Annotated in this window: 422 protein-coding genes, 2 tRNA genes, 4 pseudogenes and 2 riboswitches (2 of these 430 running past the window's edge); of the genes and pseudogenes, 217 read left to right on the top strand and 211 right to left on the bottom strand. The window is 61.8% G+C overall.

The annotated features are described in order from the left end of the window. The 5 genes from GA829_RS29125 to GA829_RS29105 form a co-directional block, all read right to left on the bottom strand. Positions 1-6, bottom strand: partial view of an ATP-binding cassette domain-containing protein gene (locus GA829_RS29125; RefSeq protein WP_195176001.1) — the beginning only. The gene continues 732 nt to the left of window position 1, outside the view; only the first 6 of its 738 coding nucleotides appear in the window; the start codon lies at positions 4-6; the stop codon falls past the left edge of the window. Positions 7-87: 81 nt separating this feature from the next. Then, complete coding sequence (locus tag GA829_RS29120) at positions 88-1275, bottom strand: ABC transporter substrate-binding protein (protein ID WP_195176000.1); 1188 nt, start codon at positions 1273-1275, stop codon at positions 88-90. Between the two features lie 55 nt (positions 1276-1330). Continuing rightward, complete coding sequence (locus GA829_RS29115; protein ID WP_258052004.1) at positions 1331-2470, bottom strand: ABC transporter substrate-binding protein; 1140 nt, start codon at positions 2468-2470, stop codon at positions 1331-1333. Then, positions 2467-3621, bottom strand: a complete 1155-nt coding sequence (locus GA829_RS29110; protein ID WP_374940371.1) for a CaiB/BaiF CoA transferase family protein — start codon at positions 3619-3621, stop codon at positions 2467-2469. The genes GA829_RS29115 and GA829_RS29110 overlap by 4 nt, the downstream gene beginning before the upstream one ends. Positions 3622-3623: 2 nt before the next feature. After that, positions 3624-4175 carry a MaoC family dehydratase gene (locus GA829_RS29105; RefSeq protein ID WP_195175999.1) on the bottom strand — a complete coding sequence of 184 codons (552 nt, stop codon included), beginning with the start codon at positions 4173-4175 and terminating at the stop codon, positions 3624-3626. Between the two features lie 199 nt (positions 4176-4374). Here GA829_RS29105 and GA829_RS29100 point away from each other — a divergent pair, with 199 nt between their 5' ends. Then, positions 4375-5472: a lactonase family protein gene (locus tag GA829_RS29100; RefSeq protein ID WP_195175998.1), complete on the top strand. Its 1098-nt coding sequence runs from the start codon at positions 4375-4377 to the stop codon at positions 5470-5472. A gap of 57 nt (positions 5473-5529) precedes the next feature. On the opposite strand, the gene GA829_RS29095 is transcribed toward GA829_RS29100, so the two are convergent. The 3 genes from GA829_RS29095 to GA829_RS36910 all read right to left on the bottom strand — a co-directional run bounded on the left by GA829_RS29095 (position 5530) and on the right by GA829_RS36910 (position 7475). Continuing rightward, positions 5530-6522: a Tim44 domain-containing protein gene (locus GA829_RS29095; RefSeq protein WP_195175997.1), complete on the bottom strand. Its 993-nt coding sequence runs from the start codon at positions 6520-6522 to the stop codon at positions 5530-5532. 74 nt (positions 6523-6596) lie between these two features. Beyond that, complete coding sequence (locus GA829_RS29090) at positions 6597-6896, bottom strand: TFIIB-type zinc ribbon-containing protein (RefSeq protein ID WP_195175996.1); 300 nt, start codon at positions 6894-6896, stop codon at positions 6597-6599. A gap of 381 nt (positions 6897-7277) precedes the next feature. Beyond that, on the bottom strand, positions 7278-7475 hold the full coding sequence (locus GA829_RS36910) for a hypothetical protein (protein ID WP_258052381.1): 198 nt from the start codon (positions 7473-7475) through the stop codon (positions 7278-7280). Between GA829_RS36910 and GA829_RS29085 the strand changes: the two genes are divergently transcribed. The 8 genes from GA829_RS29085 (at position 7381) to GA829_RS29050 (ending at position 17144) form a co-directional block, all read left to right on the top strand. Next, the gene (locus tag GA829_RS29085; RefSeq protein WP_374940438.1) at positions 7381-8385 is read left to right on the top strand and encodes a substrate-binding domain-containing protein; all 1005 of its coding nucleotides are present in this window, start codon (positions 7381-7383) and stop codon (positions 8383-8385) included. The genes GA829_RS36910 and GA829_RS29085 overlap by 95 nt on opposite strands. Positions 8386-8483: 98 nt before the next feature. After that, positions 8484-10019: a sugar ABC transporter ATP-binding protein gene (locus tag GA829_RS29080; RefSeq protein WP_195175994.1), complete on the top strand. Its 1536-nt coding sequence runs from the start codon at positions 8484-8486 to the stop codon at positions 10017-10019. Between the two features lie 19 nt (positions 10020-10038). Then, complete coding sequence (locus tag GA829_RS29075) at positions 10039-11025, top strand: ABC transporter permease (protein WP_195175993.1); 987 nt, start codon at positions 10039-10041, stop codon at positions 11023-11025. Between the two features lie 36 nt (positions 11026-11061). Further along, on the top strand, positions 11062-12042 hold the full coding sequence (locus GA829_RS29070) for a sugar-binding transcriptional regulator (RefSeq protein WP_195175992.1): 981 nt from the start codon (positions 11062-11064) through the stop codon (positions 12040-12042). Then, entirely contained in the window at positions 12039-13034 is a 996-nt protein-coding gene (locus tag GA829_RS29065) for an aldo/keto reductase (RefSeq protein WP_195175991.1), read from the top strand. Before GA829_RS29070 ends, GA829_RS29065 begins: the two co-directional genes overlap by 4 nt. Before the next feature lie 19 nt (positions 13035-13053). After that, positions 13054-14766: a glycerol-3-phosphate dehydrogenase/oxidase gene (locus GA829_RS29060; RefSeq protein WP_195175990.1), complete on the top strand. Its 1713-nt coding sequence runs from the start codon at positions 13054-13056 to the stop codon at positions 14764-14766. Next, positions 14757-15599 carry a class I fructose-bisphosphate aldolase gene (locus GA829_RS29055; protein WP_463671730.1) on the top strand — a complete coding sequence of 281 codons (843 nt, stop codon included), beginning with the start codon at positions 14757-14759 and terminating at the stop codon, positions 15597-15599. Before GA829_RS29060 ends, GA829_RS29055 begins: the two co-directional genes overlap by 10 nt. A gap of 30 nt (positions 15600-15629) precedes the next feature. Beyond that, positions 15630-17144, top strand: coding sequence for an FGGY-family carbohydrate kinase (locus GA829_RS29050; RefSeq protein ID WP_195175989.1), 1515 nt, complete (start codon positions 15630-15632; stop codon positions 17142-17144). Between the two features lie 33 nt (positions 17145-17177). Here GA829_RS29050 and GA829_RS37635 read toward each other — a convergent pair whose 3' ends face one another. Beyond that, on the bottom strand, positions 17178-17309 hold the full coding sequence (locus GA829_RS37635) for a hypothetical protein (protein ID WP_374940370.1): 132 nt from the start codon (positions 17307-17309) through the stop codon (positions 17178-17180). Continuing rightward, positions 17306-17914 (bottom strand): NAD(P)H-dependent oxidoreductase, encoded by a 609-nt coding sequence (locus GA829_RS29040; protein ID WP_195175988.1) that lies wholly within the window; start codon positions 17912-17914, stop codon positions 17306-17308. Before GA829_RS29040 ends, GA829_RS37635 begins: the two co-directional genes overlap by 4 nt. Before the next feature lie 79 nt (positions 17915-17993). Here GA829_RS29040 and GA829_RS29035 point away from each other — a divergent pair, with 79 nt between their 5' ends. Continuing rightward, entirely contained in the window at positions 17994-18617 is a 624-nt protein-coding gene (locus tag GA829_RS29035) for a TetR/AcrR family transcriptional regulator (protein ID WP_195175987.1), read from the top strand. Between the two features lie 124 nt (positions 18618-18741). Here GA829_RS29035 and GA829_RS29030 read toward each other — a convergent pair whose 3' ends face one another. The 8 genes from GA829_RS29030 to GA829_RS28995 all read right to left on the bottom strand — a co-directional run bounded on the left by GA829_RS29030 (position 18742) and on the right by GA829_RS28995 (position 27773). Continuing rightward, a complete protein-coding gene (locus GA829_RS29030; protein ID WP_195175986.1) occupies positions 18742-19911 on the bottom strand; it encodes a substrate-binding protein in 1170 nt (389 codons plus the stop codon). A 42-nt stretch (positions 19912-19953) separates the two neighbouring features. Beyond that, the gene (locus tag GA829_RS29025; protein ID WP_195175985.1) at positions 19954-20655 is read right to left on the bottom strand and encodes an ABC transporter ATP-binding protein; all 702 of its coding nucleotides are present in this window, start codon (positions 20653-20655) and stop codon (positions 19954-19956) included. A gap of 2 nt (positions 20656-20657) precedes the next feature. Next, positions 20658-21362 (bottom strand): ATP-binding cassette domain-containing protein, encoded by a 705-nt coding sequence (locus GA829_RS29020; RefSeq protein WP_195175984.1) that lies wholly within the window; start codon positions 21360-21362, stop codon positions 20658-20660. Further along, entirely contained in the window at positions 21359-22345 is a 987-nt protein-coding gene (locus GA829_RS29015) for a branched-chain amino acid ABC transporter permease (RefSeq protein WP_195175983.1), read from the bottom strand. The genes GA829_RS29020 and GA829_RS29015 overlap by 4 nt, the downstream gene beginning before the upstream one ends. Continuing rightward, complete coding sequence (urtB, locus tag GA829_RS29010; protein WP_195175982.1) at positions 22342-23199, bottom strand: urea ABC transporter permease subunit UrtB; 858 nt, start codon at positions 23197-23199, stop codon at positions 22342-22344. Before urtB ends, GA829_RS29015 begins: the two co-directional genes overlap by 4 nt. 5 nt (positions 23200-23204) lie before the next feature. Then, complete coding sequence (locus GA829_RS29005) at positions 23205-24326, bottom strand: class II histone deacetylase (protein WP_195175981.1); 1122 nt, start codon at positions 24324-24326, stop codon at positions 23205-23207. Positions 24327-24407: 81 nt separating this feature from the next. Continuing rightward, entirely contained in the window at positions 24408-27128 is a 2721-nt protein-coding gene (locus GA829_RS29000) for a LuxR C-terminal-related transcriptional regulator (RefSeq protein ID WP_195175980.1), read from the bottom strand. Further along, positions 27129-27773: a GNAT family N-acetyltransferase gene (locus GA829_RS28995; protein ID WP_258052003.1), complete on the bottom strand. Its 645-nt coding sequence runs from the start codon at positions 27771-27773 to the stop codon at positions 27129-27131. It lies immediately after the preceding gene. Positions 27774-27948: 175 nt separating this feature from the next. On the opposite strand from GA829_RS28995, the gene GA829_RS28990 reads away from it, so the two are divergent. The 4 genes from GA829_RS28990 to GA829_RS28975 are packed head-to-tail and all read left to right on the top strand — an operon-like array spanning position 27949 to position 32313. Then, positions 27949-29247 (top strand): ArgE/DapE family deacylase, encoded by a 1299-nt coding sequence (locus GA829_RS28990; RefSeq protein ID WP_195179848.1) that lies wholly within the window; start codon positions 27949-27951, stop codon positions 29245-29247. Next, the gene (locus GA829_RS28985; RefSeq protein ID WP_195175979.1) at positions 29244-30302 is read left to right on the top strand and encodes a phosphotransferase; all 1059 of its coding nucleotides are present in this window, start codon (positions 29244-29246) and stop codon (positions 30300-30302) included. The genes GA829_RS28990 and GA829_RS28985 overlap by 4 nt, the downstream gene beginning before the upstream one ends. Positions 30303-30308: 6 nt before the next feature. Next, positions 30309-31625 carry an aspartate aminotransferase family protein gene (locus tag GA829_RS28980; RefSeq protein WP_195175978.1) on the top strand — a complete coding sequence of 439 codons (1317 nt, stop codon included), beginning with the start codon at positions 30309-30311 and terminating at the stop codon, positions 31623-31625. A gap of 31 nt (positions 31626-31656) precedes the next feature. Continuing rightward, positions 31657-32313: a GntR family transcriptional regulator gene (locus GA829_RS28975; protein ID WP_195175977.1), complete on the top strand. Its 657-nt coding sequence runs from the start codon at positions 31657-31659 to the stop codon at positions 32311-32313. A 7-nt stretch (positions 32314-32320) separates the two neighbouring features. On the opposite strand, the gene GA829_RS28970 is transcribed toward GA829_RS28975, so the two are convergent. Genes GA829_RS28970 through GA829_RS28950 form a run of 5 tightly spaced genes read right to left on the bottom strand, consistent with a single transcriptional unit; the run spans position 32321 to position 37038 of the window. After that, positions 32321-33625: an NAD(P)/FAD-dependent oxidoreductase gene (locus tag GA829_RS28970; RefSeq protein WP_195175976.1), complete on the bottom strand. Its 1305-nt coding sequence runs from the start codon at positions 33623-33625 to the stop codon at positions 32321-32323. After that, complete coding sequence (locus GA829_RS28965) at positions 33622-34593, bottom strand: branched-chain amino acid ABC transporter permease (RefSeq protein WP_195179847.1); 972 nt, start codon at positions 34591-34593, stop codon at positions 33622-33624. Before GA829_RS28965 ends, GA829_RS28970 begins: the two co-directional genes overlap by 4 nt. Continuing rightward, a complete protein-coding gene (locus tag GA829_RS28960) occupies positions 34590-35498 on the bottom strand; it encodes a branched-chain amino acid ABC transporter permease (protein ID WP_195175975.1) in 909 nt (302 codons plus the stop codon). The genes GA829_RS28965 and GA829_RS28960 overlap by 4 nt, the downstream gene beginning before the upstream one ends. After that, positions 35495-36241: a branched-chain amino acid ABC transporter ATP-binding protein gene (locus GA829_RS28955; RefSeq protein ID WP_195175974.1), complete on the bottom strand. Its 747-nt coding sequence runs from the start codon at positions 36239-36241 to the stop codon at positions 35495-35497. The genes GA829_RS28960 and GA829_RS28955 overlap by 4 nt, the downstream gene beginning before the upstream one ends. Next, on the bottom strand, positions 36238-37038 hold the full coding sequence (locus GA829_RS28950; RefSeq protein ID WP_195175973.1) for an ABC transporter ATP-binding protein: 801 nt from the start codon (positions 37036-37038) through the stop codon (positions 36238-36240). The genes GA829_RS28955 and GA829_RS28950 overlap by 4 nt, the downstream gene beginning before the upstream one ends. A gap of 128 nt (positions 37039-37166) precedes the next feature. On the opposite strand from GA829_RS28950, the gene GA829_RS28945 reads away from it, so the two are divergent. The 7 genes from GA829_RS28945 (at position 37167) to GA829_RS28915 (ending at position 43078) form a co-directional block, all read left to right on the top strand. After that, positions 37167-37901, top strand: a complete 735-nt coding sequence (locus GA829_RS28945; RefSeq protein ID WP_195175972.1) for a GntR family transcriptional regulator — start codon at positions 37167-37169, stop codon at positions 37899-37901. Continuing rightward, positions 37898-38386, top strand: a complete 489-nt coding sequence (locus GA829_RS28940; protein ID WP_195175971.1) for a DUF3830 family protein — start codon at positions 37898-37900, stop codon at positions 38384-38386. The genes GA829_RS28945 and GA829_RS28940 overlap by 4 nt, the downstream gene beginning before the upstream one ends. Further along, positions 38387-38734 carry a TIGR04076 family protein gene (locus GA829_RS28935; RefSeq protein WP_195175970.1) on the top strand — a complete coding sequence of 116 codons (348 nt, stop codon included), beginning with the start codon at positions 38387-38389 and terminating at the stop codon, positions 38732-38734. Positions 38735-38736: 2 nt separating this feature from the next. Continuing rightward, the gene (locus GA829_RS28930; RefSeq protein ID WP_195175969.1) at positions 38737-39792 is read left to right on the top strand and encodes an aldo/keto reductase; all 1056 of its coding nucleotides are present in this window, start codon (positions 38737-38739) and stop codon (positions 39790-39792) included. Beyond that, positions 39789-40220, top strand: a complete 432-nt coding sequence (locus tag GA829_RS28925; protein WP_195175968.1) for a DUF4440 domain-containing protein — start codon at positions 39789-39791, stop codon at positions 40218-40220. Before GA829_RS28930 ends, GA829_RS28925 begins: the two co-directional genes overlap by 4 nt. Positions 40221-40268: 48 nt before the next feature. After that, on the top strand, positions 40269-41528 hold the full coding sequence (locus GA829_RS28920; protein WP_195175967.1) for an ABC transporter substrate-binding protein: 1260 nt from the start codon (positions 40269-40271) through the stop codon (positions 41526-41528). A gap of 149 nt (positions 41529-41677) precedes the next feature. Continuing rightward, entirely contained in the window at positions 41678-43078 is a 1401-nt protein-coding gene (locus GA829_RS28915) for an FAD-binding oxidoreductase (protein WP_195179846.1), read from the top strand. Between the two features lie 44 nt (positions 43079-43122). Here the strand turns inward: GA829_RS28915 and speB are convergent, their stop codons facing one another. The 7 genes from speB to GA829_RS28880 all read right to left on the bottom strand — a co-directional run bounded on the left by speB (position 43123) and on the right by GA829_RS28880 (position 48998). Then, positions 43123-44088: an agmatinase gene (gene speB / locus GA829_RS28910; protein ID WP_195175966.1), complete on the bottom strand. Its 966-nt coding sequence runs from the start codon at positions 44086-44088 to the stop codon at positions 43123-43125. Positions 44089-44100: 12 nt separating this feature from the next. Beyond that, a complete protein-coding gene (locus GA829_RS28905) occupies positions 44101-44871 on the bottom strand; it encodes a creatininase (protein WP_195175965.1) in 771 nt (256 codons plus the stop codon). A 12-nt stretch (positions 44872-44883) separates the two neighbouring features. Then, a complete protein-coding gene (locus GA829_RS28900; protein ID WP_195175964.1) occupies positions 44884-45591 on the bottom strand; it encodes an SDR family NAD(P)-dependent oxidoreductase in 708 nt (235 codons plus the stop codon). Then, positions 45585-46340 (bottom strand): SDR family NAD(P)-dependent oxidoreductase, encoded by a 756-nt coding sequence (locus tag GA829_RS28895; RefSeq protein ID WP_195175963.1) that lies wholly within the window; start codon positions 46338-46340, stop codon positions 45585-45587. Before GA829_RS28895 ends, GA829_RS28900 begins: the two co-directional genes overlap by 7 nt. Continuing rightward, on the bottom strand, positions 46337-47107 hold the full coding sequence (locus GA829_RS28890) for an ABC transporter ATP-binding protein (protein WP_258052002.1): 771 nt from the start codon (positions 47105-47107) through the stop codon (positions 46337-46339). The genes GA829_RS28895 and GA829_RS28890 overlap by 4 nt, the downstream gene beginning before the upstream one ends. An 11-nt stretch (positions 47108-47118) precedes the next feature. Next, positions 47119-47901 (bottom strand): ABC transporter permease, encoded by a 783-nt coding sequence (locus GA829_RS28885; protein WP_195175961.1) that lies wholly within the window; start codon positions 47899-47901, stop codon positions 47119-47121. 104 nt (positions 47902-48005) lie between these two features. Next, positions 48006-48998 (bottom strand): ABC transporter substrate-binding protein, encoded by a 993-nt coding sequence (locus tag GA829_RS28880; protein ID WP_195175960.1) that lies wholly within the window; start codon positions 48996-48998, stop codon positions 48006-48008. A 116-nt stretch (positions 48999-49114) separates the two neighbouring features. On the opposite strand from GA829_RS28880, the gene GA829_RS28875 reads away from it, so the two are divergent. Then, positions 49115-50029, top strand: coding sequence for a LysR family transcriptional regulator (locus GA829_RS28875; RefSeq protein WP_195175959.1), 915 nt, complete (start codon positions 49115-49117; stop codon positions 50027-50029). A 5-nt stretch (positions 50030-50034) separates the two neighbouring features. Here the strand turns inward: GA829_RS28875 and GA829_RS28870 are convergent, their stop codons facing one another. From GA829_RS28870 to GA829_RS28835, 8 genes are all read right to left on the bottom strand, one after another. Continuing rightward, on the bottom strand, positions 50035-50835 hold the full coding sequence (locus tag GA829_RS28870; RefSeq protein WP_195175958.1) for an ABC transporter permease: 801 nt from the start codon (positions 50833-50835) through the stop codon (positions 50035-50037). Continuing rightward, a complete protein-coding gene (locus GA829_RS28865) occupies positions 50832-51704 on the bottom strand; it encodes an ABC transporter permease (protein WP_195175957.1) in 873 nt (290 codons plus the stop codon). Before GA829_RS28865 ends, GA829_RS28870 begins: the two co-directional genes overlap by 4 nt. Continuing rightward, on the bottom strand, positions 51701-52795 hold the full coding sequence (locus tag GA829_RS28860) for an ABC transporter ATP-binding protein (RefSeq protein ID WP_195175956.1): 1095 nt from the start codon (positions 52793-52795) through the stop codon (positions 51701-51703). The genes GA829_RS28865 and GA829_RS28860 overlap by 4 nt, the downstream gene beginning before the upstream one ends. A 78-nt stretch (positions 52796-52873) precedes the next feature. After that, on the bottom strand, positions 52874-53899 hold the full coding sequence (locus tag GA829_RS28855; RefSeq protein WP_195175955.1) for an ABC transporter substrate-binding protein: 1026 nt from the start codon (positions 53897-53899) through the stop codon (positions 52874-52876). Between the two features lie 50 nt (positions 53900-53949). Beyond that, positions 53950-54948 (bottom strand): AraD1 family protein, encoded by a 999-nt coding sequence (gene araD1 / locus GA829_RS28850; RefSeq protein ID WP_195175954.1) that lies wholly within the window; start codon positions 54946-54948, stop codon positions 53950-53952. 30 nt (positions 54949-54978) lie between these two features. Then, positions 54979-55758, bottom strand: a complete 780-nt coding sequence (locus tag GA829_RS28845) for an SDR family NAD(P)-dependent oxidoreductase (protein ID WP_195175953.1) — start codon at positions 55756-55758, stop codon at positions 54979-54981. A gap of 11 nt (positions 55759-55769) precedes the next feature. Beyond that, positions 55770-57497 carry an IlvD/Edd family dehydratase gene (locus tag GA829_RS28840; RefSeq protein WP_195175952.1) on the bottom strand — a complete coding sequence of 576 codons (1728 nt, stop codon included), beginning with the start codon at positions 57495-57497 and terminating at the stop codon, positions 55770-55772. Further along, positions 57494-58285, bottom strand: a complete 792-nt coding sequence (locus GA829_RS28835) for a FadR/GntR family transcriptional regulator (RefSeq protein WP_195175951.1) — start codon at positions 58283-58285, stop codon at positions 57494-57496. Before GA829_RS28835 ends, GA829_RS28840 begins: the two co-directional genes overlap by 4 nt. A gap of 60 nt (positions 58286-58345) precedes the next feature. Between GA829_RS28835 and GA829_RS28830 the strand changes: the two genes are divergently transcribed. Beyond that, positions 58346-59278 (top strand): aldose 1-epimerase, encoded by a 933-nt coding sequence (locus GA829_RS28830; RefSeq protein WP_195175950.1) that lies wholly within the window; start codon positions 58346-58348, stop codon positions 59276-59278. A gap of 3 nt (positions 59279-59281) precedes the next feature. Here the strand turns inward: GA829_RS28830 and GA829_RS28825 are convergent, their stop codons facing one another. From GA829_RS28825 to GA829_RS28805, 5 genes are read right to left on the bottom strand one after another with little or no spacing between them, the layout of a single operon-like run. Next, positions 59282-60943: an alkaline phosphatase family protein gene (locus GA829_RS28825; RefSeq protein WP_195175949.1), complete on the bottom strand. Its 1662-nt coding sequence runs from the start codon at positions 60941-60943 to the stop codon at positions 59282-59284. A gap of 3 nt (positions 60944-60946) precedes the next feature. Continuing rightward, positions 60947-61720: an ABC transporter permease gene (locus tag GA829_RS28820; protein ID WP_195175948.1), complete on the bottom strand. Its 774-nt coding sequence runs from the start codon at positions 61718-61720 to the stop codon at positions 60947-60949. Then, on the bottom strand, positions 61717-62511 hold the full coding sequence (locus GA829_RS28815) for an ABC transporter permease (protein ID WP_195175947.1): 795 nt from the start codon (positions 62509-62511) through the stop codon (positions 61717-61719). The genes GA829_RS28820 and GA829_RS28815 overlap by 4 nt, the downstream gene beginning before the upstream one ends. Further along, positions 62508-63308 carry an ABC transporter ATP-binding protein gene (locus GA829_RS28810; RefSeq protein WP_195175946.1) on the bottom strand — a complete coding sequence of 267 codons (801 nt, stop codon included), beginning with the start codon at positions 63306-63308 and terminating at the stop codon, positions 62508-62510. Before GA829_RS28810 ends, GA829_RS28815 begins: the two co-directional genes overlap by 4 nt. Positions 63309-63351: 43 nt before the next feature. Beyond that, positions 63352-64335 carry an ABC transporter substrate-binding protein gene (locus tag GA829_RS28805; protein ID WP_195175945.1) on the bottom strand — a complete coding sequence of 328 codons (984 nt, stop codon included), beginning with the start codon at positions 64333-64335 and terminating at the stop codon, positions 63352-63354. Positions 64336-64419: 84 nt separating this feature from the next. Here GA829_RS28805 and GA829_RS28800 point away from each other — a divergent pair, with 84 nt between their 5' ends. Continuing rightward, positions 64420-64917, top strand: coding sequence for a MarR family winged helix-turn-helix transcriptional regulator (locus GA829_RS28800; protein WP_195175944.1), 498 nt, complete (start codon positions 64420-64422; stop codon positions 64915-64917). Between the two features lie 18 nt (positions 64918-64935). Here GA829_RS28800 and GA829_RS28795 read toward each other — a convergent pair whose 3' ends face one another. The 8 genes from GA829_RS28795 to pcaQ form a co-directional block, all read right to left on the bottom strand. Continuing rightward, the gene (locus tag GA829_RS28795) at positions 64936-66381 is read right to left on the bottom strand and encodes an aldehyde dehydrogenase (protein WP_195175943.1); all 1446 of its coding nucleotides are present in this window, start codon (positions 66379-66381) and stop codon (positions 64936-64938) included. Positions 66382-66421: 40 nt separating this feature from the next. Then, entirely contained in the window at positions 66422-67207 is a 786-nt protein-coding gene (locus GA829_RS28790) for a coniferyl-alcohol dehydrogenase (protein WP_195179845.1), read from the bottom strand. Between the two features lie 2 nt (positions 67208-67209). After that, the gene (locus GA829_RS28785; RefSeq protein ID WP_195175942.1) at positions 67210-68277 is read right to left on the bottom strand and encodes a branched-chain amino acid ABC transporter permease; all 1068 of its coding nucleotides are present in this window, start codon (positions 68275-68277) and stop codon (positions 67210-67212) included. Then, positions 68274-69170, bottom strand: a complete 897-nt coding sequence (locus tag GA829_RS28780) for a branched-chain amino acid ABC transporter permease (protein WP_195175941.1) — start codon at positions 69168-69170, stop codon at positions 68274-68276. The genes GA829_RS28785 and GA829_RS28780 overlap by 4 nt, the downstream gene beginning before the upstream one ends. After that, the gene (locus GA829_RS28775; RefSeq protein WP_195175940.1) at positions 69167-69895 is read right to left on the bottom strand and encodes an ABC transporter ATP-binding protein; all 729 of its coding nucleotides are present in this window, start codon (positions 69893-69895) and stop codon (positions 69167-69169) included. Before GA829_RS28775 ends, GA829_RS28780 begins: the two co-directional genes overlap by 4 nt. Further along, positions 69892-70539, bottom strand: coding sequence for an ABC transporter ATP-binding protein (locus tag GA829_RS28770; RefSeq protein WP_258052370.1), 648 nt, complete (start codon positions 70537-70539; stop codon positions 69892-69894). The genes GA829_RS28775 and GA829_RS28770 overlap by 4 nt, the downstream gene beginning before the upstream one ends. A gap of 117 nt (positions 70540-70656) precedes the next feature. Continuing rightward, positions 70657-71970, bottom strand: a complete 1314-nt coding sequence (locus tag GA829_RS28765; RefSeq protein ID WP_195175938.1) for an ABC transporter substrate-binding protein — start codon at positions 71968-71970, stop codon at positions 70657-70659. A gap of 221 nt (positions 71971-72191) precedes the next feature. Next, on the bottom strand, positions 72192-73109 hold the full coding sequence (gene pcaQ, locus GA829_RS28760) for a pca operon transcription factor PcaQ (RefSeq protein WP_195175937.1): 918 nt from the start codon (positions 73107-73109) through the stop codon (positions 72192-72194). A 69-nt stretch (positions 73110-73178) separates the two neighbouring features. Here pcaQ and pcaD point away from each other — a divergent pair, with 69 nt between their 5' ends. Genes pcaD through pobA form a run of 6 tightly spaced genes read left to right on the top strand, consistent with a single transcriptional unit; the run spans position 73179 to position 78009 of the window. After that, on the top strand, positions 73179-74012 hold the full coding sequence (gene pcaD, locus GA829_RS28755; protein WP_195175936.1) for a 3-oxoadipate enol-lactonase: 834 nt from the start codon (positions 73179-73181) through the stop codon (positions 74010-74012). Then, positions 74005-74412, top strand: coding sequence for a 4-carboxymuconolactone decarboxylase (gene pcaC / locus GA829_RS28750; protein WP_195175935.1), 408 nt, complete (start codon positions 74005-74007; stop codon positions 74410-74412). The genes pcaD and pcaC overlap by 8 nt, the downstream gene beginning before the upstream one ends. Further along, positions 74402-75157, top strand: a complete 756-nt coding sequence (gene pcaH, locus GA829_RS28745) for a protocatechuate 3,4-dioxygenase subunit beta (RefSeq protein ID WP_195175934.1) — start codon at positions 74402-74404, stop codon at positions 75155-75157. The genes pcaC and pcaH overlap by 11 nt, the downstream gene beginning before the upstream one ends. Next, positions 75157-75771: a protocatechuate 3,4-dioxygenase subunit alpha gene (gene pcaG / locus GA829_RS28740; RefSeq protein ID WP_195175933.1), complete on the top strand. Its 615-nt coding sequence runs from the start codon at positions 75157-75159 to the stop codon at positions 75769-75771. The genes pcaH and pcaG overlap by 1 nt, the downstream gene beginning before the upstream one ends. Positions 75772-75784: 13 nt before the next feature. Continuing rightward, positions 75785-76837: a 3-carboxy-cis,cis-muconate cycloisomerase gene (locus GA829_RS28735; RefSeq protein ID WP_195175932.1), complete on the top strand. Its 1053-nt coding sequence runs from the start codon at positions 75785-75787 to the stop codon at positions 76835-76837. Beyond that, the gene (gene pobA, locus GA829_RS28730; protein ID WP_195175931.1) at positions 76837-78009 is read left to right on the top strand and encodes a 4-hydroxybenzoate 3-monooxygenase; all 1173 of its coding nucleotides are present in this window, start codon (positions 76837-76839) and stop codon (positions 78007-78009) included. The genes GA829_RS28735 and pobA overlap by 1 nt, the downstream gene beginning before the upstream one ends. A 113-nt stretch (positions 78010-78122) precedes the next feature. Here pobA and GA829_RS28725 read toward each other — a convergent pair whose 3' ends face one another. Then, positions 78123-79454, bottom strand: a complete 1332-nt coding sequence (locus tag GA829_RS28725; RefSeq protein ID WP_195175930.1) for a dicarboxylate/amino acid:cation symporter — start codon at positions 79452-79454, stop codon at positions 78123-78125. A gap of 310 nt (positions 79455-79764) precedes the next feature. Here GA829_RS28725 and GA829_RS28720 point away from each other — a divergent pair, with 310 nt between their 5' ends. Both GA829_RS28720 and GA829_RS28715 read left to right on the top strand, forming a co-directional pair. Next, positions 79765-81585, top strand: coding sequence for a sensor histidine kinase (locus tag GA829_RS28720; protein WP_195175929.1), 1821 nt, complete (start codon positions 79765-79767; stop codon positions 81583-81585). Beyond that, positions 81582-82949 carry a sigma-54-dependent transcriptional regulator gene (locus tag GA829_RS28715; RefSeq protein WP_195175928.1) on the top strand — a complete coding sequence of 456 codons (1368 nt, stop codon included), beginning with the start codon at positions 81582-81584 and terminating at the stop codon, positions 82947-82949. Before GA829_RS28720 ends, GA829_RS28715 begins: the two co-directional genes overlap by 4 nt. Positions 82950-83047: 98 nt before the next feature. Here GA829_RS28715 and GA829_RS28710 read toward each other — a convergent pair whose 3' ends face one another. Continuing rightward, entirely contained in the window at positions 83048-83587 is a 540-nt protein-coding gene (locus GA829_RS28710; protein WP_195175927.1) for an Lrp/AsnC family transcriptional regulator, read from the bottom strand. Positions 83588-83635: 48 nt separating this feature from the next. On the opposite strand from GA829_RS28710, the gene GA829_RS28705 reads away from it, so the two are divergent. Together GA829_RS28705 and GA829_RS28700 are read left to right on the top strand one after the other, a co-directional pair. Next, positions 83636-84820: an MFS transporter gene (locus GA829_RS28705; protein WP_195175926.1), complete on the top strand. Its 1185-nt coding sequence runs from the start codon at positions 83636-83638 to the stop codon at positions 84818-84820. Positions 84821-84894: 74 nt separating this feature from the next. Then, a complete protein-coding gene (locus GA829_RS28700; protein WP_195175925.1) occupies positions 84895-85314 on the top strand; it encodes a GNAT family N-acetyltransferase in 420 nt (139 codons plus the stop codon). Positions 85315-85323: 9 nt separating this feature from the next. On the opposite strand, the gene GA829_RS28695 is transcribed toward GA829_RS28700, so the two are convergent. The 3 genes from GA829_RS28695 to GA829_RS28685 all read right to left on the bottom strand — a co-directional run bounded on the left by GA829_RS28695 (position 85324) and on the right by GA829_RS28685 (position 89059). Beyond that, positions 85324-86439: an anhydro-N-acetylmuramic acid kinase gene (locus tag GA829_RS28695; protein WP_195179844.1), complete on the bottom strand. Its 1116-nt coding sequence runs from the start codon at positions 86437-86439 to the stop codon at positions 85324-85326. A gap of 221 nt (positions 86440-86660) precedes the next feature. Further along, positions 86661-88016 carry a glutamine synthetase family protein gene (locus GA829_RS28690; RefSeq protein ID WP_195175924.1) on the bottom strand — a complete coding sequence of 452 codons (1356 nt, stop codon included), beginning with the start codon at positions 88014-88016 and terminating at the stop codon, positions 86661-86663. Positions 88017-88360: 344 nt separating this feature from the next. Further along, entirely contained in the window at positions 88361-89059 is a 699-nt protein-coding gene (locus tag GA829_RS28685) for a GntR family transcriptional regulator (protein WP_195175923.1), read from the bottom strand. A gap of 452 nt (positions 89060-89511) precedes the next feature. On the opposite strand from GA829_RS28685, the gene ftsZ reads away from it, so the two are divergent. Beyond that, positions 89512-90549 carry a cell division protein FtsZ gene (ftsZ, locus tag GA829_RS28680; RefSeq protein WP_195175922.1) on the top strand — a complete coding sequence of 346 codons (1038 nt, stop codon included), beginning with the start codon at positions 89512-89514 and terminating at the stop codon, positions 90547-90549. 86 nt (positions 90550-90635) lie between these two features. On the opposite strand, the gene fba is transcribed toward ftsZ, so the two are convergent. Together fba and GA829_RS28670 are read right to left on the bottom strand one after the other, a co-directional pair. Then, entirely contained in the window at positions 90636-91700 is a 1065-nt protein-coding gene (gene fba, locus GA829_RS28675) for a class II fructose-bisphosphate aldolase (RefSeq protein WP_023729260.1), read from the bottom strand. A gap of 209 nt (positions 91701-91909) precedes the next feature. Beyond that, the gene (locus tag GA829_RS28670) at positions 91910-92644 is read right to left on the bottom strand and encodes a FadR/GntR family transcriptional regulator (protein ID WP_258052000.1); all 735 of its coding nucleotides are present in this window, start codon (positions 92642-92644) and stop codon (positions 91910-91912) included. A gap of 356 nt (positions 92645-93000) precedes the next feature. Here GA829_RS28670 and GA829_RS28665 point away from each other — a divergent pair, with 356 nt between their 5' ends. Then, entirely contained in the window at positions 93001-94824 is a 1824-nt protein-coding gene (locus GA829_RS28665; RefSeq protein ID WP_195175921.1) for an autotransporter outer membrane beta-barrel domain-containing protein, read from the top strand. Positions 94825-94867: 43 nt separating this feature from the next. Here GA829_RS28665 and GA829_RS28660 read toward each other — a convergent pair whose 3' ends face one another. From GA829_RS28660 to mtnK, 3 genes and pseudogenes are all read right to left on the bottom strand, one after another. Then, a complete protein-coding gene (locus GA829_RS28660) occupies positions 94868-95341 on the bottom strand; it encodes a 6,7-dimethyl-8-ribityllumazine synthase (protein WP_195175920.1) in 474 nt (157 codons plus the stop codon). A gap of 75 nt (positions 95342-95416) precedes the next feature. Next, positions 95417-95562, bottom strand: a riboswitch (FMN riboswitch). 202 nt (positions 95563-95764) lie between these two features. After that, the gene (gene mtnA, locus GA829_RS28655) at positions 95765-96859 is read right to left on the bottom strand and encodes an S-methyl-5-thioribose-1-phosphate isomerase (protein ID WP_195175919.1); all 1095 of its coding nucleotides are present in this window, start codon (positions 96857-96859) and stop codon (positions 95765-95767) included. Beyond that, positions 96856-98128: pseudogene (gene mtnK, locus GA829_RS28650) on the bottom strand (S-methyl-5-thioribose kinase). The gene mtnA and the pseudogene mtnK overlap by 4 nt, the downstream one beginning before the upstream one ends. 136 nt (positions 98129-98264) lie before the next feature. Here mtnK and GA829_RS28645 point away from each other — a divergent pair. From GA829_RS28645 to GA829_RS28635, 3 genes are all read left to right on the top strand, one after another. After that, positions 98265-99776: a sugar ABC transporter ATP-binding protein gene (locus GA829_RS28645; protein ID WP_195175918.1), complete on the top strand. Its 1512-nt coding sequence runs from the start codon at positions 98265-98267 to the stop codon at positions 99774-99776. Positions 99777-99848: 72 nt separating this feature from the next. Continuing rightward, the gene (locus tag GA829_RS28640; RefSeq protein ID WP_195175917.1) at positions 99849-100844 is read left to right on the top strand and encodes an ABC transporter permease; all 996 of its coding nucleotides are present in this window, start codon (positions 99849-99851) and stop codon (positions 100842-100844) included. 44 nt (positions 100845-100888) lie between these two features. Further along, positions 100889-101941, top strand: a complete 1053-nt coding sequence (locus GA829_RS28635; RefSeq protein ID WP_195175916.1) for a substrate-binding domain-containing protein — start codon at positions 100889-100891, stop codon at positions 101939-101941. A gap of 70 nt (positions 101942-102011) precedes the next feature. On the opposite strand, the gene GA829_RS28630 is transcribed toward GA829_RS28635, so the two are convergent. The 5 genes from GA829_RS28630 to GA829_RS28610 all read right to left on the bottom strand — a co-directional run bounded on the left by GA829_RS28630 (position 102012) and on the right by GA829_RS28610 (position 106269). Further along, positions 102012-102299 (bottom strand): type II toxin-antitoxin system RelE/ParE family toxin, encoded by a 288-nt coding sequence (locus GA829_RS28630; RefSeq protein WP_195175915.1) that lies wholly within the window; start codon positions 102297-102299, stop codon positions 102012-102014. Beyond that, positions 102292-102552, bottom strand: coding sequence for a type II toxin-antitoxin system ParD family antitoxin (locus GA829_RS28625; protein ID WP_374940437.1), 261 nt, complete (start codon positions 102550-102552; stop codon positions 102292-102294). The genes GA829_RS28630 and GA829_RS28625 overlap by 8 nt, the downstream gene beginning before the upstream one ends. Before the next feature lie 114 nt (positions 102553-102666). Beyond that, the gene (locus tag GA829_RS28620) at positions 102667-103155 is read right to left on the bottom strand and encodes a GNAT family N-acetyltransferase (protein WP_195175913.1); all 489 of its coding nucleotides are present in this window, start codon (positions 103153-103155) and stop codon (positions 102667-102669) included. Between the two features lie 2 nt (positions 103156-103157). After that, positions 103158-105212 carry a bifunctional aldolase/short-chain dehydrogenase gene (locus GA829_RS28615; protein WP_195175912.1) on the bottom strand — a complete coding sequence of 685 codons (2055 nt, stop codon included), beginning with the start codon at positions 105210-105212 and terminating at the stop codon, positions 103158-103160. Between the two features lie 91 nt (positions 105213-105303). Beyond that, complete coding sequence (locus GA829_RS28610; protein ID WP_195175911.1) at positions 105304-106269, bottom strand: sugar-binding transcriptional regulator; 966 nt, start codon at positions 106267-106269, stop codon at positions 105304-105306. Positions 106270-106428: 159 nt separating this feature from the next. On the opposite strand from GA829_RS28610, the gene GA829_RS28605 reads away from it, so the two are divergent. The 5 genes from GA829_RS28605 (at position 106429) to GA829_RS28585 (ending at position 115044) form a co-directional block, all read left to right on the top strand. After that, positions 106429-108069 carry an acyl-CoA synthetase gene (locus GA829_RS28605; RefSeq protein ID WP_195175910.1) on the top strand — a complete coding sequence of 547 codons (1641 nt, stop codon included), beginning with the start codon at positions 106429-106431 and terminating at the stop codon, positions 108067-108069. A gap of 177 nt (positions 108070-108246) precedes the next feature. Beyond that, entirely contained in the window at positions 108247-108855 is a 609-nt protein-coding gene (locus tag GA829_RS28600; protein WP_195175909.1) for a TetR/AcrR family transcriptional regulator, read from the top strand. Positions 108856-108911: 56 nt separating this feature from the next. After that, positions 108912-110060 carry an efflux RND transporter periplasmic adaptor subunit gene (locus GA829_RS28595; RefSeq protein ID WP_195175908.1) on the top strand — a complete coding sequence of 383 codons (1149 nt, stop codon included), beginning with the start codon at positions 108912-108914 and terminating at the stop codon, positions 110058-110060. 229 nt (positions 110061-110289) lie between these two features. Then, positions 110290-113436: an efflux RND transporter permease subunit gene (locus GA829_RS28590; RefSeq protein WP_195175907.1), complete on the top strand. Its 3147-nt coding sequence runs from the start codon at positions 110290-110292 to the stop codon at positions 113434-113436. Positions 113437-113550: 114 nt separating this feature from the next. Beyond that, positions 113551-115044, top strand: a complete 1494-nt coding sequence (locus GA829_RS28585) for an aldehyde dehydrogenase family protein (protein ID WP_195175906.1) — start codon at positions 113551-113553, stop codon at positions 115042-115044. A 102-nt stretch (positions 115045-115146) separates the two neighbouring features. Here the strand turns inward: GA829_RS28585 and GA829_RS28580 are convergent, their stop codons facing one another. From GA829_RS28580 to GA829_RS28505, 16 genes are all read right to left on the bottom strand, one after another. Continuing rightward, positions 115147-116856 (bottom strand): APC family permease, encoded by a 1710-nt coding sequence (locus GA829_RS28580; RefSeq protein WP_195175905.1) that lies wholly within the window; start codon positions 116854-116856, stop codon positions 115147-115149. Between the two features lie 253 nt (positions 116857-117109). Beyond that, positions 117110-119479: a DUF1989 domain-containing protein gene (locus tag GA829_RS28575; protein ID WP_195175904.1), complete on the bottom strand. Its 2370-nt coding sequence runs from the start codon at positions 119477-119479 to the stop codon at positions 117110-117112. A 266-nt stretch (positions 119480-119745) separates the two neighbouring features. Beyond that, positions 119746-120372: a sarcosine oxidase subunit gamma gene (locus GA829_RS28570; protein ID WP_195175903.1), complete on the bottom strand. Its 627-nt coding sequence runs from the start codon at positions 120370-120372 to the stop codon at positions 119746-119748. Then, positions 120365-123346: a sarcosine oxidase subunit alpha gene (locus GA829_RS28565; protein WP_195175902.1), complete on the bottom strand. Its 2982-nt coding sequence runs from the start codon at positions 123344-123346 to the stop codon at positions 120365-120367. Before GA829_RS28565 ends, GA829_RS28570 begins: the two co-directional genes overlap by 8 nt. A 235-nt stretch (positions 123347-123581) precedes the next feature. Further along, positions 123582-123857, bottom strand: a complete 276-nt coding sequence (locus GA829_RS28560) for a sarcosine oxidase subunit delta (RefSeq protein ID WP_195175901.1) — start codon at positions 123855-123857, stop codon at positions 123582-123584. A 16-nt stretch (positions 123858-123873) separates the two neighbouring features. Continuing rightward, positions 123874-125127, bottom strand: a complete 1254-nt coding sequence (locus tag GA829_RS28555; protein WP_195175900.1) for a sarcosine oxidase subunit beta family protein — start codon at positions 125125-125127, stop codon at positions 123874-123876. Positions 125128-125163: 36 nt separating this feature from the next. After that, positions 125164-126471, bottom strand: a complete 1308-nt coding sequence (gene glnT, locus GA829_RS28550; protein ID WP_195175899.1) for a type III glutamate--ammonia ligase — start codon at positions 126469-126471, stop codon at positions 125164-125166. 91 nt (positions 126472-126562) lie between these two features. Further along, on the bottom strand, positions 126563-127891 hold the full coding sequence (locus GA829_RS28545) for an FMN-binding glutamate synthase family protein (RefSeq protein ID WP_195175898.1): 1329 nt from the start codon (positions 127889-127891) through the stop codon (positions 126563-126565). 6 nt (positions 127892-127897) lie between these two features. Continuing rightward, on the bottom strand, positions 127898-128629 hold the full coding sequence (locus tag GA829_RS28540; RefSeq protein ID WP_195175897.1) for a GltB/FmdC/FwdC-like GXGXG domain-containing protein: 732 nt from the start codon (positions 128627-128629) through the stop codon (positions 127898-127900). Positions 128630-128633: 4 nt separating this feature from the next. Then, positions 128634-129530 (bottom strand): class II glutamine amidotransferase, encoded by an 897-nt coding sequence (locus GA829_RS28535; RefSeq protein ID WP_195175896.1) that lies wholly within the window; start codon positions 129528-129530, stop codon positions 128634-128636. Positions 129531-129612: 82 nt separating this feature from the next. Next, the gene (locus GA829_RS28530) at positions 129613-129936 is read right to left on the bottom strand and encodes a hypothetical protein (RefSeq protein ID WP_195175895.1); all 324 of its coding nucleotides are present in this window, start codon (positions 129934-129936) and stop codon (positions 129613-129615) included. Continuing rightward, complete coding sequence (locus tag GA829_RS28525) at positions 129933-130622, bottom strand: hypothetical protein (protein WP_195175894.1); 690 nt, start codon at positions 130620-130622, stop codon at positions 129933-129935. The genes GA829_RS28530 and GA829_RS28525 overlap by 4 nt, the downstream gene beginning before the upstream one ends. A 46-nt stretch (positions 130623-130668) precedes the next feature. Next, a complete protein-coding gene (locus GA829_RS28520) occupies positions 130669-132063 on the bottom strand; it encodes an APC family permease (protein WP_195175893.1) in 1395 nt (464 codons plus the stop codon). 14 nt (positions 132064-132077) lie between these two features. Beyond that, positions 132078-132233: a hypothetical protein gene (locus tag GA829_RS28515; RefSeq protein WP_195179904.1), complete on the bottom strand. Its 156-nt coding sequence runs from the start codon at positions 132231-132233 to the stop codon at positions 132078-132080. Between the two features lie 37 nt (positions 132234-132270). Further along, positions 132271-132648, bottom strand: coding sequence for a hypothetical protein (locus tag GA829_RS28510; protein ID WP_195175892.1), 378 nt, complete (start codon positions 132646-132648; stop codon positions 132271-132273). Between the two features lie 12 nt (positions 132649-132660). Beyond that, positions 132661-132948 (bottom strand): hypothetical protein, encoded by a 288-nt coding sequence (locus tag GA829_RS28505; RefSeq protein ID WP_195175891.1) that lies wholly within the window; start codon positions 132946-132948, stop codon positions 132661-132663. A gap of 286 nt (positions 132949-133234) precedes the next feature. Here GA829_RS28505 and GA829_RS28500 point away from each other — a divergent pair, with 286 nt between their 5' ends. Genes GA829_RS28500 through GA829_RS28485 form a run of 4 tightly spaced genes read left to right on the top strand, consistent with a single transcriptional unit; the run spans position 133235 to position 136994 of the window. Then, the gene (locus GA829_RS28500) at positions 133235-134368 is read left to right on the top strand and encodes an aminomethyltransferase family protein (RefSeq protein WP_195175890.1); all 1134 of its coding nucleotides are present in this window, start codon (positions 133235-133237) and stop codon (positions 134366-134368) included. A gap of 14 nt (positions 134369-134382) precedes the next feature. Continuing rightward, a complete protein-coding gene (locus tag GA829_RS28495; RefSeq protein ID WP_195175889.1) occupies positions 134383-134982 on the top strand; it encodes a dimethylamine monooxygenase subunit DmmA family protein in 600 nt (199 codons plus the stop codon). Next, entirely contained in the window at positions 134979-135944 is a 966-nt protein-coding gene (locus GA829_RS28490; protein ID WP_195175888.1) for a PDR/VanB family oxidoreductase, read from the top strand. The genes GA829_RS28495 and GA829_RS28490 overlap by 4 nt, the downstream gene beginning before the upstream one ends. Positions 135945-135953: 9 nt before the next feature. After that, a complete protein-coding gene (locus GA829_RS28485) occupies positions 135954-136994 on the top strand; it encodes a heme-dependent oxidative N-demethylase family protein (protein WP_195175887.1) in 1041 nt (346 codons plus the stop codon). Between the two features lie 163 nt (positions 136995-137157). Here GA829_RS28485 and GA829_RS28480 read toward each other — a convergent pair whose 3' ends face one another. Then, positions 137158-137880 carry a helix-turn-helix domain-containing protein gene (locus tag GA829_RS28480; protein ID WP_195175886.1) on the bottom strand — a complete coding sequence of 241 codons (723 nt, stop codon included), beginning with the start codon at positions 137878-137880 and terminating at the stop codon, positions 137158-137160. A 317-nt stretch (positions 137881-138197) separates the two neighbouring features. On the opposite strand from GA829_RS28480, the gene GA829_RS28475 reads away from it, so the two are divergent. Next, a complete protein-coding gene (locus GA829_RS28475; protein ID WP_195175885.1) occupies positions 138198-139556 on the top strand; it encodes an NAD(P)-binding domain-containing protein in 1359 nt (452 codons plus the stop codon). Positions 139557-139624: 68 nt separating this feature from the next. On the opposite strand, the gene GA829_RS28470 is transcribed toward GA829_RS28475, so the two are convergent. The 4 genes from GA829_RS28470 to GA829_RS28455 form a co-directional block, all read right to left on the bottom strand. Then, positions 139625-140425 carry a hypothetical protein gene (locus GA829_RS28470; RefSeq protein WP_195175884.1) on the bottom strand — a complete coding sequence of 267 codons (801 nt, stop codon included), beginning with the start codon at positions 140423-140425 and terminating at the stop codon, positions 139625-139627. A gap of 12 nt (positions 140426-140437) precedes the next feature. Further along, positions 140438-142420 (bottom strand): ABC transporter permease, encoded by a 1983-nt coding sequence (locus GA829_RS28465; RefSeq protein WP_195175883.1) that lies wholly within the window; start codon positions 142418-142420, stop codon positions 140438-140440. Further along, positions 142417-143502, bottom strand: coding sequence for a quaternary amine ABC transporter ATP-binding protein (locus GA829_RS28460; protein ID WP_195175882.1), 1086 nt, complete (start codon positions 143500-143502; stop codon positions 142417-142419). Before GA829_RS28460 ends, GA829_RS28465 begins: the two co-directional genes overlap by 4 nt. A 77-nt stretch (positions 143503-143579) precedes the next feature. Next, a complete protein-coding gene (locus tag GA829_RS28455) occupies positions 143580-144554 on the bottom strand; it encodes an ABC transporter substrate-binding protein (protein WP_195175881.1) in 975 nt (324 codons plus the stop codon). Between GA829_RS28455 and GA829_RS28450 the strand changes: the two genes are divergently transcribed. Then, positions 144553-144804, top strand: a complete 252-nt coding sequence (locus GA829_RS28450) for a hypothetical protein (protein WP_195175880.1) — start codon at positions 144553-144555, stop codon at positions 144802-144804. The genes GA829_RS28455 and GA829_RS28450 overlap by 2 nt on opposite strands. A 167-nt stretch (positions 144805-144971) precedes the next feature. On the opposite strand, the gene GA829_RS28445 is transcribed toward GA829_RS28450, so the two are convergent. From GA829_RS28445 to GA829_RS28435, 3 genes are all read right to left on the bottom strand, one after another. After that, a complete protein-coding gene (locus GA829_RS28445; RefSeq protein WP_195175879.1) occupies positions 144972-145736 on the bottom strand; it encodes an SDR family oxidoreductase in 765 nt (254 codons plus the stop codon). Positions 145737-145814: 78 nt separating this feature from the next. Further along, complete coding sequence (locus GA829_RS28440) at positions 145815-146612, bottom strand: DUF427 domain-containing protein (protein WP_374940436.1); 798 nt, start codon at positions 146610-146612, stop codon at positions 145815-145817. Between the two features lie 83 nt (positions 146613-146695). Continuing rightward, complete coding sequence (locus GA829_RS28435; protein ID WP_195175878.1) at positions 146696-148351, bottom strand: ABC transporter substrate-binding protein; 1656 nt, start codon at positions 148349-148351, stop codon at positions 146696-146698. A 113-nt stretch (positions 148352-148464) separates the two neighbouring features. On the opposite strand from GA829_RS28435, the gene GA829_RS28430 reads away from it, so the two are divergent. After that, positions 148465-149367: a LysR family transcriptional regulator gene (locus tag GA829_RS28430; RefSeq protein ID WP_195175877.1), complete on the top strand. Its 903-nt coding sequence runs from the start codon at positions 148465-148467 to the stop codon at positions 149365-149367. A 14-nt stretch (positions 149368-149381) separates the two neighbouring features. Here GA829_RS28430 and GA829_RS28425 read toward each other — a convergent pair whose 3' ends face one another. From GA829_RS28425 to GA829_RS28390, 8 genes are all read right to left on the bottom strand, one after another. Beyond that, entirely contained in the window at positions 149382-151445 is a 2064-nt protein-coding gene (locus tag GA829_RS28425) for a dipeptide ABC transporter ATP-binding protein (RefSeq protein ID WP_195175876.1), read from the bottom strand. Next, positions 151438-152322, bottom strand: coding sequence for an ABC transporter permease (locus tag GA829_RS28420; RefSeq protein WP_195175875.1), 885 nt, complete (start codon positions 152320-152322; stop codon positions 151438-151440). The genes GA829_RS28425 and GA829_RS28420 overlap by 8 nt, the downstream gene beginning before the upstream one ends. Beyond that, positions 152319-153209: an ABC transporter permease gene (locus tag GA829_RS28415; protein ID WP_258052369.1), complete on the bottom strand. Its 891-nt coding sequence runs from the start codon at positions 153207-153209 to the stop codon at positions 152319-152321. The genes GA829_RS28420 and GA829_RS28415 overlap by 4 nt, the downstream gene beginning before the upstream one ends. A gap of 194 nt (positions 153210-153403) precedes the next feature. After that, complete coding sequence (locus GA829_RS28410; protein WP_195175873.1) at positions 153404-155068, bottom strand: ABC transporter substrate-binding protein; 1665 nt, start codon at positions 155066-155068, stop codon at positions 153404-153406. A gap of 235 nt (positions 155069-155303) precedes the next feature. Further along, entirely contained in the window at positions 155304-156488 is a 1185-nt protein-coding gene (locus tag GA829_RS28405) for a mandelate racemase/muconate lactonizing enzyme family protein (RefSeq protein WP_195175872.1), read from the bottom strand. After that, a complete protein-coding gene (locus GA829_RS28400) occupies positions 156485-157591 on the bottom strand; it encodes a mandelate racemase/muconate lactonizing enzyme family protein (RefSeq protein ID WP_195175871.1) in 1107 nt (368 codons plus the stop codon). Before GA829_RS28400 ends, GA829_RS28405 begins: the two co-directional genes overlap by 4 nt. Positions 157592-157626: 35 nt before the next feature. Then, a complete protein-coding gene (locus GA829_RS28395; RefSeq protein ID WP_195175870.1) occupies positions 157627-158319 on the bottom strand; it encodes a GntR family transcriptional regulator in 693 nt (230 codons plus the stop codon). 93 nt (positions 158320-158412) lie between these two features. After that, positions 158413-159201 (bottom strand): HalD/BesD family halogenase, encoded by a 789-nt coding sequence (locus GA829_RS28390; protein WP_195175869.1) that lies wholly within the window; start codon positions 159199-159201, stop codon positions 158413-158415. Positions 159202-159303: 102 nt separating this feature from the next. On the opposite strand from GA829_RS28390, the gene GA829_RS28385 reads away from it, so the two are divergent. Next, positions 159304-160323, top strand: coding sequence for a LysR substrate-binding domain-containing protein (locus GA829_RS28385; RefSeq protein WP_258051998.1), 1020 nt, complete (start codon positions 159304-159306; stop codon positions 160321-160323). On the opposite strand, the gene GA829_RS28380 is transcribed toward GA829_RS28385, so the two are convergent. Genes GA829_RS28380 through GA829_RS28370 form a run of 3 tightly spaced genes read right to left on the bottom strand, consistent with a single transcriptional unit; the run spans position 160253 to position 164846 of the window. Further along, on the bottom strand, positions 160253-161407 hold the full coding sequence (locus GA829_RS28380) for an efflux RND transporter periplasmic adaptor subunit (protein WP_195175868.1): 1155 nt from the start codon (positions 161405-161407) through the stop codon (positions 160253-160255). The two genes, GA829_RS28385 and GA829_RS28380, sit on opposite strands and share 71 nt — an antisense overlap. Positions 161408-161424: 17 nt before the next feature. Continuing rightward, positions 161425-164601 (bottom strand): efflux RND transporter permease subunit, encoded by a 3177-nt coding sequence (locus GA829_RS28375; RefSeq protein WP_195175867.1) that lies wholly within the window; start codon positions 164599-164601, stop codon positions 161425-161427. After that, the gene (locus GA829_RS28370) at positions 164595-164846 is read right to left on the bottom strand and encodes a hypothetical protein (protein WP_195175866.1); all 252 of its coding nucleotides are present in this window, start codon (positions 164844-164846) and stop codon (positions 164595-164597) included. The genes GA829_RS28375 and GA829_RS28370 overlap by 7 nt, the downstream gene beginning before the upstream one ends. A 244-nt stretch (positions 164847-165090) precedes the next feature. Between GA829_RS28370 and GA829_RS28365 the strand changes: the two genes are divergently transcribed. Next, the gene (locus tag GA829_RS28365) at positions 165091-165684 is read left to right on the top strand and encodes a TetR/AcrR family transcriptional regulator (protein ID WP_195175865.1); all 594 of its coding nucleotides are present in this window, start codon (positions 165091-165093) and stop codon (positions 165682-165684) included. Positions 165685-166024: 340 nt separating this feature from the next. On the opposite strand, the gene GA829_RS28360 is transcribed toward GA829_RS28365, so the two are convergent. The 7 genes from GA829_RS28360 to GA829_RS28330 all read right to left on the bottom strand — a co-directional run bounded on the left by GA829_RS28360 (position 166025) and on the right by GA829_RS28330 (position 173989). Beyond that, a complete protein-coding gene (locus GA829_RS28360; RefSeq protein ID WP_195175864.1) occupies positions 166025-167047 on the bottom strand; it encodes a LacI family DNA-binding transcriptional regulator in 1023 nt (340 codons plus the stop codon). Positions 167048-167149: 102 nt separating this feature from the next. Next, positions 167150-167944, bottom strand: a complete 795-nt coding sequence (locus tag GA829_RS28355) for an ATP-binding cassette domain-containing protein (protein ID WP_195175863.1) — start codon at positions 167942-167944, stop codon at positions 167150-167152. Between the two features lie 3 nt (positions 167945-167947). After that, positions 167948-168934, bottom strand: a complete 987-nt coding sequence (locus GA829_RS28350) for an ABC transporter permease (RefSeq protein ID WP_195175862.1) — start codon at positions 168932-168934, stop codon at positions 167948-167950. A gap of 82 nt (positions 168935-169016) precedes the next feature. Further along, complete coding sequence (locus GA829_RS28345) at positions 169017-169949, bottom strand: substrate-binding domain-containing protein (RefSeq protein WP_195175861.1); 933 nt, start codon at positions 169947-169949, stop codon at positions 169017-169019. 194 nt (positions 169950-170143) lie between these two features. Further along, entirely contained in the window at positions 170144-171178 is a 1035-nt protein-coding gene (locus tag GA829_RS28340) for an ABC transporter permease (protein WP_195175860.1), read from the bottom strand. Continuing rightward, positions 171175-172722: a sugar ABC transporter ATP-binding protein gene (locus GA829_RS28335; RefSeq protein WP_195175859.1), complete on the bottom strand. Its 1548-nt coding sequence runs from the start codon at positions 172720-172722 to the stop codon at positions 171175-171177. The genes GA829_RS28340 and GA829_RS28335 overlap by 4 nt, the downstream gene beginning before the upstream one ends. Positions 172723-172831: 109 nt before the next feature. Further along, a complete protein-coding gene (locus GA829_RS28330) occupies positions 172832-173989 on the bottom strand; it encodes a fumarylacetoacetate hydrolase family protein (RefSeq protein WP_195175858.1) in 1158 nt (385 codons plus the stop codon). A gap of 212 nt (positions 173990-174201) precedes the next feature. Here GA829_RS28330 and GA829_RS28325 point away from each other — a divergent pair. The 9 genes and pseudogenes from GA829_RS28325 (at position 174202) to GA829_RS28285 (ending at position 183005) form a co-directional block, all read left to right on the top strand. Next, positions 174202-175499: pseudogene (locus tag GA829_RS28325) on the top strand (NAD(P)/FAD-dependent oxidoreductase). Positions 175500-175588: 89 nt separating this feature from the next. Next, positions 175589-176473, top strand: a complete 885-nt coding sequence (locus GA829_RS28320) for an ABC transporter permease (RefSeq protein WP_195175857.1) — start codon at positions 175589-175591, stop codon at positions 176471-176473. Beyond that, entirely contained in the window at positions 176470-177342 is an 873-nt protein-coding gene (locus GA829_RS28315) for an ABC transporter permease (RefSeq protein WP_195175856.1), read from the top strand. The genes GA829_RS28320 and GA829_RS28315 overlap by 4 nt, the downstream gene beginning before the upstream one ends. Further along, a complete protein-coding gene (locus tag GA829_RS28310; protein WP_195175855.1) occupies positions 177327-178397 on the top strand; it encodes an ABC transporter substrate-binding protein in 1071 nt (356 codons plus the stop codon). The genes GA829_RS28315 and GA829_RS28310 overlap by 16 nt, the downstream gene beginning before the upstream one ends. A 208-nt stretch (positions 178398-178605) precedes the next feature. After that, positions 178606-179214 carry a helix-turn-helix domain-containing protein gene (locus GA829_RS28305; protein WP_195175854.1) on the top strand — a complete coding sequence of 203 codons (609 nt, stop codon included), beginning with the start codon at positions 178606-178608 and terminating at the stop codon, positions 179212-179214. Beyond that, complete coding sequence (locus GA829_RS28300) at positions 179204-180289, top strand: ABC transporter ATP-binding protein (RefSeq protein ID WP_195175853.1); 1086 nt, start codon at positions 179204-179206, stop codon at positions 180287-180289. Before GA829_RS28305 ends, GA829_RS28300 begins: the two co-directional genes overlap by 11 nt. A 38-nt stretch (positions 180290-180327) precedes the next feature. After that, positions 180328-181755 carry an aldehyde dehydrogenase family protein gene (locus GA829_RS28295; protein WP_195175852.1) on the top strand — a complete coding sequence of 476 codons (1428 nt, stop codon included), beginning with the start codon at positions 180328-180330 and terminating at the stop codon, positions 181753-181755. 234 nt (positions 181756-181989) lie between these two features. After that, complete coding sequence (locus tag GA829_RS28290) at positions 181990-182526, top strand: 2'-5' RNA ligase family protein (protein WP_258051997.1); 537 nt, start codon at positions 181990-181992, stop codon at positions 182524-182526. Positions 182527-182651: 125 nt separating this feature from the next. Further along, positions 182652-183005: a nuclear transport factor 2 family protein gene (locus tag GA829_RS28285; protein WP_195175851.1), complete on the top strand. Its 354-nt coding sequence runs from the start codon at positions 182652-182654 to the stop codon at positions 183003-183005. A 51-nt stretch (positions 183006-183056) separates the two neighbouring features. Here GA829_RS28285 and GA829_RS28280 read toward each other — a convergent pair whose 3' ends face one another. Both GA829_RS28280 and GA829_RS28275 read right to left on the bottom strand, forming a co-directional pair. Further along, the gene (locus GA829_RS28280; protein ID WP_195175850.1) at positions 183057-183536 is read right to left on the bottom strand and encodes an SRPBCC family protein; all 480 of its coding nucleotides are present in this window, start codon (positions 183534-183536) and stop codon (positions 183057-183059) included. Next, complete coding sequence (locus GA829_RS28275) at positions 183533-183889, bottom strand: ArsR/SmtB family transcription factor (RefSeq protein ID WP_258051996.1); 357 nt, start codon at positions 183887-183889, stop codon at positions 183533-183535. The genes GA829_RS28280 and GA829_RS28275 overlap by 4 nt, the downstream gene beginning before the upstream one ends. A gap of 165 nt (positions 183890-184054) precedes the next feature. On the opposite strand from GA829_RS28275, the gene GA829_RS28270 reads away from it, so the two are divergent. Then, the gene (locus GA829_RS28270) at positions 184055-184402 is read left to right on the top strand and encodes an ArsC family reductase (RefSeq protein ID WP_195175849.1); all 348 of its coding nucleotides are present in this window, start codon (positions 184055-184057) and stop codon (positions 184400-184402) included. A 32-nt stretch (positions 184403-184434) separates the two neighbouring features. Here the strand turns inward: GA829_RS28270 and GA829_RS28265 are convergent, their stop codons facing one another. Genes GA829_RS28265 through GA829_RS28255 form a run of 3 tightly spaced genes read right to left on the bottom strand, consistent with a single transcriptional unit; the run spans position 184435 to position 187067 of the window. Next, the gene (locus GA829_RS28265; RefSeq protein WP_195175848.1) at positions 184435-184797 is read right to left on the bottom strand and encodes a DUF488 domain-containing protein; all 363 of its coding nucleotides are present in this window, start codon (positions 184795-184797) and stop codon (positions 184435-184437) included. Between the two features lie 24 nt (positions 184798-184821). Continuing rightward, complete coding sequence (locus GA829_RS28260; RefSeq protein ID WP_195175847.1) at positions 184822-186078, bottom strand: aminopeptidase; 1257 nt, start codon at positions 186076-186078, stop codon at positions 184822-184824. Next, positions 186075-187067, bottom strand: coding sequence for a LysR substrate-binding domain-containing protein (locus tag GA829_RS28255; protein WP_195175846.1), 993 nt, complete (start codon positions 187065-187067; stop codon positions 186075-186077). Before GA829_RS28255 ends, GA829_RS28260 begins: the two co-directional genes overlap by 4 nt. Positions 187068-187162: 95 nt before the next feature. Between GA829_RS28255 and GA829_RS28250 the strand changes: the two genes are divergently transcribed. The 3 genes from GA829_RS28250 (at position 187163) to sbmA (ending at position 190030) form a co-directional block, all read left to right on the top strand. Then, complete coding sequence (locus GA829_RS28250) at positions 187163-187387, top strand: hypothetical protein (protein WP_195175845.1); 225 nt, start codon at positions 187163-187165, stop codon at positions 187385-187387. A 104-nt stretch (positions 187388-187491) separates the two neighbouring features. Further along, positions 187492-188652 carry a YbfB/YjiJ family MFS transporter gene (locus GA829_RS28245; RefSeq protein WP_195175844.1) on the top strand — a complete coding sequence of 387 codons (1161 nt, stop codon included), beginning with the start codon at positions 187492-187494 and terminating at the stop codon, positions 188650-188652. Between the two features lie 118 nt (positions 188653-188770). Beyond that, on the top strand, positions 188771-190030 hold the full coding sequence (gene sbmA, locus GA829_RS28240) for a peptide antibiotic transporter SbmA (protein ID WP_195175843.1): 1260 nt from the start codon (positions 188771-188773) through the stop codon (positions 190028-190030). Between the two features lie 28 nt (positions 190031-190058). On the opposite strand, the gene GA829_RS28235 is transcribed toward sbmA, so the two are convergent. Beyond that, complete coding sequence (locus tag GA829_RS28235) at positions 190059-191063, bottom strand: polysaccharide deacetylase family protein (RefSeq protein WP_195175842.1); 1005 nt, start codon at positions 191061-191063, stop codon at positions 190059-190061. A gap of 190 nt (positions 191064-191253) precedes the next feature. Between GA829_RS28235 and GA829_RS28230 the strand changes: the two genes are divergently transcribed. Both GA829_RS28230 and der read left to right on the top strand, forming a co-directional pair. After that, a complete protein-coding gene (locus GA829_RS28230) occupies positions 191254-191919 on the top strand; it encodes a tetratricopeptide repeat protein (RefSeq protein ID WP_195175841.1) in 666 nt (221 codons plus the stop codon). A gap of 16 nt (positions 191920-191935) precedes the next feature. Continuing rightward, positions 191936-193375, top strand: coding sequence for a ribosome biogenesis GTPase Der (der, locus tag GA829_RS28225; RefSeq protein ID WP_195175840.1), 1440 nt, complete (start codon positions 191936-191938; stop codon positions 193373-193375). 19 nt (positions 193376-193394) lie between these two features. Here der and GA829_RS28220 read toward each other — a convergent pair whose 3' ends face one another. Next, positions 193395-194306 (bottom strand): LysR substrate-binding domain-containing protein, encoded by a 912-nt coding sequence (locus GA829_RS28220; protein ID WP_195175839.1) that lies wholly within the window; start codon positions 194304-194306, stop codon positions 193395-193397. A gap of 126 nt (positions 194307-194432) precedes the next feature. Here GA829_RS28220 and GA829_RS28215 point away from each other — a divergent pair, with 126 nt between their 5' ends. Next, a complete protein-coding gene (locus tag GA829_RS28215) occupies positions 194433-195749 on the top strand; it encodes an MFS transporter (RefSeq protein ID WP_195175838.1) in 1317 nt (438 codons plus the stop codon). 24 nt (positions 195750-195773) lie between these two features. On the opposite strand, the gene GA829_RS28210 is transcribed toward GA829_RS28215, so the two are convergent. Beyond that, complete coding sequence (locus GA829_RS28210) at positions 195774-196967, bottom strand: acyltransferase family protein (protein WP_195175837.1); 1194 nt, start codon at positions 196965-196967, stop codon at positions 195774-195776. Positions 196968-197251: 284 nt separating this feature from the next. Between GA829_RS28210 and GA829_RS28205 the strand changes: the two genes are divergently transcribed. The 6 genes from GA829_RS28205 (at position 197252) to GA829_RS28180 (ending at position 201378) form a co-directional block, all read left to right on the top strand. Then, on the top strand, positions 197252-198436 hold the full coding sequence (locus GA829_RS28205) for a cell wall hydrolase (RefSeq protein WP_195175836.1): 1185 nt from the start codon (positions 197252-197254) through the stop codon (positions 198434-198436). 255 nt (positions 198437-198691) lie between these two features. Then, positions 198692-199099, top strand: a complete 408-nt coding sequence (locus tag GA829_RS28200; protein WP_195175835.1) for an AtpZ/AtpI family protein — start codon at positions 198692-198694, stop codon at positions 199097-199099. An 86-nt stretch (positions 199100-199185) separates the two neighbouring features. After that, positions 199186-199944: a F0F1 ATP synthase subunit A gene (locus tag GA829_RS28195; RefSeq protein WP_195175834.1), complete on the top strand. Its 759-nt coding sequence runs from the start codon at positions 199186-199188 to the stop codon at positions 199942-199944. Between the two features lie 67 nt (positions 199945-200011). Then, a complete protein-coding gene (locus GA829_RS28190; RefSeq protein WP_027058243.1) occupies positions 200012-200236 on the top strand; it encodes a F0F1 ATP synthase subunit C in 225 nt (74 codons plus the stop codon). A gap of 58 nt (positions 200237-200294) precedes the next feature. Then, the gene (locus tag GA829_RS28185; RefSeq protein WP_195175833.1) at positions 200295-200876 is read left to right on the top strand and encodes a F0F1 ATP synthase subunit B; all 582 of its coding nucleotides are present in this window, start codon (positions 200295-200297) and stop codon (positions 200874-200876) included. 10 nt (positions 200877-200886) lie between these two features. After that, positions 200887-201378 (top strand): F0F1 ATP synthase subunit B, encoded by a 492-nt coding sequence (locus tag GA829_RS28180; protein WP_195175832.1) that lies wholly within the window; start codon positions 200887-200889, stop codon positions 201376-201378. Positions 201379-201664: 286 nt separating this feature from the next. Here the strand turns inward: GA829_RS28180 and GA829_RS28175 are convergent, their stop codons facing one another. Together GA829_RS28175 and GA829_RS28170 are read right to left on the bottom strand one after the other, a co-directional pair. Continuing rightward, a complete protein-coding gene (locus GA829_RS28175) occupies positions 201665-202360 on the bottom strand; it encodes a ribonuclease HII (protein WP_195175831.1) in 696 nt (231 codons plus the stop codon). A 208-nt stretch (positions 202361-202568) separates the two neighbouring features. After that, on the bottom strand, positions 202569-203723 hold the full coding sequence (locus GA829_RS28170) for a PA0069 family radical SAM protein (RefSeq protein WP_195179839.1): 1155 nt from the start codon (positions 203721-203723) through the stop codon (positions 202569-202571). Between the two features lie 150 nt (positions 203724-203873). Here GA829_RS28170 and GA829_RS28165 point away from each other — a divergent pair, with 150 nt between their 5' ends. Further along, positions 203874-204380 (top strand): glycosyltransferase, encoded by a 507-nt coding sequence (locus GA829_RS28165; RefSeq protein ID WP_195175830.1) that lies wholly within the window; start codon positions 203874-203876, stop codon positions 204378-204380. Positions 204381-204585: 205 nt separating this feature from the next. After that, positions 204586-205560 (top strand): hypothetical protein, encoded by a 975-nt coding sequence (locus tag GA829_RS28160; RefSeq protein ID WP_195175829.1) that lies wholly within the window; start codon positions 204586-204588, stop codon positions 205558-205560. A gap of 17 nt (positions 205561-205577) precedes the next feature. Here GA829_RS28160 and moaB read toward each other — a convergent pair whose 3' ends face one another. From moaB to GA829_RS28130, 6 genes are all read right to left on the bottom strand, one after another. Beyond that, positions 205578-206129 (bottom strand): molybdenum cofactor biosynthesis protein B, encoded by a 552-nt coding sequence (gene moaB / locus GA829_RS28155; RefSeq protein WP_195175828.1) that lies wholly within the window; start codon positions 206127-206129, stop codon positions 205578-205580. A gap of 1 nt (position 206130) precedes the next feature. Next, on the bottom strand, positions 206131-206997 hold the full coding sequence (locus GA829_RS28150) for a 4-(cytidine 5'-diphospho)-2-C-methyl-D-erythritol kinase (protein WP_195179838.1): 867 nt from the start codon (positions 206995-206997) through the stop codon (positions 206131-206133). A gap of 47 nt (positions 206998-207044) precedes the next feature. Continuing rightward, on the bottom strand, positions 207045-207230 hold the full coding sequence (locus tag GA829_RS28145; RefSeq protein ID WP_195175827.1) for a hypothetical protein: 186 nt from the start codon (positions 207228-207230) through the stop codon (positions 207045-207047). 84 nt (positions 207231-207314) lie between these two features. Beyond that, positions 207315-208178, bottom strand: coding sequence for a S49 family peptidase (locus GA829_RS28140; protein WP_195175826.1), 864 nt, complete (start codon positions 208176-208178; stop codon positions 207315-207317). 87 nt (positions 208179-208265) lie between these two features. After that, entirely contained in the window at positions 208266-209066 is an 801-nt protein-coding gene (locus tag GA829_RS28135) for a tRNA1(Val) (adenine(37)-N6)-methyltransferase (protein ID WP_195175825.1), read from the bottom strand. After that, on the bottom strand, positions 209066-209290 hold the full coding sequence (locus GA829_RS28130; RefSeq protein ID WP_195175824.1) for a putative signal transducing protein: 225 nt from the start codon (positions 209288-209290) through the stop codon (positions 209066-209068). Before GA829_RS28130 ends, GA829_RS28135 begins: the two co-directional genes overlap by 1 nt. Positions 209291-209478: 188 nt before the next feature. Here GA829_RS28130 and GA829_RS28125 point away from each other — a divergent pair, with 188 nt between their 5' ends. The 5 genes from GA829_RS28125 to GA829_RS28105 all read left to right on the top strand — a co-directional run bounded on the left by GA829_RS28125 (position 209479) and on the right by GA829_RS28105 (position 214475). Continuing rightward, the gene (locus GA829_RS28125) at positions 209479-210495 is read left to right on the top strand and encodes a polyprenyl synthetase family protein (protein WP_195175823.1); all 1017 of its coding nucleotides are present in this window, start codon (positions 209479-209481) and stop codon (positions 210493-210495) included. A 123-nt stretch (positions 210496-210618) separates the two neighbouring features. Continuing rightward, positions 210619-211281: a GntR family transcriptional regulator gene (locus GA829_RS28120; protein ID WP_195175822.1), complete on the top strand. Its 663-nt coding sequence runs from the start codon at positions 210619-210621 to the stop codon at positions 211279-211281. 183 nt (positions 211282-211464) lie between these two features. Next, positions 211465-212058, top strand: coding sequence for a biotin transporter BioY (locus GA829_RS28115; protein WP_195175821.1), 594 nt, complete (start codon positions 211465-211467; stop codon positions 212056-212058). Next, positions 212055-212510 (top strand): DUF1284 domain-containing protein, encoded by a 456-nt coding sequence (locus GA829_RS28110; RefSeq protein WP_195175820.1) that lies wholly within the window; start codon positions 212055-212057, stop codon positions 212508-212510. Before GA829_RS28115 ends, GA829_RS28110 begins: the two co-directional genes overlap by 4 nt. Before the next feature lie 189 nt (positions 212511-212699). Next, the gene (locus GA829_RS28105) at positions 212700-214475 is read left to right on the top strand and encodes a tetratricopeptide repeat protein (RefSeq protein WP_195175819.1); all 1776 of its coding nucleotides are present in this window, start codon (positions 212700-212702) and stop codon (positions 214473-214475) included. Between the two features lie 51 nt (positions 214476-214526). Here the strand turns inward: GA829_RS28105 and GA829_RS28100 are convergent, their stop codons facing one another. Further along, positions 214527-214988 (bottom strand): GNAT family N-acetyltransferase, encoded by a 462-nt coding sequence (locus tag GA829_RS28100; protein ID WP_195175818.1) that lies wholly within the window; start codon positions 214986-214988, stop codon positions 214527-214529. A 204-nt stretch (positions 214989-215192) separates the two neighbouring features. Between GA829_RS28100 and GA829_RS28095 the strand changes: the two genes are divergently transcribed. Continuing rightward, a complete protein-coding gene (locus GA829_RS28095) occupies positions 215193-216140 on the top strand; it encodes a glycine--tRNA ligase subunit alpha (protein ID WP_195175817.1) in 948 nt (315 codons plus the stop codon). Between the two features lie 2 nt (positions 216141-216142). Here GA829_RS28095 and GA829_RS28090 read toward each other — a convergent pair whose 3' ends face one another. Then, positions 216143-216319, bottom strand: coding sequence for a hypothetical protein (locus GA829_RS28090; protein ID WP_195175816.1), 177 nt, complete (start codon positions 216317-216319; stop codon positions 216143-216145). Between the two features lie 374 nt (positions 216320-216693). On the opposite strand from GA829_RS28090, the gene glyS reads away from it, so the two are divergent. Both glyS and GA829_RS28080 read left to right on the top strand, forming a co-directional pair. After that, positions 216694-219072 carry a glycine--tRNA ligase subunit beta gene (glyS, locus tag GA829_RS28085; protein WP_195175815.1) on the top strand — a complete coding sequence of 793 codons (2379 nt, stop codon included), beginning with the start codon at positions 216694-216696 and terminating at the stop codon, positions 219070-219072. A gap of 121 nt (positions 219073-219193) precedes the next feature. Further along, a complete protein-coding gene (locus GA829_RS28080; RefSeq protein ID WP_195175814.1) occupies positions 219194-219535 on the top strand; it encodes an ATPase in 342 nt (113 codons plus the stop codon). A 65-nt stretch (positions 219536-219600) separates the two neighbouring features. Here the strand turns inward: GA829_RS28080 and GA829_RS28075 are convergent, their stop codons facing one another. Both GA829_RS28075 and GA829_RS28070 read right to left on the bottom strand, forming a co-directional pair. Beyond that, positions 219601-219990 carry a hypothetical protein gene (locus tag GA829_RS28075; protein ID WP_195175813.1) on the bottom strand — a complete coding sequence of 130 codons (390 nt, stop codon included), beginning with the start codon at positions 219988-219990 and terminating at the stop codon, positions 219601-219603. Positions 219991-220150: 160 nt separating this feature from the next. After that, positions 220151-220675, bottom strand: a complete 525-nt coding sequence (locus GA829_RS28070) for a hypothetical protein (RefSeq protein ID WP_195179837.1) — start codon at positions 220673-220675, stop codon at positions 220151-220153. 167 nt (positions 220676-220842) lie between these two features. Between GA829_RS28070 and GA829_RS28065 the strand changes: the two genes are divergently transcribed. The 3 genes from GA829_RS28065 to GA829_RS28055 all read left to right on the top strand — a co-directional run bounded on the left by GA829_RS28065 (position 220843) and on the right by GA829_RS28055 (position 224007). Continuing rightward, positions 220843-221817 (top strand): L-threonylcarbamoyladenylate synthase, encoded by a 975-nt coding sequence (locus GA829_RS28065; protein WP_195175812.1) that lies wholly within the window; start codon positions 220843-220845, stop codon positions 221815-221817. 9 nt (positions 221818-221826) lie between these two features. Then, complete coding sequence (locus tag GA829_RS28060) at positions 221827-223257, top strand: FAD-binding oxidoreductase (RefSeq protein WP_195175811.1); 1431 nt, start codon at positions 221827-221829, stop codon at positions 223255-223257. A 183-nt stretch (positions 223258-223440) separates the two neighbouring features. Then, a complete protein-coding gene (locus GA829_RS28055) occupies positions 223441-224007 on the top strand; it encodes a DUF6101 family protein (RefSeq protein WP_195175810.1) in 567 nt (188 codons plus the stop codon). A 6-nt stretch (positions 224008-224013) separates the two neighbouring features. Here GA829_RS28055 and ubiA read toward each other — a convergent pair whose 3' ends face one another. Continuing rightward, the gene (gene ubiA, locus GA829_RS28050; RefSeq protein ID WP_195179836.1) at positions 224014-224997 is read right to left on the bottom strand and encodes a 4-hydroxybenzoate octaprenyltransferase; all 984 of its coding nucleotides are present in this window, start codon (positions 224995-224997) and stop codon (positions 224014-224016) included. 60 nt (positions 224998-225057) lie between these two features. Next, positions 225058-225966 (bottom strand): LysR family transcriptional regulator, encoded by a 909-nt coding sequence (locus GA829_RS28045; protein WP_195175809.1) that lies wholly within the window; start codon positions 225964-225966, stop codon positions 225058-225060. Positions 225967-226056: 90 nt separating this feature from the next. Between GA829_RS28045 and GA829_RS28040 the strand changes: the two genes are divergently transcribed. Continuing rightward, positions 226057-226866 (top strand): phytanoyl-CoA dioxygenase family protein, encoded by an 810-nt coding sequence (locus tag GA829_RS28040; RefSeq protein WP_195175808.1) that lies wholly within the window; start codon positions 226057-226059, stop codon positions 226864-226866. A gap of 32 nt (positions 226867-226898) precedes the next feature. On the opposite strand, the pseudogene GA829_RS28035 reads toward GA829_RS28040, so the two are convergent. Continuing rightward, positions 226899-227426 (bottom strand): annotated as a pseudogene (locus GA829_RS28035) (GNAT family N-acetyltransferase); the annotation flags it as partial. Between the two features lie 152 nt (positions 227427-227578). Between GA829_RS28035 and purD the strand changes: the two are divergent. After that, the gene (purD, locus tag GA829_RS28030) at positions 227579-228856 is read left to right on the top strand and encodes a phosphoribosylamine--glycine ligase (RefSeq protein ID WP_195175807.1); all 1278 of its coding nucleotides are present in this window, start codon (positions 227579-227581) and stop codon (positions 228854-228856) included. Between the two features lie 165 nt (positions 228857-229021). On the opposite strand, the gene GA829_RS28025 is transcribed toward purD, so the two are convergent. The 3 genes from GA829_RS28025 to GA829_RS28015 form a co-directional block, all read right to left on the bottom strand. Beyond that, positions 229022-229399 carry a hypothetical protein gene (locus tag GA829_RS28025; protein WP_195175806.1) on the bottom strand — a complete coding sequence of 126 codons (378 nt, stop codon included), beginning with the start codon at positions 229397-229399 and terminating at the stop codon, positions 229022-229024. A gap of 220 nt (positions 229400-229619) precedes the next feature. After that, entirely contained in the window at positions 229620-230783 is a 1164-nt protein-coding gene (locus GA829_RS28020) for a glycoside hydrolase family 25 protein (protein ID WP_258051995.1), read from the bottom strand. A gap of 97 nt (positions 230784-230880) precedes the next feature. After that, entirely contained in the window at positions 230881-231099 is a 219-nt protein-coding gene (locus GA829_RS28015) for a hypothetical protein (RefSeq protein ID WP_195175805.1), read from the bottom strand. Positions 231100-231281: 182 nt separating this feature from the next. Between GA829_RS28015 and GA829_RS28010 the strand changes: the two genes are divergently transcribed. Together GA829_RS28010 and GA829_RS28005 are read left to right on the top strand one after the other, a co-directional pair. Then, positions 231282-233051 (top strand): acyl-CoA dehydrogenase, encoded by a 1770-nt coding sequence (locus GA829_RS28010; protein ID WP_195175804.1) that lies wholly within the window; start codon positions 231282-231284, stop codon positions 233049-233051. Between the two features lie 28 nt (positions 233052-233079). Next, a complete protein-coding gene (locus GA829_RS28005; RefSeq protein WP_195175803.1) occupies positions 233080-233835 on the top strand; it encodes a crotonase/enoyl-CoA hydratase family protein in 756 nt (251 codons plus the stop codon). Positions 233836-233972: 137 nt separating this feature from the next. Here GA829_RS28005 and pdxH read toward each other — a convergent pair whose 3' ends face one another. Continuing rightward, entirely contained in the window at positions 233973-234590 is a 618-nt protein-coding gene (pdxH, locus tag GA829_RS28000) for a pyridoxamine 5'-phosphate oxidase (RefSeq protein WP_195175802.1), read from the bottom strand. A gap of 41 nt (positions 234591-234631) precedes the next feature. Between pdxH and GA829_RS27995 the strand changes: the two genes are divergently transcribed. From GA829_RS27995 to GA829_RS27980, 4 genes are all read left to right on the top strand, one after another. After that, positions 234632-235093: an RT0821/Lpp0805 family surface protein gene (locus GA829_RS27995; RefSeq protein ID WP_195175801.1), complete on the top strand. Its 462-nt coding sequence runs from the start codon at positions 234632-234634 to the stop codon at positions 235091-235093. 99 nt (positions 235094-235192) lie between these two features. Continuing rightward, entirely contained in the window at positions 235193-236125 is a 933-nt protein-coding gene (locus GA829_RS27990) for a DnaJ C-terminal domain-containing protein (protein ID WP_195175800.1), read from the top strand. 106 nt (positions 236126-236231) lie between these two features. Further along, on the top strand, positions 236232-237050 hold the full coding sequence (gene fabI / locus GA829_RS27985) for an enoyl-ACP reductase FabI (RefSeq protein WP_195175799.1): 819 nt from the start codon (positions 236232-236234) through the stop codon (positions 237048-237050). Positions 237051-237093: 43 nt separating this feature from the next. Next, positions 237094-237681 carry a histidine phosphatase family protein gene (locus tag GA829_RS27980; protein WP_195175798.1) on the top strand — a complete coding sequence of 196 codons (588 nt, stop codon included), beginning with the start codon at positions 237094-237096 and terminating at the stop codon, positions 237679-237681. Positions 237682-237862: 181 nt separating this feature from the next. Here the strand turns inward: GA829_RS27980 and GA829_RS27975 are convergent, their stop codons facing one another. Beyond that, on the bottom strand, positions 237863-238123 hold the full coding sequence (locus tag GA829_RS27975) for a DUF1344 domain-containing protein (RefSeq protein ID WP_195175797.1): 261 nt from the start codon (positions 238121-238123) through the stop codon (positions 237863-237865). A gap of 188 nt (positions 238124-238311) precedes the next feature. Between GA829_RS27975 and aroC the strand changes: the two genes are divergently transcribed. Both aroC and ribB read left to right on the top strand, forming a co-directional pair. Beyond that, positions 238312-239412 (top strand): chorismate synthase, encoded by a 1101-nt coding sequence (gene aroC, locus GA829_RS27970; RefSeq protein WP_195175796.1) that lies wholly within the window; start codon positions 238312-238314, stop codon positions 239410-239412. 110 nt (positions 239413-239522) lie between these two features. Beyond that, on the top strand, positions 239523-240623 hold the full coding sequence (gene ribB, locus GA829_RS27965; protein WP_195175795.1) for a 3,4-dihydroxy-2-butanone-4-phosphate synthase: 1101 nt from the start codon (positions 239523-239525) through the stop codon (positions 240621-240623). A 54-nt stretch (positions 240624-240677) separates the two neighbouring features. Here the strand turns inward: ribB and GA829_RS27960 are convergent, their stop codons facing one another. Then, positions 240678-241901: an MFS transporter gene (locus GA829_RS27960; protein ID WP_195175794.1), complete on the bottom strand. Its 1224-nt coding sequence runs from the start codon at positions 241899-241901 to the stop codon at positions 240678-240680. A gap of 119 nt (positions 241902-242020) precedes the next feature. Here GA829_RS27960 and GA829_RS27955 point away from each other — a divergent pair, with 119 nt between their 5' ends. Next, positions 242021-242623 carry a TetR/AcrR family transcriptional regulator gene (locus tag GA829_RS27955; RefSeq protein WP_195175793.1) on the top strand — a complete coding sequence of 201 codons (603 nt, stop codon included), beginning with the start codon at positions 242021-242023 and terminating at the stop codon, positions 242621-242623. Positions 242624-242656: 33 nt separating this feature from the next. On the opposite strand, the gene GA829_RS27950 is transcribed toward GA829_RS27955, so the two are convergent. From GA829_RS27950 to GA829_RS27940, 3 genes are read right to left on the bottom strand one after another with little or no spacing between them, the layout of a single operon-like run. Continuing rightward, entirely contained in the window at positions 242657-243073 is a 417-nt protein-coding gene (locus tag GA829_RS27950; RefSeq protein WP_195175792.1) for a GFA family protein, read from the bottom strand. A gap of 19 nt (positions 243074-243092) precedes the next feature. Next, positions 243093-243557, bottom strand: coding sequence for an SRPBCC family protein (locus GA829_RS27945; RefSeq protein WP_195175791.1), 465 nt, complete (start codon positions 243555-243557; stop codon positions 243093-243095). After that, complete coding sequence (locus GA829_RS27940) at positions 243554-243874, bottom strand: ArsR/SmtB family transcription factor (RefSeq protein WP_195175790.1); 321 nt, start codon at positions 243872-243874, stop codon at positions 243554-243556. Before GA829_RS27940 ends, GA829_RS27945 begins: the two co-directional genes overlap by 4 nt. 173 nt (positions 243875-244047) lie before the next feature. Here GA829_RS27940 and GA829_RS27935 point away from each other — a divergent pair, with 173 nt between their 5' ends. Beyond that, the gene (locus GA829_RS27935) at positions 244048-245031 is read left to right on the top strand and encodes a hypothetical protein (protein ID WP_195175789.1); all 984 of its coding nucleotides are present in this window, start codon (positions 244048-244050) and stop codon (positions 245029-245031) included. On the opposite strand, the gene bluB is transcribed toward GA829_RS27935, so the two are convergent. Next, on the bottom strand, positions 245032-245766 hold the full coding sequence (gene bluB / locus GA829_RS27930) for a 5,6-dimethylbenzimidazole synthase (protein WP_258051994.1): 735 nt from the start codon (positions 245764-245766) through the stop codon (positions 245032-245034). 60 nt (positions 245767-245826) lie between these two features. After that, positions 245827-246006: riboswitch (cobalamin riboswitch) on the bottom strand. Positions 246007-246146: 140 nt separating this feature from the next. Between bluB and GA829_RS27925 the strand changes: the two genes are divergently transcribed. The 8 genes from GA829_RS27925 (at position 246147) to GA829_RS27890 (ending at position 253150) form a co-directional block, all read left to right on the top strand. Then, a complete protein-coding gene (locus tag GA829_RS27925; RefSeq protein WP_195175788.1) occupies positions 246147-247073 on the top strand; it encodes a histone deacetylase family protein in 927 nt (308 codons plus the stop codon). A 3-nt stretch (positions 247074-247076) separates the two neighbouring features. Continuing rightward, a complete protein-coding gene (locus GA829_RS27920; protein WP_195175787.1) occupies positions 247077-247328 on the top strand; it encodes an exodeoxyribonuclease VII small subunit in 252 nt (83 codons plus the stop codon). Positions 247329-247430: 102 nt separating this feature from the next. Further along, positions 247431-247697 carry a DUF2277 domain-containing protein gene (locus GA829_RS27915; RefSeq protein ID WP_195175786.1) on the top strand — a complete coding sequence of 89 codons (267 nt, stop codon included), beginning with the start codon at positions 247431-247433 and terminating at the stop codon, positions 247695-247697. A 39-nt stretch (positions 247698-247736) separates the two neighbouring features. Next, positions 247737-248657: a pirin family protein gene (locus tag GA829_RS27910; RefSeq protein WP_195175785.1), complete on the top strand. Its 921-nt coding sequence runs from the start codon at positions 247737-247739 to the stop codon at positions 248655-248657. Between the two features lie 94 nt (positions 248658-248751). Next, positions 248752-250665 carry a 1-deoxy-D-xylulose-5-phosphate synthase gene (gene dxs / locus GA829_RS27905; RefSeq protein ID WP_195175784.1) on the top strand — a complete coding sequence of 638 codons (1914 nt, stop codon included), beginning with the start codon at positions 248752-248754 and terminating at the stop codon, positions 250663-250665. A 148-nt stretch (positions 250666-250813) separates the two neighbouring features. Then, positions 250814-251107 carry a hypothetical protein gene (locus GA829_RS27900; protein ID WP_195175783.1) on the top strand — a complete coding sequence of 98 codons (294 nt, stop codon included), beginning with the start codon at positions 250814-250816 and terminating at the stop codon, positions 251105-251107. A 40-nt stretch (positions 251108-251147) separates the two neighbouring features. Further along, positions 251148-251912 (top strand): TlyA family RNA methyltransferase, encoded by a 765-nt coding sequence (locus tag GA829_RS27895; protein ID WP_195175782.1) that lies wholly within the window; start codon positions 251148-251150, stop codon positions 251910-251912. After that, a complete protein-coding gene (locus tag GA829_RS27890) occupies positions 251909-253150 on the top strand; it encodes a class I SAM-dependent RNA methyltransferase (RefSeq protein WP_195175781.1) in 1242 nt (413 codons plus the stop codon). The genes GA829_RS27895 and GA829_RS27890 overlap by 4 nt, the downstream gene beginning before the upstream one ends. Before the next feature lie 20 nt (positions 253151-253170). Here GA829_RS27890 and GA829_RS27885 read toward each other — a convergent pair whose 3' ends face one another. The 5 genes from GA829_RS27885 to GA829_RS27865 form a co-directional block, all read right to left on the bottom strand. Next, positions 253171-253560, bottom strand: coding sequence for a type II toxin-antitoxin system VapC family toxin (locus GA829_RS27885; protein ID WP_195175780.1), 390 nt, complete (start codon positions 253558-253560; stop codon positions 253171-253173). After that, on the bottom strand, positions 253547-253822 hold the full coding sequence (locus GA829_RS27880) for an AbrB/MazE/SpoVT family DNA-binding domain-containing protein (RefSeq protein WP_195175779.1): 276 nt from the start codon (positions 253820-253822) through the stop codon (positions 253547-253549). Before GA829_RS27880 ends, GA829_RS27885 begins: the two co-directional genes overlap by 14 nt. A gap of 81 nt (positions 253823-253903) precedes the next feature. Beyond that, complete coding sequence (gene tldD, locus GA829_RS27875; RefSeq protein WP_195175778.1) at positions 253904-255316, bottom strand: metalloprotease TldD; 1413 nt, start codon at positions 255314-255316, stop codon at positions 253904-253906. 102 nt (positions 255317-255418) lie between these two features. After that, the gene (locus GA829_RS27870; RefSeq protein ID WP_195175777.1) at positions 255419-255886 is read right to left on the bottom strand and encodes a YbjN domain-containing protein; all 468 of its coding nucleotides are present in this window, start codon (positions 255884-255886) and stop codon (positions 255419-255421) included. Between the two features lie 72 nt (positions 255887-255958). Beyond that, the gene (locus GA829_RS27865) at positions 255959-256489 is read right to left on the bottom strand and encodes an invasion associated locus B family protein (RefSeq protein WP_195175776.1); all 531 of its coding nucleotides are present in this window, start codon (positions 256487-256489) and stop codon (positions 255959-255961) included. A gap of 374 nt (positions 256490-256863) precedes the next feature. Between GA829_RS27865 and coxB the strand changes: the two genes are divergently transcribed. The 13 genes from coxB to GA829_RS27800 all read left to right on the top strand — a co-directional run bounded on the left by coxB (position 256864) and on the right by GA829_RS27800 (position 267174). Next, positions 256864-257760, top strand: coding sequence for a cytochrome c oxidase subunit II (gene coxB, locus GA829_RS27860; protein WP_195175775.1), 897 nt, complete (start codon positions 256864-256866; stop codon positions 257758-257760). A gap of 38 nt (positions 257761-257798) precedes the next feature. Then, the gene (ctaD, locus tag GA829_RS27855; RefSeq protein WP_195175774.1) at positions 257799-259451 is read left to right on the top strand and encodes a cytochrome c oxidase subunit I; all 1653 of its coding nucleotides are present in this window, start codon (positions 257799-257801) and stop codon (positions 259449-259451) included. Positions 259452-259529: 78 nt separating this feature from the next. Further along, on the top strand, positions 259530-260474 hold the full coding sequence (locus GA829_RS27850; RefSeq protein WP_195175773.1) for a heme o synthase: 945 nt from the start codon (positions 259530-259532) through the stop codon (positions 260472-260474). Between the two features lie 2 nt (positions 260475-260476). Continuing rightward, positions 260477-260638 carry a hypothetical protein gene (locus GA829_RS27845; RefSeq protein ID WP_210337857.1) on the top strand — a complete coding sequence of 54 codons (162 nt, stop codon included), beginning with the start codon at positions 260477-260479 and terminating at the stop codon, positions 260636-260638. An 8-nt stretch (positions 260639-260646) separates the two neighbouring features. Beyond that, entirely contained in the window at positions 260647-261279 is a 633-nt protein-coding gene (locus GA829_RS27840; RefSeq protein ID WP_195175771.1) for a cytochrome c oxidase assembly protein, read from the top strand. 1 nt (position 261280) lies between these two features. Beyond that, positions 261281-262162, top strand: coding sequence for a cytochrome c oxidase subunit 3 (locus GA829_RS27835; RefSeq protein ID WP_195175770.1), 882 nt, complete (start codon positions 261281-261283; stop codon positions 262160-262162). 85 nt (positions 262163-262247) lie between these two features. Continuing rightward, positions 262248-262739 (top strand): L,D-transpeptidase family protein, encoded by a 492-nt coding sequence (locus GA829_RS27830; RefSeq protein WP_195175769.1) that lies wholly within the window; start codon positions 262248-262250, stop codon positions 262737-262739. A 3-nt stretch (positions 262740-262742) separates the two neighbouring features. Continuing rightward, positions 262743-263129 (top strand): DUF983 domain-containing protein, encoded by a 387-nt coding sequence (locus GA829_RS27825; protein ID WP_195175768.1) that lies wholly within the window; start codon positions 262743-262745, stop codon positions 263127-263129. Next, positions 263126-263878, top strand: coding sequence for an SURF1 family protein (locus GA829_RS27820; RefSeq protein WP_195175767.1), 753 nt, complete (start codon positions 263126-263128; stop codon positions 263876-263878). Before GA829_RS27825 ends, GA829_RS27820 begins: the two co-directional genes overlap by 4 nt. Positions 263879-264048: 170 nt before the next feature. Then, a complete protein-coding gene (gene ispH, locus GA829_RS27815; RefSeq protein WP_195175766.1) occupies positions 264049-265059 on the top strand; it encodes a 4-hydroxy-3-methylbut-2-enyl diphosphate reductase in 1011 nt (336 codons plus the stop codon). Positions 265060-265064: 5 nt separating this feature from the next. Further along, complete coding sequence (locus tag GA829_RS27810; RefSeq protein ID WP_195175765.1) at positions 265065-266027, top strand: homoserine kinase; 963 nt, start codon at positions 265065-265067, stop codon at positions 266025-266027. After that, positions 266024-266554 carry a ribonuclease HI gene (gene rnhA / locus GA829_RS27805; RefSeq protein ID WP_195175764.1) on the top strand — a complete coding sequence of 177 codons (531 nt, stop codon included), beginning with the start codon at positions 266024-266026 and terminating at the stop codon, positions 266552-266554. The genes GA829_RS27810 and rnhA overlap by 4 nt, the downstream gene beginning before the upstream one ends. 41 nt (positions 266555-266595) lie before the next feature. Then, entirely contained in the window at positions 266596-267174 is a 579-nt protein-coding gene (locus GA829_RS27800) for a histidine phosphatase family protein (RefSeq protein ID WP_195175763.1), read from the top strand. Here GA829_RS27800 and GA829_RS27795 read toward each other — a convergent pair. The 3 genes from GA829_RS27795 to GA829_RS27785 all read right to left on the bottom strand — a co-directional run bounded on the left by GA829_RS27795 (position 267171) and on the right by GA829_RS27785 (position 269059). Continuing rightward, positions 267171-267647, bottom strand: a complete 477-nt coding sequence (locus GA829_RS27795) for a DUF2938 domain-containing protein (RefSeq protein ID WP_195175762.1) — start codon at positions 267645-267647, stop codon at positions 267171-267173. The genes GA829_RS27800 and GA829_RS27795 overlap by 4 nt on opposite strands. A 5-nt stretch (positions 267648-267652) precedes the next feature. After that, positions 267653-268135: a peroxiredoxin gene (locus GA829_RS27790; RefSeq protein WP_195175761.1), complete on the bottom strand. Its 483-nt coding sequence runs from the start codon at positions 268133-268135 to the stop codon at positions 267653-267655. Positions 268136-268252: 117 nt separating this feature from the next. Next, the gene (locus tag GA829_RS27785) at positions 268253-269059 is read right to left on the bottom strand and encodes a protein-disulfide reductase DsbD domain-containing protein (protein WP_195175760.1); all 807 of its coding nucleotides are present in this window, start codon (positions 269057-269059) and stop codon (positions 268253-268255) included. Positions 269060-269207: 148 nt separating this feature from the next. Here GA829_RS27785 and GA829_RS27780 point away from each other — a divergent pair, with 148 nt between their 5' ends. Continuing rightward, the gene (locus GA829_RS27780) at positions 269208-269816 is read left to right on the top strand and encodes a YqgE/AlgH family protein (RefSeq protein ID WP_195175759.1); all 609 of its coding nucleotides are present in this window, start codon (positions 269208-269210) and stop codon (positions 269814-269816) included. Positions 269817-269853: 37 nt separating this feature from the next. Here the strand turns inward: GA829_RS27780 and GA829_RS27775 are convergent, their stop codons facing one another. Genes GA829_RS27775 through thrC form a run of 4 tightly spaced genes read right to left on the bottom strand, consistent with a single transcriptional unit; the run spans position 269854 to position 276062 of the window. Next, the gene (locus GA829_RS27775) at positions 269854-272688 is read right to left on the bottom strand and encodes an EAL domain-containing protein (RefSeq protein ID WP_258052367.1); all 2835 of its coding nucleotides are present in this window, start codon (positions 272686-272688) and stop codon (positions 269854-269856) included. Positions 272689-272745: 57 nt separating this feature from the next. After that, positions 272746-273342 (bottom strand): GNAT family N-acetyltransferase, encoded by a 597-nt coding sequence (locus GA829_RS27770; RefSeq protein ID WP_195175757.1) that lies wholly within the window; start codon positions 273340-273342, stop codon positions 272746-272748. A gap of 15 nt (positions 273343-273357) precedes the next feature. After that, positions 273358-274650, bottom strand: a complete 1293-nt coding sequence (locus tag GA829_RS27765; protein ID WP_195175756.1) for a M16 family metallopeptidase — start codon at positions 274648-274650, stop codon at positions 273358-273360. A 14-nt stretch (positions 274651-274664) separates the two neighbouring features. After that, the gene (gene thrC / locus GA829_RS27760; RefSeq protein WP_195175755.1) at positions 274665-276062 is read right to left on the bottom strand and encodes a threonine synthase; all 1398 of its coding nucleotides are present in this window, start codon (positions 276060-276062) and stop codon (positions 274665-274667) included. Positions 276063-276189: 127 nt separating this feature from the next. Here thrC and GA829_RS27755 point away from each other — a divergent pair, with 127 nt between their 5' ends. After that, positions 276190-276927 carry a hypothetical protein gene (locus GA829_RS27755; protein WP_195179832.1) on the top strand — a complete coding sequence of 246 codons (738 nt, stop codon included), beginning with the start codon at positions 276190-276192 and terminating at the stop codon, positions 276925-276927. A gap of 43 nt (positions 276928-276970) precedes the next feature. Here GA829_RS27755 and GA829_RS27750 read toward each other — a convergent pair whose 3' ends face one another. After that, positions 276971-277657 (bottom strand): HAD family hydrolase, encoded by a 687-nt coding sequence (locus GA829_RS27750; protein ID WP_195175754.1) that lies wholly within the window; start codon positions 277655-277657, stop codon positions 276971-276973. Positions 277658-277821: 164 nt separating this feature from the next. Between GA829_RS27750 and GA829_RS27745 the strand changes: the two genes are divergently transcribed. After that, entirely contained in the window at positions 277822-278955 is a 1134-nt protein-coding gene (locus GA829_RS27745) for a site-specific DNA-methyltransferase (protein ID WP_195175753.1), read from the top strand. 59 nt (positions 278956-279014) lie between these two features. Here GA829_RS27745 and GA829_RS27740 read toward each other — a convergent pair whose 3' ends face one another. Continuing rightward, positions 279015-279626, bottom strand: coding sequence for an HAD family hydrolase (locus GA829_RS27740; protein ID WP_195175752.1), 612 nt, complete (start codon positions 279624-279626; stop codon positions 279015-279017). Between the two features lie 11 nt (positions 279627-279637). Continuing rightward, positions 279638-280750 (bottom strand): A/G-specific adenine glycosylase, encoded by a 1113-nt coding sequence (gene mutY / locus GA829_RS27735; RefSeq protein WP_195175751.1) that lies wholly within the window; start codon positions 280748-280750, stop codon positions 279638-279640. Positions 280751-280789: 39 nt separating this feature from the next. Between mutY and GA829_RS27730 the strand changes: the two genes are divergently transcribed. From GA829_RS27730 to GA829_RS27715, 4 genes are all read left to right on the top strand, one after another. Beyond that, positions 280790-281299, top strand: coding sequence for a DUF721 domain-containing protein (locus tag GA829_RS27730; RefSeq protein WP_195175750.1), 510 nt, complete (start codon positions 280790-280792; stop codon positions 281297-281299). 218 nt (positions 281300-281517) lie between these two features. After that, positions 281518-282261 (top strand): DsbA family protein, encoded by a 744-nt coding sequence (locus tag GA829_RS27725; RefSeq protein ID WP_195175749.1) that lies wholly within the window; start codon positions 281518-281520, stop codon positions 282259-282261. 117 nt (positions 282262-282378) lie between these two features. Beyond that, positions 282379-285837 (top strand): chromosome segregation protein SMC, encoded by a 3459-nt coding sequence (smc, locus tag GA829_RS27720; protein WP_195175748.1) that lies wholly within the window; start codon positions 282379-282381, stop codon positions 285835-285837. A 122-nt stretch (positions 285838-285959) separates the two neighbouring features. Further along, positions 285960-286946, top strand: coding sequence for an NAD-dependent epimerase/dehydratase family protein (locus tag GA829_RS27715; protein WP_195175747.1), 987 nt, complete (start codon positions 285960-285962; stop codon positions 286944-286946). A 360-nt stretch (positions 286947-287306) separates the two neighbouring features. Here GA829_RS27715 and GA829_RS27710 read toward each other — a convergent pair whose 3' ends face one another. After that, a complete protein-coding gene (locus GA829_RS27710; protein ID WP_195175746.1) occupies positions 287307-288944 on the bottom strand; it encodes an ABC transporter substrate-binding protein in 1638 nt (545 codons plus the stop codon). A gap of 128 nt (positions 288945-289072) precedes the next feature. Between GA829_RS27710 and GA829_RS27705 the strand changes: the two genes are divergently transcribed. Further along, a complete protein-coding gene (locus GA829_RS27705) occupies positions 289073-289972 on the top strand; it encodes a LysR family transcriptional regulator (RefSeq protein WP_195175745.1) in 900 nt (299 codons plus the stop codon). Positions 289973-290061: 89 nt separating this feature from the next. Here the strand turns inward: GA829_RS27705 and GA829_RS27700 are convergent, their stop codons facing one another. The 4 genes from GA829_RS27700 to GA829_RS27685 form a co-directional block, all read right to left on the bottom strand. Continuing rightward, positions 290062-290934, bottom strand: coding sequence for a phytanoyl-CoA dioxygenase family protein (locus tag GA829_RS27700; protein WP_258051993.1), 873 nt, complete (start codon positions 290932-290934; stop codon positions 290062-290064). A gap of 247 nt (positions 290935-291181) precedes the next feature. Beyond that, positions 291182-293272 carry an O-antigen ligase family protein gene (locus tag GA829_RS27695; RefSeq protein ID WP_195175743.1) on the bottom strand — a complete coding sequence of 697 codons (2091 nt, stop codon included), beginning with the start codon at positions 293270-293272 and terminating at the stop codon, positions 291182-291184. Between the two features lie 111 nt (positions 293273-293383). Continuing rightward, positions 293384-293458: transfer RNA gene (locus GA829_RS27690), tRNA-Gln, on the bottom strand. 129 nt (positions 293459-293587) lie between these two features. Next, positions 293588-293932, bottom strand: a complete 345-nt coding sequence (locus GA829_RS27685; protein WP_195175742.1) for a VOC family protein — start codon at positions 293930-293932, stop codon at positions 293588-293590. 201 nt (positions 293933-294133) lie between these two features. Here GA829_RS27685 and ppdK point away from each other — a divergent pair, with 201 nt between their 5' ends. Both ppdK and GA829_RS27675 read left to right on the top strand, forming a co-directional pair. Then, a complete protein-coding gene (ppdK, locus tag GA829_RS27680; RefSeq protein WP_195175741.1) occupies positions 294134-296800 on the top strand; it encodes a pyruvate, phosphate dikinase in 2667 nt (888 codons plus the stop codon). Positions 296801-296875: 75 nt separating this feature from the next. Then, positions 296876-297616, top strand: coding sequence for a polysaccharide deacetylase family protein (locus tag GA829_RS27675; RefSeq protein WP_195175740.1), 741 nt, complete (start codon positions 296876-296878; stop codon positions 297614-297616). Between the two features lie 24 nt (positions 297617-297640). On the opposite strand, the gene GA829_RS27670 is transcribed toward GA829_RS27675, so the two are convergent. Together GA829_RS27670 and GA829_RS27665 are read right to left on the bottom strand one after the other, a co-directional pair. Next, positions 297641-298030, bottom strand: coding sequence for a DUF427 domain-containing protein (locus tag GA829_RS27670; protein ID WP_195175739.1), 390 nt, complete (start codon positions 298028-298030; stop codon positions 297641-297643). 127 nt (positions 298031-298157) lie between these two features. Further along, positions 298158-298544 carry a hypothetical protein gene (locus GA829_RS27665; protein WP_195175738.1) on the bottom strand — a complete coding sequence of 129 codons (387 nt, stop codon included), beginning with the start codon at positions 298542-298544 and terminating at the stop codon, positions 298158-298160. Positions 298545-298738: 194 nt separating this feature from the next. Between GA829_RS27665 and GA829_RS27660 the strand changes: the two genes are divergently transcribed. Both GA829_RS27660 and GA829_RS27655 read left to right on the top strand, forming a co-directional pair. After that, a complete protein-coding gene (locus GA829_RS27660) occupies positions 298739-300367 on the top strand; it encodes a fatty-acid--CoA ligase (RefSeq protein ID WP_195175737.1) in 1629 nt (542 codons plus the stop codon). Between the two features lie 120 nt (positions 300368-300487). After that, a complete protein-coding gene (locus GA829_RS27655) occupies positions 300488-301273 on the top strand; it encodes a DUF1499 domain-containing protein (RefSeq protein WP_195175736.1) in 786 nt (261 codons plus the stop codon). 3 nt (positions 301274-301276) lie between these two features. Here the strand turns inward: GA829_RS27655 and GA829_RS27650 are convergent, their stop codons facing one another. Next, on the bottom strand, positions 301277-302185 hold the full coding sequence (locus tag GA829_RS27650) for an MBL fold metallo-hydrolase (protein ID WP_195175735.1): 909 nt from the start codon (positions 302183-302185) through the stop codon (positions 301277-301279). Positions 302186-302304: 119 nt separating this feature from the next. Here GA829_RS27650 and GA829_RS27645 point away from each other — a divergent pair, with 119 nt between their 5' ends. The 12 genes from GA829_RS27645 (at position 302305) to GA829_RS27590 (ending at position 315079) form a co-directional block, all read left to right on the top strand. Continuing rightward, positions 302305-302895, top strand: a complete 591-nt coding sequence (locus GA829_RS27645; protein WP_195175734.1) for a biotin transporter BioY — start codon at positions 302305-302307, stop codon at positions 302893-302895. A 153-nt stretch (positions 302896-303048) separates the two neighbouring features. Further along, positions 303049-304143 (top strand): GDP-mannose 4,6-dehydratase, encoded by a 1095-nt coding sequence (gene gmd, locus GA829_RS27640; protein WP_195175733.1) that lies wholly within the window; start codon positions 303049-303051, stop codon positions 304141-304143. A 400-nt stretch (positions 304144-304543) separates the two neighbouring features. Then, positions 304544-305425: a glucose-1-phosphate thymidylyltransferase RfbA gene (rfbA, locus tag GA829_RS27635; RefSeq protein ID WP_195175732.1), complete on the top strand. Its 882-nt coding sequence runs from the start codon at positions 304544-304546 to the stop codon at positions 305423-305425. Further along, positions 305426-305980, top strand: coding sequence for a dTDP-4-dehydrorhamnose 3,5-epimerase (gene rfbC, locus GA829_RS27630; protein WP_195175731.1), 555 nt, complete (start codon positions 305426-305428; stop codon positions 305978-305980). A gap of 40 nt (positions 305981-306020) precedes the next feature. Continuing rightward, positions 306021-307091: a dTDP-glucose 4,6-dehydratase gene (gene rfbB / locus GA829_RS27625; protein WP_195175730.1), complete on the top strand. Its 1071-nt coding sequence runs from the start codon at positions 306021-306023 to the stop codon at positions 307089-307091. Next, complete coding sequence (gene rfbD / locus GA829_RS27620; protein ID WP_195175729.1) at positions 307088-307981, top strand: dTDP-4-dehydrorhamnose reductase; 894 nt, start codon at positions 307088-307090, stop codon at positions 307979-307981. Before rfbB ends, rfbD begins: the two co-directional genes overlap by 4 nt. Positions 307982-308020: 39 nt before the next feature. Next, a complete protein-coding gene (locus tag GA829_RS27615) occupies positions 308021-309148 on the top strand; it encodes a DegT/DnrJ/EryC1/StrS family aminotransferase (protein ID WP_195175728.1) in 1128 nt (375 codons plus the stop codon). Beyond that, positions 309145-309648, top strand: coding sequence for a GNAT family N-acetyltransferase (locus GA829_RS27610; protein WP_258051992.1), 504 nt, complete (start codon positions 309145-309147; stop codon positions 309646-309648). Before GA829_RS27615 ends, GA829_RS27610 begins: the two co-directional genes overlap by 4 nt. Next, positions 309645-310442 carry an ABC transporter permease gene (locus GA829_RS27605; RefSeq protein ID WP_195175727.1) on the top strand — a complete coding sequence of 266 codons (798 nt, stop codon included), beginning with the start codon at positions 309645-309647 and terminating at the stop codon, positions 310440-310442. The genes GA829_RS27610 and GA829_RS27605 overlap by 4 nt, the downstream gene beginning before the upstream one ends. Next, entirely contained in the window at positions 310439-311191 is a 753-nt protein-coding gene (locus GA829_RS27600) for an ABC transporter ATP-binding protein (protein ID WP_195175726.1), read from the top strand. The genes GA829_RS27605 and GA829_RS27600 overlap by 4 nt, the downstream gene beginning before the upstream one ends. 14 nt (positions 311192-311205) lie before the next feature. Continuing rightward, a complete protein-coding gene (locus GA829_RS27595) occupies positions 311206-313881 on the top strand; it encodes a glycosyltransferase (protein WP_195175725.1) in 2676 nt (891 codons plus the stop codon). A 10-nt stretch (positions 313882-313891) separates the two neighbouring features. Beyond that, positions 313892-315079, top strand: a complete 1188-nt coding sequence (locus GA829_RS27590; RefSeq protein ID WP_258051991.1) for a glycosyltransferase family protein — start codon at positions 313892-313894, stop codon at positions 315077-315079. An 11-nt stretch (positions 315080-315090) separates the two neighbouring features. Here GA829_RS27590 and GA829_RS27585 read toward each other — a convergent pair whose 3' ends face one another. Next, positions 315091-315363 (bottom strand): hypothetical protein, encoded by a 273-nt coding sequence (locus GA829_RS27585; protein ID WP_195175724.1) that lies wholly within the window; start codon positions 315361-315363, stop codon positions 315091-315093. A 614-nt stretch (positions 315364-315977) separates the two neighbouring features. Here GA829_RS27585 and GA829_RS27580 point away from each other — a divergent pair. From GA829_RS27580 to GA829_RS27570, 3 genes are read left to right on the top strand one after another with little or no spacing between them, the layout of a single operon-like run. Continuing rightward, the gene (locus GA829_RS27580; protein WP_195175723.1) at positions 315978-317966 is read left to right on the top strand and encodes a nucleoside-diphosphate sugar epimerase/dehydratase; all 1989 of its coding nucleotides are present in this window, start codon (positions 315978-315980) and stop codon (positions 317964-317966) included. Beyond that, positions 317875-318918 (top strand): glycosyltransferase family 2 protein, encoded by a 1044-nt coding sequence (locus tag GA829_RS27575; protein WP_258051990.1) that lies wholly within the window; start codon positions 317875-317877, stop codon positions 318916-318918. The genes GA829_RS27580 and GA829_RS27575 overlap by 92 nt, the downstream gene beginning before the upstream one ends. A gap of 49 nt (positions 318919-318967) precedes the next feature. Then, positions 318968-319474, top strand: a complete 507-nt coding sequence (locus tag GA829_RS27570) for a sugar transferase (protein ID WP_258051989.1) — start codon at positions 318968-318970, stop codon at positions 319472-319474. Here GA829_RS27570 and GA829_RS27565 read toward each other — a convergent pair. Together GA829_RS27565 and GA829_RS27560 are read right to left on the bottom strand one after the other, a co-directional pair. Then, positions 319462-320409 carry an NAD-dependent epimerase/dehydratase family protein gene (locus tag GA829_RS27565; RefSeq protein ID WP_195175721.1) on the bottom strand — a complete coding sequence of 316 codons (948 nt, stop codon included), beginning with the start codon at positions 320407-320409 and terminating at the stop codon, positions 319462-319464. The genes GA829_RS27570 and GA829_RS27565 overlap by 13 nt on opposite strands. A 16-nt stretch (positions 320410-320425) precedes the next feature. Further along, positions 320426-321706, bottom strand: a complete 1281-nt coding sequence (locus GA829_RS27560) for an O-antigen ligase family protein (protein WP_374940435.1) — start codon at positions 321704-321706, stop codon at positions 320426-320428. Positions 321707-322190: 484 nt separating this feature from the next. On the opposite strand from GA829_RS27560, the gene cysD reads away from it, so the two are divergent. From cysD to GA829_RS27540, 4 genes are all read left to right on the top strand, one after another. After that, complete coding sequence (cysD, locus tag GA829_RS27555; RefSeq protein WP_258051988.1) at positions 322191-323096, top strand: sulfate adenylyltransferase subunit CysD; 906 nt, start codon at positions 322191-322193, stop codon at positions 323094-323096. Positions 323097-323098: 2 nt separating this feature from the next. Then, the gene (gene cysN / locus GA829_RS27550) at positions 323099-325036 is read left to right on the top strand and encodes a sulfate adenylyltransferase subunit CysN (protein ID WP_195175719.1); all 1938 of its coding nucleotides are present in this window, start codon (positions 323099-323101) and stop codon (positions 325034-325036) included. A 10-nt stretch (positions 325037-325046) separates the two neighbouring features. Beyond that, entirely contained in the window at positions 325047-325835 is a 789-nt protein-coding gene (gene cysQ, locus GA829_RS27545) for a 3'(2'),5'-bisphosphate nucleotidase CysQ (RefSeq protein WP_195179827.1), read from the top strand. A 77-nt stretch (positions 325836-325912) separates the two neighbouring features. Continuing rightward, positions 325913-327136: an O-antigen ligase family protein gene (locus GA829_RS27540; RefSeq protein WP_195175718.1), complete on the top strand. Its 1224-nt coding sequence runs from the start codon at positions 325913-325915 to the stop codon at positions 327134-327136. 79 nt (positions 327137-327215) lie between these two features. Here GA829_RS27540 and GA829_RS27535 read toward each other — a convergent pair whose 3' ends face one another. The 4 genes from GA829_RS27535 to GA829_RS27520 all read right to left on the bottom strand — a co-directional run bounded on the left by GA829_RS27535 (position 327216) and on the right by GA829_RS27520 (position 331229). Beyond that, on the bottom strand, positions 327216-328358 hold the full coding sequence (locus GA829_RS27535; protein ID WP_195175717.1) for a DegT/DnrJ/EryC1/StrS family aminotransferase: 1143 nt from the start codon (positions 328356-328358) through the stop codon (positions 327216-327218). A 275-nt stretch (positions 328359-328633) separates the two neighbouring features. After that, positions 328634-329557 carry a carbohydrate kinase family protein gene (locus tag GA829_RS27530; RefSeq protein ID WP_195175716.1) on the bottom strand — a complete coding sequence of 308 codons (924 nt, stop codon included), beginning with the start codon at positions 329555-329557 and terminating at the stop codon, positions 328634-328636. After that, positions 329554-330000 carry an RbsD/FucU family protein gene (locus GA829_RS27525; RefSeq protein WP_195175715.1) on the bottom strand — a complete coding sequence of 149 codons (447 nt, stop codon included), beginning with the start codon at positions 329998-330000 and terminating at the stop codon, positions 329554-329556. Before GA829_RS27525 ends, GA829_RS27530 begins: the two co-directional genes overlap by 4 nt. A gap of 2 nt (positions 330001-330002) precedes the next feature. Next, the gene (locus GA829_RS27520; protein ID WP_195175714.1) at positions 330003-331229 is read right to left on the bottom strand and encodes an ROK family transcriptional regulator; all 1227 of its coding nucleotides are present in this window, start codon (positions 331227-331229) and stop codon (positions 330003-330005) included. A 266-nt stretch (positions 331230-331495) separates the two neighbouring features. On the opposite strand from GA829_RS27520, the gene GA829_RS27515 reads away from it, so the two are divergent. From GA829_RS27515 to bglA, 10 genes are all read left to right on the top strand, one after another. Further along, positions 331496-332473, top strand: a complete 978-nt coding sequence (locus GA829_RS27515; RefSeq protein ID WP_374940434.1) for a sugar ABC transporter substrate-binding protein — start codon at positions 331496-331498, stop codon at positions 332471-332473. Positions 332474-332630: 157 nt separating this feature from the next. Next, positions 332631-333692: an ABC transporter permease gene (locus GA829_RS27510; RefSeq protein WP_195175713.1), complete on the top strand. Its 1062-nt coding sequence runs from the start codon at positions 332631-332633 to the stop codon at positions 333690-333692. A 2-nt stretch (positions 333693-333694) separates the two neighbouring features. Then, positions 333695-334477, top strand: a complete 783-nt coding sequence (locus GA829_RS27505) for an ATP-binding cassette domain-containing protein (protein ID WP_195179825.1) — start codon at positions 333695-333697, stop codon at positions 334475-334477. Positions 334478-334609: 132 nt separating this feature from the next. Then, positions 334610-337078 (top strand): glycogen/starch/alpha-glucan phosphorylase, encoded by a 2469-nt coding sequence (locus GA829_RS27500; protein ID WP_195175712.1) that lies wholly within the window; start codon positions 334610-334612, stop codon positions 337076-337078. 116 nt (positions 337079-337194) lie between these two features. Beyond that, on the top strand, positions 337195-339408 hold the full coding sequence (gene glgB / locus GA829_RS27495) for a 1,4-alpha-glucan branching protein GlgB (protein ID WP_195175711.1): 2214 nt from the start codon (positions 337195-337197) through the stop codon (positions 339406-339408). 37 nt (positions 339409-339445) lie between these two features. Beyond that, positions 339446-340711, top strand: a complete 1266-nt coding sequence (gene glgC, locus GA829_RS27490) for a glucose-1-phosphate adenylyltransferase (RefSeq protein WP_195175710.1) — start codon at positions 339446-339448, stop codon at positions 340709-340711. Between the two features lie 75 nt (positions 340712-340786). Next, positions 340787-342232 (top strand): glycogen synthase GlgA, encoded by a 1446-nt coding sequence (gene glgA, locus GA829_RS27485; protein WP_195175709.1) that lies wholly within the window; start codon positions 340787-340789, stop codon positions 342230-342232. 3 nt (positions 342233-342235) lie between these two features. Continuing rightward, positions 342236-343864, top strand: coding sequence for an alpha-D-glucose phosphate-specific phosphoglucomutase (locus GA829_RS27480; RefSeq protein WP_195175708.1), 1629 nt, complete (start codon positions 342236-342238; stop codon positions 343862-343864). A 49-nt stretch (positions 343865-343913) separates the two neighbouring features. Beyond that, positions 343914-345974 carry a glycogen debranching protein GlgX gene (gene glgX, locus GA829_RS27475; RefSeq protein ID WP_195175707.1) on the top strand — a complete coding sequence of 687 codons (2061 nt, stop codon included), beginning with the start codon at positions 343914-343916 and terminating at the stop codon, positions 345972-345974. Next, positions 345961-347592, top strand: coding sequence for a beta-galactosidase BglA (gene bglA / locus GA829_RS27470; protein ID WP_195175706.1), 1632 nt, complete (start codon positions 345961-345963; stop codon positions 347590-347592). The genes glgX and bglA overlap by 14 nt, the downstream gene beginning before the upstream one ends. Before the next feature lie 18 nt (positions 347593-347610). On the opposite strand, the gene GA829_RS27465 is transcribed toward bglA, so the two are convergent. Together GA829_RS27465 and GA829_RS27460 are read right to left on the bottom strand one after the other, a co-directional pair. Beyond that, positions 347611-349380, bottom strand: a complete 1770-nt coding sequence (locus GA829_RS27465; RefSeq protein ID WP_258051987.1) for a pilus assembly protein TadG-related protein — start codon at positions 349378-349380, stop codon at positions 347611-347613. Further along, on the bottom strand, positions 349381-349836 hold the full coding sequence (locus tag GA829_RS27460; protein WP_195175705.1) for a TadE/TadG family type IV pilus assembly protein: 456 nt from the start codon (positions 349834-349836) through the stop codon (positions 349381-349383). A 386-nt stretch (positions 349837-350222) separates the two neighbouring features. Between GA829_RS27460 and GA829_RS27455 the strand changes: the two genes are divergently transcribed. The 9 genes and pseudogenes from GA829_RS27455 to GA829_RS36905 all read left to right on the top strand — a co-directional run bounded on the left by GA829_RS27455 (position 350223) and on the right by GA829_RS36905 (position 360357). Next, a complete protein-coding gene (locus GA829_RS27455; RefSeq protein WP_195175704.1) occupies positions 350223-351815 on the top strand; it encodes a peptide ABC transporter substrate-binding protein in 1593 nt (530 codons plus the stop codon). Between the two features lie 164 nt (positions 351816-351979). Then, positions 351980-352903 (top strand): ABC transporter permease subunit, encoded by a 924-nt coding sequence (locus GA829_RS27450; RefSeq protein ID WP_195175703.1) that lies wholly within the window; start codon positions 351980-351982, stop codon positions 352901-352903. Then, a complete protein-coding gene (locus GA829_RS27445) occupies positions 352896-354014 on the top strand; it encodes an ABC transporter permease (RefSeq protein ID WP_195175702.1) in 1119 nt (372 codons plus the stop codon). Before GA829_RS27450 ends, GA829_RS27445 begins: the two co-directional genes overlap by 8 nt. Before the next feature lies 1 nt (position 354015). Continuing rightward, the gene (locus GA829_RS27440) at positions 354016-355635 is read left to right on the top strand and encodes an ABC transporter ATP-binding protein (protein WP_195175701.1); all 1620 of its coding nucleotides are present in this window, start codon (positions 354016-354018) and stop codon (positions 355633-355635) included. A gap of 184 nt (positions 355636-355819) precedes the next feature. Further along, complete coding sequence (locus GA829_RS27435) at positions 355820-356596, top strand: glycosyltransferase family protein (protein WP_195175700.1); 777 nt, start codon at positions 355820-355822, stop codon at positions 356594-356596. 65 nt (positions 356597-356661) lie between these two features. Next, the gene (locus GA829_RS27430) at positions 356662-357549 is read left to right on the top strand and encodes a hypothetical protein (RefSeq protein WP_195175699.1); all 888 of its coding nucleotides are present in this window, start codon (positions 356662-356664) and stop codon (positions 357547-357549) included. Between the two features lie 378 nt (positions 357550-357927). Next, positions 357928-358914 (top strand): coiled-coil domain-containing protein, encoded by a 987-nt coding sequence (locus tag GA829_RS27425; RefSeq protein WP_195175698.1) that lies wholly within the window; start codon positions 357928-357930, stop codon positions 358912-358914. A 1043-nt stretch (positions 358915-359957) separates the two neighbouring features. Next, positions 359958-360113 (top strand): annotated as a pseudogene (locus tag GA829_RS37630) (acetamidase/formamidase family protein); the annotation flags it as partial. Between the two features lie 16 nt (positions 360114-360129). Next, positions 360130-360357, top strand: a complete 228-nt coding sequence (locus GA829_RS36905; protein WP_258051986.1) for a hypothetical protein — start codon at positions 360130-360132, stop codon at positions 360355-360357. 29 nt (positions 360358-360386) lie between these two features. Here the strand turns inward: GA829_RS36905 and GA829_RS27415 are convergent, their stop codons facing one another. Then, entirely contained in the window at positions 360387-360716 is a 330-nt protein-coding gene (locus tag GA829_RS27415) for a hypothetical protein (protein ID WP_195175697.1), read from the bottom strand. A 240-nt stretch (positions 360717-360956) separates the two neighbouring features. On the opposite strand from GA829_RS27415, the gene GA829_RS27410 reads away from it, so the two are divergent. From GA829_RS27410 to GA829_RS27400, 3 genes are all read left to right on the top strand, one after another. Continuing rightward, positions 360957-361033: transfer RNA gene (locus GA829_RS27410), tRNA-Pro, on the top strand. Positions 361034-361202: 169 nt separating this feature from the next. After that, positions 361203-362723: a phosphomannomutase/phosphoglucomutase gene (locus GA829_RS27405; RefSeq protein WP_195175696.1), complete on the top strand. Its 1521-nt coding sequence runs from the start codon at positions 361203-361205 to the stop codon at positions 362721-362723. 14 nt (positions 362724-362737) lie between these two features. After that, positions 362738-364978 (top strand): AGE family epimerase/isomerase, encoded by a 2241-nt coding sequence (locus tag GA829_RS27400; protein ID WP_195175695.1) that lies wholly within the window; start codon positions 362738-362740, stop codon positions 364976-364978. Here GA829_RS27400 and betB read toward each other — a convergent pair. The 5 genes from betB to betI all read right to left on the bottom strand — a co-directional run bounded on the left by betB (position 364972) and on the right by betI (position 371295). Next, complete coding sequence (betB, locus tag GA829_RS27395) at positions 364972-366435, bottom strand: betaine-aldehyde dehydrogenase (protein WP_195175694.1); 1464 nt, start codon at positions 366433-366435, stop codon at positions 364972-364974. The two genes, GA829_RS27400 and betB, sit on opposite strands and share 7 nt — an antisense overlap. A gap of 80 nt (positions 366436-366515) precedes the next feature. Next, positions 366516-368168, bottom strand: coding sequence for a choline dehydrogenase (gene betA / locus GA829_RS27390; protein ID WP_195175693.1), 1653 nt, complete (start codon positions 368166-368168; stop codon positions 366516-366518). Positions 368169-368171: 3 nt separating this feature from the next. Then, complete coding sequence (locus GA829_RS27385; RefSeq protein ID WP_195175692.1) at positions 368172-369179, bottom strand: threonine/serine dehydratase; 1008 nt, start codon at positions 369177-369179, stop codon at positions 368172-368174. Further along, entirely contained in the window at positions 369179-370708 is a 1530-nt protein-coding gene (betC, locus tag GA829_RS27380) for a choline-sulfatase (RefSeq protein WP_195175691.1), read from the bottom strand. Before betC ends, GA829_RS27385 begins: the two co-directional genes overlap by 1 nt. Beyond that, positions 370705-371295 carry a choline-binding transcriptional repressor BetI gene (betI, locus tag GA829_RS27375; protein ID WP_195175690.1) on the bottom strand — a complete coding sequence of 197 codons (591 nt, stop codon included), beginning with the start codon at positions 371293-371295 and terminating at the stop codon, positions 370705-370707. Before betI ends, betC begins: the two co-directional genes overlap by 4 nt. A 202-nt stretch (positions 371296-371497) precedes the next feature. Here betI and GA829_RS27370 point away from each other — a divergent pair, with 202 nt between their 5' ends. After that, complete coding sequence (locus GA829_RS27370) at positions 371498-372664, top strand: acetyl-CoA acetyltransferase (protein WP_195175689.1); 1167 nt, start codon at positions 371498-371500, stop codon at positions 372662-372664. A 26-nt stretch (positions 372665-372690) separates the two neighbouring features. Beyond that, positions 372691-373695 (top strand): asparaginase, encoded by a 1005-nt coding sequence (locus GA829_RS27365; RefSeq protein ID WP_195175688.1) that lies wholly within the window; start codon positions 372691-372693, stop codon positions 373693-373695. A gap of 10 nt (positions 373696-373705) precedes the next feature. On the opposite strand, the gene GA829_RS27360 is transcribed toward GA829_RS27365, so the two are convergent. Continuing rightward, positions 373706-375082: a TIGR03808 family TAT-translocated repetitive protein gene (locus GA829_RS27360; protein ID WP_195175687.1), complete on the bottom strand. Its 1377-nt coding sequence runs from the start codon at positions 375080-375082 to the stop codon at positions 373706-373708. 117 nt (positions 375083-375199) lie between these two features. Here GA829_RS27360 and greA point away from each other — a divergent pair, with 117 nt between their 5' ends. Then, positions 375200-375676 carry a transcription elongation factor GreA gene (greA, locus tag GA829_RS27355; protein ID WP_195175686.1) on the top strand — a complete coding sequence of 159 codons (477 nt, stop codon included), beginning with the start codon at positions 375200-375202 and terminating at the stop codon, positions 375674-375676. Positions 375677-375690: 14 nt separating this feature from the next. Here greA and GA829_RS27350 read toward each other — a convergent pair whose 3' ends face one another. From GA829_RS27350 to GA829_RS27335, 4 genes are all read right to left on the bottom strand, one after another. Beyond that, positions 375691-376080 (bottom strand): type II toxin-antitoxin system death-on-curing family toxin, encoded by a 390-nt coding sequence (locus tag GA829_RS27350; protein ID WP_195175685.1) that lies wholly within the window; start codon positions 376078-376080, stop codon positions 375691-375693. Continuing rightward, complete coding sequence (locus tag GA829_RS27345; protein WP_140732770.1) at positions 376077-376298, bottom strand: AbrB/MazE/SpoVT family DNA-binding domain-containing protein; 222 nt, start codon at positions 376296-376298, stop codon at positions 376077-376079. The genes GA829_RS27350 and GA829_RS27345 overlap by 4 nt, the downstream gene beginning before the upstream one ends. Positions 376299-376364: 66 nt before the next feature. Beyond that, entirely contained in the window at positions 376365-378485 is a 2121-nt protein-coding gene (gene scpA, locus GA829_RS27340; RefSeq protein WP_195175684.1) for a methylmalonyl-CoA mutase, read from the bottom strand. Then, positions 378482-379924 carry a methylmalonyl-CoA mutase subunit beta gene (locus tag GA829_RS27335; protein ID WP_195175683.1) on the bottom strand — a complete coding sequence of 481 codons (1443 nt, stop codon included), beginning with the start codon at positions 379922-379924 and terminating at the stop codon, positions 378482-378484. Before GA829_RS27335 ends, scpA begins: the two co-directional genes overlap by 4 nt. A gap of 254 nt (positions 379925-380178) precedes the next feature. Between GA829_RS27335 and GA829_RS27330 the strand changes: the two genes are divergently transcribed. Then, complete coding sequence (locus tag GA829_RS27330) at positions 380179-381726, top strand: helicase HerA-like C-terminal domain-containing protein (RefSeq protein ID WP_195175682.1); 1548 nt, start codon at positions 380179-380181, stop codon at positions 381724-381726. A 100-nt stretch (positions 381727-381826) separates the two neighbouring features. Here GA829_RS27330 and GA829_RS27325 read toward each other — a convergent pair whose 3' ends face one another. Together GA829_RS27325 and GA829_RS27320 are read right to left on the bottom strand one after the other, a co-directional pair. Then, a complete protein-coding gene (locus tag GA829_RS27325; protein WP_195175681.1) occupies positions 381827-382600 on the bottom strand; it encodes a L,D-transpeptidase in 774 nt (257 codons plus the stop codon). Positions 382601-382789: 189 nt separating this feature from the next. Continuing rightward, positions 382790-383452, bottom strand: a complete 663-nt coding sequence (locus tag GA829_RS27320; protein ID WP_195175680.1) for a haloacid dehalogenase type II — start codon at positions 383450-383452, stop codon at positions 382790-382792. Positions 383453-383602: 150 nt separating this feature from the next. Here GA829_RS27320 and GA829_RS27315 point away from each other — a divergent pair, with 150 nt between their 5' ends. From GA829_RS27315 to GA829_RS27300, 4 genes are all read left to right on the top strand, one after another. Next, positions 383603-384481, top strand: coding sequence for a branched-chain amino acid aminotransferase (locus GA829_RS27315; RefSeq protein WP_195175679.1), 879 nt, complete (start codon positions 383603-383605; stop codon positions 384479-384481). A gap of 200 nt (positions 384482-384681) precedes the next feature. Then, positions 384682-385278, top strand: coding sequence for a superoxide dismutase (locus tag GA829_RS27310; RefSeq protein ID WP_195175678.1), 597 nt, complete (start codon positions 384682-384684; stop codon positions 385276-385278). Positions 385279-385546: 268 nt separating this feature from the next. Beyond that, positions 385547-385984, top strand: a complete 438-nt coding sequence (locus tag GA829_RS27305; RefSeq protein ID WP_195175677.1) for a c-type cytochrome — start codon at positions 385547-385549, stop codon at positions 385982-385984. A 9-nt stretch (positions 385985-385993) separates the two neighbouring features. Then, positions 385994-386944, top strand: a complete 951-nt coding sequence (locus GA829_RS27300) for a cytochrome c (RefSeq protein WP_195175676.1) — start codon at positions 385994-385996, stop codon at positions 386942-386944. A gap of 109 nt (positions 386945-387053) precedes the next feature. Here the strand turns inward: GA829_RS27300 and GA829_RS27295 are convergent, their stop codons facing one another. After that, positions 387054-387437 (bottom strand): SET domain-containing protein, encoded by a 384-nt coding sequence (locus tag GA829_RS27295; RefSeq protein WP_195175675.1) that lies wholly within the window; start codon positions 387435-387437, stop codon positions 387054-387056. A 176-nt stretch (positions 387438-387613) separates the two neighbouring features. Next, positions 387614-389731: a S9 family peptidase gene (locus GA829_RS27290; RefSeq protein WP_195175674.1), complete on the bottom strand. Its 2118-nt coding sequence runs from the start codon at positions 389729-389731 to the stop codon at positions 387614-387616. Between the two features lie 117 nt (positions 389732-389848). On the opposite strand from GA829_RS27290, the gene GA829_RS27285 reads away from it, so the two are divergent. From GA829_RS27285 to GA829_RS27275, 3 genes are all read left to right on the top strand, one after another. Further along, complete coding sequence (locus GA829_RS27285; protein ID WP_195175673.1) at positions 389849-390217, top strand: SH3 domain-containing protein; 369 nt, start codon at positions 389849-389851, stop codon at positions 390215-390217. A 222-nt stretch (positions 390218-390439) separates the two neighbouring features. Beyond that, entirely contained in the window at positions 390440-390631 is a 192-nt protein-coding gene (locus GA829_RS27280; RefSeq protein WP_195175672.1) for a hypothetical protein, read from the top strand. A 5-nt stretch (positions 390632-390636) separates the two neighbouring features. Next, entirely contained in the window at positions 390637-391062 is a 426-nt protein-coding gene (locus tag GA829_RS27275; RefSeq protein WP_195175671.1) for a Ros/MucR family transcriptional regulator, read from the top strand. Between the two features lie 95 nt (positions 391063-391157). Here GA829_RS27275 and GA829_RS27270 read toward each other — a convergent pair whose 3' ends face one another. Further along, entirely contained in the window at positions 391158-391586 is a 429-nt protein-coding gene (locus tag GA829_RS27270) for a SufE family protein (RefSeq protein WP_195179823.1), read from the bottom strand. 110 nt (positions 391587-391696) lie between these two features. Further along, positions 391697-392050 (bottom strand): DUF5330 domain-containing protein, encoded by a 354-nt coding sequence (locus tag GA829_RS27265; protein ID WP_195175670.1) that lies wholly within the window; start codon positions 392048-392050, stop codon positions 391697-391699. 535 nt (positions 392051-392585) lie between these two features. Between GA829_RS27265 and GA829_RS27260 the strand changes: the two genes are divergently transcribed. The 3 genes from GA829_RS27260 (at position 392586) to GA829_RS27250 (ending at position 395501) form a co-directional block, all read left to right on the top strand. Next, positions 392586-394334, top strand: a complete 1749-nt coding sequence (locus GA829_RS27260; protein WP_195175669.1) for a sensor histidine kinase — start codon at positions 392586-392588, stop codon at positions 394332-394334. After that, positions 394309-395079: a peptidoglycan-binding domain-containing protein gene (locus GA829_RS27255; RefSeq protein ID WP_195175668.1), complete on the top strand. Its 771-nt coding sequence runs from the start codon at positions 394309-394311 to the stop codon at positions 395077-395079. Before GA829_RS27260 ends, GA829_RS27255 begins: the two co-directional genes overlap by 26 nt. A gap of 74 nt (positions 395080-395153) precedes the next feature. After that, complete coding sequence (locus tag GA829_RS27250) at positions 395154-395501, top strand: DUF1491 family protein (protein ID WP_195175667.1); 348 nt, start codon at positions 395154-395156, stop codon at positions 395499-395501. Here GA829_RS27250 and GA829_RS27245 read toward each other — a convergent pair. The 6 genes from GA829_RS27245 to GA829_RS27220 form a co-directional block, all read right to left on the bottom strand. Further along, positions 395488-396540 (bottom strand): DUF2336 domain-containing protein, encoded by a 1053-nt coding sequence (locus GA829_RS27245; RefSeq protein WP_195175666.1) that lies wholly within the window; start codon positions 396538-396540, stop codon positions 395488-395490. The genes GA829_RS27250 and GA829_RS27245 overlap by 14 nt on opposite strands. Positions 396541-396999: 459 nt before the next feature. Beyond that, positions 397000-397548 carry a DUF1254 domain-containing protein gene (locus GA829_RS27240; protein WP_195175665.1) on the bottom strand — a complete coding sequence of 183 codons (549 nt, stop codon included), beginning with the start codon at positions 397546-397548 and terminating at the stop codon, positions 397000-397002. Beyond that, the gene (locus tag GA829_RS27235) at positions 397541-398125 is read right to left on the bottom strand and encodes a DUF1214 domain-containing protein (RefSeq protein WP_195175664.1); all 585 of its coding nucleotides are present in this window, start codon (positions 398123-398125) and stop codon (positions 397541-397543) included. Before GA829_RS27235 ends, GA829_RS27240 begins: the two co-directional genes overlap by 8 nt. Positions 398126-398225: 100 nt before the next feature. Next, entirely contained in the window at positions 398226-400379 is a 2154-nt protein-coding gene (locus GA829_RS27230) for a transglycosylase domain-containing protein (RefSeq protein WP_195175663.1), read from the bottom strand. A gap of 251 nt (positions 400380-400630) precedes the next feature. Beyond that, positions 400631-401563, bottom strand: coding sequence for a dimethylarginine dimethylaminohydrolase family protein (locus GA829_RS27225; RefSeq protein ID WP_195175662.1), 933 nt, complete (start codon positions 401561-401563; stop codon positions 400631-400633). Between the two features lie 16 nt (positions 401564-401579). Further along, complete coding sequence (locus tag GA829_RS27220; RefSeq protein WP_195175661.1) at positions 401580-403172, bottom strand: zinc-binding metallopeptidase family protein; 1593 nt, start codon at positions 403170-403172, stop codon at positions 401580-401582. Positions 403173-403254: 82 nt separating this feature from the next. Here GA829_RS27220 and GA829_RS27215 point away from each other — a divergent pair, with 82 nt between their 5' ends. From GA829_RS27215 to GA829_RS27125, 19 genes are all read left to right on the top strand, one after another. Continuing rightward, on the top strand, positions 403255-404181 hold the full coding sequence (locus GA829_RS27215; RefSeq protein ID WP_195175660.1) for a LysR substrate-binding domain-containing protein: 927 nt from the start codon (positions 403255-403257) through the stop codon (positions 404179-404181). 90 nt (positions 404182-404271) lie between these two features. Further along, on the top strand, positions 404272-405366 hold the full coding sequence (locus tag GA829_RS27210) for an ABC transporter ATP-binding protein (protein ID WP_195175659.1): 1095 nt from the start codon (positions 404272-404274) through the stop codon (positions 405364-405366). A gap of 66 nt (positions 405367-405432) precedes the next feature. After that, on the top strand, positions 405433-406548 hold the full coding sequence (locus GA829_RS27205; protein WP_195175658.1) for an ABC transporter substrate-binding protein: 1116 nt from the start codon (positions 405433-405435) through the stop codon (positions 406546-406548). Between the two features lie 7 nt (positions 406549-406555). Beyond that, positions 406556-407389, top strand: a complete 834-nt coding sequence (locus tag GA829_RS27200; protein ID WP_195175657.1) for an ABC transporter permease — start codon at positions 406556-406558, stop codon at positions 407387-407389. Positions 407390-407393: 4 nt separating this feature from the next. Beyond that, positions 407394-408200 carry an ABC transporter permease gene (locus tag GA829_RS27195; protein WP_195175656.1) on the top strand — a complete coding sequence of 269 codons (807 nt, stop codon included), beginning with the start codon at positions 407394-407396 and terminating at the stop codon, positions 408198-408200. 80 nt (positions 408201-408280) lie between these two features. Next, positions 408281-408688 carry a DUF3168 domain-containing protein gene (locus GA829_RS27190; protein WP_195175655.1) on the top strand — a complete coding sequence of 136 codons (408 nt, stop codon included), beginning with the start codon at positions 408281-408283 and terminating at the stop codon, positions 408686-408688. Between the two features lie 168 nt (positions 408689-408856). After that, a complete protein-coding gene (locus GA829_RS27185) occupies positions 408857-409156 on the top strand; it encodes a hypothetical protein (RefSeq protein ID WP_195175654.1) in 300 nt (99 codons plus the stop codon). A gap of 77 nt (positions 409157-409233) precedes the next feature. Next, positions 409234-409899, top strand: a complete 666-nt coding sequence (locus GA829_RS27180; RefSeq protein ID WP_023812809.1) for a response regulator transcription factor — start codon at positions 409234-409236, stop codon at positions 409897-409899. Positions 409900-409945: 46 nt separating this feature from the next. Next, entirely contained in the window at positions 409946-411322 is a 1377-nt protein-coding gene (locus GA829_RS27175; RefSeq protein WP_195179822.1) for an ATP-binding protein, read from the top strand. A 118-nt stretch (positions 411323-411440) separates the two neighbouring features. Next, positions 411441-411884 (top strand): hypothetical protein, encoded by a 444-nt coding sequence (locus GA829_RS27170; protein ID WP_195175653.1) that lies wholly within the window; start codon positions 411441-411443, stop codon positions 411882-411884. Positions 411885-411975: 91 nt separating this feature from the next. Further along, positions 411976-413115, top strand: a complete 1140-nt coding sequence (gene ccmI / locus GA829_RS27165) for a c-type cytochrome biogenesis protein CcmI (RefSeq protein ID WP_195175652.1) — start codon at positions 411976-411978, stop codon at positions 413113-413115. 13 nt (positions 413116-413128) lie between these two features. Further along, positions 413129-413572: a cytochrome c maturation protein CcmE gene (gene ccmE, locus GA829_RS27160; RefSeq protein WP_195175651.1), complete on the top strand. Its 444-nt coding sequence runs from the start codon at positions 413129-413131 to the stop codon at positions 413570-413572. Between the two features lie 11 nt (positions 413573-413583). Continuing rightward, positions 413584-415560 carry a heme lyase CcmF/NrfE family subunit gene (locus GA829_RS27155; RefSeq protein WP_195175650.1) on the top strand — a complete coding sequence of 659 codons (1977 nt, stop codon included), beginning with the start codon at positions 413584-413586 and terminating at the stop codon, positions 415558-415560. Continuing rightward, a complete protein-coding gene (locus GA829_RS27150) occupies positions 415557-416024 on the top strand; it encodes a cytochrome c-type biogenesis protein (RefSeq protein ID WP_195175649.1) in 468 nt (155 codons plus the stop codon). The genes GA829_RS27155 and GA829_RS27150 overlap by 4 nt, the downstream gene beginning before the upstream one ends. 134 nt (positions 416025-416158) lie before the next feature. Further along, complete coding sequence (locus tag GA829_RS27145) at positions 416159-417709, top strand: Do family serine endopeptidase (protein ID WP_195175648.1); 1551 nt, start codon at positions 416159-416161, stop codon at positions 417707-417709. 308 nt (positions 417710-418017) lie between these two features. Next, complete coding sequence (locus GA829_RS27140) at positions 418018-418692, top strand: response regulator transcription factor (RefSeq protein WP_195175647.1); 675 nt, start codon at positions 418018-418020, stop codon at positions 418690-418692. Positions 418693-418726: 34 nt separating this feature from the next. Beyond that, positions 418727-420193, top strand: a complete 1467-nt coding sequence (locus tag GA829_RS27135) for a sensor histidine kinase (protein WP_195175646.1) — start codon at positions 418727-418729, stop codon at positions 420191-420193. Continuing rightward, entirely contained in the window at positions 420193-423147 is a 2955-nt protein-coding gene (locus tag GA829_RS27130) for a bifunctional [glutamine synthetase] adenylyltransferase/[glutamine synthetase]-adenylyl-L-tyrosine phosphorylase (protein ID WP_195175645.1), read from the top strand. The genes GA829_RS27135 and GA829_RS27130 overlap by 1 nt, the downstream gene beginning before the upstream one ends. A gap of 47 nt (positions 423148-423194) precedes the next feature. Then, the gene (locus GA829_RS27125; RefSeq protein WP_195175644.1) at positions 423195-423677 is read left to right on the top strand and encodes a hypothetical protein; all 483 of its coding nucleotides are present in this window, start codon (positions 423195-423197) and stop codon (positions 423675-423677) included. Positions 423678-423784: 107 nt separating this feature from the next. Here GA829_RS27125 and GA829_RS27120 read toward each other — a convergent pair whose 3' ends face one another. Both GA829_RS27120 and pepN read right to left on the bottom strand, forming a co-directional pair. Then, positions 423785-426106 carry a PAS domain-containing sensor histidine kinase gene (locus tag GA829_RS27120; RefSeq protein WP_195175643.1) on the bottom strand — a complete coding sequence of 774 codons (2322 nt, stop codon included), beginning with the start codon at positions 426104-426106 and terminating at the stop codon, positions 423785-423787. A gap of 192 nt (positions 426107-426298) precedes the next feature. Further along, on the bottom strand, positions 426299-428944 hold the full coding sequence (gene pepN / locus GA829_RS27115; RefSeq protein WP_195175642.1) for an aminopeptidase N: 2646 nt from the start codon (positions 428942-428944) through the stop codon (positions 426299-426301). Between the two features lie 152 nt (positions 428945-429096). Here pepN and GA829_RS27110 point away from each other — a divergent pair, with 152 nt between their 5' ends. Continuing rightward, positions 429097-431403, top strand: a complete 2307-nt coding sequence (locus tag GA829_RS27110; protein WP_195175641.1) for a xanthine dehydrogenase family protein molybdopterin-binding subunit — start codon at positions 429097-429099, stop codon at positions 431401-431403. Further along, positions 431400-432374, top strand: a complete 975-nt coding sequence (locus GA829_RS27105; protein WP_258051985.1) for a DMT family transporter — start codon at positions 431400-431402, stop codon at positions 432372-432374. Before GA829_RS27110 ends, GA829_RS27105 begins: the two co-directional genes overlap by 4 nt. 89 nt (positions 432375-432463) lie before the next feature. On the opposite strand, the gene GA829_RS27100 is transcribed toward GA829_RS27105, so the two are convergent. The 3 genes from GA829_RS27100 to GA829_RS27090 form a co-directional block, all read right to left on the bottom strand. Beyond that, positions 432464-433279 carry a helix-turn-helix domain-containing protein gene (locus tag GA829_RS27100; RefSeq protein ID WP_195175640.1) on the bottom strand — a complete coding sequence of 272 codons (816 nt, stop codon included), beginning with the start codon at positions 433277-433279 and terminating at the stop codon, positions 432464-432466. A gap of 69 nt (positions 433280-433348) precedes the next feature. Continuing rightward, on the bottom strand, positions 433349-434221 hold the full coding sequence (locus GA829_RS27095; RefSeq protein WP_195175639.1) for a uracil-DNA glycosylase: 873 nt from the start codon (positions 434219-434221) through the stop codon (positions 433349-433351). Positions 434222-434258: 37 nt separating this feature from the next. Then, positions 434259-434903 carry a hypothetical protein gene (locus GA829_RS27090; RefSeq protein WP_195175638.1) on the bottom strand — a complete coding sequence of 215 codons (645 nt, stop codon included), beginning with the start codon at positions 434901-434903 and terminating at the stop codon, positions 434259-434261. 219 nt (positions 434904-435122) lie between these two features. On the opposite strand from GA829_RS27090, the gene GA829_RS27085 reads away from it, so the two are divergent. Continuing rightward, entirely contained in the window at positions 435123-436802 is a 1680-nt protein-coding gene (locus GA829_RS27085) for an electron transfer flavoprotein-ubiquinone oxidoreductase (RefSeq protein ID WP_195175637.1), read from the top strand. Between the two features lie 65 nt (positions 436803-436867). Then, complete coding sequence (locus GA829_RS27080) at positions 436868-437467, top strand: DUF922 domain-containing protein (RefSeq protein ID WP_195175636.1); 600 nt, start codon at positions 436868-436870, stop codon at positions 437465-437467. A gap of 135 nt (positions 437468-437602) precedes the next feature. Here GA829_RS27080 and GA829_RS27075 read toward each other — a convergent pair whose 3' ends face one another. From GA829_RS27075 to GA829_RS27055, 5 genes are all read right to left on the bottom strand, one after another. Continuing rightward, positions 437603-438637 carry an endonuclease/exonuclease/phosphatase family protein gene (locus GA829_RS27075; protein ID WP_258051984.1) on the bottom strand — a complete coding sequence of 345 codons (1035 nt, stop codon included), beginning with the start codon at positions 438635-438637 and terminating at the stop codon, positions 437603-437605. Positions 438638-438698: 61 nt separating this feature from the next. Then, positions 438699-440159 (bottom strand): AMP nucleosidase, encoded by a 1461-nt coding sequence (locus GA829_RS27070; protein ID WP_258051983.1) that lies wholly within the window; start codon positions 440157-440159, stop codon positions 438699-438701. A gap of 206 nt (positions 440160-440365) precedes the next feature. Beyond that, positions 440366-440560, bottom strand: coding sequence for a hypothetical protein (locus GA829_RS27065; RefSeq protein WP_195175634.1), 195 nt, complete (start codon positions 440558-440560; stop codon positions 440366-440368). Positions 440561-440597: 37 nt separating this feature from the next. Further along, entirely contained in the window at positions 440598-440756 is a 159-nt protein-coding gene (locus tag GA829_RS27060; protein WP_195175633.1) for a hypothetical protein, read from the bottom strand. Between the two features lie 269 nt (positions 440757-441025). Then, entirely contained in the window at positions 441026-441370 is a 345-nt protein-coding gene (locus GA829_RS27055) for a DUF2147 domain-containing protein (RefSeq protein ID WP_195175632.1), read from the bottom strand. A 449-nt stretch (positions 441371-441819) separates the two neighbouring features. Here GA829_RS27055 and GA829_RS27050 point away from each other — a divergent pair, with 449 nt between their 5' ends. The 4 genes from GA829_RS27050 (at position 441820) to GA829_RS27035 (ending at position 447011) form a co-directional block, all read left to right on the top strand. Next, the gene (locus GA829_RS27050; RefSeq protein ID WP_195175631.1) at positions 441820-442086 is read left to right on the top strand and encodes a sel1 repeat family protein; all 267 of its coding nucleotides are present in this window, start codon (positions 441820-441822) and stop codon (positions 442084-442086) included. 388 nt (positions 442087-442474) lie between these two features. After that, on the top strand, positions 442475-443596 hold the full coding sequence (locus GA829_RS27045) for a branched-chain amino acid ABC transporter substrate-binding protein (RefSeq protein ID WP_195175630.1): 1122 nt from the start codon (positions 442475-442477) through the stop codon (positions 443594-443596). A gap of 589 nt (positions 443597-444185) precedes the next feature. After that, positions 444186-445538, top strand: coding sequence for a glycosyltransferase family 39 protein (locus GA829_RS27040; RefSeq protein ID WP_195175629.1), 1353 nt, complete (start codon positions 444186-444188; stop codon positions 445536-445538). Positions 445539-445847: 309 nt separating this feature from the next. Then, positions 445848-447011: a glycosyltransferase gene (locus GA829_RS27035; protein WP_195175628.1), complete on the top strand. Its 1164-nt coding sequence runs from the start codon at positions 445848-445850 to the stop codon at positions 447009-447011. 67 nt (positions 447012-447078) lie between these two features. Here GA829_RS27035 and GA829_RS27030 read toward each other — a convergent pair whose 3' ends face one another. The 3 genes from GA829_RS27030 to GA829_RS27020 form a co-directional block, all read right to left on the bottom strand. Continuing rightward, positions 447079-449055 carry an acetyl/propionyl/methylcrotonyl-CoA carboxylase subunit alpha gene (locus tag GA829_RS27030; protein ID WP_195175627.1) on the bottom strand — a complete coding sequence of 659 codons (1977 nt, stop codon included), beginning with the start codon at positions 449053-449055 and terminating at the stop codon, positions 447079-447081. A gap of 49 nt (positions 449056-449104) precedes the next feature. After that, the gene (locus tag GA829_RS27025) at positions 449105-449482 is read right to left on the bottom strand and encodes a hypothetical protein (RefSeq protein WP_195175626.1); all 378 of its coding nucleotides are present in this window, start codon (positions 449480-449482) and stop codon (positions 449105-449107) included. Positions 449483-449582: 100 nt separating this feature from the next. Next, positions 449583-451190, bottom strand: a complete 1608-nt coding sequence (locus GA829_RS27020; RefSeq protein ID WP_195175625.1) for a carboxyl transferase domain-containing protein — start codon at positions 451188-451190, stop codon at positions 449583-449585. Positions 451191-451493: 303 nt separating this feature from the next. On the opposite strand from GA829_RS27020, the gene GA829_RS27015 reads away from it, so the two are divergent. After that, positions 451494-451841, top strand: a complete 348-nt coding sequence (locus GA829_RS27015; protein ID WP_258051982.1) for a hypothetical protein — start codon at positions 451494-451496, stop codon at positions 451839-451841. Between the two features lie 17 nt (positions 451842-451858). Here GA829_RS27015 and GA829_RS27010 read toward each other — a convergent pair whose 3' ends face one another. Both GA829_RS27010 and GA829_RS27005 read right to left on the bottom strand, forming a co-directional pair. Continuing rightward, a complete protein-coding gene (locus GA829_RS27010; protein ID WP_195175623.1) occupies positions 451859-453022 on the bottom strand; it encodes an isovaleryl-CoA dehydrogenase in 1164 nt (387 codons plus the stop codon). Continuing rightward, complete coding sequence (locus tag GA829_RS27005; RefSeq protein ID WP_195175622.1) at positions 452991-453638, bottom strand: TetR/AcrR family transcriptional regulator; 648 nt, start codon at positions 453636-453638, stop codon at positions 452991-452993. Before GA829_RS27005 ends, GA829_RS27010 begins: the two co-directional genes overlap by 32 nt. A 153-nt stretch (positions 453639-453791) precedes the next feature. On the opposite strand from GA829_RS27005, the gene GA829_RS27000 reads away from it, so the two are divergent. Continuing rightward, a protein-coding gene (locus GA829_RS27000; RefSeq protein WP_195175621.1) for a bifunctional helix-turn-helix transcriptional regulator/GNAT family N-acetyltransferase crosses the window boundary here: on the top strand, positions 453792-454170 show its start. The gene runs 614 nt beyond the window's last position; the window shows 379 of its 993 coding nt (coding positions 1-379); it begins with the start codon at positions 453792-453794; its stop codon lies beyond the right edge, outside the window.

Below are 454170 nucleotides of genomic sequence, written 5' to 3'. Positions count from 1 at the left end.
AAGCATGTCGCGTTCCGGGCGGCAGCCGGCCCTGCAAATAGGGCCGGCCAACCAAGAGTGCAGTCAGGGCGTCACTTTGCGCAGGCGTCACTTTGCACAGGCGTCTGGCACCTTCGAATAGTCCCAGCCCTTGGTCGGCGCCGGGTTGGAGAAATAGGCGTTGAGCCATTCTTCCGGCATCGGGTCTGTTGGCGGGACGGGGAAGATCGAGACCGCGTCAGCCGTCATGCAGTCCTTGTACCAGGCGCCCAGATCGGCACTGTGCACCGGCGGGATCGGGATCAGCAGCGTGTTCAACTTTGGCTTCTGGCCATCGAGCATGCGCTCGCCGACGCGGAACAGCGTCTCGGCGGTCCAGTGCGGCAGCACCGCATGGCCCTCGAAGCGATACTTGTCGGGATTGGCCTTCCAGTAGCCGAGTGCATCGCCGGTGATCGAACCGGTGATCAACGGCGCTGGGCGGCCGGCTTCGGCGAAGGCCTCGGCGACGACACGGCTTTCGCTGCCCGTGGTCCACACCGCATCGATCGGTGCCGGGTTGGTGGCGATCGCCTGCAGTACTACGGTCTTGGTGACATTGGCTGTCCAGTTGCCGTTGACGTTGCGCGAGATCTTCAGCTTCGAGTTCTCCGCCAGCGCCTTGTCCGCGCCCTGCCGTTCCTGCACCACGATCGGGTGGCCGGCTATGCCTTCGACCAGAAGGATGCTGGCGCCGTCCGGCTGCGCCTTGCCGATCGCCGTCATCATGTCATAGCCCCAGCGCGCATAGTTGGAATCGACATTGATCGCGTTCGGGCTGGTCACCGAGCCGGCGGCGGTGATGAACGGAATGCCGGCCTTGGCGGCGGCATCGATGGCATCGTCAAGTGCCGTGGCCGAACCCGGCACCGAGGTGATGATCGAGCATTTCTTGTCGATGAAGGCCCGTATCTGGTTGATCTGCTGGCTGGCGTCGTTGTTGGAATCCGACACTTCGAAACTGGACACGGTGCCGTCGGTAATCAGCCCGTCGACGAGACGCTTCAGCTCCTTGGTGACGGTCACCCGCCATGGGTTGCCTTGGTAGGATTCCGAGTGGCACCATTTCCATGGCTTGGGCGGCGGCGTGAAATTGTCCCAGGCGGAGGGCAGCACCTTCTGCGGCGCGCCGTCATACTGCGCCTTCAGTTCGGTCGGAAGCCCGCCGATGACGCCTTGCACATCCTGGGCAAGAGCGGCCGTTGCAAGCGAGGCGAGAGCGGTTGCGGCCAGCAGGCCGCGGATCATTCTTGTCATTGTGTTCTCCTCCGTTCGGTTTCGTTCAGGCTCCTCCACCGGCAACGCCGGACACCTATGCTGGGCTACCCTCCCGGAACAGGTGATTGAGATCGGCGACGACCTGGCCGGCTCGATGGCCGGATGTCATGCCGGAATTGATGCGGTCGGATGCCGCCTGCTGGAACGCCATGTAGCCGTCATGGCGCGGCCGCACCCACGCGCCTTCAAGCGTCGCGCGCGTATCCCGATAGAAATTCCCGGTCGCGTCATTGACGGTCTGGTCGCCCCAAGCGGCGGCATGGCCGGGCTGACCACCCGAGGCCGCATACAACCCGCGCTGTATGTCGCCACTGGCAACCCAGTAGGCAAAGTCGATGGCGGCCTCTTTCGCCTTGGAAAACGCAGATACCGCGATCCCCGTGCCGCCAAGTGCCGAGCCCACCGGGCCGTCGGAACCGATGACCGGGATATCGGCGAAGGCCAGGCGATGCGCGCGAAAACCGGCAGCAGCGTAGGAGACATAGCCATAGATCAGCGGGGAACAGACGAAGCGGGAGCCGGCCTCCGTCATCCGCTCTGAAACCGCGATCGGGTCCATGTCGAGGCATGCCGGATCGACGAGGGCGGCGATTTCACGCATCCCCTCAAAGGCTTCTATGCCGGCCTCTACATCGATGAGGCTGCGGGACGGATCGGTCGCGCAAGGATGCCCGAGATTGCCTGCCAGCGTGTAGAAGGTCATCAGCGAATGCGGCGACCGCAACGGCAGCAGCACGCGCCCCTGCCGGGCGAGATCGAGCATCTCGCTCCAGGTCGAGGCTGGTGCATCGAGCGCATCCGGCCGCCAGGCCTGGACTTGGCTGGCCGCATCGATCGGGAAGGCCCATTGCCGGCCTTGCCACGTGTAACTCGGGTAGGACTGGCCGACACTGCCGGAGGCAAGTGCGGCTCGGTCTATCTCGCGGCCGGCGATATCCAGCGGCTCCAGGCAGCGCTCCGCCGTGATCTGGCCGACATGCGGATGGTCGATGACGATGAGGTCATAGGCGCGCGCCAGCTCCTCGACCGGGAAGGACTCGAAATCCTGCAGCGAGCGCTTGTCCCACTCGATGGCAACCCCTGTTCGCTCTCGCCATAGGGCCGAGCAGGCGACCATCGGATCGTAGCCACGCGGGTGGCTCCAGGTCATGCCCTTGAGCGTGGCTTGGCTCACAGGCCGAACTCCTCGCGTATCCTTGCACTGTGCTCGCCAATGCGCGGCGCTGCCCGATCCACCTTGGCCCTGACGCCATCGACCCTGAGCGGTGAACTGGTGGTGAGGATCGAAACATCGTCCTCGCGCGTCACTGTCTGCAGCATGTCAAGCGACTGGAAGCCTTCGCTCGCCAGCATCTCCGGCCAGGTCAGCACCTTGGCGCACCAGATGTCAGCCGGTTCGAGAATCGCGAGCCATTCGTCGATCGTGCCGGTAGCGATCCGCTGCGCGATGATCGCCTTGATGTCGTCGCGCGCGGTGAACCATGATGCCGGCTTGTCGCGATAGGGCGCCAACGCGTTGAGCGACAGCAGATCGGCCAGCTTGGGAATCGGCGTCATGGCGATGGCGAGATAGCCGTCCTTGGCCGGATAGACGCCATAGGGCGCCGACAGATAGGCATGCGCGCTGCGGAAGCTGGAGCGCTTCGGCAAGCGGCGACCGTCATTGAGGTGCGTGGTCAGCACCTCGAACTGGAAATCGACCAGCGCTTCCAGCAAGCTGGTTTCAATATGGCTGCCCTGGCCAGTGATGCCACGCCGCACCAGCGCCGCCAGGACGCCTTGCGCGCAAGCGGCGCCCGCCAGCATGTCACCGATGGCAAGCCCGAACGGAACCGGCCCCTGGTCCTCGTCGCCATTCAGCCACATGACGCCGGAGCGAGATTGCGCCAGCAGGTCCTGGCCGGGGCGTTTTACCCAGGGACCGTCTTCGCCATAACCGCTGATCGAGGCATAGACCAGTCGCGGATTGATCTTGCGGACAGACTCGTAATCCAAGCCAAGACGCTCGATGACGCCCGGCCGAAAATTCTGGATCAGCACGTCAGCCTTGATCAGCAGGCCGCGCAGCACCTTCAAATCCGCTTCGTTCTTCAGATCGATGGCGAGGCTTTCCTTGGCCCGGTTGATGGCATGGAAGATCGTTGAATCGCCGCCAATCTCGGTGTCGCTGAGATAGAGCCGGCGCGACAGGTCGCCGCCGTCAGGACGTTCGATCTTGATGACGCGGGCGCCGAGATCGAGCAGCCTGAGCGAGCAATAAGGCCCGGATAGAAACTGGCTCATGTCGACGACGACGAGACCGGCAAGTGGCAATTCGGCTGCCATATCTATTTCTCCGTCTTGCCGACGAAATCGTCAGGATTGCGGTACTTCACCGTCTGCAGGTGCTCGCAATAGAGAACCAACTCGCCTTCGCCCTTGAACACTTCGTAGCTGGCGCGGATCAGCCCCATCTCCTTGTAGCGAGGCTTCTTGTCGAGGTTGGAGCGGATCGCGTAGATCGTGTCGCCGATGAAGACAGGCTTGATGAAGCGCAGCTTGTCGTAGCCGTAGGAAAAGGCGTTGACGCAGTTGGTGGCGACCAGTCCCAGCCCGGCTGAGAAGACGAAGGCTCCGGCGATCAACCGCTTGCCGAAAATGCCTTCGCTCTCGGCAAACAGCTGGTCCTGCACGTAGGGGTGGATGTCGAGCACCAGCGTGTTGAACAGGTGGCTGTCGCCCTCCGCCATGGTTCGCCGCAGCGAGCGGATTTTCTGGCCAACCGGCCAGTCCTCGTAGAACCAGTTCTCGGCGTTCCACACCGGCAGGGCGGCGTGTTCTTCGGGCATGTTCTTGGGATAGGTCGAGGCGACGCCGACAGTCGAGGCGAAGTCATTCATGGCCGGCCTCGCCAGTTCCGCTTGATGCGCGGTGCGATGTTTGAACACGCCTGAAAGCGTCGAAAAGCACGGCGTCTCCTCCCGTCAATCTTCTTTTGTAAATAGTATTTTCACATATGGGGTTGCGTTGCAAGCGAGGACGCGCGAAATTTTGGCCATTCCCGCGCGCCGAAGCGCAGGCGGGGCAGGGGAGGAAATGATGCACAATGCCTGTCTGATCTTTGTCGGCAGCCTGAACCGCGAGGCACCGTATTTTCAAGGCGCGCGCGGCGTCGGTCTCGGCGTCTACAGCTTCGATGAGAAGACTTTGAAGATCCAGAAACTGGCCGAGACCAATGACGTCGACAACCCGACATTCCTGTCAGTGACGCCGGACGGCTCGCGTATCTATGCCAATTCGGAAGTGTTCACCTGGCGTGAGGGAACCGTCTCCGCCTACAGCTTCGATCGTGCCTCGGGCGCGCTGACTTATCTGAACAAGCAGCCCTCGCTGGGCAGCATCACCGCGCACAACACCATCACCCGCGACGGCACGAAGCTGCTGGTCGCCAATTACGGCATGGGCGAGGGCGGTCCCGACCGGGCCGTGGTGGTCTATGGTTTTGACAAGGACGGCGCCTTGTCGCCTCCGCTGGCCAGCGTCTCACACAAAGGCACCGGGCCGAACGCGGCGCGGCAGGAACGGTCACATGCCCACAGCGTCACCGAAACCATTGCCGGTGGAACGGCCATCATTGCCGATCTCGGCATCGACCGGCTGGTGTCCTACCGCATCGCCGAGGATGGCAGTCTGAGCAAATCAGCCGAATCCGCCTTGCCGCCAGGTGTCGGTCCGCGTCACCTCGCGCTGCATCCGAACGGACGCTTTGTCTTTGTCATGAACGAGCTGGATTCGACCATTGTGTCGATGGCGCTCGACGAGAGCACAGGAAGGCTGTCGATCCTCGACGCAAAGCCGGCGGTGCCGGCCGAGGCGCGCGACAACAATCATTGCGCCGATATCCAGGTCTCGCCGGACGGGCGTTTCGTCTACGGCTCCAATCGCGGCCACGACAGTGTTGTCATCATGGCTGTCGACCAGCAGACAGGGGTCTTGCGTCTGGTCGATTATGTCCGCTGCGGCGGCGCGACACCGCGCAACCTGGCGCTGACGCCGTCCGGCGGCCATCTGTTCTCGGCCAACCAGAATGCCGACCGCATCTCGATCTTCGCACGCGATGCCGAGAGCGGCATGCTGACCGACACGAGGCGGGCTATCGAGATCGGCACGCCGATGTGCGTGAAGATCGTCTCCTGACCGCCGGCAAGCCACCGGCACGCCGCCATTAAAGCAGCGGCCGGATAAGGCTTGGGGTCAAGCCTGCTGGATTGCCGAGAGCTTCCAGTTCGCGCCATTCTCACGCGTGAAGGTCCAAAGCTCGGTGGTCTCTGTCGGATGTTCACCGTCGCCATCGACGACCTTGCCGCTGGCCCGTTCGCGCATCACGTCGCGCGACTCGTAGCGCAATGCCGCCGTGGCATAGTCGCGGGCATCCTCGCGCCAGCTTTCGGCGATATCGGCCTGCAGCAGCGCGACATCGGACACCTCGTTCCTGAGACCCTTATGGGCGTTGTCGGCCAGCTCTTCCGAGAGATAGGAGACCATCTCCGGGGTCACCGACCGGCGCAGCGCGGCGTGGTCTTCGCGCCCAAATGCTTCCTGCACATCGGTCAACAGCTGCTGGAATGCGTCGAGGTCGGCCTGACCAAGCTTGATCTCAACAGAACCGGTGGCCGGAGAATTTCCGCCCGCACCGCCGCCAAAGCCGGGAATGGTGAAGGAATGCGTATTGCTCGCATCACGCTCCTCGCCTGCGCGGTTTTCAAACCGCGAGGCCTGGGCATTGCCGGCACCGGCAAGCGCTGGGGCGGGACCGCGCGCGGATTGCGACCGGAAGAAGCGGATGGCCAGCATGATCGCGCCACCAATGAGCAAGGCCTGGAGCAAAAATCCGAACATGCCGGCGAGGCCGCCGAAGCCTTGCCCCATCAGCATCCCGATCAGGCCGCCGATGAGCAGGCCGCGCATCATCGTTCCACCGAAGCCGCTCATGAAGCCGGGCCGCTGCGGGCCTGCCTGAGGCTGCCGGGCGGCATTGTTCACACCGGTGCTAGGCGTCATCGAACGCTCGACTGGTGCTGTCGGCGCCGGCGCGGTTCTGGTCGGCGGCGCCGACTGGAACGTGCGCGTGCCACGGCTGCCGAAACTGCCGCCGCGCCGCGCCTCGGCATGGTCGATGGCGACCATGGAGAAGGCGAGCAACAGTCCTGCGAAGAGCGTGGCAAATCGGCTTGTGCGGGAAATCATCGGAATGAACCTTTGTCGATGTGGTTTTGGAAGTTTCGGCAAGTGCCGACCCAAAAAGGCCGGCCGTGATGCGGTCAGTCGAACAACTCTTCGAAGAACGATTTCTTCCGCTTTGGATAGCGGTGGCCCTGCGAGCGGGAATAGTCGTCGTCGCGGTCCTGGCCATGTTGCGGCTGGGAGAAGGCTGCCGGCTGTGCCTGCTGTGGCGGCGCTGCATCCTTGCCGGAACGCTCGATGATCTTGTCGAGTTCGCCTCGGTCAAGCCAGACGCCACGGCACTGCGGGCAGTAGTCGATCTCGATACCCTGGCGTTCGCTCATCACGAGCGCGACGCGGCAGGAAGGGCAAACCAGACCAAGGAGAGAAGATGTCATACGGGGCTCCAAACCAGAAAAGGATGAGCCCGCTTGACCGAAAAGAATGGAAAGGGGCCCGTTATAGCGGTCCGACATCACAATCGCCAACAGCGACAGTCAGAGGGGCCCGGCCCGCACTGGACAGTTAGGAATGGAGAGCCGTGCCTTCAAGGGCGGTATGGCGACCAAAATGAAGTTGGTTTCGCACGGCCGTGCCTGTTCGTGAAAATCGCGCCATGGCCGCTGGTGAAAAGGGTGTTTTCGAGGCGACCCGCCAGGCTCTGAAATCATCCCGGCAAGCCTTGTGGAATGAAATATATTTCAGTATATGAATTTTATTGACAACCCATACCTAGATTGCGATGGTCCGGCCGTCGGGCTTCAGGAGGAAGTTCGGCGTCAATCAATCCACATGGCGGCGCGCCCTGGGCGCACGCGATAGTCATTGAGGATGGCTTCGGCCAAGGGAGGAAACTTGCGCAAATTTTTGAGCACGCTCGCAATCGCGGCGGCTGCGTCGACCTGTTTGGGTTCGGCCCAGGCGCTCGCCGAAAGCGCCAACCCGTTCAAGTGCGAACCGGGCGAGAAATACGTCATGAACGTCATGGTCTCGGGCGTCGAATACTGGTTCCCGGTCTATGAAATGTTCAAGCAGGCCGGCCAGCAGTTCGGCTGCGAAACCGAATATACAGGCACGCCGGAATACGACGTCAACAAGCAGATCGCCACGTTCGATCAGGCCCTGGCGCAGAAGCCGGCCGGCATCCTCGTCCATCCGATGAACTCCGATCCGTTCATCGAGCCGATCAACCGCGCCATCGAGCAAGGCACCGCCGTCGTCACCTTCGCCGCCGATTCCCCCAATTCCAAGCGCGTGTCCTACATCACCTCGGACAACAACGCCGAAGGCACCTATGCCGCCGATGCCGTTGCCAAGTCGATGGATGGCAAGGGCGAATACGCGGTGCTGGAAAATCCCGGCCAGGACAATCACGACAAGCGCGTCAACGCCTTCGTCGCCCGCATGGCGGCGAAATGGCCAGACATGAAGCTGGTCGGCCGTGCCGCGTCGAACCAGGACCCGACCAAGGCCTATCAGGCTGTGCTCAGCTTGGCACAAGCGCATCCCGATCTCGGCGCGGTGTTCATGCCCGAGGCCAATTCAGCCATCGGCGCGGCGCAGGCATCCAAGGAAGGCGGCGGCAAGATCCGTGTCATGCTCGCCGACGTCAACGCCAAGATCCTCGACATGATCAAGGCCGGCGAGATCTTCGGCTCGGTCAACCCCAACCAGGGCATGCAGGGCTATATGGGCTTCATGCTGCTTTGGCTGGCCAAGCATCCCGACCTGATCGACCCGATGAACGACGCCAAGCGTTCGGGCTTCAATGCGATGACCGTGCCCTTCGTCGACAATGGCTTCTCCATCGTCACCAAGGACAATGCCGACGACTTCTACTGGGACAAGTATCTGAAGCGTCGCGGCACCAAGGGCATCGAGGAATAATCTCGAACTCGCTGTCCCGGCCGTTGGCCGGGATCGACCAAGCCGGAAGGGGGATCATCCCCCCTTCCACCTTACAGCGCCCATCGCAGGAGCATGGCGTGACCACAACGCCCATTCTCGACATACGCGGACTGTCCAAGGCGTTCGGCCCGGTGAAGGCGCTGAGCGATGTGCGGTTCGAGCTGCGGCGTGGCGAAATCCATGCACTGTGCGGCGAAAACGGCGCAGGCAAGTCGACGCTGATGAACATGATCGCCGGCGTCCTGCAGCCCGATGCCGGTGAAATCCGCATTGATGGCGCGCCGGCCTCGATTGCCTCGCCGGCGGTGGCCCAGCGGCTCGGCATCGCGCTCGTCCATCAGGAGATCGCGCTGTGCCAAGACGCCACCGTTGCCGAGAATATCTTCATGGCGGCAATCAACAACCGGCGTGCGCCGCTGATGAATTATCGCACGCTCTATGCGGATGCGCAGAAAGTGATGGATCTGCTGGCACCCATTCCGGTGCGCACCCGGGTCGCGGACCTCTCCATCTCCAACCAGCAGCTGGTCGAGATCGCCAAAGCGCTGACGCTCGACTGCAAGGTGCTGATGCTAGACGAACCGACAGCAGCACTGACCGAAAGCGAGGCGCAGCGGCTGTTCTCGATCGTGCGCGGGCTCAGGCAGCGCGGCATTTCGGTGGTCTATATCAGCCATCGCATGGCCGAAATCTTTTCGTTGTGCGACCGCGTCACGGTTTTTCGCGACGGCCAGTACGTTGCCACCGATCTTATCGAGGCCACGTCGCCAGACGATGTGGTGCGCAAGATGGTCGGGCGTGAAATCACCCAGCTCTATCCCGACAAACTGTCGCCGCAGGATCCCGGGCGTCCCTTGCTGGCGGTACAAGGTCTCTCCGACGGCAAGCGTTTTGCCGATGTCAGCCTGCAGCTTCGCGCCGGTGAAATCCTCGGCGTCGGTGGGTTGATCGGCGCCGGCCGCAGCGAGATCGCGCAAACCATTTGCGGTCTCCGGCCAGCAACCACCGGAACCGTGGAACTCGACGGCGTGCGACTGCGCGTTCGCCGCTATGGCGACGCGGTCAGCGCCGGGCTGGTCTACCTCTCGGAAGACCGCAAGGGCTCCGGTGTGTTCCTCGACATGCCGATCGCCGCCAATATTTCTGCCCTCGATCTCGGTAAGCTGACCGGCGCGCTGGGCCTTCTTGACCGCAAGGCGGAAGACCGCCAGGCTACCGAGTTGTCCAGGCGGCTCGGCGTGCGCATGGCTGGCATCGGTGCCGCTGTCTCGACGCTGAGCGGCGGCAACCAGCAAAAGGTGGCGATCGCCAGGCAATTGTCGGTCAACCCCAAGGTCATCATCATGGATGAGCCGACCCGCGGCATCGATGTCGGCGCCAAGGTCGAGATCCACCGATTGCTGCGCCAGCTCGCCAGCAAGGGCGTTGGCGTCATTGTCATCTCCTCGGAACTGCCGGAACTGATTGGCCTCTGCGACCGCGTCATGGTGGTCCGCGAAGGCCGGATCGCCGGCGAGCTCGCCGCCGGCGAACTTGGCGAGGAAGCCATCATCATGCTCGCCTCCGGCGTCCAGAAAACCTCAAGCCCGGAAGAGGCCCAAAATGTCGCCTAGGGAAGCAGGAGAAACCCTGATGCAGGCCGAACTCAAGCCAGCCGGCGATGCGCGGCGGATCAATTTCGCTCGCCTCGCTTCAATGCGCGAAGCCGGATTGATCGTCATCATCCTGGCGCTCTGCATCGCCATGAGTTTTGCCTCGCCCTATTTCCTCACCTGGGGCAATTTCCGCGCCATGCTGATGAGCTTCTCCATCGAGGGCATTGTCGTCGTGGGCATGACCATCCTCTTGATCGTCGGCGGCATCGACCTTTCGGTCGGCTCGGTCGTCTGCTTCTCCATGGTGGTGTCGGGCGCGCTTTTCCTCGCCGGGCTCGACCCATGGACCGCCAGCCTGATCGGCATCGCCGTCAGCGCCCTCATTGGCGCGGTCATGGGCTTCTTCGTCACGGTGGTCGGGTTGAACCACTTCATCACCTCGCTCGCGGCAATGGTCATCGTGCGCGGCCTGTGCCTGGTCATCACCAAGGGCACGCCACTGTCGCTGTTTACGCTGCCGCCGTCCTTCAAGGCCATTGGCCAGGGGAGTTTTCGCGATATCCCCTATGTCATCCTGATCTTCGTCGTCGTGGTAGCGATCTTCGATTTCCTGCTGCGCCGCGCCACTGTCTTCCGCAAGGTCTTCTACACCGGCTCCAACGAGAAGGCGGCGCAGTTCTCGGGCATCCGTACAGCCCAGGTCAAATTCTGGGTGACCGTGCTGTGCTCGACGCTCGCCGGTCTGGCTGGCGTCATCTACATGGCCCGCTTCGGCGCGGCGACGCCGACCTTCGGCGCCGGCATGGAACTCAACATCATTGCCGCGGCGGTAATCGGCGGCGCGTCGCTCAACGGCGGGTCGGGCACCATCTTCGGCGCCATCCTCGGCATGGCATTGCTTTCGGTGGTGACCAGTTCGCTGATCCTGCTCGACATCTCGGTCTATTGGCAGGACATGATCAAGGGTTGCATTTTGCTGGCGGCGGTGTCGATCGACCACTTCCTGCATCGCAAGAAATCCTGAGCCCCGAAGAGTCCTAAAGGCGCGACGAGCAAGATCATGGCCCCTCCCAACACCCGCGACGACATTGCGACTGTCCGGCAGATGCACCGGGCGCTTGTCCTGCACTATGTCGAGGGCAAGACCCAGGCGGAGATCGCCGGCGAACTCGGCATCTCGCATGCCACCGTCAACCGGCTGATCAAGCGCGGCCACCAGCTTGGGCTGGTCGAGATCAAGATCAAGTCGCCGATCGATCACCTCGTCGACATCGAGGCGCGCCTTGTGGCGCTCGGCGGCATCGAACGCGCTGTCGTCGTGCCTTCGGTCTCGGACAACCCGCAGACCGCGCTGCAGCGCGTCGGCGAGGCGGCGGCGCATCTGCTGCTCGACACCATCAAGGATGGCGACACCATTTCGATCACTGGCGGCAAGGGCGTCAGTGCCCTTGTCGCGGGCCTCAATCCCACCCGCCGCTACGATGTCGAAGTCATCCCGGCAACGGGCCTGGTTCAGGGCAAGCACTATACCGACGTCAATCATGTCGCGTCGTTGATGGCCGACAAGCTTGGCGGCCGATCCTACCAGATCCATGCGCCGCTCTTTGCCGACACGCCGCAGCAGCGCGAAATGCTGATGGGGGTACGTTCGGTCGCCGACGTGTTCCGCAAGGCGCGCGAGGCCGATGTGGCGGTGGTCGGCATCGGTTCGATCCTGACCGACGATTCGAGCTATTACGACCTGCATCCGTCATCGAGCGCCGACCGCCGGGCGATCGAACAGTCCGGTGCATCGGGCGAGTTGCTCGCCCATCTCATCGATCGCGACGGCCGGCTCTGCGACTACTCGCTGAACCGCTCGCTGGTGTCGCTGACGCTCGACGAATTCGCCACCATTCCTCGCTCGATCGGCATCGCCAGCGGCGCCAGCAAGGTGGCACCGATCCTGAGCGCCATGCGCGGCAACCATCTCGACACCATCGTCACCGACGAGGCGACCAGCCTCCAGATTCTCGACCTTGCCGAACAGGAGGCAGCATGAGCTCCCAACAGATACAACGCCCCATCGGCAATTCCGGTGTCACCGCATCGGCCGTCGGTCTCGGCACCTGGGCGATCGGTGGCTGGATGTGGGGCGGCACTGACGAACAGGCCTCGATCAGCGCCATCGAAGCTTCGATCGATGCCGGCATCAGCCTGGTCGATACGGCCCCCGCCTATGGTCTCGGCCGCAGCGAGGAGATCGTCGGCAAGGCCATCAAGGGCAAGCGCGACAGGGTCGTCATCGCCACCAAATGTGGGCTTAACTGGCATTCCGGCAAGGGCAATCATTTCTTCGACCAGGACGGCAAGCCGGTGCACCGCTATCTTGGCGCCGACGGCATCGCCTATGAGCTGGAGCAGAGCCTGCGCCGTCTCGGCACCGATCACATCGATCTTTACATCACCCATTGGCAGGACCCGACCACGCCGATCGCCGAGACGATGGCGACGCTGGAGAAGCTGAAGGCGGCCGGCAAGATCCGCGCCATCGGCGCCTCGAATGTCAGCGCCGAGGACCTTGAGCACTATATCGCCGCCGGCCAGATCGACGCGATCCAGGAGCGCTATTCGATGATCGATCGCGAGATTGAGGGCAGCCTGCTGCCGATCACCCGCCGCAACGATATCGCCACGCTGAGCTACTCCTCACTGGCGCTCGGCCTGCTCACCGGCGCGATCGATCCGGCCCGCGAATTCAGCGGCGACGATCAGCGCAAGGACAATCCGCGCTTCTCCACCGGCAACCGGCAAAGGGTGGCGCGGCTGAAACAGGCTATTGCCCCGATCGCTTCTCAGCATCAGGCATCGATGGCGCAGATCGTCATTGCCTGGACGCTCGCCCAGCCGGGCATCACCTTTGCCCTGTGCGGTGCGCGCAACGCCGAACAGTCGCTCGACAACGCCAGGGCGGGTGAAATCGGGCTTGATGCGGCTGAACTTGCCGCCATCGATGCGGCGATATCAGCGCATCTGACGCCAATGGATGCCTGAGCGGAAGGCATAGTCCAAAATGAATCGCAACGACACACTCGCCGCTCTGCGCGAGCGGCCCGATATTGCCGTGCTTGTGATTGGCGGCGGCATCAACGGCATCAGCGTTTTTCGTGAGCTCGCCTTGCAGGGCGTTGACGTCGTGCTGGCAGACAAGGGCGACTATTGCAGCGGTGCGAGTGCCGCCCTGTCGCGCATGGTGCATGGCGGGTTGCGTTATCTCGAGAATGGCGAATTCAAGCTGGTGCGCGAGTCGCTGGCCGAGCGCGACCGGTTGCTGAAGAACGCGCCGCACTGCGTGGCGCCGCTGCCGACCACGGTGCCGATCTTCGACATCTTTTCCGGCATCGCCAATGGCGCGGTTCGATTTCTCGGCCTCTCTCGTCGGCCGAGCCGGCGCGGTGCGCTGGTCATCAAGGCCGGGCTCATCATGTACGATCTCTTCACCGCCGCGCGGCGGCTGATGCCGACGCACCGGTTCCGTGGCCGCAGGAAAACCCTGGAGGCCTGGCCGGCGATCAATCCGACAATCCGCAGCTCCGCCACCTACTATGACGCCTGGGTGAGTCAGCCCGAACGACTGGGACTGGAGATGCTTTTCGATGCCATGAACGCCAGCGCATCGGCACAGGCTCTGAACTACGTCTCGGTGGGGTCTACTGAAGCCGGTCTTGTCCTCACCGACACAATGACCGGCGAGGCGCTGCCGCTGCGCCCGCAATTGATCATCAACGCAACCGGCGGATGGATCGACCTGACCAACAAGGCGATTGGTGCGGCCGTGCCTAGGATGATGGGTGGCACCAAGGGCTCACACCTGATCGTCGACAACCCGGAGCTCCATGCCGCCCTTGGCGGCCATATGGTCTACTACGAGAACGAGGACGGCCGTATCTGCATCCTGTTTCCGTATCTCGGCAAGGTGCTGATCGGCTCGACCGATATCCGTGTCGACGATCCGGATCAGGTGCGCTGCGAGGACGATGAGCGAAACTATATCCTTCAGTCGCTGGCCTTCGTGTTTCCGTCGATCACCATTGCGCCAAGCGAGATCGTGTTTCGCTTCTCCGGCGTTCGCCCGCTACCGGCCAGCAGCGACAGCTTTACCGGCCGCATCCCGCGCGATCACTTCTGCGAATTTGTCGAACCCACCGGGCATCTGCCAGCCACGCTGTGCATGATCGGCGGTAAGTGGACGACCTTTCGCTCGTTCGGGGCGATGGCGGCCGACATGGTGCTGCAACGGCTTGGCCTGACCCGCAAGACGGGGACCGAGGACCTTGCCATCGGTGGCGGCCGCGATTTTCCGGCGGATCCGGACACATGGTGTGCAAGCCTGGCGGCGAAGCATGGTTTGAGCACTGAGCGTGCGCGGGTTCTGTTTGAGCGCTACGGCACCTCGGCGGAAGATCGCGCCGCGCATATCGCCGCCGCCGAAATGCTTCCGCGATCAGACTACTCAGCGGGCGAACTCCGCTTCATGATCGAACATGAGCATGTCGAGCGCCTCGCCGACTTGTTCCTGCGGCGCACCACCATCGCCATCACAGGCGGCCTGAACCTCGCCCTCATCGATACGGTGCTTGCCATGCTGGTGTCCCACAGGGGCTGGGACGTCGCCCAGACCGCAGCCGAGCGCTCGGCCTTCCTTGCCTTGCTGGAGCACCAGCACAGTGTCGGTTTCTCAGATACCTCCCAGACCAATGACAGAAGGAGCGCCCAATGCGCGTGAACAAGAAAGTCCGCATGAACCGGCTGTTCGGCGGTGGCCGTTGCCTGGACGTCGCCATCGACCACGGCGTCTGCAACGAGCCGAGCTTCCTGGCCGGGCTCGAGGATATGGCCGGCGTTGTCGAGCAACTGGTCAAGGCCGGTCCGGACGCCATCCAGATGAATTACGGCCAGGCCGACCTGCTGCAGGCCGTTCCCGGCAAGGACAAGCCGGCGCTGGTGATGCGCATCGACATGGGCAATCCCTACAACAAGATACGCCACCGGGCGATGTGGGCCGTGCTGCAGAACGAGGCTGAGCCATTGCTTGGCGCCATCGAGATGGATGCGGCCTGTGTCGTCGTCAACCTGTTCATGCTGCCTGACGAGCCCGACCTGTTCCGGCAATGCGTGCAGAACATCGCCCGTGTGCGCGCCGACTGCGACAAGTATGGTCTGCCGCTGATGATCGAACCGCTGGCCATGCTGCCGGTCGCCGAGCATGGCGGCTACATGGTCGATGGCGACGCCGAAAAGATCGTGACGCTGACGCGGCTCGCCCGTGAAATGGGCGCCGACATCATCAAGGCCGATCCGACCACTAATCCGAATGACTTCCATCGCGTCGTCGAGGCGGCGCGCTGCCCGGTGCTGGTGCGCGGCGGCGGCAAGGAGGATTTGCGCGCTGTGTTCGACAAGTCGGCGGCGCTGATGGCGCAGGGCGCGCTCGGAATGGTTTATGGCCGCAACATCTACCAGCACGCCAATCCGCGCGCAGTGGTGCGCGGGCTGATGGCGATCATCCACGACGATGCGGATGGCGCCACGGCCTTTGACCTGTACAAGCAGCAATAGGACCTGGGGAGGGGCATCGGGAGGAGCCAAATGGGTAAGTACATTCTTGGCCTTGATGCGGGCAACACCGTCATCAAGGCGATCATCTTCGACATGACCGGGCGAGAGCTTGCGCTTGCCGCCCGCGATGGCCGCTCCTCCATGCCGAAGCCTGGCCATGTCGAGCGCGATCTGGGCGAGCTCTGGCGCAACGCCGTCGACGTCATCGGCCAGTGCATCGCCCAGGCAGGCATAAACGCCGGCGACATCGTCGCCATCGGTTGCGCCGGGCATGGCAACGGTCTCTATGCGCTCGGCCGCGATGGCGCGCCGCTGATCGGCATCCAGTCGCTCGACACGCGCGGCGTTGGCATTGTCGATGAATGGGCGCGGCAGAATGTCGGCGACCGCACTTATGTGCATTGCCTGCAGCGGCCATGGGCGGCGCAGACGCCAACCCTTTTGGCTTGGCTCAAGCGTTCCGCGCCGGCGCTTTTCAACAGGATCGGCACGGTGTTCCTGTGCAAGGATTTCGTCGTCAACCGGCTGACCGGCGCGCGCTCCACCGACACGTCTGATATGTCCGGCTGCGGCCTTTTGCAGATGCCGGGCAGGCGTTATGAGCAGGATCTGCTGGATGCTTACGGGCTTGGCGACTGCATGGCGATCTTGCCGCCGGTTCTGGAGTCGGCTGACATCGCCGGCCATATATCCAGTGAGGTCGCTGCCTTGACCGGCCTGCGCGCCGGCACACCTGTGATCGCCGGCCTGTTCGACGTGGTGGCCAGCGCCATCGGCTCCGGCGTCACCCGCACCGGTGCTGCCTCAATCATCGCTGGCACATGGAGCATCAATCAGGTCATCACCGACGAGCCGATCCGCGATCCCTCGATCTTTATGCTCTCGACCTTTGATCGCGAGCGCTACCTGGCGATCGAATCCAGCGCCACGTCGGCCGCCAATCTCGAATGGATCGTTCGCGAGTTTCTCGAACACACAAGGGAAGCGGACAAATCGCCGTTTGAACTGGCAAGCGAACTCGTCGCCTCGGTGGACCCGGAAGGGGACATTCCGATCTATCACCCGTTCCTTTATGGCTCGCAGCAGAACGGCAGCGCGCGCGCCGGTTTCTACGGCATGGCGGGTTGGCATACGCGGGCGCACATGCTGCGCGCGCTGTTCGAGGGCGTGGTCTTCGAACACAGGCGCCACGTCGAAACCTTGCACAAAGCGGGCGCCAGGTTCGACACTGCGGTGCTATCCGGCGGTGGCTCGCGCAGCCAAATCTGGCCGCGGATTTTCGCCGACGTGCTGGGTGTTCCGATTACCGTGGCGCGCAGCCGCGAGACCGGCGCGCTCGGCGCGGCGATCGCGGCAGCGACCGGGGTCGGGCTGTTTGCCGACTTCAATGCCGGTGCCACCGCGATGACCGAGGCAACACGCCATTATGCGCCCAATCCGGCATTCGCTTCCGCTTACGCGGAGCGCTATCGCCTGTATGGTGAGATCCAGCAGGCAATGACACCAATCTGGCAACGCATCGCCGCGCGGCAGGCACTCTCATGAGCGAAGTACCGTCACCTCTCGTCGACGACTAGGTCATTGTCGGCGCGTGGTCGACCCCTCGATCATGCCGACCATCGTGTCGGGCAACACCAACTCGCCGGTCATCATGATCGCCGAAAAGGCGGCTGAGATGATCCTGAATTCGCTACGGCGCCGGGCCTTCACGCGGCCGCGTCGCGCCGGGTGGATGAAGTGAAGAGATCGCGGCCGATTGCGCGCGCTGCGTCCAGTTGCGAGGCCGGATCATGCGTTTGCGCTTTGAGCAGCTCCGACGTCACCACGGGCGCACCGCAATAGTCGAAGATGCCATGCTCGATCTGGGTCTTCATCGCGCCGAAATAACCGTGGCGCGCATAGGTACGCTCGCTGGCACCGCCGATGGCGACCAGATGAACTCTGAGATGACGAAGCCGTTTCACGAGCCGGGCATCCGAACCTTCGTCATAGGCCCAGCCATTGGTGAAGACGCGGTCGATCCACCCCTTGAGAAGCCCCGGCATTGACCACCAGTAAACGGGATAGACCAGCACAAGCGCATCGGCACGATCGATCCGCGCCTGTTCTGCCAAGACATCAGCGCTTGGCGAAGCCTCTCTGCGGTGCACGGCGAGGTCATTGGCGGTGAACCGTGGATCGAAGCCTTCGGCCGCGAGGTCGGCGATCTCAAACGAATTGCCCGAGGACAGCATCACTCCGCGGCAAATTTCAGCGGCGACGCCGTGGTTGAGGGACTGGGTATCGGGATGTGTGACAATGACGAGCGCGTGCATGGCTGAAACTCCTGATGGATGATTGCGGGTCGAGGTCGAAGCTTATATACTTTTCGTAAGTTACTTTTGGTATATAAGCATGTCAAGCGCCAAGCTCAGGGACCCGCCCGCCAATCCGCCGCCACGCCGCCGCTTGTTGCGGGGCGACCGGCATCGCCAGCTTCTCGACGTCGCATGGCGCGTGGTACGGGAGGAGGGCACGGAAGCCCTGACGCTCGGACGGCTTGCAGAGCAGGCCGCCATCACGAAACCGGTCGTCTACGACCATTTCCCGACGCGCGGCGCACTGCTCCTGGCGCTCTATCAGGAATTCGACGCGCGCCAGAATGCCCTGATGGACGCAGCGCTTCAGGCGAGCGATTCGACCTTGGCCAGCAAGGCCATGGTCATCGCATCGTCCTATGTCGAGTGCGTGCTTCAGCAGGGCCGGGAGATACCGGGTGTCATCGCCGCCTTGGCCGGCTCGCCGGATCTCGAAAAACTCAAGCGCGACTATGAGCTGGCATTCATGGAGAGGTGCCGGATCGTGCTTGCCCCATTTGCCAGTGGCGGCGAGATCGTTTCAGCTGGGCTGCGGGCAATGCTCGGCGCTGCCGAGGCACTGTCCTATGCCGCCGCGACGGGCGAGATCACGCCCATCCAGGCGCAGGAGGAACTTTTCGAAACGATTGTTGCAATGGTTGCTAGGACGGCACGGCGGTAGATTGCCCGGCGCGGGCGAGACGTTGCGAGCGCGGCCACAGGCGCATGTTCACGCCGCGCGCTTGATTTGTGTCGCGCGGCCCAAGCCACCTCGTCGTGGCAGCTCGGGCCGCGCAACCAGAGTCCTAGAGTTTGCAGTAGGGCGTTACCGGAGCGATTGTGCCGAAATCCTTGACGATCTCGTAGCCGATGCCGTCCGCTGCCGCCTTGCCGACATAGGAATGGCAGAGCGTGTGGTTGTTGCTGGCGTCGACGCGGATCTTGCCCTGCGGCGCGTCGAACTCGATCGTCGGCAACGCTGCCAGCACATCGTCGTCTTTCAGCGATCCGGCTTTCTCTGCAGCCAGCGCGTAGAGATGCAGGCCGTTATAGCCGGCCTCGCCGATGCCGTTGACCATCTTTTCCTGGCCGAACTTTTCGCGGAAGCTCGCGATGAACTTCTTGTTGACCGGGTTGTCGAGCGCCATCCAGTAGGGCTGCGGCGCATAGGTGCCCGCCGCGACGCCGGCCGGCAGCGCGTCCTTGTTGAACACCTCGTCGAGCGGCGCGATCAGCGGCTGCTTGATGTCGAAGCTGCGGTATTGCTTGAGCTGGGTGACGGCGTCGTTGCCGACCACCATCGACCAGACGACGTCGGGCTTCAGCGACTTGATCTTCTGGAAGGCCGGACCGAAATCGGTGGTGCCGAATGGATAATAGTCGGCCCCGATGATCTTGCCGCCGGCCTTCTCATAGGCCGCCGCGATCGCCTCGGTCATCTTCTGCGGCCAGGCATAGTCGGACGCCATGATGTAGACCGTCTTGCCGAGGTTCTCGGCCACCCACGGCATCATCGGGTCGACCTGCTGCATTGGAATCGGGCCGGTGGCGACGAAGTAGCGATTGCATTCGCCGCCTTCGAAATTGGTCGGATAGAAGAACAGTTTCTTGGCCTTCGACGTCACTGAAAGCGTAGCACTGCGCTCAGGCGAAATGATCGTGCCCATGATGGCGTCGACCTTGTCTTCGTTGATCAGCTTGCGTGCCTTGTCGATCGCGCCCTTGGTCGTGGTCTGGTTGTCTTCGATGATCAGCTCGACCTGGCGTCCGCCAATGCCGTTGGCGGCGTTGAGTTCGGCGGCGGCGAGCTTGTAGCAGTTGAGCAGCGTCTCGCCGAGGATCGCCTGCAGGCCGGTGATCGGGATCGACAGGCCGATCTTGACCGTGTCGGCGGCGCGCAGGATTCCCGGTGCGCCAACCATGGCGAAAGCGGCCGCTGCGCCGCCTGATTTCAAAACAGTTCTTCTGCTTATCATTTTTATGTTCCCTTCCAATCCCGGGCGCGCCCCATGCACGCCCTACAAAGCCAGCAAGTCCTTAAGCAGGTTCTCGTCGGCGAATGCCTCCGGCGTGCCCTCATGCACGATCCTGCCCTTCTCCATCACCAGGCAGCGGTCCGCCGCCTTGAGAACGAGATCGAGATTTTGTTCGACCAGAACGATCGCGATGCCGCGTTCGCGGGCGATGCGCGGCACCAGTTCGGCGATCGACTGCACGATGTTCGGCTGGATGCCTTCCGAGGGCTCGTCGAGCAACAGCACCGATGGGTGCCCGCAAAGCGCTCGACCGATCGCCAGCATCTGCTGCTGGCCGCCGGACAGTGTGCCGGCAACCTGCGCTTCTCGTTCGCGCAGGATCGGGAAATAGCCGAAAATATCAGCCGGAATGCTGCCGTCGCCGCGATCCCGAGCGGCGCGTGTGCCGACTTCCAGGTTCTGCCGCACGGTCAGCTGGTTGAAGATGCCGCGTCCTTGCGGCACATGCGCGATGCCGGCGCGCGCGCGGCGAAAAGCCGGAGCATGCGTAAGGTCCTGGTCGCCCAGAACCACGGCACCGCCGCTCGCCCGCAAGGCCCCGGCAATGACGCGCAGCAGTGTCGTCTTGCCGGCGCCGTTGCGGCCGAGCAGGCCGACGACTTCGCCCGCAGCGACGCTGAGGTCGATGCCGTTCAATACCGGGAGCAGGCCATAGCCGGCCGAGACAGCGATCGTCCGCAGCATGCTCAACGCCTCCCCAGATAGACATCGCGGACCATTTCGTCGGTCTCGATCTCGTGGAAAGGACCGCTGCGCAGCCGGCGCCCCTGGTGCAGCACCAGCGTCTCGCAATTCAGCGCCCGCACAAAACGGATATCGTGTTCGACCGCAACGATGGAGAACTCGCCCTTGAGCCGCAGCAGCATCTCGGCTGTCGCCAGCGTCTCCTGTGGCGTCATGCCGGCGGTGGGCTCATCGAGCAGCAGCAGGCGCGGCTCGATCGCTAGCGCCATGCCGATCTCCAGCCACTGCTTCTGGCCATGCGCCAGTTCACCGGCCAGCGTGGCTGCCCGATTGGTCAGCGCGACCAGCTCCATCAGCTCGCCGACTGGACGAACCGGCGACGGCACGCCCCATCTCGCGACCTTCAGATTGTCTTCCACCGACAGGCTGGGAAAGATCGACGGGATCTGGAATTTGCGGGCGATGCCGAGCCGGGCGATCCGGTGTAGCGGCAGGCCGGCTATGTCGTGGCCGAGGAAGCGCACGCTGCCGCTGGTTGGGCGCAGGGTGCCGGTCAGCACGTTGAGGAACGTGCTCTTGCCCGCGCCGTTCGGCCCGATGATGCAGCAGAGCTCCTTGTCGTGCACTGTGAGATTGAGCGCCTCCAATGCCTGCAGCCCGCCAAAGCGGATGCCGACATTCTCGGCCTTGAGCAGGACGTCGCTCATCGTGCGCGCCTCCGGCTCGTGAAAAGGCTTTTCAAACGCGCATAGATCGACAGGATGCCGTCCGGCAAAACGAAGACGATGACGACGAAGACGCAGCCGAGCAGCAGCGGCCACAGGCTCGGATTGAAGCTGCTGATCGTCTGCTGGGCACGCTGGATGAAGATGGCGCCAAGCACCGGTCCAAGCAGCGTGCCGCGTCCGCCGACGGCCACCCAGACGATGACCTCGGTCGACAGAAGCAGTCCCGAAAGATCCGGCGCCACCAGGCCTGCCATGCAGACATAGAGCGCACCGGCAAGTCCGGCGATCGCTGCCGAAAGGATGAAGGTGACGAGCAGCCGCAAAGGCGCGTTGTGGCCGAGCGCAGCGGCCCTGATTTCATTGTCCTGGATAGCGGTCAGCACCATGCCCCAGCGGCCACGGCTGATCGACCAGAGCGCCAGTACGACCACGGCGACGATGGCCGCGACGAAGATGTAGCTGGGCAAGTCCTGGCTGAGATCGACATGCACTCCACCAATATCGAACGCGATCGGCGGGATGCCGATCAGGCCCGAGTCGCCGCCGGTGACCGAACTCCAGGATACCGCTGCCTGCTGGCAGATGACGCCCATGGCCAGCGTGACGATGGTGAAATAGCTGCCGCGAATACCGCCGAAGAACAGGAAGTAGCCGATGATGGCGGCGACGAAAGCCGCACCGGTAACCGCGCCGGCGATGCCAAGCAGGCTGCCGAAAGGAATGGCGTCGTTGAGCGTGACCAGCGCCATGATGTAGCCGCCAATGCCGAAAAAGGCGGCGTGGCCGAAGCACAGGATGCCGGTGCGGCCCCAGAAGAAATCGAGGCTCGCCGCGAACAGGCCGAAGATCAACGCATCACGGATGACCGTCAGCTTGTAGCCGTCGGCAAAGAGGGGGTAGACGATGGCGAGTGCCACGCAGACAGCGAAGATCACCAGCCAGTTGCGGTCACGGGCGATCATCGCGATGCTCCGTTGAACAGGCCGTTGGGCCGCAGCCGTACCGCTACGATTGCCGCGAGCAGCACGATGGCTTGTGCTAGCGATGGCGATATCTGGTAGTTGAGTACACTGGTCAGCCCGCCGACGAAGACGCTGCCGGCAACGAGACCGCCGATCGAGCCGACACCGCCGACGATGACGACGAAGAAGGCGTTGGCGAGGTAATTCACCCCCATCTGCGGCAGCACGATCGCCAGCGGCGCGACCAGCCCGCCGGCGAGGCCGGCGATTGCCGCACCGAAGGTGAAGGCGATCGCGTAGGTGCGCCGCGTGTTGATGCCGACGCCTTCGGCCATCTCGCGGTTCTGGATGACGGTGCGGATATCTAGGCCGAAGGATGTCCGGCTGATCAGCAGGATGACGCCGAGCAAGGTCAGCATGGCGATGCCGATCAGGATCAGCCGGTAGGCCGGATAGACGGTGAAGATCAGGTCGAACGTGCCTTCGACCGGCGGCGTCACCGGCTTGGCGCCGAGACCGAAGGCGAGTTCCAGCCCTTGCTGCAGGATGAGGCTGACGCCCCAGGTGGCAAGCACGGTCGAGACCGGCCGCGAATAGAGATGACGGATGATGGCGAATTCCAGGATGCAGCCAACCACGGCTCCGGCGATGGGGGCGGCGGCCAGCCCAAGCCAGAAGGAACCGCCCATGCTCTGGACGAAATAGACTGCAAAGGCGCCGACGGTGACGAATTCGCCATGCGCCAAGTTGGTGACATTCATCAGGCCGAAGCTGATCGCCAGCCCTAGCCCGACCAGCATCAGGATGCTGATCAGTGTCAGCGCGTTGAGGAGTGTGGTGACGGCGAAATCCATCGCGTCTAGGCCGCGCTGGCGAGGCGTTGGCGCAGCCCGGCAAGCAGCCCCTCGGCGGCGTCGATCACCGCAGCCTGATGCGGCTGCAGATCCTGCCCGGCCCATTCGTCGATATGCTCCGACAGGGGATCGACCACCTCGGTGCGGTGATTGGCCAGGGTCTCGATGACGGCGTGGCCGCAGAACGGCACATAGCCTTCGGAATAGCCGCCTTCATGGCTCATCATCAGGCGTCCTTTCGAGGTCTCGGCGGCAAGCGCCACCATGCGCGCGGCAAGCCGCCGGAAACATTCGCTGTTGAGCATCATCCGGCCAAGCGGATCGAAGCCTGATGCGTCGAAGCCGGAGGCGACGATTACGAGATCCGGCTTGAAGGCGCGCAGCGCCGGCGCGATGACGCGGTCGAAGGCCGATTCATAGGCGCCGGTGCCGCTGCCGGCCGGCAGCGGGATGTTGACATTGTAGCCTTCACCCGGACCCTTGCCGTTGTCGGCGAGCGCGCCGCGCCCGGTCGGATAGAGGTTGTCCTGGTGCACGGAAATCGTCAGCACCGACGGGTCGGAATAGAACACGGTCTCGGTGCCGTTGCCATGATGCACGTCCCAGTCGACGATGGCGGCACGGCCAAGCAGGCCTTCATGCTGCAGCCTGCGCACGGAGACGCCGATATTGGAAAACAGACAATTGCCCAGTGCCTGGTCCGGCTCGGCATGGTGGCCCGGCGGCCGCGCCAGCGCATAGGCATTGTCGACCCGCCCGGTCAGCACCGCGCGCATGGCGGCATAGGTCGTGCCGGCGGACAAAAGCGCAATGTCGAAACTGTTAAGGCCGATTGGCGCCTGCGGTCCGGCAAAGCCTGAGCCACGTTCGCTGAGCATCCTGATATCTTCGACATGGCGGCGTGTGTGTACGCGCAGCAGGTCTTCGACGGAAACCGGTTCGGCAATGATCGGCACCAGATGGCGCGACAGCCCGCTGACCTGGATGAGGTTGTTCAGCCGGCGCTTCGAGCCGGGAGATTCCAGATGCCGGCCAGGTTCCACAAAACGGCCGGGAGGCATCATATCGGCGCTGGAGCCGGTGTCATGCCACATCAGCTGTTCGTGAAAAACGTAACCTGTCGCCATTCGCAGCGTCCTCCAAACGAGTAGACGCTAGCAGGCCGGCGCCCGCTGCGCCCGACCCGAAAGGATGGTTATGGCTGATGTCTATGCCCCTCCTTTCGGAGGGGGAGGCCAGCTTTCGACGGCCTGCGCGGCACGAACCGCCTGAACGCGGTTGGTCACCGCCAGTTTGCCAAAGATGTTCTTCAGGTGCCATTTCACCGTGGTTTCACTCACCGACAGGGCGAAGGCGATATCGCGGTTGGACATGCCTTCCGTCAGGCAGCGCAACAGTTCCATTTCGCGTTGAGTGAGTTGTTCCTTATCCACCGCCGTCACCGCCTGCTTGCGTGCGCTGACTGGCATCGTCTGCGCTGCATCGATGATGCGGGTGGCGTAGGCCGACAGCGCCGGGTCGGCCTTTGCCTGGGCCGCGCGCAGCCGCATCAATCCCTCGACAACAGGCCGTCCCTCATCGACGAACGAACGGATGAAGCCCGAGGGCTGCGCGAGCCGCAGCGCGTCGAGCAGGATGCGGTCGGCTTCGCGTGTATCATGGCCGGCATTGGCTGCCTTGGCACGCAGGATCAGCGCCAGGATGTGGCGGCGGATACGGCCGCCGCTCTTCGTCCGGTCCAGAAGCGCGTCGAAGACCCGGGCTGCGTCGGCATGGGATTTCTCGGCGGTCAGCACGCGGCCTTCGGCAAAGAACTCGAATTCGTTGGCGGTGGTAATGGCGATCGAGGCCTCCGCGTCGCCGCGATGCTCCGTCAACAGCGCGCGCGCCTCGGCATTGCGGCTCTGGTCGAGCAGGACCCGCACGCGGTCATGCATGATCATCGACGCCAGGCGGCGGTAAACCGTGCCGCGCACGCGCTGGTAGACCCGGTCGAGCATTTCCAGCGCCATCGCGGAGCGGCCGGTCAATTGCAGGACGCGGGCATAAGTCGGCACGCTGGCCAGGGGATAGACGATGACTGCCGCTCCTTCGATCAGCGGCCCGAGATTCTCGACCAGCGTCAGCGCCTCGCCGGATGAATTGGTCTCGTAGGCAAGCTCGGCGAGCAACGTGCCGGCCAGCGCCTCGGCATAGGAATTCGCTCCAATCCGGGCTCTCGCCTCGATGATCGCATTGCGCAGCAATCGTTCGGCGGCTGGCAAGCGGCCGGCCGAGCGTTCGACAATGGCCATGTAGCAGTTGGCGATGGTCAGGCCGAGCAAGCTGCCGCTCCGCTCATGCGCCTTGCGCGCCGCGTCTATGGCCGCACGCGCGCCTTCGAGATCGCCAAGCGCGTAGAGATTGTAGCCAATGACATTGGCGGTAGCGCCCTCCATGAACCAGGCATCCGGCGCGATGACGCGAAGCGCCACAAGCGCGGTGTCGCGCGCCGCCTCAAACTGCTCCAGCGTGCTGTGCACGGCGGAAGTGAGCACCGCGAGCTCAGCCTCGATCGTCGTGCCAATCAGCGTGCCAGGATCCTTGCCGTCCACCGGGCCGGTCTCGATCAGTTTGCGCGCATTGGCGAGCGTCTGCGTCGCAATCTCTGGCTGGCTGCTGTGCACGGCCAGCCAGAGCACCACGAGCTGCAGCCGGATGCGCTGGTCGATCAGCTTCTTGGGCAGCAGCGCCAGCAGCTGGCGCACGTAAAGAAGCTGGCACTGGGCGATGAGATCAAGCGCGTTGTTCTCGACAAACACCGCCGCGCGGGCCTGGTCGCCGGCGGCCAGCGCGTGGCCGATGGCCTCGGTCAGCATCCGGCGCTCGCCGAACCATTCCGAAGCCGCCAGATGTAGTGGCGCGATCATCTCCGGCTCGCGCCGTTCCATTTCGCGGCTGAGGAAGTCACGGAACAGATGATGGTAGCGGAACCAGCGCCGCTCCTCATCGAGCGGCACCAGGAACAGGTTGCGCGTTTCGATTTCAGTGATTGCCGCCTCGGCGTCCGCCGCGCGCATCACAGCCCGGCAGGCCTCGGCGCTGAAGCGTTCGAAGATGGAGCTGTAGAGCAGGAACTTCGCGATGTTGGGCGGCAATTCGAGGAACACTTCGCCCATCAGGAAGTCGGCGACGTTGCGGTTGGCGCCGGTAAAATTGCCGATGACGGTTTCCGGCGCATGCGCCGCGCTGAGCGACAGCGAGGCGAGTTGCAAGCCGGCGGCCCACCCCTCCGCGCGCGAACACAGGGTTTCCACGGCGCCGCTGTTCACGCTCAGGCCTAGCTTCTCGTTGAAGAAGGCTTCGGCTTCCGACGAAGCGAAGCGCAAATCGTCTGGGCCGATCTCGAAGACGTCGCCAAGCACCCTGAGCTTGCCGAGTTGCAGGTCCGGCAGGCTGCGCGAGCCGATAACGAAGGCGACATTGGCTGGCGCCTGCCGCGTCAGCCGTTCCATGAAGCGCTTCACCGCTGGTGTTTCGATGGCGTGGTAGTCGTCGAAGAACAGGCTGATGTCGGCGTCGCGTGCGGCGAAACCCGCCACTAGTGCGGCGAGCACGACATCGAGCTGCGGGATCGGGCTCGACTGGAAGGCGAGGTCAAGATCAGCCGGGTTCTGCACCAGATGGCGCAGCGCCCCGACCAGATGCGACAGGAAGGCGCCTTCGTCGTTGTCCGTCGCCTCGCAGGACAGCCATGCCGTCAGCCGGCCGAGGCGTGCCACCTCAGCCATCCATTGCGCCATCGTCGTCGATTTGCCGAAGCCGGCGGGCGCGGCGAACAGCACGATGCGGGTGTCGGCATGCCGGCCCAGCGTCGCAAGAATGCTTTCGCGCCGCACCCACCGGCGGTGGTGAAGCGATGTCTGGCCGGGTTGCGAAGGCGTTTTCATTTAGCGTCGTGGAGCCCATTCCATCTCGATCAGGGGAATCTGCGGTGCGGCGTCACGCGGCAGTGTTCCCTTCAACCGAGGGTCATCGACGATTTCAAAGCCGGTCGCGAAGGGCTCAAATCCGCAGGCTCTGTAGAAGGCGATGACGCTGTGATGGTCGAAGCTGCTGGTATGGAGCCAGATGCGTGTTGGCTCGAGCCTCCACGCCGTGTCGAGTGCCCCGGCCATCAGACGTTTGCCGAAACCTCGGCCGGTCAAGGACGGGAACAGGCCGAAATAGGTAATCTCGATCTCGTTGGCATCGAGGACCGAGAATTCGACCATGCCGAGATGGGTCCCGGCTTCGTCATGGCCGTAGTAGAGATGATTGTTCGCATCGGCGAAATGAGCAGCGATCTCGGCGTCGGACATTTCGGACACGCGGTCCCACAGCCACGGCGCGCCGATTTCAAGGAAGATCGCACGGTATGATGCGCAGTCGGGTTTTGTGATCCGGGTCATTGCCAAGGGCTTTGCCAGACCAGGTGCCGGCGCGCGCGCTTCCATCCAAGTCACCGCATTGGCGAGCTTGCCCGCCGGCAAACGCCGGTAGCCGACGCTGAGATCGGTGATTTCTGCGGGCATCGTATCTTCGTCGATCAACACGTAACCTCTTCAACCGGCATAGCAGTATCGGCTTGCTGCTGCTGATGCCAACACCACGACAGGCCTGACAAGGGTGGGCCTACCGCTGGTTGGGATTTTTGGGCCGACTGGCTCTAGCATTTCATGCCAATGGCATATGTGATATGATACACCATCCAAATGAAAGTGAAAAATGATGCCTGAGCGGGTTATGGACGAGGCCATTCTCAGCGCGGTCGATAAGGGCTTCGACCGGCAGCTGGTATTCCTGGCGGACCTCGTGCGCTTTCCCTCCCAGCGCGGCGAGGAACACTCGGCGCAATCCTTCATGGCCGCAGCCTATGAGGCCCATGGCTACCCCGTCGATATGTGGCGTGTCGATGTCGACGCTATCCGCGATCTGCCGGGATTTTCACCGGTCGCGGTGTCCTATGACGATGCCTTCAATGTCGTTGCCACCCATACGCCGCGAAACGCGACTGGCCGCTCGCTGATCCTCAATGGTCATATCGACGTCGTGCCGACCGGACCGCTCGACCGCTGGGTGCGCGATCCCTACGATCCGGTGATCGAGGATGGCTGGATGCATGGCCGTGGTGCCGGCGACATGAAGGCCGGCCTGTCGGCCTGCCTCTACGCGCTGGCCGCTCTGCGCAGCCTTGGCTACCAACCGGCCGCGAACGTGTTCCTGCAGTCGGTGGTCGAGGAGGAGTGCACGGGCAATGGTGCGCTGGCTTGCCTGCAGCGCGGCTACCGTGCCGATGCCGCCTTCATTCCCGAACCGCTGGAACCAAAGCTGATGCGGGCGCAAGTCGGGCCGATCTGGTTCCGCGTCGAGGTCGACGGTGATCCGCAACACGCCTCTGGCGCCTTCTCTGCTGGCGCCAACGCCATCGAAAAGGCATTCGTCATCATCCAGGCGCTCAAGCAGCTGGAAATCGTCTGGAACGCGCGCAAGGTCGACGACAGGCATTTCTGCAACCATCCCCATCCGATCCGCTTCAACCTCGGCAAGATCGAAGGCGGCGAGTGGACATCGAGCGTGCCGGCGCGCTGTGTCTTCGAAATGCGCGTCGCCACCTATCCCGGCCAGAAGCTGGAGGATGCCAGGGCCGAGATCGAAGCCTGCATTGCCGATGCGGCGCGCGCCGATCCATTCCTGGCCAACCGCCCGCCAAGCCTGACCTACAACGGCTTCATGGCCGAGGGCTATGTGCTGGAAGGCGCCGACGACATGGAAGCCGTGCTGCGGCGCAGTCATACCGCGGTGTGGGGCGAACCGTTGCAGGAGCATGTCACGTCCGCGACGACCGATGCGCGCTTCTTCGGCCTCTATGCCGACACGCCAGCGATCGTCTATGGCCCGATCTGCCGCATGCCGCACGGCTATGACGAGGCCGTCGATCTCGAGTCCGTGCGCAAGGTGACCCAGACCATTGCGCTGTTCATCGCCGACTGGTGCGGCCTTGAGCCTGTCGGGTCAGATCTGCCATGAGCGATGTTATGAACGACACGTTCGGTGAGGTGATGGCCGAGGATGCGCCTGATGTGTCGACGGCCGATGCGCTCGCCATCCTGCGCCAGCATTACGGCCTTGGCGGCAGTGCCCAATCATTGCCCGGGGAACGCGACCACAATTTCCATGTCCGCACCGAGAGCGACGGCGAGTTTGTCCTGAAGATCTCGCATCCGGCGGAAGAAGCCGGCTTCACCGACTTCCAGAACAAGGCGCTCGAACACATCGCCCTGGTCGATCCAACCTTGCCGGTTCCCGCTTTGCACAAAAGCCTGCGGGGAGAGGCGCAGTTCGCTGTGCCGGTCGACGGATCGGCGCCTCGCATCATCCGGCTGGTGACCTATCTCCCTGGCCAACTGCTTTCGCGCGCGCCGGCATCCGAGGCGCAGGATCGCAATCTCGGCATATTTCAAGCCCGCTTGACCCGGGCGCTGCGCGGCTTCTTCCATCCAGGTGCGGGCAGCGACCTGCTGTGGGACATCCGCAAGGTCGCCAAGACACGCCCGATGATGGTGCACATCGCCGACCCCCGGCGGCGGGCCATGGTCGAGCGCGCGATTGACGCGTTCGAGCAGCATGCCGCGCCTGTCATTCCCGGCCTGCGCGCCCAGATCGTCCACAACGACATGAACTCCTACAATGTGGTGATGGATGCCTCGCAGCCGGAGCTGGTCAGTGGCGTCCTCGATTTCGGCGACATGATCCATTCGCCGCTGATCTGCGACCTCGCCATCGGCGCCGTCTACCGCTGGCCGGCTGAGGGCCATCCGCTTGCGGCCGCCGCGCGCTTTGTCGCCGGCTATCAATCGGTACAGCCGCTTGAGGCGGAAGAAATAGGCATCCTCCTCGATCTGATCCGCGCTCGTCTCGCGCTGATCGTCAACATCGCCACCTGGCAGGCGGAGCGCTTCCCCGCCAAACGCGACTATGTGCTGCGCCTCGGTGCCGAAGTCTGGGCGTCGCTCGAAAGGCTGGACGGACTGTCGTCCGCTGAGGCCCGCCAATATTTTCTCGACCATTCAAATTCGGAGTAGCTGCCCGTGTCACAGTCCTCGCCGTATCCTGCAAACGCCTTCGCTGACCCCAGTGCCTCGGCATCCGAGCGTGCCTTGCTCGAGCGCCGCGCCAGGCTGCTTGGGCCGACCTATCGCGCCTTCTACCGCAACCCGATCCATCTGGTGCGTGGCAGCGGTGTCTGGCTCTACGACGCCAATGGCCGGAAATTTCTCGATGCCTACAACAACGTCGCCTCGGTCGGGCACTGCCACCCACGCGTCGTCGAGGCTCTGGCGGGACAGGCCGCGACGCTCAACACCCACACACGCTATCTGAGCGAGATCATCCTCGACTACGCGGAAAGGCTTCTCGGCACCTGTCCGGCCCATCTCGGCCACGCCATGTTCACCTGCACCGGAAGCGAGGCCAATGACCTGGCCATCCGCATCGCCCAGAATGCAACCGGCGGAACCGGGGTGATCATCACCGAATTCGCCTATCACGGCGCAACGATCGCCACCGCGCAACTGTCGCCGGCAGCCGTAGGGCTGAAGGCAGTGCCGGCACAGCATCGCACAGTCGCAGCGCCGGACACATATCGCGACCACGGCAGTGCCGCGCACGATTTTGCAAAAAATGTCGCCGCCGCCATCGACAGCATGCGTGCGGAAAATATCCGGCCGGCGGCGCTGCTTGTCGACTCGGCCTTCTCCAGCGACGGCATCTTCTTTCCCGCCGCATCGGTCATGCGCGAGGCGGCGGACCTCGTCAAAAAGGCTGGCGGCATCATCATTGCCGATGAGGTTCAGTCCGGCTTCGGCCGGCTTGGCCAGGGCATGTGGGGCTTCGCCAATTATGGCCTCAAGCCGGACATCATCACGATGGGCAAGCCGATCGGCGACGGACATCCGATGGGCGCTGTTATGGTGCGGCCGGAACTCGTGGCGTCTTTCGGTTCGAACACCGGCTATTTCAACACGTTCGGCGGCAATCCGGTGGCGGCGGCTGTGGGCCTCGCGGTTCTCGATGTGATCGAGGGCGAGGGGCTGATCGAAAACGCGCGCGTGGTCGGCGCCTACACCGGCGAATTGCTCGGTGCTGTCCAGGGCCGTCACTCCATGGTCGGCGATGTCAGGCAAAACGGCCTCTATTTCGGCGTCGAATTGACGGTGGACGGCGACGAGGCGTTGGCCGCCACCAAGACGTCAGCCGTCGTCGAGGCCATGCGCGAGGACGGCGTTCTGATCTCCTCCTGTGGTCCGCGCGGCAATGTTCTGAAGATCAGGCCGCCGCTGCCATTTGCCCGGGACAATGCCGAGCAACTGGCCGAGACGCTGGACCGCGCGCTTTCGAACTGGTGAACCGGACAACCGCTTGGGGCAGGCGAAGCACATGTTGAAGCTCGAACATCAAACTCTCAATGACCGCGCCTATGGCGCGCTTAAGCAGGAGCTGATTTCCGGCGGCTTCAGTCCGGGCCAGACACTGGTCATCCGCAAGCTCGCCGAAACGTTCGGCATATCGACGACGCCGATCCGCGAGGCGCTGCAGAGGCTGGTCGCCGAGCGGCTGCTCGAAATGCAGAACAACCGCTCGATCATCGTGCCGTTGCTGTCCGCGCCCGCCTTCGCGGAACTGACGCGCATCCGCGTCGCCGTCGAGGGGCTGGCAAGCGAGTTGGCGGCGTCGCGGATGACGGAGAGCGGTTTGGTTGACATTCAGGCGATGCTCGCCGGCATGCAGCATGCCATCGAGGCCGGCGATGCCAGGGCCTATCTCACCCTGAACGAGGCATTCCACTTCGCCATCTATCAGCATGCCGGCGCACCGATACTGCTCAACATGATCCGCGATCTCTGGGGCAGGGTGGGCCCTTATCTCAAGCTCCTGATGCAGGCCGATCACTACATACCGCGGTCGAATGATGCGCATCGCAGGATCGTCGCCGCCTTGGAGCAGCGCAACGGTCCATCCGCGCGAGCTTACGTCGAACAGGACATCGCGGTGGCGGCTGCGGTTCTGTCGGATAACCTTGGCGCGCCCAACTGACTGTCGTCTATCTGGCCTCGTCCAGCCGGTCGCGCAACATGCTCCAGCCGAGCAGCATGTTGGGAGCGTGCCGCATCAGGCCGTGAAACGGGATCGGCGCTGGCGGCGCGAAGGGCAGCGGCAGATCGCGGGGATCGGCTCCGCTTGCCCAGTCAGCCAACAACTTGCCCATCGCCGTGGTCATGGCGATGCCACGGCCGTTGCAGGCAAAGCCGGCGATCATGTTTGGTCCAAGATCGACAAGGCGTGGCAGGAAATCCGGCTCGACGGCCGCCATCCCCGACCAGGCATAGGCAAGCGGCGGCAGGTCGGGCAGATCGAGATGTTTCGCCAACCGCCGCCAGGTCGCCTGCGGCACCCGCGTGTCGGCGCCGGGGCCCAGAATATGCATGCCGCCGCTGATCAGCCTGTTGTCGGCATCGAAGCGGAAGGTGAAGAGGTTACGCCTTGTGTCGCCGACGCCTTGTCCGCCGGGCAAAAGGCGGCTGCGTATCTCGCGCGGCAACGGCGCGGTCGCAATCTGGAAGACCTTCAGCGGAAAGTAGGTTCGCCGCAGCGCCTCAAAGAGCGGCCCGCCATAGGCATTGGTGGCGATCAGCACCTTGCCGGCCTGCACCGAGCCTGCAGCTGTTTTCAGCGCCCAGCCATGGGCTGTGCGATCAATCGACGTGACAGGTGTGTGTTCGAAGATTCGGGCGCCCGCGCTCTCCGCTGCCTCGGCCAGGCCATTAGCGTACTCGACCGGATTGAGCACGCCGCCCGAGCCGTCCATCCAGCCGCCAACATAGCCGCGCGCGCCGGTCAGCGCTTCGATTTCCTGGCGATCCAGTGTCACGGCTGGCCGGTCGCGCTCCGCCCACTGCTCAGCCCGCGATTTGATCTTTTCGAAAGCGGCAGCGGAGTGGGCCGGCTGGATCCAGCCGCTCTGCAAGGCGTCGCAATTTATGCCATGCCGCCTGATCAGGTCGAAGACGAGATCGGCACTGCCGGCGGCGAAATCGATCAGCTTGTCGCCACGCTCAGGCCCCAGATGGGCAAAGATATCAACCGGGTCCATCTTGGCGAAATTCGGCACGACGAAGCCGGCATTTCGGCCGGTCGCGCCCCAGGCGATAAACTCAGCCTCGAGGACAACGACCGACAGTCCCTTTTCAACGGCGTGCAGTGCGGTCGAGAGGCCGGAAAAGCCGCCGCCGACAATGGCTAGGTCTACATCGATTGCGCCTTGCAGCACAGGCCGGTCGCGGCGAGTGCGGCTGACGGCGTGCCACAGCGACGGGCCATCACCCTGCTGTCGGGCAATGGCATTCATGATGCGGCTTTGCTCTTGGCTGCCCGCTTGCCAAACCAAGGCCGTCTTGGCCTGTCGCCGAACAGGCCGTTCGGCCGCAGCAGCAGGATGACACAGAGCATGACGCCGATGGCGACGATCTGCAGCGAGGCCGCGCGCGCCTGTTGCTCGGGCGGAAACAGGATGCTGGTCATGGTGCCTGACCCCGCCCAGATCGCCCAGACAAGAACGCTGCCAACAACAGCGCCGAGATTGCTGCCGGAGCCGCCGACGATCAGCATCACCCAGACCTGGAAGGTCAGGATCGGCAGATAATTGTCGGGCGCGATGAAGCCGGTGAAATGCGCCTGCAGGGCGCCGGCAAGCGCCATGATGGCGCCGCCGACGGCAAAGGCCTGGACACGGTAGAAGCGGGCGCTTTTGCCGAGTGAAATCGCTGCCCGCTCATCTTCGCGCAGCGCCTTCAAGACCCGTCCCCATGGGCTGCGCGACAGGTGTTCGAGGGCGAGATAGACGATCAGCGTCACCGCCGAGACCACCGCGAGATTGGACAGGTTGAACAGCAGCGGCGTCTCCGCAAGGCTGCCGAAGGGCCGAGGAATGAAGCCGATGCCGAAGGGGCCACCGGTCAGTTTCTGCGCGTTGAGCGCCACCAGTTGCACGACGACAGCGACACCGAACGTGGTGATCGCCAGATAGTCCGACCTGAGGCGCAGCGTTGCCATGCCGGTGAGCGCCGCCGCGAGGCCGCCGACGATCATCGCGCCAAGCCAGCCGACAAGGATCGGCAAGCCAAAGCCGCCCAGCCGGGCCGCGTCATCCGGCGTGGTCAGCAGCGCCGATGTGTAGGCGCCGATGGCGACGAAGCCGGCCAGCCCGACATTGAACAACCCGGTCAGCCCCCACTGCAGGTTGAGCCCCAGCGTCACAAGCGAGAAGATCAGCGCGGTGGTCAGGAAGAATGCGCCGTAGCCGAGCAGGTCCATCAGCGTTCCCTCACACCAAACAGGCCGATCGGCCGCACGAACAGCACCGCCATCAGGATGATAAAGGAGACGGCGGCGCGCCACTCGGCGCCGATCAATTGCACCGCGCCGGCCTCGGCCAGCCCGATGATCAGGCCGCCGAGCACGGCGCCGGGAATGCTGCCGATGCCGCCGAGAATGGCGGCTGCGAACATCGGCAACAACATGTCGAAACCCATGAACGGACGGATCTGCACCAGAATGCCGATCATCACGCCGGCCACGCAGGCCAGCGCGCCGCCGATGATCCAGGTGACGCGCACCACGCTGGCGACGTCGATGCCGACGATGCGGGCGAGGGCCGCGTTCTGGCTCAAGGCCTGCATGGAGCGCCCGGTCTGCGTGCGCGTCATCAGCAGATGGACGCCAAGCACAAGTATTGCGGTTAGGCAGAGCAGCGCGATCTGGTCGGGAGTGATGCGGATGCCGAAGCCAACCGGCATGGCGATCTGGATCGCCCGGCTGAAATAGGTTGGCCGCGAGCTGAAGCTGAATTCGAGCAGGCTTCTGAGCGCCATCGAAGCGCCGAAGCTTGCCATCACCACGATGATTGCCTGTCCTTGTGAGCGCAGCCGCGAAAACAGCACCTTGTCGAGCAGCAGTGCCAGCAGGGCGGTGAACACCATGCCGGCGATGAGCGCGACGATCAGCGGCCAGCCGAAGGAGAGCGGACCGATCGGTGCGACCTTGCCGACCATCGCACCGATGGCGCTGACGACGGCCAGCGTTGCATAAGTGCCCCAGGCCATGAAGTCGCCATGGGCGAAATTGGAGAAGCGCAGGATCGAATAGGTGAGCGTCACGCCGATCGCACCGAGGCCGATCATCGAGCCGGTCAGCAGTCCGTCGACGACAAATTGCAGGTTCATGCCGCGCTCCCTTTGCCATGCAGAGGGCGCTGACCCAGATAGAGCTCGGCGACGACCGGGTCGTTCCAGAGCTCGGAAGCAACGCCCTCGTGCCGGTCCTTGCCTTCGACCAGCACATAGGCGCGGTCGCCGATGGCAAGCGCGGCTTTGGCGTTCTGTTCGACCAGAAGGATGGTCACGCCGGACTTGCGGATGCCGGCCAGCATCTCGAACACCATCGACACGAATTTGGGCGACAGGCCGGCGGAAGGTTCGTCGAGCACCAGCACCTTGGGATGGACGATCAGCGCCCGCGCGACGGCCAGCATCTGGCGCTGGCCGCCTGAAAGGTTGCCTGCGGCGGTTCTGCGTTGACGCACAAGGTCGGGGAATGCGGCATACATTTCCTCGATACGGCCGGGGATGTCGCGCCGCTCGAGGATGCCGCAGGCAACCCTGAGATTGTCCTCGACCGACATCAGCGGGAAGATGTTCTCTGTTTGCGGGACGAAAGCGAGGCCGAGCCGGACCATGGTGTGAGCGGGAGCGGCGGTGATGTCCTTGCCATCCAGCAGCACCGTGCCGCCGGTGATCGGCACAAGGCCGGCTATGGCCTTGATGAAACTTGATTTGCCGGCGCCATTGGGCCCGAGCACGACGACGATCTCACCTTTCCTCACGACGATCGAGGCGCCGCGCACGATCGGCACGCCCGGCTCATAGCCGGCCTCGAGATCGCGAACATCCAGGACGGTCTCGCTCATGCGGCACCGCCAAGATAGGCCTCGATGACGCGTGGATCACGGGCGACCTCTTCCGCCGTGCCTTCGCTGAGCAGCTGCCCGCTCGCCATGACCAGGACGCGATGGCAGAGCCGCGTCACCATGTCGATATTGTGCTCGATCAGCAGGAAGGTGATGCCGCGCGCGTTGATGTCGCGGATGCGGTCGATGATGACCTCGAGCAGCGTTGCGTTGACGCCGGCGGCGGGCTCATCGAGCAGGATGATCGCCGGATCGGCCATCATGACGCGGGCAAGTTCGAGCAATTTGCGCTGGCCGCCGGAGAGCACGCGTGCCGGCTCATGCGCGAGGCGGGTGAGCGACACCAGTTCGAGCAATTCCAGCGCCTTCTTCTTGCCGATCCTCTCTTCGGCGGCGACCCGTCCGGGTGTCAGGAAGTTGGCGAGAAGCCTTTCGCCGGACTGACCTTGCGCGGCCAGCATGATGTTTTCGACCAGCGTCAGGTTCGGCAACGGCCGAGGAATCTGGAACGTGCGGCCAAGGCCACGTCCGATGCGGCGATGCGCGGCTTCACCGGAGACCAACGCGCCGTTGAGCAGGATTTCACCGCTGGTTGGCAGGATGCTGCCGGCGAGAAGATCGAACATCGTCGTCTTGCCGGCGCCGTTCGGCCCGATCAGGCCAAGGATTTCCCCGGACCGCACATCGAACGAAACATCGTTGACCGCGACAAGACCGCCGAACCGCCTGACGACGTTCCTCGCCGTCAGAACCGGCGCGCGGCTTCCCGCTCCCTGCCGTTCGGTTGCCTCGCTCATCACACCCTCTGGCCGAAGGCGATCATTGCCGCCTTCTGATTTTTGATTTGTGATCACACTTGCTTTGATCACGCTAATCAGCTTTAATTTTCTTCGCAAGCCAAAAACGGGCCAGAACCGGGAGCGCCATGCAAAAGGCCGCTATCGAAAAGAACAATGAGGCGATCGCTGCCCAGCTTGCGCCGGTTGGCCGCGAAACCGTGCAGGACCGCGTCTATTCGGAACTGCGCCGCGCCCTGATCGGCGGCCTGTTCGAGCCGAGCCAAGTGCTGACCATCCGTGGCCTCGCCGATGCGCTGGTCACATCGACCATGCCGGTGCGCGAGGCGCTCGGACGGCTGATTACCGAAAAGGCCCTGGAGGCGCTGCCCAACCGTTCGGTGCGCGTGCCGCCGATCACGCTCGATCGCCTTGATGACCTGTTACGCGCCCGGATCCTGATCGAGGGCGAGGCGATCGCGCTGGCCGCCGCGCGCATGGGACCACGCCAGATCGCCACCATCGAGACCATCCTTGGCGAATGGGACGAGATGCGGGCGCTGAAGCACAAGAAGGATGTCGATCGCGAAGTGACGCTCAACCAGAGTTTTCACTTCGAGATTTATCGTTCCTGCGGTTCGGCCGTGCTGATCCCGATGATCGAGAGCCTATGGCTGCAATCCGGGCCCTGTATCCGTGTCGCCATCTACGCCTTTTCGGAAGCCGGCGAGGTCGACACCGCCCAACATCACCGCAGCATCGTCACGGCGCTCGCCACGCAGGATGCGCAGTCGGCACGCGAGTCCCTGGTCGCCGACATCAGCCGGCCCTTCACCTTCCTGCGCAGCAAGCTGCAAACCTCCGCCTTGAAAGATCTTACATGACCAAGCCAGCGATCCTGATCACCGAGCCGCGCTCCAAACTTTCCGTCACGGCGCTGTTGCTGCCGGAGAAGGCGCCGGAAAACGCTGCCTTCCTCTCGGCATATCTCAGCATGCCACGCGTTGTTGCCGGCATTCATGCGATGTGGACCGGGCCGGAAATTTCATGCCCGGTTCCATCCGCCGACCTCGAAGGCCAAGCCTATGCCCGGCCCTTGCCGGCAGAGAACGCGACGCTCAACCCGCAGCCGGGCGACATCGTGCTGGCCTATGTGCCGCCACGCATGTGGGGCGGCAATCCCAACGCGATTTTCGACATCGGCCTCTACTACGGGCAGGGTGCGCGCCTTCTGTTCCCGATCGGCTGGCTGGCCGGCAGCGTGGTGGCGCAAGTGCTTGCCGAGGAGCGTGAACAGTTCGCCGCCGCATGCGGCATCATCCGCCGCAACGGCGCCTGCGACGTCACCTTTAGCCTGGTGGAGGTCTGAATGGCCGACGACGGTTTCGAACTCTTCGATCTTCGCGTCGAAGCGGTGATCCCCAAGGGCAAGCCGATTTATTGCGGCGCCAGGGAGGGCGACTATTTCGAGCTGAAGGGCGAGATGCTGTCGCTGCCGGCAGGGCAGGGCTTTTCGATCTATTCGCTTGCCGCCGTGTTGCCCTTGCTGGCGGCCAAGCAGCGCCCGACCGACAGGAACGACTGGATGACCTCGGATGCCGAGATCGCCTGTCCTGATCCCAATTGCGCCAGCCGGCTGCGGATCGTGAGGTTGGCCAAGCGCAGCTTCAGCCATGCCGAAACGACAGCTGTGCCACTGCCGAAGGAGAATGATTAGACATGGGCGGAAAATCCTTCGAACTCGGGCCCGGCTATACGATTTCACGCGTCATTCGCGGCGGCTGGCAGCTCGCCGGCGGCCACGGCGCCATCGATCGCCAGCAGGCCGTGACCGACCTGATTGCCACTTTCGACGCCGGCATCCGAACCTATGACTGCGCCGATATCTATACCGGGGTCGAAGAGCTGATTGGCGCGGCGCGACTACGGCTGGCCGCCGAACGCGGGCTCGACGTCGCTGCCAAAATGAAGGTCCACACCAAGATGGTGCCCGACCTCGAACGGCTTGCCGGCATCAGCCGCGACTACATCAGGGGCATCGTCGATCAGTCGCTGCGGCGGCTGAAGACCGAGCGGATTGACCTCGTGCAGTTCCATTGGTGGGATTACGCACAGCCGCGCTATGTCGATGCGATGGGCTGGCTCAACGAGCTTCGTGTCGAAGGCAAGTTGCGCAATCTCGGCACCACCAATTTCGACACGCCGCGGCTGGCCGAAATCCTCGCCGCCGGCATCCCGTTGGTCAGCCAGCAATTGCAATATTCCGTACTCGATCAGCGGCCGGCCAACAGCCTTGCCGAGCTTGCGAGGCGGAACGGCGTCAGCTTCCTTTGCTATGGCTCCGTGGCGGGCGGCTTCCTCAGCGACAAATGGCTTGATGTCGAAGAGCCTGCCATGCCCCTCGAGAACCGCTCACTGGTCAAATACAAGCTGATCATCGACGATTTCGGCGGCTGGGACCTGTTCCAGCTGTTGCTGAGGACATTGAAAGCGGTAGGCGATCGACACGGTGTCGACATCGCAACCATTGCCAGCGCCTGGGTGCTCGAACAGCCGCAAGTGGCGGCCGTCATCGTCGGCGCCCGCAATCAGGCGCATGCGCTGGCCAATGCCAGGATCATGGACATCACGCTCGACGCCGAGGACATGGCGCTGATCGCCGCCGTCATCGCGCAAAGCCATGGTCTTCAGGGTGATGTATACACACTGGAGCGCGACCGCCACGGCCGCCACGGCTCGATCATGCACTACAATTTGAACGCAGGCCGGACATGAGCGTCATCGACGAGACCCTGTTTTCCAAGGCCAGCGCCGAGGTGGTCGACCTGCATCGCCTGTTCGTCGACTGGTTTGTCGCGGCACGGGCCGACACAGTCGACTTCAGCCGCTTCGAGCGCGTCATGGGCGAAGGCTTCGGCATGGTGACGCCGGACGGCCAGGTTCTCGATCGCGGCGCGGTTGTTGACCATGTCCGCTCGAGCCGTGCTGCCTGCGACGACGGCTTTGCCATTGCCATCGAGGACATCCGGCCCGGCTGGCAAGACGGCGACACGATCGTCGTCTTCTATGTCGAGGCGCAACTGCGCGACGGCAAGGCGAACCGTCGCCAATCCAGTGCCGTTTTCACCACCAGTTCATCGGCGCCCAACGGCGTCCAATGGCGACATCTGCATGAAACCTGGCTGCAGGTGCCGGAACGCTGAGATCTTCCAGACGTAAAATCAGTTCGTGTAGCTCAAAGGGGAACAAAAATGAGAAAGACGATACTCCAACTCACCACCGCGCTCGCTCTCGTGACGATGGCCAGCGTCGCCCACGCGGCGGACTGCAAGATCACCGTCGGCCTTGTCATGGAACTGACAGGACCGGCCGGCGAATACGGCCAGGCCGGCGCAAAGTCGGTCGAAATGGCTTTCCGTGACATCAATGATGCCGGCGGCGTGCGCGGCTGCGATCTTGTCACCGACACCCGCGACAGCCAGAGCCAGGGCAACATCGCCGTCGACGCCGCCACCCAGCTGGTGCAGGTCAAGAAGGTGCCTGTCATCATCGGCGGCATCATCTCTTCGGTGTCGATCCCAATCCTGACCTCGGTGACCGCGCCGGCCAAGATCGTCCAGGTGTCGCCGGCTTCGTCCTCGCCGACGCTGACTGCGCTCGGCCGTGACGGCAAGACCAACGGCATCTTCTTCCGCACCATCACGTCGGATGCGCTGCAAGGTGTTGCCGCAGCCAAATACGCCGTCGACAAGGGCTTCAAGAAGCTGTCAATCATCCATGTCAACAACGACTTCGGCGTCAACATGGTGGCCGAATTCTCACGCGCCTACAAAGCGCTCGGCGGCACCATCGTGTCCGACACGCCCTACAATGAAAAGCAGTCGAGCTATGCTTCGGAAGTCACGGCGGCGATGGGCGGCGAGCCGGACGGGCTCTACCTCGTCAGCACGCCTGTCGACGGCGCGACGGTTGCCCGCACTTGGATCTCGCAAGGCGGCGTGCAGAAATTCCTGCTCAATGACGGCATGAACAGCCCCGATTTCATCGAGTCCGTTGGCGCCGATTATCTGAAGGAAGCCTATGGCACGTCGTCCGGCACCAGCCCGACGGCCTCCACCGATTACTTCATGAAGAACTACAAGACCTTCTCCGGCATCGAGCCGTCCAATCCGGCGGCGGATCGTTCCTATGATGCCGGCGCCATCGTGGGCTTGGCCATCGCCATTGCCGGCTCCGAAGACCCCGCCAAGATCAAGGATGCCATGTACAAGGCGGTCGACCCGGCCGGCACGCCGATCTTTGCCGGCAAGGAAGAATTCGCCAAGGCGCTCGGCCTGATCAAGGACGGCAAGCCGATCCGCTACGAAGGCGTCATCGGCCCGGTTGCCTTCGACAAGTATGGCGACATCACCGGTCCGTTCCGCCTCTGGAAGATCGTCGACGGCAAGGTTACCACCGACGGCGAAATGACCACCGACGACGTCAACGCCTTGCAGGCGAAGCTGCAGTAGTCCGCTGCCGTCCGGCGCCTCCCCAGGGATTGGCGCCGGACACATGCTTCCGCTGTTGACCGCCAGGCGATCGCGAATATGGTCGGCCGGCAACGGTACTGAGGATGGCAAGCATGGTGGGCGATGGTCAGGGCAAAGGCATGAACCCGATGTCGTCTGAAACGCAAAGGCTTCTCTCTGAACTCGGCAGCCAACTTGGCGCGGGCGCCATACTCGCCGGCTCTGACGTTGATCAGCGCTATCGCGACGATCCCGACGGCAAGCTCGGCGTGCTTCCTGAAGTGGTGCTGCGCCCGCGTGATACGGCTGGCGTCGCCACGGCGCTTGCCGCATGCAACCGTCTTGGCCAGCCTGTCGTCGTTCAGGGTGGGCGCACCGGGCTGACCGGCTCTGCCCGCGTGCAGCCCAGCGAAGTGGTGTTGTCGCTTGAGCGTATGACCAGCCTTGCCGCACCCGACCAGCAGGCGGCAAGTATCGTCGCGGAAGCAGGCGCAACCCTGCAGGCTGTGCAGGAAACGGCTGACGGTGCCGGGCTGATGTTCGGCGTCGACATCGGCGCGCGCGGCTCGGCCACGGTCGGCGGCAATATCGCCACCAATGCCGGTGGCATCCGCGTGCTGCGCTACGGCATGTACCGCGCGCAGGTGCTGGGGCTGGAAGCCGTGCTTGCCGATGGCAGCGTGCTAACCTCGCTCAAAGGCCTGCCCAAGGACAATTCCGGCTATGACCTCAGCCAGCTGTTCATTGGCACCGAAGGCACGCTTGGCGTGGTCACGCGCGCGGCACTGAGGCTGCACCCGAAGCCGGCTTCGGAAGTGAATGCTTTCTGCGCGCTTCCATCGCTTGATGCGGCCATCGCGCTGCTCGGCCTGCTGCGGCAAAAACTCGGCCCGCTGCTGTCGGCCTACGAAGTCAATTTCGCCCCGCTCTATGACGCGATGGTTGCCACCATGGCCATGCCGGCACCACTGCCGGCCGGGTCGCCCGTCTATGTGCTGGCCGAGATCCAGGGCAGCGAACCGGAGCGCGATGCCGAGCGTTTCGCCGAGGTGCTGATGCAGGCGGTCGAGGATGGCGTGATCGATGATGTCGTCGTCTCGCAGTCACCGCGTGAATTCCGCGCGCTGTGGGATGTGCGCGAGGACGCCAACCGTCTGCTGTTTTCGATGAAGGATCTGATCGGCGTCGATATCAGCATTCCGCTGGCGCGCATGGGAGCTTTCCTGCGGGAAACGGAAGCCGCCATCCGCGCCGTCGATCCCGGCGCCGACATCTATGTCTTCGGCCATCTCGGCGACGGCAATCTGCACTATCAGGTTCGCACCGGGGATCTGGCCGCGGCATATGACATCGTCTACCGCAGCGTGGCCGCGGCCGGTGGCGGCGTCTCGGCCGAACATGGCATCGGCCTCGACAAGAAGAAGTGGCTGCACCTGGTGCGCAGCGATGCTGAAATCGCCACGATGCGCCGGCTGAAGGCGGCGCTTGACCCCAACACCATCCTCAATCCCGGTCGCGTCTTTGATCTTGCGCCGTCTGCGCTACGGTGACGCTCCAGAGTACTATCGACAGCGCCTTGACCTGACCGGTACGATCAGACCTGTCCTCGGCGTTCCGAGACGGACTTCGCAATCACGCACAGCAGTTCGAACATCATTGTCGCGCCGGCGAGCGCCGTCATACCGCCGAGATCGAACGGCGGAGCGACTTCCACCACATCGGCGCCGACAATGTTCAGCCCTTCGAGGAGGCGCACCATCTCCTGCGCCTCTCTGGTGGTGAAGCCGCCCAGTTCGGGCGTGCCCGTGCCCGGCGCCATCGACGGGTCGATGCAGTCGATGTCGAAGGTCACATAGGTCGGCCCGCTTCCGGCGATGGCGCGCGCCTCTTCCATGACACTGGCTGCGCCGCGCCGAACGAACTCTTCCATGTAGATGATGCGAATACCCTGGGCGACCGCCCAGTCATGCTCGCCTGGCTCGTAGATGGAGCCGCGAATGCCGATCTGCACGACGCGCTTCGGGTCGAGCAGTCCCTCCTCGATGGCGCGGCGGAAGGGCGTGCCGTGCGTGTAAGGGTTGTCGCCGAAATAGCTGTCATTGGTGTCGGAATGCGCGTCGAAATGGATCATGCCGACGGGCTTGTCCTTGGCGACGGCGCGCAGCACCGGCAGCGTGGTCAGATGATCACCGCCGGCGGCAAGCGGAATGGCGCCTGCGCCGACGATCTGCGCGATACCGTCCTCGATGCGCTTCAATCCGTCCAGCAGGTTGATGGGATTGACGGAGACATCTCCGACATCGGCAACGTTGGCGATGCTGAACGGCTCCGTCCCCGAGACATGATGGGCGCGCCGCATCAGGCTCGACTGATTACGGATTTCGCGCGGGCCGTGGCGTGCGCCGGCGCGGTTGGTCGTGCCGCCGTCCCACGGTATGCCGACAAGGGCGATATCGAGCCCCTCGGCGCTCGGCACCGCCGGCAGCCGCATGAAGGTCGAAAGCCCGGCGAAGCGAGGAACAGCCGACGCGTCGACCGGCTGGAAGAAATTGCTGCTCATGATGTCGGCACCTCAGAAGAATTCATGTTTGACGATGTCGGCGATCCGCGTCTCGCAGTCGTCGAGCAGCCAGCGGCCCTTCTCGGCCGACGAGCCCTCGGTCAGCGACAGGACGCCGGAGGGCGGCACTTCCTCGGCGGGTCGGGGATAGCGATCATAGGGTTTGAATTGTGCGGGCCCGTCATGCAGCGCCTTGCCGAGATCGACGAGCTCCGGGCGCAGCGCCAGCATCATCGAGGTCTCAATGACGCTTGCGTGCTCGAGCTCGATGCCGGGGTAGCCATCAGGAAACACTTTCGCCAGCGTCTCGGCGCGCACCATTTCCCAATGGTCGATGCGCAGGATCGTAAGATCCGCCGCACGCTCGCGGCCGATGGCGTCAAGCGCCAGTTCGATGCCTTCGATCGACGGGCCGATGTTCTCGTAGTGGCCGTTGAGCACGACGATGCGCCGAACCTTCTGCCGGTAGAGGTCGCAGATCACATCCTTGACCAGCAGCGAGAACGTATGCGCGGTGACGTTGATCGTCCCGGGGAAGGCGGGACCGCCACCCGTCCTCGGCTGCGAGCGGTTGCCGTAGGCGATGGTCGGCGCGACGAGACCGCCGACCTGTTTCGCCACTGCTTCGGCAATAGCGGTCGGCAGGACGACATCGACATTCATCGCCATGTGGTGGCCATGCTGTTCGGTTGCACCAAGCGGCAGGAAGACGGGCGCGCCGGCTGCGATCCGCTTCTCGGCTTCGGGCCACGGCAGCTCGGCAAGGAAAACTCTGTCTGTCATGATCATCTCATTTCAAAGCATTGCCGCGCCGCCATTGGCGCCCAGGCATTGTCCGGTGAAAAAAGTGGAGCCCGGGCCGGCCAGGAAAACCACCGCGGACGCGATTTCATCCGGCCGCCCGATCCGCCCCAACGGATGGGTGGTTTCCTGCGCGCGCTGGCTCTCGGTGAGTGCTTCAAAGCCGAGAAGCGGCGTGTCGGTTGGCCCGGGCGCCACGGCGTTGACAAGGATGCGAGGGGCAAGCTCGCGTGCCCAGGAACGGGTCAGGCCGAGCAGGGCGGCCTTTGTCGCGCAATAGACCGAGGCGTTCGCCCGGCCGAGATAGGCAAGCTCCGAAGCGACGTTGATGATACGGCCGCCATTGGGGAGATAGGGCAGGACTTCCCGTGCCACCAGGATCACGCCGCGCACGTTGACCGCGAACATGCGGTCGACATGCCCGATAGATATCGCGTCCAGTGGCGCTTCCTGTAGGATGCCGGCATTGTTGACGAGAATGTCATAGCCGCCAATCCGCTCCGCGCCTTGCCTGACTGCTGCAATGATGTCGGCTTCGATGGCGAGGTCGCAGGCAAGGATCGGGATATCGCCTTCGGACGCCTTCAGGTCGAGCCCGAGAACGGTGGCGCCCGCTTCCCGCAAGGCGAGTGCGGTCGCGCGGCCGATGCCGCTGGCCGCGCCGGTGACCAGAGCGCGCTTTTCGTGAAGCGGGCTTACCAAGGCACTTCTCCCCTGTCGACGCCGAGCGACTGTCCAGTGATATTGGCGGCGAGGTCCGACGCCAGGAACAGATAGGTGCCGGCCATGTCGGCCGGCTCCATCAGCCCCGGCAGGGCCTGCGCGCCGACAATGCTTTCGAGCAGCGTCTCCTCGCTGACATCGCCCTGCTGCGCCATGCGGCCGAGCGAGCGCATCGACGCCTCCGTGCGGACCCAGCCGGGACAGACCGCATTGACGCGGATACCCTTCGATCCAAGCTCCTTGGCCCAGGTCTTGGTCAGGCCGATAATGGCATGCTTGGAGGCGACATAGGCGCCGAACCGCGCCTCGGCGACGCGGCCCCAGATCGACGCGGTGTTGATGATCGAGCCGCCGTCCTGCATGCGCGGCAAGGCACGGGCCGTGACCAGCGCCGTGCCGATGATGTTGATCTCGATGATGCGCCTGAAAGCGGCTTCGTTGTCGTCGTCACTGTCGGTGATCGGCGTCATCAATTCGAGGCCGGCATTGTTGATGAGCACGTCGATGCGGGCGACCGGTTCGAGTGCGGCCGCGACAGCCGCGCGATCGGCAATGTCGGCCTCGGCACTGGTGGCGCCCAGCTCATGTGCCCGTTCGTGAACGGCTGGGTCGTTCGCGATCAGATGCAGGCTGGCGCCGGCCTGGGCGAAGCCCCTGGCGATGCCGAGACCGATACCCCGGCTCGCGCCGGTGATGACGACCGTCTTTCCGGAGAGGGAGAGGTTCATACGACCACTCCGGTTTCGTTGCGGATCAGGTGCAGGACCTTGTTTCGCAATTCGAAGAATTTCTGGGTTTCCCGGATCTCCAACGGCCGATCCGGACCGAGCTCGGCCGCCACATCTATGTCGGCCACCACCGAGGCCGGCCTGCGCGAGAACAGGATGATCCGGTCGGCAAGGAACACCGCTTCCTCGACATCATGGGTGACGAAGATGACCGTCTTTTCCTCGCGGATCTGGATCTGCCGCAACTCGACCTGAAGGCGTTCGCGGGTCAACGCATCGAGCGCGCCGAAGGGTTCGTCCATCAGCAGCACATCCGACCCCGCTGCCAGGGTTCGCGCAATGGCGACGCGCTGGCGCATGCCGCCAGAGATACGGTTCGGATAGGAGCCGGCGAAGTCGGCGAGACCAAACAGATCGAGATAGTGGCCGATGCGTTCAGCCTTTTGGCCGGCGTCAAGGTCCTTCCTGTAGCGCATGCCGAAGGCGATATTCTTCTCGACGGTCAGCCAGGGAAAGGATGAATAGGACTGGAACACCATGCCGCGCCGGCGGTCAGGCTTCACCACCTTCTCGCCGCCAAGCAGGATCGAGCCCGAACTCGGCTCGTCAAGGCCGCCGACCATGCGCATCAGCGTGGTCTTGCCGCAGCCCGACGGCCCGAGGAATACGACCAGTGAATTGCGGTCGAGCCCAAGGCTGGTCTTGCGAACGACATTGACCGGGCCGAAGGACTTCGCCGTGTCAACGAACTGAACATATCCGCTCATTGTCATATCCCTCACAGATACCGGAACAGCCGGCGGTGAAGCAGGCGAAGGAATTGGTCGGTGATGAGGCCGATCAGGCCGATGACGACGACACCCGCCATGACCTCGGGCGTCTTGACGAAACGCCGCGCCGTCCAGATCACATAGCCGATGCCGGAATCGGCGGCGACGATCTCGGCGATGATCAGGTAGGTCCAGCACCAGCCGAGCGTGATCCTGAGATTGTCGAGCAGCGTCGGCCCCATCCAGCGCAGGGCGACATCGGTCATCACCTGCCGCGAATTGGCGCCCACGGTGCGGGCGACCTCGACGAACTCCTGCGGCACCCGCCGCATGTCGTCGGCGACGAGCAGCACGAGCTGGAAGAATGTACCCAGCCAGAGCAGGAAGATCTTGGTCTCCTCGCCGACGCCGAACCAGATGATGGACAGCGGCACAAGTGCTGGCACCGGCAAGTAGCGGATGAAGTCGATCATTGGCTCCAGCGCCGCGCCGACGATCCGGTAGCTGCTCATCATGATGCCGATCGGGATCGCCATGACAGCGGCAAGCAGGAAGGCGATCCAGACGCGGAGGGTCGAAACCCCGACATGCCAGAGCAGGTTCTGCTCGGTCAGCATCGTCCACAGGGCGACGACGACGCGGCTCGGCGATGGCAGGAACTGCGGCGCGATAAAGCCGGCACGTGCCGCCAGTTCCCAAAGCGCAACGACGAACACTGCAGCCGCGACACTGACGGCAAACTCCACCACCGGCGACGCACGGCCGCGAAAAACAAACAGGCTGCTGAACAAATCACTATCCCCGGGTGATCGAAAGCGCGCTCTCTTTGGGAGCGGCTGATGAAGAGACCACCGGCAGGCGCCAGGTGGCACCCGCCGGACCCTGGTCGGTAGTGCTATTTCACCGGCACCTTGTTGATCGCGGAATTGTCGATCTGGTCGGCCGCCACAAGTTTGGTGTCGGCGGCGCCGTTCTCCAGGTTGAGCTCCATCACGGTGTCGAATATGCCGTGCAGCGTGCCCTTTTCTCCGGCCTTGCCCATGTAGGCGAGCGATTCCGCGAGCGTCGTGTAGGACAGGCTGGAGTTGACGATATCGGACACTTCAGCCGGTGTCAGGCCGAAATGCTTGGAGGCCATGTCGGCGAATTTCGCGGGCTCCGCCTTGATGAAATCAACGGCGTCATAGATGCAGCCGAGGAACCTGGCGTATTTGTCCGGGCTCGCCTTGAAGTCGTCATTGCGGACGATGATCGCGTCGATGATGATGCCGCGGTGATCCTTGGACGAGACCAGCATGCGGGCACCCGGGCGAGTGGAGGCCTTGATTGCCTGGGACATGAACGGCTCGTAGGTCGCGACCGCGGCAATCGACGGGTCGACGAAAACCGCGCCCGTATCAGCCGTGGCGATGTCCTTGATCTGGAGATCCTTCAACGACAGGCCGGCTTGTTTGAGCTCCATCTGAAGCAGCAGGCGTGAAGGAATATTAGGCTCTGCCGCGACCACCTTGCCCTTGAGATCGGCGACCGACTTGATCGCGTCGTCCGTGATGACGCCGTCGCCGCCGACGGATTCATCGATGGTGCCGATGATGATGCCTGGCGTCGATGCGTCACGCGGACGGCCCTGATACTCGCCGACGGAGCGCATCTGCATCTCGATATCGCCGCGCGCCATCGCCGCCATGACATTGGTCAGATCGTCCTCGAACTTGATGCTGACATCGAGGTCCTTGGCGGCGAAGCAGCCGAGATCGCTGGCGATGTGGACAGGTGCAAACCCCAGCCAGGTTGGAGCCAGGATGCGGATTTGGTCGGCACTCAAGGCGAATTGCGAACTGGCGAGCAGAAATGCCGCGGACAGCGCTGTGGCGAATGTTGTTTTCATGATTGTTCCCCATTTTTGTTGCGCCAAGGGTCGCGATTTTCAACATTCATGTAAATGAGTTTATTTCGAATTTTACATCGAATAATGTCGATGCATCACCGATCGGGGAGGCAGGCATGCGGCGGCTCGACAACATCGATATCCGTCTGCTCCGCGTCTTCGTGGCACTGGCGGATTCAGGGGGGTTCGCCGATGCGCAGATCACCCTCAACTTGTCGCAGCCGACGCTCAGCACGCATCTGGCGGAGTTGGAGAAGCGCATCGGTGCGCAACTCTGTCATCGCGGGCGCAAGCAGTTCCGTCTCACCGAGGTCGGACAGGCGACCTATGATGCGGCACTCAAGCTGTTCCGCGATCTCGACGATTTCGGCCATCGCATCAGCGCGGCCAGCGGCAGCCTGTCGGGTCGGCTGCGCATCGGGACTTCGGATGGCGTGTTCACAAGCGATGAACTGGGCATCCAGCACGCTCTGAAGCGCTTCATGGGACCTGATTCCGACGTCTTTATCGATTTGACCCTGGGCACACCGTCCGAACTTGAACAGCAGGTCGCCGATGGCGAGCGCGACGTCGTCATCGGGCCGCTGTCGCAGAAGGCGCCGGGCGTTGTCTATCGGGACTATTGCGGCGAACCGCATTTCCTCTATTGCGGCCGGCGGCATCCGCTCTTCGCCCTGCACGATTCCCGCATCGACCAGGGCGCGATCGACGCGGCCCGATTTTCAGTGCGCAGCTATCGCTATTTCGACGATCTCTATTTGGTCGGGCACCCGAGAGCCAGCGCATCGGTCATCCACATGGAAGCGCAGTTGATGCTGATCCTGTCGGGCAATTTCATCGGCTTCCTGCCGATGCATTTCGCGTCGTCATGGGTCGAGAGCGGTGACTTGCGGGCGATCAAGCCGGGATCCTACACCTTCTCCTCTAGGCACCTGATTGCCTACCGCAAGGCCGACGAAACACGAAGCCTCGTCCAGGCCTTCGTTCGTGAGTTGATCGACCGCAACCGAGCCTTCACTGCCGCAAGCTGAGGCCGTCAATTCCGTTGCGTCGCCATCTGCTTGGGAATGAGGAAGCGGGCGGCAAGTACGCAAAGCAGCACGGTGAACATGAGGATCAATGCGACCAGCGCATTGATGTCGGGTGAAAAGCCAAGCCGCATCATCGCCCACAGCCTGACGGGCAGCGTACTCTGGGTGCCGGTCACCAGGATGGTGATCATGGTCTCGTCGAAGGACAGGGCGAAGGCGAGGATGGCGCCGCCGACCATCGCGCTCGACAGGTTTGGCAGGATGATGCGCCAGAATGTCTGCCAGCCCGTCGCGCCAAGATCGTAGGAGGCTTCAACCAGCGTGCGGCTCATCGACTGCAGGCGCATCAGCACCGTGCGGTAGACGATCGCCAAAACGAAGACGGTATGTCCGATGACGACCGTCAGCAGCGAGCGTTCGAGGCCGATTTCGCGGAAGAAGATCAAGAGCGCCAGGCCGCTGATGATCGGCGGCATCAGGAACGGCAGGAAGATGATGAACTGCAACGTCGAGCGTCCCGCCCTGCGCCCATGATAGTAGAGCGCCAGCAGCGTGCCGCTGACCACGGACAGGATGACGGTGCAGACACCGACGATCAGCGTGGTGCGCAAGGCCGCCAGGATATCGTGGTTCTCGGCGAGCGCCACATAGGTCGCGAATGTCGGCGAAGACCAGTCGACATCGCCATGCGAAACCGTGAAGAACGACGACACGATCGGCACGAACAGCGGGCTGTAGAGCAGCACGGCAACCAGTGTCGTGATCGCCGCCAGAAAGATCGTCGACGGCCGGGGCAGGGCGCTCATATCGAAGTCCCTCGGCTGCGCCCGAAACGCTCGCCGACAAGAATGGCCGCGATGACCACAATGGCCAGCGCCACCGACAGGGCCGCGCCGAACGGCCAGTTATAGGCCGTGCCGAACTGGCTGTAGAGAATACGGCCAAAGGTGAAACCGCTGATACCGCCGACCATTTGCGGCGTCAGGAAATCGCCGATCGCCAGCACGAAGACGAAGCTTGCCGCCGAGGCGACACCGGGCAAGCTGAGCGGCAAGGTGATGCGCAGGAATGTCTGCAGGCCACTGGCGCCGAGATCATCGGAGGCGCGCAGCAGGACCTGCGGAATCCGCTCCAGCGACAGGAAGATCGGCAGGATGGCGAAGGGGATCAGCAGCAAGGTAAGCGTCAGCAGAATGGCGTTCATGTTGAAGACGAAAAGCGTCGACGGCTCCTGCAGGATGCCAACCGCCACCAGCGCCTTGTTGAGAAAGCCGTTGAGGCCAAGGATGCTGCGGATGGCATAGATTTTGATGACATAGCTCATCAGGAGCGGCACCAGCAGCAGCATCAGCAAGGCATAGCGCCAGCGCCCTTTCAGCGTTGTCAGGAAATAGGCGGCGGGATAGGCAAGCAGGATGCAGATTGCCGCCACCGAGAGACACAAAACGATGGTGTTCCAGAACACCCTGGGAAAGACCGGATCGGTGAAGAAGCGGATATAGTTGCCCAGCGACAGATCATGGACGATCGTGCCCTGGTCGACGCTGAAGAAACTGTAGCCGAGGAAGATCGCCAGTGGCACGAGAACGAAGACCACGGGCAAGGCGAAAGCCAGAACCGTGACCAGTTGCGACAGCCGGTTCTCCGCTGGCCGTACCGAACCGGCGCTGCTCATGCCAGCACCAGATGGCCTTCGTGCGGCGCAAACGACAGGGATACCGCCACGCCGGACTTCAATGCGCTGCCGTCGACGCGGCTTGGGACGCGCAGCCTCAGGCGGTTGGCTTCGCCTGCTGTGATGGTGGCGACGGTCGAGGAGCCGGCGAATGCGAGATCGGTGATCGTGCCGGAAAAGCGGTTTTCTGTGTCTTGCGCCGTGGCAACATGCAAGGCTTCGGGACGGAAGGCGGCGAACGCGCTGGCGCCATCCGCTGCTGATTTCAAATGGGGTTGGTCGCCGATCGAGCAGACCATGCGGCCGAGCGCCGTCTCGATCGAGCGTAGCTCGCCCTGCACCGGCCCGAGCTTGCCCGCCACAAGATTGTTCTCGCCGAAGAAGCGCGCCACGAATTCGCAGTTGGGCTTGTAATAGAGCTCATGCGGTGTGCCGAGCTGGCGGATATGGCCGGCCTCCATGACGCAGATACGATCGGCCATTCCAATGGCTTCCTCCTGGTCGTGCGTCACGAACAGGAAGGTGGTCTTGATTTCGCGCTGGATGGATTTCAGGAATTCCTGCATCTGCCGGCGCAGTTCAAGGTCGAGCGCCGCCAGCGGCTCGTCGAGCAGGATAAGGCGCGGCTGGCAGATCAGCGCGCGGGCCAAGGCGACGCGTTGGCGCTGGCCACCGGAAAGCTGCGCTGGAAAGCGATCGGCGAAGCGCCCGAGCTGGACCAGCTCAAGTGCTTCTGCAACGCGGCGTGCAATCTCCTTGCGCGGCACATGGCGGACGGAAAGCCCGTAGCCGACATTGCCGGAAACGGTCAGGTGCGGGAACAGCGCGTAGTCCTGGAACACTGTGTTGAACGGCCGCCGGTTGATCGGCATGCGGCCGATGTCCTGGCCGTCAAGCCGGATCTCGCCGCCGGTCAGCGGCTCAAGGCCGCCGATAAGCCGCAACACCGTGGTCTTGCCGGAGCCTGAAGGGCCGAGAACGGTCAGGAATTCGCCATCCCTGATCGACAGGTCGATGCCGTGCAGCACCGGCACATTGCCGTAGGATTTGGAGACGGACCGCAGCGTCAGCAGGTCGGTGGTCTGGTTCATGGAATACTCTCGACATGCGCTTTTCGGCGGTCCGGAATGTCCGGACCGCCGGGTCCATCAAATCATAACGCGAAGAGATCAGGGCGTCGCCTTGACCTCGTTCCACATGTCCGAACGCTTCAGCGGATCCTCGACATTATTGAGCCAGACCAGCTTGTCGTTGCCGCCGGCGCTGCTGGTTTCGGTCACGGTGTTGCCGAAGCCGGTGCGCTCGGAAAGCGCGCCGCTGACCTTCTTGGTCAGCATGAAGTCGATCCATTTCTCGGCGGCGGCATTGTCGCGGACGCCCTTGGAGATGACCCAGTTGTCGAGCCAGGCCAGAGCACCCTCGCTTGGATTGACGTAGGCGACGTGAGCGCCGATCTTCTGCAGCGCCTTGACCTGCTGCTGGCCATAGTTGGCCCAGATCAGAGCGACATCATTGTTCTGGTAGATCTGCTGCGCTTCGTCGGCGGTGGTGTAGAAGCTCAGCACATTGCGCTTGAGCTCGACCAGCTTGGCCTTGACCGCCGCCATCTGCTCTTCGCTGAGATTGAACGGATCCTTGTAGCCGAGCGTCAGCGCCGTGAACGAGAAATTGTGCTCGCCATTGTCGTAGGCCAGCACTTTGCCCTTGTATGCCGGGTCCCAGAGAACCGACATCGATGTCGGCGCCGGCTTGACCTTGTCGGTGTCGTAGATCAGCCCGATGGAATCGAAGCAGAACGGAATGCCGTAGACCTTGCCGTCCTTGGTGACGCCGCTGACCGCCGTCAGATCGCGGAAGCGCGGCAGCACTTCCTTCTGGTTGGCGAGCTTGCTGACGTCGATCGGTGACACCAGGTCGGCCTTGATGTAGCGCTGCAGCTGGGCGGTGTTGACGGCGAAGACGTCGAAGTCTTGGCCTTCGCTGCCCTTGATCTTGGCCCAGATCTCGTCATCGCTGCCGATGAAGACGACATCGACGCCGATGCCGGTCGCGGCGGTGAAATCCTTGACCCAGTCCGGGTCGGCATAGCCGTCCCAGGCCAGAACCCTGAGGTTCGCCGCCAGTGCCGCCGATGTCATCAGGCCGATACCGAGCCCGATGGTCGCCATTTTCAGAAACAGTTTCTTCAGTCCCATTTTTAATCTCCCATTGTCGTTCTGGTGGACCGTGGTTTGGACCTTCGCCGTCACAGCTGGGTGACAGCGACCAGTCCCTCGTCCGGCACCTGTTCCATCCGGTTGCGCAGTGGCTTGCCGAATGTCTGTGCCTGGATTTCATACTCGTCGCCGGGCGCCGTCTGGACGCCGGAGGCGTAGCTCATCACCGCCGCGCCGAAGAAATAGGCATGCAGGTCGCCCGGCCTGCGGTGCATCGGATAGCGGAAATGGAAATGCTCGAGATTGCCGATCGAGTGCGACATGTGCGCTTCACCAGACAGGAAGTCCTGTTCCCAGATGACGGCGCCGTTGCGCAGGATGCGGGAGTGACCGCGCACTTCATCCGGCAGGTCACCGATCAGCAGTTCCGGTCCGATCGAGCAGGAGCGCAGCTTGGAATGGGCGAGATAGAGATAGTTCTCGGCCTCGGTCACGTGGTCGGAATACTCGTTCCCAAGTGCGTAGCCGATACGGTAGGGATGGCCATCGGGGCCGTTGAGATAGAGCCCGACAATCTCGGCTTCCTCGGCGCCGGCTTTCGCGAATGCCGGCATCGGCAGCGCCGCACCTGGCGGCACGACACAGGTGCCGACGCCCTTGAAGAACCATTCCGGCTGGATGCCGATCTGGCCGGCGGCGGGCTTGCCGCCTTCAAGGCCCATGCGGAAGATCTTGAGCGAATCGGATTCCTCGGCGTCCTTGCCGTGAGTGAGCACATGCATCTTGTCGCGTGCGGCAGCGCTGCCCGTATGGGTCAGGCCCGTGCCTGTAACGAGGAAGCGCGCCGGCTCCGGATGGTCGACCGGGACAAGCACGCGGTCCTCGCGCAGCAACTGGTCATAATCGATTGTCTCGGTGCTGGTCCGCTTTTCGACAAGAGCCGCGATGGTAACGCCCTCGGCAATCGCTGCTGCGGCCAGTTCCAGGACGGTGCTCGTCTTGTCGAGCGGGTGGAGGTGGTTGCCATCCTCGGAGACCCGACCAACCCGCCTGGTCCCATCGGACATTCTGAACTGAACAAGACGCATGAAACTACCTTCTTCCCTTGAGGCTTGGGATCACACCCAGCCCGCATCGACGATGAACTGTTGGCTTGTGCACATGCGGCTGTCGTCGGCGGCGAGAAACAACGCCATGCGCGCGATATCGGAGGGCTGCAGCCGGTCGGGCAGGCACTGCCGTTCCGCGATCTGACGCTCTCCGTCCGGGTTCAGCCACAAGCGCACCTGGCGCTCGGTCATCACCCAGCCCGGCACCATGCAGTTGACGCGGATGCGCTCCGGGCCGAGCTCGCGGGCCAGTGCCCGCGTCATGCCGTAAACCGCTGCCTTGGCCGTCACATAGGCAGGGCAGTCGGGATCACCCACCATCCAGGTGATCGAGCCGAAGTTGATGATCGAACCACCGCCCTGCGAGCCCATTTGCGGGCGAACCGCCTGGGCCGCGAAGAACTGGTGGCGCAGGTTGACCGCCATGCGGTCATCCCAATAGGCGACGGTCACGTCCTTGGTCTGGTGGCGGTCATCATTGCCGGCATTGTTGCACAGGACCTGGATCGGGCCGTTTTGCAGCATTGCCTGCACGGTTGCCGCCTGCAATTGCTCGATGTCGCGCAAATCGCAAGGAATGAAAAGCGGCGCTGGATTGCCTTCGGCGGCAATCGTCTCGACCAGCTGCCGGGAAGGTTCCTCGGCCAGGTCGACGAAGGCGACAAGGCTGCCTTGCGCGCAGAAATGTCGGACCAGGCTCTCGCCAATGCCGCTGCCGCCACCGGTTATGAAGACGCTGCGGCCCTTGAGGCTGGGGTAGATGGCGTAGTTGTCGAGTTCATACGTCATCGCGCGTCTCTCTAATGGGAATGCCGAGGGATGCCGGCATCGCGGCGACCAACGAGAAAGTCGAAATCGCAGCCTTTGTCCGCTTGCAGCACGCGCTCGACATAAAGGCTCTGGTAGCCGCCTTGAGGCGGTGTCGGCGGCTTCCAGTCACGCCGGCGGATCGCCAGCTCCTCATCCGAAACCAGAAGTTCGAGACGCCGGCCGGCGACATCGAGTTCGATCAGGTCGCCATCGCGCACCAGGGCGAGCACGCCGCCGGCAGCAGCCTCTGGCGCCACATGCAGAACAACGGTGCCGTAAGCGGTGCCGCTCATGCGTGCATCCGAAATGCGCACCATGTCGGACACGCCTTGCTTGAGCAGCTTCGCCGGCAGCGGCATGTTGCCGACCTCTGCCATCCCGGGATAGCCGCGCGGCCCGCAATTCTTGAGCACCATCACCGAGGATGCGTCGATATCCAGGTCCGGATCGTCGATGCGGGCGTAGTAGTGCTCGATGTTCTCGAAGACGACCGCCTTGCCGCGATGCTGCATCAGTTCGGGCGTTGCTGCTGAAGGTTTGATCACCGCGCCATTGGGCGCCAGATTGCCGCGCAGGATCGAGATGCCGCCTTCCTTGGTCAGCGGCTGGCTCAGCGGCCGGATGACCTCGCTGTTGTAGTTGGGCGCGCCGTCGACCAGTTCACCTATGGTCTTGTCGCTGACAGTCATGACGTCGCGATGAAGAAGCCCCACTTCATCAAGCGACGCCATGACCGCAGCTAGCCCCCCGGCGTAGTAGAAATCTTCCATCAGGAACCGGCCCGATGGCATCAGGTCGACGATGGTTGGAATGTCGCGGCCAAGCCGATCCCAGTCGTCCAGGCTGAGATCGACGCCGACCCGATTGGCGATGGCGATCAGATGCAGCACCGCATTGGTCGAGCCGCCGATCGCGCCGTTGACGCGGATGGCGTTTTCGAAGGCCTCCCTGGTGAGGATCTGTGCGATCGTCACGTCCCTGCGGACCAGGTCGACGATCTGGCGTCCGGCCATCTGGGCGAGAACGCCTCGGCGCGAGTCCACTGCCGGGATCGCTGCATTGTCCGGCATGCCGATGCCGAGCGCTTCCACCATGCTGGCCATGGTCGAGGCCGTGCCCATCGTCATGCAGCTGCCCGCCGACCGGCTCTGGCCCTGCTCGGCGGCGAGGAAATCGGCGACCGGCATGCGGCCAGCCTTCACTTCTTCGGCGAATTTCCAGACATGGGTGCCCGAACCGATATCCTTGCCACGGAACTTGCCATTCAGCATCGGCCCGCCGGAAACGGCGATGGTCGGCAGATTGCACGATGCCGCGCCCATCAGCAGCGCCGGCGTGGTCTTGTCGCAGCCGACCAGCAGGATGACGCCGTCGATCGGGTTGGCACGGATGGATTCCTCGACATCCATGCTCACCAGATTGCGGAACAGCATGGCGGTGGGGCGCATGTTGCTTTCGCCGAGCGACATGACAGGGAATTCGAGCGGCAGGCCGCCGGCCTCATAGACGCCGCGCTTGACGTGGTCGGCCAGTGCCCGCAGGTGCGCATTGCACGGCGTCAATTCGGACCAGGTGTTGCAGATGCCGATCACCGGGCGGCCGTCGAAAGCGTCGGCGGGGATGCCCTGGTTCTTCATCCAGCTGCGGTGCATGAAGGCATTCTTGCCTTCACCGCCGAACCAGGCTTCTGAACGCAGTTTGCGTTTTGTATCCGTCACGATGTCTGTTCCCGATCCTGGCGGCGCCGGTTGCGGTTTTCAACGCTGCGGCGCACGTCCTCCTCGGCATTGTCGATAAGCACGAGCAGCGCCTTTTGTGCGCCATCCGCATCGCCGGCCGCGATCTTTTCGGCCACTTCCCGATGCAGCGGCACAGAGTGGCGCTGCCCGTCCGGATTGTCGTTGGAGAGCCGAAAGCTCATCACCAAGGCGGTTTCGACCAGTGCCGCAAGCGAACCGATCAGCTCATTGCCGGTCATGCGCAGGATGGTCTGGTGGAACACTAGGTCGGGCTTGGCGAAGCGGTCACCATCATCGCTGAGCGCTTCCATTTCAGCCAGAGCGGCATTGATTTCGGCAATCTGAGCTGGCGTGGCACGCCGCGCCGCGAGTGCCGCCGACATGGGCTCGATGGCCCGGCGAAGTTCAAACAGCGCCCTGACATCCTCGGCATTGACGCCGCCGGCGTAGCGCCACGACAGGACGTCCGGGTCGAGGAAGTTCCAGTCGGAGCGGGGACGCACCCGGGTGCCGGTCTTGGGCCGCGACTCGACGAGCCCCTTGCCCGCCAGGACTTTTATCGCTTCGCGCAGCACCGTACGGCTCACTCCCAGCATCTCGCTGGAATCGTCGGCATTGGGCAGTGCCTCGCCGGGCAGGAAGTCGCCTTGCACGATACGCAACCCAATCTGTTCAACGACTGTCGCATGCAGCGCCGTGGAGCCGCTGAACACCGCAACCGGTGTCCTTGAGGTGCGCGCCGTGCTGAATGATTTTTTATTCTTCATACTATTCATATGATATGTCTTAATGGCATAGTGGATGAAGTCAAGGGGATGGCGGGGCGGATGATGGGGAATTCCACTGCTGGGGCAAAACACCTCGATGAAGACCTGATTTCGATCGGCGACGGCATTGCCACGGTCGAGATAGCGCCTGCTGCCGGCGGGGCGGTGGCGTCCTATCGCTGGCACGGCAACGGGCAAACCGTGGACTGGCTAAGACCAGCGGATAGCGGTGCGATCGCCAGCCGCGACGCCGGCGCCATGGGCTGCTTCCCGCTGGTTCCTTATTCCAATCGCATCAGGGGTGGGCGCTTCGAATTCGGAGACCGCGGCATCCGGCTGCCGACACGGCCCGACGATCCGCATCACGAACACGGCCACGGATGGCGCAAACCGTGGACAGTCGCGCGGCACGACGCCGGCACGGCGATCCTGCACTATCGCCATGCCGCCGATTCCTGGCCGTGGAGTTATGAGGCCGAACAAGCAATCTCGGTTGAGGACGGCAGGCTGAGCATTCGCCTGTCGCTGCGCAATCTCTCTGATACGCCGATGCCGGCGGGGTTTGGCCTTCATCCCTATTTCCCGTCGACACCGTGGACGCATATCCAGGCGAGCGTCACCGGCATGTGGGAAACCGATGCACAGGTCTTGCCGACCCGGCATGTCGTGCCACCGGCGGGCGCCAACCCGACCACCGGCTTTGATATTTCAGAGGCCGATTTCGATACGGCCTTCACCGGCTGGGCGCGCAACGCGCGGATTACCTGGCCGGAACACGGGCGGCAGCTTGATATGGAAGCTGAAGCGCCGCTCGATTTCCTCGTGCTCTACACGCCGCCCGGCGAGCCGTTCTTCTGCGCCGAGCCGGTCAGCAACATGACCGACGCGTTCAACCGCGTCGGCAACGGATACAACACCGGCTCCATCGTGCTCGCGCCAGGCGAGACCCGATCCGCCAGCGTCCGCTTCGTGCCCTCACTGATAACGGCGTAAGCGTCATTTCCCGGGTTGCTTTGACAGCCATTCGCGACGGGCCTCATGCTGTTCGGCAAGTTCTGCCTCGTCCCAATAGCCGATCAGCACGCCAGGGCCGATCAGCGGATCGAAATGCAGCATCTTGTCGTCGCTCTCCGTCAGCCATTCGTCCGGAACGGTGATGCGGTTGTTGGGTGCCGCAAGCCAGCGGAACAGCGCTTGCCGCAACCGCTCTATGTCGGCCGTTGCCGCTGCGTCCGTCCCGAGATCGCACAGCTCGTCCGGGTCATTGCGCAGGTCGAAGAAGATCGGCGCCAGCCCTTCGCCATGGATCAGTTTGAAGCTGCCGTCGGTGATCATGTAGAGCTTGCAGTCCGACACCGGCATGGCCAGCTTGAGCCGCGCGGCATCGCCGCCGTAGTCATATTCGCTCACCGCATGGCTGCGCCAGTTCTTGCGCTCTCCAGCCAGTAGGGGCGAGAGCGAGCGGCCTTCAAGAATGTGCGGCTTTGCCTTGCCGCCGAAGAAGTCGAGAAAGGTCGGCGCGAGATCGATCATTTCCACCAGCGCGTCGGATGTCGTTCCGCGCGTCACGTCGGCCTGCGGGCGCGGATCGTAGACGATCATCGGCACCTTGGCGGCGACGTCATGGAACATGTATTTTTCACCCAGCCAATGATCGCCGAGGTAATCGCCATGGTCCGAGGTGAACACGATCATCGTGCTGTTGAACAGGCCGCGCTCTTCCAGGAAGTCGAACAGGGTGCCGAGATGGTCGTCGATCTGCTTGATCAGCCCCATGTAGCAGGGGATGACGGTGTCGCGGACCGCGTCGCGGGAGAAGTTTCTGGAGTAGCGCTCCTGCTGGAAAGCTTCGAAGATCGGATTGGGTGAGAGGCGTTCGGCCTCGCTGCGCACCGGCGGCTGGACGTCCGCCTTGCCGTACATGTCGTGATAGGGCGCCGGCACGATGTAGGGCCAGTGCGGTTTGATATAGGAAAGATGCGCGCACCAGGCTTCGCCCTTGGCCTCGGCCTCTTCGATGAAGCGCATGGCGCGGCGCGTCATGTAGGGTGTTTCGGAATGCTCGTCGGGAATGCGTGCCGGCTTGTCCGAGTGAACGAGCAGCCAGCCGTTGAAATTCTCGCCGTTCTCGCCTTCGCCTGAATTGGCCCAGTGCTCCCATGGGTTGTCGGCGTCGAAGCCATGCTGGCGCAGGTAGGTATCGTAGGCCGGGTCAGGGTCGTAGCCGGACGAGGGGTGAAGCCCGTCATCGCGCTCGAAAGGCTCGAAACCGCATTCGGCGACACGCACACCGATGATCGACGTCTTGTCGATGCCGAGGCGTTCCATGCCTTTCTCATCGGCCGCCATATGGGTCTTGCCGATCAGTGCGGATCGCACACCGACCTCCCGCAGATGGTCGCCAAGCGTCGGTTCGCCGACCCGCAGCGGCACGCCGTTTTGCGTCGATCCGTGTGACCGGACATAGCGGCCTGTATAGGCGCTCATCCGCGAGGGCCCGCACACGGTTGACTGCACATAGGCGTTGGTGAAGCGCACGCCTCGGCTGGCCAGCCGGTCGATGTTCGGCGTCTTTAGGCTCTTGTGTCCGGCGCAACTCAGATAGTCGAAGCGCAGTTGGTCGCACATGATGAAAAGGACATTGCGGCGGTCTGTCATCGTCTACCCGTCATTGTGGCTCTCGGACGACCGGTAATGCCAGAACAGCCAGCGCTTCTCCAACTGGAAGACAAGGCTGTTGATGATCAGGCCGATGACCGAGATGAAGGCGATCGCGGCGAGACCGCCAGCGATCTGGAAATTTTCCTGCTGGCGCTGGATGACAACGCCGATGCCATTGGTGGCAAGCAGCATTTCAGAGGTGACGCTGACCAGCAGCGCCGATGCGATGGCAAGCCGCATACCGGTGGCAATCATCGGCAGCGAGGCCGGCAGATCGATATGCAGCATGGTCTCGAAGCGGCTCAAGCGCAGCGACCGCGCCACCTGGTTCGCCATCAGATGCAGGGTCTTCGAGGCCTCATAGGTGTTCATGATCAGCGGCACAGCGGCAGCGTAGGCGATGATGACGATCTTGGCGATGTCGCCGGTGCCGGCAAAGAGCATGACGATCGGTACCACCGCTGGCGGCGGCAACGTCGCCAGCATGTCCATCATCGGCTCGACCAGCCGCCCGACGGTCTTCAGGCGGCCGAGCAGGATGCCGAGCGGTATCATCAGCACCGCCGCGACCACGAAGCCGGCAAGGGCGCGCATCAGCGTGTAGCCGATCTGACCGACGATCATCGGGTACAGCTTCCAGATCGACAGGGCGACTTGCCATGGGCCGGGAAAAAGCGGTGTCGCGGCGCGCCAGGCCAGGGCCTGCCACGCAAGCAGGATTGCCAAGGGGACAATCAGTCCCGAGGCCGTCTCGTTGAGGCGGCTGCTCTTCATGCCGGCTGCTCGATCATGCGCATATGCCAGCCGGTGAATTGCCAGCGCAACAGCTTGATCAGCCCGTTCATGACCAGCCCGTTTGCCGCGCAGACGAACATCAGCGCGTAGACCTCCGGAATGCGGATCGCGAAGGCCTTGCGGATCAAGAGGAAACCGAGCCCGTCATGACCGGCCAGCATTTCCGCGACAACCACGGCGATGAGGCTGATGGTCGAGGCATAGCGGATGCCGGCGAAAATCTCCGGCAGCGCGGCAGGCAGTTTGATCCGCCACAGGATCTGCCATCGGCTCAGTGCCATCATCTGGCCGCTGCGGATCTGCTCCTGCGAGACGCTCGCCAGTGCCGCCACGCCATTGAAGTAGGGTGGCCAGACCGTCACCAGGATGATGATGAAGGCATAGAGCTTGGGGCCAAGACCCAGCATGAAAACGGCCATCGGCACCAGGGCCGCGGGCGGGATGGGCTGGATGAGCGCGGCGACAGGAGCAAAGCCTCGGCGGAATACGGGCAACAGGTCACTGAGGACAGCCAGCGCTATGCCGAGGATCGATGCGCCCGCCAACCCGGTCAAAGCCCGCGACAGGGTTTTCAACTCGGCGCCAGGCAATTCACTTGATGTCAGCATGCTCCAGAAGCCGCCAGCGATGGCCGGGATGCCTGGGAAATATTTCGGCGGCACCAAGCCGGAACTCGCGACAAGCTGCCAGACGGCGGCGATCACCAGAAAGGAAATGACCGCGCCCATGCGAAGCAAGGCATCATAGGATTTGACGCCGTCGATCGTCATGCGGCGGCGTCTGCCGGCGCGGCCGCACGAAAATTGCGGATGCTGGTCATCACGTCGTGACGGGCTTTCAAGAAGACGGGGTTTTCGCGGGTCGCGATCTGGTCGCGTTTCTTGCCGAGGTCGACCGTGATTTCGTGATCGACCGTTGTCGGGCGCCGCGTCAGCACCACGACGCGGTCAGCCATGTAGACGGCCTCGTCGACATCATGGGTGACAAGCAGGCAGGTCTGTTGAAAGCGGATGGCGATATCGAGCAGCAGGTCCTGCATGTCGGCCCGGGTCTGCGCGTCGACAGCGGCCAAAGGCTCGTCCAGCAACAAGAGCTCGCTTTGCGAGGCCAGCGCCCGCGCGATGGCGACACGCTGCTGCATGCCGCCGGAAAGCTGCCACGGATATTTGTCGCCAAAGCCGGTGAGGCCGACGGCCTCGAGAATCTCCTGTGCCTTGCCGCGCTTGTCGGCGGCGGACAGGCCGTTGATGCGCGCCGTGCCGAACGCGACATTGTCGCGGTTGTTCTTCCAAGGAAACAGCGAGCGCGAATAGTCCTGGAAGACCACCGCTACGCCCTTGGGCGGTGCGGTGACCAACTGGCCTTTCAGGCTGACGCTTCCCGACGTGACGGAATGCAGGCCGGCAATCGCGAACAGCAAGGTGGTCTTGCCGCAGCCGGATGGTCCGACCACCGAGACGAATTCGCCTCGGCGGACCTCGAAGGAAATGCCGCCGAGAACCTGAACCGCGTCAGCGCCGCGACCGTAGGACTTTGTCAGCCCGTCGACTTTCAACACAACGTCCATCGGTCCTCCCGCCGGCCGTACTTACCCGCATGCGACGATAGCCTCACGGCGCCATGTTGGCGACGAAGTCTTTGGCGGCGATGTCCTGCGTCTGCATGCCGGCCCGCTTCATGGCGTCGAGCAGTATCTGGACATCGGCTTCAGTGACGGTGAGTTCCGGTTTGACGATCGGCAGGTTGAAGTCCTTGGCCGCTTCCGGCGTCAGCTGGAGAAACTCCACCGCCGCCGCTTCGAGTTCCGCACGGTTGGCCAAAAGCGCGTTGCGGGTTTCGAAAATCACCTTGCCGAAGGCCTTGATGCTGCTGGCATTGGCGGCGATGTAGTCGTCGCCGGCGAAGATCACATCGTTGAGCGTCGGCTTGCTCTCGTCCGCCAGCACGCCCGACGCCACGATCTGGGCCCCGATGGCCGTGTTCTTCGACATCGAAGCAAAGAACGGATTGACGGTGCAGGTCGCATCGATGGCGCCTTGCTCCAATGCAGCTTCCTGTTGCGGGAAGGGCAAGATGACAACCTGAACATCGTCCATGCTCAAGCCGGCCTTGGCCATGTGGTCGCGCCATGCCAGTTCGCAAAGCGAGCCGTTGGCGTTGAAGGCAATCTTCTTGCCCTTGAGGCCCGCAAGGTCCTTGGCGCCGGAAGCCTTGGATGCCACGAGCCATAGAAATTTCTTGTCGGGATCGACCTCATGGCCGAGCGCCAGGACCATCTTGACCATGACGCCGTTGAGGCGGGCATTGATCGGCGGCACGGGCGCCGCGTAGCCGACATCCGCCGAGCCAGAAGCAATGGCCGCGACGACCGCAGGGCCGCCTTGCACTTCGGTGAGTTCGACATCAAGGCCCGCGGCCTGGAAAGCGCCGTTCTTCTGGGCGACGAAGATTGGCAGGTCGGAATCGGCGAGAAGATAGGCAAATCGCAGTTTGGTGTTTTCCGCCGCCGCGCCATCAGCCCAGGCCAGCAGCGCGAGGCTGGAGAGGAGGGCGGCAACGCCGAGGCCCAGACGACGTTTCAAAACCTTTAGCATCTCAGTCTCCTCCAACCTGTGGCTTGCCCGGATGCTCTTTTCGTGGCACCCCATTGTTTGACACTATCAAGGAATTGCCTGACAATGTCAACCAATATGACGTCACCCTACCGCGATGCTCTGAACCCGACACCACCGCCCTGGGAGAGCCCACACGACATTCGCGATCTGTTTTCGTATCGCCTCGCCTTGCTGACGCGGGTGAACGACCGGCAGGCACAGAATGTCCTGGTCAGCACCTATGGCATCACGCTTGGCGAATGGCGGACGCTGGCTGTGGTGAAATATCTCGGGCAGCCCTCGGTTCGCGCCGTGGCCCGCGCCACGCAGCAGGACGAGGGGCAGCTCAGCCGCTATGTCAGCGGGCTGATCGAGCGTGGCCTTCTGGTCAAGGCGGTCAGCAGCGAGGATCGCCGCGTCAACGATCTGGCGCTGACGGGGGAGGGCGAAAAGCTCTACGCCGAGGTGATGGAATTCGCCTGGAACCTCAATCGGGAGATGTTCGTCGACCTGTCGCGTGACGAGCAGCAACAATTGGTCGGGCTGCTCGACAAGCTGTTCAGGGCGTTGACAAAGGAGTGACGCTCCCGGTGCTGGCCGTCAGAACGGATAATGCTGGTTCGGGTCCTCGATCGTCACCCAGCGCAGGTCGGTGAACTCGGCGATCGATGCCTTGCCGCCGAAGCGGCCATAGCCCGAACCCTTGACGCCGCCGAACGGCATCTGTGCCTCGTCGCCAACCGTCGGGCCGTTGATGTGACAGATGCCGGCCTCGATGCGGGCGGCAACCGCCATGGCGCGCTTGATATCGCGGCTGAAGACAGCCGAGGACAAACCATACTCGGTGTCATTAGCGACCCGCACCGCCTCATCCTCGCCTTTCACCCGGATCACCGGCTTGACCGGCCCGAAGGACTCTTCCGCGTAGACGCGCATTGCCGGCGTGACGTGGTCTAGCAATGTCGCTTCCACCACGGTGCCGGTGCGCTTGCCGCCGGCCACCAGCTTGGCACCCTTGGCGACGGCATCGGCGATGAGTTCCTCCATCTTGTCAGCGGCCTGGCTGCTGATCAGCGAGCCCAGCACGACATCGCCGCGCGGGTCGCCCGCCGGCAGTTGCGAGGCGCGGGCAGCGAGCTTGGCAACGAATGCGTCGGCGACCGTCTCATCGACGATCAGCCGCTCGGTCGACATGCAGATCTGACCCTGATGCATGAAAGCGCCGAACGTCGCGGCGTTCACTGCCGCATCGATATCCGCATCGTCCAGCACCAAAAGCGGCGCCTTGCCGCCAAGCTCGAGCAAGGCCGGCTTCAGATGCCGGCCGGCGAGTTCGGCGATGATCCGGCCAACCTTGGTGGAGCCGGTGAAGTTGACGCGCTTGACCGCCGGATGCGCAACCAGCGCCTCGACAATATCGGCGGCGTCCCTAGGATCATTGGTGACGACATTGATGACGCCCTTGGGCAGGCCGGCCTCGACCAGCACCTGGCCAATCAGCCGGTGCGTGCCGGGGCACAGTTCGGAGGCCTTCAGCACCACCGTGTTGCCGCAAGCGATCGCCATGGCCACGGCGCGGGTGCCGAGAATGACCGGAGCATTCCACGGCGCGATGCCGAGGCACACGCCTGCCGGCTGGCGGATCGCCATGGCGATCGTGCCCGGCTTGTCCGACGGAATGATTTCGCCCGAGATCTGCGTCGTCATCGCGCCGGCCTCGCGCAGCATGTTGGCCGCCAGCATGACGTTGAAGCCGGCCCACGGGCCGGTCGCCCCGGTCTCCTCCATCATCAGCTTGGTGAATTCGCCGACCTTCGAAGCCATGACGTCCGCGGCTTTCAGCAGCAAGGCTCGGCGTTCGCCCGGACCTGTCTTGGACCAGGCCTGAAACGCCGCCGCCGCCGCTTCCACGGCGGCATTGGCATCGGCGACGCTGGCCGCGGCGGCGCGTGTTGCCAGCTTGCCGGTGAACGGATCCATGCGTTCGAAGGCAGCAGCGCCCGATGCGTCCCTTTTGTCGCCGTCGATCAAAAGCCCAATGTCCATGACTGTCTCCCTCGCTCCCCACGGAGCGCCTTCAAATACGTTAGAAGCCGAGCACTTCGGCGTTGATCGATGCCTCAAGGCCACCGTCGACCGGCACATTGGCGCCATTGACCCAGCGTGCGCCATCCGAGCACAGGAACAGCACAACCGGCGCGATGTCACCCGATGTGCCGGCGCGGCCGACACGGGCAATATCGCTGTCGACGCGGGCGTCGCCCAGCACGGTGCGGAACTGTTTGAGGATCGGTGTTTCGACCGGGCCTGGGCTCACCGCATTGACGCGGATGCCACGGCTCTTGAACAGCTCCTGGTGAGCGGCACGCAAGGTCCACAGCAACAGCAATTCCTTCGAGACCGGGTAGCCTTCCTCATTCTTCACCTCGTGGTCGGCGACCACCTTGGCGACATCGGGAAAGCCTTCGATACCGGCCATCGAGGCGGCACGGTTGAGATTGGCGCGCCAGCCATAGCCGGCGATCGAGGCGACATTGACGATGGCGCCGCCCTCGCGAAGTTTTGGCGCGACCGCCTCGGACAACGCGCGCAGGCCGAAGAAGTTGACGGCAAGCGTCGACACGGCACCCGTGTTGCCCGACAGCCCGGCGACGTTGCAAAGCGCGTCGATGCGTGGCGGCAAGCGCGCCACGAGATCGTCGACGCCGGCCTTGGACGAGATGTCGGCCTTGATGAAATTGCCTTGGTGTCCAACCGGTTCGCGGACATCGGCGCCGATCACGTCGGCACCGAGCTGGCCCGCCAGTTCCGCCGTGCGGGCGCCGATGCCGGAGGCGACACCGGTGATGAGGATCGTCTTGCCAAACAGCATGGTCATGCCTTCTCGCGGTGGGGTGTCGTTTGCTCTGGTTGTGCGTCTTCGCCTGATGGAGCCGACACGTTCGGAGCAAGCCGCACGCGATAGCCGACGGGCAGCAGGCGCAGGCCGAAACGCTCCTCGACCGTCCCCCACAGGCCACGCGGCAGGAACAGCGAGAACAGCACGGCGGTGGCGCCGAGCCCGATCAGGTACCAGACGCCGGTGCCGCCAAACCATGTCTCGATAAGAAAGAACAGCAGCGCGCCAAGAATGGCGCCCTCGAAAGTGCCGATGCCGCCGACCAGTACCATGAAGATCATGTAGGCGGTCCACTGCACGTTGAAATAGGTTTTCGGCTGGAAGGTGATGGAGGTTGCCAGCCACAGCGCGCCGGCAATGCCGATGCCGAAGGCAGCCAGCACAAACAGCAGCCGCTTGGTGCCGGTGACGCGCACGCCGACCGAGGCTGCCGCATCCTCATTGTCGCGGATGGCGCGGATCGCCGCACCCGTGCTGCCGCGCAGCAGGCCGAACAGGATGGCGAGCAGGGCGGTCATCGAGGCCAGTGCCAGCCAGTAGATCGTCGCCCGTCTTGCACCTGCATCATAGACGTTGAGGGAGATCAGCGAGGTGCCGGTTTCGCCTTGCACCAGGCGGTCGAGATTGACCAAGAGATGCGTCAGCGCCGCGATCACCCACATGCCGATGGCGAACTCGCCATTCCTGAGCCGCAGCATGAAAAAGGAAAGCGGCACCGACACGACGCCGACGACTATGCCGGAGGCGAACAGCGCCGCGAACGGATTGAGACCAGCATCGGCGAGGCGGATGGTGAAATAGGCGCCGAGCCCGAAGAACACCTGCTGGCCGACCGAGACCAGTCCGCCGAAGCCGGCGAGCGCATTCCACATCGCGGCCAGGATCACATAGATGAACAACGCCGTCATCCGGTCGACCGCGCCGGCCGAGAGGAATTGCGGCGCGATAGCGAGCAGCGCGATGATGACCGCGACGGCGAGAGCGGCAATGCGAGAGGTTGCGGTGCCGCGTTCGATGACTGGCGACGTCGAGACAATGCTCATGGCGCGCTCCTGGGAGCCAGGCGCAGCAGGCCACGCAGGCCAAGGCCGGATGTCGAGAGCCGCACGAAAAGCACCAGCAGGAACACCACATGGCCGCCGATGAGAAAGCCTTGCGGATGCACTTGCGCGCCGAGCGTCTGGGCGAGCGCCAGCACGATGCCGCCGAGCAGCGTTCCCCACAGCGACCCGGCGCCGCCGATGACGGCTGCTTCGAACGCGAACAGCAGTTGCGGCGCGCCGGCATAGGGATCGAAGGTCGCGCGCATGCCGAGAAACGCACCGGCGATACCGACGGTCACCATGGCAATGGCGGCGGCAATGGCATTGGCGCGGCGTGCATCGACGCCGACCAGCCCAGCGGTATCAGGGTCCTCCGAGGTGGCGCGGATCGAGCGGCCAAGCTGAGTGCGGGTCAGGAACAGCTGCAGTCCGCCCAGCAGGATGACGGCGGTGGCAAACATGATCACCGCCAGCTTGCCGACATAGATGCTGCCCGGCCATTCCCAGGAATCATAGGAAAGGCTGCCGATGAAGGGCGCTAGCGAGCGGGTGTTGGCGCCGAACTGCTGGAAGAGCAGATTGTCGATGACAATGGCCAGGCCGAATGTGGTCAGGATCGGCAGCAATGCGCCGCCGCGCGCGCTGCGCTCGAGCAGGAAGCGCTGCAATGCCCAGCCGATCGCCGCCATCAGCGGCAGCACGATGAGCAGGCCGAGGAACGGCGAGATGTGGAAGCGCGAGGCCAGCAGCCACAGCGCGAAGGCAGCGAACACGGCCAGGCTGCCATGCGCGAGATTGATGATGCGCATCACTGAAAACATGAACGACAGGCCGCAGGCAATCAGCGCGTAGTAGCCGCCGAGCAGCACGCCCTGGATGATCTGGTTGCTCATGCGGGAACGCTCGCCGCGCTTTTCTTGTGCAGGCCGAAATATGCCTTGGTCACGTCGTCGCGCGAAACATCTCGCGATGACCCCTCAAGCGCCACACTGCCTTCCAGCATGCAGATGACCTTGTTGGAGACCGACAGCGCACGGTTGAGGTCCTGCTCGACCAGGATGATGGTCGTGCCGGAAGCGATCAGTCCTTGCAGCGAGGCATAGACGCGGTCGACGATGAGAGGCGACAGGCCAAGCGAGACCTCGTCCAGCAACAGCACCTCAGGATTGCTCATCAGCGCCCGGCCGATCGCCGTCGCCTGCTGTTCGCCGCCGGAGAGATGCCCGGTCCTTGAGCGGCGGCGGGCCTTCAGGTTCGGGAACATCTCCAGCACCTTGTCGACGCTCCAGTCGCCGGGACGGCCGGCGGTCTTGCCGAGCAGAAGGTTCTCCTCGACCGTCATCTGCACGAACAGCTTTCGCCCTTCAGGCACCAGCGCGACACCCATGCCGACGCGTTTGTGAGACGGCACGCCGGTGATATCGGTGCCGCCCAGAAGAACACGGCCAGCTGACGGCTGGTGCGCGCCGGCGATTGCCCGCAGCAGTGTCGTCTTGCCGGCGCCATTGGCGCCGACCAGCGCCAGCGTTTCGCCGCGTTCGATGCTGAAGCTGACGCCGCGCACCGCCTGCAACAGGCCGTGCCGGACAACGAGGTTCTCGACCGCCAGGATGCTCATTTGGGGCCTCCGCCGAGATAGGCGCTGATCACTTGCGGATCGGCCATCACCGCCTGTGGCTCGCCATCGGCGATGATCTTGCCGGCATCCATGCAGATCAGGCGCTCGGCCACCTGCAGCAGAATATGGACGATGTGCTCGATCCAGACGATACCGATCTTGCGGCGGCGCAATTCCTTGATCGTGTCGACGAGTTCGCCGGCTTCGCCATCGGTCAGTCCACCGCCGATTTCGTCCAGCAGCAGCAGCGTCGGCCGTGCCGCCAGCGCCCGCGCCAGTTCCAGCCGCTTGCGGTCGAGCAGCCCCAGCGTTTCGGCGCGCCGGTTGGCGACGCCCAGCATGCCGCATAGTTTGAGCGAGGCAAGCGCTTCCTCATAGGCTTCGTCGCGGCCGAGGCCCGCGCCGTGCGATGCCGCGACGAAGACATTCTCGAAGGTGGTCATGCCGCTGAAGGGTTTCGGCACCTGATGCGTGCGCACCAGTCCGAGCCGGCAGCGTTGCGTCGCCGGCAAGGGTGTCACGTCACTGCCCTTGAAGCTGACCGTGCCGGTGCTTGGCGGAAACGCGCCGGCAAGCACGCTGAGCAGCGTCGTCTTGCCGGCCCCGTTCGGGCCGACGATGCCGACAGCCTCGTCCTGCGCCATGGCGAAATCGATATTGTCCAGCACCACAAGCGCGCCGAAGCGCTTGTGGATGCCGGCGGCAGTGAGGATCGCCTGTTGTTGCGGATGGGTCACGAAGCGATCCTCGTCAGCGGTCCATCAGCCGTTGTAAGGCAGAAGCTTGGCTTCGACAGGCACTTTCGGGTCGGTGGCGTTTTCGGTCACGACATAGTCGAGCGGGAACTTGCTGCCTTCCTTGGCGGCCACCCACTGCGTGCCGATGATCGGGCCCGGCGATACATTGGGCACCGGGCCGTTGGTGAAATCGACCTTGCCGATCATGGTCTCGGTCTTGAGCGTGCTCAGTGCCTTGGCCACCGCCGCCTTGTCCTTGGCGTCTGTGCTCGCCTTCAGCGCTTCGAAGCCGGCGTCGAGCAGCGACATCGACGCGCCAAGCTGCTGCGTCCACTGCTTGCCGCTCGCCGCTTCGTAGCCATCGGCCAGTTCGGTTCCCGAAACACCGGTCAACGGCGACTTGTAAGGGAAGGCCTTGTGCCAGTAGGCGGCGCTTGAAATCTTCGCGCCGAGTTCGCCCAACGCCTCGATGTCGGATGGGAACAGGCCGGTCTTGGCAACCTGGCAGATCTTGATCTGCTTGATCAGGCCCTGCTGCGCCGCCTGCCGCCAGAAGGCCGCGAAATCCGGCGGGATCGGGAAGGAGTTGAAGATCTCGACGCCTTCCTGCTTGAACAGCGCGATCTGCGAGGAATAGTCGGTGGTCCCGGTCTCATAGGCGCCGGGATCGACAATGGTGAAACCTTGCTTGGCCAGCAGCGGCGCGAGATGCGCGCGGATGGCGTTCCCGTCGGCGTCGTTGGGATACATGACGCCGACCTTCTTGTTGGTCTCGATCAGGTTCCATTGCGAGATATAGGCCTTGAAGAATTCCTCGACGCCGAAGCCGAAATGATAGGTCCACTTGAACGGCGAGGGTGCGCCGGGCTTGGCGCCACGGCCGAAATACCAGGCTTCCCAGGGCATGACGGTGGAGAGACAAGGCACGCCGGCCGCCTCGCAGGCGTCGGCGACAGGATTGATCACCTCCGGCGTGGATACGGCCAGCATCAGGTCGACGGCCTGGTTGTTGATCAGGTCCTTGGCCAGCTGGCCGGCACGCGACGGGTCGGACTGCGTGTCCTGATCGAGGATCTCGACGCTGTATTTCTTGCCGCCAAGCTCGATGCCGCTGGCCAATGCCTTGCGGGCGAGGTCGAGCACGTAGCCGTCCGTCTCGCCGAAGCCGCCGAGCGGCCCTGTGCGCGGGCTGATGAAGCCGACCTTGAGCGTGTTGTCGGCCGCGAAGGCCTTGCGGCCGCCGAGGGCAAGTGCGGCGCCACCGGCAAGCGACGTGGCCATGAACTGACGCCGCGAGACGCCGCGAATGATGGATTTGCTTTCGATGCCGTGGGTCATGTGTTCCTCCCTCTTTGGCAGCGCCACAAGGCAACCGCCGGTTCGTTCAATGCCTGTGCCGCTGCGGCGCCGTTGGCGACGAGTGGCACGATTTTCGATCCTCCATAAGCACAGTGCACTAGGCGTTTGGTTCGGTAAAATGATATTTTGCGGTGTTTCATTAACCCATGGGTTAGGAAATTCACGGTCGAGACAACTGCAAGCCAGGCGATCTCAAGTGCTCAGCCGCCTTGCCTTGCCGCTTCGCGGATCGTCTGCAAAAGGATGGAGAAGGCGGGTGAGGGCGCGGTGTCGGTGCGCATCGTCAGGCCGACCGGCCCCTTGGTTTCCTCGGTGTTCACCGGCAACGCGACGAAGGCGCCGCTGCTGAGCTCATTGGCCACAACGCCCGCCGAAATGATCCAGACCGCATTGCTCTGGCGCAGGAAGGCGCGGCCGAAGGAATCCGAGACCGTCTCGATCTCGGTTGCCGGCGCGGTCATGCCATTGGTGATGAACAGGCGGTCGACAAAGGGGCGGATGACCGATTCCCGCGTCGGCATCAGCATCGGAAATTCGTCGAGCCGCGCGAACACGTCCTGATCCCGGTCAAGCAGCGGATGTCCCGATCGCACCACGAACAGCACCTGTTCGGAATAGAGATGCTCGAAGAAGAAGCCGGTCATGTTTTCCGGCGCCGCCAGCCTGCCGACAACGAGGTCCAGCGCGCCGATGCGCAGCTGTTCGAGGAGCACGGCATTCTCGCCGGTGACGATCTTGATCGCGGCTCCCGTGTTCTCCTTCAGGAACAGGCTCATGGCCAGCGGCATGACCCGCGCCGAAACCGTCGGCAGCGCACCGATGCGCACCGGATGGCGGTTGACCGCCCCGTCTTGCCTGACGGAATCGACCCCTTGCCTGAGTGCCGTGATCGCCGTGCCGGCATGACGCAGGAAGATTTCGCCGATGCGTGTCACCCTGATCCCGCGCCCGTCGCGCTCGACCACCGCCACGCCCAACGCCTCTTCCAGTTCACGCAAGGTCTTGGTCACCGCTGGCGGGCTGACATGCAGAAAGTCAGCCGCGCGCACCACGCTTCCTTGCCGCGCGACTTCGAGGAAGGCCTGGAGGTGGCGGAACCTGATGCGGCTTTCGGACATGAATTCCATAACCCCTGAGTTAATGAAACAGCGCAAAATATCATTTTACCGAACCAAACGCCTTGTGCAATGTGGGGTTGGAGGATCGAAATCGTGCCATTCATCAACATTGGCGGCATCACGCTGCATCACCGCCATAGCGAGGCGGACGGCCATGCGCGCCCGATCGTGTTCATCAATTCGCTTGGCACCGACTTCCGCATCTGGGACCAGGTCTGGTCTGAACTGAGCGGGGAAATGCCGCTTCTTGCCTATGACAAGCGGGGGCACGGCCTCTCCGACATTGGCGGCATCCGCTCGATCGACGACCATGTCGACGACCTGTCGGGCCTCATCGATCATTTCGGGTTGAAGGATGTCGTGCTGTGCGGCCTGTCGGTCGGCGGCTTGATCGCACAAGGCTTTTATGAGCGGCGCCCCGAGGTCGTTGCCGGGCTTATCCTATGCGACACCGCGCACAAGATCGGCACCGCCGACGGCTGGAGTACACGTATCGCGACGGTCGAGAGCAAGGGCATCCAGGCGGTCGCCGACACCGTGATGAAGATGTGGTTCACGCCAGCCTTCCATGCCGCACGCATGACCGAACTTGATGGCTACTGGAACATGCTGACCAGGCAAACCGTCGCTGGCTACGCTGGAACCTGCGCCGCACTCCGCGACGCGGATTTCACCGATAGCGCGCGCCGCATCGCGGTACCCGCACTTTGTGTCGTTGGCGATCAGGACGGCTCGACACCTCCTGATCTTGTCCGTTCGCTCGCCGATCTCATTCCCGGCGCGCGCTTCGAGATCATTCGCGACGCCGGGCATATTCCGTGCGTCGAGCAGCCCGAGGCACTTGTCGCGCTGATCCGTAATTTTGTCGCATCGCTTCCCTCTGGAGCAGAAACTCATGGATGAAGTTCCCGGCAACGCAGCCAGATACCGGACAGGCCTCGCGGTCCGCAGATCCGTGCTCGGCGACCAGCATGTCGACCGGGCCGAGGTTGCCGCCACCGATTTCGACCAGCCCTTCCAGGAGCTGATTACCGAAGCTGCCTGGGGAACGGTGTGGGCGCGGCCCGGCTTGTCCAAGCGGGAGCGCTCGATCGTCACTCTGGCGCTGCTCGCCGCTCTCGGTCATGATGATGAGGTCGCCATGCATGTGCGCGCCACCGTCAACACCGGTGCCTCGCGCGACGATATCTGCGAAGCGTTCCTGCATGTCGCGATCTATGCCGGTGTGCCGGCCGCCAACCGTGCCTTCAAGATTGCCAAGGAAGTGTTTTCGGAAATGGACGGAAGCAAGAATGCCCGCTGATTCCGGCTCGAACCGGACGCCGGAGACCGGCGCCTTCTTCCAGCGCGACCGGAGATGGCATCCGCCTGTGCTGACGCCGAACTACAAGACATCGGTGCTGCGCTCGCCGCAGAAGGCGCCGCTGTCCTTCGACAACACGCTGTCGGAGATGACGGGCCCGGTCTTCGGCCACGCCATGCTGGGCGAACTCGACGCCGACCTGATCCACAATTTCGCAAAGGCCGGCGAAAGCGCCATCGGCGAGCGCATCATTGTCTATGGGCGGGTGCTCGACGAGCGCGGCGTTGGTGTTTCAGGCGCACTGCTCGAATTCTGGCAAGCCAACGCCGGTGGCCGCTACCGCCACAAGAAGGACGGCTATCTGGCGCCGCTCGACCCGAATTTCGGCGGCTGCGGCCGCACCATCACTGGCGATGACGGCGGCTATGCCTTTCGCACGATTAAGCCCGGCCCCTATCCCTGGCCAAACGGACCCAACGACTGGCGGCCCTCGCATATCCATTTCTCGGTCTTTGGCCATGGCTTTGCCCAGCGCCTGATCACGCAGATGTATTTCGAGGGCGACCCGCTGATCTGGCAGTGCCCGATCGTGCGCGGCATTCCCGACAAGGCAGCCATCGAGACGCTGATCGCCGCGCTCGATATGCAAGCGACGATCCCATTCGACGCGCGCGCCTACAAGTTCGACATCGTGCTGCGCGGGCGCCGTTCGTCGCTGTTCGAAAACCGGCTGGAGAGCAATTGATGGTGCAGTCGCTCGATCGGCTCAAGGAAAGCCCTTCACAGACCGCCGGACCCTACGTCCACATCGGCCTGACGCCCAATTTCGGCGGCATCGGCGGCGTCTATCCTGAGGATCTTGGGGCGGCCATGGTCAACGACAAGACCAAAGGCGAGCGCATCGGCTTGCGCATCCGGGTGCTCGACGGCACCGGCACGCCGCTCAAGGATGCGCTGATCGAGATCTGGCAGGCGGATGCGGACGGGCTTTACAATTCGCCCGCCGAATTGCGCGGCACCGCCGATCCGAACTTCTTCGGCTGGGGCCGCTGCCCGACCGACATGGAAACCGGCCTCTGTGCGTTTGAGACAATCAAGCCAGGCCGCGTGCCGTTTCGCGATGGCCGCCTGATGGCGCCGCACATCACGCTCTGGATCGTTGCCAGGGGCATCAATCTTGGCTTGCACACGCGGCTCTATTTTTCCGACGAGGAACAGGCCAATGCCGAGGATCCGATCCTGGCGCGCATCGAGCATCGTGTCCGCGTTCCGACATTGATCGCCGAGCGCAAGGGCGACGCTTTCGTCTTCGATGTCCACCTTCAGGGTGACAAGGAGACGGTCTTCTTCGACAGCTGACCGTGCCGGTGACATGACCGTATCGCCTTTCGATCATCCGCTGCTGTCCAGCCTTCTCGGCGACGAGGAGGCTGCCAGGCATTTTTCCGTTGAGGCGGAAATCGAAGCGATGCTGGCCTTCGAGCGCGCCTTGGCGGAAGCGGAGGCCGAAAGCGGCGTCATCGCCGGGGATGCCGCCGCGGCGATCGTCGCCGCGCTTGCCACCTTCCGGCCCGATACCGCCTTGCTGCGGGCCGGCGTCGCCAGGGATGGCGTCGTGTTGCCGGAACTGGTGCGGCAGATGCGAGCAGCGGTTGGCCAGGCCCATGGCGACAAACTGCATTTCGGCGCCACCAGCCAGGATGTCATCGACACCGGCCTGGTGCTGCGGCTGAAACAGGTCATCGACCATCTCGGTCTGCTGCTGACGGAAAACATCGTGCGCCTGGCGGGGCTCGAACAGGATTTCGGCGGCAGGGCGCTGACCGGCATGACGCGGATGCAGCCGGCCATCCCCATTCTGGTGTCGGATCGCATCAAGGCATGGCGGGCACCGCTGGAGCGCCACCGCGAAAGATTGGCGCAACAATCCGCACGCCTGCTGGTGGTGCAGTTCGGTGGCGCCGCTGGTACGCTGGATAAGCTTGGCGACAAGGGGCCGGCGGTGCGTAAGGCGCTGGCAATCGCGCTTGGCCTTGGTGATGCCCCGCAATGGCATAGCCAGCGCGATGGCCTCGCGGATTTCGCCGGCTGGTTGTCGCTGTTGACCGCCAGCCTCGGCAAGTTCGGCCAGGACATTGCGCTGATGGCGCAAGGTGGCGCCGACATCGAACTGTCGGGCGGCGGCGGTTCGTCCGCCATGCCGCACAAGCAGAACCCGGTGAAGGCGGAAGCGTTGGTGGCGCTCGCCCGCTTCAACGCCACGCAGCTTTCGGGCATGCATCAGGCGATCGTCCATGAACAGGAACGGTCCGGCGCGGCATGGACGCTGGAATGGCTGCTGCTGCCGCAGATGGTCGTCGCGACAGCAGGTTCGTTGCGGCTCGCCGCCGAACTGGCCGGACAGATCGAAAGTCTCGGACACTGATGCGGACCCAGGTCGTTATCGTCGGCTCGGGGCCGTCCGGCCTGTTGCTCGGCCAGCTTCTGGCCGGCATTGGCGTCGAGACGGTTATCCTCGAGCGTTCGAGCCGCGAGCACGTGCTTGGCCGCGTCCGCGCCGGCGTGCTCGAGCAAGGCACCGTCGATTTGCTGGAGGAGGCGGGCGCGGCGGCGAGGCTGCATGCCGAAGGCCTGCCGCACGCGGGCTTCTCGCTGGCTTTCAACGATCGTCTGCACCGCATCGATCTTGCGGCACTGACAGGCGGCAAGCACGTCACCGTCTATGGCCAGACCGAAGTGACCCACGATCTGATGGACAAGCGCGAGGCGGCCGGGCTCACCACCATTTACAATGCGTCCAACGTCTCGCTGCACGATTTCGACGGCGGTATGCCTTTCGTTACCTACGACAAGGACGGTGTTAGCCACCGCATCGACTGCGATTTCATCGCCGGCTGCGACGGCTATCATGGCGTCAGCCGCAAGTCGGTGCCGGAGGTCGCGCTGAAAACCTTCGAGCGGCAATACCCGTTTGGCTGGCTGGGGGTGCTGGCTGAAGTGCCGCCGGCCGACCACGAACTGGTCTATGCCAACCATGTCCGAGGATTTGCGCTGTGCTCGATGCGCTCCACGCACCGCAGCCGCTACTATGTGCAATGCCCGCTCGACGATCAGGTCGAAACCTGGTCCGACGACCGCTTCTGGGACGAATTGCGCCGTCGCCTGCCGGAGCAGACGGCTGCCGCTGTCGTGACCGGGCCATCCTTCGAAAAGTCGATCGCGCCGCTCCGCTCCTTCGTTGCCGAGCCGCTGCGCTTCGGCCGGCTTTTCCTGGTTGGCGATGCCGCTCACATCGTGCCGCCGACAGGCGCCAAGGGCCTCAATCTCGCTGCCAGTGACGTGCGTTATCTGTTTGCTGGTTTTCGCGATTTCTATCGCGACAAATCGATGGCCGGCATCGAGGCCTATTCGCAAAAGGCGCTGGCGCGGGTGTGGAAAGCCGTGCGCTTTTCCTGGTGGATGACGACGATGCTGCACCGCTTCCCCGACACCGGCGATTTCGGCCAGCGCATCCAGGAAGCCGAACTCGACTATCTCGTGCAGTCGCAGGCCGCATCGACCGCACTCGCCGAAAACTATGTCGGTCTGCCCTACTGAAGGACGGTAAGGCTGCTTCGCGCATCACTCGCGCCTGAGCCTCGTGGCGCTTGAGGAAAGGCCAGAGGCGGTTGTGCCCCTGGCCTGATCATTCGCGGGTGGATCGCGCCATCCTACTCGGCGGGCTGAAGGCCTTCCACCGGCAGGCTATCGTCGGCAAAGCCGCCAAGCGCCCTGGCCAGTTTGGCCTCGTCGAGTTCGCCTTCCCAGCGGGCAACCACCAGCGTCGCCACCGCGTTGCCGACGAAGTTGGTCAGCGCCCGGCATTCCGACATGAAGCGGTCGACACCAAGGATCAGCGCCATGCCGGCGACCGGAACCGCCGGCACGACAGACAGCGTCGCGGCAAGGGTGATGAACCCGGCTCCGGTGATGCCGGCGGCACCCTTGGAAGACAGCATCGCGACCAGCAGCAGCAGGATCTGGTCACCGATCGACAGATGGATGTTCGTCGCCTGCGCGATGAACAACGCTGCCAGCGTCATGTAGATGTTGGTGCCATCGAGATTGAAGGAATAGCCTGTCGGAATGACCAGCCCGACCACCGAGCGCTTGGCGCCGGCCTTTTCCATCTTCTCCATCAGCGACGGCAGCGCGGCCTCGGATGACGAGGTACCCAGCACCAGCAGCAGTTCTTCCTTGATGTAGCGGATCAGCGCTAGGATCGAGAAGCCGTTGTAGCGGCAGACCGCGCCAAGCACGACAAACACGAACAGCAGCGATGTCACGTAGAAGGTGCCGACCAGCATGGCGAGATTGATGACGGCGCCAATGCCGTATTTGCCGATGGTGAAGGCCATGGCGCCGAAGGCACCGATCGGGGCGGCCTTCATTAGAACGCTGACCAGTTTGAAGATCGGCGTCGTCAGCGCCTGCAGGAAGTTCAGCACCGGGGTGCCTTTGTCGCCGACCAGCGCCAGCGCGACGCCGAACAGGACCGAGAAGAACAGCACCTGCAGGATGTCGCCATCGGCGAAGGCGCCGACAATGGTCGTCGGGATGATGTTCATCAGGAAGCCGGTGACAGACTGGTCATGCGCCTTGGCGGCATAGGTGTTGACGGTCGAAGCGTCGAGCGTCGCCGGGTCGATGTTGAAGCCGGCGCCGGGTTGCACGACATTGGCAACGATGAGGCCGATGATGAGGGCGAGCGTCGAGAAGGTGAGGAAGTAGAGCATCGCCTTGCCGGCGACACGGCCGACCTTCTGCAGGTCACTCATGCCGGCAATGCCGGTCGCGACCGTCAGGAAGATGACCGGCGCGATGATCATCTTGACCAGCTTGATGAAGGCATCGCCGAGCGGCTTCATGCTTTCGCCGACGGACGGATAGAAATGGCCAAGTGCGATGCCGACAACGATCGCGAAAAGCACCTGCACGTAGAGTTGAGCATAGAACGGCTTGCGCTGCGCGGCAGGCACGCCTGATTGATCTGCGATCTGCATCTGATGTCTCCCTGCCGGATGGGACGGAATGCACCGCCCTGCAAGACTTCTCCCATCGCGGCGCTCCGGTCGCCCGCCGCTGCAGGGAGTTTTGCAAGCGCCATGCCAGATTGGGGAAAGGCTGGAATCCCCGGATTTCGGGCCTTGTCGGGTGTCTTTCGCGGGAGGTCTGTGCGGATTTCCGCACAAGCTTTGTTTGCCTGGGCGGAATTTCGCATTACAGTGGCCGCAAGACCGCCAAGAAGAATGGAGAGGGCAGACGCCGCAAGCACGCACCGAGGGTGGGCCCACTGGATTTGGCGGCCGTGATTTGCTGCGACAAGCGGCGGCACGGCTGCGCGATGGCCATTGGCTCGTCGTCGCGATCGCTCTCGCGGTTCTAGCCGGCGCCGTGTCCATTGCCGGGCGCATCGCAACAGGTCAGGCCGCCGACAATCTGCGTGACGGCGCGCTGGCGGCCTTGCCGCTGGCGGCGGGAACCTTGACCGGCGAAATCGAAAAGCAGCGTCTGGTGCCTCTGGTGCTGGCGCGCGACGATGCGGTGCGTGCTGCACTGCGCCGGGCCGGAAAATCGGACGAACCGGCGCTCAACGACAAGCTCAGGGCCATTGCGGCTGATGCATCGGCGTCCGCAATCTATGTCATCGACATTGCGGGCATCGCGATCGCCGCCAGCAATGCCGGCGAGCCCGGCAGCTTTGTCGGCATCGACTATAATTTCCGGCACTATTTCAACGAGGCGATGGCCAAGGGCGCTGCCAGTCAATACGGCCTCGGCACGATCAGTGGCCGGCCCGGCCTCTATCTCGCCAGCCGTGTCGATGACGGCAACACGCCCCTCGGCGTCGCCGTCTTGAAGGTCGAACTGGACGGCGTCGAAGCCAATTGGCGGTCAAGCGGGTTCCTTGTCTTCGTCACCGACGAGCGCGGCGTGGTGCTGGCAACCAGCCAGCCTGAATGGCGGTTTCACGCGTTGGCGCCACTGTCGTCTCAGGATGCCGCCACCGCCCACGAGCAGCTACAGCTGGCCGATGCCGCTTTCGAACCGCTGCCGTTGCGGCGTGGCACGGGTGACGGTCTGCCGACAATTGAAAGCTCAGGAAAGTCGCGCCAGTTCGTCGAAGTGGTGCAGGACCTGCCAGGCGCGGTGCCTGGCTGGCGCCTCTGGCTGCTGACGCCCGCCGATGCGGCGCTCTCCTCCGCCGCCAACACGGCGCGGCTGACCACGCTGCTGGCGCTGCTGCTCGCCGGCCTGATGGCCTTCGTCATCCTGCGGCGGCGGCGCACGCGCCGGCTGCGGCAGGAAGCCTTGGCGCGCATGAATGCCGAGCTGGAGAGCCGGGTCAGCACGCGAACGGCCGAGCTGACGCGCTCGAATACAGCGCTTGCCGGTGAAATCGCCGAGCGTGAAAACGCCGAGGCCAAGGTCCGCCGGCTGCGCGACGATCTCGCCCAGACGAACCGGCTTTCCATCCTTGGCCAGATCGCCGCCGGCGTGGCGCATGAGATCAATCAGCCGGTGGCCGCGATCCGCACCTATGCCGAGAATGCCGGCCGCTTTCTTGATGGCGGCAAGACCGAGCCGGCGTCTGGCAACCTGACCTCGATCGTGGCGATGACCGAACGGATCGGCGCTATCACCAACACGCTGCGCGGCTTCGCGCGGCGCGCCAGCATCGCTGCGTCGCCACTGCCTGTGCATGAGGCGGTTGATGGCGCGCTGTCGTTGCTGTCAGGACGCATCCGTGATTCCGGTGTGACAATCATCAGGCCGCAAGGAGGGACCTCGCCGATGGTCATGGCCAGCCGCATCCGGCTGGAGCAGATCCTCGTCAATCTGCTGCAGAACGCCCTCGACGCGCTGAAGGACGAGCCCGATCCCCGCATCGAGATCGAGCTTGCCGAACGCGACGACCGCGTCCTGATATCGGTGCGCGACAACGGCCCCGGCCTTGGCCCGGAAGCCGCCGGCAATCTGTTCATGCCTTTCCAGACAACCAAGGAGAAGGGGCTTGGCCTTGGCCTTGTGATCTCGCAGGAGATCGCCCAGGAACTGGGCGGATCACTTGTGCTCGATCCCGGCGTTGCCCGGGGCGCATCCTTCACCCTCGATCTCGGGCGGATAGCATGACAGAGGGACTGGTCGCACTGGTCGACGACGATGCCGACCTGCTTCGCGCCACGACGCAATTGCTCGAACTTGCCGGTTTCACGGCGATCGCCCTCAATGCGGCGGAAGCCGCGCTCGGTGTCGTCGACAGGGATTTCGAGGGCGTCGTCGTCAGCGACATCCGCATGCCTGGCATGAACGGACTGCAGCTGTTCGACCGCATCAAGGCCATGGATCCGGACATCCCGGTGATCCTGGTGACCGGGCATGGCGACATCGATCTGGCGGTGGCCGCGCTCAAGGATGGCGTCTACGATTTCATCCCCAAACCCTATTCGGGCGATCGGCTGGTCGAGGCGTTGAAGCGGGCGAGCGAGAAGCGGCGGCTGGTGATGGAAAACCGCCGGCTTCGCGAAGCAGCCGCGCAAGCCGCCGACGGGCTGCCGCTGATCGGTGAGGCACCGGCGATCCGGCGGTTGCGCGAGACCTTGCGCCAGATCGCCGACATGGATGTCGACGTGCTTGTCGAGGGTGAGACCGGCACTGGCAAGGAAGTGGTCGCCGACCTCCTGCACAAATGGGGCCGGCGCCGTGCGAAGGCTTTCGTGGCGCTGAACTGCGGCGCACTTCCGGAGACCGTCATCGAAAGCGAGCTGTTTGGTCACGAGGCGGGTGCCTTCACCGGCGCGCAGAAGCGGCGGGTTGGCCGTATCGAGCATTCCGGTGGCGGCACGCTGTTCCTCGACGAGATCGAGTCGATGCCGTTGGCGCTGCAGGTCAAGCTGCTGCGCGCGCTGGAAACGCGCAGTGTCACGCCGCTTGGCTCGAACGAGACGCGGCGCATCGACCTGCGGGTTGTCGCCGCGACCAAGATCGATCTTGGTCAGCAGGCGCAGCGCGGCGAGTTTCGCGAGGATCTCTATTTCCGCCTCAACGTGGTGACGCTGCGTATCCCGCCGCTGCGCGAGCGGCGCGGTGACATTCCAATGCTATTCGGTCATTTCCTCGGCAAGGCATCCGAGCGTTTCGGCCGGCCGGCTCCGGCGATGAGTACGGCGGTGAGCAACCATCTCCAGTCGCATGCCTGGCCTGGCAATGTGCGCGAACTCGCTCACTTCGCCGACCGCGTCGCGCTCGGGTTCGGGCCGGACGAACAGGCTCCTGTCAATCCCGCGCGAGAGTCGCACGTGGACGCAGAGGCTGCGTTGCCGGAGAAGGTTGGCCGCTATGAAGCACAGCTCATTCGCGACACGCTGCGCCATCATGCCGGCGACGTGCGGAGTGCCGTCGATGCGCTTGGCGTGCCTCGCAAGACATTCTACGACAAGCTCAAGCGCTACGGTATTTCCCCCGCCGACTTTCGCAATGGCGGCGATCCGGCCTGAAGCCCGAGCATGATCCCGAAAAGTGGAAACCGGTTTTCGGACAAAGATCATGCTCAAACGTTGAGATGGAGCCCGTCCCGATTTTATCGGGATGGGCTTTAGTATAGCGGCTTGGTCATGTGCCGGGGCGTTGGCCATTTCACCGTATTGTGGGGTTGTACCGGCCGCTCGAGATAGGTCGAGAGCACGACATAGCTTCGTGTCGAGGTGACGCCGGGTGTTTCGTACAGACGCGACAGCAGGCCTTCGAGCGCCCGCGTGTCCTCGGTTCGGACCTTCAACAGCATGCAGGTGTCGCCGGCCACCGAGTGGATCTCCTCGACTTCCGGATGCTCGGAAATCGCCATCAGTTCCGGCGTCTTGCCCCAACCCTTGGTGTCGACATGCACGAAGGCGAGCAGCGGCTTTCGCACCGCCTTGGGATCGACGAGCGCGACCGTGCCCCGGATGGCGCCGCTGCGCCGCAGCCGCTTGACGCGTTCGTGCGCCGCCGGCGGCGAAAGCCCGACGCGATCGCCGAGTTCGGCGTAGCTGACCGTGGCATCGTCGACGAGAACGCCTAATATCTTTCGGTCGATCGCGTCGAGCTCACGGTTGGCTACCCTGTTCTGCTGAATGCCATCTGTTTCTTCATCCATAGGAATATTTCCAATTGAAACGGAACCAAATACGGCGACTATGGCAACATGCCGAACATCGATCAAGCAGCAATGGCGACGTCCGCACCGCCCATTCCTTCACTCGCTTATCTCCTTACGGGATGCATCGCGGTGATCGGGTCGAACTCGCTGGTGCTTGGCCCAATCGCGCCGGCGGTGGCCAGCGCTTTCGCAACAAGCGTGCCGAGGGTGATGATCGCCTCGGCGGCCTTCGGCCTCGGCACCTCCGCCAGCGCCTTGTTCCTTGCCCGCTACATCGATCGCGTCGGCGCCCGCCGCATGCTGCAGGGCGCACTGCTTCTGCTGGCATTGGCGCTTGCCGCCAGCGCCCTTGCACCAACGGTGACGGCGCTGGTCGTGGCGCAGCTTGTCGCCGGCATTGCCGCCGGCGTCGCCATGCCGGCGATCTACGCCAGTGCTGCCGCGATTGCGCCGCCTGGCCGCGAAAGCGGCACGATCGGCGTCGTGCTGACTGGCTGGACGCTGAGCATGGTGGCTGGTGTCTCGCTGTCAGCTGTGTTGGCCGATCTGGTGCATTGGCGCGCGGTTTTCGCGGCGGTCGCCCTGCTCGCACTTCTGGCGTTGGGCGGATTGGCCATGACCTCCCTTAGCGACGCCAGGAAAAGCGGCCCGGCGCCGACACCGCTGGACGCGCTGCGCGTCCCCGGCATCGTGCCGCTGCTGATCGCCTGCGGCGCCTTCATGACCGCTTTCTATGGCGTCTACGCCTATCTTGGCGATCATCTTCATACCGGCTTGGGGCGGCCTGTCAGCGCCAACGGTCTGGCCGCACTTGCCTATGGCATCGGCTTTGGCACGGCGGCACTCCTCGATGGTGTCATCGATCGCCTCGGCGCGCGCCGCGTCATGCCATTCGCCTATCTGCTGGTTGCGGTCGTCTACCTGGCGATCGCCGCCACCAGCGACAGTTTCGGCCTGACCATGGCGCTTGTCGCTGCCTGGGGCCTCGCCAACCACTTTGGGTTGAACGTGTTGGTGACATGCCTGACGGCGCTCGATCCCGCGCGGCGCGGCACTGTCATGGGCCTTAACAGCGCTGTGACTTATCTGGCGGTGTTTGTCGGCACCACCGGCTTCGGACCGCTCTATTCCAGCTTTGGCTTTGCCGCCTCGGCTGTCGTGGCCGCACTGCTGATGCTGATCGCGGCTGCGGCTGCCGCATGGCCCTCAATACGACCTCAGCGGGTATAGGCGACGCTGCAAGGCTTGCGTCCTCTGGCTGTCCTTCGCTACACGATTTGCGGGACATTTGCCTGGACGACGCCATGAACACGACGCTTGAAACGACCGCCGAGCCATTGCCGGATGATCTGGCCTTTCTGGGCGAGCGGCTGGCGGCGTTCAATGATGGCGATGTCGGCGCCTCGGGCAGAAAGGCGCTTGCCGTGTTCGTCCGCGATGAACATGGCGCGGTCGTCGCCGGCATCTCCGGCTACACCGCATGGGGCTGGCTTTACGTGCAATGGCTCTGGGTCGATGAAAGGCTACGCGGCCAGCACACGGCCGGCAAGATGCTCGATGCCGCCGAGCAGGAAGCGGTCGTGCGCGGCTGCCATGGCGCGCTGATCGACACGTTCAATCCCAAGGCAGCCAAAGTCTATGAGCGTCAGGGCTACCGGCCCTTCGGGACGCTTGCGGATTTTCCTGTCGGCCGCAGCCGCATCTTCCTGCAGAAGAAACTATAGGGCGAATCTTCAGCCCGCCAGCCGCCCGCCGCGCATCGGTTGGGGTGCGCCGGTCGTGCTTGGAAAACTGATCGGCAAGCCTCGCAGCACCCGAACCGCGAGGAAGGCAAAACACTCGGCCTCCACCGCATCGCCGCTCCAGCCGAGGCTTTCGGCCTGTACCACTTCGACGCCGGCGCGGCTGGCCAGCATCGCCATCATGGTCGGGTTGTGGCGGCCGCCGCCGCTGACCACCAGCCTCTTCGGCCGGTGCGGCAGAAGGTCGAGCGCCTTGCTGACCGCGGCGGCGGTAAAGGCAGTCAGCAGGGCCGCACCATCCTCAGCGCTCAAACCATCGGCCATCGCCGCGCCGAAGTCGAAGCGGTCCAGAGATTTCGGATAGGCCTTGGTCAGGTAGGGGTGCTGCAGCAATTTGGCCAACCGGGCCTCGTCCACTGTTCCCGCGCGGCCAAGCGCGCCATCGCGATCCATTTCGCCAAGATCTTTTGACTTGATGAAATCGTTCAAGGGCGCGTTGGCAGGGCCTGTATCGAAGGCAACGAAATTGTCGGCGCCGTCCCACCAGGTGATGTTGGCGACGCCGCCGAGGTTGAGCACGGCCATGTCGCCGCTGGCGCCGGCATTGCGCATCAGCGCGGCGTGGTACGCCGCCGACAAGGGCGCGCCTTGCCCGCCGGCGCGCATGTCGGCTGAGCGGAAGTCATAGGCGACCTTGGTGCCCAGGATCGAATGCATCAGCTCGCCGTCGCCGAGTTGGCGGGTCTGGCCAAGCCGGCCCACTTGCGGCGCGCGATGCAGCACGGTCTGGCCGTGGAAGCCGACGACGCCGATATCGGCCATCGTCATTCCGTAGCCTTCGACCAGTTCCTTCACCGCGGCGGATTGGGCGCGGGTCAGGGCTTCTTCCGCCTCGCGGAAGATCACCGGTTCCGGCCCGGCAAAATTCCAGGCCCTGGCTGCCTTCAGCGTGTCTTCCAGCAGGGAGCGGATCGATTGCGGGTAAGGCATCAGCCGATAGGTGCCGAAATCCTCGATGCGCTCGCCATCGGTCTTGATCAAGGCGACGTCGATATTGCCGTCCAGCACAGTTCCGGTCATCAGGCCGACGGCCCAGATTGGTTCCATCATCTAGTCACTGCCTTTGTCCCAGCATGATCCTATCCGAAAACCGGTTACAACTTTTCGGGATCATGCTCCATCGCTGAGATCGCCGGCCACTGGCGAAAAAAGGCGCTCCCCGTGTCCGACCGGCGATAGACCTAGGGCATGATCCCGGCTCTTGGAAAAGATCATGCTCTAGCGCGGCGGGAGGGCCCCATCGCGGTTCTGCCGGGATGGAACAGGCTCTAGACGCTCTCGAGATAGGTCTCGAGCTCGAAGTCGCTGACATTGAGCGCGAATGTGTTCAGTTCCTGGCGTTTGCAGGCGACGAAGGAGCCGCGCAAGACAGCCGGGAAGATCTCCGCCACATGCTGGCCGCTCTCGAAGCTGGCGATCGCCGAGGCCCAGTCCGGCGGCAGCTTCGCCGGCGGCAGACCTTGTCCGTCACTGCCGGCCGGATCGCCAGGCGACATCTGTCGTTCGATGCCCATCAGTGCCGCGCCGAGGATGGCGGCAAGCACCAGATAGGGGTTGGCATCCGCGCCAGAAACCCGATGCTCGATTCGTCGAGCGCTGGTCGGGCCGCCCGGAATGCGGATCGCCACCATGCGGTTCTCGTAACCCCAGGCAACAGCGGTCGGCGCGTGGGATTTCGGCCGCAGCCGGCGGAAGGAATTGAAGTGCGGGGCAAACACCAGCGTGCTCTCGGCCATCGCCGCGAGCAGGCCGCCGACCGCATGACGCATTGTTTCCGAACCCTGATCGGTGCCGTCGTCGAAGACATTGCGCCCTTCAGCATCCGCGAGACTGAAATGCACATGAAAACCATTGCCGGCCCGATCACCATAGGGCTTGGCCATGAAGCAGGCCGCGAAGCCGTGCTTGCGCGCGATGCCCTTGACAGTGCGCTTGAACAGAACGGCATCATCAGCCGCGCGCAAGGCGTCGGCGACATGGTTCAGATTGATCTCGAACTGGCCGACACCATTCTCCGCGATCGCCGTGTCGACCGGAATGCCTTGCGTGCGGCAGGCCTCGTAGACGTCATATATGAAGGACTCGAAGTCGTCGATTTCGTCGATCGACAGTGCCGCGTCGGAATCGAGACGACGCCCGGTTACCGGCGAGACGGGTCCGATCGGCCGCTGCGATTGTGGGTCGACCAGATAGAATTCGAGTTCCGTTGCGGCGACAGGGGTCAATCCCAGCGCGTGGTATCGATCGAGGATACGGGCCAGTGCACGGCGCGGGTCGCCAAGATACGGCGCGCCGCTTTCGTCGGCAAGCCAAAGCGGGACAAGCGCCGTGGGATGTGCGGTCCAGCTGACGGGCAAGATGCCGCGTCCGGTCCATTGGCACAGCCCATCGGCGTCACCGGTATTGTATACCAGCGCGTTGCCCTCGATATCCTCGCCCCAGACGTCGAGGCCGATCAGCGAAAATGGCATGCGCAACTTGCCCTCAAGCGCCTTGCGGGCCTGCTCGACGGGAATGCGCTTGCCACGCATGATGCCGTTGAGATCGCACACAGCGGCCCTCAGGCTTTGGATGTCGTTGCGGCTCTCAAGCCAGTTCAAAACGTCCGTAATTGCATCGCTCAATTTATAACCCCTGTTTTCCGACGGGGGCCGCAGCCCCAGGCCGGTTACGATATCTCATTTAGCACAGATGATGAGTTTTGGAAAAACGGACTGGTCAAAACCAGGCGTATTTTCCTTCACATTTTCAATGCACTAGGAGGGATATCGGGAGGCATTTTCAGAACCAATTTCGCGATTTGCGATCGCAATATAGTGGGAAGAAGATGGAAAGCCAAGCGGCTTTCGATCTGCCATGGCGTGGGCCGAAGGCGCGGATAATGCATGCGACGCCTACAGGTTCGTCTTTTTGGGATGCCGGTCTTTCGCCTGCGAGGACGTATCGGCAAGCGCCGGCGGCTTGGTCTTCAGCCGCGCGTTTCAGGAAATTTGACGTGCTGCAGAAGATGCGCCGCGCCGACATTGATGTCCCGCACGATGGCGGCGCGAGCCCGGCGTCCGTCCCGCTTCTCGATCGCGGCAAGGGCTTCCTCATGGTAGTCGATGTCCAGGATGGAAGCGAGATTGTCCTCGAAACCCATGGTCAGGTTCCTCAAGAACGGGCCGACCTGCATCCAGACGGTCTCGATCAGAAAGATCATCTGCTCGTTGCCGCAATGGCTGTAGATCGAGAATTTGAAGTTGTAGTTCTTCCTCAGATAGTCGTCGATGACGCCGGTCTGCGCTGCAAGCGTCAGCTCGTTGCAATGGCGACGGATCGCGCGCAGGTTGTTGCCGTTGATGCGCGTCGCGGCAAGCTCTGTCGCGCTGCCTTCGAGAATAGTCCGCACGGCGGTCAATTGCTCGAAACGCTCGGCCGAGATGACCGGCACCTCCATGCTGCCGTTCGGCATCGGGCTCAGCGCGCGCAGGGCTTGCAGCCGCATGAAGGCGCTGCGCACCGGCATATCGCTGGTGCCAAGTTCCTTGGCGAGTTTTCGCGAGGTCAGCTTCTGTCCTGGGGCGAACTGACCGGACATCAGTGCTCGAACGAGTTCCAGATAGACCTTCTCATGCAAAGGAACTGTGTCGACAGCAGTCAACCCGAAGCGTGTTTTGTCGGCCATTGGCGGTGGGCTACTTCATTCGTTCTGAAATCTAAGCAGTTGGCTAGCTTTGCCGGTAGCAATCCCTGGCCGGCCGAGAACGACGGAAGGCCGAAGTCCGCGACTTTTCAAGCACATGATAGACGCTTCATTCGTGGCGTCGCAAGCGAACTCATTGTGCCGGCGCCGGTTGCGCGAAGCCAACGTTGCCGGGCGAGCGGCTCCAACAGTCCCCGCGAGCATCCCGCTTCGTAAGGCCTCGGAATTCGCGTCGCCGCCGCGTTCTTGAGGCATCTCGGTCGCGTCATCACAAATCTTGACCGTTCCCGCCCTTGCACCCGTGGCCGCTCTCTGGCTTTTGGAGACACCCGCCTGAACGGACTGATTCGCGTCATGCCGCTCGATTGCAATGTTCCCAGGGCAATCTGACTGGTGGGTCGTGAAGCGCGCGCAACCGGCGAAGGAGAAGCGGCATGGTCGAGTTCAAGAAGCCCGAAATCTCCGAGATGCGGCCGAAGATCACCGTCATCGGCGTCGGCGGTGGTGGCGGCAATGCGGTCAACAACATGATCGCGGAGCAGCTTCAAGGCACGGAATTCATCGCCGCCAACACCGACGCGCAGGCGCTGACCATGTCGAAGGCGACAAGGTTGATCCAGCTTGGCGCGCATGTCACGGAAGGGCTGGGCGCGGGATCGCTGCCCGAGATCGGCCGTGCGGCGGCCGAGGAATCGCTCGACGAGATCATGGATCATCTGGCCGGCACGCATATGTGCTTCGTCACCGCCGGAATGGGCGGCGGCACCGGAACCGGTGCTGCCCCAATCATCGCACAGGCGGCTCGCAAGGCCGGCATCCTGACGGTTGGCGTCGTCACCAAGCCTTTCACCTTCGAGGGCCGTCGTCGCATGCAGATGGCCGAAGAGGGCATCGAGCGCCTGCGCGAGAGCGCCGACACGGTGATCGTCATTCCGAACCAGAACCTGTTCCGGATCGCCGACGCCAAGACCACCTTCGCCGATGCCTTCGTCATCGCCGACCGGGTGCTCTATGCCGGCGTCAGCTGCATCACCGACCTCATCGTCAAGGAAGGCCTGATCAACCTCGATTTCGCCGACGTGAAATCGGTAATGCGCGACATGGGCCGCGCCATGATGGGCACCGGCGAAGCGTCGGGCGAGGGCCGGGCTATGAAAGCCGCGGAAGCCGCCATCGCCAACCCGCTGCTGGACGAAGTGTCCATGAAAGGCGCCAAGGGCGTCCTTGTCTCGATCTCAGGCGGCAGGGACATGACCCTGTTCGAGGTCGACGAGGCCGCGACCCGCATCCGCGAGGAAGTCTATGAAGATGCCGACATCATCGTCGGCGCCATCTTCGACAAGGGTATGGAAGGCCGGTTCAGGGTTTCTGTCGTGGCGACGGGGCTCGACCGCGGGTTTGGCGAAGGGGACGCTCGCGCCGAAGCCGCGCGGGACCATTCGGGTCACGCGCCTTCACGAATTCTCCAGTAAAAAGATCAGTTTCAGGTCAGGTGCCTGAGCAAAAAGGGCAGGAAACCGTCGCGGTTTCCTGCCCTTTTTAGTCTGCTTCGTTCAGGTCAGCCGAACTTCGGGTCGAGGCTTCCCGACTTGTAGCGCTTGGCCATTTCCGCGACCGGCAGCGGCTTGATCTTCTGTGCGTTGCCGGCGGTGCCGAACTGCTCGAAGCGCTCCTTGCACAGCTTGCGCATGGCGGCCATCGCCGGTGTCAGGTATTTGCGCGGATCGAATTCGCTCGGGTTCTCGGTCAGCACCTTGCGGATCGCACCGGTCAGCGCCATGCGGTTGTCGGTGTCGATGTTGATCTTGCGCACGCCGTGCTTGATGCCGCGCTGGATTTCCTCGACCGGCACGCCCCAGGTCGGCTTCATCTGGCCGCCGTACTTGTTGATGATCTCCTGCAGGTCTTCCGGCACCGAGGACGAGCCGTGCATGACCAGATGCATGTTCGGCAGGCGGCGATGGATTTCCTCGATGACGTTCATGGCCAGAACCGCGCCGTCCGGCTTGCGCGAGAACTTGTAGGCGCCGTGGCTGGTGCCCATGGCCACCGCCAGTGCGTCGACGTGGGTATCCTTGACGAATTCCACAGCCTGGACCGGATCGGTCAGGAGCTGGTCGTGGCTGATCGCGCCCTCGACGCCATGGCCGTCTTCCTGCTCGCCACCGCCCGATTCGAGCGATCCGAGAACGCCGATCTCGCCTTCCACCGACACGCCGCCCCAATGCGCCATGTCGACGACGCGCCGGGTGATGCCGGAATTGTAGGCGTAGTCGGCGGGTGTCTTGCCATCTTCTTTCAGCGATCCGTCCATCATGACAGAAGTGAAGCCGTACTGGATGGCGGTGACGCAAGTGGCTTCGTTGTTGCCATGGTCCAGATGCATGCAGACCGGAATGTCGGGATGGATTTCAACCAGCGCGTCGATCAGCTTGGCCAGCACGACGTCGTTGGCATAGGCGCGGGCGCCACGGCTCGCCTGCAGGATGACCGGTGATTTGGTCTCTTCGGCGGCCTCCATGATGGCGAGGCCCTGTTCCATGTTGTTCATGTTGAAAGCGGGAACGCCGTAGCCGTATTCGGCGGCGTGATCCAGCAATTGTCTCAGAGTTATGCGAGCCACCCAATAGTCTCCCGTATCTGGTTTCAACCGCAACGTCGCGGGCCAGCCGGTCGCCGGTCGGCCCTTCGAATGCTTCTGGCCGGATTTCAGCCGAACCGCAACCGCCAGACGTCCTATCGGCCGCAATTCTTGTTACAGGACGGCAATCGAGAATTCTCCTGAGGGAACTGATGCTGGCCGAGGGGTCGAGTCCGCGGGAAATGCCGGTTCTACTTCTGCCTGCCAAGCCTTGCCGCGAGAGAAAGCCGCACGTCCTCCTCCGCAGCGTCGAGCAGGGCGATCAGGGCCTTGCTGGTGGCGGCCGGATTGCGCTTTTCGATGCTCTCGACGATCCGCTGGTGCAGTTCGAGGGATTGACGTTGCCCCGCCGGGCTGTCGTCCGAAAGCCGGAAGCTGATCACCAGTGCGGTTTCGATCAAGGCCGCGAGCGAGCCGATCAACTCGTTCCCCGACATATGCAGGATTGCCTGATGGAAGGCGAGGTCGGGTATGGCGAAGCGTTCGCCGTCATCGCCGGCCTGTTCCATCTCGCGCAGAATGAGCCGCAATTCGGCGATCTGCTCCTGGGTGGCGCGCTCGGCCGCCAGCGCACCGGCCATCGGTTCGATCGCGCGGCGCAGCTCGAACAGGGAACGTGCTTCCTCGCCGGTTGTCCTCGAGCCGAAACGCCACTGCAGCACGTCTGGGTCGAGAAAATTCCAATGTTTGCGCGGGCGCACGCGCGTCCCGGTCCGGGGCCGCATCTCCACCATGCCCTTGCCCGCCAGGACCTTGACGACTTCGCGCAGGCCGGTGCGGCTCGCGCCATAGGAAGCGCTCCAATCATCGCCGTTCGGCAACTGGTCGCCAGGGACGAATTCGCCGCGCACGATGCTTTGACCGATTTCGTTGAGCAGCCTAGCGTGAAGCCCAGTGTGGGACGAGCCCGCCAGGCGCGACGTCATTTGTGATGACCTGGAACGGGCGATTTCAATCTTCATATTATTCCCATTATTCACATGATTGTCACGCGGCCGCTCTAGTGAGCACACCGTAAACAAGCGGCCGGATTGGCCGCCAGAATCCAGCCTAGATAGCCCGAAGAGCCAAAAAAATCTCGGACCAAGTCATCGCCGACGGCGCACCGCCGTCGTTGGCCGATGCCGTGCGCGCCGAACAATCGATCACAGTCCGCCAACAGGAACGCAACAGAATGTCTTCAATTATTGATCGCGCGAGCAAAGCCGCTCGAAAGGGAACGGCCTTGGCTGGCCTCCCGAAAATCATAACATCCTGCATCCTCATGTCTGGCGCCGTCGTCATGACGTCGATGCCGGCACTTGCCGTCGAACCATGGATCATGGTCGAGAAGACGGTCTTTACCGGCGATGCAACGACATCGAAGAAGCAGGGCGTGACGACGGACGGCACGAACTGGTATTTTTCCGGCACCAACATTATCGAGCGCACCGACGACAAGTACAATCGCAACCTGGTCTCGGCGCCCGGCATTCCGCATGTCCTGGAGATTCCGTCGCAATTCTCCGACGCGGGCCTCAACCATATCGGCGACATCGATTATGCCGACGGGCTTCTGTACATTTCGCTGGATTCAAGCGTCGCGGACCCCGTCACCGGACTCAGATACAACAATCCGGTTTTCGCGATCTACAATGCGAGCGACTTGAGCTTTACCGGCAAGGCCTATGCACTCAATCCGCCTCACGGCACCATCGACATTGCCAGCTGGGTTGCCGTCGATGCCAAGAATGGCCTTGGCTACGGCATGGCCTACAACAACGCCACGGAGCTGGCGGTCTACAATCTCTCGGACTGGAGCTTCAAGGAATACATCCCCCTGTCGCAGACCGTCGACGCGGCGCAGGGCGGCAAGCTGCTCGACGGCTGGATGTATTTCGCGGCGAATGACGAAACCAACGGCATATACCGGGCAAACCTGAAGACCGGCGAAGTCGAGAAGCTGGGCAATCTTCAGTCTCCGGACGGGCAGGAAACCGAAGGCCTTGCCTTCAAGATGACCAAGGACGGCTGGAAGCTGCACGTCCTCAACCGGGAACATCTGGACGGGCCGAACGACGGCAAGACCGTCGCTTTCTACCAATATCTGCGCCCCTTCGGAAACGCGCTTTCCGGCGAGATTCACGCGGATATCAATGGGGCGCTGATCGAGGACAGCCGTTTCGTGCGTGATGCCGCAAACCGCAGGATCCGGTCAGCCTTCGATGCGGTCGCCACGTCTTCCGACATGACCGCCTCCATCGACGCCACAGGCCTTCATCCCGCACCTGCTAACGCCGACGGCATCGTGATCTGGAGCGAAGCGCTTGCGATGACGGGTGATGTGAACGGCTCCGGTTTTGCCGCTGACTTCGGCCGCAAGACCGTCGGCTTTGTCGGTGGTGCCGACGCACCTGTCGGAAGCTGGCGGCTCGGCGTGCTTGGCGGCTATAGCCATTCGAGCGTCGATGTCGCTGACCGCGCCTCGTCCGGTTCCAGCGACAACTATGACCTCGGCATCTATGCCGGTACGCAATGGGGCGCACTAGGCTTTCGTACCGGCGCGTTCTACGGCTGGCATGACATTGACACCAGGCGCTATGTTGTCTTCCCGGCCTTCAGCGAATCGCTCTCCGCGAACTACAAGGCCGCGACGGCTCAGGCTTTCGGCGAGTTGGCCTACCGGCTGGACATCGGCCGCAATGCCTTCGAACCCTTTGCCAACCTTGCCTACGTCCACTTTAGCACCGATGGCTTTGCCGAAACCGGCGGCACCACGTCGGCATTGACCGGTCAGAAGATGACGACCGAAAATGCTTTCTCGACATTCGGCGTTCGTGCCTCGAGCCAACTCGATACGGGCACCACCAGAACCTCGGTGCACGGCATGCTGGGCTGGCAGCACGCCTACAATGACGTCACTCCGGTCTCCAACCTGGCTTTCAACAACACCGGTTCGTCGTTTACGATCTCGGGCGTCCCGATCGCCAGGGATGCGCTGGCTATCGAAGCCGGCTTCGATGTTTCCCTGTCATCCAATGCAACGCTCGGTGCCTCCTATTCCGGCCAGATCGCCAAGGATACCCAGGGACACGCCTTCAAGCTCAGCTTCGATTTGAAGCTGTAGGCCCAACGCTGCGCCGGGTGGTTCCCCACCCGGCGCATCCGGCTCAGGCCGCGATTTTTTGGCGCGCGGCGAGGATCTGGATGCAGGCGTTGGCCGCTTCCTTGCCCTTGACGGTGAAGTGCTCGAAGAAGAACCGGTGGTGCTCCGCGCTGTCGTGGTAGTTGAGCGGGGTTAGCACCGCCGACAACACCGGCACGCCGGTCGACAGCTGCACGTTCATCATGCCGTCGATGACGGCGCTAGCCACGAATTCGTGGCGATAGATACCGCCGTTGACCACGAACGCCGTGCCGAGGATTGCGGCATAGCGGCCGGTTTCGGCCAACATCTTGGCGTGCAGCGGGATTTCATAGGCGCCAGGCACGTCGAAAATATCGACAGCAAAGCGGTTGCCCCCAAGTGCGGCGAGTTCCGCCTCGAAGGCTTGCACGCACTGGTCGACGATATCGGCGTGCCAACGCGCGCGGATAACGGCGATACGGGTCGTTTCATAGTCTTTCTGGGAATGCTGATTCATGGGTCCATCCTTCCGTTTCGAACCAGAATCAGGACGCACGATACGAAATACGGCCCGCAAGAGCGGTCCGTCTTCGTTCGTTCTCTTTCATCCGGACTCTAACCGTCGGCTCCGGAATCACACCGGATCTGCTGACCTTTCCGACAACCGGAAAGCGCTCGCGGGCTTGGGCCGAAACCCTTACCGCCGGTGGGGACTTTCACCCCGCCCTGAGAACTTTAACGGTGGAGATATGGAGGGGCGAGGGTGGGGTTGTCAATTGGTTGGAGCGCTAATCTCCCCCCCTTGGGGGGGAGATGGCCGGCAGGCCAGAGGGGGTCGTTTCGCGTGAAGTGCTAACCTGTCCTGTCGCAATAAGGCCGAGTCCGGTCGCACCGACCCCCTCTGTCGCCTTCGGCGACATCTCCCCCTCGAGGGGGGAGATTACCCACGCTCGGGAAACATCGCCTTCAGGCCCTCACGCGAAGCCTTGGCGATGCCGCGCTCGGTGATCAGCCCGGTGACCAGCCGTGCCGGCGTCACGTCGAAGGCCGGATTGGCCGCTGGCGTTGCCTCGGGTGAAATGCGGACCTGGGCAATCTCGCCCGTTTTGGTTTTGCCCCAGACCAGCGATACCTCGTCGGCCGAACGCTGCTCGATCGGAATCTCGGCCAGCCCATCATGGACCGTCCAGTCGATGGTCGGCGAGGGCAGCGCGACATAGAACGGCACGTCATTGTCGGCGGCGGCCAGCGCCTTGAGATAGGTGCCAATCTTGTTGCAGACATCGCCGTCGGCGGTGGTGCGGTCGGTGCCGACGATGACCATGTCGACCGCGCCGCGCTGCATCAGATGGCCGCCGGCATTGTCGACGATCAGCGTGTGCGGCACGCCATGGCCAGCCATTTCCCAGGCGGTCAGTTGAGCGCCCTGGTTGCGTGGCCGCGTTTCGTCGACATAGACATGGACGGCAATGCCGGCCTCGACAGCGAGATAGATCGGCGCGGTCGCGGTGCCGTAGTCGACGGTCGCCAGCCAGCCGGCATTGCAATGGGTCAGGATGTTGACCGGCTCGCCAGGCTGCTTGCGCGCGGCGATCGCCTTGATGATCTCCAGCCCGTTGGCTCCGATCGAGCGGTTGAGGCCGACATCCTCGTCGGCGATTTCGGCGGCACGGCGATAGGCGGCCTCGGCACGCTGCTCGGGCGGCAATGGCCTTAGGAACTTCCGCATTTCGTCCAGCGCCCAACGCAGGTTGATCGCGGTTGGGCGCGTCTCGTGCAAAACGTCCCAGACGCTGTCGAGCGCTGCGTCCGAGGGATCGTCAACCATCCGCATGGCGACACCATAGGCAGCGGTGACGCCGATCAGCGGTGCGCCGCGCACCCACATGTCGCGGATCGCCGTGGCGATGCCGTCAACCGTGCCGATCCGTTCGATGCGGAAATCATGCGGCAGCCAGCGCTGGTCGATGATCTCGACCGAGCGTCCGTCGTCGCTCAGCCAGATGGTGCGATAGTGGCGGTCGCCGACGTTCAAAGGCTGTTCTCCTTTTCAATCAACATGGCCAGATTGTTGACCTCGTCGATACTGTGGATTTGCCGCCGGTTGACGGCGAGGTGGCGGCCGAATTTCAGTGCCTTCGCCTCGCAGGACGCGCGCAGATCTTCGTCGGCGATGGTCTCGAAATCGGCATTGTGGGCGAGGCCGAGGATGCGCCTGTGCACCTCGATGCCGGCAAAGCCCAGAAGATCCGTCCAGATCGAATGCAAGACATGGTCGAGCGCCTGCTCGGCGCCGAGCCTGTCGCCCTGATCCTCAAACAGGCTCTTCTGGTAAAGCATGCCGGTGCGCTCGGTCCGCCACAGATGCGAGAACTCCGCGCGAAAACACGCTCCAGGTCTCGACGGTCACCCCAAGCAGGTACGCGCGCATGGCATCGCGCTTGCCATCCTGCTCATGACCGCGCTGCGAGAAGAAGGACATCCAGAAATTGGCCAGCAGCATACCGACGTCGAAGGCCATCGGGCCATAGAAGGCGAATTCCGGGTCGATCATCCGCGTTTCGACGTCGGTGACCATGATCGAGCCAGAATGCAGGTCGCCATGCAGAAGTGTCTCGGCATTGGCGGCGAACAGATGCTTCAAGCGCTGCGCCTCGACCTTGAGGTCGCGGTCGGCGCGCAATTCGGCAACAACGCCATCGAGCTGCGGGCTGGTATGGCGGTTCATCTTGGCATCGAAATAGGGGTCGGAGAACACCAGGCTTTCGGTGATGTCGCAGAGTTCGACATTGTCGGCGAACAGCGCCAGGTCCGCCTTGCGGTCCTTGGCTGCCATGTGCAGGTCCGAACCGCGAAACAGCGTGCGCGCCATGAACAGGCCGATATCCCGGGCGATATCAGGCAACTGCCGCCCGTCGATCAGCGCGCGCCGCAAGATGACATGCGGCGACAGAAATTCCATGATGATCAGCGCTTGACCCTCGTCGAAGTGATAGATGGCCGGAACCGAGCCAGGTGCTCTCGCCTCCTGGCGGGTCAGCGCGTGATATTCGAAGAAAGAGCGCTTCAGGGGCAGCGGCCAGCTGTCGCCGACCAGGCGGACATAGGGCAGGGCCTGCTTGACGATAGCGGCACCCTTGGCGCCTTCGACGATAAACACCAGGTTCAGATTGCCGTCGCCGACTTCGCGCACCTTCCAGTGGGCCGTATCAGCGCCGATGCGCGCACTGAGCGCCTCGTTGTCGCCCAGGCGGGCGGCAAGCGTCTCCACCGACAATGCTTCGAACGAATTGGCCCGCGTCATTTCCATCCTCCCGCATGCATGCTCCGACCATAACGGAGCCATGGCGGCCGGGCCAAGCTAGGAAGCGATCTGGCAATTGTCAATCGTGTTGACAATTGCCGATGCAGCCCATAGCGTCGCGGTCAGGGAGGAACGCATGGTCGGGAATGCCGTGTTCCGCGTGGACGGGCTGAGGAAGTCCTTTGGCCAAAACGAGGTGCTTGGCGGCGTCTCGCTGGGGCTGCATGCCTGTGAAGTAACCGTGCTGATGGGCGCCAATGGCGCTGGCAAATCCACCCTGGTCAAGATCATCTCGGGCGTCTACGAGCGCGGCGGTGGCACGATGGCCCTCGCGGACCGCGAATTCGCCCCGAAAACACCGGCGGAGGCGATCCGTGCCGGCGTTGTCACCGTGCATCAGAACATCAATGACGGCGTTGTCGCCGATCTCGATGTCGCCACCAACCTGACGCTGGACCGGTTGTGCGGTGGCGGCGCGCCGCTGTTTTTCAATCCAGGCCGCGTGCGCCGCGAGGCCAAGGCCGTTGCTGACCGCATGGGGCTGGCCATAGACCTGAAGGCGCGGATCACCGACCTGTCGCTCGCCGACCGCCAGATGGTGGCGATCGCGCGGGCCATGGCGCATCAGCCGAAAGTGCTTATTCTCGACGAGCCGACCTCCTCGCTGTCCAGTGCCGAGGCCGATCGGCTTTTCGCCCTGCTCGACCGGCTGCGCGAACAGGGTGTGGCGATCCTCTACATCTCGCACCGGATGTCTGACATCAGGCGGCTCGCCGACCGCATCGTCTCGATGCGCGACGGGGTTATTTCAGGCGCTTTCGACACGAAGCCGCTCGACTATGAAGGCGCGGTCAACGCCATGCTCGGCCGCAAGATCCATCTCGACCAGATTGTCGTCAGGGACTCGGCCAACGCTGTCCTCAAGGTGGACGGGTTGCGTATCGCCCACGGCGCCAGGCCGATTTCGCTGACACTCGGCGATGGCGAAGTGGTTGCCATCACCGGCCTAGTCGGCGTCGGCAAGACGGCGCTGGCCGAAACGCTGTTCGGCGTGCGCAAGCCGCTGTCCGGCACCATGACCATGAATGGCGAGCCCTACGCGCCAAAATCGGCCGGCGATGCGATTGCCGCCGGCGTGTTTCTCGTCGCCAAGGACCGCGCCACCAGCGGCATCGTTGGCGGCTTCAACATCCAGGAAAATGTCAGCCTGCCGTTCCTCAAGCGGATGTCGAATTTGACGGTCCTCAAGCGCCGCGTCGAACGTGCCACGGCGCGCCGGCAGATCGAGGAGCTTGGCATCGTCTGCCGTTCCGAGAAGGACGAGATGTCGGCACTTTCAGGCGGCAACCAGCAGAAGGTGATGGTCGCCCGTTGGATGGCGCAGAACGCAAGACTGTTCATTCTGGACGAGCCGTTTCAGGGCGTTGATATCTCGGCCAGGCGCGACATCGCAGCCAAGCTTCGGGCGAGCGCCAATGGACGTGCGACGCTGCTGTTCGTCACCGAACTCGACGAGGCGCTCGAGACGGCCGATCGCATCCTGGTCATGTCCGAGCAGACCATCGTCGGCGAACACCGCAATGCCGACATCGATCTGGATCGCCTGCTGGCCGAAGTGGCGGGCGGCCCGCTGCACAGTGCGGCGTGAGTGATGAAATTGAAATGGAGAGAGTATGGGTTCGAGTTGGGTAAAGACGGCAGCGCCGCGCGGGAGCGCTGAATGACGGTGCGTGACCACGCCATCCGCTACGGTTTCATCGTCCTGTTGTTCGGGCTGATCGCCTATTTCGCGATCGCCGCCGATGGTTTCGTCTCGCCGCAAAGTGCCGTCTTCATCTTCCAGTCGGTCGCCATCACCGGCGTGCTGGCGCTTGGCGTCACCGCCACGCTGGTTGTCGGCGGCTTTGACCTGTCGATCGGCTCGGTCGCCACCAGTGCCATGATGGCTGCCGCCTATGTCATGGTGGTGCTGGAACAGAACGCCCTTGTCGCGGTCGTCGTCTGCCTGCTCATCGGCGCCATTGTCGGCCTGATCAATGGCTGGCTGATCGTCTATATGCGCGTGCCTGATCTCCTGGCGACGCTTGGCATGATGTTCCTGCTGGTCGGCCTGCAGCGCATTCCGACGGAGGGCAGGTCGATCGCCACCGGCATGACCATGCCGGATGGTTCGGTTGCAAACGGCAAGTTCAGCGATGCCTTCCTGGCGCTTGGCCGCCACCGTTTCGATTTCTTCATCCCGAACCTCATTCCGGTCTCGGTCGTGGTCCTGCTGGTGCTGGCGATCGTGATCTGGTTCTTCCTCGAATACACCCGCTTCGGCCGCATGATGTATGCCGTCGGCAGCAACGAACGGGCCGCCGAACTCGCCGGTGCGCCTGTCAAGGCATACAAAATCTGGGCCTATGTCATTTCAGGAGTTTTTGCCTCGATCGGCGGCATTTTGCTGGCGGCCCGGCTTGGACGCGGCGACATCGCCTCGGGTAATAATCTGCTGCTCGACGCGGTTGCCGCGGCGCTTATCGGTTACGCGGTTCTCGGGGCTGCCAAACCGAACGCCTTCGGCACGGCAGTCGGTGCGCTGTTCGTCGGGATCCTGCTGCAGGGTCTCACCATGATGAACGCGCCTTACTACACGCAGGATTTCGTCAAGGGCGTGGTTCTGGTGGTCGCCCTTGTCTTCACCTTCGCCCTTTCCGGCAGGGGCAGGAGATAGTTTTTCGACAAGTCATATTCGAGTTCAACAGTGGAGGAAAAAACATGAACATCACAAGACGGGTTTTGGGGAAGATCGCGCTCGGATTGGCCGGCGCGACAATGCTGATGCAGTTTCCGGCGCTCGCCGCCGACAAGCCGGCGCCGTTCGACAAGCCCGGCGTCAAGATCGCTCTGGTCCGCTATCTCTCGACCGGCGACTTCTTCCAGGCCTACCTCTCCGGCGTCGAGGCTCAGTCGAAGGCGCTCGGCATCGATCTGCGCGTGCTCGACAGCCGCCAGGATGCAGCCCTTCAGTCGGACATGGTTGATCAGGCCATTGCACTTGGCGTGCAGGGCATCATCATCCAGCACGGCCTGACGGAATCGATGAAGGACGCGGCCCAGCGCGCGGTCGACGCCGGCATCAAGGTCGTCGCCTTCGACGTCAATGTCGAGAACCCCAAGATCCCGCAGGTCGAACAGTCTGACAAGGATCTCGCCCGCCTCGCGCTTGAGCAGGCGGTCAAGGACAACGGCGAAAGCTGGAATGCCGGCTATGTCTATGTCGCCGGCATCGCGCCGCTCGATCGCCGCAACGAGACCTGGGTGGACGTGAAGAAGAAGTATGCCGGCATCAAGGAAGTCGCGATGTTCGGCACGCTCGACAATCCAATTGCCAACTCCGTTGCCAACCAGGCACGTTCGGTGCTGTCGGCACATCCCGACATCAAGGTCATGTTCGCGCCTTACGACGAGTTCGCCAAGGGCGTGAAGATCGCCGTCGACGAAGCCGGCTTGAACAAGGGCATCAAGATCTATTCGGCCGATATCTCGACGTCGGATATTGCCGCGATGCGTGAGCCTGACAGCGCCTGGGCAGCAACCGCGGCGACCAACCCTGCCGTCGTCGGCCAGGTCTCGGTACGTGCGCTGGCGCAGCTGCTGGCGGGCGAAGATCCCGGCCACAACGTCGTCGTGCCGCCGACGCTGATCACCCAGAAGGACCTCATCGACAAGGACATCAAGAATATGGAAGACCTGTCGGCCAAGCTGCCGCAGTTCGCCCACGCTGATGTCGCGATGCCGGCCTGGATGCCGAACCCCAACGCCAAGTAAGCGCTAGTCTGACAAAAAGCGAAAGGGCGGCCACGAGCCGCCCTTTTCATATCCATGTCCAGCCTTTCGGCTACAACCAGTGTTCCGGATCACGCATCCCGTGGACAATTGCTACGACTAGAATGCCATCCGGTATTGCTTCGTAGATGACGATATAACGACCTTCGATAAGTACGCGAGCCGTCGCGCTCAATTCCGGCCGGGCCGTGCCCATCCTGGGGTGCTGAGTCGCCAACTCAAGCTTATCAAAAATGCGCATTAGCAGCTTGTCCGCTGCCCTTTCATTGTCGATTGCTATTGTGTGCCAGATATCTCGCAAATCCTGCGAGGCACGCGGTGTGAGCCGGTATCTAGCCACGGGCGCGGCGTTCTGCCTTTAGACCGCGCAGGAACTCGGCAGGTTCGATTTCCACCGGCTTGCCACTGGCCATGCCGTCAGCATAGGCCCGCTTCAGGTGTTCGAGCTCCAGCGCGCGCAACTCTTCGCGTTGCTCCCAGAGCCGCAAGGCGTCGCGGACAATCTCGCTGTTGGAGGCATATCCACCACCTTCGACCGCGCTTCGCAGGCGAGCAGCCTGCTGCGGTGTCAGGGAGATGGTGAGGGTGCGCATTGGTTCGGCTTTCATGCCGGCAATATATCATGCCTCATAAGAACTAACAATATTTGTTAGGATTCACGTGTTGACGTGCTGCGAGAACGAGACTTTTTTGCGAGAGGGATAATATCAGGGTCTAACCGGCAAGCGCCTGACCTGAAAGCCGGTCTTGTTCTGCTCGAAGCCCGCGCCTCGATAGAACGCCAGTGTTGCCGGGTCTGTGGAGCTGGTCAAAAGCATCACCTTGTAGCTGCCCTGCTCCCAGGCAATCGAAACCGCCCGCTCAAGCAGTGCGCGGCCGAAGCCATTTTTGCGGCGGGACGCTGCGGTCACGACATTCTCGATCAGCGCGTAGGGCATGCCGCCCCGGGTGAGGTTGGGAATGACGACAAGCGTGCAGGACGCCACGAGTTCGCCGTCATGCCAGCCGCCCAGCACGACGCTGCCAGGATAGGCGGCGAAGCGCTCAAGAATGGCTTCAGCGTCTTCCGGCGACACGGAGGCGTCGCCGGGATTGAGGTGCTGGTAGAGAGCGACAAGTGCCGGCAGGTGGGTCGGCGTGACCACCCTGATGTCAAGACTGTCAGGCGCTTTCCTGTCGGAGCCTTCCGCAGGCATGACTAGCGCAGAGCCGCCGCGATGTTGCCGCCATCGACGGTCGTCACATCGGCGGTGGTGCGATCGGCCAGTGCGTGATGCAGGAAGGCCTGCGCCACGTCCTGCGCCGTCACTTCCTGACCAAGCAGGTTGCCGGACATGTAGTCCTTCTCCGAGAGGCCGCGCGCGCCTGAGCGGCTGGCGATCATGGCGTCGGTCAATAGGCCCGAGCGGATGCGGTCGGCGTTGACGGCGTTGGAGCGGATGCCATGCGCGCCGTAGTCGAGCGCATATTGCCTGGACAGGAATAGCGTCGCCGCCTTCGGCACGCCATAGGCGCCGAACTTCGGACCAGGATTGACCGCCTGCTTGGAGGTGTTGAACAGGAGCACGCCGCCGGTGCCCTGTTCGAGCATGACGCGCACGGCGTTCTGCGCCACCGACTGGTGCGCGAAGAAGTTGAGCTCGAAGCTCTTGCGCAGCAGCGCGTCGTCGATCTCGCCGATCCGGCCTTCCCAGGCAGCACCTGCGTTGGAAACCAGGATATCGACACCGCCGAACACAGCGACCGCCTTGTCGAAGGCGAAACGCACCTGGTCCGGATCGGTGATATCAGCGCCAATGCCGATCGAATTGTTGCCGGCCTTCTTCGCGGCCTCCACGGCCTTTTCGGCATCGAGATCGACAACGACAGCATGGGCGCCGTTGTCGGCGAATAGTTTTGCCGTCGCCGCGCCGATCGCACCGGCGCCGCCGGTGATCAGCACCACCTGGCCGGTCAGCGGCTTGGGCTTGTTGGAGGCGAGCTTGGCCTGTTCCAGCGACCAGTATTCGAGCGGGAACAGGTCGGCCTTGGACAGCGGATGGAAATGGCCGACCGCTTCGGCGCCACGCACCGCCTCGATCCACATTTCGCCGACGTCCGACGCGATCCTGGCATCTTTCAACGTTCGGCCATGGCCGAACATGCCGAGGCCCGGCACCAGCGTCAGGCGAGGCATCTGGTCGAGCATCGTGCGCTTGACGTCGTCGAGCGCGTCATTGGTCTCGAAATAGGCGCGGTAGTCCTGGGCGAATGTATCGACATGGCTCTGGATGACGGCTTTGTAGCCGCCGATCGTGTCGGCATCGGGTGCCGGCAATGCCATGGGGCCGGTCTTGATGCGGATCGACAGGTCGGGTGTCGACACGCCACGTCCGGCATAGTCGGCAATCCTGGAGGAATTGATGAAATCGACAATCGCATCGGAGGTGCGGAAATCGCTGATCATGCGGTCGAAGCGGCCTTCGCCGCGCGAAACCGCCACCGCGCCACGCAGCATCGGCGCAATGGCCGCCGGCGCCGCGAGCTTAGCCGGCAAGGCAGCCTTCGGCGCCTGTGGCTTGCCGTGCTTGGCGACGTAATCCTCGGCGACGTTCACATAGTGGATCATCCGGTCATAGGCCTGCCTGGCATCGTTGCCGAAGGTGAAGATGCCATGCTTGTCGAGGATCAGGCCCTCGACATCGGGATCGGTGTCGAAGATGTCAGCAGCCGCCTTGGCGAGGTCGAAGCCGGGCATGATGTAGGGCACGTAGCCCATCTTGGAGCCGAACACCGTCTTGATCAGAGCCTCGCTGTCCTTCTGATCGACGATGGCAAGAATGGCGGTCGAATGGGTGTGGTCGACGAATTTGTGCGGCAGGAATGCATGCAGCAGCGTTTCAACCGAAGGGTTCGGTGACGACGGGTCGATGAGGTTCACCCGCTGCAGGGCGACCATGTCTTCATCGGCGAGCTTGTGCAGCGCGCGCGCTTTCAGCAGCGGGGCGAGTTTGACCGCCGGCAGGCCTTGCGGCTCGATGACACCCATGTCCCAGCCGCTGCCCTTGACGCAGAGCACGTCCCATTGGTCGCCGACGAGATCGGTCGCGGTTGTCTTGCAAGACGTGTTGCCGCCGCCATGCAGCACCAGCCGTGGCTCGCCGCCCAGCAGCCGCGTTGTGTAGACGCGCAGCGCCAGGTCGCGGCCGACACCCTTTTTCGCATAGTCGGCAACGAGTTTCTCGGCTGCGTCGTCGTTCCACAGGTTCTTCATGTTCGCTTCGTCCGTTTGTTGTCTTTGATGGTGAAACAGGAATGCCGCGACGCTTTGATGACAATGCGCCGGCGGCGAAGGTTTGTGTTTTCTAGGAGACCTTTTCTGGCGATGCCGAGGCGTGATCCAGCAGCCGCTGCGCCATGCGCGCGCCAACCACCAGATGCGTGCAAAGTCCGCCTGCCACGGCTGCCAGCAGCGGCTCGAACTTGCTGTCCTCCTGCACCACCATCAGCCGCTTGGCGATGGCGCGCAGCGACGCCAGTTCAGCCGAGATAACCCGGCGGTTGTAGCTGCAGTCGAGCGCCTTGCCGTCAGCGTCGATGATCTGCCCGGCGATGACACCGGCAGCACCTGTCTTGCGCAATTCGGCCATTTCGTCCGGAGTGAGTGCGCCGCACTTGACCAGATGGCTGTCGGCATCGACCGCGCCGACCGAGTAGAGCGCCAGGTCGCATTCGCCGATCCCCGACAATTGTTCACGGATCACCGGCTCGTCGCGCAGGGCGCGGGCGAGATCTTCCGTCGACAGCACCAGCGGCGCGTAGAAGTTCAGGCCCTTGGCATTGAGCCGCCGGGCGATTTCCATCGTGCATTGGTCGGGCCGGTAGGAGTAGGGCGCTCCCAGGTTGCCGCAGAGCTGCACCACGGTGACATCCTGCAGGTCGGCATAGGACATGATGTCGGCGATCGTGTAGACGGTCCGCCCCCAGGCAACGCCGATGCGGTCGCCCTTCTTGACCAGCTCGAGAAAGACGCTGGCCGCCAGCACGGCGATTTCCGTCGAGGGGTCGGCGATATGATCATTTTCCGGCGCGATCCAGACCGCGTCGAGCTTCAAGGCATCCTCAAGCTTGCGCGCCAGGATGTCGTCGGTGAAGAGCTGGGTTGAGGTCGAGATGTTGACGATGCCGGTCTCACGCGCCTTGCGCAGATACATGGCGACGGAGGCACGGGAAATGTTAAGCTGGCTTGCAACCTGGTCCTGCCGCAGGCCATGGGCATAGTAGAGCCAGGCGGCCTTGTGAATCAGCTGTTCTGCCGGTCGAATTGCCATGCCATCTCCTCGGCTGACATTATTCACGGCCTTCGACAAAAGTCAAACTAACTGAAGGCAACCAATCTCGCGGTTCACGGGCGCGTTGGCCGTTCAAGGGGGATGACGCCGCCGCGAGCCTGTGGTTAGAACGTCTCGACAGGGATTGGGGAGAACGCGATGAGCAATGCCTATGAGCAGGATCTCGGCAAGAACGCCGCCAACCATCAGCCGCTGACGCCGCTCACATATCTCGAGCGCGCGGCAAAGACCTATCCTGACCATATCGCCATCATCCATGGCCGCCAGCGCATCAGCTACCGCGATTTCTGGCGGCGCTCGCTGAAACTGGCCTCGGCCCTGCACAAGCAAGGCATCGGCAAGGGCGATACCGTCACCGCCATGCTGTCCAACACGCCGCCGATGCTGGAGGCGCATTTCGGCGTGCCGATGACCAAGGCCGTGCTGCATTCGCTCAACACCCGCCTCGACGCGGCGGTCATTGCCTTCCAGCTCGACCATGCCGAAACCAAGGTGCTCATCGTCGATCGGGAATTCTCCAGCGTCGTCAGCCAGGCGCTGGCGCTGGCCAAGGTGAAGCCGCTCGTCATCGACTATGACGATCCGGACTATGCCGCCGACGCGCCCTATCCCAAGGGCGAGCGCATCGGCACGTCGGACTATGAAGCGTTTGTCGCTGAAGGCGACGAAGACTTCGCCTGGGCAATGCCCGACGACGAGTGGGACGCGATTTCGCTCAACTACACATCCGGCACGACAGGCAATCCGAAGGGCGTTGTCTACCACCATCGTGGCGCGGCGCTGATGGCTTACACCAACACCATCCACGCGGGGATGGCCAAGCACGCGGTCTATCTCTGGACGCTGCCGATGTTCCACTGCAATGGCTGGTGCTTTCCTTGGACGCTGGCTGTGCAGGCCGGCACCCATGTCTGCCTGCGCTGGGTGCGGCCGAAGCCGATCTATGACGCCATCGCTGATCTTGGCGTCACCCATCTCTGCGGCGCGCCGGTCGTGATGTCTGTGCTGATCAACGCCAAGGACGAAGACAAGCGGGAGTTCCCGCAGACCGTCACTTTCAACACTGCCGCGGCCCCGCCGCCGGAAGCCGTATTGTCGGGCATGGCCGATGCCGGCTTTGCCGTCACCCATCTCTACGGCCTGACCGAAACTTACGGCCCGGCGGTGGTCAACGAATGGCACAATGATTGGGACAGGCTGGAGAAGGGACCGAGATCGGCGAAGAAGGCCAGGCAAGGTGTCCGCTATGCCGCGCTCGAAGGCCTGACGGTGATGGACCCCGAGACCATGCAGGCGACGCCTGCCGACGGCGAAACCATTGGCGAGGTCATGTTCCGCGGCAACATCGTCATGAAGGGCTATCTCAAGAACCGGAAGGCCAGCGATGAGGCCTTCGCCGGCGGCTGGTTCCACTCGGGCGATCTCGGCGTCATGCACCCCGACGGCTACATCCAGCTCAAGGACCGCTCCAAGGACATCATCATGTCGGGCGGCGAGAACATCTCTTCGATCGAAGTCGAGGATGCGCTCTACAAACACTCCGCCGTTGCGTCTTGCGGTGTTGTCGCCAGACCTGACGACAAATGGGGAGAGGTGCCGGTCGCCTATGTCGAACTGAAGCCCGGCAAGGCGGCGACCGAAGCCGAGATCATCGAGCATTGCCGCGCGCTGCTTGCCCGCTTCAAGGTGCCAAAGGCCGTGATCTTCGCCGAGATTCCGAAAACCTCGACGGGAAAGATCCAGAAATTCCGGCTGCGGGAAATGGCCAAAGCCGCTTGAAGGCGCCCGTCCGTCTCCCCACCTGTCCATAGAGCCGGCGGATCGATCGGTCGCGTCCTGCAGTGTCACCATCTGTCACCAAGCGTACGCGTACATCGAATTCGCGTTGACATACCTCATCTTTCGATTTACGACTGACGAAAATAGAAATTCGTCATTCGTAAATCGAAAGAGATCATGTCTGAAGCCGCCAACATCGTGGCAGACCCCGCCAAGCAGGAGAATGTGACGCGCATTCTCGACTGCGCCGAGCGCCTGTTCCGGCACTACGGCTATGGCAAGACCAATGTTGCCGACATCGCCCGCGAACTCGGCATGTCTCCAGCCAACATCTATCGTTTCTTCGCCTCCAAGGTTGAAATCCACCAGGCTGTCTGTGGCCGGATGCTCGGCGCCAGCTACAAGATGGCCTACGAGATTTCCCGCCTGCCGATCAGCGCCGAGGAGCGGCTGCGGAAATATGTGCATGCGCAGTACAAGATGACGATGGAGGTTATGCTCGACGAGCAGAAGGTCCACGAAATGGTCATCGTCGCCCTCGAGCGCGACTGGAGCGTCATCGACAAGCATGTCGACAGCATCCATGACCTGTTCGCGGATGTGATCCGTGACGGCATCGCTGCGGGTGAGTTTGTTGACCAGGATCCGGTCACCGCGTCGCGCTGTTTCGGCGCTGCCACCGTGATCCTGTGCCATCCGCAGATGGTGGCGCAGTGCCTTGCCAAGACCAATCGGGCGATGCCCGACGACCTTATCGACTATGCGATCAAGGCCCTGAAGAAATAGCTGCCGCCCGCAGGGCGCCAGTATCGACAGTTCGTCTCCATTTCGGGAGTGCCAAGGTGTCTTTGTCCAGTTCAATCATTCGCAGGCTGCCGGTTGCCGGCCTGATCGTTGGCGTCGCCGTGCTCGCCGGCTGCTCGCAGGAGAAAGCCGAGGTCAAGGACATCATCCGTCCGGTCAAGGTCGTCGAGATCGCGCAGTCGCATGATACCCGCACGCTCTCCTATTCTGGCTCGGTGCGGGCCCGCACCGAGAGCAGCCTCGGCTTCCGCATCAGCGGCAAGATCACCGAAAGGCTTGTCGACATTGGCCAGCATGTGGCGCCGGGCGATGTACTCGCCCGTGTCGATCCCGCCGACTACGATCTCTCCGTCAAGAGCGCCCAGGCGAGCCTCGACGCCGCCGAACGCCAGGTCGAGACCGTTGAGCTTTCGCGTCGCCGCGCCGAACAGCTGTTCGCCAAGAATTTCGCGCCGAAGTCGCAGCTCGAACAGGCGACGCTGACCTACGATCAGGCTGTTGCCAGCCGCGACGCCGCCCGCTCGACCCTCGCTCAGGCCAGGAACCAGGTTCTCTATACCGATCTCAAGGCCGACCGGAACGGCATCGTCACCGCTGTCAGCGCTGATGTCGGTCAGGTCGTCGGCTCCGGCACGCCGGTTGTTACCGTTGCCGTCGACGGCGAAAAGGAAGTGCTGATCGCCGTCCCCGAAATGGAGATTGCTGAATTCAAGCCGGGCAAGGACGTCAAGGCTGGCTTCTGGTCGGATGCCGGATTGGCGCTCGACGGCAAGGTCCGCGAAGTCGCCGGTAGCGCCGATCCGCAGTCGCGCACCTTTGCGGTTCGCGTCAGCCTGCCAAACGACCCGCGCGTGCTTCTCGGCATGACCGCCAACATTGAAGCCTCGGCCGCCAATGAGCGGCAGCTGGTGTCGATCCCGCTGAGCGCGCTGGCGCAGAAAGACAGCCAGTCGATCGTCTGGACGGTAGACCGTGGCGCCGACACCGTACATGCCCGATCGGTCAAGGTCGCCGCGTTCGCCGCGGATGGCGTTCGTGTCGCCGAAGGGCTGAAGCCCGGCGACGTTGTCGTCGCAGCGGGCACGCAGTTCATGACAGAGAATCTGAAAGTGAAGCTCGCCGGCGACACGGTGCAGCAATCCGCCTCCGCGGCGGATGAGGGCAGCGACGCCAAACAGGTGCGCTGACAACAGACAACGGCTGCGCGTTCCCGCAGCCGCTGGTTTCCGGGCGGCAGGCGCCCGATCAGAGACGCTCGATTGATGTGACCCCCTACATCGATTTTCGCGTCCCACCGCGATGAGGGTTTCTCTGCTTGGAGAGCCTTGCCGCCCGGAAGCCACTACCGGACCTGAAGCATGATCCGCGCCTGGACTGGCTCCGGCGCGCCGACGATCAACAAATGGACCAGCATCGATGACCAATTCCACGGACGAGAAGCGGCCCTTCAATCTTTCGCGCTGGGCCATCGGCCACCCGAGCATCGCCCGGTTCCTGTTTGGCCTGATCATCATTTCAGGCGCACTCGGCCTGATGCGCATGGGCCAGAAGGAAGACCCCGATTTCACCTTCCGGGTCATGGTTGTCCAGGCGATCTGGCCGGGCTCCTCGATCAAGGAGATGGAAGATCAGGTCGTCAACAAGATCGAGCGCAAGCTGCAGGAAACGCCACATCTCGACTTTGTGCGCTCCTTCACCCGCGCTGGCAGCGCCATCATCACCGTCCAGATCAAGGGCGACACCAACGCCGCCGAGGTCGCGGACGCTTTCTACCAGGTGCGCAAGAAGGTCGGTGATATATCCGGCGATCTGCCCAAAGGCCTGCTTGGCCCCTATTTCAACGACGAGTTCGGCGACACGTTCATCACCTTGCACTCGATCAGCGGCGATGGCTTCAGCTATCCCGAGCTGAAGAAATTCGCCACCCAGGCGCGTGACATGCTGCTGACGACGCCCGGCGTCGAAAAGGCCGTGATCATCGGCGATCAACCGGAAAAGCTCTATATCGACGTCTCGTCCAAGGCGCTGGCCGAACGCGGCCTGACGCTTCCCGATCTGCAGAATGCGATCAAGGGCCAGAACAATGTCGATCCGGCGGGCTCCGTCGATACCGGCACCAACTCGGTGCGCATCTCGGTCGAAGGCGATGTCAGCAAGGTCGAGGATATCAGGAACCTGCGCCTGCGCGCCGGAGGCCAGGTCACCCGGCTCGGCGATATCGCCACGGTGACGTCGGGCCTGGAAGATCCCTTCCAGCGCAAATACCGCTTCAACGGTCATGACAGCGTGCAACTCGGCGTCGTCATGGCCAAGGGCTTCAAGGTGACCGATGTCGGCAAGGACGTCGAGGCAACCTACAAGCGCTTCGAGGAGGCGCTGCCCTATGGTGTTTCGGTCGACCAGATTTCCGACCAGCCGGGCGTTGTCACGGATGCGGTCTCCGAATTCATGCATGCGCTCGGCGAGGCCTTGCTGATCGTGCTTGTCGTTTCGTTCCTGTCGATCGGCTGGCGTTCGGGCCTGGTCATCGCCATCGCCATTCCGCTGGTCCTGGCCGCCACCTTCGCCATCATGTACGAGCTCGGCATCGACCTCCAGCGCATCTCGCTCGGCGCGCTGATTATCGCCCTCGGCCTGCTCGTCGACGATGCGATGATCGTCGTCGAAATGATGGAGCGCAAGCTGGAGGAGGGTCTGGTCAAGATCGAGGCGGCGAGCTTCGCCTATTCCTCGACCGCCTTCCCGATGCTGACCGGAACGCTCATCACCACGGCCGGCTTCATCCCGGTCGGCTTCGCCGCTTCGACCGCCGGTGAATATGTGCGCACCCTGTTCTATGTCGTCGGCATCGCGCTCATCGTGTCCTGGTTCGTGGCGGTCTATTTCACGCCATGGCTGGGCAACATGATCCTCAAGCAGCGCAACCATGCCGGCAGCCATCACGATGTTTTCGACACCGGTTTCTACCGTCGCCTCCGCGCCACGGTCAGCTGGGCCGTGCGCCATCGCATCATCGTCCTGGCGATGACGCTGGGCACCTTCGCCACCAGCCTGTGGGCGTTCCAGTTCATCCCGCAGAATTTCTTCCCGCAATCGTCGCGGCCGGAAATCCTGGTCGACCTCTGGTTGCCGGAAGGCACCAGCATCAAGGAAGTCGAGGCCCAGGCCAAGGCGCTTGAAGCCAAGATGATGGACGACAAGGACAAGCGCTTCATCGCCACCTACATCGGCGAAGGCGCGCCGCGCTTCTTCCTGCCGCTCGACCAGCAACTGCGCAATCCGAATTTCGCCCAGTTGCTTGTCATGGCCAATGACGAGCCGGCCCGCGAGCGATTAATCATCAAGCTCCGCGCGGTTCTGGCCGAGGATTTCCCGTCGATCCGCGGCAAGGTCGACCGCCTCTTCCTGGGGCCGCCGACCGGCTGGCCAGTGCAGATGCGCGTCATGGGTCCGGATCGCCAGGAGGTGCGCCGCATCGCCGACCAGGTGAAGGCGGAATTCCGCGAAGACCCGCTGCTTGGCGCGGTGCATGACGACTGGCTGGAGCCGGTGCCGGCGATGAAGCTGGTCATCGACCAGGATCGTGCCCGTGCGCTCGGTGTCACCTCGCAGCGCATCCGTCAGATGCTGCAAGCGACCATGTCCGGCGCGCCGCTCGACGACTTCCGCGATGGCGAGGAAACGGTTTCCATCGTTGCCCGCGAGCCGGATGCAAACCGCAAGCTGCTGTCCTCGGTCGACTCCGTCTATATCCCGACGGATTTCGGCGGCTTCGTGCCGTTGTCACAGATCGCCAAGGTCGTGCCGGTGCTGGAGCAAGGCATCGAATGGCGGCGCGACCGTCTGCCGACCATCAGCGTGCGGGCAACGCTGCCCGACGGCGTGCAGTCGAACGATGTCGTCACCAAGATGTACAAGGATATGCAGGGCCTGCGTGACGGCCTGGCGCCCGGCTACAAGATCGAGATCCAGGGCGGCGCCGAGGATTCGGCCGAAAGCCAGGCTTCGATCGCCGCCAAGGCGCCGATCATGCTGGCCATCATCGTCGTGCTTTTGATGATCCAGCTGCAGAATTTCGGCAAGGCGATGCTGGTTCTGGCGACCGGGCCGCTGGGCATCATCGGTGCGGCGGCGGCCCTTTTGATCAGCGGCGCCCCGTTCGGCTTTGTCGCCATCCTCGGCGTCATCGCGCTGCTCGGCATCATCATGCGCAACTCGATCATCCTGGTCGATCAGATCGATCAGGATATCGCGGCCGGCATGGATCGCTACGAAGCCATCATCGGCTCGGCTGTGCGCCGTTTCCGGCCGATCACGCTGACGGCGCTGACGGCGGTGCTCGCGCTGATCCCGATCTCGCGCGCCGTTTTCTGGGGCCCGCTCGCCTACGCCATGATGGGCGGCATTCTCGTCGCCACTGTGCTGACCATCCTGGTGTTGCCGGCGGGCTATGCCTTGTTCTTCGGCCGCGAGCCGAAGAAACGCGGCGCGGCGGAGCAAACGTCCGAGTTGGAGCAGCCCGACAGCAACAAGCGGCCTCAACTGGCTCTGGCAGCCGAGTGATCCTTGCTGGCGCATGGAACGCGCTGGTCAAAAAATGTTAGAACGCCGCGTGTCTCAGACGCGCGGCGTTTTTGCCGCCTCCAAACACGGCTCACCTGCCAAAGGAGGACAATCATGACCTTGGCTCAACCCGGTATCGCGCTTCGCCTGCCGATTGATGGGCGTCATCGCCGGATGTTCATCGACGGCGCCTGGGTTGATGCACGTTCTGGCCGGACCATGGAGACGCGCAATCCGGCGACCGGCGCGGTCCTCGCCACCGTGCCGTGCGGCGACAAGCAGGACATCGACTTGGCGGTCGCTGCAGCGCGGAAAGCCTTCGATGGCCCCTGGAGCCGCTTCAAGCCTTATGAGCGGCAAGTGCTGCTGTTGCAGATCGCCGATCTTTTCGAGAAGCACTGGGAAGAGATCAGCCGTTCGGACACCACCGACATGGGCATGCCGATCATGCGCACCCGCGCCAATCGCAACCGTGTCATCGGCATGCTGCGCTACTACGCCGGCATGGCGACCGCACTGCATGGCGAGACGATCGAGAACTCGCTGCCGGGCGAGGTCGTCTCCTTCACCCGCAAGGAGCCGGTCGGCGTCGTCGGCGCCATCATCCCCTGGAATGCCCCGACAGCGGCCTCGATCTGGAAGATCGGCCCGGCGCTGGCCACCGGCTGCACCATTGTGCTGAAGCCGTCGGAAGAGGCGCCACTGACGCCGCTTCTGATCGCCGACATCATGAACGAGGCGGGCGTGCCGGCAGGCGTCGTCAACATCGTTACCGGCACTGGCTCCGAGGCAGGGGCAGCGCTCGCCGAGCATCTTGATGTCGACAAGATCGTCTTCACCGGCTCCACGGCGACCGGCCAGTCGATCATCCGGGCCTCCGCCGGCAACCTCAAACGTGTGTCGCTGGAACTCGGCGGCAAGTCGCCGGTCATCGTCTGTGCCGACGCCGATCTCGACAAGGCGGTGCCGGTGGCGGCGATGTCTGTCTTCGCCAATTCCGGTCAGATCTGCATTGCCGGTTCGCGCCTGTTCGTCGAGCGCTCCATCCATGACGAATTCGTCGAGCGGCTCGCCGTCTATGCAAGCGGCCTCAGGATCGGCGACGGCATCGATCCGGCAACGGAGATCGGCCCGCTCATTTCGGAGAAGCAACTGCAGCGCGTTGCGTCCTACCTCGAAGCCGGCACGTCCGAAGGCGCGACGCTGGTCACCGGTGGCGCGCGCCTTACCGAGGGTGCGTTGGCCGCCGGCAATTTCGTCGCGCCGACCGTCTTTTCCGGCGTCTCGGATAATATGAAGATTGCCCGTGAGGAAATCTTCGGGCCGGTTATCTCGGCACTGCCGTTCGACACGCTGGACGAGGCGGTCGAGCGCGCCAACAACACGCCCTATGGTCTCGCCGCCGGGGTCTTCACCCGCGATGTGACCAAGGCGCACCAACTGTCGCGAAAGATCCGCGCCGGCTCGGTCTGGGTCAACACTTATCATGCCATCGATCCGGCGGTGCCTTTTGGCGGCTACAAGATGAGCGGCTATGGCCGCGAGGGCGGCGCCGAGCATCTCGACGAGTATCTCAACACCAAGGGCGTGTTCATCAAGATCGATTGATGGATCGCCCGGCAAAAGAAAATCCATCCCGACACGGTCGGGATGGATCAGAACTGCTTGGGAGGGAAGCTGGACAGGCGCTTCAACCCGTCCGGCTTTCAATCAGATAACGAACAGCCAGTTGGCGAGCAGCATTACAGCCACGCCGGCGACCAGCGTCAGATAGGGCAGCATGCCCGCTTTCCTGGTCTTCAGATCGGCCGAAGTCATGCCGAGGTCGGCCAGCATGTGCTCAGGGAACTTGCCGCCGTCCTGGATGTAGTGGCGGTAGCAGAACACCGGGATGATCAGCGCGGCGGTGATCAATCCGGCCCACAGCGCCATCGGGTTCCACACCTTGGCTCCGGCGCCCATGAAGATGGCATTGACATAGGCGAAGATGGCGCCAACGCCGAGCAGCCAGCTCGGCGCCTTCCAGGGCCGCGCGATGTGGCCATTGTCGATTCGATGGATCCAGCCGGCATTGAGGTTGAGGAAGTTGAAGATGATGTAGCCGCAGTTCGAGACGGCGAGGATGAAGAAGAAGCTCGTCGCATCGGCCGAGGCGATGGCCAGCACGATCAGGTTGAAGCAAAGGTCGGTCCACATGGCGCGGGTCGGGGCGCCATGCTCGTTGACGTGGCTGAGATAGCGCGGCAGCCAGCCGTCGACGGAGCCCTGGTAGAGCGTGCGCGACGACCCGGCCATCGCCGTCATGATGCACAGCACCAATGCCAGGATCATCAGCATGATCAAAAGGCTATGGATGAGCGCGCCGCCGCCGACCATGCCGGCCAGCGCGTCGGCGACACCGGAGCCGTCGACGATCGGCGTCGCCAGCATGCCGTTGAGGCCAAGCACGCCCTGAAAGGTGAAGGGCACCAGGATGAACAGCAGCATGCAGAGCAGGCCGGAATAGAAGATGGCCTTGAATGTGTCCGTGCCCGGGTTCTTGAACTCGGATGTGTAGCAGACGGCGGTTTCGAAGCCGTAGGTCGACCACGCCGCGATGAACATGCCGCCGAGCACCAGCGTCCAGCCGGCGATGTTCCAGGCACCGGGCTCAGGCGCGTAAGCCGCCGCCAGCGGGACCAGCGGCGAAAAATTCGCCCAATTGATCTGGCCGGTGACGATCGGCACGACACCGACGATCAGCATCGGAATGATGACCAGCAGGCCGATATATTTCTGCACATTGGCGGTGCCCAGAATGCCGCGATGCTGGATCGAGAAGATGATCAGCATCAGCACGGCGCCGATGAAGAAAGTGGCGTTGAGCGTGAAGGACACCGGGCCCAGCGTGTGGCTGAACAGCGTCCAGTTGCGGATTGCCGGCGTGGCAGCGGCCGTCACGGCGGTGATCGCGTCGGCGGCGCTGGTGCCGGCATGAGCCGCGATATAGGCGACGACATCGGGTGAGGCGTCGGTGAACAGTGGCACCGGCGCCAGCGCGTTGAGAATATAGGCAGCGGCGATAGAGCAGCCGAGCGACAGCACCGGCGACCAGGCGAACCAGTTGCACCAGACCGACAGCGGCGCGATGAATTTGGAATAGCGCAGCCACGCGGTGGCGCCGTAGATCGAGGCGCCGCCCGACTTGTTCGGGAACAGGCCGGCGATCTCGGCATAGGTGAAGGATTGCAGGAAGCCCATGATCATGGAGGCGATCCAGATCCCGAAGGCCAGGGTTCCGGTCGTGCCGGCAATGCCGCCGATCGAAAACAGGACGAGAGCCGGAACGCCGCTCGCCACCCAGAAGGCGCCGCGCCAGTCGATATTGCGATGCAGTTTGCTTTCCGCAGGCTGCTCGAGGGCCGTGGTTATCGTACTCATATGTGTTTGTTCCCCATTTTGATGTTCCCCGTTCGGCGATGCCTCGACTGCGCGCGGTTCATCACTGGACGTTCATTGAGCGACTTCGGGTGTTTCCACTCAGTCGTATTTTTTTCTTAACAGTGAAGATTGATCCGGCGCGCTTTCACGTCAAGCGTTTTGTGAAGGCGTGCACATCACGCTTGCGCGCGCACCGGTTCGCGTGCCCAGCGACGACATCGCTGGTCTGGACGGCAGGGGTCAAACGTGGCTGTCAGGAGCGTGGCTTGGTCTTTTGCGGATCGTAGTGGGCAAAGGCGACAACCCGCGCCGGCAGCCGTTTCTGCTGGCCGTCAAGCTTGCCGATCTCGACTTCGGTGCCGATGGCCGAATGCGTGACATCGAGCCTCGCCAGCGCGATGTTCTTGTTCAGCACCGGCGATCGCATGCTTGAGGTGACCACCCCGATCTGGGCGCGGCCGACATGGACGCAATCGCCATGGCCGACAGCGACATTGGCGTCGATGTCGAGGCCAACCAGCTTCTTCTGCGGATTGTCCTTGCGACGGATCAGCGCCTCGCGGCCGATGAAGTCGTCGGTCTTGCTCTTCAGCGGCACGGTGAAGCCGATGCCGGCTTCGAACGGGTCGGTCTGGTCGGAGAACTCGTAGCCGGCGAAGATCAGCCCGGCCTCGATGCGCACCATGTCGAGCGCCTGCAGCCCCATCGGCTTCAACCCATGCGGCTGCCCGGCTTCCCAGATCGCATCGAACACCTTCTCGGCGTCGCGCGGATGGCACCAGACTTCGTAGCCAAGTTCGCCGGTATAGCCGGTGCGCGAAACGACAACCGGAATGCCGTTGCCGCCGCCGATCCGGGCAACCGCGAAACGGAACCACTCGAGCTCCGAAATCGACGGCTGTGTCGGCGAGGTCCAGACCACGTCCTTCAGGATGTCGCGGCTCTTCGGCCCTTGCACCGCGACGTTGTGCATCTGGTCGGTGGAAGAGCGTACCAGGACATTGAGCCCCAGTTTCTGCGCCGTATGGCGCAGCCATTCGCCAGAGAAGTCATCGCCGCCGACCCAGCGGAAATTGTCCTTGCCGAGCCGCAGAAGCGTGCCATCGTCGATCATGCCGCCATGCTCGTAGCACATGGCGGAATAGACGACCTGGCCGACGCCGAGCTTCGTGACGTCGCGGGTCAGCGTATATTGCAGCAGCGCTTCCGAATCCGGGCCGGTGACTTCGAACTTGCGCAGCGGCGACAGGTCCATGATCACCGCGTCCTGCCTGCAGGCCCAATATTCGTCGATCGCACCTTCCTTGGCGAAGGCATTGGCGAGCCAATAACCCTTGTACTCGACGAAGTTGCGGGTGTGCTTGGCAAAGCTCGAATGAAAGGCTGTCTCGCGGGTCATTTTCGGTTCCGAATCGGGCGTCATGCGTCTGGCGATTGCTCGCGAGAATTTGTGCTGGCCGGAATAGGTGCGCACATGGATGTCGGTCAGGTTCCAGCCATTGGCTGGTGTCGTGTCGTCGGGGCAGGCTGAGGAAACGCAGACAATGTCGGTCAGCGCCCTGAGCAACACGTAGTCGCCCGGCCTCGACCATGGCTCGTCGGACACCATCACGCCATGCGCGTCGATCGCCGTGTTGAAGAAGAAGTTGATCGCCATCCAGCCGGCGCGGGCGTTCACACCCTTGCCAGCCAGCGCGCCGTTGAAATTCTCCGAGCAGTTGGTGTGCCCGGGGTAGCCGATGTCGTCGTAGTACTTGGCGGCGCAAGCGAGCGCGAAAGCGTCGTGCCGGCCGCAGGTATCCTGGATAACCTCGACCAGCGGCTCCATGTCCTGGTCATAATATTTCGAATGCAAGCCGGGCATCGGGTAGCTCGATCCCATCAGCGTGCGGGTCGTCGTCACATCGAGCGGGTGATCGAGGCCCTTGTCCAGCTTGCGTGCGGAAAAGCACTGGAAGTCGGTGCACTGGCGCCCGTCGACATCGATGATCTGCAGGTAGTCGCCCGCCTTGACGAAATAGGATTCCGCCGTCGCCGAACGGACGCGCAGGTCGAGGACCGGATCGGCGAGCGGATCACCAAGCTGTGACTTCGCTGCCGAGCGAATTCGGGCACGGCGGACGATGATGCTGAGCGGCGTCGCCGTGTCGTGGCCATCAACCAGCATCGGCCCGCCGGGTGCGGCAATGAGCAGCGCGCCATCGCGTTGGACGGCAAAAGCCTGCTCGGTGCCAGCGGGTGTCGCGCCGCCGAACACGCGCACGGCTTTTGGCTGATCGAGCTGTACCTGCCTGCGCTCAAGCCCTCGGCGCAGCGTGGCAAGGCTGTCATCACCCTCAATCAGAAGCGCCTTGATGCCGGCGGCGTTGCTGTTTGAGGTCTCGCCGAGAATGCCGGGATCGGTCGCGCCGCTGTGGTCCCATGCCAGGAGTTCGCAAGCCTGCCCGCCCTCGACGTTGCGCACGGTAAAGCTGTCGCCGGCCTCGACGTCGATGAGCACCGCGCCATTGCCTTGCACGGTATAGCGTTCCATGCCTGCCGGCAGCGCGATCTGGCCGGGCCGCAGGATGATGCTTGGCCGGGGCGGTCCGGCTGTCACAGCGGGGTAGGGCGACTGGCTCATTTCAGCCTTGCGGTTAGAGCAACAAGTTTGCCTGTGTGTAAAATTATTTTAGCAGCAAGAATAGCAGTGCGATCGGGTTTGGCAAGGTAAGGGTGGTGCTTCTTCCTTCTCCCCCTGTGGGAGAAGGTGGATCGGCGCGCAGCGCCGAGACGGTTGAGGGGTGTTGGACTGAGTGCCGGCATCGCCAAGCTGGAGCACCCCTCATCCGACCTCGCTTCGCGAGGCCACCTTCTCCCACAAGGGGAGAAGGGAAGGCGCGCGCAATGCTACGCAAAATCCTCCGAATGGCTGATATCGATTCCATATTCCGCACCCGCGTCAAGCATCATGTGCCACAGGCTCTCGCCGAAGGTCGCAAACACCAGAAGGTTGAACACGGCTTGCCCATCCACCCCATCATTGCCGCGCCAGAGCGTGACGCTGGTGTGATCCATCGATGTCGTGGCGGCAGCGCCGATCGCGAACGCCGCTGCGTGCAGGTCGATCGACGACAGTTTGGCCAGCATGGCCCGCGATTTCGTGCCTGAGATGCTGATCAGCACCCGCGCATGCGATTGGTCGGACAGCGAGGCCGAGAGCGAAAACATCTGGCCGAGCGCATCTATCCCATGTCTGCCGCCCTTCGACAGGACAAAGAACTGGTCCGGTCCCGACCAGATCAGCGTGGCATCCGCCACGTTGATTGCCTTTGGTGTCTCCGGTGCCGCCACACCGAAGCGTCCTTGCGCGGCCTTGACCATCTCGGCCGACTTGCCGCGTCGTGCCATCGCCTGAACCAGGTCGAAATTCCTAATTTCGGTTAGCGACACCCCGGCCTCGCCCGACGCGCCATGGAGGCCGGAAACCAGCACGCGTTCGAGCGGACTGCGGACGTCCCAGGAAAATTCAGCCACGCTGGCGCCCTCCTTCCGGATCATAGAAGACGGGATTGCAAAGCTCGACATCATAGTCTTCGCCACGCAGAGGGTCATGCGCATGGACGATCTCGCCAATGCGTTCTCGACCGCGCTCGACAAGCCCGAGCCCGATCCATTGGTCGAGCATCGGCGAGAAGCAGACCGAGGTGACATAGCCCTGGTCGTTACCAGGACCAGGTGTCTGCCCTTTTGGAATGATATGCGCGCCGGAGCGCAGGCGGCGCGCCTTGTCCACGGGTTTGATGCCGACCACGACCTGGCGATCCGGCGCGACCAGCGCCTCTCGTCCGGACATGACGCGGCCGATGAAATCCTTCTTGGTCGACATCATCTTGCCGAGGCCGAGATCGGCTGATGTCGTCGTGCCGCTGAGCTCCGGTCCGGCGATGTGGCCCTTTTCGACGCGCATGACGCCGAGCGCCTCGGTGCCGTAGGGCGTCACCCCAAAGGGCTTGCCTGCCTGCATCAGGTTGCGCGCCATCGCTTCGCCGAAGCGCGCCGGCACGGAAATCTCGAAGGCCATTTCGCCGGAGAACGAGATGCGGAACAGCCTTGCCTTGATCCCGCCGCGCAACGCCACCTCGCGCACGCCCATGAATGGGAAGCCTTCGTTCGACAGGTCCTCGCTCGGATCGACAATTTCCCTGAGCAGGTCGCGCGTCTTGGGCCCCGCGATCGAGAATTGCGCCCACTGGTCGGAGACCGAGGTCAGCTGCACATCGAGTTCGGCAAACAGCACCTGCCGGCAGAATTCGAGATGCTGCATCACCAGCCCGGCCTTCGCGGTGGTTGTGGTCAGGAAATAATGATCCTCGGCCAGTCGTGAGGTGGTGCCGTCATCGTAGACGAGGCCATCTTCGCGCAGCATCAGCCCGTAGCGTGCCTTGCCGACGGCGAGGTTGGAGAAAGTGTTGATATAGACGCGATCAAGGAAAGCGCCGGCATCAGGGCCGTGCACGTCGATCTTGCCCAGGGTCGAGACATCGCAGAAGCCGACGCCCGAGCGCACCGCCCTGACCTCGCGGGTCACGGATTCCAGCCAGTCCTTCTCGCCCGCACGCGGATACCATTGGGCACGCTTCCACAGGCCGGTATCAACGAAGATCGCACCTTGTTCCGCCGCCCAGTGGTGCGACGGCGTTAGCCTTGTCGCGTGAAAAGTCTCGTCGCGGTGATGGCCGGCGAAGGCACCGATGGCGACTGGCACATAAGGCGGACGGTAGATCGTCGTGCCGGTGTCCGGGATCGATCGGCCGCTCACCGCCGCCATGATGGCAAGGCCGGCGACATTCGAGGTCTTGCCCTGGTCGGTGGCCATGCCAAGCGTCGTATAGCGCTTGAGATGCTCGACTGATTCAAAGCCCTCGCGCTGCGCCAGTTCGATGTCGGAAGCAGTCACGTCATGCTGGTAGTCGACGAAGGCCTTGCCCTTGCCAGCGACATGCCAAAGCGGTGTCAGCGAGAAGGTCTCGTCATCGGCGATTGGCGCCGAGCCAGTCTTATCGCTGTGTCCGGCGTCACGCGCCGCCGCCGCGCCGGCGGCAAACCCTTGGGCAAGGCAAGCGCCGAGCCCGAACGATCCATTGGCGGCACCTGCGGCGACCATGCCGGGCGGTGCGCCATCCGGCACGAAGGCAGCGATGTCGTCCTGCCATTTCGGCCGGCCGCGATGAAAGGAGGTCAGGCCCACGGCGGGGTTCCAGCCGCCGGAAACGGCAAGCCCATCAGCCTCCACTTCGGCCCGCGCACCACCGGTCAGCGACACCGCGATCTTCTTGACGCCATCCTTGCCGCCGTCGATGCCGCTGACGGCACCATGCAGCACGGTAAAGCCGTTCTTAGAGGCCAGCGAGCGATGCGCCGACGACACGTCCGGCCGTGCATCGATGACCGCCGCGATCTGCAGCCCGGCACCAAGTGCTGCTTCGACCGTGCGCCAGCCATCCTCATTGTTGGTGAACAGGGCGATCCGCTTTGCCGGGGTCGCGGCATAGCGACCGACATAAGTGCGCATGGCCGATGCCATCATGACGCCCGGCGTGTCGTTGCCGGCGAAGACGATAGGCCGTTCGAGCGCGCCGGCGGCGACGATGCAGCGCTTGGCTACGATCCGCCACAGCCGCTGGCGCACCTGATGCTCACGTGGCACGGGCAGATGGTCATTGACCCGCTCCAACGCGCCATAGGTGCCGCCGTCATAGACACCGAACAGCGTCGTGCGGGTCATGATGCGCACGTCGGGCATCGCGGCAAGTTCGGCTAGCGTGCGCGAAATCCATTCGGCTGCCGGCAGTCCACCGATGATGCCGCTGTCAGACAGCAGGCGGCCGCCGAGCGCGAAATCCTCTTCGCACAAGATGACGCGCGCACCGGTACGGCCAGCGGCCAATGCCGCCGCCAGGCCAGTTGGGCCGGATCCGGCGATCAGCACATCGCAATGCGCCCAGGCCTTGTCATAGTGGTCGGGATCGGCGACGCCGGCGGCGCGGCCAAGGCCGGCGGCACGGCGGATCGCCGGTTCGTAGATGGCTTCCCAGAATTTCGCCGGCCACATGAAGGTCTTGTAGTAGAAGCCGGCAACGAAGATCGGCGCGAACAGCTGGTTCACCGACATCACGTCGTGGCGCAGCGACGGCCAGCGGTTCTGGCTCGCCGCCTCCAGTCCCTCGTAGAGTTCCGCGGTTGTCGCCTTGGTGTTGGGCTCGCGCCGCGCGCCGCTTCGCAGCTCGACTAGCGCGTTGGGCTCTTCCGAGCCTGCGGTCAGTATGCCGCGCGGCCGATGGTATTTGAACGAGCGGCCGACCAGCTTGACGCCGTTGGCAATCAGCGCCGAGGCCAGTGTATCGCCCTGGAAGCCGGCAAAACTCTTGCTGTCGAAGCGGAAATTGAGCGGCTTCGAGCGGTCTACGAGGCCGCCAGATGTGAGACGATGAGTTTGGCTGGACGTCACGGTTGCCGGCCTTCCGTCAATTCGATGTATTGCGGGAGGTTTGCGCTGCCCCTCATCGCCCTGCCGGGCACTTCTCCCCGTATAGTGACGGGGAGAAGGAGGCTGGTCGCAACGCCGGCTCCGTTCTTACAACGCTGGTGATTAGCGAAACCGTTGATGAGGGCGCCCCTCTCCCCGTCCCTATACGGGGAGAGGATGCCGGCAGGCAGGTGAGGGGCGGCGCTGACGTGGAAACTCATTTCGCCACCTGCTTCGCGCCTGCGCCCGCTGCCGGTTCGACCGAAGAAATCTCATGCGTCAGCGTGTTTCGGCTGATCTTCAGCCACGCCCGGCAGCCGCCGCCATGGTACCAGTTCTCGCTCGTCACGCCGGCGATATTGTCGCGCAGATAGACATAGTCGTAGACCTCGTCTTGCGAGGCGCCAGCCACTGGCCGCACCGACTTGGCGTCGCCGAGATAGCTGAACTCGCCGAGTTCGCGTTCGCCGCAGAAGGGACAGACAATACGCATTTGTTTTAAACCGCCTTCAATGCAGGTTCGGTTGGGCGCCCTGGCCCTTTTCGTCGATCATCGCGCCGCGCTGGAACCGGTCGAGGCGGAACTTCTCGGCCTCCTTATGCGGTTCGTCACGGGCAAGCAGGTGGGCAAAGACAAGGCCTGAACCCGGCGTCGCCTTGAAGCCGCCATAACACCAGCCGGCGTTGAGATAGAGCCCATCCACCGGCGTCTTGTCGATGATCGGCGAGCCGTCCATCGACATGTCCATGATGCCGCCCCACTGGCGCAGCAGGCGCACGCGGCCGATCATCGGCATCAGCGCCATGCCACCTTCGCAGACGTCTTCCATCACCGGCATGTTGCCGCGCTGGGCATAGGAATTGTAGCCGTCTATATCGCCGCCGAAGACCAGCCCACCCTTGTCGGACTGGCTGACATAGAAATGTCCGGCGCCGAAGGTGATGACATTGGGGATGACAGGCTTGATCGCCTCGGAGACGAAGGCCTGCAACACATGGCTTTCGATCGGCAGGCGAAGGCCCGCCATATCTGCGACGCGCGACGAAGAGCCGGCAACGGCCATCCCGACCTTGCCGGCGCCGATCCTGCCGCGCGACGTTTCGACGCCCGTCACCTTGCCATTGGCGTCGCGTGTGAAGCCGGTGACCTCGCAATTCTGGATGATGTCGACGCCGAGCGCGCTTGCCGCGTGGGCATAGCCCCAGACCACGGCATCATGACGCGCCGTACCGCCGCGCCGCTGCAGCAGGCCGCCTTGCACGGGAAAGCGCGCATTGCTGAAGTTCAGGAACGGCATCATCTTCTTGACTGCCGCGAGGTCGAGCAGTTCGGCATCGATGCCGTTGATGCGCATCGTGTTGCCGCGCCTGGCATAAGCGTCGCGCTGCGCGTCGGAGTGGTAGAGGTTGACGACGCCGCGCTGGCTGACCATCGTGTTGTAGTTGAGATCCTGCTCCATCCGCTCCCACAGCTTCATCGACAATTCGTAGAAGCCGGTGTTGCCGGGCAGGCCGTAGTTGGAGCGGATGATGGTGGTGTTGCGGCCGGCATTGCCGGAGCCGATCCAGCCCTTTTCCAGCACCGCGACATTCCTGATGCCGTACTCGCTGGCCAAGAACCAGGCGGTGGCCAGGCCATGGCCGCCACCGCCGATGATCACCACATCGTAGTGATCTTTCGGGGTGGCGTCGCGCCATGTGCGCTGCCAGTTCTTGTGGCCGGAGAGGGCGGCGCGAGCGAGCGAGAAGATCGAGTATTTCATCAGGTCATTCCAAGGCCGCTCGCCATAGACTGGACGTCAGATGTCCAGCGTGTGGTCGCGCTCCCACTGGGTGAAGTGAGAAGCATAGGAATTCCATTCCTGGTGCTTCAGCTTTAGATAAGCCGACGAGAATTCCTCACCCAGCGCCGCCTTGAGCGATTTATCCTTGTCGAATTCGCGCAGTGCATCGAGCAGGTTGAGCGGCAGCTTCGGCGCTCCCTTCACGGTATGACCCTGCTGATACATGTCGATGTCGTAGCGCTTGCCCGGATCGGCCTTTGAGCGGATGCCGTCGAGACCGGCGGCGATGATCACCGCCTGCAGGAGATAGGGGTTGACCGCGCCGTCCGGCAGGCGGAGTTCGAAGCGCCCGGGGCCTGGTACGCGCACCATGTGGGTGCGGTTATTGCCGGTCCAGGTCACGGTGTTCGGTGCCCAGGTTGCGCCCGAGATCGTGCGCGGCGCGTTGATGCGCTTGTAGGAATTGACCGTCGGATTGGTGATCGCGGCAAGCGCCGAGGCATGTTTCATGATGCCGCCGAGGAAGTGCTTGCCTTGCGCCGACAGGCCGAGTTCCATCGACTTGTCAGCGAAGACATTGGTCCTGCCGGCCTTGTCCCATACCGAGATATGGGCGTGGCAGCCATTGCCGGTCAGGCCCTGGAACGGCTTCGGCATGAAAGTCGCGCGCAGGCCATGCTTTTCCGCGATGGACTTGACCATGAACTTGAAGAATGAGTGCTTGTCGGCGGTTGCCAGCGCATCATCGAAGGCCCAGTTCATCTCGAACTGGCCGTTGGCGTCCTCGTGATCGTTCTGGTAGGCGCCCCAGCCGAGCGCCAGCATGTGGTCGCAGATTTCTGCGATGACATCGTAGCGGCGCATCACCGCCTGCTGGTCGTAGCAGGGCTTTGAGGCCGTGTCGTATTCATCGGAGATCGTCTTGCCGTCAGGCGAAATCAGGAAGAACTCGGCTTCGACGCCGGTCTTTACATGCATGCCTTCGCTGGCCGCCTCGGCGATCAGCCGGTTCAATGTGTTGCGCGGTGCTTGGTCGACGCCCTTGTCATCCATGATGCAATTGGCGGCAACCCAGGCAACCTCACGTTTCCATGGCAGCTGGATCACCGAGTCCGGATCCGGCACCGCCAGCATGTCCGGATGCGCCGGTGTCAGGTCGAGCCATGTGGCGAAACCGGCAAAGCCGGCCCCATCCTTCTGCATATCGGCGATGGCTTGCGCCGGAACCAGCTTGGCGCGCTGGCCACCGAACAGATCGGTGTAGGAAATCATGAAATATTTGACGCCGTTCTGTTTGGCGAATGCGGCGAGATCGTTCCCCATTATAGTTCCTCGCTTATGGTATTTTTGATGATGCTCTTCGTTTGAGAATGATCTTTTCCGAAAACCGGATGCCGCTTTTCGGGGTCATGCTCTAGAAGCCGTTCTTCCCCGGTATCCAGTTGGTGCCGGCCAGCGGGACGCCGGCCATGGCGGCTGCCTCGATTGTCAGCGCGACGAGGTCCTCGGGTTCGAGATTGTGCAGGCTGTTCTTGCCGCAGGCGCGGGCAATCGTCTGCGCCTCAAGCGTCATCACCTTGAGGTAATTCGCCAGCCGTCGCCCGGCGGCGATCGGGTCGACCCGCTTCATCAGTTCAGGATCCTGCGTGGTGATGCCCGCCGGGTCGCGCCCCTCATGCCAGTCGTCATAGGCGCCGGCGGTGGTGCCGAGCTCGTTATACTCCGCCTCCCAGCGGGGATCATTGTCACCGAGCGCGACAAGGGCCGCGGTGCCGATCGATACGGCATCGACGCCGAGCGCCAGGGCCTTGGCGACGTCGGCGCCATTGCGAATGCCGCCGGAGATGATCAGCTGCACCTTGCGGTGCATGCCAAGGTCCTGCAGCGCCTGCACCGCCGGCCTGATGCAGGCGAGCGTCGGCTGGCCGACATTCTCGATGAACACTTCCTGAGTTGCCGCCGTGCCGCCCTGCATGCCGTCGACCACCACCACATCGGCTCCGGCCTTCACCGCGAGTGCCGTGTCGTAATAGGGCCGCGCGCCGCCGACCTTGACGTAGATGGGCTTTTCCCAGTCGGTGATTTCGCGTAGTTCGAGGATCTTGATTTCAAGATCGTCCGGCCCGGTCCAGTCGGGATGGCGCGACGCCGAGCGCTGGTCGATGCCTTTCGGCAATGTGCGCATCTCGGCGACGCGATCGGAAATCTTCTGGCCAAGCAGCATGCCGCCGCCGCCGGGCTTGGCACCTTGGCCGATGACGATTTCGATGGCATCGGCCCGGCGCAGGTCGCGCAGGTTCATGCCGTAGCGCGAGGGCAGATACTGGTAGACGAGTTGCTTGGAATGGCCGCGTTCTTCCTCGGTCATGCCGCCATCGCCGGTCGTGGTCGATGTGCCGGATAGCGTCGCACCTCGGCCAAGCGCTTCCTTGGCCGGACCGGACAATGAGCCAAAACTCATGCCGGCGACGGTGATCGGGATTTTCAGCTCGATCGGCTTCTTGGCATGGCGCGAACCCAGCACAACTGATGTGTCGCAGCGTTCGCGATAGCCTTCGAGCGGATAGCGCGAGATCGAGGCGCCGAGAAACAGAAGGTCATCGAAATGCGGCAGCTTGCGCTTGGCGCCGGCGCCACGGATGTCGTAGATGCCGGTCGCCGCCGCACGGCGAATTTCAGACAGTGTGTAATCGTCGAAGGTCGCGGATTTGCGTGGCGTCGTCGGCGGGTTGCGATAGGTCATGCTGCCTCAATACGCGTCGGCGTTGTCGATATTGAAATTGTAGAGCGTGCGCGCCGAGCCATAGCGCTTGAACTCAGCCGGCTTGACTCCTGTGACACCGGCGCGGTCGAGCAGGCCTTTCAGGAGTTCCAGATGCTCGGGCCGCATCTCCTTGGCGATGCAGTCGGCCCCCAGGCTCTCGACCTTGCCGCGCACGAAAAGCCGCGCTTCATAGATGGAGTCGCCCAGCGCATCGCCGGCATCGCCCAGAACGACCAGATTGCCTGATTGCGCCATGAAGGCGGACATGTGGCCGATATTGCCATGCACGACGATATCGATGCCCTTCATCGAAATGCCGCAGCGCGACGAGGCATTGCCCTCGATGACGAGCAGCCCACCCTTGCCGGTGGCGCCGGCATACTGGCTGGCGTCGCCCTTGATGGTGATCGAACCCGACATCATGTTTTCGCCGACGCCGGGGCCGGCCGAGCCATGCACGGTGATCGTGCTGCCGCTGTTCATGCCGCCGCAATAATAGCCGACGCTGCCGCGCACATCGATGCTGACGGGCTGGTCGACACCGACGGCAACCGAATGATTGCCCTTGGGGTTGAGCACTTCCCAGGCTGTTTCATTCGAGCCGGGGGTCAGGTTGTGGAGCGCCTGGTTGAGTTCGCGCAGCGACGACTGGTCCAGGTCGAAAACCCTCGACGCGTGGTCGCTCGCCGCCGCCTTTGAAAGCTTGCTTGCAGGCATGGACTCAATGCTCCCAGAAATAGACAGTCGCCGGCTCCGGTTCCCAGACCCGTGCATTGTCTATGCCGGGCAGTTTGGTCAGCGCGCGGTATTCCGAGCCGAAGGCGACATACTGGTCGGTCTCGGCCATGACGGCAGGCTTGCAGGCGATCGGGTCACGCACGACGCCGAAGCCATTCTTTGTGCCAACGACGAAGGTGAAGAAGCCGTCGAGGTCGCTCAGCGTGCCTTCCAGCGCTTCGCCGAGGTTCTTGCCATGCGCCATCTGCGAGGAGAGATAGGCGGCCGCGACCTCGGTGTCGTTCTCGGTCTCGAATTTCATGCCTTCGCGGATCAGCTCACGGCGGACATTGTTGTGGTTGGACAGTGAGCCATTGTGCACCAGACACTGGTCGGCGCCGGTCGAGAACGGATGCGCGCCCATCGTCGTCACCGCCGATTCCGTCGCCATGCGGGTATGGCCGATGCCATGCGTGCCGGTCATCTTGCGGACGTTGAAACGATCGACGACCGCTTCCGGCAGGCCGACCTCCTTGTAGATTTCGACAACGTCGCCGGCGCCCATGATGCGGATGTCGGGGCGCAGCGTCTGGATCACGTCGCGCGCCTCATCGATCTTGCCGGGGCTGGTTCTCACCACGGCATGGGTCGATGCCACGGCGATCGTCACTGGTGTTCCCAGGGCTTTCGCCAGTTCAGCCTCAAGGCCGCGAAAGTCGCGCTCAGGCTTTGCCGACTGAATGGTGATCTTGGCCTCATTGGCGGAAGGCGCGCCATAGATGGCGATGCCGGCACTGTCCGGGCCGCGATCGCTGAGCGAGATCAGCATCTCCGAAAGCATCGAGCCAAGTTGGGGCTCGAGCGACTTGTCCTTCAAAAACAGTCCGACGATTCCGCACATGTCAGCCTCCCGACGTTTGTTTTCCGAGATGTACCGGATGGGCCTCTGGAATTCAATTGGTATGAAAAAAATTTTCCTGTAGTTACGTGTGGCGCTCAGTCTCGGATCCGGCACTATCGCTTTGCCGGCGCATGGTGTGAACCCAGGTCGCGGTGCGGATGCGCGCGATCTTGTAGGCATCCAGGATCGACAAGGCATAGATCAGGAAACCGCCGGCATGGCGGCCGACGAAGCTGGCGTCCGGCGGCGCTATCTTTGCCGTCACCCATGCCAGGATCACCATGAAGAAAAGGAACTGCAGCCCGCGCACCGGCACGCCGAGGATGACGTGGCCGCTGGCCGGGAGCACGATCGCGGCGGCCAGAACCGCATACGGGTTTGATGGAGCAGGCGAGGTGGCTGTCATGCAAGCTGCCGTTCATGCCGGTTGATGGAGTCACGAAGCGTTGATGCCGCGGTCAGCAACCTGTCGAGCAAGGCGGGATCAAGCCCGGCGCTGTCGAACGCGGCCTGGCGAAACACGCCGTAGCGTGCCCGGTCGGCTTCAGCCAGTAGCCAGACGATGCGCACGCCTTGCGGCGTGATCAAAAGTTCCTTGGCGCGCCCCTCGGAAAAGAGACCGAGGTGTCCGGCAATGATTTCCTGCGGAAAGCGCGCGCCCTTGCGGTCCGTCCGCACCACCGCCTCGGCGGGAAAGTTGCCAGGCTTCGGCAGCGTATGGCCGAGATGATCGAAATTGGAGAATGTCGTCGGTGATCCCGGCCGCATCATCATGTCGAAAATGCCCGGCACCGCGACCTGTTCGGTGATCGAGACGGATAGCCAGCGCGCCGGCAACTTTCGTGTCGCCAGGGTGTCGACAATCGTGCGCACCTGAACGCGCTGGCCATTCCAGGAGCCCGCCCAGGTCAGCACGCCCACCCTGCCATCAGAGACATTGGCAGCATCGGCAATGACGGTGCGGACGCTTGCTTCATTGGCCGCCAGTGCGGCGAGAGCCTTGTTGCGGCTGGCGCGCGTCATGGAGACAAGATGAAGGATGAGAGCCAGGGCGATCGCCCCGGCGAGCCATGCTGATGTCACGTCATCCACCTCATCACGGCCCGCCCACGCATCGGGCGGGTCTCTTCAACCCCATTCAATAGCCCTGCGGTTTTGGCCACGGCATGGTGAACTGGTCGCCCCGGCGTACGAACTTGTAGCGGTAGAAATGGAACCACAGCGAGATCAGGAAGTAGAAGGCGACCATGGCAATCAACTGCGAGCCGAAGCCGAGGAAGATCGCGAAGAACGTCACCACGCACAGGCAGAAAAGCACGATGGCCGGGATCGGGTGGAAGGGATGCGTGTAGCCACGGCGGATCGAGCCGAGCGGCCACTTCTTGCGGAACATGATGATGTTGATGCTCATGAAGGTGTATTGCAGCACGCCCGACAGGATCGAGAAAGTGATCGCCTGGTTGAGGTCGGCGATGAAGGCGAAGGCCAGCGCGATCGGCAGCAGGAACAGGATCGAGCGGTAGGGCGTGCGGTATCGCGGATGCACGGCCGAGAACCAGCTCGGCAGATAGCGGTCGCGGCCGAGCGAGAACCAGGCACGGGCGGCGTCGTTGATGCAGCCATTGGCCGATGCAAGGGCCGCCAGCAGTGTGGCGACGAACAACAGATTTTCGAGCAGCGCGCTGCCGGTCAGCTTTCCGGCGTCCCAGAGCGGATAATAGGTGATGCCGAGATATTCCCAGGGCATCAGCGAAGCGCAGACATACCAGGTCATGGCGGCGGCGATCAGAAGCGTGATCATGCCGGCCATGGTGCCGTAAGGCAGCGAACGGGCCGGCGAGCGCACTTCCTCGGCGGCCTGCGTGGTGCCTTCGATGCCGAGATAATACCAGATGCCGAACTGGAACGCGGCGATGACGCCGATCCAGCCATAGGGCAGGGCGTTGCCGGGAGTAACCAGTTCATTGAGCTTCAGCACCGCACCTTGCGTCCACGGGCTGACCGAGAAGAACAGGATGACGATCGAGATATAGGCGATCGCGGTGATGACGAAGTTGACATTGAGCGTCATCAGCACGCCACGATAGTTCAGCCACGCCAGCACAACGATGGTCGCGGCGATGAAGGCGTTGTGGTTGAGCCCTTCCACGCCCGCCTTGGCGACGATGGTGTCGCCCAGCAGGATGGCGTCCGACACTTCCAGCATCGTGTAGGCAAAGACGAGGAACAGCGCGACGTTGAAGGCCATCAGCGGACCGACAATGTGCTTGGCCTGCGCATATTGGCCGCCGGCGGCGGCGACCGTCGACGTGACTTCGGAATCGATCATCGCGACCGATGTGTAGAGCAGCCCGACGACCCAGCAGACGATCAGCGCCGCCAGGGCACCGCCCTTGTCGGCGGCAAAGTTCCAGCCGGTGAATTCGCCGACCAGCACGATGCCGACGCCGAGCGCCCAGACATGGGCCGGGCCGAGCACACGGAGCAGCGAGACCCTGTCGCCTTGCCCCGCTGGTTCAATCGCCATCGTCATCGGTCAATCCCCACTCAGATCCGGTGTTTTTCGGAAGCGGCTTCAAGCTCGCCTTCACGTGACGAGGTCAGGACATCCTCGGCATAGGTCGTGTCGACCTTGAACCAGTCGTAGAGCATCCACAGTGCGAGCACGATCGAGATGCCCCAGCACGCGTAAGAGAGTGCCATCCACATGATCTTGTCCCCAGACTTGTCGTCGAAATTTCTATTTGTCGTCGAATTTTTCGTTGATGACGTCGCGATATTCACGGTCGGAGGCACGAAACAGAAAGACGAAATAGCCGATCAGCACCGCTGCCATGATGATCAGCGTCGGCCAGTCTATGACGTAGTGAAACCGGTTCTGGATGATGTCGTGCGCTGTCTCCGGCGTGTAGCCGAGCTTCTCCCAGATCGCGGCCATGGTCGGGTTCTGGCCAAGCGCTTCCCAGGTCTTGGCATCGAGTGCGTCGATCGACTTCGCGGCGCCTGCAAGGCCCAGCTTCAGCGGCAGCCACAAGGCGACGAAGATGGCGACCACGACGACGACAATATCGAAGACCTGACCGGCCTTGCTTTGCTCCGGTGGCGTGTAGCGGGACATGTTCTCTACCCCTCAGGACTTGCGGTTGCGGAACGCGTCGGCGTTCTTGATGTCGAGCCCGTAGATGAAATCCTTGTCTTCCTTGTAGTGGTTGACCATCGCCAGGATCGCCGCGGTATTGAAGATCAGCACGGCGGCGGCCGCGGCGGCGACAACCACCTTGATCCCCATGTTGGGGATGTATGGCCATGTCATCACGAGGACGAAGAGGATCGTCGCCCAGAGGCAAACGATCAGAAGTACCGATCCGCGCACGTCGGAACGGTACAGCGCTTCAATGCGCTGCTGCATGTCGGACATCGGTTTTCCCCTTTTTCCAACGCCCGGCCCCGAATTGGCCGCGCGCTGCCCTCTTTCAAGAGAGTGAAATTTTTTTCATAAATTCAGGCCGAATTCTGGAATTGTCAAGCCAATTTTACGCTGCGTTAACTGTTTGTTCCATGCACCGGATTTTGCCTGACAATGAAATTAATTGCTTATGGGTATTGCAGGCCTTGGCCGTTTGCGTTCAATATTCAGCCAAGGCTCCCGCCGTTGAGCAGGGAGCAGGGAACAGCAGAGATTTTTCGAAACGGAGGACGAACGGATGACGGCATCCTGGAGATTTTCGACCCTGGCGGACCGCCATCGCGCGCTTGGCTCGAAGCTCGAAGACTGGAGCGGCATGGGAACCGCCTGGACCTACGACAAGGACGCCGACGAGGAGTATCTGGCCATCCGCACCAAGGCGGGGCTGATGGACGTGTCCGGCTTGAAGAAGGTCCACATATCAGGGCCGCATGCCTCCCATCTGATTGATTTGGCGACGACGCGTGACGTCGAGAAGATCTATCCCGGCAAGTCGGCCTATGCCTGCATGCTGAATGAGGCCGGAAAATTCACCGACGATTGCATCCTCTATCGCACCGGCCCAAATGCCTGGATGGTCGTGCATGGGTCCGGCACGGGCCATGAGGAACTGCAGCGCGCCGCCACGGGCCGCGATGTCTCGCTGCGCTTCGACGACAATCTGCATGACCTTTCGCTGCAGGGGCCGAAAGCGGTCGACTACCTCGCCAAGCATGTGCCTGGCATCCGCGACCTCAACTATTTCCACCACATGCAGACGCAGCTGTTCGGCTTGCCTGTGATGATCTCGCGCACCGGCTACACTGGTGAGCGCGGCTACGAGATATTCTGCCGTGGCCAGGACGCCGGCACGATCTGGGACAGGATCCTCGACGAGGGCAAGAGCCTCGGCATCATTCCGTGCCGCTTCACCACGCTCGATATGCTGCGCGTCGAAAGCTACCTGCTGTTTTACCCCTACGACAATTCGCAGAAATATCCGTTCGAGAACGAAGGCCCCGGCGACACGCTGTGGGAACTCGGCCTCGACTTCACCGTCAGCCCAGGCAAGACGGGGTTCCGTGGCGCTGAGGAACACTATCGTCTGAAGGGCAAGGAACGCTTCAAGATCTATGGAGTGCTGCTCGACGGCAAGGAGCCCGCCGACGAGGGCGCGCCGGTCTATCGCGACGGCAAGAAGGTCGGCGTGGTGACCTGCGCCATGTATTCGCCGCTGGTCAAGAAATCGATGGGTATTGCCCGGCTCGATGTCGATTGCGCCGTGCAAGGCACCAAGCTTGAGATCCGCAACAAGAGCGGCGCGATCAAGGCGACCGCGCAGCCGCTTCCCTTCGATGATCCAAAGAAGGCCAAGCGGACGGCGAAAGGCTGAGGCATACTTTGCCGATGGCAGCGAAGAGCATCATCAGCCGGCCGGTCTACGGAACCCTGTCTCCGCAGCTTGGCAGGCATCATCTTTTCGTCGCGGACGCCGAAGGCGCGCGCGCGATATCCGACATGGCGGCGAAGGCACCGGCCGGATTTTTCACGGATGCCCACATCATCTATATCGCCGGCTCTGGCAGCGAAGCCAATGTAGTGGCGCTGGAGGCCCTGGGCCCGGCGCAGTTCTATCAGGGTCCTTCCTTCGCCAGCGCCTTGCCTAGGCTGAAGCAGACGCTGACTAATGCGCATATGGGCCTGCGCGTCTATCTCGCCGGCACGGAAGGGCTCATCGGCCAGGCCATGCAGGCCGCACTGGAAGCCGGCATCGATCATACCTCGATGCTAACAGAGCATCGCGGCTCGCTGGCGCGGCGCATGCAATGCGTCCACTGCAAGGGCATCACCGAAAACGTGACAACGCAGCCGGCGGCCTGTTCGCATTGCGGCCTGCTGCTTTTGGTGCGCGACCACTATTCCAGGCGCATCGCGGCGTTTCAGGGCGTCTGCATCAATGCCGAGGACCGCAGCGAAATTCCTCCCATCGAGGAGGCCTTCCCATGAGCACCGGCACCACCAAGCTCGATGTTGTCGTGAGCGACGTCGTCCCGGTCAACGATCTGGTCACCCGCTTCCATTTCCGCCGGCGCGACGGGCAGTTGCTGCCGACTTTCTCCGGTGGCGCGCATGTCGTCGTCGAGATGCGCGATGGCGAACGGACCCGGCTCAATCCCTATTCCTTGATGGGATCGCCGCTCGACACACGCGAATACACGATCTCAGTGCGCCGCGACGATGTCGGCCGCGGCGGTTCGCTGTTCATGCACAACCAGGTCCGGCCGGGCCTGGAAATGGTTGTCAGCTATCCCGTCAACCTGTTCTCGCTCGATCTGAGGGCCAAGAAGCACCTGATGCTGGCCGGCGGCATCGGCATCACGCCGTTCATGGCGCAGACCACGCAGCTGGCGGCCGAAGGCGGTAATTTCGAACTGCACTACACCTGCCGCACCGCCTCGCTCGGCACCTACGCCGATGTGCTGCGGGAACGCTACGACCGCCGCGTCAGGCTCTATCACGATGACCTGGGCGAGCGCATCGAACTCGACCGCCTGCTGTCGTCGCAGCCACTCGGCACGCATCTCTATGTCTGCGGCCCGGCCGGCATGATCGGCTGGGTGAGGGACCGCGCGGCCGCCTTGGGCTGGCCTTCGGAAACGGTGCATTTCGAGCATTTTGCCGCGCCGCAGCCCGGAGCGCCTTTCGATGTGACGTTGGCGATCAGCGGCAAGACCATCCGCGTTGGAGAGCAACAAAGCCTGCTTGAGGCGATCGAGGCAGCCGGTGTCGATCCCCCCTATCTTTGCCGTGGCGGCGTCTGCGGCCAGTGCGAGACCAACGTCATTTCCGCCGATGGCAAGTTCATTCACAACGACCACTGGCTGACCGAGGAAGAGCACCGTTCGGGCAAGAAGATCATGCCATGCGTGTCGCGCTTCGAGGGCCGGTCGCTGGTTTTGGAAAGATAGGAGGCGAGCTTGGGAATTACCTTTCGCAAGGAAACGTTCCGCGATGACTTCACCTTCAAGAACAGCCCGGAGCACATCCGCCGGTTTCCGTTCCCGTTCCACGAAGACGCCTACATGTACGCCGTCAATATCGAGCCGCATGTCGTCGGCCCGAAAGGCAGCGTGCTGGAAAACCTGATCGACGTTGACGAGCACTATGTCGCCGAGATGCAGGACCGCGCCTTGGTGCTGGCCGAGGATCCGCTGCGCTGCCAGTCGTTGCCGCACATGACGCTGGCCGGCTGGGATCTGCTCGAACTCCTGATGGAGCAGCAGGCGCTTGGCTACCCCGAGCATTTCACCCTGACCCGTGATGGCGACCGCTGGCGCTGGATCAACCGGCCGCTCGGCATCGACGACACCTTCACCTTCGGCGACACCTCGACACTGCCTTACGGCCCGATGGAATACATCACCCGGCAGAGCCAGGGCGATTTCTGCATTCTCGACCAGCGCGACGGCAATCTTTGGATGGACGCCGGCATGGTCACCACCCAGGCCGACTGGTCGCTCGATTTCGACATCGGCATGAATTTCTTCGAGTGGCACGCCCCGGTGCCGCTGGCGCACGAGAAGGGCATTTTCACGCGCGCTTTGAAATTCCTCACCAACATCCAGCAAGGCAAGCCGGCAAGGCGCCTGAACTGGACGATGACCATCAATCCGCGTCTCGATACCAGCCCGGAAAACTACCACAAATGGGGCCCGGATCGCGCGACGGTGACGCCCGAAAATGTCGGCGACAAGGTGCATCTGCGCGTAGAATTGCAGAGCTTCTGGCGGCTGCCTCGCTCGAACGGCATCGTCTTCCCGATCCGCTGCTACCTGATCAAGATGGATGAACTGGTGACGCAGCCGAAATGGGCCAGGCGGCTGCATCGCGTGATCCGCGATCTGCCCGACGAATTGGCCAACTACAAGGGCCTGACCCGTTTTCGCCCCACGCTGGTCGAATGGCTGTCGAAACTGGATGACGGGAGTGCAACGAGTCCGGGGTTTGGGCCGGATTGACACTCCCTGAAAGGTGGGTGCTGCCCCTCACCCTTACCCTCTCCCCGTGAAGAACGGGGAGAGGGGTCGCCAGCGATGAAGCCTGTCCCTTCTCCCCGTCACTAAACGGGGAGAAGGTGCCGGCAGGCGGATGAGGGGCAGCGCAAACAATCCAGACGAAGTCTTACCCAGCGCTGTTCTGCGGATAGCAGATAATCGACAAATAACGCATTGGCAGCTTCGTCAGCTGCTCCGGTCCATGCGGGGCATCGGCGTCGAAGAACAGGCTGTCGCCGGGCTTCATCGGGTAGAGGTTGCTGCCGTGCCGGTAAACGACTTCGCCCTCGAGCATGTAGAGAAACTCCATGCCCTCGTGCTGGAAGGTCGGGAACACATCCGAATCCTCCGTCAGCGTGATCAGGTAAGGCTCGACCACGACGCCGCTGGTGTTCGAGCCGATATGGCCGAGCAGGTTGTACTGGTGGCCGGCGCGTGTGCCGCGGCGCTCAACGTCAAGGCCTTGGCCGGCCTTGACGAAGACGGCGCTGCGCTCTTCCTCGAAGCGGCGGAAGAAGGCGGTAACCGGAACGCCGAGCGCCCGCGACAGCGCCTGCAAGGTGGTCAGCGACGGCGAAGTGATGCCGTTCTCGATCTTCGACAGCATGCCAAGCGAAATGTCGGTGGCAACCGCGAGATCGGCAACGGTAATGCCGAGCTTCTTGCGGAATGCCCGCACCTCGCGGCCGATCGCGACCTCCAGCACCTTTTCACGCGTATCGCGAATGGCATGAGGGTTCTGGGTCAGTGGCGTCCGTATGGTTCGGCCATCGGCCCCGGCACTTTTGGGTGCCGCTTTGGTCTTTGCGGGAGCGGCCACAGGTTTGGGATCAGTCGATTTCTTTGCCACGTTGCCCCCGAGCAATCCGCCGATTTATTTCACCCTAGGTGAACATGTCAGGCGCCGATACAACAGCGCAACCGCGACAGCAAGCCGCTTGAGAGCGCAAGCGCATGATCCAGCTGTCGGCCGTAACGGAGTTTTGCGTGAAATCTCGCCTAGCGAAACACGGTTTCCGCGCAACGGCTGTTGACAGCATCGAAGGGGCAATTACTGTCCTGTCAGTGAAATTTGTTTCGTAGGAGCAATTCCAGGAAACGTGTGGAACGGTTTTCCGTCCGGAATTGCGTCAAGACAAAAGTCGAAATCAGATCGGGAGGCCCGGAATGAAAAGTCGTGTTGCCGTCATCGGAGCCGGGCCATCCGGCATGGCACAACTCAGGGCCTTCAAGTCCGCTGCCGACAAGGGCGCCGACATTCCCGAAATTGTCTGCTTCGAAAAGCAGTCCGACTGGGGTGGCCTGTGGAACTACACCTGGCGCACGGGTCTCGATGAGCATGGCGACCCGGTGCACGGCTCCATGTACCGCTACCTCTGGTCGAACGGGCCGAAGGAATGCCTTGAATTCGCCGACTACACGTTCGAAGAGCATTTTGGCCGGCCGATCGGCTCCTATCCTCCGCGCGCCGTGCTGTGGGATTACATCAAGGGCCGTGTCGAAAAATCGGGTGTGCGCCAATGGGTGCGCTTCAACAGTCCGGTGCGCATGGTCACCTTTTCCGACACGACGAAGAAGTTTACCGTCACCGCGCATGACCGCACCAACGATGTCACCTACTCGGAAGAGTTCGACAATGTTGTCGTCGCTTCAGGCCACTTCTCCGTGCCGAACGTGCCCTATTTCGAGGGCTTTTCGACCTTCAATGGCCGTATCCTGCATAGCCATGATTTCCGCGACGCCATGGAATTCAAGGGTAAGGATATCCTGATCATCGGTCGCTCCTATTCGGCCGAGGACATCGGTTCGCAATGCTACAAATACGGCGCCAAATCGATCACCTCAAGCTACCGTTCCAAGCCGATGGGTTTCAAATGGCCGGAGAATTGGAAGGAAGTGCCGCTGCTGCAGAAGGTCGTCGGCAAGACGGCGCATTTCAAGGATGGCACGACGAAGGATGTCGATGCCATCATCCTGTGCACCGGCTACCTCCATTCCTTCCCGTTCCTCACCGAAGACCTGAAGTTGAAAACCGCCAACCGCATGTGGCCGGACGGGCTCTATGAAGGCGTTGTCTGGGAGAAGAACCCGAAGATCTCCTTCATCGGCATGCAGGACCAGTTCTACACTTTCAACATGTTCGATGCGCAGGCCTGGTTTGCCCGCGACGTCATCATGGGACGCATCAAACTGCCCTCACTCGAGGCGATGGCGGCGCATGGCGCGAAATGGCGTGCGCGTGAGGAGACGCTTGAAGATGCCGAGCAGATGATCTGGTTTCAGGGCGATTACACCAAGGAATTGATGGACCAGACCGATTATCCCGGCTTCGATGTCGAGGCGGTCAACCAGACCTTCATGGAGTGGGAGCACCACAAGGTCGACGACATCATGAGCTTCCGCGACCACGCCTACCGCTCGCTGATGACGGGCACAATGGCGCCGCTGCATCACACCCCGTGGCTGCAGGCGCTGGACGATTCCATGGAAAGCTATCTCGAGGTGAAAGGCGTCGCGGCGGAGTAGGTCATGATCCCGAAAAGTGGGAACCGGTTTTCGGAAAAGATCATGTCCCAGCTAAAGGCTGCTGCTTTTCAATCCAGCGGATACTCGGGCGCGGCGTCGGTCTCCGTCACCTTGACCGAGAGGACATCGCAGTCGTTGGCCCAGTCCGGGCCATCGCCGCGCATCGCCATCATATCGGCCATCAAAAGGAACTGCATGGTTCTGAGCGCCCAGTCGACTGGCTCATCGGGCCACGCGAAAACGCCGCTCGCATCGCCGCCGAACTTCACGTCGTGGCAGACGAAACCAACCTCCACCTTCCAGGATCGCAGCGTCACGCCTGGCGGCGGGTAGGGCGGATCGGGAAGCTCGAAGTAGCCTGAGACGAGCATTTTTGTCGCCACGGCCGGCGTGATGCCCTTGCTGACAAAGATGGCGGTGGCGTCGGTACCGAAGCGGTCGAGCAGGCCTTGCCTTGACAGTTTGTAGGTCGCGCGGAAGAAGCCGCCGCACCAGACGGATTCGTCATTGTCGTTGGACAGGAGCAGGCCGGCGCGGAAGCGGCGCAATCTGGGGGCCAGCGCCTGCCAGTTGCGTTCGGCAGGTGCTGCCGGCGTCGCGACGAACAGGTCGAGCAGATCGCTGCCGCGCACCGGGCTGTTCAGCACGGTGCAGTCCTCGCCATGGATCGACCAGAATTGCCTTAGCTCCGCCGCCGTGATGCCCGGCTTGCGCAACTCTTCCACCGAGCCGCGAACCCGGGCGATGGCATAGGCAGTTGCGTCTTCGAGCGTGCCAAAACCGGAAATCTGATGCTCGCCATCCGGCTTGCCGGTTCTGGCCATATCGAAAACCAGCACCGTGAATGGCGGCTCACCCGGATCAGACATTTGCCCCCAGCACTATCCAAGCTTCGCCCGGGCCTTCGCCGTCCAGGCATTGAACAACCGGTCCGCCACGATGCCGATGAAGGCGATGGCCAGGCCGGCGACGATGCCCCGGCCGGAATCGGCTTTCGACAACGCGATGAACACTTCCTGGCCGAGATCGCGGGTGCCGACCATGGCGCAGATGATGATCATTGCCAAGGCCATCAGGATGGTCTGGTTGACGCCCAGCATGATCTCCGGCAGCGCCAGCGGCAGTTGCACTCGGAAAAACGTCTGGCGCGGCGTGCAGCCTGAGACCTTTGCCGCCTCGATCAGCGCTGGCGGCACCTGCCTTATGCCGTGATTGGTGTAGCGGATGGCTGGCACCACGGCGAAGGCGACAGTCGCGATCATGGCGGTGACGTCGCCGACGCGAAACAGCATCACCACCGGAATGATGAAGCAGAACGAGGGCAATACCTGCAGCGTGTCGATAACAGGCGTGACGATCTTCTCGAAACGGTCGCTGCGTGACGCCATCAACCCGATCGGAATGCCGATAAGGCATGCGAGGAAGGCCGAGATGCCGCAGAGATAGACCGTCGCCATGGTCTTTTCCCAGAGGCCGGTGACCGCGCAGAAGGCGGTCAGCACCGCCACCAAGGCGGCGAGACGCAACCCGGAGAGCTGATAGCCGGCGAGCCCGAGCAGAAACACGGCGCCAAGCCACGGGAAGCCCTCGCAGAAAGCCCGCACCGGGTTCAGCACGTTGAGAATGAGCGCGACGCGGAACGCTTCGATCGTGTCGAAGAAGTTGATCGTTACCCAGTTCACCGCCGCCTTCCACAATGGCGCGGTGGTGAAGGTAATCGCCGTTGGCACAGCCGCGAAAGCCGGGATGAAAAGGCCGAGCAAGGTGGTGACGATGAGGATCGCGATGGCGAGCGTCAGGTACGGGTAGCGCCGCCAGAGATTCGCAGGGATTTCGCCATGGACCTGGCCTTTCGCGTGGTTGCGCGCCATCGCCTGGCTCAGCCGGTCGAGCGCGATGGCCAGCGCCACGATGGCGAGCCCTGCCTCCATGGCTTCTCCAACCTTCAGCGCCCGCAACGCCAGCAGCACGTCATAGCCTAGCCCGCCGGCACCGATCATCGAGGCGATGATCACCATGTTGAGCGCCAGCATGATCACCTGGTTGACGCCGACCATCAGCGTCGGCCGTGCCGATGGCAAAAGCACGCGCCACAGTTTCTGCCGCGCCGTGCAGCCCGCCATTTCGCTGAAATCGTCGATCTCGGAGGGCACCCGCGACAGGCCCAGCATCGTTGCCCGCACCATGGGCGGCGTGGCAAAGATGGCGGTGGCGATCATCGCGGAAACCGGACTGTTGCCGAACAGAAGCAGCATCGGGATGAGGTAGGCAAATGTCGGGATCGTCTGCATGAGATCAAGCGCGGGAGAGACGATCAGCCTTTCGGCCCACGGCTTGCGCCACGCCCAGATGCCGGCGAAGAGCCCGGTGATGATGCAGAACGGCACGGCGATCGAAATCAGCCCGAGCGTCAGCATGGCGCTCGTCCACTGCCCGAACAATGCGATGTAGAGGAAGCAGCCGCCGACCAGCGCGCTGAGCTTGCGGCCGCCGGCCGCGTGTCCGGCCAGGAAAGCCGCCGCGCAGACACCAACCCAGGACAGGCGTGGCAAGACATAAGCCTCGGCGCCATGGCCGATCTTGAAATTCTTGGCCAGCAGGTTGAGCGCGAAGTCGAGCGGCACGCCGAGCACTGCGGTGATCGAGCGGGTCAACCAGGACAGGTTCACCTTGATCCAGGTCATCAGTGCGCTGACCCAGTCAGCGACGGGTACGGTCGCCTCGGCAGGGTAGTTCACGGCCCATGGCATTCTGTCCTGCAGCAGGAACACCGCCAGCACGGCGGCCAGCGCCAGCGCCCAGACCAGCAACCAGGCCTGAGCCGGGCGCGATCTTGCCCCCCCGATACTGGCCGTCACCGTCATGTGCGGGCTCCGGTGCGCTCGATGCCGGCGAGAAGATCGATCACTGCTTGGGGCGTCACTTCGCCAATTGGCTTGCCGGTGCCGTTGACCACGGCGAAGGGTTTGCCGGCGGCAACGATACTGGCCGAGAAGCTCGATATTTTGGCCTCCGGAGTAACCGTGCCGCCATGCTCCGAACCGTCGCAGGCGCGCATCAGGCTGCGGGCCGAGATCACCTTGGCGCGGTCGACATCGCGGGTGAATTCGGCGACATAGTCGGTCGCTGGATTGACCACCAGCTGTTCCGGCGAGCCGATCTGGATGACCTCGCCATCCTTCATGATGGCGATGCGGTCGGCCAGCCGGATCGCCTCGTCGAAATCATGGGTGATGAAGACGATGGTCTTGTGCAGCATGGTCTGCAGCCGCATCAACTCATCCTGCATCTCGCGGCGGATCAGCGGGTCGAGTGCCGAAAACGGTTCATCGAGGAACCAGATCTCCGGCTTGGTGGCGAGGCTGCGCGCGATGCCGACACGCTGCTGCTGGCCGCCCGACAGTTCGCGCGGATAGAAATGTTCGCGGCCACGCAGGCCCACAAGTTCGATCACCTCCCGCGCCCGCTTCTCACGCGTCGGGCGGTCCTGTCCCTGAATGCTGAGCGGAAACGCAATGTTCTCCAGCACGTTGAGATGCGGCAGCAAGGCAAAGTTCTGGAACACCATGCCCATGCGGTGCCGCCTGAGCTCGATCAGCGCCGCATCCGAAATTTTCAGGAGATCCTTGCCCTCGAACTCGACCTTGCCATGCGTCGGCTCGACCAGCCGCGACATGCAGCGCACCAGCGTCGACTTGCCCGACCCCGAAAGCCCCATGATGATGAAGATCTCGCCCTGGCGGATTTCGAGGTCGACAGAGCGCACCGCGCCAACCAGGCCGGCGGCGGCGATATCGGCGGTACTGGCTTTGCCGTCGCGCTCGCGGATGAAAGCTGCCGCGTTCGATCCGAACAGCTTCCAGACATTGCGGCAGGCGAGTTTTATCGGGCGCGCATCCATTGCCATGCCCGCCACGCTTGGCGCTTGTTCAGTCGTATCCGTCATTCAATCGTCCTTCTGGAACGTCAGAACCAGAGACCCGGCTCTTGATGGCCGGGTCTCGCGATTTCCAGTCGGAGCGATTACTGCGCCCAGGCTTTCCAGTCGGCCTCATGCGCGGCGATCCAGGCGGCGGCGACGTCTTCCGGCTTCTTGCCGTCGAGGTCGACCTCGCCGCTCATCTTGTTAAGCTCGTCGGTGTCGATCGTGAAGTTCTTCGCCACCTTGTAGGCGACCGGCCATTTGTCCTTCATGCCGTTCCAGGAGTATTTCCAGATCTCGCCATGCGGCTTGCCGCAGTCATATTTGGCGTCCGGGTTCACGCCCCATTTCGGGTCGTTGTAGCACTCGGGCGTATATTCGGGGAATTGCACCCACTCGCCCTTGTACTTGGCCGGCGCCCAATGCGGCGAGTAAATCCACAGCATGATCGGCGCCTTGCGCTGATAGGCCGAATCCAGTTCGGCGAACATCGCCGCGTCGGTGCCGGCATGGATGACGGTGAAGGGCAGTTTCAGCGCCGCGACGCGCTCGTCGTCGAAGCCTTCCCAGGTTACCGGCCCGCCGAGATAGCGGCCCTTCGGCGCGGTCTCCGCTGTCGAGAAGGCCTCGGCGCATTTCGGGTCCTTCAGTGCTTCCCAATTGGGCAGGCCGGGGCATTTCTCTTTCATGTATTCTGGAAACCACCACTCTTCCTTGGCCTTGGGGCCTAGCTTGCCGAGACGCTCGGTCTGGCCGGTGGCGTCTGAGGCCTTCATGGCTTCGCCGGCGGTGGTGTCCCAGAACTCCATGCCGACATCGAGGTCGCCGTTGGTCAGGCCGGTGGTCAGGCTGGAGAGGTAGTCGGCGGTCGGATATTCGACGGTATAGCCAAGCTTCTCCAGGATGCCGCCGAGGATCTTGGCGTTGAGATTGACGCTGGTCCAGTCGAACAGCGCGATCTTGATCGGGTCGTTGGATTCAGGTGCCGCGGCATGGGCGGATGGCGAGAGCAGGCTTACCGTCGCGAGCGCGAGTGCGCCCGCCGAAAGTCTCGAGATGCGACTGCGAAATGACATGCTTGTTCTCCTTCAAGCTGTGGTGAAATTAGCGTTGGTTCCCTTCTTGCGGCTTTTCTTGATTGTGTTGGAAAGGTTCATCGTTGCGCAAGGCCGTTCTCGCCAGCAGCGCGGCTGGGGCCGGCGCAGGCGAAATAATGCTCAGGTCGAAGAAAATGATGTTGTGCCGAAGGGGCCGCGTCATGGCTGCCGGGAGATTGCTGCCGAAGCAGTCATCCACGGATCGGTTGCCAGCGCTGCGGCGCTCTGAAACTTGCGAGCCATCAAGGTCCCACGATTTCGGCCAACGACCCGGGCAAGCATCTCGCCTGAGCCATTTTCATGAGATGAAATTATATATACCAAGGTTCATCTCGCGCAACGCCTAACGCCACGCTTGCCGCCGAATTTCAGACTGCAGGCGAAGTCCGGCTGACCCTACCAGCAGACGTAGCCACCATCGACGATCAGGTCGAGGCCGGTGACGAAGCTCGATGCGCGGCTGGCAAGGAACACCGTCGGCCCAACCATCTCCTCCGGGGCCGCCATGCGGCCCATGGGCGTGTCGCGTTTGAAGATCTTCACCTCTTCGGCCACCTCCGGCCGCTTGTTCATCGGCGTCAGCGTGTAGCCTGGGCTGACGACATTGACGCGCAGGCCACGGTCGGCCCACTCCATGGCCAGGCTTTTCGACATGTGGATCACGGCGGCTTTCGACGAGTTGTAGTGCGCTTGCGTCAGCCCGCGATTGACGATCGTGCCGGACATCGAGGCGATGTTTATGATCGAACCCTTGCCGCGCGCCAGCATCTTGCGTGCCTCGGCCTGACAGGACAGGAACACGCCGGCAACATTGACCTCGTGCACCCTTTGCCATGTCTCCAGCGACAGCGTCTCGGCGGGCTCCGACCCGGCTATGCCCGCATTGTTGACGGCAATCGTCAGCGCACCGAGTTCGCTCTCGACCCGATCGATCGCGGCTGCAAGATCTGTCTCCGATGTCACCGTGCCGGTCAGCACCAGCGCCTTGCGGCCGAGCGCCGTGATCCGCTGAGCGGTTTCGTCCAGCCCACCCTTTGAGGCGTGGCCGAAACAGGCGACATCGGCGCCTGCCTCGGCCAGTCCGATCGCGACGGCCTGGCCGATGCCACTGCCGGCGCCAGTGACCAGCGCGACATCGCCGTTCAGTTTGAAAAGATCCATGGAATGCCCTCCTTGGCTTAAGAGGGTATCCGCTGCGGTACCCCGACGGCAAGCGTTCCGTGCCCCGGGCGAGGGCGCTCAGAAATAGCCGTCGGATGCGGCCGTGGCTTCCTTGGGGATTTCGACGCCGTCGATCAGGATCTTGTCGACCAGTTCATGGTGGAAGCACACCAAGCCCTTGATGCGCTCAGCTTCGTGGACCGGCTCGGGATAGTACCAGACCATGTTCTCGTGGCGCTTGGTGCCGGTGGTGACATGATAGTAACTGGAGATGCCCTTGTAAGGGCAGCGCGAGATGTAGCGGCTGGGTGAAAACATATCGAGCCGCGTATCCGAGATCGGGAGATAGTGGCGCACCGGATGGCCAGTCTCGAACAGGAACACGCCACGGCGTGAATCCGCCACTTGCTCGCCGTCAAGAATGACCTGCACACGGCGTTGCGATGGCAGGCAGTCGACACGGCGGAATGGGTCACGGGCATGGACGAAAATCTCCTCGTCCTCCTCGTACCAATGGCCCATCTTGCTCCAGAAGAACGACATGTAGTCGCCGATCGGCGGGCAGCCCTTGACCGGATTGGCGTAGCGCCAGGCGGCGTCCTCGACCAGCGTCACGCCGGTGTTGAGCGAATAGTGCGTGGCCACGCCCTTGAACGGGCTCTCCGTCGTCGTCGTGCTCGGCAACAGAAACTCTTCGCGCACATCGCTCATCGGGAAATAATAGACCGGCAGATGGTCGGACTCGTAGAGCACCAGCGCGTTGACCGTGTCGGCGACCGTCATCGAGCCCACCTGCACCCGCAGCCGCTTCAGCGTCGGCATGGTGAAGGCGACATAACCCGGTTCGAAATCATATTGGGTGATGTTGTCGAGCAGCGGAAAATGTGGTCCGCGGCCGCGCAGATGGCGCTTGCGAATGGTGGCCTCCCGTTTCCTGGCCTTGGTGATCTGGTTCACGATCAGCCTATCGATACGCGATCGAGCAGCAGCCCGGCGGCGATTGGCGGCAAGCCGCTCACATTCCTGCGCACCGGCACCAGCAAATCGGGGAAGTAGCTGAAGATCACCGGCGTCTCGTCGAGCAGCAGTTTCTGGATGTCGGACGCGGCCGTACGCTGGGCGCCGATATCGAGCGCCTTCTGATAGCTGGCGACCATGCCGTCATAGGCGGAACTCTTGAAATGCGCGGCGTTCCAAGGGCCGTCGCTGACCAGCGGGCTTTTGAGGAAGACATTCGGCACACTGCGGTGCGCGTAGTCGGTGATGCCGAGCGGGCTGTCTAGCCAGTCCGATTGGCCGAACACCGCCTTGCCGTAATATTTGTCCTGGTCCTCGATGTTGAGCGAGATGCGGGCGCCGATTTCCTTGGCGAAATTCTGAAACAACTGTGCATAGCCGGGAATGTCCGAATAGCGCAGCGTGGTCAGGGTGATGTCGAAGCCGCTGGCAAGGCCGGCAGCCTCCAGCAACTGCTTGGCCTTGGCGATGCCCTGAACGCGCTGCGGCACCGTCTTGTCGGTTGAGGGGAAGGCCGGCGCGAAGGGGCTGTCATTGCCGGCTGCCGCCATGCCGTGGCAAAGACCATCGACCAGCTTGCCGCGATCGATACACAGCGCCAAAGCCTGGCGCACGCGCTTGTCGGTGAACGGGCCGGTGTCGCAACGCATATGCAGCTGGCGGTGCGCGGTCGAGGCGACGCGCAGCACCGTGATGTCGGGGTTGTTGAGCATGACCTGGCTGACATCGAGCGGAATGGCGTCGAGAAGGTCCACTTCGCCCGCCTGCAGCGCGAGGATGCGCGGCTGCACATCGGCGTAGAACTTGAATTCGAGACGGTCGGGCAGGGCCTTCTCGCCCCAATAGTCCGGATTGCGGATGAAGGTTGCGCCGACCTTGGGCGTGTAGCTCTCCAGGCGGAAGGGTCCGGTGCCTTCAAAGGTTTTTTCGTAGTCGCCCTTGTAGCTCGCCGGCAGGATGACGGCGTTGTAATTGTCGATCGACACCGAATAGGGAAAGTTGCCGTTCGGCGCATCGAGATGAAAGGCAACGGTATGGTCGTCGACCTTCCGCGTGCCGCCTTTCGACAGGAGCCCCTTGAATACCGACAATGCATTCGACGCGCCGTTCGTGTCGGCCAGCCGATCGAATGTAGCGACCACATCGTCGGCCTTGAAGTCCTCGCCATTGTGGAATTTGACGCCCTTGCGCAGCTTGAAGGTCCAGACGCTGCCGTCCTCATTGGGCGCCCAACTCTCCGCCAGCACCGGCCGCAGGGTGAGATCCGGCTGGGTGACGCAGAGAAACTCGGCGGTCTGGAAAACCAGCTGATAGCTGCCGCTGTCATAGTAGGTGACGGGATCGATGGCGCCGCCCGGCGTGGCGATGCCGGCGCGAACGGTTCCGCCCGGCGTGCCCTCGGCGCGCGCCTCCTGAACACCAAGGCCGGCTGCCGCGACAAGGCTGCCGAGGAACGGCAGTGACAGGCCGAGCATGCTGCCGTGGCGCAGGAAACCGCGCCGATCGAGCCGGCCTGCCAGCAATTCGTCGACAGCGGAATTTTCGATTTCAGTGAGTTTTCCGCGGACTGTATCGATCATCTTGAAATGCTCTGGCACGGCTGCATTCCTCGCTTGTCTTGGGGTTGCGCATCTAGTTCATTGTTGACCGCAGCCGGAAAGCGATATTTTTTGATAGGAGCCATCGAGAATTTCGATGCAGGAGCCAAGACATGGACACTGAAAACCTGCGCAGTTTTCTGGAGGTCGCCGAGCATGGCAGCTTCACGGTCGCGGCTGGCCGGCTCAACCTGGCTCAGTCCACGATCAGTGCCCGGATCAGGGGGCTCGAGGAGCAGTTGGGCCGCCGCCTTTTCGTGCGCGACCGGGATGGAGTCAGCCTGACGCCTGCTGGCCGGCAGTTCCTGCCACACGCCTCCTCGATCACCCGCACCTGGGAACAATCGCGTCAGGATATCGCTGTTCCCGATGGCTATGAGACGCTGCTGCGGCTCACCGCGCCCGCCTATCTCTGGGACCGCATCACCTCGCCCTGGATCGCCTGGATGCGCGCCGAGCGGCCGAATGTGGCGTTGCGGCTGGAGGGCAGTTTCCCCGACCTGGCGATCGATCAGCTGGCGGAAGGCTTGCTCGACATCTGCATTCTCTATCTGCCGCGACCGCATCCCGGCATCGTCTTTGAGACACTGGCGATCGACCAGGTCATCCTGGTCCAGCACGCGGAGCAAACGCGGCCGTGGAGCGAAAACTACATCCTCATGGATTGGGGACTGGAGTTCCGCATCGAACACGACCGGGCCTTTGCGGCGATGGCGAAGCCGGCGATATCGGCGGGCTTGGTTTTCATCGGCCTGCAGCATGTGCTGTCACAAAAGGCGGCGGCCTATCTGCCGCTCAGCGCGGTGAGTGGCCATATCGCGCGCGGTGAAATGCGCCGCGTCGAGGATGCGCCGGTTTTCCAGCGCCCGATCTATCTTGCCTATCCGAGCAATCCTGCCTCGTCGGACACGTTGGACGTTGCGCTGAAAGGGCTGCGGACCCTGGCAGGGGAGTGGTCCGCGGAGCAGGGCTTCGCGAAAGGCGGCCGCGCCTTCGTGATGGCGGGCGAGATGTAACCGCTATGCTCTCACTATGCCGGTTCGATCTCGACCGCTTTCTGCAGCCTCGCCAGTTCCGCATAAGGAATATGGCAGCGGATTGCGTGACCGGGTTGGGCCTCGGCCAGTGGCGGCTCCTGCTGTTCGCAGATCGCGCCGAGCTTTCGCGGGCAGCGGGTGTTGAACACGCAGCCGCTTGGCGGGTTGACGGCACTGGGAATCTCACCATCCAGGCGAATGCGTGATGTCTCCGTCTGGTCGAGTTTCGGCACGGCCGACAGCAGCGCTTCCGTATAGGGGTGATGCGGGCCGGAAAACACGTCTTCCGATGGCCCCAGTTCCATGATGCGGCCGAGATACAGAACTGCGATCTTGTCCGAGAGATAACGCACGACGGCGAGATCGTGCGAGATGAAGATGTAGCTGACGTCTTCCTTCGACTGCAGGTCCGCGAGCAGGTTGAGGATGGCCGCCTGCACCGACACGTCGAGCGCCGAAGTCGGCTCGTCGCAGACGACAATGCGCGGGTCGCCGGCGAAGGCGCGGGCAATGGCGACGCGCTGCTTCAGCCCGCCGGAGAGCTGGCGTGGCTTGACGGCAAGATGCCGGTCCGTGAGCCGGACCGAACGAACCAGGTCGTTGAGCCGTGCTTCCAGCGCCTTGCCGCTGAGCCCCGCCAGCCGCTTCAGGGCGCGGCCGATCAGATGCCGGATCGAGTGCGAACGGTTGAGTGCCGAGTCCGGGTTCTGAAAGACGATCTGCATCGCCTTGATCTGGTCGGCGGTTCTGTTTTCAAGCCGTGGCGCCAGCGCCTTACCTTCGAGTTCGATGGTGCCGCCCTCATCAGGTGGCACCAGGCCAAGCAGCAGCCGGGCGAAGGTCGTCTTGCCGCTGCCGGACTCTCCGACCAGCCCCAGCGTTTCCCCGGGCCGCAGATCGAGCGTCACATCTTTCACGGCGCGCAATGCATGGCCGTGGCTTGCATAGGTCTTGTTCAGCCCGGCAACGCGCAGCACCGGCTCAGCCGTGGCTTTCGGCGCGGGAGCCGCTGCATCGCTTGGCGTGGCGCGCGGCAGGGACTGCGCCTGTTCGTGGTAGTGACAGCGCGACAGCCGGCTGCCCCCGTGGCGATCGCCAAGCTCGTAGAGCGGCGGCAATTCCGTGCGGCAGCGGTCGTCGGCGAGCGCGCAGCGGTCGGCGAAGGCACAGCCTTTGATCACAGCGCCGATGCCAGGCAGGAAGCCCGGAATGGTGTCGAGGCGGCCCTGGTCCTTGCGTTGTCCGCCGCGCGGCAGGCAGCGCAGCAGCGCGACGGTGTAAGGATGGCGCGGATCGTTGAACACGACATCGGTTGGTCCTTCCTCCACAAGCATGCCGGCATAGAGAACACCGACCCGATCGCACATGTTGGAGACGACGGCCAGGTTGTGGCTGATGAACAGGATCGAGGCCGACAATTCCTGCCGCAGCTGTGCGATCAGGTCGAGCACCTCGGCTTCAACCGTCGCGTCGAGGCCGGTCGTCGGCTCGTCGAGGATCAGCATCGTTGGGTCGTTGGCAAGCGCCATGGCGATGGCGACACGTTGCTGCATGCCGCCCGACAGCTGGTGCGGATAGCGCTGCATGACGCTTGCCGGATCGGAAATGCGCACGCGGTTCAGCATGGCGATGGCGCGGTCGGTGGCTACCTGTCCGGTGATGCCGCCAAGTTCGAATATCTCGGTCAACTGGCGGCCGATGCGGATCGACGGGTTCAGCGCCTTGCCCGGATCCTGGTAGACCATCGAGACGCTTTTTGCCCGCGCCTGCCGCAACGCTTCGGCGTCCAGCTTCATCACATCCCGGCCATCGAGCGAGATCGCCCCGCCTGTGATCGAGCCATTGCGCGGCAGATAGCGGACGACGGAGAGCGCGACGGTGGACTTGCCGCAACCGGACTCGCCGACCAGCCCGTAAGCTTCGCCTTGGCCGATGTTGAGACTGAGATTGCGCAGCACCGCCCGGTTGCGGCCGGCAACGCGGTAGGCCACCGAAAGGTCATGCAGTTCGAGCGCGTTTTCAGCCTTCTCAGTCAGTGCTTGGGCGGGCTCAGTCATTCAACGCCCCCTGGACACCGTCGGCCACCAGATTGACGCCGATCACCAGCGACGCGATGGCGAGTGCATCAAACAGCACCGTCCACCAGAAACCGCCGCCGATCATGCCGTAGTTGCTGGAGATCGAAAGCCCCCAGTCAGGCGAGGGCGGCTGGATGCCGAAGCCCATGAAAGACAGCGTGGCGACGGCGAAGATCGCATAGCCGAGCCGAACCGTCGTCTCCACCAGGATCGGCGGGATGACGTTCGGCAGGATTTCGACGAACATCGTATGCAGCGCACTTTCATGCCGGAGTTGCGCGGCGGCGACATAGTCGAGCTCGCGTTCGGCGAGTACGGCGGCGCGCACGGTGCGCGCAATGATCGGCGCGAAGCTGAAGCCGATGACGATGATGACCGTGGTCTTGGATGTGCCGAGCGCCACGATCGCCAGCAGTGCGACGATGACCACCGGGACCGCCATGAAAGCTTCGAGGATGCGGCTGACGACGTCGTCGACCAGGCCGCGAAAATAACCGGTGAACAGGCCGAGCGTCGTGCCCATCACTGTGGCCAGCAAGGTCGCCAGCGGCGCCACGGTCAGGATGTCGCGTGAACCGACGATGACGCGCGAGAAGACATCGCGGCCGATCTGGTCGGTGCCAAACCAATGTTCGGCGGAAGGCGGCGCCAGCCCGTTGATGATGTCGTCGGCCAGCGGGTCGTAGGGTGCGAAATGTTCACCGAACAGGGCGCAGGCCACCCAGAACAGGACGATCGCAAGACCGGTGAGGAAGGTGCCGGACCGCATCAGGGAGAAGAAAACCTCGGCGGCGGGGCTGCGCCGGCGGGTATCGTCGGCCGGAGGCGGGCTGATCTGTGCTTGAGTTGTGCTCATTGATCTGTCCCCAGCCGGATCCGCGGATTGAGCACGGAATAGAGAAAATCGGCCACCAGCGTCGCCACGGCATAGACGATGCCGATGGTGAGAATTCCGGACTCCAGCATGGGGAAGTCCTTGCCGCGTGCCGCGGTGAAGATCAGCGAACCGATGCCCTGGTAGCGAAACAGGGTCTCGATCACCACGAGGCCGCCAATGAGGTAGCCGGTCTGCGTCGCGATGACGGTGATGGTCGGCAGCAGCGCGTTGCGCAGCACATGCCGCCAGATAACCGTGCGCCACGGCAGGCCCTTGAGCACGGCGGTGCGGGTATAGTCGGAATCCAGTGCCTCGATCATGCCCGAGCGCGCCATGCGCGCGATATAGCCGAACAGCACCAGGAACAGCGGCAGCGAAGGCAGGATCAGGTAATAGATCTGGGTGAAGAAGCCGGCATCCTTCGGCCATGCGGCGGAGATGGGCAGCCAGCGCAGCCAGACGCCAAAGATCAGGATCAGGATGATGCCGGTGACGAATTCCGGCAGCACCGTCACCGAGAGGCCGCCGAGGCTGATGATGCGGTCAAGCGGCCGGTTGAGATTGAGCGCGGCGATAACGCCGCCGAGGATGCCGATCGGCACCACCAGCACGAAGGCGACCAGCGCTAGCTTCATCGAGTTGCCGAGCGCATCCATCACGAAGGGCGCCACCGGCGAGCGGAAGATATAGGACGTACCCATGTCGCCCTGGACGAAATTCGAGATCCAGCTCCAGTACTGGGTCAGCAGCGGGCGATCGACACCGAGCGTGTGGTTGAGCGCATCGACAGCGCGCTGGTCGGCGAACGGTCCCAATATGGCGCGCCCGACATTTCCGGGCAGCACCTGGCCACCCAGAAACACCATGATGCTCAGCAGGAACAGTGTGATCAGCGACAGCGACACGCGCCGGGCAAAGAAGGAGAGAATGGCTAAGACTCCCTATGGAGCCAGCCCCCGTGCGGGAGCTGGCTGTTAGAGGATTGGCTTTCCCTTGAGCATGATCCCAAAAAGTGGGTACCGGTTTTCGGAAAAGATCATGCTCCAACTAATGAGTCAGCTCAGGCCTTCGACGCCTTGTCGAGGAACAGCTGCGACATGGCGGTCGGCTGCACGCCGGCGACACCTTTCACCGTCGCCGTCAGATAGTCGTAGAAATAGCCGAAGATGACCGGCGTTTCTTCAAGCAGCAGGCTCTGGATCTTGCCTGCGGTGGCCTTCTGCGCCTCAAGGTCAAGCGCCGCGATATAGCTGGTCGCGAGCGTGTCGTAGTCCTTGTTCTTGAAATGCGCTGCGTTCCACGTGCCGTCGCTCTTCAGCGGCGCCGCGAGGTAGACGTTCGGCACCCCGCGATGGCCATAGTCGGTGATGCCCATCACCGAATCCAACCAGTTCGATTTGCCGAACACCGCATCGCCGTAATAGGCGCCCTGGTCGAGGATGTTGAGCTCGAGCTCGATGCCGATCGCCTTGACCCAGCTCTGGATGAGCTGTGCGTATTCGGGGATTTCCAGGTAGCGCTCGGTGGTCAGCGTGATCTTGAAGCCGCTGCCGACGCCGGCGGCTTCCATGAGCTGCTTGGCTTGCGCGATATCCTGCTTGCGCTGCGGTATGCTTGTGTCGGTCGAGGGATAGACCGCGGCGAACGGACTGTCATTGCCAAGTGCCGAGCGTCCCTTCATCAGGCCGGCGGCGAGCTTGTCGCGATCAAGGCAGAGCGCGATGGCGCGGCGTACCCGCGCATCCTTCAAAGGGCCGTCGTCGCAGCGCATGTGCAGTTGCTGGTGCGCTGACGACTTCAGGCTGATGATATCGACGCTGGGATCGTTAAGCAGGGCGACTCCGGCCAGCACCGGCATCTGGTTGATGATGTCCACCTGACCGCCCTGCAGCGCCAGGATCATTGGCTGCACATCGGTAAAGAAGGTGAATTCCGTGCGATCCGGCAACGCCTTCGGCCCCCAGTAATCCTCGTTGCGGACAAAGGATGCGCCGACCTTGGCGGTGTATTTTTCGATCTTGAACGGCCCGGTGCCGTCGAAGCTCTTTTCGTAATCGCCCTTGTAGCTCGCCGGGACAATGACGGCGTTGTAGTTGTCGGACGACACCATGTAGGGGAAGTTGCCGTTCGGCGCGTCGAGGTGGAATTCCACCGTATAGTCGTCGACTTTCTTGGTGGCGCCCTTCTGCAGGATGCCGGTGAACACCGACAGTGCGTTGGACGAATTGGCCGGGTCGGCAAGCCGATCGATGCTGGCCACCACGTCATCGGCCTTCATCTCGCCGCCTGAGTGGAATTTCACGCCCTTGCGCAGCTTGAAGGTCCAGATGGTGCCGTTGTCGTTCGGCTTCCAGCTTTCAGCAAGCGCCGGCTGCAGCACCAGGTCCGGTCCGTCGACGCAGAGGAATTCCGCCACCTGTTGCATGACCAGAAGACCGCCGGCATCGGCAATGGTCACCGGATCGATCGTCGCCGCCGGCACGCTGCTGGCGACGCGGATAGTGGCGCCAGGCGCACCCTGGGCGCGGGCTAGTGACGGCATCATGCCGAAGCCCGCGGCGGTGCTGATGCCGCCCAGCAGGGGTAGCGACAGGCCAAGCAGGCTGCCGTGGCGGATGAAGTCGCGGCGGCTGACCCTGCCATCGACAAGTCCGTCGATGAGGTGGTTTTCGAGCGGCGAACGGCCGCGCCGGATGAGGTCGAGGATGCGATAATTCTTGATCATGGGTTCTACCCTTTTCCCTATGTTTTCGTGGTTCTCGGCACGTGTTTTTGTCGTTGACAATGCTTCAGGATCTCCCAATCCCGACCGTCAGCGTGATCTGTCGATACCGACTGTAGCACGCGTTTTTTCCTGGTCCATGCACTGCTTGGTGAGGTGTTCCGGAATCCTGGCGGGCACTCCTTTCATCCCTGTTCTGTCCGACTTGTCCGATAAGCAACCACCTGGCTGGCCGCAGCTAGTTCAGCGGCAAGCGGCGATAGGTCCCGGGCTTTGCCGGGTCATGGTATTTGTTGCACGGCCCGTTCTCGACGAAGTCGCGGTGACAGGCTTCAAGGTTTTCCCGCGACAACGTGACACCAAGGCCGTGCCCTTCCGGCACGCGCACGACATTATTCCTCGGCGCGAACGGCCCTTCCTGGGTGACGTCCATGGGCAGCATGCGAAACAGCGACTGGTTCGGTTCCCTGATCCAGCCCAGCGCGGCGCACAGATGCAGGTAGGCGGCGCTGCCGATGCCGCTGTCGCCACTGTAGCACCAGAAATCGATGCCGGCGTGCTCGCAGGCGCCAACGAAGCGCACCATGCGGCCGATGCCGCCATGCGTTGTCGGGTTGCCGACGAAGGCGTCGGGTACCTTGGTCTCCATGGCCCGCGCAATGTCGATATTATGGGTCGAGAACGGGATCGAACAGTGCCGGCGCAATTCCCGCATCTCTTCGATGGTCGCCACCGGGTCTTCCCAGTTGCGCACGCCGAGCTCTTCCAGCGGCCGCGCCAGGCGCCGCGCTGTCGCCAGCGAATAGGCCTGGTTGGAATCGATGCGGATCATCGCATCGTCGCCGAGTCTTTGGCGGATCAACTCGACCATCTTCAGCGATATCTTCGGATCTTCGGTCGAGAATTTGCCTTCAAAGAAGGTTGTCCCATGCGTCTCGTGCAGTTCGACACAATAGTCCGCGACTTCTTCCGGCGTCGTCTCGCCCTTCACCTTCGGCCCGTCGCCGCGCAGCGAGAAATAGTCGGTGAACGGGATGTCCTTGCGCACCGCGCCGCCGAGCAACTGGTAGAGCGGTTGCTTCCACGCCTTGCCGCGCAGGTCCCAGAACGCCATCTCGATGGCGCCGAAGGCCATGATGCGGGTGCGGTCGTTGATCGACTGCACACCGGCCCAGTAGGGCAGGCAGACATGCTCGGCGCCGGCAATGTCGAAAGCATCGCGGCCGATCAGCCGTGGCGCCAGAATGTCATTGATGACAGCCGCCGCCGCCGGCGTCGGCGCTTCGCCGAGGCCGATCAACCCATCCTCGGTCTCGACCTCGACGATGGTTGGTGAAAATCCGTCGAGTTCGCCGAACACCCAGGCATAGGGCGCCTCGAGCCGCAGGTTGATCGGTGTCGCCTTGATGCCGCGAATTCTCACCGGCTGACCTCCAGGAATGGCGCGCCGAGCAGGTCGGGGACGACGTCGATGCCGAGACCTGGCCCATCCGGAATGCCCATCCGGCTGCCGGTCACCGGTGGCATGTTCGATGCGGTGCGCACCGTCACCCATTCATGGAAGGCGATGGCGTGCAGCCGGCGCTCTTCAGGCGTCGACAGCGACAGATGCGCCATGGCCGCGGTGTCGATCTCGGCGCCACCTGTGTCCTCGACGGTGATCATGAAGCCGAGGTCGACGGCAACGTCGCGGATCAGCCGGGTCTTGGTCACGCCGCCGAGCCGCGAGATCTTCAGCGTCAGGCCATCGGCCGCGCCCTTGCGGTGAATATCCAGCATGTCGTCGAGCGACTGTACGGATTCGTCGAGCACCATCGGCTTGTCGAGCGAACGCCGCACCGACATGTTCTCATCGATCGTCGTACAGGGCTGCTCGAACGTGTAGTCGATCGAACGCGTGGCGTCGGCGAACTGGCGCGCTTGGTAGGCCGTCCAGCCGGCATTGGCGTCGCAGAAGATCACCGTGCCCTTCGGCACCGAGGCGGCGACCGCCGTGACGCGCTCGATGTCGTCACGGACATTGCCGCCGACCTTGACCTGCAGCCGGTGGAAGCCATCCTTGACGATGCGCTTGGCAAGGGCCGCCATGGCGTCGACCGAGCCATGCGTGACCACCTTGTAGAGTTCCGCCGTTTCGCTCTCGCGGCCGCCCAGCATTGTCACCAAGGGAACATCGGCAGCGCGGGCGGCGAGGTCCCAGCAGGCCATGTCCAGTGCCGACTTGATGTAGGGATGGCCCTTGAACACCGTGTCCATCAGCCGGCCGATGCCGGCAAGGCCGCGCGGATCATGGCCGATGAGGTGCGGCGCGATCTCGACCACGCCGGCGCGAACGCCGGCTGCGAAGGCCGCCGAGTAGAAATTGCCGAGCGGCGCCATCTCGCCCCAACCGGTGATCCCGCTGTCGGAGGTGATGGAGACGATGACGGCGTCGAACGCGTCGGCGACGCGGCCCTTGGACATGCGGTAGGGGCCGTCCACGAAGGGCTGCACGACTTGGTAGGCTTTGATGGTTTCGATCTGCACTTTGCTTGTCCGTGTCTGCGAGGTTCCGGGATTGTTCAGGCGCCCTTGGACGGGCGCTGTTCAAGGCCGCGCGCGTAGGCAAGAAGCTCTTCGAAATCGAGGTCGATATGCTCGCGGGCATGGCGCTGGGCGGCCCGCATATCAGTGCCCTTGAGCAGGGCCACATAGGTCTCGTGGACATCCTCGGCCGGTACCGCTTCCTTGCGTGCCTGCTGGTGTAGCGCGAAATACATCTGCAGCCGGCTGGTCAGCCGCTGCCAGGTCTCCAGCAGCACCGAATTGTCGGCCCATTCATGGATCAGGCCGTGCAGCCGCAGGGCGGTCTCGATCTGGCGCGTGGTGTCGATATCGCGCGTTGCCTGCTTCACGGCTTCGTGGCGCCGCTCAAGCTCGCTGAGAAAGCGCTGATCGCGCAGCGGCCAGGTCCGCTCGATGGCGAACTCGTCGAGCACCTTGTTGAGCGAATAGGCATCGTCGATGTCCTTTGCGGTGACATTGATGACGAAGGTGCCTGCATAGGGAATGCTGGTCAGGATGCCTTCCTGCACCAGTTCGCGCATCGCCTCGCGCAGCGGCGCGCGGCTGACCCGCATCTGTTCGGAAATCCTGAGCTCGTTGAGCTTCTGGCCGGGCTCCATCTGCCCGGTCAGGATCGCGCGCCGCAACAGCGCGACGATCTCGGCGCGGCGCGTGGTGTCCGCGATCGGGCTGAAATCCACTTTGCTCATTCGGTCACTCCCAACGTACCGAAAGCAAGACAATCAGATTGTCGACAATCTAACAAGGGGCCATGCGCCGATTCCCGCTGAAACCCGCGCTTGTCAGGCGGCGCGGCCATAGAAGCCGAGACGCTCCTCGTTGCTGAACATCACTCCAGGCTTCTCGTAGTAGGAGAACACCGCGATCATGCGTTCACGGTTGCCTTCGACGGGGGTGACGCGATGCGCGGTGTTCTTGCCGCGAAAAACGTTCAGCGTACCCGGCTTGGTGCGCAGGATCTTGGCCTCGGGGTCGCGTCCTTCGAGGAGCCTGGCGACGCCGTCATAGTTGGGATTGTCGTCTGATCTGAGATCGGTGCGGTATTCGAGATCACCGCCACGCTCGGCTGCCTGCAACAGCAGAGTCGTCGTGAATTCCGAACGGTCAAAGTGCCAGTTCAGCGCTTCGCCGGTGCGATAGGCCATGACATTGGTTCGGGCCAGCGGATCCTGCATGACATGCAGCCGGGGCTTTCCCATCGCCGCCGACAGGAAGCGCAGCAGCGGCTCGTATTCATAGATGGCAAGCACGAGACTGCCAGGAAGCTGGTCGGCACAGACGGTGTGGCTGATAGTCTCCACTTTGCGTAAGGCAGGGTGGCCGGCGTCCAGTTCCGGGATATCAGGCTTGAAGTAGATGTTGTGCATCCGCTTGTGCACATGGGACCGCGTGTCCATCACCGGCTGTATTTCCTGTACGGCTTTTTCAGCGATGCCGGGGCGCAGGAACCCGTCGAGATTGAACATGCCCTCGGCAGCGAGCGCGGCGGCGGACTGCTCCACGAGGCGCGTCCATTCCGGGCTGCCTTCGCGATCGAGCGGGTAGCGGTCGAGATCGAGAATGTCTTTCATCGTCATGTCCTCCAAGGCTTGAATGGAGAAGACGACAAAAAATTCTTTCTCTCAACGCGGAAAATTATTAGGATTGGCCAAGAAAAACTTCTGGAGCGGATCTTGGAACGGCTGCCGCCGCTGAACGCGATCAAGGCATTTGAAGTCGCCGCCCGTGCCGGCAGCTTCACCCTGGCCGCTGCCGAGCTCGGCGTGTCATCAGCGGCGGTCAGCCAGCAGATACGCAATCTCGAAACATGGTTCGGCAAGCAACTGTTCGTGCGCAGCGGCAACCGCATCGCGCTGACCGATGCCGGCCACGCCATCTATCCGCAGACCGCGCGCGCCCTGGGCGACATAGCGGCGATCGGACAGCGTATGCTGGAAGGGGGCTTGAGAACACGCCTTGTCGTCAGCGTGCCGTTTTCGCTGGCCGAACTTTGGTTGGCGCCAAGACTGGCCACGCTCCTCGACGCTTTCCCGCACATGGCGATCGATATTCGTGTCGAAGATGATCCGGTCGATCTGATGCGCCAGAACATCGATCTGCGCATCAGCTATGGCGATTACCACTATCCCGGCTTGCGGATGATCCGTCTGGTCCACGATGACGTGCTGCCGGTCTGCGCGCCACAGTTCTGGCACAGGCATGGCCATGGCGACCCGGGCCTTGCCGCCCTGCATGAGAGCCTGTTCATCCATACCAACTGGGGGCCGAACTATGCCTCGCACCCGACCTGGACCGACTGGTTCGCCGCCGCTGGAGGCAATCGTGCGCTCGATCCCTCGCATGGGCGGCGCGTTGGCCTGTCCAGCTTGGCGATTGCCTCGGCAAGGCTTGGCCTGGGCATTGCGCTCGGCCAGCGGGTCATGGCGCAAGCCGATCTGGAAGCCGGGCGGCTGGTCGCATTGTCGTCCGTCTCGGTGCGCCTTGGTCATCCCTATTGCGCCTTCATGCCGCCGGCCAAGGCCGACCGTGCCGACGTGGCTGGTCTGGTCGACTTGCTCGCAAAAACGGCGCCCCCCGGCCTGAGCCGGGAGCGCCGCGTCGAAGCCGGGCCTGAGGGGGTCTTCAGGTGGCCGGCTTTTCCGGTAGTGGTGAAACAGGCGCCCCGGGTCCAATCTTCTGCAGATTGCCCGTGATCACCCGGTCGCCTTCGGCGACGCCGCTGAGAATGGCCACAAGATCGCCGCTGGTCGGCCCAAGCGAGACCAGCCGCTGATCGACAGTGTTGTCCTTGCTGACGACATAGACGTACTTGCCAAGCTGGCTCGACCCAAGTGCCGTCTGCGGCACCATCAGCGCATCAGGTTGTTGCTTGATGTGCAGGCGGACGCGGACATACTGGCCGGGAAGCAGCGCGAATTTGCCGTTGCCGATCGTGGCGCGCGCCGTGATGGTTCCGGTCGAATGGTCGATCGTGTTGTCGATGAAGGTGAGCTCACCTTTCTGGCTCGGCTGCGTCTCGCCGGGCAGCAGGAGCTCGACCTCGATCGGCCCGGTAGCGCGGGCCTCCTCGATCTGGGTGAGATCCGTCTCGCTCGGATTGAAGGTCACGTAGATCGGGTCGAGCTGCACCAAGGTGTTGAGCACGGTGCCGGCCACACTGACCAGCGTGCCGACAGAAGCCTGGTTGCGGCCGATGCGCCCGGCGAACGGGGCGCGGATCTCGGCATAGCTCAAATTGAGCTCCGCGGTGCGCACGGCGGCCTCATTGAGCGCCAGCGACGCTTGCGCCTCGCGCAACGTGCTGGTGCGCTGGTCGAAGGCATCCTTGGCGATGTATCCGCTCTTGGCGAGCTCGGTGCCGCGGCCAAGATTGGAGCGCGCATAGTCGAGCGTCGCCGTATCCCGCTGTACCTGCGCCTTGGCTTGGTCTAGCGCTGCCTGGAAGTCCTCAGGCGCTATCTTGTAAAGCAGGTCACCCTGCCGGACATCGACGCCATCGGCTGCACTCTGCTCCTGAAGATATCCAGGTACCCTGGCCTGCAGCGTGATGTTGCGGATCGGTTCCGTGCGGGCGGCATAATCGAGATAGATCGGGATCGTCTTCTTGACGACGTTGACGACCGGCACCGGCATGACGAAGGCCGCTGGGCTGGGCGTTGCTGCCCCTGCCGTGCCGGCGTTGAGGCTGAGATTGCCCATGTCGAGCAGGTGCACGCTGGCGACCGAGACCGCGCCCAGTGCGACGGCTGCTCCCAAAGCTATTTTCCATTTACGCATAATCAAATTCTCCAATCTTATTCGGCCGCTTCCGCCAGGCGAGGGAAGGCGGGTTCGGCGGTTGGTTCAGGATGCTGTGAGACCGGCTCGTCCTTGACGCGGCGTTCGCGCAGCTGTTCGATGACCGCGTAGAAGACCGGAACGAAGACCAGCGACAGGATGGTCGCTGCCACCATGCCGCCAAAGACGGTGGTGCCGATCGACTGACGGCTGGCGGCACCGGCGCCGGTGGCAAACATCAGCGGCAGCACGCCGAGGATGAAGGCGAAGGCCGTCATCAGGATCGGGCGCAGCCGCAGCCGTGCCGCTTCCATTGCCGCTTCGACGATGCTGAGGCCTTCTTCGCGCCGTCGCCGGGCGAATTCGACGATCAGAATGGCGTTCTTCGCCGCCAGACCAATCAGCATGACGAAGCCGATCTGCGAGTAGACGTCGATCTGCATGCCACGCAGCCACAGCACCGCGAACGCGCCGAACAAGGCAAGCGGCACCGCCAGCAGCACCATGAACGGCATCGCCCAGCTTTCATACTGCGCGGCGAGGATCAGGAAGACGAAGACGATGGCGAGGCCGAAGACGACGGATGCGATCGAACCGGCCTTCAACTCCTGGAAGGTGATGCCGGTCCATTCGAAACCGAAATCCCTTGGCAGGGCCGTCGCGGCTGCCCGCTCCATTGCCGCCACCGCCTGGCCCGAGGAGAAGCCGGGTGCGGCGCCGCCATTGATCGTGGCCGACGCGTTGTTGTTATAATGCGGCACGGTTTCAGGGCCGACGAACGGCACCAGTTTGCCGAGTGTGCTGAGTGGCACCATGCCGCCGGAGGCATTGCGCACATAGAGCCGTGAAATGTCGGCGGCACCCGCACGGGCATCTTTGTCGGCCTGGATGGTCACTCGGAATGTGCGGCCAAACAGGTTGAAATCGTTCACATAAAGCGAGCCCAGATAAATCTGCAGCGTGTTGAACACGTCCGGCAGGTTGAGGCCGAGCAGTTTCGCCTTGCTGCGGTCGAGGTCGTAGTTGAACTGCGGCGTCGACGTCGAGAATGGCGAGAACAGTTGCTGCGGATTGATTTCCGGCTGCTTGCGCGCTTCGGCGATGACGGCCTGTGTCGCGTCATTGAGTGCGGAACTGCCACGGCCGGTAAGATCCTCGACGACGAATTCAAAGCCGCCGGTGGTGCCGATGCCCGGGATCGAGGGCGGATCGAAACTCAGCGCGAAGGCTTCGGGAATCTGCATCAGCTTGCCGCGTACGTCGGAGACGAGCTTCGAGGCGCTCTGGTCCGGCCCGCGCTCTTCCCATGGCTTCAGGATGGCGAACTCGACAGCCGAGTTCGACTGCGCTGCGCTGGTCAGGAAGTTCAGGCCGCTGATCGAACCAACGATGTCGACGCCTGGTGTTGCCTGCAAGATGTCGCGAGCCTTCTGCGCCACTGCATCGGTGCGTTCCAGCGATGCGCCGTCAGGCAGCTGGATGACGACGAAGAAGTAGCCCTGGTCTTCGACGGGAAGGAATGTCGAGGGCAGTTTCTGCCAGACGAAATAGGTGGCGACCAGTCCGGCCGCGAACAGGCCGAGCATGATCCAGCGCAACCGGATGAGGAAACGCACGCCATGGGCATAGGCATGCGACAGCCGGTCGAAGCCGGTGTTGAACCAACGGAACGGAGCGAACTGCGTCTCGCCGCGATGGCGCAGGAAAGCGGCGCTGAGCGCGGGGCTGAGCGTCAGCGAATTGAAGGCCGAGATGCCGACCGAAATCGCCACCGTCAGTGCGAACTGATTGTAGAGTTTGCCCGACACGCCTGGAATGAAGGCGACTGGCACGAACACCGCCATCAGCACCGCAGTGGTCGCGATGATCGGCCCGGTGACCTCGGCCATGGCGGCCTTGGTCGCAGCCACCGGTTTGAGCCCGGCCTCGAGCTGCCGCTCGACATTCTCGACCACGACAATCGCGTCGTCGACGACAAGGCCGATCGCCAGCACCATGCCGAGCAGGGAGAGCATGTTGAGCGAAAAGCCCAGCATCTCCATGACCACAAGGGTCGCAACAAGCGACACCGGGATGGCGATGGTCGGGATGATGGTCGTGCGCCAGCTCTGCAGGAACAGGAACACCACGGCGACGACAAGCACCAGCGCTTCGCCGAGCGTGATCAGCACATCATGCATCGAGGCCGAGACGAAGCGCGTCGTGTCGTAATGCATCGCGTAGGCGACGCCCTTGGGGAAACGCCCGGACAGTTCCTGCATCTTGTCCTTGACGCGCTGCTGCAGATCGAGCGCGTTGGAGCCTGGCATCTGGTAGACCGCGAGCACCACGGTCGGGTCCTTGCCGAAGAAGGCCGACGACGAATATTGCAGCGCGCCGAGTTCGATGCGGGCAACGTCGCGCAACCGCACCAGCGAGCCGGTGGTCGCATTGGCGCGCACGACGATGTCACCGAACTCCTTGGGATCGCTCAGCCGGCCGACGGCATTGACCTGCATTTCGAAGGCGGTGCCGGCAGGCGCCGGCGACTGGCCGATCTTGCCGGCCGCCACCTGCACGTTCTGCTCGGCAATGGCGTTCTGCACGTCAACGGCGGTGATGCCAAGATTGGCGAGCTTGTCCGGATCGAGCCAGACACGCATCGAATAGCGCCGCTCGCCGAAAATCTGCACATCGCCGACGCCGGGCAGGCGCTTCAAGGGATCGACGACCTGAAGATAGGCAAGGTTGCTCAGCGCCACCGGATCGACCGAACTGTCGGGCGAGGTCAGGTTGACGATGAGGACGAAGTTGGGGTTCTGTTTCTTGATCGTCACGCCGCCCTGGTTGACGATGGCCGGCAGCGACGAAGCCGCCTGCGAAACACGGTTCTGCACATCGACCGCGGCGGTGCTCAGGGAATAGCCGACATCAAAGGTGATGGTGATGGTCGACGAGCCGTCATTGGAGCTCGACGACGACATATAGGTCATGCCCTGGACGCCGTTGATCTGCTGTTCCAGCGGCGTCGTCACCGTATCGGCCACCACTTGCGCGCTGGCGCCCGGATAGTGGGCGCTGACGACGACCTGCGGCGGTGTAATGTCGGGGAACTGCGAGACGGGCAGCAGGAAATAACAAATCGTGCCGGCGAGCACCATGATGATGGCGATCGCCGACGCGAAGATGGGACGGTGAATGAAGAAATTTACCACGACACACACGCCTCGCCGACTGCTCTTGCCTTGCCGAAGGCACTGGCAACTCTGGACAATCTCTCGCCGCGCCCTTCGATGGGTTCTTCATGCGAACGCAGCAACGGCACCTCGCGATGTGTATTGGCGAGTGAACGAAGCATTTTCTCGAAGGCGCGGGGGTCGACCCCATCTGCTTTCATGACCAGCCGGATCATCGGATCCCGGACGGCCTCATCTATGGTAAGATCGCGGCGCTGTGGCATTGGCCGGCTCCTTGTCTGTCAATTCGCAGCCCATGCTCGCGAACCGTTTTTCATCTCGTCACCGGCCGAAGCCGCATGAACTGCAATTTTTCGCCCATCCCGATCTGGCAGGACCAGTTCACGGCCTTGTTATTGACGGAGGGCGACATAGGTGTTACCAGTAAGTAACATTCTGGAAGTTACAGACCGGTAACACCCTAGTCAAGAGGTCGCCGGATTTTTTTGGAAACGAAAGGAGATCATGATGACTGACGGCGTCGTGGAGCGCGCTCGTCCCCGGGACCGGATCCTGGAGACGGCACGTGACATGTTCCATAAGCACGGCATCAAGGGCGTCGGCGTCGACGCCATCACTGAAGCTGCCGGCACGAACAAGATGACGCTCTACCGTCATTTCGAGTCCAAGGATGATCTGATCATCGAATGCCTGCGCGCCACTGCATCCAAGGCCGGCGCGATGTGGGAAATGTTCGAGGCAGAGCATCCAGGCGACAAGCTCGCGCAATTGCATGCCTGGGTCCGCAAGGCGGCTGAGATGCTCAACACCGACGGCCGTGGCTGCGATATGGCCAACGCCGCGGCTGAGTTGACTGAACCCGACCACCCGGCCAGGCGCGTGATCAAGGAACTCAAGGAAGCCCAGCGGGAACGTCTGGTTGCGCTCTGCCGGGGTGCCGGTATAGGTCAGGCGGAACTTCTTGCCGATACGCTTTCGCTGCTATTCGAAGGCGCGCGCGTCAGCGTGCAGACCGTTGGCACTGAAGGCCCCAGCACGCAATTCGTGCGCATGGCGGAGGGTTTGATCCTGTCCTTCAGGGGCGGCGCCAGCGCAGGCTGACCCGCCCTACGGATCTTGTGGGGCAACGGAACTCATGGATTGGAGCGTTGCCGTTTGCGGCCGCCGCTCTTGCGGGGAACTGCCGCAACCTTGGCGGTATGACCGGGCAATAAAAAAGCCCGCTGCCGGGAGGAGGTGGCAGCGGGCTCGATTTCGAATGTGGCGCGGGAGGAGGTGCACCCCATTCAGCGTCGGCATCGCATCTGGGAGGAGTAGATGGCCGACAACCAATATCTACGGTGTGCCCAACGATTCGGCAATTAAGGATCGTGCATGGCTGCTGTGCAGATTTGCCGTAACGCCCGCGAAAGTTGTGCCCTGTTGCAGAACGAGATCTGCGTCACTGCACTGGCACGTTCTCTCGCAAGATCAGCCTTGGTTCAATGAATTTCCGCGTCAGATAGGGCGCGGAAGAGGCAATCGAGCCGAGCAGCCGGATGACCGATTGCTCCGCAATCAGCCTGGCATTCTGGTCAATGACGACATCAAGCAGGTCGTCGACGAGGTAACCACGCGTTTCGCGGGTCAGGTCATGGCAGATGAATATCGGCTTCTTCACCGGCTTGATCTCCCTGAGCGCTTTCGCCACGCCCGAGCGCCCGGCTCCGACACAATAGATACCCAGCAATTCCGGTTCGTTGTGAAGCGCCTTCATGGTCGCGGTATAGCTCACTTCCGGCTCGTCGTTGATTTCGACCGCGCTCGAGATGGTGAGATTGGGGAACTCTTCGCTGAGCACCGAGCGGAAGCCCATTTCGCGCTCTTCATGGCCGCGATAGGAGCGTGACCCCACGACCATTGCCAGATGACCGGTGCGGCCACCGAGGAACCGTCCCATCAACAGCGCCGCGGTTCGTCCGGCCACCCGGTTGTCAATGCCGACATAGGCCGAGCGGGGTGCAGCCGGAACGTCGGACACCAGCGTGACCAGGCGCATGCCTGCTTCGACGATATCACGCAGGATATTGCGGGTTCGCGGATGATCGACCGCTATCACCCCGACCCCGTTGGTCCGCAGTGACAGGTTTTCGACCGACGACTGCAGCGCGTTTGGCGAAATGCCGGTGAGGTTGTGGATCCGGCACGACGCGACCAGTGGCAAGCGCGCCGCATAATCCTCGATATGTCCGGCAAGGTCCCGCATGAAAGCATTGGTGCCGATCGGCAGCAGGAATTCCAGATGGGCCGGTTTCGAGGGCAGTGTCACCTGGTCGGCGACCGGCAGATAGCCGAGCTGCTTGGCCGCCTCCATGACTCGCTGGCGATTGGCCGCGCTGGCGCCTGCCCGGTTGTTGAGCACGCGGTCGACCGTGGCGGTCGACAGCCCGCAACTCCTGGCGATGTCGGAGACAGTGGCTTTCATGGTGGTAGTCATAGGGGCTGATGGGATCCTGTGCCAGACAGGCGATGTGATCTGATGCTGGCCATGATGGCGGCCTCGTCGTCGAAAGCTCGACAGAATGGCTCAATGCCGCGGCGATGAGCCTTCTACGACGGCGTCGCGGATTTCCTTTTCCGACATGCCGGTGATGATCCGTTCGACTTCCGCGACAGTGGTTTTCTTCGGGTCGATATCATCCGCCACCACCTTGCCCCGGCGCATGACGACGATGCGGTCCACCACCTGGAAGACGTGATGGATATTGTGAGCGATAAAGATGCAGGAATGGCCGGAATCGCGGGCGTTGCGCACGAAGCTCAGCACGCCTTGCGTCTCGGCGACACCGAGATTGTTGGTCGGCTCGTCAAGGATAATGAGGTCGCTGTCGAAATGCATGGCGCGGGCTATCGCCACCGCCTGGCGTTCACCGCCTGACAGCGAACCGATCGGCGTCGTTGGCGGGATGTTCTTGGAAATGCCGACCTGCTTCAGCAGATCGCGGGCCACGACGTTCATGGCGTCCTGGTCCATGCGGTTGAGAAAGCGCGGCGGCTTGATTGGCTCGCGGCCGAGGAACAGGTTGCGGGCGATCGACAATTGCGTCACCAGCGCCGAGTCCTGGTAGATCGTTTCGATGCCATGCGCGATGGCGTCGCTGGTGCTGCGGAAATTCACCTTCTTGCCACGGATGAAAATGTCGCCGCTGGTCAGTGGCACGGCACCCGACAGCACCTTGATGAGCGTCGATTTGCCGGCGCCATTGTCGCCGAGCAGCCCGACGATCTCCTTCACGTTGACATGGAAATTCGCATCCTCCAGCGCCTGCACGCGTCCGTAGGACTTGCGAATGTTCTGCATGCGGATCAGTGGCTCGGCCATGGTTCAAGTCCCTGCCTGGTGCCGGCGTTCCAGCCATGAGTGAAGCGCCATCATGCCAAGGATGATCGCGCCGATGAAGATGTTGTAGGCAAGACCGGGCACGCCGATCAGCACGATGCCATTGCGCATGACGCGCAGGATGAGGATGCCGAGCACCGTGCCGATGATGGTGCCGCGCCCGCCGGTCAGCGCCGTACCGCCGATCACCACCATGGCAATGACTTCGAGCTCGTAGCCGGTGCCGCTGTTGGGATTGGCGGCCGATGTTCGCAGCGAACTGATGACACCGGCGAGCGATGCCATCACCGACGACAGAACGAAAAGGCCGATCTTGACGCCGCTGACATTGACGCCGCGCGCCCGTGCGGCACCTGGGTTGCCGCCGGCGGCCTGGATCCAGTTGCCGGTGCGGCTTTGCGTCAGCACGTAGCCGAGCGCGATTGCCGCCGCGATGAACCAGAACAGCGACATGTATATGCGGAATGGCCCGATGAAGAAGTCGCCGACCAGCACCTCGGCCAGCCAGCTGCCTTCCGCGCTCCAGGTCCGCTGCGGAAAACCGTCGGTGACGAACAAGGCGGTGCCGCGCACCACCAGCAGCATGCCGAGTGTCACCAGGAAGGAGGGGATCTTGAGCTGCGTCACGAACCAGCCGTTGACCAGCCCGATCAGGGCGGCGACCAGGAGCGCGGCGACAAAGCCGACTTCCAGCGAAGTGAGGCCGCTGTTGAACAGCGTCCACATCAACACCGGTGAAAATCCGAACAGCGAGCCGACCGAAAGGTCGAATTCGCCAGAGGTCATCAACAGGGTCATGGCCAGCGCGATGAGGCCGAGTTCGACCGTGAAGGCCAGTGTGTTGGAGATGTTCTGGGGGGACAGGAAGTCGTGATTGAAGCTCCAGAAAACAGCAATCTCGACGATGAGCAGTACGAAGGGCCCGAATTCAGGCCGCGCGATCAGGCGTTGGATGAGCGAATGATTTTCCACTGATAACCCGCGACTTGGTTGGAGAGGGGCGACACCATATGCCGCGCATCCTGACGGATGCGCGGCACATGGGAGCTGCGGGTTACTTGCCGGACAGAATGTTGTCGTAGATCTGCGCGGTGTCCTTTTCGTAGAGCGCGCCGGTGATGACATTGAAGCCGGGAGGAATGCCGCCGGCAGCCATGTTTGCCAGCGAAAGCGCTACATAGCTGGTCGCCTGCGGGTCCTGCCACTGGCCGGCATTGACATAGCCGTTCAGCACTTCCTGGGTGGTGTCGAGCGAGTTGCCCCAGCCGACGACCGGGATTTCGCCTGGCTTGACGCCAACCTGGTCGAACACCCGCTTGATCGAGCCGGTGACCAGATCGCCGAGACCGATGATTGCCTTGACCTTGGCTTTGTTGGCGGTGAGGTAATCGACCATACGGTTGATCACTTCGGCCTGGTCAAGCGTCGCCTCCGTGATTTCGTAGGTTATGCCGAGCGGACCGAAGACGCTCTTGATGCCTTCCTCTTCCTGAACGCCATAGGTGGCGCCGGGAATCTCGACCGGCATCCAGACGAAGTCGCCCTTCTTCACCAAGCCCTTGTCGACCAAGTATTGCGCCCAATGCTTGCCGAAGGTGACGTTGTCGCCGCCGACATAGGCATTGAAGTCCGCCTTCGGGTCGGGCGTGTTGAAGTTGATGATCGGCACTTTCGCCGCGCGTGCTTCCTTGACGATTTCGACAAGGCTGCCGGGATCTGGGCTGGTGGTGACGATGCCGTCGGCCTTGGCCGAGAGGGCGGCGCGAACCGCTTCCTGCTGCGAGGCGACATCGCCATTGTGAAACGAGGTGTTGACGGTGTTGCCGGTGTCCTTCGCCCATTGCTTGGCGCCGGCGAGGAAGTAGGTCCAGACCGGATCAGCCGGGCCGCCATGCGAAATCCAGTAGAAAGTCTTGGCCTGCGCCGCTGCCGGAATGGCCAGCGCGACGATCAGGCTCAAGACAAGTAACCGTAGCCTTGTCAGCATTTGCTTTCCTCCCATTTTGAAACTGACGTACATTCCGTTCGACCTGGATCAAGGCAAAGCCCTGACCCTATCTTTCTTGCCAGCGCCGGCCCGAATGCCTTAACGCATTCCCTTTTCCGGCGGATGGCAAGCCTCCATCTGCAAGTCGTAGTTGGCGATGGGCGAGGCGCCATCAATGGCACCATCAGATTGCATCAGTTTGGGCGTAATTTTTGCCGGCGCTCCGCACGCCATGCGCGCTGCCATCTCATCAGCCTGTCCAGCAACAGAGCCAGCAGCACCAGGGCACCGGTCACAAATGTGGCCCAGCTTGCGTCAACGCCTGACAAAACCAGGCCGCTCAAGATCACCTGGACGATCATCATGCCGATCGCCGCGCCGATGACGGAGCCATGTCCGCCGGAAATGGATGTGCCGCCGACAATTGCGGCCACGATGGCCAGCAAGCCGAAATCGCTGCCTTCACCCGCGTCGATGCCGCCGCGAAAACCCACATAGATGACGCCGGATAGGCCCGAGATGGCGCCCATCAGCACCAATGTCTGCAGTCGCGTCCACGTTACGGGGATGCCGGCATGGATCGCCGCCTCCGGATTGCTGCCGACAGCCTGAACGCGGTAGCCGAAGCGGGTGCGATGAAGCGCGACATGCATCGCCAATATCATCGCGGTCAATACCAGCAGGACAATCGGCACGACGCCAAAGACCTTGCCCTGGATGATCGAGAAGAAGCCGCCGCTCTGATCGACGGCTGTGAGCGCGTGACCTTTACCGATCACGGCCGCCAGCCCATCGAACATCAGATAGGTGCCAAGTGTGACAATGATGGCGGGCAGGCGCAGCGTGGTGACGAGCAGCCCGTTGAGCAGGCCGAGGCCCGCACCCAGGCCCACACCGGCAAGAGCGGCAAGCCAGGGGTTGATGCCATCAACCATCAGCAGGACGGCGAACATCGCTGCCAGATGGAACATCCAACCGGCGGAAAGGTCGATCTCGCGGATGGCGAGTACGAACACCATGCCGAGCGCCAGCATGCCGGCGAAGCTGGCGGTGACCAACAAGGAAAGCAGATTGGTCGGGTCGGCAAACCCCGGCCTGAGGAAATCGACAGCAGCCACCAACACGACCAGCGCGACGATGGCCGTGATTTCCCGAGGCAGGTGAAAGCGGCGTCTTGCAGTGCGGGCCGCCGAGCCGGCAAGCGACACGGCGGGATCAGTTCTCATCATGCCGTTCCCTCTTGACGCGTCTTCCACGGCTGTTCGGCGCGTGGTGCCTTGCCGATGGTGATCAGCCGCGAAATGTTCTCGCTGTCCATGTCGGTTCCTGAGATATCGCCTGCGAGCTCGCCCTTGGAGAAGGCGAGCACTCGGTCGCTCAGTCCCGCCAATTCGGAGAGTTCGCTGGAGTTGAACAACACAATGCAGCCGCTGGCCGCGATCTGCCTGATCAGAGCGTAAATCTCCTGCTTGCCGCCAACATCGATGCCGCGCACCGGATCGTCGAGCAGGACGACCTGTGGTCCGATTTCCAGCCATTTGCCGAGGATCAGCTTCTGCTGTTCGCCAGCGCTCAGCGAGGCCGCCGGCATATCCGGCATGACCTTGATGCGCAGCGCATCGATTTGCCGCCCAGCCCTGCCAAGCGCGGCCTTGGGCGAATACCAGAACGAACCCCAGTTGCGGGCGCCGACAACGATGCCGGACATGTTGAAGGCGAGGGATTTGTCCAGCATCAGGCCGTTGCGCCGGCGGTCTCCCGAAATCAGCGCGATGTTGCGCCGGGCGGCCTCCGTGGGGCTGCGAGGCAAGCCTGATCCATCGGGAAAGTTCGCCTTTCCCTCACGCGGCCGCCGCAGTCCGAACAGCAAGGCAAGCAGGTCTGAAATCCCTGATCCTTCAAGCCCGGCAAGCCCGACAATCTCGCCGCCACGGGCCGAGAAGCTGGCGCCAGACAATATGCCGGCGCCAAGGCCGGAGATCGTCAGCCGAGGGCGCACCGCGCCGGCGGTGGCTGGCGAGGCGGGCAGGGCCGGCAGCAGGGACGCGTGCCGCAATTGCCCGATCATGCGCTCCTCGGAAGCCGTCAGTTCCGATCGTTCTTTCGTCAGCACGTCACGCCCGTTGCGCAGGATCGTTATCTGGTCGGCGATGGCAAACACTTCTTCCAGCCGGTTCGAGACGTAGAGCATGGTCATGCCTCTCGCCTGGAGACTGCGCAGCACCGCAAGCAGCCGTTCGGCCTCGCCTTGGTCGAGTGCCGAATTCGGTTCGTCGAGGATCAACAGCCTTGGGCTCTCCAGCAATGCGCGGGCAATGCCGACGAGTTGCCGTTCGCCGGCACTGAGATCGAGGAGGGGCCGGCGGACATCAAGATCCAGACCAAGCTGCCGCAACAGTGTGTGACTGCGGCCTTTCATTTCGCTGAGCGAGATCAAGCCACTGCGCAAGGGCTGGCGGTTGACGAACAGATTGGCCAGCACCGACCGCTCGGGAAACAGTCCTGTTTCCTGGAAGGCTGTGCTTATGCCGTGTTTTCGCGCTGAGTTGGGACTGTCGATGGTCACGTTGCGGCCATCGATCGTGATGGTGCCGCTGTCCGGTTTGACGATGCCAGCGAGTATTTTCATCAGCGTTGACTTGCCAGCGCCGCTCTCGCCGACGACAGCATGGATCGCCCCGCGCGCGACCGCGAGGTTCATCTCTTCGAGCACCACAGCCCTGCCATAACGCTTGGCAAGGCCGCGCACGGAAATCAGCGGCGCATCGGACATGCAAAAGGCCCCCCACGGACCCTTCGGCGATCTTGGAGTGATTTGCGCTTGCAGTCACCCGGAATTCGCGCAAATCGCTTGCGTGGCGAGTTGCCGCTCGGGACCTTGGCTAGATAAGGTCGGCCTTGGCCAGATCGCGCATCAGATGGCTGGCGCCGTAGGTCCAGTGCGGGCAGTCGGGCGACAGCTTCACCCGGTTGACCAGCGCGCCGAATTTCTCCGAGGAAATCGTCACGACATCACCGACCTTGTGGGTAAAGCCCTTGCCCTTCTCGCCGCGATCCTTAGACGGTACGAACATGGTGCCGAGATAGAGGGCTAGCCCGTCCGGGTATTGATGATGCGGCCCCATCGCGGCGGCAACCAGTTCTTCTGGCGAGCGGCTGATCTCGGCCATCGAACTGGCGCCTTCCAGCGAAAATCCATCCTCGCCCTCAACCTTCAAGCGCACCACCGCGCTCTTCACGTCGTCGATGGAGAAGGTGTCGTCAAACAGGCGGATGAAAGGGCCAAGCGCCGCCGAGGCATTGTTGTCCTTGGCCTTGCCCAAGAGCAGCGCCGAGCGCCCTTCGACGTCGCGCAGATTGACATCATTGCCGATGGTGGCGCCGACGATCCTGCCGCTGCTGGCGGCGATCATGGCGATCTCCGGCTCAGGATTGTTCCAGGTCGACACCGGGTGCAGGCCGACATCGGCGCCAAAGCCGACGGAGGCCATCGGCTGGCACTTGGTGAAAATCTCGGCATCGGGGCCGATACCGACTTCCAGATATTGCGACCAGGCGCCTCGTGCGATCAGCTTGGCCTTGATCTCCATCGCTTCCGGCGAACCGGGCTTCAGCTTCGACAGGTCATGGCCGATCAGCCCGGCGATGTCGGCGCGGATGGCGTCGGCCTTCTCCGCCGAGCCGCGCGCCTGTTCCTCGATGACACGTTCGAGCAGGCTGACGACGAAGGTGACCCCCGAGGCCTTCACCGCCTGCAGGTCGACAGGGGAGAGCAGATAAGGCTTTGCCGGGTCACGCGCGGCCTGAAAGCTGTTGGCGGCGATGTCATCGAGCGATCCAACCGGTTTGCCTTTTGCCAGCCGCACATGACCGGCAGGGTCGGACATCTCGCAGGTATCACGCACTGTCGGCGCCACGCTCGACGTGATGTCGAAGACGGTACCATCGCGCACTGTCACCATCAGCGGATGCGTGGCGGCGGGGGATCGGGCGCGGCCGATGAACAGGCCGTCGGTCGGCAGATGCGTTGGGTTGGTCATATCTGTTGTTCTCCCCTTTGCCTCGTCCGGGCGGCCCGGCACTTTCGTCGGATTCCCGGCAAAGGTCTATCCCGTCGATGGCGGCTGCGGAGGGCCCGCGCCGTTGCGGACCGAAACCCCTGTGGTGCGGTCGCAGATCGGATATCCACAGCACTGAAACCATGCCCTTTCAAATAAATGAAATCGTCGGTAGGATTTTCATTTTGAAGCGCATGTCAGGTGATCCCTTGCCCACCACGTTCTCCAATTCGGTCTGGCGCAAGCCGCAGACTGCAACCGCATTCCAATCGCTCGTTGCGGGCGGAGAGAGGGTCGATGTCATCGTCATCGGTGGCGGCATCCTTGGCCTGTCGACGGCCCTGCATGCCGCTCGCCTCGGTCTGACCGTACAAGTACTCGACGGAGGAGAAATCGGGCAGGGCGCGTCGGGGCTTAACGGCGGGCAGGTCATTCCCGGCCTGAAATATGATCCTGAATGGCTGCTGCAGCATTTCGGTCCCGAGCGTGGTGAGGCGCTGGTCAATTTTGCCGCCTCCACCGCCAATGCGGTGTTCGAATTGATCCGCGACGAGAAGCTCGCGGTGCCTTCGTTCGCAATGGCTGGATCCAGGCCGCGCATACCGAGCTTGCACTGAAGGCGGCGGCGAACCGCGATCGCCAATGGCGCGCCAGGGGTGCCGACGTACGCCTTTTGAGTGCCGCCGAGATTGCCGCGATGACTGGCGCGCGCGGCTATCTCGGCGGCTGGCTCGATCGCCGCGCCGGCGTCATCGATCCGCTCGCCTATACGCTGGAACTGGCGCGGGTCGCAGCGGTAGCAGGCGTGAAGATCGCCGAGCGCCAAAAGGTTGTGCGATTGGCCAAGAGCGCCGGTATCTGGCGCGTTTCGGCCGAAAATGGTGGGGAATTTCAGGCGAAGGCGGTCTTTCTGGCCACCAATGCCTATACCGACGGCTTGATCCCCGGCCTCGCCGAGACGATCGTCCCACTGCATTCCTTCCAGATCGCGACAGCGCCGCTGCCGGCCGATCTGGCGGCGAGCATCCTGCCCGAAGAGCAGGCGGTGTCGGATTCACGCCGCATCCTTGTCTACTACAGAAAAAGCGCCGATGGCCGGCTCGTGCTTGGCGGGCGCGGCCGCATGGCCTTGCCGAAAAGTGCCGGCGATTGGGCCCATCTCGAACGCGCGCTGCTGCGGCTTTATCCCAAGCTGTCGGGTGTCGCCATCGAGAAGCGCTGGTTCGGCCGGGTGGCGATGACACCGGACCATCTGCCGCATATCCATGAGCCGGAGCCGGGCCTCGTGGCCGCGGTCGGTTGCCAGGGACGCGGTGTCGGGCTGATGACGGCGCTTGGCGAGCGCATCGCCGGCTACATCAGCACAGGGGACGCCAGGCAATTGCCATTCCCCGTCTCGCCGATCCGGCCAATCCCGTTCCATGCCTTCAGGCAGGTCGGTGTCGCGGCGACGATCACCTGGTATCGCATGCTTGATGCGCTGGAGCGCTGACCGAGGCGGTCCGGCAAATGGATTCTGCTTGACAGTTTCATGAATATGAAAAACTTTTAAGAAATTTCAAATTCGCGACGGGCAGATCGATGCCGACCATCGTTGTAGCGCATGCGGAACAATCCCGATCGCCATCGGGCTTCCGGCTTGCCATGCTGCTGCCGGGCGCGCTGGTCACCTTCCTGCTGATCCTGTTCGCTCTCGGCCTAGTGCTTTTTCTTGCCTTCCGCGAAAATGACGGATCGCTGCTCGGCGCCGGTTTCAGCCTGGCGAACTTCGCCACCGTGGTCTCCGATCCTCTGTACTGGACGGTGACGCTGCGCTCGCTGGTCATTGCCGCTCTCGTCACCCTGGCAACGGTCGTCACCGCCTATCCCGTCGCCTATTACCTCGCCTTCCACGCCGGCCGGCGGCGCGGGCTGCTGCTCTTCCTCGTGACGCTGCCGTTCTGGACCAGCTACCTCCTGCGCGTCTTCGCCTGGAAGATCGTGCTCGCTTACAACGGCGTGCTGAACTCGGCGCTGATCGAGAGCGGCATCTGGTCCGAGCCGACGCTGGCCTTCCTCAACACGCCGGCCGCTGTTGTCGTGACACTCGCCCACGCCTATGCGCCTTTCGCCATCCTGCCCATCTACGTGGCGCTGGAGACGATCCCGAAATCGCTGCTGGAGGCTGCGTCCGATCTTGGCGCAAGACCCTTCACCAGCTTCCGCCGCGTCGTGCTGCCGAACTCGATGCCAGGCGTCCTGGCGGCAGCCCTTGTCGTCTTCGTGCCGACGGTCGGCGACTATGTCACGCCGGCACTGGTTGGTGGGCCGGCCAGCACCATGATCGGCACGCTGATCCAGGCGCAGTTCGGCAAGGCCAATGATTGGCCGTTCGGCGCCGCTCTCTCGGTCGCCGTCATGCTCGTCATCCTCGCTGTCGTGCTGGTCGTGCGCTTCGCCGACCGTAGATTTGGCAGCCGGGCATGAGTGCCGTGCGCACGCAGGCAGGCCGCCGCTGGCTTGGCGTCTACGTGCTTGGCTATCTGGTCTTCCTCTATCTGCCGGTGCTTTTGATCCCGCTGTTTTCCTTCAACAATTCCATCCAGGCGGCGTTCCCGCTGCAAGGTTTCACCTTGCAATGGTATGGCACGCTGCTCGGCAATTCGGCGCTGTCTGGCGCGCTGCTCAACAGCCTCGTCATCGGCGTCATTGCCGCCTCCGGCGCGACGCTGTGCGGCATCACCGTGTCCTACATGGATCTCTATGGTCGCTCACCCTTGGCAGCCACGATCAGCGCCATCGCCCGGCTGCCGATCCTGATCCCCGGCGTCATCGTCGGCATCGCATTGCTGATCCTTGTCAATCTCGTGGGCTTCGGCCCGTCGCGCATCGCCATCATCCTCGGCCACATCCTGGTGGCGCTGCCGACGACGGTGGTCATCATGCGCAGCCGTTTTGCATCTATCCCCAAGACCATCCGCGAGGCGGCACTCGATCTCGGCGCCTCCGACTGGACAACCTTCCGGCGGGTCATGCTGCCGCTCAGCCTGCCCGCCATCGGCTCGGCCTTCATGCTGGCATTCCTGATCTCCTTCGACGAGTTCATCGTCGTCTTCTTCCTCGCTGGCACCGAACCCACGCTGCCGCTCTACATCTGGAGCCAGCTGCGTTTTCCCAAGTCACTGCCGACCGTCATGGCGCTGGGCACATCGATCCTGGCCGTGTCCTTCGTCATTGCCGGTCTGGCCGAAATCCTGCGCCATCGCGGGCTCACCGCCACGTCGCCGCGACCAGCCGATCCATCACAACCAAAACAACAAACCGAGAGAGGAGAACTGCAATGGCATTCGACTTGAAATCGATCTCCGCGAAGACAGTCTGCGCTGGACTGACGGCGTTTGCCCTGGCCCTGTCGTCCACCGTCGCCTTTGCCGGCGACAAGCTGCAGTATTTCACCTGGTCTGGCTATGAACTGCCTGACTTCAACAAGAGCTTCCTGGCCGCCCATCCAGATGGCGTCGAGGCCTCGATCTTTGGCGACGACGACGATGCCTTCACCAAGGTCAAGGCCGGCTTCCGTCCTGACATCGCGCATCCCTGCTACGACAAGGTGGCGCGCTGGAACAAGGAAGGCCTGCTGCAGCCGATCGACACCAAGCGCATCAAGAACTGGGATTCGATCTTCCCGGTGTTCAAGAACCTGCCCGACCTGCAGGCCGGCGACGGCAAGGTCTGGATGGTGCCGTGGGACTGGGGCAACACCTCGATCCTCTATCGCACCGATCTGGTGAAGAACCCGGAAGCAAGCTGGAACCTGCTCTGGGACAAGCAATATGCCGGGCGCATGGCGACGATCGATGCGGTGCATGACACGCCTTTCGTTGCCGCCCTCCTTGCCGGCGTCAGCCCATTCGACATGACACCCGCCGAGATGGACAAGGTGGCGGCCAAGCTGCGTGAACAGCGTCCGCTGCTCTCCAACTACACCACCGACATGACCTCGGTGGAACAGGCTCTGGCCAGCGGCCAACTCGTCGCCGCCATGACCTGGAATGCTTCGGCCACGTCGCTGAAGAAGCAAGGCGTGCCGGTTGAGTTCATGAAGCCGAAGGAGGGCATGCTGACCTGGGCCTGCGGCTTCGTCATGCTCAAGGATGCCAAGAACGTCGATCTTGCCTATGACTTCATCAACAGCCGGCTGGAAACGGATTCGGGTAAATACCTGATCGAGTCCTATGGCTACGGCAGTTCGACAAGTTCGGCCTTCGCCGCTGTCCCGAAGGAGGACCTGGACAAGTTGCAACTGCCGTCCGATCCGGAAGTGATGCTGAAGACCACGGTGTTCACTGGACCGATGAAACAGAATGACGATCTCGCCAAGATGTTCGAGAAGGTCAAGGCGGGCGGGTGATGTTGGTTTTTCCTTCTCCCCTTGTGGGAGAAGGTGGATCGGCGCGAAGCGCCGAGACGGATGAGGGGTGTTGGACGGAGTGAGATGTTGGTGTTCACTGGAACACCCCTCATCCGTCGCCTTCGGCTCCCCCTTCTCCCACAGGGGGAGAAGGGGGAGCCCATCGCCGCCGCGCCACCACCGAGAACGCAATGAGGTCGGGAAACGCATGGACATACTGGACGAAACGGCTTCGAAGCCGAAGGACGATGCCGATGTGCGGGTTGGCCGGCGCGTGCGGGCGCTGCGGCTTGAGCGCAACCTGTCGCTGGCCGATCTTGCCGCCAAGGCCGGCGTATCTATCGGCGCGTTGAGCCAGATCGAACGCGGCATGTCCTCGCTGCGTGTCAAGGTGATCTGGCCGCTCGCCGCCGCCCTCGACATCGAGCCTTCGCAGTTGATCACCGATGGCGATGACGCCGTCAGCGATCTCTATTGCGTGCGTGCCAACAGCCGGCGATCGATCCCGGTGAAATCCGAGGGCATCGCCAAGGCGCTGCTGTCGCCGCCGGGCGCCACGCTGACCGGCCTGCTGGTGACGGTCGAAGCTGGCGGCGGCACCGCCGAGGCCTATGCCCATGTCGGCCATGAGTTCGGTTATGTGCTGGCGGGCGAGGTCGAACTGGTGGTGGATTCGACCAAATACACACTGAAGACCGGCGACAGCTTCGCCTTCAAGAGCACGCTCTTGCACGCGTTCCGCAATCCGGGCGCGGAACGCTGCCAGATCCTCTGGGTCAACACGACCAAACCGTCCGAGGTTCGCGATGGCGCCTGATCCTCTCGTCCGGCTGCAGGCGGTCTCAAAGGTCTTTCCCGGCGGCATTGTGGGGCTTGATGCCGTTGATCTCGACATCGCCCGCGGCGAGTTCCTGACCTTGCTTGGCCCATCCGGCTGCGGCAAGACCACCAGCCTGCGCGTCATCGCCGGCTTTGAAAGCCCATCGAGCGGCAAGGTGCTGCTTGAAGGCCGTGACATCACCGCGCTTCGGCCCTTCGACCGGCCGGTCAACACCGTATTTCAGGACTACGCCCTGTTTCCGCATATGGATGTCGCCGAAAATGTCGGCTTCGGCCTATCGTTGCGCAAGCTTGGTGGCGCGGAACAGGCCAGGCGCGTTGCTGCGGCGCTCGACATGGTCGGCCTTGCCGACAAGATTGGCGCCCGGGTGTCCGAATTGTCGGGCGGCCAGCGTCAGCGCGTCGCACTCGCCCGCGCCATCGTCTGCGAGCCGCGCGTGCTGTTGCTTGACGAGCCGCTGTCGGCGCTGGATGCCCATTTGCGTGAGCAGATGCAGGTTGAGCTGAAGCGGCTGCAATCGCGGCTCGGCACCACCTTCGTCATGGTCACGCATGACCAGACCGAGGCGCTGTCGATTTCCGACCGCATCGTCGTCATGAACAAGGGCCGCATCGAGCAGATCGCGCCACCGGCCACGCTCTATGACCGGCCCGCCACCACATTCGTCGCCAGCTTCATCGGCACCATGAACCTGCTGCAATCGCGCTTTGTCGGGCGCGACGGCGATCGGTTTCGTTTCGCTGCTGGCGCCTTGCCGCTGGAGGCCGTCTCGGACACTGGCGAAGTCCTAAACGAGGGCGCGCTGCGCACCATCGGCGTGCGGCCCGAGGATTTACTGGCGGCGAACGAAGCCTCAACCGGTACGGCACCGGTACGGGTCAACAGCGTCGTCTTTCATGGCCGCACCTTGCGCTTGCATGCCGAACTGGGGCAGGGAATACCTGTGGTGATCGACGCGCCGCGCCAGGCGCAGGGTTTTCAATTCAGCGCCGGCGACGTGGCGCATATCAGCCTGCGCCGTGGCGCTAACTGCCCTATGCTGTCCGCATAAACTGACCGTCCATTTCCCGAAAACCGGAGTGTTTCCCTGTGAGCAATCATCTCAACTTTTTCATCGACGGCAAATGGGTGGCGCCCGTGGTGCCGGCGACGCTTGACGTCATCGATCCGTCCACCGAAGAGGCCTATACGAAAATTTCAGTTGGTTCGAAGGCCGACGTCGATAAGGCTGTTGCCGCCGCGAAGGCCGCCTTTCCATCCTTCTCGCAGACCAGCAAGGCAGAGCGCCTGAAGCTCCTGAAGCGTATCCTCGAAGTCTACAACGAACGCTACGAGGACATCGCCCAGGCCGTAAGTCAGGAAAATGGTTCGCCCATCACCTGGGCCCGCGAGGCGCAGGCCTGGGCCGGCCGAGCCCATATGGAAGCCACCATCAAGGCGCTGGAGGATTATGAATTCTCCGAGAAGCGCGGCGGCACCATGGTGGTCAAGGAGGCGATCGGCGTCTGCGCGCTGATCACGCCTTGGAACTGGCCGCTCAACCAAATCGTCTGCAAGGTCGCGCCGGCGATCGCCGCCGGCTGCACGGTTGTGCTGAAGCCTTCCGAGATCGCGCCGATCAGCGGCATCGTCTTCTCGGAAGTGATGGAAGCCGCCGGCACGCCCAAGGGCGTCTACAACATGGTCAACGGCAATGGCCCTGATGTCGGCCAGATCATGGCCGGTCATCCCGATGTCGACATGGTCTCCTTCACCGGTTCGACCCGAGCTGGCATCATCGTCGCCAAGACGGCGGCCGAGACGGTTAAGCGCGTGGCGCAGGAACTCGGCGGCAAGTCGGCCAACATCGTGCTGCCGGACGCCGATTTCGAAACGGCGGTGCGCAAGGGTGTTGAAGGTTGCTTCGGCAACAGCGGCCAGTCCTGCGATGCGCCGACCCGCATGCTGGTGCCTGCCGCTCGCCACGACGAGGCGCTGGCCATCGCCAAGAAGGCAGCCGAAGCACACAATGTCGGCGATCCGCGCAATGAAGAGACCAAGCTTGGTCCGGTCGTCAGCGAGCTCCAGTTCAACAAGATCCAGGGGTTGATCGAGGCCGGCATCAAGGAAGGCGCAACGCTGGTCACCGGCGGCCCAGGTCGTCCGGAGCACCTTAACCGTGGCTATTATGTCAGGCCGACCGTGTTCGGCCATGTCACGCCCGGCATGACCATCGAGAAGGAAGAAATCTTCGGCCCGGTGCTGTCGGTCATTTCCTACAATGACGACGACGACGCGGTGAGGATCGCCAACGACACCGTCTACGGCCTCGCCGCTTATGTGCAGTCGGAGGATATCGAGCACGCCCGCAAGGTCGCCGGACAGCTGCGCGCCGGCCAGGTCTCGATCAACTACCCGGAATGGGACACGTTCGCGCCCTTCGGCGGCTACAAGCAGTCCGGCAACGGCCGCGAATACGCCGATTGGGCGATCCACGACTTCCTCGAGGTCAAGGGCATCATCGGCTACGGGGCGTAAGATTCGGTTTCTTGCTCGGCGAGTTCTTGCCGATCGTTGGGTCTTGCAGGCGTCGATGTGGAAGCATCGGCGCCTGTTTCGTTTTCGATTGATTTGTTCACTTTTTGTTCTAGTATTCTCGATCGGTTTTGCCAGGCGAGATCAGTTATGAGTAGGCAATTTACGTTCGGGTCCGGGAAGAACGGCCAGACCTTTTTTCGTTGGGATGAGCCAGGCCCGACCCGGGAACCCCATGTGTTCTACGCCGCTCTGTTCGAAGCCCCGGTCAATGCAATGCTGACGCGCGAGGCAGAGCATTATTGTCGGGACCTGGAATTGAGTGGGCGGCTGACCCCAGCGGAGCAAATGCACATGTCGCTGATCGGGCTTGGCAATGGCAAACCCCAAGCTCTGATGAGTATCGCTCGTCACATCGGTCTGTTGGTTCAGGCCAAGCCATTCGATGTTTGCCTCGACCGTCTGTCGGCATTCGGCGGTGGGGCGCTGGTGCTTCGCAGCAGCGATCATTCACCGGCGTTTCAGGCCTTCTGGCGCCAGCTCTCCGCCGTCGTCGACGATAGTCCGCTGCAGCCCTTCGTAACGAACTCGGTAGAGCCGCATGTGACGTTGCTCCGCGACAGAGTTGGTGTGCCAAAGCTTCGGGAAAGGGCTGTTGAACCGATCTGCTTGACGGTCCGGAGCTTTGCATTGATCCGTAGCCATCAGGGTAAGTACGAGCGCCCGGCCACCTGGCAATTGAACGGTCAGGACGATGCCTTGGCCGCGATGTAGCTTTCGTCGTCATGGAGATTTGCGATGCTCATCCTGACAGGGTCATGTCAGCATCCACCGATCCCGCGATGGCGGCTCGGCAAGCCGTTCCCTATTTGCAATGTGTCTCAACAGGAGGAAAACACATGACCATCGCGGAAATTGCCAAGGATTTCACTGAACGCCTCAAGCAGGGCGATCACGAAGGTGCCGCTGCAAAATACAATTCCGATGACATTGCCAGCTACGAAGCCATGGAAGGGCCGATGGCCGTGAGCCATGGCAAGGAAGCTCTCAGGCAGAAGAGCCAATGGTGGCGCGACAACAACGAATTCCATGGCGGCTCGGTCGATGGCCCATACGTCAATGGCGACCAGTTCGCGGTGTACTTCAAGCTGGATGTGACGCCGAAAGCGACTGGTGAGCGAGCCACGATGGAAGAGGTTGGCCTGTATACCGTCAAGGATGGCAAGATCACGGAAGAGCGTTTCTATTACTAGAGATGCCGAAAACACGGCGGCTGGCAATCTCCCGGCCGCCGTGTTGCAAGCTCAAATCGTCTTCACGTACTGCGCAAGCTGATCGGCCACCGTGCCCCAGCCGTCGAAGAAGCCCATCTCTTCATGATTATCGCGGGTCGCCTGGTCGCGATGGATGGCCGTGGCGGTGTAGCGCGTGGCATTGCCTTCGCTCTGCAATGCAATGACCGCGGTCATGAACGCGTCACCTGATGGCCGGTAGCCGGGCAGCAGCGCATCCGTCCATACGAGCCGCTCGTTGGGTACGATTTCGAGATAGCAGCAATGGCGGTCGTTGACCTCCTTGCCGTCAGGCGATTGCATGCGCGTCCTGAACAGCCCGCCTGGCCGCAGATCGATCTCGCAGTCGCTGATGAGCCATGGCTTCGGCGTGAACCATTGCTTGACGTGTTCTGGCGTTGTCCAGGCCCGCCACAGCAGTTCGCGCGGCGCGTTGATGACGCGCTCCAAGGTGAGATCCAATCTGGGGTCCAGTTTGAGTGGATAGCTCATGTTTCTTTCTCCTTAAGGGTCAAGACATAGGCGTCGAACTGGTCGAGGCGGCGCTCCCACAGGGTGCGTTGTTCGGACAGCCAGTTTTCAGCGAGCTTCAGCGGCTCGGGTGCCAGTTGATAGGTCCTGATGCGGCCGGCCTTTTGCGAGCGCACCAGCCCGCAGCCTTCAAGCACCTTGAGATGCTCGATGAAGGAGGGCAGGGCCATGCCGAAAGGCTCGGCGAGTTCGCTGACCGAGGCAGGGCTGCGGTTCAACCGTTCCACCACGCGCCGGCGCGTCGGGTCGGCAAGCGCGCGAAAGATGCCGTCGATCGGTGGAGGGCTCGAATTTACGATTTGGAGGTCAATCACTGTTTCATCCCAGGTGTCGCCAAAAGCGGCGATAAAATACTTAGGAAGATTCCTTAGTACTGGCAAGTCCTAAAAACAGGCCTGGGCAGGCAAGGATGCTGGCAAAGCGGGAAGGGTGGTTTTAGGCTGCGAAGCGGATTCGACTGTCAGCCAAGGAACCACGCTTTGACAATCACGATGTACGGCATCACCACCTGCGACACGATCAAGAAGGCGCGCGTCTGGCTGGAAAGCCGCAACGTCGCCTACCGGTTTCACGATTACCGGGCGGAAGGGCTGGATGCGAAGCGGCTAGATGGCTGGGTCGGCAAGGTTGGCTGGGAGGTGCTGCTCAACAAAGCCAGCACGACATTCCGCGAATTGCCGGACGGCGACAAGCAGAGCCTCGATGTGAAAAAGGCCAAGGCGCTGATGCTGGCCAATCCGACAATGGTCAAACGCCCGGTCTTGGAGGTCGGCGACCGTATTCTGGTTGGGTTCAAGCCAGATGTTTATCAGGAGGCGGTGAAGTAGCGCGCCATGCGCGTCACTTCGTCATCCTCTGGTCATGGCCGAGGATGGCGAAGCAGGTAGCCCGCCAGAGCCACCGCGTTGTTGTGCGCCTCGTCATGGGCGCCGTAGAGCAGCGTTACCTTGCCCTCGGCGAGCAACCCGCGCAGCTGCCCGACCGCCTCCCCATTCCTGTCCAGCTCGACATGATAGCGCTGTTGAAATTCCGCCCACCGCGCCGGCTCGTGCCCGAACCATTTGCGCAACGCGTCGCTCGGCGCGATGTCCTTCAGCCATAGGGCGAGCGCGGCGCTTGTCTTGGCAACGCCGCGCGGCCAGATGCGGTCAACCAGCACGCGCTGGCCATCGGCCATATCAGGCGCTTGGTAAATACGCTTCACCTCGATGTCGAAGGCCAAGGCAACCTCCGTTGGTAGGATCTCTCAGGCCCATTCGCCCTTGCGAATCACCGGCACGCGGCTGCCATCCTTGGCGACACCGTCGATGTCGATCTTGTCGGAGCCGATCATCCAGTCGATGTGGATGAAGCTTTTGTTGCCGCCGCGTGCCGCGATCTCGGCCTGGGTGAGCGAGGCGCCGTCGACGAAGCATTTCGAATAGCATTGGCCAAGCGCGATGTGGCAAGCGGCGTTCTCGTCGAACAGCGTGTTGAAGAACAGCAGTCCGCCCGCCGAGATCGGCGAGGAATGCGGCACCAGCGCCACTTCGCCAAGACGGCGTGCGCCTTCGTCGGTGTCCAGAACCTTCTTCAGCACGTCCTCGCCCTTCGAAGCTTTTGCCTCGACAATCCTGCCCTCTTCGAAACGCACCGAGATGTCGTCGATCAACGTGCCCTGGTAGGACAGCGGCTTGGTCGAGGAGACATGACCTTCGACGCGCCGGGCATGCGGCGTGGTGAAGACCTCTTCGGTCGGAATGTTGGGATTGCAGGTGATGCCGTTCTTGGCGGTTGAGGCGCCACCCATCCACTCATGGCCGTCGGCCAGGCCAACGGTCAGGTCGGTGCCAGGCCCGGTGAAATGCAGCGCATGGAAATTGTGGCCATTCAGCCAGTCGGTGCGGCTGCGAAGCGCTGCGTTATGCGCCTTCCAGTTGCCGATCGGATCTTCGACATCCACTCGCGACGCGGCGAAGATGGCATCGGCGAGCTTGACCACCGCGACATCGTCGGCATCATCAGGAAACACCTGCTTGGCCCAGGCGAGATCGGGATAGGCGACGATATTCCAGTTGATGTCGAAGCCGGTGATCTTTTCCAGCGCAGGCTGGTAGGCCATCGAGTTGGCCTTGTTGGCGCGCGCTACTTTTGATGGGTCCTGTGCCGACAGCAGCGACGGGTCCTCGCCTCGCACGGCAAGGCGGGCCGCGTTGTTGGCGAAGGCCTTGGCCATGCCTTCGTAGAGCCAGCCGGCCGCACGGTCGAAACTGGCATCGGCGCCGAATCGATAACGCGCCAGGGTCATTTCGTCGTCGTTGAAGATCGTCGTCACCAGGCCGGCGCCGGCCTTGTAGGCGTGCTCAACGATGCGCCGGGTCAGCGGCAGCGCGGCGATCGACGAGGTCAGCACGAGATCCTGGCCGGGCTGCAACTGCAACCCGACCTTGATGGCGACTTCGGCCAGCCTGTCGAGTTTCACCGGGTCGATGGTTGCGGCAACGCCGCGCGAATGTGTGGTCATGATCCTGCCTGCCGTGATTTGAACTCTGATCTTACATAGACCGGCGCCTCTGTGGTTTCCACAGTCCCCGCACCCGCTGGTCCAGAGGCGGTAGCGCCGAACTGCGCCATTGTTGCAGCGATCTCCTCGCGGATCCAGATCTTGAAGTCCCTGATCTTGCGGCTTTCGCTCTTGGCGGCCGAGGTCACCAGCCAATAGCCGAGGCCGCTCTGGGCGCGGACGCCGAACGGAGCGACAAGGCGCCCATCAGCCAGCGCATCCGCCGTCAGCAACTGCCAGCCGAGCATCACGCCATGGCCGGCTATCGCCGATTCCAGGCAAAGCATCGGGTCGGTGAAGCGCGCGCCCTTCAAAAAGGTGACCGGCGCCACGCCGGCGGCCTTGAACCAGCTTTCCCAGGGGATCATCGCCCGTTCATCGGTGATCGCACAGGTGCTGGCGAGGTCATCGATCGATTTCAACCGGTTGGCGATCACCGGCGCACAGACCGGAAAAACCTCCTGCGCCAGCAGCAGTTCCGCACGCGCATCGGGCCATTTTCCGTCACCCAGCCTGATGGCGATGTCGATGTCGGAATGATCGAGATCGGCAATCCGTACCGAGGCATCGATGCGCAACAACACTTTCGGATGCCTGTCGAAGTGGCGCGACAGCCTTGGCAGCAGCCATTTCGAGGCAAAGGCCGGCGCAACCGACACCACCAATGTGCATTGGCTTGCCTCATCGGCCATCGCCACCGCCTGCGCAAGCTCGCGAAACCCGGCGCCGAGGCGCGCGGTGAAAGCGGTGCCGAATTCGGTGAGCACAAGTCCGCTTGCCGTGCGCTCGAACAGGGGGCGGCCAAGCTGCTTTTCCGTTCGGTTGATCTGCTGGCTGACGGCGCTGACAGAGACGTTAAGTTCGCCGGCCGCCGCCGAAAGCGAGCCGAGCCGGGCGACTGTTTCCACGGCGCGGAGCCCGTTGAGGTGAACGCGGTTGAGCATGGCCATACAGTTTTTCTAAACTGCCGGGGCCGAAATCTCAATTGAAAGAAGTATGGAAACGGCCGACCTTGGCTGAATCACACAGGCCTGCGGAGGCAGACATGCCAGGAATCTTGTCGTTTCTGAAAACCGTGTTTGCCGCCGAGGCGCGGCAGCGGCCACGGCATGAAAGCGAGACAACCGGCTGGGTTCGTGACCCGCTGTCACATCCTGTGCTGGAAACCATGTCGGAACGCGAACTTGGCGATGTGCCATTTAGGCAGACGGCGCGGCGTACGGTTCATGAAACGGCGGCCCTGGAGGCTGGTATCGGCGGAAGGTGCTGATTGCAAAAGCGACGCTTGCCTTGCGTCGCTGATCTCAGGCGGGCCAAACTGGCCCAACAAAAGGCGGATTGTTTCACCGGCCAACGCACTTATGGTGCGCTGCGATGATATCGGCCAATTCGACAGCGCTGCGTTTTGCCTTCGCCGGCATGGTTGCCATGGCCGTCGCCATGGGAATCGGCCGCTTCGTCTACACGCCGATCCTGCCTGGCATGATGGAAGAGCTTCACCTGTCGCCCGCTTCGGCGGGGTGGATCGCTTCCGCCAACTATCTTGGCTACCTCGTCGGCGCGCTGGCGGCGGCAGGCGGCTGGGCGCAGGGGCGTGAACGCATGCTGATGCTGACCGGCCTTGGCGCCAGCACTGTGCTTCTCGGTTTGATGGGGCTGACCGAGACGATGGCGGTGTTTGTCATCGTTCGTTTCCTGGCGGGCCTCGCCAGCGCTTTCGTCATGGTGTTCATGGCCAGCATCGTCTTCAGCCATTTGGCAGCGGCCAACCGCGGCGACCTGCAGGCGCTGCATTTCGGCGGTGTCGGCCTTGGCATCGCGGCGTCTTCGGCGCTCATGGCCCTCCTGGTCACCGACCATGCCGGCTGGGCGGCGGGATGGTATGGCTCGGCGGCCATTTCGGCCTGCGGCTTTGTCATCGTTGCAATTCTGGCCAACAGCGGCCCGGTCACCAATGCCGGCCCAGTCCGCGAGCCGGCGCTGCCAAAGGACCGGTCGTTGCTAAAGGTCATCATCGCCTACGGCCTGTTCGGCTTCGGCTACGTGGTGACGGCAACGTTTCTCGTCGCCATTGTCCGGCAAGGCGGCGGCGGACGCGTCTTCGAGGCCATGGTCTGGATGATCACCGGCCTTGCCGGTTTTCCCTCGACCTGGCTTTGGCAGAAGATTGCTGGCCGGATTGGGCTCTACGCGGCCTATGGGCTGGGGTGCTTCGTTGAGGTCATCGGCGTCACCGCCAGTGTCGCCGTTGGCGGGCGCATCGGCCCGCTCCTCGGTGGCCTTCTCCTTGGCGTCACTTTCATCGCTGTCACAGCACTTGGCCTTCAGGCGGCAAGGCAACTGGCGCCCCAGGCGCCGCGCCGGATCTTTGCCCTGATGACGGCTTCGTTCGGCCTCGGCCAGATCATCGGACCGGTTGTCGCCGGTGTGCTGGCGCAAATGTCGGGTAATTTCTTCCTGGCGTCGATTGTCGCGGCGGGCGTCCTCCTCGTCTCCGGCGCCATCTTATGGTCTGCCGCGCCAAAATCGCCATGATTGTGGCCTTGCTCGGTGCCGGGCATCGGCAGGCATTTTCTTTCCAACTAATGTGTGACTTTATGCCCGCTGAACGGCAACCCCGCTGATTTGCGCATCGACCGAGGAATTCGCCACAGTGTTCGTATCCTTTTTTCCAAAGCCGAAGCTCTTCTTCGCTTCGGCGGCTATCTGGGCCCTTGCCGCGATCCTGTTCTGGTTTTTCGGTGGTGAACAATTGGGTGCGGTCTTAGGATTGCCGCCCGCTGCCGCTGGTGCGCCACCCATCATCGGTATTACGGTGCTTTGGTCTAAGCCGTTTTTGTGGTTTTACATCTACTTCGCCGCCTGCGTGCTTGCTTTCTACGCATTCTGGGCTTGGTATTCGCCGCACCCTTGGCTGAATTGGTCCATCCCGGTATCGGCCTTTATCCTGTTCCTCATCTATTTCAACGTGCAGGTCAGCGTCGCGGTCAACGACTGGTACGGACCGTTCTTTGACTATGTACAGGGACTGATGTCCGGAACCGTACAATCGACCAATGCCGAATTCTACGCCGGAGTAGCCAGCTTTGCCTGGCTGGCTCTGGTCGGGATGAATGTCAGCGTGGTCAATGCCTTCATCGTCAGTCACTGGATATTTCGCTGGCGCACTGCCATGAACAACTACTTCATGGAGAACTGGAGCAAACTGCGCCACATTGAGGGTGCCTCGCAGCGTATTCAGGAAGATACGATGCGGTTCTCCCAGATCATGGAGGATCTTGGCGCCACCTTCGTCCAGTCGATCATGACCTTGATTGCATTCCTGCCAGTCATGATCCGGTTGCAGGTGCACATCACCGAACTGCCCATTGTCGGGGCGATCCCGCAGCCGTTGGTCGTTGCCGCGCTGGCGTGGTGCCTTTTCGGCACCATCTCGGTCATGCTTGCCGGCATCAAGCTGCCGGGCCTGCAGTTCCGCAACCAGCGTGTCGAGGCGGCTTACCGCAAAGAGCTGGTCTATGGCGAGGACCACGAAGATCGCGCCCAGCCTGCCACCACATCTGAACTATTCGAAAATGTTCGTAAAAACTATTTCAGACTGTATTTTCATTATATCTATTTCAATGTCGTGCGTTATACCTACCTTCAGGCCGATAATATTTTTGCAAACATTATCCTGGGGCCGTCTTTTGTGGCGCACAAGATAACGTTTGGTCCGTTTAACCAGATCTCGAATGCATTCGGCAGGGTAACGAATTCGCTGCAGTTCCTGCTCAACTCATGGTCGACAATTGTCGAACTGCAATCGGTCCACAAGCGCTTGCGTGCCTTCGAAGCAACGCTGCAAGGCGAGCCGCTACCGGAGATCGACCAGCGCTATCTCGAACGGCAAGGCGCCGACGGTCCGGCTTGATATTGGTGAGGGCGCAACAGTTGGCGGTTCAGCCGCCCACTGAAGCGCTTTCGTCGGGATGTTGCCGCGAGACATAGTCACGGAAACTGATGCACTCGACATCGGCCTTGACGCAGACCTCGCTGGCAAAGCGCTCCAGCGCGTTCCAGTAGGCGCCGTCGTTCATCAAGGTGAAATGGAAGCCCAGTTCCAGCGGAATGCGCTTGCCGGAATATTGCGCGTCGAACGCGTTGCGGAAGGCATCGTAGGTGCGGTTCTCGAACTCTTTCGCCTTGCTTGGCCGCTCGAAGCCGCCGGAATGCCTGACATAGAGATTGTAGTCCATGGCGATCACCGGTCTTGATGCCGGGCCTTCCGGGATCTGCGGCAATGAAAAGCGCGTGATGCCGTTGCTGGTCGGCGGCTGGACCGGGCCACGCGAGACGCCGCTGGCGTCGAACAAGAGACCCGCCGCCGGCAGCGCCTCGTAAAGGGCCGGGCTGGTCGACAGATAGGGCGCGCGAAACCCGACCACCATCTTGTGGGCGAGGTCGTGCCAGCCCTTGGGCTCGGGCTCGATGCCGTTGATGGCGTAGGCATTGTCGAGAATATGCTCGAACGCCCTGAACTCTCTCAGCCAGTCGGCCTTGCTCCAGTCCTTGCCGTCGAAATGGCCGCAGCCATGGCTGCCGATATCATGCCCTTCGGAGGCCGCGAGATTGATCTGCTCGAGCCGATCCGCGACTTCCTGTTTGGAACTGGCAAAGCCGATGTTGGACTTTCCAGCCGTCTTGCCGGGCGCGGTATATTCCTTGCGCGTCTCCGGCGACAGCAGGAAGACGCAAGAGAGAAAGTAGGTGAAATGCGCGCCGGTACGCTGGGCCAATGCCCGGCTGCGCTTCCATTGCGAAATGTCGCGGGCGCTGTCGAACGAGATGATGACGATCTGCTTGGGCTTGGCCGCCACGGGTGCTGCCGGCGGATCGGCAAAAGCGGCGCCGGCTGTGGCGAGTGACACGACAAGGGACGCAACAATGCGGGACGGACGAGGCATCGGCTCCGATCTGGGCTTGAACAGGATTGAGTGACCGGCTATCGCGCAAATGTGGCGTGGGTGCGATCGGCTTTTCGGTCGGATAGCCGGGGAAACGGCGATTTTCCGGCCTAACCCCTTCCATGCCGACAAAATTTCGCTAAAACGCGCTCTCAAGAATGGCCCGCTTGGGCAGGGATGGTTTTGATCGATGTCGGACGACAGCTTTATCCGCGAAGTCAATGAACAGATGCGGCGCGACCAGGCGCAGGCGCTGTGGGACCGTTTTGGTCCCTTCCTGATTGGCCTCGCCGTCCTGGTGGTGCTCGGCACCGCTGCCTTCGTCGGCTACCGCTACTGGGATGAGACCCGCGCCAATCGCTCCGGCGATGCGTTCTCGCAGGCGCTGAAGCTGGCCAATGACGGCAAGAGCGACGACGCGCTGGCCGCGCTCGATCAGTTGGAGAAGGATGGCTACGGCGCCTATCCGCTGCTCGCCCGCATGCGTGCGGCGACCGTCAAGGCGGCGAAGGGCGACGTCGATGCCGCCGTCAAGGATTTTGACGGCGTGGCGGCCGACACCGCGATCCCCTCGGGCATCCGCGACATGGCGCGGCTGAGGGCGGCACTGCTGCTGGTCGATCACGGTTCCTTCGCCGATGTCTCCAGCCGCGTCGAGGCCTTGACCTCCGACACCAACACGCTTCGCCATACGGCGCGTGAGGCGCTCGGCCTTGCGGCGTGGAAGGAAGGCAAGACCCAGGACGCTCTGAAACTGTTCGACCAGATCGCCGCGGATGATGGCGCCCCACGCAACACGCGTGAGCGGGCGACGTTGATGTCCGAGCTGATCCGCGGGTCGGGCAACGCATCGTGACGGATTGTAGGGCCGGATGACCTTCAAAGTCGCCATTATCGGCCGGCCTAACGTCGGCAAATCAACCCTTTTCAATCGGCTGGTGGGAAAGAAGCTGGCGCTTGTCGACGACACGCCAGGCGTCACCCGCGATCGCCGCGTCCACGCGGCCAAGCTCTACGATCTGCATTTCGACGTCATCGACACCGCCGGCTTCGAGGATGCAGCAGCCTCGACCTTGCCTGGCCGTATGCGTGCGCAGACCGAGATCGCCATACGCGAAGCCGATCTGATCTTTTTTACCGTCGATTCTAAAGCCGGGCTGCTGCCCGACGACAAGACCTTTGCCGAGATCGTGCGAAAGTCCGGCAAGCCGGTCGTGCTGGTCGCCAACAAGGCCGAGGCGCGCGGTGCGCAAGGCGGCATGCTGGAGGCCTGGGAACTCGGCCTCGGTGAGCCAATCCCGATCTCGGCCGAACACGGCCAAGGCATGCCCGATCTGCGCGATGCGATCATCGAGGCGCTTGGCGAGGCGCGCGCGTTTGGGGAAGAAGAGGACGATGCGGCCGAGGAGATTGCCTCCAACGAAGTGCTTATCGGCGAGGACATTGTCGATCCGGACGCCGAGGATCTGCCGGCCTATGACGACACCAAGCCGATGCGCATCGCCGTCGTCGGCCGCCCTAACGCCGGCAAGTCGACCCTGATCAATGCGCTGATCGGCGAAGAGCGGCTTTTGACCGGTCCGGAAGCCGGCATCACACGCGATTCCATTTCGGTCGACTGGGACTGGCGCGGCCGCCGGATAAAGCTGTTCGACACCGCCGGCATGCGCCGTAAGGCCAGGATCCACGAAAAGCTGGAAGTCATGTCGGTGCAGGATGGCCTGCGCGCCATCCGCTTTGCCGAGATCGTCATCATCGTGCTCGACGCCACCATTCCTTTCGAGAAGCAGGATCTGCAGATCGCCGATCTCATCATCCGCGAGGGCCGTGCGCCGGTGATCGCCTTCAACAAATGGGATCTGATCGACCATCCCCAGGAATTGCTGGCCGAACTGCGCGAGAAAACCGAGCGTCTGCTGCCCCAGGCGCGTGGCATGCAGGCGGTCACGGTTTCGGCCGAGACCGGGCGCGGCCTCGACAAGCTGATGGATGCCGTCATCAAGACACACAAGGTCTGGAACAGCCGCGTGTCGACCGGCAAGCTGAACCGCTGGCTGGAAAGCATATTGGCGCATCACCCGCCGCCCGCTGTCGCCGGCCGCCGCTTGAAGATCAAGTATCTCACCCAGGCCAAGACCCGCCCGCCGGGCTTCGTCGTCCAGTGCTCACGGCCCGAGGCGATGCCGCAATCTTACGTCCGCTACCTCACAAACAGCCTGCGCGAAGCCTTCGACATGCCCGGTGTGCCGATCCGCATGGCGTTGCGGACCTCGGAAAATCCGTTCGCCGGCAGGGCAAAGAAGCGTAATTGACGGCTTCCGCAGGCCGGCGTTACGCGACGTTGCGCAAGGCCGATGCCTTTTCGGGCAGCGCTTCCAATGCGGCCTGTTTCAGGATCGCGCCGAGACGCGCCGCCACCGGCTCGGGTTCAGCCTCCTTGCGGTGCAGGAACAATGCCATCTCGGGCAAGGTGGGCAATCCCGCGATCTCCGGTGCCATCGCCTTCACACTTGCCGGCAGCCCGATGTCGGTCCGGATCGTCAGCCCCAGCCCTGCCGCGACGGCCGCCCATATGCCGCCTAGGCTTGGGCTGGAGAAGGCCATGCGCCAGGGCAGGCCGGCCCGGTCCAGCGTTTCCGTCGCCACAGTGCGCAACAGGCACGGCGCTTCGAGTGCCACCAGCGGCAGCGCCTCGCCATCCCGCAGCCTTGTCTCGATGAGCTTCGCCGGACCGATCCAGCGCATCTGAACATCGGCGACATGCTCGCTGTAAGGCAACGTCGCGCCGCAGTGCCATGCCAGCGCGATGTCGAGATTGCCCGACACGATCCGGTCGGCAAGTTCGTGGCTGCGCGCGATCCTTGCTTCGATCTTGACCTTTGGATGCGCGCGGGCGAACCGCCCCAGCACCTCCGGCAACACGGCCTCACCGAAATCTTCCTGCAATCCAAGCCGCACCCAACCCTCCAACTCGACGTCATGGATGGCGGACACGGCCTCGTCATTCAAGTCGAGCAGCCGGCGCGAATAGGCAAGCATGGTCTCGCCGGCCTCCGTCAAGGCAAGGCCGCGTCCGGATTTGCGGAAGATCGGTGTCGCTGCCTGGTCTTCCAGCTTCTTCAATTGCGCGCTGACCGCCGAAGTCGAGCGGCCGAGCCTGTCCGCCGCCTTGGCAAAGCTGCCCAACTCCATACCGGTAACGAAACTGCGGAGAACGTCGAGGTCGAATGTTACGCGTCGCAAATCAATAGTCCCATTTTTCAGAATTATAAGTCCATAAATTCCCAATATTCAGGACGAAGATACGGCGGTAGAGACAACGCGTCAAGCCTTGCCTCGCCGTTGTCAGCTCACTGAAGGAAGTCGCTCATGTCTGTCATCACCATCGGCCGCGGAGAGGATGCACCCCAATGTGAGCCTCATGAGGCGCCTGCTTCATCCGTTGGCGCGGGGTTTGGTCCCAATCATCGGTGGAAGGTGCTGGGCATTGGCGTGGCTGCCAACGCCAGTTTCTCCGCGACGTTCTCGGGTATTCCGGCGACAGCCGTGTTCATGCGTTCAGGCTACCATCTGGGCAATGGTCAGCTTGGCCTGGTTCTCGGCCTGCTTGGGCTGGGCGTGGCATTGAGCGAACTGCCATGGGGCCTGCTGACCGACCGCTGGGGCGACCGTGGCGTGCTGCTGACCGGCCTTGGCGCGACGGCGGCATGGCTGCTGCTGATGGCAGTCCTTGTCGTGCCGTCTCCGACACAGGTCCCGGGCGTCGTGTTGCTGGCCAGTGTCTTGCTGGTCACCGGATTGCTTGGCGGTAGCGTCAACGGCTCGAGCGGCCGCGCCATCATGGCGTGGTTTCACGAAGGCGAACGCGGCTTTGCCATGAGCATCAGGCAAACGGCCGTGCCGCTTGGCGGCGGGCTTGGGGCACTTGTGCTGCCGTCGCTCGCATCGGCCCATGGTTTTGCTGCCGTCTATGGTTTGCTGGCCGCGTCCTCGGCCATCACCGCGCTGTTCGCTTGGCGCTGGTTGCATCAGCCGCCAAAGGATGAGGCGGTGACCGCCGCCGCCACATTGTCAGCCGGCCCGACGCCTTTGCACAACCCGGATGTCTGGCGCATCGCAATCGCCATCGGCTTGCTCTGCGTCCCACAGGTCGCGGTGCTCACCTTCGCTTCGGTGTTCCTGCACGATTTCGGCGGCATGGGCACCGCGGTGATCAGCGTCAGTCTGGGAGCAGTGCAAGTTGGCGCCATGGTCATGCGGGTCTGGAGCGGCCGCTTCACCGATCGGTATCGCAATCGGCGGTCGTTCCTACGCCTGTGCAGCATGCTGAGCGTATTGGGTTTCGCCGCCCTTGGCTTAGTCGTCCTTGCTTCCGCCAATCTGAGGGCGGCAGACATGGCAGATTGGCAACCGCTGCTTTCTCCGGCAATCGTTCTGGTGCTGGTTGTTGCCGGCATCTGCGTTTCAGCATGGCATGGCGTCGCCTATACAGAACTCGCCACCCTTGCCGGCGCGAGCCATGCCGGGACGGCTCTCGGCCTCGCCAACAGTTTCGTCTTCGTCGCCTTCTTCCTGGTGCCGATCACGATCCCAGGACTTCTCGTGCTCGGATCCTGGGCTGGCGTCTGGCTGTCGGCGGCGGCCTGCGCGCTGATTGCATGGCCCATCTTCCTGCGGCCGGCGTGACGAACCGGTTAGATGAGAGCACCATCAGGCGGGCGCGATAGCCGCTATCTCTCTGACCAAAGGTGCGTGTTTGGACATCGGAAAATGTCGCTTGGCCCATCGAATGGCGGGCATCTCCACGGTTTGGTGGAAAATGATCGCAAATATCAAACTGATCACCCCTGCCGAAAGCGCGGCTGCAATCGAGCCGTATTGTCCGTCGATGTCGAAATTATAATGCAGGTTACGAATAACGATCTGATGGATCATGTAGAAGGAAAAGCTGATCTCTCCACAGAGAACCAATGGGCGGAAGGACACAAGGCGTGTCACGAAGCCGGACTGGTGGGCAAAGACATAGACTATAATCGCGAACATTGGGTACATTCCGAATTCGCGATGCGCGACGGACGTCATGTCAGAAGTGTGTTCAGCGAAGAATTGCGCGACGTCGTCATATGTGCGCGCGCAAAACAACAGGCAAACGATCGCGGCAATCTGACAGAACGCCACCCACCGGTCAGGGATGCGATGATCCTTGAAAAATTGGTAGAGCACTATTCCCGCTAGGAATTCGATCATCCGAAAAGGGGGAAAGAGTTGAACAAATGACGCGTCCGTGACGTAGAAATCCCTCCACGGTTGCGGCGACTGGGGTGGGAAAATTGGTGATGGCAGAACCGCGGCAATTGCAAACAGGCTGAAGACGGCGAGCGTCCAGCCGCAAGCCAGTAGCATGGCTGAGCGTGGTCTCAAGGTCAGGATAAATGGCAGAGTAAGATAGAAAAACAGCTCAACGGATATCGACCAAGAGACGCCATTGTGCGTGTAGGCCGTGCCGTAGGTCGGGAACCAGGAGCTTTGCAACGTTGTCGTTAGATATGCGGTGAACAGGTTTACGGGAGCCTGGAGGATCACAACGGCGATGAAAAAACATATTATATGAACAGGCCAAAGCCGGAAAAATCTCTGGAAGATAAAATTTCTAGTGTCACGCCATGTCAGGAATTGACCTTCGAAACTGTAAGACAGCACAAAGCCTGACAGCACGAAGAAGAATGAAACAGCGCCGCCGAGGTTCATATTCCAAGCGGATTGGGACACATCGATACCGAGTATATTCAAGTGATGGAGAAATATCGCCAGGGCTGCAAAGGCCCGCAGACTGGTCAAATTGTGAAGCTGAGGGCGCCTGCCCGCTCCCGCCAGTTCTTCGCCATTCGCCGTTGAGGCCGCCACGACCATTCCCTTGCCGTCTCAGCTTCGCTGAGCTGCTGCCTTGAACCCGCTTCATCTGATGGCGGGGAGTGTGGATATTTGGTTAAGACATATCTCCCGCTAGATATGATTTGCGGTCCTGGGGCCGATTTCGCATTCCTCGCCGGCGCAGTTGTTGGTTGTGTCTTAAGCACCTCGCTTCAAGCCAACCAGGGAGAACCCGATCCGATCCGTTAACGTCCCATCAAGGTTAATGCATCATTGTTTCTCTCCAGTGGGGTTCAGTAGCGTTCCTGGAGAGTTCCGTGCATCGACGTGTTTTGAAGCGGCTTGTCGCCGCCGCCGGTGAGAAAAAGCGTAGCTTCCTGCCTCCTTTGGTCATTGGTCTTGGTATCTGGATTGGCTTTCCGACCATTGCCGCCTACCAGGATATGACCAGCCTTGTTTCCGGCCTTGAGGCGTCGAACAGCCGCTGGAATTCCTATGTCGAGAAATCCGTAGCCGGCTCGGTCCACGCGGCTGAGATGCCTTTCGTCGATTCCGATATCACCGGTTCCATCTCCGGGTCGGGTGTCCATCTGGCCGGCGTTGGCACCGTGTCGTTTCGCGGCAAGGGCGGCAAGGTCAGCGGGACGCCGGACGAAGACCGCATCGTGCGCGCTGAAAAGAAGGGCCGCATCATTCAGGTCTCGCCGGTGGCGCCGCCGAAGAACTTCAATGCCGGTTCGATCTTCCAGCGCACCTCGTCGCTGCTGCGGCCGAGCATGGATAGCGATTTGAAGATGGCCTTCGCCAAGCCACAGATCAAAGGCAAGGAAATCCAGATCGCCGCCGCGTTCCATACGCGCGAGGACAAGAAGCCGGATCCGGGTGTGCCGGCCATGCTCGCGGCGCTGGTCAACAACGACCATGCCGACATACTGGCGACCGCCTATGCTTCCGCCGCGCCGGACTATGCCAAGGCCTCGCCCTTCGAGGCCTTGCTGCAGGACGAAGAGCCAAGCAATGGCCGCTTCATTCCGCCGATGTCCAAGGGCGACCATGCGTGGATACAAAACCCGCTGCCGGCCAGCGTCTTCTCCAAGCCAGAGCAGGCGTGCCTGGCCAACGGCATCTATTTCGAGGCGCGCAGCGAATCCATTCGCGGGCAGGCCGCCGTCGCCCAGGTCATCCTCAACCGGGTCCGCAATCCTGCCTATCCGAACTCGATCTGCGGCGTCGTCTACCAGAACGACAACTGGTTCAACCGTTGCCAGTTCTCTTTTGCCTGCGATGGCAGGAAGAAGCGCATCGACAGCCCGGCCAACTACAAGATCGCGCAGGACGTCGCCATGGCTGTCACCGCCGGCAAGATCTTCATTCCCGAAGTCGGATCCTCGACTCATTACTACGCCCAATATGTCCACCCGGGATGGGCGCGTACGATGCAGAAGATGACCAAGATCGGTCTGCATATCTTCTATCGTACCTATGGCGGCGGCTGGAGCTGACCGCTCGATCATCGCTCGAACCTTCCCGTAGCTGCGGCCCGCGAAAAGAGCCATTGCCGGGGGGATTCGGGCGACGCATCCCTGCTGTGGCGTCGGGCACGATGTCGCACCTTTCCAAGGTATTGATTTCATTATAGAAAATACATGGCTTTGAAGTTCCGCCCGTGGCTTGACGGGCGCAAACCCTCTAACTATGTTGCCGGCGACTTTAGAAGCGGACGGACGGCGACGATCTGACCGGGCAGGGGGGTTGCGATGGCCGACAAGAATGGGCCAGCCGGAACCGGAGAAACCGGCCCCGGCAAGCAGCACGAAGCCACCATCCGCGACGACGATCTTGAGCGCCGCCGGCGTGATCTTGAAGCATCGCTTGCGACAAGGCGGCCGGACAAGCTCGAGGGGAAAGACGACGCGAAAGCGGGCAGTGTGGCCGGTTACGGTCAGGCGCTCAAACTATCCAGCGAGTTTATCGCAGGCGTAGTGGTTGGTGCCGGCATCGGCTGGATCATCGACCGACTGGCGGGGACAACGCCATGGGGTCTGATCGTGTTTCTGCTGCTGGGTTTTGGCGCCGGCGTGCTCAATGTCATGCGTTCCGCTGGCGTTGTTTCGGAATTCGGACAGGGCGAGAAACCGCGCCGTGACCAGGACGACAGAAAATGACCGCCCTGCGGGTGGGATTTGGAAATAGCCGCCCTTCAGGCGGAAATGACAATTTTAGCCGTACGCGGCATTGACGGGGTTTGAACGTGGCAGCTGACAAGGTCGATCCGATCCACCAGTTCCATATCAACAAGCTGATTCCGATCGAGATCGGCGGCTACGACCTGTCTTTCACCAATTCGGCGCTGTTCATGGTCGCAACCGTGCTCGTCGCTTCAATGTTTCTCTATCTGACGACATCAAGCCGCAGCCTCGTGCCTGGCCGGCTTCAGTCGGTTTCCGAAATGGCCTACGAATTCGTCGGCAACATGTTGCGCGACGCAGCCGGCACCCAGGGCATGAAGTTCTTCCCCCTGGTGTTCTCGCTGTTCATGTTCGTGCTGGTCGCCAACCTGCTTGGCCTTTTCCCGTATTTCTTCACCATCACCAGCCACATCATCGTCACCTTCGGCCTTGCCATCCTCGTGATCGGCACTGTGATCGTCTATGGCTTCATGAAGCATGGCCTAGGCTTCCTGAAGCTGTTCGTGCCGAAAGGCGTGCCCTTGGTGATGATGGTGCTTGTCGTTCCGATCGAGGTGATTTCCTTCGTGTCGCGCCCAGTCAGCCTCTCGGTTCGTCTGTTCGCCAACATGCTGGCCGGTCACATCACGCTGAAGGTGTTTTCGGGATTTGTCGTCAGTCTGAGCGCGCTGGGCACGCTTGGCATTGCGGGTTCGATCTTGCCGCTGGCCATGGCGGTGGCATTGACGGCTCTGGAATTGCTCGTGGCGCTGTTGCAGGCCTACGTTTTCGCGGTGCTGACCTGCATGTATCTGAACGACGCCCTGCATCCTTCGCACTAGTTAGAGTTTCCGGCTTAGCCGCCGGATGGAATCGCAACGGAATTTTAGATCCAAAGGAGTTGAACAAATGGACGCAGAAGCAGCAAAGTACATCGGCGCCGGCATCGCTTGCCTCGGCATGGGTGGCGCGGGCATTGGCCTGGGCAACATCTTCGGCAGCTACCTCTCGGGTGCGCTGCGCAATCCGTCGGCTGCCGACGGCCAGTTCGGCCGCCTGATTTTCGGCTTCGCCGTGACCGAAGCGCTTGGCATTTTCTCCCTTCTCATCGCGCTTCTGGCACTGTTCAAGTAAGCCTTGCGCCATCTGGCCTAACCGCCACGGCGTTCGGCCTGAATTTCGGGGATAGTCCATGTTCGTGACATCTGCCTTTGCGCAAGAGTCTGCGCCTGCTGCGACCGGAGGCGATACGCATTCCGGAACCGGCGTGCCTGCCGAGGCACACGGCGCGTTCCCGCCATTCGATCCTGCGACGTTCCCGTCGCAGCTTCTGTGGCTGGCGATCACTTTCGGGCTGTTTTACCTGTTCCTGAAGCGGGTGGTGATGCCGCGCGTTGGTGGCATCATCGATGTCCGCAACGATCGGATCACTCAGGATCTCGACCATGCGGCCAAGCTGAAGGGCGAGGCGGATGCCGCTGTTGCTGCCTACGAGCAGGAGCTGGCGGAAGCCAAGACCAAGGCTAACGTCATCGGCCAGCAGGCCAATGACGCGGCCAAGGCCGAGGCCGAAACCGCGCGCAAGAAGGTCGAGGCCGCTATGGACGAGAAGCTTGGTGCCGCCGAAGCAAGCATTGCTTCCATCAAGGCCAAGGCCATGAAGGAAGTCGGCACCATCGCTGAAGACACCGCGTCGGCAATTATCGAGGCACTCGTCGGCGGCAAGGCCAGCAAGGCCGAGATCGCGGCCGCGGTCAAATCCGTGGCCGGGTGAGGAGCGCATCATGGACGCCACATCTCTCGCAACGCTCTGGGCAACGGTAGCCCTCGTCATCTTCCTGGGCATTGCCATCTACATCAAGGTGCCGGGCATGATCGCCAAGGCGCTTGACGCGCGTGCCGCCAAGATCAGCAGTGAGCTGGACGAAGCGCGCCGGTTGCGTGAAGAGGCTCAGCAATTGCTTGGCCAGTATCAGCGCAAGCGCAAGGAAGCCGAGCAGGAGGCCGCCGACATCGTCGCCGCGGCCAAGCGCGAGGCCGACATGCTTGCCGCCGATGCACACAAGAAGACCGAGGACTATGTTGCCAGGCGCACAGCGCTTGCCGAGCAGAAGATCGGTCAGGCCGAGCGTGACGCGGTCGCCGAAGTGCGCGCCAGCGCCGTTGATATTGCCGTCGAAGCCGCCCGCGCGCTGCTCGCCGGCAAGATGGACGCCAAGGCAGGCGCCGACCTTTTCAAGGCCTCCCTGCAGGACGTCAAGTCGAAGCTCAACTGAGCCGATTTCGCCGACAGATTAAGAGCCGCCCGAGCAACCTGGCGGCTTTTTGTTGCGGTGGAGAAAGGCGAAGGCGGCGGACCTGCCAATCTCCCTCTTTTTGGGGAGATGTCCGGCAGGACAGAGGGGCGCGCGAAGGAACGCCGGCGTTCCGTTCTCATCCGCCGCTCCGGTTGTAACTATGCAAGCAAGCTGCGCGCCAAGGGCTGATAGACTGGTGGGACATCGCCTCGCTCTGGCCTGCCGGCCATCCCGCGAGGGCGGAGATCGGCTAACCGCTTTCGCCTCAACCCAAACCTGCGAAGCTCTCTTCTTCCGCAACCTCAGCCTCACCGAGCCTGAATGGCGCGAACGAGACGCGGTGCAATCGCGCCACCGGCCCATGCACCTCGATCGCTGCACGATGCCGAACGGTGGCATAGCCCATATGGACCTCGAAGCCGTAGCGTTCATGATGGCTGCCACAGCCGCACATCATGCGGTCGCGCATCACCTTGGCGACAATGGAGGCAGCTGCGATCGACTGCGAGCGCTGGTCGCCCTTGATCAGCGCGCGTCCCTCGCAAGGCAGCCCCGGCGGCACGTCGCGCCCGTCAGCCAGAGCAAGCTTCGGCTGTACTGGCAGGCCGACAAGGGCGCGGCGCATGGCTTCCAGGCTGGCCTTGAGAATGTTGCTGCCGTCGATGCCCTCGGCGCTCACCGATGCCATCGAAACGCCAAGCGCGGAGCCGAGGATGCGCAGGAACAGGGCCTCGCGCTGCAGATGGCTGAGGCGCTTGGAATCGTCGAGCCCATCTGGAATGTTGGCCGGGTCGAGCACCACTGCGGCAGCCACAACCGGCCCAGCCAGCGGGCCGCGGCCGGCCTCATCCATGCCCGCCACTGGCCACAAGCCTTGTGCCATCGCCTTCGTCTCGAAGGAAAAGTCGGGTCTCTCGATCATTTCAAAGAGAGGCGGAGAATCGGAACGCGCGCGAGCCATGTTGCGGCGAGGGTCGCATCGGTTCCGATTCTCCGCAAGTCCCTCCGGGTCGGGTGGGGCGCCGGACCGGGAGGGCACCGTCTGCAGGCCGGGGCAGGCCGGACGGGATTCCAATGTATGTCGCCCCAAGTGTTCTGCGGTTTGGGAGGGCGACATGCAAAAACAAGGACTTTCACACCGGCCTATGGCCGGGTTGTGCCAACGTCATCTAGAGCAGCATCAACTGCACCTGGTCTTTTCCGGCGGCGACGAACTGGTCGGTCCGAAGCGTGCGCCGCTCGACATTGAGACCAAGTCGCTTGGCGGTGATCTCGAAGCGGCGACCGATCTGCCAGGCATAGGGACCGGCGCCTTTCATGCGCTTGCCCCATTCCGAATCGTAGTCCTTGCCGTCGCGCATCGAGCGGATCAGCGACATGACGTGGCGATAGCGGTCGGGATAATGGCGCAACAGCCAGTCCTTGAAGATTGGGCTGACTTCCAGCGGGAGCCGCAGCACGACATAACCGGCCTCCCGCGCGCCTGCTGCCTGTGATGAATCGAGGATGCGCTCCATTTCCTGATCGGTCAGCCCGGGAATGATCGGCGCCACCATGACCGAGGTCGGGATGCCGGCATCGGAAAGCTGCCGGATCGCTTCCAGTCGCTTGGTCGGCGTCGACGCGCGTGGCTCCATCGTCCTGGCCAGCATACGGTCGAGCGTCGTCACTGACAGCGCCACCTTGGCCAGCCCGCGATCGGCCATGCGTGACAGGATGTCGATGTCGCGCGTTACCAGAGCGGATTTGGTGACGATGCCGACCGGGTGGCCACGTGCTTCCAGCACCTCGAGAATCTCGCGCATGATGCGGTACTGCTTCTCGATCGGCTGGTAGGGATCGGTGTTGGTGCCGATGGCGATCGTGCGCGGCTGGTAGCCGTCCTTCGACAATTCCTTGTCGAGCAGCCGCGCCGCATCCGGCTTGGCGAACAGCTTCGATTCGAAATCCAGCCCCGGCGACAGACCCATGAAACTATGCGTCGGCCGAGCGAAGCAATAAACGCAGCCATGCTCGCAGCCGCGATACGGGTTGATCGAGCGGTCGAAGGAAATGTCGGGCGATTCGTTGCGGGTGATGATGGTGCGCGGCTTCTCGACCTGCACCTCCGTCTTGAACGGCGGCAGCTCCTCCAGTGAATTCCAGCCATCGTCGAAGACATGCCGGCTCACCGGTTCGAACCGGCCGGACGGGTTGATGCCTGCCGAACGGCCCCTGTTGCGGTCCGGACGGACACGCATGCCGCTCTGTTCGATCATCGCATTGGCCATATCGGCTCTTCCAGCTCCGAAAGCTGCAATGTCCGCGCGCGCGATCTGTTCCATCTTTGCCCGCTCCCAGGGACTGTCCGCGTTGTGTCGAATCGCTCTGTTCATGAAATTATTCCTATTTTGTAAATGAGAACAAATCAAGAACTTTGTATGCTGCGCCGCAAAAACTGGCGCCGCGCACGGCTTTCCGCTATTCGGCTAAACATGCTCAGTGTTCTCATCGAAACGCACAATGACGAGGAAGGGCTTGCCCGCACGCTGGCCTCGTTGATCGGCGGCGCGGTCGAGGGCGTCGTGCGCGACGTCATCGTCTGCGACACCGGTTCCAGCGACCAGACGCATCGTGTCGCTGAGCATGCCGGCTGCCAGTATCTGGCGGGCGGCGGTATTGCCGCCGGTATCAAGCAAGCCAAGGGTGATTGGCTGCTTTTGCTGGAGCCGGGCGCACGCCTAGTCGAGGGCTGGATCGACGATGTCGTTGCCCATACCGCAAGGCAAACGATGGCTGCTCGCTTTTCAAGAACACGCGGCAGCCGCACACCCTTTCTTGCGCGGGTTCTCTCGGGAAACCGCGCCTTGGCCGAAGGCCTTGTCATCAGCAAGCGGCAGGCCGCGTCGCTGTCGAAAAATGCCGGTAATGCCGAAGCCTTGGCGCGCGGCCTGGCGACAAAGCGGCTCGACGCCGAGATCTGGGTGGCGCCCTCGAAGTGAGGGGCGCCGGTGAATCCGCATGTCCTTTTTTGCAATGGCCGGACGTAAAATCCCGGACAATTGACAGGTTGACGTTCATTGTGCATTGCACAAATTCTGACGCGGCGTTAGCTTCCGTTCCAGGCGGATGAATGGGTTTGGGGCATGCTTGGGCGGTGAGCGGCCGATGTTGCATCGGCGCTGCTGCTTGTGACAGAGGACCCTGATGAGCCTGCCATCCCCTGACAAATCGGGCACTACCAGTCTTGAGGCCATCGCGCGAAACGGCAGCATATTGCGCCGCATGGCGGTGCGCATACCGACATATCTGAAAGATATGCGCGAGAACCCGGCCTGGTTGCCAATGTTCGTGCTGGCGCGCACCATGCCTGGCCGGCAGCTGCATTGGCGCGGCGCAAAGCCTGCCTACCCAGTGCGGGGCGCCCACAAAACCATCTTCACCGGCGTTGACCGCGACGCTGTTGTCGCGGGTCTTCGTTCCGAGGGGCTCTTTTCCGGGCTGGCGCTGCCGGCGTCGATCCATGAGGAGATCGCCAGTTTTGCCCAACGCACGCCATGCTTCGGCAATTTCGACCGCCGGCTGGAGTTCCTCCCGTCAGGACACAAGGAAGCCGAGGCGCATTTCGGCCGGCCGCTGCTTAGCGGGCACTTTTTCGAACGCGTCCTTGACTGCGATGCGGCGCTGGCGGTGCAGCGGGATCCTTTGCTCCTCGACATCGCCGCGCACTATCTGGGCGGCCAGGCGAAAATGATCACCACGCGGGTCTGGTGGAGCTTTCCCAGCGGCGGGGTCTCCGATGCCGAGAAGAACCTGGCTTCGCTCGGCAAATACCATTTCGATCTCGACGACTGGCGAATGCTGAAATTCTTCTTCTATCTCGTGCCCGTGGATGACGGCACGGGCCCGCATGTCTATGTCAGGGGTAGCCACAAGCGCCGCATCCTCAAGCATCAACTGACGCTTCTCGTCGGCCACCCGGCGGATGAGGTTCTGAGTGTTTACGGCGAACAGAGCCCCGTCACACTGACCGGAGAGGCCGGCCTCGGTTTTGTCGAGGACCCCTTTGGTTTCCACATGGGCACGGTCCCGACGCGCGCACCGAGGCTGATGATGGAAGTCGGCTTCGGCGTTTCGCCGCCGTCACGCCGTCGTTTCGACGGCGAACCGGTCGTCCGCTGACCAACGGCCGGCTGCGCTCAGGCTTTGGTGCCGCGCCGCAGATGCTCGTCCAGGCGCGGCATGATCTCGACGAAGTTGCAAGGCATGTGCCGATAGTCGAGCTGGGCCTTCAGGATGCCGTCCCAGGCATCCTTGCAGGCGCCGGGCGAACCTGGCAGCACAAAGACGAAAGTGGCGTTGACGACGCCGCCCGTGGCCCGGCTCTGGATCGTCGACGTGCCGATCTTGTCGTAGGAAATGCGGTGGAACACTTCGGAAAAGCCGTCCATGCGTTTTTCGAAGATCGGCTCCAGCGCTTCCGGCGTCACGTCACGGCCGGTAAAGCCGGTTCCGCCGGTGGTGATGACGACATCGATCGCTTCATCCTTTGACCAGCCCAGCACCTTGGCGCGGATCTGGTCCCGGTCGTCAGTGACGATGTCGCGTGCCGCCAGTATATGGCCAGCGTCGGTGATCCGGTCCGCCAGCGTCTGGCCGGATTTGTCGTCGGCCAGGCTGCGCGTGTCGGAAACCGTCAGCACCGCGATGCGTATCGGAATGAAGGCGCGGCTCTCGTCAATTCTGGCCATCTCAGTCAGCGCCCGATGCTATGCTGCGGGTGGCGGCGACGAACCAGTCAGGCTGCCGGCTGCGGATTTCGGCGGCCGCACGCTTGGCGACATTACCGGTCTCGAACAGTCCGAAGCATGTCGCGCCCGATCCGGACATCCGGGAAAAACCTGATCCGGCCTTGTTCAGCCATGAGAGCGCCCTGCCTATGGCCGGCTGCATCGCAAGGGCTGCCGGCTCAAGGTCGTTGCGCGTGATCTCCAGCCAGTTGCGCAGGCTATGAAAATCGATGCTGCGCGGCAGCGGCGGCAGGGCCTCGTTGTCGCGGCTGGAAAGCGCCGCGAAGACTTCCGCTGTCGAGACCGGCGTGCCTGGATTGACCAGCACCAGTCCAAGCGCCGAGAAATCCGGCGCCATTGAGAGTTCATCGCCAATGCCGCGCGCAATCAGCGGCTTGGCCGCCAGGCACATCGGAATATCGGAGCCCAACGAAAGACCGATCCGCGCCAGCTCGGCATCGTCGATATCCAACCCCCAGATTTGCGCCAACCCGCGCAGTACCGCCGCCGCATCGCTCGATCCGCCACCCACACCCGAAGCAACCGGCAGGTTCTTCTCGAGCTTGATGGCGACCGGGGGCGTCTTGTGAAGGCCGGCGGCCAGCCGCAAAGCGTCGCGTGCCTTGAGCACCAGATTGCTGGCATCAAGCGGAACCGCCGGCGCGTAGCGGCCGGACACGGCAAAATCGTCGCTGCCGGCAAGCGCAAGCTCGACCCTGTCGCCGAAGCGTGTGAACACCGCCAGGCTTTCGATCAGGTGATAGCCGTCAGGGCGCCTGCCGGTGACGTGCAAGGCTAGGTTGATCTTGGCAGGGGCGGGCCAGACCAGGGAACGTGCCTCGGCCTCGACCGGATCAGTTGCAAGTGAAATGATAGTCAGTCCTTGGCCAGCCGGTATTCGCCGGTCTTCGGGTCCTTGACCAGCGTTCCCATCGCGCCGTTGGCCGTCTGCTTTTCGGTGCGCCGCACCTTGGCCGTTACGCGCTCGGCTTCCCGGACGAAAGTGCGGTAGCCGTAGTAGGCGACGGCGCCGACGACAGCGAAGAAAATGATCTGTGGCATGTCAAAACTCCTCCCGCGCAAGGGCCGGCAGAAGCGGCCGGTGGGGTCGGTTAAGCTCTTATGCTAGACGGTTTCGCCAGATTTTCAAAGCCCGAAGCGTGCCCATAGCGCGCGCTCTTCCGCCGCATCGACGACGCCGCTGGCGGCAGCAGCGGCAATATCAGGCGCCGAGAAGCCCTTGGCTGATCCAAATAGGCCGAAGCGGCTCAGAAAACCGCGCGGTGCACTGACCAGCCTTAGCTGGGTTTTTGGGCCAAACCGGGTCTTCAGCACGGTGCGCATGTCGCCCAGTGCGTCGACAAGGCCAAGCTCGAGGCCTTTTTTGCCTGTCCAGAACAGGCCGGTGAACAGATCCGCGTCGTCGCTGAGCTTCTTGCCGCGCCGCTCCCTGACCAGGTCAATAAACGTTTCATGCACCTCGAGCTGCAGTGCCTTCAGGCGCTCGACGTCTTCCTTCTTCTCGGGCTTGAACGGGTCGAGCACCGCCTTGTTCTGGCCGGCGGTGTGGACACGGCGCTCAACGCCGATTTTCTTCATCAGTTCCGGGAAACCGAAAGAAGCCGAGACAACACCGATCGACCCGACGATTGAGGACGGATCGGCGAAAATCTCGTCGCCGGCAACCGCGATCATGTAACCACCGGAGGCGGCGACGTCCTCGACGAAGACCAGCACCTTCTTGTTCTTCTCGGTGGCCAAGTCGCGGATACGCTTGAAGATCAGCCGCGACTGCACCGGCGAGCCGCCGGGCGAATTGATCGAGACGGCGACCGCCGGCGCTTCGAAGGAAAATGCCTTTTCGATGAGGCCGGCGGTGGAGGCCAGCGACAGGTTCTGCCGGAACTGGCCGCCGCCAGACATGATTGTCCCGTGCAGCCTGATGACCGGAATGGTGACGACAGTTGAGCGCCAGGACTTCGGCAGCAGGCGGTTGATAAGGCGTTTCACGAGGTGGCGGTCTCCGGTCAATTGATGCAACGCATGTAGGAATTCACCGGCCAACGGCAATGCCGTCACCAAAAGCGGCCAGGATAATCAGTCTCCAAACAGGGAAGCCAGTCCGTTGTTGATCATTTCGGTCCGCTCAGCAGGGCCGTCACCCGATGCCGCATGCAGCATCAGCGGCGGCCGGATCGACAGTTTTCCGCGCGCGCCGAGCGTCGCCCTGACCACGATGCGAATGGCCGCTGCCTCCGGGCGGGGATGGACGGCCAGCATCTCGGCGTCACCGAAGCGGCCGGCCATGGCTTCCAGGAGAGCGCCGAGCTGCTCCGGCCGCGCGATGACGGCGAGCCTACCGCGTGGCTTGACCACCGCCGCGGCGCTGCGGATCCAGCTTTCGAACAGCCCGTCCTCCATGACATGGGCTTCCTTTCGCAAAGGATCGGGCGTGGCGCGATCCTCAGCGGCGTTGAAGGGCGGGTTCATGATGACGAAGTCGAATTCATTGTCGCCGAGGCCGGCTGCTGTCCGTGCCCGGCCTGACAGCGTCACATCGGCTGTAAGAACGCTGGCCCGATCGCTGAGATGCGCATTTCCGGGATGGGCAAGCGTGGTTGCGGCAAAACCCGCCATTTCAGGTGAGCGTTCGACCAGCATCGCCCGGGCACCCGGGCAGCGCGACAGCACCGCCAGGCCGGCAGCGCCGGCGCCGGCGCCGAAGTCGGCGAGGCGTCCGGCAAACGACGACGGTACGGAAGCCGCCAGCATCATGGCATCCATGCCGGCGCGGTGACCGCCATGCTTGGGCTGCACCAGCCAGAACCGGCCGCGATGAAAAGCATCGACCGTATGGGCCGGAGTATCCGGGACAAGGGCGGCGCGCGACGCGGACATTATTTCTGGCGGATCTCGTTGGCGATGCCGGCGTCGGTCAGGATACGCTTTGCGGCGTCGATCTGATCGGCGTCGACCATGATCCGCCTTGGCAATATCCCGATCGACCCGTCGAGCACGCTCATGTTCTGGTCGGCGACGAAGCAGCCGATGCCGGCATCGCGCATCAGCGATTCGACAAAGGAAATGATGACGGCGTCATTGGTGCGGATGAGTTCGATCATCGCGGGAAACTCGCAGCTTGAGCCAGCGATGTAAACGGGCAGCCTGTTTCAGGCATTTCCGGCGTTGACAGCCTGTCATCGCCGCCGCGCCAATTCGCCACTTGCCGTGGCAGTGTCTACCGCCCTAGAGTCCGTGCCGGGACTAAGGGTGCCGTCGCACGCGTTATACCAAGACGGGAGTGATTGTCGTGGGTGTCGTTCTCAACATCGAAAACGGGAAGCGGGAACCCGCGTCCATCAAGGATTTGATCGATCTGACGGCCGGGGACATGGGCCGTGTCAATGAGCTGATCCTGTCAAAGGCCGGCTCCGACGTTCAGATGATTCCCGAGGTCGCCAACCATTTGATCTCTTCGGGCGGCAAGCGGCTGCGGCCGATGCTGACGCTCGCAGCCGCGCAGATGTTCGGCTATGCCGGCGAAGGCCACGTGAAGCTCGCCACCTCGGTCGAATTCATGCACACCGCGACCTTGCTCCACGACGACGTCGTCGACGAGAGCGGTATGCGTCGCGGCAAGAAGACCGCCCGCATGATCTGGGGCAATCAGGCAAGTGTGCTGGTCGGCGATTTTCTGCTCGGCCAGGCCTTCCGCATGATGGTCGATGTCGGTTCGCTTGAAGCGCTCGATATCTTGTCCAGCGCTGCCTCGATCATCGCCGAAGGCGAGGTCATGCAGCTCGCCGCCGCCAAGAACCTCGAGACCACCGAGGATGAACATTTCGCCGTGATCAAGGCCAAGACGGCGGCGCTGTTCTCGGCCGCCGCCGAGGTTGGCCCTGTCATTGCCCAGGCAACACGCAACGACCGCGCGGCCTTGCGCTCCTATGGCATGAATCTCGGCCTTGCCTTCCAACTGATCGACGATGCGCTGGATTATGGCGGCACCAGCAAGGATCTTGGCAAGAACGTTGGCGATGATTTCCGTGAAGGCAAGGTCACCTTGCCGGTCATTCTCGCCTACCGTCGCGGCAGCAAGGCAGAGCGGACGTTCTGGAAACGCGCCATCGAGGAGAATGTGACCGATGACGCCGGTTTGGAAAAGGCGATCGGCCTGATGACCCGCCACGGCGCGATTGCCGACACGATCGGGCGAGCCCGCCATTTCGGCGAGATCGCCCGCGACGCGCTGGCGCCGCTGGAAGCGACGCCGCAGAAATCGGCGCTGATCGACGTCATCGATTTCTGCATCAGCCGGGTGAGCTGAGCCGGCGACTGGGGCGCCTATTCTGCTTCCTTGGGTAATGATCCTTTCGAACCAGTCAGTCTTTGGTGAATCCCGACGCTACAGCCTCGACAAGAGGCCACGCCGCAAATTATCTATAAAAACATGGCAAAAGACGACACCATCGCCGTCCGCATCAGCAAGGTTCTGGCGGACCGCATCATCTCGGGCGCGATCGAGCCGGGCGCGCGGCTGCGTCAGGATCATATCGCCGAGGAATTCCACACCAGCCATGTTCCCGTGCGAGAGGCGTTTCGGCGTCTCGAGGCGCAAGGTCTGGCTGTCGGTGAACCGCGTCGTGGCGTCCGCGTGGCGGCCTTCGATCTCGGCGAGGTCAAGGAGGTCGCTGAGATGCGTGCGGCACTTGAGGTGCTGGCGCTGCGCCATGCCGCTCAGCATCTGACGCCAGCTATCCTCGATTTGGCCGAGCAGGCCACCAAGGCCGGCGACAAATCCCGCGATGTCCGCTCGTGGGAAGAAGCCAACCGAGCCTTTCACCGGCTGATCCTGGCGCCGTGCGGCATGCCGCGCCTACTCGCCACCATCGATGATCTGCATGCTGCAAGTGCCCGCTTTCTGTTCGCGGCGTGGCGACTGGAGTGGGAAGCCCGCACCGACCAGGATCATCGGGCCATTCTGACCGCCTTGCGGCAAGGCAACACGGAATCCGCGGCAGCCACACTTGGGCGCCATGTGCAGTGGATTGGCCGCAAGCCAGTCAAGATGGCTTCCGGCGCGACACGCGAAGCCTTCGCGATCGTCGGTTAGGTCGAGTTTCCAGCGCTGGCGACTTGATCTGTGTCGCCTCTAGATCGCACGCCATCCCGTTATTTCGAGTGCTTCCGAACCCTTTCCAGAGGCCAAGGGTTGCCATTGGCTCAAAATTATGGATTCGATAATAGATCGAAATGGGAAATTATCTATAATTTCGATCAACCGCAAGGAAGCCTTATGATCAACATCGCAATTTCATCGCCTCAGCCATCCTTCAGCCCACTGCGGCTCAACAGCCGCTCTGTAACCTGGCAAGTCGCGGCCGTAGCCCTTGGCACCCTGTTTCTGGCGCTATCCTCCTACATCGAAGTGCCGATGGTGCCGGTCCCGGTAAACATGCAGACTTTCGCCGTGACGCTCGTCGGCGCTCTCTATGGCTGGCGGCTCGGCGCGGTCACCATCGCCGCCTGGCTTGTCGAAGGCGCGTTGGGCTTTCCGGTCCTGTCGGGCGGCGTTGGCGGTGCCCACTATTTCCTGGGCGCCACCGGTGGCTATCTCTTCGCCTTCCCGGTCTGCGGTGCCCTGGTCGGCTGGCTGGCTGAACGGGGCTGGAACGGCGGCAGGGTGATCCTCGCTTTCGTCGCCATGCTGCTTGGCAATCTCCTGTGCCTGATCCTCGGCACGATCTGGCTTGCCGTCATGATTGGCGCCGAACAGGCCGTGACTTTCGGATTCCTGCCTTTTGTCCTCGGCGGCCTGCTCAAGTCAGCGTTGGGCGCGGCCACCCTCATGGCGCTTCCCGGCGCCAAGGCGAAGCCGGCACATTCGTGACAATACGGCTGCGCGCCCACCATCTCCTTTGCCTGCTCACCTATGTGGGCAAAGGATACAGCCCCGCTTTCACGGCTAACTATGACGTGATCGCGCATCGGCTGAGCCGGGGCGAGGGCATCCTGATCGTTCAGGGGCCCGATGATATCTGCGCGCCGTTGCTGGTGGAGCCGGAGCCGCACTGCCTGGGCGAGAGCGCCGCCGAGCGCGACCTGGCGGCGGCGCGGGATGTCGGCGATCTGCTGGGCCGGACGATTGGGCCCGGCGCCCGCCTTGAACTCGACACCGAGCTGCTGGCGCGGCTGCGCTTGGCATTTTCGGCTGGCCTGACGCGGAATGCCTGTGTCGGCTGTGAATGGGGCGGGCTCTGCACCAATGTCGCCGCCGGCGGATACCAGGATGCCCGCGTGCGGCATCCGGGATACCCGCGTGCGGCATGCGGCTTCCCATAATTGACACGTGCGCCCGTCCCGATGACGTCGGATTGCTCTCCTTGGCCATGGTTTGTTAATCGGGTGACCCGATTGTGAATTCGAGGCGGATTGAAGCGCGACCCCAAAAAGGCCATGCTTTGTCCGGAAAAGATCGAGTCTACGTCGATCCCGCTGACGCGGAGATGGCGCAGGGCTGAAAGGGATACGATGCAGCAAGGACGTGCGCGCTGGCTGGCAGGGCTGGCAATTGTCACAGGCATGGCGATTTCGGGGCTGCCGGCCTATGCCAAGCAAACCACCGAACCAGTCAAGATCACGTCGTTCTCGGGGGCTTATCTCGCCGCGCGGATCGCCGAAGGCGACAATGACCTCGACAACGCGATCATCTATTACAAGCAGGCCCTGGCCTTCAATCCAGGCGATACCAGCCTGCAGCAGAGCCTGATGCTGTCGCTGATCGCGCAAGGCCGCTTCGACGAATCACTCGTCTATGCCGACAAGCTCAAGGAAGTTCCAGACGTCGAACGGTTCTCGCGGCTGGCACTGGCTGTCGATTCCTTCCACAAGAAGGATTTTACCAAGGCCGGATACTGGCTCAAGCTGTCGCTTGAATCCGATCTCGACCGGCTGATCTCGGGCGTCATGTCCGGCTGGGCCCAGCAAGGCGCCGGTGATCCGACCGAGGCGATGGCCGCCATCGACAAATTGCAGGGCCCCGACTGGTTCGGCCTGTTCAAATCCTTCCACCGTGCACTGATCGCCGATGCATCGAACATGCCTGAAAAGGCGGATGCCATCTATGCCGCGACCATGCAGGATACCGCAGCCGGTGGTGCGGCTCCCGAAACCTGGATGCGCAATGCGCAGGCCTATGCCTCCTTCCTGGCCCGCAAGGGCGAGAAGGACAAGGCGGTGTCGGTGCTCGATCAGGCCGAGGCGTTTTCGCCAGGCAAGCTGGAGATCACGGCGCTTCGCGACAAGATCAAGAAAGGCGAGAAGGTTGCCCCCTTCGTGGCCGGCCCGTCGGACGGCGCCTCGGAAATTCTGCTCGATCTTGCCACCGCGCTCAACCGGGGCGGCGGTGAACCTTTCGTCCGTCTCTATCTGCAATACGCGCTGGCGCTGAAGCCGGACAGCGACGCCGCGCTGGTGCAGCTTGCCGCAGTGTCCGAGCAGTTGAAGGACGGCGAGGGCGCCATCGCGCTCTATCGCCGGATCCCGGATGCTTCGCCGCTGAAAGAACTTTCAGACCTGCAGCTCGGCCTCAACCTCGCCGATCTCGACCGTCATGATGAGGCGATCACCCATCTGAAGGCGTTCGTCGCCGCTCATCCCGACGATATGCGCGCCTATCTGGCGCTGGGTGGCGTCTATTCTTCCAAGGACGATTTCCGCTCGGCCGCCGATCTCTACGACAAGGCGGTCGCGGTGCTGAAGACGCCGACCGCCGCCAACTGGAACATCTTCTACCAGCGCGGCATCTCCTACGAACGCCTGAAGGAATGGCCGAAGGCCGAGCCGAACTTCCTCAAGGCGCTGGAACTGTTCCCGGATCAGCCGCAGGTCCTGAACTATCTCGGCTATTCTTGGGTCGACAAGAACATGAAGCTAAAGGAAGGCCTGGCGATGATCCAGAAGGCCGTCGACCTCAGGCCAAGCGACGGCTACATCGTCGATTCGCTGGGTTGGGCCTACTTCCGCCTCGGCAAGTTCGATGACGCGGTGCGTGAAATGGAACGCGCCGTGTCGCTGAAGCCGGAAGATCCGGTGCTGAACGATCACCTCGGTGATGCCTACTGGCGCGTCGGCCGCAAGCTGGAAGCCACTTTCCAGTGGAACCAGGCTCGCGACCTCAAGCCCGACCCCGATGTGCTGGCCACCTTGCAGCAGAAATTGATGAAGGGCCTGCCGCCGATCGAATCCAACACGGCGCAGGAAACCCCGAAGATGAAGCCCGAGCCGGCGCCCGCGCCGAAGGGTTGAACACTTCTGAATTCGGTTAAGCGGGGCTCGAAATCGGGCCCCGCTTTCGTTTCAGAACAGCTTTCGATAGACGACAAATCCGGAGAGATCGCCGACCTTGTCGTAGAGCTTCATCGCGGTGTGGTTGGTCTCATGCGTCAGCCAGTACACCCGGCCCGAGCCGGCGGCTTGGGCGCGCTCATAAACCCCTTCGATCAAAGCCCTGCCGACACCTTTGCCGCGTGAAGCCTCCGTGGTGAAAAGGTCCTGCAGATAGCAATTCGGCGCGATTGCCGTTGTGCTGCGGTGAAAGAGGTAGTGCACGAGGCCAAGAAGCTGCCCGTCACTCTCTGCGACAAGCGCATGCACCGGCTCATAGGCGTCGAAGAAGCGCGACCAGGTCATGTCGGTGATCTCGCGCGGCAAGGCCGTTGCGCCCGAGCGGCCGTAAAACGCGTTATAGCCATCCCAAAGCGGCAGCCATTGCTCGAAATCCTGTCGCGCGATAGGGCGGATGTTGATCGGATGGGGCATGGTTGAACCTTGCTGTTGCTGAAAATGGTGATGTGGCCATCGAACAGACCGCAGGCTTACAGGGCCGGCAATAGGCCAGCCGATTGCAATGCTTTCAACGTGTTCCCGTGTCTTCGCGGCGGTTCTGGAGGCGAAGCCTTGCCTTGACCCCTATCGGCCAGGCATCTAGGGAATGCTGCATTCCGCCGTTCCGCCGAGGCCGCCGTGACCATTGAAATTCCCGCCCATATGCACCCCAGCCGCTCTTTCCAGGGGCTGATCCTGACCTTGCATAACTATTGGGCCGCCTATGGTTGCGTCATCCTGCAGCCCTATGACATGGAAGTCGGTGCCGGCACGTTTCACCCGGCAACGACGTTGCGCGCGCTGGGACCAAAGCGCTGGAATGCTGCTTACGTCCAGCCGTCGCGCCGCCCCAAGGACGGCCGCTATGGCGAGAACCCGAACCGGCTGCAGCACTATTACCAGTATCAGGTGATCCTGAAGCCGAACCCGCCCGATCTGCAGGAGCTTTATCTCGGCTCGCTGGCCGCGATCGGCGTCGATCCGCTGCTGCATGACATCCGCTTCGTCGAGGACGACTGGGAGAGCCCTACGCTGGGCGCCTGGGGACTTGGCTGGGAGTGCTGGTGCGACGGCATGGAAGTGTCGCAATTCACCTATTTCCAACAGGTCTGCGGCATTGAATGCGCGCCGGTGGCGGGTGAGCTCACCTATGGGCTCGAACGGCTCGCCATGTATGTCCAGGGCGTAGACAACATCTACGACTTGAACTTCAACGGCCGCGAAGGCGCCGACAAGGTGACTTATGGCGACGTTTTCCTGCAGGCCGAGCAGGAATATTCGCGTCACAATTTCGAATACGCCAACACCGCGATGCTGCTGCGTCACTTCGAAGACGCCGAGGCTGAATGCAAGGCGCTGCTTGAGGCCGGTGCGCCGGCTTCGAATGACAATTTGCCCATGCACAGGATGGTCTTTCCGGCTTACGACCAGTGCATCAAGGCCAGCCATGTCTTCAACCTGCTTGATGCCCGTGGCGTGATCTCCGTTACCGAGCGGCAGAGCTACATCTTGCGGGTGCGCAATCTGGCGAAAGCTTGCGGCGAGGCCTTTTTGAAGACGCAGGCTGGTGGGCTGGCGGCGGCCTAGCCTCACGCTGCCTGTGCGATTTCCATCGACGTGCTGATCGGCGACAGGTTCTGGCTGTTCGAGCTGGATATCGTCCGCAAGGCTTGGCGGACGCCAGGCATCGAGAAGGCGCCATGAACCTGCGCGGCGAAGCAGGCGCTGAGTGCCAGGATCTGCAGAAGTCTCGATACCGTTTTCATCGTCGTCCAGCCAATAGTTCTCTGCCTGAGCGTGGGTCGCTTCAGCGCCGGGTTCGGTTCATGGAAATCTTTGATCCAAGGACGCACGGTGCGGCATCAGCCCGACAGGCAGTCCGGAGTTTTGTAAAATTGGCGAAGCCGGCAACCAGCATGCGGGGTGACAGCGGCGAGCCGAGTTGCTATTCCCCGCGCATTCGAGACACCATCCCGGCGCTGCGCGCCGACCTTCTCCGATAGAGAGGGTGAGGAGCCCTGATGCCTGACCTGCTTCTAGAACTCCGCTCCGAGGAAATCCCCGCCCAGCCGCGCGCCCGCAGCGCCGGAGGCGCGAGGACGCGCAAACAGAAAGAAGGCATGCGGGTGGAGAAACTCTAATGCCGGATCTTTTGCTCGAACTTCGCTCCGAGGAAATCCCCGCGCGCATGCAGCGCAAGGCGGCGGGCGACCTGAAGAAGATGCTGACCGACGGTCTGGTCGAGGCTGGGCTCACCTATGAAGCGGCGCGCGAATATTGGACGCCGCGCCGTCTGACGCTCGATGTCAGAGGCCTCACGGCGCGCTCGAAGGATATAAGCGAGGAGATCAAGGGTCCCGCGACAACGGCGCCCGAACAGGCGGTGCAAGGCTTTCTGCGCAAGGCCGGTCTGTCCTCCATTGCCGAAGCGCATGTCCACTCCGACCCGAAGAAGGGCGATTTCTACGTCGCCCATATCTCGAAGCCGGGCAGGGCGGCCGAAGAGATCATCGCCGAGCTGGTGCCAGGCATTATCCGTGGCTTCCCGTGGCCGAAATCTATGCGCTGGGGGCCGGCCTCGGCGAAGCCCGGTTCGCTGCGCTGGGTTCGGCCGCTGCAGTCGATCCTGTGCACTTTCGGCCCGGAGACCGAGGAACCGGTGGTCGTCGACTTCGAGATCGACGGCATCCGCTCGGGCAACATCACGTACGGCCACCGCTTTCACGCGCCGGGCGAAATCGTCGTGCGCCGCTTTGACGACTACGTTACCAAGCTGGAGGCGGCCAAGGTCGTGCTCGACGCTGACCGGCGCAAGGAGATCATCCTTGCCGACGCGAAAAACCTCGCCTTCGCCAACGGCCTTGAACTGGTCGAAGACGAGGGGCTGTTGGAAGAAGTGTCGGGCCTCGTCGAATGGCCTGTCGTGCTGATGGGCGAATTCGAGCAGGCTTTCCTCGCCATTCCGGCCGAAGTGATCCGACTGACCATCCGCGCCAACCAGAAGTGCTTCGTCACCCGCCCGCAAGGCGTTGGCGAAGACCTTTCCAACCGCTTCCTGCTGACCGCCAACATCGAGGCCAGCGATGGTGGCAAGGAAATTGCCCACGGCAACGGCAAGGTTGTGCGCGCGCGATTGTCGGATGCGCTCTATTTCTGGAAGACCGACCAGGGCGATCTGCCCGATCTCGACCAGTTGCAGACCTCGGCGGAAAAATTCGGACTTGACCTGAAGAAGCCGCTCGATCAGCGCATGGCCCGCCTGGATCATCTCAATGTGACGTTCCACGCCAAGCTTGGCACGCAGGGCGAACGGGTGGAGCGCATGAGCAACCTGGCGAACGAGATCGCGCCGGTTGTCGGCGCTGAGCCCACCCTTGCACGCCGCGCCGCAGTCCTGGCCAAAGCTGACCTCACGACCGAAGTGGTTGGCGAATTCCCGGAACTGCAAGGCGCCATGGGCCGCAAATACGCGCTGCTGCAAGGCGAGCATGCGAGCGTGGCCGCCGCGATCGAGGAGCATTACAAGCCGCAGGGCCCATCCGACCGAGTGCCGACCGATCCGGTGTCCGTCGCTGTCGCACTCGCCGACAAGCTCGACACATTGGTTGGCTTCTGGGCTATCGATGAAAAGCCGACCGGATCGAAGGACCCCTATGCATTGCGCCGCGCTGCGCTGGGGGTGGTGAGGATCGTGCTTGAAAACAAGATCAAGCTCTCCTTCAGTGTCGCCATTGCCGCGACCGTCGCGGCGGCGCTTTCTGCCTATGAACGTTCTGGTGAAGGTGCGCAGGCCAGAGGCGTCGTGGCGATGCTGGATGCCCGGATCAAGGAATACCGGGGGGAAAGCCGCCTTTTGCCGGAATCAGGCCTTGTCGCCAGGTTGGTGAAGGACGGCCTCAATAAGGCAGCATCTGAGACCTTTGGTGCTGCCGACCCGGAACGAGAGTTCTTCGATGGGCAGCGCGTCATGGAACTGGAGGCCTCGTTGGCTCCGTTCACGAATGATCTTCTTTCCTTCTTCCACGATCGCCTGAAGGTCTATCTCCGCGATCAGGGCGCACGGCATGACCTCATCGACGCGGTCATCACGCCGCGGTCCGATGACCTCCTGCGGATCGTTCGCCGCGTTGAAGCGCTGGGCAAATTCCTCGACACCGAGGATGGCAAGAACCTGCTCGCCGGCACCAAGCGCGCGGCCAACATTCTGGCCGCCGAGGAGAAGAAGAAAACGGTGGTCGCCGAGACTGTTGAGCCGGCGTTGTTTCGCGAGGATGCCGAGAAGTCGCTGTTTGCGGCGGTGAATCAAGCCGAGAAGGAAGCCGGCCAAGCGATTCACAACGAAGACTATTCCGGCGCCATGCTGGCGCTTAGCGTTTTGCGCGAACCCGTTGATTCATTCTTTGAACGCGTTCTCGTGAATGATGAGGACTTGGCCGTACGCGCCAACCGTCTGGCGCTGCTCGCCCGCATCCGCGCGGCCACAGATCAGGTCGCGGATTTCTCCAAGATCGCCGGATAAAACGAGCTTCAGGCGCCCGGAAAAAATATCGTCCGGCCGGCCATTCGAGCCGGCTTACAGTCATATGACGATGATCTCTCCGTGGCAAAAGGGACATGTTCCCCAACCCACGGAGGCTTCCATGAATTCCGATCACGAAATCGAAGTGACTGAAGAAACCTCAAGCGCTGCGGGGGCGCTTGAATCCGCTTCCGAAACCACCCTCGATCACGCCGCCGCTGCCACGGTCGAAGCCGCCGATATGTCGGATGACGACGAAGACGGCGACGATGAAGACGGCGAAGAGTCTGACGAAGGCGACGCCGAAACCGCCACTCTTTTGGGTGACGATGAGGACGAAGACGAGGAAGATGAAGAAGACGACGCCGACGACAGCGTGAAGGCTGAAGATGGCGAAGCCGAAGAAGACGAGTCCGACGAAGAGACCGCCGAAGACGACACCGACGAAGAAGTCGCTGCCTGAAATTTCAGCCGGCAAGAATCTTTGTCGACGAGAGTGGGCGGCGCGCAGGCGCCGCCCTTTCTTATTCAATTTTCGAGAATGCTGACGCGCACGCTGTCTTCATAGACGTCGACCTGTATCAACGGTTCACCATTGACGATGGCGCGCTTGGTCGATGCGCTCATCGCGCCGCCGCGCTCCAGCATGCGCTGCAACTGAGCCCGCTGATCATTGGTCCGGAACCATCCATCGCCTTCGTCGTCGCTGTCGCGCTGGTGGAACTTGTGCCAGTTGGCACGGTCCTGCCGCACCATCTGCGCTGCATTGTCCAGCGCGTAGCCGTCGCTGGCGTGATGATCCCGGTCGGAAATGCGGGCGACATAGGACCCCAGCATGTCGTCGGCATGGGCGGCGCCGACGCCCAGCAGTGATGCCAGCAGAAGGCCGGCCATGGTGATGGTTCTTGGCTTGCTCATGTTAAAACCCCTTTGCCCTGAGTGATGAAATACGGTCTGCCGGAGCTGATTGCCGAAATTCGGGCGGCGATGCTTCGCCGCGCTATACGGTCGGCCAAGGCTCCGAGCAATGGTGCGCCGGGCGCCGGACTGGCGTCAAGTTGATTGATAAGCGCTTCGGCTACTTGGCTTCGCCGACGCCGGGGATGGGCGGTTGCGGCTTTTGTGCCGCCGGAGGCGACCGGCCCGCAGCGGCAGCCTTCTCGCCATTGGGCGCTCGCGTCGGCGCTGCCGAGGCAGTGGCCGTTGCCTTGGCTGGCGCGGCGGCGGGCGCGGCGGCGGGCGCCGTGGTCGTGGCTTGCGCCTTGCTGGGCGTCGGGGCGGAGAATGCACCACCAACGACGCCGCCACGAATGATCATCGGGGCCTGCACGGGCCCATGGCTCGGCGCTGGTTTGTCGGGGATCGCCGCCACTTTTTCATAGGTCACGTCAGGGATCTTGTCGCCGAGCGCTACGACCGATCGCGCATGCTGCACATCACCGGCTTTGGTTGTGCTGGCTGCAGCCGTCTCCGCCGTCTTGGGCGCACCGATCCAGACGATGGAAGGCGTCGAGGATGATGCGGCGGGAAAAACCAGCGACGAGGCCTGCGCCACGGTGGTCATCGCCACCAGAGTGACGCCCAGTGCTCCCAATATACGCATAGCCACGATAACAGCTCCCCTTTGCCCAGCAAGCCGGCACGATAGCGGATGGCGATTGATACCGGCTTGCACGGAAAGATAGCATTTTAGGAATTGATAAATCGCCAATGCCCGGACTTGCCCCGAGCGCGGCAGCGTATTACGCACCGGCATCTGTGAGGTGACGCGTGGCAGAAATACTTGCCGTCGGCGAGGCAATGGAGCGGGCGCTGGCCTTGCTGGCGGGCGGCGATGTCGTCGCGATTCCGACGGAAACCGTTTACGGGCTCGCCGGCGATGCAACCAATGGCGTCGGCGTGGCGCGCATTTTCGAGGCCAAGGGCCGGCCGCGCTTTAATCCGTTGATCGCGCATGTGGCCGATCTGGCAATGGCGGAACGCATTGCCCGGTTCGATCCGCTGTCGGAAAAGCTGGCGCGGGCATTCTGGCCGGGTCCACTGACACTGGTGCTGCCACAGCGGCCCGGCAACGGCATTCACCCGCTGGTCACCGCCGGGCTCGACACGATCGCCTTGCGCATGCCGAGAGGATTCGGTGGCGAGTTGATCGCCAGGCTCGGCCATCCTCTAGCCGCGCCCAGCGCCAATTCATCGGGTAAAATCAGCGCGACAACGGCTGAAGCCGTGGCCGCCGATCTCGGCAGCCGGATCAAGCTGGTGGTCGACGGCGGTGCGACGCCGGTCGGGCTGGAATCGACCATCGTCAAGGTCGAGGCCGGAACGTTGCGGCTACTCAGGCCAGGTGGCGTCGCCGCCGAGGAGATCGAAGCGGCCGTCGGCATGAAGCTGCTGCGCGGTGCCGTGGCGGGCATCGAAGCGCCGGGCATGCTCGCCTCGCACTACGCGCCGGGCGCGGCAATGCGGCTCAACGCCGAAAAAGTCGAGGCAGGCGAGGCCTTGCTGGCCTTTGGCGGCCGGCGGGCCGAGGGCTGGCAAGCAGTGGTCGCCCTGAAAAACCTGTCTGTGTCAGGTGATCTGCGCGAGGCCGCGGCCAATCTCTTTGCCTATATGCAGGATCTCGACCGCAGCGGCGCCAAAACCATCGCCGTCGAGCCAATTCCATTCGACGGGCTGGGCGAAGCGATCAACGATCGGCTTTCGCGTGCCGCCGCGCCGCGTGACATCATCCCCTCCGAGACATAGCGTTCCCAGATGACCGAAGCCTCAGAAAATCTCGACCCCGCCCTCGCAACCCGCTTCGCGGCCATCGTCGGCGACAAATACGCGCTGCGTGACCAGCAGGACATCGCGCCCTACCTGATTGAACGGCGCGGGCTCTGGCATGGCGCGACATCGCTGGTGCTGCGCCCGGGCAGCGTCGAGGAGGTCAGCCGGATCATGCGCCTGGCCAGCGAAACCGGAACGCCCGTCGTGCCGCAAAGCGGCAACACCGGGCTCGTCGGCGCCCAGGTGCCGGACAAATCCGGCCGCGAAATCGTGCTGTCGCTGTCGCGGCTGAACCGCATTCGCGAAATCGATGTCCTGTCCAACACCGTGACGGTCGAGGCCGGCGTTATCCTGCAGACCTTGCAGGAAGCCGCCGACGCAGCCGACCGGCTGTTCCCGCTGTCGCTTGCAGCGCAAGGCTCCTGCCAGATCGGCGGCAATCTCTCGTCCAATGCCGGTGGAACAGGCGTCCTTGCCTATGGCAATGCGCGGGAACTCTGCCTTGGCGTCGAGGTGGTGCTGCCGACGGGAGAGGTGTTTGACGACCTGCGCAAGCTGAAGAAGGACAACACCGGCTACGATTTGAAGAACCTCTTCGTCGGCGCGGAAGGCACGCTTGGCGTCATCACCGCTGCCGTGCTCAAGCTGTTCCCGAAACCGAAGGGGCGCGAGGTAGCCTTTGTCGGCCTCTCGTCGCCTGAAGCCGCACTCTCTCTGTTCAGCCTGGCGATGGACCGCGCGGGTGCCGCGCTTACCGCCTTTGAGCTGATCGGCAAGCGGCCATACGACTTCACGCTGGCGCATGCCCAGGGTGTGGTGCGGCCACTGGCGCAAGACTGGCCGTGGTACGTGCTGATGCAGATTTCGTCGGGCCGCTCGGCAGAGGATGCACGGGGCTTGATCGAAGACGTTCTTTCAGCCGGCCTTGAGCAGGAATTCTTCGGCGATGCCGTCATCGCGGCGAGCCTCGCACAGGGGGACGCCTTCTGGAATTTCCGCGAAGTTCTGCCGGAATCGCAAAAGCCGGAGGGCGCTTCGATCAAGCACGACATTTCGGTGCCGGTGGCAATGATCCCACGGTTCATCGAAAAAGCAGCTGGTGCGGTGGCTTTGGTCAGCCCCGGCGCGCGCGTTGTCTGTTTCGGCCATATGGGCGACGGCAATCTGCACTACAACATTTCCCGCCCGGAAGGCGGCGATGATGATGCGTTCCTGGCTCTCTATCACCTCATGAACGATGCCGTGCACCACGTGGTGCGCGGTTTCCAGGGTTCGATCTCGGCCGAGCACGGGATCGGCCAACTGAAGCGGGATGAATTGATCGCCACGGCGCCGCCGATGGCGATCGATTTGATGCGCCGGGTCAAACACGCCTTCGACCCGGCCGGGATCATGAATCCCGGTAAGGTTATCTGATCCTTTCAACATCTTGTGCCTGGTGGCATTCCGATAACCATCCCTGAGATCAGCAAAATTTAACCGACTTTCTTAAGCGCGGCGGTAAGGACCCCGCGCTACTGTCTCCTCACAAACGAGGCTGGAAAAACCGGCCCGGAGAGAACCGGACACCGGCTCTCAGGAGAGACAGGAAGGCACTAGATGAACACCGGACTGAAGCCCGTCTGGGCGGGACGCAACATGCGCCTCGACCCGTTCCGCCTGCCGCAAGTGGTGAGCTACGCCACTCGCGACGACTATGGCGACGTGACCTTCACCATCGACCAGCGTGGCGCTGTCATCCGCCGCTTGCTCGAGATGAGCGGCGTGCCGGCGATCATCGCTCTGCCCGCCAACGCGTTTCGCGGCGTCGCCGCCCGCGCCATGGAGGACCCGGAAGGCAATGTCACGGTGACGCTTGAGTTGCTGCACAACGACCCGATGCTTTCGGTGCCGCTGCTGGTGGCCGATGATCTGGAGGATGTCGCCGCCGACTGGCGCGCCTGGGCCGATGCCTACCGCTTGCCGATGCTGCTGATCGAATCGGACGGCATTGCCCGCACGCTTGAGGAATCGCTTGGCGCCGCCATCAAGACGCTGCCGGCGCAGGATCGCCGCAAGGGCCGTGTTTCAACGTCGCGCCGCCCGCGATTCCTCGCTCGCCGCCGGGCCGGCGACCTCGGCCTCAGGCTGGTCATCGATGGCCAGGAGATTATTTCGCGGGAGTAGGCATCGCTAGACCAGCGGCTTCAGCGCCACCCAGATTGCGCCGCCGATCAGGCCAAGGAAAATCAGCCAGCCAACCTGGTTGTTTGATCTGAACAGCCGCAGGCATTGGTCCGGATTGTCGATATCCAGCACCGCGATCTGCCGTGCCATATGGGCGCCGGCGGCAATCAGCCCGGCCAATGCCGGCACCGGCGCTTGTGCCGAGGCAAAGGCGATGGCGAAGCAGACCAGCGCACCGCCATAAAGCCCCGCCAGCCACATTTTGGTGTTGTCGCCGAAAAGCCGCGCTGTCGAGCGCACACCCACGATGGCGTCGTCCTCTTTGTCCTGGTGCGCGTAGATCGTGTCGTAGCCGATCACCCACAGGATGGAGCCGATATAGAGCATCACGGCGGGCCCATCGAGATCGCCGAACTCCACCGCCCATCCCATCAGCGCGCCCCAGGAAAAGGCCAGTCCAAGCACGAATTGCGGCCAGTTGGTGAACCGCTTCATGAAGGGGTAGACCGCAACGACGGCCAGCGAACAGACGCCGAGCAGCACGGCAAAGCTGTTGAATTGCAGCAGCACCGCAAGCCCCACCAACGCCTGCAGGACAAGAAACACCCAGGCCTGCCGGCGCGTGACCTTGCCCGACGGCAGCGGCCGGGACCGCGTGCGCTCCACCTGATTGTCGATGTTCTCGTCGACGATGTCATTGTAGGTGCAGCCGGCGCCGCGCATGGCGATGGCGCCGATCAGGAACAGCGCGAGATACCAGGGCGCCGGCAGCAGCGAGAGCAGCGGGTCACCGGGGCGCGGATAAGCGCTTGCCGCAAGTGCCGCTGACCACCAGCAAGGCCACAGCAGCAATTGCCAGCCGATTGGCCGGTCCCACCGGGCAAGCTGCGCGTAGGGCCACAGCGAGCGCGGCAGCACCCGGTAGACCCAATGCCTGCTCGGTGCATCGGCGACGCGCCCCTGGGCTGCTCTCGACTGAACGGGTTCCATCACGCTGGATTGGCAGCAGTGACGAAGGCCGTCAAGCAGTCTCGCTCGCGAACCATGTCATCACGCGAAGATGTCGTGAGAGGCGAACCAGCCCTTGGCCACGTCGATGAAGGCCAGCACCGCATTCGGCACCCGCTGATGCGTGTCATGCGTCAGGATGATCCGCTGCATGGGCAGTGGATCGGACAGTGGCTTGCAGACCAGCGGCAGGCCGTCATAGCTGCGGTCGCCATACGGACGGGTATAGCTGACCGCGACACCGAAACCGTTGGCAACCATGCTGCGCTGCAGTTCGAACGAGCTTGTGGTCGCGTCGGCCACGGGCGATAGGCCGCGGCTTCGGAACAGGTCCAGCATGTGCTGCCAGCTGTGCGGCTGGTCCGTCGTGATCAACGGATAGGCAGCCAGATCCGCCAGGCTGACCGAGGGGCGATCCGCCAGCACATGGCCTGCCGGCAACAGCGCATGCGGGCGCAATTCGCGCAGCAGGATGCGGGCGAAATGGGTCGGCAGGCTGAGATCATAGGTAAGGCCGAGATCGATGGCCGCGTCACTGAGGCGTCGACCAAGCGTCTCGAAAGTTTCGTCGCGGACGACCACTTCGACGGCCGGATAGCGTTCGGAGAAGGCGCGGATGAGAGCGGGCACGAAGAAAGGGGCGAGATCCTCGAAACAGCCCAGCACCAGTTCGCCGCCCACGGCCGATTTGCTGGAGCCCAGACCGACGAGTTCGTCCGTTTCGGTGAGAACCTGTCTTGCCTTCGCAACCACCGCCCGTCCGAAGGATGTCAACGACACGCCGCTGCCGCGCTGCCGTACAAACAGCTTCTGCCCGAAATTCTTCTCGACGGCGTCAATGGCTACCGAAACGGAAGGCTGCGAGACATTCAGCATCCTCGCGGCGCCGGTGACGCTGCCTTGCCGCGCCACGGCGACGAGATAGCGCAGCTGTGTGAGCGTCACATTCATAGAGTGGTCCTATGTGTCGGATGGAAAGTTATTATTTTACTGAATGAAAGGCGATTGCGATAGTCGGTTCATCTCAAGAGGAGAACGGCCATGGATTCCCAGATCGACACTCAGGCAGTCATCGACGCGGACACAATTGCCGCCTATCAGCGCGACGGCGCGGTCTGCATTCGCGGCGCCTTCAAGGGCTGGGTCGACACGATTGCCGCCGGCATCGAGCGCAACATGCTCAACCGCAGTGCGACAGCATCGGATATCGCCAATGGCCGTGGCAGTTTCTTCGATGATTACTGCAACTGGGAGCGCATTCCCGAGTTCGTCAAACTGGTGCGCGAATCGCCGGCGGCCTCATTGGCAGCAGCCGTGATGCAATCGCGCAGCGCGCAGTTCTTCCATGACCATGTGCTGGTCAAGGAGCCCGGCACGCAGAAGCCGACGCCTTGGCATCAGGACATTCCGTATTATTTTGTCGACGGCCAGCAGACGGTGAGTTTCTGGATTCCCATCGACCCCGTGAAGGAAGCCACCTTGCGGCTGATCGCCGGCTCCCACAAATGGGACAAGATGATCCTTCCGGTGCGTTGGCTCGATGACTCAAGTTTCTACGCCGGCGAGGGCGACTACCTGCCGGTGCCCGATCCGGACAACGAACCCGGCATGAAGGTGCTGGAGTGGGAAATGGAGCCGGGCGACGCCATCCTGTTCGATTTCAGGACCGCGCATGGTGCGCGAGGTAACCTGACCGCGGCGCGGCGCAGGGCGCTGTCCTTGCGCTGGGTCGGCGACGATGCCCGTTATGTCGAGCGGCCGGGCCGAACATCGCCGCCCTATCCAGGGCATGGCATGCAGCCCGGACAAAAATTGCGCGAAGACTGGTTCCCGGTTGTTTTCCAGAGTTGAGCCTGATCAAGCCGATCAGCCCTGCCTGTCGAACTGAAATACCAGAACAGCGCAATCTCCCCGGTTCGCGGGCTCAGCCCGCCATAGAGTAGGCGGTCGATGCCGCCCAGCTCGAAACCATAGCGCTCGTAGAAGCGGCACGCGGCAATGTTGTTGTTCTGGGTCTCCAGCATGATGCCGGCAAGGCGTTCGGCCCGGGCCCAGTCCATGCAGGCGTCCATCAGCAGGCGGCCAACACCGAGACCTCGATAGAGGGTGTCGACGGCAATGTCGTCGACCAGACAATAGTCGTTCCAATTGTGGCTGATCAGTATGCGCCCGACCGACATCTGGTCGTCCAGGGCGCCAAACCCAACATCGCTTGCCTCCTGAGTCTCATTTTGTGTCGCGCGATAATCCTTCCAGTAAGGCGAAACGGGCCTTTGCACCCAATCCGCTACCGATCTGCCGAATTCCGGCTCGCAGAACGCGTCGACCAGGAAGCTGAAGTCCTGATTCTCCACGCCGCCGACATATGCGGCATTCGCCGGGACAATGACGATAGGCACCCGTCGCTCCAACCAGAACAGAAAGGCGGTAGCCAAGGAAGATGCCTGCCGCAAGCCGTTGTTGCGCAGGAAACATGGGCCAACCGGTCATCTCGGCTTGACCCGCCGCCGCGTGGACACTAGCGGAGGGGCCTCGGTTCGACGGTCTCGCGAGGTTACGCCGCATGAACGTTCTTCTTCTCGGTTCCGGCGGTCGCGAACACGCGCTTGCCTGGAAGATCGCGGCGTCGCCGCTGCTCACCAAACTCTATGCTGCTCCCGGCAATCCAGGCATCGGCCGCGAAGCCGAACTTGTAAGACTGGACATCGCGGATCACGCCGCTGTCGTCGCCTTCTGCAAGGACAAGAAGATCGACCTGGTCGTGGTTGGTCCGGAAGGCCCGCTGGTCGCCGGCATTGCCGATGATCTTCGCGCTCAAGACATCCGCGTCTTTGGCCCCTCCAAGGCCGCGGCGCGGCTGGAGGGCTCGAAGGGTTTTACCAAGGATCTCTGTGCCAGATACGACATTCCAACCGCCGCCTATGGCCGCTTCGGCGATCTGGCCTCGGCCAAGGCCTATGTCGAGAAGATGGGCGCGCCGATCGTTATCAAGGCCGATGGCCTTGCCGCCGGCAAGGGCGTCACCGTTGCCATGACGCTATCCGAGGCGCTGGCCGCACTCGAAAACTGTTTCGACGGGGCCTTTGGAGCGGCGGGCGCGGAGGTGGTGGTCGAGGAGTTCATGACCGGCGAGGAAGCGAGCTTCTTCTGCCTCTGTGATGGCACCACCGCGCTGCCCTTCGGCACCGCTCAGGATCACAAGCGCGTTGGTGATGGCGATACCGGCCCTAACACCGGTGGCATGGGCGCCTATTCGCCGGCTCCGGTGATGACACCTGAAATGATCGACCGCACCATGCGCGAGATCATCGAGCCGACCATGCGCGGCATGGCTGAGCTGGGCGCGCCGTTTTCGGGCGTGCTGTTCGCCGGACTGATGATCACCGACAAGGGCCCGAAACTGATCGAGTACAACACCCGCTTCGGCGATCCCGAATGCCAGGTGCTGATGATGCGGCTGAAGGATGATCTGCTGGTTCTGCTCAACGCCTGCGCCGATAGCCAGCTTGCGCACATGTCGGCGCGCTGGCGTGAAGAGGCAGCACTGACCGTGGTGATGGCGGCCAGGGGTTATCCCGGCGCGCCGGAAAAAGGTTCGGTCATCAGAGGCGTCGACGAGGCGGCGGGCGACGGCGTCGAGATATTCCATGCCGGCACCGCCATCAATGGTGGCGCGCTGGTCGCCAATGGCGGCCGCGTGCTCAACGTCACGGCGACAGGCAAGACGGTCGGTGAGGCCCAGAGAAAGGCCTATGCCGCGGTCGACCGCATCGACTGGCCGGACGGCTTTTGCCGCAGGGATATCGGCTGGCAGGCGGTGGCACGCGAGAAGGCGGATTGAGGCCTCTGTGTCTGCGATCGAGATGGATTGTTGGTCGGAACGTCATCCCTCCCGCCTGAAAGTTCACCAACTGAAGCAGGTTCAGTAAGATAGCCAGGCGCGGACCGAAGAGGGTGGTTCCGATCCATTCGGTGAGACACGCCCGTGGCGGCAGGGGGTGGATAACTACATATCGTCTACTTCAAGAGTTTTAAACATAAAACTAATGCTGCCACGATCTCGTCCCCAGCTGGAGCTGCCGCCTCCAAGATTGAGATTAATATTTACCAAAATAAATTCGTCTATGATATTTGCACTTATGTCCCCTATTCGTACCCCTTCCAAATCAACAACATCTATGAAATACGCGGTCGTCCCTCCAAATATTAATCTGCACGGCCTCTTAACATATCCCTGGTCTCCTTCGTAATTCCAATTCATATCCGGTGTAATCAGAGTCGCAGTTTGACTATCGAAATCGATAGTTATTCCGTCTAAACTGACATCGTGGAATGAAAAAGAATTTATGAAATCCTCTGGTTTGTCGATTTTCTCCGTCGCCATAATTATCCGATCTCTGTCAGTGCAGACACTCGCTCACCTGTCATTTACGCCGAATCTCAGGCTGCCACCAGCGCGCCGCCCAGAATGAGCAATGGAATGAGCCACCATGGTTCTGGTTTGGCGCCACGGATGGAACTGATTCGCTCGCCGGCAGGACGGGTCGGAGTCTTCTGGTTGGGGGGCAATCTTCTCCAGGGCGTAATGCAGGCTGTGCCGGCTTTCAGCGCTCGCTGCGGTCGAGCGTCGTCGAGGCGGTGCTGACCGGGTCGGCCGCGGCGGTAAAGGCCGCGTCAAGCAGCGCGGGCGAGCGCGGCTCGGTCCGCTTCCAGGCGACATAGTCGGCAATGCCGAAGTGCGGACGTCGCGGCACCGTTTTGACCACGGGCATGCGAAAGCCGTCGCGGAATTTCCCCCAGCGCGTGCCAAGCACCGCTGCCATCTCGACGAAGGTCGGCGGCGTCGCCACGGAGGCATAGGTGAGGGTGAAATTGCCCTTCAGCCCAGTCTCGCGCGACACCGGCACCGGTATCGATGCGAGATAGTCGGCCGGTACGTCGATCAGCCCGCCGAAGGGCCACGCCTGGCGCAAGGCGGCCGCATCCATCGGAGCGACATTGACGTCGATGTCGTTGGGCGTGCCGGCAACGCGGTAGGGGCAGCGGAAGCGGCCGCAATTGGCTCGCGCTGAAAACTGCCACAGCGTGTAGCTCTGCCAGTTGCCCATCGGAAAATGCACGTCGATGTCAGGCTTGTAGCGGGCGTACCACAACGGCAGCCGCGACAGCAGCTGATATTTGTAGCTGTTGTCGGCGATGCGCCTGGCGGTGTTGCCGTTGGTGTAGAGGATCGGGAAGCGGCCGAGCCGCCGATGCACCTGGCGCACGAATTCCTCGGCGTCATCCAGCGACATCCATTGCGAAGGATCGTCGTCCTCGACATCGAGAGCGATGAGATCGTCCGGCCCGGGTTCGGCGAAATCGATGAAATTGTTGGCCTGCTCGACCGGGTTGCCGGGACGGCCGAGATGGTAGGCGCCCCATTTCAGGCCAAGCGCCTTGGCCACCACCTTGCGGGTCTGAAACAATTCGCGCGTCACCGCATAACGTTTCCACAGTGCCTTGCAAAGGCGCACCTCGGTCTCGTTACCGAAACAGAAATACGGCGGCGGCATGCCATCGGAAGCCTTGTTGATAAAGCCGACGATGCGCTTGTCTGTTGCAAGCTGCGCCCAGTCGATGGAGTTGTATTCGTAGGCGTCGATGACAAGGGCGCGGTCGGCATCCTTCCACGGCTGGGAAAAGTCCGAGGCCCTTGCCGCCGTCGACAGCGCCATTGCCGCCGCGATGGCGACAAGCGCTATGCGGCGAAGGGGGCGTGCCGGCATTTTCAAACAGGGAATCCCCGCTGACCAAACACCGATCCTGCGCCGCTATGGTTAAGAAATACTTCCGCGCCTCCTGCCGCTACCGGCGGATGTCCCGCTAAAATTCAAACGGATCGGGCGCCGGTTCCTGCCGCAGCGTCCCTTCGGCCTGGCGTTTGCGATGATGGGCAATGGAGCATCGCGGCGAGCACAGGATACCGCGATCCGACCAGTAGGCGGCGCCGTTCTCGATCTTGCCCTCATAGTAGGAAAAGCCTTCCGACCGGTAGGGCAGGCCGCATTCCGTGCAGCGATAGGCGTCGGGTCTGGCAAGCATCGTCGTTCCATTCGTGAAGCGTATTGGCTCGCATTTAAGGCATGCGGACGCGATTGCAAAATCCACGTGACAAAATTTGACGTTTACGTAAAAAGAAGATCGCTGGATCGTCGAACAATGGATGGTCTTGCGGTTTCGCCGACCTTAGGGTTGGCCCGCCAGGCTGAGGAGGAGCAAGCGGTATGTATCGGGCACCTGTCGAGGACATCGCCTTCACGCTGAAGCATGTGGCTGGCCTGGAAGCGGCGCTCGCCGCCGGCAGCTTTGGCGACCTGGGAGAGGATCTGGTCGACGCCATCCTGGCGGAGGCTGGACGCTTTGCCACCGAGGAGGTGGCACCGCTCTACAAGATCGGTGATGAGCAGGGGGCGGTGCTGAAGGACGCAGCCGTCACCACGCCGCCCGGCTGGAAGGAGCTTTACCGGCGCTGGATCGATGGCGGCTGGAATGCCCTTTCGGGGCCGGAAGAATTCGGCGGCCAGGCGCTGCCGACCATGCTCGGCGTCGCCGCGCTTGAGATGTGGAACTCCGCCGCCATGGCGTTCGGCATCGGCCCGACGCTGACCATGGGCGCGGTCGAAGCGCTCGACAAACATGCCTCCGAAGAACTCAAGACCAAATATCTGGCAAAGCTTGTCTCCGGCGAGTGGATGGGCACGATGAACCTGACCGAGCCGCAGGCCGGCTCGGACCTCGCCGCGCTGCGCGCCCGCGCCGAACCGGCCGGCGACGGCACCTACCGCATCTTCGGCCAGAAGATCTTCATCACTTACGGCGAGCACGACTTCACTGACAACATCATTCATCTGGTGCTCGCGCGGCTGCCCGATGCGCCGGCCGGCACACGCGGCATTTCGCTGTTCCTGGTGCCGAAATTTCTCGTTGGCGACGATGGATCGCTGGGCGCACGCAATGACGTCTTCTGCTCCGGACTGGAGCACAAGCTGGGCATCCATGCCTCGCCGACCTGCACGATGATCTATGGTGACGGTTTCGGGGGCGCCAAACCGGGCGCTATCGGCTGGCTGATCGGCGAGGAGAACAAGGGCCTCGCCTGCATGTTCACCATGATGAACAACGCGCGGCTCTGCGTCGGCATGCAAGGTGTGGCGGTGGCGGAAGCGGCAACGCAGAAGGCGATCGCCTATGCCAATGACCGCCGTCAGGGCAAGGCGGCAAGCTTTGATGGCGCCGGCATGGCGCCGATCGTCCATCACCCGGATGTGCAGCGCAATCTCTTGACCATGAAGGCGCTGACGCAGATGGCGCGCGCCATCAGCTATTCCTGCGCCCATGCCATCGATCTCGCACGTGTGTCCGAGGGCGACGATGCCGCGCATTGGCGTGACCGTGCCAATCTGCTGACACCGCTCGCCAAGGCATTTTCGACCGATGTCGGTGTCGATGTCGCCTCGCTCGGGCTGCAGGTGCATGGCGGCATGGGCTTCATCGAGGAGACTGGCGCGGCGGCACTTTACCGCGACGCGCGCATCGCGCCGATCTATGAAGGCACCAACGGCATCCAGGCGATCGACCTGGTGATGCGCAAGCTGCCGCTCGGTGGCGGTGAGCATGTGCATGGCTACATCGCCGAACTGGCCGATGCCGCCAATGCGGTGCGGACGTCTAATCTTGAGGGTTTCGGCCGCACCGCCGATGTCCTCGACCAGGCGCTAGATGATTTGAGCCAGGCGACGCGCTTCCTGCAGAAACTGGCGGCCGACGGTCAGGTGGATCAGGCGCTGGCCGGCGCCACGCCCTATCTCAGGCTGATCTCGCTTGCCGCCGGCGGCGCCTATCTGGCGCGCGGTGCTCTTGCCGACCAGAGCCGGATCGCACTTTGCCGCTTCTTCGCCGAAAACCTGCTTGGCGAGGCACGTGCGCTGCGGGAACGCGTCCTGGACGGTGGCGATAGCCTCGCCCTTGCCGGCAAGGCGCTGATTTCCGCCTGACACCAATCTGCTTCAGAAGGATCGACCCGTGACAGACCACATCCTCGTTGAACGCCAGGGCGCCGTTCAGATCATCCGCATGAACCGCCCGGACAAGAAGAACGCGCTGACCCGCGCCATGTACGCGACCATGTCGGCCGCACTTGTCGACGGCGACGCCGATCCGGCGATCCGTGTCCATGTGTTCCTTGGCGTGCCGGGCGCCTTCTCATCCGGCAATGATCTTGCTGATTTCCTTGTTGTCGCCACCGGCGGCGATGGCGGCACCGAGGTCTGGGATTTCCTTTTGGCGCTGGCCAAGGCGGAAAAACCTATCGTGTCGGGCGTCGATGGCATCGCGGTCGGCATCGGCACCACGCTCAACCTGCATTGCGACCTGACCTTCGCCACGCCGCGTACCGTGTTCAGGACACCCTTCGTCGATCTCGGCCTTGTCCCGGAGGCAGGCTCCAGCCTGCTCGCGCCACAGATTCTGGGCCGGCAGGCTGCCTTCGCGCTGCTCGGTCTCGGCGAAGGTTTTTCCGCTGAGCGGGCGAAAGCCGCCGGCCTGATTTACGAGGTGGTCGAGGAAGCTTCGCTCGAAGCCTCGGTGCTGGCCGCTGCCGGTCAGATCGCCGCCAAACCGCCGCAAGCGCTGAAGATCGCACGTGACTTGATGCGCGGCTCGCGCGACGAACTCGTCGCCCGTATCGGTGAGGAAAGCGGGCATTTCCGCGAACGGCTGAAGTCGGACGAGGCGCGCGCCGCGCTGATGGCCTTCATGTCACGCAAGAAGGCCGGTTGAATTTTTTCCGGTGTTGCGTCGCGACGCGCAGACCGAGCGTTGTTGAAATCGGTCCCGTGGCGCCTTCAACAATGTGGCAAACACACCATAGGCGTGGCCAGTCTCCAGCCTGACGACGCATTCCTATCCAATAATGCTCAGGGATAGAGTTTTGCCTTGTCCCATCCGCCTTTCGCGTCGCGGCTGAAGACGACGCGGTCGTGCAGCCGGAATGGCCGGTCATGCCAGAATTCGATCGCTTGCGGGACGATGCGGAAGCCGGACCAGTGCTTTGGTCTGGGGATGTCGCCGATCGCATAGCGGGCCGTGTATTCGGCCACGGCCTTTTCCAGCGCGAAGCGGCTTTCCAGCGGCCGCGACTGTTTCGAGGCCCAGGCGCCAATGCGGCTGCCGCGCGGGCGCGTTACATAATAGGCGTCCGCTTCCGCGTCCGTGACGATCTCCACCGGACCACGCACGCGCACCTGCCGGCGAAGTGATTTCCAGTGGAAGCACATTGCCGCCTTCATGTTGCCAAGAATTTCCCGGCCCTTGGCGCTCTCGAAATTCGTGTAGAACACAAAGCCGCTTTCATCGAACCCCTTGAGCAGCACCATCCGCACATCCGGCATGCCATCGGCATCGACGGTCGCCAAAGCGACGCCATTGGGGTCGTTCGGCTCGCTCTTCGTTGCGTCCTGCAGCCATGCCGCGAAAAGCCTGAATGGCTCGGCGGCTTCGGTAAAGTCATCACTTGTTAACTCTGCATCACTCATAGTTTTTTCTCAAATTGTCACGACACCAGGGAGGTTGCCGATTGTCGCGTATCGCGCAAGCTTTTGACAGCAGGCAATGGAGCGTAATTGCTTCTGCCAGCGCCAAAGCCGCGATCATGGTGATCGTCCTGCCGCTGGCCGCCTGCGGGGCCGGCGGTTTCAGCCTTGAGAAGGCCGAAGTGGACCGTTCGATCCTGACCAGCGCCACGCCGGCTTCGGCGGCACCGGTCGACGCCAATCGTGCCTCCGACCAGACGACGATCCGCAACGCCGTCTCTTCCGCGGATATCCAGGAACTCGGCGGCCAGGCCGTGCCGTGGGCCAACTCCGATACCGGCTCGCGCGGGTCGATCACGGAACTGGCGGAATCCAAGGACAGGGGCCAGGTTTGCCGCCGCTTTACCGCCTCGCGGGAGAGCTTTGACGGCGTTGCCCTGTTCAAGGGCGAGACCTGCCTGGCAGGCGCCGGAGCTTGGCAGATGCAGGACTTCAAGGCGCTCTGATTTTCCACCTTCGATAGGCGGCACGCTACTGGAATTTCTTCCTATGCGAGCGCATATAAGGGGCAACTATGGACTCACTCCTTCTCCAAGGCAGGAAGCATGCGCGACCCCTATGAGGTGCTGGGCGTTGCCAAGAACGCAGCGGCCAAGGACATAAAATCGGCTTATCGAAAGCTCGCCAAGAAGCATCATCCGGACCAGAATCCGAATGATCCCAAGGCGAAGGACCGTTTTGCCGCGGCCAATCAGGCCTATGAGATCGTCGGCGACGAGAAGAATCGTGCTGCTTTCGATCGCGGCGAGATCGACGCCGATGGCAAGCCGCGGTTCCAGGGCTTTGAGGGCGCCGCGGGTGGCGGCGACCCCTTTGCCGGGTTCCGCCGCCAGCAAGGCGGAGCCGGTGGATTTCGCGGCGGTCGTCCGGGCGGCGATCCGTTCGACGGCAATAGCGATATTTTCAGCCAGATTTTTGGCGATGCCTTCTCCCAGCAGCGCGGTGCTGGTACGGGCGATCGCCGTCATCCGGCAACCGCTGCCGATTTGAACGTGACGCTCGACGTCACGATCGAGGAAGCCGCGACCGCCGAAAAGGTGACGGCCATGTTCCCCGATGGGCGCAAGGTGGCGGTCAAGCTGCCGGCCTATGTCGAGGATGGCCAGACCATCCGGCTGAAAGGGCAAGGCGAGCAGGGACCGGGCCAGCCTGGCGATGCGCTGGTCAAAATCCGCTTTCGCCGGCATCCACGCTACCGTCTCGAGGGCCGCGACCTGCATGCCGACCTGCCGGTGGCGCTGGCTGATGCAGTGCTCGGCGCCAAGGTTGCGGTCGAGACGCCGACCGGCAAGCTTGCGGTCAACGTTCCTGTCTGGTCGAGCTCCGACAAGGTGCTGCGGCTGAAGGGCAGGGGCCTGCCGGAGAAAGCCGGCGGCGCCGGCGATCTTTACGCGCATGTGCGGCTGATGCTGCCGGAGAGCGGCGACAGCGCGCTCGAGGCGCTGGTGCGCGGCCAAAAGGCTGATCAAAAAGGCTAGCTGGCGCTCTTGTCCCCCGAACTGTCCGGTTTGAACGCTTGAAGGGGCCCTGTGCCTGTGCGATAGGGCTCTTCACAAAGCTGAAAATCTTGCGGAGAGCGCTCACATGGCGGGTGGACAGGGCCTTATGGCCGGCAAGCGCGGCCTTATTCTTGGTGTCGCCAACAACAGATCGATTGCCTATGGCATCGCCAAGGCGTGCGTCGACCATGGCGCCGAGATCGCCCTGACCTATCAGGGCGAGGCATTCAAGAAGCGCGTCGAGCCGCTGGCGGCGGATCTGGGCGCCTTTGTCGCCGGCCATTGTGACGTGACCGACCCGGCGAGCCTCGACGAGGTTTTCGCCAATGTCGCCAAGCACTGGGGCAAGCTCGACTTCCTTGTCCACGCGATCGCTTTTTCGGACAAGGATGAGCTGACCGGCCGCTACATCGAGACGACGCGCGACAATTTCCTGCGCACCATGGATATTTCGGTCTATTCCTTCACCACCATCGCCAAGCGCGCCGAGGCATTGATGACCAATGGCGGGTCGCTGCTGACGCTCACCTACTACGGCGCCGAAAAGGTGATGCCGCACTACAACGTCATGGGTGTCGCCAAGGCGGCGCTCGAAGCCAGCGTGCGCTATTTGTCCGTCGATCTCGGCGCCAAGAAGATCCGCGTCAACGCCATTTCCGCCGGCCCGATCAAGACCCTGGCCGCATCCGGCATCGGCGATTTCCGCTATATCCTGAAATGGAACGAGTACAATTCGCCGCTCAAGCAGACCGTGACGCAGGAAGAGGTCGGTGATTCCGCCGTCTATTTCCTGTCGGATCTCTCGCGCGGCGTGACCGGCGAAGTGCATCATGTCGATTCGGGCTATCACGTCGTCGGCATGAAGGCGGTTGATGCGCCGGACATTTCGACGGTCAAGGAATAACACCCACCATCGTCGTCCGACCTTACCCGCTCCGGAAGACCTCATGTATCCGCTGGTTTACATCGCGCGCCACGGCCAGACCGCGTGGAACGCCGAGTTCCGCTTGCAGGGTCAGGCCGATACCGACCTCAATGTGGTTGGGCGGGAGCAGGCTACCGCGAATGGGCGTCGGCTAGCCGAGTTGATCCACGATCCAGCGGATTTCGATTTTGTCGCCAGCCCGATGAGAAGGACGCGCGAGACGATGGAGCGCATCCGCGCTGCCATGAAGCTCGATCCGATCGCGTATCGAACCGATAGCAGGCTCATCGAGGTCAATTTCGGTGATTGGCAGAGTTTTACCTTCGCCGAGCTCGATACGCAGTATCCAGGAGCAAGCCGTTCACGCGCTTTGGACAAATGGAATTTTACACCGCCCGGCGACGGTGCCGAAAGCTACCAGATGTTACTCGAAAGGGTGAAGCCCTGCTTCGATGAGATGGAACGCAGCACGGTCTGCGTGACCCACGGCGGCGTTATACGCACCTTGTTTCGCTTCGTGCTTGATATGGCCGAAGATGAAGCGGCGAATCTGGAGATACCGCAGGATCGCGTGCTCAAGCTCGAAGGCAAGAGCCTGGAATGGCTATAGGCTATTCAGGCTGAAAGAGGCGTACGGCGCCGCTCCGCAAAAACCGAGCGGGCTCCGTAGTTGGCAATTTTGGTTGGAAGCCTCAGTTGGCGATCCCGAAAAATGGTCCCATCTTCCGGAAATATCATATCCAAACATACGGATAGAGATGCGTTCCGATTCCGTCGGGAAGGAAACAGCTCTAGTTGGCTGAACTGTCCGGCAGTTCCATGTCGGTGATGACGTTTTCGCCGTTCGTCACGTCGTAGGCAATGACGATGTCCATGCCCGGCTTCAGCGCATCGAGATCGGTCTCGGCATTCAGTTTGTAGGCTTTGCCGTCATCCAGCGTCAGCGTCAGCGCATCCTTGTCGATCTTCTTGATCAGGCCTTCGGTCTGGCCGGCAAAGGCGGCAGTGGAAAACAGCAACGTGGCGGCAACCGCGCCAATCAGGGTACGCATTATCGTCCTCTTGTATGTTGTGCGGTCCCGCGTATGGCGGGCGAGCATTGAACAGCCGGTCGGAGAAAAGCAGAAACCAGTCGAATGTGTCAAAACTTAAACCGCTGGGATGACAGTTTGACCACTGCAAAAAACGCCAATAGAAGGCTGGCATGAACCGGCTCAAGGCCGGTTAGGGCAAGCGTTCCATGTCTCACAACACGTTCGGTCATCTTTTCCGTGTCACCACCTGGGGCGAAAGCCATGGTGCGGCACTCGGCTGCGTCGTCGATGGGTGTCCGCCCGGTATCCGTTTCACGCGGGACGAAATCCAGGCGGAGCTCGACAAGCGCCGGCCGGGTCAGTCACGTTTTGTCACGCAGCGTCGCGAGCCCGATGAGGTCAAGATTCTGTCGGGCTTCGTTCTCGACGAGGACGGCGAGACGATGATCACCACCGGTACGCCGGTGTCGATGCTGATCGAGAATGTCGACCAGCGATCCAAGGATTATGGCGAGATTGCCCGCCAGTACCGGCCGGGCCATGCCGATTACACCTATGAGACCAAATACGGCATCCGTGACTATCGTGGCGGTGGCCGCTCATCGGCGCGCGAGACAGCCGCCAGGGTGGCCGCCGGAGCGCTCGCCCGCAAGGTGGTGCCTGGCATGGTGGTGCGCGGCGCGCTGGTGTCGATGGGCGAAAAGCGGATAGATCGCGCCAACTGGAACTGGAACTTCATCGGCGATGCCGAAAATCCATTCTTCACCCCCGATCCAGCCTCGGTCGCCGTCTTCACAAGATATCTCGACGGCATCCGCAAGGCCGGGTCGTCGGTCGGCGCTGTCATCGAGATCGTCGCTGACGGCGTTCCGGCCGGTCTCGGCGCGCCGATCTATGCCAAGCTCGACCAGGACATTGCTTCCGGCCTGATGTCGATCAACGCCGTCAAGGGCGTCGAGATCGGCAACGGCTTCGAGGCGGCCCAGATCACCGGCGAACAGAATGCCGATGAGATGCGCATGGGCAATGACGGCAAACCGGTGTTCCTGTCCAACAACGCTGGCGGCATCCTGGGCGGCATCTCGACCGGCCAGGCCATCGTCGCGCGCTTTGCCGTCAAGCCGACCTCATCGATCCTGACGCCGCGAAAATCGATCGACAAGGATGGCAACGATGTCGAGGTCATGACGAAAGGCCGCCACGATCCATGCGTCGGCATTCGTGCCGTGCCGATCGGCGAAGCGATGGTTGCCTGCGCCATCGCAGACCATTATCTGCGCCACCGAGGACAGACGGGGAGGGTGTAGGCAGTGGGCAACAGGCGGTAGGTTAGCCTGCCCGACCACAGAGCCATTCCCTCCCATTCGCCTACTTCTCCTAGTGCCCACTTCCTATTCCCTGCGAGCAAAGCGAGCCAATGCCTTACGATCAGAAGAAAATCGTCGAAGCCCTGCGCGCATTCGAGCGCGGCGAGATTGTCGTCGTCATGGATGACGACGGACGCGAGAACGAGGGCGACCTGATCGTTGCCGCGGTCCACTGCACGCCGGAAAAGATGGCTTTCATCGTCCGTCACACCTCGGGCATCGTCTGCACGCCAATGCCGCGCGAGGAAGCCAAGCGGCTGAACCTGTCGCCCATGGTCGCCGACAATGATTCCGCCCACACCACCGCCTTCACCGTCAGCGTCGATTTCAAGCATGGCACCACGACCGGCATTTCGGCCGAGGACCGCACGCTCACCGTGCGCAATCTCGCCAACGGCAATGTCGGTGGTTCGGACTTCGTCCGCCCCGGCCACATCTTTCCGCTGATCGCGCGCGAAGGTGGCGTGCTTATGCGTTCAGGCCATACAGAGGCCGCTGTCGACCTTTGCAAGCTCGCGGGCCTGCCGCCGGTCGGTGTCATCTCGGAACTGGTCAATGATGACGGTACCGTCAAGCGCGGTCCGCAGGTCGCGGCCTTTGCCGAAGAGCATGGCCTCAAGCAGGTCTCGGTGGCCGACCTTATCGCCTACCGGCAGCGCAAGGAGACGCTGGTCGAGCGCGTTGCCTGTTCGGACATCGATACGCCCGGCGGCAAGGCGCAGGTCTTCACCTACACGCTGCCGTGGGATTCGATGCATCACGTCGCCGTCGTCTTCGGCGATATCAGGGATGGCGAGGATGTCCCGGTTCGCCTGCATTCGGAAGATGTGGTGACCGATGTCTTCGGCACCAGCCATCGGCTGGACGGCATCATGCAGGCGATGGGCGAGCGCAAGCGCGGTGTCATCGTTTATCTGCGCGAGGGCTCGGTGGGCGTCGCCCATCAGGAACGCAAGCGCCCCGCTTCCGGCGACCGTGAAGACCACGAAGAGGCTCGCCGCCGTGAGAACGAGTGGCGCGAGATTGGGCTGGGCGCCCAGATCCTCAAGGATCTCGGTATTTCCTCGATCAACCTGATCGCGTCCCGCGAACGCCACTATGTCGGTCTTGAAGGCTTTGGCATCCATATCGCCAAGACCGAGATTCTCTGAAAGTCAGTCTTTAGAGGCCGCGCCCGGTCCATTGAACCGGGCGCGGCTTCTGGATTATTCCGCAGGAACCGCACAGGCCTCGCAGCCGGCCGTGTCGTAATCGGACGTTGCAAGGCTGCGCTGGCCAAGCAGCACGGTCGCCAGTGCGATCATACCTGCTGCAACCGACACCCAGAACCCGTTCTGCGCGCCGAACGCGTCGACGACTGCGCCGGCGGCGAAAGAGCCCAGCGCCATGCCGATGCCAATGCCGGTCATGACCCACGTAATGCCCTCGGTCAGCATGGCTTCCGGCACATGCCGCTCGATGAGGCCGAAGGCGGTGATGAAGGTCGGCGAGATGGCCACGCCACTGACGAAGACGGCCAGCGCCAGGGTCGGCACTGTATTGGCGGCGATCAGCGGCAGCGTGGAGACCGCGATGATGGTCACGGCCATGGCAAGCTGCCGTTGCAGCGGCGTCTTCAGGTTCAGGGCACCGATGATGATGCCAAGGACGAACGATCCGAGCGCATAGACGCCAATGACAAGGCTTGCCGCGGCCGGCTGGCCGAGCTCCTTGGTGATTGCCACGGTGGTCACTTCGGTTGTCGCGAAGGTCGCGCCGATGAAGATCAGGGCGAAGGTGATGATCTGCACAGGCCGCAGGCGAATGGCCGAGCCGCGAGAATGTTGTTCAGCCGGCCGGACCTGCGGCTCGGTCGAGCGCTGCAGGATGAAGGCCGTCGAGCCAACGGCGAGGAACAATGTGCTGACAAGCATGCCGGCTTCCGGGAACAGAGCGACACTCAGCCCGACCGATAGCGATGCTCCGGCGATGTAGACGAGTTCATCCGCCGCCGATTCAAAGGCGAAGGCGGTGTTCATCTCGGGCCGTCCCCGAAAAATCTCGGTCCAGCGCGCGCGCACCATGGCAGGTATGCTCGGCATGGCCGCCGCCAGCAGCGCCGACACGAACAGGATCCATACGGGCCAGTTCTGGTGGGCGGCCGTGATCAGCACCATGAAGGCAAGCACGGAAATGATGGTGGTGGGGACGACGATCGGCGTCTGGCCAAGGCGGTCGACCAGCCTTGACACCTGTGGCGCCACGAAAGCATTGGCCAGCGCGTATGTCGCCGAGACGGCGCCGGCCAGCCAGTATTCGCCGTGTGTCTGCGACAGCATCGCGACGATGCCGATTGGCGCCATGGCGATCGGCAACCGTGCCATGAAGCCGGCCGCGGCAAAGCCCTTGGCTCCCTTTGCCTTGAAAATTTCGTTATAGGGATTGGTCATCGAACGCGCTCCTGGATTTATACGGGAAAGCCACTTATATACGTGCCGTATGTGAATAGAGATAATTGCATACGTAGCGTATGTAAATTAATATACGAGACGTATGTGAAGGGAAAAACATGGCGCACAAGCCGCGCATCGAAATGATCGCCGAGACCCGCGCCAAGCTGCTTGCAGCAGGGCGCCACGCCTTCGGCACAGTCGGCTACGCGGAGGCGTCGATGGACGATTTCACCGCCTCTGCCGGGCTGACACGCGGCGCGCTTTATCATCATTTCGGCGACAAGAAGGGCCTATTGCAGGCGGTCATTCGTGAAATCGACGCCGAGATGTTCGCCCGGCTGAAGGTGGTTTCAGGCAGGGCAGGCAGTCTCTGGCAAGGTTTTGTCGATGAATGTACGGCCTATATCGAGATGGCCCTGGAGCCGGAGATCCAGCGCATTGTTCTCCTTGACGGTCCGTCGGTGCTTGGCGATCCAACCCAATGGCCGAGCCAGAACGAATGTATCGGCTCGATGACGGAGAGCCTGCAGAGGTTGAGCGATGAGGGAACGATCATCGCCGCCGACCCCGAAGCCATGGCCCGGCTGATCAGTGGCGCGTCGCTCCATGCGGCGCAATGGATCGCGAATTCAGACGATCCCGGCGCCACGTCCAAGAGAGCTGTGCAGGCCTTCAATGTGCTTCTGGAAGGGCTGACCAAGCAGGCTGGCAGGGCCTGAGCGCGCCTCGACACGGCCGGCGGCGCCGACGGATTACCCCTGCGGCATGCGCTCGAATTTCTGCAACGCTGGATCAATCATGTCCCATGCATGGCCGCGGACGGTGTATGTGACCACTTGCGGGTTGAATTGGTCAGGCTCGTCAAGGCTGGTCGCGTTGATCGCAATCAAATCAGGCATGGCGACGAATGTCAGATAGACCGGCGTCCCACAGGTTGGGCAGAAGGCGTGGGCCTTTTCATTGCCGCTGTCGCCTGCGACCCGCCAGGTCTTAGCCTCACCGGTAATTGTCATGTCAGCGCGCCGGGCGAAGGTCAGATAGGACCCGTGTCCGGTACCGCTGCGTTTCTGGCAATCGCGGCATTGGCAGTGGTTTTCGAAGATGGGTTCGCCGCGCGTCTCATAACGGATCGCGCCGCACGCGCATCCGCCGATATAGTGCTTGGTCATTGTCATTCCCCTCTTTGGATCAGGCGGATTTCGGCTTGGCGGAGAGGTCGATACCTTGGCCGGTTTCCAGGAAGGATTTCAGGCTGGACAGCACGGCCGGCCATCCCTGCTTGACGCCTTTCGCCATGCCGCTGCCAGCTTCGAGTTCGTCATGGGTGACGGTCAGGCGGACCATGTTGTCGTATTCCTCGGTTTCGAACGTCACCCGGCTGTATTTGTCCGGATCGGCGGCCTGCGAGGCGTTTGCCCAGGTGATGACCAGACGGGTCGGCGGTGAGACCTCGACGACCTTGCCGACGAGTTCGACGGTCCGTTCGTCATTGGCGCGGATATGTTCCCAACTCGATCCAGGCTTCCAGTCGGAGACGTTCTCGTGGCCCCAGTAGCGCCGCGCGACCTCAGGTCTGGTGATTGCCTCGAACACCTTTTCCGGCGTCGAGCGGATGTAAGTTACGTAAACAAAACTGGTCATTTCCTTGGTCATTGTTGATCTCCTTCGATTTCGTTCTTCAGGTCGTGCAGCAGCATCAGCCGCTGCCGTTCAAATTTGCGCACCCACCGCTCATAGACTTCGTGCAGCGGCACGGGGTTGATGAAATGCAGCTTCTCCCGGCCACGCCGCACCGTGCTCAAGAGATTGGCGTCCTCCAATATGCCGATGTGCTGGGTGGCGGACTGACGGGCCATTTCAAGGTTCTCGCAAAGCTCGCCGAGCGTCTGCCCGTTCCTCTCGCAGAGAAGGTCGAGCAACTTTCTGCGTGTCGGGTCGCCCAGCGCCTTGAAAACCTTGTCAGCGTCCATCGCTCTCACTCGCTTGTATCTTCTAATATGCAGGTAAATGCCTGCATGTCAATGGCGGCCGATGCTGGCGCTGTCAAACTACGGGAAACTCTAGGCCCGTTGCACGGGACGAGATTGACAATCCGGAACCCGAGGTCATCCTTCCCATCCATCTCGGAGGGGAGAGTCGGGCCATGTGGGATTTCCAGGTCGGCAGGTCGGTGTCCATCATGATGCGGACATGGCCCTTCATCGTCTTTCGCATGATCATCTATTTCGGCATTACGCTGGCCTACATCATGGCGACCGGTACGGGCGCCAGCGTCGGCTATGGCGTCGGCCATATTTCCACCGACCCCGATGGACCGCTATCATTCGCCATGTGGGGCGGCGTGGTCGGTTTCGGCATTGTCTCGATCGCCGTCTACTGGATCCGCGAATACATCCTCTACGTCGTCAAGGCCGGACATATCGCGGTCATGGTGCATCTGATCGACGGTCGTGACATTCCCTACGGCCAGAGCCAGATCGCCTATGCCAAGGAAGTCGTCACCCAGCGCTTTGCCGAGGCCAATATCCTTTTCGTTGTCGACCAACTGGTCAAAGGCGCCATCCGCGCCATCACCGGCCTGATCGGCGGCATCGCCGCCTTCCTGCCCATTCCGGGCTTGAGCGGCCTGGTCAGCTTTATCAACACGGTGATCCGCCTGTCGCTGACCTATGTCGATGAGATCATCCTCGGCTACAACATCCGCATCAATTCATCGTCGCCCTTCGAGACGGCGCGGCAAGGTGTCGTGCTCTATGCACAGAACGGCAAGACCATGGTCAAGAACGCCATCTGGCTGGCGGTCATCATGTGGGGCGTATCCTTCATCATCTTCCTGCTGATGCTGGCTCCGGCGGCTGCCATTCTCTATCTGATGCCCGGACAGCTCGCCGGCTGGGCCTTCGTGCTCGCCATCGTCTTCGCCTGGGCCTTCAAGGCGGCCTTCATCGAACCCTTCGCCATCGCGTCGCTGATGCAGGTCTATTTCAAGGTGATCGAAGGCCAGGTCCCGGATCCGGAATGGGACAATCGGCTGGCCGAGGCGTCGTCGAAGTTTCGCGAACTCAAGGACAAGGCGCTGGCTTCCTTCGGCGGATCGCGCTGGGGCACGCCTAACCCCGCCAGATGATCAGGGCTTCGGTGCTAGGCCCACGCTCGCCGCGTTGAGCCGCGATACCGACGTCTTGAGCAGGGCTTCGCCTTGCCCGGAAAAGGTCTCGCTCATGATCAGTTCGGGCAGCGGCAGGCGCTGGCCCCAGCCATGCGTTTCTAGGTCAGGCCTGGCCGCGAATTCCGAGACGCGGCCAACGCACAGATAGGCGATCGGCGTCACGTGCTCGGGTATCGATAGCAGGCTTTTCAGGGCCTGCGCTTCGATGATGCTGACCCAGCCGACACCGACCCCTTCGGCACGCGCCGCCAGCCAGAAATTCTGCACGGCACAGACAGTGCTGTAGAGATCCATCTCCGGATTGTGCCAACGCCCAAGCGGCGAATTGTGCGAGCGCTGCCGGTCGCACGTGATGCAGATGTTGAGCGCGCTTTCGCAAATGCCTTCTAGCTTGAGCTTGCGGTAGAGCGCCTGTCGATCTGCCTCCATGGCCGGCAGTTCCTGTTCGCGTGCCGCCAGGAACAGGTCGCGCACGTGCCGTCGCCGTTCGGCGTCGCGGATGACGATGAAGTTCCATGGCTGCATGAAGCCGACCGATGGCGCATGATGGGCGGCGAGCAGCAGCCGCGCCAGGACATCGTCGTCGAGCGGGTCGGGCAGGAAATGGCTGCGCACGTCACGGCGGGTGAACATCGCGCGGTAGACCGCGTCACGCGCTACCTGATCAAACCCATCGCCATTGTTAGCGGTCATACTTCCATGCATCGCGTGTCCCCTTGCGATAGCTACCAATGCCTTCCGCCTGACCATGCGGATGACGATGCCTGCCAGGCCGGTCTTCTGGCTCGGGATCAACCCGCGTCCGGTGCCTTCCCGTCATCGACAGTGGCATATACCGGCGCGGTCCCCCTTACAGCGTTGGGCACGCCACGGAATTCAACCGTGTTCCCGATTCTCCCGCTTGCAGCGGGCACCAGGCAGTGGAGGGGACTTTACGCCGAAGCATTGAGGACGCCAATGCCTCTAGCGACACCAATGGACGCAGGCACGATTTTCCCCAACGCGGCGATTTTCCCCAGGCATTGAGCCATCCGCACATGGCCATTGCGCCTTCGGGACACTAGATTGGGACGATGACCACTCGTCTCTACAGCCATCCGATCTTTCTGGAGCACCTCACACCGCCCGGTCACCCGGAGCGGCCCGACCGCCTGCGCGCCATCGAGCGCGTGCTCGACGACGAGGCCTTTGCCGAGCTTGATCGCGTCGAGGCACCGGCAGGCGACGAGGCGACCATCCTTTATGCGCATCCTGCGGACTTCGTTGAGCGCGTCCGCGCCGGCATTCCCGACGAGGGCATTGCCCGCATTGATGCCGACACGACAGCCAGTCCGAAAAGCTGGCAAGCTGTTGTCACGGCGATCGGCGCCGCCAATGCCGCCGTGGATGATGTTTTCGAGGGCCGCGCCGACAATGCCTTCGTCGCCGCCCGACCGCCCGGCCACCATGCCGAAAAGACCACGGCGATGGGTTTTTGCTTCTTCAACACGGCGGCGATCGCGGCGCGCTATGCGCAGAAGAGGCACGGCGTCGAGCGCGTCGCCATCGTCGACTGGGACGTGCATCACGGCAACGGCACCCAGGATATTTTCTGGGACGATCCGTCGGTGCTCTATTGTTCGACGCACCAGATGCCGCTCTACCCAGGCACTGGGGCCAAGAGCGAGGTCGGTGCCGGCAACATCGTCAATGCGCCGATGGCCCCGCAAACCGGCAGCGAAGTGTTCCGCGATGCCTTCCTGTCGCGTGTCTTGCCGTCGCTCGACAATTTCGCGCCCGACCTCATCATCATCTCCGCCGGCTTCGACGCGCACCATCGCGATCCGCTGGCCGAGATCAATCTGACCGAGGATGATTTCGACTGGGCGACGGGCCAGCTGATGCAGCGCGCCGCGCGCCACAGCGGCAACCGGCTCGTGAGCTTGCTCGAGGGCGGGTACGATCTGCAGGGATTGGCATTTTCGGTCGCCGCCCATGTCGGGCGACTGATGAAAGGATGAATGATGGCTGGTGAGATCAACGAAGACGTCAAGGGGATGAGCTTCGAGCAGGCGCTCGACGCGCTGGAGAAGATCGTCGATGATCTGGAACGTGGCGACGTGCCACTGGACCAGTCGATCAAGATCTATGAGCGCGGCGAGGCGCTGAAGGCGCATTGCGACCGGCTACTGAAGGCCGCCGAGGATAAGGTCGAGAAAATCAGGCTGTCGCGCGACGGCAAGCCGGTAGGAACGGAGCCGCTCGACGCCGAGTGATGGGCGGGTCGGCGTCTCCCACGCGTCGGTTTTTGAACAAGATCATGATTGAGGATAGAGTTCGTCCCATCGAAGGAAGCGGCTCCAGGAGGTTCGGAAACGATGTGCAGAAACATCAAGACCCTGTTCAATTTTGATCCGCCGGCAACCAATGACGAAGTGCATGACGCGGCGCTGCAGTTTGTCCGCAAGCTGAGTGGAGCGACGCGCCCCTCGAAGCAGAACCAGCATGCCTTCGATCACGCTGTCGCAGCTATTGCGGCATCGGCGCGCGAACTGCTGGAATCGCTCGAAACCAATCAACATCCTCGCAATCGCGAAGAGGTGGCGGCCAAGGCTCGAGCGAAAGCGGCGATCCGTTTTGCCTGATCCTGCAAGGCGGGCAACGCCTCCCGCCAAGGAGAGTTCATGAGCTTCTTTCCCGGAAAAGACCCTGAAGCCGGCGATGCCTTTGCCAGTGATCAGATCGAGCTGATGGTCATTCCGAACGCCAAGGATATTGGCGGCTTTCAGGTGCGCCGCGCCTTGCCGACCGCCAAAAGGCGGCTGGTCGGGCCGTTTATCTTCTTCGACCGCATGGGGCCGGCGATCCTGCGCTCCGGCCAGGCGATGGATGTCCGTCCGCATCCGCATATCGGCCTGTCGACAGTGACCTATCTGTTCGATGGCAAGATAAGGCACCGCGATTCACTCGGCACCGAAATGGTCATCCAGCCCGGTGACGTGAATCTGATGACCGCCGGCCGCGGCATCGTGCATTCCGAGCGGACGCCCGAGGAACTGCGCGGCGCTCCGATGTCTATCTCCGGCCTGCAGACATGGCTGGCGCTGCCGGACGGCAAGGAGGAGGTCGCGCCGGTGTTCGAGAATACGGCCGCGCTGCTGCTTCCAGAGATCGACGCCGGAGGTGTCAGCGGCCGCGTCGTCATCGGTGACTTCCAGGGGCTGCGGTCGCCAGTCAGGGCCGACACGGAGACGCTCTATGCCGATTTGCGCCTGGCCCCAGGTGCCAGCGTGAAAATTCCGGCTGATGCCGAGGAGCGCGCCATCTATACGCTGGAAGGTGAGGTCTCGATTTCCGGCGACCTTTTCCCGGCGGAGCGCCTGCTGGTGTTTCGCCCCGGCGACGAGATTGTTGTGTCGTCTGAGCGCGGAGCGCATTTCATGCTGTTTGGCGGCGCCTCGCTTGGCTCGCAGCGCTATATCTGGTGGAATTTCGTGTCGTCGTCGAAGGAACGCATCGAGCAGGCCAAGCAGGAATGGAAGACGGGCCGCTTCGATATCGTTCCTGGAGACGAGGAAGAGTTTATTCCGCTGCCGGAAAGCTAGGCGAGGGCGCCTGTCCGCGTCACTGACACACATTTACATTCCCCGGCCGGCGGCCTATCTCGCCCATGAGCAAAAAAGCCTGAGCAGGCCCATCGTGAACGCAAAGCCGCACACTCCGCTTCTCGACAAGGTCCGCATCCCGTCGGATTTGCGCACGCTTGCCGAAAACGAGCTGCCGCAGTTGGCATCGGAGCTTCGTGCCGAACTGATCGATGCGGTGTCCCACACCGGCGGGCATCTCGGTGCCGGTCTCGGCGTGGTCGAACTGACGGTGGCGCTGCACTATGTCTTCAACACGCCGGATGACCGGCTGATTTGGGATGTCGGCCATCAGGCCTATCCGCACAAGATTCTGACTGGCCGCCGCGACCGCATCCGCACCTTGCGGCAGGAGGGTGGCCTGTCGGGTTTCACCCGCCGTGCTGAAAGCGAATATGATCCTTTCGGCGCCGCCCACTCCTCGACGTCGATCTCGGCTGGCCTCGGCATGGCCGCCGCGCGCGATCTCTCCGGCGGCCGCAACAACGTCATCGCCGTCATCGGCGACGGCGCCATGTCGGCTGGCATGGCCTATGAGGCGATGAACAACGCTGGCGCGCTGGATACCCGGCTGATCGTTATTCTCAACGACAATGACATGTGGATCGCGCCGCCGACCGGTGCGATGAGCGCCTATCTGGCGCGTCTCGCATCGGGCAAGACCTATCTCGGCTTGCGTGATTTCGGCAAGAAGTTGACCTCCTATCTCGGCAAACGCGCCGACCGCGCCATCACCAGGGCGGTCGAGCATGCGCGCGGCTATGTCACCGGCGGCACGCTGTTCGAGGAACTCGGTTTCTACCACATCGGCCCGATCGACGGCCACAATCTGGAACATCTGATCCCGGTGCTGAAGAACGTCCGCGACAATGGCGAAGGCCCGGTGTTGATCCATGTCGTGACGCAGAAGGGCAAGGGTTACGCTCCGGCGGAAGCCGCCGCCGACAAATATCACGGCGTCAACAAGTTCGACGTCATCACCGGTGCGCAGGCCAAGGCGCCTGCAAATGCACCAGCCTACACCAAGGTGTTCGCCGAAAGCCTGATCCAGGAGGGCCGCGAGGACGACCGCATCGTTGCCGTCACCGCCGCCATGCCGAGCGGCACCGGCCTCGACCTGTTCGGCGAGGCATTCCCGTCTCGGACCTTCGATGTCGGCATTGCCGAGCAGCATGCCGTAACCTTCGCCGCCGGCCTCGCTACCGAAGGCTACAAGCCGTTCGCGGCGATCTATTCGACCTTCCTGCAGCGCGCCTATGATCAGGTCGTGCACGACGTGGCGATCCAGAAACTGCCGGTGCGCTTTCCCATTGACCGCGCCGGCTTTGTCGGTGCCGATGGCGCCACCCATTGCGGCGCCTTCGACACGACATTCCTGGCGACACTGCCAGGCTTCGTCGTCATGGCGGCGGCGGATGAAGCGGAACTGCGCCACATGGTGCGCACTGCCGCAAGCTACGATGACGGCCCGATCGCCTTCCGCTATCCACGTGGCAATGGCGTCGGCGTCGACATGCCGGAGCGCGGCTCCGTTCTCGAAATCGGCAAGGGCCGGATCGTCAGGGAAGGCACCAAGGTGGCGCTGCTGTCCTTCGGCACGCGGCTGCAGGATTGCCTGATGGCCGCCGAAGAACTTGGCGCTGCCGGGCTTTCCACGACGGTAGCCGACGCTCGTTTCGCCAAGCCGCTGGATGAGGATCTGATCCGCCGGCTGGCCCGCTCTCATGAGGTTCTGGTTACGGTGGAGGAGGGCGCGATCGGTGGCTTCGCCAGCCACGTTCTGCAGTTCCTCGCCCATGAAGGGCTGCTGGAGAGCGGCCTGAAGGTGCGCCCGCTGGTGCTGCCCGACGCTTTCACCGACCATGCCAAGCCGGAAAAGATGTATGCCGATGCCGGGCTCGATACAGCCGGTATCGTGCGCACCGTATTCATGGCACTGGGACGCTCAGCCCAGGCACAGCGCGCCTGAATCAAAATCTCAAGCTGTTGAATCGGTTTGCCGGCAAGCAGTCGTAACACATTGTTTACGCTTCTGTTTGGTAGTTTGCTTACCGTGTCTCTTGGCCGTTTTTCAACGGCGTCCTGCTAGATCATGATCAGGCAGGGAGATAAGAACAATGAGAACGCTTCTATGCGGCGCGGTGCTTTGTGCCGTCATCGCCGCGCCGGCCTCCGCCGAAACGCGCTATGACCGGAATTTAGAAAACGCCGTGAAGGGCATCGTCGCCAGCAAGATGGGCGATATCCGCGGCGGCTTCTCCTACAAGCAGGTCCCGCAATTGGTGGTCGTACCGGAGGCAGTCACCGCGCCATCCATCCCGGCCGAGCGTTCGCGCAAGGAAGCGTCAGGCTATCTAGATGATGGTTTGGTACCAGCCGTCGAGCGGCGGGTTTCCAGAACCATTTTTTGACGACGCTTGCCTAACGGCCCGGCTTTCGCCATGAAGGCCGATGAACTCCCCTCTGCCAGCCAGCACACGCCAGCGGCTCGACGACCTGCTCGTCCAGCGCGGCCTGTTTGCCAGCCGTTCCCGCGCCCGTGACGCGGTTGAACGCGGGACCGTGACGATTGATGGCGACGTCGCCCGCAAGCCTGGTCAGAATGTCTCGCCGAACTGTCTCATCGCCATCGACGACCCCGCGCAAGGCTACGTGTCCCGCGCGGCGTTGAAGCTCATCGGCGGTCTCGATCATTTCGGTCTCAATCCCGCCGGCTGTGAAGCGCTTGACATAGGCGCCTCGACCGGTGGTTTCACGCAGGTCCTGCTCGAGCGGGGTGCCGCTCATATCACCGCGATCGATGTCGGTCATGGCCAGATGCACCCGACCGTTGGCGATGACCCGCGCGTGACCGTCGTCGAGGGCCTGAATGCCCGCGATCTCTCCGGCGCCGATCTTGCTGACCGCGTTCCGGATTTCATCGTTTCCGACGTCAGCTTTATTTCGCTGAAACTGGCGCTTCCGCCGGCTCTCGCCTTGGCAAAAAGCGGTGCAAGCGCCGTGTTTTTGGTCAAGCCGCAGTTTGAGGCGGGCCGTGAGGCTATCGGCAAGGGTGGCCTGTTGAAAGACCCCTATGACGCCGCCCGTGTCGCCGGCCTGCTGCAGGATTGGCTGGATGCTGTTCCGGGCTGGCGTTCGCTTGGACTGCACCTGTCGCCCATCGAAGGCGGCGACGGCAACCGCGAGTTTCTGCTCGGAGGGATCAAGGACCGATGAGCACACGTTTCACAATACGGAAACTGGGGTCGCAGGGCGACGGCATCGCCGAGACCGAGAGCGGCGATCTGTTCATCCCCTTCACGCTGCCAGGCGAAACGGTCACCGCCGCGCGTGAAAAAGACCGCGCGATGCTGATGGCGGTGCTGGAAGCTTCGCCGCAGCGTATTGATCCCACATGCCGCCATTTCACCGAATGTGGCGGCTGTGCCCTCCAGCATCTCGAAGCCGAGGCCTATCGCCAGTGGAAACGCGGCAAGGTCGTACATGCCTTGAAAGGCGTCGCGGCAGATGAGGATGTTGCTGAACTGGTTGCTTGCGCACCGCACACGCGCCGCCGTGTCGTGCTTGCCGCGCGGCGGACCGATACGGGGATGCTGCTCGGCTTCCACCGCCATCTGTCTCCGGAAATAATTTCCATTGATGAATGCTCGATCTCCGTGCCTGAGATCGTCGCAGCGCTTGATCGCCTGAAGGCACTCTGCGAGCTGATATGTGCTACCACCAGATCGTTCCGGCTGGCGGTCACGGTGACCGGTTCAGGGCTTGATGTAGCAGCCTACGAGTCAGGCAAGCTCGGCGAGAACCAGCGTCGGGTTGCCTCCAATTTCGTCATGGCACAAGGGCTCGCCCGGCTTTCGATCGACGATGAAATCATCATCGAGCCGAAGAAGCCGGTGGTCATGTTCGGCGCTGTTGCTGTCGCCATTCCGCCGGGCGCGTTCCTGCAGGCAACCGAGGCAGCCGAACAGGCGATGGCCGACATTGTCGGCGGACACCTGAAGCGCGCCAAGAAGGTCACGGACCTTTTCGCCGGTTGCGGCAGCTTTGCGCTACGGCTTGCGGCGAAATCGGAAGTCCACGCGGTGGAGGGCGACGCACCAGCCCTTTCGGCGCTGGACCGGGGCGCGCGTTTCGCCACCGGGCTGAGGCGGGTAACAGGCGAACGCCGCGATCTGTTCCGCCGCCCGCTGACATTCAAGGAACTGAACGCTTTCGATGGTCTTGTGTTCGACCCGCCGCGCGCCGGCGCCGAGGATCAGTCGAAGCAGATCGCCCGCTCCGATGTTCCGTTTGTCGCTGCCGTGTCCTGCAACCCCGTGACGCTGGCCCGGGATCTGCGCATTCTGCTCGACGGCGGCTATGTCTTGAAAAGCGTAACGCCGATCGACCAGTTTCTCTGGTCTTCGCATGTCGAGGCGGTTGCCTTGCTGGAGAAGCCGAAGCGAAGGCGTTAGGCCGCGTACGTGGCAAGTTGCTAGGCTTCGTGGACGCTCTCGTGGCCAGCCGCGTGCGCGGCTTTGATCAATTTGCGATCAAAAGTTGCAAATCCCGTACAATGCGCCGACTTACCAAGATGAAGAGCATCCGCGAAATCCATTCCTGCGTCGGCCAGATCAAGCGCGGAAGAGACGATCGTGGCGTCTTCCATTTCAACGGTCGGAAGCCCACCGAACGCCCGCAGCGCTCTGGCTATTTCGGGCAGAGCATAGCCATAGGCGCTCCGCAGCACCCATTCGACCTCCAGGACTACCGTGACGGCGACAAACACCGGTTGGCCATCGATCAGAGCCCGGGCGCGCGGAGACTGCTTCGGATGATCGCCTGTCAGGTAGCGAACGACGAGGTTGGTATCAATCGCGAGCATGACGCCGCCGCGCCTCGGCGAGCACACCCGCGTCCATTTCCCCCAGCGTTTTCGGTTTGCAGCCGTGAGGTAAAGAAGCAAACACATCCTCTGGCCGCGTTTCTGCAAAGGCCGTCGTCGGTCTCAACAACACTCCTTCCGGAGTATCCTCTACCAGCAGGCGTGTGCCGGCGCCCCAGTCCCTCCGTTTGCGGATTGCACTGGGCAGGATGACCTGCCCCTTGGTCGAGACGATGGTCGTGAGCTTTTCCGCAGCAGCCATAACGGCAATCCTCAGAAGTAAGACAAACGTAAGATACCGCAGCTGCGCATTGAGTTCAAACCATTTCGTTGCCGGCGGCCCTCAAACCCGTGTGCCGCCCACCGTCATCTGGTCCATTCTGAGATGCGGCTGGCCAACGCCGACCGGAACGCCCTGGCCAGCCTTGCCGCACATGCCGATGCCGGTATCGAGCTTCATGTCATTGCCGATCATCGACACGCGGTGCATGGCATCCGGGCCATTGCCGATCAGCATGGCGCCCTTGATCGGTTGTGTCACCTTGCCGTTCTCGATCATGTAGGCCTCGGTGCAGCCGAAGACGAATTTTCCCGAGGTGATGTCGACCTGGCCGCCGCCGAAGGAGACGGCATAGATGCCGTTTTTGACCGAGGCGATGATTTCGTCCGGCTCCATGTCGCCTGATGTCATGTAGGTGTTGGTCATGCGTGGCATCGGCTGGTGGGCATAGCCTTCGCGCCGCCCGTTGCCGGTTGCCTTCATGCCCATCAGTCGGGCGTTCTGGCGATCCTGCATGTAGCCAACCAGCTTGCCGTCCTCGATCAGCACGTTGCGGGCCGACGGCGTGCCTTCGTCATCGACTGTGAGCGAACCGCGGCGTTCAGGCATGGTGCCATCATCCACCACGGTGACGCCCTTGGCGGCGACCTGCTGGCCAAGCAGGCCGGCGAAGGCCGAGGTCTTCTTGCGATTGAAATCGCCCTCCAGCCCATGGCCAACCGCCTCGTGCAGCATGACACCCGGCCAGCCATTCGACAGCACGATATCGAAAGTGCCAGCCGGCGCGGGTATCGCCTCGAGATTGACCAGCGCTTGCCTCAGCGCCTCCTTCGCGGCGTGCTTCCAGCTGTCCTCGACGAGGAATTCACCGAAAGCCTTGCGGCCGCCCATGCCGTAGGAGCCGCTCTCCTGGCGGTCGCCGTCGCCGACCACAACCGAAACGTTGATCCGCACCAGCGGGCGGATGTCGCGCACCACATGGCCGTCGGCGCGAACGATTTCGACATGCTGCCATGACGACGTCAGCGATGCCGACACCTGCCGCACGCGCGGGTCTTCGCCGCGCAGCCACGCGTCGATTTCCTGCAGCAACTTTGCCTTGGTCTCGAAGGAGGGCGAGGGGATCGGGTTCTCCTCGCCATAGAGATGGCGGTTGGTGCGGGCAGGGGCTGCGGCAAGCGTGCCGGAGTAGCCGCCCTTGACCGTCGAGACGGCGTCGGCGGCGCGCAGCAGCGAAGCTTCTGAGAGGTCGCTGGAATGGGCGTAGCCGCTGGCCTCGCCGGCGACCGCGCGGAGGCCAAAACCCTGGTCGGTGTTGAAATTGGCGGTTTTCAGCCGGCCATTGTCGAACATCAGCGCTTCGCTTTCGCTGTATTCCAGAAAAAGCTCGCCGTCATCGGCGCCGTTGATGGTGTCTGCAACGATCTGCTTGATGCGATCGTCGGAAATGTCGAATTGGCCGATCAGGCTGTTCATGGCGCATCCATCCGCGGGAATTGTGTTTGCCACGATGTAGGCGCGAAGGCGCGTCCAGACAATCGCCAATGACGATCATGTCAGCCAATTGGCGACAAGGTGCTACTTCGCGTTGACGAAGCTCTTGATGTCGCTCATCAGCGAATCCCAGGTCGAGAACTGCTCTTCGAGATTGGCGCGGGTGATGCCGCCGACAAAGCTGACATCCATCTTGAAGTTCGAGCCTTCGCCGGAATAGGCCTTGATCCAGCGGTATTTCTTGTTCCACTCATTGGCCTGTTCGGCGGTGAAGGCATCGGTATAGCCCGCCGAGAACTGTAGCGATTTGCACTTCTCGTGGTTGTCGCAACCATAGAAGTAGATCACGTACTTCACGCCCTCGAGCCGGCCGGAGACCATAGGGTCGCCACTGTCGTCCTTGTCGAGCTTGGCCGAGCCGTAACCCTTCGCCAAATCCACGATGACTGTTGGGTCGAGTATTTTGAGGACTTCGGTATCCTCGGCTCGAGCAAAAGAGATCGCAGCGGCCATAGGCACGCCGACTGCCGTCACCAGAGAAAATGAGCGCATTGAGGTCCCCACGCCAAGCTTACACCGAGCCGAATTCTGCTCCAGGATCGGCTTCGGCGCAAGATGTGGGGGTCAGGGCAGGGCCGCGAAACCGTCGGCAAAACCCTTGAGGTCGACGGGAATGCCAATGCCTTCTTCCGGCGTCTGGAAGACGATGAAAGTCGCGGATGTTCCAGTCTTCAGCGTGTCGAGCAGCGGCTTTTCGAGAATGACCTCGGCGTAGCAGCCGTCCTGGAAGCAGCGCACGAAATAGGCGCGGCCGATATCCTTGCCGTCGACATTGAGGCCAAGCCCGTTGGGCAACAGAACGCCGAGGGGGGCCAGCACGCGCAGGATTTCAGCCTTGTTGTCGGCGGTGCGCAGAACGACGACCGACAGCCCCATCTCCGGGCGGTCTTCGGCAACGACATTCTGCATCATGACGCATTGTTCCGACGTGGCGCCAGCCGGTGTGTCGCAGATGATCGACCACGCCCCATGTGTCGAGCGCACCGTGCCGCTCGGTTGCGCGGCATTGGCCTGGCTGATCCCGGACAAAGCGATTCCCGACAAGGCGGCGAGAAAGATCGCCTTTGCCAAGTGTCTCGAAAGCCAAGGGTTCATGACGGCTCCATTACGAATCACGGCACTTTAAGCCGCGCCAAAGCCAAGTAAAGGACAAGACCCCAGCCGGTCTGCCCCCAAATAAGCCAATGCAGCGCTTTTCCTTGCCAATTTCGCCCGAATTGCGACGATCTCGAGGGTTTGGCATGGCGGACCCGCCGGAATGCGGCGGCCGGCCGACACTAGGCGATTCGTCCGCGCCGCGGCGCACTTCAAAGGCACATCCGGGCTTGCGCGCAAAAATGCCGCACAGTTTCCTCCGCTCCTTTCTTGCGGAGGGAAAAAGAGTATGGTTTGAACCACCTTGAAAATGTCGGGATTCCCGTCCCGGCACTGTTCGATATTCTCGCACCACGGCCGCGAGGAACTGGGAGATGATGAGGGCGATGAGAAAATTCCGAGCAAGCGCCAATTTTCTAGCAAGTGCTGGGGCCGCTGCCACGTTTTTCGCCGGCACATCCGCCTACGCGGATCAGCCCAAGGATTGGGAGACCGGCTTCCAGGAGCCTGCGACCGACATGATGCGGCAGATCGAGTGGTTCGGAAACTACACGATGTGGTTCATCGTTCCGATCACCATTCTGGTTCTGTGCCTTATCGCCTATTGCATCATCAAATTCCGGGCGAGCGCCAACCCCGTCCCCTCCAAGACCAGCCACAACACGCTGATCGAGGTGATCTGGACGGTTGGGCCGGTGGTCATCCTGCTTTGCATCGCCATTCCTTCGTTTCAGTTGCTGACCGCGCAGTACACGCCGCCGGAAGAAGCAAAGCTGACCATCAAGGCCACTGGCAACCAGTGGAACTGGGACTACGAATATCAGACCAAGGACACGCTTACGTTCAATTCCGCCATCCTCCAAGAAGGTGACCGGACATCCGCCGGCAAGGAAGATCGCAAGGTCTATCCGCGTCTGCTGGCTGTCGACAACGAAATGGTCGTGCCGGTCAACACAACAACCCGCGTGCTGGTGACGGCAACGGACGTCATCCACTCCTTCGCCATGCCCGCTTTCGGCATCAAGATCGATGCCGTGCCGGGGCGCACCAACGAGACCTGGTTCAAGGCAGACAAAGAAGGCCTCTACTACGGCCAGTGCTCGCAGCTCTGCGGCAAGGACCACGCCTTCATGCCAATCGCTATCCGTGTCGTTTCCGACGCGCAATACACCAGCTGGCTGGCAGCAGCCAAAACGAGCCTGCCTGGCGCAAACAAGGCGCTGATGGCTGAGGTCGACAGCGCGAACAAGGTAGCGGCCGCCGGCAACTGATGCCGCGGCTAGAAAAGATTCAGGGAACGGAGCGGAACATGGCAGACGCTGCAGCTCACGACGACCACGACCACAAGCCGTATCACGGCTGGGTCCGGTGGGTGTATTCCACCAACCACAAGGATATCGGCACGCTCTACCTGATCTTCGCGATTTTCGCGGGCATCGTCGGTGGCGCGTTGTCGGTCGCCATCCGCATGGAGCTGCAGGAGCCGGGGATCCAGATTTTCAGCGGTCTGGCGCAGATGGTCTACGGCATGAACGGCGATGCTGCGATTGACGGCGGCAAGAGCATGTACAATGCCTTCGCGACCGCCCACGCGCTGATCATGATCTTCTTCATGGTCATGCCCGCCCTGATCGGCGGTTTTGCCAACTGGATGGTGCCGATCATGATCGGTGCGCCGGACATGGCTTTCCCGCGCATGAACAACATCTCGTTCTGGCTTCTGCCGCCGGCCTTCATCTTGCTGCTCTCCTCGATGTTCATGCCGAGTGCCCCGGGCGCCTATGGCGTCGGTGGCGGCTGGACACTCTATCCTCCGCTGTCGACTTCGGGTCAGCCTGGACCGGCAATGGATCTTGCGATCTTGTCGATCCACATTGCTGGCGCTTCGTCGATCCTCGGCGCCATCAACTTCATCACAACCATCTTCAACATGCGCGCGCCGGGCATGACGCTGCACAAGATGCCGCTGTTTGCCTGGTCGGTGCTGGTCACCGCCTTCCTGCTGCTGTTGTCGCTTCCGGTGTTGGCCGGCGCCATCACCATGCTTTTGACCGACCGCAACTTCGGCACCACCTTCTTCGCGCCTGATGGTGGCGGCGACCCGATCCTGTTCCAGCATCTGTTCTGGTTCTTCGGTCACCCGGAAGTCTACATTCTGATCCTGCCGGGCTTCGGCATCATCAGCCACATCGTCTCGACCTTCTCCAAGAAGCCGGTGTTCGGTTATCTTGGCATGGCCTACGCGATGGTGGCGATCGGCGCGGTCGGCTTCATCGTCTGGGCGCACCACATGTATACGACCGGCCTGTCGCTCGACACGCAGCGCTATTTCGTCTTCGCCACGATGGTCATCGCGGTGCCGACGGGCGTGAAGATCTTCTCCTGGATTGCCACAATGTGGGGCGGGTCGATCTCGCTGAAGCCGCCGATGATGTGGGCATTGGGCTTCATCTTCCTGTTCACGATTGGCGGCGTCACCGGCGTCCAGCTGGCCAATGCCGGCCTCGATCGGTCGCTGCACGACACCTATTTCGTCATCGCCCACTTCCACTATGTGTTGTCGCTGGGCGCGGTCTTCGCCATCTTCGCCGGCTGGTACTACTGGTTCCCGAAGATGACGGGCTACATGTACTCCTTTGCCATCGCCAACACCCATTTTTGGGTCACCTTCATCGGCGTCAACCTGATCTTCTTCCCGCAGCATTTCCTCGGCCTCGCCGGCATGCCGCGTCGTACCATCGACTATCCGGACGCGTTTGCCGGCTGGAACATGGTGTCGTCCTACGGCTCGTATATTTCGGCCGTTGGCGTCGCCATCTTCCTCTACGGCGTGTTCGAAGCCTTCCAGAAGAAGCGGGTGGCTGGTGCCAATCCGTGGGGTGAAGGTGCAACGACCCTTGAGTGGCAATTGCCTTCGCCGCCGCCTTTCCACCAGTGGGAGCAGCTGCCGAAGATCAAGTAAGGCGGCAGCCCGCGCATATTCGAAACCGCCGGACCTTCCGGCGGTTTTGGCCAAACGGAATGATGGACTTGAGTACGCATGGCCCTAGTCGACGAAACCAACATTGACGAAGCGGGATTCCGCATGTCGGAAGCGACGGCGGGTGATTTCTTCGCCTTGCTGAAGCCGCGCGTCATGTCGCTTGTGGTGTTTACGGCTTTTGTCGGCATGGTCGCTGCACCGGTGACCGTCAATCCGCTTCTGGCGGTAATCGCGATCCTGTCGATCGCCATCGGCGCCGGCGCGTCCGGCGCGCTCAACATGTGGTATGACGCCGATATCGATGCAGTGATGACGCGCACCGCCGGCCGTCCCGTGCCGGCCGGCCGCATCCTTCCGGGTGAGGCGCTCGGCTTCGGGCTGGTGCTTTCAGTGTTGTCGGTGATGACGCTCGGCGTGCTCGCCAACTGGCTCGCGGCGACGCTGCTGGCCTTCACCATTTTCTTCTACGCTGTCGTCTATACGATGTGGCTGAAGCGTTGGACGCCGCAGAACATTGTCATCGGCGGCGCCGCTGGCGCCATTCCGCCGGTGATCGGCTGGGCCGCCGTAACCGGAAGCGTCAGCCTCGAAAGCGTCGTGCTGTTCCTGATCATCTTCCTGTGGACCCCACCGCATTTCTGGGCTCTCGCGCTGTTCAAGTCCGAGGATTATGGCCGCGCCGGCATTCCGATGATGCCGAACGTCGCCGGCCATGCATCGACCCGCCGCCAGATTTTCGCTTATGCGCTGGTGCTGGCCCCAGTCGGGGTGCTGCCCTGGATCCTGGGCTACACCACGCCGGCCTATGGCATTGCGGCTCTCGCTCTGGGCGCCGGCTTTGTCTGGTATGCGTGGAAGGTGCTGGCCATGGCCGATGATGATCGCGTGATGAAGCCCGCCAAGGCGTTGTTTGCCTATTCGCTGCTTTATCTCTTTGCCATCTTCGCCGCCTACCTTGCCGACAGCGTTGTCGAGCGCGCGCTTGCCATGGGCGGTTCATGATCATGATCGAAGAAAAACTTGAGCTGATCACGCTGACCGACCGCCAGAGGAAGGCCAGGCGCAATCGCTCGGTGGCCATTGGCCTCGCGCTGGCGGTGTTGGTCATCATTTTCTACATCGCCACGATCGTGAAGTTCGGCCACCACGTTCCCGGATCGATGTGAGGACGATGATGAGCCGCGAGACCGTCAGCGACCCGACCAAGAAGAACACCAACCGCATCGTCGCCGGTGTCTGCGTTGCCTTCTTCGGCGGTATGATCGGCATGGCCTACGCAGCGGTGCCGCTCTACGCGATGTTCTGCCAGGCCACGGGCTATGGCGGCAAGACGCAGCGTGCCGAGAAGCAGTATGCAGGCCGCGTGCTTGACCGCGAGATCACTGTGCGCTTCGACGCCAACATTGCCGGTGTTCCTTGGGATTTCCAGCCTGTCGATCGCTCGCTGACGATGAAGATCGGCGAGACGGTGCAGGCGCATTACAAGGCGACCAACAAGTTTGATCGCGCTGTCACCGGCCGCGCCACGTTCAACGTGCAGCCGGAACTGGCGGGGCCCTACTTCAACAAGGTCGAGTGTTTCTGCTTCACCGACACGACGCTGAAGCCGGGCGAGACGCTGGACATGCCGGTGCTGTTCTATGTAGATCCCGATATCGTGAATGTGCCGGAACTGAAGGACGTGAAGACAATCACCTTGTCCTATACGATGTTCCCGGTCGAGAAGAACAAGCCGGTCGCGTCGGCGGTACCGGCTCAGAACGGCAGCAAGACAGTTTCGAATACCGAAGGAAATCTCGGGGGTTGATATGGCAGACGCGCACGCAAAACCACACCATGACTACCATCTCGTAGACCCGAGCCCGTGGCCCTTCCTGGGTTCCATAGGTGCGCTGGTCATGGCGATCGGCGGCGTCTGCCTGATGCAGTATCTCAAGGCTGGCGACTTCCCGATCTTCGGCCACAACATCGCCAATCCATGGCTGTTCTTCATCGGCCTGGTCATTGTCCTCTACACCATGTTCGCCTGGTGGTCGGATACGATCAAGGAAGCGCATGAGGGGCATCACACCCGGGTCGTGTCGCTGCATCTGCGCTACGGCATGATCATGTTCATCGCCTCCGAGGTGATGTTCTTCGTTGCCTGGTTCTGGGCCTATTTCGACGCCAGCCTTTTTGCTGGCGAGGTACAGAATTACGCGCGCCACACCTTCACCGGTGGTGTCTGGCCGCCGAAGGGCATGGAGGTTCTCGATCCTTTCCACCTGCCGCTTTACAACACCATCATCCTGCTTCTGTCCGGCACCACGGTCACTTGGGCGCACCACGCGCTCATCCACGGTGACCGCAAGGGACTGATCAATGGCCTCGTGCTGACCGTCGGCCTCGGCATGCTGTTCACCATGGTGCAGGCCTACGAGTACATGCACGCGCCCTTCGCGTTCAAAGATTCCATCTACGGCGCCACCTTCTTCATGGCCACCGGCTTCCATGGCTTCCACGTCATCATCGGCACCATCTTCCTGCTGGTCTGCCTGATCCGCGCCATAAAGGGCGACTTCACGGAAAAGCAGCATTTCGGCTTCGAGGCAGCCGCCTGGTACTGGCATTTCGTCGACGTGGTCTGGCTCTTCCTGTTCGCATCGATCTATGTCTGGGGATCGGTCGGCGCGGTGATCGAAGGTCACTGACAGCAACCACGGTCATTTTTTGGGGCGGTCGCGGCAACGCGGCCGCCTTCTTCATTTCGGCGTAATGATCGCTGATCGATAGCCGATGCGGCTGACAATCCCCGGTGCCATCCTTGCTTGTGTAATCGTGACATCCTCGGGCCTTGCAGGCGAGAACGTCGATCTGGTGCGCGTCGACAAGTCGGACCGGCGGCTGGAACTGATCGGTAGCGGTAAGGTGCTGCGAAGCTACGGCATTGCGCTCGGCGCTGATCCGCTCGGGCACAAACGCCATGAGGGTGACGAACGCACGCCCGAGGGGCGTTACATCTTGGATTGGCGCAATCCCAACAGTGTTGCCCACAAGTCGCTCCATATCTCCTATCCGAATGCCGACGATCAGGCCGCCGCGAAGGCGCGCAACGTCGACCCCGGCGGCATGATCATGATCCATGGCCAGCCAAACGGGTTCGGCTGGTGGGGGTGGCTGCTTCAATCGGTCGACTGGACCGATGGCTGCATTGCGGTTACGGACACCGACATGGATGAAATCTGGGCAATGGTGGCCGATGGGACGCCCATCGAGATCGAGCAGTAGGGCATGAGCGACGACAAGGCGATCTGGCCGCCGATCGAGCCGATTTCGGCAGGCCTGCATGGGCGTTGCCCGCGCTGCGGCGAGGGGCGGCTATTCTCCGGCTTCCTTACGGTCGGCAAGCGCTGCACCAATTGCGGCCTCGATTATTCCTACGCCGATGCCGGCGACGGGCCGGCGGTGTTCGTCATCCTGATCATCGGCTTCATCGTGGTTGGCCTGGCGCTTTGGGTGGAAGTGACGCTGAGCCCGCCACTCTGGCTGCATCTCCTGCTTTGGATTCCGCTGACGCTGGTGCTGTGTCTCGCGGCGCTCAGGCTGATCAAGGGCGTGCTTCTGACGCTGCAATACACAAACAAGGCGGCAGAGGGCCGGCTGGACCGTCCAGAATGAGCAGCGTGCCCAACTCCATCGCGGACGGGTCAAAGCCAAAGCGCGCCCTGGCGCTCGGCCTTGGTCTGGTGCTGATCGGCATTCTGCTCGCGCTCGGCACCTGGCAGGTCCAGCGCCTGCACTGGAAGGAAGGCCTTCTCCAGAACATTGACCAGCGCACCCATTCGGCGCCGCTGCCGTTGGCCGAGGTTGAAAAGCAGTTCGCCGCAACCGGGGACGTCGACTACACACCTGTGACGGTGACCGGCACGTTCAGGCATGCGGACGAGCGGCATTTCTATGCGACCTGGGAAGGTGATGCGGGTTTCAACGTCTATACGCCGCTAGACCTCGACGACGGCCGCTACGTCCTGGTCAACCGCGGCTTCGTTCCCTACGACCTCAAGAGCGCCGCCAAGCGCCTGAAGGGGCAGATCGCCGGCAAGGTGAGCCTGACCGGCCTTGCCCGCAACCCACTGCCCGGCAAGCCATCGATGATGCTTCCCGACAATGATCTGACCAAGAACATCTTCTATTGGAAGGATCGCGACGCCATGGCCATGAGCGCGGGACTGCCGCTCGCCAAGCTGGTGCCGATTTTCATCGACGCCAATGCAGCCGCGAACCCGGGTGGGCTGCCGGTTGGCGGCGTCACCATCATCGACTTGCCGAACAGTCACCTGCAATACGCCATGACCTGGTACGGGCTCGCCGCGACATTGGCAGTCGTTCTTTTCCTGCGGCTGCGCCGTCCGGCAAAGCCGGAATGATCTCAGGCGCCCTTGACAGGGCAGGGGTGCGCACCTCATTTCGGCACCAATGCATATCGCCCGAAAGTGGTTGCGGTTTTGGGTTGGCGACATGCATCAAACAAAAACTTGAAGTGCGTCGCATGAAGGCCCTTGGCCGCAACGCGCTTTAAACGGACTGGCCCGGATTCATGCTTCAGACCATCATCAAGCCACCCCTGACGATCCGGCTCTGCCAGCCGCGCGGTTTTTGCGCCGGCGTCGACCGCGCGATCCAGATCGTTGTGCTGGCTTTGAAAAAGTATGGCGCGCCGGTCTATGTCCGGCACGAGATCGTGCACAACCGCTACGTTGTCGAAGGCCTGCAAAGCCTGGGCGCCGTGTTCATAGAAGAACTCTCCGAGATCCCCGCCGAGCATCGCCAGAGCCCCGTCGTCTTCTCTGCCCACGGCGTGCCGAAATCGGTGCCGGCGGATGCGCAGGCGCGCAATCTCTTCTATCTCGACGCCACATGCCCGCTGGTCTCGAAGGTGCACAAGCAGGCGATGCGCCATCAGCGGCTTGGCCGCCATGTGCTTCTGATCGGCCATGCCGGCCACCCGGAAGTGATCGGCACCATGGGACAGCTGCCGGAAGGCGCCGTGACGCTGATCGAGACCGAAGCCGACGCCGCCACATTCGTGCCGGTGGACGCGCAGGCGCTTGGCTTCGTCACCCAGACAACGCTCTCCGTGGAAGACACCGCCGGCATCATCCGTGCCTTGCAGCTTCGTTTCCCGGATCTGCATGCGGCGGCTGCGGAATCGATCTGCTATGCCACCACCAACCGCCAGGAAGCGGTCAAGGAAACAGCCCCGGGCGCTGACCTGTTCCTCATCGTCGGCGCGCCCAATTCCTCGAATTCGCGGCGTCTCGTCGAAGTCGCGGAACGTGCCGGCGCAACAATGTCGCTTCTCGTACAGCGCGCCGCCGAAATTCCATGGAATGACATAGCCGGCATCTCGACGCTCGGCCTTTCGGCTGGCGCGTCGGCGCCAGAAATCATTGTCGACGAGATCATCGACGCGTTCCGCCAGCGCTTCGAGGTGACGATCGATCTGGCCATCACGGCGACGGAAACGGAGGATTTCCCGGTCATGCGGGTTTTGCGCGATGTCGAACTGACACCGGCCGACATGGCTTTCGTCAACGGAGCCGCGTAAGGCGCATGGCGGTCTATACCGACGTCGCGGAAGGCGAGCTTGGCGCGTTTCTGAAGGGCTATCCGGTTGGCGATCTCCTGTCCTACAAGGGCATCGCCGAAGGCACCGAGAACTCGAACTTCCTGCTGCACACGACAACCGGCTCCTACATTCTGACGCTCTATGAAAAGCGCGTCGACAAGGCCGACCTGCCGTTCTTTCTCGGGCTGATGGGTCATCTCGCCCGGAAAGGCATTTCCTGCCCGCTGCCGGTGACCGCACATGACGGCGGTGTCATCGGAACGCTGGCCGGCCGGCCGGCGGTCATCATCACCTTCCTCGAAGGTCTGTCGCTGCGCCGTCCGACATCAGCGCATTGTGCTGAAGTCGGCAAGGCGCTGGCATCGCTCCATCTGGCTGGAGCCGATTTTTCGATGACCCGCCCGAACTCGCTCGCCATCGATGGCTGGCGCAAATTGTGGGATGCGTCGCGCGACCGCGCCGACGAGGTCGAGCCCGGGCTGGCGGCGGAGGTCGATGCCGACTTCACCGATTTCGAGCGCGGTTGGCCCGCCAACCTTCCAAAAGGCATCATCCATGCCGATCTGTTCCCAGACAACGTCTTCTTCCTTGGGGAGAAGCTGTCAGGGCTGATCGACTTCTATTTCGCCTGCGATGACCTCTATGCCTACGATGTTGCCACCTGCCTCAATGCCTGGTGCTTCGAGAAGGATTTTTCCTTCAACCTGACCAAGGGCACGGCGTTGCTGGCCGGCTACCAGAGCGTGCGGCCGCTGAGTGAACACGAGAAAGCGGCACTGCCGATGCTGGCGCGCGGCTCGGCGCTGCGTTTCATGTTGACCCGGCTCTATGACTGGCTGACGGTTCCCGATGGCGGGCTGGTGATGAAGCGCGACCCGACCGAATACATCAGGCGGATGCGCTTCCACCGGGCCATCAAATCTCCTTCGGAATATGGACTGACATGAGCAAGCAGGTTGAAATCTTCACGGACGGTGCGTGCTCGGGCAATCCCGGCCCCGGCGGCTGGGGCGCGATCCTGCGCTTCAATGGCACCACCAAGGAGCTTTCAGGCGGTGAGGCCGACACCACCAACAATCGCATGGAACTGCTTGCCGCCATTTCCGCGCTGAACGCGCTGAAGGAGCCGTGCGCGGTCGACCTTCACACCGACAGCAAGTATGTCATGGACGGCATTTCCAAGTGGATCCACGGCTGGAAGAAGAACGGCTGGAAGACCGCCGACAAGAAGCCGGTCAAGAACGGCGAACTCTGGCAAGCGCTGGATGAAGCCAACAGGCGCCATCAGGTCACCTGGAACTGGGTCAAGGGCCACGCCGGCCACCCCGAGAACGAACGCGCCGACGAGCTCGCCCGCGAAGGCATGGCGCCGTTCAAGAAAGGCTCGGCAAGGCCTGTTGCAGCGCCAAAACCGGCCGCAGAGTCAAAGCAGCCGGCAGCGGCAAGGGTGCGCCGGTCAACGCAGAGCTATTGATCGCAGGCGCTGATCCGCTCTCTCAAAAGTAGAGCTCCATCATGCCGATTGCCTACTATATCACCCACCCTCAGGTGCGGATTGATGCCAACATTCCGGTACCGGATTGGGGGTTGTCCGACATCGGCCGGACCAGAGCGTTCGCGATGCTCGGCCAGCCATGGGTCGGGTCGATCCGCCATATCGTCTCCTCCGGCGAACGCAAGGCGATAGAAACCGCTGAAATCCTTGGAAGCCATCTCGGCATTGCCATCGAGGTCAGGGAGCGGATGCATGAGAATGACCGCTCGGCGACAGGTTTTCTGCCGCCCTTGGAATTCGAAGCTGTCGCCGACCAGTTCTTCGCCGATCCGCACAACAGCATTCGCGGGTGGGAACGTGCCATAGATGCCCAGCGTCGCATTCTGGGCGAGTTTGATGCAGTGCTCGGCGCCGCTGACGCCGCTGACATCGCTTTTGTCGGCCATGGCGGCGTGGGAACGCTCTTGCTGCTCGCTCTCAGCGGGCAGCGCATCAGCCGTGAGGCGGATCAGCCGGCGGGCGGCGGAAGCTACTTCGCCTACGATGTTCAGGCACGCGGCATCCTTCACGGATGGCGGCCGATCGATGGAGCGCTCTAACGGATCAGCAGCGCGGTGCCGAAAAGACCAAGCGCGAACACCGTGTGCGACACCAGATTGAGGGCGCGGACCTGCATCGGATTGGGGCGCTTTGAAGCGGCCCAGCCGGCGCCCATGCCAGGAGCCAGCAGAAACCACCCGGCGCCGACGGTTACCATGCCGAGGATAAAGGCCGGCAGGAATGTCGGCGCGGCAAGCCAGGCTGACCCGGCCACTGCAACAAGGATGATGCCGTAGACGATGCCTACGAAATAATGAAACGCCCAGCCCAGCGCCATTTCATGCGCATAGGGCGTCGCCTTGCCGATATCGTCATGAAAGACCTTGTCGCTGAGATGCCATACCCAGCGGCCGACCGGACCCCAGTTCGGCCTTGGCTGGCCGAAGGCCTTGTGCAGGAAAAAGGCCCACACATCCATCAGCACCGTCGCGCCGATACCGATCGCAATAGCGCGCCAGAGCGTGTCGAACATGGCGTCTAGAGCAGCTCGAGGATTTTCGCCGCGCCGGACTGGTCGACGCCGCGCTCGACCTCGATGTTGAGTGCCGTGACCTTGCCGTCATCGATGATCATCGAAAAGCGCTTCGAGCGCAGCCCCATGCCGCCGCCGGAAAAATCGCCGTCGAGGCCAACAGATTTGACGAAATCGCCATTGCCGTCGGCAAGATAAAGGATCTTGCCTTCGCCACCGGTGAAGGTGGCCCAAGCGCCCATGACGTGCACGTCGTTGACCGAGACGACGGCGATGGTGTCGACGCCGCGCGCCAGGATGGCACCGTGGTTCTCCAGGTATCCTGGCAGGTGATTGTTGCTGCAGGTCGGCGTGAAGGCGCCGGGAAGACCGAACAAAACGACCTTCTTGCCGGAGAATATTTCAGCCACCGTGACCTCTTTCGCGCCATCGGCGGTCATCGTCTTGAAGGTCGCCTCGGGCAATTTGTCGCCAACGGAAATGGTCATGGGGATGCCTCGCTTGGGAGTGGAAAATGTATCTTGCGATAGCGAATTAGGGCTCTTCTCGCAACTGGCCAGCGGCTAGTGTCGAGGCGGCCAAGCCCATGCCATGCCCGATGTGGTTCAGGGGAACGGCAGAACCCCTTCGACGGCTCCGGCCGAACTCGTCAGCGTATAGTGAAGCCCGCCATCCGTCGGCGTCGTCGACGGCCGGTCGAGGATCGGCACCGTGAAAATCAGCTTGCCGTCCTTCTCGCTGCGGGTCGGCGCCCCGAACATGTAGTCGCGTTCGCCGGCGACAAAGAAATCGGCGGCCTCCGGATTGCCGGGAAAGCTCGCCTCTACAATCAGTGTCTCGTGATCGCCCGGCAGCACGTTGATGCCGAAGTCGGGCCTTGCTGGCGTCGGCAACGCGGTCAGGCTCGCCTTGATCAGGGCTGCGTCCTCGGCGTTGTCGGGATCGGAGCCAGGGTCGACGGTGAGCCTTGTCTGCACCGGAATGCAGATCGTTTCGCAGATGCCGAGAAAGATGTCGGCGTCGATGACCGCCGGCTGGTTCGGTGTCGCCAGCGTGAATGTCACCGGCAGCGAAACCGGGTAGTTGTAGCCGGCCCATTTGCCATAGCCGTCGTCATGGCGCTGCGGTGCTGGAAACGACAGCGCGGCTTCGGAAATGTTGGTGCTGGCCGAAACATCGAGCTGGGGCGGCACGCCGGCATCGCCTGGGTCGCGCCAGTAGGTCTTCCAGCCCGGCTTGAGCGCAATATCCAGCACGCCCTGGATACGGCCGGCATCGTCGGGCTTGCCGGTGGTCACCAGCCGGACCTTGCCGCCTTCGCTGTTGTACCAGGCCGATGATGAGGCGAGAGCCGGGAGAGCGGTTCCCAAGCCGATGACGGCGCCGAGCAGCAGGATTTTCAAGCTTTGCATGGCGGTGATTTGAGCGTCCGTTCGTGGCTGTGCAATGATTTCATAGCATTGCTGGCATCATATTTGCGTGACCTCCAGCCAGCCGTCTCGGTCAAATCACGCGCTCCACATCTTTTCGGCGCTCCGGAAACGCGTTACGCTCCCCGTCATGGACTTGTTGCGACACAAGAAGACGGCTGCCGGCCGCGGCTTTCTCGACGATCAGTTCCTCATTGCCATGCCCGGCATGAAGGATGACCGCTTCACGCGTTCCGTCATCTACATCTGCGCGCATTCTGATGAAGGCGCGATGGGCCTGATCATCAACCAGACGCAGCAAATGCTCTTTCCCGACCTTCTCGTGCAACTCGGCATCATGAACGAGCAGGAGGCCATCCGCCTGCCGGCGCAGGCCCGCGACTTCGTCGTGCGCAATGGCGGGCCGGTCGACCGCAGCCGTGGCTTCGTCCTGCATTCGGGCGATTACCGGGTGGAATCCTCGTTGACCGTTTCCGATGACATCTGCCTGACCGCCACCGTCGACATATTGCGCGCCATTTCGTCGGGCCGTGGACCGCGCCACGCGCTGATGGCGCTCGGCTATTCCGGGTGGGGCGCCGGCCAGCTGGAAAACGAGATCGCTGAAAACGGCTGGCTGACCTGCCCGGCCAATGCCGAACTTCTGTTCGATGCCGATATCGAGCGCAAATACGACCGCATCCTCGCCTCGATCGGCATCGATCTGGCGCATCTCAGCCCAGCCGCCGGGCACGCGTAAGCGAAGCCGAAAAGCAGTCAGTTTAAAGCCTGCAAGCTCACGCCTGCGTCAGCGGGTACTGTTCTTTCAGCGTCTTCAGTACCTGATCGCCGGGCATCGGCGCGCCGAACATGAAGCTCTGCACATATTCGCAACCCATCTGCCGCAGTTCCAATGCATCGCTTTCGTCCGATATGCCCTCGGCGACAACCGAGAGGCCGAGCTCATGCGCCATGTTGACCATGGACTTGAGCAGCACGGCACGCTTCGGCGTGTTGTCGTCGACAAAGCTCTTGTCGATCTTGATCGTGTCGAACGGGAAGCGGGTCAGATAGGCGAGTGATGAATAGCCCGTGCCGAAATCGTCTAGCGACAGGCCAATGCCAAGCTGCTTCAGCTTGGTCAGCACATGCGCGGTCTGCTCGGGATTGTCCATCACCAGCGATTCCGTCAGTTCCAGCCGGAAGCAGCGCGGCTTCAGATTGGCACGCGCGATAACCGAGCGGACATCGCTGACAAGATCGCGGCGGATCAGCTGGCGGCTGGAAAGGTTGACCGAGACCGACAGTGGCGCATCGCCGATCTGTTTTTGCCAGGTCGCAAGGTCCTCGGCGGCCTGCTGCATGGCGAACAGGCCAAGCTGCACGATAAGCCCGCAGCTTTCAGCCACCGGAATGAAATCCGCTGGAGGGATCATGCCACGGCGCGGGTGGTCCCATCGCAGCAGGGCCTCGAAGCCGGCTACGCTGCCGTCTTCCAGCCGCACGATCGGCTGATAGGCCAGCGTGAATTCGCGCCGCTCGATGGCGCGGCGCAGGTCGGACTCGAACTGCAGCCTGTCGGTTCCGACGGTACGGAAGGCAGGGCGGAACGGCTCGATCCGGTCGCCGCCGAAGCGCTTGGCCTGATGCATGGCCAACTCGGCGTCCTTGACCATATCCTCGGCCGACATCTGCGGCGAATTCCAGGTGATCAGTCCGATTGATGCGGTCAGCACGATCTCGCGCTTGGCAAAGGTGATCGGGTTGTTGATCGCATGCTTGATGGCGTCGGCCACGGCGGCGATGCGGGCCGGGTCCTGTTCCGACAACAGCATCAGCGCGAACTGGTCGCCGGCAAAGCGCGACAGCGAGTCCTTCGGCTTCAACAACCGGTGCAGCCGCCGCGCGATGGTCAGAAGAATGGTGTCGCCGGCGGATATGCCGAGCCCGTCATTGACCTGCTTGAAACGATCGATGTCGATGACGAAAACGGTTGGGCGAACCTTCTCCTCGGTCCGCGCGATCGAGATGATCGCTTCCAGCCGATTCATCAGCAATTCTCGGTTAGGCAGGCCGGTCAGGTTGTCGTGCACGGCATCGTGCAGCAGCCTTTCCTCGGATTTTTTCTGCTCCGTCACGTCGACCATCGTGCCGACGCAGCGAATGACCTCGCCATCCGATCCGATCACCGGCCGCGCCCGCAGCGAGAACCAGTGATAGTGCCCGTCGGCGCCGCGCAAGCGGAAATTCTGCGAGACGCGGCCACGCCGGTGCTCGAGCACCACGTCGAGCGTCGTGCGGAAGGTGTCGCGATCATCGGCATGCAGCACCGGCAGCCAGTTGCGGGCCGCACCGCCAAGGCTGTTGGGCGCCAGGCCAAGCTGGATGCTGACATCCGGCTTGGTGACGACACGGTCGCGCAGCACGTCCCAGTCCCACACCGTATCGCCAGAGCCGGCAACGGCCAACGCCTGCCGTTCAAGGTCGGAGAACAGGCCCTGATGCAGCGCCCCGCCGGCAAAGGCGTGCTGCATGACGGTGAAGCCGATCAGCAGGATGATCAGGATCAGTCCACCGCCAAGCGCCGGCTGGGCAATGTCGTTGTCGAGCATGCCGGTGATCGCCATCCACGACCCGCATAGCCACAACAGCACCATGACCCAACTGGGCACCAGCATGATCGCCCTGTCATAACCACGAATACCGAGGAAGATGATGAGGCCGAGCCCGGTCAGCGCGGTGGCGGCGAAGGACAGCCGGGCGATGCCGGCAGCCACCGCCGGATCGACGATGGCGACGCCCGCGATCAACAGAAGTCCGAGGATCCAGACCAGCGCGCCATAGCTGAAATGGCCGTGCCATCGGTTGAGGTTGAGATAGGCAAACAGGAACACCACGAAGGTTGCCGCAAGCGCCACCTCCGTTCCCGCTCGCCACATCTGCTCGTTGCCGGGCGATATCTCGATGATCTTGTTGAGGAAGCCGAAATCGACGCAGATATAGGCAAGAACCGCCCAGGCAAGTGCGGCCGTCGCCGGGAACATTGACGTTCCCTTGACGACGAAAAGGATGGTCAGGAACAGCGCCAGCAACCCGGCGATGCCGATGACGATGCCGCGAAACAGCGTGTAGGAATTGACCGAGTCCTTGTAGGATTCCGGGTCCCAGAGATAGACCTGCGGCAGTTTCGGCGACGCCAGTTCGGCGATGAAGGTGATGACGGTGCCGGGGTTCAGCGTTACCCGGAACACGTCGGCGTCGGGGCTGGTCTGGCGGTCGAGCGCGAAGCCTTCGCTGGGCGTGATCGCCGCGATGCGGGTCGAGCCGAGATCAGGCCAGAAGATGCCGGAATTCACCAGCCGGAAATGCGGTGCGACGATCAGCCGGTCGAGCTGCTGGTCGGTGGTGTTGGCAAGCGCGAACACCGCCCAGTCACCAGTCGAACGCGCGTCATTGGCCTCGACCTCGATGCGCCGCACGATGCCGTCAGGCCCAGGTGCTGTCGAAACCTGGAAATTCTCGCCCTGGTTCCGATAAATCTCGACGGCGCCGGAAAGGTCGAGCGCCACGTCGTCGCGGGCGATCTTGATCGGCTCGACGGCAAAGGCCGAGGACGCCGCGCACAGCGTCATGAATGCCGCGAGGACAAAGGCGAACAACGGCCCGTTGCGCAGGAAATTCTTCAAAAATCAGTCCTTCGTTCCAGCGCCCGGCGGATCGTCCGCGATCCGGGCGTAGAGGTAGTGATCCTGCCAGATGCCGTTGATCCTGAGATAGGATCGCAGAAGTCCTTCGCGCCGGAATCCGGCTTTTTCAAGCACGCGGATCGACCTGATATTGTCGGGAATACAGGCCGCCTCGATCCGGTGCAACCTCAGCGTATCGAAGGCGAAGCGTGCCACCACCTTGACCGCGTCGGTCATCAGGCCGCGTCCGCCAAAGCGCTCGCCGATCCAGTAGCCGACATGGCCGCTTTGCGAGACGCCGTGGCGGATGTTGCCGAGCGTTATTCCACCGGCCAGCTTGCCTGTGCTCTTCTCGAAAATGAAGAAGGCGATCGCTGTTCCCTGTGCATAATCCTCGCGGTAGCGGCTGATACGAAGCCGCCAGGCCGAACGGTCGAGTTCATCAGGGGTCCAGCGCGGTTCCCAAGGCTCCAGGAAGGCGCGGCTTTCGCCACGCACTATCGACCATTCGCGATAGTCGTTGGTCAGCGGCACCCGCAACGTGACGCGATCACCTTTCAGTGCCGGGAGGTCACGGCGAAAGAAAGGGAGCGCGAACACGACGCTGGTGCTGGCTTAGACGGCGAGCTTGCGGGCCGTGGTCTGCGTGCCCGACAGCGAATCGAGGATTGCCTCGTATGGCGCCAGCGTACCCACAGGCCCGACAGCGGTGAGCGTCGGCTTGGTTGAGAACAGTCGCGACGACAGATCGGTCAGCCGCTCGATCGTCAGCGCCGACAGCCGCTCCATCAGTTCCTCCTTGGCGATCGGCCGGCCGAACAGAAGCAGTTGCCGGGCGATCTGCGAGGCGCGGCTGGCCGGGCTTTCGGCGGACATGATCAATCCGGCGCGATATTGGGCGCGCGCGCGGTCGAGTTCTTCCTGCAGGATCTTCTCACCGGCCTTCTGCAATTCGTCGATGATGACGGGCACCAGTTCGGCGATGTCGCTTTGCCCGGTCGCGGCATGGACGCCGAATATGCCGGTGTCTGAAAAGCCCCAGTGGAACGCGTAGACCGAATAGCACAGGCCGCGCTTCTCGCGGACTTCCTGGAACAGGCGGGACGACATGCCGCCGCCAAGGATCATAGACAGCACCTGCGAGGCATAGAAGTCGCGCACATGGTAGGCGCGGCCTTCGAAGCCAAGCACGATCTGGGCGTCCATCAGGTCGCGGTCCTCACGGAAATCGCCGCCGACATATTGGGCATATTGGGGAATGGTGCTGTCGGCCTTGCTGCGGAAGCCGCCGAGGCGTTTCTCGACCTCGCGCACGAAATTGTCATGCTTGATGTCGCCGGCGGCGACGATCACCATGCTCTCGGCGCCATATTGCCGCTCGATGAAATCGTGCAATTGCTTCGAGGTGAAGGATTTGACCGTTTCCGGCGTGCCGAGGATAGAGCGTCCGATGGTCTGGTGGCGAAAGGCCGTCTCCGTGAAACGGTCGAAGACGATGTCGTCTGGCGTATCGTGCGCGGCGCCGATCTCCTGCAGGATCACGTGCTGCTCGCGCTCAAGCTCCTGCGGGTCGAATTCAGACTCCTGCAGAATGTCGGAGAGGATATCGACGGCCAGCGGCACGTCGTCGCTCAACACCCTGGCGTAATAGGATGTGGTCTCGACGCTGGTGGCTGCATTGATCTCGCCACCGACATCCTCGATTTCCGAAGCGATTTCGAACGCTGTTCGCCTTTTCGTGCCCTTGAACGCCATGTGCTCAAGCAGATGAGCCATTCCGTGTTCATCTTCACGCTCATTACGAGCGCCTGACTTCACCCAGGCACCAAGGGCAACGGATTCGATGCTTGGAAGGGTTTCGGTGGCGACTGTCAGGCCGTTCGACAGACGGCTTACCTCAACACCCATATGGCTACTACTCCCTAACGCGCCGCCCGCGCGCGGCGGCTGACGTAATCTTCCACCATTTTCAGGTCGGATGGAAGTACCGTGTATTTTTCCTCAAATGTCATCAATCCCCCTAGCCATGCGGGCAGGGCTGGCGACACGCCGCTGGCGGCTTCGACGGCAGCCGGGAATTTTGCCGGATGGGCCGTCCCCAGCACCACCATCGGCACGGCGCCAGCGGATTTGCCGGCAGCGACATGCACGGCCGCCGCCGTGTGCGGGTCAAGCAGGTAGTTGCTGCCGGCCAGCGTCGAGCGGATGGTGGCGGCGACCTGCTCCATGGTGGCGCGGCCGGCATCGAATTCGGAGCGCATCCGGGCGATTTCCTGGGCTTCGATGGTGAAAGCGCCGGACTGCTTGAGGCCGTCCATATACCGCCGCACGGTCGCGGCCTCACGGCCCGAAGCCTCGAACAGCAACCGCTCGAAATTCGAAGAGACCTGGATGTCCATTGACGGCGATGTGGTGGCGAAGACGCCTTTCGTGCGGTATTCGCCGGTTGCAAATGTGCGCGCCAGAATGTCGTTGTCATTGGTGGCGACAGTCAGCCGTTCGATCGGCAGGCCCATTTTCTTGGCGGCATAGCCGGCGAAGATATCGCCGAAATTGCCGGTCGGCACGGTGAAGGAAACTGGACGGTCTGGTGCGCCGAGCGATAGCGCCGACGAGAAATAGTAGACGATCTGGGCCATGATACGGGCCCAGTTGATCGAATTGACGCCCGACAGGGAAACCCGGTCGCGAAAGCCGTGATCGTTGAACATGTCCTTGAGCAGGCCCTGGCAATCGTCGAAATTGCCTTCGATCGCCAGAGCATGAACATTGTCGGCGGTCGAAGTCGTCATCTGCCGCTGTTGCACCGGCGATACGCGGCCATGCGGGAACAGGATGAAGATGTCGGTGCGGCTGCGCCCGGCGAAAGCATCGATAGCCGCTCCGCCTGTATCGCCTGAAGTGGCGCCGACGATGGTGGCATGCTGGTCGCGCTCAGTCAGCACATGGTCCATCAGCCGGGCCAGAAGCTGCATGGCCACGTCCTTGAAGGCGAGCGTCGGGCCATGGAACAGCTCCAGCACGAAGGTGTTCGAGCCAATTTGCACCAGCGGACAGACGGCCTCGTGGCGGAACGTCGCATAGGCTTCGCGGACCAGGCGTTCGAAGACCGGTGCCGGAATCTCGTCCCCAAGGAACGGCGTCAGCACGCGGATCGCAAGATCCGGATACGCTAGGCCACGCATGGCGCGGATCTCGGCGGCGGAGAACCGCGGCCACTCGCGTGGGACGTAGAGCCCGCCGTCGCGCGCCAGCCCGGCCAGCACGGCGTCGGAAAATCCAAGCACGGGCGCTTCCCCGCGTGTACTCACATATTGCATCGTCACAAATCCATTTTTGCCCGGCTTTTTGTCCACGGCGCAGTGGTTAATTTCTGCGTTGGCTCAGTCGCATTTTTGCCGCGCGGTTGATATACGTCACCAGCTTTGCGAGAGGGAAGAGCAGTTTATGGCGTTTCATTCAGTCAGCGGTCGCCCGGTCAATGGTCGCGCGTTCAGTGGTCGTTTTGTCGCGGGTCTTGCGCTCGCTGGCTTTATGCTTGCCGCCGCAGGCTGCCAATCGAGCGACAATGGCATCCTGAACCTTGGCATAGGCAAGAAGGATACAACGGCGCCACCGCCGCCGCAGGACCCCAAGGTTCTCGCCAGCCAGCTGCAGGCCTACTGTCCGAAAGTGTCGGTGCGCGACGGCACGGCATTCTTCAACACCTATTCCAAGGCAGCGGCCCCGAAGCCGAAGAAAAAGGCCGCCGCTGCCGATGCCGCAGCCGCAGTCGATGCGACTGTTGCCCCGCCGGATGATTCGGCCAAGATCATCTACCAGGCGTCTGTCAGCGACGTGAGTCGCGATTGCCTGCGAGCCAACGGCCAGCTGACAATGAAAGTGGCGGTTGCCGGCAAGGTCGTTCCAGGGCCGATGTTCGCTCCCGGCACTCTCACAATGCCGATCCGGATTGCCGTCATGCACGGCAACGATGTTCTCTATTCGCAGCTTCACCAATATCAAGTCCAGGTCAGCGACCCCTCGGCCGCCACGCAGTTCGTCTTCACCGACAACAACGTCGTCGTTCCAGAGCCCAGCGCCAAGGACTATCAGGTCTTTGCCGGCTATGATGATACCGCTCCGGCGGTCACCAACAAGAAGTCCGGTGGCAAGAAGAAAAAGCGCGTCGCCGCCGCGAACTGAGCGCTCGGACCAATGCCGCGCGTCCTCGTGGACGCGCGGGCTCTCAGGCGTCCGACCATTCGGACAGTGCGGCAATCACGCCTTTCAGTTCCGCCCAGCGGCGGATTGTTGTTTCGGCGCCGGCCTCGGTCAGGGCATCGGCATGGCCGGGATAGCTATGCCCGGCACCGGTGAAGCCGATCACCCGCATGCCGGCGGCCTTGGCGCCCGCGACGCCATGTACGGAATCCTCGATGACGAACGTGTTTGCCGGGTTCGCATTGAATTTTTCGGCGGCAAACAGAAACACGTCAGGCGCCGGTTTGGTTTTCTTGCTTGGTATCTCCAGCGCGGAGAAGATCCGGCCAGCGAAAAACGGCAGCAGCTGTACCTTTTCCAGCATGAATTCAATTCGCTCGGAGCGCGAGTTCGAGCAGATGCAGTGCGGTGCCGTCACCGCCGCCACCGCCTCGTGCACGCCGTCGATGGCGCGAACGTCGCTGCGCAGCTTGCGGTCCACCATCTCCTCGGCCCGATCGATCAGCGAGGCCTGGAATGGAATGAGGGACTTTTCCTCGACCCGCATCATGATGTCCTTGAAGGTGAGCCCCGCGTAGGTCTCGGCAATCTCCTCGGCCGATACCTCGTACCCGGCTGAGGTCAGGAGCTCGGCTTCGATACGGGCCGCGATGATTTCGGAATCGACGAGCACGCCGTCGCAATCGAAAATGACAAGGTCTGGCTGGGGCATGATGATCCGGGACTAGGGGAAATGAAATGGCCGCGAAGGGCTCAAGCGGCGCGGGCATACACCAACCGGCCGGCCTTCGCAAACGAAGCCGCCTTCACGGAATATTTACGCTGATCGGTAACCATAACGGGGAGTAAACAGTAACGCGTGCCTTGGGTGTCAGAATGTCTGCCGTGCGTCTTCTCGACGAGCTTTCCCACGCTCCCCAGCAATCCGAATGGCTGGACACGATCCTCAAGGGTGATTGCGTCGCCGCGCTCGAGCGGCTGCCCGAAAAATCCATCGACGTCATTTTCGCCGATCCGCCCTACAACCTGCAGCTCGACGGTGACCTGCACCGGCCCGACCAGTCCAAGGTCGATGCCGTCGACGACGACTGGGATCAGTTCGAGAGCTTTGAGGCTTACGATGCCTTTACCCGCGCCTGGCTCTTGGCCGCGCGGCGTGTCTTGAAGCCCAATGGCACGATCTGGGTCATCGGCTCCTACCACAACATTTTCCGCGTCGGCGCCAAGATGCAGGATCTGGGCTTCTGGATCCTCAACGATGTGGTCTGGCGCAAGACCAACCCGATGCCGAATTTTCGCGGCCGCCGCTTCCAGAACGCTCATGAGACCATGATCTGGGCCACACGCGACCAGAAGGGCAAGGGCTATACCTTCAACTATGAAGCGATGAAGGCGTCGAACGACGACATCCAGATGCGCTCCGACTGGCTGTTTCCGATCTGCACCGGCGGCGAGCGGCTGAAGAACGACAATGGCGACAAGCTGCACCCGACGCAGAAGCCGGAAGCCCTGCTCGCCCGCATCATGATGGCTTCGACCAAGCCAGGCGACATCGTGCTCGATCCGTTCTTCGGCTCGGGAACCACCGGCGCGGTGGCCAAGCGTCTCGGTCGCCACTTCGTCGGCATCGAGCGAGAGCAGGCCTATATCGACGCCGCCAACGAGCGCATTGATGCAGTCCGCCCGCTGGACAGCGCCGACCTGACCGTGCTGACCGGCAAGCGTGCCGAACCGCGTGTTGCCTTCGTCAGCCTTATCGACACCGGGCTGATGGTGCCTGGCGCTACACTCTATGATGCCAAGAAGCGCTGGGCCGCCAAGGTGCGTGCCGACGGCACGGTGGCGATCGGCGATAGCGCCGGGTCAATCCACAAGATCGGCGCCGAGGTGCAGGGGCTGGACGCCTGCAACGGCTGGACCTTCTGGCATTATGAGCGCAGCGGCGGCCTGACGCCGATCGACGAGCTTCGCCGCATTGCAAGGCTCGGCATGGAGCGGGCAGGGGCCTGATTGCCCCTACCACATCGTGTTGATTCAAATTGTCACGGGATCGCTCGAAGCGATTCAAATCATGCCTTGATTCCAAGTCGTTCAAGGTCTGCTTGAAGCGTCCTGGCATCGGTGAACAGCACGGCATGCCAGCCGGCGGCCTTGGCGCCATCGACATTTTTCTGGCTGTCGTCGATGAACAGGGAAGCCGCTGGATTGAGGCCGAATGAAGCGACGTGATGGTCGTAAATTCTCTTGTCCGGCTTAATCAGGCCGATCTCGGCGGACACGGTTATGCCGCGTGGACGATCCAAGAATGGAAAGCGGCCACGCGCCTCAATGAACGTGTCGGCGGCCCAATTCGTCAGCAGCGTCACATCGTGACCGGTGTCGATCAGCTCCTCCATGATGGCAACGCTGTCGTCATAGGCATGCGGCGCCATTTCGTGCCAGTGGCGGCGGAAGTTGCGGATGTTCTCCGCGTGATCGGGATGTTCCGAGATCAGCAGCGCTTCGGCCTCTTCCCAGGTCCGCCCGCGATCCTGCTCGATGTTCCAGTCATGCGTGCAGATATTGTCGAAGAACCATTTCCGCTCTGTCTCATTGGGAATAAGCCGGCTGAACGGGATGTTGGGATCGTAGTGGACCAGCACTTTGCCGATGTCGAAAACGATGTGGCGGATTTCAGTCATGCAGTCCTCGTTCAGTGCGACCGTTGCTTTTTCGTCGCGCCGGGTATCGCAGCCTCGATTGCCTTTTTCATGACAGTCGGTAGCGCTTCGCCTGCAATGTCGGATGGCAGCGACCAGAAATGGCCGGGCGGCGTCGCCCCGTCGGTGTGGGCAAGGAAGACATCGAGATCAAGCGCGAAATGGGTGAACACATGTGAAATTCGGCCGGCGCGCCGCCAGTCGGCTGGAAAGGGCGCTGCGCTTTCCGTGGTGGCGCCATCGATGCGCGCGGTCCAGCCGGTTGTCGGCACCTCGGTCATGCCGCCAAGCAGGCCCTTGTCCTCGCGCTTGCGCAACAGGATGGCGCCGTCGCCACGCACCGCGACAAAGGCAGCACCACGCCGCTGGGGTTTGTCGCCCTTGGGCAAGCGTACCGGGAATCGCTCGGGGTCGCCTGAAACAACCGCGCTGCAGTCCTCGCGCACCGGGCACAGCATGCAGCGCGGGCGGCGCGGCGTGCAGATCGTGGCGCCCAGATCCATCATCGCCTGGGCGAAATCGCCCGGCCTTGCCGATGGCACCATGGCCTCGACATAGGCGCGTATCTCGGCCTTTGCCTCGCTCAACGGCGTTGCGATCGAAAACAGCCTGGAGATGACGCGCTCGACATTGCCGTCGACAACGGCAGCGGGACGGTCGAAGGCGATCGCCGTGATGGCCGCCGACGTATAAGCGCCGATGCCGGGCAGCTCTCTCAGGCCGGCCTCGGTATCCGGAAACTTGCCGCCGCGCTTCGCGACGAGATCGGCGCAGGCCTTGAGATTGCGGGCGCGGGAATAGTAGCCAAGCCCGGCCCATGCCTTCATCACGTCTTCGGTCGGTGCTGCCGCCAGCGCCTTGACATCGGGCCATTTCTCGACAAAGGCGCGAAAATAGGATTTCACCGCCTCGACCGTGGTCTGCTGCAGCATGACCTCGGAAAGCCAGATGCGGTAAGGGTCGGGACGTACCCCGCGTGCATGGTCGCGCGGCGTGATGCGCCACGGCAGTTCGCGGTGATGGACATCGTACCAGCCGAGTAGGCGGGCTGCGATATCGCCATTGTTGCCGGGTGCGAGCTTGCGGGTCTGGTCGTTGGGTGCCATTGATCGGAACGAATTTTGGGTCGTGGCTGGAGAACGTACATGGCAGGGAGAACGCCCTACGGCAATCCCGTCCCGGTCAGCGATCTGGCGACCAAGATACTCGATCCGGTGCTGCGCAAGCGGGCCGGCATTTCAATCGGCCTCGTCCAGTCATGGGAAGAGATCGCCGGGCCCCGGCTGGCCAGTCATTCGCGTCCCGAAAAAATCCAGTGGCCGCGCCGCATGCACGAGGACGATCCGTTCGAGCCGGCGGTGCTGGTCATCGCTTGCGAAGGCGTGGCGGCGCTGCACCTTCAGCACGAGACCGGCGAGATCATCAACCGGGTCAACGCCTTTCTCGGCTTCAACGCCATCAGCCGGATTAGAATCCTGCAAAAGCCGGTTACGCCAGACCGGGGCAAACAGAAACCGAGCCTCAGGCCACTGACCACGGCCGAGAAAGCGAGATTGGCCGGCACGGTCAGCCTGATCGAAGATGATGGGTTGCGTGCCACGCTGGAAAAGCTCGGCACGACCATTCTGGGCGAAAGGAAGCCAAAAACCCCTTGAAGAAAGTCGCAAACCCATGAAGAAAGTCATGGGCCCTCTTGAAGAAAGTCGTGGCCCCCGTGAAAAAGGTTATGGGTCTGTCGTCAATCTCGCGCATTCGTGATCGCGCTTATCAGGTTTCGCGATTGGATTGGGGATGGCGATGCCTTAATTCCGCGCCAACTCTCGCCTTTTCGTGCCTTTGCATTGCAAAATCCAACCATAGTCAGGTGATTCGTATGACCCGTTCCCCGTTCGGCAAAAGCTTGTCTCGCAGAAACGTGCTGTCTTCGCTGGCCGCCATTCCGGCGGTGGCCTTGCTCGCCGCATGCAGCGACTCGGGCGAACAGGCCAAGGCGGCGGATGTAAAACCTGCTGATCCTGCGAAGCCAGCAACGCCGGCCACGCCTGCAGCCGCCACTGCCCCGGAAGCCCAGGGCACGGTGGATATGGCGGAACTGTTGAAGCCAGGCGCGCTGCCGGACAAGCAACTGGGCAAGGACGACGCCAAGGTCACCATCGTCGAATACGCATCGATGACCTGCCCGCATTGCGCGCATTTCGCCGAAACCACGTTTCCGGCCCTGAAGACCAAGTACATCGACAGCGGCAAGGCGCGCTACATCCTGCGTGAGTTTCCCTTCGACCCGAGCGCCGAGGCCGGTTTTATGCTGGCGCGCTGCGCCAAGGATAACTATTTCCCGATGGTGGATGTCCTGTTCAGGCAGCAGGCGAACTGGGTTGGCGTCGCCAACACCAAGGATGCGCTGCTGCAAATCTCGAAGCTGGCCGGTTTTACACAGGAGTCGTTCGAAGCCTGCTTGACGGACCAGAAACTTCTGGACGATGTGAGATCGGTCCAGAAGCGCGGTGCCAATGAATTCAAGGTCGACTCAACGCCGACCTTCTTTATCAATGGGAAGACCTATAAAGGCGCGATGTCGATTGAGGAAATATCGGCCATCATCGACCCTCTTATCTGAGGCTGCGGCAGCGCCGAAGCGTCAGCGCTTTGGCGCGCTCGGCTTTTTGTTGAGCCGCGATTTCCCTTCGCAAAACCACGGAACGCTTTTGCCGGACCCGCTTAGAGAGCGGCGCGAATGAAGTTTTCGCGCCTCCGCCTCCTAGGTTTCAAGTCCTTCGTCGAACCCGGCGAGTTCGTCATCGAACGCGGGTTGACAGGTATTGTCGGACCAAACGGCTGCGGCAAGTCGAACCTGGTCGAGGCGCTGCGCTGGGTGATGGGCGAGAGCTCGTACAAGAACATGCGCGCGTCCGGCATGGACGATGTCATTTTTTCCGGATCTGGCTCCAGGCCAGCCCGAAACACCGCCGAAGTCACGCTTTTCCTCGACAACACCGATCGTACCGCACCTTCCGCGTTCAATGACGCCGATGAGCTTCAGGTGTCACGCCGCATCGAGCGTGAGGCGGGCTCGCTCTATCGCATCAATGGCAAGGAGGCGCGCGCCAAGGACGTGCAGCTTCTGTTCGCTGACCAGTCGACCGGCGCGCGTTCGCCGTCGATGGTAGGCCAAGGCCGGATCGGCGAACTGATCCAGGCAAAGCCGCAGGCACGCCGCGCGCTGCTCGAAGAAGCGGCGGGCATTTCCGGCCTGCATACGCGCCGCCATGAAGCCGAACTCAGGCTCAAGGCCGCCGAACAGAACCTTGAGCGGCTGGACGATGTCGTTGGCGAACTGGAAAGCCAGATCGAAAGCCTGAAGCGCCAGGCGCGCCAGGCTTCGCGCTTCAAGAACCTGTCGGCCGACATTCGCAAGGCCGAAGCGACACTGCTGCATCTGCGCTGGACGCTCGCCAAGACACAGGAAGGCGAGGCGCGCTCGGCGCTGGCGGTGGCGACCGCACTGGTCGGTGACCGCGCTGCCGCCCAGATGGCAGCCGCCAGGGAGCAAGGTATAGGCGCGCATCGGCTGCCGGATCTGCGCGACGCGGAAGCCGCCGCCGCCGCGGCTTTCCAGCGCCTGTCGATCGCCAAGTCGCAGATCGAAGAGGAAGCCGGCCGTATCCGCGCCCGCCAGGCTGAACTCGAGCGCCGGCTTCAGCAACTGGACGGCGACATCGCCCGCGAGGAACGTATGGTCCGCGACAATGCGGACATTCTGGAGCGCCTTCGCACCGAGGAGGCCTCGCTCAACTCGGAGAATGCCGGCGCCGCAGAACGTGAAGCGTCCACTCGTGCCGCTTTCGAACAGGCAGCGGTGACCCTCAACGCCAGTGAAGCCAAGCTGGCGGCGTTGACCGCCGAGCGGGCCGAGGCCTCCGCCGCACGCAATCAGATCGAACGGACTTTGCGCGAAACCGCCGAGCGGCGCGATCGCTTTGGCCGCCAGCTTGCCGAGGTCGACCGCGAACTGGCCGAGATCATCTCGAAAGTCGCGGGCCTGCCCGATCCCGCCGAGAAGCGGCTTCTGGTCGAACAGGCTCAGGCGCTGCTCGATGAGGCTGAGGCCCGGGTCGAAAATGCCGAGCAATCCGTCATCGACGCGCGCGCCGCCGAAAGCGCTGCCCGCCCGCCGGTTCAGGATGCAAAAGGTGAGCTGGCCGGGATCGAGACCGAAGCGCGCACGCTGGCCAAGATACTCAATGCCGCCAGCGGCGATCTCTTTCCCTCGGTGCTCGAACAGATCAGTGTCGATCGTGGCTACGAGACGGCGCTGGGCGCCGCTCTTGGCGAAGATCTCGACGTACCGCTCGACCGCAGCGCGCCGGTGCATTGGGGCGAAAGCCAGGTTCAGCCGGGGGACGCCGCTCTGCCCGAAGGCATCAAGAGCCTCGCCAGTGTCGTCCGCGCTCCGGCGCAGCTTGCCCGCCGGCTGGCGCAGATTGGTATTGTGAATGCCGCCGACGGCCGCCGGCTACAGGCATTGTTGTCTCCCGGACAGCGCCTTGTCAGCCGCGAAGGCGCGCTTTGGCGCTGGGATGGGCTTGCCGCCAGCGCCGATGCGCCGACAGCGGCCGCACAACGATTGGCGCAGAAGAACCGGCTGGCAGAGCTCGACGCCGAGGCGATCCATGCGACGCGCATCCTGCGCGAGGCCGAGGAGGCGCTTGCCGGCGCCGAACAGGCGCTTCGGCTAAGCAGCGAGGCCGAGCGTAACGCAAGGCAGGCCGGGCGCGACGCCCAGCATGGACTGGATGCCGCCCGCAACGCTCTGGTCGCGGCTGAAAAGGCGGGTGGTGAACTGTCGAGCCGGCGCGCGGCACTCGACGAAGCCCGCGCGCGCATTGTTGACAGCCATGAAGAGACGTCGGCGACTTTTGCCGAAGCGGAAATGCTGTTGCAGGACGCGCCCGATCTTGGCGATCTGCAATTGCAGCTGGAGCAGTCGGCCGCCAATGTCGCGCGCGACCGTGCGGCACTTGCCGATGCGCGTGCCGTTCACGAGGGATTGCGGCGGGAAGCCGAAGCGCGGATGCGTCGGTTGGATGCGATTGGCGCGGAGCGCCGCAACTGGCTGGAGCGCGCCGAAAACGCCTCGACGCAGATTGCTTCGCTTGGCGAGCGCCGGGCCGAGGCCGAGGCCGAGCGCGAACGGCTGGCAGACGCGCCCGACGAAATCGACGCCAAGCGCCGTGCCCTGCTGTCGCAACTGACCGAGGCCGAGACGCTGCGCAAGGCGGCGGGCGACCGGTTGCAGGAAGCGGAGAACCGGCAAGCTGACATGGACAAGGCCGCGACCGGTGCGATTCAGTCGCTGGCCGAAGCGCGTGAAACCCGTGTCCGGGCCGAAGAGCGGCTAACCGCCGCCGACGAGCGGCGGCTGGAGGTCGAGGCGCGGATTCAGGAAACGCTGAACACGCCGCCGCATCTGGTCATCCGCCACACCGGCCTCGAAGCCGACAGCCCGATGCCTGAGATGCCCGAGATCGAGCGCCAGCTTGACCGGTTGAAAATCGAGCGCGAGCGGCTAGGCGCCGTCAACCTGCGCGCCGAGGAAGAGCAGAAGGAGCTTTCAGACCGGCTGGAGACGATCGTTTCCGAGCGCGAGGATATCATCGAGGCGATCCGCAAATTGCGCCAGGCGATCCAGAGCCTCAACCGCGAAGGCCGCGAGCGGCTTCTCGCCGCCTTCGAAGTGGTCAACGGCCATTTCCAGCGGCTGTTCTCGCATTTGTTCGGCGGCGGCACTGCGGAACTGCAGCTGATTGAATCCGATGATCCGCTCGAGGCCGGCCTGGAAATCCTCGCCCGTCCGCCCGGCAAGAAGCCGCAGACCATGACGCTGCTGTCGGGTGGCGAGCAGGCGTTGACGGCGATGTCACTGATCTTCGCCGTGTTCCTGACCAATCCGGCGCCGATCTGCGTGCTGGACGAGGTTGACGCGCCGCTCGACGACCACAATGTCGAGCGGTTCTGCAATCTCATGGACGAAATGGCAGCCACCACCGAAACACGCTTCGTCATCATCACTCACAATCCGATCACCATGGCGCGCATGAACCGGCTGTTCGGCGTCACCATGGCCGAGCAGGGTGTCAGCCAGCTGGTCTCCGTCGACCTTCAGGCCGCCGAGGCGATGCGCGAGGCAAGCTGACGCGGCGGCCGCATGTCATTGGTGGTTGCAGCGCCGCCGATGGTCTCCGTTTCCGGTTTCGACTATAGCTTGGGTTGAAAGCAGTCAGGTCGTTGGCTGACCGTCGTGTTTTGGAGAGCCTTTTGCCTATACTCGTCACCGGAGCCGCCGGGTTCATCGGAAGCCACGTCTGCCTCCACCTCCTGAGCCGGGGAGAGGCAGTTATCGGTGTCGACAATCTGAATGACTATTACGACCAGGCCTTGAAAGAGGGCCGGCTTGCCCGCCTTCGCCCGTACAAGGATTTCTCTTTCCATCAGCTGGATATCGCGGAAGAGGGCGCGCTGCCGGCAGCTCTGGCCGGGAAGGGCATAACCAGGATTGTTCACCTAGCTGCCCAGGCAGGGGTGCGTTATTCCCTGGAAAACCCGAGGGCCTATATCCGGTCCAACATCGTCGGCCATCTTGAGGTGCTCGAGTTTTGCCGGGCCGAGCCGTCGTTCGAACATCTGGTCTATGCTTCGTCGAGCTCGGTCTATGGCGGCAACAGCAAAGTCCCGTTCGCCGAGACCGATCAGGTCGACCGGCCCGTTTCGCTCTACGCCGCCACCAAGAAAAGCGATGAGTTGATGAGCCATACCTACGCTCATCTCTTCGGCATACCGCAGACCGGCCTGCGGTTCTTCACCGTCTACGGCCCCTGGGGACGCCCCGACATGGCCTATTGGCTGTTCACCAAGGCCATTCTGGAGGGCAAGCCGATCCGTGTCTTCAACGATGGCGAGATGTGGCGGGATTTCACCTATATCGACGACATCGTGGCCGCCATCGTTGCCGTTCTGGACAAGCCGCCAATGGCCGAGGTTCCGCCAAGCCGGGTCTACAATATCGGCAACAGCCGGCCGGAGCGCCTGGGCGATTTCATCGACATTCTGGAAAGGCTGCTCGGCGTCAAGGCGATCCGCCAATCCGAACCGATGCAGAGCAGCGACGTCGAGCGGACCTATGCCGATATGACGGCATTGGAACGGGATTTCGGCTTCAAGCCAACGACCTCGCTGGAGGTTGGGTTGGGACGGTTCGTCGATTGGTATCGATCGGAATGGATGGCGGGATCCAACACGATCTGAACATGCCGCATTGAGGTCAGATTTTCCCGATCTCCGGGAAGGTCGTTGCATGGAGAAGCGGGTTTCGCTTCATTCTTGCGGAAGTAAGCTTCAGTCACGAACTGGAGCTTGCAACGATGACAAATATGGAAATCTCCGAACGACAGATACCCGGCGTTCCGGCCGGCCTCACACCATGGCTGGTAGCGCCAGTCGGCGAACAAGAGCGGGGCACTTGCGGCCGTATCTGCTCGTCCTGTCCGATGCGGCTGCATTGTCAAGATGACGCCGACGATGCCGGCGTTTCGGCGCGGCTTTTACGCTGATCACAGTAGGCGGCGCAGGGAAATGCGCCGCCTTGTTTGGGGTAGTCTGGGGCAATCAGGCGGCAAGCCAGGCGCGGGTGAAATCCTGCTCATAGGCCTGGTGCATCTGGTAACCCATCAACGCCGGTTTCATGTGGCAGAACAGCTTTCGCCAGTAGGGTTGAACGATGATGCCGGAATCCTGCAGCATCATCTGCAATTCCCCCATCACCACGCGCCGCTGGTCCGCGTCGGCGATGGCATTGGCTTTCTGCACCTTGGCGTCGAATGCCGGGTCGGCGAAACCTGTCTCGTTCCACGCCGAGCCGGTCTGATAGGCAAGGGCATAGGTCTGGATGCCGAGCGGGCGTGCGTTCCAGTTGGTCGTCGCGAAAGGGTATTTCGTCCAGTCATTCCAGAACGCCGACTCCGGGATGACCGTACGCTTCACCTTGAACCCGGCATCGCGCATCTGCTGGGCTACGACGTCGGAACTTTCCTTGCGATAGTCGGCCTCGACCGAAATCAGTTCGAACTCGAAGTCGAGTTGGCCGGCTTCCTCAAGCAGTGCCCTGGCCCGGGCGGGATCGCGCTTGATCGGCGGCAGTTCGGCATGTTCGGGATGCATCGGCCCGACATGGTCGTTCTGCGCCACGATGCCCATCCCGTCGGCGCCCAATTGCAGAACCGCCTTGTTGTCGACCGCGAGCTGGATGGCATTGCGCACCCGCTTGTCGTCATAGGGCTTGGCGTTGACATTGCAGCGCGAAACCAGGGTGGCAGCGGTGACGATCTCCGATTTCTTCAACCCGAGCCTGTCGAGCATCCCGACATCATAGGACTGCGTCTGCCCGTTCACGTCAATCTCGCCGGATTCGAAGGCCGAGACCGTGGCTGCCGAGTCGGTGCCGTAGTCGATCCAGTCGATGCCGTCGAGAAACACATCGCCACCCCACCACGAGCCGTCGGGCCGTTTGCGAACGGAGGCGGCAACGCCGACGTCGAGTTTCGTCAACTCGAACGGTCCCGTGCAGATCGGCTTAGCCGACAAGGCAGCTTCTTTGGGATTGAATGTGTGGTGGACGATCAGCGCCGGATAATCGGTCATGGCGGGGACGATGGTGATATCCGGCCGCGACAGTTTCAGCACGACGGTGTGGTCGTCGCGGATCTCGATGGCGCCGGCGCGCGCCAGCTTGGTGCCGGGGTCGATCAGCGAGGTCATGCGCCCGGCCATCGAGTTGCCGGGAGCATCCTTCTCGCACCAGCGCGTGATGTTGAAGGCCACGTCTTTCGCCGTGAAAGCGTCGCCATTCGACCATTTGACATCTGGGCGCAGCTTGAGCACGTATTCCGTGGCGTCTGCGTTGATTTCCCAGCTTTGCAGCAGCATGGGCTCGAAGGTGAAATCAGGCTTCCAGCGCACCAGCGGCTCAAGAAACTGCATGGCGATGTTGCCCATCTGCGAAACCCTGAACATGCGCGGGTCCTGCAGTTCCATGACCTGCATGGCGACACGCACCGTACCGCCCTTTTTTGGCTGTGCGGCTTCTTCAGCCCGCGCCGGAACCGGCTGACCGATGAGCCCATAGGCTGCGGCGGTACTAGCGCCGAAGGCGCTGGCCAGCGCCAGGAATTCACGGCGGCTGAGCGCACCGCGCTTGGCGTCCCGCGCAAATCCGCTGATGGCGGGGTGAAGGGGCTTGGATGTCATGTCGTTTCTCCCATTGTTGATTTTACGTCCAAATTCGGTGGAATGCTGTGGCTTGGTAATCGTCAGGCGCTGTCTTCTGTCGGAAGCCGCAAATGGCGAGGCCGGTGCGACGGCGAGGGGAAAGCAAGATGAATCTTCTTACCGCGATGCGGGTTTTCGACCGGGTTTGTCTGCTTGGCAGCCTTTCGGCGGCGGCGCGGGATCTCAACATGTCGACGACCGCGGTCAGCAGGACGATCAAGGAACTGGAAGACGATCTCGGCGTTCGGCTCATCAACCGCACGACCAGGCGCCTCAGCTTGACCGAAGCGGGCCGTGACTACGCGCCACGCGCCCGTACCTTGCTGGACGACATTTCGGAACTGCAGGATTCGACACGTGGGCTGCACAAGGAGACGCGCGGCCTGATCCGGGTCTCCTGTTCCAACGTTCTCGGCCACACCCGCATCACCAAGCTGGTGCCGAAATTTCTTGACGAGAACCCGCTCACCACGATCGAGTTCGACCTCACGGCGCGCTATGTCGTGGGCATTGTCGAAGAAGGTTATGACGTGGCCATCCGCTTTGGCGGCCAGGCGGATTCGGCGCTGATTGCACGCCGGCTGGGCGAGGTCCGCAACTATGTCTGTGCGACGCCGGGCTACTGGGATTCCCGTGGCCGGCCGACCCATCCTGCCGAATTGGCGGATCATTCGTGCGTGCTGAGCAATTTTGCCAAGCGCCTCGGCACATGGCCGTTTGTGGGCCCCGACGGTCCTTTCGACGCGGCTATTGGCGGGCGCATCTCCACCAACAGCGTCGAGGCCGCCTATCAGATGACGATCGCGGGATTTGGCGTTGGCAATCTGCCAAGCCTTCTTGTCGACACCGCGATCGGTGACGGACGGCTGGAAGTACAACTGGACGAGTTTCGCCCCGGCTCCAGCCCGATCTACGCCCTCTATCCCCACCGCACCTATATTGCGGCCAAGGTGCGTGCTTTCGTCGATTTCCTGATCCGTGAATTGTCGGCGGACTTCACCGCCTGAAAAGAGGCCATCAAATCGCCTCTCAACGCCAGCAGGGGCCCGGCGCGAACGCCAGGCCCCTCTTGCCCCCAACGGCAAATTCAACGGCGTCATTTCCACCAGGCGGTGGTGTCGTACATCGGCCCCGGCTCCTCGAAGAGCTTCTCGTATTTGCAAAGCACCGGCGTTTCGCCGAGCGGCACGGAGACGCCATCCTTGAATGCCCATTCGCCGCGTTGCGTCGAATCGGCCCGCACATAGCTCGACAAGGCAAAGGCCCGATCGTGCTGCGACAGGTTTGGCGAGGACCCATGCACGGTCAACAGTCCCCACATGGCCAGGTCGCCTGGTTCCAGCACCAGGGGGACGATGCTTGCCGGATCGATGCCGACCTTGCGCAACTCCTCCTCGGCGGTCAGGCCTTTCATCAACTCGCCCTTGCCCTCATCAGACAGGCCGAGATAGCCGAGCTTGTGACTTCCTGGCACGACCTGAAGGCAGCCATTGTCGAGTGTCGCCCGGTCGACCGCGAGGCCGGTGGTCACGGTCGCGTCGGCGACATTGTCGAAAGCGGCCTGATTGCGAAAACGCAGGTCCTGGTGGAAGCGATAGCCGGTGACATTGGCGCCGGGCGGCTTCCAATGCAGTTGTTGCGCGATCTGCCTGATGTCGCGGCCGATCAACCCCTCCAGCAGCTTCAGGTAGTCCTGGCTGCGCCGGAATTGCTCGAAATAGGAATTGATCCAGGAAAACCAGTAGGCCTGAAGGACGTAGCGCTGACCGAAATCTGATTCAGGCAGGATCTGGAAATTGAGATTGCCGTGCCGGTAGGTCGCGTGGTGTTTCAGGCCCTCGGCATAGACGGCGTCGGTCTCCTTCTTGAGCCGCACCATCTCGTCACCGTCGACGAACTGGCGCACGACCGCATAGCCCTCTTCGCGATACTGCTCCACCGCTTGGCGTGCTTGTGCATCCGTCAGCATTTCATGGCATCCCTTTCCCGTGATCTGACGACACCGTAGAAAAAGGCAGGGAAGGCGATAAGCCGTGAATTGCGGCACCGACTTTCCCGGATTGTGGGAAAGTCGAGAATGCAACGCCGGTATCACCGGCCAAATCAACCCGTTGCCTGCTCTGGCGACTTTGGTCGCCGGCTTTAACTGACAGAGTTGAACTTCGCGTTGGCTGAGGGGGGAGGATTCGAATCTGGCCGCGTGATATGCTGGCCGTCTAAAAATAGGTTCTCGGCTCGATAAGGCCCTTCTGCTGGCGCAGATAGAAACAATAGAAGCCGAATGCGGCAGCGAACCACATGAAGGCCTCTCCTATCGCCAGCCGGTTGTTCGAATTGCTGAGGATGGTTATGGCGAAGAAGACCAGGGTTGAGATGTAGCAGGACCATGCGGCCGGAGCGATTAGCCTGGCCCGCATGGCCAGCAGGACCTGTCTCGACGACCAGATATAGAGAAAGGCAAAGAACGCCAGCCCGACCACGCCATAGCGTACCGCTATCTCCAGATAGCCATTGTGGAAGACATCGCGGATTGTGGGATGATAGGTCCTGTTCTGCCATTCGGTGAGCCAGCTGGAACTGGCTCCGAAGATAGGATGGCGTTTCCAGACCTCGATCGCATCCGCCCACAGCATCAGCCGTTCCTTGGCTGCAAACGGGGTCGTATCGCTCGCAATGGCTTGATCGAAAGCCGGCATGACGCCACGGCTCAATATGTCCAAAACCAGGCTCTTGGCGAAGATCATGGTGTCGCCGGCGGTGCGCCAGAAAAGATGGCGCATGGCGACAATACCGGCTGCCACGGTCGCCAGCACGCCGCCTCCGACCATCAACTCGCGGCGATGGCCTCTCGCCAGCGCCATGACCGCCAGCAGCAGCAGGGTCAGCGCGAGCGCGAGCCAGACCCCCTTTGACTGCAGCGCGATGATGTTCGCTAGGGCGAAGAGAAGGACGGTCGCCGACAGCGCCCAGTGCAGGCTCCGGGTTGCGTTGCCAAGGTCCGCTCTTTGGGCCGTGTAAACCATGAACTGCAGCGTGCAAAGAAAGATGAACCCAGCAGCCAGCGATGCGTGAATGGGGTTGTTGAAAAGCCATGGCACCGGTCTGATGCCATGAAGCACGCCCGGATGGCCGGTGTCCGCCGCCAGGAAGACAAGACTGAGGACCATGAACCAGAGGACGAGCCGCGCAGGCTGCCTGACAAACAGCAAGAGGGAGAAGCCGGTCGTCGCATAAAACAGCGGGAACAGGTAGATGCCTTCGGCGCTACCCAACTGGCCGGTGCCGAAATAAACGATCGCCAGCCGGATGAAGACATAGAACGACCAGCCCAGGCACAGACAGCCGACCCATCCGATCAGCGGTTTGCTGTAGGTCCATAAATCCAGTCCGAACCAGTGGATGAATGCGACCGTAGCGAGGGCAATCCCGGCGTAGCGGTAAGTGTCAGCCTCGCGCCACACTGCCGAGACCAGGGCGAGAATGGCAAGTGCCGCCAGCAACAGAAGCAGGCTATTGCGCGGCGCGTCGTCACGGGCGTAGTCCGGGATCTCTCGCGGTAAGGGCGGTCGGAGCAGGGTGTGATGCAAACGGAGCAGTTGGTCCCAGGCCCGCAACGCCCCGGAGCCCCATCGGCCTGGCCAGGAAAGCCGCGCGAATTTATAGCTGCCCGAGGGGTCGACGATACCGGAAATCACGCTGCTGTCGGCGAAATCGAGAACCCCTTGGCGGGTCGAATAGACTTTCAGGCCTGTGTCCCAAAATCGTTCGAGTGCGACATCCCACGGCATTTTCATGACCGCCAGCGCCGACAACAGCCCCTGCGCGCCCTCCCGCGTGACCAGGTAAGCAGCGGCTGAGCCTTGCGGGCCATGCAGAGCACGACCAATCTCGTCGCCTTCCTTTGTCTCGACGGCACGCAGAAACAGGCTTATGCGATGGTTGGTCAACTTGATGACGTCGAAGTCGGGTACCGCAGCGATGATCGCCTGGATGCGCCGTGCGGTGTCGTTGCGGAAGAGGACGTCATCCTCGACGATTATGCCATGGGCTCCACCACTGGCCAGGAACGTTTCCAAGGCTTGGATATGGCTGCGGTAACACGCATATTCGCCGGGCAGAATGTAGCGCCCGCTCAGCTTGCGTGCAGTTGGAAGGTCAATCTCCCTCCAGTCTTTTTCAGCGAGGGCATGGCCGTCGATGGCGGCAACGCGCTGCAAGGTCAGGCCGGCTGCTTCGGCGCTGGCAAGCAATTCGCTCCAGCGATCGGTCTCGCGATCGAGGTTGATGGCGAAGATAGAAAGGTCCATTGAATTCCATCTCAGACCGCCACCCGGCAGAACAACTATTAGCTAATTGCGCGCATGGGAAGATCGCGGAGGTACTTCCGAGGGCCAAGGTCTAGAAATGGACGATGATCTTGGCTGGGGCGCCAGGATTCGAACCTGGGAATGTCGGTACCAAAAACCGATGCCTTACCACTTGGCGACGCCCCAATAGCCGTCAGAGTCGCTTGTGCGGCGCGTTCTTAGCAGAGCAGACAAAAAGCACAATGCCCATGAGCGCGGCTCTGAACCTGCACATCCGGCGTCCATTCCGCCGCCGCCCGATGGCATGTCAGCAGGCTATTCGCCCCAGACGGCCAACTCATTGCCGGCCGGATCGACGAAGTGGAAGCGCCTGCCGCCGGGAAACGCGAAGATTGGCTTGACGATCTTGCCGCCGGCGGCTTCGACGGCATTGAAAGTCTCTTCCAAGTCCTGGGAATAGAGCACCGGCAGCGGCTTGGCGGGGGCTTCGCCGCTATCGGCCTGGAAGCCGCCATCGAGACCTTCGGCAAAGGCCGAATAAGTTGGGCCGTAGTCGGTGAATGACCAGGCGAAGGCGCTGCTGTAGAAAGCCTTCAACCTGTCCAGGGTCCCGCCGGTCGCAGGCATTTCCAGATAGTCGAGTTTGCCGGTCAGTTTCATGGCTCGCCTCATGTTCCTGTTATGTTCTAGTCTTGCGGGCGGAAAACCGCAAGCGTTTTCGGTGGTGCGTTTCCTTAATCGATTGTAGCGGGCTGCCTGCTTTGCCGGCGCTTGCCTTTCGCAGTGCAGCATCATATCGCTCGGTTCGGACCCCGGCGGAATTCCGTCAATCTTCCAATCTCCTGCAGCTGGAGAGCAAGCATGACCAAATGGGTATACACCTTTGGCGATGGTGCGGCGGAAGGCCGTGCCGGCGACAAGAATCTGCTGGGCGGCAAGGGCGCCAACCTGGCCGAGATGTCCAGCCTCGGGCTGCCTGTGCCTCCGGGTTTCACCATCACGTCGGAAGTGTGCAACGCCTATTACGCGAACGCCCGCGCATACCCGGCCTCGCTGGAGGCGGATGTCACGGTGGCGCTTGACCATATTGGCCGGCTGACCGGCCGCCGCTTCGGCGATCCGTCCAAACTGCTCCTGGTCTCGGTGCGCTCCGGCGCACGGGCCTCGATGCCCGGCATGATGGACACGGTGCTCAATCTCGGTCTCAACGACGAGACCGTCGAGGCGCTCGCCGCCGATTCCGGCGATGCACGCTTTGCCTATGACAGCTACCGCCGCTTCATCCAGATGTATTCCGATGTCGTCATGGGCCTCGACCATGAAGTGTTCGAGGAAATCCTCGAGGACCAGAAGGGTGGGCTCGGCCATGAGCTCGACACCGAACTGACGGCGATCGAATGGCAGGGCGTCATTGCTCTGTACAAGGCCAAGGTCGAGGAAGAACTCGGCAGGCCGTTCCCGCAAGATCCGCACGAGCAGCTCTGGGGCGCCATTGGCGCGGTGTTTTCAAGCTGGATGAACAACCGCGCCATCACCTATCGGCGCCTGCACGACATTCCCGAAAGCTGGGGCACGGCGGTCAATATCCAGGCCATGGTGTTCGGCAACATGGGCGAGACCTCGGCCACCGGCGTTGCCTTCACCCGCAACCCGTCGACCGGCGAAAAGATGCTGTATGGCGAGTTCCTGGTGAACGCGCAGGGTGAGGATGTCGTTGCCGGCATCCGCACGCCACAGAACATTACCGAGGCGGCGCGCATCGCAGCCGGTTCCGACAAGCCATCGCTGCAGAAGCTGATGCCGGATGCCTTCCAGGCGTTCGTCACCATCTCGGACCGGCTTGAGCAGCATTATCGCGACATGCAGGACCTCGAATTCACCATCGAGCGCGGCAAGCTGTGGATGCTGCAGACCCGTTCGGGCAAGCGCACCGCCAAGGCGGCGCTCAAGATCGCCGTCGAGATGGCGGGCGACAAGCTTATCACAAGGGAAGAGGCCGTCGCCCGTATCGATCCGGCCTCGCTCGACCAGTTGCTGCATCCGACCATTGATCCGAAGGCACCGCGCGATGTCATCGGCATCGGCCTGCCGGCGTCACCCGGCGCCGCGACCGGCGAGATCGTCTTTTCCTCGGGCGATGCCGAGGACCTGAAGGCGCAAGGCCGCAAGGCGATCCTGGTGCGCATCGAAACCAGCCCTGAGGACATCCACGGCATGCATGCCGCGGAAGGCATCCTGACCACACGCGGCGGCATGACCAGCCATGCCGCGGTTGTGGCACGAGGCATGGGCAAGCCCTGCGTGTCGGGTGCCGGCTCGCTGCGCGTCGACTACAAGGCCGGCACGCTGATGGCGATGGGCTCGACCTTCCGCAAGGGCGACATCATCACCATCGACGGCAGCAACGGCCAGGTGCTGAAAGGTACCGTGTCGATGCTGCAGCCGGAACTGTCCGGCGATTTCGCCGCCATCATGGAATGGGCCGATGCAGTGCGCCGCATGAAGGTGCGCACCAATGCCGAAACGCCGCTCGATGCGCGCATGGCGCGTTCGTTCGGCGCCGAGGGCATCGGGCTTTGCCGGACCGAGCACATGTTCTTCGACGGCGACCGCATTGTCGCCATGCGCGAGATGATCCTGGCCGACACCGAGAAGGAAAGGCGTGCGGCACTTGCCAAGCTCTTGCCGATGCAGCGTTCGGATTTCCTCGAACTGTTTGAGATCATGGCCGGCCTGCCGGTGACGATCCGCCTGCTTGATCCGCCGCTGCATGAGTTCTTGCCCAAGACCGAGGCGGAAGTGGCGGAAGTCGCCGCTGCCATGAATGTGTCGCCGGACAAGCTCCGGCAGCGTACCGAAGCCTTGCACGAGTTCAACCCGATGCTCGGCCATCGCGGCTGCCGGCTCGCTGTCTCCTATCCGGAGATCGCCGAGATGCAGGCGCGCGCCATTTTCGAGGCGGCCGTCGAGGCCGGCAAGAAGGCAGGCGCGCTGGTGGTTCCCGAGATCATGGTGCCGCTGGTTGGCCTGGTGAAGGAGCTTGACTACGTCAAGGCCCGCATCGACGCGGTGGCCAAGAGCGTGATGGAAGAGACCGGCGTCAAGATCGATTATCTCACCGGCACGATGATCGAACTGCCGCGCGCGGCGATCCGCGCGCATGTCATTGCGGCTACAGCGGAATTCTTCTCTTTCGGCACTAATGACCTGACCCAGACCACGTTCGGCATTTCGCGTGACGATGCGGCCTCGTTCCTGGAGACCTATCGCCAGAAAGGCATCATCGAGCAGGATCCGTTCGTCTCGCTCGACATTGAAGGCGTCGGCGAACTGGTTCGTATGGCGGCCGAGAAGGGCAGGGCGACCCGCCCCGACATCAAGCTCGGCATCTGCGGCGAACATGGCGGCGATCCGGCATCGATCCGTTTTTGTGAAGAGGTCGGTCTCGACTATGTCTCCTGTTCGCCTTATCGCGTGCCGATCGCCAGGCTGGCTGCGGCACAGGCAGCGGTTCGCGCAAAGAGCTGAAGGCGGCATGAAGCGAGGCCGCCGGCAATTTTGCCATGATCGGCGGCCAAGTGGATTTGTTCTCTGGAGTGTTTCATGCGCCTGGCTTCGGCATTTCTCATACCGGCATTTCTCGCGGTTGGCGCCACGGCGGCGAGCGCGTCGGCAAAACTGCTCGAGCCTGATTTGCACGTTGTGCGGTCGGACAAGCCTGCCATCCGTGTCGCGCTGACATTTGATGCCTGCGATGGGCGGACGGATGAGCGGATTCTGTCGGCGCTGATCGACAACAAGATTCCAGCCACCATCTTCATCACGGCAAAATGGCTGAAGCGCAACGCCGCGGCTTTCGAGACGATGCGGGCACACCCCGATCTTTTCGAACTGGAAAATCACGGCGCCCGGCATGTTCCAGCCGTCGATGAGCCTGTGAAGGTTTACGGGATCAGCGCGGCCGGCAGCACCGATGCAGTGAAAGCGGAGGTCGAGGGTGGCGCGCAGGCCCTGGTGGCAGCGGGTGCCCCGGCGCCGAAATGGTTCCGAGGCGCGACGGCGAAATACACCGCCACGTCGATCGAACTGATACACAAGCTCGGTTTCAAGGTCGCGGGTTACTCATTGAACGCCGATGGCGGATCGCTGCTTGGAGCCGCCACGACCGGAAAACGGATCGCGGCGGCGAAGGACGGCGACGTCGTGATCGCGCATATCAACCAGCCCACCCATGCGGCTGGTGAAGGCGTGGTGAAAGGTCTTCTGCAACTGAAGAGCCGAGGCGTTACCTTCGTCAGGCTGCAAGACGATAACAACGCCGGCAGCGAGCCGACCACAAACTGACGGAAAGGGCTTCAGCCCCCGGCCTTAGCCTGGTGTCGCTTCGATCGTGACTTTGCTGGCATAGAAGGCGCCGTGGTTGCGGATCTCCGCCATCTCGTCGAATGGCTGTTCATACGCCCACATCGCATCCTTGCCCGCCTCGCCGGCAGCCAACACACTCCAGTAACTCGCATCACCTTTGTAAGGGCAATGGGTCGACATATCAGTGCCGCGAAGCTGGTCGAAATTGATGTCGTCGAATGGAATGTAGAAGGCCGGTGAGTAAGGGGCTTCGGTCAGCACCCTGGCTTTGGTCGATGAGGCGACAATCGTGTCTCCGGCCCGCACAGTGACGGTTCCGATGTAAGGCTCGACAGTGATGACCTTGTCGGGATTGCGTTGAAAGCCGGGTGACGGATTGACGACCTGATCCATGCTGGTTCTCCTTGCCTCGGCCTTAAGTGTGTCCGGCAGGCGCGTTGCGCAAGACTTGCGGCATCGCGTCGCTGGAAACGTCGCGGAAGGCAGTCCATCCGTTCTTCAACTGTCTTGTCGTGAAGGATCAGGCGGCGGTCTGGAACGCGTCCATGAGCCCGGCATAGGCTGCGGCTATGCCCGCGACCGGGTTGCTGCTTCTCGACGTGGTCTCGACCTTCTGCGCACCGCCGCCGGTAGGCAAGGTGAGCAGCAGGAACTGGCGGTTGCCGCCATTGCCGACCGAGGCGGCAGCGACGTGCTGGCCTTCGCCCTGGTTTTGAACGCACATCTTGAACAGCAGCGTGCCGCCGACGGCTTCAAGAGCGCCACCAACAACTTCAACAAATTCGTCTTCGGAAACGGTTTTGACCTCTGGCCCCAAGTCGGTCAGGCTTTCGGCAAGCGTATTCTCGAGGGCCATGTCATCGACAGTCTTGTCATCGACTGTCTTGTCGTCGAGCTGCGCGTCCATGCGAACCTCTTTCAGTCGCCAATGGCACCCCTGCCCATTAACGAAGCTTAACGCCGACGATGGCCGGATTGTGGCGGCTTTCAGCGCCATCGCGCGCAATGCACGGCTTCCGTTAGGGTATGGCTGGACAATCCGGCGGTTCGTCCCACAATGGAGCGAAAAGCATGACGCAAAAGCGCAAGGGGAGGAATGTAATGCTCGGACTGATGCAACAGTGGCCGCTGCTTTGCCACAAGCTCCTCGACAACGCGGCCACGCAGCATGGCGGGCGCGAGATCGTGTCACGTTCCATCGAAGGGCCGATTGTCCGCACCACCTATGCCGACATACACCGTCGCGCCTTGAAGGTAGCGCAGCGGCTGGAGCGCGACGGCTATGGTTTGGGCGACCGCATCGCGACCCTCGCCTGGAATACATCGCGCCACATCGAGACCTGGTACGGCATCATGGGTGTTGGCGCTGTCTATCACACGCTCAATCCACGCCTGTTTCCTGAGCAGATCACCTGGATCATGAACAACGCCGAGGACAAGGCGATCTTCGTCGATCTGACCTTCATGCCGCTGCTCGAGAAGATCGCCGGCGCGGTCAAGTCGCTGAAACAGGTGATCGTGCTCACCGACAACGCGCACATGCCGCGGACGGCACTCCCCAATGTCGTCGCCTACGAAGAATGGCTTGATGAGGCCGATGGCGATTTCGCCTGGAAGACCTTTGATGAAAATACCGCCGCCGGCATGTGCTATACCTCGGGCACGACAGGCGACCCGAAGGGCGTGGTCTACAGCCATCGTTCCAATGTGCTGCATGCCATGATCGCCGCGATGCCTGACGCGATGGGCATATCGTCGCGTGAAACCATCTTGCCGGTCGTGCCGATGTTCCATGCCAATGCCTGGGGCCTCGGCCAGAGCGCGCCGATGATCGGCGCCAAGCTGGTCATGCCCGGCTGCAAGATGGACGGCGCCTCGATCTACGAACTGCTCGACACCGAGAAGGTGACTTTCAGCGCCGCCGTGCCAACGGTGTGGATGATGCTGCTGCAATATCTGGAGGAAACCGGCAACAAGCTCCCTTTTCTGAGCAAGGTTGTCATTGGCGGCTCGTCTTGTCCGCGCACGGTCATGCAGAAATTCCAAGACAATTATGGTGTCCAGGTCATCCACGCCTGGGGCATGACGGAAATGTCGCCGCTCGGCACGCTGTGCACGCTGAAGCCGGAATATGCCGGCCTTGAGGGCGACGCCCGGCTCGCGGTGCAGCAGAAGCAGGGTTACCCGCCCTTCGGCGTCGAAATGAAGATCACCGACGACGACAACAAGGCGCAACCATGGGATGGCAAGACATTCGGACGCCTGAAAGTGCGCGGGCCCGCTGTTGCCAACGCCTACTATGGCGGTGTCGGTTCCGATCAGTTCGACGAGAATGGCTGGTTCGATACCGGCGATGTCGCCCATGTCGATGCCGGTGGCTACATGCAGATCACCGATCGCGCCAAGGATGTCATCAAGTCCGGTGGCGAGTGGATTTCGACGATCGATCTCGAGAACCTTGCGGTCGGCCATCCAGACGTGGCCGAGGCCGCGGCGATCGGCGTCCATCATTCGAAATGGGGTGAGCGGCCTTTGCTGGTCATCGTCCGTAAGCCCGGCAAGGAGCCGACCAAGGCCGACATTCTCGATTTCATGAACGGCAAGGTGGCCAAGTGGTGGATGCCGGACGATGTCGCCTTCGTTGGTGAAATCCCGCACACCGCCGCCGGCAAAATCCAGAAAATCACGCTGCGCCAGCAATTCAAGGACTATCGGCTGCCGACGGATTGACCTTGATGTTGCGTCTTCACATCAACCCTCCGCCAAACGGCATGAGGTAAAACAGAAGTGCTTCAACCCGGGCGCACTTTGCTCTAAACCTTCGCTCGGGTTGGGGCAGTGCAGAAAATAATGGCTAATATTCCCGAACGGCAAACGTCGAAGGCCGCCGGCTGGTCGCGGCGCACCGCTGCTTTTTCGGCGGTTCTGCTGCTGACCGTCTTCGTCGGCCATCGCTACGGCCTGGTGGAAACACCGACCTTTCTGTGGGTGCTCGGCATTGTCGCACTGCTTGCGGCTCTGGCGCTGTTGCTTGCCGGGCTTGCCTTTTCCAGACTGTGGAATTTCGGCGATCGCGGTGGCCGCGACCTGACCGTTGGCGCTTTGCTGGCGCTTCTGGTGCTCACGCCCTTTGGCGTCGCCGTCTATTGGGCGACCATCTATCCGCCGCTCAGGGATATTTCGACGGATCTCGACAATCCGCCGGTGCTTGATGTCGGCGACCGGACAAAGGATATGAACGTGCTTTCTGCGGCTACGCCCGGCGAGCAGCAGCTGCAGACCGATAGCTATCCGCTCGTGACCGGACGCAGCTACAATCTGCCTTTCGAAAGCGTTCTGCAGGCAGTGGAGACTGTACTCGATCGCCGGGATTGGGAGTTGACCGATCCTTATCCCGACGCGAGTGCTCAAAGTACGGCAACGATAAATGCCTTGGCAAAGGGTTTTGTGCTCGGCCTGCCCGCAGATGTTTCGATCCGTATAACGGATGACGGTGATGCGATCGTTGTGGATATGCGCTCGGCATCGCGCTATGGCCGCTATGATCTCGGCGACAACGCTGCACGGATCACCGGTTTTCTGGCGGAGTTGGACCAGGAAGTTGCCGGGCAGGTGGGTGCGGCGCCGGCCGACTGATACCTACGCGGCGGGCGTGAAGACGCCGTCGATGGCCGCAGCGCCGTCGGTACGGACCAGACCACGCGCGACCAGATCCTCGATATGGGCAAGCACCGACAGGCTGGCGGCTCCGTGCAGGCGCGGGTCGGTATCGCGGTAGATGGCCTTGACCATGTCTGGGATTGTCCGGTCGCCGCTCCGGATGCGCTCCAGAATGGCCCGCTCACGCATCTTGCGGTGGGTTTTCAGACCGCGCATGAAGTTTCGCGGCGCGGTAACTGGCCCGCCATGGCCGGGCAGCAGCAGCCGGTCATCGCGCTCTATCAGCCGGTCCAGCGAGGCTATGTAATCGGCCATCGCCCCGTCGGGCGGCGCAACGATCGACGTCGCCCATCCCATCACATGATCGGCTGAAAACAGGATGCCGGTACCTTCCAGCGCGAAGGCGGCATGATTGGCGGTGTGACCTGGCGTCAAAACCGTCCTGATCGACCAACCGTCTCCGTCGATGATCTCGCCGTCAGGCAAGGCGACATCGGGAATGAAAGCTGTGTCGGCGCTGGCATCCAGCGGATTGGTCTCACCGACTCGCAAGGGCCTTGCCGGGCGGTGCGGACCTTCGGCCAGAACCACGGCGCCGGTTCGCTGCTTCAGCTGGGCCGCCAATGGCGAGTGGTCGCGATGCGTATGGCTGACAAAGATATGGCTGACGGGCCTGTTCCCGATCACCTCGAGCAATGTCTCGAGGTGCGCTTCGTCTTCTGGCCCGGGGTCGATCACCGCCAGCGTATCGCGCCCAATGATGTAGCTGTTGGTGCCGTGAAATGTGAATGGACTTGGATTTCTGGCGGTGACCCGATTCACATCCGGCGCGACCGCAACGCCCTGGCCGTAGGACGGATCGAAGCTGGTGTCGAATTTGAGGGCCATCGTGAACTGTGCTCTGTTTCGTGAAGCGGCAAAACCGATTGCCGCATAACACGGAAGCCAATATAGGAAAACGCGAGGCCGTAATCATCGGATAGGCGGCAATCGGAATGGGGAAGACCATGGCAATTGCAACCACGATGCGTCCGCTGATTTCTCTTGCCTTGCCTGAAAAGGGCGCGGCGCGTCTGGCGACGCAGCTTTTCCTCGCGATTGTTGGAACCCTGGTGCTGACTTTGTCGGCCAAGACCAAGGTTGTACTCGGGCCTGTCGACATTTCGATGCAGACACTGGCCGTGTTTCTGATCGCCGCTGCCTTCGGCATGCGCCTCGGCGTCGCCACGCTGCTGCTCTACATGGCCGAAGGCGCCATGGGCCTCCCAGTCTTCCAGGGCACGCCCGAAAAGGGCATCGGCATGGTTTACATGCTTGGCTCGACGGGCGGCTATCTGGCCGGCTTCGTGATCATGGCCGCGATTGTCGGCTGGGCCGCCGATCGTGGCTGGGATCGCCACCCGATCAAGCTTTTCAACGCGATGCTCGTTGCCGAGGTGGTCATGATGGCCATGGGCTTTGCCTGGCTGGCGCTGCTGATCGGTCCTGAAAAGTCATGGCAGTTCGGCGTCGTGCCGTTCATCGTCGGCGATCTGATCAAGGTCGCGCTGGCCGCGAGCCTGGTGCCGGCTGTCTGGTCGCTGCTGAAGCGCTCCTGAGTTTTCCGGAAGCCGTCCGCCGCGATTCTTACCGGTAGCCATGCTGGCTAAGGTAATTTTCGGCCGCGGGCGTCGGTTTAGACCAGGGCTTGGCGCCAAGCCAAGCCTTGCTCGGGGCTGAACCTCTCGCCGTGAAACGGCTGAACAGGGACAATGAAAAAAAGGACGGCACTTATCACCGGCATTACCGGCCAGGACGGCGCCTATCTGGCGGAGCTCCTTCTGGCGAAAGGCTATGATGTCCACGGGATCAAGCGGCGTTCCTCGTCCTTCAACACCGGTCGCATCGACAATCTCTACCAGGACCCGCATGAGGAAAATGTGCGGCTGTCACTTCACTATGGTGACATGACCGATGCCACTAACCTCATCCGCATTGTTCAGGAAGTGCAACCGGATGAGATCTACAACCTCGCTGCACAGTCACATGTTCAAGTGAGCTTCGAAACGGCCGAGTATACGGCGAACGCGGATGCGCTGGGCACACTGCGTCTTCTCGAGGCCATCCGCCTGCTTGGTCTCGCCGAACAAACCCGGTTCTATCAGGCGTCTACGTCCGAACTCTACGGCAAGGTTCAAGAGGTTCCGCAGAAGGAGACGACGCCGTTTTACCCACGATCGCCCTACGCGGCGGCCAAGATCTATGCCTATTGGATTACGGTGAACTACCGCGAGGCCTATGGCATCCATGCTTCCAACGGCATTCTGTTCAACCATGAGAGCCCGAAGCGCGGGGAGACATTCGTCACTCGCAAGATCACGCGCGCCGCAGCCGCGATAAGTCTCGGCCTGCAGGACAAGCTCTATCTGGGCAACCTCTCAGCCGAACGCGACTGGGGCCATGCGCGCGACTACGTCGAGGGCATGTGGCGGATTGTGCAGCGGGATGTTGCCGACGACTATGTGCTGGCCACCGGCGTGAAAAACTCGGTCCGCCGCTTTGTCGAATTGGCGTTTGCCGAAGTGGGCATCGATATCAGATGGACTGGATCGGGCGTGGAGGAAAAGGGCATCGACGGCAAGTCCAGCCGCGTCCTGGTCGAGGTCGACCCGCGCTATTTCAGGCCGACCGAGGTGGAGCAGCTCGTCGGCGATGCCTCAAAAGCCGAGAAGGTCCTCGGCTGGAAGGCGACAACTCCACTCGCTGCGATGATCTCCGAAATGGTCCGCTCGGATCTTCTCGTGGTCAGACGCGAGGCCGAACACAGGCGGCTGGATGAGGAGCGCGTTCGCCCCATCGTCCAGTAGGGGGCGGCCGGCTGGGCCGAGATGAAATCCTGATTCCATCACCGTCGACAATCCACCGCGAATCTCGGCGCTTCTGATGACGTTTGCCTGGATCGCCGCTATGATTCGTTCACAAGGGCCTCTTCGAACGTTGAGCCAGTGGCGTGACCTGCTTGAGATCGACCACACGATGATAAATTGCCTGTTCCAGTCAGGAGGGCGCCGATGTCAGTTGCAATGATGCCCATGTCGGTTGCAAAGATGAATGTGTGCTTGCGCAGGCGGGCCATGGAAGACAATCCGCCGCAACAAGAGGGTGGCTCGTTTGTCATGCCCCAAGATTGACAAGTCTCCGTGTGAAACCTAAGCACGGGCCACTTGTGACTGGGCTGGGGGGCTTCGGCAAATCAAGGAGAGCTTCTTGAAAGGGATCATCCTTGCGGGAGGCAGTGGAACGCGTCTCTATCCACTGACATTAGCAATATCTAAGCAAATCCTTCCGATATACGACAAGCCGATGATCTATTATCCGCTGAGCGTATTGATGCTCGCTGGAATCCGCGAAATTCTGGTTATTTCAACGCCACGCGATCTGCCGGTTTTCAGGGATCTGCTTGGCGACGGCTCCGAGTTCGGGATCGACTTGTCCTATGCCGAACAGCCGCATCCCAATGGTCTCGCGGAGGCTTTCATCATTGGCCGCGACTTCATCGGCAAGGACAGCGTGTCGATGATTTTGGGCGACAACATCTATTTCGGCGAAGGCCTGTCGCGTCTCTGCCTGGAAGCAGCCTCGCGAGAAAGCGGCGCTTCTGTGTTCGCCTATCATGTCGAGGATCCTGAACGCTATGGCGTGGTTTCGTTCGACAAGGTCACCGGCACCGCCCTGACGATCGAGGAAAAACCGCTGAAGCCCAAGTCCAACTGGGCAGTCACCGGCCTCTATTTTTACGACAACGAAGTCGTGGACATCGCACCGACGATCCGGCCATCGGCACGCGGCGAACTCGAGATCACGGCCCTCAACAATATCTATCTCGAGCGCGGGCAACTTCATGTTCACCAGCTCGGCCGTGGCTATGCCTGGCTCGACACGGGTACCCATGACAGTCTGCATGAAGCGTCCTCATTCGTGCGAACGATCGAACACCGCCAGGGCATAAAGGTGGCCTGCCCGGAAGAGATCGCCTTCGAGCAGGGCTGGCTGACCGCGGACAAGGTTCTGCAGCGCGCCGCCCGTCTGGGAAAGAACGAATATGCCGCCTATCTGCGCAAGCGCGTCATCGACCTGTCGGAGGGGTAGATGCTGGAAGTAAGATCGCTCGGCCTCGAAGGCGTGCTCGAAATCATTCCGAGGCGGCATGGCGATGCGCGGGGCTTCTTTATCGAGACCTATAATGAGGAGCGGTTCGCGGAGGCCGGGATCGACCTGCGTTTCGTGCAGGACAATCATTCCTACTCTGCCGCCGCCGGTGTATTGCGCGGCCTTCACTACCAGCTTGCGCCTCGCGCTCAAGACAAACTGCTGCGCGTTATCAGAGGCGCGATCCTGGATGTCGCGGTTGATATCCGCCGTGGCTCGAGCAGTTTTGGCAAGTGGCTGGCTCTCGAAATCTCTGCTGAAAAAGGCAATCAGATTCTGGTGCCGAAAGGCTTTGCGCATGGCTTTGTGACGCTCGTGCCGGACACCGAGGTTCTGTACAAGGTCACTGACACCTATTCGCCGCAGCATGATCGGTCGATCCGTTTCGACGACCCTGCAATAGGGATCGAATGGCCAGCGGTCGCTGACGGGTTTCAACTCTCCGACAAGGATCTCAAGGCGCCGCTGCTCGCCGCCACCGAGGTGTTTGCATGAAGGCTGTTGGACCAAGGAATGTTCTCATGAGGAGAGCGGCATGAACTTCCTGGTAACCGGCGGCGCCGGTTTCATAGGCTCGGCCGTCTGCCGGCATTTGTGCGCCAATCCGGCATACCGCGTGACCAATCTCGACAAGCTCACCTATGCCGGCAACCTTGCCTCGCTACGGCCGATCGAGAATGCGCACAACTACCGGTTCGAGCAGGCCGATATCTGCGACGATGGGGCAGTCCTCGACATATTGCGCCGTGATGACATCGACATTGTCATGAACCTCGCAGCCGAGAGCCATGTCGACCGGTCGATCGATGGGCCAGGCGCTTTCATCGAAACCAACATTGTCGGCACCTATCGAATTTTGAATGCCGCGCTCGAATACTGGCGCGGCCTGAGCGACGAGCGCAAAGGCCAGTTTCGCTTCCATCATGTCTCGACGGACGAAGTGTTCGGCGATCTTCCCTTTGACGGCGGCCTGTTCGTCGAGGAGACGCCTTACGCGCCATCCTCGCCCTATTCCGCCTCAAAAGCGGCGTCGGACCATCTGGTGCGGGCCTGGCACGAAACCTACGGCCTGCCGGTGGTGCTTTCCAACTGCTCGAACAATTACGGGCCCTATCATTTTCCCGAAAAGCTGATCCCGCTGGTCATCCTGAACGCGCTTGATGAAAAGCCGCTGCCGGTCTACGGCGCCGGCGCCAATGTGCGCGACTGGTTGTTCGTCGAGGACCACGCACGCGCGCTGGAACTGGTCGCGACCAGGGGCCGCCCGGGTGAGAGTTACAATGTAGGCGGTAATTCGGAACGCACAAACCTGAGTGTCGTCGAGACCATCTGCGATCTTCTCGACGTCAGGCGGCCGCGAGCCAGCGGCAAGAGCCACCGGGACCTGATCGCCTTCGTCACCGATAGGCCCGGCCACGACCGCCGCTATGCAATCGACGCCTCGAAGATCGGCCGTGATCTCGGCTGGACGCCAAGGGAGAGCTTCGACAGCGGCCTCGCCAGAACAGTCGACTGGTACCTGGACAACAAATGGTGGTGGGCGCCGATTCGCGAACAGAGCTATGCCGGAGAACGGTTGGGTGAAGCACGGAAGGTGGCGACGTGAGACTGGTCGTCACCGGCCGTGAGGGCCAGGTCGTTGCAAGCCTTCTGGAAGTCGGGCAAAGGCACCAGGGCATCGAAGTCGTTGCCATCGGCCGGCCTCAGCTTGATCTGCTGAAGCCCGACACGGTTTTCGAAGCGCTTGCCGCATCGAGACCCGACATCGTCGTCTCGGCTGCCGCCTACACGGCTGTCGACCAGGCCGAGGACGAGCCGGAAATTGCCTTCGCGATCAACGCTGTCGGTGCCGGAAAGGTCGCCGAAGCGGCAGCAAGGCTTGGCGTTCCCGTCATTCACCTTTCGACCGATTATGTCTTCGACGGCAGCGCGACTTCAGCCTATGTCGAGACCGACGCGACAGGACCGCGCAGCGTCTACGGCGCCTCGAAACTTGCCGGAGAACAAGCGGTGGCCACCGCCAACCCGCGCCATCTGATCCTGCGCACCGCATGGGCCTACAGCCCGTTCGGCAAGAATTTCGTCAAAACCATGCTGAGGCTAGCCGTTGATCGCGACGAGATTTCTGTGGTTTCCGATCAATGGGGGAACCCCACCTCGGCGCTTGATATTGCCGACGGAATCCTGCACGCGGCGACAGTGCTGCGTGGCAACAAGGACTTCGGTGCGTTCGGCGTCTACCATCTGGCTGGAACCGGCGAGACCAACTGGAGCGGTTTTGCGCGCTACGCGCTGGACACAAGCCGAGCACTTGGTGGTCCTTATGCGCGGGTGCGCGACATCGCTACGGTCGATTACCCAACCAAGGCGCGACGCCCAGCCAATTCGCGGCTTTCGACAGAGAAACTCACCGCGACCTTCGGATGGACGGCGCCGCAATGGCAGAAGTCAGCCGAAGCGATAGTACGTCGCCTCCTGATCGAAGAGACGAGATAGCATGGAACCTGTGGATCGACAGGGTTACGGAGGATTTTGATGAGCGTTCAGTTGTTCGTACCGAGTTTCCGCATTGAAGAGTGTCTTGCGGGAATTCGCGAGTGCCTTGAAAAAGGATGGACGGGGCTTGGCTTCAAGACAGCCGAATTTGAAGAAGCGTGGAAAAATTATACGGGACTCCCTCATGCCCACTTCTTGAACTCTAACACTGTTGGCCTGAATCTGGCTTTTGAGATGTTGAAATCAAAGTATCGGTGGAGCGATGACGATGAAGTCATTACGACACCACTGACTTTCGTTTCGACCAATCACGCTATTCTTTATGCTGGCCTTAAGCCCGTATTCGCAGACGTTGATGAATCCCTTTGCCTTGATCCTGAAAGCGTTACGAGGCTGATTACCGACAAGACAAAAGCGCTGGTTTTTGTTGGCATGGGAGGCAACGTGGGTCAGTATCACCGGATACTGGAGGTTTGTCGTGCGCATGACATTAAACTGGTGCTCGATGCAGCTCATATGTCGGGCACTCGCGTCGACGGAAAGCATGTAGGCGGCGATGCTGACGTATCTGTATTCAGCTTTCAAGCCGTCAAAAATCTTCCCACCGCCGACTCGGGAATGATTTGTTTCAAGGAAGCAGAGGATGACGAGCGGGTTCGCAAGCTGACCTGGTTGGGTATCAACAAGGATACATATGCCCGCACTGCGGCCCAGGGCGCTTACAAATGGATGTATGATGTCGAAGAGGTAGGGTACAAATATCACGGCAACTCGATCATGGCTGCCATGGCTATCGTCCAACTGAAGTATCTCGATATCGACAATTCATTTCGTCGCCAACTGGCGGTCTGGTACCATCAGCACCTTGACGGGCACAACCGCGTCAGGGTCGTGCCGACAGCGAAGGGATGTGAATCCGCTCAGCACCTTCTTCAGATACGTGTGCAGAATCGGGACAACCTTATGCTTGCCTTGAACGAACATGGCGTCTATCCGGGCGTTCATTATCGCGACAACACCGACTACCGGATGTACGCCTTTGCCGCCGGCACTTGCCCGCACGCGACCGCGGCGAGCAAGGAAATTATATCACTGCCGCTGCACCTTCGCATGAGCAAGGCGGATGTGGATCTGGTCTCCGAGCTGGTGCTTAAATACGCCCAATGAAACAGCAAGTTGCTCCTTTCGGAGATGGTACGGTTGTCTTGAGGCTCATGGAGGAGCGAGATCTTGAGACAATCCTCGGCTGGCGCAACCGAGATGATGTACGTGTCTGGTTCAAGACATCCGACAAAATCACTTTTACTGGCCATGTTGCGTGGTACAATAGCTACCTTCAGAAGGAAGATGATTATTTCTTCATGGTCGAAGCAGATGGGAAATCTGTCGGTCAATGTGCCATCTACGGTGTCGATATCGAGGCTGGAAGCGCAGAAATCGGTCGATTTATTGTTGCTCCAGGGATGGCCGGCAAAGGGTATATCTCGCACTCTTGTGCCGAGCTTATGAAGTTCGGAACCGGCGTCCTGAATCTTTCCTATTTATTCCTTGAAGTCCTAGAAAGGAATGAAAAGGCCATCCGGCTATACGCGCGGCGCGGCTTTGTCGAAGAAAGTCGCTCCGGGGGGCTGGTTCGCATGGGCTTCGCTCAGGGCGGCGGCGCATGACTCAGAATGAGCAACTCTTCGCCGACGCTCTGGCCGCGTTGAAATTGTGGCGAGTTTGGACTTTCCTGGGCGTTCAGGACATCAAGGCGCGCTTCAGGCGCTCATTCATTGGCCCGCTATGGATCTTGTTGAATCTGGCATTTTTTGTTGGCGGCGCCGGCTTTGTCTATGGCGTGATGTTCGGCCAGCCCATGACCGATTTTTTGCCTTTCTTGATTACAGGTTTTGTCATTTGGGGGTACCTGCTGTCCTCTTTCACAGAGGCTGGCACGGCTTTCGTGAATTCCGAAGGGTACATAAAGCAATTCTCCTATCCCAAGCAGATTTACCTTTTTCGCGCACTCGTGGCATATAGCATTAACCTGCTGATCGGCTTCTCTGCTGTTATCGCGATGCAACTGGTTCTACGCAACTTCAACATCTTGGGCTGGTTGGTCGCCGTTCCCGGCATGGCGCTGTTACTAATTGCCGTCCTCGGTCATATTGTCATTTCAGCGTATGTCGGTACCCGCTTTCGGGATCTTCCTTTCGCGCTAGCTGGCATTCTACAGGTTGTGTTTTTCGTTACCCCAATCATGTTCCCGATCAAAGTGCTTCAGGCCAAACATCTTGATTTCGTATATCAGTATAATCCGCTTTATTATCTGATCGACATTGTTCGCCACCCTATACTCGAAGGGGCGGCCGCCGCCCCTGAAAATTACATCTTGGCAATTCTTTACATCGTTGTGGTTTGGATCGTCGCCGCCGCGGTCGCTCGCCGCTTCGACAATCGTTTGGTCTTTCTTCTATGACCGAACTCGCAATCAGCCTCGCCGACGTAGGAATCCGGTTTCAAGGCGAGCGCAACAGCGGCGGCTTGAAGGATTGGTTGGCCGGTCGCTTGACAGGCCGAACGTCCGGCCCGTCCACGTATAGTGTGGACGCTCTTCGTCACGTGGATCTTCACATCGGCAGCGGCGAACGTGTTGGCCTGATAGGCCTCAACGGTGCGGGCAAAAGCACGCTGCTGAAAGTTATGGCAAAGATCTATCCTCCAACATCCGGAAGAGTCGCGGTACGTGGACATATCTGCCCGATGTTCGAGTTTGCGACGGGTTTCGAGATGAATCAGTCGGGTTGGGACAATATTCGCATCCGCGGTCTTTTGCTTGGCATGTCACCCGCAGAGATCGAGGAGAAATTGCCCGAGATTGGGGCGTTTACCGAACTCGGAGAATTTCTGGATTACCCCGTTCGTACTTATTCAGCGGGAATGTTTGTTCGTCTCGCCTTCGCGGTGTCGACCAGCATCAATCCCGAGATCTTGCTGATCGACGAGGTGATGGGCGCTGGCGACATCAAGTTTGCGGACAAGGCAAAGCGCCGGATGTACGAGTTCATGGAGCAGGGCAAGATATTGGTCTTTGCAAGCCATGCGCCAGCCCTTTTGGAATCTTTTTGCAAGCGCACCGTCTGGCTTGACGCGGGTGGCATTCGAATGGACGGGGAAACGTTCGAAGTACTCGAATCCTATTCGCGCGCAAACTTACCCAACGCATGATTGGCTAAATTACCATGAAAGTCAGAGACATTATCAGGGATACCATATGGATGCCGGGGCGCGGATATTCTGGCGACCACAAGCCGGCCATATCTATCTTGCTGCCGACCTATCGGCGAGGTGCCAGCGGACTCTTTCGCCGAGCAGTCGAATCCGTTCTTGGGCAGACGCTAGAAGACATCGAGCTCATCATCGTTGATGATGCAAGCACGGATGGGACTGCCGATCAGATTTCCGAGTTCATGCGCGACGACGGCCGCGTGAGTTGTCTACTACATCCGCGTAACATCGGGCTTCCTGCTGTCTCCGAATTCGAGGCATTTGCCAAGGCTCGGGGCAACTTCATCGCATTCGCCTTTGATGATGACTTCTTCTACCCGGACGCTATGGAGCAGTTACTCAAGCATAGCTTGCTCAATCCGAATCGGGTTTGCTATGGCAACGCCATATGGCGGGTTCCGGATCAGGGAGCTCTCAACGGAGCGGTAGTCCGCCTTGGGCAGTCACTTTCATCATATAATTTGCGAAGCTCAAATGTAATAGCAAACTGCGCAGTTCTCTTGCCTAGATATATTGTCGATGAAATCGGATTCTATGATCCAAATATCCTGATGGTGAGGATATGCGACTGGGATCTGTGGCGCAGGGTTGGTGAGTTCTATCTATTGCATCATATCGATATTGATGTTGCCGAAGTGACGGGGCCAGCACAGGATGACTCTCTCGGCCGAACTTATCTCTTGCCCTCTGGGGCTTGCGATGAGTGGATGCGTGCAACCACCAGAGATCTCAGGCCGGAAGATCTCTACAATGTCGACGTGTTTGAAATTCTTCCGGGGCTATCCAGTTCCACTCAATCTGCCATCGTCGATCTAGCCGAGAATCATCTTGCGAAGCGCCCCTGGCTCAGGAAAAGCGACCAGCACCCAGCCGCCGAAACTGAAAAAACTATATTTGTACTAACTTATGAATATAATGCTTCGACTACGCTTTGTTTTGAATACCTTCCAAAATCTATTAGGGGTCGGATCAGGATCGTCTCTTTGCGAGATGGTCTGCCAATTTTAGAGTTGTCGCATGCTTCTTGCTTGATTGTTGTTCGATTTCTTGAATGCTACCAAGAATGGATTCGTGCAGCGATGGATATTTCCATTCCTGTGTACTATTTTATAGATGACAATCTTATGGAACTCTCATCAAAAGAAAATGTTAATATGCCCGAAGAGTTTTCTGTGGCTGTGATACGGCAGAAGTTGAGTAAATTTTCCGGCGTGATCGTCACAAGTCAAGCGCTAAATGACTATTTTTTAGATAATCTTATCCATAAAAACTTGTTTGTGTATCCGGTCAGTTATTCAAAGAGACCCATCTCGTTGGCGGCTCCGAGAGGAGTTTCTGGCGTGGCAGGCGCATTGATTCCTGATCTGGTAATTGCGTCTATTGGAGGAAGTCATAGGCAATTTGGACTCCGCGAAAGCATACTCCCTGCAGTTCAGAGACTTGCTGGCGAAGGGTATCGCATTCATTTTGTGCTATGTGGCGGCTCCGTTGAAGATCGTGAGCATTTATCGAAAATGGAGGGTGATAGCCGTATCAAGGTTACATTTGAACCGCTTCAATTAGATTGGAACCGTGCGCTATTGCAACTGGCGGAGCGCCGTCCTGATGTTCTCGTCCATGCGCCTAGCAGGACAATCAACAATAGGTACAAAACTCTGAATGTAGCTCTGTGCGCCTACGTCTTGGACGCTGTTCTTGTGGTTCCGAACGATAAGCCCTACGATATTCCGTCATTTGATGGCGCCGCAGTGAAAGTAGACCCGGTGCATGAGCCTAGAGCTTGGCTTCAGGCATTGATGGAACTCCTCTCAAACCGTCAAAGTTGGGATCGCTACAAGCAGGTTAATGCAACATTCTGCCGAACGCATTTTTCCGGAGAGCGGAATGTTGCAGTTTTGAATGAGATTATTGAGAATGCGCCGGCAGTTAATTCCACCCTCGTGGAATCCAGGCTGAAGGGATATTTTTCGAAGACGCCTGCCGATGCGGGTAATATACTAAATGAGTCGCTTAAAGGGAGTTTGCTCGAGCTTTCGGCGTTAAGGTCAAAAATTCGGCGTTATCGTCGTTTCAAGCCGCGCCTGTCTCGCGACGATCTTTGGCCACATGTGTCACCGGCCTTTGACGACATTCGTCGATATGTCGAAGCTAACAATATCCGTGGTGCCAACAATTATCTTGAATTATCGGATGCTATTCAACAGAAGGATTTTATCGAATACCTAGTTCCGATTAAGAGTGGAGAGATCAAGGCTATTTCGTGCGTATTTTCATCTGAGGGTCTTCATGAGGGATTATTGGGAATAGAGTTTGTTTCCCCTTCTGGTGAAATCGCAATTCAATCGACGGTTGCTCTCGAACGGGTAAGCCTTCAGTTGCCTGTGAGTTTCGATATGAAAGGAACTATAGTTCCGAAAGATGGAATATGGCGTCTTCGCCTGTTTGCGCGTTCAAATTGGCCAATTTACGCACTTGAATTTGTAACCTATTCGTATCTGGGCTGGACGCGCAAAATTATGGCTCCGTTTGCTGGGATCGAATACGTCAAGCCGGTGCAAATGGGAAACAAGGTTGGCAGCGGCCGCCTAGAGGAACATGCCTCGACGGCAGGGACTGCGGGGCAATCTTAGGTATTAGGTCTTGATTGAACGGTTTTCTGTGTCCGATCTTCTCGAAATTCTGATCATTATAGAGGCGGAGATCGCCACCACACACCTGGTTGAGCAGATCGTGAGGGCCTGTGGTGTACACGGGATTGAGTATAGAGTTCAGTTTCTGAACCAGCTTCAGAATGAGGACATCGCAACGGACACCATACCACTGTTCGTTCGATGCGCGGACCCTCTAGTTTTGTCGTGGACGCAGACATTGGTCGACGCAAATCGTTTATATGCATATTACATTGATGATAATTTCTGGCGTATCGTGGGGCACACTCCACTCGCAGCCTACTATAGGCATCCCGTTGTCAGAAAATCGCTGGAGTTTGCCGTCTCGCACGCACAGGCAGTAATTACCAATTCCGCCGAGTTGGCGAAGTTTGTCTCAAGTTTCAACGAACGTGTTGCAGTCCTGCCGACATTCTTTGATTTCTCTTTGATCGAGGGTGTGGAGCCTTCGCCCTCCGACGAAATTCGGATCGGCTTTGCCGGAAGTCCTTCGCGTGTTGATGATCTAGATTTGATTTCTCCGCTCATCGAGCGTGTCCTGGAGAGATTCCCTTGTGCGATATTTGAGTTTGCTGGCGCTCTGCCAAGGGGCATCGCAACTGGAGCGCGCGTCCGTTTTTTCCCTCATACTGGCGACTACAACGCATTTATCAAGTTTCAAGCCGGGAGGAATTGGGCAATCGGGTTAGCGCCGCTGATGGATCACGAGGCAAATCGCAGCAAGACCGATAACAAGTATCGTGAGTATGGCGCATGCCGTATCGCTGGCATATACTCGGACATTCCTCCCTATACTCAGGTCGTGAAAAGCCGGGTCACGGGATTGCTGGTCGACGGTCCCCATTCGTCTTGGTTCGAAGCGCTGACAACGCTTCTCGAACAGCCTACCATGCGAATGGCCATCGCAAATGCCGCGTTTAAGCATGTGAGGTCACAATATGACATATCAACTGTTTCCCAGGAGTGGGCACAATTTTTCAGGCGACTCGCAGACGAGAGCCCAACAAATCCGAAGCCGCTTGACCATGGCAGTCTGAATTTCTGGAGGATCCAGAGGCGGCTTGCGCGGGTAAAGCTTCATCTTGCGCTCGTTTACGAGGAAGGTGGGCTTCCGTTAGTTGCTCGACGTATTGCGAAGAAAATTCGAAGATTATGTTAAGCGACAGCCTTTCACGGCAGACGTTTGACTATGTAGGCCCGGCCGCCCGACCCAAGAGCCACGGTCTCGATACCTTTCAGAATTTTTCGTCCGGCTGTACGCACAATCTTCTGGATATATTGGTCAGAATATTGACGATGCAGGAACCGAACACCTTCGACCGTTTCGGTACTTTCGGCAATGTCGAGATCATCGCTTGGCCAGATCGTGAAGATACACGTCTCTTTTGTTACGCGAAGCAATTCGCTGACGACCAGGTCGATCTGACGGATGTGACCAAGCACCTCGAAACACAACACCAAATCAATTTCGCGGTCTCTAAAACAAGTTTGTAACCGTCTCCGTAGAGAAATAGCCCGTTAGGGAAGTTCTCTCTCGCTCTCTCTAGCATTTCAAGGAGGAATCGACGCCTATGTATTTGGCGCAACGGGTAAATTTATCACAAGTTTATCGTAGACAAGGCCGGTTCCGCAGCCGACTTCCAGAACCGATGGCTGATCACTTGCGGTGTGGCGGCAGACGATGTCGACCAATTCTTGTCGATGAGCAATTTCGGCTGAGGATCCCTGCCAAATCGCCTGAATCTCGTCGGCAACGTTGCTGACGTCCCAATTTTCCCAATCTCGGCTCATAGGAAAGGCCTATTGTTAAGATCGTGTCGCACGATAGACCCAACGAGGCAACCTTTCCAAGCCTCAAGCATCTTCAGAACATAAGCATTACCTAACGAGCGCCTTCTGAAAAAAATCTCTGGCGATGACCGCAAGTCCACAGTATGCGATACAGGACGGTGGGGGTCGGGGTTGGTGCGATGAAGTGGCGTGCAGGAGTCGAACGAAATTCGAGCCCGCACTTCGCTGGCGGCCAATTTCTTGAGCCTGGAGTCTAGTGCGGCCCAATGAATTCATACCTGGAAGCTGTGTTCGGACTTCGGCCGGAGATACGGCGCGCCTTTATCATGGTTCAGGACGCGGTCATGGTCCTGGTGGCCGTGGCGCTTGCCCTGGTGTTGTCGCGGTCGAATCTCTCCTTCGGCGCGCTCTCGCTTGCGGGTCTGGTGACATGGTCGAGCATCCTGCTGATCAGTCATTTGCTCTTTCGCTATTGCGGCCTCTACACCACCGTCTGGCGCTTTGCCTCGACGCCGGACTTTTTCAACATTCTGAAGAGCTGTCTGATTTTGACATTCGTGCTCTATGGGGTTTCGCTGCTCGTGCGCTCCTTTACGCCAGTGGCGGGCTTGAACGAGCGCCAGTTCATCGTCTTCCTCCTCGTCTCCTTCACGATCATCTCCGCGCCCAGGCTTTTCTACCGGTTCCTGCGTGACGGTGCGAGTTGGGGCATTATGGGCCGGAAAGCGGACAAGGCGCAGACCAAACAAGCGTTGTTCGTGGGCCGGCTCAGCGAGGCTGATCTGCTCGTTCGCTATACGCGCACGGCCGAGCCGGCCGATTATTCCATCGCCGGTATCATGGCGATCGAGCGTGGCGCCCCATTGGGCACCCGTATTCAAGGTGTCCCGGTGGTGGCCATCCGGCCCCGTCTGGTCGACGTTCTGGAGGACTATGCGAAGGGCACGAGGAGCCTTGATCTCCTGATTTTCGGCAATGGCGCCGAACATGAGATCGAGGAATATTCGGAGCTTGTCCGCGTTGCCCGGCACGGTGACATTGCGGTCGTTCAGTTTTCGGGTCTTTCCGAGCTGGGGCAGGGCGGCAAGCTTGTGCTTGACGCGGTTGAGATGGAAACGATCTTGCGCCGCCCTACGGTCGCATCCGATATCGAGCGTATTGGTGCGTTCGTCGACGGCAAACGCGTTCTGGTGACGGGGGGCGCCGGCTCCATCGGCCGAACGCTGGTCAAAAGATCGCTGGAGCTTGGGGCCAGTGCCGTGCTCGTCGCCGACAATTCAGAATTCGGAATTTTCCAGCTGAGCCAATACATCGACGAAAAACACCATGATCGGCTCAAGGTCCGCATTGTCGATGTCGCGAACCGGCCGCAGATGACGCGTGTTGTCACGGAATTCAAGCCCGACATCATCTTCCATGCCGCAGCGCTGAAGCACGTCCCGCTGCTTGAGGAAAACTGGGAATCCGCCATCCAGACAAACATTTTCGGAACGCTTGTCTGTGCGGAGGTTGCCGCTAAATGCGGAGTTCCGCAGTTCGTTCTTATCTCGAGTGACAAGGCTGTCGATCCGACATCCGTGCTTGGCGTGACAAAACGGGCCGCCGAACAAATTGTCAGCGCCTTGCATGAAATGCCCGCGATAGAATCGAGCGGGCGGCGCACCGCCACCAAGTTCATTGCTGTCCGATTTGGCAACGTCTTCGGCAGCAATGGATCGGTTGCGACCATTTTCCAGGCGCAGATCGAAGCGGGAGGGCCGGTCACCATAACGGACCGTCGCATGACGCGCTATTTCATGACCGTGGCTGAAGCCGTCGACCTCGTCATCATGTCGGCAAGCGACGCGGCTTCGCGCCAGGCCGAAGAGGATTACGCCGTCTACATGCTCGATATGGGCAAGCCCGTGCCGATCCTTGAAGTTGCCGAAACGATGATTCGCATGTCGGGAAAAAGTCCCTACACCGAGATTCCAATCCGATTTACCGGTATAAGACCGGGCGAAAAACTCCATGAAGTGCTTCACGGTGAAAATGAGGAACTTGTCGAACTCAGCATTTCGAAGATTTTTGGCCTGAGAACCGATGTCGCCGAGTGGTCTCGTGTCCAAGCCGCACTGGCCGAACTGCAAATGTCGGTGAAGAGCCAGGACAAGGCCCAGTCGCTTGCCGTGCTGGAAAGCCTTCATCGGTCGGAGGCGTCGCAGTCGGATACACCTCGTAGCATCGCCCCGAAAACGATCGGGCAGGCGGGCTGACCCAGGCTATTTGAATCTCGTGGCGAAAGAAGATCAACGCATTGCCATATTGATGGCCACGAGAGATGGCGCGGCCTTCATCGGGGAGCAGCTCGATTCACTGCTTGCGCAGACGCACCCACTTGTTGACCTGTGGGTTTCCGACGACGGTTCCAGCGACGACACGGTAGCCATCGTCAAATCGTGGGTAGGTCGCTGGAACAAGGGTAGCGTGTCCATGGTCGACGGACCAAGGCGAGGCTTCGCCGCCAATTTTCGCTCGATGATCGTCGACACCCGGATCGACGCCGATTGCTATGCCTTCTGCGACCAGGACGATATCTGGGAGCCTGACAGGCTGGAGACTGCTATCTGTTGGATGCAGGCGTTTGATGCAGAGATACCACTCATGTTTTGCTCGCGAACCGCAACCATGTCCGAGACAGGAAGCGTCATCGGTTGTTCGCCACTGTTCAGTCAGCCTCCCTCCTTTCGCAATGCCCTCGTGCAAAGCATTGCTGGCGGCAACACCATCCTGATCAACCGCGCGGCGCGTGATCTGGTGGCCAAGGCGTCCGCGAGCACCGAGTTCGTCAGCCACGATTGGTGGACCTATCTGGTCATCACCGCCGCCGGCGGCATTGTCCGTTACGATCCCCGGCCGTTGGTGCGATATCGTCAGCATGCGGCAAACCTAGTCGGGGCAAATGTGTCCTGGCGGGCAAGAATCTCCCGCCTCGGGCGTCTCTTCAAAGGAGAATTCGCCAACTGGACCGATCAGAACCTTGGCGGTCTTGCCGTCAATCGCGACATTCTTACGCGAGATGCGGCCGCTTGCCTTGACCTGTTCACAAAGTCGCGACAGGGCGGCTTGTTCCGTCGCCTCAGGCTGTTGCGCAAAAGCGGCGTCTATCGCCAGACGCTGGCTGGAACGCTTGGGCTCTACCTGGCATTCATCTGGCGGCGGATTTAGGGCCGTGTGGAATTCGAACAGTCAGCCAAAGCGGACCTTCGATCTTGTGTTGGCCACCTTGCTGTTGGCGGTCACGTCGCCTGTCCAGTTGCTGGCCATGCTGGCAATTAGGGTGTCTTCGCCGGGCCCGGCAATCTTCTCTCAGACGCGGGTCGGCCGCGAAGGCATTCTCTTTCGCTGCCACAAACTGCGGACGATGTATGTCGGAACGCCGTCCTTGCCGACACACGAGGCGCCGGTGAGTGCGGTGACGGCACTGGGGAGGACTCTACGAAAACTGAAGGTCGACGAATTGCCGCAGCTCTGGAATGTCTTGAAGGGCGAGATGAGTCTGGTCGGGCCGCGTCCGTGCCTGCCCTCACAAACTGAACTGATCGAACTCCGCAGGGAATTGGGCGTGTCGGCAGCGCTTCCGGGCATCACCGGCCTGGCTCAGATTCGGGGTGTCGACATGTCCAATCCACGGCTTTGTGCCGGAACCGATGCGGAGTACCTCAAGGCGGCCTCGATTGGTTTCGATCTGCGAATCCTGCTCGGTACAATCTATCGGGGCTGAGCGGATTTGCTGAGCCGCGCCATGTCGCTGAGACGCTCTGCCGTATCCGTATCCGGGCTCCAGCCCCCCGAGACCAACAACGATGGGTCACAGATCTGGGACGCGGTCAGACTGTCCCAGAAATCCCGCTTGCCAAGAAGAGCGGCGGCCGGGCGCATCAGTCCAGCGTGCACTGCGATCAGGCGCGTCGGCCGTTTGAATCCGGTTCGGAATGCGCCGATAATGCCCGCGACGGACATCGGCGGCACGTTACTGGCAACGTAGACAGGGCGAAGCGGGCCTGAATGGGTCAACAAATGCAAGACCGCCCGTGCCGTCGCCTCGGCCGAGATCAGCGAGCGAACCCCAGTCAAGGCGCCGCTCGGCAAAGGCAGCGGCGTATCGGCCAGGCGCATCAGCGTCACCAGATTTCCCTTCATGCCGGCTCCGTAGACCGGAGGCAGGCGCAGCACGGCAGCATCGGACCGGCGATGCGATTCGTACGCCTCAAGAATTCCAATCTCGCCCTCGCGCTTCGAGCGCCCATATGAGCATTGCGGGGCATGGAGCGTTTCTTCATCGATCGTGCCGCTGACGCGGGCGCCAATCGCGGCGCGGATTGAAGAGAGATAAATGAAGCGCCTGCTCGTCTGCTTGGCCGCGGCATCTGCCAGCCGAGCGCTCAGCTGCGCATTGGTCGCGCGGTAAGCGGCCTCGGTAGCGTCGCCTCGATCATTGTTCAGTCCGGCACAATGGACGACATGGGTCATATCCCTGGTGATCGCCAGGAAAGCCTCAGCCGGCGCATCGAAACTCGGCAATGATACGGTCTCGCCGCCCGTGCCAAGCATTTCCGGGTGCCGGGAGGCGATCCTGACGGCCATTCCGGCATTGCGGAGACACTCAACGACATGGCGTCCGATGAAGCCGGTCGCACCCGTTACCAAGACCTTCATCGCTTGCCCGGAGCAATCATGAGGAGGTCAATGGAAGCAGCGGCTCTTCCATCACCGGCATCTGGCGGCCAGACGCAAGATACGTCCCGGATACAAGGAAAACCATCAGCGTTGTATCGAGAATATCGTGGCCAACCAGAATGCCCGTCATACCAGCCGTGAGATAGATGATAACCACGATAACAATCATGGTGGCGCCAAAACGTTCAATGGAATCGCTGCTGGTGCGAAGCACTTTCGCGGCATTGCTGGCGGCAACGACAAAGATCGCCGCCAATGCCACAGCGCCCAGAATACCCGCTTGCACCAACGCGGTTAGAAAGCCGTTGTGAAAATGGCTGAAGCCTTGATCCATCGCAAACTGGTCACGGAATCCCTGCACGATCAGAAACTTGCTCGCTCCTGTTCCGTGCCCAAAGAGTGGCATGTCGCGGAAAGCCTTCAGGCCGATATCCCACAGGGCGACGCGTAATCCAAGGGCTGTAGTGTGGTCGCCATGTGCCACGAGCGCATCCCAATCGGAGCGCAAAAACTCAATTCGACCGGATATTATCTGAAATCCGAAAACAGCAATCACCACACCAGTTGTGGCCAACAGCAGGAGCAATCCAGCGGCATTGCCGCCCTTGAGCCTCTGCCGATCGATCAGAAACACGACGACGACCGTGATCACCAACGCAAGCCAGATGATTCGCGTGCCGGAATAGACGATGGCAATCGTACCAGCCAAGGCAGCGCAAACCAGCAAGGTCCTAGCCTGCTCGAGATTTGCCAAAGCTCCGGCTACGCAAACCATCACGGCAAGACCGGCGACGGTTGCAAAGACGATCGCATTTCCCGCCCCCCCTTCAGCCCTTTCCATGCCCAGCCAGTGGTATTGGACGATCGCCAGCATCAGCGCGCCAAAACAAGCCCCTGCGCTGCTGAGCACAATCGTTCGAACAAGCGTGGCTTTCCGCGAAATGCTCCAGGTCGAATAGGAGAAGGGAAAAAGTAGGAAGGTTATGAGCGGAATGAGATGGGGCGCATCCCTTGCGATCGAACCGTTGACGATAGAGGCTAGGAGATTGGCACCGCAGTAGGCAAATATGGCGCCTGTCAAAGCGATCATGGGGCGGTCGAAATTGAGGCGCCTTTTCCTTAAGGCAATCAACAGCACGGACCAAAGGCCGCCACCATTGAAGACAAAACTAACCACCGACCCCAGCACCGGTGGGGAGAAAAAGCAAAGGATGGAGAAATAGATATTGACCCGAGACGGCGTGAATTGCTGCTCTGCGGATGATAGCCGGTTCAACGCCCTGGTTTCTCTCACGTTGGCAGGTGGGCTATTCAAAGATGCGAATATGACGCTCCCGCAATCACAGAGGCCACGCTTCGCATTTTCGGCAGCGCCAGTATAGCGGCTAGGGCCAGCTTTCGATAGTGCGGCGGCAAAGGCTGACGCTAAAACAATCATGCCTCTTGCAGGTAGGTTGCGGCTGCTGTCGATGACGGCAATGCGATCTATTTCAGGCAATATTTTCCTTGAGTTTTCTTGGTTGCCGCTCACTTGAGAAGGGATTTCCGGATCTTGCCAATTTTGTGGAAAATTCGTTCTCTAATAGTGCGGTGCTCGGCGTCTCTTGCATTGTTCTAAACGACGGCGATCTGCTAAAACGCTGGCACGAATACGATGAAACACAATGTGTGGAAGCTAGGCTTGAACCGGGCGCTGAGACGCACTCGAGAATTTGATGCTGGCCCTTCCGCCGAATGGTACGAGAGAACGCTCCCAGTCCATGACTATCGCGCTTACGCATCTTCAACGGCTCGAGGCCGAGTCCATCCACATCTTCCGCGAGGTTGCAGCCGCCTTTTCCAAGCCGGTCATGCTGTATTCGGTCGGCAAGGATTCCTCCGTGCTGATGCATCTGGCGATGAAGGCGTTCTATCCTGCCAAGCCGCCTTTTCCGTTCCTTCATGTCGACACCACCTGGAAGTTCCGCGAAATGATCACTTTTCGCGACCAGATGGCGCAGAAACTCGGCTTCGACCTGTTGGTTCATGTCAACGAAGATGGCGTGCGTGACAACATCAACCCCTTTGATCACGGTTCGAACACCCATACCCATGTGATGAAGACCGTCGGGTTGCGCCAGGCACTCGACAAATATGGTTTTGATGCCGCCTTTGGTGGCGCACGGCGCGACGAGGAGAAGTCACGCGCCAAGGAGCGTATCTTCTCCTTCCGCAATGCCCAGCATGTCTGGGACCCGAAGAACCAGCGGCCGGAAATGTGGAAGATATTCAACACCCGCATCGCTTCGGGCGAATCGATCCGCGTCTTTCCGCTGTCCAACTGGACCGAACTCGACATCTGGCAGTACATCCTTCAGGAAAATATTCCGATCGTACCGCTCTATTTCGCCAAGGAACGGCCGGTTGTCGAACGCGACGGCATGCTTATCCTCAAGGACGACGAACGCATGAAACTGCGCCCTGGCGAGAAGGTGGAAAACCGGCTGGTGCGGTTCCGTACGCTTGGCTGCTATCCGCTGACTGGCGCCATCGAATCGGATGCCGACACACTGGAAGCCATCGTCGGCGAAATGCTGACCGCGCGCACGTCCGAACGGCAGGGCCGCTTGATCGACCGCGACGAAGCCGGCTCGATGGAAAAGAAGAAGCGCGAGGGGTATTTCTGACCATGCGCCACATCATGGCAAAAAGCCTCGCACCCACTGACGGTGTCCGCGACTATCTGGCGGCGCAGGAGAAAAAGTCGCTGTTGCGCTTCCTCACTTGCGGCTCCGTCGACGACGGCAAGTCGACGCTGATCGGGCGCCTGCTTTCCGATACCAAGCAGATTTTCGAGGACCAGTTGGCAGCCCTCGAGCGTGATTCGCGCAAGCATGGCACCACCGGCGACGACATCGATTTCGCCCTGCTGGTCGATGGTCTCGAGGCCGAGCGCGAGCAAGGCATCACCATCGATGTCGCCTATCGTTTCTTTGCCACACCCAAGCGCAAGTTCATCGTCGCCGACACGCCTGGCCACGAACAATACACCCGCAACATGGCGACTGGCGCCTCGACCGCTGATCTCGCCATCGTGCTGATCGATGCCCGCCAGGGTGTGCTACGCCAGACCCGGCGCCATTCGATCATCGCCTCGCTGCTCGGCATTCGCCACATTGTGCTGGCCGTCAACAAGATCGACCTGGTCGAGTTCGACCAGGCCGTCTTTGACCGCATCACCGAGGACTATCTGCGGTTTTCGCGCGATCTCGGCTTCCAGACAATCGCACCCATCCCGATGTCGGCGCGTTATGGCGACAATGTCACCATCCGCTCAGACAAGATGGCGTGGTATTCCGGCCCGACATTGATCGAACACCTCGAAACTGTCTCCGTCGAAGAGGAGGCAGTCGAACTGCCGTTCCGCTTCCCGGTCCAATACGTTAACCGCCCCAATCTCGACTTTCGTGGGTTTGCCGGCACGATCGCATCCGGTTCGGTATCGCAAGGCGATGAGGTTGTTGTCGCCAAGTCCGGCAAATCCTCGCGCGTCAAACGCATCGTCGCGCATGGTGGCGATCTCACTCAGGCGGTGGCCGGCCAGGCGATCACGCTTGTGCTCGACGACGAGGTCGAGGTTTCCAGAGGCAACATGCTGGTGTCGCCGGCCGCGCGGCCGCAGGTCGCCGACCAGTTCGCCGCCAACATCGTCTGGTTCGACGAGCATGCCTTGCTGCCCGGCCGCTCCTACATTCTGCGCACCGAGACCGACCAGACCAGCGCCACCGTCACTGATCTGAAATACCGGGTAAACGTCAATGACTTTGCCCGCGAGGCGGCCAAGTCGCTGGAAATGAACGAAGTCGGCATCTGCAACATCTCGACGCGGGCGCCGATTGCCTTCGACACTTTCGCTGAAAACCGCACCACCGGCGCCTTCATCCTGATCGACCGCATCTCCAACGCCACGGTCGGTGCCGGCATGATACTGCATTCGCTGCGCCGAGCCGAAAACATTCACTGGCAGTCCCTCGATGTCGGCAAGCGCGGCCGCGCTGATCAGAAGAACCAGCGGCCCGCCGTGTTCTGGTTCACCGGGCTTTCCGGGTCGGGCAAGTCGACGATCGCCAATCTGTTCGAGAAGAAGCTCTTCGCATCCGGCCGCCATACCTACATCCTCGACGGCGACAATGTCCGCCACGGCCTCAATCGTGATCTTGGTTTCACCGACGCCGATCGCGTCGAGAACATCCGCCGTGTCGCGGAAGTGGCGCGGTTGATGGCTGATGCGGGGCTGATCGTCATCGTCTCGTTCATCTCACCGTTTAGCGCGGAGCGGCGCATGGCCAGGGAATTGATGGCCGAGGGTGAGTTCGTGGAAGTGTTTGTCGATACGCCTTTCGAGGAATGCGCCCGACGCGACCCGAAGGGCCTCTATGCTCGTGCTCTGAATGGCGAGATCAAGAATTTCACCGGCGTCGATTCGCCTTACCAGGCTCCAGAAAAGCCGGAAATTCATCTCAAGACACTCGGCAAGACAGCTGAAGAGATGGTAGAGGCTCTGGAACACTGGCTGATCGAGCGCGACATTGCTGAAGACCAATACGACAACGGCGGCGGCATCTGACGACAGTCTGATGCTGGGCGAATTCGAGCGGCTGGCCCTGGCGGCAGGCCGCGAGGTGATGCGCGTTTTTCATGCTGGCTGCGCCGTTGACCGGAAGTCCGACGCTTCGCCGGTGACCGAGGCGGACCGCGAAAGCGAAAAAATCATCCTTGCCGGGCTGCGCGCGGCATTTCCCGCCATTCCATGCGTGGCCGAGGAAGAAGCATCCGCGGGCGTCGTGCCACCTGATCTGGGTGGTGCGTTCTTTCTCATCGATCCGCTTGATGGCACTAAGGAATTCGTCAATCGCCGCACTGATTTCACGGTCAACATTGCCCTTGTTCGCAACGGGGTGCCGGAAGTCGGTGTCGTCTTCGCGCCATGCAGCGGGCGATTTTTTTCCGGCCGGCCGGGCAGGGCGGAATCGCTTGAGATCAGCGAAGACTACGAAATAGTCAGCCGCCGGCTGATTTCCGCGAGAGCAGGCATCGCGCCACTGGCGGTGGTTGCCAGCCGATCCCACAACACGGCGGAGACCGAGGCCTATATTCGTGATCTTGGTGCCGCCGAGATCGTTTCGGTGGGCTCGTCGTTGAAATTCTGTTTGATCGCAAGCGCCGAAGCTGACGTCTATCCCCGCTTTGGCCGCACCATGGAGTGGGACACCGCCGCAGGAGATGCCGTGCTACGCGCCGCCGGCGGCATGACGCGGACCTTGGACGGTAAGCCATTGGCCTATGGCAAACGCAATCAGCCTGGCGACGAGGATTTCGCCAACCCGTACTTTATCGCGAGCGGCAGACTTGGGCCAACGACCTGACGCCCTAACTCTGATCTAATGAAGATCAGTTGCGGATGATTCTCCGCTGCCACACCTCGACTGACTGGTGAGTACAATTGTTCCGAAAGTATCAGGCCATCGTCTTGGGCGGGTTGCCGCTATGGACTAAAAATCTCGGTGAAATACTCTTCAGGGCGTTGATTGGAGCCTATTTCGTTGCTCCTGTCCTGTTTGTGTCCATCGACACATCGCCCACGGCTATGGCGATCATTGCCGCGATCATCGCCGCAGCGAGCCTGTTGATGAAACGCCCGTCCTTTACCGGGGGATTGGCCACGCTGACTGCCATTCTCGCGATTCTGTCTTGCTTTGTGCTCTTGAGCGCCCTCTGGTCGGCCGATCCATCTCGTTCAATTGGCGCGGCAAGAAACGTTTTCGGCTACTCCGTGGCCGCGCTTGTGCTGATCCAGTGCCTGATGGTTATTTCGGCCGCTCAGTGCGATCGGCTTTTGCAGGCATTTACTGCTGGCGCATGCATAGCGCTGGCGGTGCTGATCGGAAGAGAGCTGTATTTCGCGTTCGCTTCTGGTGATCCTCTTTTGGCCGAGAAGGTCGTCGTGCTCCACAAGATCACCTTCTATGGGGCCTTCTTCAGTGTCATATTGCTGACTCAGCCTGGTCCGCTTTCAAAAGCCCTCGCGGTTTTCTTCGCGGTATCGACCCTATTGTACGGTCGATCAACTGGCATTGACCTGGCCATCATGGTCGTTGCTCTGTTTCTCGCTACGCCTCGGAGGTTTCGCCAACCCGTTTTGGTGTGTTTCGTTGTCTTCTATATGGCCCTTGCGGCTGTCGGCCCACTTGTGGTCCCACCTTTGTTTGCATTTCTCGACACAAAGGGGTTGTTGGGATTCCAACCTGGGACGTTTGCCGCCCGGCTTGAGCTCTGGAAAATGGTCTCGGCGACTGTCGCGGAGGCGCCAATTCTCGGTCACGGCGCCAACACGATGAGAAATGCGGTCGGGGTTGTTGTAAACCCGAAATATTACACGCTTGTTGATCTCGCGAGCGCCCACAACATCGTATTCGACCTGTGGTACGAGTTGGGGATTGTAGGGATCATTGTCTATGGGATGATTTTGGCGGCGGTCACCAGAATGATCGGGCGTTTGACAGGGACATCGCAGTTCATCGCGGGCAGCTTCTTGATGGTAGCTGTTATTGAACTGTCAGTGGATCATCGGATCTGGCTGTCATGGACGCTGGGAACCTTGGCGTTTGCAGCCAGCATCTGCGTGCTACACCACCGTTCCGTCGCCGGCACCCAGCACGCCGCCTGACCGTCGCCAGCCTTGCTCGCTGGCTGGATCCGCCTGGTCCAGGTAAGGAACCGCGCGGGATCATCGATGCCGGGAGAACTTATTCGGCGGCAGCCTGGGCTGAGTTCGATCCGATGTAGTTGCGGATCGTCTCGATGATGCGGTCCTGATCGGCCTCGCTCAGGTAGGGATGCATGGGCAGGCACAGGATACGCTTCGGCAATTCTTCCGAGACGGCAAGGCCGGTTGGTGTCTTTGGATAGTCGCGATAGGCAATCTGGTTGTGCAGCGGCTTCACATAATAGATGACTGACGGAATGCCCTTTTCCTGGAGGTGTGTCTTCAGCCCGTCGCGCTTCGGCGTCTCGATGGCATATTGCGCCCAGGCCGAACGGCCTCCATCCAGATTGCGCGCTGCAGTCACAATATCGCCTAGGCCATCGGCATAGCGGTTTGCCACTACTTGCCGGGCAACCATCTCGTCTTCGAGGATGGCCAGCTTCTCGATCAGGATCGCCGCCTGTATCGTGTCGAGCCGCGAATTGATGCCGACACGAACGTTGTCATACTGGGTTTCGCCCTTGCCGTGGAAGGCGAAGGAACGCAGTTGATCGGCCAGTGCATCATCATTGGTGAACATCGCACCGCCGTCGCCGTAGCAGCCGAGTGGCTTGGCCGGGTAGAAGCTCGTCGAACCCACCGTGCCGAACGCACCGCACATCTTGCCGTCGGCCGAGCCGCCCATCGACTGGGCGGCATCTTCGATCACCATCAGCCCTTCGCGATTGGCTACCGCCATGATCGCCTCGTAGTCGGCGGCGAGGCCGAACAGGTCGACGGGAATGATCGCCTTTGGCTTCAGCCGGCCTTCCTTCTTGATCATGGCGATGGCAGCCTCAAGGCTGGCAATGTCAATGTTGTATGTCACCGGATCGACATCGACGAAAACTGGCTCGGCCTTGGCCAGCGCCACCACTTCCGCGGTCGCCGCGAAGGTGAAGCTTGGCACGAACACCGCGTCGCCGGGGCCGATGCCGGCCGCAAACAGCGGCAGCAACAGCGCATCGGTACCGTTGGCGCAGGCAATCACGTGCTTGGTGCCGATATAGGCGGCAAGCTTGTTTTCGAATTCGGTTACCTGAGGGCCGAGGATGTAGCGGCCCTCTTCGACGACGCGGTCGATAGCTGCCTTCAGCCGGTCGCGGATTCGTTCGCGCTGTGCGCCAAGATCGATGAACTGCATGTCGGCCTCAAAAACGGTTTTGACCAGAGTACGGACGGTTTAGCCAGATAACGGCACGCTGGTACCAGAGTTGCGTTGACCGAGAAAGCCGTAGAGGTCAGGCGGGAATGGCCTAGGTGTCGCAGTCCGTTACTGTCTGGTTCCGACGTTTGTTCGCGAGATGCCGGAAATCCGGGCTTCGTCGGGCGCGATCCCACGCTTATAGTCCCTGGGATCAACCCTGCGAAACATAAAGTGATCGAGAGGCTCAACTTATCTTGAGCGCGCCACGGCGTTCAGCCGATCTCATGCCGCCACGGCGGATTGGCGCCGGCCCGCGATACCGTCACCGCCGCCGCCTTGGCGCCGAGCGTCAGCGCCGTGTGGATGGCCTCCTTTGAAAGGCCGCCGATTGCGGCCTTCGTCAGCAGCCCTTGCTCATGCAACGAGGCTAGGATGCCGGCATTGAACGTGTCGCCGGCACCGACCGTGTCGACCACTTTGACCTTTTCCGGCATGACCGTGACAGTGTGATCCTTGCTATAGCCGACCGCACCTTCGCCACCATGGGTGACGACGATCAGCTTGGGGCCGCGCTCCAGCCAGTTGCGGATGACATCTTCATGCGAGCCGGCCTCACCAAACCAGTTAAGGTCCTCGTCGGACAGTTTCACGATATCGGCCATGGCCATCATCGCGCGGATGCGCCTGAGATGCTTGGCCTTGTCGGGGATGAAATTCGGCCGGATGTTGGGATCGAGCATCATGACGCGGCTTGCATGCTCGCGTTTCATGAATTCCTCATAGGCGCCGCCTGCCGGCTCCGAGATCAGGCTGATGGCGCCGAACAGCATGGCCTCGATCTCCGGCCCGAGGGCTGGCAGGTCTTCGATGGTTAGCATCCGCCCGGCGGTGTTCTCGTCGTAGAACGTGTAGGTCGCCTGGCCATTGTCCAGTTTGACGAAGGCAAGTGTTGTCGGACGTGGCGAGGTGTGGGCATAGGTCGAGCTGACCTTGCTTGCGCCCAGCGCGCCCCTGAACTGACCGCCGAACAGATCCGACGAGAGGCCGGAAAAGAAGCCCGCTGGTGCCCCCAGCCGGCCAAGCGCTATGGCGCTGTTAAAGACAGCGCCGCCGACATAGGGGGCAAAGGCTGGCTCGCCGTCCGTCGTGGTGCGCGGCAGCATGTCGATCAGGGCTTCGCCGCAGCAAAGGATCATGGTTTCTTGTTCTCCGGCGGATAGATCACGCCCTTGCGGATGATGATGTTGGCGTAGAGCCTAGGCTCGCTGGTCGCGACAATCGCGTGCGCCGCCTTGACCCGCGCATAAAAGTCGGCGCCGGCCAGTGCAACCACCTTGCGGCCCGGGGCGCGTCTGGCGCAGACCGCTTCCATCTCGTGGTGAACCGGATCGGCAAGTGACGGATCGCCTTTGACCGAGGCGCGAAACAGTGCCACCGGCACGGCATCATCGACAGGAAGCACACTCAGTATGGCATCGAGCACCGGCATGAGATGATGGCCATCGGCTCGCACAAGCCGGCTGGCCTGCTCCTCGGCCGGATAATTTCCATCGACCAGCGCGATTTCGTCGCCATGGCCCATGGCTCGCAATGTGGCCAGGAGCTCTGGTCCGAGCAACGCCGGGATCCCGATCAGCATGCTCAGGCGCTCCTGGAAATCGTGGTCGATCCGATCAGGAAGCGCTCCGACAGTGGCAGGCTGGCGCCGCCAAGTGCCCGTGCGTGAATGCCAACCGTGCCTTCTCGAACGGCCGGAAGCTTCAGTCCTTCGCCATCGATCCCGGCAATTGCCGCGGTCACCGCGTCGACCAGCCGCTTGCGCACGGTTTTCGGCATCCAGCCATCGATGACCGCCGCCTCGAAATCGATCACTGAAGACGCCGCGACGATGGCATAGGCGAGTGCGCGCGCTGCGCTGTTGATCCAGTTGTCGAGTTCGACGCCGATGTCGCCCCAGTCCTCCGGCGACGTCCACAGATGCGAGGCCTCGACGCCGCGTGCATTGAGCGCCTTTTCCAGCATGGCTATGGATGCCACGTCGATGAGCTGCGTCGGCTGCCCATTCGGCCCCGGCACGGGCATCGAGCCGAGGGCGCCGGCATTGCCGGTCGGGCCGCCAAACAGCCGGCCATTGAGCACGATGCCGCCACCGGCAAAGGCACCAATGTAGAAATAGACGAAGTCGCGTGCGGCACCTGCCTGACCGAAAACCAGCTCCGCACCGCAAGCCGAGGTGGCGTCGTTCTGAAGGTAGACCGGAAAGTCGCATTGCAACTGAATGTCGGTGCGGATGTCGCGGTGGCGCCATTCGTCCATGACGTCGCGCGGGGCGCCGGCGGTATCTGCCCAGTTCCACAATTCGAACGGCATGGCGATGCCCAGCCCAGCGATGCGCTTGTCCTGCGCCGGCGTCAGTTCGCCGCGCATCTTTTTCATGCCGGAAGAGACGAATTCCACCGTCTCGCGCGGGGCAGGGTAGCGGTAGGAATGCTGCAGCATCGAGCGGACATTGCCGAGAAAGTCTATCAGCACCAGCTCGGCACTGCGGCGGCCGATCTTGAGACCGATGAAATAGGCGCCGTCGGGATTGAGTGCCATCGGGATCGACGGTTGGCCGATCTTGCCGCGCAATGGCGCCTGACGCACCAGAAGACTCTCGTCCTCGAGTTCGCGCATGATGACCGAAACGGTCTGCGCCGAAAGTCCAGTCATTCGAGCGATGTCGGACTTTGCGAGGCTGCCGTGCTGGCGCACCAGCGAAAGCACCAGGCGCTCATTGTGGTCACGCATGCCGCTCTGGTTGGTGCCGCGATGGATCTGGCTATCGGCTGCCTCGGGCGAACCGTGCCTTATAATGCCGGTCTCCACCCTGTTCCTCCCGTTATTTCCCCTTGCTGCTTTTGGGCCAGAATGAGTGGTCAAGGCAAGGCTGTCAATAATAAATAAGAGTGATTTAATTATTGACAGTGAGTTCGGTCTGGTGTCTGGTGCGACGAGGCGTCCCGCTGGGAGAATTCGTCTGGATGCCTGTGCGATGTCGGTTGGCCGGCATCCTAAATGGTTCCACTGGGAGGAAGATCGTGAACACCACAGTTTTGAAGTCCACTGTTTTTGCCGCGGCCGCGTTCGGCCTGATGGCGCTTGCGCCGGCAGCATCGGCGGCTGGCGTCAGCGCCTGCCTGATCACCAAGACCGACACCAATCCGTTCTTCGTCAAGATGAAGGAAGGCGCCACCGCGAAAGCCAAGGAACTCGGCGTCGAACTCAAGTCTTACGCCGGCAAGATCGACGGCGACAGCGAGAGCCAGGTGGCGGCGATCGAGAGCTGCATCGCCGATGGCGCCAAGGGCATCCTGATCACCGCGTCGGACACCAAGGGCATTGTCCCGACCGTCAAGAAGGCACGCGACGCCGGCCTGCTGGTGATCGCTCTGGACACGCCGCTTGATCCGCTCGACGCCGCCGACGCAACCTTCGCCACCGACAATCTGGAGGCCGGCAAGCTGATCGGCGCATGGGCCGCCGCCACGCTTGGCGATAAGGCAAAAGACGCCAAGATTGGCTTCCTCGACCTGACGCCTTCGCAGCCGACCGTGGACGTGTTGCGCGACCAGGGCTTCATGATGGGCTACGGCATCGACGTGAAGGATCCCAACAAGATCGGCGATGAGACCGATCCGCGTATTGTCGGCCACGACGTCACCAACGGCAACGAGGAGGGCGGCCGCAAGGCGATGGAGAACCTGCTTCAGAAGGACTCTGGCATCACCGTCATCCACACCATCAACGAGCCAGCCGCTGTCGGTGCCTACCAGGCGCTCAAGGCCGTCGGCCTTGAAAAGCAGGTCCTGATCGTCTCGGTCGACGGCGGTTGCCCAGGAGTGAAGTCGGTTACCGAAGGCGTGATCGGCGCGACCTCACAGCAATATCCGCTGCAGATGGCGGCGCTCGGCATAGAGGCGATCGCTGCTTTCGCCAAGGACGGGACGAAGCCAAAGCCGACCGCAGGCAAGAACTTCTTCGACACCGGTGTCAATCTGGTGACCGACAAGCCCGCCAAGGGCGTGAAGTCCATCGACACCAAGGAAGGCCTCGCCAAGTGCTGGGGCTGATGTCGGCCTGACCGACAATAGAACCGAAAGGCCGGGGGCTTGATCCCCGGCCGCTTCGGGTGGACGATGTGTCACTGTAAACGCGAACAATCCCGGCAGCAGACCGGAGGCGCGGACAGGCGTCAGCGGATGGCTGAAGCCCAGACGGGGAGGAAGCATGGCTCAGGCTCAGGAATTCGAGAAGGTTCTCTCGAGCAGCGACACAAGCGTTGCCGCTTTTGACGAGCACAAATCGGTCGTCAAGCGTATCCAGCATTTCCTGCATTCAACACCGGCGGCGGTGCCGCTTATTGTGCTGGTTCTGTCCATCATCGTTTTCGGCGTCACCATTGGAGGGCGGTTCTTCTCGTCCTATACGCTGACGCTGATCCTGCAGCAGATTGCCATCATCGGCATTCTGGGCGCGGCACAGACACTGGTCATCCTGACCGCCGGCATTGACCTCTCGATCGGCGTTATCATGGTGATTTCCGCTGTGATCATGGGCAATTGCGCTGTCAACTACGGTATGCCGAGCGTGCTCGCCGTGGCGATCGGCCTTGCCGCGGGCGCGGCCTGTGGCCTGCTCAACGGGGTTCTGGTCGCCTACATGAGGCTGCCACCCTTCATCGTGACGCTTGGCACCTGGAACATCGTCATGGCCACGAATTTCATCTATTCGGCCAATGAGACGATCCGCGACACCGATGTCGACAGCCAAGCGCCGCTGCTGCATCTCTTTGCACTGAGCTTCAAGATCGGCTCAGCGGTACTGACGCTCGGCGTCATTGCCACGGTCGTGCTCGTGATGGTCCTTTGGTACGTGCTCAATCACACGGCATGGGGCCGCCATGTCTACGCTGTCGGTGATGATCAGGAGGCGGCGAAGCTGTCAGGCATCCAGACCAAGAAGGTGCTGATGACCGTCTACACCCTTGCCGGATTGATCGCGGCTTTCGCTGCCTGGGTCTCCATTGGCCGCAACGGTTCGATCTCGCCGTCCGCCGCCGTGACCGACTACAATCTGCAAGCGATCACCGCGACGGTGATCGGCGGCATTTCTCTTTTCGGCGGGCGCGGCTCTATTCTGGGCACCCTGTTCGGCGCGATGATCGTCGGCGTCGTCTCCATGGGCCTCAACATGCTGGGCGCCGACCCGCAATGGAAAGTACTGCTCACCGGTGTGCTGATCATCGGCGCCGTCGCGATCGACCAATGGATCAGAAAGGTTTCGGCATAGCCATGACCCAGGAACCCATCCTCACCGCGCGCGGCCTCGTCAAGCGTTATGGCCGAGTCACCGCCCTCGACAATGCCGATTTCGATCTCTATCCCGGCGAAATCCTTGCTGTCATCGGCGACAATGGCGCCGGCAAGTCATCGCTGATCAAGGCGATCTCCGGCGCGGTCACGCCCGACGAAGGCGAGATTCGGCTCGAGGGCAAACCCATCGCCTTCAAGTCGCCGATGGAGGCCCGCGAAGCCGGCATCGAAACGGTCTATCAGAACCTGGCGCTGTCGCCGGCACTGTCAATCGCCGACAACATGTTCCTCGGCCGTGAAATCCGCAAACCGGGCTTTCTTGGCCAGTGGTTGCGTATGCTCGACCGGCCGGCGATGGAAAAGCGCGCCCGCGACAAGCTCACCGAACTTGGCCTGATGACCATCCAGAACATCAGCCAGGCGGTTGAAACGCTTTCAGGCGGTCAGCGCCAGGGCGTCGCGGTCGCACGTGCCGCCGCCTTCGGCTCGAAGATGGTCATCATGGATGAACCGACTGCGGCCCTTGGCGTCAAGGAAAGCCGGCGCGTGCTCGAACTGATCCTTGATGTGAAGAAGCGTGGCCTGCCGATCGTGCTGATCTCGCACAACATGCCGCATGTTTTCGAGGTGGCCGACCGCATTCACATCCACCGCCTCGGCCGTCGCCTCTGCGTCATCGATCCCAAGCAATATACGATGTCCGACGCCGTTGCCTTCATGACCGGAGCGAAAGCGCCGCCAGAGGCCGCGCTCGCGGCTTGATCTGTCAAATTGCCGCAGGGTAAGCGAGCGCGGGGTAATTTAAATCGATTGAATATAGCTCTGGATCGGCTAGCATGGGCTGGGAGGAATGATGAAAGCCGATATGATCATGGCAACCGCACGAGAGGCAGCATGACGCGCGCGATGACATCTGAAGCTCCCCATCCAGCACTTGAAAACCCCGATCCCAAGACACTCGCCGACGAGGTTTTGAAGGCCCTCAAATACAGGGTCGGCAAGGACACCACCGTCGCCACGCAATATGATTGGCTCACCGCCTCGATCAAGGTGGTGCGTGACCGCATCGTCGATCACTGGATGCAGGCGACGAAGGAAGCCTACGATCAGCAGGAAAAGCGCGTCTACTACCTGTCGCTGGAGTTCCTTATTGGCCGCCTGATGCGCGACGCCTTCTCCAATCTCGGGCTGATGGACAATATGCGCCAGGCGCTGTCGTCCCTCGGCGTCGACCTCGACATCGTTGCCGCGCTTGAACCGGATGCCGCCCTTGGCAATGGTGGTCTCGGCCGGCTTGCCGCCTGCTTCATGGAAAGCATGGCGACCGTCGATATTCCCGCGCACGGCTATGGCATCCGCTACGCCAACGGCATGTTCCGCCAGGAAATCCATGACGGCTGGCAGGTGGAACTGCCCGAGACCTGGCTCGATCACGGCAACCCCTGGGAATTCGAGCGCCGCGAACGCTCCTTCGAAGTTGGCTTTGGGGGCTCGGTGGAATCGATCACCGCCAAGGACGGCCGGCTTGAGCGCCATGTCTGGAAGCCGACCGAGCATGTGCTGGCCGTCGCCTATGATACGCCTGTGGTCGGCTGGCGCGCGAACCGCGTCAACACGCTGCGGCTGTGGTCCGGCATGCCGATCGATCCGATCCTGCTCGACAAGTTCAACGCCGGCGATCACATCGGCGCGCTGGCCGAGAGCAACAAGGCCGACGCCTTGTCACGCGTGCTCTACCCCGCCGACTCTCACAAGGCCGGCCAGGAACTGCGGCTGCGGCAAGAGTATTTCTTCTCGACCGCCTCGCTGCAGGACATCGTCCAGCGCCATCTCAGCCAGTATGGCAATCTGCAGTCGCTGCCCGACAAGGCGGCCATCCATCTCAACGACACGCATCCAGCCATCGCGGTGCCCGAACTGATGCGGCTGCTGATGGATGTCCACGGGATGGATTTCGACCAGGCGTGGAGCATCACCAAGCGCACCTTCGGCTACACCAACCACACGCTGCTGCCCGAAGCGCTCGAAAGCTGGCCGGTGCCGCTGTTCGAGCGTTTGCTGCCGCGCCACATGCAGATCGTCTACGCCATCAATGCCGAAGTGCTGCTTGAGGCGCGCGCCTCGAACCAGTTCTCGGACGAACAGATCAGCCGCATCTCGCTGATCCAGGAGAATGGCGACCGCCGCGTTCGCATGGGCAATCTGGCTTTTGTTGGCTCGCATTCGATCAACGGCGTCTCGGCGCTTCATACCGAGCTGATGAAGGAAACGGTGTTCGCCGACTTGCACAGGCTCTATCCCGAACGCATCAACAACAAGACCAACGGCATTACGCCACGGCGCTGGCTGATCCAGTGTAATCCTGGACTGACGGCGCTCGCCCGTGAGGCAATCGGCGATCGTTTTCTCGATGACATCGATGCCATCAAGGGCCTCGACGTTTTTGCGGGAGACGCTGCGTTTCGTGAGAAGTTCGCCGGCGTCAAGCGCGCCAACAAGGCGCGGCTGGCCAATCTCGTCGCCGACCGGATCGGCATCAAGGTCGATCCTTCGGCCCTGTTCGATATCCAGATCAAGCGCATCCACGAATACAAGCGCCAGCTTCTCAACATTCTCGAGGCGATCTCGCTCTACGACCAGATCCGTTCGCATCCGGAACGTGACTGGATGCCGCGCGTGAAATTCTTCGGCGGCAAGGCGGCGCCGAGCTACCACAACGCCAAGTTGATCATCAAACTCGCCAATGATGTCGCGAAGGTGATCAATCGTGACCCGGCCGTTCGCGGCCTGCTCAAGGTGGTGTTCGTGCCGAACTACAATGTCAGCCTGGCCGAGGTCATGATGCCGGCCGCCGATCTGTCCGAGCAGATCTCGACAGCCGGCATGGAAGCCTCCGGCACCGGCAACATGAAATTCGCGCTGAATGGCGCGCTGACCATCGGCACGCTCGACGGCGCCAATGTCGAGATCAAGGAATGCGTCGGCGACGACAACATCTTCATCTTCGGCCTGACCACCGAGGAGGTCGCCGAGCGGCGCAACAATGGTTACAATCCGCGCGAAGTTATCGAGGCTTCGCCCGAACTGTCGCAAGCGGTCGCCGCGGTGTCATCGGGCGTCTTTTCGCCGGATGATCCGGAACGTTATCGTGATTTGATCAACGGTCTCTACCAGAGCGACTGGTTCATGGTTGCCGCCGATTTCGACGCCTATTCGGCCGCGCAGCGCGAGGTCGATGCCGTTTGGCGCAACAGTCCCGACTGGTACGCCAAGGCGATCCGCAACGTGGCCCGCGTCGGCTGGTTCTCTTCTGATCGTACAATTCGCCAATACGCGAAAGAAATCTGGAACGTGCCCGTCTGATGTGATTGCATGAGGCCAAGATGTAGCCTCATGCATGTCGTCCAAAAGTGCGCAGCGGTTTTCGGACCACGACAAGCGCAAGATAACAACTGGTGCCCGGGGAGGGACACTGCCTGATGAGGAAGCCGCGCGTGACCGCTGCGACAAGCGGGCCGGACGGACTGGCGGCAGCCAGCGATGTTGCGGCGATTGTTGCCGGTACGCATGGCGATCCCTTCGCGGTTCTTGGTGTTCAGGAAGTCGACAAAGCTTTCTTTGCCCGCTGCTTCGTCCCGCATGCCGAATTCGTCACCGCCTATACGCTAGACAGCAAGAAGGCCGGGGAGCTTTCCAGGCGCGATGACCGCGGCTTCTTCGAAGGCAAACTGTCGATCCGCAAGCGTCAGCCGCTGCGCTATCACGCCAGCAATGCCGGCGGTGATTGGTGGCTGACGGATCCCTATTCCTTCGGTCCGGTGCTTGGCCCGATGGACGACTATTATATCGCGCAAGGCTCGCATCTCCGGCTGTTCGACAAGCTCGGCGCGCATGTCATCGAGCATGAGGGTGCCTCCGGCGTTCACTTCGCCGTCTGGGCGCCGAATGCAAAACGTGTCTCCGTGGTCGGCGACTTCAACGAATGGGACGGCCGCCGCCATTCGATGCGCGACCGCCGCGACACGGGCATCTGGGAGGTGTTCATCCCCGACATTGGCGCCGGCCGGCCATATAAATACGAAATCATCGGCCCCGATGGCGTCAGGCTGCCGCTGAAGGCCGACCCTTTCGCCTTCAAGTCCGAATTGCGCCCAGCCACGGCGTCGGTGGTCGCAGTGCCGCCGGCGCATGAATGGGGCGACGAGGCGCATCGCAATTTCTGGCGCAATGCCGACCCCCGGCGCGAAGCCATATCGATCTACGAGGTCCATGCCGGCTCCTGGCAGTTGGGCGACGATGGCACCTTTCTGTCATGGGACGAACTCGCCGAGCGGCTGATCCCCTATGTCGCCGAGACCGGCTTCACCCATATCGAATTCCTGCCTATTTCAGAGCATCCTTATGATCCGTCCTGGGGTTACCAGACGACCGGCCTCTACGCGCCGTCGGCCCGCTTTGGCGATCCGGATGGTTTTGCCCGTTTCGTCGACGGCGCCCACCGCGCCGGCATTGGCGTGATCCTCGACTGGGTGCCGGCGCATTTCCCGGTCGATGCCCATGGCCTCGCCAATTTCGACGGCACCGCGCTCTACGAACATGCCGATCCGCGCAAGGGGTTTCACCCCGACTGGAACACCGCCATCTACAATTTCGGACGCAGCGAGGTGGTCTCGTTCCTCGTCAACAACGCGTTGTTCTGGGCTGAAAAATACCATGTCGATGGTTTGCGCGTCGATGCGGTGGCCTCGATGCTTTACCTCGACTATTCGCGCAAGGCCGGCGAGTGGATTCCCAACGAGAAGGGCGGACGCGAGAACCTTGAGGCCGTCAGCTTCCTGCAGAAGATGAACAAGGAGCTTTATGGCCACCATCCCGGCGTCATGACCATCGCCGAGGAATCGACCTCATGGCCGAAGGTTTCACAGCCGGTGCATGAGGGTGGACTGGGCTTCGGCTTCAAATGGAACATGGGCTTCATGCACGACACCCTGGAGTATTTCTCCAAGGAGCCGATCTTCCGCAAGCATCACCACAACGACATCACCTTCGGCCTGACTTACGCCTTCTCCGAGAATTTCGTGCTGCCGCTGTCCCACGACGAGGTCGTGCACGGCAAGGGCACATTGCTTGGCAAGATGGCCGGTGATGACTGGCAGAAATTCGCGACGCTGCGCGCCTATTACGGCTTCATGTGGGGCTACCCCGGCAAGAAGCTGCTGTTCATGGGGCAGGAGTTCGCGCAGCGCCGCGAGTGGAGCGAGGCCCGCGCGCTCGACTGGATCCTGCTCGATTTCCGGCCGCATCGCGGTGTCTGGCAAGTGGTGCGCGACCTCAACTACCTCTATCGTTCACGCCCGGCCCTGCACGGGCGCGATTGCGAACCGGAAGGCTTTTCCTGGCTGATTGTCGATGACCGCGAGAATTCGGTGTTTGCCTGGCTGCGCAGCGCACCCGGCGGCAACCCGATCGCCGTCATTTCCAGTTTCACGCCGATCCCGCGCGAGAATTACCGCGTCCCGTTGCCGAAATCCGGCAAATGGCGCGAGATCATCAACACCGATGCATCGGAGTATGGCGGTTCCGGCAAAGGCAACGGCGGAACCGTCGAGGCACGGACGGAAGGCGGCGCCACGTCCGCGACAATGCTGTTGCCGCCGCTTTCGACGATCATGCTCGAATATGTTCCTGACTGAGTAGTGCTAGCGACTGAGTAATTTGGGAGGGTAAGACATGGTGGATACGAAACGAACCCAGCCGCTGGCCCGTGATGCCATGGCCTATGTGCTGGCCGGCGGCCGTGGCAGCCGCCTCAAGGAATTGACGGATCGGCGTGCCAAGCCCGCAGTCTATTTCGGCGGCAAGACGCGCATCATCGATTTCGCGCTCTCCAACGCACTCAATTCCGGCATTCGCCGCCTCGGCGTCGCCACCCAGTACAAGGCGCATTCGCTGATCCGCCACCTGCAGCGCGGCTGGAACTTCCTCAGGCCTGAACGAAACGAAAGTTTCGACATCCTGCCGGCCAGCCAGCGCGTCTCGGAAACGCAATGGTATGAAGGCACGGCGGATGCCGTCTACCAGAACATCGACATCATCGAGGCCTATGGTCCCGAATACATGGTCATCCTTGCTGGCGATCATATCTACAAGATGGACTACGAGATGATGCTGCGCCAGCATGTCGATGCGGGCGCCGATGTCACTGTCGGTTGTCTCGAAGTGCCGCGCATGGAAGCCACCGGCTTCGGCGTCATGCATGTCGACAAGAAGGACAACATCATCGCCTTTGTCGAGAAGCCGGCTGATCCGCCTGGCATTCCCGACAGGCCGGAATTCGCATTGGCCTCAATGGGAATCTATGTCTTCAGGACCAAGTTCCTGATGGAGCAGCTGCGCCGCGACGCCGCCGAGCCCGGCTCAAGCCGCGACTTCGGCAAGGACATCATTCCGTACATCGTCCAGCACGGTAAGGCGATCGCCCATCGCTTCGCCAAGTCCTGTGTCCGCTCAACCGCCGAGAACGAAGCCTATTGGCGCGATGTCGGCACGGTCGATGCTTATTGGGAAGCCAATATCGACCTGACCGACGTGACGCCGGAACTCGACCTCTACGACCGCGACTGGCCGATCTGGACCTATGCCGAATTGAAGCCGCCGGCAAAATTCGTCCATGATGAGGATGGCCGCCGTGGCTCGGCTGTCTCCTCGCTGGTGTCGGGCGACTGCATCGTCTCGGGGGCCTCGTTGAAGCGGTCCCTGATTTTCACCGGCGCGCGCATCAATTCCTATTCGACGCTGGAAGAGGTCGTCATGCTGCCCGACGTTCATGTCGGACGGAACGCAAAGTTGACGCGCGTGGTGATCGACCACGGTGTAAGGATACCGGAGGGGCTGGTGGTCGGCGAAGACCCGGTTCTCGACGCCAAGCGTTTTCGTGTGTCCGAAAAAGGCATCTGCCTGGTCACGCAGGACATGATCGACAAGTTGGGGTTGTAGAGAGCAACAACGGTTTTCCCAGGGAAAGCGCCGCTTTCCCCGGGGAATTGCGTAAAAACAAAGAGCTATAGCCGCATGCAGGTTCTGTCGGTCACGCCTGAGATTTTCCCGCTCATCAAGACTGGCGGGCTTGCCGACGTAACCGGCGCCCTGCCCATCGCGCTGGCTGCCAAAGGCGTCAGCGTACGCACGCTCATTCCCGGTTTTCCAACCGTGATGGCTGCCTTCAAGAAAAAGAAGGCCGTCTACCAGTATCCCCTGCTGCAAGGGGGCAAAGCGTCGGTCCACGCTGTGCAGATCGCCGGGCTCGATTTGTTCGTACTCGATGCGCCGCATCTGTTTGACCGTCCGGGCGGCCCCTATGGCGACGCGTCAGGCGGTGACTGGCCGGACAACTGGCGCCGGTTCGCGGCGCTCAGCCAGGTTGGCGGCGATATCGCCGGCGGCGCCATTTCGGGCTACCAGCCCGACATCGTCCATGCCCACGACTGGCAGTCGGCGATGACGCTGGCTTACATGCGCTATGGCAAGGCGGTCGGCGTCCCGTCGATGATCACCGTCCACAACCTGGCCTTCCAGGGACAGTTCGGCGCCGGCATTTTTGGCGAGCTTGGCCTGCCGGCGGTCGCGATGGCGCTGGACGGCGTCGAATATTATGGAGGCGTTGGTTTTCTCAAGGCCGGCCTGCAGGCGGCCTGGGCGATCACCACGGTCAGCCCGACCTATGCGCAGGAAATCCGTTCGCCGGAATTCGGCATGGGCCTCGACGGCCTCATCAACATGCGCTCCTCGGATCTCTACGGCATCGTCAACGGCATCGACACCGCCATCTGGGACCCCGCGACCGACAAGCATCTGGTGTCCACCTATACCGCGAAAACGCTCGAGAGCCGCGCACCCAACAAAGCCGCGGTCGAAGAACGTTTCGGGCTGGACCGCGACGACAGCCCAATCGTCTGCGTGATCAGCCGGCTGACGTGGCAAAAGGGCATGGACATTTTCGCGACGGTGGTCGACGGCATCGTCGCCGCCGGTGCGCGGCTGGCGATCCTCGGCTCGGGCGATGCTGGCCTTGAAGGCGCGTTGCTGGCCGCCGCCGCCCGCCATCGTGGCCGCATCGGTGTTGTTGTCGGTTACGACGAGGGGCTTTCCCACACCATGCAGGGCGGCTGCGACGCCATCATCATCCCGTCGCGCTTCGAACCTTGCGGCCTGACCCAGCTCTACGGGTTGTGCTACGGCTGCGTCCCGGTCGTTGCCCGCACTGGTGGGCTGGCCGACACGGTGATCGACGCCAACGAAGCCGCTGTTTCGGCGGGCGTGGCAACCGGCTTCCAGTTCGCACCGGCCAACCCCGGCGCCTTGCTGCACGCCATCCGCCGTCTCGTCGACGCGCACGCCAATCCGGTAATATGGACGTCGATCCAGCGCCAAGGCATGCAGGCCGAAGTGTCGTGGGATCGAAGCGCCGACAAATACGTTGAACTCTACCGCCTGCTGCTTTCGAAAAGGGTTGCCTGACGCATGATACGCACCGTCTCCACCAAACCTTACCTCGACCAGAAGCCCGGCACCTCGGGGCTGCGCAAGAAGGTTCCGGTGTTCCAGCAGGAGCACTATGCGGAGAATTTCATCCAGTCGATCTTCGACGCCCTGGACGGCTTCCAGGGCAAGACGCTTGTCATCGGCGGCGACGGCCGTTTCTACAATCGCGAAGTCATCCAGAAAGCCATCGCCATGGCGGCGGCCAACGGTTTCGGCAAGGTGATGGTTGGGCAGGGTGGCATCCTGTCGACGCCGGCCGCCTCGCATGTCATCCGCAAATACAAGACCTTCGGCGGCATCATCCTGTCGGCGAGCCACAATCCAGGCGGCCCGCATGAGGATTTCGGCATCAAGTACAATGCCGGCAATGGCGGACCGGCACCGGAAAAACTGACGGACGCGATCTTCGAAAAGACCAAGACGATTGCAAGCTTCAAGATCGCCGACATCGAGACGATCGACATCGACAAGGTTGGCACGGTCAAGGCCGGCGGCATGACGGTCGAGATCATCGATCCGGTGACCGATTATGCCGAATTGATGGAGAGCCTTTTCGATTTCGACGCCATCCGTGCCAATTTCAAATATGGCTTCCGCATGCGCTTTGACGCCATGCACGCGGTGACCGGCCCCTATGCCAAGGAAATCCTGGAGAACCGGCTTGGCGCCCCGAACGGCACCTGCCGCAACTTCAAACCGCTGCCGGATTTCGGCGGCCATCATCCCGATCCCAACCTGGTTCATGCCAAGCATCTCTATGATGAGATGATGGGGCCGGACGCGCCGGATTTCGGCGCGGCATCAGACGGCGACGGCGACCGCAACCTGATCATCGGCAAGGGCATCTTCGTCACCCCGTCCGATTCTGTGGCGATGCTCGCCGCCAACGCCCATCTGGCGCCCGGCTACAAAGCTGGGCTCAAGGGCATCGCCCGCTCGATGCCAACCAGCGGCGCCGCCGACCGTGTCGCCGAAAAACTCGGCATTGGCATCTATGAGACGCCGACCGGCTGGAAGTTCTTTGGCAATTTGCTCGACGCCGACATGGCAACGATCTGCGGTGAGGAAAGCGCCGGCACCGGCTCCAACCATGTCCGCGAAAAAGATGGCCTTTGGGCCGTGCTTCTGTGGCTCAACATTCTTGCGGCGCGCGGCGAGAGCTGCAAGCAGATCGTTACCGAGCACTGGGCGGCTTACGGGCGCAATTACTACTCCCGCCATGACTACGAGGAAGTCGAGTCCGAGCGCGCCAATGCTCTCGTCGACGAATTGCGCGCCAAGCTCGGCTCGCTGCCCGGCACCAGCGTGCGTGGCATGAAGATCGCCAGCGCCGATGATTTCGCCTACCACGACCCGGTCGATGGCTCGACCAGCGAGCATCAGGGCATCAGGGTGCTGTTCGAGGGGGGCTCTCGTGTCGTCTTCCGGCTCTCCGGCACCGGCACGTCGGGCGCTACGCTGCGCGTTTACATCGAGCGCTACGAGCCGGACAAGAACCGGCATGACCTCGACACGCAGGTCGCCCTTGCCGGTCTGATAGCGGCGGCTGATGATATTGCCGCTATTCACCGCCATACCGGCCGCCCAAAACCGAGTGTCATCACCTGAGCAGCCAACCGTGATCCGAAAGAGCGGAAACCGGTTTTCGGACAAGATCATGGTCAAACAGCAAGCTGGAGCCCAGGCCGACGATCGGCCACGATTTGGGGCGTTTGTCGCAGGCGGCGGCATCCGCTTTGCCGCCTGGTCGCAAGCCGCAAGCCGGCTCTGGGTTTCGATCTTTGACGCTAGTGGAAACCGCGAAGTCGACCGTCTTGAGCTTGAGGCACGAGGCGAGGGCGTCCACACGCTGTTCGTGTCCGGTCTTACAGCAGGCACCCGATATGGGTTTCGCGCCGACGGCAGCTATGCGCCCGACCGGGGCCTCTGGTTCGATCCCGACAAACTGCTGGCCGACCCCTATGCGTTCGAGATCGACAGGTCGTATCGCCATGATTGGCGGCTTGCGACGCGAAGGGGCGAGGGGGCGGATACGGCGCCGCTGATGCCGAAGGCAATTGCCGCTGCCTTGCCGAAGCGCGTGCCTCCTGCGCCGCCGTTGTTCCAGCCCGGCGGCCTGATCTACGAGGTGCCGGTGCGCGCCTTCACCATGCTTCACCCTGATATACCGGAGACGCAGCGCGGCACGATCGCGGCCCTTGCTCACCCTGCTGTCATCGAGCATCTGCGAAAGCTTGGCGTCAGCGCGGTCGAGCTGATGCCGGTGACGGCCTCGATCAATGAGCGTCATCTGCCGCCGCTCGGGCTTCGCAATGCCTGGGGCTATAATCCCGTAACCTTCATGGCGCTTGATCCGCGCCTCGCGCCAGGCGGCATCATGGAGTTGCGCGATACGGTCGCCGCGCTGCGCAGGGCCGGCATTGGCGTCATCCTCGACCTTGTCTTCAATCACACCGGGGAAAGTGACAGGCTTGGGCCGACGCTGTCACTGCGCGGCCTCGATAACCAGGCCTACTACCGGCACACGCCGGACGGAAGAATGACCAATGACACCGGCACCGGCAACACCATTGCCTGCGACCACCCCGTCGCCCAGGAAATGGTTCTCGACACGCTGCGCCACTTCGTTCGTTATGCCGGCGTTGATGGGTTCCGCTTTGATCTTGCGTCCATTCTTGGCCGGGTGGGCGGCACATTCGACACCGATGCGCCGTTGCTGAGGGCGATGCGCGAGGATGCGGTGCTGGCGGATCGTATTCTGATCGCCGAGCCCTGGGACATCGGCCCGGGTGGCTATCAGCTCGGCAATTTCCCGCCGCCTTTCCTGGAGTGGAACGACAAGTATCGTGACGACATCAGGCGGTTCTGGCGCGGTGACGCCGGCATGATCGGCGCTCTGGCGACACGGCTTGCCGGCTCTTCCGATGTCTTTGCCGAAGGCGGGCAGCCAGCGAGCCGCACCGTCAATTTCATCGCCGCGCATGACGGCATGACGCTGGCCGATATCGTTGCTTATGAACGCAAGCACAACGAGGCCAATGGCGAGCAGAACCGCGACGGTCACGACGAGAACCTGTCGTGGAACAACGGCGTTGAAGGCGAGACAAGCGACGAGGCTGTGTCGAAGATCCGAATGAGCGATCAGCATGCGCTGCTGGCAACGTTGTTTGCCTCGCGTGGCACGATCATGCTGACCGCCGGCGACGAATTCGGCCGCACCCAAAGTGGCAACAACAACGCCTATGCGCAGGACAACGAGACAACCTGGCTCGACTGGAGCAAACGCGATCAGGCGCTGGAGCACTATGCGGGGCTGCTCGCCGCGATGCGTCGTGCTCTGCCAGCGCTTTCCAACACAGAGTTCCTGACCGGCCAGCCGCTGCCTGGGTCCGAGATGCCGGATGTTGTCTGGCTGACCGAGGCGGGTGCGCCACTTGATGAAACCGGTTGGCAAGATCCCGGCCGGCATCGCCTTGTCATGCTGCTTGAAGGTCGCGGCGATGACGGGACGCGTCTTGCGGTCATCATCAACGGCGATCGCCGGGGCTGTATGGTCACGCTGCCGGAGCGTCCGGGATTTTTCTGGGCACCGGCCTTAACAGCGCTGACCGATGTCGCTGACATGTCGCGGCCGCTGCCAAGGCGCTCGGTAACCTTCATGAGAGAACGCAAAGGCGAGCAGGTGCTGACCAGGGAACATCGCAATGGCGGCGAGTGACAATGCGCAATGGTGGCTCGGCTGCGTCATCTATCAGATCTATCCGCGCTCCTTTCAGGACACCACGGGTGACGGCAGCGGCGACCTCCACGGAATCACCTCGAGGCTAGCCCATGTCGCATTGCTGGGTGTTGACGCCGTCTGGCTGTCGCCTTTCTTCAAGTCGCCAATGGCCGACATGGGCTACGATGTTTCCGATTATTGCGCCGTCGACCCGATGTTCGGCTCGCTGGAAGATTTCGATGCGCTGATCGCCGAGGCGCACCGGCTTGGCCTGAAGATCATCATCGATCAGGTCCTGTCACATTCTTCCGATCGCCATGACTGGTTTGTCGAAAGCCGCGCCAGCAGGGATAACCCGAAGGCCGACTGGTATGTCTGGGCCGATCCCAGGCACGACGGCACCGCGCCCAGCAACTGGCTGTCGGTCTTCGGTGGGCCAGCCTGGGAATGGGATTCGACGCGCAAGCAGTACTACATGCATAATTTCCTCGCCTCGCAGCCGGACTTGAATTTCCACAATCCCGAGGTTCAGGACGCGCTTCTGGAAACAGTCCGCTTCTGGCTGGAGCGTGGCGTTGATGGTTTCCGGCTCGATACGGTCAACTACTATGTTCACGACCGCTGGCTGCGCAGCAATCCGCCCCTGGCGTCGAGCGTGGCCGGCACCAACACCGAAACCAATCCCTACCTCTACCAGGAACATCTGTTCGACAAGACGCAGCCTGAAAACCTGGCCTTCCTCAGGCGCTTCAGGGCGCTGCTCGATGAGTATGAAGACCGCGCCGCCGTCGGGGAGGTGGGTGACGAGGGCCGCTCGCTGCAGACGCTTGCCGCCTACACCTCCGGCGGTGACAAGCTCAACATGTGCTACACGTTCGACCTGCTCGGGCCGCAATTTTCGGCGGCGCATGTACGCGGCTGTGTCGAAGCGTTCGAGGCCGCTGTCGCCGACGGCTGGGTGTGCTGGGCGTTCTCCAACCATGACGTTGTGCGCCATGTCTCGCGCTGGACAAGGCCGGGTGCTGATCCAGACGCCGTAGCAAAATTCTCGATCGCGCTCTTGTCCTGCCTGCGCGGATCGATCTGCCTCTATCAGGGCGAGGAACTTGGGCTACCGGAGGCCGAAATCGCCTTCGAGGACTTGCGCGACCCCTATGGCATCCGCTTCTGGCCCGGTTTCAAGGGCAGGGACGGTTGCCGTACTCCGATGGTTTGGGAGGCTGGTGCCGACAATGCCGGTTTCTCCCCAGGCAAGCCCTGGCTTCCGGTGCCGGATGGCCATCGCAGCCGCGCTACCGATATCCAGAATGGCGAGGCTGGATCTGTACTCACCGGCTACCGGGCGGCGCTCGGGTTGCGGAAGCAGCATCCCGCCCTCGTGGCCGGCTCCATCCGCTTCCTCGATGCCGAGGGCGATGTCCTGGCCATCGTCCGGGAAGGCAAGGGTGAAAGGCTGCTTTGCGTCTTCAACTTCGCCGAGGAGCCTCTGAACTGGAGCTTGCCACAGGACATTTCGGCCGAGGCGGTTACCGTCCTTGGCGGCGCCGATATGACCCTGCAGGAAACCGCGCTCTCGCTGTCACCCCTGGGGTGGTCGCTCGTGCGGCTTGGCTGAGCGCCTCTTCCTGTCAGGCTACTGCACGAGCACGGAGCGGCCGCAAGTCGCGCCCGTTACCCGCACATCGGCCTGGCCGACACCGACGCCCAGTGCGGAAAGCACATTGTAGAGCAAATCGTCGATCGGCGCCGTCACCCCGTTCAGCAGCGCCACCACCGCCGGCTTGACCGTTCCAAGCAGCGCGCTCACATCAAGCAGGGGCAGACCAAGCAAGTTGACCGACAATGACAGATTGCTGACCAGGGATGTGGTGAGCGACTGCGTGATGTTGCGCGTCGAAACGGTCTTGATCGTCTTGTTGGCAATGTCCGTCGCGTTGAAGGTCAGCGTCGTCGGATTGTTGTTGGTGATCGCGGTCGCCGCGGAACCCATCACCTGTATCAGCGGAATGTTGATCAGCAGCAGTCTGAGACTGACGTCCGCGATCTCGGCATCGGTGAAAGACTGCGGCTGGCTGAAGTCGCCGAAGCCGGAACTGTTGCTGTTGGCAAGATGCAAGGCTGCAACGCCTGGATGGGCGGCAATGGATACCGAAATGCTGGAGGGCCCGGTTGGGCAGGTAATGTCCGTCAGCTTGGCTTCGGCATAGGCGACTTCGACATTGAGCGGCACATTCACGGCTAGCAGGCTGATACCGCCGGCGAGACTGGGATTTCCAAGGCCAACAGATGCCACCAGCTTGATGCGCGTTTGGGCCGTCCGCACCGTGGTGCCAATCTGGCCGATCGATAGCCATGGTGAAAACTGTGCCGGCTCGCCGATTGCGATGGTGAGCGTTGTGGAGAGAAGGCCGGGGATGGTGGCGCCGAGATTGACCTGGGCCTGATTGGTGCCATTGGCCAGCACTGCGGCGGCCGTCAGCATTCCCATCGCGCTTGCATCGACGCCAAGGCCGGCCGGTGTCTGCCCTAGGCCCAGGCTGCCGACGGAGCCGAGATCGACAAGGCTGCTGAGTGGAACCTTGACCGTGCTGGTCGACTTGGATGCGATCGTCTGCAAGGCGAGCTTGGCCGTATTGCCTACACCTGGAACGTTGGCCATCGCGGTGGCGATTTGTCCGACAGTTGCCTTTGATGCCAGCACATCCGAATAGGTCGCGGCGGTCAGGTTCAATTGCGTGGACAAGGCACTGATAAAGGAGAGCACACTGACATCGGCCGAGATCAGCCCGTTATAGTCCATGACGCTCAGCGAGATATTGCCGCCCAGAAGGCTGCTAAGCAGGGAATTGAGGATGCCGCCGTTGACGCTCAGAAGCCTTGATCCGACCGAAAACGTCGCCTGCGGCGTCATCGTGGCGGTGGCCGCGGTACCAATGACCGGGGTGGGGATGAGCGAACTCGCGAAATAGCGGTTGGGGATTTTTTGCAGCGTGACATGGACCGCATTGTAGGGCGTCGCGCCGGCCTGGAAGCGCTGGGTCACATTGGCGGTTGCCGCCGTGTATCGTCCGGGAGTGATCGCCACGACTGTTTTCCCAACAGCCGCCGGGATTGTCTGTCCCGCGTTCTGGACGACCACATTTGGCATGCCGTTGTCGGTAAGCGTGGTCACCACCGCCGTCTGGATGTTGTTGATGTTCGAAGCACCGGTTATCGCTGCGAGATCGACGATGGACTGGGCTTCGCGGCGCTCGGTATATATCGAGGCCTCGTCGATGGCCACGGCGGCCAGCGCCAGGGCAACGGGCGCGCTCAGCGCCGTCATGACGGCGAAATTCGCTTTCCTGTCACCAAGCATCAGCCGTGCGAGCCGACTGATCTCGTTGCGGGTTTGCGCCAACATTCAGATGCCCCCGACGCGTATCGTTGACTGGCGTGAAATCGTCGTCCCGGGCATGGTCAACCCTGGGAACAGGTTCCAGATCGGCAGGTTGCGGGCGTCATACTGGATGGACACCACGAACTGGCTGCCGTCAGCCACGCTGTCCTTGGCCTGGTATGTCAGTTTGCTGGCGTCGACGAAGGGATAGCCGCCGGCATTGTTGGTGACAAAGCTGGCGACGAGCGTCTGGCGCTCGGTCTGGTTCAATCCGGCAAGTGCTGTACGGGCGGCATCCGCCGCGATCTGCTGTATCGAGCTGGCCGCGCCGAAGTATATACCGTATGCAACCATTCCGAGCAAAATCAGGAGAAAGAGCGGCGAGAGTAGAGCGAATTCGACCGCGGAAGTGCCGGACTCTTCTTTCCATTGCTTTGCTTTGCTTCGGATGAGAGTCGCTTTATTTGTTTCGATGTTCATGTCCTTCACGCATCTGAGATGGGGAGCCGTACAGAAGGTGCCAATAATGTAACCGGAGGTTGCTTAAGAACGCATTAACATATTCCAGCGTGTTCCCGCGTGCGGTGGTGACCTCGGAATTGACCGTGAAAAAGGCATCGAGGTGAGAAAATGAAGTCAAGCGCATGGTTTCGCCTGATGTTTTGGCCATCGCTGCACAGCTTTCGTGCTGGCTTACTTTGGGTGACCCAGAGAGTCTGTTGAAATAAAAATTCTCCACGCTAGTGTCTGGGCACCTGCTGCCGGAAGGGACCGGCGGCGCGCCCAAAAAAGGGGTCAGTTGATCGGCTTCGGGCGTCAACACTCAAACGGCGAGGCTGAGGGGCCGCGTCGACAGGGAGAACTTCATGCTGAAAAACATGCTGAAGGCGACGGTGTTCGCCACCACCATGACCTTGGCTGCTGGGGCGTTCTATTCGCCTGCTCTGGCCGAGACCGTCTACAACAGAGGCACCGCCGCCGAATCTGAATCGGTCGACCCGCACAAGACATCGACAGTCTATGAAGCCAATATCTTGCGTGACCTCTTCCAGGGATTGGTCATGCAGGATGAAAAGACCAACCTGATCCCAGGCGCCGCCGAAAGCTGGACGGTGTCGGATGACGGCACGGTCTACACATTCAAGCTGCGCGGAAATGGCCTCTGGTCAGACGGCAGCCCGGTGACCGCGGAAGACTTCGTCTACGCTTTCCGCAGGCTGGAAGATCCCGCCACCGGCGCCGAATACGCTTCGATGCTCTATCCGATCAAGAATGCCGAGGAGGTCAACACCAAGAAGGGCAAGCCTGAGGAAATGGGCGTCAAGGCCATCGACGCAACCACTCTGGAAGTGACACTGAAGGCGCCGACGCCCTATTTCCTCGAAATGCTGACTCACCAGGCAACCTATCCCGTCAGCAAGGCCTCCATCGAGAAACTCGGGGCCGATTGGATCAAGCCCGGCAATCTGGTCTCCAATGGCGCTTATACCTTGGCGGAATGGGTTCCCAATGACCACATGAAGCTGGTCAAGAATGCGAAATTCTGGGACGCGGCTACCGTCAAGATGGATGTTGTCAACTACATCCCGACCGAGGATCGCTCGTCGGCGATGAAGCGCTTCGAAGCCGGCGAATTGGACAGCTATGACGATCTGCCGACTGAACAGCTGGCGGACCTCAAGACCAAGTTCGGCGACCAGATTCGCGTCGGACCGCAGCTCGGCACCTACTACTACGCCATCAAGACGGACAAGGCGCCGTGGGACAACGCCGAACTGCGCAACGCCATCTCCATGGCCATCGACCGTGACTTCCTGGCTGAGAAGGTCTGGCAGAATGCGATGCTGCCCGGCTATTCCATGGTGCCTCCTGGCATCCAGGGCTACACGCCGGCGATGGCCAAATTCGCCGATATGTCGCAGATCGACCGCGAAGACGCGGCCAAGAAGGTCCTCGAGAAACTCGGCTATACGCCAGACAAGCCGCTGAAGATGGAGATCCGCTACAACACCTCGGAAAACCACAAGAACACCGCGGTCGCCATCCAGGAACAGCTGAAGCCGCTTGGTGTCGATGTCACTTTGCTCAACACGGATACCAAGACCCACTACTCCTTCCTTGAGCAGAAGGGCGACTATGACGTGGCGCGTGCCGCCTGGATCGCCGACTACAAGGATCCCGAAACCTTCCTTGGCATCTCGCGCAAGGCCAGCGGCAACAATTATTCGGATTACAACAGCGCGCCATACGAGGCGGCCATGGACAAGGCCGCAGCCGCTGGAGGCAAGCCCGAAGACCGCATGAAGGATCTGTCGGACGCCGAGCGTGTGCTGATCGACGATGTCGGCCAGATTCCGCTCCTCTACTACAGCTACCACGATATCGTTTCCTCGAAGCTGCATGGCTTCGTGGACAACGTGATGGACATCCATCCGTCGCGCTTCGTCAGCAAGGACTGATACCCTTGACCAGGCCGCCGCTCCATTCGGGGCGGCGGTTCCGGTTTGCCATCGCATCGGCCCGAAAGTCGGGATCGATTTCCGGAAAGCACGATGCGAAGATTTGAAGCGCTGGAGCGTGCTCGTCCAGGTGGACGCGTCGTTCCAGGTCAAGTGGGGCACCGATGCTGCGCTATGTACTCCGGCGGCTTTTGACCGCCATCCCGACGCTGTTCGTCATCGTGACGTTGGCGTTCTTCCTGATGCGCGTCGCTCCGGGGGGCCCGTTCAACCAGGAGCGGGGCTTGAGCCCCGAGATCAAGGCCAATCTCGAAGCCCAGTTCGGCCTGAACGATCCGCTCTGGCTGCAATATGCGCATTATCTCGGCAATCTGCTGCGCGGCAATTTCGGCCCGAGCTACAACATGCCGGACTTTACCGTCGGGGAGCTGTTCGCCAAGGGTCTGCCGATATCGATCCAACTCGGGGCTTCGGCACTTATTCTGGCTCTGCTGCTCGGCAGCGTGCTTGGCACCATTGCGGCGCTCAACCAGAACAAGCTTGGCGACTACGCGGTGATTGCGCTGGCGACCGCTGGCAGCACCATCCCGACTTTCGTAATTGCGCCGGTAATCCAGCTGCTGTTCGGGCTGACCTGGAAGCTCTTGCCGATCGGCGGCTGGGGCGATGGCGCCTTCATCAACAAGATCGGTCCGATCCTGACATTGGCCTTGCCGCAGATCGCCATAGTCGCGCGTCTGATGCGCGGCTCGATGATCGAATCGCTCCGCTCAAATCATATCCGCACGGCACGCGCGCTTGGCCTGTCCGACTGGTCGGTGGTGGTCAAGCACGCCTTGCGCGGCGCCGTTCTACCGATCGTTTCCTTCACCGGTCCTGCAGCGGCGGCACTGCTCACCGGTTCGGTCATCGTCGAGACCATCTTCTCCGTCCCGGGCGTAGGCCGCTACTTCGTCGATGCCGCTCTCAATCGCGACTACACGCTGGTGATGGGAACGGTGGTGGTGATCGCGATCTTCACCATCGTCTTCAACCTGATCGTCGACATCATGTACGCCGTGGTCGATCCGAGGGTGCGCTATGACTGACATCGCTGTAGCCGCACCGGTCGTTGGCCGCTCCCTTTGGGGGGACGCCTGGGCGCGCCTTAAGGCCAATCGCGCCTCCATGTTCAGTCTTTACTACCTGGTTCTGATCGGGCTTGTTAGCGTTTGTGGTCCATGGTTCGTGCCGCATCAGTACACGACCATCTATGCCGACTACGTGCGCATGCCGCCGAGCTTCTCCGCCTACCCGAAGGCCGACATGATCGAGACCGCGCTCAATGATGCCATCAAACGCATGCGCGTCGACATCAAGGACTGGCGCCAGGAGGGCAACCGCGTCTTTGTCACCGTTACCTCGACGAAGCCGTTGGACGATCGCAACATCCGCTATCTCGACCGTTCGGACGCCTTCGATGACACCAAGATCGAAAGCAAGTCGCCGGACGGTCTCGAAGTGGTGATGAGCGCCGCGATCAAGCAGCAATACTTCCTGTTCGGCACCGACAATACGGGCCGCGATCTGCTGTCGCGAACGCTGATGGCTGGCCGTGTCTCGCTGGCCATTGGCCTGCTTGCCGGCGTTGTCGCCGTGGCGATCGGCGTGCTCTATGGCGCCACCGCGGGCTTTTCCGGTGGCAAGGTCGACGAGGTGATGATGCGCATCGTCGATGTGCTCTATTCGCTGCCGTTCATCTTCTTCGTCATCATGCTGGTGGTCTTCTTCGGCCGAAACTTCGTGCTGATGTTCCTGGCCGTTGGCGCGGTCTTGTGGCTCGACATGGCGCGCATCGTACGTGGTCAGGCGCTGTCGATCAGGCGTCAGGAATATGTCCAGGCGGCGGAGGCAATGGGTGTTGGCGCGCGCGGCATTCTTGTGCGCCACGTTGTTCCCAACCTGCTTGGCCCGGTGGTGATCTACATGACACTGCTGGTGCCGCAGGTCATTATCCTGGAGAGCTTCCTGTCCTTTCTCGGCCTGGGCATCCAGGAGCCAATGACCAGCTGGGGCGTGCTGATTTCGGTCGGTGCCAAGAACATCGGCACCGCCAACTGGCTGCTTTTGTTCCCGGCTTTCTTCCTGGTTTCCACGCTGTTCGCACTGAATTTCGTCGGTGATGGCCTGCGCGATGCGCTCGACCCGAAGGATCGCTGAGATGGACACGCCAGAAACCATTCTCAGCGTAAAAGATCTCCGCGTCCGCTTCCGCACACTTGATGGCGCGGTCGAGGCGGTGAAGGGCATCAACATTCACGTCAAGGCAGGTGAAACCGTCGCGGTGGTCGGCGAATCCGGCTCCGGCAAGAGCCAGACGATGATGGCGGCGATGAGCCTGCTTGCCTCGAATGGTGAGGCCACGGGTTCGGTCGATTATCGCGGCCGTAATCTTCTGACGCTGAGCAAATCCGAGCTCAACAAGGTGCGCGGCGCCAAGATCAGCATGATCTTCCAGGAGCCGATGACTTCGCTCGATCCGCTCTACTCGATCGGCAATCAGCTGATTGAGCCGATCCGCCGGCATCGCGGCCTTGGTGCGGCACAGGCAAGAGAAGAGGCGCTCAAGCTGTTGCGGCTGGTGCATATTCCCGATCCCGAGCGGCGGATGAAATCCTATCCGCATGAGATGTCGGGCGGCCAGCGTCAGCGCGTCATGATCGCCATGGCGCTCGCCAACGATCCCGACATCCTGATCGCCGACGAACCGACGACCGCACTCGACGTGACCATCCAGGCGCAGATCCTCATGCTTCTGGCCGAGTTGCAGCGCAAGCTCGGCATGGCGATTGTCTTCATCACCCACGACCTTGGCATCGTCCGCCGCTTCGCCGACCGGGTCTATGTCATGCGCTATGGCGAGGTGGTCGAGGAGGGCGAGGCGGAAGCACTGTTCGCCAACCCGCAGCATGCCTACACCCGGATGCTTCTGGCCGCCGAGCCAACAGGGACCAAGGCGCCGCCGCCGCCGAACGCGCCGGTGCTGCTCGAAGGCCGTAACGTCGAGGTCACCTTCAAGATCGGCGGCGGTTTCCTTGGTGGCGAGCCGTTGATGCTGCAGGCGGTCGATCACATTTCGATCCGGCTGAAGAAAAATCAGACCATCGGCATCGTCGGCGAATCCGGTTCAGGGAAATCGACGCTCGGCCGCGCCCTGCTGCGGCTCTTGCCGAGTGACGGTGTCATCCGTTTCGGGGATCGCGACATTTCCGGCGCCGACCGACAGGCGATGCGGCCACTGCGGCGTGAATTGCAACTGGTCTTCCAGGATCCGTTCGGTTCGCTGTCGCCGCGTATGACCATCGGCCAGGTCATTACCGAGGGGCTTCTGGTGCACGAACCGAACCTCTCGGGCAAGCAACGCGACGCGCGCGCGGTCGAGGCGTTGCGCGAAGTCGGGCTCGATCCCAACACGCGCAACCGCTATCCGCATGAATTCTCCGGCGGACAACGGCAACGCATCGCCATTGCCCGCGCCATGATCCTGAAACCCAAGGTCGTGGTGCTCGACGAGCCAACCTCGGCGCTTGATCGCTCCGTCCAGAAACAGATCGTCGAGCTGCTGCGCAAGCTGCAGGCAGATCACGAACTGTCCTACCTCTTCATCAGCCACGATCTGTCTGTCGTGCGCGCCATGGCCGACTACATCATCGTCATGAAGCAAGGCAAGATCGTCGAAGAGGGGCCGACAGAGGCGATTTTCGGCAACCCACAGGACAGCTACACACAGACGCTGATGGCCGCGGCCATCGATGTTACACGCTTCAGGCTGAGCGCCTGAGGCGCCTGGCTGATCGGAATTCCGCCCTGGCTGTGGCCGGCCAGTGGACTTTCCGACTGGTGATGCTGCGCTGATTTCTGCCAATTGCGTCTGAAATACCTGTATGCGCAGATAGGCTCGCCAGAACTGTTTTGGCAGGCCCAGCGTGCCTCAGTCGACAGCACGATCAGTGAAAGATGGCGGTATGTTTCACGAGCAGAAGAGCTTCACCCTGGTCTCGGCGCACTTTGGAGACATGTTCTGGATCGAGCAGATGTCCGCCCGGGTCGGCTCGGCGTCTCGGCCCGCCTCGCTGCGGGCAATCCGCATTGTCGATCAGGATAGAAACGTCGAGATCGCCCGCCAACTCGCCGGTCTGCCGGGGCATCCCGAGGTGCTGACGTTTCCGGAAGACCAGGTGCAGATCGACCGGCTCGGTCATGACCATGCCGCGGCGCTGGATCGATGCAGGCAGCTGAAATATGGCACGACCCACATCATCCTGCTCGATTCCGATTGCTTTCCGATCGCCGCGGACTGGCTCGAGCGCGTGACTCTGTTGCTCGGCGATCACCAGGCGATCGTGGCGCGAGACCCCCTGAAATATGGGTTGTCCCACCCTTGCTTCATGGTGTTGCCGGTTGCCGTTCTTCCAGAACTGAACTTCAGCGAAGGCTTGCTTGAGGTGGGCATTGATACCGGCCGTCTGATAGGACTTCAGCTTTCCAAGCTGGGCTACAAGGTGCGGTGGGATGAGCCGGCCCGGGCTTTTCGCGGCAAGAGAGGGCACTATTACCTTGATGGCGCGCTCTATCACCACGGCAGCGCATCCTTTGCCAGTTCACCGCAGCGGCAATTGCGCAGCCAGGTTGAACCCAGCATCGAACGCTTCTTTCAAGCCAAGGTCGGGCGAGGGGACTTCGCGTTGACGCTTGCCGATCGCGCCTATTTGCGATTGCTCAAACGGCTCGGGCGGTCTTGAGACTTGGCGACGCTCACCTTCAAAAGCAACTCCAGCCGGCACGTGCGTCCCGAAGGCGATGAGACATGCAATATCTGAATGCTCATCCGCTTGTGACCAATCTTCCTGTCGTGCTGAATTACTTCGCCAAGCGTGGGGAGCGCGAAGAAGATTTCACCGTGTTCTTGCAGGATGAGCACAATCTGGTGCTCCCCGGTGGCCGTGGAATTCCTCGAAAATGCAAGGCTGGGCGCATACCGTCCATGTTCGACAACGGAGAGAATTACCTCGTAAGGGTCGTCAACGAGCGTCAATATAAATCCGCCGATGTAGTGATCGAATACAATATGCCGAATATCGTCAATATTCGAACGAACAAAATTTTCAGGCCGGCCATTGAGCGAAAGATTGTCTATGGGCCGGCGATTCCCTTCGAATATTCCAATGGCACGGCCAGGACCATCGACGTGATGACCAACATCATCAACACGCAGGAACCCAGGCGGGCATCTCTTGTGGAAAGTCTCGAGAGAAGAATTCCGGGGTACAGGAATATTCAGGGCATTTATGATCTGGATGCGCTGCGATCGACATATCAGAACGCCAAGATAGTCGTGAATGCGCATCAAACATGGCACCACCATTCCATTGAGGAATTCCGGGTGCTGCCAGCCCTGTCGCAGGGCTGTGTTGTTGTCAGCGAAGACGTGCCGTTGCGAGAAACAATTCCGTATCACAAGCATGTAATTTGGTGTCGCTACGAGGATATCGCTGAAGTTACGGCGGATGTTCTTGCGAATTATGAGAGCGTCTTTGACCGAATTCATGGTCAGCCAGGGCTCTCGAATTTATTGGCGTCCATGATCGATGATTTCGAAAACTCGATGGACGCGGTCATTGCCGTCCCTCGCCGGACGAGGTCCGTCGTGTCGGCAGCCAACCACCTCTGGCGGCACTTTCGAGGGAACTCCTAGGATTTGGCAAAAGAACAAATCTTTGGCATTTGCGAGGCGAAAGCTGACCCACAGCTTCTTCGACCTTGCGAGCACGCTGCGAAACCAACACGTCGCGGTCCGTTCAAGCCGGTCAAGCTGCAATGAGGTTCCTATGCCAGGAGACGGCAATAGCAACCGCACTGCGAGGCGAATCGCGGTCGCTCCGATACATCTTAAGAAGTAGAGACAGGTCGGGAAGCTAGTCCGTACGGACTATCCGGCTGAGATTGCGGGAACAAGTTCCGCAACTGCGAGTTGCTAATCTACATCGCCATTCGCGAGTTGCCGCGTAAACAAGGCGATGACTGAATTGACAGCAGATACACGGGCGGCGGCCTTATGTTAGGACTAGATCCGGTGAAATTTGAAGATGAAGCAGATGGGGACACCAAGCATCCGTCTTTCATTGATTCCGGCAAAAGCAAATGGCGGTATAGCGCTATCCCTCTGGGCATATTGGCCCTGTGGCTGGTGTCTCCGGAAGACAAAGGCGCTGCTATTCAAAAGCAGCTCGATGCCGCGCAGAGCGAATTAGCGGCGGTGAAATCGGACTTGGTTTTAATGCAGAGCGTTGCCCATGTTGCAAGCGTGCAAGCGCGTTCGTCCAGCGATACTGCGGTTGAGCAGAAACAGCTGTTGGAAACAGAGCGGCGGCGGGCGGATACGCTGGTGCACGATTTGGCCGTGGCGAAGCACACCATTGGAGATCTCAAAGCCAAAGCCGAACTCGCGGACCACGCTCGTCAGGTGGACGAAACGTCGTTCGCCAAGGTGAGCAAGGCGCTCGATGAGGCTGGGCAGCAGGCTGATATTTCTGAACAGCGGCTCGCCACACTTCTCCAAGCGAGCAATGTTAGCAAGGCAAGCGCAGACACGAATGCGGTGGAGCGGACTGCAGCGGTTAGGGCACAGGCGGTAGCCGAAGCCGCGTTAAAGGCAGCCAACGACACCCTTGAACAGGAACGAGCACTGGCAGCATCAAGAGGACGTGATCTGGAGAAAGCTAACGTGGAACGGGATGCTGCGTATCAGCGTTCGGCAGAGTTGACTGCGGCTTTGGAACAGGATCGCCAAAGGTTGGCCGGCATGGCCGGCGACCTCAGCGCTGCCCATAAGACAATTGAGGACATGAAAACCCAAAGCGACCGGCTAGCTAAAGGCCCGGAGCGATCGCCGAAAGTGCGCGCTACTGCAAATGCGCCGACAAGCTTGCCAGGCCGGCCCCCCCGTCAATCTGGATTGGGCGGAAAACAGAAGTCCGAAACTAGAAAATCAAGACGGGTTATCGAGGCGACCATAACACTTCCCGACGCATTGCTCCCGATCCCGCCAATCAACCAGTAACAGTTTTCCAAAGGCAGTAGTGATGATTAGATTCGTGCCCCATTGGGAGTTCAGTGATGTGTAAACATGTGGCTGCCGTTTTTATCATTGGACTGACAATTGCACCTGCATCAGCTCGTGACACAGGATTGGGCGGTCATGTCGGAGGTATCGGAGCGGGTGCTGCAGTCAGCGGAAGCACGAATGGCATATCTGCGGGTGCTGGGGTGAGCGTCGGCGGCGTCAGCGTTGGTACTGGTGTGAGCGCCGGTCAGCAAGGCCTATCCGCAGGGACTGGAGTAAACAATGGCAGTGTGGGTGGAACAACTGTCGGCGGATCGGTCAGCACTGGCACAGCCTCGCTCGGCACAAGCGGCAATCTCGGCAGCAAGGGCGTTTCGACTGGAATAGGCAACCTCTCGCCCGCTGTAACGACAGCCGGTTCAACCCCGAACAACGCCGCTGGTTCTTCGTCCCTGCAAGCCAATGAGTTGCCAACTACTTTGAGGCCTTCCAAGCTTAATGGCGGCAATAGCAGGCTGATTTCGGATGGTTACCCATTCGGGCCCTTGGCAGCCTTCAACACTGCCCCAGGCACCCCGCCTGAAGTCGTGAGCGCATGCCGCGCGGCGATATTATCGGCGGCGAAACCGCTTGGAGCGGTGCGCGTGTTTGCGGTGAGTGCCGGTCTTTTGCGTCAAGGCCAAGGTTTAATGATTGCGCCTATACACGTGCGAATAGACTACGCACATAAAGGGGCTGTTCAAACCCGGCAGGCTAAAATCAGCTGCACGCTTGACGCGGCAGGAACAGTCACAGCGGTGATATAAATCGCGGACTCGAATATATAACGCCACGCCAACGGCATCGATGTCTGCCACTAACTTGAGCCGCTTCCGGAGTTTGTTCGTAAGATCAACCTCGATGATAGGAACGTCTATTGCAGCGATCGAGTCACACTTCCTTATAAGCCGCGTATCGGCACGCTGACCTGCTCTCCTGAGATCGATTCTATAAATTCGCTGACGCCCGACAACCATGGCGGCAACATCGATTTGCCGGATATGGGACCGGGGAGCGTGACATACCTGCCCGTTCGCTCGCCCGGCGCGCGTGTCTTTATCGGTGACGCTCATACCTGCCAGGGGGATGGCGAGGTTTGCGGGGTTGCAGTCGAGTACTCTGCAACCGTTACCATCCGCGTCGACCTTATCAAAGGTTGGACAATGGCCAGCCTTGAAACTACTGATCTCATCATGGCTATCGGAAGCGCAGGGCCACTGGAGGATGCAACTTCGCATCGCCTATCGCGAACTTATCCATTGGATGGTCGCCGAATTCGGCTTCGACAAGTGGGACGCCTATATGCCGCTCAGCCAATGCGGCATCGTTCGATTGGGTAATTTCGTTGACCCAAAACATTCCGTCGCCGCCAGCGTAAAGAAAACAATACTCGCTCGTTGAGGCAAATACGCTAGTGTTCGGACGGAAACTTATTTCGCCGTCGCGCATCCGCGGTTTCTGGCCGTGCGAATGGCCTCTGCCTGCTGCTGCAGCCGATCGATCCTGACCGTCTCGCGGGAGGCGACGGCAGTCGCTACGCGCGATCCGCCGAGCAGCCAGTTGGGAATGCTGGTCTGCGCGACCTTGCCGCGCGTGACGGCTGTTTGAGAGATATCGCGCGAGACATCTCCCAGAGCAGTGTTGAGCTCCGGGCAGGTCATTTGATCGTATTTGGCCGGATCGACCCTTCCGCCAAGCGAGGAGCAGCCTGCTACAACACACACGGTTAGCAGCAGGCTTGCCGTTGAAATCAATCTCATGTCTGCAATCTACCCCAGGGTCTGTCGCATTGCTGGTCTGATCCTAGCATCAAACTAGGGCCAGCCTCTGTTTCGTCAAAGAAGGCCAGCCTGCGGGCTATGACAGCAATGAATGCCAGGCCGCCAGGGGAAACAGGCAGGCTGTGTGGGATATGAAGAAAGCTGACGAATACGACAGAAGCGTTGTCATTGCCGCTTGCAGGAACGGAGGGCGGCGGCTATAAGCCCGCGGTCTGGTCACGGAGTGTAGCGCAGCCTGGTAGCGCACCTCGTTCGGGACGAGGGGGTCGCAGGTTCAAATCCTGCCACTCCGACCAGAAAAAACAAGCACTTGGCTGCTTGTTTCTCCCGAAATCCCTCCAACGGAAACCAACCTCTGACGAGGGGAAAACACCCGCTGGGTAAACGGGGCTTAAAGGCTTATCTGGTAGCCGTCAGGTCGCAACCGCCTGAGTTGTGGTTCCAACTGCTGGGAGTTTTGCTGTCTTGCCCTTGACGATCGTTGGCGAAGCTCGGCCCAACACTTTCGAGTTCGAAACCTCGGCGCTGATCAAGGCGTCCGGTTTTCGTGAATATGATGCGCGCTGGTGGTTCGGTCATCCGGGCTCGGCGCAATTGCCGGAACTCAACCTGATCGGTGTCCAGGCGCTCGGCATGGGTCTCGGCACTTTGATCCACCGGCTGGGCGCCGCCCCCGACATCGTCACCGGGCATGACTTCCGCTCCTACTCGCTCGCCATCAAATTGGCTCTGGTGTCCGGCCTGATGGCCGCCGGCGCGCGGGTGAAGGATATCGGCCTGGCTCTGTCGCCGATGGCCTACTTCGCCCAGTTCGCGCTCGACACGCCCTCGGTGGCCATGGTGACCGCTTCGCACAATGAGAACGGCTGGACCGGCGTGAAGATGGGAGCGGCGCGGCCGCTGACCTTCGGTCCGGAGGAGATGAGTGCGCTGAAGGCGATCGTGCTGGCTGGCGATTTCGATCTTGCCGGCGGTGGTACCTATGACTTCATTCCGGGCTTTCGCGAGACCTATCTCCAAGACCTGACAGCCGGCAAGCGCATCACCCGTAAGCTCAAGGTCGTCGCAGCCTGCGGCAACGGCACCGCCGGCGCTTTTGCGCCGCAAGCTCTGGAAAGCATCGGCTGCGAGGTCATCCCGCTGGATGTCGAGCTCGACCATACTTTTCCGCGCTACAACCCCAATCCCGAGGACATGCGGATGCTGCATGCCATCCGGGACAAGGTGCTGGAGGCTGGTGCCGACGTTGGGCTTGGTTTCGATGGCGATGGCGACCGCTGCGGCGTGGTCGACAATGAAGGCAACGAGATCTTTGCCGACAAGGTCGGCGTGATGCTGGCGCGGGATATTTCGCGGCTGCACCCTGGCTCAACCTTCGTCGTCGACGTCAAGTCCACCGGCCTGTTCAACACCGATGCCGAGCTGAAGGCCAATGGCGCGGTCACCGACTACTGGAAGACCGGTCATTCCCACATCAAGCGGCGCGTTGCCGAACTCGGCGCCATCGCCGGCTTCGAAAAGTCGGGTCACTTCTTCTTCAATCCGCCGATTGGCCGCGGTTATGACGATGGCCTGGTGACCGCCATCGCCATCTGCCAGATGCTTGATCGCAATCCGCGAAGCGCGATGGCTGACCTCTACCGGGCCCTGCCGTTGACCTTCGGCACGCCAACCATGTCGCCGCATTGCGACGACGCGCTGAAATACGGCGTGGTCGAGCGTGTGGTCTCCGATTTTCAGGCGATGCGAGACAGCGGCGCGGCCTTCGCCGGTCAGAAGATTGTCGATCTGATTACGGTCAATGGCGTCCGTGTCGTCGCCGAGGACGGCACCTGGGGCCTCGTGCGGGCCTCTTCGAACAAGCCGGAGCTTGTCGTCGTGATCGAGAGCCCGATATCGTCCGAGCGTCGCCGTGAGATGTTCGAGGGCGTCGACGCGGTGCTGCGCCGCAGCCCGGAAGTTGGCGCCTACAACCAGACCTTCTAGAGCATGGGAAATTCATGACCGAACGGATCGTCAGTTTTGTCATGAGCGGCGGTGTTGGCTCACGGCTGTGGCCGCTGTCGCGAGAGGACAACCCCAAGCAATTTCATGATTTCTCCGGCGACGGCTCGATGCTAGCCAAGACCTTGCAGCGGTTGGTCGCGCGGCCAAACGGGCGAACGCCGATCTTCCTCATTGCCGCCGAGCGCCATGCGGACCGGGTCCACGCCGACCTTGCCGGCATTGACTTGTCCGGCGGTGGCCCGCTGTTCGAACCGACCGGTCGCAACACCGCCGCCGCCGTTGCGCTGGCGACATTGCGCACGCTGTCCGAATTCGGCGACAGCCTAGTGCTGGTGGTGCCTTCCGACCATGAAATCTCGACGCCCGGGCAATTCTGGCAAAGCGTCGAGAACGGCGCTGCCGCGGCGCGTGCTGGCCGGCTGGTGGTGTTCGGCATCAAACCCAGCCAGCCCGAAACGGGCTATGGCTATATCGAAGTGGCTGGCGAAAAGGGCGGCGTTCGCGACGTGTCGCGCTTTGTCGAGAAGCCGGATCTTGCGACGGCACAGAGCTATCTCGCCGCCGGAAATTTCTACTGGAATACCGGCATCTTCCTGTTTCGCGCCAGCGCCATGCGCGATGCCTTCCTGGCCTTCCAGCCTGACATCTGGACCGCTACCGAGCTTGCCTACAGGGCCGCTACGAATGACCTGTCCGGGCTCTACATGCCGTTGGAGCTGTATGCCGCCATCCCCTCGAATTCGATCGACTACGCAATCATGGAGCGTGCCAGGGACATAGCCATGGTGCCGGCCGGTTTTCGCTGGAACGATCTCGGTTCCTGGCAGTCGCTGCTCGATGTCGGCCCCTCCGATGGTCAAGGCAACGTCATCGTTGGTGACGTCGTCGCCATTGATTGCGAGAATTCCTATATCCGCAGCGACGGTCGCCTCTTGTCCGCCATTGGCCTCAGGGACGTTGCCATCGTCTCGACCGTGGATGCGACCTTCGTTGCCCCGGTCAGCCACAGCCAGCACGTCAAGAAGATCGTCGAGCAGTTGGAAAAGAGCGGGCGGCTGGAGACTCGGTTCACGCCGGCGCATGACCGCGTCATCGAAAGTGGTGCCTGGCGCCGGCGTGTCCATCACTGGCTGTTCCAGGAAACCTTGCCTTTGTGGTCGACGGTCGGCGTCGACGAGCGCCACGGCGGCTTCCACGATTCCCTGGGCTTCGATGCCGCGCCGCTGTTGAAGCCCAAGCGCATGCGCACGCAGGCGAGACAGGTCTATGCTTTTGCTGTTGCCAAGGCGCGCGGCTGGGAAGGCCCGGCCGATCGACTGATCAGCCACGGCATCGAGTTCATGTCCAGAAACGGCCGTACGGAAAGAGGCGGCTGGGCGCGGACGCTCAATGTCGATGGCAGCGTTGTCGATGCCACGGAGGATGCCTACGACCATTCCTGCGTGCTCCTGGCGCTGGCGCACGCCCACATATCGGGAAACCCGGATGCGCTGAGGCTTGGCGAGGAGACTTTTGCGTTCCTCGACGCCCACCTCGAGGACCGTCGCATGACGGGTTTCCTCGAGACGTCAGCGGGCGAGGGCGAGCGTCGCTCGAACCCGCATATGCATTTGCTAGAAGCCTTCCTCGCCTGGCATCAAGCGACCGGCGATCGCGCCTATCTTCGGCGCGCCGCTCGTATCATAGACCTCTTCCGCAGCCATTTCTTCGACCCGGAAAGCTGGACACTCGGCGAATTCTTCGATGGCGAATGGAAACCGGCGAGCGGCGAGAAGGGCCAATGGACTGAACCCGGCCATCATTTCGAATGGGCATCACTGCTGGTCGACTTCGCCGGACGCAGCGGCCAGAGCGAGCTGAACGGTTTTGCCCGAAAACTCTACGCTTCGGCGATCGCCAATGGGCTCAACCGCGCAACGGGCCTTGCCTATGGCGCCGTCTCACGCCAAGGCCTGCCACTTGACCTGATATCACGCAGTTGGCCGCAGACCGAGGCGATCAAGGCGGCAATCGCGCTCGATGGTTCGGGTGGACCTGATCTGAAGCCGGAAATCGAGGCCCGGGTTGGCCGCCTGTTCCGCTGGCACATCGATCCGGCGCCGCTCGGCCTGTGGATCGACCGCATCGACGAACGCGGCCGCTCGCTGGCATCAGACGTGCCGGCCAGCATCTTCTATCATCTGGTCTGCGCGCTGACCCAGTATCTCGACGGGACCGCCGATAAGCCTCAGTAAGGCGCAGCCACGTCGCCGGTCTCGACATAGATCGACTTCAGTTGCGAATAGAGCGACAGCGCCGCCAGGGAGTTTTCGCGGCCGATGCCGGACTGCTTGAAGCCGCCGAAGGGGACTTCGACCGGCGTCAGATTGTAAGTGTTGATCCAACATGTGCCGGCCTGCAGCTCGGCAATGACACGATGGGCACGCGGCAGGTCGCGCGTGAACACGCCGGCGGCGAGGCCGAATTCGGTATCATTGGCGCGGTCGATCACCTCGTCCTCGCCGTCGAATTTCAGCACGCTCATCACGGGACCGAAAATCTCTTCGCGGGCGATGCGCATGGTGTCGGTGACGCCGGTGAACACCGTCGGCTCGACGAAGAAGCCACCCTGGAAACCTTGCAGCGAAGGCACATTGCCGCCGCAGGCGAGCGTCGCTCCATCCTGCTTGCCGATCTCGATGTAGCCGACGACCTTTTCGTGCTGCGCCTTGGAAACCAGCGGTCCCATCTGCGTTTCCGGATCGAGCGGATCGCCAATGCGGATTTTCTTGGTCCGCTCGACCAAGCGTTCGACGAAGCGGTCGTGGATGCCGCTCTGCACGAAGACGCGCGTGCCGTTGGAGCAGATCTGGCCGGTCGAATAGAAATTGCCGAGCATGGCGCCGCCAATGGCGTTTTCGAGATCGGCATCGTCGAAGACGATCAGGGGCGACTTGCCGCCGAGTTCCATCGTCGCGTGCTTCATCTTCGAGCCGGCGAGCGACAGCACCTTGCGGCCGGTTGGCACCGAGCCGGTCACTGACACCTTGGCGACGACGTCGTGACCGACAAGGCCGGCGCCGACATCGCCATAACCTTGCACAACGCTGAACAGCCCATCGGGGAGGCCGGCCTCGGTGTAGATCTCCGCCAAGGCCAGCGCGGAAAGCGGCGTGTTTTCCGAAGGCTTGAACACCATGGCGTTGCCCATGGCGAGCGCCGGGGCTGATTTCCAGCCGGCGATCTGGATCGGGTAATTCCAGGCGCCGATGCCGACGCAAACACCCAGTGCCTCGCGCCGCGTGTAGGCGAAGGGCCCGCCAAGATCGACGGACTCGCCATTGTAGGCGGCAATCGCACCTCCGAAATATTCGAGGCAGTCGGCAGCCGATGGAGCATCCGCCACCAGCGTCTCCTGGATCGCCTTGCCGGTGTCGAGCGTCTCGATGCGGGCAAGGTCGGCGTTGCGGGCACGCAGGATGTCCGCGGCGCGGCGCAGGATGCGGCCGCGCTCGACCGGCTTCAGCCGCGCCCAGGCCGGCTGCGCGGCGCGCGCCGCCTCGATGGCAAGCTCCAGCACGTTCGGCGTTGCCGAGCGCAGCATGGCGATCGTCTCACCGGTTGCCGGATAGATGACCGGCAGCGGCGCGCCGCCTTCATCTTCGATGTAGCGTCCGTTGACATAGTGCGATGCCGTGGGCTGGGCGCGCATGGGGAAGTCTCCAACTCGTCTTTGCCCAGGATGGGCGGCTCAATCTATCGGGCAGCTCACTCTATGGGATAGATCATGCTCTATCTGTCCGACGCCTGCCAGCGCGGATTGATCCATGGTTCCTGGTTGGACGGCGCCAGTGGCGTGCGGCCAAGAATATGGTCGGACGCCTTCTCGCCGGTCATGATCGACGGCGCGTTGAGGTTGCCATTGGTGACGCGCGGGAAGATCGAGGAATCGGCGACCCGCAAGCCGTCGACACCGATGACCCGGCATTCCGGATCGACGACGCTCATCAGATCATCCGCCCGGCCCATCTTGCAGGTGCCGCAAGGATGATAGGCGCTTTCGGCATGATCGCGGATGAACATATCGAGCTCGTCGTCTGACTGGACCTGGCTGCCGGGGGAGATTTCCTTGCCGCGAAAAGCGTCAAATGCCGACTGGCCGAATATCTCGCGGGTCAGCCGGATGCAGTGGCGGAAGTCTGTCCAGTCGTCCGGATGCGACATGTAGTTGAAGCGGATCACCGGGTTCGCCCGGGCATCGGGCGAGCGCAGCGTCACCGAGCCACGCGACTTCGAGCGCATCGGGCCGACATGTGCCTGGAAACCATGCGACTTGGCGGCTGCCTTGCCGTCATAGCGAACGGCGGCCGGGATGAAGTGATACTGAATGTCGGGATAGTCTACGCCGGCGCGTGAGCGCACGAAGGCGGCCGCCTCGAAATGGTTGGTCGCGCCAAGGCCGGTTTTGAAGAACAGCCACTGCGCGCCGATCAATGCCTTGGAAAACGGATTGAGCACCGAGTTCAGCGTGATCGGCTGTGTCGATTCCTGCTGGATGTAGAGCTCCATATGGTCCTGCAGGTTGCGGCCGACGCCGGGCCGGTCAGCCACCACGGCAATGCCATTGTCCCTGAGATGTTCAGCCGGGCCAATGCCCGAAAGCATCAGGATCTTGGGCGAATTGATCGACGACGCCGCGACAATCACCTCACGCCGCGCCTTAACGACCTGAATCTGTTTGTGAGCTTCGATCTCGACACCGATGGCGCGTTGATTCTCGATGATCACCCGCCGGGCAAAGCCTTTGACCACGCTGACATTCTTGCGCTTCAGCGCCGGCTTGAGATAGGCGCTCGCCGCCGACCAACGGCGGCCGCCTCGGATGGTCTGCTCCATCGGCCCGAAGCCTTCCTGCTTCGAGCCATTATAGTCGTCGGTCAGTTCAAAGCCGGCCTGATGGCCAGCCTCGACGAAGGCACCATAGAGCGGATTCTTGCGCGGGCCACGCTGGACATGCAGCGGGCCGCCGTGACCTCGCCAGCCATCCTCGCCGCCATCCGAGTCTTCCATGCGCTTGAAATAGGGGAGCACATCAGCAAACCCCCAGCCGGCCGCACCTTCCTCGGCCCAGTGGTCGAAGTCGCGTGCATGGCCGCGCACATAGACCATGCCGTTGATCGAGGACGAGCCGCCGATGACTTTGCCGCGCGGTGTCGCCAGCACGCGGCCGCCAAGATGCGGCTCCGGCTCGCTGGCAAAGCCCCAGTCGTAGAGGCTCATGTTGAGCGGGATCGAGAGCGCGGACGGCATCTGGATCAGCGGCCCGATATCGGTGCCGCCAAACTCGATGACGATGACCGAATGCTTGCCGTCTTCCGACAGGCGGTAGGCCATGGCCGAGCCGGCCGAGCCAGAGCCGATGATGACGAAATCCGCTTCAAGCATGGTTTATGCGCGCCCATCGTTCATATGCGTGATGAAATCGGCGAGCGAAACATTGCCGCCTGTTGCCACCACGAGCACGGTCTTGCCGGCCACATCCACCTTGCCGCCGAGCAGTGCCGCTAGCGATGCCGCGCCCGACGGCTCCAGCACCAGCTTCATCCGCTCGAAGGCAATCCGCATCGCGCGCCGCACCGACTGATCGTCGACGGTGATGCCGCGAACGCCCGCTGTCTTCACCGCCGCGAACGGCGCGTCACCCGGCCGGCGCGACATCAGCCCGTCGCAGATCGACTTCGGCCCGATCGGCATGGTTTCGATGCTGCCATGCGCCAGCGACGAGCCCATGCCGTTGAACCCTTCCGGCTCGACGCCGATGATCTCGGTGCGCGGAGACAGGTAGTGGAACGCCAGCGAAACGCCGCCGATCAGCCCGCCGCCGCCAACCGAGCAGAACAGCAGATCGGCTTGCGCATCCTTGGCGGCAAGCTGGTCGAGCGCTTCGAGGCCGGCGCCGGCCTGGCCGGCGACGATTTCGGGGTCGTCGAACGGGTGTAGCAGGGTGAGGCCTTCGGTCTCGGCGATCTCGCGCGCCTTGGCGGCCGCCACTTCCTCACGCGCCCGCTCGCCGTGATCGGTCAGCACGACGCGTGCGCCATAGGCTGCCGTTGCGTCCCGCTTGGCGGCGGGTGCATCGATCGGCATGACAATGGTGACGGGAATGCCGAGCGCCTGGCCGGCAGCCGCAAGCCCTTGCGCGAAATTGCCGGAGGAATAGGCAACGACGCCTTTTGCAGCTTCGGCAGGCGACAGCCGCTTCAGCCGCCAATAGGCACCGCGCACCTTGAACGAACCGGCCCATTGCAATGATTCCGGCTTGATGAAGACACGCGCGGCGCCGGTCTCTGTGGCAAGTGCGGCCGATTCCAGCAGCGGCGTAACCTGCGTCGCCTTGGCTGTGACGGCATAAGCCTGCCTGAGATGATCAAGGGTAGGGACCATGGTTTCAGTCATCATTCGCCTCGTGGAAAACGTTTCTGCTCTTCGAGCACGTCGAGATTCATGTGGTTGCGCATGTAGCGTTCCGAGGCTTTTTGCAGCGGCTGGAATTCCCAGGGATAATGCGTGCCGTTGCGCAGGGCAGGATAGACGACCCAGCGGCGCGCCTGGCTTTCCCGCACGGCGGCATCGAACGCGGCCATGTCCCAGCGCGCCCGAATCTTGTCCATAAAAGCCGCCACCAAAGCCGCATGTGCCGGATCGGCGGCGAGATTGCTCAACTCTTGCGGATCGGCGTCCATATCAAACAGTTGTGACGGATCGATCTCGCAATGGACGAATTTGTAGCGACCGTCGCGGATCGCCACCATCGGCGCATTGGTGCCTTCGGCAGCGTATTCCATCAATACCGGTGCGGTCCGCGCGTTGCCGTTGAGCAGTGGCAACAGCGACTGGCCGTCGGTCCATGGTGCGATTGCGGTCATGTCGATGCCGGCAAGGTCGCAGAGCGTTGGCGTCACGTCGAGATTGGAGACCGGCGTCTCGTGCAGGCCGGCTGGAATGCCTTTGCCGGCGATCATCAAGGGTACCCGTGCGGAGCCCTCAAAGAAGTTCATCTTGAACCAAAGGCCGCGCTCGCCGAGCATATCGCCGTGGTCCGAGCAGAACAGGATGATCGTGTCGTCGAGCATGCGGGTACGCTCGAGCACCGACAACAACTCACCGACCTTGTCGTCGAGATAGGAGATGTTGGCGAAATAGCCGCGACGCGAGCGGCGGATCTGCTCCGGCGTGATGTCGAAGCTGTCATAATCGCTGGCGCGGTAGAGCCGCTGCGAATGCTGGTCCTGGCTGTCGTAAGGGATGAAACCGATCTCGGGGTCCAGCGCCGGGCAGTCCTCATAGAGGTCCCAATATTGCCGCCTCGCAACGTAGGGGTCGTGCGGATGGGTGAAGGAAACGGTCAGGCACCAGGGCCGGCATGAAGCATCGTCGGAGGTGCGGGAGAGATCATAGAGCTTCTGCACAGCGTGGAAGGCGACCTCGTCGTCATATTCCATCTGGTTGCTGATCTCGGCGACGCCGGCGCCGGTCACAGACCCCAGATTGTGATACCACCAGTCGATACGCTCGCCGGGCTTGCGATAGTCCGGGGTCCAGCCGAAGTCGGCGGGATAGATATCGGTGGTCAACCGCTCCTCGAAGCCATGCAACTGGTCCGGTCCAACGAAATGCATCTTGCCCGACAGGCAGGTATAATAGCCGGCAGCGCGCAAATGATGGGCGAAAGTCGGGATCGACGAGGCGAATTCAGCCGCGTTGTCATAGACTTGCGTGCGAGAGGGCAACTGGCCACTCATGAACGAGGCGCGGCCAGGTGCGCAAAGCGGTGATGCTGTGTAGTTGTTGGCAAACCGTGCCGAACGCGCGGCCAGCGCCTTCAGATGCGGCGCATGCAGAAAGTCCGCCGGGCCATCGGAAAACAGCGTGCCGTTGAGCTGATCGACCATGACGATCAGGAAATTGGGTTTTCTGGCGGTCACTGTTTTCGCCGTCCACTGAGTTTTGTTTCGAGATAGTCCTCGACCAGCGCAATCGCGGTCGCGGCGTCGGGCACGCCATCCTTCAGCGCCCGTCTGATATAGAGTCCGTCGATCATGGCGGCTGTCGCCTCGGCGACGCGGTCGGCTTCGGCCCTGGGCAGGATGCCGATAAGCCCGCTCATCAGGTTGGAATGCAGCCGGCGCGCATAAACGCGAAGCAGCCGCCGCAAAGCCGATGACTTCTGCGCTTCAACATAGAAGGCAAGCCAGGCCGCTATGGTTTCCGGCTGGAACTGAATATCCGAGAAGTTCACCGCAACGACCGCCGAGACGCGGGCCCGCGGCGTGGTGGCAAGGCGCAACGCCTGCCGCATGTCGATGGTCAATTCGGCCAGGATGTGCCGCATTGTCGCCAGCAACAGCTCGTCCTTGGCGCCGAAATAGTGATGGGCAAGGGCGGATGAGACGCCAGCACGGCCGGCGATTTCCGACATCGTCACGTCAAGTGAACCGCGTTCGCCGATCGCCGAGATCGTCGCATCGATCAGCGCCTTGCGGCGCAACGGTTCCATTCCAACTTTCGGCATGCTGCTCCAACCCGTTCGGGCAATGATTATTTTATTGACGGATCAATCAACAAAAATCCTGCCCTGTTTCAGGCTCTGCACCAAGCGATTTTCTGACAGCAGCCCTTCACGAGTTCGGAAAAGTGGTTCATATTTGAACAATAGTCATAGTGCGCATGCCACGCGATCCCGTGCTAGGCTGGCGCGAAGGATGGAGACTGTCATGACAGCATGCATCGTTGGCTGGGCGCATTCGCGTTTCGGCAAGCTCGAAGGCGAGACGCTCGAAAACCTGATCGTCAAGGTGGCGACTGACGCACTCGACCATGCTGGCATCGGCCCCGACGAGGTCGACGAGATCGTGCTCGGTCATTTCAACGCCGGCTTCTCCGCCCAGGATTTCACCGCCAGCCTCGTCCTGCAGGCCGACGACCGCCTGCGTTTCAAGCCGGCGACGCGTGTCGAGAACGCCTGCGCCACCGGGTCAGCGGCGGTCAGGCAAGGCATTCGCGCCATTGATGCCAATGCCGCCCGCATCGTGCTGGTGGTCGGCGCCGAGCAGATGACGACGACACCCGGGCCTGAGATCGGCAAGAACCTTCTCAAGGCTTCCTACCTGCCCGAGGACGGCGATACCCCGGCCGGTTTTGCCGGCGTTTTCGGCAAGATCGCGCAGGCTTATTTCCAGCGTTACGGCGACCAGTCGGATGCGCTGGCCATGATTGCCGCCAAGAACCACAAGAATGGCGTAGACAATCCCTATGCACAGATGCGCAAGGATTTCGGCTATGATTTCTGCCGCCAGGAGAGCGAGAAGAACCCGTTCGTCGCCGGCCCCTTGAAGCGTACCGACTGCTCGCTGGTTTCAGATGGTGCCGCCGCCCTTATCCTTGCTGATACCGCGACAGCGCTGAAGATGCGCCGCGCCGTCGCCTTCCGCGCCAATGAGCATGTCCAGGACTTCCTGCCGATGTCGAAGCGCGACATCCTGACCTTCGAAGGCTGTGAGCAGGCCTGGGGCAGGGCGCTGAAGTCCGCCGGCGTGACGCTTGACGATCTGTCCTTCGTCGAGACGCATGACTGCTTCACCATCGCCGAGTTGATCGAATATGAGGCCATGGGCCTGGCGAAGCCGGGCGAGGGCGCCAGGCTGGCGCTGAGCGGCGAGACGGCCAAGGACGGGCGGTTGCCGGTCAATCCCTCAGGTGGTTTGAAGGCAAAGGGCCATCCGATCGGCGCAACCGGTGTGTCGATGCACGTCTTGACCGCCATGCAGCTTGTCGGCGAAGCCGGGGGCATCCAGGTGCCTGGCGCCAAACTTGGCGGCATCTTCAACATGGGCGGTGCTGCCGTCGCTAACTACGTTTCAATTCTCGACCGGATCAGGTAAACCGCCGGCAATTTGCTGGAGGTGAGATGACAAATCCGGTTCTGATCGAGGTTCTGCGCGGCGCCATCGTCGAGAGCGCCCATCGCGGTGCGGTCGCGGTTTTCGATGCCGACGGCAAATCGGTGCTGGAGATTGGCGATACGTCGCGTCCGGTATTCCCGCGCTCCGCTGTCAAGGCGATCCAGGCGCTGCCGCTTGTCGAAAGCGGCGCCGCCGATGCCTATGGTTTCGGCAACCGCGAACTGGCGCTCGCCTGCGCATCTCATTCCGGCGAGCCCGCGCATGCCGAGCTGGCGCGAGCGATGCTGGCCAAGGCCGGGCTGGACGGAAACGCCCTGGAATGCGGCACGCACTGGCCTTCGAACCACGACGCGGAGATTACGCTCGCCCGCGCCGGCGGCACGCCGAACGCGCTGCACAACAATTGCTCGGGCAAGCACTCAGGCTTTCTCTGCACCTGCGTGCACGCCGGCATTGCCCACCAGGGATATGTCAAGGCTGGCCACGCCCTGCAGGAGATGGTGCGCGACGCGATGCAATCTGTGACGGGCGCTAGGCACGGCGCAGATGAACGTGCGACCGATGGCTGCTCGATCCCGACCTACGCCGTGCCACTCAAGAGTTTTGCCCTTGGCTTTGCCCGCATGGCAACGGCAAGAGGTTTCGGTCCAGAGCGCGCCAAGGCTGCCAAGCGGCTGTTTTCGGCCTGTATGGCCGAACCGTTCTTCGTCGCCGGCACCGGCCGCGCCGATGTTGCCCTGATGGAAGCCGCACCCGGACGAATTTTCGCAAAAGGCGGCGCCGAAGGTGCCTACTGCGCGGCAGTGCCCGAACTTGGGCTGGGTATCTCGCTCAAATGTGATGATGGCGCGGGCCGGGCTGGCGAAGCCATGGTTGCCGCCATCCTTGCCAAACTGCTTCGCTCCGATGAGGCCTTGGCCGCCAAGTTGAGCGACCTTGCCAATGCACCGATTGAAAGCCGGGTCGGCGCCAAGGTTGGTGCGCTCCGGCCAACCGCCGCGTTGAGCTGAAGATTTGCGCTCAACTGACGTGATTGCGCTCGACGGTCAGGTGTGCGTAGCCGGTATTGGCCGATGACGTCAGATCGCCGGTCGCCCGCTCGGCCCAACGTTGGCCGATAACGGCACCGTTTCGAGCGCCGTCGATGACATTGTCGGAAATGACCGCGGTGCCGGCACCCTCCACCACCGACACGACGATGCCTGTTCCAGCCTTGCGAATGATGTTTCCTGTCGCAATGACGTTGCGCAGGAACGGCCCCCAGCCGATCTGCATCCCGTAGAGCGGTGCGTTCTCGACAACGTTGCCGGAAACGGTTGTATCGGCCTCGACACTGATGCCAACACCAAACCCTGGAGAGTCAGGCGGGTAGGGACCGGTGGTCGAGAGATTGCGCACGATGTTGCCGGAGCAGACACCGATGCGGCCGCCTTCGTTGAAATTGACGATCGAGATGCCGTTGGCGGCGCCATCGACAATGTTGTTGCCGATGATGGCGCCTTCGAACGAGAATTCGGAATAGACCGCTGTCTCGCCCGACCGTGAGCAGGTGTTGCCGGTGATCTGCAAGTTGCTGGCGCTGTTGGCGCGGATTGCTGAAAACGCACAATCCGCCACGACGTTGCCGGAGATGACGACATTGCCGGCACGGAACGCATTGATGCCGTTGCCGTTCTGGCCGGTCCCGCCGTTGCGCGCCTGGATGCGTTCGACGCGATTGCCGGTCACCATGGTGCCGTCCTCCGCAACCTGCCAGCGATGCACCAGGATGCCGCCATTGGCGCAGTCGGACACGGTGTTGCCAGATATCGCCAGTCCGCTGGCCTCGACTGAATAGATCCCGGCATCGGCCGCGCCTGAGATATCGGAGCGCTCGACCCGGCCCGAAACATGTTCGAGTGCCAGCCCGTTCTTGCCGCTACCGGTGATCTGGCAATTGTCGACGACGAGATGGCCAACGCGGCGCAGATCGAGCAGGCCTTGCGCGTAATCGCCCATTGAACGGTTCGAACCATCGAAGACCAGCCCGCTGAGTTCGATATGGTCGGCCTGTTCGGCCATCAGCAGATGGCCGTCGCCGCCATAGACGATCCGTGACGCGCCCGGCACGCCGGACAGCCGCACGCGGGCAGGCAGCGACAGGTTGGACACGACATAGGTGCCGGGCGGCAAAAACACTGGCATGTCGCGGTCACTGGCATCCCGCAGCAGCTTGGCGAAGGCCTTGCTCTGGTCGTCGAAAGTGCCCGGCTGTACGCCAAGCTCCGTGGCGTTTATCGAGCCGCGCATGGAGGCTTTTTCGATGCCTGGCAGACTGACGGCCGCGGCCTTGCCGAGCGCAAGGCCGATGACGGCAAAGCCGGCGGTTCCTCTAAGCAGCGTTCGTCTGTTCAACATCGGCACAGATTCCTGGCGTTTACTCAATCACCCAGCAGGGATCATGCCAAGCCTGAGCATCTCGTCCCGGCACAGCCATGGCTTGTGAAGTCGGGCGACCGCGCCTAAATTCAGAGAATGAGCAGAGCTTTTACCCGCGAAGAAGACAGCGAAAACGCCATTGCCGGCATCGGCGAGAGACCGGTAAGCGCGCATCGCAATCTGGTGACCGAGCATGGCTTGGCGCAGATCGAGGCTGAGTTGAGCGGCCTGCGCGATGAGCTTGCCAAGGCCGAGAAGAAGGCCGATCGCGAACGCATCGCGGTGTTCTCACGCGACCTGCGCTACTGGGCCGCGCGGCGCGAGAATGCCGAGCTTTCCGTCCCGGAGCCGGATAGTGATCTTGTCCGCTTCGGAATGGGTGTGACGCTCGAAGGCGATGACGGCCGCAAGGTGCATTGGAAGATCGTCGGCGAGGACGAGGCCGATCCTGCCAAGGGAAGTATTTCCCACGTCTCGCCGATGGCCGTCGCCTTGTTTGGCAAGAAGGTCGGTGATGTTGCGAGCGTCAACGGCAAGGAATGGGAAATCGTCAAGCTGAGCATCGGCGGATAGGTTACCGCCAGCATTCAAGCCTCGATCTTGACGACATGGTCGCGGAAGAACGCAACTGCACCCGCTTCATCGATCTCGTTCGCAGCGACAGCCATCACGAATTGGTAAAGGGTACCGTTGTCGGCAGTCAGAACATGGCCGTTGATGACAAGGAACGCGCCGGCGGCAACGATGGCCGTACGTTTGTTGCCATCGACAAAGGCATGATTTCTGGCAATCCCGAAGACATAGGCCGCTGCCAGATCTTCAATAGACGGATCGCCGTAATTGGCCTTGTTCTCGGCACGAGCCAGCGCGGATTCGAGGGCATTTTCGTCCCTCAATCCTTGAGCCCCACCATGCCTGCGCAACTGCTCGGCATGCATTGCTTCGACAGCACGGCGTGACAGGAACTCCCAGCTCATTCGGCGAGCTTCTGCAGCGCGACCTTGTACTTGTCCATGACCTTGCGGGCGGCTTCCATCTGCCGCTCGAAGCTGTCGTCGACCGGCTCAAGGGCAATACCCTTGTCCGTTTCGACGATCTGAAGCTGATCGCCTGTCTTCATGTTCAAACGGTCAAGCAACTCCTTGGGCAGGATCACACCTTCGGAATTGCCGATTTTGCGGATGGTGGTGTTCATAGCGAATATCCTGTTGCAACGCCGATTATAACTTAACCGACGTGTTGTTGCAACGGATATTATAACCTAGGCCGCCAACAACCGGTCCATCAGCCGGTCGGCTGCTTCCGGGATGACTGTACCCGGAGGGAATATCTCGGCGGCACCAGCCTGCAAGACAGCTTCATAGTCCTGCGGCGGAATAACTCCACCGGCGACGATCACCAAATCGCCGCGACCGAGCCTTTTCAGCGCATCGCGCAACTCTGGGATGAGCGTCAGGTGACCCGCCGCCAGCGACGAGGCGCCGATGATATGCACGTCATGCTCGACCGCGAGTTTGGCAATCTCTTCCGGCGTCTGGAACATGGCACCGACAGTCACGTCGAAACCAAGATCGGCAAAGGCGGTGGCAATCACCTTCTGGCCACGGTCGTGCCCGTCCTGTCCCATCTTGGCGACCAGGATGCGCGGCTTACCGCCGGTTTGCTTTTCGAACGCCTCGATCTTTTCCTGCAGCCGATCGACGACAGGATTTTCGCCAAGCGCGTTGCGATAGACGCCTGAAATTGTCTGCACGGTGGCGACATGGCGCCCAAAGATCTTTTCCAGCGCCAGCGAAATCTCACCGACCGTGGCATTGGCGCGGGCCGCGCGGATCGCGAACTCCAGAAGGTTCTCGCCGCTTTCGGCGGCACGCGACAGTGCGTCAAGCGCGCTCTCGACCGAGGCAACGTCGCGCGTGCCTTTCAACCTTTGCAGTTTCGACAATTGCCGCGCCCTGACCTCGGCATTGTCGATCTTCAGCACATCGACCTTGATATCCGTCTCGGGCCGGTGTGCGTTGACGCCGACCAGCATCTGCTCGCCGGAATCGATGCGCGCCTGGGTGCGGGCGGCCGCCTCCTCGATGCGCAGCTTGGGAATGCCTTGCTCGGTCGCGGCGGCCATGCCGCCAAGGCTCTCGACCTCATCTATATGGGCAAGCGCGCGCGCCGCCAGATCATGCGTCAGCCGTTCGAGATAGGCGGAACCACCCCAGGGATCGATGATCCGCGTCGTGCCAGATTCTTTTTGCAGGATGAGCTGCGTGTTGCGGGCGATACGGGCCGAATGGTCGGTCGGCAGCGCCATCGCCTCGTCGAAGGAATTTGTGTGTAGCGACTGGGTGTGGCCCTGCGTTGCCGCCATCGCCTCGATCATGGTGCGGATGATGTTGTTGTAAGGGTCCTGCGCGGTCAGCGACCAGCCAGATGTCTGGCAATGGGTGCGCAGGGACAGCGAGCGCTCGTCCTTGGGCGAGAAATTCTTCTTCATCAGGCTCGCCCACAACAGGCGGGCTGCCCGGAGCTTGGCGACTTCCATGAAGAAATTCATGCCGATCGCCCAGAAGAACGAAAGCCGCGGCGCGAAGCGGTCGATGTCGAGGCCGGCCGCGACACCGGCACGGGCATATTCGATGCCATCGGCGATGGTGTAGGCGAGTTCAAGGTCGGCCGTCGCGCCGGCTTCCTGCATATGGTAGCCGGAGATCGATATCGAATTGAACTTCGGCATGTGCCGGGACGTGTAGGAGAAGATGTCCGAAACGATCCGCATCGACGGCTTTGGCGGGTAGATATAGGTGTTTCGGACCATGAACTCCTTCAGAATGTCATTCTGAATGGTTCCGGCCAGATCCTTTTGCGCAACGCCCTGTTCTTCAGCCGCGACGATGTAGAGCGCCATGATCGGCAGCACTGCGCCGTTCATGGTCATCGACACCGTCATGTCGCCAAGCGGAATGCCATCGAACAGCTGGCGCATGTCGAGGATGGAATCGATGGCGACACCCGCCATGCCGACATCGCCGGCGACGCGCGGATGGTCACTATCATACCCGCGATGCGTGGCGAGATCGAAGGCGACCGACAGGCCCTTTTGGCCGGCCGCAAGATTGCGCCGGTAGAAGGCGTTGGATTCCTCAGCTGTCGAAAAACCGGCATATTGCCTGATCGTCCAGGGCTGCTGGACATACATGGTCGGGTAGGGGCCGCGCACAAAGGGCGGCACGCCGGGATAGGTATCGAGATGCGGCAGACCCTTGAGGTCGCCCTGATTGTACAGATGCTTGACCGAAAGCCCTTCCGGCGTCAGCCGCTGGCCCTTCACGTCGACTGCCGCCCGGCGCGGTGGCGCCCATCCGATCTGGCTGAAGTCAGGGATCAAGATGCGGCTCCGATCGATTGGTCGATGCGCACCGGATACAGTGGCTCGCACACCGCCACGCCCTCTGTGAAGGCGGGACGCCTCTCGGCGGCCAAAGTCTCGACCGGGCGCTCACTTTTCAAGGGATAGAGTGTCGTGCCGATGAGGGTCCGTTCGCCTGCCAGATAGGCAGCTTTCCGCTGTGCTGCCGATGCATGGACACGGCCCTGGATATGTCCTTCCTGGAGGCTGGACAGCACGCCGCCTTCGGCCTCGATCGCCTGGAACTCCACCCAGGCGGCTTCGCAGAGTTCGGCGGTCAAAGCTTCGACACCGCCCGACCCATAGGCTGGATCGGCGACATGATCGATATGGCTCTCATTGGCCATGATCAACTGCGCGTTGCGCGCCACGCGCCGGGCGAAACCCGCCGGCAACCCGTGCGCGATCGTGTGCGGCAGGATCGAGATCGAATCGGCGCCGCCGGATGCCGCCGCGAAGCAGGCGATTGTCGTGCGCAGGATGTTCGTCTCCGGATCCATCGCCGCCATCATGCGAAACGACGTTTCGGCGTGCACATTGGCGGTTGATGTCGGGATCGAGCAGGCTTCCTGAACCCTGGCCCACAGCCTGCGCAGCGCCCGCGTCTTGGCCATGGACAGAAACTGGTCCTGATCGACGCTGAGCGCAAAGCCGATATGGGGTGCGGCGTAGACAAGCGGCTGGCGCGCCGTTTCGAACATTCTGAGATAGGAGACAGCCGAAGCCAGCATGGTGCCAAGCTCTTGCGCCTCCGTCGCGCCGGCATTGTGGAACACGCGACCGTCCGCTTCGAGCAGCACGCCGGGCACGCCCATCGAGAAGAAATGCGCCAGCGATTGCGGCATTGATGCCTGCAATGCTTCGATCGACATGCGCAGCCTGCCGGTCCCAGCGAAGATCGCCGCCGGGTCGATGCCAAAGGAGAGGTTGAGTTTTGCCGGGTCAGAGCGGCGCTTGCCCAGGAACGCCACCAGCCAGTCGGCCACCGCGCGGCTCCAAGGATGGGCGTCGATACGGATCTGGGTGCGGTTGAGCGGCACGCCGTCGAGTACTGTTTCCAGCGCCTTCGCGGTCCTCGGCAGGCCATAGCCGAATGCGTTCGGCGCGCCCTCGAAGACCAGAGACAATCCGGTGGCGCCCTGTGCAACGTCTTCCAGAGCCTGAGCCTTGGCGCGGTCAACGTCGGGATCGTCGATACGCTGGCTGACGATCCAGGGTGACCTGGGGTTTGCGCGCACGATCGGTTCGGCGACCGCGGCACGGCCATAGAGCGGTTCGATGCGGATATTGTCGTCGGTATGCGAGACCAGCTTTTCCTCGAAGGATGCGCCGGCCAATGCCTTTTCGGCCAAGGCCAGCCATCGTTGGCGCTCAGCACTCATGGGTTCGACATCCTTGGTCAAGGCACCGGCGCCCATCCGTTTTCCTCGTTGCTGTTCGGCCGCATGAGCCTGGAGCACTTCAGTCTATGATCCCCGACCGTATATCGCAATGCGACGCGCTTACCACTGCGCGGCCCTGAAGGGGGCGAACCATGAACGATTGCCAAACATAGGCAGAAACCGCAAGCTCCAAAAGTCCATTTTTGGGATGCGGCCATTGTGCTGCGAAATCGCGTCACTATACCTGTGGCGAGGCCTTTCAACACTTTTGGTTTGCGGAGACCGCACATATGGCTGACGATACCAGCATTTTCATCGGCGCCAGCCGCAAGCCCGATGACAGCTACCAGCGCGCTGAAGAGCTGCTGCTGCAATACGGCAATCGCCACGGCCTGGTGACCGGCGCCACCGGCACCGGCAAGACCGTGACCTTGCAGATCCTGGCCGAGGGTTTTTCCAACGCCGGCGTGCCGGTGTTCTGCGCCGACATCAAGGGCGACCTGTCTGGCATCGCCATGATGGGCACGGCGCAGGATTTCCTGGTCAAGCGGGCCGCTCAGGTCAAGCTCGATCCCTACGATTTCCAGGAATTCCCGGTGATCCTCTGGGATCTGTTTGGCGAACAAGGCCATCCGATCCGCGCCACTGTGTCCGAAATGGGACCGTTGCTGCTGTCACGCCTGATGAACCTGACCGACGCACAAGAGGGCATCATGAACATCGCCTTCCGTCTGGCGGATGAGGAAGGCCTGCTGCTGCTCGACATGAAGGACCTGCAGGCGCTGCTGGCCAACATCGCCGAACGTGCCGACGAACTGGGCTCGCGCTACGGCAATGTGACAAAGCCGTCAGTCGGCGCCATCCAGCGCACGCTGCTGGTGCTGGAACAGCAGGGCGCGGCGCATTTCTTCGGCGAGCCCGCTTTGCGTATTTCGGACATCATGCGCACCACCCGCGACGGGCGCGGTGCCATCAGCGTGCTTGCCGCCGACAAGCTGATGATGAATCCGCGGCTCTATGCGACCTTCCTCCTGTGGCTGATGTCGGAACTGTTCGAGGTGCTTCCCGAAGTCGGCGATCCCGACCGGCCGAAACTGGTGTTCTTCTTCGACGAAGCGCATCTCCTGTTCGAGGATGCGCCAAAGGTGCTGATCGACCGCGTCGAGCAGGTTGTCCGCCTGATCCGCTCGAAGGGCGTCGGCGTCTATTTCGTTACGCAGAATCCGCTGGACGTTCCCGAAACGGTTCTGGCCCAGCTCAGCAACCGTGTGCAGCACGCGCTGCGCGCCTACACGCCGCGCGAACAGAAGGCGGTCAAGACCGCCGCCGAGACCTTCAGGCCAAATCCCGATTTCGACTGCGCCACCGCGATCACTCAGCTCGGCACCGGCGAGGCGCTGGTTTCGACACTTGAGGCCAAGGGCATTCCGTCCATGGTGCAGCGGACGCTTATCCGGCCGCCATCGTCGCGGCTTGGGCCGATAACCGCAGCCGAGCGCCAGAAGCTGATCCAGGAAAGCCCGGTCGCCGGTCAGTATGACGAGACCATCGATCGTGAATCGGCCTTCGAGATGCTTCAGAAGAAGGCCAAGGAGGCGCAGGACGCCGAAGAGCAGGCGCAGCAGGCTGACAGCGGCCGCTCGCGCTGGACCATTCCCGGCTTTGGCAATGACGATCCCGCGCCTCAGCAGTCCGGAAGGCGGGCGCCGGCGCCTCGGCCATCCAACCGCCAGACCGTAGCGGAAGCGGCGATCAAGTCCGTGGTGCGCTCGGTTGGTTCCTCGGTGGGCCGGGCCATCGTGCGAGGCATCCTCGGTAGCCTGTCGCGCGGGCGCTGATGCGCTTAAGCAAAAGCCAATCCACCCGGTTCAGGCGGGGGATTGGCTCTGGAGCAATGCAGCGGAATTATCGAGTTGGTCTGGCCGTGTCGGCTGGGCCTTAAGTTGCCGGCACGCCGGAGTCGATCGCGATGGCCTTGTGGTTCGCGGTCGGCGTCATCGGCTGGGTCACATCAGCCGTCACCATCACAGGTGTCTTGCTCGGCACGCGGTCGAAGAGGTCGATGATGTCCTGGTTCATCAGGCGCACGCAGCCCGACGACACCGACTTGCCGATCGACTTCCATTCCGGCGATCCGTGCAGGCGGTAGAGCGTGTCCACATTGCCCTGGAACAAGTAGAGGGCACGTGCGCCGAGCGGGTTCTTGAGACCGCCGGGCATGCCGCCATTGTCGGCGCTGTATTGCTTCAACTCCGGCTGGCGGGCGATCATCTCTTCCGGCGGCGTCCACTTCGGCCACTTCTGCTTCCACTGGACCACGGCGTCGCCCGACCATGCGAAGCCGGCGCGGCCAAGGCCGACACCATAGCGGATCGCTTGTCCGCCCGGGCGCACGAGATAGAGGAAGTGGTTGGTGGTATCGACGACGATGCTGCCCGGCTTCTGGCCGGTCGGATCGGCAACGATCTGACGCAGAAACTGCTCATCGATCTTTTGGTAGGGGATGCCCGGCAGATCGAAACCGTTGTCGGTGACGGGAGCGTACATCGTCGCGTAGTCGGGCAGCGGCGGTTCGACATAGGCGGGCGGTGGCGGTGCAACCGGTGCTGTTGTGACGCATGCGGAAACCGCTATCGAAGCGGCGCCCAATGCTGCGGCGTTGAGAAAGCCGCGACGGCTCAGGCGAAAGGATTCGATATCGGTTATGGACATGGTTGCCTTCTTTAGGTCTCAAATCGCAACAAAGCATGAATACGCTGGCTTGCTGCGTTGCGTGTCTATCAACACTTGAGCGCGATAGGCGGTTCCGAATCGGGCCTGAAGGTGGACAAACAAAGGCGAAGCTGTGATAGCGCTGCCACTGTGGCGTCTGCGCAACAGACTTGCCGAGGGGCTTGCCGGTTAGCCGGCCGTGACCAGCGCTTCCAGCGACGGCAGGATCAGGGCTGGCGGAAAATCCCGGTATTCCTCGGGCTGATTGGAGCGGTTGATCCACACCGTGCGGAAGCCGAATCGGGTCGCGCCTGCGATGTCCCAGCGATTGGAGGACTGGAACGATATGGCAGCCGGATAAAGCCGCCGGTCGGTGGTGACCATGTCGTAAACCGCCGGATCGGTCTTGAAGCGCCTGACAGCGTCGACGGAATAGATGTCGTCCAGCACCTGGTCGAGTGCCGCGGACTTGACCGCTGCATGCAGCATTTCAGGCGAGCCATTCGACAGGATTGCCAGCCGCGCGCCCGAGGCCTTGAGCGCCTTGAGGACAGCCGGCACTTCCGGATAGCAGTCCAGACGCCAATAGGCATCCAGCAACTTGGCCTTGAGGCTGGGGTCGGCGGAGGGAAATTTGCGCAAGGCAAAGTCGAGCGCCTGTTCAGTCAACTGCCAGAAATCGGCGTAGGCACCCATCAGCGTGCGCACCCAGGAATATTCCAGCTGCTTGGCGCGCCAGAGCTCCGACAGCAACTGGCCGTCCGGCCCGATCGCATCGGCATGGCGTCGCACGGCGGCATGCACGTCAAACAGCGTGCCATAGGCATCGAATACGTAGGCGGCGTATTGCATGGCAACAGTTTTGAGGCGAGGCCTCACGCGGCGCAAGCCCCGATTGCAATCGCGGGTGGCTGGCCTCAACAAATCTCGGTCATGCAGGTTGACGCCACTCGTCAAAGCATCTTCCAATAGCCACACGAGACACGGAAACGGGACGAAGCGATGACACTGGCGGCTGCGGCACTTTCCGCGACATGGACTTTCGTGGATGGCGATTGGTACGAGGGCAATGTTGCCATCATGGGGCCGCGCAGCCACGCCATGTGGCTTGGCACCAGCGTGTTTGATGGCGGCCGTTGGTTCGAGGGTGTGGCGCCCGATCTTGAGCTTCACGCAACGAGAGTGAACTCTTCGGCGATCGCGCTCGGCCTCAAGCCCAATATGACCCCCGAGCAGATCGTCGGCCTGACCTGGGACGGGTTGAAGAAGTTCGACGGCAAGACAGCGGTCTATATCAGGCCGATGTACTGGGCCGAGCATGGCGGCTACATGGGCGTCCCGGCCGATCCCGCATCGACGCGTTTCTGCCTGTGCCTCTATGAATCGCCGATGATCCCGCCGACCGGCTTTTCGGTCACAGTGTCGCCGTTCCGGCGCCCGACGATCGAAACCATGCCGACCAACGCCAAGGCCGGCTGCCTTTATCCCAACAATGGCCGCGCCATCCTCGAAGCCAAGATGCGCGGCTTCGACAACGCCATGGTGCTCGACATGCTGGGCAATGTCGCCGAGACCGGCACGTCCAATATCTTCCTGGTCAAGGATGGTCATGTTTTCACCCCGGCGCCAAACGGCACGTTCCTGTCCGGCATCACCCGCTCGCGCACGATGGCGCTGCTTGGCGACTACGGCTTCAAGACCACCGAAAAGACGCTGTCGGTGCGTGATTTCCTCGAAGCGGATGAGATCTTTTCGACCGGCAACCATTCCAAGGTCGTGCCGATCACTCGCATCGAGGACCGCGATCTGCAGCCCGGGCCGGTGGCCAAGAAGGCCCGCGAGCTCTATTGGGATTGGGCGCACTCGACACCGGCCGCCTGACCACGACGCGGCGTATTTTTGGCCCGTCAAGGCAAGGGGCTTCAGCGTGACGCAGGGTTTCGCCGCGAAACCATGTGACACCCGCCGGGAACCCGCTTAGAAAGGGAACCGGCGCTTCATTCCGGAGTTGTTCCAGAACAATCCAGACCTATCTAAATCCGGTATCGACACCGGATCCTATCCACGAGGGAGTATTATCCATGGCTTTTGAATTGCCCGCTCTGCCCTACGACTATGAGGCCCTGCAGCCGTACATGTCCAAGGAGACGCTGGAATATCACCACGACAAGCACCACAAGGCCTACGTCGATAACGGCAACAAGCTCGCCGCGGAAGCCGGCATGGGCGACCTCTCGGTCGAGGACGTGGTCAAGCAGTCGTTCGGCAAGAACGCCGGCCTCTTCAACAACGCGGCCCAGCATTACAATCATATCCATTTCTGGAAGTGGATGAAGAAGGGCGGCGGCGGCAACAAGCTGCCGGGCGCATTGCAGAAGGCTTTCGACAGCGATCTCGGCGGCTACGACAAGTTCAAGGCTGATTTCATCGCGGCCGGCACGACACAGTTCGGTTCGGGCTGGGCCTGGGTTTCGGTCAAGGACGGCAAGCTGGCGATCTCGAAGACACCGAACGGCGAGAACCCGCTGGTCCATGGCGCGTCGCCGATCCTCGGCGTCGATGTCTGGGAACATTCCTATTACATCGACTATCGCAACGCCCGGCCGAAATATCTCGAGGCCTTCGTCGACAGCCTGATCAACTGGGATCACGTGCTCGAGCTCTACGAAAAGGCCTAATGCATGTCGCCCAAAAGTGCGCAGCGGTTTTGGGTCAACGACATGCACAAAAACCAGGCATTGAAGCCTGTTGGTCGAGTCTGTTTGGACGCGACGGGCTTGAAGGCCTGAATAGTTCTGAGAAAGCCCCGGCAATCCGGGGCTTTTCTTTTGGTGCTGCGGCGGCACTCGAAAAAATCACACAAGCGTGAGGTGAATCCGGAATTTTCTGACCACTCTTGCCGTTATCGTTCTGTCTCGAAATGTCTGCACTCATGGAGCCAACTGAATGAGAAAGCTTGTTATCGCCATCTCTATGCTCGCACTCGCGGCCTCGGCGGCCTTTGCCGATCCTATCCTCGACAGGCAGGCTCTGATGAAGGAGCGGGGAAAGATCGTCGGCGGCCTGTCGAAAGTGGTCAAGGGCGAGGAGCCTTTTGATGCCGCTGCGGTGCTGACGGCACTCCAGGCGCTGCAGGTAAACGCCGAGAAGTTCGACGTCGACGCCCTGTTCCCGGCTGGCAGCGACAAGGGCGATACCACGGCGTCTCCAAAAATCTGGGAAGACATGGCCGGCTTCAAGGCGGCCGAGGACAAGTACCTTGCCGACGTTAAGGCAGCCGCTGCCGCCGCTCCAGCCGATGTCGATACGCTGAAGACACAATTCGGCACGATCGCTTCCAATTGCGGCACCTGTCACCAGGGCTATCGGGTGAAGAAGAGCTGATAGCGGGCGATGCCCTCCCTGAAGAAACTTGTCGGTGCCCTCGTCATTCTGGGTGGCCTCGGCGCGGTCGCCGGGTGGGTCTTGTCGGCGCCGGTGAAGCTCGGGCCAGAAGCCCTGGCCAAGCTGGGGCCCGGCGACGCCGCCAAAGGCAAACGTATTTTCTATGCCGGCGGCTGCACATCATGCCATGCCAGGCCGGGTTCGCAAGGCGATGCCCGGCTTGAGCTGGTGGGCGGCCTCGAACTCAAGACCCCGTTCGGCATCTTCGTGCCGCCCAACATCTCGCAGGATGCCAAGGACGGTATCGGCGCATGGTCGGTGGAAGACCTCTCCAATGCCATGCTGAAAGGTGTCTCGCCATCAGGCGAGCATTTCTATCCGGCATTCCCCTACGCCTCATACGCGCGGATGAACCCTGCCGACATTGCCGATCTCTATGCTTTCCTGAAGACGCTGCCGGCGGTTGCCGGCAAAGCGCCCGACAATTCACTTTCGTTCCCGTTCAACATCCGCCGCGGCATCGGCTTGTGGAAACTGCTTTATCTCAGCGATCGACCGGTGGTTTCTTTCCCCGAAGGCACACCCGCACCGGTGATGGCAGGCCGGTACCTTGCCGAAGGGCCAGGGCATTGCGGCGAATGCCACACGCCGCGCGATTTTTCCGGCGGAACCAGGAAGAATGAATGGCTGGCCGGCGCCGTGGCTGCCGAAGGCAGCGGTGTCGTGCCCAACATCACGTCGGGCGAGGGTGGCATCGGCGACTGGTCGGAGGCCGACATTGCCAACTATCTCGAAACCGGATTCACGCCCGTTTTCGATTCCGTTGGCGGCGCCATGGTCGATGTGCAGAGAAACATGGCTGAACTGGCACCCGAGGATCGTGCCGCGATCGCCGCCTACCTGAAAGCGATACCGCCGCATTCAAACGGCTATCCGGCACGCAAGCCGGCTGCGAATTGATCTTCGACGCGTCAGGAAGGCTGGGCTGGCGCTGGAAACGCTCAGATCATCTTCGCCAGTGCGACCTCCGCGTGATCGAAATTATGTTCAGGCGGCCAGTTGGAATGGTCTAGCGGTCACCCAGAAAATCGAAGCCGGTCTCGAAGAAATGGTTGTAGTTGCAGGTGAGTTCGTCGCCGGCCGCGATGTCGCGCAGCGCGAAGCTTTCCTCGGGCGAGGAGACGTCGCAATTCGGCTCGTCGGCATGGTTCATGTAGCGCGCGTCGTCCGCCTCGAAGACAATGTGTCTGGGGTCGCGCCGGTCAGGGTAGGAGTAGCGGTCGAGATAGCTCTTCACAGGCCCGGTCTGGGCCTCATAAGTCTCGACGTCGATGACCCGGTCGAACCTTGGATCCAGCTTCCAGAGCAATGTGCCAGACGGAATGTGGTTCTTGGCAAAAACCCCGATGCCCTGAATGGAAGATTTGTCGAGATAGGTGTCGACGAGCAACATGTCAGATCCTTGCGAGACGGGGATTGGTGGCGGTGGCCTGAAAAAGCCGGGCATTGGGTAGCCCGAGGCCATCGCAATTGCGAGCGGAAAATCGGCTCGCAATTGCATGTCACCCAAATGTGCGCATTGGCTGGAAAGCCAAGGCGCGGCTCCGAGCTCTTCGAACGCGAAGTGTACTAGTCGTTTGCGGCAAGATCAGCCTTGCCCGTCACCTTCAATGTGAAGGAATAGGTGAAGGCGATCTCCTCAAGCCTGGAAAAGCGGCCGGAGGCGCCGGCATGGCCTGAGTCCATGTTGATCTTGAACAGCACCGGGTTGTCGCCGGACTTCCGTTCACGCAACCGTGCCACCCATTTCGCCGGCTCCCAATAGGTAACGCGCGGGTCGGTGAGGCCTGCGAGCGCCAGGATCGGCGGATACTCGAGTGCGGCGACATTGTCATAGGGCGAGTAGGCAGCGATCGTCCGGTAGTCTTCGGCGGATGCGATCGGGTTGCCCCATTCAGGCCACTCAGGCGGTGTCAACGGCAGGCTTTCGTCGAGCATTGTGGTCAGCACGTCGACGAAGGGAACCTCCGCGACAATGCCGCCGAAACATTCAGGCGCCATGTTGGCGACGGCGCCCATCAGCATGCCTCCGGCCGACCCGCCTTGGGCGACGATGCGGTCATGCGCGGTGTAGCGCTCGGCGACCAGGTGGCGTGCGGTGGCGATGAAATCGGTGAACGTGTTCATCTTGTTCTGCCGCTTGCCGTCATCATACCAGCCATAGCCCTTGTCCTTGCCGCCACGGACATGGGCGATGGCAAAGACAAAGCCGCGATCGACCAGCGAAAGGCAGTTGGTGTTGAAGGCCGCCGGCACGGTGATGCCATAGGAGCCGTAGCCGTAGAGCAGGCAAGGCGCTGATCCGTCCAGCGGCGTGTCGCGGTGATACAGCAGCGAGATCGGCACCAGCTCTCCGTCGGCTGCGGGCGCCATCAACCGCCGCGTCACATAGAGGTCGGGCTCATGGCCGGACGGCACTTCCTGCGTCTTCAGCAGAACGCGTTCGCGGGTGCGCATGTTGTAGTCGAAGACTTGCCCGGGCGTCGTCATCGACGAATAGGAAAAGCGCATCATCTCGGTATCGTATTCGTAGGAGCCTGACAGGCCGAGCGAGAAGGCCTCCTCGCCGAGCGACAGAAGATGTTCCTCACCGCTCTTGCGGTCATGCACGACGATGCGCGGCAGGCCTTCCTTGCGTTCAAGCCTGACCATGTGGTCCCTGAAGCCGATTACAGAGAGGATCAGCCTGCCGGCTTCGTGCGGCACCAACTCCTGCCAGTTGGCGCGCACCGGATCGCTGGCCGGCGCCGTCATGATCTTGAAGTCCTTGGCGCCGTCCGCATTGGTGAGGATGAAGAAGACATCGCCGCCTTCCTCCAAATCATATTGAAGGCCTATCTCGCGCGGCGACACCAGTTTCGGCTCGGCAAACGGGTCACTGGCGCTCAGCAGGCGATATTCCGAAGTCTCGTGATCGTTGATGCCGATCATGATCCATTCATTATTGCGCGTGCCATCGACATTCATGAAGAAGCCAGGATCGGTCTCCTCATAGATCAACCGGTCGCTCTCCGGGCTTTGTCCAAGCGCGTGGAACAGCACCTTGGATGGCCGGTGGTTGGGGTCGAGGCGGGTGTAGAAGAAGCCGTCATCGCCAGCGTCCCAAACGCCCGAACCGCCGGTGTCGGGAATCTGGTCCGCAAGTTCCTTGCCGTCGGCAAGGTCGCGCACCCGAAGCGTGTAGAATTCGGAGCCCTTGTCGTCGAATGCCCACAGAAGCTTTTTGTGGTTGGACGAATGATCGATGCCGCCAAGGCGGAAATAAGCCTTGCCTTCGCCTTCCGCGTCGCCGTCGAGCAGGATCTGTTCGGTCCCGCCGTCGCGCGGCATACGGAAGTAACGCGGCTGCTCGCCGCCCAGCTTGAAGGATGAACCATAGGAGTAGGGCCCGTCCTTCATCGGCACCGAAGAGTCGTCCTCCTTGATCCGTCCCTTCATCTCCTTGAACAGCTGTTTTCGCAACTCGACCGTGTCCGCCATCAATTGCGACTGGTAGACGTTTTCGGCTTCGAGTTGGGCTCGTATCCGTGCATCGAGCAACGCCGGATCCCTGAACATCTCTTGCCAATTGTCGGCGCGCAGCCAGGCATAGTCATCTGTCCGCGTCACGCCGTGATGCGTATCGGAAACCGGTTGCTTTTGGGGCTTTGGCGGGTTGGCGATCGGGAATACTGCGGTTCGGGTCATTGAGTCTCGCTTTGGAAGTATCTTGAATGGCGAATGAACACGCCGATCAGCGCGGGTTCAACAGCTGGGAATTAGTGATGTGGTCTAGCGCCAGGAGATGAGCCGGAAGGAGAAGTGATGGGTAATTTCGTTCGCACTGCCGCGGCTCTGGCTGTCGTTTCGACTATTCTGGCCTTCGCCAGCCAATCTCATGCGACCGTATTCGCGGCTTGGCAAGTGGCCAATGTACCGTTCGGCGATACGCTGAATGTTCGCAAATATCCTTCAGGCGGGTCCCAGAAACAGGCCGCATATCCTAATGGGACGGTTCTGCGGATGACCGGCAGATGCACCGGCGGAATAAACTTGCTGGATATAGCCAACCAGCCTGCATGGAAGCAGGAGCAGAAGGTTCGCTATCTCTGGTGCGAAATATGGCATGACCCGGCGCAGAACGGGAATTTCGTTACCGGCTGGGCCTATGGGAAATACATCACTCCGCGCTGATTGAGCGTCGCTGGGGGCGAAGATCGTGCACGATGGCTTACAGCAACTTGCGGTTTAGCCATGGTTGCGGAGCAACCAAGTAGCCGGCGTGACGGTCAAGCTTAAACAAGCATCCGAGGCTCATCATGCGAGTTACGGCAAATGTAGTGCAGAATTTACGCTACGTCAGCTGTTGCTCGTTTTTCGGGCGAAATGTCGCAAAATTACAAAATGCACGAAAGAGTGAAGCTGATCCTGGAATATTTGACCAATATCGCTGAATATAACGGAAGATACGAATTGACTTACTTTGCTCATGGGCTCATTAAGATTCCGCAACGCGAATCGCAGGAGCTCTTATCTGTGCAAAATTCGCGCAAAGCCCTGCCAGTAAAAAAAGGGGCGCAGTTCGAAACAACTCTCGTTGGGGCCTGATGAACATGGATATTGTCGAAACACCTTCCAGAAATAGCGATGCGCTGATCGAACTGACCGCCGACGTGGTGGCGGCCTATGTCAGCAACAACCCTGTACCCGTCGGCGAATTGCCAAACCTTATCGCTGACGTCCATGCTGCTCTCGGGCGTGTTGGCGGAACCACTGAACAGCCCCCTGCTGACAAGCAGAAGCCGGCTGTGAACCCGAAGCGCTCCGTGCACGACGACTACATCGTCTGCCTTGAAGACGGCAAGAAATTCAAGTCGCTGAAGCGCCACCTGATGACCCACTACGACCTGACACCCGATCAGTATCGTGAAAAGTGGAACCTGGATCCGAGCTATCCGATGGTTGCTCCCAATTACGCTGCTGCCCGGTCCCAGCTCGCCAAGAAGATGGGCCTCGGCCGCAAGCGCAAAGCGCGGTAAACGCTGTTTGCAACAAGATCGACACTCAACGGCGCCTTCGGGCGCCGTTTGATTTTAAGGGGCGAGCGCCGCAGGCCCGCGGGCCGTGAAGCGGATCAGGCGGCAGGCCTCAATGCGGCTTCCGCATCCCGCTTGATGCGCTTGACCATCGAGCGAAGGCCGTTGGCGCGTTGAGGTGAAAGATGCTCATCGAGGCCGAGCTCCTTCAGTGTGGCTTCGGCATCGGTCCTCTGTATCTCGCTGGCGGCCCTTCCCGAAAACAGCGCAAGCATGATCGCGACAAGGCCCCGCACGATATGAGCGTCTGAATCGCCCCTGAAGGTGATGACCGGATCGGCTCCCTGCGCTTGCTCGGTGGTCAGCCAGACCTGACTGACGCAACCCGGTACTTTGTTCGCTGCTTTGCGATCCTCATCCGGGAATGGCGGCAGGGCTTCGCCAAGCTCGATTACATAGCGATAGCGGTCCTCCCATTCGTCAAGAAACGAGAAGTCGTCGCGGATGGTTTGGATGGTGGCGGTCATGACGCCGGATATAGTCATGCGGTGGCGCCGCGTCACGGAAAAACAAAGACACCGCGGGCGTCGAGAGGTCAAACGCGCCCGCGGTGTGCCATCAAGCTGGCTGAAAGGTGTTAGTGTCTGACAGGCACCGGGGCCGTGTCGGGCAATACGACTTCCTGCGGCACGCTGCCGGTTGTCGTCGAGGTGTCGGGTTCGGCGGTCTTGCCGTCATCCAGCATGGCGGCCGCGATCTTGGCCGTCTCCTTGGCGCGGGCACTGATCGTGTGCATCGCGGACTTGCCGGTTTCGCAGACTTCCGGCTTGCGTTCACAGATGCCGGCGATATCGCCGACCGCTTCGCGCGCGGCAAACAGAGCCTGGAGTGGGCTAACGCTCTCGCGGCCCGACTCATCGGGGCCGACGCTGAGCGGCAGCGCCAAAAGCACCAGCGAAAACCAGAAAGCCATTCTTATAAGAAAGCCCATGCCCTTTGCCCTCTCGTCGCGACCGGATCATGCAGCCGTACGGCATGACCTCTTTTGTAGGCAGGATGTTGGCACACAGGCACAAAGGACGGCTTGCGCTGACCACGAGAATTTTCCTCAAATTTTAGGCAAATTCGAAACGAACCGTTTTGCTCTTGATCTGTCTCAAGCCTGATCAATTTTCTTCACCGCTCGGTAACCATCCATCCGCTTGTTTTTAATGCGTATTTTCTCAAACGTTGGTGCGCCGGCTCAGCGTACTGTCAAAGACACGGCCGCATCAGCAATAACCCTCCGTTTACTATGGCTGCATTTGCCCGGGCTTTCTGCCTTCGCCGTCCCGATATTTGCCATGAGCCAAGCCTTGGTTCGCCTTGCCTTATCCATTCCTTAAACGCTGGATGCGAGTTTCAGAGCCAACCAAAACAATCTGCCAAGCAGAGCTGTTCACGACAAGTGCGAGTGCGTTGAGTTGAGTTCAATCAAGGCCAGATACGTTGAATTGCCTGGCGCGATGGCAGCTGGTTGCGGGCGCATGGTGCATCCGACCGTGCTTGGACAAGGCGACCGCGAGCGTCAGCGCCGCTTCATTGGCGTCATGCTGGCTGCACCGTTCTTCGCCGCGGGCGCCGCGGTCACTCTGGTTACCTCGGGCATCGGCGCGGCTGTGACCGTTGCAGCGATCTTCGCCGCTTTCGGTCTTTGCTGGTTCGTTGCCTTGCTGGTCGCGGCAACAGGCAAGATGGCTCTGGCTGCACAGGTTGCTCTGGCAATGGCGGGCGTCGCGCTTGCCGGGCTCATTGCCGCGGCGGGAGGGCTGAGCTCTCCGGTCGCCATGTTGGCCGTGGCCCTGCCGTTCGAAGCCTGGTGGATCGGCGCCTCGCGGCGTGCCGTGATCTGGGGATCTGTCTCAGCCCTTGTCGCGGTCGTGGCTCAGCCTCTGGTTGGACCCTTCTTGCCGCTGGCCTCGGTGCAAATCCCTGCATGGCACTGGCTGGTGCCCTTGGCCTGGGCGCTCACGCTCATTCCGCGCATCTCGGCGTTTCGCGACGTCGACGGCGCATCGCATGACCAGGATACCGCCGGCCAGCTCGAAGACATCATCGATGCCGTGGTTTTGCGCATGGCCCGTCATGGCGAGGTTCTCGACGCCTCGGCGAAGGCGCGTACCCTGTTGAAGCTGCCGCCGGAACTGCTTTGCGGAAATGGTCTTTTCGATCGTGTTCATCTGTCGGATCGCGTCTCTTATCTCAGCGCGCTCGCCGATATGCGCGATGGCGTTCTGTCGCGCCGGCTCGAATTGCGCATCCGGTTGCCGCAAAACGGCAATGACCAGAAGGACAGCCGCCTGATGGCCGACAATTACCGGCCATTTTCGCTTGAACTGGTGCAGGCTGAAGACCAGGGCGACATCGTCACGCTTGTCCTGCGTGCCAACGACGAGATTGCCGGCCTGCGCGAAGATCTCGCGGCGGCCAATGATGCGGCTGCTGCCGCCGAAGTCGCCAAGGGCCGGTTCCTGGCGGTGGTGAGCCACGAACTGCGCACGCCGCTGAATGCCATTATCGGCTTCTCCGACATGTTGCTGCACGAGATGTTCGGCGCCTTCAAGGACCCCCGTCAGAAGGAATATGTCGGCCTGGTAAGAGACTCAGGACAGCACCTGCTTGCCGTCGTCACTTCGATACTCGATGTGTCGAGGATCGAATCCGGCGTCTATGCGACCGAGCCGGAGCCGTTCCGGTTCGCCGAAGCCGTGGACATGTGCCAGTCGATGATGCAGCTGCAGGCGAAGGCGAAGAACATCAATCTGCAGGCACAGATCGCCCCGGACGCAGGTGAGATAAACGCTGACCGCCGCGCCGTGCAGCAGATCCTCATCAACCTCGTCTCCAACGCCGTCAAGTTCACGCCCGAGGGTGGCGATGTCGTCGTCAGTGCCAAGCGGATCGGCTCGCGTCTGCATTTCTGGGTTCGGGATACCGGCATCGGCATTGCCGAGGAAGATTTTGCCAATCTCGGCAAGCCCTTCGTGCAGATCCAGAACGACTACACGCGCCGTTTCGAGGGAACCGGTCTTGGGCTCTCCCTGGTGAAGGGGCTCGTGGCACTGCACGAAGGCACGATGTCGATCGAAAGCATGCCGGGCGAGGGCACCACGGTGACCATCAGCCTGCCGGTGAATGGACCAAAAGGTCAGTCCGCCGACAAGGCAGGGGTGCTGCCCATGCCGGTTGCCAGGGCGAAAGGGGACCGAAATGGCTCGCTCCGCAAAACAGCCTAAAGCGGTCAAGCGCCGCGGCAACGCCTTCTTCAAGGACGGTGCTGTCGCTGTCGGCAGCATGATTTCGCGCAACCCGGTTCTGGTTGGCGGGTCAACGGCTTTCCTGGTGACGCTGTTCTATGTTTCGGCGAATGCGCTGTGGTACCAGCCCTTTCCACATGCAGGCGCGTTTTTCGCCACACGCAGCATTGAAGGTTTCCCTCGTGCCGGCAGCGACGAACCGGAGACCACGATCAACATCGTACGCCCGAGCGCGCAAGCCGCACCGGTGAAAAGCGACCCGGTCGTTCAACAGATCCAGGGCATATTGAAGGATCTCGATTTCTATTCCGGCACTGTCGACGGCATTACCGGACCCAACACCCGCAAGGCCATCCAGGCCTATCAGCAGAAGGTGGGGCTCAACGCGTCCGGCGAGATCGATGCACTTCTGCTCGATCAACTCGGCGCGACGCCGACCACGACCGCCGCCGTACCTCATCCGGTGCCGCGACCGGACACGCCAGCCGCCGTGCCGGTCTCATTGCAGACGAGCACGTCAGCGCAAGGCCCTGATCCGCGCATCGTCAAGATTCAGGCGGGGCTGAAGGCATTCGGCAACGACGACATGAAGTTGGATGGCGTGGTGGGCGCTCGCACCAAGTCGGCGATCAAGGAATTCCAGTCCCTGTTCGGGTTGCCGCAGACAGGCGAGCCCGACGAGGTCGTCTACGTCAAGATGCGTGAGATCGGTCTGACCAACTGACAGCTGGCATCCACCCCTCGCGGATCGGCGAAAACCTCGCTAAGTAGCGTCCGGATGCCATCCGGAGCTTGTTCATGCGTGTGACCACCGATTTCTGGGTGTCGGCCCTTGTGCGCCGGGTTTTCGGCGCCGGTGGCTTCGCGGCCGTGGTCAAGCGCGGATCGGCGGAGGCCGGCGCGGTTTTCGTGATGACACGCGGCAGGTTGGGCGATGTGGCTCTGTTTGGACCAGCGCCGCAGACGAGCTACGATTCGGCCAAGCCCGACGACCGCTTCTTCAGTCTGCTTGGCTCAGGCGATGATGCGGCTGTGCTTGATGCACGGCTGGAGCGCGAGAAAAAATTCGACCCCGACATCTGGGTTGTCGAGATCGAGGCCGGCGCTGTTCCGATCGAAGAGCTTATTTCCGTCAAGATGCCTTGAGGTTGGCGGGTCTGGAGCCGGCTACCCCGGCATCGTCGCTGTTCGACGCTTTCGGCGTGTCGGCATTGGCGGGCGCCAGCAGCGGCACCGCTTCGCGGATGGCTCGCGACACGGCCTCGACCTTCCAGTTGCGGACCTTGTCCAACGCCGCGTCGCGATGCAACAGGCGATAACGGTCGAGGAAGATCCGGATAGCCTCGGGATGCGGAAACTGCGCCGGATAGACGGCGACCGTAATCAGGAATGCCCTGTCTTCGCTCAGGTCCAGCGCCCGCAAGGCGGCAAGCAGCGCGGCATAGTTCTGGTTCGCGGTCAGCGACCGCGCAGTTGAAAAATCGATATCGAGGGCATCGGCGAGCGCGGTCTGGAAGAACGCCGCGTTTCCTGTCAGCGCCGTCTCGCGCAGCTTCACGTAGGCCCCGGAGCCGGCAAACGAGTTGATCGATGTGCCTGGTTCCTGATCACCGGTCCGCATCATCGACCGCAGACGGCGCCGTGCGTTCTCGGAGGCAAGGCCGGGGGACTGCTCTGTCGCGGGAGCGGGCAAGTCGGCCTTGATGTCGACTTGCCGATGTTCCGGCACAACCTTCGCGGCCGCTTCCGGGGGGCGGACCCGTACAAGCGTCGGCCTTTCAAGGGCCTTGATCAGATCGGCGATGGTCGAATTCAGATCCGGACGCCGTGCGATGGCCCGGGCATGCGGCAGTCCGTGCCGGCCGATCAGTGCGATGAGATCGATGTCGCTGAGCGCCCGCGAGCGGATGAGCAGCGGGGCGGCGATGTCGACAGGTTCTTCGCAAAGCCGACGCACAAGGGCCGCGGGCGCATATTCACATTCGGAAAGGGCGGCGGCGACATAGCGGCGCGATTCGACGGAAACATCGTCGAACAGCGGCAGTGTGAGGTCTTCCAGTTGACCGATCTCGCGGCGCGAGGGCCGGGTGAGCGAGCAGAATGCCGACACCGCCGCGCGGAAGAGCCTTTCGGCCTTTCCCGATTCCGCCCGTATGCCGATTTGTCTGAAATCCGAAGATGACACGAAGGATACGCCCGATACTCGACACACGCTCGACCACACTCGACCGGAATGGTGCCGGTTTCGCGCTGGCCTTGGTCAGGAATGTCCTGACCTTGGAACAAAGATCAAATTAGCGGCGATCCGTTAGCGCTCCGTTAACCCTCTGGCGTCCTTAATCATATTTGGAGGCGTTGCGTTGTGCTCCGGGGAAACCGAGAGGAATGCGCGAACCATGGGCATGGTACTGTCTTTCGTGCCGCGAACTGCGGCAACCAACCGAACAAGCCAGAACACCGGCACGCCGGCGGCGGTGATCATTTTTCCAGGCGTCCGTTACGAACGCTCGCGTGTAACAGACGCGCGGCCAGGCGGTCCCGACAAACCTGGATCGCCGCGGAACACACCTGTACCGCATCACTGATTCGGTAAATCGATAGCAAAGACCCGGTTTATCGCGGGTCCGGTTGATATCGGGCGCGGCTAGAAATCCTGCAGTTCGCACGAGCTCTGGTCGAGAAAGCGCGAGACGATAGGCTTCCAGCTGTCATCGGGCACAAAGCTGCGGATGACGAATATGCCTTCGTCAATCGGCGCTTCGACAAAGATCGCTCCTTGCAGGTCTTCGGGAAGATCCTTGCGGACTTCGATCATTTGCGCCGGTGTCAGCACGACTGCATCCAGCACGCGGCCCGTGGCGGTGTGGTCGTTGAAGGAATAGATGTTGTGCCCGTTGCGGTCATAGACCGAGACCGACCAGAACGGGACATTGCCCGGCGCCTTGACCCGCACCATCCCGTCAGTCAGGTCGAACCGGCAAGCGGTGGCATAAAACAGCGGATCGACTGACTTCACCACGGGCGCACCACCGGCTTCGGCGTCGAGCCTGGTAATCTTGTAGAGATCGGAAGCCATCGACAATCGCGACCATGCATCGCGTTCGGAAAATTCCGGAACCAGAAGCAGCACCACGATGTGCACGATGCCGGCGCCAACCAGCCCAAGCAGGATGGCGTGAAGCAGCCTACGCATCGCAACCCACCTTGGTGATGAGTGGCAGCGTGACATCCGAAAGACCGGTGCTGCTGGCGATAGGCGTGTCGTAGAATGTCAGCACGAAATACATCCTGCCGAAACCGTCCGAAAGCAGCCAGTTTCCTGGAGATGGACGCTTGCTGACCGAGATGATCACCGAGTTGTCGGGTTGGCGCAGGACCTGGTACGACTGAAGGGCCGCGAGCCTCGGCTTCGTCGTCTGGATCACGCCCAGCGATTGATCGGCCGCGTAGAGGGTCCAGAACCGGGCTGTCGGAAATCCGCCTACTATTTTGTAGGCACATTCGCGCTTGAGTTGTTCGCCAGCACTGTCGCGTTCGGCGACGAAGGACAGTCCCTCCGCCCGTCCAAGCGCCAGCACGCCTTCGCGCGCCACGCGGGCCTTGGAATAGGGATCCGCCGCCGGCGTGCCGATGTCGGGGAAAGCGGTCCACTGACCGATCCTGATCGCGCCGACACCATCCTGGATTTTCAGCGCATACCAGACGCTGCCGCCGCCGCCGCCAATGGCAAGGGCAAGCGTGACAAGCATCAGGAATGCGTTTTTGAGCATGAAGCGCCGGGAAGAGAGAATGCTGCTTGGGGATATCGCGCCGCAGGGGGCAATGGCAAGCGGTGCGATGGATTTGCCTTGCCCGCGCGCGGCGCGCGGATCAAAGCGCCGACAAGGTTTCCGGCGAGACTGGCGCACCAATGCTTGGCGCCGAGCGGAACAACGCCGTCATATCCTTCAGCACCTGCGTGGTTCGGCTGGATAGCACAGGCGGCCTCTCGGCGGCCGCATCAGCCGCTGCCTGTTCGGCATTTTTCTTTTCCGCTTCCCCGGCCTTGGCCGCGATCTCCTCGTCGACAAAGGGCTTGTCGATGCCGGGGATCGGCTTCAGATCGATATTCTGGTGCGCATAGACCATCAGGCGTTGCCAAACCATCGCCGGCAAGGAGCCGCCGGTCATGTTCTTTGTTGGCGAGAAGTCGTCGTTGCCCAGCCACACCGCCGCCGTGTAGTTGCCGGTGAAACCGACAAACCAGGCGTCACGGTAGGATTGCGTCGTGCCGGTCTTGCCGGCGACGACGATATTCGGAAGCTGGGCCCGCCGGGCGGTGCCCATCACCGGCACGGCGGCCAGCATCGTGTTCATCGATTTCAGCGCCTGCTCGGACAGCACCCGATGCGGCGGCACCGCGTCCTTGGCGAAGTCATAGACAACATCGCCTGTCCGGGTCACCAACTGCGTGATGCCGTGCCGGGAGCCGACGAAACCATTCTGCGCGAACACGCTGTAACCTGTCGCCTGGTCCATCACGGTCATGCCCGAAGTGCCCAGCACCATCGTCTTGTGCGCTTCGAGCGGCGACTCGACACCGAACGACTCCGCCATCGCTTTGATCGGCGGGATGCCGAGATAGTCCTTTGCCAGCCGCACCGGCACGGTGTTGATCGACTTGGCCATCGCCATGATCAAAGTGATGTTGCCAGCCGATTCGCCGCTATAGTTGTGCGGCGACCAAGTGCCCCAGCTGATTGGCCCGCCCGATATGATCGAGTTCGGCGTGAAGCCGTGCTCCATAGCCGTCGCATAGACATAGGGTTTGAAGGACGAGCCGGTCTGGCGCAGCGCCTTGGTGGCACGGTTGAACTGGCTGGCGCCGTAGTCGCGACCGCCGACGATCGCCCGCACCGCGCCATTGGTCTCGATAACGACCACCGCGCCTTCCGTGACGTTGTACTCCTTGCCGAACTGGCGGAGATGGAACTCCACCGATTCTTCCGCCGCCTTCTGGATGTTGGCATCGAAGGTGGTGTGGGCAACCAGCGAGTGCTGCCCCGGTTTCGCGATCTTCTTGACCTCGTCAAAGGCCCAGTCGAGATAGTAATCGGGGCTTTTCTGCTCGCCACGATCGACGACATCGGCCGGATGCAGTCGCGCCTGAAGCACCTGGCCCTCGGTCATGAACCCTGCATCGACAAGGTTGGACAGCACCACGTTGGCGCGCGCGCGGGCCGCTGGCAGGTTGATGTGCGGTGCGTATTTGGTTGGCGCCTTGAACAGGCCGGCGAGCATCGCTGCCTCGGCGAGGTTCAGGTCCTTGACGCTCTTGCCGAAGTAGAAATCCGCCGCCGCCTCGATGCCGAAGGTGCCGCCGCCCATATAGGCGCGGTCGAGATAGAGCTGCAGGATTTCCTTCTTCGACAGATTGGCCTCGAGCCACAGCGACAGGAAGGCTTCCTTGATCTTCCGTTCGAACGTGCGTTCATTGGTCAGGAACAGGTTCTTGGCCAATTGCTGGGTGATGCTCGAGCCACCTTGCACGACGGAATTCGCCCGCACATTCTCAAAGATGGCGCGCGACAGGCCAAGCACGTCGATGCCGTAATGCTCGAAGAAGCGGCGATCCTCGGTTGCGAGCACCGCCTTGATGACCTGGTCGGGCATCTCGTCGACCGGCACAGAGTCGCGCTGGATAATGCCGCGTTGACCGATCTCATTGCCGTAGCGGTCGAGGAAGGTGACGGCAAAGTCGCCCTGGGCGCGCCAGTCACCAGCCGTGTCCTGGAAAGCCGGTATGGCGAGCGCCAGCATGACGACGGTGCCACCGGCGCCGAGAGTGAAGCCTTCGCTCAGGATCTCGATAATGCCACGGCGCCAGCCAGTGACACGGAATCGCCGCGAGAAGATCGTCGCCGCCTCCCAGAACTGGCGCGCCTTGAACCCGATCTCATAGAGCGAGGAATCGACCCATGCGTCTATCGCCAGCAAAAATGCGGCGATCGGACCTCTTCTCTTGCGCGGTTCAGGACTGGCCATTCGGAAATCCGGCTAGGCGATGGCTCGACCTGAAGACTGCAAGAGGGCAATTTCAGGGCGGCGCACCAGCCAAGACTATTCATCCATTTTGAAGATCCTCACAAGGGCGGCGGGGCCACACCGGAAGCTTTGTTGGGGGCAGGGCGGGCTGAAGCACCCCGCACCCGAGGAGCCGCTTCTGCCTACCAGGCGCCCCCGGGGGCCGCTTGCGTGATCGATCGCCACGCCCTGACGGAATTTTGCTGGCCAGATCAGGCCGGCTCGCGCTTCAGCGCCTGCGCCATGCAATGGATACCGCCGCCGGTCTTTGAGATTTCGCTCATGTCGATGGCCGCGACTTCGAAGCCGCGCGCCTTGAGCTGGCCAATCAGCGACTGGCTCGATGTCGGCGCGATCACCCGGTCCTTGCCGAGGGACATGAAGTTGCAGCCGAGTGCCATCGTGTCCTGGAACGGTACGTCTATGATCTCGTGACCCTTGCCCTTCAGCCAGTCGACAATGCCCGGTTCGGTACAGGCCAGGCAGACGGCGGTGAGCTTTTCCGCGATAGGCACCACCATCAGGTCGATATGGACATAATACTCGTCGATGAAGGCGAGGCGGGTCTCCCAACCCTCCTTGTCGAACCAGGCCTGCACCTGGCGTGCGCCTTCCTCCTGTGTGCGGGCGCCGCCGCAACCGATCAGAACCACTCCCTCCTCGATGACATTGAAGTCGCCGCCCTCGAAGGTGCCTGATGTGACCATGTCATAGATCGGGATGCCGAGTTTTTCATAGGTGCGGATCGCGGCATAGTTTTCACCGCGCCGCCACCAGTTGGCCATGGCGGTGATGAACGCGCCGTAGGGCGTCATGACGCTGGAGTCGCGTGAGTAGACCTGCATTGGCAGTTCAGGCGTCGGCTCGTGCCAATGGATCTTGACGCCGAAATGCTCATAGGCCGCAACCAGGTCCTTGTGTTGCGCCTGGGCGATCTGGACGTTGCAGGGCGCTTCGCGCAGATGCTTGCGCGATAGCGAACTGGTCGACAGATGGCGCAGGAAGTTAGGCGAACCGAGCAGCACGTCGGTCAGCACGTCGGTCTCATTGGCAAAGGCCCAGGCCGTCAATGGCTTGGTGCCGCCGGCAGGGTTCCGGCGCTGGAGTGAAAATGGCTCGGCGACGATGCGGTCATGCAGGGTCATGGGTTTTTCCTCGTCATCATGCGGCTTGGTTGCTCGGTATCCACCAGTCCCGCCCGCGCGAGGTGGTGACATATTCCGGCCAGCGGAAATGAATTGGCGGGGCGTAGTCGCAGAGCGGCGCGATCCAGTTCGTGCCGCCGATGCCACCGCCTGTGCGGGAGACAAATTCGTCCATCGCGGCATCGCGGGCGGCCTTGTCTTCGAGCAGCCGCAGTGCCGCGAGCGCGATCGTCTTGGCGGCGCAGATCACCATCGGATCGATGGTTTCCGCCATGCCTCCAAGTGCGTTCATCACCCAGGACGGATACGCGCTGCCATTGGCTGATCGCAGCGCCGGGCGAGCGACGTAGAATCGCGCCGTCGGCGTGTGCCAGGACATGTCGGTGTAATCGTCCGAGGTGGAATTGATCTGGGACGGCGGCAGGTCGCGCCGCAGGATGGCTTCGGCGTCCCGCGGCGCGATCAGCCGCTCCATTTCGGCGATGAAGGGCTCGTCCGTCGCTACCCCGCCCGCATTGACCTGGATTTCGCGAGCGATTGCCTTGGCCCTCTCGTCCCAGCGCGGCGGCCCGACAGTCGACAACGCTTCGTAGGCGATATCGGCCATCGCGTGATTGGCAAGCCCTGGCCGCGACTTGGAGACCCAGTGCCGCTCATGACGACAGCCGCTCAACTTGGCCGCTGCCTCCGCGTTGCGATCGAGCATGGCGGTGACCTGTTCGGCCATGGCCAGGGTCGGAACGCGGATCATGTATTGAATCTCCGCCAGCCCGGCCGGCAGATTGTCGGCCGTCGCCTGGCCGGCGGTCAGGATCGCCTCGCTGATCGACCAGCCACCCTGGTGCGGCAGCATGGAATCGCGCAGCGCTTTCGAGGCCATGTACATCATCATCAGCGCGTCGTTGGCGCCCGGTGCCCGCACGGCGGAATGCGCTTGCGGGATCGGTGCGCCATCGCCTGCGCGAACCCAATTTTCGGGTTCGTCGCAGATGAAGCGATAGATCATTGCGTAGGCCGCGCCACAATGCGTATCCCAGCGCGCCGTGTTGCAGAGCGGCAGCATGTAGAAGGGATGGAAGGAGATCATGCCGGCCAGGCCATCATAATAGCCCTTCGCCGCATGGATCGGCTTTGACCCTCGCACCTTCTCCGCCGGCTCGCCAGTGAAGCGCAGCGTGCCGCCGATGCCGTGACGTTGCATCGCTGCCTTGGTCGCAAGCAAGCCGCCGAGGCCGGAAATGCCGAGACCTGAATGCGGGTCGGTATGGCCGCCGGCATGTTCGCCCAGGCCCGGGCGTGGACGCTTGATCGTCGCTGCGTCCTGGCAATTGCCCGGCACCGCGTCATACTCGGCATACATTCCGACTGTCGGCCCGGGGCCATTGGTCCAGTGCGCGCAGAAGGCCGTGGGCATGCCACCCGAACCTTCCTCGACGGAGAAGCCTTCGCGCTTCAGCAACCTCACATACCAGTCCGCCGACTGGTATTCACGCCATGCGGTCTCGCCAAAATCGAAAATCGTCCGCGTCCAGAACGATAGCGACGGCTGGATGTCGTCGAGACAGGCAAGTGCTGTCGCTTGCGCCGAGGTGATGGCCGTTTTCTCCATCAGTCAAAGAAAGCAGTGAAGCGCTTCGCCAAAAAGTGATATGTTTTCCCGGCTCATGCAAATTCGGTTCACCTGAGGCATCTTGCGCATACCATCGACACAGGCGCTGCGCGCGCTCGACAGTTTTGCCCGTCACGGCAGCGTATGGCGCGCCGCCGATGAGTTGCATCTGACCCGCAGCGCCGTCAGCCACCAGCTTCGCCTGCTCGAACGCGATCTCGGCTTTGATCTTCTGGAGCGGATCGGCAAGGGCGTGGCGTTGACCCCGCGTGGCCAGCGCTACGCCAGCGATGTGCGCAAGGCGCTGACCGTGCTCGGCGACGCGGTGACGCGTCATGCTGGCACCGGCGTCGGCGGCTCCTTCAGCATCAGCTGCACGCCGGGTTTCGCCTCGCTGTTCCTGTGTACCCATATCGGTGAGTTCAGGCAGCTCTATCCCGATGTCGCGCTGCGCATCCTGACGCCGCGGCGGCTGGACGATGTCAGCAATGCCGAGGCGGACGCCTTTATTGCCTTTGGTGTCGGCAACTGGCCGAACCGGGCGGCGGAGCTGCTGTGCGAAATTTCCTTCACGCCGCTGTGCAGCCCGACGCTGCTCAACAAGGTTGGCGGATTTTCCAAACCAGCCGACGTGCTACGCGCCAATCTCCTGCATCTGGGCGACACGGAGGACTGGGCGCGCTGGCTGGCGCTGTCAAAGGTCGAGAATCCCGATCCTGAAGCCGGCATCTTCTTTTCCGACATGAACCTCGTCTTCTCGGCCGCGATCGCCGGCCAGGGCATGGCCATGGGCGATGAACTGACCAGCGGCAAGGCGCTGGCCGAGGGCAGGCTGGTGCGCCCCTTCGATATCTCGATCAAATCGCCGCGTTCCTACTTCCTCGTTTCAGAACACGCCAAGGCGAACCACCCGGTTCTGGAGGCGTTCGGCGGATGGCTGCGATCAAGGCTCTCGGAAAGCAACGCGAACGGCAAGGCCGATCAAGGCCGCCACCGATCGGACAGATGAATGGAATTTGCCGATCCGGCGAAAACTATTCGGTTGCGGTGAAGCCGCGCGCTGCCTACGATTTCGATAGAAACTGAGGAAACAGGCAGGATGCAGCAACCCGGCCGGGCCGCAGAGATCAAGGCAATCGGGATCGGCAAGAGCTTTGGCTCGTTCCGTGCATTGAACAATCTGACGCTCGACATTGGTCGTGGCGAGTTCCTTACCCTGCTTGGGCCATCCGGTTCTGGCAAAACCACCTTCCTGATGATCCTGGCCGGCTTCGTGCAACCCACCGAAGGTCGTTTGTTCAGCGACGGCACCGACATCACGGACCGCCCGGCGGAGCAGCGTGCCGCGGGCATGGTGTTCCAGGGTTACGCGCTGTTTCCGCACATGACGGTCGAAGCCAACATCGCTTTCCCGCTCAAGGTACGCAAGAAATCGGCCGCCGACATCAAGCGCCTTGTTGGCGAGATGATCGAACGCGTGGGGCTGAAGGGCCACGAGAAGAAATTGCCGGCGCAGTTGTCCGGTGGCCAGCAGCAGCGCGTCGCGCTGGCGCGCGCTCTGGTGTTCGAACCGGGTGTGCTTTTGCTCGATGAACCGTTCTCCGCGCTCGACAAAGGTCTTCGTGGCCAGATGCAGGCCGAGATGAAGCGGCTGCACCAGGAGACCGGCACCACCTTCGTATTCGTGACCCACGACCAGAGCGAGGCGCTGGCGCTGTCGTCGCGCGTGGCCATCTTCAATCACGGTGAATTGCTGCAGGTTGGCGCGCCTGACGAGGTCTATGACCGGCCGGCCAATCGTTTCGTCGCCGAGTTCCTCGGTGAAATCAACATGCTGGCGCTCAAGGATGTCCGCTGCCAGGACAATGGCGCCACCGGCCTGTGCGAGGACCGAGCCATCAGCCTTCGCGGCAACGCCAAAGCCGTGGGTAGCAATGCGATCCTGGCGATCAGGCCTGAATACATGTCGATCGCTCGCGAAGCGTCAGCCGATGAGAACGGCATCGCCGCTACCGCCACCGCCTCGACCTACCTGGGTGCGGCTACACGGCTCGATCTGACGACACGGCAAGGCGCGAAGGTGACGGTCTCCGTGCCGAACGAGGTCGCCGCCGACGCGCTGAGCAAGGGCAACTCCGTATGGCTCACCTGGCCGGCGGAAAAGGGTTTCCTCCTTCCGGACGGAGGCCAATGACGATCGGTGCGGCGAACCTTCGCACACCACTATCCGGTACGACCAACAACAATAAGGGGAACTGACATGACCAACGATACCAAGAAACAAGCCATCGAGACCTTGTCCGGCAGGGCAGGCCGCGGTGAAATCTCGCGCCGGCAATTCACACAGCTTGCAGCACTTGTGCTGGCTGGCACGCCGATGCTGCTTCGCTCGACCGGCGCCTTTGCCGCGGCAAAGGAACTGGTGCTGGTGAACTGGGGCGGCGACGCCATCACGGCCTATGATGCCGCCTATGGCCAGGCATTTGCCAAGGACACCGGCATTGCCGTCAAGATGGATGGCTCCGGCCCGACCGAAGGCGCGATCGCCGCACAGTTCAAGAGCGGAGCGCCGACCTGGGATCTCGTCGACGTCGATCCGTTCTCGGCCATCACACTTGGTGCGCAAGGCATGCTCGAGCCGATCGACTACAACATCGTCGACAAGAAAAAGATGCGCCCGGGCTTCGGCTGGGACTATGCCGCCTCGACCTATTTCTTCTCCTATGTCATCGCGTACGATTCCGAGAAGTACGGCAAGGACGCGCCCACCGGCATGGCCGATTTCTTCGACGTGAAGAAATTCCCCGGCAAACGCTCGCTCTACAAATGGGGCGTGTCGAGCTGGGAAGCCGCATTGCTTGCCGACGGCATCGCGCCGGCTTCGCTCTATCCGCTCGACCTCAAGCGCGCGCATGACAAGATCGCTGCCTTCAAGGAAAACGTGGTCGCTTATTGGGGCGGCGGCGCGGAAAGCCAGAGCGTGCTGCTCAACGGCGAGGCCTCCATGGCCATCGTCTGGTCGACGCGCGCCTCGCTGATCGAGCAGGATTCCGGCGGCAAGATCAAGTTCATCTGGGATCAGGGCCTGATTTCGCCTGGCGCTCTCGCCGTGATCAAGGGCAATCCGGGCGGCAAGGACGCGGCGATGAAGTTCATCGCCAGCGCCCAGGATCCGCAGAAACAGCTGGTGATGTTCGACAAGCTCGGCCAAGGCCCGGCCAATCCGGCCGCCGACGCGCTGATCCCCGCCGACAAGAAGCGCATCAACCCCGTCGACCCGGAAAACATGAAGAAGCAGATTGCTCTCGACATGGATTGGTACGCCAAGAATTACGGGGCGGCACTCGACGAATACACGAAGATCATCTCCGCCTGACAAGGGCATGAGAAGCTATCTTTCCGACAGGATGGGCGCGGCGCTGATGATGGCGCCGCTGCTCCTGTTTCTTGGCCTCGCTTACGCCTGGCCGTTCCTTGGCGTCGTCAAATGGAGCTTCACGCTGCCGACGCCGGGGCTCGGCCAGTATGATGCACTGCTCACGGACGAACTGGTGCAGTCGGTGTTCATCCGGACGCTGCGCATCGCCGCCATCGTCACACTGGTCTCGGTTACCGCCGCTTATGCCATCACCGTCGTCTGGGTTCGCGGAACCCCGGCACAGCGGCTCGTTGCGGAGTTCTGCATCCTGGTTCCATTCTGGATATCGGTTCTCACCCGCGCCTTTGGCTGGGTTGCACTGCTCTCCAACCGCGGCTTGATCAACACCTGGCTGCAGGCACTCGGCTTCATCTCCGAACCCCTGACATTGGTGCGCAACGAATTCGGCGTCATTGTCGGCATGACGCATTTCCTCATTCCCTTCGCGGTCTTTCCGCTGGCGTCGGCCATGCGCAGCCTCGACGATCGCGTGCTGTTGGCGGCGCGCGGCCTCGGCTCCAGCCGCATGCGTACCTTCTGGTCGGTCTTCGTGCCGATGACCCGGCCCGGCATCATTGGTGCAGCACTCATCGTCTTCGTCTTTTCACTGGGCTTTTTCGTCACTCCGGCGATCCTTGGTGGTGGCCGCAGCGTGATGGTTGCCGAACTGATCTATCTCAGGATCTTCCAGAGCCCGGACTGGGGCCTGGGGGCGGCGATAAGCGTGGTGCTGGTGCTGTTCGTCGGCGCGCTGATGGCGCTGCTGTTCCGCTACGTGCGGCCGAAGCAATTGGTCTGATCAGATGCCGACATATCGCCCAGGCCCCGCCACACTGATCATAGCCGCTTTCGTGGCGCTGTTCCTGCTGATGCCGCTACTGGCCGTCATCCCGGTATCGCTGACGCCCAGCCGCATGCTGGCGATGCCGTCGGGCGAGCTCTCGCTGCGCCACTACCGTGCGCTGATCGAGGACCCACGCTGGATCGATTCGATCCTGCTCAGCATTCGGATTGGGGTGGTCAGCAGCGCTTTCTCGACTGTTCTGGCGCTTTGCTTCAGCCTCGGCGTCTGGATGTTCCAGCCTCGCTTTACCGCGGTTCTGGTCGGTTTCGTGCTGCTGCCGATGGTCGTTCCACCGGTCGTTTCCGCGATCACTCTCTACTTCCTTTTGACATCGATATCCGGCCTCGGTTCGTTCTTTGGCTACGACACCTGGCTTGGCGTCGCCATGGCGCATTCCGTGATGACGGTGCCTTTCGCCACCGTGATGATGCTGGTCTCGCTCAGTCAGCTCGACCGACGCATCGATCTTGCCGCGCGTGGCCTCGGCGCCACGGTCTGGGAACGCGCCACGCGGATCATCATGCCCAACATCAAATTCGGCATCATCACCGCGGCATTGTTATCCTTCGTGCTCTCCTGGGAGGAAATCGGCGTCACCCTGTTCATCACCAGCGTCAACGCGATCACTTTGCCCCGCCTCATGTGGATGGGCCTGCGCGACAATATTGATCCGGCGATCGCGGCGCTGTCCGTGATCCTCATTTTGATAACGGTTCTGGTCTTGGCAATCCGCAGCTTTGTTGTCAGGTTGCGCTCTGCCCATTGATTGGCGGACCGGGCAGAGCCCGGATAGATTCGCGCAATTCTGAAGGCCCACGAGGCCGCGACAGGCGAGGGAAGACGACGATGACCGCGCCCGGCGATTTGCAGCAGGCACTGTTCCTGAGACTGAAAAGCGATGCCCCGCTCTCGGCGCTGCTTGGCGGCGCCGGACTGCTTGAGCGTGAAGCGGTCAATGGAGCCTTTCCCTATGTGACTTGCGGCATGACCAGCGCCTTCGATGGCAACACCGGCGCCGAGAATGATGCTGATCAGCTAATCACCCTGCATGTCTGGTCGAAGGCGCAAGGCGAAGGCGAAACACAAGCCATCATGGACAGGGTCAAGGCGCGCCTGGCCGAAGCGGTGCTGATCATCGGCCCGCGCGGGCAGACACGGCTGGTGCTGGAGTTCTCCGAAGCGCGCTATGACGAGGAGCTTCTGGTGCATCATGGAATGCTGCGCTTTCGCGCCCTGACGCAGGAAAACACCTGACGCGCTTTCAATATGGCTTGAACCGGGTCTAGACTGTGTTTCGCTGGCTTTGTCAGGGCGGGCGGCGAAATCTCCGGGTGACTCGCGTTTCAGGGGTGTGGCGGGCATGTTTTTTGCGGCGTTCACTGTTCATTTCACGTTCAGCACCGATGCGTTACAACGCCAACCATGAAAACGCTTCGCTCCCATTTCCGAACCGCGATACCGGTGCTCTGCGCCGCGGCGTTGCTGGCGTCGCAGGCGATGGCATTGCCGGCCGTCGAGCCCGCGCAGGTTGATCAGATCGTCCTGGCTGATTCCGACTGCTATGCGATCGGTCAGCAGGTGGCGGAAGAGAATGGCGGGACACTTGCCAAGGCTTCGCAGTCGACACGCGGCGGTCAACCGGTCTGCGTCATCGTCGTGCTTGTCCCGGGCAAGGACGGACAACGTCCGCGCCGCTCCGAGATCGTCGTTCCCCAGAACTGACCCCTCCGTTTCACAGGCCGCTGGAATCGGCCTATAGCTGAAGCCGGCCAGTTCTTCACAACAGGTATAATTCCCGCATGCGTGTGCTCGTCGTCGAGGATGACAAGGATCTCAACCGGCAGATATCGGATGCGCTGGTCGATGCCGGCTATGTCGTCGATCGGGCTTTCGATGGCGAGGAAGGCCATTTTCTCGGGGACACCGAGCCTTACGATGCCGTGGTGCTCGATATCGGCCTGCCGCAGATGGACGGCATCAGCGTGGTTGAGCGCTGGCGGCGCGGCGGCCGCAAGATGCCGGTTCTCATCCTGACGGCGCGCGACCGCTGGAGCGACAAGGTCTCCGGCATTGACGCTGGCGCTGACGACTACGTCACCAAGCCGTTCCACATCGAAGAGGTGCTGGCGCGGCTGCGTGCTCTGATCCGGCGCGCCGCGGGCCATGCGTCTTCCGAACTCACATGCGGGCCGCTGCGTCTCGACACAAAGGCATCGAAGGCCGATGTCGACGGCGTGCCGCTGAAACTGACCTCGCACGAGTTTCGCCTGCTGGCCTACCTGATGCATCACATGGGCGAGGTCGTATCGCGGACTGAACTGGTCGAACATCTCTATGACCAGGATTTCGACCGCGATTCCAACACCATAGAGGTCTTTGTCGGGCGGCTTCGCAAGAAGATGGGCATCGATATGATCGAGACCGTGCGCGGCATGGGCTACCGCATGCGCGAACCGGAGGCGTAACTCGGAAACGCTCCCCACCAGTCCGACAGTCAGGAAGCGGCTTTCGCTGCGCCTATGGCCGCGTTCGCTGGCGTTCCGCGTCATCGCCTTTTCCACGGTCTGGGCGATCCTCACACTGATCGTCATCTTCACCTTGATCACCACGCTCTATCGCCAGGCCAGCGAACGCGGTTTCGACAGCCTGCTTTCGGCGCATCTGTTCAACCTGATCGGCTCCGTCGGCATTTCCGACAACGGCGCGCTGACCGGTGCGCCCGATCTCGGCGATCTCCGTTTCTCGCAGCCCAATTCAGGCTGGTACTGGTCGGTCGAACCGGCCTCGGAAGGCGTTCATGGCGACCTGCACTCGTCGTCAATGACAACAGCCATCCGCTCGCCTGATGTCGCCGACGTGCCGTTCAACTCCAATTTCCAGCGCAGCTACGCCACCGAAGGCATCAATCACGAAGAACTGGTGGTGTTCGAGAGCGAATTCGTCCTCGATTCGAAGAACCGCGCCGCGCGCTTCCGTGTCATGGGCAACAAGACCGAGCTGGAGCAGGAAATCGGCAGCTTCCAGCGCCGTCTGCTAACATATCTTTCCTTGTTCGGCGTCGGCATGATCGCCATCAACGCCATCGCCATCCTGCTCGGTCTTCAGCCGCTGCGCCGCGTCAGGAACGCGCTGGCCATGGTGCGAGAGGGCACGGCGCAACGGCTGGACGGCCGTTTCCCGGCCGAAATCGAACCGCTCGCCAATGAAACCAATGCGCTGATCGAGAACAACAAGCGCATCGTCGAGCGCTCGCGCACCCAGGTCGGCAATCTCGCCCATTCGCTGAAGACGCCGCTGGCGGTTCTGCTCAATGAGGGGCGGGCGCTCGGCGGCGCCAAGGGCCAGCTGATCACGGAACAAGCCGCGTCGATGCAGAAGCAGGTCGAGCACTATCTGCAGCGGGCCCGTGTCGCGGCGCAGCGTGACAGCGTCGTCTACCGCACGCCGGTAACACCGCTGGTGCAGCGCATGGTGCGCGTGCTGCAGAAGCTCAACCCGCAGACCAGCCTGTCGCTTTCGCTGCCCGCTGTCGAGATTGTCTTCGCCGGCGAACGCGAGGATCTGGAAGAGCTGCTCGGCAATCTTCTTGAGAATGCGATGAAATGGGCAAGGAGCGCTGTATCGGTGTCGGTCATGCCTCTGGCGGCCAAGGACGACACGGCCAATCTGTTCGAGATCAGCATCGAGGACGACGGCCCCGGCATTCCCGAGGACAAGGCGCGCGAAGCCATGAAGCGTGGCCGGCGCCTGGACGAAACAAAGCCGGGGACCGGGCTCGGGCTTGCCATTGTCGCCGACCTCGTCAACGAGTATGGAGGCGTGCTGATGCTCGAACGGTCCGGCATGGGCGGATTGAAGGCGGTCGTGCGGTTACGGAGCCTTCAATAATGCTTTCCCGGATGGTCGCAAACGGCCAAATTTCCGACAAATATCAATACTATGGCCATGCCAACTCCCTGATGGCGCGGCCCCCAGCTCATCGTGCTCAAGAAAACCGGTTGTTGGCATGAAGATTCGCGTTGCGCTTGTATCCCTACTGCTTGCCGTTTCCGGCTGCACCACATTGGGCGGCAACGGACCGGGGGTGTCGGTTGTATCACCGCCCGCCGCCAACCCGCCTGCCGGTGGCAAGGTTGCGACAACGATCATTTCGGCGATGGCTGGCGGTCTTGTTGGCGGTTCGATCGGCAATGGGCTGAGTGACACCGAGAAGCGCAGCGCGCTCGAAGCAGAATACAAGGCACTGGAATACACCACGAGCGGCCAGAAAGTGGCCTGGAAGGGCGATCAGGCTTCGCACTACGGTGAAGTCGTTCCGGCCCAACCCTATCGCGTCGGCTCGCAGGACTGCCGCCAGTATACTCAGACGGTCTTTACCGGCGGCGCCGGCGTCACCGCGCGAGGAACCGCTTGCCGTAATGGCGATGGCAGCTGGACGCCGCTGACCTGACGCGTTCCGACCGACAATCGGTAGGGTCTCGTCAAAGCGTCGCAGCATGCCTGTGTTGGCAGGGCAGGGCTCTGCCGGTATTGGAATAACCATGTTGTTCTGGGTCATAGCCGCTATCCTGACGCTGGGTGCAAGCCTGGCGGTGCTGCTGCCGCTGGCCGGCGGCGCCAAGGGCACGTCGTCGAGCAGCGACCATGATCTGGAAGTCTATCGCGACCAGTTGTCAGAGCTCGACCGCGACACGGCGCGTGGCCTGATCCAGCCGGCGGAAGCCGAAGAGGCCCGCGCGGAGATCGCGCGCCGTATCCTTCGCCTGAACAGCGCCGACCCTGCCGGCAAGGCTGCGGCCAAGCAGGCGCTGATCACCACCAGGCTCGTGGCGACAGCGGCCGTTCTTGCCGTGCCACTGGTCAGCTGGGGCCTCTACAGCCAGATCGGTTCGCCCGACTTGCCGTCGCAGCCGCTCAGCGAACGGCTGGCCAAGAACCCGGCGGACAGCTCCGTCGATGAACTGGTGGCACGGGCCGAGGCTCATCTTGCCGCCAATCCGTCCGACGGACGAGGATGGGATGTGCTGGCGCCTGTCTATCTGCGCATGCAGCGGTTCTCGGATGCGGTGACGGCTTACCGCAACGCCATTCGCCTTGATGGCGACAGCGCGGTTCGCCAAGCGGGGCTTGGCGAGGCCATCGCCAATGCCGCCGGCGGAATTGTCTCGGCCGATGCGCAAGATGCATTCGAGGCATCGCTGAAGCTCGATCCGTCGAATCCGAAAGCGAGTTTCTATCTGGCCATGGCATTGGCGCAGGAAGGCCGCGCCAGTGACGCCGTCGCCGCCTGGCAGACGATGCTGGGCAAGCTGCCGCCGGATTCACCATGGCGCGGAGCGGTCGAGCAGGCGCTGGCCAAATCCGGCAATTCAAGCGTTGCCTCAGGCGAACCGGCAAAGGGTCCGAATGCACAGGAGGTCGATGCCGCGTCGTCGATGTCCCAGACTGACCGGGAAGCCATGATCAACACCATGGTTGCCGGCCTCGACGAAAAACTGCGGCAAAATCCCCGTGATGCGGAAGGATGGATGCAGCTTATTCGTTCCTATGTCGTGCTGGGCAAGGCCGATGAAGCGCGTGGCGCACTCAGCCGTAGCATCGCCGTCTTTGGCGCCGATAGTGACGAAGCCAGGAAATTCACCACCTTTGCCGCCTCGCTTGGCCTGACGGCGACGCAATAGCAGGCCCGGGACAATGACGCGCAAACAGAAACGGCTGTCGGTGATCGCGGGTGGACTGGCCTTTCTCGGCGCCGCCACCGGCCTGACCTTTTACGCGCTTGGCCAGAAGGCGTCCTATTTCTACATGCCTGGCGATCTCGTCACCGCCAGTGTGCCGCCCGGCCAGCGCATCCGGCTTGGCGGCCTGGTCGAAAAGGGCACCATTCAGCGAGGTCAAGGCGCGACCGTTGCCTTTTCGGTCACCGACACGCACAAATCAGTCAAGGTCACCTACACCGGCATCCTGCCCGACCTGTTCCGCGAAGAGCAGGGCGTCATCACCGAAGGTAGCTTCGATCCGAACGGTGTCTTCATCGCCGACAGCGTGCTGGCCAAGCACGATGAGCGCTACATGCCCAAGGAAGTCGCCGACGGCTTGAAAGCCAAGGGCGTCTGGCAGGAGACAAAGAGTGAGTAATGGACAGCGCCATGGTTGAAACCGGACATTTCGCGCTGGTCCTGGCGTTCGCGCTTTCGCTGGTGCAGACGATCGTGCCGCTTTTTGGCGCGCGTTTGAACAACCAGCGCCTGATGGCGGTCGGCGGCCCGGTCGCGATCACTGGTTTCGCCTTGACCGCCTTGTCTTTCGCCGCGCTGGCGAGCGCCTATGCCAACTCTGATTTCTCGGTGGCGAGCGTCTGGGAAAATTCGCATTCGCTGCAGCCGCTGATCTACAAGATCACCGGAACCTGGGGCAATCACGAAGGTTCGATGCTGCTCTGGGTATTGATCCTGACCTTCTTCGGCGCGCTTGTTGCCGCCTTTGGCAGCAACCTTCCGGCGACATTGCGGGCCAATGTGCTTGCCGTGCAGGGGTCGATCGGCGCCGCCTTCTTCCTGTTCATCCTGGCGACGTCCAACCCGTTCATCCGGCTTTCGCCGGCGCCCATCGAAGGCCGCGATCTCAATCCGATCCTGCAGGACCTTGGCCTCGCCGTGCATCCGCCGATGCTCTATCTCGGCTATGTCGGCTTCTCGATCTGCTTTTCCTTCTCGGTGGCGGCACTCATCGAAGGCCGCATCGATGCATCCTGGGCGCGCTGGGTGCGGCCATGGACATTGGTCGCCTGGATGTTCCTGACTGGCGGCATCGCCATGGGATCCTACTGGGCTTACTACGAACTCGGCTGGGGCGGCTTCTGGTTCTGGGACCCGGTTGAGAACGCGTCCTTCATGCCGTGGCTGGCAGGCACCGCCTTGCTCCATTCGGCGATCGTCATGGAGAAGCGCTCGGCGCTGAAGATCTGGACTCTGCTTCTGGCGATCCTGACCTTTTCGCTGTCGCTGCTCGGCACCTTCCTGGTGCGTTCCGGAGTTCTGACCTCCGTCCACGCTTTCGCCACCGATCCAACGCGCGGTGTCTTCATCCTCGGCATCCTGACGCTGTTCATCGGCGGCTCGCTGGCGCTGTTTGCGCTGCGCGCCTCGAGGTTGACGGCAGGCGGCCTGTTCCATCCGATCTCGCGCGAAGGGGCTCTCGTTCTCAACAACCTGTTCCTGACCACGGCCACCGCCACCGTGCTGGTCGGCACACTCTACCCGCTCGCCGTCGAGGCTTTCTCGGCCGACAAGATCTCGGTCGGCGCGCCGTTCTTCAATCTGACATTCGGGCCACTGATGGTGCCGCTGCTGGTCATGGTTCCCTTTGGACCCTTGCTGGCCTGGAAGCGTGGCGACATTTTCGCGGTGGCTCAGCGGCTGATGGCGGCTTTCGGGGCAGCCTTGCTGGCCGTGCTGGTCACGGCCCTGTTCATCGACGGGTCATCGGTGTTCGCGGCTATTGGCGCCGGTCTCGCCGTCTGGCTGATCCTTGGCGCGCTCACCGATCTTGCCGTCAAATCGGGGGTCGGCAATGTCGCGCCGGCGGTCATGGTCAGGCGCTTTCTCGGCCTGCCGCGCTCGGTCTTCGGCACGGCACTTGCCCATCTCGGCCTTGGGCTGACCGTACTCGGCATCGTCGGCACGCTTTGCTTCGGCACCGAAAAAATCCTGTCGATGCATGCCGGCCAGACGGTTGAACTGTCCGGCCACACATTGCGCTTCGTCGGGCTCTATCCGGCCCAGGGGCCTAATTACAGCGAAGATCGTGGCCGTTTCGACCTGATTGGCGCCGACGGCAACGTTTCGGGTGAAATCAGCTCGGCCAAGCGTTTCTACCCGGTTCGCCAGATGACCACGACTGAATCCGGCATCAGGACGATGGGCTTCTCCCAACTCTATCTGTCGCTCGGCGATCAGGGCAATGACGGTTCTGTCGTGGTGCGCCTGTGGTGGAAGCCGCTGGTCACGCTGATCTGGGGCGGTGGCCTGGTGATGATGGCTGGCGCCGCCCTATCGCTGATGGACCGGCGCCTGCGGGTTGGCGCCCCTTCGCGGCGCCGCAAGCAGGCGGCGGCATCCGCATGACGGCCAGGATCTCGCTCGCGTCGCTTGTCCTGTTGGTGGCGCTGGTGTTCGCCGGCGTCGCGCAAGCGGTCAAACCCGACGAGGTGCTGGCCGATCCGAAACTTGAGGCGAGGGCTCGGGCGCTTTCGGAAGGCCTGCGCTGCATGGTCTGCCAGAACCAGTCTATCGACGAATCCGACGCCGACCTGGCCCGTGACCTGCGCATTCTCGTGCGCCAGCGCCTCGTCGCCGGCGACAGCGACAGCCAGGTGATGGACTATGTTGTCTCCCGCTATGGCGAGTTCGTGCTGCTAAAACCGCGTTTCGAGCTACGCAATGCCCTGTTATGGGGCACGCCGGTGATCCTGCTGCTCGTGGGCGGGCTTTTCATCGTCATGACCACCCGCTCGCGCAAGATGCTGGAAACCAGATCCCTGTCCGCCGAAGAACAGGCATCTCTGGACGCGATATTGCGCCGCGACTGACGTCGGCAATCATCCCCGAACATTACCAAAGTTTCATGCGTCGGAAATGGCGCTGTAATGTGCGCCTCTCTAATTCTCTCCTCCTGAGGATGCCAAACCAAGCGCGTCCCTTTTGAAAAGAGGATACGAGATCCATGAATATTGCCCCCAATTCATATTCCCGCACCCGCAAGCGCCTGATGGCTGCCGTCGCGTCCCTCGCAGTCGCGGGTGCGATCGGCGTTGGTGCGCTGACCACGGGAACAGGGCCGGTTCTGGCCGATGCCGTGCGCGTCGAGGCGCCGCAGGTGCCAGGCTTCGCCGATGTCGTCGAACGCGTTTCCCCCGCTGTCGTCAGCGTCAAGGTCAAGGCCAAGATCGAGCCGGCGGCCGATGACGGCTCCGACCAGTCCGACGATCCGGACGGCATGAACAATATGCCTGACAATCCGCAGTTGCGCCGCTTCTTCAAGGAATTCCGCGGCTTTGGCGATCAGAACGGCCAGGACCAGGGTCATCGCCGCTTCGGCCGCCGCGACCACAACAACGATCAGCCGCGCCCGGTGGCGCAGGGGTCGGGCTTCTTCATCTCCGATGACGGCTATCTCGTCACCAACAACCATGTCGTCGAAGAGGGTTCTGCCTTCACGGTCGTCATGAACGACGGCAAGGAACTCGACGCCAAGCTGGTCGGCACCGACCCGCGCACCGATCTCGCCGTGCTCAAGGTCGATGGCGTCGGCAAGTTCACCTATGTCGATTTCGCCGATGATTCCAAGGTCCGCGTCGGCGACTGGGTCGTGGCCGTTGGCAATCCGTTCGGTCTTGGCGGCACCGTCACCGCCGGCATCGTTTCGGCACGCGGCCGCGACATCGGCGCTGGTCCTTACGACGACTTCCTGCAGATCGACGCGTCGGTCAATCGCGGCAACTCGGGCGGCCCGACCTTCAACCTCAATGGTCAGGTCGTCGGCATCAACACCGCCATCTTCTCGCCGTCGGGCGGCAGCGTAGGCATCGCGTTCGACATCCCAGCCTCGACCGCCAAGGAGGTCGTGCAGGATCTTATGAAGAGCGGCACCGTGCAGCGCGGCTGGCTTGGCGTCGAGATTCAGCCGGTCACCTCCGATATCGCCGAATCGCTTGGCTTGAAGTCCGAAAAGGGTGCTCTGGTTTCCAGCGCCCAGGACGACGGCCCCGGCAAGAAGGGCGGCATCGCGGCCGGTGACGTGATCACCCAGGTCGATGGCAAGGACGTTGCTTCGCCGAAGGAACTTGCCCGCCTGATCGGCGCCTACTCGCCTGGCAAGTCGGTCGATGTCACTGTCTGGCGCGATGGCAAGAGCCAGACGATCAAGATCGATCTTGGCAAATTGCCGGCAACGGACAAGCAGGCCTCCGCCGATCCGCAGCCAGCGCCCGCACCCAAGGCCGACACGCTCGCCGACCTCGGCCTCACCATCACCAAGTCCGACAATGGCAAGGGCCTTGTCGTCACCAATGTGGATCCTGACAGCGATGCGGCCGACCGCGGCATTCAGCCGGGTGACGTCATCACCGCCGTCAACTCGGCGGAAGTGAACGGTACCGAAGACGTCTCCAAGGCGATGGCCGAGGCGGTTAAGTCAGGGCGCAAGGCGGTGCTCATGCAGATCACCCGTGGCGACAACAACCGCTTCGTTGCGTTGCCTGTCGCCAAGGGTTGATACCTCTTTTCCAGTGCGGCGGTTTCAAACACCCCCGAGCCGCCGCATGGGAAAGCACGGAGCCGGACACGTTAGTCAGTCATCGTGTACGCCTCCGGCGGCAGCGGGCCTCCCATCGCCCGCTGCCGCGTAATTCCAAGCATGTCGCTCAAAAGTGTTCTGCGGTTTTGAGGTGACGACATGGTCATAAACAAGCATGTCACCCAAGTGTCAGTGGTTTGGGGCCTCGCCATGCTCGACAACCAGAGAAGGCCACAATGCTCATGCCGGCCACTCAACCTTCCAGCGAAATCGCGTATAACGGCTCTATGAAGATTCTCGTCATAGAAGACGATCGCGAGGCTGCGGATTATCTCCAGAAAGCCTTCACCGAGGCCGGTCACACCGCGCATGTCGCGGGTGACGGCGAGACCGGCTTCGCGCTTGCCGACGCCGGCGACTATGACGTGATGGTCATTGACCGCATGATGCCACGCCGCGACGGCCTGTCTGTCATCGCCGGCCTCAGATCCAGAGGCAACACGACGCCAGTGCTGATCCTGTCGGCGCTGGGCGAGGTCGACGACCGGGTCACCGGTCTGCGCGCCGGCGGCGACGATTACCTCACCAAGCCCTATGCTTTCTCCGAGCTTCTGGCGCGCGTCGAGGTGCTGAACCGGCGTGCCAGCGCCAAGGAAGCCGAAACCGTCTACCGGGTCGGCGATCTCGAACTCGACAGGCTGTCGCATTCGGTGCGCCGCGCGTCGCGCGAGATCACGCTGCAGCCGCGCGAGTTCCGCCTGCTTGAGTATCTGATGCGTCATGCCGGCCAGGTGGTGACGCGCACCATGCTGCTTGAAAATGTCTGGGATTATCATTTCGATCCGCAGACCAATGTCATCGACGTTCATGTGTCGCGGCTGCGTGGCAAGATCGAGAAGGGCTTCGACAAGTCGATCCTGCACACGGTTCGCGGCGCCGGCTACATGTTGAAGAGCGGCTGATGCATGTCGCCTAAAAGTGGCAGCAAGGACTAGCATGGCTCTTTCCGTGCCAGCCATCATGAAGACGACGGCAGCGCGGCTTTCGGCGCTCTATCTCCTGCTCTTCGCCATTTGCGCGGTGGCGCTTGTCTTCTACATGACGTCGCTCTCGGCACGCATGCTGACCGCGCAGACGCAAGAGACCATCAACGACGAGGTGCTCGGACTGGCCCGCGCCTATCAGCGTGGTGGCTTGCCGGTCCTGGTGCGCGTGGTCGAACAACGCTCGCGTCAGCCTGGCGCCAACCTCTACTTGATTGCGGATGCCAACGGCCAGATCCTGACCGGCAATGTGCAGAGTTTGGAGCCGGGTGTGCTCGACGCCGAAGGCTGGACCAGCAGCCCGTTCTCCTACCAGCGCTTTGGCGAGGGAGAGCTGGAGCGGCAGCGGAACTTGCCTGCCGACCAGAGCAACACTCCGACCGATGTGCAGGCGCAAGGCGAGAAGGGCCACAACGCCATCGCCCTTGTGTTGCGGCTGCCGAACCAGATGATCATGCTCGTCGGCCGCGACCTTGGCGAGCCGGAACGGTTCCGTGCCGTCATCCGCCGCGCTCTCACGCTGGCACTCGGCATGATGGGGCTTGGCGGACTGCTGATCTGGTTCTTTGTCGGCCGCGCCGCACTGAAGCGCATCGACAGCGTCTCGAAAGCCAGCCGCCGCATCATGGGCGGCGATCTTTCCGGCCGATTGCCGGTCACCGGCGCTGGCGACGAGTTCGATCGTCTTTCGGAAAACCTCAATGCCATGCTGGCCAGGATCGCGACGCTCAACGAAGGGCTGAAACAGGTCTCCGACAACATCGCGCATGACCTGAAAACGCCGTTGACCCGGCTGCGCAATCGCGCCGAAGCCACGCTGTCCGGCAAGCACAAGACCACCGACTACCGTCAGGCGCTGGAAGGCACGATCGCCGAGTCCGATCAGCTCATAAAGACCTTCAATGCCATCCTGATGATCTCCAGGCTGGAGGCCGGATATTCATCCGAGAACACCAATAGGGTCGACCTGGCACAGGCCGTGCGCGATGTCGTCGAGCTCTACGAGCCCGTGGCGGAGGAGGCCGGCGTCTCGCTCGAGACGGATGTGGGCGAGGCGGTCTTCGTCAACGGCAACCGCGAACTGATCGGTCAGGCATTGTCGAACATCGTCGACAACGCCATCAAATATTCGACCGGCGCCAATGCGCAGCCTGCGGTGCGCGTGACCCTGGAGCGGGCAGGCACCGAGATCAAGCTGGCAGTCGCCGACAATGGCCATGGCATTCCTGACGATGGGGACAGGTCGCGGGCGACGGAGCGCTTCGTGCGGCTGGAGAAGAGCCGTTCGCAGCCGGGCTCCGGCCTTGGCCTCAGTCTCGCCAAGGCCGTCATGACATTCCACAACGCGCGGCTTGATCTCTTGTCTGGCAATCCCGGATTATCCGTGGTCATGAGTTTTCCCGTAAGGGAGGATCACTGATGAGCGCGGCTGCAAAGCGTATCGAAATGGACTGGCTGTTGAAACCCGTGGCACGACTTGTGCCGTTGGACGAGGATCATGCCAGGCAGGAATTGGCCGAGATCGCTGACGCGGCAACGGAAGAGGGCCTGACGCGTCTGGCCAAATTCCTTGGCGGCAAAGGAGCGGCCCAGGATTTCCTCAGGGCTGTCTTCGATCTGTCTCCATTCCTGCGCGATACCGCGCGCCGGCGGCCGCAAATCCTCGACGGACTTTTCGAGCACACGGTTGAAGCCAGGCTGGTTGCGATTGCCGCCGGGATCGGCAAGGCGCCGCGCGCTGAAGCCATCTCGGAATCGGGCCTGATGATGGAATTGCGCCGCTGGAAGGCCGAGGCGCATTTCCTGATTGCCCTGGCCGATCTGGCCGGCGAGGCTGAGACTGCCATCACCGTGCGCCGGCTGAGCGATCTCGCCGATGCCTGTGCGCGTGCGGCGGTCGATTTCCTGCTGCGTGACGCGCATGGCCAGGGCAAGCTCAAACTGCCTGATCCGGAAAATCCCGCCTTGCAATCAGGCTGGATCCTGCTCGGCATGGGCAAGCTTGGCGCGCATGAGCTGAATTTCTCCTCGGATATCGACCTCGTCGTATTCTTCGAGCCGGAGGCGCCCGCTGTCGTCGATCCGCTCGATGCAACGGAGCTGTTTTCGCGGCTGACACGCCGGCTGGTCCGCATCCTGCAGGACCGCACCGAACACGGCTATGTCTTCCGGACTGACCTTCGGCTGCGCCCCGATCCCGGTTCGACACCGCTGGCGATCCCGGTTGAGGCAGCGCTGCGCTACTACGAGGCGCGCGGCCAGAACTGGGAGCGGGCCGCCATGATCAAGGCGCGTCCGGTGGCCGGCGATCTTGCCGCGGGCGCTGCCTTCCTCAAGGAGTTGCAGCCCTATATCTGGCGCAAATACATGGACTACGCCGCGATTGCCGACGTCCATTCGATCAAGCGCCAGATCCATGCCCACAAGGGACATGGAGAAATTGCGGTCAAAGGCCACAACGTCAAGCTCGGGCGCGGCGGCATCCGCGAGATCGAGTTCTTCGTCCAGACCCAGCAGCTCATCGCTGGCGGCCGCTTTCCGGAGCTGCGGGGGCGCGAAACCGTGCCGATGCTCGGTCAGCTTGCCGCGCGCGGCTGGATCACAACCGATGCGCGCGACGCGCTCGCCCGCCAGTACTGGTTCCTGCGCCGCGTCGAACACGCTGTGCAGATGGTCGCTGACGAGCAGACACACATGCTGCCGGAAGATGACGAGGGGCTGGAGCGCATCGCCCGCATGCTGGGCTTTAACGATGCTTCCGCCTTCGCCGAGGTCTTCCGCGCCTCGCTTCATCAGGTGGAACGTCACTACGCGGCGCTTTTCGAAACAGCGCCTGAGCTTTCAGCCGGCATCGGCAATCTGGTCTTCACCGGTGATGTCGATGATCCCGACACACTGCGGACCTTGCACGGGCTTGGCTTCCAGCGGCCGAGCGATATCTGCCGCGTCATCAGGGGCTGGCACTTCGGCCGTTACCGCGTCACCCAGTCGGCGGAGGCGCGCGAGCGGCTGACGGAACTGACGCCGGCTCTGTTGCAGTCCTTCGGCAAGACGCGCCGGGCCGACGAAGCCTTGATGCGCTTTGACGAATTCCTCGCTGGCCTGCCGGCTGGTATCCAGCTTTTTTCGCTGCTGCAGTCCAATCCGGCGCTGCTGAAGCTGCTGGCAACGATCATGGGCGCCGCACCTCGGCTGGCGGCGATCATCACCCGCCGGCCGCATGTCTTCGACGGCCTGCTCGATCCTGCCTTGCTGACCGAGTTGCCGGACCGTGCCTATCTCCAGGCGCGGCTTTCCGCCTTCATTGAAGGCGACAGGCTCTATGAAGACGTGCTCGATCGCTTGCGGATTTTCGCGTCGGAGCAGAAATTCCTGATCGGTGTCCGGCTGCTTGCCGGTTCCATCGATCCGGCCCGTGCGGGCCGGGCTTTTTCCGATCTGGCGGACCTGACAATCGAAGCGGCATTGCAGGCGGTGAATGCGGAATTTGCCGTGCGTCACGGTCGAATTATGGGCGGCAGGGTCGCGCTGCTCGGAATGGGCAAGCTCGGCAGCCGCGAATTGACGGCGGGATCCGACGTCGATCTCATCCTGCTCTACGACCATGACCCCGATGCCGAGGAATCCGATGGTGAAAAGCCGTTGGCTCCATCGCACTATTATACCCGCATGACGCAGCGGCTGATTGCCGCCGTCTCCGCGCCGACCGCCGAAGGCGTGCTCTATGAGCTAGACCTGCGCTTGCGGCCCTCCGGCAACAAGGGGCCGGTCGCCACGCATATCGACGCCTTCAGCAAATATCAGCGCGGCGAGGCCTGGACCTGGGAGCATATGGCGCTTGCGCGGGCCCGTGCCATTGCCGGTGACGCCGGTCTCTGCACGAAGATCGACGCCGAAGTGGCCGCGATCATCTCCCTGCCACGCGACAGGGCCAAGGTGATGGTCGAGGCGTCGGATATGCGCGCGATGATCGAGGACGAGAAACCGCCGCGCGATCTCTGGGACATCAAGCTGGTCCCGGGCGGCCTCATCGATCTGGAGTTCATCGCCCAGGTGGCTGTCATCACCGGTCAGGCTGAGGGCCGGCATACCGGTACGGCGGAAATCCTGTCGAGGCTGACGCCGGATTTCGCCAGCGCCACCGTCAGGCAGGAACTCGGCGAAGCCTATTCGCTCTATCTGGCTGTCACCCAGATGACGCGGCTTTGCCTCACCGGCGCTTTTGAACGTGACGACGTTCCGCCGGGGCTTTCGGATCTGCTTCTGGCGGTCACTGATCTGCCGGATTTCGGTGTGCTGGAAGCACACCTCAAAGAGACGTCGCTGAAGGTCAGAAAGGATTTTGACCTTCTGCTTCGTACCAAACGGCCCTGACGGCTGTCTGGTTCGCATCGGGGGTGACGATGCAACAGGAGACTATCATGAGAAAGACAACCAAACTCGCACTCGCTTTCGTGGCCTTGGCGGGCGCTGTCGGTACAGCGGCCTATGCCGACAACAACGGGGACGGCGGTATGCGCGGTGGCGCAATGATGCGCATCAACAAGGCCATGAAGGATTCGAACGGCACCATCACCTTCGACCAATTTTCCGACGCCATGGACTCGCAGCTGAAGAAGCTTATCACCGACAATGGCGGCAAGCTGACGGTTGAGCAGCTTGCCGCCGCGCTGGAGAAGGCGCGCTTCGAGCGCATGGCCAAGCGCATCATCGCCCGTTACGACAGCAAGGGCGACGGCACGCTGACGACCGACGACGTTACCGGCCGCGAAAAGAAGCTGTTTGCCATGCTCGACCGCAACGATGACGGCAAGATCGAAAAGAGCGAGCTACCGAAGGGTGGCCGCTTCGGCCGCCACCGTCAGTGGGATGGCGGTGGCAATGACGGCGAGGACATGCAGTAAGCCGCTGTCGCGTCAGGTGGGCGAGACATGCGCCCTGGCGACGAAACGATCGGCTCCGGCGGTGCAATCCGCCGGAGATTTGTCTCCCGCCGGGATTGCCCGGCTTCTCAGGCAGCGACCTTGATGACCGGGGTGATTTTCTTCACCGGAATGCGCACGGAAACGATCGTGCCGACGCTTTCTGTCGAGCGAATCTTGAGGGCGCCACCCTGAAGCTCGGCAAGCGAGCGCGAGATGGCAAGGCCAAGGCCGGAGCCGGCGTGGCTTTTGGAAAACTGGTTCTGCACCTGTTCGAACGGACGCCCGAGCTTGCCGAGCGCCTCCTTGGGAATGCCGCAGCCATTGTCCTCGATGGTCAGCACCAGCGCGCCGGAGGTGTTGCGTGCCCTGACCGAGATATGACCGCCCTGACCGGTGAACTTCACCGCGTTGGACAGGAGGTTGATGACGATCTGCTTGATCGCCCTGCGGTCGGCGAACAGCGTCAACGCGTCGGCGATGCGTGTCTCCACGGTGATCGACTTCTCGGCAGCCTGCAGCGAGACGACGCGCACGGTTTCGCTGATCAGCGGGCCAAGATCGATTTCCTCGCGGTCCATCGAGAACTGGCCGGCTTCGATCTTCGACATGTCGAGAATGTCGTTGATAACGCCCAGAAGGTATTTGCCGCTGCTGTTGATGTCGGTGGCATACTCTTCGTAGCGCTCGGAACCCAGGGGGCCGAACAGGCCTTGCTCCATCAATTCGGAGAAGCCGATGATCGCATTCAGCGGCGTGCGCAATTCATGCGACATGTTGGCCAGGAACTCGGATTTGGCCCGGTTGGCTGCTTCGGCGCGCTCGGTCTCCTTCATGTATTTGCGGTTGAGTTCAACCAATTCGCTGGAACGTTCTTCCTCGGCGCGGCGCGCAAGGCTGAGATCGTGGATGGTTGCCATCAGCCGGCGCTCGCTGTCGACCAGCTTTTCCTGGTGCAGCTTGATCTGGGTGATGTCGGAGCCGACCGAAACATTGCCGCCGTCGCGGGTCCGCAGTTCGTTGACTTGCAGCCATCGGCCATCGGCCAGTTGCCGTTCGAAAGTGGCGCCGCCTTGCGGTCCGTTGGTGTTGGCCAAACGCCGCTCGGAGGCAAAGGCGAGCATGCGCTCTTCCAGGATGGCGCGCGAGGCGCCCGGCATCACGTCGCGGTCCGACAGGCCGTTGTCCTTCTGGTACTTGGAATTGCACATGATCAGCCGCTGGGTGGAATCCCAGAGCACGAAGGATTCGTTGATGTTTTCGATGGCCGTCCTGAGGCGAAGGTCCGCGGCCTCTGAACGCAGCGCCAGATGCCGCTGCTCGGTGACGTCGACGGCGATGCCGATCAGCTGGATCTCCGGCGCCTCCGGGTCGATGACTTGCGCCCTGGCGCGCATCCACACCCATTGGCCATCCGCGTGCCGCATCCGAAACACCTGGTCGATGTGATCGATTTCGCGGGCGACGATCCGGTTGGCAAGCTGGAACAGGTCACCGTCTTCCGGGTGGATGATCTCATCGACTTCGCCGAACGACAGCATCGTGTCGCAGGGCCGATAGCCCAGCATGTCGTACATCGAGCGCGACCAGTACATCTTGCCGCGCACCATGTCCCAGTCCCAGAGGCCACAGCGCCCGCGCACCAGCGCCATGTCGATGCGCTGATGCGCCTCGAGATAGATGCGGTCGGCCGCCTGGGCTCGTGCTGCCTGGCCGAAATAGGCGTAGAGGATGATGATGAGCACGCCGGCCGTCAGCACGAACAGTGTGACATTCAGCGAGACAGCCTTGCGCCAGGAATCGAAAACCGCATCCTGCGGAACCAGCGCCGCCGCCGCACTCTTGCGGTCGCTCGCCAGGCTGATTGCCGCGTACCAGTCCCGCCCGCCGATGGTGACATCCATCACGCCGGCGCGGTCGCCGAACATGAACAAGGGCTGGCCGCCCTGGACGAGGTTGTCGAGTGAATGGCCGAGCCACGGTGTCGATCGTGGCGTCACGGCGAGGATCTTGAAGGCGCTGTCGGTGACAACGAGTACATGGCTGCGGCCCATCGCGCCCTGACGACCGATATCTTCCAGAAGATTCTGGGCGGCGCCCGGCGCGGTGCTCGATACGGCGGCGAGTGAACTCGCCAGTTGGCCCGCCGCGAGCGTCAGGATTGTCTTGGCATCGCGCTCGACGTCGTCGCGCTCGTTCATCAATGACAGGATACGCAGTGCCGCGATAACGATCAGGAACGTGATGATGAGAACCGGGATCGATCGGCGGAGCAGCGGCTCGGCGGCCAGCAGCCGCCGGTAGGCCGGTTCGGCAATGAGCCGCGTGTTCCCGGCAAGGCCATCGCTTCGCGTCTCGCGACGCTCAAAAGCCGACCCTCCGGGCGCGCCCCACGCGTCCGCCTTCGCCATAAATGGCACTCCCCGATTTTAGTATGCCCGCATTTTCGCTTGGTGATCCGGCAAACACCGCACTTCCGAATCGTCATTAAAGAATCAAAGGTGATTCGCCTTGTCCAGTGGTCGGGCGAAAAAAGATTAAAAATCGACTAAAATAACGGGCTTTCGGGTCTGGTTGGAGCTTCCTGCCTCTGGGGATCAACCTCAGGCCAATGTGCGCTCGACAATGTCGCGCAAATCAGCCGACAGGTTTCCGCCATTGGCGATCGACAGCAGTGCCTCCCGGGCCTTGGCCTGCCGCAAGGGCTCGAGCGACCGCCATGAGCGCAGCGCGGTCGCCAGCCGTGCCGCCACCTGCGGATTGCGCTGTTCGACCTCGGCCACGGCTTGCGAGAAGAACAGGTACCCAGCGCCGTCGGCGCGGTGGAAGCCGGTCTGGTTGGCACTGGAGAACGTGCCGATCAGCGAGCGGACCCGGTTCGGGTTGGCCATCGAGAAGGCAGGGTGGCCGGTCAGGGCACGAACCGTTTCGACCGTGCGAGGTCCCGGTACGCTGGCCTGGATCTGGAACCACTTGTCCATCACCAGCGCGTCGTTGCGGTATCTCGTCTCGAACGCCGCCAGAGCGTCGATCGCCTCTGGTGAGCCATGGTGACGATGCGCGAGCACGGTGAGCGCAGCGGCGCGATCGGTCATGTTGGTGGCCGAGTGGAAATGATCGGCCGCAAGCTCGGCGCCGCCAGGCAGCAGACTGAGGAAGTCGAGCAGGATGTTGCGCAAGGCGCGCCGCCCGGCGCTCGCCGCGTCGGGACTGAAGGCGGCATTGCTGGCAAGGCCTATATAAAGATCGGAAAACGCTTGCTGGTTGGCCTTGGCCATGGCGATCGTCAGCGCCTCACGACCAGCGAAGATAGCATCCGGATCGATGTTCCTGCCGATGTCGCGCGCGATGTCGGCCTCGCTGGGCAGGGCCAGTGCAAGTGCCCGATAAGCCGGCTCCAGCGTCTCGTCACCGGCGATCCGGCCTGCAAGCCCGGTCAGCCTGGCGGCGAAAGCCGGCTGCTGGCCGCCGAGGACCTGGCGGAAGGCGCCGATCATCGCATCGGTCACAAGTGTGTTGAATGCCTGCCAGCGGGCGAAGGCGTCGCTGTCGTTTGCGGCAAGGAAGAACTGGTCGTCGGCTTTCTGCTCGACCGAAAGCGTCACTGGCGCCGAGAAGCCGCGATTGAGTGACACCGCGGGCCGCTCGGCAACGCCGGAGAAGCGCACCATGTGCCGGCGCTTGCGGATATGAATGACGCCATCCTCGACACTGGCGCCGTCGACGCTCGTATACTCGACCGCCTTGCCGTCAGCACCCATCAGGCCAAAGGCGAGTGGAATGTGCATCAGCCGCTTGCGGCTCTCGGATGGGGTTGGCGGCACCGATTGCTCGATCTCGAGCGTGAATTCCTGCAAGGCCGGATTGTGCGTCGAGCTCACGGTCAGATTGGGCGTGCCGGCCTGATGGTACCAAAGCGCGAATTGCGACAGGTCGTGGCCGGAGGCATCCTCGAACACCTTGATGAAGTCCTCGATCGTCGCCGCTTCACCGTCATGGCGCTCGAAATAGAGGTCCATGCCGGCACGGAAGGTCTTGGCGCCGAGGATGGTGCGGATCATGCGCACAACTTCCGAGCCTTTTTCGTAGACCGTCGCCGTGTAGAAGTTGTTGATCTCGCGGTAGCGGCGCGGCCGCACCGGATGCGCCAGTGGTCCCTGGTCTTCCGGAAACTGATGCGAGCGCAAGGTGCGCACCTCGGCGATGCGCTTGACCGCCCGGGACCGCTGGTCGGCGGAGAATTCATGGTCACGGAAAACCGTCAGGCCTTCCTTGAGGCAGAGCTGGAACCAATCGCGGCAAGTGATTCTGTTGCCAGTCCAATTGTGGAAATACTCATGCGCGATGATCGCCTCGATATTGGCGAAATCGGCGTCGGTCGCCGTCTCCTGGTCGGCCAGCACATATTTGTCGTTGAATATGTTGAGACCCTTGTTCTCCATGGCGCCCATGTTGAAGTCGGACACCGCGACGATGTTGAAAACGTCGAGATCGTATTCGCGGCCAAAGGCCTCTTCATCCCATTGCATCGAGCGCTTCAGGGCGTCCATGGCGTAGCCGGCAAGCGCCTCCTTGCCGGGCTCGACATAGATGCCAAGTTCGACCTTGCGGCCCGACATGGTGACGAAGCTGTCTCCAACCAGCCCAAGATTGCCCGCCACCAGCGCAAACAGATAGGACGGCTTGGGGAAGGGGTCGTGCCATCTAGCATAATGCCATCCGTCGGCGAGATCGCCGGCTTCGACCGGATTGCCATTGGACAGAAGCAGCGGCGCCTCGTCGCGCGGTGCCTCGACGCGAACGGTATAGACGGACAGGATATCGGGGCGATCGAGGAAATAGGTGATGCGGCGAAAGCCCTCGGCCTCGCATTGTGTGCAATAGACGTTGCTGGAGCGATAGAGGCCCATCAACGCTTCGTTCCGCGCCGGAGCCAGCTCCGTCTCAAGGATCAGCTGGAACCGGTCCGCCGCCGGCGGCCTGGCAATGGTCAGTTGATCGGGTGTGGCGAGGAAGTCCTCAGGTGCGGCCTTGCGGCCATCGATCTCGATGCGGTGCAGCGTCAGCCCATCGCCGTCCAGTACCAGCGGCGCTGACGTAGCGACACCTTCGCGGCGTTCGATCGTCAGGGTCGCTGTGACGATGGTCGCTTCGGGCGAAAGGCGGAAAGTAAGGTTGGTTTCCGGAATGAGATAGTCGTTGGCGCGATAGTCTTCGAGCTTGAAGACCTGGCCTGTGTCAGTGCGCATTCCGTGGCTTTTCCTGTCAATTTCCGCGATAGCGGGTTAGGTTACCTGGCTGAAAAAACTGAAGTCGGCGCTCTTTACACGAAAGCGCCCCTCGACAAAACTGGACCGTTGCCTATTTCAGGCGTTCACCCCCCTGCTACCGCGAGGCATTCATGACCGTCATCACACCGAAATTCGGGATGGGCGCCTCCGTGCTACGGCGTGAGGATGCCGCCTTCATCCAGGGGCAGGGCCGCTATACCGATGACATCCAGCCGGAGGGCGTCCTGCATGGCTATGTCTTGCGCTCGCCTGTGGCCAAGGCAAGTTTTACAATCGGTTCAACCGAAGCAGCCATGAGCGCGCCCGGCGTGCATCTCGTGCTGACCGGCAAGGACCTCGCCCATCTCGGCGACCTGAAGTCAGGCGTGATGCAGGCGCAGCCGGACGGCACCAAAGCGCCGACCCGCGACATTCCGATCCTGTGCCGCGACCGCGTCAACTATGTCGGTGATGCCGTTGCCTTCGTCGTCGCCGACAGCCGCGCATTGGCGCAGGATGCGGCCGAACTGATCGATGTCGACTATGATGGCGAGGACGCGGCTTCCGGCACCGCGACGGCGCTTGCCGAAGGCACACCGCTGGTCTGGCCGGAACTCGGCTCCAACCGTGCCTTTACCTATCACATGGGTGACAGGGCCAGGACCGGGAAGGCCTTTGCCAAGGCAGCTCACGTCACCCGCATCGAATTCATCAACAATCGCCTGGTCTGCAACTACATGGAGCCGCGCTCGGCGATCGGCGAGTGGAATACGCAAGAGAACCGCTTTGTGCTCACTACGGGCTCGCAGGGCGTGCACTCCATGCAGTACATCCTGGCCAGCCTGTTCAAGATCAAGAAGGACCAGGTGCGCGTCATAACTCCCGATGTCGGTGGCGGTTTTGGGCCGAAAAGCTTCGTCTATCGCGAATACCCGCTGGTGCTCGAGGCGGCAAAGCGCCTGGGCCGTCCGGTAAAATGGGCTGGCGACCGCACCGAGCATTTCCTGACCGATGCGCAAGGCCGCGACAATGCGGTGACGGCCGAAATGGCGCTGGACAAGGACGGCCGCTTCCTTGGCATGAAGGTCGACCTGCTCGCCAACATCGGCGCTTATATCTCGCAATATGGTCCGTTCATCCCCTATATCGGCGTCACCATGTCGACCGGCGTCTATGACATCAAGGCGCTGGATGTCTCGGTAACCGGCCTCTACACCAACACCTGTCCGGTCGATGCCTATCGTGGCGCGGGCCGCCCGGAAGCGGCTTTCCTGCTGGAAAAGCTGGTCGATGCCTGCGCCCATGACCTTGGCCTGTCCGTCGACGAGATCCGCCGGCGCAACTTCATCCGGCCCGAGCAGTTTCCCTACCGCACCCAGACTGGCCGCCTCTACGACAATGGCGAATTCGAAGGCCATATGGACCGTGCCATCGAGCAGTCCGAATGGAAGGCGTTTCCGGCACGGCTGGCGCAGTCGAAGGCGAGCGGAAAAATCCGCGGCATCGGCATGGCTACCTATATCGAGGCCTGTGCCTTTCCTGGCTCGGAGCCGGCGTTTGTCGAACTGAACGGCGATGGCACCGTGACATTGAAGATCGGCACCCAGACCAACGGGCAGGGGCACGCCACCGCCTACGCGCAATTCCTCTCGGAAAAGCTCAATCTGGACATCGACAGGATCCATGTCCGCCAGGGCGATACCGATGAATTGAAAGCCGGCGGCGGCACCGGCGGCTCGCGCTCCATTCCGCTGGGCGGCGTATCGGCGTCGCGCGCGGGCGAGGATCTGGCCAACAAGATCAAGCGCATCGCCGCCGACGAACTGGAGGCTTCCGCCGGCGACATCGAGCTGTCGAACGGCGTTGCCCGCATTGTCGGCACCGACCGCGCGATTGATTTTTCAAGCATCGCCAAGGCCGCGAAGAACCCCGACGATCTCAAGGGGTTCGGCGAGTTCGTGCAGGATGAGTGCACCTACCCGAACGGCACCCATATATGCGAGGTCGAGATCGATCCCGACACGGGTGCGACCGACATTGTGCGCTACACCATCGTCGACGATTTCGGCGTCACGGTGAACCCGGTCCTGCTTGCCGGCCAGGTGCATGGCGGCGTGGTGCAAGGCATCGGCCAGGCGCTGACAGAAGACACGATCTACAGCGAGGACGGACAGCTTCTGACGGCGAGCTTCATGGACTATGCCATGCCGCGCGCCGACAATTTCCCGTTCTTCCATTTCGAGACGCGTAATGTGCCCTCTATCACCAATGCCCTTGGCATAAAGGGGGCAGGTGAGGCCGGGACCATCGGCTCGACACCGGCGGCGCTCAATGCGGTTACCGATGCGTTGTATCGCGCCTACGGCGTCAAACACATCGAGATGCCCGCGACGCCGTCGCGGATTTGGGCAACGATCCAGGAAGCAGCGGCAAAGTGACATCAGGGCCGGGGGGCGAGGCGGCCGAAAAACTGTCGGATCATCCTGGCCGCGTCTTGACCGGGATCATGCTGAAGATCGTTTCGGTGGCGGTCTTTGTCGGCATGTCTTCCTGTATCAAGGCGGCCGGCACGCTGCCGGTCGGGCAGATCGCCTTCTTCCGCTCGTTCTTCGCCATCTTCCCGATCATCGCTTTTCTGGCCTACCGTGGCAAACTCGCCACCGCATTCTCGACAAGGCGCCCGCTCAGCCACATCGCGCGCGGCCTCGTCGGTGTCTGCGGCATGGGGCTCACTTTCTTCGCGCTGACACGGCTGCCGCTGCCGGAGGCGATCACGCTGAATTATGCGCAGCCGCTGCTGGTGGTGGTCTTCAGCGCGATCTTCCTTGGCGAGGCCATCCACATCTACCGCTGGAGCGCTGTCGCCGTTGGCCTTTTTGGGGTGCTGATCATCTCCTGGCCGGAACTGACGCTGCTCCGCTCAGGCGCGGCACTCGGTGACCAGGAAGTGCTCGGCGTCATAGCCGCATTGGTCTCGGCGGCGATCTCCGCCAATGCCATCCTGCTCGTACGCAACCTCGTCCAGACCGAAAGGACGGCGACAATCGTGTTGTGGTTTTCGGCGACGGCGAGCGTCATGGCGCTGTTGACGCTGCCTTTCGGCTGGCAGGCGCTGACGCCGCTGCAGGCTGGTTTACTGGTTGCATCAGGCTTTTGCGGCGGACTGGCGCAGATCCTGATGACGGCGGCCTACCGCCATGCCGAAGCCTCGGTGGTCGCGCCCTTCGAATACACGTCGATGATCCTAGGCGTGCTCGTCGGCTATCTGGTCTTCGGCGATATCGCGACACCGAACATGCTGGTCGGCGGACTGATCGTCGTTGCCGCCGGGCTCTTCATCATCTGGCGCGAACGCCAGTTGGGGCTCGAGCGCACCCGCACCCGAAAGGTGGCCTCGCCGCAAGGGTGAGGAGCGGTCCGCGCCAGCGGACGGAAAGCCAATTGCTTGGCTTTCCGAGCGACGAACGCCCGAAGCGATAGCGAAGGGCCGGTCCGCGCCTACGGCGCCTTCGCCGCCCGGTCTCTTGCTAGCCGCGTCAGCGCGGCGCCGGTCTGCTCGTCGGCTGGGAAGAACGATTCGATCGCCAGTTCCGAAAGTGTCACGTCGAGCGGTGTTCCAAAAACGGTAATGGTGCTGATGAAGGAAAGCACCGCGTCGCCATGCGCCAGCCGCAGCGGATGCACGATCGCGTTCGGCTCGACCGGCACGGGCCGGTTGCCTTTCAGGCCTGATGGATAGGTCCTCAATTCGCGTTCCAGCTCGACGAGTACAGGGTCGCCAGTCGCGTCATTCTGGCGTTTCAGCCGGTCGAGCAGGTGTGCGCGCCATTCGGCCAGATTGACGATGCGCGGCGCCACGCCGCCCGGATGCAGGCTGAGACGAAGCACGTTGACCGGCGGCGTCAGCAACGAGGCTTCAACGACATTGGCGAGGAAAGGGCCTATGGCCGCATTGGCCGCAACCAGGTTCCAGTGCCGGTCGACGGCCAGAGCCGGGAACGGCTCGTGGCCCTTGAGCACGATCTCGACCGCCGCCATCGCCGGCGCCAGGGACGCGTCGGTGAGCTGCCGCTCGCCGAAACTGGGCGCAAAGCCGGCTGCCAGGAGCAGCTGGTTGCGTTGCCGAAGCGGTATTTCCAGCTGTTCGGCCAGATGCAGCACCATGTCGCGCGACGGGGCCGAGCGGCCGCTTTCGACGAAGGAGAGATGCCGCTGCGAGATATCGGCTTCCATGGCGAGATCGAGCTGGCTCATTCGCCGGCGCGTGCGCCATTCGCGAATGAGGCTGCCGGCGGAAGTCTGGGCTGTTGTCATGGCGGCAAACTATGCCGGACCGCGCCGTATTTCCATTACCTCGAAGGTAATCCCCAGACTTCGTGACCTTCAGTTCAGCGACCGCAGTTTCGTCTTCACTTCGAGAAAATCCCGCCAAGCCAGCTTCTTGTGCGCGGGTGTTCTCAGGAGATAGGCGGGATGCAGGGTCGGCATCGCCGGGATGGCAATGCCGGAAGCGGTGGTGTGCGCACGCCAGTTGCCGCGCAGCCGCAAGATGCCTTCGGTGGTATTGAGCAAGGTCTTGGCCGAAGGGCCGCCGAGATTGATCAGCACCTTTGGATTGACCAGTTCGATCTGCCGTTCGATGAACGGCCGGCAGATCTCGGTTTCGTGTGGTGTCGGCGTGCGGTTGCCCGGCGGGCGCCACGGAATCACATTGGCGATATAGACCGAAGTCCGGTCTAGCCCGATCGCCGCCAGCATGCGGTCGAGCAACCGTCCGGAGCGGCCAACGAAGGGCAGGCCCTCGATATCCTCGTCGCGGCCTGGCGCCTCGCCGACCAGCATGACGGCGGCGTTCGGGTTGCCGTCGGCGAAGACCAGATTCTTGGCCGTGGATTTCAGATTGCAGCCATCGAAGGCCGCCATGTGCTGGCGAAGTTCATCCAGCGTCGACGCGGTCGCCGCCAATTGGCGCGCAAGCGCTGCCTGCGCTTCGTCGGGCACCGCCGTGGCGGCAGGCGCGCGTGCCGGCGGTGCGTCCGGCAACCGGCTCATATCTGGCCGCGGCGGTGTTGACGGGGGCTGCTGGGTGCTTTCGCGCGCGGGAGGTGTGGCGGTTGCGCGTTCAACTGGCCTTTGCGCCGCCTCGGCAAAGCGGTTTACCGGCTCGTCTTCGAGCGCGTCATCAACGCCGACGCTGGCATAGAAGGCCAGCAGGTCGGCGAGGTCAGGTCGGTTGGTTGGGGCGGCCGCATTCATGCCGGCACATTCATCCGCGTGGCGGCAATTTGCAAGTTCAGCCCGTCGGTATGCGGGGGTCCTGCACCAGATAGAAGGTCCATCGCGGCGTATAATCGGTCATCAGGAATTCGAAACTGGCCGTCTTGAGCGGATCCACCTTGCCATTGCGGAACAGCAGCCGGTCATAGGGTTCGAATTCACGATCAAAGTCGGCGAAATTGCTCGACCGGATATTGTCCGGCGTCTTGTTGCGCTGGTCGAACGAAAATCCGTCACCGAACACGCTCGGCTGATTGAGAATCTCCTGAAGCTCGAACTGGAATTCGATCCAGGCTTGACCGCTGTTGTTGAGCACATTGAGGTGCATGTACATGACGCCATTGGCGAACTCTCCGGCGGGCCCGAAGGGTTGGATCGGTTTCGTGGTGCGCATGGTCAAGGTCACCGGCGTCGCCGAATTCAGCTCTTCGGAGATAACGAAAGGATCCTCTTTCGTGCCTATGCCGGAAGCCCCGGTGATCCGGAAACCGCCGAGTTCGTCGGAGAAGGAGTAGGCTCCGGTCGCCCAGACTTTCACCTCGTCGGCGTGAGCCTGAAATGGCGTCAGCAGTAAAAGAGCCATGAGAGGCGCCCGGCGGACTCGGCCGAGCGTCGAAAAAAAGCGCGTCGATGAAAAGCCGGCAGGCCCAGGAATGCGCATGGCGCGAAGTATGGCCGATAAGCAAGCCGTCGAACAATCCAAAAACGTAACAGCCGCGCGCCTTCGCCCGAAACCTGCTCTTAATGGTGCGCGGTGCGCGACTTTTTGGCCAAAACAGCATTGTCACGTTCGCGCCGGTTTCCTGTCGCGACTTGATGCGCTATGCAGCGCAGGAGCCAGCAAGATGCGCGATAGCGACAAGCCAGTGCGGAGGGGTTGATGAGCGATATCGAACGCGAAAGCATGGAATTCGACGTGGTTATCGTTGGCGCCGGCCCGGCCGGCCTTGCCGCCGCCATCCGCCTCAAGCAGGTCAATCCCGAGCTCTCGGTCGTCGTGCTCGAAAAGGGCGGTGAGGTTGGCGCCCATATCCTGTCCGGCGCCGTTGTCGACCCGATCGGCATCGACCGGCTCTTGCCTGGCTGGCGCGATGAGGAAGGCCACCCCTTCAAGACCCCGGTCACCGCGGATCATTTCCTGGTACTGGGGCCGGCAGGCTCGGTCCGTCTGCCCAATTTTCTGATGCCGCCGCTGATGAACAATCATGGCAACTACATCGTCTCGCTGGGCAATGTCTGCCGCTGGCTGGCGACCAAGGCCGAGGCGCTTGGTGTCGAAATCTATCCGGGCTTCGCAGCCGCTGGCCTGCTCTTCAATGATGAGGGTGCTGTCACCGGCGTCGTCACCGGGGACATGGGCGTCGAAAAGGATGGCTCGCATGGGCCCGGCTTCGCGCCCGGCATGGCGCTGATGGGCAAATATGTGCTGATCGGCGAGGGCGCGCGGGGTTCGCTCGCCAAGCAATTGATGGCCAGGTACAAGCTTTCCGACGGTCGCGAGCCGGCCAAGTTCGGCATCGGGCTCAAGGAACTCTGGCAGGTCAAGCCGGAGAACCACCGGCTGGGCCTGGTTCAGCATTCGTTCGGCTGGCCGCTCGACATGAAAACCGGTGGCGGCTCCTTCCTCTATCATCTCGAGGACAATCAGGTCGCGGTCGGCTTCGTCCTGCACCTCAACTACAAGAACCCTTATCTGTCGCCTTTCGAGGAATTCCAGCGCTTCAAGACCCATCCGGCCATATCAGGCACGTTCGAGGGTGCCAAGCGGCTGGGTTATGGCGCGCGCGCCATCACCGAGGGCGGCTGGCAATCGGTGCCGAAACTGTCTTTCCCCGGTGGCGCGCTCATGGGCTGCTCGGCCGGTCTCGTCAACGTACCGCGCATCAAGGGTTCTCATAACGCCGTGCTGTCTGGAATGCTGGCCGCCGAGCATGTCGCCGAGGCGATCGGCGCCGGCCGGGCGAATGACGAACTGGCTTCCTACGAGGCAGCCTGGCGGGCAACCGACATCGGCAAGGACTTGAAGAAGGTGCGCAATGTCAAGCCATTGTGGTCGCGCTTCGGCACCATCGTCGGCATTGGGCTTGGCGGCCTCGACATGTGGCTGAACACGCTGTTCGGTGTTTCGCCCTTCGGCACGTTGAAGCACGGCAAGGCTGACTACGCGACGCTGGAGCCCGCGGCGAAGCACACCAAGATCAATTACCCGAAGCCGGATGGCGTGCTGACGTTCGACCGCCTGTCCTCGGTGTTCCTGTCGAACACCAACCACGAGGAAAACGAACCGGTCCACCTGCTCGTTGGTGACATGGGCCTGCAGCAGCGCTCCGAGCACGATGTCTTCGCCGGACCTTCGACACGCTACTGCCCGGCGGGCGTCTATGAGTGGGTCGACAAGGATGGCAACGCCGCCGCCGATCCCTCGGCAAAGGACGTGCGCTTCGTCATCAACGCGCAGAACTGCGTGCACTGCAAGACATGCGACATCAAGGACCCGAACCAGAATATCAACTGGGTGCCGCCGCAAGGCGGCGAGGGCCCGGTCTATCAGAACATGTGAACGCTCCGGACGTTGAAGCGGCACGGCGCTTATGATCTGCTTGGCTTCCTGGCGAAGAGGCAGGCATGCGCGCAACCATCTTGATGTTCTTGGCGGCCGTCGGCGTACTGCTTGGCGTCGCGACCGTGGCATGCGCTGACGTCACGGTCGTTATCAAGACACGGACATACGCCATCTCAGGCACATCGGGCGAAGCCTTGGTGGCGTCGATGAACCGCCATGGGCCGCATCATGGTTTCCTGACCCGTGCCATTGCGCTGACCAGCTATACCAAGGATTGGGACCTCGACCTTGTCCAGGCCGAAGGTAGCTGCCGCATCAAGCGGGCCAAGGGGACGCTCAACCTGACTTACACCTATCCACGCCTGACTTCAGTGCTCCCGCCGGTGCTCGGCAGGCGCTGGAAGCGGTTTTTCGCTGGTGTTCAAGCGCATGAGCAGACCCATGGCTCGATTGCGAAACAGATGATGAAGGCCGCCGAGAGGTCGCTGACAGGCCTGGCACTCCAGGCTGACGCGCAATGCATCAAGACACGGCGTGAGGCGCGACGGCGTACCGATGCCATCTATGATGAATATGAAGCCAGGCAGAATGCCTTCGACGCGCGCGAGCACAGGGATGGCGGTCATGTCGACCGCCTGGTCGGTGCCTTGGAGAGGTCTTAGGCTAGAGCAATTTCAGGAAAAGTGTGTAACGGTTTTCCCGGGAAAAGCGCGTAGCGCTTTCCCTTGGGAATTGCGTAAAAACAAAGAGTTAGAGCGGGTCAGCGATTCTATCAAACGCTGAACCGCTCTGGGGCGTCAGCTTCGCGCCTTGCCGGGCTGCTCTGCCGACACGGTCGCCGTCTCATGCTCGTCCACGGGTTTTTCCACCTCGGGCCGGAGCGAGAACTCAACCAAAACAGGCAGATGGTCCGAGCCGGTATCCTCCAGCCTTCTCGCCGAGCGGATGTTGATCGCGCCCCTACTGAAAACCTGATCGATCGGCAAGCCGGCGAAACGCAGGAAATCCGGCAGCTTTATGTAGAGCCAGGTTGGTCCGACGGATGGCATCAGCCGCAGCCCGCTGATCGCGGCAACGCGCCGGACTGCGGCACTCCACGGCACCGCATTGCAGTCGCCCGCCATGATCGCCGTGTCGCCAAGCGAGGCAAGGGGCTCCGCCAATTCGCCAATCTGCCAATACTGCTCGCGTGGCCATGGCCAACTGAGATGAATGGCGGCGACGTCGATGGGAGTTCCGCCGAGGTTGACGCTGGCGATCGCCATGGCTCCGCGGCCGAAACAGCGCGGTTCCGTGCCGGCGACAAAGGGCCGGCTCGACATAAGCCCAACGCCGAACGTGCCGTTCGGGAAGGGGCAAAAGACCCGATAGGGGTAGGCACTGGTCAGCGGTGCGAATTTTGCCTCCCACATGTCGGACACCTCATCGAGGGTGATGACATCGGGCTGGATCCGGCCAATCAGCGACAGGACTTTCTCAGGCGTCGGGTTGTTGTATCGCAGGTTCATCTGCAGCAGGCGGTAGACCGGGCCGTCATTGTTGCTGGCCTCATAGGCCTGGACCGCCCAGAAACGCGGCAGCGTGTTCGCGGTGGTGGCAAAGGCAGCCATGGCGAATACCAGGGCCGCCGCCGCTTGCGGCCAGAATGTCGTGGCCAGCAACGGCAGCGCGCAAAGCGCCATCAGCACGGCGAAGTGGACGCGGAAATGCGAGAAGGAATCTAAGGCCGGATGCAACGTCCCGAAGAACCCGGCCACGAGCGCACCCGAGAGCGCGAGCATGGCAAGGAATGCAATCGACGTCAGCAATGTCGCGAAGTTCACCTTCTCCATATCGCCCGCTTATCGGCAGAAATGCGGCTCAATCAAGATGACGAAGTGCCTCGCTGGCCGCTTACTGGAATGCCGTTTCCGAAAAACTTCTGAGCTTGCGTGAATGCAGCCGCTCCATCGGCATTTCGGACAGCTTTTCCATCGCCCTGATGCCGATGGTCAGATGCTGCGCCACCTGCCGCTTGTAAAACTCGGTCGCCATGCCGGGCAGCTTCAATTCGCCATGCAGTGGCTTGTCGGAAACGCACAGCAGCGTGCCGTAGGGAACGCGGAATCGGAACCCATTGGCGGCGATCGTCGCCGATTCCATGTCGAGCGCGATCGCCCGTGACTGCGAAAGCCGCTGCACCGGGCCGCGTTGATCGCGCAGTTCCCAGTTACGATTGTCGATGGTGGCGACGGTTCCGGTGCGCATGATCCGCTTGAGGTCGTAGCCGGACAGGCCGGTGACTTCGGCGACCGCCTCCTGCAGGGCCACCTGGATCTCGGCCAGCGGCGGGATCGGCACCCAGACGGGAAGATCGTCGTCGAGGACGTGATCTTCCCTGACATAGGCATGCGCCAGCACATAGTCGCCCAGCGCCTGGGTATTGCGCAGCCCGGCACAGTGGCCGAGCATGACCCAGGCATGCGGCCGCAGCACGGCGACGTGGTCGGTGATCGTCTTGGCGTTGGAAGGGCCAACGCCGATGTTGACCATGGTGATGCCGCCATGGTTTGGCTTCTTCAGGTGATAGGCCGGCATTTGCGGCAGCCGTGGTGGTGCGACCCCTTCGCTGGGCGCGCTTTGCCCCGCCTTGGTGATGACGTTGCCGGGTTCGACGAACTCGGCATAGCCGTGGCCGCCTTCCGCCATCTGGGTCCGTGCGCGGGCAACGAACTCGTCGATATAGAATTGGTAGTTGGTGAACAGCACGAAGTTCTGGAAATGCTGCGGCGTGGTGGCCGTATAATGCGACAGGCGGTGCAGGGAATAGTCGATGCGCTGCGCCGTGAACGGCGCCAGGGGTCTTGGCTCGCCGAAGGCCACCTCGAACGTGCCGTTGGCGATCTGGTCGTCGGTGCCGTCGAGATCCGGCACATCGAAAAGGTCGCGGATCGGCCGCTTGATGCGCTCTGCAGCCGCGCCGTCGACATGCGTGCCCTCTAGGAAGGCGAAATGCAACGGTATGGGCGTGGTCGATTCCGAAACGGTGACCGCGACGCCATGATTGCGCATGATCAGGCGCAACTGCTCCAGAAGATAGCTTTGGAACAAGCCTGGCTGGGTGATGGTGGTGGAAAAATGCCCCGGCGTCGGCATGTGGCCATAGGCCTGCCGCGAGTCGATCTGGGTGAACGAGTTGGTGGTAACGCCGATCTCCGGGTAGAAGGCCCGGTAGCGCCTGCTGTTGTCGCCGCCCGCGGCCAGCGTCGCGAACGAGTCGCGCAGGAATTTCGTGTTGCGGTCGTAGAGAACTTGCAGCGCCGCAACGGCCTTTTCGGCGTCGGTGAAGCTTTGCCGGCCAAAAGGCTCGGGCATGACGACTGATTCAATAGCTTGTGGGTAGATTCGCTTTTCCATGGCTCAATATAGAGACTTGGAACTGCTGTTGGGAGGGGTGTCGTGATCGAAGGCGGCCAAAGCGTCGTTTTTCTTTTCAGGTGCATGTCTCCTAAAAGCATGCACGCGCGCCTGAACCGAAGGCGCGCAGCGATTTTTGGACAACGACATTCACAAAGCAGGAATCAGCCGCGCTGCAGGCTGACCAGCAGCACGAACCCGACGCCTGTCTTCTTCAGCGCCGGCGCTTCGATCGTCGAACCGGCATCGGCACGCATCATCGGTACTGCCAGAACAGGAGCGGCAAGAACCATCAGGATAAGTGCCGCCCGCGGCAGAAGCCGAAGGGTCTTGAGAGCGTTGGCGGCGATGCGGTTCATGACGGTTTGCTTTTCTTTCGAGGCCTTGTTTCTTTGTTCAGTTGCGAAGATGGGCAAGGCAGGCGAGGTGACACGTCCTGGAACTGGCTTCGTCCCAGGCACGGGCCGGACGGCCCGCTTCGGCGACGAGGATGGCGAAGAACATTCCAAACAGGCTCATCAGCAGGCAGACGATGGTGAAGCGGCGAGCAAGCATTGGGTCGTGTCTCCTTCAACACGTATGAGAATGCCCTGATGCGACTGAACCGGCTCTGATGGCGTCGTTCATCTGCGGTTCAAATTGATTGACGGCGTTTTTGATCACGCTGGCCTGAGCTTCGGGAGGCTGGTGGGGAATCGTAGAGGTCGCCTGCCAAGCCGGGTGCCCTTGATGGGCATCGACGTGACCCGGTGATCGCGAGCTCATCCATGAAACGAAAACGGGGCCTATTAGGGCCCCGTTTCATGGCTGGGAGATGGGGATGATCAGAGTTTGTGCCAGGTCTGGCTTTTGCAAATCAGTCCGCCGAGCACGCAGCCGCTCATCTTGAGCGAGGTGCCGGACACCGAGGCCTTGCCCGAATAGGTCTTGTCGGTGTCCGGATCGGTTATGGTGCCGGTATATTTGTTTTCGCCGGCCGCCTTGAACGAGCCAATGTTCTTGCCGGAATATTTGCCTGACTTGAGCGTGATGGAAAACGAGCTGCCGCCGCCGGTGATGGCGGCGGTTGAACCGGCCTGTGTCTTCCAGTTGCCCTCGATCGGGTCGGCCCATGCCGCGCCGGCCATGATCATTGTAGCCGCGAGGGCCAGGCTGATTTTTCGAAACATGTACTTCCTCCCTTTGGATACCGGCCGGATGCTCCGCCTCGCCGGTCTGCCGCTTACGCAAACGTAAGCTAGTCCAGCTCCCCGCAAAACAAAAGCGGTGCCGCAGCGGAAGACTTCCGGTTTTTAAAGGGCTCAAAACACGCCTTGCGGGCAACGAAATGAAACGATCGCCGCATTGCCTTTGTCTCCCGTGGTTAGCGGAGTCTTGATTTCAGGCGCGAAAATTTTCGTCGAATTTGATGCAAACCAGCGCGATTGCTGAGTTTGTATCCTTAACGAATTTGCACGTTTACCTCTTGTTTTAGCTTTGTTTTCCTCAAATTAAGCACGCCATTTAACGACAGATTCAAGCCTCCACGGCATTCTCGAAAGCATCGGAAGAGCAGCCAGCAGGGACGAACCAAGGCAGCTCTCGGGAGCCTGACAGGGCCGGAAAACAGGGGACTAAAATGGCACGTTTTGAAATGCAGGAAGCAGGTTTCGGCGTCATGGGGGCAACTGCCCAGGCCGACATTCTTTTTGAACTGGGCATGATGTATGCGACCGGCCGCGATTGCGAGACCGATGTCGTCGCCGCCCACAAATGGTTCAACATTGCCGCGATCAAGGGTTCGGCCCGCGCCGCGGAACTGCGCTCCGAGCTGTCGGCGGCCATGTCGAAGGTCGAGATCGCCAGGGCGCTTCGTGAAGCCCGCGAATGGATGACCATCCACTAAAGTTGTTCTGCCGAACACAGGGAAGCTATCGGCTCAAGACCGCGCAAGACGGCAGGAGCTGGCACACAACAGGCCGCGACAAGACGGTCGAAGAGAAGAAGAAAAAGAACGCGGCGAGCCCTCCAAGGCCAAGCCGCGCCGGAAGCAAGGGAAGGCAGAACGGGGTTTTGGGCGCGGGGGCGCCGGGAACAACCCGACGGGCAAAAAGCCGCGACCGGCCGGGACAAGGCCGGCGCGGCTTTTGCCTTTTCGCATGGATAACGCATCGCAGGCCCAATCGAGCGGCGTCGATGCGCCTAGACAGGCTCCACGAAGGATGAAATTGTCCCGCCTCTCTGGAAGAAGCGCGGCCGGGGCGGCCGCGCGTGAGTGGAGGAGTTCTACTGTCATGAAAAAATTGAGTATTTTGAACGCGGCCATATTCGGCCTGATGATGAGCACGCCTGTCGCATTTGCCGACGACATCACCTTTTCGGTGGTCGGCCCGATGACCGGACAGCTCGCCACGATCGGTGATCAGTTCAAGCAAGGTGCGCAGGCCGCCGCCGACGCGATCAACGCGGCGGGCGGTGTCAACGGCCGCCAGATCAAGCTCGATGTCGAAGACGACCAGTGCGATCCGAAGCAGGCGGTCTCCGTTGCCAACCGTATCGTTGCCAACGGCGTCAAGTTCATCGATGGCCACGCCTGCTCGGGTTCGAGCATCCCGGCTTCCGCCGTCTATGCTGAAGCTGGCGCCTTGATGATGAGCCCGGCTTCGTCGAACCCGGTGCTGACCGACGCCGCGGCCAAGTCCGGCTGGCCGACGATCATGCGCCTTTATACGCGTGATGATGCGCAGGGCGCTTTCATCGGTCCGTGGATCGCCAAGAAATACGCCGGCAAGAACGTCGTCGTTCTGCACGACAAGAGCGCCTACGGCCAGGGCGTGGCCGATGCCGTAAGGGCAACGATGAACGCCGGTGGTCTCAAGGAAGTCGACTATGAAGGCATCAACGCCGGCGAGAAGGACTATTCGGCTCTCGTCACAAAGCTCAAGGAACTGAAGGCCGATGTCGTCTATTTCGGCGGCTATCACCCCGAGGCCGGCCTGATCCTGCGCCAGTCGGCGGAACAGAATGTCAAGTTCCAGCTGATCATGCCGGATTCGATCGCTTCGCCGGAATTCTGGCAGGTTGCCGGCCCGGCTGGCGAAGGCACCATGTTCGTCTTCCCGTCGGATCCGCAGGCAAAGCCTGAGGCCAAGGCGGCCGTGGAGAAGATCAAGGCCGGCGGCTTCGTGCCGGAAGGCTTCACGCTGTTCTCCTACGCCACGATCCAGGCTTTCGCAGAAGGCATCAAGCGCGCCGGCAGCGACGACCCTGCGAAGGTCGCTGAAGCATTGAAGAACGGCACGCCGATCAGCACTGTGGTTGGCGACGTCACTTTCGACGAGAAGGGCGATCTCAAGAACGCCAGCTACGACATCAACCAGTGGCATGACGGCAAATACGCGCCGATCGCGCAGTAATCGTTGACGCCGCCAAGGCGGCTTCATAGCGCAAAAAAATGGCCGGGTTCGTCCCGGCCATTTTTCTTTTGAAAACATTGATTTTTCTAGGGCTATTTGCCGCGGATTTTGCCGGTTATCATAACCGGAATATATGCGGCCATGCGATTTTTGATTGAAGTTGGAATTCGCCAATTTTAGATGCGACGGTGAACCCAATCTCCGCCATGGTGGCGCTGAGCTTTCAGTCAATCCCGCGTCGGCCACCTCCACACCGGCTAACCCGCCGACGGGCGCTTAACCGGCTTAGTCACCGCCGCGGTGGCTGGGCGGCTAACCATGATGATCTTCGACGATATTCGATGATGAGGCTTCGTTCCCGCGATCTATTTCTCGCCAGGCAGTTCGCCTTGGAAAGAAATAGAGGCGTTACCAAGTAATTGCATTGCAGGGGAACGATTTTTGAAGTTACAGAATGATCGGGAGATTCGCTTCCCCTTGTGCCCTGTAGTTTTAACGCAGGCGGGCCTGTCCGCCAAAGCGCGAAGGCAAGTTGACCCACTCCATCCGCAAAATCCGATTCAGACCCTGGTACCGAATGAATTCAAATATGAACCTGGCTGGCGGGAATTACTTGCTCCGCCGCGTGTCCATCATGATCGGCTGCCTCGCCCTGCTAACCGCCATGGCGGCCTTGTGGCCGGTCTATAGGGCGTTTTTAAACATCGAGATCGACATCAACGAAGGATGGAATGCCTATTTTGCCGACGCGGCGATGGGGCGGATGCCGCTTTATCCCTCTGCCCGTCAACTGATCGCCAATAATTATCCGCCGCTTTCCTTTTATATCGTCGGCGGTCTGGGACGATTGATCGGTGACCCTGTTCTAGCTGGGCGGTTGTTGTCGCTCGCAGCCGTTCTGGTGATTGCCTGGGGCGTTCATCGCGCGGTTCGCCTACTGGGTGGCGACGCGACCTCCGCAACCATCGGCGCATTGTTTTTTGGCGCCACCATGTGCCGCTTTTTTACCGGGTATGTGGGGATGGATGACCCTCACTTGCTGGCGCAAGCTGTCATGACAGTTGGCTTTGTTGCTTTCCTGCAGGCCAAATCGCAGGATCGCGGCTATGTCCTACCCATCCTGCTAATGGTGGGCGCGGGGTTCATCAAACACAACATCGTTGTGATGCCGCTGACGGCGATGATCTGGCTGGGCATCAACCGGCCACGGCAGATGGTGAAATCGGGGCTCTTGGCGGCGTTTGCTATCGCCTTGGGATTTGCCCTTTGTTACCTCGCCTTCGGCTCCGATTTTTTCAACAACTTGATGTCGCCGCGCGCCTATGTATTAAAACACGCCCTCGGCGCCGTGGGACATCTACAATGGATTGCCGTTGGATTGGCCGCCTGGGTCTACGTTGGCATTACGCGTAGGGCCGATCCCAATCTCCGGTTCTGCAATCTCTTGAACACGCTTGGCCTCGTGATGTTCTTTGTCCAAAAAACCGGCGATGGCGTGGCCTACAATGCGCAATTCGAACTGGTCTTTGGTGTATGCATTGCCACCGGCCTTGCTTTTGCGCACGCGCCGGTTTTGCCGCTCGCCCGGCGCTGGTCACCGCAGACGCTGCAATTTATCCTTCTGCTCGCCATTTGTCTCCGCCTGGTGGCATCCGCGCGCTTGGAGCCGGTGAAATTACTGTTGGCTCCCGGCTTCCACGCTGAAATAACCGCGCGCGAAGCCGCCATGTCCACGACGGTTGCCCGCCTTAAGACCACCCCCGGCGATGCGACGTGTTCCTCTACGCTCGCCAATTATCGTTCGGGAAAACCTTTCATCGTCGATCCCTTCTATGTTCACCAACAGGTTCTCACCGGCCATCTTTCTCCCGATGCCGTTACCAAACTCATCGACGCCGGAAAATTGACGGTAGTGGAGGCGGACCCCCTTTTGCATTGGTGAGTTTATTTTTCGGTATCGCAGCCTACGCATCCCATCGGTGGGCGCGGTGCTGAATTTGTCTTGGCGTGTCAGAACTATTCCTGTGCGGCTCCACGTCGCGCGTTTCCGGAAATCGTCGACGCCAAATTGATGCCTATTGTCACCATCACTTGAAGATTGTGCTGTTCATCAAATACCGGTCGTGGGAAGCAGATCCCACAAACAGGGTCGAAACAAGAGTCGATGACAACATGACTCTTATCAACGCAACCAATTGGGTCGGGGTATGTCCATCGCTGCGACACCAGACTCACATTGCCGGGGGTGATTTTGAACACCGATGTCAGAGACAGTCAGAATGCGAAGGCGAATCTTACTCCGTCGGTCTCAGTAATTATTCCGACATTCAATGAATTTGGGAATATTTCCAAGATCACGTCGGCTATCGGGATCGCTCTCAGGGACAGAGATCACGAGATTGTATTTGTCGACGACGACTCATCCGATGGAACGAGGACTGAAGTTGCAAAATTGGCTGCTACTATCCCCAGAATTCGACTCATTCATCGCATCGGACGGCGTGGACTGTCTACTGCCGTCACCGAAGGTATGCTCAGCACGACAGCTCCATTCATGGTTGTGATAGATGCCGATCTCCAACATGACGAGAAAATTATACCGGAAATGCTTTCCTTCCTTGAAGCCAAGACCGCTGACCTTGTGATTGGTTCAAGGTATATCGAAGGTGGCGGGCTGGGTTCCTGGGGCAAACGCCGAGCGCAAATTAGTGCCTTTGCAACCTGGCTAGCTAAGATGGTGACCAAAAGCGATCTTAGTGACCCGATGAGCGGCTTCTTCGCTATTACGAGAGCGGCTTTCGATAGTTCGGTCAGGGATTTATCAGGCCAAGGCTACAAAATCCTATTGGATATCTGCGCTTCCTCGAAATCTCCGTTGAGAATCAAAGAGGTCGCTTACCAGTTTCGGACGAGGCAGTCCGGCGAGAGCAAGTTGGATGCATTGGTTACATGGGAATACCTGATGTTGCTGGTCGACAAACTGGTCGGCCACATCGTTCCAGCGCGCTTCATATCTTTTTCCCTGATAGGCGGCCTTGGCGTCTTCGTTCACATGGTTGTGTTGTCAGTGCTTCTTGCCACAGGTCTTGCCAATTTTTTCGCCGCTCAAGGCGTTGCGACATTCACTGCGATGGTATTCAATTTCTTTGTGAACAACACGCTGACCTATCGCGACAGGCGTCTCCGGGGCGTCAAGGAGGTGATTTTTGGGTTGTTCAGTTTTATGATCGTATGCTCCGTGGGTGCTTTCGCGAACGTGGGCATTGCAAACTACCTGTTCGCGAACAGTCACTATAGGTGGTGGTCGGCAGGTCTGGCCGGTATTCTGCTTGGCGCCGTTTGGAACTATGCGGCGACGTCAGTCTTTACCTGGAGAATAAGAAAACGCCCGAATAGTGCCACGAATGCCCCCTGATCAGCATTGGCTGTTACCCCCGTGCGGAAGTTGCTTGAAAACAAATGGGCAGAATGGGCTTCCGCTGTCAGCCCGCAACGGCGCTTGATGCGTTCTCGGCGAATCGCACCAGAACCGTCCCGTCCGTAACCTGCGCGCCTTCGCTCGCGATATCGGCGATCACGCCGTCATGCGGCGCGGCTATGGTGTGCTCCATCTTCATGGCCTCGAGGATCAGCAGCGGCTGCCCCTTGATTACGGTGTCGCCTTTTGCCGCGCGCACCAGCTTGACCAGCCCAGGCATCGGGGCTCGCAGGCTGCCGGAGCCGGCTGCCGTTTCATCGGCCCGCGCCAGCGGGTCCGAAACCGTGAAATTATAGCCGACCGCGCCTTCGAACACTGTGACATGGCCGGGCCAGCGGGCGAGGCGAGGGGCACTCCGAAGATCGTGCGGGTTCACGCTGTCATGTGGCTTGTCCAGCGCCACCTCGAAACGTCCGTCACGCCGCACCGAGACCCGCGCCAGAATATCCTCATCGCCATAACGCAGCCTCGTGCGCCGTGCCACGCCATGGAAATGCGCGTAGCCGGCAAGCATCGACCAGGGGTCATTGGATGGCGCCGGCAAACCAGCGCCGGATGCGGCAAGGGCGGCAGCGGCGATAGTCGCGTCGCCAGGTGGAGCGACTTCGGTCAGCGCCTGCTGGTGTCTTGCGATCAACCCGGTGTCGACATCGCCGGCTGAGAAATCCGGATCGCCCGCCAGGGCGGCGAGAAAGGCGGTGTTGACGGTGGAACCGGCAATCTCGGTTTGTGAAAGTGCCGTCCCCAGTGCTTCCAGCGCTGCCTGCCTGTCCTTGCCGTGCACCACCAGTTTGGCGATCATCGGATCATAGAAGGGCGAGATCGCGTCGCCGGCCCGCACGCCGGTTTCAATGCGCATGGCAGCGCCTTCAGGCGCGGCATCCGGAAATTTCAGATGATGCAGCGTGCCGGTTGCCGGCAGGAAGCCCTTGGCCGCGTCCTCGGCATAGATGCGTGCCTCGAAGGCGTGGCCGGCAAGCGTGATCTCGCTTTGCGTCTTCGGCAGCTTGCCGCCGGAGGCGACCTTGAGCTGCCATTCGACAAGATCGATGCCGGTGATCATTTCGGTGACGGGATGCTCGACCTGCAGGCGCGTGTTCATTTCCATGAACCAGAAACGGTCGGCTTTCAGCCCTTGCGAGGCATCGACGATGAACTCGATGGTGCCGGCGCCGGAATAGTCGATCGCTTTGGCAGCCTTCACCGCGGCGTCCGTCATCGCCTTGCGCAGAGCCGGTGTCATGCCGGGAGCGGGCGCTTCCTCGATGACTTTTTGATGCCGCCGCTGCGCCGAGCAGTCGCGTTCGTAGAGATGCACGGCGTTGCCGAAATTGTCGCCGAACACCTGCACTTCGATATGACGCGGCTTGTCGACATATTTTTCCACCAGCACGCGGTCATCGCCGAAGGCGGCCTTGGCTTCGCGCCGCGCGCCCGACAGCGCCTCGGAAAAGTCATCGGGATGCTCGACCTTCCGCATGCCCTTGCCGCCGCCGCCGGCGCGCGCCTTGATTAACACGGGATAGCCGATCTCGCGCGCCTTGGAGGCTAGCAGCACGATCTCCTGCGCCTCGCCATGATAGCCGGGCACAACGGGCACGCCGGCCTTTTCCATCAGCCGCTTGGCCGCGTCCTTAAGGCCCATGGCGCGGATGGATGCCGCCGACGGGCCGATGAAGACCAGCCCAGCCGCGACCACTTGGTCCACGAAATCGGGATTCTCCGACAGGAAGCCGTAGCCCGGATGAATTGCCTCGGCGCCTGTCGCCAGAGCCGCCGCGATGATCTTGTCGCCGCGAAGATAGCTTTCTCCAACAGGCGAGGCGCCGATATGCACCGCCTCGTCGGCCATCTCGACATGCAGGGCCTTCGCGTCGGCATCCGAATAGACTGCGACCGTGCGCACGCCGAGCTTCCGCGCCGTGCGGACAACGCGGCAGGCGATCTCGCCCCGATTGGCGATCAGGATCTTGGCGAACATGGAGCCTCCCGGGTTAGCAGCGGGTGGCGCCCATCTGTCAGTCGACCACCTATTTTGAGGCCGCGATCCCGCAGCCACCGCTTGCGATCTTGACCTTGTATTTCTTCAACCCGGCCTGACACGACCGCATCGCCAGATCTTCCGCTGCCTTCTGCGACGGCGCGTTCAGCCGGGTGCCACAAATGATGTAGAGATCGACGACGCGCGAATAGAATGTCGTGGCGTAAGCCGAGTGGCCGTTGGCCGCTACATAGGCGTTGTAGGCTTTGGTGCAGGGCTCCTTCGGGTCCAGCGACAGATAAGGAGAGGACCGCTTGTCGCCAACGTTTCCAGCCAGCGATCCTGCTGCGGCAATGCCTGGCGTAGTGCATATTAGCAATCCTGCAAGTGTCAGTGCAGTTGCTTTGCGAGTATTCCGCTGATTCATCTTCGTCCCCCTGCTGGAAATTGCCGGCGAGGGATAGACTTGATGTAAGGGCAAAGCAATGTGCAAGCATTTTCATAAGTCTTGAACCAGAATTACCATCTCACATCCGGAACACGCCGAAGCGTGTTTCCTCGATCTCGGCGTTAAGTGCCGCCGAAAGGCTGAGTGCCAGCACATCGCGTGTCCTGGCCGGGTCGATGATGCCGTCATCCCAGAGCCGGGCGGACGAGTAGAGCGGGTGCCCTTCATGTTCGTATTTCATCAAGATCGGCTTCTTGAACTTGGCTTCCTCTTCCGCGCTCCATTCACCGCCCTTGCGCTCGATGCCGTCGCGCTTGACCATGGCCAGAACCGTTGCCGCCTGCTCACCGCCCATCACCGAAATGCGGGCATTCGGCCACATCCACAGGAAGCGCGGTGAATAGGCACGCCCGCACATGCCGTAATTGCCGGCGCCGAACGAGCCGCCGATGATCATCGTTACCTTCGGCACCCGGGCAGTGGCCACCGCCATCACCAACTTGGCGCCATCCTTGGCGATGCCGCCGGCCTCGTATTTGCGGCCAACCATGAAGCCGGTGATGTTTTGCAGGAAGACCAGCGGTATCTTGCGCTGGCAGCACAGCTCGATGAAATGCGCGCCCTTCAGCGCGCTTTCCGAAAACAGCACGCCGTTGTTGGCGATGATGCCCACCGGCATGCCGTGGAGGTGAGCAAAGCCGGTGACCAGCGTGGTGCCGTAGTTCTGCTTGAACTCATCGAATTCGGAACCGTCGACGATCCGTGCAATCACCTCGCGCACATCATAGGGCTGGCGCAGGTCCGTCGGCACGACGCCATGGAGCTCGTCCGTTGGATGAAGTGGCGGAATCGATTTCTGTAAGTTCAGGCTTACAGTCTTGTTGCGATTCAGGTTTTTGACGATTCGTCGGCAAATGGCCAAGGCATGTTCGTCGTCCTGCGCGTAGTGGTCGGCAACGCCGGAAAGCCGTGTATGCACATCCGCTCCGCCCAATTCCTCGGCTGTCACATCCTCGCCGGTGGCAGCCTTCACCAGTGGCGGACCGCCGAGAAAAATGGTCGCCTGGTTGCGCACCATGATCGTCTCGTCCGACATCGCCGGCACATAGGCGCCGCCCGCCGTGCAGGAACCCATCACGCAGGCGATCTGCGGAATGCCGGCGGCCGACATGTTGGCCTGGTTGTAGAAGATGCGGCCAAAGTGTTCGCGGTCGGGAAAAACCTCGTCCTGGTTGGGCAAGTTGGCGCCGCCGCTGTCGACCAGGTAGACGCAAGGCAGATTGTTCTGCAGCGCGATCTCCTGCGCGCGCAGATGTTTCTTCACGGTCAGCGGATAGTACGTGCCGCCCTTTACCGTTGCGTCGTTGACGACGACCATCACCTCCGTGCCTTCGACACGGCCGACACCGGCGATCAGGCCCGCCGACGAAATCTCGTCACCATACATCGACCATGCCGCGAACTGGCCGATCTCGAGGAACGGCGAGCCGACATCCAGCAACTGGGCGAGGCGCTCGCGTGGCAGCAGTTTGCCGCGCGAGACGTGCCGCTCGCGCGCTTCTTCCGAGCCGCCGCGCTCGACGGTCGTGGCTTTGTCCGCGATGTCGGCAACCAGCGCCCGCATACGCTCGGCATTGGCTTTGAAAGTGTCTGAGGAGGGAGAGATCTGGGTCTGCAGTGTCGCCATTGTCTTGATACTCCCTCAAAACCCTTGATGCCGTGGCGCAAGCAGTGTATCAGCCCGCGCCCGAACGTCGTGTGCCATGCTTGGCATGCGGTGTTCGTCCGTAACCGACACCTTTAGGAGGCGAAGATGGAAGGCATTGATATGCGTTTCACAAGATGTCTCCCCTCGGCACTGGGCTAACGCCGCCGAAGGGCGGCTTTTCACATCCCGAATTTGAGCAAGAGGAACACGACGCCCGCGCGCGTCGTGGGTGTCACCATGTATCTGCGGTTTGTAACGCCGCTGGTCCATCCGAAGAGCCGGGTGGAGAGCGGCTTTTTCCAGGCATCCTGGTATTTGTACCGGAACGGCTGCTCCGACTGGATTCAAAGCGAGTTGGAGGATCAGTTCGACTGGTTCAACGAGCATCTGCCCATTCCTGGCCGGATTGGCCGGCATTTCAAGCGCCGGAATTCGATCTGGGGCATTTGCTGGTTTGACCCCGACGCCAAGGAGGCGATCGCCCGTGCGCGCTATTGCTCCTGGCTGATCGAGGAGGGCGGTTTGCCCGTGCGTTCGATCACGATGCAACGTCACCGGGAGGTTCTCTGGCAGGACGCCCACCAGATCGTCGCCAAGCCAACCGACGAACTGCCGAAGGCGTTCGGCTAAGGTGGCGGAGGGAGACATCACACTCCCTCCGCCATGATCTCGCGTCCGATCAGCCAGCGGCGGATCTCGCTGGTGCCGGCGCCGATCTCGTAGAGCTTGGCGTCGCGCAGCAGCCGGCCGGTCGGATAGTCGTTGATGTAACCATTGCCGCCGAGCAGCTGAATGGCATCCAGCGCCATCAGCGTCGCTTTTTCGGCGGCGAACAGCACACAGCCGGCGGCGTCCTTGCGCGTCGTCTGGCCACGGTCGCAGGCGGCGGCGACGGCGTAGACATAGGCGCGAGCCGCATTCATGGTCGTGTACATGTCGGCAAGCTTGCCTTGCACCAGCTGGAACTCGCCGATCGGCTGGCCGAATTGCTTGCGTTCATGCACGTAGGGGATTGCCACGTCGAGGCAGGCGGCCATCAGCCCGATCGGCCCGCCGGCCAGCACCGTGCGCTCGTAGTCCAGGCCCGACATCAGCACTTCGACACCACGCCCTTCCTCATGCAGCACATTGTCGAACGGCACTTCGACATTGTCGAACACCAGTTCGCCGGTGTTGGAGCCACGCATGCCGAGCTTATCGAGTTTTTGCGCCACGGAAAAACCGGCCATCGCCTTCTCGATGATGAAGGCCGTGATACCGCGTGATTTACGCTCCGGATCGGTCTTGGCATAGACGACCAGCGTCTCTGCGTCGGGGCCGTTGGTGATCCACATCTTGGTGCCGTTGAGCACATAACGGTCGTTGCGCTTTTCGGCGCGCAGCTTGAGCGACACCACGTCGGAGCCGGAGCCGGATTCCGACATCGCCAGCGCGCCGACGCGCTCGCCCGAACACAGTGCCGGCAGGAATTTCTGCTTCTGCACCGGTGTCGCCCAGCGGTTGATCTGGTTGACACAGAGATTGGAATGAGCGCCATAGGAGAGACCGACCGACGCCGAGGCGCGCGAGATTTCCTCGACGGCGATGACATGGGCGAGATAGCCCATGCCCGAGCCGCCAAAATCCGGGTCGGCGGTGATCCCAAGCAGCCCAAGAGCACCGAGTTCGCCCCATAGATGCGCTGGGAATTCGTTGCTGCGATCGATATCCGCGGCGATCGGCGCTATTTTTTCCTGGGCGAAGCGGCGCACTAGGTCGCGAAGCGCCTCGATGTCTTCGTCATGCCCGAAGCTGAGCGTGTTCGTGTACATGCCGTTCCTCCCCGGTCGTTGCATCGTTCGCGCCAACCAGGCGCATTGTCATTGAAAGATATGTCGCCGTCACTTCAGCGATCGACAATCGTTCGCCGGGCCGGAACCAGACGATGACGCCGGTCATCATCTGGATCAGCGCCATGGCCGTGAGGCCGGTATCCTCGACATTGAAAGCACCGACTTCGACGCCGTCACGCAGGATGGAGCGCAGTTCCTTTTCGTAGGCCGTGCGCTGCTTGAGTATCTGCGTCAGTCTTTCCGGAGAAAGACTACGCAACTCCATGTTGGAGACATGCGTCGCGTGGCGGCGTTCGATGTGGAAGGCGATATGGTTCTCGACATAGGCCGAAAGCCGTGTGGCGGGATCGGCATCGTCGGGCCGCGCCGCATTCCAGGCCGCAATCAAGCCATCCATGTGTTCGCGCATCAGCGTGAACAGAAGCTCTTCCTTGGTCGGGAAATAGCGGTAGAGCGCAGCTGCCTGCACGCCAACCTCAGCGGCCAGCTGGCGCATCGACATCGCCTCATAGCCGTACCGCGCGAGCAGGCTGACCGCTGCTTCGCGGACGGCCGCTTCAGTCTTCTCGCCATAAGATCCGGTCGTGCGCGCCATGCTCATCCCTTGGTGCTGGGAATTTAATAAAACAAACGTTCAATTAATTCAAGGACCGATGTAGGGCTTGTTGGAGCGACAGGGTTGGAATTTAGTTGACTCAGTCCACTAAATATCAGCAAGCTTCGGGATAGCGAAAGGGCTGGATCCAAAATGTTGGACGAACGCAAAGCATTGGTGGCCGAGATCCGCCGTTTCAACCGATTCTATACGCGCACGGTCGGCCTTCTCGACGAGACGCTGACACAGAGCGCATTCACCTTGACGGAAGCGCGCGTGTTGTTCGAACTCGGCCATCGCAGCAGCCCGGCTGCCGCCGGGATCGCCGGAGAACATGGCTTTTTGGCCGAGGCGTTTCATCTGGAGACCGGGCCCGCGGCCTCTGACATTGCCGGGCAGTTGCGCGTCGACGCAGCCTATCTGACACGGATTTTGCGGAAGTTTGCCGGCGAGGGCCTGACCGAGACCCGAGCCGATCCGTCTGATCGGCGTCGGCGCATCCTGTCGTTGACGGTGAGAGGGGAGGCCGCAC

The organism is Mesorhizobium sp. INR15 (assembly GCF_015500075.1).
Taxonomy (GTDB): domain Bacteria; phylum Pseudomonadota; class Alphaproteobacteria; order Rhizobiales; family Rhizobiaceae; genus Mesorhizobium.
This window is presented reverse-complemented; position numbering and strand designations above follow the sequence as displayed.

What these genes read in the sequence shown, in the direction of transcription:
- GA829_RS29120 (WP_195176000.1), bottom strand. Translation starts at nt 1,275, where the DNA reads ATGACAAGAATGATCCGCGGCCTGCTGGCCGCAACCGCTCTCGCCTCG.
- GA829_RS29110 (WP_374940371.1), bottom strand. Translation starts at nt 3,621, where the DNA reads ATGGCAGCCGAATTGCCACTTGCCGGTCTCGTCGTCGTCGACATGAGC.
- GA829_RS29105 (WP_195175999.1), bottom strand. Translation starts at nt 4,175, where the DNA reads ATGAATGACTTCGCCTCGACTGTCGGCGTCGCCTCGACCTATCCCAAG.
- GA829_RS29100 (WP_195175998.1), top strand. Translation starts at nt 4,375, where the DNA reads ATGCACAATGCCTGTCTGATCTTTGTCGGCAGCCTGAACCGCGAGGCA.
- GA829_RS29095 (WP_195175997.1), bottom strand. Translation starts at nt 6,522, where the DNA reads ATGATTTCCCGCACAAGCCGATTTGCCACGCTCTTCGCAGGACTGTTG.
- GA829_RS29090 (WP_195175996.1), bottom strand. Translation starts at nt 6,896, where the DNA reads ATGACATCTTCTCTCCTTGGTCTGGTTTGCCCTTCCTGCCGCGTCGCG.
- GA829_RS36910 (WP_258052381.1), bottom strand. Translation starts at nt 7,475, where the DNA reads ATGACGTATTTCTCGCCCGGTTCGCACTTGAACGGGTTGGCGCTTTCG.
- GA829_RS29075 (WP_195175993.1), top strand. Translation starts at nt 10,039, where the DNA reads ATGCAGGCCGAACTCAAGCCAGCCGGCGATGCGCGGCGGATCAATTTC.
- GA829_RS29070 (WP_195175992.1), top strand. Translation starts at nt 11,062, where the DNA reads ATGGCCCCTCCCAACACCCGCGACGACATTGCGACTGTCCGGCAGATG.
- GA829_RS29065 (WP_195175991.1), top strand. Translation starts at nt 12,039, where the DNA reads ATGAGCTCCCAACAGATACAACGCCCCATCGGCAATTCCGGTGTCACC.
- GA829_RS29060 (WP_195175990.1), top strand. Translation starts at nt 13,054, where the DNA reads ATGAATCGCAACGACACACTCGCCGCTCTGCGCGAGCGGCCCGATATT.
- GA829_RS29055 (WP_463671730.1), top strand. Translation starts at nt 14,757, where the DNA reads ATGCGCGTGAACAAGAAAGTCCGCATGAACCGGCTGTTCGGCGGTGGC.
- GA829_RS29050 (WP_195175989.1), top strand. Translation starts at nt 15,630, where the DNA reads ATGGGTAAGTACATTCTTGGCCTTGATGCGGGCAACACCGTCATCAAG.
- GA829_RS29040 (WP_195175988.1), bottom strand. Translation starts at nt 17,914, where the DNA reads ATGCACGCGCTCGTCATTGTCACACATCCCGATACCCAGTCCCTCAAC.
- GA829_RS29035 (WP_195175987.1), top strand. Translation starts at nt 17,994, where the DNA reads ATGTCAAGCGCCAAGCTCAGGGACCCGCCCGCCAATCCGCCGCCACGC.
- GA829_RS29030 (WP_195175986.1), bottom strand. Translation starts at nt 19,911, where the DNA reads ATGATAAGCAGAAGAACTGTTTTGAAATCAGGCGGCGCAGCGGCCGCT.
- GA829_RS29025 (WP_195175985.1), bottom strand. Translation starts at nt 20,655, where the DNA reads ATGCTGCGGACGATCGCTGTCTCGGCCGGCTATGGCCTGCTCCCGGTA.
- GA829_RS29020 (WP_195175984.1), bottom strand. Translation starts at nt 21,362, where the DNA reads ATGAGCGACGTCCTGCTCAAGGCCGAGAATGTCGGCATCCGCTTTGGC.
- GA829_RS29015 (WP_195175983.1), bottom strand. Translation starts at nt 22,345, where the DNA reads ATGATCGCCCGTGACCGCAACTGGCTGGTGATCTTCGCTGTCTGCGTG.
- urtB (WP_195175982.1), bottom strand. Translation starts at nt 23,199, where the DNA reads ATGGATTTCGCCGTCACCACACTCCTCAACGCGCTGACACTGATCAGC.
- GA829_RS29005 (WP_195175981.1), bottom strand. Translation starts at nt 24,326, where the DNA reads ATGGCGACAGGTTACGTTTTTCACGAACAGCTGATGTGGCATGACACC.
- GA829_RS29000 (WP_195175980.1), bottom strand. Translation starts at nt 27,128, where the DNA reads ATGAAAACGCCTTCGCAACCCGGCCAGACATCGCTTCACCACCGCCGG.
- GA829_RS28990 (WP_195179848.1), top strand. Translation starts at nt 27,949, where the DNA reads ATGCCTGAGCGGGTTATGGACGAGGCCATTCTCAGCGCGGTCGATAAG.
- GA829_RS28985 (WP_195175979.1), top strand. Translation starts at nt 29,244, where the DNA reads ATGAGCGATGTTATGAACGACACGTTCGGTGAGGTGATGGCCGAGGAT.
- GA829_RS28975 (WP_195175977.1), top strand. Translation starts at nt 31,657, where the DNA reads ATGTTGAAGCTCGAACATCAAACTCTCAATGACCGCGCCTATGGCGCG.
- GA829_RS28970 (WP_195175976.1), bottom strand. Translation starts at nt 33,625, where the DNA reads ATGAATGCCATTGCCCGACAGCAGGGTGATGGCCCGTCGCTGTGGCAC.
- GA829_RS28960 (WP_195175975.1), bottom strand. Translation starts at nt 35,498, where the DNA reads ATGAACCTGCAATTTGTCGTCGACGGACTGCTGACCGGCTCGATGATC.
- GA829_RS28955 (WP_195175974.1), bottom strand. Translation starts at nt 36,241, where the DNA reads ATGAGCGAGACCGTCCTGGATGTTCGCGATCTCGAGGCCGGCTATGAG.
- GA829_RS28950 (WP_195175973.1), bottom strand. Translation starts at nt 37,038, where the DNA reads ATGAGCGAGGCAACCGAACGGCAGGGAGCGGGAAGCCGCGCGCCGGTT.
- GA829_RS28945 (WP_195175972.1), top strand. Translation starts at nt 37,167, where the DNA reads ATGCAAAAGGCCGCTATCGAAAAGAACAATGAGGCGATCGCTGCCCAG.
- GA829_RS28940 (WP_195175971.1), top strand. Translation starts at nt 37,898, where the DNA reads ATGACCAAGCCAGCGATCCTGATCACCGAGCCGCGCTCCAAACTTTCC.
- GA829_RS28935 (WP_195175970.1), top strand. Translation starts at nt 38,387, where the DNA reads ATGGCCGACGACGGTTTCGAACTCTTCGATCTTCGCGTCGAAGCGGTG.
- GA829_RS28930 (WP_195175969.1), top strand. Translation starts at nt 38,737, where the DNA reads ATGGGCGGAAAATCCTTCGAACTCGGGCCCGGCTATACGATTTCACGC.
- GA829_RS28925 (WP_195175968.1), top strand. Translation starts at nt 39,789, where the DNA reads ATGAGCGTCATCGACGAGACCCTGTTTTCCAAGGCCAGCGCCGAGGTG.
- GA829_RS28920 (WP_195175967.1), top strand. Translation starts at nt 40,269, where the DNA reads ATGAGAAAGACGATACTCCAACTCACCACCGCGCTCGCTCTCGTGACG.
- GA829_RS28915 (WP_195179846.1), top strand. Translation starts at nt 41,678, where the DNA reads ATGTCGTCTGAAACGCAAAGGCTTCTCTCTGAACTCGGCAGCCAACTT.
- speB (WP_195175966.1), bottom strand. Translation starts at nt 44,088, where the DNA reads ATGAGCAGCAATTTCTTCCAGCCGGTCGACGCGTCGGCTGTTCCTCGC.
- GA829_RS28905 (WP_195175965.1), bottom strand. Translation starts at nt 44,871, where the DNA reads ATGACAGACAGAGTTTTCCTTGCCGAGCTGCCGTGGCCCGAAGCCGAG.
- GA829_RS28895 (WP_195175963.1), bottom strand. Translation starts at nt 46,340, where the DNA reads ATGAACCTCTCCCTCTCCGGAAAGACGGTCGTCATCACCGGCGCGAGC.
- GA829_RS28890 (WP_258052002.1), bottom strand. Translation starts at nt 47,107, where the DNA reads ATGAGCGGATATGTTCAGTTCGTTGACACGGCGAAGTCCTTCGGCCCG.
- GA829_RS28880 (WP_195175960.1), bottom strand. Translation starts at nt 48,998, where the DNA reads ATGAAAACAACATTCGCCACAGCGCTGTCCGCGGCATTTCTGCTCGCC.
- GA829_RS28875 (WP_195175959.1), top strand. Translation starts at nt 49,115, where the DNA reads ATGCGGCGGCTCGACAACATCGATATCCGTCTGCTCCGCGTCTTCGTG.
- GA829_RS28870 (WP_195175958.1), bottom strand. Translation starts at nt 50,835, where the DNA reads ATGAGCGCCCTGCCCCGGCCGTCGACGATCTTTCTGGCGGCGATCACG.
- GA829_RS28865 (WP_195175957.1), bottom strand. Translation starts at nt 51,704, where the DNA reads ATGAGCAGCGCCGGTTCGGTACGGCCAGCGGAGAACCGGCTGTCGCAA.
- GA829_RS28860 (WP_195175956.1), bottom strand. Translation starts at nt 52,795, where the DNA reads ATGAACCAGACCACCGACCTGCTGACGCTGCGGTCCGTCTCCAAATCC.
- GA829_RS28855 (WP_195175955.1), bottom strand. Translation starts at nt 53,899, where the DNA reads ATGGGACTGAAGAAACTGTTTCTGAAAATGGCGACCATCGGGCTCGGT.
- araD1 (WP_195175954.1), bottom strand. Translation starts at nt 54,948, where the DNA reads ATGCGTCTTGTTCAGTTCAGAATGTCCGATGGGACCAGGCGGGTTGGT.
- GA829_RS28845 (WP_195175953.1), bottom strand. Translation starts at nt 55,758, where the DNA reads ATGACGTATGAACTCGACAACTACGCCATCTACCCCAGCCTCAAGGGC.
- GA829_RS28835 (WP_195175951.1), bottom strand. Translation starts at nt 58,285, where the DNA reads ATGAAGAATAAAAAATCATTCAGCACGGCGCGCACCTCAAGGACACCG.
- GA829_RS28830 (WP_195175950.1), top strand. Translation starts at nt 58,346, where the DNA reads ATGATGGGGAATTCCACTGCTGGGGCAAAACACCTCGATGAAGACCTG.
- GA829_RS28825 (WP_195175949.1), bottom strand. Translation starts at nt 60,943, where the DNA reads ATGACAGACCGCCGCAATGTCCTTTTCATCATGTGCGACCAACTGCGC.
- GA829_RS28820 (WP_195175948.1), bottom strand. Translation starts at nt 61,720, where the DNA reads ATGAAGAGCAGCCGCCTCAACGAGACGGCCTCGGGACTGATTGTCCCC.
- GA829_RS28815 (WP_195175947.1), bottom strand. Translation starts at nt 62,511, where the DNA reads ATGACGATCGACGGCGTCAAATCCTATGATGCCTTGCTTCGCATGGGC.
- GA829_RS28810 (WP_195175946.1), bottom strand. Translation starts at nt 63,308, where the DNA reads ATGGACGTTGTGTTGAAAGTCGACGGGCTGACAAAGTCCTACGGTCGC.
- GA829_RS28805 (WP_195175945.1), bottom strand. Translation starts at nt 64,335, where the DNA reads ATGCTAAAGGTTTTGAAACGTCGTCTGGGCCTCGGCGTTGCCGCCCTC.
- GA829_RS28800 (WP_195175944.1), top strand. Translation starts at nt 64,420, where the DNA reads ATGTCAACCAATATGACGTCACCCTACCGCGATGCTCTGAACCCGACA.
- GA829_RS28795 (WP_195175943.1), bottom strand. Translation starts at nt 66,381, where the DNA reads ATGGACATTGGGCTTTTGATCGACGGCGACAAAAGGGACGCATCGGGC.
- GA829_RS28790 (WP_195179845.1), bottom strand. Translation starts at nt 67,207, where the DNA reads ATGCTGTTTGGCAAGACGATCCTCATCACCGGTGTCGCCTCCGGCATC.
- GA829_RS28785 (WP_195175942.1), bottom strand. Translation starts at nt 68,277, where the DNA reads ATGAGCATTGTCTCGACGTCGCCAGTCATCGAACGCGGCACCGCAACC.
- GA829_RS28780 (WP_195175941.1), bottom strand. Translation starts at nt 69,170, where the DNA reads ATGAGCAACCAGATCATCCAGGGCGTGCTGCTCGGCGGCTACTACGCG.
- GA829_RS28775 (WP_195175940.1), bottom strand. Translation starts at nt 69,895, where the DNA reads ATGAGCATCCTGGCGGTCGAGAACCTCGTTGTCCGGCACGGCCTGTTG.
- GA829_RS28770 (WP_258052370.1), bottom strand. Translation starts at nt 70,539, where the DNA reads ATGGCGCAGGACGAGGCTGTCGGCATCGTCGGCCCGAACGGGGCCGGC.
- GA829_RS28765 (WP_195175938.1), bottom strand. Translation starts at nt 71,970, where the DNA reads ATGACCCACGGCATCGAAAGCAAATCCATCATTCGCGGCGTCTCGCGG.
- pcaQ (WP_195175937.1), bottom strand. Translation starts at nt 73,109, where the DNA reads ATGTCCGAAAGCCGCATCAGGTTCCGCCACCTCCAGGCCTTCCTCGAA.
- pcaD (WP_195175936.1), top strand. Translation starts at nt 73,179, where the DNA reads ATGTGGGGTTGGAGGATCGAAATCGTGCCATTCATCAACATTGGCGGC.
- pcaC (WP_195175935.1), top strand. Translation starts at nt 74,005, where the DNA reads ATGGATGAAGTTCCCGGCAACGCAGCCAGATACCGGACAGGCCTCGCG.
- pcaH (WP_195175934.1), top strand. Translation starts at nt 74,402, where the DNA reads ATGCCCGCTGATTCCGGCTCGAACCGGACGCCGGAGACCGGCGCCTTC.
- pcaG (WP_195175933.1), top strand. Translation starts at nt 75,157, where the DNA reads ATGGTGCAGTCGCTCGATCGGCTCAAGGAAAGCCCTTCACAGACCGCC.
- GA829_RS28735 (WP_195175932.1), top strand. Translation starts at nt 75,785, where the DNA reads ATGACCGTATCGCCTTTCGATCATCCGCTGCTGTCCAGCCTTCTCGGC.
- pobA (WP_195175931.1), top strand. Translation starts at nt 76,837, where the DNA reads ATGCGGACCCAGGTCGTTATCGTCGGCTCGGGGCCGTCCGGCCTGTTG.
- GA829_RS28725 (WP_195175930.1), bottom strand. Translation starts at nt 79,454, where the DNA reads ATGCAGATCGCAGATCAATCAGGCGTGCCTGCCGCGCAGCGCAAGCCG.
- GA829_RS28715 (WP_195175928.1), top strand. Translation starts at nt 81,582, where the DNA reads ATGACAGAGGGACTGGTCGCACTGGTCGACGACGATGCCGACCTGCTT.
- GA829_RS28710 (WP_195175927.1), bottom strand. Translation starts at nt 83,587, where the DNA reads ATGGATGAAGAAACAGATGGCATTCAGCAGAACAGGGTAGCCAACCGT.
- GA829_RS28705 (WP_195175926.1), top strand. Translation starts at nt 83,636, where the DNA reads ATGCCGAACATCGATCAAGCAGCAATGGCGACGTCCGCACCGCCCATT.
- GA829_RS28700 (WP_195175925.1), top strand. Translation starts at nt 84,895, where the DNA reads ATGAACACGACGCTTGAAACGACCGCCGAGCCATTGCCGGATGATCTG.
- GA829_RS28695 (WP_195179844.1), bottom strand. Translation starts at nt 86,439, where the DNA reads ATGGAACCAATCTGGGCCGTCGGCCTGATGACCGGAACTGTGCTGGAC.
- GA829_RS28685 (WP_195175923.1), bottom strand. Translation starts at nt 89,059, where the DNA reads ATGGCCGACAAAACACGCTTCGGGTTGACTGCTGTCGACACAGTTCCT.
- ftsZ (WP_195175922.1), top strand. Translation starts at nt 89,512, where the DNA reads ATGGTCGAGTTCAAGAAGCCCGAAATCTCCGAGATGCGGCCGAAGATC.
- GA829_RS28670 (WP_258052000.1), bottom strand. Translation starts at nt 92,644, where the DNA reads ATGACGTCGCGCCTGGCGGGCTCGTCCCACACTGGGCTTCACGCTAGG.
- GA829_RS28665 (WP_195175921.1), top strand. Translation starts at nt 93,001, where the DNA reads ATGACGTCGATGCCGGCACTTGCCGTCGAACCATGGATCATGGTCGAG.
- GA829_RS28660 (WP_195175920.1), bottom strand. Translation starts at nt 95,341, where the DNA reads ATGAATCAGCATTCCCAGAAAGACTATGAAACGACCCGTATCGCCGTT.
- GA829_RS28645 (WP_195175918.1), top strand. Translation starts at nt 98,265, where the DNA reads ATGGTCGGGAATGCCGTGTTCCGCGTGGACGGGCTGAGGAAGTCCTTT.
- GA829_RS28640 (WP_195175917.1), top strand. Translation starts at nt 99,849, where the DNA reads ATGACGGTGCGTGACCACGCCATCCGCTACGGTTTCATCGTCCTGTTG.
- GA829_RS28635 (WP_195175916.1), top strand. Translation starts at nt 100,889, where the DNA reads ATGAACATCACAAGACGGGTTTTGGGGAAGATCGCGCTCGGATTGGCC.
- GA829_RS28625 (WP_374940437.1), bottom strand. Translation starts at nt 102,552, where the DNA reads ATGCGCACCCTCACCATCTCCCTGACACCGCAGCAGGCTGCTCGCCTG.
- GA829_RS28620 (WP_195175913.1), bottom strand. Translation starts at nt 103,155, where the DNA reads ATGCCTGCGGAAGGCTCCGACAGGAAAGCGCCTGACAGTCTTGACATC.
- GA829_RS28615 (WP_195175912.1), bottom strand. Translation starts at nt 105,212, where the DNA reads ATGAAGAACCTGTGGAACGACGACGCAGCCGAGAAACTCGTTGCCGAC.
- GA829_RS28610 (WP_195175911.1), bottom strand. Translation starts at nt 106,269, where the DNA reads ATGGCAATTCGACCGGCAGAACAGCTGATTCACAAGGCCGCCTGGCTC.
- GA829_RS28605 (WP_195175910.1), top strand. Translation starts at nt 106,429, where the DNA reads ATGAGCAATGCCTATGAGCAGGATCTCGGCAAGAACGCCGCCAACCAT.
- GA829_RS28600 (WP_195175909.1), top strand. Translation starts at nt 108,247, where the DNA reads ATGTCTGAAGCCGCCAACATCGTGGCAGACCCCGCCAAGCAGGAGAAT.
- GA829_RS28590 (WP_195175907.1), top strand. Translation starts at nt 110,290, where the DNA reads ATGACCAATTCCACGGACGAGAAGCGGCCCTTCAATCTTTCGCGCTGG.
- GA829_RS28585 (WP_195175906.1), top strand. Translation starts at nt 113,551, where the DNA reads ATGACCTTGGCTCAACCCGGTATCGCGCTTCGCCTGCCGATTGATGGG.
- GA829_RS28580 (WP_195175905.1), bottom strand. Translation starts at nt 116,856, where the DNA reads ATGAGTACGATAACCACGGCCCTCGAGCAGCCTGCGGAAAGCAAACTG.
- GA829_RS28575 (WP_195175904.1), bottom strand. Translation starts at nt 119,479, where the DNA reads ATGAGCCAGTCGCCCTACCCCGCTGTGACAGCCGGACCGCCCCGGCCA.
- GA829_RS28560 (WP_195175901.1), bottom strand. Translation starts at nt 123,857, where the DNA reads ATGCGTATTGTCTGTCCCTTCTGCGGCGAACGCGAACTCGGCGAGTTC.
- GA829_RS28555 (WP_195175900.1), bottom strand. Translation starts at nt 125,127, where the DNA reads ATGAAATACTCGATCTTCTCGCTCGCTCGCGCCGCCCTCTCCGGCCAC.
- glnT (WP_195175899.1), bottom strand. Translation starts at nt 126,471, where the DNA reads ATGGGGAACGATCTCGCCGCATTCGCCAAACAGAACGGCGTCAAATAT.
- GA829_RS28545 (WP_195175898.1), bottom strand. Translation starts at nt 127,891, where the DNA reads ATGACCTATCGCAACCCGCCGACGACGCCACGCAAATCCGCGACCTTC.
- GA829_RS28540 (WP_195175897.1), bottom strand. Translation starts at nt 128,629, where the DNA reads ATGCCTGCAAGCAAGCTTTCAAAGGCGGCGGCGAGCGACCACGCGTCG.
- GA829_RS28535 (WP_195175896.1), bottom strand. Translation starts at nt 129,530, where the DNA reads ATGTGCGGAATCGTCGGACTGTTTTTGAAGGACAAGTCGCTCGAGCCC.
- GA829_RS28530 (WP_195175895.1), bottom strand. Translation starts at nt 129,936, where the DNA reads ATGACAGCCACCTCGCCTGCTCCATCAAACCCGTATGCGGTTCTGGCC.
- GA829_RS28520 (WP_195175893.1), bottom strand. Translation starts at nt 132,063, where the DNA reads ATGACGATGGCGATTGAACCAGCGGGGCAAGGCGACAGGGTCTCGCTG.
- GA829_RS28515 (WP_195179904.1), bottom strand. Translation starts at nt 132,233, where the DNA reads ATGGCACTCTCTTACGCGTGCTGGGGCATCTCGATCGTGCTCGCACTG.
- GA829_RS28510 (WP_195175892.1), bottom strand. Translation starts at nt 132,648, where the DNA reads ATGTCCCGCTACACGCCACCGGAGCAAAGCAAGGCCGGTCAGGTCTTC.
- GA829_RS28505 (WP_195175891.1), bottom strand. Translation starts at nt 132,948, where the DNA reads ATGTCCGACATGCAGCAGCGCATTGAAGCGCTGTACCGTTCCGACGTG.
- GA829_RS28500 (WP_195175890.1), top strand. Translation starts at nt 133,235, where the DNA reads ATGACGGCATCCTGGAGATTTTCGACCCTGGCGGACCGCCATCGCGCG.
- GA829_RS28495 (WP_195175889.1), top strand. Translation starts at nt 134,383, where the DNA reads ATGGCAGCGAAGAGCATCATCAGCCGGCCGGTCTACGGAACCCTGTCT.
- GA829_RS28490 (WP_195175888.1), top strand. Translation starts at nt 134,979, where the DNA reads ATGAGCACCGGCACCACCAAGCTCGATGTTGTCGTGAGCGACGTCGTC.
- GA829_RS28475 (WP_195175885.1), top strand. Translation starts at nt 138,198, where the DNA reads ATGAAAAGTCGTGTTGCCGTCATCGGAGCCGGGCCATCCGGCATGGCA.
- GA829_RS28470 (WP_195175884.1), bottom strand. Translation starts at nt 140,425, where the DNA reads ATGTCTGATCCGGGTGAGCCGCCATTCACGGTGCTGGTTTTCGATATG.
- GA829_RS28465 (WP_195175883.1), bottom strand. Translation starts at nt 142,420, where the DNA reads ATGACGGTGACGGCCAGTATCGGGGGGGCAAGATCGCGCCCGGCTCAG.
- GA829_RS28460 (WP_195175882.1), bottom strand. Translation starts at nt 143,502, where the DNA reads ATGACGGATACGACTGAACAAGCGCCAAGCGTGGCGGGCATGGCAATG.
- GA829_RS28450 (WP_195175880.1), top strand. Translation starts at nt 144,553, where the DNA reads ATGCTTGTTCTCCTTCAAGCTGTGGTGAAATTAGCGTTGGTTCCCTTC.
- GA829_RS28455 (WP_195175881.1), bottom strand. Translation starts at nt 144,554, where the DNA reads ATGTCATTTCGCAGTCGCATCTCGAGACTTTCGGCGGGCGCACTCGCG.
- GA829_RS28445 (WP_195175879.1), bottom strand. Translation starts at nt 145,736, where the DNA reads ATGGATCTTTTCAAACTGAACGGCGATGTCGCGCTGGTCACTGGCGCC.
- GA829_RS28430 (WP_195175877.1), top strand. Translation starts at nt 148,465, where the DNA reads ATGGACACTGAAAACCTGCGCAGTTTTCTGGAGGTCGCCGAGCATGGC.
- GA829_RS28425 (WP_195175876.1), bottom strand. Translation starts at nt 151,445, where the DNA reads ATGACTGAGCCCGCCCAAGCACTGACTGAGAAGGCTGAAAACGCGCTC.
- GA829_RS28420 (WP_195175875.1), bottom strand. Translation starts at nt 152,322, where the DNA reads ATGAGCACAACTCAAGCACAGATCAGCCCGCCTCCGGCCGACGATACC.
- GA829_RS28415 (WP_258052369.1), bottom strand. Translation starts at nt 153,209, where the DNA reads ATGGTGTTTCTGGGTGGCCAGGTGCTGCCCGGAAATGTCGGGCGCGCC.
- GA829_RS28410 (WP_195175873.1), bottom strand. Translation starts at nt 155,068, where the DNA reads ATGATCAAGAATTATCGCATCCTCGACCTCATCCGGCGCGGCCGTTCG.
- GA829_RS28395 (WP_195175870.1), bottom strand. Translation starts at nt 158,319, where the DNA reads ATGAGCAAAGTGGATTTCAGCCCGATCGCGGACACCACGCGCCGCGCC.
- GA829_RS28390 (WP_195175869.1), bottom strand. Translation starts at nt 159,201, where the DNA reads ATGAAAGACATTCTCGATCTCGACCGCTACCCGCTCGATCGCGAAGGC.
- GA829_RS28380 (WP_195175868.1), bottom strand. Translation starts at nt 161,407, where the DNA reads ATGCGTAAATGGAAAATAGCTTTGGGAGCAGCCGTCGCACTGGGCGCG.
- GA829_RS28370 (WP_195175866.1), bottom strand. Translation starts at nt 164,846, where the DNA reads ATGCCACAGCGCCGCGATCTTACCATAGATGAGGCCGTCCGGGATCCG.
- GA829_RS28365 (WP_195175865.1), top strand. Translation starts at nt 165,091, where the DNA reads ATGACTGACGGCGTCGTGGAGCGCGCTCGTCCCCGGGACCGGATCCTG.
- GA829_RS28360 (WP_195175864.1), bottom strand. Translation starts at nt 167,047, where the DNA reads ATGAAAGCCACTGTCTCCGACATCGCCAGGAGTTGCGGGCTGTCGACC.
- GA829_RS28355 (WP_195175863.1), bottom strand. Translation starts at nt 167,944, where the DNA reads ATGGCCGAGCCACTGATCCGCATGCAGAACATTCGCAAGTCCTACGGA.
- GA829_RS28345 (WP_195175861.1), bottom strand. Translation starts at nt 169,949, where the DNA reads ATGCTGACAAGGCTACGGTTACTTGTCTTGAGCCTGATCGTCGCGCTG.
- GA829_RS28340 (WP_195175860.1), bottom strand. Translation starts at nt 171,178, where the DNA reads ATGATGAGAACTGATCCCGCCGTGTCGCTTGCCGGCTCGGCGGCCCGC.
- GA829_RS28335 (WP_195175859.1), bottom strand. Translation starts at nt 172,722, where the DNA reads ATGTCCGATGCGCCGCTGATTTCCGTGCGCGGCCTTGCCAAGCGTTAT.
- GA829_RS28330 (WP_195175858.1), bottom strand. Translation starts at nt 173,989, where the DNA reads ATGACCAACCCAACGCATCTGCCGACCGACGGCCTGTTCATCGGCCGC.
- GA829_RS28320 (WP_195175857.1), top strand. Translation starts at nt 175,589, where the DNA reads ATGCCGACCATCGTTGTAGCGCATGCGGAACAATCCCGATCGCCATCG.
- GA829_RS28315 (WP_195175856.1), top strand. Translation starts at nt 176,470, where the DNA reads ATGAGTGCCGTGCGCACGCAGGCAGGCCGCCGCTGGCTTGGCGTCTAC.
- GA829_RS28310 (WP_195175855.1), top strand. Translation starts at nt 177,327, where the DNA reads ATGGCATTCGACTTGAAATCGATCTCCGCGAAGACAGTCTGCGCTGGA.
- GA829_RS28305 (WP_195175854.1), top strand. Translation starts at nt 178,606, where the DNA reads ATGGACATACTGGACGAAACGGCTTCGAAGCCGAAGGACGATGCCGAT.
- GA829_RS28300 (WP_195175853.1), top strand. Translation starts at nt 179,204, where the DNA reads ATGGCGCCTGATCCTCTCGTCCGGCTGCAGGCGGTCTCAAAGGTCTTT.
- GA829_RS28285 (WP_195175851.1), top strand. Translation starts at nt 182,652, where the DNA reads ATGACCATCGCGGAAATTGCCAAGGATTTCACTGAACGCCTCAAGCAG.
- GA829_RS28280 (WP_195175850.1), bottom strand. Translation starts at nt 183,536, where the DNA reads ATGAGCTATCCACTCAAACTGGACCCCAGATTGGATCTCACCTTGGAG.
- GA829_RS28260 (WP_195175847.1), bottom strand. Translation starts at nt 186,078, where the DNA reads ATGACCACACATTCGCGCGGCGTTGCCGCAACCATCGACCCGGTGAAA.
- GA829_RS28255 (WP_195175846.1), bottom strand. Translation starts at nt 187,067, where the DNA reads ATGGCCATGCTCAACCGCGTTCACCTCAACGGGCTCCGCGCCGTGGAA.
- GA829_RS28250 (WP_195175845.1), top strand. Translation starts at nt 187,163, where the DNA reads ATGCCAGGAATCTTGTCGTTTCTGAAAACCGTGTTTGCCGCCGAGGCG.
- GA829_RS28245 (WP_195175844.1), top strand. Translation starts at nt 187,492, where the DNA reads ATGATATCGGCCAATTCGACAGCGCTGCGTTTTGCCTTCGCCGGCATG.
- GA829_RS28235 (WP_195175842.1), bottom strand. Translation starts at nt 191,063, where the DNA reads ATGCCTCGTCCGTCCCGCATTGTTGCGTCCCTTGTCGTGTCACTCGCC.
- GA829_RS28230 (WP_195175841.1), top strand. Translation starts at nt 191,254, where the DNA reads ATGTCGGACGACAGCTTTATCCGCGAAGTCAATGAACAGATGCGGCGC.
- der (WP_195175840.1), top strand. Translation starts at nt 191,936, where the DNA reads ATGACCTTCAAAGTCGCCATTATCGGCCGGCCTAACGTCGGCAAATCA.
- GA829_RS28215 (WP_195175838.1), top strand. Translation starts at nt 194,433, where the DNA reads ATGTCTGTCATCACCATCGGCCGCGGAGAGGATGCACCCCAATGTGAG.
- GA829_RS28200 (WP_195175835.1), top strand. Translation starts at nt 198,692, where the DNA reads ATGGCCGACAAGAATGGGCCAGCCGGAACCGGAGAAACCGGCCCCGGC.
- GA829_RS28190 (WP_027058243.1), top strand. Translation starts at nt 200,012, where the DNA reads ATGGACGCAGAAGCAGCAAAGTACATCGGCGCCGGCATCGCTTGCCTC.
- GA829_RS28185 (WP_195175833.1), top strand. Translation starts at nt 200,295, where the DNA reads ATGTTCGTGACATCTGCCTTTGCGCAAGAGTCTGCGCCTGCTGCGACC.
- GA829_RS28180 (WP_195175832.1), top strand. Translation starts at nt 200,887, where the DNA reads ATGGACGCCACATCTCTCGCAACGCTCTGGGCAACGGTAGCCCTCGTC.
- GA829_RS28175 (WP_195175831.1), bottom strand. Translation starts at nt 202,360, where the DNA reads ATGGCTCGCGCGCGTTCCGATTCTCCGCCTCTCTTTGAAATGATCGAG.
- GA829_RS28170 (WP_195179839.1), bottom strand. Translation starts at nt 203,723, where the DNA reads ATGGAACAGATCGCGCGCGCGGACATTGCAGCTTTCGGAGCTGGAAGA.
- GA829_RS28165 (WP_195175830.1), top strand. Translation starts at nt 203,874, where the DNA reads ATGCTCAGTGTTCTCATCGAAACGCACAATGACGAGGAAGGGCTTGCC.
- GA829_RS28160 (WP_195175829.1), top strand. Translation starts at nt 204,586, where the DNA reads ATGAGCCTGCCATCCCCTGACAAATCGGGCACTACCAGTCTTGAGGCC.
- moaB (WP_195175828.1), bottom strand. Translation starts at nt 206,129, where the DNA reads ATGGCCAGAATTGACGAGAGCCGCGCCTTCATTCCGATACGCATCGCG.
- GA829_RS28145 (WP_195175827.1), bottom strand. Translation starts at nt 207,230, where the DNA reads ATGCCACAGATCATTTTCTTCGCTGTCGTCGGCGCCGTCGCCTACTAC.
- GA829_RS28135 (WP_195175825.1), bottom strand. Translation starts at nt 209,066, where the DNA reads ATGTCCGCGTCGCGCGCCGCCCTTGTCCCGGATACTCCGGCCCATACG.
- GA829_RS28130 (WP_195175824.1), bottom strand. Translation starts at nt 209,290, where the DNA reads ATGATCGAACTCATCCGCACCAATGACGCCGTCATCATTTCCTTTGTC.
- GA829_RS28120 (WP_195175822.1), top strand. Translation starts at nt 210,619, where the DNA reads ATGGCAAAAGACGACACCATCGCCGTCCGCATCAGCAAGGTTCTGGCG.
- GA829_RS28115 (WP_195175821.1), top strand. Translation starts at nt 211,465, where the DNA reads ATGATCAACATCGCAATTTCATCGCCTCAGCCATCCTTCAGCCCACTG.
- GA829_RS28105 (WP_195175819.1), top strand. Translation starts at nt 212,700, where the DNA reads ATGCAGCAAGGACGTGCGCGCTGGCTGGCAGGGCTGGCAATTGTCACA.
- GA829_RS28100 (WP_195175818.1), bottom strand. Translation starts at nt 214,988, where the DNA reads ATGCCCCATCCGATCAACATCCGCCCTATCGCGCGACAGGATTTCGAG.
- GA829_RS28090 (WP_195175816.1), bottom strand. Translation starts at nt 216,319, where the DNA reads ATGAAAACGGTATCGAGACTTCTGCAGATCCTGGCACTCAGCGCCTGC.
- glyS (WP_195175815.1), top strand. Translation starts at nt 216,694, where the DNA reads ATGCCGGATCTTTTGCTCGAACTTCGCTCCGAGGAAATCCCCGCGCGC.
- GA829_RS28080 (WP_195175814.1), top strand. Translation starts at nt 219,194, where the DNA reads ATGAATTCCGATCACGAAATCGAAGTGACTGAAGAAACCTCAAGCGCT.
- GA829_RS28075 (WP_195175813.1), bottom strand. Translation starts at nt 219,990, where the DNA reads ATGAGCAAGCCAAGAACCATCACCATGGCCGGCCTTCTGCTGGCATCA.
- GA829_RS28070 (WP_195179837.1), bottom strand. Translation starts at nt 220,675, where the DNA reads ATGCGTATATTGGGAGCACTGGGCGTCACTCTGGTGGCGATGACCACC.
- GA829_RS28060 (WP_195175811.1), top strand. Translation starts at nt 221,827, where the DNA reads ATGACCGAAGCCTCAGAAAATCTCGACCCCGCCCTCGCAACCCGCTTC.
- GA829_RS28055 (WP_195175810.1), top strand. Translation starts at nt 223,441, where the DNA reads ATGAACACCGGACTGAAGCCCGTCTGGGCGGGACGCAACATGCGCCTC.
- ubiA (WP_195179836.1), bottom strand. Translation starts at nt 224,997, where the DNA reads ATGGAACCCGTTCAGTCGAGAGCAGCCCAGGGGCGCGTCGCCGATGCA.
- GA829_RS28045 (WP_195175809.1), bottom strand. Translation starts at nt 225,966, where the DNA reads ATGAATGTGACGCTCACACAGCTGCGCTATCTCGTCGCCGTGGCGCGG.
- GA829_RS28040 (WP_195175808.1), top strand. Translation starts at nt 226,057, where the DNA reads ATGGATTCCCAGATCGACACTCAGGCAGTCATCGACGCGGACACAATT.
- purD (WP_195175807.1), top strand. Translation starts at nt 227,579, where the DNA reads ATGAACGTTCTTCTTCTCGGTTCCGGCGGTCGCGAACACGCGCTTGCC.
- GA829_RS28025 (WP_195175806.1), bottom strand. Translation starts at nt 229,399, where the DNA reads ATGGCGACGGAGAAAATCGACAAACCAGAGGATTTCATAAATTCTTTT.
- GA829_RS28020 (WP_258051995.1), bottom strand. Translation starts at nt 230,783, where the DNA reads ATGCCGGCACGCCCCCTTCGCCGCATAGCGCTTGTCGCCATCGCGGCG.
- GA829_RS28015 (WP_195175805.1), bottom strand. Translation starts at nt 231,099, where the DNA reads ATGCTTGCCAGACCCGACGCCTATCGCTGCACGGAATGCGGCCTGCCC.
- GA829_RS28010 (WP_195175804.1), top strand. Translation starts at nt 231,282, where the DNA reads ATGTATCGGGCACCTGTCGAGGACATCGCCTTCACGCTGAAGCATGTG.
- pdxH (WP_195175802.1), bottom strand. Translation starts at nt 234,590, where the DNA reads ATGAGTGATGCAGAGTTAACAAGTGATGACTTTACCGAAGCCGCCGAG.
- GA829_RS27990 (WP_195175800.1), top strand. Translation starts at nt 235,193, where the DNA reads ATGCGCGACCCCTATGAGGTGCTGGGCGTTGCCAAGAACGCAGCGGCC.
- fabI (WP_195175799.1), top strand. Translation starts at nt 236,232, where the DNA reads ATGGCGGGTGGACAGGGCCTTATGGCCGGCAAGCGCGGCCTTATTCTT.
- GA829_RS27980 (WP_195175798.1), top strand. Translation starts at nt 237,094, where the DNA reads ATGTATCCGCTGGTTTACATCGCGCGCCACGGCCAGACCGCGTGGAAC.
- GA829_RS27975 (WP_195175797.1), bottom strand. Translation starts at nt 238,123, where the DNA reads ATGCGTACCCTGATTGGCGCGGTTGCCGCCACGTTGCTGTTTTCCACT.
- aroC (WP_195175796.1), top strand. Translation starts at nt 238,312, where the DNA reads ATGTCTCACAACACGTTCGGTCATCTTTTCCGTGTCACCACCTGGGGC.
- ribB (WP_195175795.1), top strand. Translation starts at nt 239,523, where the DNA reads ATGCCTTACGATCAGAAGAAAATCGTCGAAGCCCTGCGCGCATTCGAG.
- GA829_RS27960 (WP_195175794.1), bottom strand. Translation starts at nt 241,901, where the DNA reads ATGACCAATCCCTATAACGAAATTTTCAAGGCAAAGGGAGCCAAGGGC.
- GA829_RS27955 (WP_195175793.1), top strand. Translation starts at nt 242,021, where the DNA reads ATGGCGCACAAGCCGCGCATCGAAATGATCGCCGAGACCCGCGCCAAG.
- GA829_RS27950 (WP_195175792.1), bottom strand. Translation starts at nt 243,073, where the DNA reads ATGACCAAGCACTATATCGGCGGATGCGCGTGCGGCGCGATCCGTTAT.
- GA829_RS27945 (WP_195175791.1), bottom strand. Translation starts at nt 243,557, where the DNA reads ATGACCAAGGAAATGACCAGTTTTGTTTACGTAACTTACATCCGCTCG.
- GA829_RS27940 (WP_195175790.1), bottom strand. Translation starts at nt 243,874, where the DNA reads ATGGACGCTGACAAGGTTTTCAAGGCGCTGGGCGACCCGACACGCAGA.
- GA829_RS27935 (WP_195175789.1), top strand. Translation starts at nt 244,048, where the DNA reads ATGTGGGATTTCCAGGTCGGCAGGTCGGTGTCCATCATGATGCGGACA.
- bluB (WP_258051994.1), bottom strand. Translation starts at nt 245,766, where the DNA reads ATGACCGCTAACAATGGCGATGGGTTTGATCAGGTAGCGCGTGACGCG.
- GA829_RS27925 (WP_195175788.1), top strand. Translation starts at nt 246,147, where the DNA reads ATGACCACTCGTCTCTACAGCCATCCGATCTTTCTGGAGCACCTCACA.
- GA829_RS27920 (WP_195175787.1), top strand. Translation starts at nt 247,077, where the DNA reads ATGGCTGGTGAGATCAACGAAGACGTCAAGGGGATGAGCTTCGAGCAG.
- GA829_RS27915 (WP_195175786.1), top strand. Translation starts at nt 247,431, where the DNA reads ATGTGCAGAAACATCAAGACCCTGTTCAATTTTGATCCGCCGGCAACC.
- GA829_RS27910 (WP_195175785.1), top strand. Translation starts at nt 247,737, where the DNA reads ATGAGCTTCTTTCCCGGAAAAGACCCTGAAGCCGGCGATGCCTTTGCC.
- GA829_RS27900 (WP_195175783.1), top strand. Translation starts at nt 250,814, where the DNA reads ATGAGAACGCTTCTATGCGGCGCGGTGCTTTGTGCCGTCATCGCCGCG.
- GA829_RS27895 (WP_195175782.1), top strand. Translation starts at nt 251,148, where the DNA reads ATGAACTCCCCTCTGCCAGCCAGCACACGCCAGCGGCTCGACGACCTG.
- GA829_RS27890 (WP_195175781.1), top strand. Translation starts at nt 251,909, where the DNA reads ATGAGCACACGTTTCACAATACGGAAACTGGGGTCGCAGGGCGACGGC.
- GA829_RS27885 (WP_195175780.1), bottom strand. Translation starts at nt 253,560, where the DNA reads ATGCTCGCGATTGATACCAACCTCGTCGTTCGCTACCTGACAGGCGAT.
- GA829_RS27880 (WP_195175779.1), bottom strand. Translation starts at nt 253,822, where the DNA reads ATGGCTGCTGCGGAAAAGCTCACGACCATCGTCTCGACCAAGGGGCAG.
- tldD (WP_195175778.1), bottom strand. Translation starts at nt 255,316, where the DNA reads ATGAACAGCCTGATCGGCCAATTCGACATTTCCGACGATCGCATCAAG.
- GA829_RS27870 (WP_195175777.1), bottom strand. Translation starts at nt 255,886, where the DNA reads ATGCGCTCATTTTCTCTGGTGACGGCAGTCGGCGTGCCTATGGCCGCT.
- GA829_RS27865 (WP_195175776.1), bottom strand. Translation starts at nt 256,489, where the DNA reads ATGAACCCTTGGCTTTCGAGACACTTGGCAAAGGCGATCTTTCTCGCC.
- coxB (WP_195175775.1), top strand. Translation starts at nt 256,864, where the DNA reads ATGATGAGGGCGATGAGAAAATTCCGAGCAAGCGCCAATTTTCTAGCA.
- ctaD (WP_195175774.1), top strand. Translation starts at nt 257,799, where the DNA reads ATGGCAGACGCTGCAGCTCACGACGACCACGACCACAAGCCGTATCAC.
- GA829_RS27850 (WP_195175773.1), top strand. Translation starts at nt 259,530, where the DNA reads ATGGCCCTAGTCGACGAAACCAACATTGACGAAGCGGGATTCCGCATG.
- GA829_RS27845 (WP_210337857.1), top strand. Translation starts at nt 260,477, where the DNA reads ATGATCGAAGAAAAACTTGAGCTGATCACGCTGACCGACCGCCAGAGG.
- GA829_RS27840 (WP_195175771.1), top strand. Translation starts at nt 260,647, where the DNA reads ATGAGCCGCGAGACCGTCAGCGACCCGACCAAGAAGAACACCAACCGC.
- GA829_RS27835 (WP_195175770.1), top strand. Translation starts at nt 261,281, where the DNA reads ATGGCAGACGCGCACGCAAAACCACACCATGACTACCATCTCGTAGAC.
- GA829_RS27830 (WP_195175769.1), top strand. Translation starts at nt 262,248, where the DNA reads ATGCGGCTGACAATCCCCGGTGCCATCCTTGCTTGTGTAATCGTGACA.
- GA829_RS27825 (WP_195175768.1), top strand. Translation starts at nt 262,743, where the DNA reads ATGAGCGACGACAAGGCGATCTGGCCGCCGATCGAGCCGATTTCGGCA.
- GA829_RS27820 (WP_195175767.1), top strand. Translation starts at nt 263,126, where the DNA reads ATGAGCAGCGTGCCCAACTCCATCGCGGACGGGTCAAAGCCAAAGCGC.
- ispH (WP_195175766.1), top strand. Translation starts at nt 264,049, where the DNA reads ATGCTTCAGACCATCATCAAGCCACCCCTGACGATCCGGCTCTGCCAG.
- GA829_RS27810 (WP_195175765.1), top strand. Translation starts at nt 265,065, where the DNA reads ATGGCGGTCTATACCGACGTCGCGGAAGGCGAGCTTGGCGCGTTTCTG.
- rnhA (WP_195175764.1), top strand. Translation starts at nt 266,024, where the DNA reads ATGAGCAAGCAGGTTGAAATCTTCACGGACGGTGCGTGCTCGGGCAAT.
- GA829_RS27800 (WP_195175763.1), top strand. Translation starts at nt 266,596, where the DNA reads ATGCCGATTGCCTACTATATCACCCACCCTCAGGTGCGGATTGATGCC.
- GA829_RS27795 (WP_195175762.1), bottom strand. Translation starts at nt 267,647, where the DNA reads ATGTTCGACACGCTCTGGCGCGCTATTGCGATCGGTATCGGCGCGACG.
- GA829_RS27790 (WP_195175761.1), bottom strand. Translation starts at nt 268,135, where the DNA reads ATGACCATTTCCGTTGGCGACAAATTGCCCGAGGCGACCTTCAAGACG.
- GA829_RS27785 (WP_195175760.1), bottom strand. Translation starts at nt 269,059, where the DNA reads ATGCAAAGCTTGAAAATCCTGCTGCTCGGCGCCGTCATCGGCTTGGGA.
- GA829_RS27780 (WP_195175759.1), top strand. Translation starts at nt 269,208, where the DNA reads ATGGACTTGTTGCGACACAAGAAGACGGCTGCCGGCCGCGGCTTTCTC.
- GA829_RS27775 (WP_258052367.1), bottom strand. Translation starts at nt 272,688, where the DNA reads ATGACGCTGTGCGCGGCGTCCTCGGCCTTTGCCGTCGAGCCGATCAAG.
- GA829_RS27765 (WP_195175756.1), bottom strand. Translation starts at nt 274,650, where the DNA reads ATGGGTGTTGAGGTAAGCCGTCTGTCGAACGGCCTGACAGTCGCCACC.
- thrC (WP_195175755.1), bottom strand. Translation starts at nt 276,062, where the DNA reads ATGCAATATGTGAGTACACGCGGGGAAGCGCCCGTGCTTGGATTTTCC.
- GA829_RS27755 (WP_195179832.1), top strand. Translation starts at nt 276,190, where the DNA reads ATGGCGTTTCATTCAGTCAGCGGTCGCCCGGTCAATGGTCGCGCGTTC.
- GA829_RS27750 (WP_195175754.1), bottom strand. Translation starts at nt 277,657, where the DNA reads ATGCCCCAGCCAGACCTTGTCATTTTCGATTGCGACGGCGTGCTCGTC.
- GA829_RS27745 (WP_195175753.1), top strand. Translation starts at nt 277,822, where the DNA reads ATGTCTGCCGTGCGTCTTCTCGACGAGCTTTCCCACGCTCCCCAGCAA.
- GA829_RS27740 (WP_195175752.1), bottom strand. Translation starts at nt 279,626, where the DNA reads ATGACTGAAATCCGCCACATCGTTTTCGACATCGGCAAAGTGCTGGTC.
- mutY (WP_195175751.1), bottom strand. Translation starts at nt 280,750, where the DNA reads ATGGCACCCAACGACCAGACCCGCAAGCTCGCACCCGGCAACAATGGC.
- GA829_RS27730 (WP_195175750.1), top strand. Translation starts at nt 280,790, where the DNA reads ATGGCAGGGAGAACGCCCTACGGCAATCCCGTCCCGGTCAGCGATCTG.
- GA829_RS27725 (WP_195175749.1), top strand. Translation starts at nt 281,518, where the DNA reads ATGACCCGTTCCCCGTTCGGCAAAAGCTTGTCTCGCAGAAACGTGCTG.
- smc (WP_195175748.1), top strand. Translation starts at nt 282,379, where the DNA reads ATGAAGTTTTCGCGCCTCCGCCTCCTAGGTTTCAAGTCCTTCGTCGAA.
- GA829_RS27710 (WP_195175746.1), bottom strand. Translation starts at nt 288,944, where the DNA reads ATGACATCCAAGCCCCTTCACCCCGCCATCAGCGGATTTGCGCGGGAC.
- GA829_RS27705 (WP_195175745.1), top strand. Translation starts at nt 289,073, where the DNA reads ATGAATCTTCTTACCGCGATGCGGGTTTTCGACCGGGTTTGTCTGCTT.
- GA829_RS27700 (WP_258051993.1), bottom strand. Translation starts at nt 290,934, where the DNA reads ATGCTGACGGATGCACAAGCACGCCAAGCGGTGGAGCAGTATCGCGAA.
- GA829_RS27695 (WP_195175743.1), bottom strand. Translation starts at nt 293,272, where the DNA reads ATGGACCTTTCTATCTTCGCCATCAACCTCGATCGCGAGACCGATCGC.
- GA829_RS27685 (WP_195175742.1), bottom strand. Translation starts at nt 293,932, where the DNA reads ATGAAACTGACCGGCAAACTCGACTATCTGGAAATGCCTGCGACCGGC.
- ppdK (WP_195175741.1), top strand. Translation starts at nt 294,134, where the DNA reads ATGACCAAATGGGTATACACCTTTGGCGATGGTGCGGCGGAAGGCCGT.
- GA829_RS27675 (WP_195175740.1), top strand. Translation starts at nt 296,876, where the DNA reads ATGCGCCTGGCTTCGGCATTTCTCATACCGGCATTTCTCGCGGTTGGC.
- GA829_RS27670 (WP_195175739.1), bottom strand. Translation starts at nt 298,030, where the DNA reads ATGGATCAGGTCGTCAATCCGTCACCCGGCTTTCAACGCAATCCCGAC.
- GA829_RS27665 (WP_195175738.1), bottom strand. Translation starts at nt 298,544, where the DNA reads ATGGACGCGCAGCTCGACGACAAGACAGTCGATGACAAGACTGTCGAT.
- GA829_RS27660 (WP_195175737.1), top strand. Translation starts at nt 298,739, where the DNA reads ATGCTCGGACTGATGCAACAGTGGCCGCTGCTTTGCCACAAGCTCCTC.
- GA829_RS27655 (WP_195175736.1), top strand. Translation starts at nt 300,488, where the DNA reads ATGGCTAATATTCCCGAACGGCAAACGTCGAAGGCCGCCGGCTGGTCG.
- GA829_RS27650 (WP_195175735.1), bottom strand. Translation starts at nt 302,185, where the DNA reads ATGGCCCTCAAATTCGACACCAGCTTCGATCCGTCCTACGGCCAGGGC.
- GA829_RS27645 (WP_195175734.1), top strand. Translation starts at nt 302,305, where the DNA reads ATGGCAATTGCAACCACGATGCGTCCGCTGATTTCTCTTGCCTTGCCT.
- gmd (WP_195175733.1), top strand. Translation starts at nt 303,049, where the DNA reads ATGAAAAAAAGGACGGCACTTATCACCGGCATTACCGGCCAGGACGGC.
- rfbC (WP_195175731.1), top strand. Translation starts at nt 305,426, where the DNA reads ATGCTGGAAGTAAGATCGCTCGGCCTCGAAGGCGTGCTCGAAATCATT.
- rfbB (WP_195175730.1), top strand. Translation starts at nt 306,021, where the DNA reads ATGAACTTCCTGGTAACCGGCGGCGCCGGTTTCATAGGCTCGGCCGTC.
- GA829_RS27615 (WP_195175728.1), top strand. Translation starts at nt 308,021, where the DNA reads ATGAGCGTTCAGTTGTTCGTACCGAGTTTCCGCATTGAAGAGTGTCTT.
- GA829_RS27610 (WP_258051992.1), top strand. Translation starts at nt 309,145, where the DNA reads ATGAAACAGCAAGTTGCTCCTTTCGGAGATGGTACGGTTGTCTTGAGG.
- GA829_RS27605 (WP_195175727.1), top strand. Translation starts at nt 309,645, where the DNA reads ATGACTCAGAATGAGCAACTCTTCGCCGACGCTCTGGCCGCGTTGAAA.
- GA829_RS27600 (WP_195175726.1), top strand. Translation starts at nt 310,439, where the DNA reads ATGACCGAACTCGCAATCAGCCTCGCCGACGTAGGAATCCGGTTTCAA.
- GA829_RS27595 (WP_195175725.1), top strand. Translation starts at nt 311,206, where the DNA reads ATGAAAGTCAGAGACATTATCAGGGATACCATATGGATGCCGGGGCGC.
- GA829_RS27580 (WP_195175723.1), top strand. Translation starts at nt 315,978, where the DNA reads ATGAATTCATACCTGGAAGCTGTGTTCGGACTTCGGCCGGAGATACGG.
- GA829_RS27565 (WP_195175721.1), bottom strand. Translation starts at nt 320,409, where the DNA reads ATGAAGGTCTTGGTAACGGGTGCGACCGGCTTCATCGGACGCCATGTC.
- cysD (WP_258051988.1), top strand. Translation starts at nt 322,191, where the DNA reads ATGACTATCGCGCTTACGCATCTTCAACGGCTCGAGGCCGAGTCCATC.
- cysN (WP_195175719.1), top strand. Translation starts at nt 323,099, where the DNA reads ATGCGCCACATCATGGCAAAAAGCCTCGCACCCACTGACGGTGTCCGC.
- cysQ (WP_195179827.1), top strand. Translation starts at nt 325,047, where the DNA reads ATGCTGGGCGAATTCGAGCGGCTGGCCCTGGCGGCAGGCCGCGAGGTG.
- GA829_RS27535 (WP_195175717.1), bottom strand. Translation starts at nt 328,358, where the DNA reads ATGCAGTTCATCGATCTTGGCGCACAGCGCGAACGAATCCGCGACCGG.
- GA829_RS27530 (WP_195175716.1), bottom strand. Translation starts at nt 329,557, where the DNA reads ATGATCCTTTGCTGCGGCGAAGCCCTGATCGACATGCTGCCGCGCACC.
- GA829_RS27525 (WP_195175715.1), bottom strand. Translation starts at nt 330,000, where the DNA reads ATGCTGATCGGGATCCCGGCGTTGCTCGGACCAGAGCTCCTGGCCACA.
- GA829_RS27515 (WP_374940434.1), top strand. Translation starts at nt 331,496, where the DNA reads ATGGCGCTTGCGCCGGCAGCATCGGCGGCTGGCGTCAGCGCCTGCCTG.
- GA829_RS27510 (WP_195175713.1), top strand. Translation starts at nt 332,631, where the DNA reads ATGGCTCAGGCTCAGGAATTCGAGAAGGTTCTCTCGAGCAGCGACACA.
- GA829_RS27505 (WP_195179825.1), top strand. Translation starts at nt 333,695, where the DNA reads ATGACCCAGGAACCCATCCTCACCGCGCGCGGCCTCGTCAAGCGTTAT.
- GA829_RS27500 (WP_195175712.1), top strand. Translation starts at nt 334,610, where the DNA reads ATGACGCGCGCGATGACATCTGAAGCTCCCCATCCAGCACTTGAAAAC.
- glgB (WP_195175711.1), top strand. Translation starts at nt 337,195, where the DNA reads ATGAGGAAGCCGCGCGTGACCGCTGCGACAAGCGGGCCGGACGGACTG.
- glgC (WP_195175710.1), top strand. Translation starts at nt 339,446, where the DNA reads ATGGTGGATACGAAACGAACCCAGCCGCTGGCCCGTGATGCCATGGCC.
- glgA (WP_195175709.1), top strand. Translation starts at nt 340,787, where the DNA reads ATGCAGGTTCTGTCGGTCACGCCTGAGATTTTCCCGCTCATCAAGACT.
- GA829_RS27480 (WP_195175708.1), top strand. Translation starts at nt 342,236, where the DNA reads ATGATACGCACCGTCTCCACCAAACCTTACCTCGACCAGAAGCCCGGC.
- glgX (WP_195175707.1), top strand. Translation starts at nt 343,914, where the DNA reads ATGGTCAAACAGCAAGCTGGAGCCCAGGCCGACGATCGGCCACGATTT.
- bglA (WP_195175706.1), top strand. Translation starts at nt 345,961, where the DNA reads ATGGCGGCGAGTGACAATGCGCAATGGTGGCTCGGCTGCGTCATCTAT.
- GA829_RS27465 (WP_258051987.1), bottom strand. Translation starts at nt 349,380, where the DNA reads ATGTTGGCGCAAACCCGCAACGAGATCAGTCGGCTCGCACGGCTGATG.
- GA829_RS27460 (WP_195175705.1), bottom strand. Translation starts at nt 349,836, where the DNA reads ATGAACATCGAAACAAATAAAGCGACTCTCATCCGAAGCAAAGCAAAG.
- GA829_RS27455 (WP_195175704.1), top strand. Translation starts at nt 350,223, where the DNA reads ATGCTGAAAAACATGCTGAAGGCGACGGTGTTCGCCACCACCATGACC.
- GA829_RS27450 (WP_195175703.1), top strand. Translation starts at nt 351,980, where the DNA reads ATGCTGCGCTATGTACTCCGGCGGCTTTTGACCGCCATCCCGACGCTG.
- GA829_RS27445 (WP_195175702.1), top strand. Translation starts at nt 352,896, where the DNA reads ATGACTGACATCGCTGTAGCCGCACCGGTCGTTGGCCGCTCCCTTTGG.
- GA829_RS27440 (WP_195175701.1), top strand. Translation starts at nt 354,016, where the DNA reads ATGGACACGCCAGAAACCATTCTCAGCGTAAAAGATCTCCGCGTCCGC.
- GA829_RS27435 (WP_195175700.1), top strand. Translation starts at nt 355,820, where the DNA reads ATGTTTCACGAGCAGAAGAGCTTCACCCTGGTCTCGGCGCACTTTGGA.
- GA829_RS27430 (WP_195175699.1), top strand. Translation starts at nt 356,662, where the DNA reads ATGCAATATCTGAATGCTCATCCGCTTGTGACCAATCTTCCTGTCGTG.
- GA829_RS27415 (WP_195175697.1), bottom strand. Translation starts at nt 360,716, where the DNA reads ATGAGATTGATTTCAACGGCAAGCCTGCTGCTAACCGTGTGTGTTGTA.
- GA829_RS27400 (WP_195175695.1), top strand. Translation starts at nt 362,738, where the DNA reads ATGACCGAACGGATCGTCAGTTTTGTCATGAGCGGCGGTGTTGGCTCA.
- betB (WP_195175694.1), bottom strand. Translation starts at nt 366,435, where the DNA reads ATGCGCGCCCAGCCCACGGCATCGCACTATGTCAACGGACGCTACATC.
- betA (WP_195175693.1), bottom strand. Translation starts at nt 368,168, where the DNA reads ATGCTTGAAGCGGATTTCGTCATCATCGGCTCTGGCTCGGCCGGCTCG.
- GA829_RS27385 (WP_195175692.1), bottom strand. Translation starts at nt 369,179, where the DNA reads ATGACTGAAACCATGGTCCCTACCCTTGATCATCTCAGGCAGGCTTAT.
- betI (WP_195175690.1), bottom strand. Translation starts at nt 371,295, where the DNA reads ATGCCGAAAGTTGGAATGGAACCGTTGCGCCGCAAGGCGCTGATCGAT.
- GA829_RS27370 (WP_195175689.1), top strand. Translation starts at nt 371,498, where the DNA reads ATGACAGCATGCATCGTTGGCTGGGCGCATTCGCGTTTCGGCAAGCTC.
- GA829_RS27365 (WP_195175688.1), top strand. Translation starts at nt 372,691, where the DNA reads ATGACAAATCCGGTTCTGATCGAGGTTCTGCGCGGCGCCATCGTCGAG.
- GA829_RS27360 (WP_195175687.1), bottom strand. Translation starts at nt 375,082, where the DNA reads ATGTTGAACAGACGAACGCTGCTTAGAGGAACCGCCGGCTTTGCCGTC.
- greA (WP_195175686.1), top strand. Translation starts at nt 375,200, where the DNA reads ATGAGCAGAGCTTTTACCCGCGAAGAAGACAGCGAAAACGCCATTGCC.
- GA829_RS27350 (WP_195175685.1), bottom strand. Translation starts at nt 376,080, where the DNA reads ATGAGCTGGGAGTTCCTGTCACGCCGTGCTGTCGAAGCAATGCATGCC.
- GA829_RS27345 (WP_140732770.1), bottom strand. Translation starts at nt 376,298, where the DNA reads ATGAACACCACCATCCGCAAAATCGGCAATTCCGAAGGTGTGATCCTG.
- GA829_RS27335 (WP_195175683.1), bottom strand. Translation starts at nt 379,924, where the DNA reads ATGGGCGCCGGTGCCTTGACCAAGGATGTCGAACCCATGAGTGCTGAG.
- GA829_RS27330 (WP_195175682.1), top strand. Translation starts at nt 380,179, where the DNA reads ATGGCTGACGATACCAGCATTTTCATCGGCGCCAGCCGCAAGCCCGAT.
- GA829_RS27325 (WP_195175681.1), bottom strand. Translation starts at nt 382,600, where the DNA reads ATGTCCATAACCGATATCGAATCCTTTCGCCTGAGCCGTCGCGGCTTT.
- GA829_RS27320 (WP_195175680.1), bottom strand. Translation starts at nt 383,452, where the DNA reads ATGCAATACGCCGCCTACGTATTCGATGCCTATGGCACGCTGTTTGAC.
- GA829_RS27315 (WP_195175679.1), top strand. Translation starts at nt 383,603, where the DNA reads ATGACACTGGCGGCTGCGGCACTTTCCGCGACATGGACTTTCGTGGAT.
- GA829_RS27310 (WP_195175678.1), top strand. Translation starts at nt 384,682, where the DNA reads ATGGCTTTTGAATTGCCCGCTCTGCCCTACGACTATGAGGCCCTGCAG.
- GA829_RS27305 (WP_195175677.1), top strand. Translation starts at nt 385,547, where the DNA reads ATGAGAAAGCTTGTTATCGCCATCTCTATGCTCGCACTCGCGGCCTCG.
- GA829_RS27300 (WP_195175676.1), top strand. Translation starts at nt 385,994, where the DNA reads ATGCCCTCCCTGAAGAAACTTGTCGGTGCCCTCGTCATTCTGGGTGGC.
- GA829_RS27295 (WP_195175675.1), bottom strand. Translation starts at nt 387,437, where the DNA reads ATGTTGCTCGTCGACACCTATCTCGACAAATCTTCCATTCAGGGCATC.
- GA829_RS27290 (WP_195175674.1), bottom strand. Translation starts at nt 389,731, where the DNA reads ATGACCCGAACCGCAGTATTCCCGATCGCCAACCCGCCAAAGCCCCAA.
- GA829_RS27285 (WP_195175673.1), top strand. Translation starts at nt 389,849, where the DNA reads ATGGGTAATTTCGTTCGCACTGCCGCGGCTCTGGCTGTCGTTTCGACT.
- GA829_RS27275 (WP_195175671.1), top strand. Translation starts at nt 390,637, where the DNA reads ATGGATATTGTCGAAACACCTTCCAGAAATAGCGATGCGCTGATCGAA.
- GA829_RS27270 (WP_195179823.1), bottom strand. Translation starts at nt 391,586, where the DNA reads ATGACCGCCACCATCCAAACCATCCGCGACGACTTCTCGTTTCTTGAC.
- GA829_RS27265 (WP_195175670.1), bottom strand. Translation starts at nt 392,050, where the DNA reads ATGGGCTTTCTTATAAGAATGGCTTTCTGGTTTTCGCTGGTGCTTTTG.
- GA829_RS27260 (WP_195175669.1), top strand. Translation starts at nt 392,586, where the DNA reads ATGGTGCATCCGACCGTGCTTGGACAAGGCGACCGCGAGCGTCAGCGC.
- GA829_RS27255 (WP_195175668.1), top strand. Translation starts at nt 394,309, where the DNA reads ATGGCTCGCTCCGCAAAACAGCCTAAAGCGGTCAAGCGCCGCGGCAAC.
- GA829_RS27250 (WP_195175667.1), top strand. Translation starts at nt 395,154, where the DNA reads ATGCGTGTGACCACCGATTTCTGGGTGTCGGCCCTTGTGCGCCGGGTT.
- GA829_RS27240 (WP_195175665.1), bottom strand. Translation starts at nt 397,548, where the DNA reads ATGCGTAGGCTGCTTCACGCCATCCTGCTTGGGCTGGTTGGCGCCGGC.
- GA829_RS27235 (WP_195175664.1), bottom strand. Translation starts at nt 398,125, where the DNA reads ATGCTCAAAAACGCATTCCTGATGCTTGTCACGCTTGCCCTTGCCATT.
- GA829_RS27230 (WP_195175663.1), bottom strand. Translation starts at nt 400,379, where the DNA reads ATGGCCAGTCCTGAACCGCGCAAGAGAAGAGGTCCGATCGCCGCATTT.
- GA829_RS27225 (WP_195175662.1), bottom strand. Translation starts at nt 401,563, where the DNA reads ATGACCCTGCATGACCGCATCGTCGCCGAGCCATTTTCACTCCAGCGC.
- GA829_RS27220 (WP_195175661.1), bottom strand. Translation starts at nt 403,172, where the DNA reads ATGGAGAAAACGGCCATCACCTCGGCGCAAGCGACAGCACTTGCCTGT.
- GA829_RS27210 (WP_195175659.1), top strand. Translation starts at nt 404,272, where the DNA reads ATGCAGCAACCCGGCCGGGCCGCAGAGATCAAGGCAATCGGGATCGGC.
- GA829_RS27205 (WP_195175658.1), top strand. Translation starts at nt 405,433, where the DNA reads ATGACCAACGATACCAAGAAACAAGCCATCGAGACCTTGTCCGGCAGG.
- GA829_RS27200 (WP_195175657.1), top strand. Translation starts at nt 406,556, where the DNA reads ATGAGAAGCTATCTTTCCGACAGGATGGGCGCGGCGCTGATGATGGCG.
- GA829_RS27195 (WP_195175656.1), top strand. Translation starts at nt 407,394, where the DNA reads ATGCCGACATATCGCCCAGGCCCCGCCACACTGATCATAGCCGCTTTC.
- GA829_RS27190 (WP_195175655.1), top strand. Translation starts at nt 408,281, where the DNA reads ATGACCGCGCCCGGCGATTTGCAGCAGGCACTGTTCCTGAGACTGAAA.
- GA829_RS27185 (WP_195175654.1), top strand. Translation starts at nt 408,857, where the DNA reads ATGAAAACGCTTCGCTCCCATTTCCGAACCGCGATACCGGTGCTCTGC.
- GA829_RS27180 (WP_023812809.1), top strand. Translation starts at nt 409,234, where the DNA reads ATGCGTGTGCTCGTCGTCGAGGATGACAAGGATCTCAACCGGCAGATA.
- GA829_RS27170 (WP_195175653.1), top strand. Translation starts at nt 411,441, where the DNA reads ATGAAGATTCGCGTTGCGCTTGTATCCCTACTGCTTGCCGTTTCCGGC.
- ccmI (WP_195175652.1), top strand. Translation starts at nt 411,976, where the DNA reads ATGTTGTTCTGGGTCATAGCCGCTATCCTGACGCTGGGTGCAAGCCTG.
- ccmE (WP_195175651.1), top strand. Translation starts at nt 413,129, where the DNA reads ATGACGCGCAAACAGAAACGGCTGTCGGTGATCGCGGGTGGACTGGCC.
- GA829_RS27155 (WP_195175650.1), top strand. Translation starts at nt 413,584, where the DNA reads ATGGTTGAAACCGGACATTTCGCGCTGGTCCTGGCGTTCGCGCTTTCG.
- GA829_RS27150 (WP_195175649.1), top strand. Translation starts at nt 415,557, where the DNA reads ATGACGGCCAGGATCTCGCTCGCGTCGCTTGTCCTGTTGGTGGCGCTG.
- GA829_RS27145 (WP_195175648.1), top strand. Translation starts at nt 416,159, where the DNA reads ATGAATATTGCCCCCAATTCATATTCCCGCACCCGCAAGCGCCTGATG.
- GA829_RS27140 (WP_195175647.1), top strand. Translation starts at nt 418,018, where the DNA reads ATGAAGATTCTCGTCATAGAAGACGATCGCGAGGCTGCGGATTATCTC.
- GA829_RS27135 (WP_195175646.1), top strand. Translation starts at nt 418,727, where the DNA reads ATGGCTCTTTCCGTGCCAGCCATCATGAAGACGACGGCAGCGCGGCTT.
- GA829_RS27130 (WP_195175645.1), top strand. Translation starts at nt 420,193, where the DNA reads ATGAGCGCGGCTGCAAAGCGTATCGAAATGGACTGGCTGTTGAAACCC.
- GA829_RS27125 (WP_195175644.1), top strand. Translation starts at nt 423,195, where the DNA reads ATGAGAAAGACAACCAAACTCGCACTCGCTTTCGTGGCCTTGGCGGGC.
- GA829_RS27120 (WP_195175643.1), bottom strand. Translation starts at nt 426,106, where the DNA reads ATGGCGAAGGCGGACGCGTGGGGCGCGCCCGGAGGGTCGGCTTTTGAG.
- pepN (WP_195175642.1), bottom strand. Translation starts at nt 428,944, where the DNA reads ATGCGCACTGACACAGGCCAGGTCTTCAAGCTCGAAGACTATCGCGCC.
- GA829_RS27110 (WP_195175641.1), top strand. Translation starts at nt 429,097, where the DNA reads ATGACCGTCATCACACCGAAATTCGGGATGGGCGCCTCCGTGCTACGG.
- GA829_RS27100 (WP_195175640.1), bottom strand. Translation starts at nt 433,279, where the DNA reads ATGACAACAGCCCAGACTTCCGCCGGCAGCCTCATTCGCGAATGGCGC.
- GA829_RS27095 (WP_195175639.1), bottom strand. Translation starts at nt 434,221, where the DNA reads ATGAATGCGGCCGCCCCAACCAACCGACCTGACCTCGCCGACCTGCTG.
- GA829_RS27090 (WP_195175638.1), bottom strand. Translation starts at nt 434,903, where the DNA reads ATGCGCATTCCTGGGCCTGCCGGCTTTTCATCGACGCGCTTTTTTTCG.
- GA829_RS27085 (WP_195175637.1), top strand. Translation starts at nt 435,123, where the DNA reads ATGAGCGATATCGAACGCGAAAGCATGGAATTCGACGTGGTTATCGTT.
- GA829_RS27080 (WP_195175636.1), top strand. Translation starts at nt 436,868, where the DNA reads ATGCGCGCAACCATCTTGATGTTCTTGGCGGCCGTCGGCGTACTGCTT.
- GA829_RS27075 (WP_258051984.1), bottom strand. Translation starts at nt 438,637, where the DNA reads ATGGAGAAGGTGAACTTCGCGACATTGCTGACGTCGATTGCATTCCTT.
- GA829_RS27070 (WP_258051983.1), bottom strand. Translation starts at nt 440,159, where the DNA reads ATGCCCGAGCCTTTTGGCCGGCAAAGCTTCACCGACGCCGAAAAGGCC.
- GA829_RS27065 (WP_195175634.1), bottom strand. Translation starts at nt 440,560, where the DNA reads ATGAACCGCATCGCCGCCAACGCTCTCAAGACCCTTCGGCTTCTGCCG.
- GA829_RS27060 (WP_195175633.1), bottom strand. Translation starts at nt 440,756, where the DNA reads ATGCTTGCTCGCCGCTTCACCATCGTCTGCCTGCTGATGAGCCTGTTT.
- GA829_RS27055 (WP_195175632.1), bottom strand. Translation starts at nt 441,370, where the DNA reads ATGTTTCGAAAAATCAGCCTGGCCCTCGCGGCTACAATGATCATGGCC.
- GA829_RS27050 (WP_195175631.1), top strand. Translation starts at nt 441,820, where the DNA reads ATGGCACGTTTTGAAATGCAGGAAGCAGGTTTCGGCGTCATGGGGGCA.
- GA829_RS27045 (WP_195175630.1), top strand. Translation starts at nt 442,475, where the DNA reads ATGAAAAAATTGAGTATTTTGAACGCGGCCATATTCGGCCTGATGATG.
- GA829_RS27040 (WP_195175629.1), top strand. Translation starts at nt 444,186, where the DNA reads ATGAACCTGGCTGGCGGGAATTACTTGCTCCGCCGCGTGTCCATCATG.
- GA829_RS27030 (WP_195175627.1), bottom strand. Translation starts at nt 449,055, where the DNA reads ATGTTCGCCAAGATCCTGATCGCCAATCGGGGCGAGATCGCCTGCCGC.
- GA829_RS27025 (WP_195175626.1), bottom strand. Translation starts at nt 449,482, where the DNA reads ATGAATCAGCGGAATACTCGCAAAGCAACTGCACTGACACTTGCAGGA.
- GA829_RS27020 (WP_195175625.1), bottom strand. Translation starts at nt 451,190, where the DNA reads ATGGCGACACTGCAGACCCAGATCTCTCCCTCCTCAGACACTTTCAAA.
- GA829_RS27010 (WP_195175623.1), bottom strand. Translation starts at nt 453,022, where the DNA reads ATGTACACGAACACGCTCAGCTTCGGGCATGACGAAGACATCGAGGCG.
- GA829_RS27005 (WP_195175622.1), bottom strand. Translation starts at nt 453,638, where the DNA reads ATGGCGCGCACGACCGGATCTTATGGCGAGAAGACTGAAGCGGCCGTC.